Annotated in this window: 371 protein-coding genes, 2 tRNA genes and 19 pseudogenes (1 of these 392 only partly in view); 243 read left to right on the top strand and 149 right to left on the bottom strand. The window is 59.9% G+C overall.

Annotation, left to right across the window (positions count from 1 at the left end; translation table 11 throughout):
- The 6 genes from LVW35_RS15480 to LVW35_RS15455 all read right to left on the bottom strand — a co-directional run.
- Positions 1-702, bottom strand: the 5' portion of a protein-coding gene (locus tag LVW35_RS15480) for an ABC transporter permease (RefSeq protein WP_233890958.1). 198 nt of this gene lie to the left of the window's left edge; only the first 702 of its 900 coding nucleotides appear in the window; its start codon is at positions 700-702; the stop codon falls past the left edge of the window.
- A gap of 3 nt (positions 703-705) precedes the next feature.
- A complete protein-coding gene (locus LVW35_RS15475) occupies positions 706-1656 on the bottom strand; it encodes an ABC transporter permease (RefSeq protein WP_233890957.1) in 951 nt (316 codons plus the stop codon).
- The gene (locus tag LVW35_RS15470; RefSeq protein WP_233896488.1) at positions 1653-3263 is read right to left on the bottom strand and encodes an ABC transporter substrate-binding protein; all 1611 of its coding nucleotides are present in this window, start codon (positions 3261-3263) and stop codon (positions 1653-1655) included. Before LVW35_RS15470 ends, LVW35_RS15475 begins: the two co-directional genes overlap by 4 nt.
- Before the next feature lie 44 nt (positions 3264-3307).
- Positions 3308-5728, bottom strand: a complete 2421-nt coding sequence (locus LVW35_RS15465) for a TonB-dependent receptor plug domain-containing protein (protein ID WP_442799560.1) — start codon at positions 5726-5728, stop codon at positions 3308-3310.
- Between the two features lie 267 nt (positions 5729-5995).
- Entirely contained in the window at positions 5996-6580 is a 585-nt protein-coding gene (locus LVW35_RS15460) for a hypothetical protein (protein ID WP_233890955.1), read from the bottom strand.
- A gap of 192 nt (positions 6581-6772) precedes the next feature.
- Positions 6773-7357, bottom strand: coding sequence for a hypothetical protein (locus LVW35_RS15455; RefSeq protein ID WP_233890954.1), 585 nt, complete (start codon positions 7355-7357; stop codon positions 6773-6775).
- 286 nt (positions 7358-7643) lie between these two features.
- Here LVW35_RS15455 and LVW35_RS15450 point away from each other — a divergent pair, with 286 nt between their 5' ends.
- From LVW35_RS15450 to LVW35_RS15440, 3 genes are read left to right on the top strand one after another with little or no spacing between them, the layout of a single operon-like run.
- Positions 7644-7865: a hypothetical protein gene (locus LVW35_RS15450; protein ID WP_233890953.1), complete on the top strand. Its 222-nt coding sequence runs from the start codon at positions 7644-7646 to the stop codon at positions 7863-7865.
- Between the two features lie 14 nt (positions 7866-7879).
- Entirely contained in the window at positions 7880-8395 is a 516-nt protein-coding gene (locus LVW35_RS15445) for a hypothetical protein (RefSeq protein ID WP_233890952.1), read from the top strand.
- Between the two features lie 8 nt (positions 8396-8403).
- A complete protein-coding gene (locus LVW35_RS15440; RefSeq protein WP_233890951.1) occupies positions 8404-8847 on the top strand; it encodes a DUF421 domain-containing protein in 444 nt (147 codons plus the stop codon).
- 92 nt (positions 8848-8939) lie between these two features.
- On the opposite strand, the gene LVW35_RS15435 is transcribed toward LVW35_RS15440, so the two are convergent.
- The 3 genes from LVW35_RS15435 to LVW35_RS15425 all read right to left on the bottom strand — a co-directional run bounded on the left by LVW35_RS15435 (position 8940) and on the right by LVW35_RS15425 (position 10421).
- Complete coding sequence (locus LVW35_RS15435) at positions 8940-9179, bottom strand: hypothetical protein (RefSeq protein ID WP_233896487.1); 240 nt, start codon at positions 9177-9179, stop codon at positions 8940-8942.
- A complete protein-coding gene (locus LVW35_RS15430) occupies positions 9179-9433 on the bottom strand; it encodes a DUF6555 family protein (protein ID WP_233890950.1) in 255 nt (84 codons plus the stop codon). Before LVW35_RS15430 ends, LVW35_RS15435 begins: the two co-directional genes overlap by 1 nt.
- Positions 9434-9659: 226 nt before the next feature.
- Complete coding sequence (locus LVW35_RS15425) at positions 9660-10421, bottom strand: OBAP family protein (protein WP_233890949.1); 762 nt, start codon at positions 10419-10421, stop codon at positions 9660-9662.
- 184 nt (positions 10422-10605) lie between these two features.
- Here LVW35_RS15425 and LVW35_RS15420 point away from each other — a divergent pair.
- Positions 10606-11107 (top strand): annotated as a pseudogene (locus tag LVW35_RS15420) (CinA family protein).
- Between the two features lie 81 nt (positions 11108-11188).
- On the opposite strand, the gene LVW35_RS15415 reads toward LVW35_RS15420, so the two are convergent.
- Positions 11189-11905: a class I SAM-dependent methyltransferase gene (locus LVW35_RS15415; protein ID WP_233890948.1), complete on the bottom strand. Its 717-nt coding sequence runs from the start codon at positions 11903-11905 to the stop codon at positions 11189-11191.
- A gap of 363 nt (positions 11906-12268) precedes the next feature.
- Here LVW35_RS15415 and LVW35_RS15410 point away from each other — a divergent pair, with 363 nt between their 5' ends.
- The 3 genes from LVW35_RS15410 (at position 12269) to LVW35_RS15400 (ending at position 15049) form a co-directional block, all read left to right on the top strand.
- On the top strand, positions 12269-13459 hold the full coding sequence (locus LVW35_RS15410) for an NAD(P)/FAD-dependent oxidoreductase (protein WP_233890947.1): 1191 nt from the start codon (positions 12269-12271) through the stop codon (positions 13457-13459).
- Positions 13460-13485: 26 nt separating this feature from the next.
- A complete protein-coding gene (locus LVW35_RS15405; protein ID WP_233890946.1) occupies positions 13486-13878 on the top strand; it encodes a hypothetical protein in 393 nt (130 codons plus the stop codon).
- A gap of 310 nt (positions 13879-14188) precedes the next feature.
- The gene (locus tag LVW35_RS15400) at positions 14189-15049 is read left to right on the top strand and encodes a LysR family transcriptional regulator (RefSeq protein ID WP_233890945.1); all 861 of its coding nucleotides are present in this window, start codon (positions 14189-14191) and stop codon (positions 15047-15049) included.
- A gap of 1 nt (position 15050) precedes the next feature.
- Here the strand turns inward: LVW35_RS15400 and LVW35_RS15395 are convergent, their stop codons facing one another.
- Entirely contained in the window at positions 15051-16508 is a 1458-nt protein-coding gene (locus LVW35_RS15395; RefSeq protein WP_233890944.1) for an MFS transporter, read from the bottom strand.
- Positions 16509-16730: 222 nt separating this feature from the next.
- Between LVW35_RS15395 and LVW35_RS15390 the strand changes: the two genes are divergently transcribed.
- Entirely contained in the window at positions 16731-17489 is a 759-nt protein-coding gene (locus tag LVW35_RS15390; RefSeq protein WP_233890943.1) for an SDR family oxidoreductase, read from the top strand.
- A gap of 81 nt (positions 17490-17570) precedes the next feature.
- Positions 17571-18077 carry a nuclear transport factor 2 family protein gene (locus tag LVW35_RS15385; protein WP_233890942.1) on the top strand — a complete coding sequence of 169 codons (507 nt, stop codon included), beginning with the start codon at positions 17571-17573 and terminating at the stop codon, positions 18075-18077.
- A gap of 57 nt (positions 18078-18134) precedes the next feature.
- On the opposite strand, the gene LVW35_RS15380 is transcribed toward LVW35_RS15385, so the two are convergent.
- A complete protein-coding gene (locus LVW35_RS15380; protein WP_233890941.1) occupies positions 18135-19529 on the bottom strand; it encodes a heavy metal sensor histidine kinase in 1395 nt (464 codons plus the stop codon).
- Entirely contained in the window at positions 19502-20197 is a 696-nt protein-coding gene (locus LVW35_RS15375; protein WP_233896486.1) for a heavy metal response regulator transcription factor, read from the bottom strand. The genes LVW35_RS15380 and LVW35_RS15375 overlap by 28 nt, the downstream gene beginning before the upstream one ends.
- A gap of 216 nt (positions 20198-20413) precedes the next feature.
- Here LVW35_RS15375 and LVW35_RS15370 point away from each other — a divergent pair, with 216 nt between their 5' ends.
- The 3 genes from LVW35_RS15370 to LVW35_RS15360 all read left to right on the top strand — a co-directional run bounded on the left by LVW35_RS15370 (position 20414) and on the right by LVW35_RS15360 (position 22484).
- The gene (locus tag LVW35_RS15370) at positions 20414-21025 is read left to right on the top strand and encodes a hypothetical protein (protein WP_233890940.1); all 612 of its coding nucleotides are present in this window, start codon (positions 20414-20416) and stop codon (positions 21023-21025) included.
- A 71-nt stretch (positions 21026-21096) separates the two neighbouring features.
- Positions 21097-21717 (top strand): cytochrome b/b6 domain-containing protein, encoded by a 621-nt coding sequence (locus LVW35_RS15365; protein ID WP_233890939.1) that lies wholly within the window; start codon positions 21097-21099, stop codon positions 21715-21717.
- Positions 21714-22484: a molybdopterin-dependent oxidoreductase gene (locus tag LVW35_RS15360; RefSeq protein ID WP_233890938.1), complete on the top strand. Its 771-nt coding sequence runs from the start codon at positions 21714-21716 to the stop codon at positions 22482-22484. Before LVW35_RS15365 ends, LVW35_RS15360 begins: the two co-directional genes overlap by 4 nt.
- Positions 22485-22520: 36 nt before the next feature.
- On the opposite strand, the gene LVW35_RS15355 is transcribed toward LVW35_RS15360, so the two are convergent.
- A complete protein-coding gene (locus LVW35_RS15355) occupies positions 22521-24227 on the bottom strand; it encodes an ABC transporter ATP-binding protein/permease (RefSeq protein ID WP_233890937.1) in 1707 nt (568 codons plus the stop codon).
- A gap of 226 nt (positions 24228-24453) precedes the next feature.
- Here LVW35_RS15355 and fhuF point away from each other — a divergent pair, with 226 nt between their 5' ends.
- Positions 24454-25110, top strand: a complete 657-nt coding sequence (gene fhuF, locus LVW35_RS15350; RefSeq protein ID WP_233896485.1) for a siderophore-iron reductase FhuF — start codon at positions 24454-24456, stop codon at positions 25108-25110.
- Here fhuF and LVW35_RS15345 read toward each other — a convergent pair.
- Genes LVW35_RS15345 through LVW35_RS15310 form a run of 8 tightly spaced genes read right to left on the bottom strand, consistent with a single transcriptional unit; the run spans position 25101 to position 63016 of the window.
- The gene (locus LVW35_RS15345; protein WP_233890936.1) at positions 25101-26732 is read right to left on the bottom strand and encodes a cyclic peptide export ABC transporter; all 1632 of its coding nucleotides are present in this window, start codon (positions 26730-26732) and stop codon (positions 25101-25103) included. The genes fhuF and LVW35_RS15345 overlap by 10 nt on opposite strands.
- Positions 26733-30476, bottom strand: coding sequence for a non-ribosomal peptide synthetase (locus LVW35_RS15340; RefSeq protein ID WP_233890935.1), 3744 nt, complete (start codon positions 30474-30476; stop codon positions 26733-26735).
- A complete protein-coding gene (locus tag LVW35_RS15335) occupies positions 30473-40537 on the bottom strand; it encodes a non-ribosomal peptide synthetase (RefSeq protein ID WP_233890934.1) in 10065 nt (3354 codons plus the stop codon). Before LVW35_RS15335 ends, LVW35_RS15340 begins: the two co-directional genes overlap by 4 nt.
- 54 nt (positions 40538-40591) lie before the next feature.
- Positions 40592-54502 (bottom strand): non-ribosomal peptide synthase/polyketide synthase, encoded by a 13911-nt coding sequence (locus LVW35_RS15330; RefSeq protein ID WP_233890933.1) that lies wholly within the window; start codon positions 54500-54502, stop codon positions 40592-40594.
- Positions 54503-54548: 46 nt separating this feature from the next.
- Positions 54549-57560 carry a non-ribosomal peptide synthetase gene (locus LVW35_RS15325; RefSeq protein ID WP_233890932.1) on the bottom strand — a complete coding sequence of 1004 codons (3012 nt, stop codon included), beginning with the start codon at positions 57558-57560 and terminating at the stop codon, positions 54549-54551.
- A gap of 34 nt (positions 57561-57594) precedes the next feature.
- Positions 57595-58641: a TauD/TfdA family dioxygenase gene (locus LVW35_RS15320; RefSeq protein ID WP_233890931.1), complete on the bottom strand. Its 1047-nt coding sequence runs from the start codon at positions 58639-58641 to the stop codon at positions 57595-57597.
- A 17-nt stretch (positions 58642-58658) separates the two neighbouring features.
- Positions 58659-62030 carry a condensation domain-containing protein gene (locus LVW35_RS15315; protein WP_233890930.1) on the bottom strand — a complete coding sequence of 1124 codons (3372 nt, stop codon included), beginning with the start codon at positions 62028-62030 and terminating at the stop codon, positions 58659-58661.
- Positions 62031-62038: 8 nt separating this feature from the next.
- Positions 62039-63016, bottom strand: a complete 978-nt coding sequence (locus LVW35_RS15310; protein WP_233890929.1) for a TauD/TfdA family dioxygenase — start codon at positions 63014-63016, stop codon at positions 62039-62041.
- Between the two features lie 254 nt (positions 63017-63270).
- Between LVW35_RS15310 and LVW35_RS15305 the strand changes: the two genes are divergently transcribed.
- The 5 genes and pseudogenes from LVW35_RS15305 to LVW35_RS29220 all read left to right on the top strand — a co-directional run.
- Complete coding sequence (locus LVW35_RS15305; RefSeq protein ID WP_233890928.1) at positions 63271-65331, top strand: TonB-dependent receptor; 2061 nt, start codon at positions 63271-63273, stop codon at positions 65329-65331.
- A 117-nt stretch (positions 65332-65448) separates the two neighbouring features.
- The gene (locus tag LVW35_RS15300; protein ID WP_233890927.1) at positions 65449-66864 is read left to right on the top strand and encodes a diaminobutyrate--2-oxoglutarate transaminase; all 1416 of its coding nucleotides are present in this window, start codon (positions 65449-65451) and stop codon (positions 66862-66864) included.
- Positions 66865-66928: 64 nt separating this feature from the next.
- Positions 66929-68068: an efflux RND transporter periplasmic adaptor subunit gene (locus tag LVW35_RS15295; RefSeq protein WP_233890926.1), complete on the top strand. Its 1140-nt coding sequence runs from the start codon at positions 66929-66931 to the stop codon at positions 68066-68068.
- A 1-nt stretch (position 68069) separates the two neighbouring features.
- A complete protein-coding gene (locus LVW35_RS15290; protein WP_233896484.1) occupies positions 68070-71162 on the top strand; it encodes a multidrug efflux RND transporter permease subunit in 3093 nt (1030 codons plus the stop codon).
- Positions 71163-71179: 17 nt separating this feature from the next.
- Positions 71180-71290: pseudogene (locus tag LVW35_RS29220) on the top strand (DUF7740 domain-containing protein); the annotation flags it as partial.
- Between the two features lie 5 nt (positions 71291-71295).
- Here the strand turns inward: LVW35_RS29220 and LVW35_RS15285 are convergent.
- The 8 genes from LVW35_RS15285 to LVW35_RS15250 all read right to left on the bottom strand — a co-directional run bounded on the left by LVW35_RS15285 (position 71296) and on the right by LVW35_RS15250 (position 79316).
- A complete protein-coding gene (locus LVW35_RS15285; protein ID WP_233890925.1) occupies positions 71296-71868 on the bottom strand; it encodes a TetR/AcrR family transcriptional regulator in 573 nt (190 codons plus the stop codon).
- Between the two features lie 108 nt (positions 71869-71976).
- Positions 71977-72687, bottom strand: a complete 711-nt coding sequence (locus LVW35_RS15280) for an SDR family oxidoreductase (RefSeq protein WP_233890924.1) — start codon at positions 72685-72687, stop codon at positions 71977-71979.
- A complete protein-coding gene (locus LVW35_RS15275; protein ID WP_233890923.1) occupies positions 72680-72994 on the bottom strand; it encodes a Dabb family protein in 315 nt (104 codons plus the stop codon). The genes LVW35_RS15280 and LVW35_RS15275 overlap by 8 nt, the downstream gene beginning before the upstream one ends.
- Positions 72987-73859, bottom strand: coding sequence for a sugar transporter (locus LVW35_RS15270; RefSeq protein ID WP_233890922.1), 873 nt, complete (start codon positions 73857-73859; stop codon positions 72987-72989). Before LVW35_RS15270 ends, LVW35_RS15275 begins: the two co-directional genes overlap by 8 nt.
- A gap of 9 nt (positions 73860-73868) precedes the next feature.
- A complete protein-coding gene (locus LVW35_RS15265; protein WP_233890921.1) occupies positions 73869-75590 on the bottom strand; it encodes a thiamine pyrophosphate-binding protein in 1722 nt (573 codons plus the stop codon).
- Positions 75587-76780 (bottom strand): enolase C-terminal domain-like protein, encoded by a 1194-nt coding sequence (locus LVW35_RS15260; RefSeq protein WP_233890920.1) that lies wholly within the window; start codon positions 76778-76780, stop codon positions 75587-75589. The genes LVW35_RS15265 and LVW35_RS15260 overlap by 4 nt, the downstream gene beginning before the upstream one ends.
- Complete coding sequence (locus LVW35_RS15255; protein WP_233890919.1) at positions 76767-77645, bottom strand: alpha/beta hydrolase; 879 nt, start codon at positions 77643-77645, stop codon at positions 76767-76769. The genes LVW35_RS15260 and LVW35_RS15255 overlap by 14 nt, the downstream gene beginning before the upstream one ends.
- A 15-nt stretch (positions 77646-77660) precedes the next feature.
- On the bottom strand, positions 77661-79316 hold the full coding sequence (locus tag LVW35_RS15250) for a GH3 family domain-containing protein (RefSeq protein ID WP_233890918.1): 1656 nt from the start codon (positions 79314-79316) through the stop codon (positions 77661-77663).
- Positions 79317-79630: 314 nt separating this feature from the next.
- Between LVW35_RS15250 and LVW35_RS15245 the strand changes: the two genes are divergently transcribed.
- The 13 genes from LVW35_RS15245 (at position 79631) to LVW35_RS15185 (ending at position 118083) form a co-directional block, all read left to right on the top strand.
- The gene (locus LVW35_RS15245) at positions 79631-80617 is read left to right on the top strand and encodes an aldo/keto reductase (protein WP_233890917.1); all 987 of its coding nucleotides are present in this window, start codon (positions 79631-79633) and stop codon (positions 80615-80617) included.
- A 21-nt stretch (positions 80618-80638) separates the two neighbouring features.
- On the top strand, positions 80639-81796 hold the full coding sequence (locus LVW35_RS15240; protein ID WP_233890916.1) for a hypothetical protein: 1158 nt from the start codon (positions 80639-80641) through the stop codon (positions 81794-81796).
- Positions 81797-81806: 10 nt separating this feature from the next.
- A complete protein-coding gene (locus LVW35_RS15235; RefSeq protein WP_233890915.1) occupies positions 81807-83186 on the top strand; it encodes an MFS transporter in 1380 nt (459 codons plus the stop codon).
- Positions 83187-83225: 39 nt separating this feature from the next.
- Complete coding sequence (locus LVW35_RS15230) at positions 83226-84056, top strand: phytanoyl-CoA dioxygenase family protein (RefSeq protein WP_233890914.1); 831 nt, start codon at positions 83226-83228, stop codon at positions 84054-84056.
- A 61-nt stretch (positions 84057-84117) separates the two neighbouring features.
- The gene (locus tag LVW35_RS15225) at positions 84118-84501 is read left to right on the top strand and encodes a hypothetical protein (RefSeq protein WP_233890913.1); all 384 of its coding nucleotides are present in this window, start codon (positions 84118-84120) and stop codon (positions 84499-84501) included.
- Between the two features lie 313 nt (positions 84502-84814).
- Positions 84815-86536, top strand: a complete 1722-nt coding sequence (locus tag LVW35_RS15220) for a ShlB/FhaC/HecB family hemolysin secretion/activation protein (protein WP_326489585.1) — start codon at positions 84815-84817, stop codon at positions 86534-86536.
- A gap of 33 nt (positions 86537-86569) precedes the next feature.
- Positions 86570-98287 (top strand): two-partner secretion domain-containing protein, encoded by an 11718-nt coding sequence (locus LVW35_RS15215; protein WP_233890911.1) that lies wholly within the window; start codon positions 86570-86572, stop codon positions 98285-98287.
- Between the two features lies 1 nt (position 98288).
- Positions 98289-98819 carry a contact-dependent growth inhibition system immunity protein gene (locus LVW35_RS15210; protein WP_233890910.1) on the top strand — a complete coding sequence of 177 codons (531 nt, stop codon included), beginning with the start codon at positions 98289-98291 and terminating at the stop codon, positions 98817-98819.
- A 259-nt stretch (positions 98820-99078) separates the two neighbouring features.
- On the top strand, positions 99079-99687 hold the full coding sequence (locus LVW35_RS15205; protein ID WP_233890909.1) for a hypothetical protein: 609 nt from the start codon (positions 99079-99081) through the stop codon (positions 99685-99687).
- Positions 99688-100374: 687 nt separating this feature from the next.
- Positions 100375-102096: a ShlB/FhaC/HecB family hemolysin secretion/activation protein gene (locus tag LVW35_RS15200; RefSeq protein WP_326489584.1), complete on the top strand. Its 1722-nt coding sequence runs from the start codon at positions 100375-100377 to the stop codon at positions 102094-102096.
- Positions 102097-102129: 33 nt separating this feature from the next.
- Positions 102130-117057, top strand: a complete 14928-nt coding sequence (locus LVW35_RS15195) for a two-partner secretion domain-containing protein (RefSeq protein WP_233890907.1) — start codon at positions 102130-102132, stop codon at positions 117055-117057.
- Positions 117057-117455 (top strand): hypothetical protein, encoded by a 399-nt coding sequence (locus tag LVW35_RS15190; protein ID WP_233890906.1) that lies wholly within the window; start codon positions 117057-117059, stop codon positions 117453-117455. The genes LVW35_RS15195 and LVW35_RS15190 overlap by 1 nt, the downstream gene beginning before the upstream one ends.
- A 418-nt stretch (positions 117456-117873) precedes the next feature.
- Positions 117874-118083, top strand: a complete 210-nt coding sequence (locus LVW35_RS15185) for a hypothetical protein (RefSeq protein ID WP_233890905.1) — start codon at positions 117874-117876, stop codon at positions 118081-118083.
- A 417-nt stretch (positions 118084-118500) separates the two neighbouring features.
- Here LVW35_RS15185 and LVW35_RS15180 read toward each other — a convergent pair.
- Positions 118501-119572: pseudogene (locus LVW35_RS15180) on the bottom strand (tyrosine-type recombinase/integrase); the annotation flags it as partial.
- A gap of 201 nt (positions 119573-119773) precedes the next feature.
- Positions 119774-120688 (bottom strand): LysR substrate-binding domain-containing protein, encoded by a 915-nt coding sequence (locus LVW35_RS15175; RefSeq protein WP_233890904.1) that lies wholly within the window; start codon positions 120686-120688, stop codon positions 119774-119776.
- A gap of 247 nt (positions 120689-120935) precedes the next feature.
- Here LVW35_RS15175 and LVW35_RS15170 point away from each other — a divergent pair, with 247 nt between their 5' ends.
- The 4 genes from LVW35_RS15170 to pgm all read left to right on the top strand — a co-directional run bounded on the left by LVW35_RS15170 (position 120936) and on the right by pgm (position 127240).
- Positions 120936-121958 (top strand): zinc-dependent alcohol dehydrogenase family protein, encoded by a 1023-nt coding sequence (locus LVW35_RS15170; protein WP_233890903.1) that lies wholly within the window; start codon positions 120936-120938, stop codon positions 121956-121958.
- Between the two features lie 705 nt (positions 121959-122663).
- On the top strand, positions 122664-124088 hold the full coding sequence (locus LVW35_RS15165) for a hypothetical protein (RefSeq protein ID WP_233890902.1): 1425 nt from the start codon (positions 122664-122666) through the stop codon (positions 124086-124088).
- A complete protein-coding gene (locus LVW35_RS15160; RefSeq protein ID WP_233890901.1) occupies positions 124085-125491 on the top strand; it encodes an aminotransferase-like domain-containing protein in 1407 nt (468 codons plus the stop codon). The genes LVW35_RS15165 and LVW35_RS15160 overlap by 4 nt, the downstream gene beginning before the upstream one ends.
- Positions 125492-125596: 105 nt before the next feature.
- Positions 125597-127240 (top strand): phosphoglucomutase (alpha-D-glucose-1,6-bisphosphate-dependent), encoded by a 1644-nt coding sequence (pgm, locus tag LVW35_RS15155; RefSeq protein WP_233890900.1) that lies wholly within the window; start codon positions 125597-125599, stop codon positions 127238-127240.
- Between the two features lie 41 nt (positions 127241-127281).
- Here pgm and LVW35_RS15150 read toward each other — a convergent pair whose 3' ends face one another.
- Positions 127282-127977, bottom strand: a complete 696-nt coding sequence (locus tag LVW35_RS15150) for a pirin family protein (protein WP_233890899.1) — start codon at positions 127975-127977, stop codon at positions 127282-127284.
- A 218-nt stretch (positions 127978-128195) separates the two neighbouring features.
- Between LVW35_RS15150 and LVW35_RS15145 the strand changes: the two genes are divergently transcribed.
- Complete coding sequence (locus LVW35_RS15145) at positions 128196-130643, top strand: UvrD-helicase domain-containing protein (RefSeq protein ID WP_233890898.1); 2448 nt, start codon at positions 128196-128198, stop codon at positions 130641-130643.
- Positions 130644-130661: 18 nt separating this feature from the next.
- On the opposite strand, the gene LVW35_RS15140 is transcribed toward LVW35_RS15145, so the two are convergent.
- Entirely contained in the window at positions 130662-130934 is a 273-nt protein-coding gene (locus LVW35_RS15140) for a DUF1652 domain-containing protein (RefSeq protein WP_233890897.1), read from the bottom strand.
- Positions 130935-131191: 257 nt separating this feature from the next.
- Between LVW35_RS15140 and LVW35_RS15135 the strand changes: the two genes are divergently transcribed.
- From LVW35_RS15135 to LVW35_RS15115, 5 genes are all read left to right on the top strand, one after another.
- Positions 131192-132001: a helix-turn-helix transcriptional regulator gene (locus LVW35_RS15135; protein ID WP_233890896.1), complete on the top strand. Its 810-nt coding sequence runs from the start codon at positions 131192-131194 to the stop codon at positions 131999-132001.
- A 49-nt stretch (positions 132002-132050) separates the two neighbouring features.
- On the top strand, positions 132051-133457 hold the full coding sequence (locus LVW35_RS15130; RefSeq protein WP_233890895.1) for an NAD(P)/FAD-dependent oxidoreductase: 1407 nt from the start codon (positions 132051-132053) through the stop codon (positions 133455-133457).
- Positions 133458-133484: 27 nt separating this feature from the next.
- Positions 133485-133826 carry a cupin domain-containing protein gene (locus tag LVW35_RS15125; RefSeq protein ID WP_233890894.1) on the top strand — a complete coding sequence of 114 codons (342 nt, stop codon included), beginning with the start codon at positions 133485-133487 and terminating at the stop codon, positions 133824-133826.
- Positions 133827-133886: 60 nt separating this feature from the next.
- On the top strand, positions 133887-134966 hold the full coding sequence (locus LVW35_RS15120) for a polyamine ABC transporter substrate-binding protein (RefSeq protein ID WP_233890893.1): 1080 nt from the start codon (positions 133887-133889) through the stop codon (positions 134964-134966).
- A gap of 227 nt (positions 134967-135193) precedes the next feature.
- Entirely contained in the window at positions 135194-135649 is a 456-nt protein-coding gene (locus LVW35_RS15115; RefSeq protein ID WP_233890892.1) for a M10 family metallopeptidase C-terminal domain-containing protein, read from the top strand.
- An 86-nt stretch (positions 135650-135735) separates the two neighbouring features.
- Here LVW35_RS15115 and LVW35_RS15110 read toward each other — a convergent pair.
- A pseudogene (locus LVW35_RS15110) lies at positions 135736-136050 on the bottom strand (response regulator transcription factor); the annotation flags it as partial.
- Positions 136051-136057: 7 nt separating this feature from the next.
- Here LVW35_RS15110 and LVW35_RS15105 point away from each other — a divergent pair.
- From LVW35_RS15105 to LVW35_RS15060, 10 genes and pseudogenes are all read left to right on the top strand, one after another.
- Positions 136058-136575 (top strand): annotated as a pseudogene (locus tag LVW35_RS15105) (APC family permease); the annotation flags it as partial.
- Positions 136576-136584: 9 nt separating this feature from the next.
- Entirely contained in the window at positions 136585-137688 is a 1104-nt protein-coding gene (locus tag LVW35_RS15100) for a DmpA family aminopeptidase (protein ID WP_233890891.1), read from the top strand.
- Between the two features lie 366 nt (positions 137689-138054).
- Positions 138055-139488, top strand: coding sequence for a serralysin family metalloprotease (locus LVW35_RS15095; protein WP_233890890.1), 1434 nt, complete (start codon positions 138055-138057; stop codon positions 139486-139488).
- 49 nt (positions 139489-139537) lie between these two features.
- Positions 139538-139906 carry a protease inhibitor Inh/omp19 family protein gene (locus LVW35_RS15090; RefSeq protein WP_233890889.1) on the top strand — a complete coding sequence of 123 codons (369 nt, stop codon included), beginning with the start codon at positions 139538-139540 and terminating at the stop codon, positions 139904-139906.
- 103 nt (positions 139907-140009) lie between these two features.
- A complete protein-coding gene (locus LVW35_RS15085) occupies positions 140010-141761 on the top strand; it encodes a type I secretion system permease/ATPase (protein WP_233890888.1) in 1752 nt (583 codons plus the stop codon).
- Positions 141758-143071 (top strand): HlyD family type I secretion periplasmic adaptor subunit, encoded by a 1314-nt coding sequence (locus LVW35_RS15080; protein WP_233890887.1) that lies wholly within the window; start codon positions 141758-141760, stop codon positions 143069-143071. Before LVW35_RS15085 ends, LVW35_RS15080 begins: the two co-directional genes overlap by 4 nt.
- A 2-nt stretch (positions 143072-143073) precedes the next feature.
- Positions 143074-144408, top strand: a complete 1335-nt coding sequence (locus LVW35_RS15075; RefSeq protein ID WP_021493178.1) for a TolC family outer membrane protein — start codon at positions 143074-143076, stop codon at positions 144406-144408.
- A 30-nt stretch (positions 144409-144438) separates the two neighbouring features.
- A complete protein-coding gene (gene eprS / locus LVW35_RS15070) occupies positions 144439-147396 on the top strand; it encodes an autotransporter serine peptidase EprS (RefSeq protein ID WP_233890886.1) in 2958 nt (985 codons plus the stop codon).
- A gap of 43 nt (positions 147397-147439) precedes the next feature.
- Positions 147440-150550 (top strand): autotransporter serine protease, encoded by a 3111-nt coding sequence (locus LVW35_RS15065; RefSeq protein ID WP_233890885.1) that lies wholly within the window; start codon positions 147440-147442, stop codon positions 150548-150550.
- 51 nt (positions 150551-150601) lie between these two features.
- On the top strand, positions 150602-152011 hold the full coding sequence (locus LVW35_RS15060; RefSeq protein ID WP_233890884.1) for a polyurethane esterase: 1410 nt from the start codon (positions 150602-150604) through the stop codon (positions 152009-152011).
- 133 nt (positions 152012-152144) lie between these two features.
- Here the strand turns inward: LVW35_RS15060 and LVW35_RS15055 are convergent, their stop codons facing one another.
- Complete coding sequence (locus LVW35_RS15055; protein ID WP_233890883.1) at positions 152145-152369, bottom strand: YgdI/YgdR family lipoprotein; 225 nt, start codon at positions 152367-152369, stop codon at positions 152145-152147.
- Between the two features lie 185 nt (positions 152370-152554).
- On the opposite strand from LVW35_RS15055, the gene LVW35_RS15050 reads away from it, so the two are divergent.
- From LVW35_RS15050 to LVW35_RS15040, 3 genes and pseudogenes are all read left to right on the top strand, one after another.
- Positions 152555-154201, top strand: coding sequence for a VRR-NUC domain-containing protein (locus LVW35_RS15050; protein ID WP_233890882.1), 1647 nt, complete (start codon positions 152555-152557; stop codon positions 154199-154201).
- Positions 154198-156453, top strand: a complete 2256-nt coding sequence (locus LVW35_RS15045; RefSeq protein ID WP_233890881.1) for an ATP-dependent DNA helicase — start codon at positions 154198-154200, stop codon at positions 156451-156453. Before LVW35_RS15050 ends, LVW35_RS15045 begins: the two co-directional genes overlap by 4 nt.
- Positions 156449-156547: pseudogene (locus LVW35_RS15040) on the top strand (alpha/beta fold hydrolase); the annotation flags it as partial. The gene LVW35_RS15045 and the pseudogene LVW35_RS15040, both read left to right, overlap by 5 nt.
- Here LVW35_RS15040 and LVW35_RS15035 read toward each other — a convergent pair.
- A complete protein-coding gene (locus LVW35_RS15035; RefSeq protein ID WP_233890880.1) occupies positions 156510-157976 on the bottom strand; it encodes a sensor histidine kinase in 1467 nt (488 codons plus the stop codon). The pseudogene LVW35_RS15040 and the gene LVW35_RS15035 sit on opposite strands and share 38 nt — an antisense overlap.
- The gene (locus tag LVW35_RS15030; RefSeq protein WP_233890879.1) at positions 157973-158683 is read right to left on the bottom strand and encodes a response regulator transcription factor; all 711 of its coding nucleotides are present in this window, start codon (positions 158681-158683) and stop codon (positions 157973-157975) included. The genes LVW35_RS15035 and LVW35_RS15030 overlap by 4 nt, the downstream gene beginning before the upstream one ends.
- A gap of 260 nt (positions 158684-158943) precedes the next feature.
- On the opposite strand from LVW35_RS15030, the gene LVW35_RS15025 reads away from it, so the two are divergent.
- Together LVW35_RS15025 and msrA are read left to right on the top strand one after the other, a co-directional pair.
- Positions 158944-160644: a cytochrome c biogenesis protein DipZ gene (locus LVW35_RS15025; RefSeq protein ID WP_233890878.1), complete on the top strand. Its 1701-nt coding sequence runs from the start codon at positions 158944-158946 to the stop codon at positions 160642-160644.
- A gap of 15 nt (positions 160645-160659) precedes the next feature.
- Entirely contained in the window at positions 160660-161355 is a 696-nt protein-coding gene (gene msrA, locus LVW35_RS15020; RefSeq protein WP_233890877.1) for a peptide-methionine (S)-S-oxide reductase MsrA, read from the top strand.
- Here msrA and LVW35_RS15015 read toward each other — a convergent pair whose 3' ends face one another.
- From LVW35_RS15015 to LVW35_RS15005, 3 genes are all read right to left on the bottom strand, one after another.
- Entirely contained in the window at positions 161356-161784 is a 429-nt protein-coding gene (locus tag LVW35_RS15015; RefSeq protein WP_233890876.1) for a nuclear transport factor 2 family protein, read from the bottom strand. It abuts the gene before it with no gap.
- A gap of 108 nt (positions 161785-161892) precedes the next feature.
- On the bottom strand, positions 161893-162843 hold the full coding sequence (locus LVW35_RS15010) for an alpha-E domain-containing protein (RefSeq protein ID WP_233890875.1): 951 nt from the start codon (positions 162841-162843) through the stop codon (positions 161893-161895).
- Between the two features lie 2 nt (positions 162844-162845).
- Positions 162846-164255 carry a circularly permuted type 2 ATP-grasp protein gene (locus LVW35_RS15005; protein ID WP_233890874.1) on the bottom strand — a complete coding sequence of 470 codons (1410 nt, stop codon included), beginning with the start codon at positions 164253-164255 and terminating at the stop codon, positions 162846-162848.
- Positions 164256-164656: 401 nt separating this feature from the next.
- Here LVW35_RS15005 and LVW35_RS15000 point away from each other — a divergent pair, with 401 nt between their 5' ends.
- From LVW35_RS15000 to LVW35_RS28930, 3 genes are all read left to right on the top strand, one after another.
- The gene (locus tag LVW35_RS15000; protein ID WP_233890873.1) at positions 164657-165202 is read left to right on the top strand and encodes a hypothetical protein; all 546 of its coding nucleotides are present in this window, start codon (positions 164657-164659) and stop codon (positions 165200-165202) included.
- A gap of 80 nt (positions 165203-165282) precedes the next feature.
- Positions 165283-165495, top strand: coding sequence for a hypothetical protein (locus LVW35_RS14995; protein ID WP_233890872.1), 213 nt, complete (start codon positions 165283-165285; stop codon positions 165493-165495).
- Positions 165496-165506: 11 nt separating this feature from the next.
- Positions 165507-165641, top strand: a complete 135-nt coding sequence (locus LVW35_RS28930) for a hypothetical protein (protein ID WP_014718417.1) — start codon at positions 165507-165509, stop codon at positions 165639-165641.
- Here the strand turns inward: LVW35_RS28930 and LVW35_RS14990 are convergent.
- The 3 genes from LVW35_RS14990 to LVW35_RS14980 form a co-directional block, all read right to left on the bottom strand.
- The gene (locus tag LVW35_RS14990) at positions 165632-166984 is read right to left on the bottom strand and encodes a cation:proton antiporter (RefSeq protein WP_233890871.1); all 1353 of its coding nucleotides are present in this window, start codon (positions 166982-166984) and stop codon (positions 165632-165634) included. The genes LVW35_RS28930 and LVW35_RS14990 overlap by 10 nt on opposite strands.
- Positions 166985-167084: 100 nt before the next feature.
- Positions 167085-170813 carry a hypothetical protein gene (locus LVW35_RS14985; protein WP_233890870.1) on the bottom strand — a complete coding sequence of 1243 codons (3729 nt, stop codon included), beginning with the start codon at positions 170811-170813 and terminating at the stop codon, positions 167085-167087.
- A 304-nt stretch (positions 170814-171117) separates the two neighbouring features.
- The gene (locus tag LVW35_RS14980) at positions 171118-172044 is read right to left on the bottom strand and encodes a LysR family transcriptional regulator (RefSeq protein ID WP_233890869.1); all 927 of its coding nucleotides are present in this window, start codon (positions 172042-172044) and stop codon (positions 171118-171120) included.
- A gap of 113 nt (positions 172045-172157) precedes the next feature.
- Between LVW35_RS14980 and LVW35_RS14975 the strand changes: the two genes are divergently transcribed.
- From LVW35_RS14975 to LVW35_RS14945, 6 genes are all read left to right on the top strand, one after another.
- The gene (locus tag LVW35_RS14975) at positions 172158-173141 is read left to right on the top strand and encodes an aldo/keto reductase (protein WP_233890868.1); all 984 of its coding nucleotides are present in this window, start codon (positions 172158-172160) and stop codon (positions 173139-173141) included.
- 59 nt (positions 173142-173200) lie between these two features.
- Positions 173201-173950 carry a CDP-diacylglycerol diphosphatase gene (locus LVW35_RS14970; RefSeq protein ID WP_233890867.1) on the top strand — a complete coding sequence of 250 codons (750 nt, stop codon included), beginning with the start codon at positions 173201-173203 and terminating at the stop codon, positions 173948-173950.
- A 158-nt stretch (positions 173951-174108) separates the two neighbouring features.
- On the top strand, positions 174109-176103 hold the full coding sequence (locus tag LVW35_RS28985) for an aminotransferase class I/II-fold pyridoxal phosphate-dependent enzyme (RefSeq protein ID WP_326489583.1): 1995 nt from the start codon (positions 174109-174111) through the stop codon (positions 176101-176103).
- Positions 176104-176128: 25 nt separating this feature from the next.
- Positions 176129-176983, top strand: coding sequence for a transporter substrate-binding domain-containing protein (locus LVW35_RS14955; RefSeq protein WP_233890866.1), 855 nt, complete (start codon positions 176129-176131; stop codon positions 176981-176983).
- Positions 176983-177687, top strand: a complete 705-nt coding sequence (locus tag LVW35_RS14950; protein ID WP_233890865.1) for an ABC transporter permease — start codon at positions 176983-176985, stop codon at positions 177685-177687. The genes LVW35_RS14955 and LVW35_RS14950 overlap by 1 nt, the downstream gene beginning before the upstream one ends.
- Before the next feature lie 7 nt (positions 177688-177694).
- Positions 177695-178393 (top strand): ABC transporter permease, encoded by a 699-nt coding sequence (locus tag LVW35_RS14945; protein WP_233890864.1) that lies wholly within the window; start codon positions 177695-177697, stop codon positions 178391-178393.
- A 230-nt stretch (positions 178394-178623) separates the two neighbouring features.
- On the opposite strand, the gene LVW35_RS14940 is transcribed toward LVW35_RS14945, so the two are convergent.
- The gene (locus LVW35_RS14940) at positions 178624-179259 is read right to left on the bottom strand and encodes a TetR/AcrR family transcriptional regulator (protein WP_233890863.1); all 636 of its coding nucleotides are present in this window, start codon (positions 179257-179259) and stop codon (positions 178624-178626) included.
- Between the two features lie 90 nt (positions 179260-179349).
- On the opposite strand from LVW35_RS14940, the gene LVW35_RS14935 reads away from it, so the two are divergent.
- Positions 179350-180348, top strand: a complete 999-nt coding sequence (locus LVW35_RS14935; protein ID WP_233890862.1) for a succinylglutamate desuccinylase/aspartoacylase domain-containing protein — start codon at positions 179350-179352, stop codon at positions 180346-180348.
- Here LVW35_RS14935 and LVW35_RS14930 read toward each other — a convergent pair.
- Positions 180310-181167 carry an AraC family transcriptional regulator gene (locus LVW35_RS14930; protein ID WP_233890861.1) on the bottom strand — a complete coding sequence of 286 codons (858 nt, stop codon included), beginning with the start codon at positions 181165-181167 and terminating at the stop codon, positions 180310-180312. The two genes, LVW35_RS14935 and LVW35_RS14930, sit on opposite strands and share 39 nt — an antisense overlap.
- Before the next feature lie 140 nt (positions 181168-181307).
- Here LVW35_RS14930 and LVW35_RS14925 point away from each other — a divergent pair, with 140 nt between their 5' ends.
- On the top strand, positions 181308-182108 hold the full coding sequence (locus LVW35_RS14925; RefSeq protein ID WP_233890860.1) for an alpha/beta fold hydrolase: 801 nt from the start codon (positions 181308-181310) through the stop codon (positions 182106-182108).
- A gap of 138 nt (positions 182109-182246) precedes the next feature.
- Here LVW35_RS14925 and LVW35_RS14920 read toward each other — a convergent pair whose 3' ends face one another.
- The gene (locus LVW35_RS14920; RefSeq protein ID WP_233890859.1) at positions 182247-183035 is read right to left on the bottom strand and encodes an aldolase; all 789 of its coding nucleotides are present in this window, start codon (positions 183033-183035) and stop codon (positions 182247-182249) included.
- 3 nt (positions 183036-183038) lie between these two features.
- Complete coding sequence (locus tag LVW35_RS14915; RefSeq protein WP_233890858.1) at positions 183039-183743, bottom strand: haloacid dehalogenase type II; 705 nt, start codon at positions 183741-183743, stop codon at positions 183039-183041.
- Positions 183744-183858: 115 nt separating this feature from the next.
- On the opposite strand from LVW35_RS14915, the gene LVW35_RS14910 reads away from it, so the two are divergent.
- From LVW35_RS14910 to xylB, 6 genes are all read left to right on the top strand, one after another.
- Positions 183859-184719, top strand: a complete 861-nt coding sequence (locus tag LVW35_RS14910; RefSeq protein WP_233890857.1) for a LysR family transcriptional regulator — start codon at positions 183859-183861, stop codon at positions 184717-184719.
- Between the two features lie 317 nt (positions 184720-185036).
- Complete coding sequence (locus LVW35_RS14905) at positions 185037-186569, top strand: sugar ABC transporter ATP-binding protein (protein ID WP_233890856.1); 1533 nt, start codon at positions 185037-185039, stop codon at positions 186567-186569.
- The gene (locus tag LVW35_RS14900; protein ID WP_233890855.1) at positions 186562-187539 is read left to right on the top strand and encodes an ABC transporter permease subunit; all 978 of its coding nucleotides are present in this window, start codon (positions 186562-186564) and stop codon (positions 187537-187539) included. The genes LVW35_RS14905 and LVW35_RS14900 overlap by 8 nt, the downstream gene beginning before the upstream one ends.
- Before the next feature lie 34 nt (positions 187540-187573).
- Positions 187574-188506: an ABC transporter substrate-binding protein gene (locus tag LVW35_RS14895; protein ID WP_233890854.1), complete on the top strand. Its 933-nt coding sequence runs from the start codon at positions 187574-187576 to the stop codon at positions 188504-188506.
- A gap of 21 nt (positions 188507-188527) precedes the next feature.
- Entirely contained in the window at positions 188528-189529 is a 1002-nt protein-coding gene (locus LVW35_RS14890) for a LacI family DNA-binding transcriptional regulator (RefSeq protein ID WP_233890853.1), read from the top strand.
- Between the two features lie 6 nt (positions 189530-189535).
- Positions 189536-190996, top strand: a complete 1461-nt coding sequence (gene xylB, locus LVW35_RS14885) for a xylulokinase (RefSeq protein WP_233890852.1) — start codon at positions 189536-189538, stop codon at positions 190994-190996.
- A gap of 87 nt (positions 190997-191083) precedes the next feature.
- Here the strand turns inward: xylB and LVW35_RS14880 are convergent, their stop codons facing one another.
- Complete coding sequence (locus LVW35_RS14880) at positions 191084-191935, bottom strand: NmrA family NAD(P)-binding protein (protein WP_233890851.1); 852 nt, start codon at positions 191933-191935, stop codon at positions 191084-191086.
- A gap of 264 nt (positions 191936-192199) precedes the next feature.
- Between LVW35_RS14880 and LVW35_RS14875 the strand changes: the two genes are divergently transcribed.
- Positions 192200-194167 carry a dermonecrotic toxin domain-containing protein gene (locus LVW35_RS14875; protein WP_233890850.1) on the top strand — a complete coding sequence of 656 codons (1968 nt, stop codon included), beginning with the start codon at positions 192200-192202 and terminating at the stop codon, positions 194165-194167.
- A gap of 1 nt (position 194168) precedes the next feature.
- On the opposite strand, the gene LVW35_RS14870 is transcribed toward LVW35_RS14875, so the two are convergent.
- A complete protein-coding gene (locus LVW35_RS14870; RefSeq protein ID WP_233890849.1) occupies positions 194169-194612 on the bottom strand; it encodes an Lrp/AsnC family transcriptional regulator in 444 nt (147 codons plus the stop codon).
- 109 nt (positions 194613-194721) lie between these two features.
- Between LVW35_RS14870 and LVW35_RS14865 the strand changes: the two genes are divergently transcribed.
- Positions 194722-195633 (top strand): DMT family transporter, encoded by a 912-nt coding sequence (locus LVW35_RS14865; RefSeq protein ID WP_233890848.1) that lies wholly within the window; start codon positions 194722-194724, stop codon positions 195631-195633.
- Between the two features lie 53 nt (positions 195634-195686).
- On the opposite strand, the gene LVW35_RS14860 is transcribed toward LVW35_RS14865, so the two are convergent.
- The 3 genes from LVW35_RS14860 to fabF form a co-directional block, all read right to left on the bottom strand.
- Positions 195687-197666 (bottom strand): peptidase U32 family protein, encoded by a 1980-nt coding sequence (locus LVW35_RS14860; RefSeq protein ID WP_233890847.1) that lies wholly within the window; start codon positions 197664-197666, stop codon positions 195687-195689.
- Positions 197667-197735: 69 nt separating this feature from the next.
- Entirely contained in the window at positions 197736-198116 is a 381-nt protein-coding gene (locus LVW35_RS14855; protein WP_177061843.1) for a RidA family protein, read from the bottom strand.
- A 64-nt stretch (positions 198117-198180) separates the two neighbouring features.
- On the bottom strand, positions 198181-199449 hold the full coding sequence (fabF, locus tag LVW35_RS14850; RefSeq protein ID WP_233890846.1) for a beta-ketoacyl-ACP synthase II: 1269 nt from the start codon (positions 199447-199449) through the stop codon (positions 198181-198183).
- 107 nt (positions 199450-199556) lie between these two features.
- Between fabF and LVW35_RS14845 the strand changes: the two genes are divergently transcribed.
- From LVW35_RS14845 to LVW35_RS29210, 3 genes and pseudogenes are all read left to right on the top strand, one after another.
- Positions 199557-200045, top strand: coding sequence for a winged helix-turn-helix transcriptional regulator (locus tag LVW35_RS14845; RefSeq protein WP_233890845.1), 489 nt, complete (start codon positions 199557-199559; stop codon positions 200043-200045).
- Between the two features lie 114 nt (positions 200046-200159).
- A pseudogene (locus LVW35_RS29215) lies at positions 200160-200927 on the top strand (PAS domain-containing protein); the annotation flags it as partial.
- A gap of 3 nt (positions 200928-200930) precedes the next feature.
- Positions 200931-201515, top strand: a complete 585-nt coding sequence (locus tag LVW35_RS29210) for a methyl-accepting chemotaxis protein (protein ID WP_442799685.1) — start codon at positions 200931-200933, stop codon at positions 201513-201515.
- A gap of 106 nt (positions 201516-201621) precedes the next feature.
- On the opposite strand, the gene LVW35_RS14835 is transcribed toward LVW35_RS29210, so the two are convergent.
- The 3 genes from LVW35_RS14835 to LVW35_RS14825 all read right to left on the bottom strand — a co-directional run bounded on the left by LVW35_RS14835 (position 201622) and on the right by LVW35_RS14825 (position 204081).
- Positions 201622-202491, bottom strand: a complete 870-nt coding sequence (locus tag LVW35_RS14835) for an isocitrate lyase/PEP mutase family protein (RefSeq protein ID WP_233890843.1) — start codon at positions 202489-202491, stop codon at positions 201622-201624.
- Between the two features lie 153 nt (positions 202492-202644).
- On the bottom strand, positions 202645-203382 hold the full coding sequence (locus tag LVW35_RS14830) for a nitroreductase family protein (protein WP_233890842.1): 738 nt from the start codon (positions 203380-203382) through the stop codon (positions 202645-202647).
- A 45-nt stretch (positions 203383-203427) separates the two neighbouring features.
- Entirely contained in the window at positions 203428-204081 is a 654-nt protein-coding gene (locus tag LVW35_RS14825; protein WP_233890841.1) for a helix-turn-helix transcriptional regulator, read from the bottom strand.
- Between the two features lie 339 nt (positions 204082-204420).
- Here LVW35_RS14825 and LVW35_RS14820 point away from each other — a divergent pair, with 339 nt between their 5' ends.
- From LVW35_RS14820 to LVW35_RS14780, 9 genes are all read left to right on the top strand, one after another.
- Positions 204421-205476 (top strand): methyltransferase, encoded by a 1056-nt coding sequence (locus tag LVW35_RS14820; protein ID WP_233890840.1) that lies wholly within the window; start codon positions 204421-204423, stop codon positions 205474-205476.
- The gene (locus LVW35_RS14815) at positions 205476-206369 is read left to right on the top strand and encodes a VOC family protein (RefSeq protein WP_233890839.1); all 894 of its coding nucleotides are present in this window, start codon (positions 205476-205478) and stop codon (positions 206367-206369) included. Before LVW35_RS14820 ends, LVW35_RS14815 begins: the two co-directional genes overlap by 1 nt.
- 76 nt (positions 206370-206445) lie before the next feature.
- Entirely contained in the window at positions 206446-207477 is a 1032-nt protein-coding gene (locus LVW35_RS14810; protein WP_233890838.1) for a formylglycine-generating enzyme family protein, read from the top strand.
- Positions 207478-207487: 10 nt separating this feature from the next.
- On the top strand, positions 207488-208084 hold the full coding sequence (gene ribA / locus LVW35_RS14805) for a GTP cyclohydrolase II RibA (protein WP_233890837.1): 597 nt from the start codon (positions 207488-207490) through the stop codon (positions 208082-208084).
- A 28-nt stretch (positions 208085-208112) separates the two neighbouring features.
- Positions 208113-209801: a WD40 repeat domain-containing protein gene (locus LVW35_RS14800; protein ID WP_233890836.1), complete on the top strand. Its 1689-nt coding sequence runs from the start codon at positions 208113-208115 to the stop codon at positions 209799-209801.
- 17 nt (positions 209802-209818) lie between these two features.
- Positions 209819-210475 carry a class I SAM-dependent methyltransferase gene (locus tag LVW35_RS14795; protein WP_233890835.1) on the top strand — a complete coding sequence of 219 codons (657 nt, stop codon included), beginning with the start codon at positions 209819-209821 and terminating at the stop codon, positions 210473-210475.
- Positions 210472-211578, top strand: a complete 1107-nt coding sequence (gene ribD / locus LVW35_RS14790; protein WP_233890834.1) for a bifunctional diaminohydroxyphosphoribosylaminopyrimidine deaminase/5-amino-6-(5-phosphoribosylamino)uracil reductase RibD — start codon at positions 210472-210474, stop codon at positions 211576-211578. The genes LVW35_RS14795 and ribD overlap by 4 nt, the downstream gene beginning before the upstream one ends.
- 100 nt (positions 211579-211678) lie before the next feature.
- Positions 211679-213100 carry an MFS transporter gene (locus LVW35_RS14785; protein ID WP_267924848.1) on the top strand — a complete coding sequence of 474 codons (1422 nt, stop codon included), beginning with the start codon at positions 211679-211681 and terminating at the stop codon, positions 213098-213100.
- Between the two features lie 95 nt (positions 213101-213195).
- The gene (locus LVW35_RS14780; protein ID WP_233890832.1) at positions 213196-214533 is read left to right on the top strand and encodes a DUF6687 family protein; all 1338 of its coding nucleotides are present in this window, start codon (positions 213196-213198) and stop codon (positions 214531-214533) included.
- A 135-nt stretch (positions 214534-214668) separates the two neighbouring features.
- Here the strand turns inward: LVW35_RS14780 and LVW35_RS14775 are convergent, their stop codons facing one another.
- Entirely contained in the window at positions 214669-215232 is a 564-nt protein-coding gene (locus LVW35_RS14775) for a cytochrome b (RefSeq protein ID WP_233890831.1), read from the bottom strand.
- Positions 215233-215330: 98 nt separating this feature from the next.
- The gene (locus LVW35_RS14770) at positions 215331-216785 is read right to left on the bottom strand and encodes an aldehyde dehydrogenase family protein (RefSeq protein WP_233890830.1); all 1455 of its coding nucleotides are present in this window, start codon (positions 216783-216785) and stop codon (positions 215331-215333) included.
- A 312-nt stretch (positions 216786-217097) separates the two neighbouring features.
- On the opposite strand from LVW35_RS14770, the gene LVW35_RS14765 reads away from it, so the two are divergent.
- Positions 217098-218060, top strand: coding sequence for a helix-turn-helix domain-containing protein (locus LVW35_RS14765; RefSeq protein WP_233890829.1), 963 nt, complete (start codon positions 217098-217100; stop codon positions 218058-218060).
- Between the two features lie 171 nt (positions 218061-218231).
- Here LVW35_RS14765 and LVW35_RS29205 read toward each other — a convergent pair whose 3' ends face one another.
- On the bottom strand, positions 218232-218987 hold the full coding sequence (locus LVW35_RS29205; protein ID WP_442799684.1) for a methyl-accepting chemotaxis protein: 756 nt from the start codon (positions 218985-218987) through the stop codon (positions 218232-218234).
- A 102-nt stretch (positions 218988-219089) separates the two neighbouring features.
- A pseudogene (locus LVW35_RS29200) lies at positions 219090-220283 on the bottom strand (PDC sensor domain-containing protein); the annotation flags it as partial.
- 344 nt (positions 220284-220627) lie between these two features.
- Between LVW35_RS29200 and LVW35_RS14755 the strand changes: the two are divergent.
- The 4 genes from LVW35_RS14755 to LVW35_RS14740 all read left to right on the top strand — a co-directional run bounded on the left by LVW35_RS14755 (position 220628) and on the right by LVW35_RS14740 (position 226354).
- Positions 220628-222076, top strand: a complete 1449-nt coding sequence (locus LVW35_RS14755; protein ID WP_233890827.1) for an APC family permease — start codon at positions 220628-220630, stop codon at positions 222074-222076.
- 77 nt (positions 222077-222153) lie between these two features.
- Entirely contained in the window at positions 222154-223584 is a 1431-nt protein-coding gene (locus tag LVW35_RS14750) for an aldehyde dehydrogenase family protein (protein WP_233890826.1), read from the top strand.
- A 2-nt stretch (positions 223585-223586) separates the two neighbouring features.
- Entirely contained in the window at positions 223587-224936 is a 1350-nt protein-coding gene (locus LVW35_RS14745) for an aminotransferase class III-fold pyridoxal phosphate-dependent enzyme (RefSeq protein ID WP_233890825.1), read from the top strand.
- Positions 224937-225028: 92 nt separating this feature from the next.
- Positions 225029-226354: an alginate export family protein gene (locus tag LVW35_RS14740; RefSeq protein WP_233890824.1), complete on the top strand. Its 1326-nt coding sequence runs from the start codon at positions 225029-225031 to the stop codon at positions 226352-226354.
- A gap of 37 nt (positions 226355-226391) precedes the next feature.
- Here the strand turns inward: LVW35_RS14740 and LVW35_RS14735 are convergent, their stop codons facing one another.
- A complete protein-coding gene (locus LVW35_RS14735) occupies positions 226392-227150 on the bottom strand; it encodes an IclR family transcriptional regulator (protein ID WP_233890823.1) in 759 nt (252 codons plus the stop codon).
- A 221-nt stretch (positions 227151-227371) separates the two neighbouring features.
- Between LVW35_RS14735 and LVW35_RS14730 the strand changes: the two genes are divergently transcribed.
- The 9 genes from LVW35_RS14730 (at position 227372) to LVW35_RS14690 (ending at position 236837) form a co-directional block, all read left to right on the top strand.
- Positions 227372-228913 carry an acetolactate synthase large subunit gene (locus tag LVW35_RS14730; protein WP_233890822.1) on the top strand — a complete coding sequence of 514 codons (1542 nt, stop codon included), beginning with the start codon at positions 227372-227374 and terminating at the stop codon, positions 228911-228913.
- Between the two features lie 11 nt (positions 228914-228924).
- Entirely contained in the window at positions 228925-230415 is a 1491-nt protein-coding gene (locus tag LVW35_RS14725) for an aldehyde dehydrogenase family protein (protein ID WP_233890821.1), read from the top strand.
- A gap of 27 nt (positions 230416-230442) precedes the next feature.
- Positions 230443-231237 (top strand): SDR family NAD(P)-dependent oxidoreductase, encoded by a 795-nt coding sequence (locus LVW35_RS14720; RefSeq protein ID WP_233890820.1) that lies wholly within the window; start codon positions 230443-230445, stop codon positions 231235-231237.
- Positions 231238-231249: 12 nt separating this feature from the next.
- Positions 231250-232290 carry a WD40/YVTN/BNR-like repeat-containing protein gene (locus LVW35_RS14715; RefSeq protein WP_233890819.1) on the top strand — a complete coding sequence of 347 codons (1041 nt, stop codon included), beginning with the start codon at positions 231250-231252 and terminating at the stop codon, positions 232288-232290.
- Positions 232291-232301: 11 nt separating this feature from the next.
- The gene (locus tag LVW35_RS14710) at positions 232302-232760 is read left to right on the top strand and encodes a VOC family protein (protein ID WP_233890818.1); all 459 of its coding nucleotides are present in this window, start codon (positions 232302-232304) and stop codon (positions 232758-232760) included.
- A gap of 10 nt (positions 232761-232770) precedes the next feature.
- Complete coding sequence (locus LVW35_RS14705) at positions 232771-233373, top strand: amino acid synthesis family protein (protein ID WP_233890817.1); 603 nt, start codon at positions 232771-232773, stop codon at positions 233371-233373.
- Between the two features lie 62 nt (positions 233374-233435).
- Positions 233436-235043 (top strand): bifunctional 3-(3-hydroxy-phenyl)propionate/3-hydroxycinnamic acid hydroxylase, encoded by a 1608-nt coding sequence (locus tag LVW35_RS14700; RefSeq protein WP_233890816.1) that lies wholly within the window; start codon positions 233436-233438, stop codon positions 235041-235043.
- Positions 235040-235819: a 2-keto-4-pentenoate hydratase gene (locus tag LVW35_RS14695; protein ID WP_233890815.1), complete on the top strand. Its 780-nt coding sequence runs from the start codon at positions 235040-235042 to the stop codon at positions 235817-235819. The genes LVW35_RS14700 and LVW35_RS14695 overlap by 4 nt, the downstream gene beginning before the upstream one ends.
- A 76-nt stretch (positions 235820-235895) precedes the next feature.
- Positions 235896-236837: a helix-turn-helix domain-containing protein gene (locus LVW35_RS14690; protein WP_233890814.1), complete on the top strand. Its 942-nt coding sequence runs from the start codon at positions 235896-235898 to the stop codon at positions 236835-236837.
- 126 nt (positions 236838-236963) lie between these two features.
- Here the strand turns inward: LVW35_RS14690 and LVW35_RS14685 are convergent, their stop codons facing one another.
- The 4 genes from LVW35_RS14685 to LVW35_RS14670 form a co-directional block, all read right to left on the bottom strand.
- Positions 236964-237326 carry a hypothetical protein gene (locus tag LVW35_RS14685; RefSeq protein ID WP_233890813.1) on the bottom strand — a complete coding sequence of 121 codons (363 nt, stop codon included), beginning with the start codon at positions 237324-237326 and terminating at the stop codon, positions 236964-236966.
- Positions 237327-237616: 290 nt separating this feature from the next.
- A complete protein-coding gene (locus LVW35_RS14680; protein ID WP_233890812.1) occupies positions 237617-238708 on the bottom strand; it encodes an ATP-binding protein in 1092 nt (363 codons plus the stop codon).
- Entirely contained in the window at positions 238705-239427 is a 723-nt protein-coding gene (locus LVW35_RS14675) for a response regulator (RefSeq protein ID WP_233890811.1), read from the bottom strand. The genes LVW35_RS14680 and LVW35_RS14675 overlap by 4 nt, the downstream gene beginning before the upstream one ends.
- A 163-nt stretch (positions 239428-239590) precedes the next feature.
- The gene (locus LVW35_RS14670) at positions 239591-240418 is read right to left on the bottom strand and encodes an AraC family transcriptional regulator (protein WP_233896479.1); all 828 of its coding nucleotides are present in this window, start codon (positions 240416-240418) and stop codon (positions 239591-239593) included.
- A gap of 184 nt (positions 240419-240602) precedes the next feature.
- On the opposite strand from LVW35_RS14670, the gene LVW35_RS14665 reads away from it, so the two are divergent.
- The 7 genes from LVW35_RS14665 to LVW35_RS14635 all read left to right on the top strand — a co-directional run bounded on the left by LVW35_RS14665 (position 240603) and on the right by LVW35_RS14635 (position 248312).
- Complete coding sequence (locus LVW35_RS14665; protein WP_233890810.1) at positions 240603-241742, top strand: tyramine oxidase subunit B; 1140 nt, start codon at positions 240603-240605, stop codon at positions 241740-241742.
- A 33-nt stretch (positions 241743-241775) separates the two neighbouring features.
- Positions 241776-242198, top strand: coding sequence for a RidA family protein (locus LVW35_RS14660; RefSeq protein WP_233890809.1), 423 nt, complete (start codon positions 241776-241778; stop codon positions 242196-242198).
- A gap of 58 nt (positions 242199-242256) precedes the next feature.
- A complete protein-coding gene (locus LVW35_RS14655; protein ID WP_233890808.1) occupies positions 242257-243549 on the top strand; it encodes an NAD(P)/FAD-dependent oxidoreductase in 1293 nt (430 codons plus the stop codon).
- A 41-nt stretch (positions 243550-243590) separates the two neighbouring features.
- Positions 243591-244439: an alpha/beta fold hydrolase gene (locus LVW35_RS14650; protein ID WP_233890807.1), complete on the top strand. Its 849-nt coding sequence runs from the start codon at positions 243591-243593 to the stop codon at positions 244437-244439.
- Complete coding sequence (locus tag LVW35_RS14645; protein WP_233890806.1) at positions 244436-245632, top strand: multidrug effflux MFS transporter; 1197 nt, start codon at positions 244436-244438, stop codon at positions 245630-245632. Before LVW35_RS14650 ends, LVW35_RS14645 begins: the two co-directional genes overlap by 4 nt.
- A gap of 121 nt (positions 245633-245753) precedes the next feature.
- Positions 245754-247061 (top strand): NAD(P)/FAD-dependent oxidoreductase, encoded by a 1308-nt coding sequence (locus LVW35_RS14640; protein ID WP_233890805.1) that lies wholly within the window; start codon positions 245754-245756, stop codon positions 247059-247061.
- Between the two features lie 39 nt (positions 247062-247100).
- Entirely contained in the window at positions 247101-248312 is a 1212-nt protein-coding gene (locus tag LVW35_RS14635; RefSeq protein WP_233890804.1) for an MFS transporter, read from the top strand.
- A gap of 16 nt (positions 248313-248328) precedes the next feature.
- On the opposite strand, the gene LVW35_RS14630 is transcribed toward LVW35_RS14635, so the two are convergent.
- From LVW35_RS14630 to LVW35_RS29190, 3 genes and pseudogenes are all read right to left on the bottom strand, one after another.
- Positions 248329-248829 carry a hypothetical protein gene (locus tag LVW35_RS14630; RefSeq protein ID WP_233890803.1) on the bottom strand — a complete coding sequence of 167 codons (501 nt, stop codon included), beginning with the start codon at positions 248827-248829 and terminating at the stop codon, positions 248329-248331.
- 103 nt (positions 248830-248932) lie between these two features.
- Complete coding sequence (locus LVW35_RS29195; RefSeq protein ID WP_442799683.1) at positions 248933-249658, bottom strand: methyl-accepting chemotaxis protein; 726 nt, start codon at positions 249656-249658, stop codon at positions 248933-248935.
- 132 nt (positions 249659-249790) lie between these two features.
- Positions 249791-250816: pseudogene (locus LVW35_RS29190) on the bottom strand (HAMP domain-containing protein); the annotation flags it as partial.
- 495 nt (positions 250817-251311) lie between these two features.
- Between LVW35_RS29190 and feaR the strand changes: the two are divergent.
- The 3 genes from feaR to LVW35_RS14610 all read left to right on the top strand — a co-directional run bounded on the left by feaR (position 251312) and on the right by LVW35_RS14610 (position 254290).
- Complete coding sequence (feaR, locus tag LVW35_RS14620; protein ID WP_233890801.1) at positions 251312-252211, top strand: transcriptional regulator FeaR; 900 nt, start codon at positions 251312-251314, stop codon at positions 252209-252211.
- Positions 252212-252424: 213 nt separating this feature from the next.
- Positions 252425-252889: a nuclear transport factor 2 family protein gene (locus tag LVW35_RS14615; RefSeq protein ID WP_233890800.1), complete on the top strand. Its 465-nt coding sequence runs from the start codon at positions 252425-252427 to the stop codon at positions 252887-252889.
- A 69-nt stretch (positions 252890-252958) separates the two neighbouring features.
- Entirely contained in the window at positions 252959-254290 is a 1332-nt protein-coding gene (locus tag LVW35_RS14610) for an alginate export family protein (protein ID WP_233890799.1), read from the top strand.
- 236 nt (positions 254291-254526) lie between these two features.
- On the opposite strand, the gene LVW35_RS14605 is transcribed toward LVW35_RS14610, so the two are convergent.
- Positions 254527-256011 (bottom strand): aldehyde dehydrogenase family protein, encoded by a 1485-nt coding sequence (locus tag LVW35_RS14605; protein ID WP_233890798.1) that lies wholly within the window; start codon positions 256009-256011, stop codon positions 254527-254529.
- A gap of 138 nt (positions 256012-256149) precedes the next feature.
- On the bottom strand, positions 256150-256626 hold the full coding sequence (locus LVW35_RS14600) for a MarR family winged helix-turn-helix transcriptional regulator (RefSeq protein WP_233890797.1): 477 nt from the start codon (positions 256624-256626) through the stop codon (positions 256150-256152).
- Between the two features lie 206 nt (positions 256627-256832).
- On the opposite strand from LVW35_RS14600, the gene LVW35_RS14595 reads away from it, so the two are divergent.
- The 9 genes from LVW35_RS14595 (at position 256833) to LVW35_RS14555 (ending at position 264657) form a co-directional block, all read left to right on the top strand.
- The gene (locus LVW35_RS14595; RefSeq protein WP_233890796.1) at positions 256833-257957 is read left to right on the top strand and encodes an amidase; all 1125 of its coding nucleotides are present in this window, start codon (positions 256833-256835) and stop codon (positions 257955-257957) included.
- A gap of 1 nt (position 257958) precedes the next feature.
- On the top strand, positions 257959-258492 hold the full coding sequence (locus tag LVW35_RS14590) for a nuclear transport factor 2 family protein (RefSeq protein WP_233890795.1): 534 nt from the start codon (positions 257959-257961) through the stop codon (positions 258490-258492).
- A gap of 554 nt (positions 258493-259046) precedes the next feature.
- Positions 259047-260219, top strand: a complete 1173-nt coding sequence (gene iacA / locus LVW35_RS14585) for an indole-3-acetate monooxygenase (RefSeq protein ID WP_233890794.1) — start codon at positions 259047-259049, stop codon at positions 260217-260219.
- A 16-nt stretch (positions 260220-260235) separates the two neighbouring features.
- Positions 260236-260598, top strand: a complete 363-nt coding sequence (locus LVW35_RS14580) for a hypothetical protein (protein ID WP_003232696.1) — start codon at positions 260236-260238, stop codon at positions 260596-260598.
- Positions 260599-260617: 19 nt separating this feature from the next.
- Complete coding sequence (locus LVW35_RS14575; protein ID WP_233890793.1) at positions 260618-261892, top strand: aromatic ring-hydroxylating oxygenase subunit alpha; 1275 nt, start codon at positions 260618-260620, stop codon at positions 261890-261892.
- Between the two features lie 15 nt (positions 261893-261907).
- Complete coding sequence (locus LVW35_RS14570; protein ID WP_233890792.1) at positions 261908-262384, top strand: aromatic-ring-hydroxylating dioxygenase subunit beta; 477 nt, start codon at positions 261908-261910, stop codon at positions 262382-262384.
- An 11-nt stretch (positions 262385-262395) separates the two neighbouring features.
- Positions 262396-263136 (top strand): SDR family NAD(P)-dependent oxidoreductase, encoded by a 741-nt coding sequence (locus LVW35_RS14565; RefSeq protein ID WP_233890791.1) that lies wholly within the window; start codon positions 262396-262398, stop codon positions 263134-263136.
- A gap of 52 nt (positions 263137-263188) precedes the next feature.
- Entirely contained in the window at positions 263189-264148 is a 960-nt protein-coding gene (locus tag LVW35_RS14560; protein WP_233890790.1) for a PDR/VanB family oxidoreductase, read from the top strand.
- Between the two features lie 11 nt (positions 264149-264159).
- Positions 264160-264657, top strand: a complete 498-nt coding sequence (locus LVW35_RS14555; RefSeq protein WP_233890789.1) for a flavin reductase — start codon at positions 264160-264162, stop codon at positions 264655-264657.
- Positions 264658-264797: 140 nt separating this feature from the next.
- Here LVW35_RS14555 and LVW35_RS28980 read toward each other — a convergent pair.
- Positions 264798-265020, bottom strand: a pseudogene (locus LVW35_RS28980) (hypothetical protein); the annotation flags it as partial.
- A 323-nt stretch (positions 265021-265343) separates the two neighbouring features.
- On the bottom strand, positions 265344-266093 hold the full coding sequence (locus LVW35_RS14550; protein ID WP_233890788.1) for a glucose 1-dehydrogenase: 750 nt from the start codon (positions 266091-266093) through the stop codon (positions 265344-265346).
- 103 nt (positions 266094-266196) lie between these two features.
- Here LVW35_RS14550 and LVW35_RS14545 point away from each other — a divergent pair, with 103 nt between their 5' ends.
- Entirely contained in the window at positions 266197-266556 is a 360-nt protein-coding gene (locus tag LVW35_RS14545; protein ID WP_233890787.1) for a winged helix-turn-helix transcriptional regulator, read from the top strand.
- A gap of 86 nt (positions 266557-266642) precedes the next feature.
- Here the strand turns inward: LVW35_RS14545 and deoC are convergent, their stop codons facing one another.
- Positions 266643-267326 (bottom strand): deoxyribose-phosphate aldolase, encoded by a 684-nt coding sequence (gene deoC, locus LVW35_RS14540; protein WP_233890786.1) that lies wholly within the window; start codon positions 267324-267326, stop codon positions 266643-266645.
- A gap of 126 nt (positions 267327-267452) precedes the next feature.
- Here deoC and deoR point away from each other — a divergent pair, with 126 nt between their 5' ends.
- The gene (gene deoR / locus LVW35_RS14535; RefSeq protein ID WP_233890785.1) at positions 267453-268211 is read left to right on the top strand and encodes a DNA-binding transcriptional repressor DeoR; all 759 of its coding nucleotides are present in this window, start codon (positions 267453-267455) and stop codon (positions 268209-268211) included.
- Here the strand turns inward: deoR and LVW35_RS14530 are convergent.
- From LVW35_RS14530 to LVW35_RS29180, 5 genes and pseudogenes are all read right to left on the bottom strand, one after another.
- Complete coding sequence (locus tag LVW35_RS14530) at positions 268208-269254, bottom strand: aldose 1-epimerase family protein (RefSeq protein ID WP_233890784.1); 1047 nt, start codon at positions 269252-269254, stop codon at positions 268208-268210. The two genes, deoR and LVW35_RS14530, sit on opposite strands and share 4 nt — an antisense overlap.
- Complete coding sequence (gene fucP, locus LVW35_RS14525) at positions 269251-270582, bottom strand: L-fucose:H+ symporter permease (protein ID WP_233890783.1); 1332 nt, start codon at positions 270580-270582, stop codon at positions 269251-269253. Before fucP ends, LVW35_RS14530 begins: the two co-directional genes overlap by 4 nt.
- A gap of 31 nt (positions 270583-270613) precedes the next feature.
- A complete protein-coding gene (gene rbsK / locus LVW35_RS14520; protein ID WP_233890782.1) occupies positions 270614-271531 on the bottom strand; it encodes a ribokinase in 918 nt (305 codons plus the stop codon).
- 178 nt (positions 271532-271709) lie between these two features.
- Positions 271710-272435 (bottom strand): methyl-accepting chemotaxis protein, encoded by a 726-nt coding sequence (locus LVW35_RS29185; RefSeq protein WP_442799682.1) that lies wholly within the window; start codon positions 272433-272435, stop codon positions 271710-271712.
- Positions 272436-272567: 132 nt separating this feature from the next.
- Positions 272568-273323: pseudogene (locus LVW35_RS29180) on the bottom strand (MCP four helix bundle domain-containing protein); the annotation flags it as partial.
- 156 nt (positions 273324-273479) lie between these two features.
- On the opposite strand from LVW35_RS29180, the gene LVW35_RS14510 reads away from it, so the two are divergent.
- Together LVW35_RS14510 and LVW35_RS14505 are read left to right on the top strand one after the other, a co-directional pair.
- Entirely contained in the window at positions 273480-274706 is a 1227-nt protein-coding gene (locus LVW35_RS14510) for a multidrug effflux MFS transporter (protein ID WP_233890771.1), read from the top strand.
- Positions 274707-274828: 122 nt separating this feature from the next.
- Positions 274829-275686 carry an SDR family oxidoreductase gene (locus LVW35_RS14505; protein ID WP_233890763.1) on the top strand — a complete coding sequence of 286 codons (858 nt, stop codon included), beginning with the start codon at positions 274829-274831 and terminating at the stop codon, positions 275684-275686.
- A gap of 75 nt (positions 275687-275761) precedes the next feature.
- Here the strand turns inward: LVW35_RS14505 and LVW35_RS14500 are convergent, their stop codons facing one another.
- Together LVW35_RS14500 and LVW35_RS14495 are read right to left on the bottom strand one after the other, a co-directional pair.
- A complete protein-coding gene (locus LVW35_RS14500; RefSeq protein ID WP_233890761.1) occupies positions 275762-276676 on the bottom strand; it encodes a site-specific integrase in 915 nt (304 codons plus the stop codon).
- Between the two features lie 108 nt (positions 276677-276784).
- A complete protein-coding gene (locus tag LVW35_RS14495) occupies positions 276785-277597 on the bottom strand; it encodes a M949_RS01915 family surface polysaccharide biosynthesis protein (protein ID WP_233890759.1) in 813 nt (270 codons plus the stop codon).
- A 412-nt stretch (positions 277598-278009) separates the two neighbouring features.
- On the opposite strand from LVW35_RS14495, the gene arnC reads away from it, so the two are divergent.
- From arnC to LVW35_RS14440, 11 genes are all read left to right on the top strand, one after another.
- On the top strand, positions 278010-279044 hold the full coding sequence (gene arnC, locus LVW35_RS14490) for an undecaprenyl-phosphate 4-deoxy-4-formamido-L-arabinose transferase (protein ID WP_068933143.1): 1035 nt from the start codon (positions 278010-278012) through the stop codon (positions 279042-279044).
- The gene (arnA, locus tag LVW35_RS14485) at positions 279041-281032 is read left to right on the top strand and encodes a bifunctional UDP-4-amino-4-deoxy-L-arabinose formyltransferase/UDP-glucuronic acid oxidase ArnA (protein ID WP_233890757.1); all 1992 of its coding nucleotides are present in this window, start codon (positions 279041-279043) and stop codon (positions 281030-281032) included. Before arnC ends, arnA begins: the two co-directional genes overlap by 4 nt.
- The gene (arnD, locus tag LVW35_RS14480) at positions 281032-281916 is read left to right on the top strand and encodes a 4-deoxy-4-formamido-L-arabinose-phosphoundecaprenol deformylase (protein ID WP_233890753.1); all 885 of its coding nucleotides are present in this window, start codon (positions 281032-281034) and stop codon (positions 281914-281916) included. Before arnA ends, arnD begins: the two co-directional genes overlap by 1 nt.
- On the top strand, positions 281913-283568 hold the full coding sequence (gene arnT, locus LVW35_RS14475; protein WP_233890752.1) for a lipid IV(A) 4-amino-4-deoxy-L-arabinosyltransferase: 1656 nt from the start codon (positions 281913-281915) through the stop codon (positions 283566-283568). The genes arnD and arnT overlap by 4 nt, the downstream gene beginning before the upstream one ends.
- Positions 283565-283912: a 4-amino-4-deoxy-L-arabinose-phosphoundecaprenol flippase subunit ArnE gene (gene arnE / locus LVW35_RS14470; protein ID WP_233890751.1), complete on the top strand. Its 348-nt coding sequence runs from the start codon at positions 283565-283567 to the stop codon at positions 283910-283912. The genes arnT and arnE overlap by 4 nt, the downstream gene beginning before the upstream one ends.
- A complete protein-coding gene (arnF, locus tag LVW35_RS14465) occupies positions 283909-284310 on the top strand; it encodes a 4-amino-4-deoxy-L-arabinose-phosphoundecaprenol flippase subunit ArnF (RefSeq protein ID WP_233890750.1) in 402 nt (133 codons plus the stop codon). Before arnE ends, arnF begins: the two co-directional genes overlap by 4 nt.
- Complete coding sequence (locus LVW35_RS14460) at positions 284307-285686, top strand: UDP-glucose dehydrogenase family protein (RefSeq protein ID WP_233890748.1); 1380 nt, start codon at positions 284307-284309, stop codon at positions 285684-285686. Before arnF ends, LVW35_RS14460 begins: the two co-directional genes overlap by 4 nt.
- A 3-nt stretch (positions 285687-285689) precedes the next feature.
- Positions 285690-287306: a glycosyltransferase gene (locus LVW35_RS14455; RefSeq protein WP_233890746.1), complete on the top strand. Its 1617-nt coding sequence runs from the start codon at positions 285690-285692 to the stop codon at positions 287304-287306.
- Between the two features lie 192 nt (positions 287307-287498).
- Positions 287499-288209 (top strand): HPP family protein, encoded by a 711-nt coding sequence (locus tag LVW35_RS14450; RefSeq protein ID WP_233890744.1) that lies wholly within the window; start codon positions 287499-287501, stop codon positions 288207-288209.
- Positions 288210-288350: 141 nt separating this feature from the next.
- Positions 288351-289454 carry an enoyl-CoA hydratase/isomerase family protein gene (locus LVW35_RS14445; RefSeq protein ID WP_233890743.1) on the top strand — a complete coding sequence of 368 codons (1104 nt, stop codon included), beginning with the start codon at positions 288351-288353 and terminating at the stop codon, positions 289452-289454.
- A gap of 3 nt (positions 289455-289457) precedes the next feature.
- On the top strand, positions 289458-290609 hold the full coding sequence (locus LVW35_RS14440; protein WP_233890742.1) for an acyl-CoA dehydrogenase family protein: 1152 nt from the start codon (positions 289458-289460) through the stop codon (positions 290607-290609).
- Between the two features lie 86 nt (positions 290610-290695).
- Here LVW35_RS14440 and LVW35_RS14435 read toward each other — a convergent pair whose 3' ends face one another.
- Genes LVW35_RS14435 through LVW35_RS14420 form a run of 4 tightly spaced genes read right to left on the bottom strand, consistent with a single transcriptional unit; the run spans position 290696 to position 294617 of the window.
- Complete coding sequence (locus LVW35_RS14435; protein WP_233890737.1) at positions 290696-291469, bottom strand: enoyl-CoA hydratase; 774 nt, start codon at positions 291467-291469, stop codon at positions 290696-290698.
- 11 nt (positions 291470-291480) lie between these two features.
- On the bottom strand, positions 291481-292608 hold the full coding sequence (locus LVW35_RS14430) for an acyl-CoA dehydrogenase (RefSeq protein WP_233890735.1): 1128 nt from the start codon (positions 292606-292608) through the stop codon (positions 291481-291483).
- A 44-nt stretch (positions 292609-292652) separates the two neighbouring features.
- Entirely contained in the window at positions 292653-293837 is a 1185-nt protein-coding gene (locus LVW35_RS14425; RefSeq protein ID WP_233890734.1) for an acetyl-CoA C-acyltransferase, read from the bottom strand.
- Between the two features lie 12 nt (positions 293838-293849).
- The gene (locus LVW35_RS14420; protein ID WP_233890733.1) at positions 293850-294617 is read right to left on the bottom strand and encodes an SDR family NAD(P)-dependent oxidoreductase; all 768 of its coding nucleotides are present in this window, start codon (positions 294615-294617) and stop codon (positions 293850-293852) included.
- Between the two features lie 199 nt (positions 294618-294816).
- Between LVW35_RS14420 and LVW35_RS14415 the strand changes: the two genes are divergently transcribed.
- The 4 genes from LVW35_RS14415 to LVW35_RS14400 all read left to right on the top strand — a co-directional run bounded on the left by LVW35_RS14415 (position 294817) and on the right by LVW35_RS14400 (position 300231).
- A complete protein-coding gene (locus LVW35_RS14415) occupies positions 294817-295710 on the top strand; it encodes a bestrophin family protein (protein ID WP_233890727.1) in 894 nt (297 codons plus the stop codon).
- Between the two features lie 70 nt (positions 295711-295780).
- A complete protein-coding gene (locus tag LVW35_RS14410; RefSeq protein ID WP_233890725.1) occupies positions 295781-296839 on the top strand; it encodes a tetratricopeptide repeat protein in 1059 nt (352 codons plus the stop codon).
- 147 nt (positions 296840-296986) lie between these two features.
- The gene (locus LVW35_RS14405) at positions 296987-298492 is read left to right on the top strand and encodes an ATPase domain-containing protein (RefSeq protein WP_233890723.1); all 1506 of its coding nucleotides are present in this window, start codon (positions 296987-296989) and stop codon (positions 298490-298492) included.
- Positions 298489-300231: an ATP-binding protein gene (locus LVW35_RS14400; protein ID WP_442799559.1), complete on the top strand. Its 1743-nt coding sequence runs from the start codon at positions 298489-298491 to the stop codon at positions 300229-300231. Before LVW35_RS14405 ends, LVW35_RS14400 begins: the two co-directional genes overlap by 4 nt.
- A gap of 51 nt (positions 300232-300282) precedes the next feature.
- Here LVW35_RS14400 and LVW35_RS14395 read toward each other — a convergent pair whose 3' ends face one another.
- From LVW35_RS14395 to LVW35_RS14375, 5 genes are all read right to left on the bottom strand, one after another.
- Entirely contained in the window at positions 300283-300660 is a 378-nt protein-coding gene (locus LVW35_RS14395; protein ID WP_003217591.1) for a response regulator, read from the bottom strand.
- Between the two features lie 78 nt (positions 300661-300738).
- Positions 300739-301932 carry a hybrid sensor histidine kinase/response regulator gene (locus LVW35_RS14390; protein ID WP_233890721.1) on the bottom strand — a complete coding sequence of 398 codons (1194 nt, stop codon included), beginning with the start codon at positions 301930-301932 and terminating at the stop codon, positions 300739-300741.
- Entirely contained in the window at positions 301926-302531 is a 606-nt protein-coding gene (locus LVW35_RS14385; RefSeq protein WP_233890719.1) for a chemotaxis protein CheB, read from the bottom strand. Before LVW35_RS14385 ends, LVW35_RS14390 begins: the two co-directional genes overlap by 7 nt.
- Entirely contained in the window at positions 302528-303358 is an 831-nt protein-coding gene (locus LVW35_RS14380) for a CheR family methyltransferase (protein ID WP_442799558.1), read from the bottom strand. The genes LVW35_RS14385 and LVW35_RS14380 overlap by 4 nt, the downstream gene beginning before the upstream one ends.
- A complete protein-coding gene (locus LVW35_RS14375; protein WP_233890715.1) occupies positions 303359-306835 on the bottom strand; it encodes a response regulator in 3477 nt (1158 codons plus the stop codon).
- A 223-nt stretch (positions 306836-307058) separates the two neighbouring features.
- Between LVW35_RS14375 and LVW35_RS14370 the strand changes: the two genes are divergently transcribed.
- From LVW35_RS14370 to LVW35_RS14360, 3 genes are all read left to right on the top strand, one after another.
- Positions 307059-310574, top strand: coding sequence for a hypothetical protein (locus LVW35_RS14370; RefSeq protein WP_233890713.1), 3516 nt, complete (start codon positions 307059-307061; stop codon positions 310572-310574).
- A gap of 138 nt (positions 310575-310712) precedes the next feature.
- A complete protein-coding gene (locus LVW35_RS14365; RefSeq protein WP_233890711.1) occupies positions 310713-311078 on the top strand; it encodes a response regulator in 366 nt (121 codons plus the stop codon).
- Positions 311079-311263: 185 nt separating this feature from the next.
- Complete coding sequence (locus LVW35_RS14360; protein ID WP_233890709.1) at positions 311264-312664, top strand: DUF1254 domain-containing protein; 1401 nt, start codon at positions 311264-311266, stop codon at positions 312662-312664.
- A 73-nt stretch (positions 312665-312737) separates the two neighbouring features.
- Here LVW35_RS14360 and LVW35_RS14355 read toward each other — a convergent pair whose 3' ends face one another.
- Both LVW35_RS14355 and LVW35_RS14350 read right to left on the bottom strand, forming a co-directional pair.
- Complete coding sequence (locus LVW35_RS14355; protein WP_233890707.1) at positions 312738-313409, bottom strand: DUF3313 domain-containing protein; 672 nt, start codon at positions 313407-313409, stop codon at positions 312738-312740.
- Positions 313410-313571: 162 nt separating this feature from the next.
- The gene (locus LVW35_RS14350) at positions 313572-314066 is read right to left on the bottom strand and encodes a hypothetical protein (protein WP_233890705.1); all 495 of its coding nucleotides are present in this window, start codon (positions 314064-314066) and stop codon (positions 313572-313574) included.
- A 169-nt stretch (positions 314067-314235) separates the two neighbouring features.
- Here LVW35_RS14350 and LVW35_RS14345 point away from each other — a divergent pair, with 169 nt between their 5' ends.
- Positions 314236-314925, top strand: coding sequence for an aspartate/glutamate racemase family protein (locus tag LVW35_RS14345; RefSeq protein WP_233890703.1), 690 nt, complete (start codon positions 314236-314238; stop codon positions 314923-314925).
- Here the strand turns inward: LVW35_RS14345 and LVW35_RS14340 are convergent.
- The 4 genes and pseudogenes from LVW35_RS14340 to LVW35_RS14325 form a co-directional block, all read right to left on the bottom strand.
- A pseudogene (locus tag LVW35_RS14340) lies at positions 314922-315188 on the bottom strand (GNAT family N-acetyltransferase); the annotation flags it as partial. The gene LVW35_RS14345 and the pseudogene LVW35_RS14340 sit on opposite strands and share 4 nt — an antisense overlap.
- A gap of 79 nt (positions 315189-315267) precedes the next feature.
- Entirely contained in the window at positions 315268-316332 is a 1065-nt protein-coding gene (locus LVW35_RS14335; protein WP_233890702.1) for a DUF1176 domain-containing protein, read from the bottom strand.
- A 53-nt stretch (positions 316333-316385) separates the two neighbouring features.
- A complete protein-coding gene (locus LVW35_RS14330) occupies positions 316386-317525 on the bottom strand; it encodes a glycerate kinase (RefSeq protein WP_233890700.1) in 1140 nt (379 codons plus the stop codon).
- A gap of 91 nt (positions 317526-317616) precedes the next feature.
- Complete coding sequence (locus LVW35_RS14325; protein ID WP_233890698.1) at positions 317617-318723, bottom strand: sugar diacid recognition domain-containing protein; 1107 nt, start codon at positions 318721-318723, stop codon at positions 317617-317619.
- 160 nt (positions 318724-318883) lie between these two features.
- On the opposite strand from LVW35_RS14325, the gene LVW35_RS14320 reads away from it, so the two are divergent.
- Positions 318884-320194: an MFS transporter gene (locus LVW35_RS14320; RefSeq protein ID WP_233890696.1), complete on the top strand. Its 1311-nt coding sequence runs from the start codon at positions 318884-318886 to the stop codon at positions 320192-320194.
- Positions 320195-320204: 10 nt separating this feature from the next.
- Here the strand turns inward: LVW35_RS14320 and LVW35_RS14315 are convergent, their stop codons facing one another.
- Together LVW35_RS14315 and LVW35_RS14310 are read right to left on the bottom strand one after the other, a co-directional pair.
- Positions 320205-320375 (bottom strand): hypothetical protein, encoded by a 171-nt coding sequence (locus tag LVW35_RS14315; RefSeq protein ID WP_233890695.1) that lies wholly within the window; start codon positions 320373-320375, stop codon positions 320205-320207.
- Between the two features lie 104 nt (positions 320376-320479).
- Positions 320480-321184, bottom strand: coding sequence for an SDR family oxidoreductase (locus LVW35_RS14310; protein WP_233890693.1), 705 nt, complete (start codon positions 321182-321184; stop codon positions 320480-320482).
- Positions 321185-321283: 99 nt separating this feature from the next.
- Here LVW35_RS14310 and LVW35_RS14305 point away from each other — a divergent pair, with 99 nt between their 5' ends.
- The 3 genes from LVW35_RS14305 to rarD all read left to right on the top strand — a co-directional run bounded on the left by LVW35_RS14305 (position 321284) and on the right by rarD (position 324307).
- Positions 321284-322186, top strand: coding sequence for a LysR family transcriptional regulator (locus tag LVW35_RS14305; RefSeq protein ID WP_233890691.1), 903 nt, complete (start codon positions 321284-321286; stop codon positions 322184-322186).
- Positions 322187-322267: 81 nt separating this feature from the next.
- Positions 322268-323278, top strand: a complete 1011-nt coding sequence (locus tag LVW35_RS14300) for an aldo/keto reductase (RefSeq protein WP_233890688.1) — start codon at positions 322268-322270, stop codon at positions 323276-323278.
- A gap of 147 nt (positions 323279-323425) precedes the next feature.
- A complete protein-coding gene (rarD, locus tag LVW35_RS14295; protein ID WP_233890674.1) occupies positions 323426-324307 on the top strand; it encodes an EamA family transporter RarD in 882 nt (293 codons plus the stop codon).
- Between the two features lie 54 nt (positions 324308-324361).
- Here the strand turns inward: rarD and hppD are convergent, their stop codons facing one another.
- The gene (gene hppD / locus LVW35_RS14290; protein WP_233896358.1) at positions 324362-325438 is read right to left on the bottom strand and encodes a 4-hydroxyphenylpyruvate dioxygenase; all 1077 of its coding nucleotides are present in this window, start codon (positions 325436-325438) and stop codon (positions 324362-324364) included.
- 403 nt (positions 325439-325841) lie between these two features.
- Here hppD and LVW35_RS14285 point away from each other — a divergent pair, with 403 nt between their 5' ends.
- Entirely contained in the window at positions 325842-327383 is a 1542-nt protein-coding gene (locus tag LVW35_RS14285; protein ID WP_233896356.1) for an EAL domain-containing protein, read from the top strand.
- 195 nt (positions 327384-327578) lie between these two features.
- Positions 327579-327944: a histone-like nucleoid-structuring protein, MvaT/MvaU family gene (locus LVW35_RS14280; RefSeq protein WP_233896354.1), complete on the top strand. Its 366-nt coding sequence runs from the start codon at positions 327579-327581 to the stop codon at positions 327942-327944.
- A gap of 112 nt (positions 327945-328056) precedes the next feature.
- Here the strand turns inward: LVW35_RS14280 and LVW35_RS14275 are convergent, their stop codons facing one another.
- The gene (locus LVW35_RS14275; RefSeq protein WP_233896475.1) at positions 328057-328593 is read right to left on the bottom strand and encodes a DUF4946 domain-containing protein; all 537 of its coding nucleotides are present in this window, start codon (positions 328591-328593) and stop codon (positions 328057-328059) included.
- Positions 328594-328789: 196 nt separating this feature from the next.
- Here LVW35_RS14275 and gloA point away from each other — a divergent pair, with 196 nt between their 5' ends.
- Complete coding sequence (gene gloA / locus LVW35_RS14270; protein WP_010210364.1) at positions 328790-329311, top strand: lactoylglutathione lyase; 522 nt, start codon at positions 328790-328792, stop codon at positions 329309-329311.
- A 50-nt stretch (positions 329312-329361) separates the two neighbouring features.
- Here gloA and ahpF read toward each other — a convergent pair whose 3' ends face one another.
- From ahpF to LVW35_RS14255, 3 genes are all read right to left on the bottom strand, one after another.
- Positions 329362-330927: an alkyl hydroperoxide reductase subunit F gene (ahpF, locus tag LVW35_RS14265; RefSeq protein ID WP_233896352.1), complete on the bottom strand. Its 1566-nt coding sequence runs from the start codon at positions 330925-330927 to the stop codon at positions 329362-329364.
- Positions 330928-331054: 127 nt separating this feature from the next.
- Positions 331055-331618: an alkyl hydroperoxide reductase subunit C gene (ahpC, locus tag LVW35_RS14260; protein WP_010210361.1), complete on the bottom strand. Its 564-nt coding sequence runs from the start codon at positions 331616-331618 to the stop codon at positions 331055-331057.
- Positions 331619-331761: 143 nt separating this feature from the next.
- Entirely contained in the window at positions 331762-332694 is a 933-nt protein-coding gene (locus LVW35_RS14255; protein WP_233896350.1) for a site-specific integrase, read from the bottom strand.
- Positions 332695-332864: 170 nt separating this feature from the next.
- Between LVW35_RS14255 and LVW35_RS14250 the strand changes: the two genes are divergently transcribed.
- Positions 332865-333872 (top strand): DNA-binding protein, encoded by a 1008-nt coding sequence (locus tag LVW35_RS14250; protein ID WP_233896348.1) that lies wholly within the window; start codon positions 332865-332867, stop codon positions 333870-333872.
- Here LVW35_RS14250 and gorA read toward each other — a convergent pair whose 3' ends face one another.
- Both gorA and galU read right to left on the bottom strand, forming a co-directional pair.
- Entirely contained in the window at positions 333873-335231 is a 1359-nt protein-coding gene (gene gorA, locus LVW35_RS14245; protein WP_233896347.1) for a glutathione-disulfide reductase, read from the bottom strand. It lies immediately after the preceding gene.
- Positions 335232-335336: 105 nt separating this feature from the next.
- Positions 335337-336176, bottom strand: coding sequence for a UTP--glucose-1-phosphate uridylyltransferase GalU (gene galU / locus LVW35_RS14240; RefSeq protein WP_043049885.1), 840 nt, complete (start codon positions 336174-336176; stop codon positions 335337-335339).
- A gap of 305 nt (positions 336177-336481) precedes the next feature.
- Between galU and LVW35_RS14235 the strand changes: the two genes are divergently transcribed.
- The 11 genes from LVW35_RS14235 (at position 336482) to LVW35_RS14185 (ending at position 345312) form a co-directional block, all read left to right on the top strand.
- Positions 336482-336667, top strand: coding sequence for a hypothetical protein (locus tag LVW35_RS14235; protein WP_233896346.1), 186 nt, complete (start codon positions 336482-336484; stop codon positions 336665-336667).
- Between the two features lie 511 nt (positions 336668-337178).
- Positions 337179-337688, top strand: coding sequence for a fimbrial protein (locus LVW35_RS14230; protein WP_442799680.1), 510 nt, complete (start codon positions 337179-337181; stop codon positions 337686-337688).
- A 49-nt stretch (positions 337689-337737) separates the two neighbouring features.
- Positions 337738-338295, top strand: a complete 558-nt coding sequence (locus tag LVW35_RS14225; RefSeq protein ID WP_233896344.1) for a fimbrial protein — start codon at positions 337738-337740, stop codon at positions 338293-338295.
- A gap of 19 nt (positions 338296-338314) precedes the next feature.
- A complete protein-coding gene (locus tag LVW35_RS14220) occupies positions 338315-340918 on the top strand; it encodes an outer membrane usher protein (protein ID WP_233896474.1) in 2604 nt (867 codons plus the stop codon).
- Positions 340915-341673, top strand: coding sequence for a fimbria/pilus periplasmic chaperone (locus tag LVW35_RS14215; protein ID WP_233896343.1), 759 nt, complete (start codon positions 340915-340917; stop codon positions 341671-341673). The genes LVW35_RS14220 and LVW35_RS14215 overlap by 4 nt, the downstream gene beginning before the upstream one ends.
- A 21-nt stretch (positions 341674-341694) precedes the next feature.
- The gene (locus tag LVW35_RS14210) at positions 341695-342267 is read left to right on the top strand and encodes a fimbrial protein (protein WP_233896342.1); all 573 of its coding nucleotides are present in this window, start codon (positions 341695-341697) and stop codon (positions 342265-342267) included.
- A 10-nt stretch (positions 342268-342277) separates the two neighbouring features.
- Positions 342278-342772, top strand: coding sequence for a fimbrial protein (locus tag LVW35_RS14205; RefSeq protein ID WP_233896341.1), 495 nt, complete (start codon positions 342278-342280; stop codon positions 342770-342772).
- Positions 342773-342785: 13 nt separating this feature from the next.
- Positions 342786-343265 carry a fimbrial protein gene (locus tag LVW35_RS14200; RefSeq protein WP_233896339.1) on the top strand — a complete coding sequence of 160 codons (480 nt, stop codon included), beginning with the start codon at positions 342786-342788 and terminating at the stop codon, positions 343263-343265.
- 11 nt (positions 343266-343276) lie between these two features.
- Entirely contained in the window at positions 343277-343825 is a 549-nt protein-coding gene (locus LVW35_RS14195; protein WP_233896338.1) for a fimbrial protein, read from the top strand.
- 89 nt (positions 343826-343914) lie between these two features.
- Complete coding sequence (locus LVW35_RS14190; protein WP_233896337.1) at positions 343915-344886, top strand: fimbrial protein; 972 nt, start codon at positions 343915-343917, stop codon at positions 344884-344886.
- Positions 344887-345027: 141 nt separating this feature from the next.
- Positions 345028-345312 carry a hypothetical protein gene (locus LVW35_RS14185; RefSeq protein WP_233896336.1) on the top strand — a complete coding sequence of 95 codons (285 nt, stop codon included), beginning with the start codon at positions 345028-345030 and terminating at the stop codon, positions 345310-345312.
- A gap of 9 nt (positions 345313-345321) precedes the next feature.
- Here LVW35_RS14185 and LVW35_RS14180 read toward each other — a convergent pair whose 3' ends face one another.
- The 4 genes from LVW35_RS14180 to LVW35_RS14165 all read right to left on the bottom strand — a co-directional run bounded on the left by LVW35_RS14180 (position 345322) and on the right by LVW35_RS14165 (position 347719).
- Positions 345322-345552 (bottom strand): hypothetical protein, encoded by a 231-nt coding sequence (locus tag LVW35_RS14180; protein ID WP_233896335.1) that lies wholly within the window; start codon positions 345550-345552, stop codon positions 345322-345324.
- Positions 345553-345629: 77 nt separating this feature from the next.
- Positions 345630-346547, bottom strand: a complete 918-nt coding sequence (locus tag LVW35_RS14175) for a c-type cytochrome (RefSeq protein ID WP_233896334.1) — start codon at positions 346545-346547, stop codon at positions 345630-345632.
- Positions 346544-347191: a c-type cytochrome gene (locus LVW35_RS14170; RefSeq protein WP_233896331.1), complete on the bottom strand. Its 648-nt coding sequence runs from the start codon at positions 347189-347191 to the stop codon at positions 346544-346546. The genes LVW35_RS14175 and LVW35_RS14170 overlap by 4 nt, the downstream gene beginning before the upstream one ends.
- A gap of 174 nt (positions 347192-347365) precedes the next feature.
- A complete protein-coding gene (locus LVW35_RS14165; protein WP_012724161.1) occupies positions 347366-347719 on the bottom strand; it encodes a hypothetical protein in 354 nt (117 codons plus the stop codon).
- A gap of 214 nt (positions 347720-347933) precedes the next feature.
- Between LVW35_RS14165 and LVW35_RS14160 the strand changes: the two genes are divergently transcribed.
- From LVW35_RS14160 to LVW35_RS14105, 12 genes are all read left to right on the top strand, one after another.
- Positions 347934-348236 (top strand): DUF1883 domain-containing protein, encoded by a 303-nt coding sequence (locus LVW35_RS14160; RefSeq protein ID WP_003191319.1) that lies wholly within the window; start codon positions 347934-347936, stop codon positions 348234-348236.
- Positions 348237-348261: 25 nt separating this feature from the next.
- On the top strand, positions 348262-348426 hold the full coding sequence (locus tag LVW35_RS14155; protein ID WP_233896330.1) for a hypothetical protein: 165 nt from the start codon (positions 348262-348264) through the stop codon (positions 348424-348426).
- A gap of 4 nt (positions 348427-348430) precedes the next feature.
- Complete coding sequence (gene alkB, locus LVW35_RS14150) at positions 348431-349096, top strand: DNA oxidative demethylase AlkB (protein ID WP_233896329.1); 666 nt, start codon at positions 348431-348433, stop codon at positions 349094-349096.
- A gap of 75 nt (positions 349097-349171) precedes the next feature.
- Positions 349172-350218, top strand: a complete 1047-nt coding sequence (gene ada / locus LVW35_RS14145; RefSeq protein ID WP_233896328.1) for a bifunctional DNA-binding transcriptional regulator/O6-methylguanine-DNA methyltransferase Ada — start codon at positions 349172-349174, stop codon at positions 350216-350218.
- Positions 350219-350224: 6 nt separating this feature from the next.
- Entirely contained in the window at positions 350225-351067 is an 843-nt protein-coding gene (locus tag LVW35_RS14140; protein ID WP_233896327.1) for an alpha/beta fold hydrolase, read from the top strand.
- A gap of 109 nt (positions 351068-351176) precedes the next feature.
- Positions 351177-352238 carry an NAD(P)H-dependent flavin oxidoreductase gene (locus tag LVW35_RS14135; RefSeq protein WP_233896325.1) on the top strand — a complete coding sequence of 354 codons (1062 nt, stop codon included), beginning with the start codon at positions 351177-351179 and terminating at the stop codon, positions 352236-352238.
- A 113-nt stretch (positions 352239-352351) separates the two neighbouring features.
- Positions 352352-353110, top strand: coding sequence for a molybdate ABC transporter substrate-binding protein (modA, locus tag LVW35_RS14130; protein WP_233896324.1), 759 nt, complete (start codon positions 352352-352354; stop codon positions 353108-353110).
- Positions 353111-353791 carry a molybdate ABC transporter permease subunit gene (modB, locus tag LVW35_RS14125; protein ID WP_233896322.1) on the top strand — a complete coding sequence of 227 codons (681 nt, stop codon included), beginning with the start codon at positions 353111-353113 and terminating at the stop codon, positions 353789-353791.
- Positions 353792-353796: 5 nt separating this feature from the next.
- Positions 353797-354876, top strand: a complete 1080-nt coding sequence (modC, locus tag LVW35_RS14120; RefSeq protein ID WP_233896472.1) for a molybdenum ABC transporter ATP-binding protein — start codon at positions 353797-353799, stop codon at positions 354874-354876.
- 78 nt (positions 354877-354954) lie between these two features.
- Positions 354955-355992 (top strand): DNA topoisomerase IB, encoded by a 1038-nt coding sequence (locus tag LVW35_RS14115; protein ID WP_233896315.1) that lies wholly within the window; start codon positions 354955-354957, stop codon positions 355990-355992.
- A gap of 124 nt (positions 355993-356116) precedes the next feature.
- On the top strand, positions 356117-357739 hold the full coding sequence (locus LVW35_RS14110; protein ID WP_233896314.1) for an ABC-F family ATP-binding cassette domain-containing protein: 1623 nt from the start codon (positions 356117-356119) through the stop codon (positions 357737-357739).
- A 69-nt stretch (positions 357740-357808) separates the two neighbouring features.
- On the top strand, positions 357809-358513 hold the full coding sequence (locus LVW35_RS14105; protein WP_233896313.1) for a YoaK family protein: 705 nt from the start codon (positions 357809-357811) through the stop codon (positions 358511-358513).
- Positions 358514-358655: 142 nt separating this feature from the next.
- On the opposite strand, the gene LVW35_RS14100 is transcribed toward LVW35_RS14105, so the two are convergent.
- The 4 genes from LVW35_RS14100 to LVW35_RS14085 all read right to left on the bottom strand — a co-directional run bounded on the left by LVW35_RS14100 (position 358656) and on the right by LVW35_RS14085 (position 360352).
- Positions 358656-359009 carry a hypothetical protein gene (locus LVW35_RS14100; protein WP_233896312.1) on the bottom strand — a complete coding sequence of 118 codons (354 nt, stop codon included), beginning with the start codon at positions 359007-359009 and terminating at the stop codon, positions 358656-358658.
- Between the two features lie 52 nt (positions 359010-359061).
- Complete coding sequence (locus tag LVW35_RS14095) at positions 359062-359373, bottom strand: AzlD domain-containing protein (protein ID WP_233896311.1); 312 nt, start codon at positions 359371-359373, stop codon at positions 359062-359064.
- Positions 359370-360065: an AzlC family ABC transporter permease gene (locus LVW35_RS14090; RefSeq protein ID WP_233896310.1), complete on the bottom strand. Its 696-nt coding sequence runs from the start codon at positions 360063-360065 to the stop codon at positions 359370-359372. The genes LVW35_RS14095 and LVW35_RS14090 overlap by 4 nt, the downstream gene beginning before the upstream one ends.
- Before the next feature lie 71 nt (positions 360066-360136).
- A complete protein-coding gene (locus tag LVW35_RS14085) occupies positions 360137-360352 on the bottom strand; it encodes a hypothetical protein (RefSeq protein ID WP_005788169.1) in 216 nt (71 codons plus the stop codon).
- 177 nt (positions 360353-360529) lie between these two features.
- Between LVW35_RS14085 and LVW35_RS14080 the strand changes: the two genes are divergently transcribed.
- From LVW35_RS14080 to LVW35_RS14040, 9 genes are all read left to right on the top strand, one after another.
- Positions 360530-360886 carry a metalloregulator ArsR/SmtB family transcription factor gene (locus LVW35_RS14080; protein ID WP_233896309.1) on the top strand — a complete coding sequence of 119 codons (357 nt, stop codon included), beginning with the start codon at positions 360530-360532 and terminating at the stop codon, positions 360884-360886.
- 19 nt (positions 360887-360905) lie between these two features.
- The gene (locus LVW35_RS14075; RefSeq protein ID WP_233896308.1) at positions 360906-362189 is read left to right on the top strand and encodes an arsenic transporter; all 1284 of its coding nucleotides are present in this window, start codon (positions 360906-360908) and stop codon (positions 362187-362189) included.
- 2 nt (positions 362190-362191) lie between these two features.
- Positions 362192-362662, top strand: a complete 471-nt coding sequence (locus LVW35_RS14070; protein ID WP_233896307.1) for an arsenate reductase ArsC — start codon at positions 362192-362194, stop codon at positions 362660-362662.
- A gap of 11 nt (positions 362663-362673) precedes the next feature.
- Positions 362674-363360, top strand: a complete 687-nt coding sequence (gene arsH, locus LVW35_RS14065; protein WP_233896306.1) for an arsenical resistance protein ArsH — start codon at positions 362674-362676, stop codon at positions 363358-363360.
- 48 nt (positions 363361-363408) lie between these two features.
- Positions 363409-364020: a LysE family transporter gene (locus LVW35_RS14060; RefSeq protein ID WP_233896303.1), complete on the top strand. Its 612-nt coding sequence runs from the start codon at positions 363409-363411 to the stop codon at positions 364018-364020.
- A 318-nt stretch (positions 364021-364338) separates the two neighbouring features.
- Complete coding sequence (locus LVW35_RS14055) at positions 364339-364632, top strand: hypothetical protein (protein ID WP_078048552.1); 294 nt, start codon at positions 364339-364341, stop codon at positions 364630-364632.
- Between the two features lie 222 nt (positions 364633-364854).
- Positions 364855-367569, top strand: coding sequence for a magnesium-translocating P-type ATPase (mgtA, locus tag LVW35_RS14050; protein ID WP_233896302.1), 2715 nt, complete (start codon positions 364855-364857; stop codon positions 367567-367569).
- 65 nt (positions 367570-367634) lie between these two features.
- Positions 367635-367982 (top strand): DUF2493 domain-containing protein, encoded by a 348-nt coding sequence (locus LVW35_RS14045; RefSeq protein ID WP_233896301.1) that lies wholly within the window; start codon positions 367635-367637, stop codon positions 367980-367982.
- An 18-nt stretch (positions 367983-368000) separates the two neighbouring features.
- On the top strand, positions 368001-368822 hold the full coding sequence (locus tag LVW35_RS14040) for a hypothetical protein (RefSeq protein WP_233896300.1): 822 nt from the start codon (positions 368001-368003) through the stop codon (positions 368820-368822).
- Here LVW35_RS14040 and LVW35_RS14035 read toward each other — a convergent pair.
- Positions 368819-369508: a tellurite resistance TerB family protein gene (locus LVW35_RS14035; protein WP_233896299.1), complete on the bottom strand. Its 690-nt coding sequence runs from the start codon at positions 369506-369508 to the stop codon at positions 368819-368821. The genes LVW35_RS14040 and LVW35_RS14035 overlap by 4 nt on opposite strands.
- 248 nt (positions 369509-369756) lie before the next feature.
- Between LVW35_RS14035 and LVW35_RS14030 the strand changes: the two genes are divergently transcribed.
- Positions 369757-369843 (top strand) — tRNA-Leu (locus LVW35_RS14030).
- A gap of 184 nt (positions 369844-370027) precedes the next feature.
- Here the strand turns inward: LVW35_RS14030 and LVW35_RS14025 are convergent.
- From LVW35_RS14025 to LVW35_RS14000, 6 genes and pseudogenes are all read right to left on the bottom strand, one after another.
- A pseudogene (locus LVW35_RS14025) lies at positions 370028-370096 on the bottom strand (phage tail protein); the annotation flags it as partial.
- A 391-nt stretch (positions 370097-370487) separates the two neighbouring features.
- Positions 370488-370904 carry a phage tail terminator-like protein gene (locus LVW35_RS14020; protein ID WP_233896298.1) on the bottom strand — a complete coding sequence of 139 codons (417 nt, stop codon included), beginning with the start codon at positions 370902-370904 and terminating at the stop codon, positions 370488-370490.
- A complete protein-coding gene (locus tag LVW35_RS14015) occupies positions 370901-371497 on the bottom strand; it encodes a hypothetical protein (RefSeq protein ID WP_233896297.1) in 597 nt (198 codons plus the stop codon). Before LVW35_RS14015 ends, LVW35_RS14020 begins: the two co-directional genes overlap by 4 nt.
- A complete protein-coding gene (locus LVW35_RS14010) occupies positions 371494-371862 on the bottom strand; it encodes a hypothetical protein (protein ID WP_233896296.1) in 369 nt (122 codons plus the stop codon). The genes LVW35_RS14015 and LVW35_RS14010 overlap by 4 nt, the downstream gene beginning before the upstream one ends.
- Before the next feature lie 23 nt (positions 371863-371885).
- Positions 371886-372092 carry a hypothetical protein gene (locus tag LVW35_RS14005; protein WP_233896295.1) on the bottom strand — a complete coding sequence of 69 codons (207 nt, stop codon included), beginning with the start codon at positions 372090-372092 and terminating at the stop codon, positions 371886-371888.
- Between the two features lie 35 nt (positions 372093-372127).
- Positions 372128-372586: pseudogene (locus LVW35_RS14000) on the bottom strand (DnaT-like ssDNA-binding protein); the annotation flags it as partial.
- Between LVW35_RS14000 and LVW35_RS13995 the strand changes: the two are divergent.
- The 3 genes from LVW35_RS13995 to LVW35_RS13985 all read left to right on the top strand — a co-directional run bounded on the left by LVW35_RS13995 (position 372509) and on the right by LVW35_RS13985 (position 374157).
- Positions 372509-373159: an AAA family ATPase gene (locus LVW35_RS13995; protein WP_267924901.1), complete on the top strand. Its 651-nt coding sequence runs from the start codon at positions 372509-372511 to the stop codon at positions 373157-373159. The pseudogene LVW35_RS14000 and the gene LVW35_RS13995 sit on opposite strands and share 78 nt — an antisense overlap.
- The gene (locus tag LVW35_RS13990) at positions 373156-373749 is read left to right on the top strand and encodes a helix-turn-helix domain-containing protein (RefSeq protein ID WP_233896293.1); all 594 of its coding nucleotides are present in this window, start codon (positions 373156-373158) and stop codon (positions 373747-373749) included. The genes LVW35_RS13995 and LVW35_RS13990 overlap by 4 nt, the downstream gene beginning before the upstream one ends.
- Before the next feature lie 69 nt (positions 373750-373818).
- Positions 373819-374157 carry a hypothetical protein gene (locus tag LVW35_RS13985; protein ID WP_233896292.1) on the top strand — a complete coding sequence of 113 codons (339 nt, stop codon included), beginning with the start codon at positions 373819-373821 and terminating at the stop codon, positions 374155-374157.
- Here LVW35_RS13985 and LVW35_RS13980 read toward each other — a convergent pair.
- Positions 374108-374578, bottom strand: coding sequence for a hypothetical protein (locus tag LVW35_RS13980; protein ID WP_233896291.1), 471 nt, complete (start codon positions 374576-374578; stop codon positions 374108-374110). The two genes, LVW35_RS13985 and LVW35_RS13980, sit on opposite strands and share 50 nt — an antisense overlap.
- A gap of 109 nt (positions 374579-374687) precedes the next feature.
- Here LVW35_RS13980 and LVW35_RS13975 point away from each other — a divergent pair, with 109 nt between their 5' ends.
- Positions 374688-375290 (top strand): hypothetical protein, encoded by a 603-nt coding sequence (locus tag LVW35_RS13975; protein ID WP_233896290.1) that lies wholly within the window; start codon positions 374688-374690, stop codon positions 375288-375290.
- A gap of 72 nt (positions 375291-375362) precedes the next feature.
- Here LVW35_RS13975 and LVW35_RS13970 read toward each other — a convergent pair whose 3' ends face one another.
- The 5 genes from LVW35_RS13970 to LVW35_RS13950 all read right to left on the bottom strand — a co-directional run bounded on the left by LVW35_RS13970 (position 375363) and on the right by LVW35_RS13950 (position 378071).
- Positions 375363-375854 (bottom strand): hypothetical protein, encoded by a 492-nt coding sequence (locus LVW35_RS13970; RefSeq protein WP_233896289.1) that lies wholly within the window; start codon positions 375852-375854, stop codon positions 375363-375365.
- Positions 375855-375946: 92 nt separating this feature from the next.
- Positions 375947-376486, bottom strand: a complete 540-nt coding sequence (locus tag LVW35_RS13965) for a hypothetical protein (protein ID WP_233896288.1) — start codon at positions 376484-376486, stop codon at positions 375947-375949.
- A gap of 99 nt (positions 376487-376585) precedes the next feature.
- On the bottom strand, positions 376586-376816 hold the full coding sequence (locus tag LVW35_RS13960) for a hypothetical protein (protein ID WP_233896287.1): 231 nt from the start codon (positions 376814-376816) through the stop codon (positions 376586-376588).
- 120 nt (positions 376817-376936) lie between these two features.
- Entirely contained in the window at positions 376937-377536 is a 600-nt protein-coding gene (locus LVW35_RS13955; RefSeq protein ID WP_233896286.1) for a hypothetical protein, read from the bottom strand.
- Positions 377537-377636: 100 nt separating this feature from the next.
- The gene (locus tag LVW35_RS13950; RefSeq protein ID WP_233896284.1) at positions 377637-378071 is read right to left on the bottom strand and encodes a hypothetical protein; all 435 of its coding nucleotides are present in this window, start codon (positions 378069-378071) and stop codon (positions 377637-377639) included.
- Positions 378072-378141: 70 nt separating this feature from the next.
- Between LVW35_RS13950 and LVW35_RS13945 the strand changes: the two genes are divergently transcribed.
- Complete coding sequence (locus LVW35_RS13945; RefSeq protein WP_233896283.1) at positions 378142-379065, top strand: DNA cytosine methyltransferase; 924 nt, start codon at positions 378142-378144, stop codon at positions 379063-379065.
- Between the two features lie 3 nt (positions 379066-379068).
- Here LVW35_RS13945 and LVW35_RS13940 read toward each other — a convergent pair whose 3' ends face one another.
- Positions 379069-379614 (bottom strand): hypothetical protein, encoded by a 546-nt coding sequence (locus tag LVW35_RS13940; protein ID WP_233896281.1) that lies wholly within the window; start codon positions 379612-379614, stop codon positions 379069-379071.
- Between the two features lie 63 nt (positions 379615-379677).
- Between LVW35_RS13940 and LVW35_RS13935 the strand changes: the two genes are divergently transcribed.
- The 5 genes from LVW35_RS13935 to LVW35_RS13915 all read left to right on the top strand — a co-directional run bounded on the left by LVW35_RS13935 (position 379678) and on the right by LVW35_RS13915 (position 382270).
- The gene (locus LVW35_RS13935) at positions 379678-380319 is read left to right on the top strand and encodes a hypothetical protein (protein ID WP_233896280.1); all 642 of its coding nucleotides are present in this window, start codon (positions 379678-379680) and stop codon (positions 380317-380319) included.
- Entirely contained in the window at positions 380316-380654 is a 339-nt protein-coding gene (locus tag LVW35_RS13930) for a DUF4406 domain-containing protein (RefSeq protein WP_233896279.1), read from the top strand. Before LVW35_RS13935 ends, LVW35_RS13930 begins: the two co-directional genes overlap by 4 nt.
- A gap of 46 nt (positions 380655-380700) precedes the next feature.
- Entirely contained in the window at positions 380701-380901 is a 201-nt protein-coding gene (locus tag LVW35_RS13925) for a hypothetical protein (protein ID WP_233896278.1), read from the top strand.
- Positions 380902-380964: 63 nt separating this feature from the next.
- Complete coding sequence (locus LVW35_RS13920; RefSeq protein ID WP_233896277.1) at positions 380965-381291, top strand: hypothetical protein; 327 nt, start codon at positions 380965-380967, stop codon at positions 381289-381291.
- A gap of 49 nt (positions 381292-381340) precedes the next feature.
- The gene (locus tag LVW35_RS13915; protein WP_233896276.1) at positions 381341-382270 is read left to right on the top strand and encodes a DNA-methyltransferase; all 930 of its coding nucleotides are present in this window, start codon (positions 381341-381343) and stop codon (positions 382268-382270) included.
- Here the strand turns inward: LVW35_RS13915 and LVW35_RS13910 are convergent.
- Entirely contained in the window at positions 382262-382420 is a 159-nt protein-coding gene (locus LVW35_RS13910; protein WP_233896275.1) for a hypothetical protein, read from the bottom strand. The two genes, LVW35_RS13915 and LVW35_RS13910, sit on opposite strands and share 9 nt — an antisense overlap.
- 445 nt (positions 382421-382865) lie before the next feature.
- On the opposite strand from LVW35_RS13910, the gene LVW35_RS13905 reads away from it, so the two are divergent.
- Together LVW35_RS13905 and LVW35_RS13900 are read left to right on the top strand one after the other, a co-directional pair.
- On the top strand, positions 382866-383240 hold the full coding sequence (locus LVW35_RS13905) for a DUF1090 family protein (RefSeq protein WP_233896274.1): 375 nt from the start codon (positions 382866-382868) through the stop codon (positions 383238-383240).
- 263 nt (positions 383241-383503) lie between these two features.
- Positions 383504-383785, top strand: a complete 282-nt coding sequence (locus LVW35_RS13900) for a hypothetical protein (protein ID WP_233896273.1) — start codon at positions 383504-383506, stop codon at positions 383783-383785.
- Between the two features lie 75 nt (positions 383786-383860).
- Here LVW35_RS13900 and LVW35_RS13895 read toward each other — a convergent pair whose 3' ends face one another.
- From LVW35_RS13895 to pstS, 7 genes are all read right to left on the bottom strand, one after another.
- Positions 383861-384058, bottom strand: a complete 198-nt coding sequence (locus LVW35_RS13895) for a hypothetical protein (protein ID WP_233896272.1) — start codon at positions 384056-384058, stop codon at positions 383861-383863.
- Positions 384059-384161: 103 nt separating this feature from the next.
- Positions 384162-384752: a hypothetical protein gene (locus LVW35_RS13890; RefSeq protein WP_233896270.1), complete on the bottom strand. Its 591-nt coding sequence runs from the start codon at positions 384750-384752 to the stop codon at positions 384162-384164.
- A complete protein-coding gene (locus LVW35_RS13885; RefSeq protein ID WP_233896268.1) occupies positions 384752-385450 on the bottom strand; it encodes a hypothetical protein in 699 nt (232 codons plus the stop codon). The genes LVW35_RS13890 and LVW35_RS13885 overlap by 1 nt, the downstream gene beginning before the upstream one ends.
- A gap of 27 nt (positions 385451-385477) precedes the next feature.
- The gene (gene pstB, locus LVW35_RS13880; protein WP_010210300.1) at positions 385478-386239 is read right to left on the bottom strand and encodes a phosphate ABC transporter ATP-binding protein PstB; all 762 of its coding nucleotides are present in this window, start codon (positions 386237-386239) and stop codon (positions 385478-385480) included.
- A 76-nt stretch (positions 386240-386315) separates the two neighbouring features.
- Positions 386316-387209, bottom strand: a complete 894-nt coding sequence (gene pstA, locus LVW35_RS13875; RefSeq protein ID WP_233896266.1) for a phosphate ABC transporter permease PstA — start codon at positions 387207-387209, stop codon at positions 386316-386318.
- On the bottom strand, positions 387209-388174 hold the full coding sequence (pstC, locus tag LVW35_RS13870) for a phosphate ABC transporter permease subunit PstC (protein ID WP_233896264.1): 966 nt from the start codon (positions 388172-388174) through the stop codon (positions 387209-387211). Before pstC ends, pstA begins: the two co-directional genes overlap by 1 nt.
- A gap of 74 nt (positions 388175-388248) precedes the next feature.
- A complete protein-coding gene (gene pstS, locus LVW35_RS13865) occupies positions 388249-389277 on the bottom strand; it encodes a phosphate ABC transporter substrate-binding protein PstS (protein WP_233896262.1) in 1029 nt (342 codons plus the stop codon).
- A 184-nt stretch (positions 389278-389461) separates the two neighbouring features.
- Between pstS and ppk2 the strand changes: the two genes are divergently transcribed.
- Positions 389462-390379 (top strand): polyphosphate kinase 2, encoded by a 918-nt coding sequence (gene ppk2, locus LVW35_RS13860; RefSeq protein WP_233896260.1) that lies wholly within the window; start codon positions 389462-389464, stop codon positions 390377-390379.
- A gap of 14 nt (positions 390380-390393) precedes the next feature.
- Here the strand turns inward: ppk2 and treS are convergent, their stop codons facing one another.
- Positions 390394-392457: a maltose alpha-D-glucosyltransferase gene (treS, locus tag LVW35_RS13855; protein WP_233896259.1), complete on the bottom strand. Its 2064-nt coding sequence runs from the start codon at positions 392455-392457 to the stop codon at positions 390394-390396.
- A gap of 185 nt (positions 392458-392642) precedes the next feature.
- On the opposite strand from treS, the gene LVW35_RS13850 reads away from it, so the two are divergent.
- Positions 392643-397550, top strand: coding sequence for a dermonecrotic toxin domain-containing protein (locus LVW35_RS13850; RefSeq protein WP_233896258.1), 4908 nt, complete (start codon positions 392643-392645; stop codon positions 397548-397550).
- 118 nt (positions 397551-397668) lie between these two features.
- On the opposite strand, the gene LVW35_RS13845 is transcribed toward LVW35_RS13850, so the two are convergent.
- On the bottom strand, positions 397669-398424 hold the full coding sequence (locus LVW35_RS13845; RefSeq protein WP_233896257.1) for an AraC family transcriptional regulator: 756 nt from the start codon (positions 398422-398424) through the stop codon (positions 397669-397671).
- Positions 398425-398610: 186 nt separating this feature from the next.
- On the opposite strand from LVW35_RS13845, the gene LVW35_RS13840 reads away from it, so the two are divergent.
- The 4 genes and pseudogenes from LVW35_RS13840 (at position 398611) to LVW35_RS13825 (ending at position 402399) form a co-directional block, all read left to right on the top strand.
- Positions 398611-399555: a 4-hydroxyproline epimerase gene (locus LVW35_RS13840; protein WP_233896256.1), complete on the top strand. Its 945-nt coding sequence runs from the start codon at positions 398611-398613 to the stop codon at positions 399553-399555.
- Between the two features lie 42 nt (positions 399556-399597).
- Entirely contained in the window at positions 399598-400545 is a 948-nt protein-coding gene (locus tag LVW35_RS13835; RefSeq protein ID WP_233896255.1) for a dihydrodipicolinate synthase family protein, read from the top strand.
- A gap of 61 nt (positions 400546-400606) precedes the next feature.
- A pseudogene (locus tag LVW35_RS13830) lies at positions 400607-401041 on the top strand (aldehyde dehydrogenase family protein); the annotation flags it as partial.
- Between the two features lie 119 nt (positions 401042-401160).
- Complete coding sequence (locus LVW35_RS13825) at positions 401161-402399, top strand: NAD(P)/FAD-dependent oxidoreductase (protein ID WP_233896254.1); 1239 nt, start codon at positions 401161-401163, stop codon at positions 402397-402399.
- A gap of 159 nt (positions 402400-402558) precedes the next feature.
- Here LVW35_RS13825 and LVW35_RS13820 read toward each other — a convergent pair whose 3' ends face one another.
- From LVW35_RS13820 to LVW35_RS13805, 4 genes are all read right to left on the bottom strand, one after another.
- Positions 402559-403485 (bottom strand): ADP-ribosylglycohydrolase family protein, encoded by a 927-nt coding sequence (locus LVW35_RS13820; protein ID WP_233896253.1) that lies wholly within the window; start codon positions 403483-403485, stop codon positions 402559-402561.
- Between the two features lie 35 nt (positions 403486-403520).
- Positions 403521-404501 carry a GlxA family transcriptional regulator gene (locus LVW35_RS13815; protein ID WP_233896470.1) on the bottom strand — a complete coding sequence of 327 codons (981 nt, stop codon included), beginning with the start codon at positions 404499-404501 and terminating at the stop codon, positions 403521-403523.
- A gap of 341 nt (positions 404502-404842) precedes the next feature.
- Entirely contained in the window at positions 404843-405451 is a 609-nt protein-coding gene (locus LVW35_RS13810) for a LysE family translocator (protein WP_233896252.1), read from the bottom strand.
- A 288-nt stretch (positions 405452-405739) separates the two neighbouring features.
- Complete coding sequence (locus LVW35_RS13805; protein ID WP_233896250.1) at positions 405740-406204, bottom strand: hypothetical protein; 465 nt, start codon at positions 406202-406204, stop codon at positions 405740-405742.
- Positions 406205-406411: 207 nt separating this feature from the next.
- Here LVW35_RS13805 and gcvA point away from each other — a divergent pair, with 207 nt between their 5' ends.
- The 6 genes from gcvA to LVW35_RS29175 all read left to right on the top strand — a co-directional run bounded on the left by gcvA (position 406412) and on the right by LVW35_RS29175 (position 410266).
- The gene (gene gcvA / locus LVW35_RS13800) at positions 406412-407317 is read left to right on the top strand and encodes a transcriptional regulator GcvA (protein WP_233896469.1); all 906 of its coding nucleotides are present in this window, start codon (positions 406412-406414) and stop codon (positions 407315-407317) included.
- A gap of 75 nt (positions 407318-407392) precedes the next feature.
- On the top strand, positions 407393-408220 hold the full coding sequence (locus tag LVW35_RS13795; RefSeq protein WP_233896248.1) for a DMT family transporter: 828 nt from the start codon (positions 407393-407395) through the stop codon (positions 408218-408220).
- 29 nt (positions 408221-408249) lie between these two features.
- Positions 408250-409011 carry an SDR family oxidoreductase gene (locus tag LVW35_RS13790; protein ID WP_233896247.1) on the top strand — a complete coding sequence of 254 codons (762 nt, stop codon included), beginning with the start codon at positions 408250-408252 and terminating at the stop codon, positions 409009-409011.
- 99 nt (positions 409012-409110) lie between these two features.
- A complete protein-coding gene (locus LVW35_RS13785) occupies positions 409111-409653 on the top strand; it encodes a hypothetical protein (RefSeq protein ID WP_233896245.1) in 543 nt (180 codons plus the stop codon).
- 62 nt (positions 409654-409715) lie between these two features.
- Complete coding sequence (locus LVW35_RS13780) at positions 409716-409970, top strand: hypothetical protein (protein ID WP_233896243.1); 255 nt, start codon at positions 409716-409718, stop codon at positions 409968-409970.
- A gap of 134 nt (positions 409971-410104) precedes the next feature.
- Positions 410105-410266: a DUF6429 family protein gene (locus LVW35_RS29175; RefSeq protein WP_442799654.1), complete on the top strand. Its 162-nt coding sequence runs from the start codon at positions 410105-410107 to the stop codon at positions 410264-410266.
- Positions 410267-410358: 92 nt separating this feature from the next.
- On the opposite strand, the gene LVW35_RS13775 is transcribed toward LVW35_RS29175, so the two are convergent.
- Positions 410359-410432: transfer RNA gene (locus LVW35_RS13775), tRNA-Cys, on the bottom strand.
- A 212-nt stretch (positions 410433-410644) separates the two neighbouring features.
- On the bottom strand, positions 410645-412930 hold the full coding sequence (gene pvdQ, locus LVW35_RS13770) for a bifunctional acylase PvdQ (RefSeq protein WP_233896241.1): 2286 nt from the start codon (positions 412928-412930) through the stop codon (positions 410645-410647).
- Between the two features lie 237 nt (positions 412931-413167).
- Between pvdQ and LVW35_RS13765 the strand changes: the two genes are divergently transcribed.
- Positions 413168-413548: a fe2+ zn2+ uptake regulation protein gene (locus tag LVW35_RS13765; RefSeq protein WP_233896239.1), complete on the top strand. Its 381-nt coding sequence runs from the start codon at positions 413168-413170 to the stop codon at positions 413546-413548.
- Between the two features lie 15 nt (positions 413549-413563).
- Here LVW35_RS13765 and LVW35_RS13760 read toward each other — a convergent pair whose 3' ends face one another.
- Positions 413564-413752: a hypothetical protein gene (locus tag LVW35_RS13760; RefSeq protein WP_010210250.1), complete on the bottom strand. Its 189-nt coding sequence runs from the start codon at positions 413750-413752 to the stop codon at positions 413564-413566.
- A gap of 227 nt (positions 413753-413979) precedes the next feature.
- On the opposite strand from LVW35_RS13760, the gene LVW35_RS13755 reads away from it, so the two are divergent.
- Both LVW35_RS13755 and LVW35_RS13750 read left to right on the top strand, forming a co-directional pair.
- Positions 413980-417504, top strand: a complete 3525-nt coding sequence (locus tag LVW35_RS13755; protein ID WP_233896237.1) for a membrane-targeted effector domain-containing toxin — start codon at positions 413980-413982, stop codon at positions 417502-417504.
- Between the two features lie 19 nt (positions 417505-417523).
- Complete coding sequence (locus tag LVW35_RS13750) at positions 417524-419173, top strand: M91 family zinc metallopeptidase (RefSeq protein ID WP_233896236.1); 1650 nt, start codon at positions 417524-417526, stop codon at positions 419171-419173.
- 11 nt (positions 419174-419184) lie between these two features.
- On the opposite strand, the gene LVW35_RS13745 is transcribed toward LVW35_RS13750, so the two are convergent.
- Positions 419185-420108: a LysR family transcriptional regulator gene (locus LVW35_RS13745; protein ID WP_233896234.1), complete on the bottom strand. Its 924-nt coding sequence runs from the start codon at positions 420106-420108 to the stop codon at positions 419185-419187.
- Between the two features lie 119 nt (positions 420109-420227).
- On the opposite strand from LVW35_RS13745, the gene LVW35_RS13740 reads away from it, so the two are divergent.
- The 23 genes and pseudogenes from LVW35_RS13740 to LVW35_RS28975 all read left to right on the top strand — a co-directional run bounded on the left by LVW35_RS13740 (position 420228) and on the right by LVW35_RS28975 (position 447777).
- Complete coding sequence (locus tag LVW35_RS13740) at positions 420228-421223, top strand: aldo/keto reductase (RefSeq protein ID WP_233896231.1); 996 nt, start codon at positions 420228-420230, stop codon at positions 421221-421223.
- Between the two features lie 133 nt (positions 421224-421356).
- Positions 421357-422490: pseudogene (locus LVW35_RS29170) on the top strand (cache domain-containing protein); the annotation flags it as partial.
- 15 nt (positions 422491-422505) lie between these two features.
- Positions 422506-423351 carry a methyl-accepting chemotaxis protein gene (locus LVW35_RS29165; RefSeq protein ID WP_442799679.1) on the top strand — a complete coding sequence of 282 codons (846 nt, stop codon included), beginning with the start codon at positions 422506-422508 and terminating at the stop codon, positions 423349-423351.
- Between the two features lie 80 nt (positions 423352-423431).
- Positions 423432-423890: an SRPBCC family protein gene (locus tag LVW35_RS13730; RefSeq protein ID WP_233896227.1), complete on the top strand. Its 459-nt coding sequence runs from the start codon at positions 423432-423434 to the stop codon at positions 423888-423890.
- Positions 423891-423987: 97 nt separating this feature from the next.
- On the top strand, positions 423988-424434 hold the full coding sequence (locus LVW35_RS13725) for a DUF411 domain-containing protein (RefSeq protein WP_233896225.1): 447 nt from the start codon (positions 423988-423990) through the stop codon (positions 424432-424434).
- Positions 424431-424874 (top strand): YqaA family protein, encoded by a 444-nt coding sequence (locus LVW35_RS13720; protein ID WP_233896224.1) that lies wholly within the window; start codon positions 424431-424433, stop codon positions 424872-424874. The genes LVW35_RS13725 and LVW35_RS13720 overlap by 4 nt, the downstream gene beginning before the upstream one ends.
- Positions 424875-424918: 44 nt before the next feature.
- Positions 424919-425920, top strand: coding sequence for an alpha/beta fold hydrolase (locus LVW35_RS13715; protein WP_233896222.1), 1002 nt, complete (start codon positions 424919-424921; stop codon positions 425918-425920).
- Between the two features lie 26 nt (positions 425921-425946).
- The gene (locus LVW35_RS13710; RefSeq protein WP_233896220.1) at positions 425947-426900 is read left to right on the top strand and encodes a D-2-hydroxyacid dehydrogenase family protein; all 954 of its coding nucleotides are present in this window, start codon (positions 425947-425949) and stop codon (positions 426898-426900) included.
- 411 nt (positions 426901-427311) lie between these two features.
- Positions 427312-428865 carry a glycogen synthase GlgA gene (glgA, locus tag LVW35_RS13705; protein WP_233896218.1) on the top strand — a complete coding sequence of 518 codons (1554 nt, stop codon included), beginning with the start codon at positions 427312-427314 and terminating at the stop codon, positions 428863-428865.
- 20 nt (positions 428866-428885) lie between these two features.
- On the top strand, positions 428886-430631 hold the full coding sequence (treZ, locus tag LVW35_RS13700) for a malto-oligosyltrehalose trehalohydrolase (RefSeq protein ID WP_233896216.1): 1746 nt from the start codon (positions 428886-428888) through the stop codon (positions 430629-430631).
- Positions 430628-432712, top strand: a complete 2085-nt coding sequence (gene malQ, locus LVW35_RS13695) for a 4-alpha-glucanotransferase (protein ID WP_233896214.1) — start codon at positions 430628-430630, stop codon at positions 432710-432712. The genes treZ and malQ overlap by 4 nt, the downstream gene beginning before the upstream one ends.
- On the top strand, positions 432709-435459 hold the full coding sequence (locus tag LVW35_RS13690; protein ID WP_233896213.1) for a malto-oligosyltrehalose synthase: 2751 nt from the start codon (positions 432709-432711) through the stop codon (positions 435457-435459). The genes malQ and LVW35_RS13690 overlap by 4 nt, the downstream gene beginning before the upstream one ends.
- A gap of 24 nt (positions 435460-435483) precedes the next feature.
- Positions 435484-435756 carry a DUF2934 domain-containing protein gene (locus LVW35_RS13685; protein WP_233896212.1) on the top strand — a complete coding sequence of 91 codons (273 nt, stop codon included), beginning with the start codon at positions 435484-435486 and terminating at the stop codon, positions 435754-435756.
- A 119-nt stretch (positions 435757-435875) separates the two neighbouring features.
- A complete protein-coding gene (gene glgX / locus LVW35_RS13680; RefSeq protein ID WP_233896211.1) occupies positions 435876-438035 on the top strand; it encodes a glycogen debranching protein GlgX in 2160 nt (719 codons plus the stop codon).
- 1 nt (position 438036) lies between these two features.
- The gene (locus tag LVW35_RS13675) at positions 438037-439035 is read left to right on the top strand and encodes an acyl-CoA dehydrogenase family protein (RefSeq protein ID WP_233896210.1); all 999 of its coding nucleotides are present in this window, start codon (positions 438037-438039) and stop codon (positions 439033-439035) included.
- The gene (locus LVW35_RS13670; RefSeq protein ID WP_233896209.1) at positions 439032-439790 is read left to right on the top strand and encodes a PIG-L deacetylase family protein; all 759 of its coding nucleotides are present in this window, start codon (positions 439032-439034) and stop codon (positions 439788-439790) included. Before LVW35_RS13675 ends, LVW35_RS13670 begins: the two co-directional genes overlap by 4 nt.
- Positions 439787-440386, top strand: coding sequence for an SAM-dependent methyltransferase (locus LVW35_RS13665; RefSeq protein WP_233896207.1), 600 nt, complete (start codon positions 439787-439789; stop codon positions 440384-440386). Before LVW35_RS13670 ends, LVW35_RS13665 begins: the two co-directional genes overlap by 4 nt.
- Positions 440383-441042 carry a glycosyltransferase gene (locus LVW35_RS13660; protein WP_233896205.1) on the top strand — a complete coding sequence of 220 codons (660 nt, stop codon included), beginning with the start codon at positions 440383-440385 and terminating at the stop codon, positions 441040-441042. The genes LVW35_RS13665 and LVW35_RS13660 overlap by 4 nt, the downstream gene beginning before the upstream one ends.
- A gap of 179 nt (positions 441043-441221) precedes the next feature.
- Positions 441222-441983 (top strand): PIG-L deacetylase family protein, encoded by a 762-nt coding sequence (locus LVW35_RS13655; RefSeq protein WP_233896203.1) that lies wholly within the window; start codon positions 441222-441224, stop codon positions 441981-441983.
- A gap of 241 nt (positions 441984-442224) precedes the next feature.
- Positions 442225-443259, top strand: coding sequence for an alpha/beta fold hydrolase (locus LVW35_RS13650; RefSeq protein ID WP_233896202.1), 1035 nt, complete (start codon positions 442225-442227; stop codon positions 443257-443259).
- A complete protein-coding gene (locus LVW35_RS13645) occupies positions 443259-443738 on the top strand; it encodes a cytochrome P460 family protein (protein WP_233896200.1) in 480 nt (159 codons plus the stop codon). The genes LVW35_RS13650 and LVW35_RS13645 overlap by 1 nt, the downstream gene beginning before the upstream one ends.
- Positions 443739-443962: 224 nt before the next feature.
- Positions 443963-446117: pseudogene (locus LVW35_RS13640) on the top strand (TonB-dependent siderophore receptor).
- 166 nt (positions 446118-446283) lie between these two features.
- Positions 446284-447777, top strand: coding sequence for a methyl-accepting chemotaxis protein (locus LVW35_RS28975; protein ID WP_326489606.1), 1494 nt, complete (start codon positions 446284-446286; stop codon positions 447775-447777).
- Positions 447778-447788: 11 nt separating this feature from the next.
- On the opposite strand, the gene LVW35_RS13630 is transcribed toward LVW35_RS28975, so the two are convergent.
- The gene (locus LVW35_RS13630) at positions 447789-448454 is read right to left on the bottom strand and encodes a TIGR02466 family protein (protein WP_233896198.1); all 666 of its coding nucleotides are present in this window, start codon (positions 448452-448454) and stop codon (positions 447789-447791) included.
- Between the two features lie 321 nt (positions 448455-448775).
- Between LVW35_RS13630 and LVW35_RS13625 the strand changes: the two genes are divergently transcribed.
- Positions 448776-450113, top strand: a complete 1338-nt coding sequence (locus LVW35_RS13625; RefSeq protein ID WP_233896197.1) for an MFS transporter — start codon at positions 448776-448778, stop codon at positions 450111-450113.
- A gap of 78 nt (positions 450114-450191) precedes the next feature.
- Here LVW35_RS13625 and LVW35_RS13620 read toward each other — a convergent pair whose 3' ends face one another.
- Positions 450192-451358, bottom strand: a complete 1167-nt coding sequence (locus LVW35_RS13620; protein ID WP_233896196.1) for an MFS transporter — start codon at positions 451356-451358, stop codon at positions 450192-450194.
- A gap of 94 nt (positions 451359-451452) precedes the next feature.
- Between LVW35_RS13620 and LVW35_RS13615 the strand changes: the two genes are divergently transcribed.
- Entirely contained in the window at positions 451453-452346 is an 894-nt protein-coding gene (locus tag LVW35_RS13615; RefSeq protein WP_233896195.1) for a LysR family transcriptional regulator, read from the top strand.
- Here the strand turns inward: LVW35_RS13615 and LVW35_RS13610 are convergent.
- A complete protein-coding gene (locus tag LVW35_RS13610) occupies positions 452341-453114 on the bottom strand; it encodes an NAD(P)-binding domain-containing protein (protein ID WP_233896194.1) in 774 nt (257 codons plus the stop codon). The genes LVW35_RS13615 and LVW35_RS13610 overlap by 6 nt on opposite strands.
- 116 nt (positions 453115-453230) lie before the next feature.
- On the opposite strand from LVW35_RS13610, the gene LVW35_RS13605 reads away from it, so the two are divergent.
- From LVW35_RS13605 to LVW35_RS13590, 4 genes are all read left to right on the top strand, one after another.
- Positions 453231-453587, top strand: a complete 357-nt coding sequence (locus LVW35_RS13605) for a VOC family protein (RefSeq protein ID WP_233896193.1) — start codon at positions 453231-453233, stop codon at positions 453585-453587.
- Between the two features lie 274 nt (positions 453588-453861).
- Positions 453862-454410 (top strand): ATP-binding protein, encoded by a 549-nt coding sequence (locus LVW35_RS13600; protein WP_233896192.1) that lies wholly within the window; start codon positions 453862-453864, stop codon positions 454408-454410.
- Between the two features lie 101 nt (positions 454411-454511).
- A complete protein-coding gene (locus LVW35_RS13595) occupies positions 454512-454904 on the top strand; it encodes an ester cyclase (RefSeq protein ID WP_233896191.1) in 393 nt (130 codons plus the stop codon).
- Positions 454905-454937: 33 nt separating this feature from the next.
- Entirely contained in the window at positions 454938-455420 is a 483-nt protein-coding gene (locus tag LVW35_RS13590) for a VOC family protein (RefSeq protein WP_233896190.1), read from the top strand.
- Here the strand turns inward: LVW35_RS13590 and LVW35_RS13585 are convergent.
- A pseudogene (locus LVW35_RS13585) lies at positions 455417-456169 on the bottom strand (SGNH/GDSL hydrolase family protein); the annotation flags it as partial. The gene LVW35_RS13590 and the pseudogene LVW35_RS13585 sit on opposite strands and share 4 nt — an antisense overlap.
- On the opposite strand from LVW35_RS13585, the pseudogene LVW35_RS13580 reads away from it, so the two are divergent.
- The 3 genes and pseudogenes from LVW35_RS13580 to LVW35_RS13570 all read left to right on the top strand — a co-directional run.
- Positions 456168-456434 (top strand): annotated as a pseudogene (locus tag LVW35_RS13580) (dihydrodipicolinate synthase family protein); the annotation flags it as partial. The pseudogenes LVW35_RS13585 and LVW35_RS13580 sit on opposite strands and share 2 nt — an antisense overlap.
- Positions 456435-456551: 117 nt before the next feature.
- The gene (locus LVW35_RS13575; RefSeq protein ID WP_233896189.1) at positions 456552-457928 is read left to right on the top strand and encodes a pyridoxal-phosphate dependent enzyme; all 1377 of its coding nucleotides are present in this window, start codon (positions 456552-456554) and stop codon (positions 457926-457928) included.
- On the top strand, positions 457925-459091 hold the full coding sequence (locus LVW35_RS13570) for a cystathionine gamma-synthase (RefSeq protein WP_233896188.1): 1167 nt from the start codon (positions 457925-457927) through the stop codon (positions 459089-459091). The genes LVW35_RS13575 and LVW35_RS13570 overlap by 4 nt, the downstream gene beginning before the upstream one ends.
- A gap of 59 nt (positions 459092-459150) precedes the next feature.
- On the opposite strand, the gene LVW35_RS13565 is transcribed toward LVW35_RS13570, so the two are convergent.
- On the bottom strand, positions 459151-461349 hold the full coding sequence (locus LVW35_RS13565; RefSeq protein ID WP_233896187.1) for an OsmC domain/YcaO domain-containing protein: 2199 nt from the start codon (positions 461347-461349) through the stop codon (positions 459151-459153).
- Positions 461350-461373 lie beyond the last annotated feature (24 nt).

The raw sequence follows: 461373 nt of genomic DNA, 5'->3' as shown, positions 1-461373 counted from the left end.
GGCCGCGCCAAAGTCCAGGGTCGCGAGCACCGCCACTGGCCCCCAGGCGTTGGGCAGGATGTGCCGCAGCAAGGTGCGGCCCCAGCTTGCTCCGCCCAGGCGCGCGGCCTCGACGTAGGGCAATGTCTTGACCCGCAGCACTTCGGCGCGGGTGGTGCGGGCGAACCCTGGAACAATGCCAATGCCCACGGCGATGGCCACTGGCACAGTGCCAAAGCCGATGGCTGTGACGATTGCCAGGGCCAGCAGCAGACCGGGCAGGGCTAACAGTACATCGACAAAGCGCATGATCACCGCGTCAATGCGGCCGCCGGTAAAGCCCGACAAGATGCCCAGGCCCAGGCCGCCCAATAGCGCGATGCCTACGGCCAGGAACGCCGCGAGTACCGACAGGCTGGCGCCGTATACCACGCGGGTGTACAGGTCGCGCCCCAGCTCATCGGTGCCGAACCAATGGCTCAGGTTGGGCGCGCGCAGCTTGTCGATGGGGGACGTGGCGTAGGGGTCGAAGCCGCTCAACAGGTGCGGGGCCACGGCGGCCACCAGCGCAAACACCACCACCAGCAGCGCCAGGCTGAAACCGGGCCTGCGCAGCAGCGGCAACACCACCGCCGTGGCGCGTTGCAGGCGGCTACGGCGGCGCCACAGCGCCGGGCTGGCCGGGAGGGCGCTGCGGCCCAGGTTCTGCTCAAGAATGGTCATGGTCTAGGACACCTTTGGCGTGTGGGAGATACGCGGGTCGAGCCACGGATAGAGCAGGTCGACCAACAGGTTGACCAGGACAAACGCCGCCGCCGACACCGCGACAATCGCGAGCACCACCGGAATGTCCTGGCGCAACACCGCTTCCTGGGCCAGCCGGCCAATGCCGGAGCGGGCAAAGATAGTTTCCACCAACACCGCACCGGACACCGTGTTGCCGACCTGCAGGCCGATCAGTGTGAGGATCGGCAGCGCAGCATTCTTGAACCCGTGGCGCGCCTGTACCTGACCACGGCTCAGGCCCTTGGCGTAGGCGGTGGCGATATAGGACTCTTTCCAGACCCCCTGGAAGCTGCGTTGCAGCACCTGGGCGTACACCGCCGCGCTCGGAATCGCCAGGGTGATGGCAGGTAGCACCAGGCTTTCAACGCCCCGGCTGCCGGTGGCGGGGAACCAGCCGAGGCCGAAGGCGAACACCTGGATCAACAGCAGACCCATCCAGAACACCGGCACCGAAAAGCCCAGGGACGGCAGGCGCGCCAGGACTTTTTTCAACGGTTGCCAGCGGATATAGGCGGTCAGGTAGGCCAGGCCGATGCCACCCAGCAGCGACAGCACGATGGCCAGGCCTGCCAGGGACAAGGTCTGCGGCAAGCGTTCGGCAAGCAGCTCGGCCACCGGGCGGTTGAGCGAGAGTGACTGGCCAAAGTCTCCCCGCAGTGCGCCCAGCAGCAGGTCGAAATACTGCTCGAATAAACCCTTGTCGAGTCCGTAATAAGCCCGCGCCTTGGCCAGGTCTTCCACCGACAGCGAGTCTGCTTCCATGCCCGAGGCACTGAGCATGATTGATAAGGTGTCACCCGGCAGCAGATACAGGATGAAATACGTGATGCTGTAGGCGCCCCACAGCACCAGCAACGCTTGTCCGCCGCGACTGATCAGGTAACGGCTCATGGCGTGGCAATCTCGATATCACCCAACAGCGCGAAACCCTCGGCAGTCCAGCGGAAGTTTTTCACCTTGGGCGAGGTCGCGGCCTGCCACACGCGCTCATACACCGGGAACGCCGAGCTTTCATCGATCAGCAGATCCTGCAGGGCACCATAGGTTGCGGCGCGCTGTGGGCCTTGGGTCGCGGTGATACCGGTATCGAACAAGCCCTTGGCTTTTTCCAATACCGCCGGTTCATAGGTGTTGGTGGCCACCGTGGAACTGTTGGCGCTGCGCGGATCGAGGATGGTCTGCAGGATGATCGGGTCGGCACGGGTCATGTAGTTGATCGTCAGGTCATAGTTACCCGCTGAGTTGTTGGCGACCCATTCGGCGCGGGTGACCACGCTGAGTTTCAATTCGATGCCGACCTTGCGCAGTTGGTCCTGGATCAGTACATCGCCGGCAGTTTCGGCCGGGGTAATGTTGTAGCTCAGGGTCAGGCGCCTGGCGTCTTTTTGTCGATAGCCGTCCGCACCCTTGGCCCAGCCGGCTCGATCCAGCAGTTGCTCGGCGCCCGCCGGGTCATAGGCGAGCTTGTTGCCCTGGCTTTTGAAGTAAGGTGTGGTCACGTCGAAAATGCCGTCCACCACCGGGAACTCGGCGTTGTAGACGGTGCTGGCGTAACTCTTGCGGTCGAGGGCCTTCTGCACGGCTTGGCGCACTTGCTGGTCGGCCAGGATGCGTCCGCCACGGGTGTTGGGATAAAGATTGAGTGCAGGACCCGGCAGCGAGCGGCTCTGGATGGTCGCGCCCTTGGACTGAAACAGCTTCAGGTCAACCTCCGAGAACGGGTTACGCGGCCACAGGATGTCGGTCTTGCCTTGCAGGAACAGGCCGTTGCGCACGCTTTCTTCGGGGATGTAGCTGATCTCTACCGCATCCAGGTGTGCCTCGCCCTGGTTTTTCATATTGGCCGAAGCCCAGGCGTAGCCCTTGCGTTTGGTCAGATGAGCGCCGATTTCCGGCGTGTAGCTGGCCAATACGAACGGCCCGGTGCCAATGATCTTGCCCAGCGAGCGCTCTTTCACCGTCAATGCATAGGAGGCGGGCGCGAGGATCGCCAGGTTGGTGGTGGACGTGGCTTGCAGGAAACCCGCGTTGGGCTTGGACAGCACCAGCTTGACGGTGAAGTCGTCCACCACCTCGGCATGGTCGTAACCCGCCAGGTAGGTGGCGCCGAAAGTGGCCGGCAGTTCGGTGGCCAATGCTTTGTCACTGTCGAACGCGGTTTTCACCGCCTTGGCATCGAAGCGCTCGCCGTTGCTGAAGGTGACGTTGTCACGCAGGTGAAAGGTGTAGGTCAGTGCGTCATCGCTGACTTCCCAGCTTTTGGCCAGCCAGGGAATGATCTTGCCGGTGTCCGGATCCTGGTCAGTCAGGGACTCGGCGACATTGCGCAGCAGCACGCGGTGTTCCAGCCAATACACCTGGAACGGATCGACACTGACCAGCGTGGTGTTATCGCCGAAGAATGCGATGTTCAGGGTCTTGCCCGCCTGGGTGTCATTCCCGGGCGAGCAGGCGGTGAGGCTTAACGCCAAGGCGCAGGGGGCCAGCAGACGGCTTATCAAGTTGGAGGTATTCAATGGGGTGCCCTCATGTGGCGTTTGGATCAGAAGTCGTAGGCGAGCTTGGTGTACCAATAGCCGCCACCGGGGTAGAACGGCGGATTGCCGTAGGCGGCCAGGCCGAGGTTGCTGTACACCGCGTGTTTGTCGGGGCGCACATCGAAGATGTTGGTGCCGCCGATGCTCACGGTGAGGCTGTCGACGAAGGTGTAGCTGATGTCCAGGTCGGTGATCCATTTGGCGCCGAAGCTGCGGTCACCGGAGGGGTTCACTGCGAGTGTCTTCACCGCACCGTAACGGGCGGTTTGCAGGTTGACTGCAAGGTCTTCGACCTTCCAGTTGGCGCCCAGGATCCATTTGGTCTTGGGGGACGCGTCGGTGAGGTCGCCTTCACGGTCACGGCCCACCAGGGTCACGCCTGAACCAGCCAGTGCCGCCGGCGTGTCGCGGGTGCCTTCAATGGTGGTCTTGTTCCAGTTGAACCCCAGGCTCCAGCGCACATTGCCCCAGGCGTCCAGAGGCGTGGTGTGGTCGGCGACTACGTCCAGGCCCTTGGTGCGGGTGTCGAAGGCGTTGGTGTAGTAGTTGACCCAGGTGCCAGTGGGCGCACCCTGGGCGGCGAGGATGGCGTTGATTGCGCCATTGCCACGGTCGTAGATGTTACTGGTCAGCGCGATGCGGTCGTCGATGTCGATCAGGTAGGCGTCGGCGGTGATGCTGGTGTGTGGCGCCGGTTGCCAGGTCAGGCCCAGCCCGAGGTTGCGCGACTTCTCCGGCTTGAGGTCATCACCCCCGAGGGCCTTGGCCAGGTTGCTGCCGGACGGCGTCAGGCGCGTCACCGCCGGCACCACGTTGCCATTCACATCGGTCGCTACCCGGTTGTCGGCCACGGTGTAGCCGATCTGGGTCAAAGAGGGCGCCCGGAAGCCGGTGCCGACGGTGCCACGCACGGCCACGGTATTGGTCAATGCGTAGCGCGAGTTCAGTTTCAGGCCAAAGGTGTTGCCCGAGTCGTCGTCGTAATGTTCGACGCGACCGGCGACGTCGAGAAACCACCGTTCGGTCAGGTCGAAACCCAGGTCCAGATAGCCCGCGTAGTTATTGCGGATCAGGCTCACTTCGTCTTCAGGGCGAATCGTCACCGCTGCCTGCGCGCCGGAGGCGGCGGGGTAGGTCCCGGTGATATAGGCCTCGCGGTCTCCTGCGAAGGTACTGAAATGCTCCCAGCGATGTTCCAGGCCCGCCGAGACCTGCACCGGCGGTGTCAGGTTGAACAGGCTGTCATAGCGGCGGGTGAAGTCCAGGTTATTGACCCACTGCTCGAAGCGGAAGGTCGCCAGGTTGTCGAATTTGGTCGGCGACGCGATGCCCAGCGACGGGTTGATATTGAGGTCGCTGGAGTGGTGCACGTTATTGCGTCCGTAGGTGGTGCTCAGGTCCCAGTTCCAGTCGGCCACCAGGCCCTTGGCGCCGAACAGCAGTTGGTAGTCGCGGTCCTTGATGTTGTTGAGTGGGAAGTACCCGTCCGGAAATACTTCAGGCACTGCGGCCGTGCCGGTCGGCAGACGGAAGTAGTTGGCGGCCTCGGCATCGCGTTCGCCGTAGGTGGAAAACGAATACAGCGTCAGGTTTTCCAGCGGTAGTTCGGCGTTGTACGCCAGGTTGAAGGCCTTGAGATCCGGATCGCCGTTCTTGATCGCGACACGGTCCCAGGTCGCTTCCTTGGCAGGATCGTTGAAGGCCCTCACGCTGTTGTCCGCCTTATCGTTCCAGGACGCGCTGCCGCGCTTGCGCGCATCGGCCGAGAGGTGGAAGAAGCCGCCCTGGCCAAGTTCGAAGCCCTGATCACCTGCGACCTTGATGGTCTCGCCCTGACCGGAATACAGCTGGCCGTAACTGGTTTCCAGGTGGCCGCCACTCTTGGCGTTCTTGAGGATGATGTTGATCACACCCGCCACCGCGTCCGAACCGTACTGGGCGGCAGCGCTGTCTTTGAGCACTTCGATATGGTCCACCGCGCTGACCGGGATCAGGTCGATGTCCACCGCATTCGCGCCACTGTTATCAATCGAGCCGCGCTGGCCGGTAGCGCCGTTGTGCCGGCGCTTGCCGTTGACCAGCACCAGCGTGTAGGCCGGGCCCAGGCTGCGGTTGCTCAATGGGCGGGTGACCGAGTTGTAGCCGGCAATGTTAGTGCCGAAGTTGAACGAGGGCAGCAGCTTGGCAATCGCCTCGGACAGCTCGGCGCGGCCGGTCTTGAGTAACTGGTCGCTGTTGATCACGTCGATGGGCGCCGGGCTATCGGCCACCGTGCGTTCCTGACCGCGCAGGCCGGTAGAGATTACTGTCACCGTGTCGAGCCTGGCGTATTCGGCGAAGGCGGGCGCCGCTGCCATGAGCATTGAGCTGGCCAAGAGTGACAGGTGAAATGTGTTAAGGGAGGTGGGGGATGCGATGTCTGGCATTTAGGCAACCTGGAGGAGGCTAGGGGATACGTCCTCCGCCAGGTATGGGGTCGGTGTGTGAAACGAAGGTATATCTATAAAAAAGAGCTTGGAAAGTCTTTTTTGGAATAAGCTAATTATTAAATATTGTTATTTTTATAAATTATAAAATCAGCTATTTTTATTATTATGGTTCGCGATACCTCCAAGGTATTCTTTCAGACCCATCCATGTTGGACGGTCGCAACACCCGGCGGCAGCCTGAGGCCAACACTTGTGACGTGCGCGCTACCCTTGGTTGCCGGTTTGGTGAACAAATGCGTAGTTCACAACCGTCAGCAGATTCTGGACGATAACCCAGGCCATAAATATAAAGGCTAAATAGGTCAGGCCCACAGCGACTCCCCGGAAGACAGGTGTCTGCCACTCTCCCAGATCATGAAACTTCCAGAATTGATCTTGTAACAGACCTCCTGGTTTGTGGGTGAGCGGCGTATGCCATGCGACTTCTTTATGTTCTTTCGAAACATCAAGTCCATCTACATAATCAGACAAATGCTCCTTACCCTTACCGTGCTCCGCAAAGCTTCTCCATGAAGAATGGTCTTTTATTAGTTGAGGGCATTTAAATTGAAAGATTAAGTTTGATAGCACAAAGAAAAAAGCACTCAAGTAAAAGCAGAAAAATGAAAAGGGCAGTTCCATTTTAATTGGAATGGGTTGGCCTGCGATCAGGAAATTTACTTCTGCGGGGACTTCACTGAGTGCCTTTGCCAATATGGGTACGATGAACAGCCACACATACAGCGACTTGACGGCACCGGTATTGTGGATGTGGCTTATTTGGCTCCATTTTCTGTTGAATATCTTCACTTTGACTCCGATGCTGGATTTGTTGATGACGGTAGACAGTTCTGCTCACCGTGTATTGACGCTGATTCTATTTTCTCGATTTGAACGCTAATTGAGAACGGGCTCGTGGTCATGACTCTGGTTTCATAACCTTCGTAATCAGTCACTGAGCCCACGGCGGCATTCTCAATGCGAAGGCCATCTTCAAGGCAACTACTGCTGCCGATACGAGTGAATAATAAAGGGCTTTCCTTTAGGATCTTTTTCTTCTAGCGTTATTTCGTTTTCCTCGATGGAGACGATACGTGCTTCGCCAGAGGATCCGGATGGATAAGCATCACTGAGGTTGGGCGCCGAAGCCCCCAACAGCGTTGAGACGAGGACTACGGGTATATCCTGGCCGTCAAGAACGTAGGACTTGGGCGCGGTTTTTATATTGTCCAAGGTAAATGAGAAAATCCTGGAGTCAGCTGTCCACGTGCCAGCACCATAAGCGTTGTACTCAAATTGATAGGTTTTCGACTCCACTGAGCCGGCAACCGTTATTGTGCCGGCAACGTTGTATTTTCCGTTCTGGAAGTACTCAGTCATGCCTTTGAATGTAAAGGTCCCTCCTGTGATTGGATAGGCGTAGTTGCTTTCCCATCGCCCGAAGAAACTCTGGTTGTGAGACACAGAGGTGTTTATTTCTTTTAGCCACGAATAAATCGCAGCAGCACTCGCGAGCACTGCGAGAACGCTTCCAAGCATTATCCAGATGTTAGCCAGTTTCTTCCGGTTGATGGTGAGGCTGCTCATGAGTGTTCCGCTTCCTTGAGGTATGGGTCGATGCTGCATTGCCCGTATCGGCAGATTGAAAAAAAAATTAAGGAACGACCGCCAAATCTCCGGCAACGATTCGCCCGTGCTGGCGTTTCTTGGCCCCAATGGTGCCGGGGCGACCACAGGCCGCGCGGTTTGGCAGATTCAGTTCCCCTGAACTATCGTATTTTTAGATGGAAGTCCCTGCCATTTCAAAAAATCTGAACCTCCTGGCCGCGCCTCAAACCTAACCACCTATAACCAGTAACCGGGAGGTTACGTCATGCAAGTAACCTATTTTTGGATTGGCCTGATGATTATTCTGCTGGTGCTGGACCTAAGGGGCATTAATAGCGTTTGGCCTAGCGATAACAGCACAGTCAGCAAGGCGGGTTGGACGGCACTGGTCCTGGCGTTGCCGTTAGTTGGAGTGGCTATGTGGGGTATCGCGGGACCGCGCGGCATCACCGAAGGTCCATCCTCTCCAGAACATAGTAAAGGCTGAGCCTTGGGGGCCGTATGAAGGAGCCTGTCCATCGGGATCTGCACAGCCGCAGTTACCCTGTTGATGAAGACATGGCCTTGCAACGCAAGATCTGGTGCTTCGAGCGAGTGGGTTGGTACGGTTTAGTTGTGTTGATCGGGCTCACCTTGGCAGGGTTGTTTTCCAAAGGGCCGCTGAGCAGCGCAGAGGCACTCAGTGCCGATGGACAATTGCGCGTCGAGTACCAGCGGTTCTTGCGCAATGGCTCATCCGATGAATTGATCGTCCATCTGCGGGGCAAACCCCGCGAACCGGTTGAAGTCGAAATCAGTGGGGAATTGTTGCGCGGCTTTGAAATTGAAATGCTTCAACCGCAGCCACTCAAGTCGAGTGCCGCGGGCGAGGGCATAAGGCTGTGGGTGCTCAGCGACAACGCGGGGCAAGCTATCGTGCACCTGACGGTGCGCAGCGACGGTCTGGGCAGTTTCGCGACGCGCGTTTCGCTGCCAACCGGCACTTCATTGGGCTTCTCACAGTTCATCTATCCCTAGGGGGCATCATGGATTCGGTTTTACGAGCAGCTGCTATCTACATGGTGTTGATGATCCTGTTCAAAGTCGCTGGCCGGCGTTCGCTTGCGGAATTAACCACCTTCGACCTGGTGTTGTTGATGGTCATCGGCGAGGCGACCCAGCAGGCGTTGCTGGGCAACGACTTTTCGCTGACCAATGCGGTGCTGGTGATCGCAACGCTGATTGCAATAGACATTGGTTTCTCGCTGGTCAAGCAGCGTTCACGTTGGTTTTCACGGCTGCTTGATGGCGGCCCGACGATAGTGGTCGAGCATGGCACTGTGCTGCATGAGCGACTCAAGCGTGCGCGGTTGGATGAAAGCGATATTCTCGAAGCAGCCCGATCCGCTCAAGGCATCGTGGAGATCCATCAGATCAAATTCGCGATCCTTGAACGAAACGGGAAAATTTCCATCATCCCTAGCGAATAGATCCAACGTCAACGACGTAAGCGGCCTGAGACGGCAAAGCGCGACGACAAATCGGAGGACCTCGCCAGCCCTTATTCCGACAGGGCTGGCAGCTACTTTCGCTTCGCACGATGGATGCGCGTCCACTCTTGATAAGCGGCAGTGCGTTGTGCATCCGCAATTTTCTTGGCTTCGATGAAGCGCGCCCAGGTCTGCGCATCGCCGCTATAGGACTTGATGATTTCGTACGCTTGTGCATCCAGTCGGTCGGCTTCGAAAAACATCTCGCTATTTCGCGCGACCTTGTCATCCAGTGCTTGTCTTGTCGTATATCCCAGCGTCTGGGTGGTCATCATGTGAGGACCTCCGACCACTGCACCTGCGTCGCGGCGCTCCAGCGTACCTGCGTAATGCCGTATTTTTCCGCCATGGGTTTGGAAACACGCTTGATTGTGTGCTGGCCAAATTTGGGGATGAAGGCGACACCTGCATCGCAACTGGCCCAATGCCAAGCTTCGGCATTGTCCATTTTCGGCGCACGAACGATGAAGGACTTTGGTTCACCGTGAAGCTGATATTCAATAGTAAATAGAACGTCGTGTTTCATGAGACCTCCTTATGCTCATGAACTAGAGATATTTGACGTCAAAAAAATTCAAAAAATCGTCCGGCCATTTGCTGTTGCTGAGCTCGGGCGTTTATGACGACTCAATCGTCTACTGTAAACGTTACCCAGCCGGGCGAATTGATTTGCGTCATGACATCCTCCTATCACTGGTCTTGCGATAGAGAAGAGCCGGTAAATGTTCAATCCGAATGACTGAGTGGTGCGTTCAGTGCTGATGGGCCGTTGTAGTCGGATCGGTGATCTGAATAACGGTACCCCGTTGCCATGCGTCCGCACCGGGGGCGATGGGTGGCGTAACTATATCGACGCGAGTCTTCTTCTTTTCGGTGCTGTCGATACCCATTCGCTGATCGCGCTCGGCGACCATCCGAGGGTCGGCCTGTCCATCGGTGGTAAACCCCATCATAAGTTGCGGCGCACCCAGTGGCAGGCGTTTGTGGAGATCGGTATGCCAGGTATGCCAGGTCTTACCGTAGGTATGTACCAGTTTTTCCATCAAGGCGTGCTCAGCCACTTCGGGGATCCCCGGCGCAACCAGTTGTCCTGATTTCACTTCATGCACATGGCTGTGCCAAAGCGCCTTTTCAGGGGCAGGCAGTGTGTTGAATAACTGCTCGCTGATGATGTATTCCACGCCCATCAACTTGGCATCCTTGCGATTGCCGTCGTAGATCACGCATTGAATCACCTCTTCGCTGAGAACCGCGCAGTAGTGATGCGCTTCCATCTGCACGTCAGGATGGCCGTTATAGAAGTGAAAACCGTCCAGATAGGCGTTCAATGCATCAACAGGCGGACGAGATTGGAGCAGGGCTGCACCGGCCTCCAAGGTTCGGGTAGATGGGGTAATGGGTTTGCCGGGTGTGCCCACATTCGAGGGGGAATTATTGCCGGCGCAGGCGCTTAGCAGGGTAAAGGTTGCGGCCAAGGAAAATGACTTGGCGGTTCTGGCTGTCTTGGTAACCATTGTCGTAGGTTCCATCCTCTTGCCTTCTCTCATGAATTGATGAAGTCAGGTTCAACGCTGTAGACGTTGGAAACCCTGACGCCGTGCACGTTCAAAACACTTTCGCTTGAACATTGATTGATTTGAAAGGTCGGTTTTTAGAACAGGGTGATAGCGCAATCGCTCGTGCGCAGGAGCAATTATCATGTTTGTCGCCGCTTCTACCGTGGAGTACCTCAAACGCAATCGAATGGTCATTACCACGGCCGAGTCTTGTACCGCAGGAAAAATTATCACATTGCTTTCGGAGGTCGACGGAGGGGGGGTCATGTATTGAGAGTGGTTACGTTGTCTATTCGCCAGAAGCGAAACAGCGACTATTAAAAGTACGCGAGTACACCATAAATACTTTTAATCTCACGAGCTGTGAGGTTGCTCGGGAGATGGTTCTCGGGGCGCTGGACGACAGTCCTGCAGATGTCGCTATAGCGACGACAGGCATACTGGGTCCTGATGCGATCGATGGAATACCTCCTGGAACTGTTTGTTTTGCCTGGGCCTATCGAGTAGGGCGAGGTATGAGCGTGTTCAGTCGAAAGGAACGGTTCATGGGCTCGCGCGAGCAGGTTCAATTGGCGGCGTCCATCCATGCCCTGAAATCGCTGCCGCATTTTCACCAGTTAGCCATGGCGGGTAAGCGCGCTTAACGATCTCTGACCCACAGCGTGCGAAGGGCACCGCAGGATCAATGGCAAACGGATGTGTATGTTCCGTATTCGCGGCCATGTTCAGACCACTTTGTACGTCAACCACGCCCCCCAGAAGAGGCTGCTGAAGAAACGGGTAGCGTCTCCAAATCCGGCGTCATGCAAGAGTTTTTGAACCGCCGCCTCGGAATGTGGAGGATCAGCGCCTTGAAGGATTTTTCCAAGCTTGATCTTCACTTCATCCACGCTGGCTCCATGCTGCCGCCATCGCTGCCCCCAGGCCGCAAGCAGTAACGGCTGGCTGGCATACGCGTAATGATTCCCCGCGACAATAAGCGGCGCACCCGGTTTTAGATGAGCCCGAATGGATCGTAGAATTTGTCGCTTGGCTTCATCTCCATCGAGATGATGGAGTACACCGATCAAGGTCGCTGCGTCGTATGACTCGTCTGCTGCCAGGTCTTCAACTTGCCCAAGATGCACGGCCGTTCTTTCAAGCAAGTTGTTTGCCTCTAACTGCTGTTTTGCTGCCTCCAGCATCGGCTCGGATGGGTCAACGGCCGTGAAGCGCCAACTCGGTTCAAGCTTGGCCATCGCAATAATTTCCTGCGCCGTACCGCCAGCGCCAACGACCAGTATTTTTGCCGAACGTGTATTGCCCAGGCTTGCCGCCAGCATGCATGCAGCCAAGTCTTGGCAGGCGTCATATCCAGCGAGTGCAATACGGCTCTGGCGTCCGTACTCTTCGGCTCGTGAGGTATCAAATTTGTCAGCTTTGTTGAGAAGGGATGATTTCAAGGCGGTTCTCCATGTCCTGAAATCAAGCTACGCCAGATGCAGTAATAACAAAAATTCATTAATTTTATGCAGCGTATTCCTGTAAGGAATGTATGGCATTGAAAATGCTGTTTGCTTGAGCTAATTGAGCCTCTTGTCGACAGTCAATTCTAGGTAGGTTCCGGTTTTTCGCGACTGACTACAATCGGCCAAAGCGTCCGCTCGGTACTTAAGAAAGCCAGGAAGATTCATGGCTTCTTGTAATGAACATATTTACTTGGTGATTAATGAGTTTTTTCTTATCGCCACTTCTTTCTTGCCGCCCGCCGTTCTCGACTACTATTCATGCCGAATGGATATTACCTACACCATGGAGGGTGGGACATGCAGAAGCGGATAATCATTGTCGGCGGTGGCATGGGCGGCACGATGCTTGCCAATCAACTAGTCACCAAGCTCTATCCTGAAATTCTGCGGGGGGAGTTGAAGATCGTCCTGCTCTCTAACTCTGAGGAGCACTTCTACAAACCCGCTTTCATGTACGTTGCGTTCAATCTTTTTTTTCAGGAAGAGCTCAAACGTCCAGAACGCTCATTGTTACGCCCGGAAATAGATTTTCAAGTCGACGAAGTGATTCGTTTTGACTTCGCCAGACAAGAGCTGAGAACCCGTAGTGGTAAGCGTCATGGCTATGATTTTCTGGTGATTGCCACCGGTTGCGTACCTGCTCCGGAACGTATTGAAGGTCTCAAGGAGGCCGGCGACCACTTCTACCAATACGAACCAGCGCGACAATTGGCTCAACGTCTAAGCGCCATTAAAAAAGGTCGAATTTTTATCACGGTTTCTTTTCCCGAGACCCCCAATGTACCGCATCAGTGCGGCATCGCTCCCGTCGAAACCACGTTGATGCTTGATGACTTTCTTCGTCGTCGCGGCGTCCGAGACAAGGTAGAAATCATTTACACCTATCCCACCACGGCCCAATTGTTGCGCAATTGTTTATTCCTGCAGCGACCCACCGGCGAGATTTTGCCGGAGATCTTCGAACAGAAGAATATTCGCTTTCAACGGGGGTTCACACTGAGCAGAGTCGACCCGGAACAACGAATGGCTTATTCGCAAGAGGGGGACGAACAGCCGTTCGACATTCTGATGGCGACCCCGCCGATTCGTGCAGTTGACGTGGTGCTTGAGTCCGGCGTTTCACAGGCTCAGAACAATGAAGGCTGGCTGCCGACTGATCATGAGACGTTACAGGTCTATGGGCTCGAAGGCGTTTATGTGATCGGCGACACGGTCGATCTACCCGTCAGTAAAGCGGGTGGGGCTTGTCACAACCAGGCGCCGGTGATCGCCAACAATATTGCCGCTGAAGTCCGCTTGGGTAGCCCCAATGCAGTGTATGACGGGCGTGTCCAAGCTGTGGCGCAGATGGGCCTAAATGCTGGAATGCCACTTTGGTACGACTATGCCCACGACGTGAGGCCGACCCCGCCAACCAAACTTGGTGGCCTTCTGCGCAATGGATTCAACCGCGGCCTTTACTGGGCTGTGGCTCGCGGATTGATTTGACCCTACACAGGCAAGAGTAAATACACATGGATGTCTTTAATGAGTCACCCGCAAAGGGTGCAGATGTTAATACCGACCCGCTAGACCACAATTCTGGGACCGAGGCCTTACTGGACAAACTGAAACCGCTTCTGGAGGGTGGACGCTTTGATAACCTGGTCGACCTGCTGGCACTGATCTGCGATACCGTCGACCTGCTTGACCAGGCGACAGTGGAAAAACTTGCCCGGTTGTTCGAGAGCACCACCGTCGTCACCTGGAGTCTGGGCAATGCGCTACGCATGGCTACCGCCGAGACTGCAGCAGAGGCGGTGCCTCCCAACCTCTTTGGGTTACTGTCGCTCCTACGCGAAACGGACACCCGCCGTGGCGTGGCACTGGTCCTTAGAACCTTGAATGTCATCGGAAGACAACTCTGATCGGAAGGAATCACGCATGAACAAGCCTCAGCCGCAAGCAGTTACAGAGCCTTGAGACATGCTGCACCAATAGCCAGATTTATACCCTTGAGGCCAAGAGACAGTTTTTGAAACCCGGTTCAAAACTTCTGTTAACAGTCGACATCACGACATGCACGCAGGCCTTATCTGCATTTTCCAGAGCAACGCTGGACAGCAGTCTGCGCAGGGTGGTTCGACAGAGGTGTTGCAAACAAGTATGTCGGGTTCGGGATTGCTACGGCACTGCCATTACTTCACTCTCACTGTTCATTTTTGTACGGGGTAGAGCATGGACTGGAGTGATGTGCGGGTCTTTCTCGCGATTGCCCGCAGCGGGTCATTGGGCGCTGCCGCCAAGCTGTTGGGTGTTAGCCATCCGACTGTGGGGCGGCGCTTGCAGGTACTTGAGCAGTCCAGTGGCCAGCCCATTTTCCTACGTACCACCCAAGGACTGGTACTGACCGACAGCGGAGAGAAGCTGCTCAGCCTGGCGCAGGCAATGGAGCAAAGTGCGTTGGCGATCGAAAGGCGCCTGGCGGGCGACAGCGCACAGCCAGAAGGAGTGTTGCGCATTTCTTGCGCAGACTGGTTTGCCTGTTATGTGCTGGCCCCCGTCCTGAGTGAACTGGGGCGACGTTACCCTCTGATCGTGCCTGAGGTTATCGCCGGGCATCGATTGTTTGACCTGGCTCGTCGCGATGCCGATATCGCGTTTCGAATCGTCCCTTTCACCGAACCCGATATTGTTCACCGCAAGCTGATCTCCCTGAACTATGGGTTATACACGGCCGTCGGATCTGCTGACCCCGAGCCACAGGGCGAAGGGGTTGGTTTGATTACCATGAGTGTTGCCCAGTCTCATTATCCCGATGTGCAGTGGCTGCAGCAGCGATACCCTCTGGCGCGTACCGTATTCACCAGTAGCAGCCGCACAATCCAGGCGCAAATGTGCGCGCAGGGGCAGGGCGTTGCCGTATTGCCCCGCGCCCTGGGTGACTCATTAACGGCGCTGCGGCTGATTGATTCGCGCGAGCCGCCACCGGGCCGCGACATCTGGATGGGCTACCACCAGGACATGCGCCAGATGGACAGCCTTCGTGCTCTTGCCGACCTTGCTTCCATCATGATCGGCAATCAGGCAAGCGGTTGACTCACTCTGCTGGGCGCATGGCCGCCGTTTGCAGCTCTGCAGCAGGTTGGCGCGCCAGGGTAAGGCTCATTGCTGCGCCTACCGCCAGGCATGCTGCGATGCAGAGTATGGAGACGGTGAAGGCGTGGGCGATGGCAGCCGCGTCCGTATCCGTGCCTAGAAGGGTGTAGAAAATGCCGCCTATTATCGCCACGCTCAGTGACGTGCTGATTTGCAGGGTGGAGCTGGTAATGCCTGCAATCATGCCGGAGTATGCGGGCGCCACACGTCCTGTGATCATGCGCATCAATGTCGGAAGGGCCAATCCTTGTCCGAAACCGATCAGAAACAGAATGACGGCAAGTGGCAGCGCAGCGGGGCTGACGGACGATGGCGTGTGCGCCACGAGCCAGGCCAAGAGCACAAACCCCAATACTTCAAGCCCCATCCCGACCGGATTGACGTATGCCCCCAGAAAACGCTTGAACCGAGGAGCGCAAAGCGGTCCCAGCAAAAATCCCGCGCCGAAAGGAAGGAAGACGAGGCCTGCATTGAGTGGGCTCGTGTGCAGCGCTCCCTGTAGATAAATGGAAAGCAGCAGGAAAAACACGCCGATCGCGTAAAAGGTCAGGGCGACGAGCAGTGACCGGGCCAGACCGGGCGCGCGCAGTGCGGCAGGGTTGAGCAACGGAGCGCCTTGCGCTTGATGCAAGCGGGTTTCGTAGTGCCAGAAGAGCCAGGCCAGCAGCGGCACCGCCGCAAGCGACAACCAGGCCCACAAAGGCCAGCCCGCTTCACGCCCCTCAATCAGTGGAACGATCAGAGCCGCAAGCGTCACCATGGATAGGACCGTTCCGCCCAGATCCAGCGTGCTGGTCTGTTGCGCGCGGGTTTCCTTGACGACGGGAATGGCGATCAGAATGACCAGCAATGCAATCGGTAAATTCACCAGAAATATCGCCCGCCAGCCCAAGTTCATCAGGTTGAGCGAAATCAATATTCCACCCAGTGCCTGGCCGACTACCGAGGCCAGGCCAAACACCGCGCCATACAGGCTCAGCGCCAAGGGCTTTTCGGACTCTGGGAATATCGCCTGCACTGACGCGAGGGCCTGAGGCGCCATGATGGCTGCCGTCACGCCTTGCAGCGAACGTCCGGCGATCAACACCCAGGGTGACTCGGCGACACCGCAGATCAGTGAAGCAATGGCAAAGCCAATCAGGCCAACGAAGAACATTCTCATGCGGCCAAAAATGTCTCCAAGTCGTCCGCCGGTGATCAGTGTCACGGCATAAAGCGCCGCATAGGAGGAGATGATCAACTGTTCGGCAGAGGAAGCCGTGTCAAGCGAGTGCTGAATTGAGGGCAGCGCTACGTTGACGATGAAAAAATCCAGCGGCGGTAAAAATGCACCGACCAGCAAGATGGCGAACATCAACCAGCGCCGTGGTTCCGGGAGGGCGATATTTGTCTGAGGCATAAGGGCTCCTTCCTGAAACCCTTCGGTTCCAGGATATTCTCGATTGCGGGTCATGCTCTGAATCAGCTGGCTCAAATCTAAACGATCAAACCTTCGTTGACGCCTCACATAATTGAACGGCCAATGTTCATTTTTGGCAGTGCCGCTCAGTGCCTGACTCCTCGCAAAATGGCCGCACTGTGGTTCCAGTTGAGCCACACAACCGAGATTGAGGAGTCAGATATGTCAGGTAAATTCGCTGATCAGGTTGCCGTTGTCACAGGCGCATCCACTGGGATCGGGTTTGCGATTGCGCAGGCGTTGATTGCCGAGGGAGCCAAGCGCGTTTACATCACCGGGCGCTCGGCGGCCAAGCTGGAGGAGGCAGTGTCCAAGCTTGGCGATAGAGTGGTCGCGGTCATTTCCGATGTCGCCCACCAGGCTGATCTCGATAAGCTCAAGGCGACGATTGAGGCGCGCAACGATCAGTTGGACTCCGTGTTTGCCAACGCGGGGATTTGCGAAAAGAACCCGCTGGGCGAGACCACCGAGGCAGCTTATTTCAACATGTTCGACATTAACGTAAAGGGGGTCTTTTTTACCGTTCAGACGTTAATGCCGTTGTTGAAAAATGGTGCTTCGATCGTTCTGACGGCCTCTATCTGCTCCAGCAATGGCATGGAGGGACTGAGCCTCTACAACGCATCCAAGGCCGCAGTACGGTCCTTCGCCAGGACTTGGGCCAACGAACTCAAAGGTCGCAAGATTCGAGCGAATGTTCTGAGCCCTGGCTTCACCCGCACGCCTCTAATGGATAACGGCTTGAGGATGAGCGAAAGCGACATTGCCGCGCTACGCCAACACGTCGAGCAGATCACTCCGCTGGGGTATATGGCCCAACCTGAAGAAATCGCCTCGTCGGCGCTGTTCCTTGCATCTGCCGATGCGAAATATGTCAACGGTGTAGAGCTGATGGTCGATGGCGGCCTGTCGCAGATCTGAACACGTGCTCAACCGTAGCGCAGCCCTCGTAGAGGGTTGTCTCTGTCGCTTTTGCGAAGCCTCAGCAGGGAAAACCTCATCATGACCATTGAAGAACTGACTATGCGACTGCAAGCACTGGAAAGTCGCGTCGCCATCGAGTCGCTGATCAGCGCCTACGCCAACGCGTTCGACCGTATTGATGTGTCGCTTCTGAGCGGAATCTGGCACGAAGAATCGACACTGGATCTACCGGGTTTTGGCAAGGCCGGTAATCGTGATGAAATTATCGCGATGGCGCAAAACAGCTGGCGCCAGATGCCACATATGCACCACTGGATGGCCAACCCACTGATTGAAATCGAGGGTGACAGCGCGGTGGGTACGGCGGCTGCGGATTGCCTGTTTCATGACATTGAAAAAGGTCCGGTTCAAGTCAGTGGGCTGTACCACGACAGGTTTGAACGTCGCGACGGAAAATGGGCGTTTCTGTCTCGTCGTTTTGAACTGCATTTCCTGACACCGTTGAAAGATTGGGTACCCGTAGCGGGCGATGAACAGTACGCAGTAAACCAACATCAGAGCCTGAGTACGCTGTCAAAGGGATGACATGTTTGCATATGTTCAGTGAGAGGCGCGAACGGCAAGCCTGTACGCTGATGTCGCTCAAGCTGCAGGGAATGCCAGCGAAAAACGGATAATCCCGGGCTTTGGCTGTTCGACACGCACGTGACCTTCATGCAGTTGCATGATTGCCACGACGATGGCGAGGCCAAGGCCGTAGGAGTCAGAGCGCTGGTGGCGAGACGCATCGCCGCGGTAAAAGCGGTCGAAGAGTTTGCCCAGGGTTTCGTCACTCAGCACAGGTCCGTGGTTTTCCACCTCAATCCGGGCACCGCCGTGGGTTTCCATTATCCGCATCAAAATCTCGGTGCCTTCGCAGGCGTAGCGAATCGCATTTGCCACCAGGTTGCTCAAGGCTCTGCGCAGCAGCAAGGGGTCAGCGAGCACGTTGCCATCGCCTGTTATCTGGAAGGTCATCTGCCGCTCTTCAGCCAAGCCTTCAAAATATTCAGCAATGCGCTGTGATTCGTCACGCAGTGATAGTTTTTGGCGCTCCACCACCGCTTGCGTTTCATCGGCGCGCGCAAGGAACAGAATGCTTTCGACGATGCGGGAGATCCGTTCGAGCTCCTCAAGATTCGAAGCGATGAGTGCCTGATAGTCATCCTCGCTGCGGCGCTGGCGAAGGGCGACCTGGCAATGCCCCATTAGCGATCCCACCGGCGTGCGAATTTCATGGGCAAGGTCGGCGGAAAATTGCGTCAACCGCTGGTAACCCTGGGCAAGGCGATCGAGCATCGCGTTGTAGGCGTCACTCAGCTGTTGCAGTTCAACCGGCGTATCAGCGCTGTCCATGCGGCTGTGGAGACGCTTGGGCGTGATGGCTGCCGCATGTGCGGCCATTCTGCGCAACGGGCGCAGCCCTCGACGCAGTACCAGGTAACCCAACAACGCTGTCGCTAAAAAGGCAAGGGCAACGGCTAGGTAGATACGTTCGCGATACGCCGCGAGCATAGCCATTTCCTTGCCCATGAGGTGCGCGGCCGTCAGTCGGACTTCGCGCCCACCCGATGTCGTGACGACGGTAGCGGCGCGCAGCATTGTTCCCGAGTCGGTCACGCCGCTGCGCAGGTCACTGGCGCTCAGCTTTGTATCCTGGCCGATCACGGGCAGTTCAGGCAACGTGACGTTCAGTGGATTTACGCGGATGACCGGTTGCTGTCCGGGCTCTTCAATGATGAAGATGTCGTCTTCGCTGTCGAGCATGTTCTTGAAAATCTGCGGGCTGTCGCGCAGTTTCTCGATGGCGAGTTCGTAGTGCAGCAGCTTGCGAAAGTGCTCCAGACGGCCCATGACTGCGTGATCGCTGTATACCAATACCGAGGCTTTCATCGTCTGATACAGATAAACCCCCGCACCGGCCACGGCCAGCATCGCTACCATGGAAAACGCCACGGTCGATCGCAGGGTCAGAGAGGGTTGGCGTCGGGACCGCATGGCCTCACCTCGCAGACATAGCCGATACCGCGAATGGTATGGATCAGTTTGTTCGGGTAAGGCTGGTCGACCTTGCTGCGCAGGCGCTTGACTGCTACGTCCACCACGTTGGTATCGCTGTCGAAATTCATGTCCCAGACTTCCGAAGCGATCTGTGTCCTGGACAGCACATCGCCTGTCCGGCGCAGAAACAGATGCAGCAGGGCGAACTCCTTGTTGGTCAGCACGATTATTTGCTGTTGGCGTGTGACGCGGCGCCGCACCAGGTCCAGCTCCAGGTCTGCGAGGTGAAAATGGTCGGCTTCGCGCACTACACCGCGACGCAAAATGGTGCGGATGCGTAACAGCAGTTCGGTAAACGAAAAAGGCTTGACCAGGTAATCATCGGCGCCCAATTCCAGGCCGCGAATGCGGTCATGCAATTGGTCGCGCGCGGTGAGGAAAAGCACGGGTACGTCTTGTCTGGCGCGCAAGAGCTCAATGATCTGAAAACCGTCAATCCCGGGCAGCATCACATCCAGCACGATCAGATCGTAGCTTGTATGCAAGGCCATGTGCAGGCCGTCGGCACCATGCTGGGTCCAGTCGACGTTGTAACCGGACTCGCCGAGCCCCTTTTTGAGGTACTCACCTGTTTTGGTGTCATCTTCGATCAGCAGGATATGCATCGTGAGGCGCGCTCGGGTCTCTTCATGACGGGATTCAGCCCGCGACATCGGTATCTCGGCTGTGCAGTGTAACGAGATGAGCCGGCGCAGTTGGTTACATTTCTGTCATTCATTGGAGTGGGCTGGCGAATGACAAAAATGTCATTCGGCGGTCATCGTGACGTCCCGGTCTGCGGTCGAGGATGGCGGCACATCAACCCATGAGGAATCGTCGCCATGCAACTCAAAAACGCCTTGTCTACCACGTTCGGTTTGTTGATGCTCAGTGCTGCTGCCATTGCTACCGCGGCTGACATGCCGGTGATCAAACCGCTGCGTGGCACGGTGGAAAGCGTCAGCAACAATACTCTGACATTCACTGTCCGCTCCGGCGCCCAGCAGACTATCGGACTGACTGACAAGACCGGTATCAACCGAGTATCCAAGGCCAATATCGACTCGATCAAATCCGACAGCTTCATTGGCTCGGCGGCCATCCCGCAGGCCAACGGAACATTGAAGGCCCTGGAGGTGACGGTTTTTGACGCCAGCCTGAAGGGCAGTGGCGAAGGTCATTATGGCTGGCAGAACGCGGATGGCAGCACAGGCACCATGACCAACGGTACCGTGGGGAAACTGTCCAAGGCCGATGGCCGCACATTGACCGTCAACTACAAGGGTGGCGAAAAACAAATCGTCGTACCGGACGATGTGCCAATCGCCTACGTCGAGCCAGGCAAAGCCGATGAACTGGTCAAAGGTACGAAAATTGTCGTGTTCCCCGCCGCAGATGGAACCACCGCGCGCGGCATTGCGGTTGGCAAGGATGGCTTCCAACCACCGATGTAATTACCTGAAAAGGCAGGGGCGCTGCCGTTTGGCAACGCCCCGCTACATGGACGGCTTCCAAGGGGAAACACGTGAGACAGAAAAAGCTTCATCCCTGGCCGGTTCGCCTCACCCACTGGCTCAACGCCGTCTGCATGGTCTGCATGTTCATGAGCGGTTGGGCCATTTACAACGCCTCGCCACTGTTCGGCTTCAGGTTTCCGGTGGCGGTGACCGTGGGCGGTTGGCTGGGTGGATCGCTGGCCTGGCATTTTGCATTCATGTGGCTGCTGCTGATCAACGGCTCAATTTATATGCTGTATGGGTTGGTCAGTCGGCATTTCAAACGTGAGCTGCTGCCCATCGGGCTTACCGCGTTGAAGCATGATTTGACGGACGCTTTGCGTTTACGGCTGGTGCATGAAAAGGGCGTCTATAACGCAGTGCAGCGCCTGATGTACTGGCTGGTGCTGGCGGCAGGCGCACTCGTCGTGATCTCGGGCGTGGCCATCTGGAAACCTATTCAACTTCAAGCGCTGGTCGCGCTACTGGGCGGCTATGACATTGCACGTTATGTACATTTTGGGGCGATGGCGATGATTGCTGCATTCGTCGTGATTCATCTTGCGTTGGTAATGCTGGTGCCCAGAACCCTGCTGCCAATGATTACAGGTGGTGTGCGGTCTCTGGAAACCGGGAAAAAAAGACCATGATTGAACGCAAGAAAAGAACTGTTCAGCGCATCAGGCTTGAACCTGCGCAACAGCTTGAGCTGGAGAATATCCAGCGCCGCCATTTCCTTCGTGCCGGTTTGACCGTGGGCGCGATGTCGATGCTGACCGGTTGCAACCTGCAGGACGGCGATCAGGTCGACAAGGTGCTTTGGGCCATGTCGCGCTGGAATGATCGGGTCCAGGCCTGGCTGTTCAGCGCACGGAAACTGGCCCCGACCTTCACAAGGGCACAGATCACCACGCCATTTCCGTTCAACGCATTCTATGGTCAGGACGACATCCCAGAGGTGGACTTGGCAAGTTACTCGCTCGCCGTCTCCGGCCGGGTCAGGGACACGGCACCCTGGACACTCGAAAGCTTACGCAAACTGCCGCAACGTAGCGATATCACCCGTTTGATCTGTGTTGAAGGCTGGAGCGCCATCGGGCAATGGGGAGGCGTACCGCTCAAAACCTTCCTGGAACACATCGGGGCCGACACCACAGCGAAATTTGTCGGTTTCAAATGTGCTGATCGTTATTACTCCAGTCTGGACATGCCAACAGCCTTGCACCCCCAAACACTGCTGGCACTGGATTATGCTGACGTTGCGTTGCCGCCCGAGTACGGCTATCCCCTAAGGGTTCGAGTACCCACCAAGTTAGGCTTTAAAAACCCCAAGCATGTTGTCGAGATTTTCGTGAGCAACGACAACCCGGGCGGTTATTGGGAAGACCAGGGATATAACTGGTTCAGCGGGATCTGATCAGGCAAGAAACCTAAACAATAGACATTGCGAGCTTCAACTTCCCCGTTGCCTGAATGAGGAGTGCACCCATTCCACCTCATCTTGCAATTCCAGGACCTGGCCATGAAAGCGCTCCAGTGAGGCGTGGTGGCCGACGCTGATCAGGATCGTATCCGGCAGCATGTCCTTGATTAGCTGGTAACAACGCGCCTCATTGGCTGCATCCATCGCGGCGCTGCTCTCGTCTAGAAACAGCACCGCGGGGCGAGCCAGGAGTGCGCGTACGAAGGCACAGCGCTGCTGTTCGCCGAGGCTCAGGGTTTGCGCCCAGTCGCGTTCCTGGGCCAGGTGGGTATCCAGGTGGTCCAGGCCGACTTGCCGCATGATCTGCTGCAACACGGCATCCTGTTCCTCATGGGCTGGGTGGGGGTACCACAGCGTCTCGCGCAAGCTGCCCAGGGGCAGATAGGTTTTTTGCGAGAGGGTGAGGGCGCGGTCGCGGTCATAGGCAACGGAGCCTGAAGCATGGTGCCAGAGGCCGGTGACGGCGCGAATCAGCGTGGACTTGCCGTACCCCGAGGGAGCCTTGATCAGCAGGCTGTCGCCCGGCTTGAGCGTCAGGTTGAAACCTTCAAACAGTTGTCGCCCATCAGGCAGCCAGATGGCCAGGTTGCGAATGTGCAGACCATCGGACCGTTGCGTCAGTACCACGTCGGAGTCGACCTTGACGTTATCCAGGCGTTTCTGGAAACCATCCAGGCGATCAACTACCGACTTCCATTCGGCCAATTCCGGGAATACGCCAACCAGATAGGCCACGGCGGCATGTACTTCGCCAAACGCCGCGCTGATCTGGGTGAGACGACCAAGGGTGAAGGCCCCGGCGAAAAACTGCGGGGCCATGATAAACATCGGAATCACCGTGGCACTGCGCAGGTAGAAGGTCGAGTACCCCATGATCAGCTTCTGTTTTTTCACCAGGACCCAGAAGTTCTGCAAGGCCGCTTCCAGGCGCTGATTGAAGCGCTGGCTTTCCACGGCCTCGCCCCGGTACTGGGCGACCGAATCGGCGTTCTCCCGCAGGCGCATCAATGAGAAGCGGAAATCGGCCTCGCGCCGCTGCTGCATGAAGTTCAGATGGGGCAGGGCGCGGCCGAGCCAGAAGGCGAAACCGGTGCCCAGCAACGCGTAGAGCAACGCCACCCACACCAGCAGCCCAGGAATCACCAGGCCTTCATCGCCCCATGGAATGCGGACCAGGCCCGAAGCCTGCCAGAGAATATTCAGGAATGAAAACAGCGACACCACCGCCGTCAGCAGCCCCAGGCTCAGCTTCAGCGACTTGATGATAAACAGGTCGATATCTTCGGCGATGCGCTGGTCGGGGTTGTCTACCTCGGTCTCGGTCAGTTTCAGCTTCTGGTAGCGCTGGCTGTCGAGCCATTGCGCGAGCAGGTTGCGCGTCGACCAGCGCCGCCACAGCAAGGTCAGTTTCTGCTGAAAGTGAAACGCGCCGACGGTAAAGGCCGCCAGGCCGATCTGGAGCAGGATGAATTGCAGGCCGCCCAGCAGGAAGCCCGGGTAGTCCTTTTCCTGCAGTGCATTATAAAAATGCAGGTTCCAGAAGTTATTGAGGATATTGACACCCACCAGGCACAGGTTCATCGCCACCGTGGCCAGCAGCAACAGCAGGGCCGGGTATTTCTGTTCGGAGGTCCAGAAAGGCCGTGCCAGGCGCCAGAAAGTGCGAAGTGTATGCATGGGGGCTGAAGAGGTCCGGTCGCTGGCGACGTTGAGTTTGCAGGATAGGGAGGATAGGATCTGCCAATGCTAATCGCTTGCATTCATAAGGGAAAGCGACAGGAGTCCCGTTATCGAATTTCCAGACTGGCTCAAGCAGGCATGGCCCCCCATACAACGGGTCATCCAGCTTGAGTCGAATGACCAGCCCTTCCTCCCGTTGAGCCGCGTCGCCGAGCCTGCTTTACTGGAGCCCGTGCTGGCCGAATTTGCCTTGCGCTATCCCGGCATCAACAAACCGGCGGTGGTGTCGCAGTGGTCGATGAACTACATGAGCATCGTGGTGCCGGCGACCTTGGCCTGCGTGCTTACGCGCCAACAGGCAATCGACTTCTGGACGGATGACAGCGTGTTGCGCCTGGATGCCGGGCAGCCCTTGGCGTTGCACTTCGCCAGCGGCTTGCCGCCACTCACGCCACCCGAACACGACCTCTACCTATCGCGCTGGTTGCACGAGCACCTGGCACCGTTGTTCGCCACCCTGGCGGCGGCCGGTGGCCTGGCGCCAAAGATCCTGTGGGGTAATTTCGTCGCGATCTGGGACGGCGCGTTCGACCGGTTCGACCCCGACCTGTCCCGCCCAGGCTTTGCCGAAGTGCACCGCTGGCTGGAGCCGGTCAGCGTCAACCACGGACGCTTGAAGTTGCGCGGCCTGCAACGCCAGGTGCCGTCGCCCGCACCAGACATTTGCCCGCGCCTGCCGTTGCGTCGCCATTGTTGCCTGCATTATCAACTGCACCCGCTGGTCGAGGGCGAGCCGCTGGTACTGTGCGAATCCTGCCCCAAACTGCACCGCCTGCCCCTGGCGGAGCAGGTCAGCTACCTGCACTCCCTCTACGACTGAGCGGCACTGGCCGTCAACGGTGCTTCGCTCAGGCGCCCATGCTCGATGCGCAACAAGCGATCGGCAAGGCCGAAATAGGCATCGTCGTGGGAAATCACAATCACCAGTTTGCCGCGCGCGCGCAGGTCCGTAAGGATGCGCGTGTAGAAGAAGTGCTTGAACATCGGGTCCTGGTCGGCTGCCCATTCATCGAACAGGTAGCACGGACGATCATCCAGATAAGCGCTGAGTAGCGCCAGGCGCTTACGTTGCCCGGTGGACAGCGCCAACGTGGTCAGGCGGCCCTGGTCGATTTGCACCTTGTGATCCAATTGCAGGTGCACCAGGTAATCCTGGGCCTGCTGCACCAACTGCGGATCGTCGCCGTCGAACAGGTTTTCGAACAGGCAGAAGTCGGTAAAGATCGCCGAGAAGTGCTGTCGGAAATGGTGGTTGTCTTGGCTGGACGACACCTGCTCGTCAAGCATCACGTCACCGCTTTCCGGTCGATACAGGCCGGTCAGCAACAATGCCAGAGTGGTCTTGCCGCTGCCATTGCCGCCGGTGATGAACACCGTCTCGCTCGCCTTCAAGGTGACGTTGATGGGCCCGAGGGTGAAGTGGCCGTCTTCGCGTTCGCGGTAGTAGGTGTGGGTCACATCGCGGCATACCAGGCTGCGTACCTGGGTCGGAGCGAAGGTTTCCAGGGTTTCGCTGGCACCCTGCATTTCGCCTTCCAGAGCGCGGATCTTGTTCAACGCCACGCTGGCGCGGCCCAGGGTCGGCAGGGCGTGCATCAACTCCGAGAGTGGAGTGATCATGTACAGAATCGCGAGGATATAGCCGGTGACCAGGCTCACGCTCAACTCGATAAAGTGTGGCGCGGCAAACAGCACCATACCGATCAGCAGATAGAACACCGCGTTGCCCCAGTTCAGCACCACGGCATAGATGCTCATGCCACGCACGAAGTCGCGACGGTATTGCTGGCTGACCGGCAGCAGCTGGCGCGTGAAGAAGTGCTGGCGACGCGGGTGATTGAGCTGCAGCTCCTTGCTGCCGTCGGTCAGCAAGCGGTAGTGCTCGAACAGCTGGTCCTTGAGTTCGCGCGCGCGCGAGATCGACGTCAGCGCCCGGTGTTGCGGCCAGTTGAAACTCAGGCTGCCGAGCACGATCAGCAACACCGTCAAGCCCAGCAACGGCAAGCTCAGCCACCCCAGGTAACCCAGGCAAGCGATGATGATCCCGCCGTTGACCAGCAGGATCGGCACCAGCTCCACCGCCTGGCTGATGGTTTGCGTGTCATCGGTCAACATCGCCAGCAACCGGTGTTTGCCCAGGCGCTGCAATTGCGCATAGGGCGTGTCGATCAGCTTGGCGCTCAGGTGCAGGCGCATATCGTTGACCGCCGCCTGGCCCAGGCGCAGCAGGCTGATATCGGAAATAATCCGCGACACCGCCACCAACAGCACCAAGCCACCGAAGTACAGGCCGTCAATCGGGCGCAGTTGGTCGAACACCGTGAGGCTGTGGTTGATCATCGCGATCAACCCTGCTGCCGCAAGCCCGCAGGCCAGGCCGGTCAGCGTCGCCACCAACAGGGCGCGCCATGAGCGCTTGGCCATGAGAATCAGCAAATCCATTCAAACCGCTCCGTCTGTCGCCAGGGCCGCGAGGCCGGCGACCAATTGTTGATGCATCGTGGGTTGTTCCAGGAGGTTCAAGTGTTGCGCCTGCACCACGTCGCGGACCCACGGCCCGCTGCTGAGCTGTTCCCACTGCGGGTCGGTAAAATCCGCTGCTTGCAGCGTGGTATCGGCCCACCAGATATGCACCGGGCAGCTTAGCCGTGGCGGCTGGAAGCTGGCGAGCAACTGCTGCGTATGTTGCTGGTAACCGAGGCGTGTGTGCAGGTGTTCCCAGCTGTCGCCCTCCAGTTGCAGGCCTTGCTGGTGTGCCCATTGCGCCAGGGCAGGCAGGCGCTCGGCGGGGGGCAGTGTAGCCAATCGTGCGATCAACGCGGTGGATACCGGCGCCGGCAAATTGCGCAGCCGCGCCTGGCTGTCCACGGTGAGCACCTGCGCGGCCGAGTCCAGCAACGCCTCGACGCTGTCTTCCTCGGCCTGCCGCTGGTATTGCGAGTCGAGGATGCCGAGAAACGCTACTTGTTCGCCGCACTTTTCCAGCTGCGCCGCTGCGGTGATCGCCAGCAGCCCACCGAGGGAAAACCCCAGCAAATGATACGGGCCGTGGGGTTGCTGCTGGCGCAGTTGCTCGACATACAGTGCCGCGAGGCTATCGATACTGCCGTCGAGTGCCGTGCTGTCGTCACCCAGATACGCCGCCTGCAAGCCCCACACTTGCCAGTTCGCCAGATGGGGCAGCAGCGCGCGGTAATCCTGCACATGGCCAGTGGACGGGTGGAAGCAGAACAGGTTCAAACCCGGTCCCGCCGCCGACAGCCGCACCAGCGGCGACAACGTGAACTGCGCCTGCACCAGTGCTGCAAACGCCGCCACGCTTGGCGCATTGAACACCGCATTCACCGTGACCGGCGCCGACAGTACCGTCTGCAGGCGGCTCGCCAGGCTCACTGCCGCCAGCGAGTGCCCGCCCAGGGCGAAGAAGTCATCCTCGATCCCCACCCGTTCCAGGCCCAGCACCTGCGCCCAGACACCGGCCAGCAACGCCTCCAAGGGCGTGCGTGGCAGAGCGCCGCCAACGTTGTCGAGAACCTTGTCAGCCAATTGCTGCAGGGTCTTGCGGTCGAGCTTGCCATTGCCCATCAACGGCAGCGCTTCAACGATACGCACAGTCGGCAGCATGTAATCCGGCAGGCGGTCCTGCGCCTGGCCATGCAGTTGCGCCACCGTCGCCGTGTGGCCTGGCGCCAGGGTCAGGAACGCAAACAGTTGCTGGCCCAGCTCACCTTTAGGCAGGCACTCCACAGCCGCCTGGGCCACGCCCGGCAGGCTGGCCAACTGGGCCTGGATCTCGTCGAGCTCGACGCGGAACCCACGCACCTTGACCTGGCGATCGGTGCGCCCAGTGATTTCCAGGCTGGCGTCATGCCGATAGCGCGCACGGTCACCGGTACGGTACAGGCGCTCGCCATTGCACTGGATAAAGCGCCCAGCGTTGTGTTGCGCATCAAGGTAGCCGCGCGCCAACTGCGGGCCGGCGATATACAGTTCGGCGTTTTGCCCAGGTGCGGCCAGTTGTTGCTGCTCGTCGAGCAGATACAGGCGCATGCCATCGAGGCGGTCGTCCAAGGGCAGGCGCCGGTAGTCATAGGCCGGATCGACCTTGTGCATCACCACCCCAACGGTGGTTTCGGTCGGCCCGTAGTGGTTGAACAACGTAAGTGCCGGTGCGAACGCGCAGATCGATTGCAACAGGCGCCGCGAACAGGTCTCGCCGCCGAGGATCAGTTGCTTGCGCGGCAGCACGGCGGCGCTTTGCGTGTGGATCAGCCAGGCGTCGAGCAACGACGGGACGATTTTCAAATGATCGACGGGGTACTGCGCCTGCCACGCGACCCAAGCCTGGGCATCCATGGCGGTGTCCTTGTCGATGACGTGCAGTTCGCCGCCGCTCAGCAGCGCCGGGAACAGCAGGGTATAACCCAGGTCCGCTGCCAGCGAGGTGACCACGGCACTGCGTTCACCGGCTTGCAGGTGCAGGCGCGAGGACACGCTCGACACGTAACTTGCCAGTTGCGCATGTTCAACGATCACGCCTTTCGGCACGCCGGTGCTGCCTGAGGTGAACAGCACGTAGGCGGCATCCCCGGGCTGGATGTCATGGGCAACGTCGCTCATGGGGGCCTGCTGCCAAACGGCGGTGTCGCGAATATCAAGGCTGCCCATCGATGCCAGCGCAGGTGCGTCGCCGGCGGCTCCGGTGAACACCAGGCGCGGCTGCGCCTGTTGCAGGATCGCCAGGGAGCGTTGTGCGGGCTGGTGCACGTCCAGCGGTACAAACGCCGCGCCGCTCTTGAGCACGGCGAGCATCGCCAAGACCATCTGCGCCGAACGGTCCAGGTACAAGGCCACGCGATCTTCGCGGCCGATACCCTGGGCCATCAGGTAATGCGCCAACTGGTTGCTGCGCGCATGCAGTTCGGCGTAGCTCAGGTGCTGGACGGGGTCGCGCAACGCCAGGTGTTCAGCAAAGCTGGCGGCACAGGCGTTGAAACGCGCCGGTACGCTGGCAAAGGGTGGTGCGACCTGCTGTTGACGAGCCGCCAGCGTTGCCGCAAAGCCCCGTACGTGCAGCGATAACTCGGCCAGGGGCTTGGCGGGGTGGGTGAGGGCGTCGAGCAGCAGCGACTGCACTTGCTCCAGCAAGGTCTGCGCGGCCTGGATGCTGTAGTGTCGGGCTTGATGGCATAGCGTCAGGCGATAACCGTCAGCGTCCTGTTCGGCCACCAGCAGCAGTTCCATGCCAGCGGGGATGGCGTCGATCTCCAGCACCTTGAACGAGCTGTCTGCACGGTCGAACCCAGGGCTCCACTGAAAACCATAAGGCGTGGCCTCAACCGGCGGCGAGTATTCCTGCCATTCGCTCGCCTGTTCGCAGAGCACTTGCAGCGTCGCCAGTGCCTGGGTGAATGACCGCTCGACAGCCGGTTGCCACGGCAGCGGCAGGGCCTTGGCGAACAGGCCCCAGCAGTCGGCGAGCTCTTCATAGTCGTCACGGCAGTCGTGCACCCAGTTCAGGGTGAGGGCCGCACAGTCATTGGCGCTCAAGCGCTGTAACAACACGCCCCAGGCGGTCATCAGCAGCTGCTCGGCAGGCGCGGCATGACGTTGCAGCGCGGCGCTCAAGGCAGGATCGAGCATGACCCTGGTGGTCAGCGGCGTAGCGGCCTGATTGTTGCGTGCCTCGCGGTACAGCAACTCGGTACCGGCGTGCTCGCCCAGCGCCAGGCTAGCCCAGTATTGCCGACCTTGCGCCGCGTCTTCATCCGCCTGCAAGTCGTGAATCCATGCGCTGTATTGGGTGTAGGTCATGGCCTCGTTGTCAGGTACAGGTACCTGCGCCGTACCCAGGGCTTTCGCCAGGCGCAGCAGCGTCCCACGGTCGGCAGCCAGGGCGGGTAATTGCAAGGTGACCCGATACACCTCTTCCACCAGCGGATGCACATCGACACTGACGGTGTCAGTCACCGCGACGACTTGCAACGGCACTTGCAACCCGGGTTCAGGTCGGGTTTGCAGGCGCAGCGCATCGTGCACGGCGCCCAGCGCCGCCAGCCGTTCATGCAGCTGTGCCAGCGCGGCGGCGCCGTGCACTTGCAGGATCAAGCGTGCCGGTGGCGCATTCGCCAGCCATTGGCTGCGTTGTTGTGGCGAGAGGGCGAACGCTGCTTCGTAGTTGCTCATACCGGCTCCTGCGTGCGCTGCAATTGATCGCGATTCATCATCTGGCCCATGGCGACGCAGATTCTGCGTTCGCCTTCAAACGGGTCGCGGGCATGCGCCACCAGCATATTGTCGAGCATCACCATGTCGCCTTTTTGCCAGTCGAAGCGCACCGCACAGGCCTCGTACGCCGCACCGATCACGTCCATCACTGCATCCTCGATCACGCTGCCATCGCCGTAATACACATTGCGCGGCAGGTTGCCGGCGCCAAACAGGTTGATCAGGTTGCTGCGCACCTGCGCTTCCAGGCAAGCGCTGTGATGCAGTTGCACCTGGTTGAAGAACGACGCCTCACCGGTATCCGGGTGCGCGACGATCGCCGGGCAGTGCTGGGCAATCTTCAGGTTGTCGGCTCCCAGCCATTCCCACTGCATGCCCGATAGCAAGCATTGGCGTTCGACCTCTTCGCGTTGCTCGGTCTTGAAGAAGTCCTGCCAGCGCACATCCAGCTTGTCGGTGAAGTGCCGCACATACAGCAGGCCCAACGCTTTGAAACGCTCGACGATGGCCGGCGGCAACTGCGCCAGCACCTGGCGGCAATCGACGATCGGCGTGCAACCACCGCGTGGTGCGGGGATCTCGCAGAAGAACCACTGCTTGCGTGGCCATTGCGGCAGGTGCGAGCTCTCGTTGTGGAACAGAATCATGTGTTGTTCCGGGTACGGCGTGGAGTGGTAGATGTTCTTGCCGGATTTATTCTTCGGCAGGTCGCCGTAGGTGCCGTACAAGTCCGGCTCGATGGCCTGGGCGAACTGCTCGAAGGCGCTCGCGTCCGGCAAGTTGAAGCCACGGAACAACAGACCGCCATGGGTGCGCAGTTGCACATTGATCCATTCGCGAGCCTGTACAGCCCAATGCACCGGATCCAAGTCGGCGAGCAGCGGTTCGATCACCAGGGGCAGGGGTTGGCCGTCGCTCAAGGTCCGTGTGCGCACCTGTTCGTGGGCCAGTTGGCTCACAGCGGTGGCGCGGGTGGTTTTCAGCTTGCTCATTTTCGACAGCTTGCGCGCGCTGCGTGCCTGGGCGTCGTCGGTTGCAACGGGTTCAGGTTGGGTGTCGCCCGCCAGGCGCCACGGCCAGTCTTGCAGGTTGAGGTTGTCCAGCAGGGCCTGGAAACCTTGCTCAAGATCAGCCAGGGTCTGGGCGCTCAACACGCTGGTGCGATAGACCCAGCGCACAGTCAGGCCGTTCTCGTCTTCCTCGACAAACACCGCGAGGTCGAATTTGCTGGTTTCCTGCTGCGGCGCCAGGTGTTCCACCGCCAGGCCCGACAAGCCGGCCGTGCCCTGCGGCGTGTTCTGCATCACGAACAACACCTGCACCAGCGGGTTGACGCCAGGCGTACGTGGCGGTTGCAACGTCTCGACCAGCTTGTCGAACGGCACCTGCTGGTGCTGGAAGGCTGCCAGGCAGTCCTCGCGCAGGCGTTTCAGGCGGCTATCAAAGGTGTCGTTGTCATCAAGGCGTGCGCGAATCGGCAGCACGTTGACGAAGAAGCCGATCAACGGCTCCAGCGCCGATTGCTCGCGGTTGGCCAGGTCGGTGCCGACGATAAAGTCGTTCGCACCGGTCGCCCGCTGCAAGAGGCTGTTGAAGGCATTGAGCAACACCATGAACAACGTGGCCTTGTGCTGTTGCGCGTACGCCTTGAGCACCTGGGTGTGTGCCGGGCTGAACTGCTGGGTCAGCGCCGCACCCTGGTAATCCGGCTGCGTCGGACGCGGCGCATCCAGCGGCAATGCGATCAAGGTCGGTGCGCCGTCGAGCTGACGCCGCCAATAGTCAATCGCCCGCGCCAACTGGCGTTGTTGGGGTTCGCTGCGTTGCCACTGGGCGTAATCGGCGTACTGGATCGGCAGCGCCGGGAGGGTGGGGCTCATGCCGCTGGCGTAGGCCTGGTAGCCGGTGATCAGTTCCTGGATCAGGATGCCCATGGACCACGCGTCGGTGGCGATATGGTGCAATACCAGTTGCAGCACGTGATCCTCCGTACCCAGGCGAAGCAGATGGGCGCGCAGCATCGGCGCCTGTTGCAGGTCGAACGGCTGCGCCGCCTGCCGGTCAATCACGCTTTGCAGGGCGTGGGACTCGACGTCGACCGGTGTGAGGTCAAGGTTCGGTGCTTCGTTGATGACCTGGCACGGCTGCTCGCCTTTCAAGTGGAAGGTGGTGCGCAGCGCTTCATGCCGCTCCAGCACACGCTGCAACGCCTGTTGCAAGGCCGCGATGTCGAGCGCGCCACGCAAGCGCACCACGCTGGACATGTTGTAGGCCGCATTCGGCCCTTCGAAGCGGTCGAGGAACCACAGCCGTTGCTGGGCGTACGACAACGCCAGCGTCTGGTTGCGCGGCACCGGCACGATCTCGTTGTCGTCCGGCACCTGGGCCTGCTGATCGACCGCCCGCGCCAGTTGCTCCAGGGTGCCGCCTTCGAACAAGGTGCGCAGCGGCAGGCTGACGTTCAAGCGGCGGCGAATGCGCGAGAGCATCTGTGTGGCCAGCAACGAATGCCCGCCGATGGCGAAGAAGTCGTCGTGCACACCGACGTCGGCCACGCCGAGAAGGTCCTGCCACAGCTCGACGAGGACTTTTTCCGTCGCCGTACGCGGCGCGACCGCCACGCCTTGAGCCTGTTCGGCCTGCGGCACATCCAGCGCCGCCAGCGCGCGCCGGTCGACCTTGCCGTTCGCGTTCAGCGGCAGTTGCGTCAGTGCCAGCCAGCGCGCCGGCACCATATAGCTCGCCAGTTGCCGCTCCAGATACGCGGTGAGTAGCGGTTGCGCGGTTTGCCCGCCGAGGTCGGCGGCAGCATCGAGGACATACCAGGCCACCAGTTGCAACGCGCCACGGGCATCGGGCAACGCCAATACCGCCGCGCTGTCGACGGCCGGATGCTGCATCAGGCGATTTTCGATTTCGCCCAGTTCGATACGATAACCACGGATCTTCACCTGCTGATCGCGGCGGCCGAGGTATTCAATCACCCCATCGGCGCGCAGGCGGCCGATATCACCGCTGCGGTACAGACGCTCGCCCGGCTGGAACGGATGCGCCACAAAGGCTTCGCGGGTGCGTTGCGGGTCGCCCAGGTAACCACGCCCGACACCGACACCACCAATGCACAGTTCGCCCGGCACGCCGATCGGCACGCAGCGCAGGTCTGCATCCAGGACAAACACCTGGTTGTTGGCCGTCGGGCGGCCAATGGGCATGTGCAGGCAGTCGTCGCTCGGCGCCTCGGTGATCGGGTAGAACGCCACGTCATCCGAACACTCGGCGGGGCCGTAGGCGTTCATCAACGGGATCGACGGGAAGCGCGCGAACCAATCCTGTGCCAGGGTCGGCGGCAGTGCCTCGCCGGTGGGCAGCAGCCAACGCAGGCTGGCCAGGTGGTCGTGTGCACGCACCTCCTGGAGCATGCCACGGATCAGCGACGGCACGGTTTCCAGCAGGGTCAACTGCTGCGCCTGGACCGCATCGAGCAAGGCCAGCGGGTCATGGGCCTGGGCGTCCGGCAGGATGTGCACACAGGCGCCCACCAGCGGTGCCGCGAGGAACTGCCACACGCAAATATCGAACGCCGGCGAAGCGGTCTGTGCGATGCGGTCATGTTCACCCAGGCCCAGGGCCGGGACTTTGCCGAAGATGTTATTGAGCATGCCGCGCTGTTCAACCATTACACCTTTTGGCGTGCCGGTGGAGCCAGAGGTGAAAATCACGTAGGCCAACTGATCGGGGGTGTGAACGTAGTCGACCGCCGGCTTGACCTCGCCTTGCCACAGTGTCTGGGCGACCAGGCATCTTGGCTGCCTGAGGAGCTGCGGCAGCACGCCATCGAGCACGGCGGTGGCGTTCTCGCATACCAGCAGCAGTGGCGCTTCACCCAAGCTCAGCAGTTCGGCCAGGCGTGTGGCCGGCTGCTGGATGTCCAGCGCCTGGAAGGCGGCCCCGGCCTTGAGTGTACCGACCATCAGAGTCAGCAGCGCCAGGCCACGTTCGGCGAACAGCGCCACCAGGGTTTCCGGGCCTGCGCCGGCAGCTTGCAAGGCGTGGGCGACGGCGTTGGCGCGACGGTCCAGCTCGGCGTAGGTCAAGGTTTCGTGCAGGTGCACCGCAGCAATCTGTTGTGGCCGGCGGCGCACCTGTTCGGCGAACAGCGCGGCGTAGCCTTGAGCCAGCGGGAAATCGACCTCGCTGCGGTTCCACACCACTTGCAGTTGCTCGCGTTCGCTGGCCGACAGCATGTGCAGCGTGCCCAGTGGCGCGTCCGGCGCGTCCAGCATGCTCGACAGCAGTTGCACCAGGTGCCCGAGCATGCGCTGCACCGTGTCGGTGCTGAAGCGCTGGCTGTCATAGGACAGGCGAATGCCCAGGCGATCACCGGGGTACAGCACCACCGTCATCGGGAAGTTGGTGTGCACCCGATCTTCATAGATATCGATACTGAAGGCATCCAGTTGCACGCTGCTGATATCCAACGGTGCGTTTTCGAACACCACCAGGCTGTCGAACAACGGCTGGCCGCGCGGCACGTTGCTGCTGCGCTGGATATCCACCAGCGATGCGCTTTCGTGCTCACGCAGACGTGCGTTGTGCGACAGCAGGGCTTGCAGCCAAGCCCCGACTGGCGCTTGAGGATCGACATCGATGCGCAGGGGCAGGCTGTTGATGAACAGGCCGACCATTTCCTCCACCCCCGCCAGATCGGTGGGGCGACCGGCCACGGTGACGCCGAACAGCACATCGCGGTTGCCGCTGTAACGTGACAGCAGCAGTGCCCAGGCGCCCTGGATCCAGGTGTTGGGCGTCAGTTGGTACTGCTGGCACAGTTGCTGCAAACGTTGGGTCTGGCTGATGCTCAGGGTCTGGTCGACGTCGCCGACCTGTTCCGGCGCTTGCTCCGGGCGGGCGAGGGCACTGTCCACATGCAGCGGTGTAGGCTCGTTGAAACCAGCCAGGTCGGCTTGCCAGAAGGCGTGCGCGGCCGCCATGTCCTGGCGCTCCAGCCAGCTCATGTAGCCACGGAACGAACGTAAGCGTGGGCGCGCCACCGGTTCCTGGCGCACGACGGCCTGATAGATCGCCAGCAGGTCTTCCATCAGCAAGCCGAAGCACCAGGCATCGGTGAGGATATGGTGGAAGCTGCGCACCACCGCAAACCGCTGCTCATCGAGCTGGAACACCCGCAGGTGGGTCAAGGGCGCGCTGCTCATGTCGAAACCCTGCACGCGCTGGGCTTCCAGGGCCTGGTCCATGGCTTGGCGCTGCTGTGCGTCATCCAGGTGACGCAAGTCTTGCCAGTCGAACGCCGGGGCGGTCTTGCGATACACGCATTGCAGCGGTTCGTGGTCGTCCTGCCACCAGAACGCGGTGCGCATCATCGGGTGGCGGTCGAGAAACAGTTGCCAGGCGGCTTCCATGGCCGGGCGTTGCAATACGCCGTCCCAGCTGTAGCGCTGTTGCATCAGGTAGATGCCGCTGTGGGGTTGCAGCAGTGTGTGTAGCAGCATGCCTTGTTGCATCGACGACAGCGGGTAGACGTCTTCAAGGTTCGGCCAATCCAGCGGTTCGGCAGCGAGGGTTGCAGCCTGCTTATGGCAAAGCGGGAAGGCTTCGCTGGCGGGGCGCAGGTCAGGCTCGGCGAGCAGGGCCGCCAGGGCGTTGAGGCGTTCGGCCAGTTGCGGTGCCCAGTCGGCGGCCAGCGCGCCTTCGACACGCAGGTGCAGTTGGTCGTGCTGCCAATGCGCATCGATGCGCAAGGCATGGGGCGAGGCCACCGGCGTATTGGCGTCGGTGATGTGCTCCAGCAGGCCGCGCGGTTCACGGTGGCTGTCGAAATCGCCGCGCCAATGGACGGCAATCGGTGCCGCCGGCAAACCGCGCAGGGGGTCTTGCAGGTAGGTGTTGTCCGACAGATAGCGCAGGGCACCATAGTCAGCGCCGTGTTGCGGGTAGGCGCGCAGTTGGGCAGCCACCGATTGCAGGCGTTGCAGCGCAGTAGTGCCGGCGGCTTGCAGGAACACCGGTACTGCCAGGTCCAACGCACCGACAATCAGTGTTGGCTCAAGGTCGGCAAATACCAGGGGCGCAGCCACTGGCAGGCGTTCGGTGGCGGGGCGTGCGGCGTACAGGTCCAACGCCAACAGGCCGTCCCCGCACTGTTCGGCCACGGCAGTGGCCAGCAGACAGTTCCAGTCCAGGTGCAGCACGTTGGTAAGGCGCTTCAGTTCGCTGGAGGTCGCGGCGCTCAGGCTCTGCTCGACCACATTGCTCGGCTGCTGGCTGTCAGGCAGTTGCAGCGTGTCCAGCCCGGCGTATTGCAGCCAGTGTTCCCAAGCAGCGTCGAGGGCATCGCTCCCGGCATGCGCTTGCTGATGGCGTGTCCATTGGGTGAAGTTGCCACCGGTGTAGGACAGTCGCACCGGCCTGTGCAAGCGTAGTTGTGCCAGCGCCAGATTGAGGTCCGTCAGCAGCAACGACCAGGAGGTCTCATCCACGCACAGCGGGTGCGCGGCCAATAACAGGTGCTCGCCGAGCAGGCTGGCATACAGACTTTGACCTGCCTGCAGGTCAAGCGTGTCGACCCCAGCCTGGGCTAGCGCGTGCAGGTGCGCCGGGTGGTAGTCGCCAGACGTGATCGCGGCCGCTTTGGGGGCGACCAGCACCCGCTGTTGCCCGTCCGCGTCGAACGCGAGGCGCAGCGCCTGGTGATGCTGTTGCAAGGCGCCAAGGGCCTGGCTGAGCTGGTCGCGATCGAGCGGTTGCGCCAGTGCCACGCAACGCCATGTGGCGGTCAATGGGCCTTGTTCCAGGCGTGCGCGTTGGCCGGCGCTCAGGGGCAACGCATAGCCATCTGCAAGCTGTTCGGCCATGGCATGGCTGGCGTCGGCGCCCAGTACACGGGCGATATCGGCGATGGTGCGGTTCTCGAACAGCTGCCGTGGCGTGAGCTTGAGCCCTTGCTGGTTGGCCCGCGCGATGATTTGCAGGTTGAGGATCGAATCACCGCCGATGGCGAAGAAGTTATCGTGCACGCCGATCTGTTCGCGTTTGAGCACGTCTTGCCAGATCGCCGCCAGCAACGTTTCTACTTCATTGCGCGGGGCGACATGGGAGGCGCTGTCATCGCCGGTGGTGGGTGGCAGCGGCAGGCGCTGCGCATCGACCTTGCCATTACGGGTCAGGGGCAGTTCATCCAGGGTGATGAAGTGCGCGGGCACCATGTAATCCGGCACGCGGTTGCCGAGGTCATTGCGCAGCTTGAGGGCCGACAGCGACTGGCTGGCCACCAGATAGGCGACCAGGCGCAGGCTGCCGTCCAGTTCCAGCGCGCGCACCACGACCTGTTCGATCAGCGGCGACAGGCGCCTGATCTGCGCCTCGACTTCGCCCAACTCCAGACGGTTGCCACGAATCTTCACCTGGCTGTCGACCCGGCCAAGGAACGCCAGCTGGCCGTCCACCAACCAGCGCACGCGGTCACCGGTGCGGTACCAGCGGTTCTGCTGCTCATCGCGCAGGAAGCGCTCGGCGCTCAGGTCTTCACGGTGCAAGTAGCCACGGGCGAGGGCGCCGCCGATCAGCAGCTCACCGCTCACCCCTGTCGCCACCTCGCGCCCCTGTGCATCCACCACCCGCAATTGACGATTGGGCAGCGGTCGGCCCAAGGCAATGTTGCGCTGACCCGGCGTGAGTTCGGTGGCAATTGCGCCGACCGTCGCTTCACTCGGACCATAGTGGTTGAACACCCGCAACCCCGGCGCCAGGCCGTTGACCTGCGCCAGCAGCGCCGGGCGCAGCGCGTCGCCGCCAAACACCAGCAGCGACCGGGGCAACAAACGTGCATCCGGCAGCGCCTGCAACAGGCCGTTCAGATGGCTCGGGGTGATTTTCAGCACGTCCACCGGGTGCTGGCTGAACAGCTCCGCCAGGGCCAATGGGCTGAAGCCGCTTTCGTCATCCACCAACAACAGGCTGCCACCGCCGCACAGCGCGCCGAACAGTTGGGTGTGGCCGAGGTCGGCGGCAATGCTCGACAGCAGGCCGTAGCAGGCGGCGGCGGGCGGCTTGAGCACGCTGTGCACCGCTGTCAGGTAGTCGACGATTGCCCGGTGCTCGACCACCACTCCTTTTGGCGTGCCGGTGGAGCCCGAGGTGTAGATCACGTAGGCGGCGTCATCCAGGCTGTGGGCGACGGTGGGCGAGGTAACCGGCTGCGCGGCGATGGCCTCGGCCTGTTCGGCCAGGCTCAACAACGGCGTGTGCTCGGCCAGGCGTGCCAACAAGGGCGAAGCTGTCGCGCCGATCAGCAGGGCGGCGCGGCTGTCTTGCAGCACATCGGCCAGACGCCCGGCGGGTTGTTTCAGGTCCAGTGGCAGGTAGGCGGCACCCGCCTTGAGCGTGGCGAGCAGGGCGATGACGAAGTCGGCGCTGCGCTCCAGGGCGAGGGCGACCAGGCTGTGGTGGCCGATGCCTTGGGCGCGCAGGTGATGGCTGAGGCGGTTGGCGCGCTGGTCCAGCTCGGTGTAACTGAGTACGCGTTCACGGTCGCGAATCGCCGGTTGGTCCGGGGCGGCGGCGACCTGTTGTTCAAAGCGCTGGTGCAGGCATGCCTCAGGGACAAGCAGCGGCGTACCACACCCCAGGGCTTGCAACTGCTGGCGTTCGTCAGCCCCCAGCCAATCGAGTTCGCCCACACGGCATTGAGGTTGCGCGGCCATGGCCAATAGCACGTTGCGCAACTGCGCCGACAGCAGGGTGATTTCAGCGTCACTGAAACGGCTGCGGTTGTAGCTGAACAGGTAGTGCAACTGTTCGCCCGGTACCACGATCAGCGACAGCGGGAAATGGTTGCGCCCTTGGGTCAGGACCAGGCCATCGGTGGCCTGCTCACGGTTCGGGTCGGCGAAGCTCAAGCCGCCGGCGTCCTGGTTGAGCGCATCGGTGACCGGGAAATTTTCGAACACCAGGATCGAATCGAACAACGCCTGCTCGGCCGCGATCTTGCTCATCGACTTGAGCTTGCCCAGGGGCAGGTAGGCGTGGTGGCGCAAGTCGCTGTTGGCTTGCTGCAACTGTTGCAGCCAGTCCACCAGCGCCGGGCTATCGGCCCACTGCACACGCAGGGGCAGGGTGTTGATGAACAGGCCGACCGTGCTGTCGACGGCCGCGAGGTTTTCCGGGCGCCCGGCCACGGTCACGCCGTAGATCACGTCGTCGCGCCCGGCGTGTTGGCCGAGCAACAGGGCCCAGGCGCCTTGGATCAGGGTATTGAGCGTCAGGTGATGGCGGCGGGCGAACTGCGCCAATTGCTCGGTTTCGTCGGCACTCAGGCGGTTTTCCCGTTCGGCGCACGGTGCGTCGGTCGGGGGAGCCAGGCGCAAGCCGAAATCGGGCAGCGGCGTCGGTTCGCTGACGTCTTGCAACTGGTTACGCCAAAAGCCTTCGGTGGCAGCCATATCCTGGTCCGCCAGCCAGGCGATGTAGTCGCGATAGGCGCGAGTCGGCGCCAGGTTGGCCGGGCGGCCATGGGCGTGTTCGTAGTAGAGCGCCAGCCATTCCTGGATCGCAATGCCGACGCTCCAGCCGTCCATGATGATGTGGTGGAAGGTCCAGATCAGGTGCCAGCGCTGCGGTTCCAGGCGCACCAGGGTCAGGCGCATCAGAGGCGAGTCATTCAACTCCAGCGGTTGTGCGCGTTGTTCCAGGGCCAATTGCTGCAGCGCGGTTTTCGGGTCGACATGGCCTTGCCAGTCCAGCTCGCTCAGGGGCAGCCCGACGTCGGTTTGCACCACCTGATAGGCGTCGTCGAGGTCTTCCCACAAAAACGCACTGCGCAACACGGCGTGGCGTTGCATCAGCGCCTGCCAGGCCGCGCGAAACGCCGGCAATTGCACCGGACCGTTCATCTCCAGGCTCAGTTGCTGGTAATACACCCGTGAGTCCGGCTCGACCACGCTGTGAAACAGCAAACCATGCTGGGTCGGCGATAAGGAGTAGATGTCTTCGATGTTGTTCATTGTTGTGCGATCCATTTCAAATGCTTGGGGAAGACGGCCAGCCGCGGGCCGTTTTCAGGAATTCGGTTTGTTCTTGAGCTTGCCCAGCAACGTCTCGAGGGACTTCTGGTTGAGCGCCTTGGCCAACGGGAAGTCAGACGGCATCAGCGCACCGGCCTGGGGATCGAGGCAGTGTTCAAGCAGCGCTTGCAGGTGCTTGAGCAACTGTGCAGGCAGGTCGCGGTCGACGACCGGGTTGACGCTGTGCCAATGCAGGTGCAATGCGTCGTCCTCCAGCCAGGCCACCACTTCACGGGCATGGCTGACGCGGTTAACACGCGCGGCGTCCGACGGCGCCGCCAGCGAGCTGGCACGCAACCAGCCTGGCGAGGGTTGCGCGTGGCCCAGGTAGTTGAACAGCACATCACCGCTGCCAGCCGGCAGCTCGCCACGCAGGCGCAGCAAACCGTGCCCGAGGCCCTGGCCCGGGACGCCGCGCAGCGCTTCCTTGGCTTGGCGCACCCAGTCGCCAACGGCGCCACGGGCATTGACGCGCAGCGGGAACAGGGTGGTGAACCAGCCCACGGTGCGGCTGACATCCAAGCCCTCGAAACCGGCATCGCGGCCATGGCGCTCGAGGTCGACGACGATGTCCTGGCGTTGTTCGGCTTGTGCCAGGGTGGCAACCAGTGCGGCGATCAGCAGCTCTTCCGGCTGGGTGCGGTAAGCGGCATGGGACTCGGTCAACCATTGGTGGGTACGCGTGGCATCCCAGCGGGCTGACAGGGTCTGGCGCTCGGCGATCGTGGCCTGAGGACGCGGATTTGTCGCGACCTGACTAGCCCAATAAGGCTGCTCCGCGGCGACTTTGCCGGTGTGCGCATGCATGTGCTCGGCCCATTGGCGATAGGACGTGGTTTTCGCCGGCAGAATGGCCGGTGTGGCGTTTTCCAGCGCCGCATACAGCTGCTGGAAATCTTCCAGCAGCGGCGCCCAGGACACGGCATCGATCACCAGGTGATGAGCAACCAGGTACAGCCGTTGCGGCGCGCCGTCGAGCAAGGCGGCGGCAAACAACGGGCCATGTTGCAAGTCCAGGCTCTGCGCGACGTGCTGCAGCTGGCCCACGTCCGAGGCCAGCGTCAGCCGGGCCGGTTCGACGGCTGCGATATGGGCTTGCCATTGACCGTCCACTTCGATGAAGCGCAGGCGCAATGCATCGTGATGGGCGATCAGTCGATCCAGGGTGGCCTGTACCAGCGCCGGTTGCAGCACGCGGTCGCTGTCCGCCAGTACCGATTGATTCCAGTAGGCGGGCTGCGGTTGCTGCTGATCGAAGAACCACTGGTGCAGCGGCATCAACGGCATCGCACCGCTGACGTCTCCTTGCTCGGCCACCGCCAGCAACGGTGTGATCACCAGCGCCAGGCCCGAAGGTGTCTGGGCGCGGAACAGGTCTTTGGGCGTCAGGGCGTAACCCTGGTCGCGCAGTTGCGAAATCAGCTTCAAACCGAGAATTGAATCGCCGCCCAAGGCGAAGAAACTGTCGGCCGTACCGACCACACGCCCACCGGTGAGGCCGTCGCCAAGCATGTCGCTGAACAGCTGACAGACCAGGCTTTCCAAGGCGTTACGAGGGGCGACGGGTGCATGTTGGGACTGCGGCAGTGGCAACGTGGCCAGGGCTTTGCGATCGAGCTTGCCGTTGGTGGTCAGAGGCAGGCTCGGCACTTCGACCCACACCGCCGGCACCATATAGACCGGCAATTCTGCACTGAGGACTGCGCCCAACTTCGGTTGCGGCACATTGCTGCTGTAGAACGCCACCAGACGATTGTCGATCACCAGCGTGCACGCGCCAGTGATGCCCGGCTGACTCAGCAGGGCAGCATCGACCTCGCCGAGCTCGATACGCTGGCCGCGCAGCTTGACCTGATGGTCGAGGCGGCCGAGGTACTCGATATTGCCGTCGCCCAGAAAGCGGCAACGGTCGCCGGTGCGATACAGGCGCTCACCGTTGACCATCAGGAAGCGCTCGGCGGTCAGGTCGGCGCGCTTCAAGTAACCGCGTGCCACGCCGACGCCGCCGATGTACAGCTCGCCGATGCTGCCAATCGGCACCGGTTGCTGGGCGTCATCGAGGATATGCAGGCGCAGGTTGGCGATAGGCTTGCCGATCGGCACGAGCGTGTCGTTGACCGAACAACGCCACACCGACACGTCAATCGCCGCTTCGGTTGGGCCATACAGGTTGACCAGCGCGGCCGGGTGCCGGGACATGAACCGCTGCACCAGGTCCACCGGCAACGCCTCGCCGCTGGCAAACACCTGGCGCAGGCTGCGGCAATCGACCAGGCTCGGCTCTTCGACGAATACCCGCAGCATCGACGGCACGAAGTGCAGGGTGGTGACCTGTTCCTGCTGGATCAACTGGCTCAGGTACGCCGGATCGCGATGGCCATCCGGACGCGCAACCACCAGGGTTGCGCCGGTGATCAGCGGCCAGAAGAATTCCCATACCGACACGTCGAAGCTGTACGGGGTCTTTTGCAGCACGCGGTCATCCGGGCCAATCGGGAACGCGTCCTGCATCCAGTGCAGGCGGTTCATCAGGGCGCCATGTTCGTTCATCACACCTTTGGGCTGGCCGGTGGAACCGGAGGTGTAGAGCACGTAGGCCAGGTCGCTGGCCTCCACGCTCAGCGGCTCGCCGTTTTCAGCCGCGGGCAGTGTTTCCAGGGTCCAGACGGTATGCCCGACGGGCAACTGTGACAGCCATTGCGGTTGCGTCAACGTCACCTGGGCCTCGGCGTCGGCAATCAGGAACGCCAAACGTGCCGCCGGCAACTCAGGATCCAACGGCAACCACGCCGCACCGGCATGCACCACACCGAGCAAGGCCACGACCATGTCCACCGAGCGCTCCATGCACACCGGCACAATCGACTCGCGACCGATGCCCGCCGCGCGCAAGGCGCGGGCGACGCGTTGAGCGCGCTGGTCCAGCTCGTCGTAGCTCAGGCGTTGGTCTTCGAACACCAGCGCCGGCGCGTTCGGCGTCAGCGCGGCTTGCTGGCTCAGCGCCGTGTGCAAGTTTGTCGGGCCGCAATAATGACGCTCGGTGGCATTCCACCGAGTGAGTTGCGCCTGATCCTGCTGCTGCGGGAACAACTCGACCAGTGCACGCTCCGGCGCGGCAATCAAAGCATCCAGGAGTGCACACCACTGCGCGCTCCAGCGCTGCATCGTAGCGGCGCTGAACAATGCCGTCTGATATTCCAGCGCCAGGGTCATGTCGTTGCCGTCGTCGTGGATTTCCCAGCTTTGCTCGAACTTGGCGTCTATGGCTGGCAGGGGCTGTTCTGTGAGGTCCAGGCCCGGCCATTGGCGGCTGTCCATGCGGCCGTGGTTGAGGGAGAACAGCACTTGGAACAACGGTGTGCGGTTCAAGTCGCGTCGCTGGGTGACGGCGCCGGCCAGCGTGGCGAACGGCAGGTCGGCGTGGGCCTGAGCGGCGCGCAGGTCAGCCTCCAAGGCCGCCAGCAAGGCCGACGCCGGGGCCTGTTGATCGACCTCGCAGCGGATCACTAATGTGTTGACCAGGCAGGCCAGCAGCGCCTGGGTTTGCGGCTGGTCGCGCTGATCGGACGGGGTACCCAGGCGAATATCACGCTGGCCGCTGTAACGGGCGAGCAGGGCGCTCAACGCGCTCGCCAGCACGACATATGGCGTGGTGCCACGTAAGCGGGCAAATTGGCGGATCGCGGCTGAGCGTTCGGTGCCCAGGTTGATGTTCAGTTGCCCGGCACGCCGATCGGCTTCAGCTGCACGGGGTTGGTCCAGGGGCAGGTCGAGTGAATAATCGTCCGCGCCGAGATGATTTTTCCAGTAATCCAGGCTGGTCTGGCGACGGGCCTGGGTCTGCGGGTGCTGTTGCCACAAGGCGAAATCAATGTAGTCGAGGTCCAGCGGTGTCCAGTTCGGTGCCTGCCCGTCTCGTCCGGCACGATAGGCCTGCGCCAGTTCGTCGATCAGCAACTGCATGGCCCAGCCATCGGTGGCGCTATGGTGCAGGCACAGCAGCAAGCGGTTTTCGTCACTGTCCTGACGTTGCAGTAACTGTGCACGCCACGGTGCGGCAGTGGCCAGGTCGAACGGGGCCATCAAGTCGGCTTCGGCGCGGCTGCACGCGGTATCCCAGTCACCGGTGGCGACAGAAGTCACACGCAGCGCCGGGCCTTGCGGATCAATCAGCAACTGCGCTTCGCCAGCGATCTCAACGATGCGGCTGCGCAGCACCAGATGGCGTTCGCTGACCTGGTCGAAGGCGCGGCGCAAGGCGGCCAGATCCAGCGCGCCCTTCAAGGTCAGGGCGAACGGCATGTGGTACTCGCGGGAGTCCGGCACCAGACGGCTGAGCATCCAGAAGCGGTGTTGCGCCAGGCCCAGCGGCAAGGTTGCCGGACGCGGTTGTGCAGTGATCTCCTCACTTGGCAAGGCGTCGCGCAAGTGTTCGGCCAATGCCGCCACCGTCGGTTGGGCGAACACCAGCGCCAATGGCAATGTAACGCCCAGGCGTTCACGTACTTGGGCGACCAAGCGCGTGGCTAGCAGGGAATGACCACCAAGGTGGAAGAAGTGGTCGTCGATGCCTACCAACGGGCACGCCAGCACTTCGCTGAATAGTTCGCAGAGCAGCTTTTGCGTAGCCGTGCGCGGTGCCCGGTGGGGCTGTTCGCGGCTCGCATCGGGCAGGGTGATGGCAGCGAGCGCTTTGCGGTCGAGCTTGCCGTTGCTGTTGAGCGGCAGGTGACTGAGTTGCACCAGCAATCCCGGCAACATGTGCGTGGGCAAGTGGTCGCCGAGACCGGCGCGCAGGGTCGCTTCATCCGCATCGCCACTCCAGAAGCCCACCAGGCGCTGGTCCAGCAGCAGAGTGGCGGCGTCGCGCACGTTTGGCTGGGCCAGCAGGGCGGCATCGACCTCGCCGAGCTCGATACGCTGGCCGCGCAGCTTGACCTGATGGTCGAGGCGGCCGAGGTACTCGATATTGCCGTCGGCCAGAAAGCGGCAACGGTCGCCGGTGCGATACAGGCGCTCACCGTTGACCATCAGGAAGCGCTCGGCGGTCAGGTCGGCGCGCTTCAAGTAACCGCGTGCCACGCCGACGCCGCCGATGTATAGCTCGCCGATGCTGCCAATCGGCACCGGTTGCTGGGCGTCATCGAGGATATGCAGGCGCAGGTTGGCGATAGGCTTGCCGATCGGCACGAGCGTGTCGTTGACCGAACAACGCCACACCGAGACGTCAATCGCCGCTTCGGTTGGGCCATACAGGTTGACCAGCGCTGCCGGGTGCCGGGACATGAACCGCTGCACCAGGTCCACCGGCAACGCCTCGCCGCTGGCAAACACCTGGCGCAGGCTGCGGCAATCGACCAGGCTCGGCTCTTCGACGAATACCCGCAGCATCGACGGCACGAAGTGCAGGGTGGTGACCTGTTCCTGCTGGATCAACTGGCTCAGGTACGCCGGATCGCGATGGCCATCCGGACGCGCAACCACCAGGGTTGCGCCGGTGATCAGCGGCCAGAAGAATTCCCATACCGACACGTCGAAGCTGTACGGGGTCTTTTGCAGCACGCGGTCATCCGGGCCAATCGGGAACGCGTCCTGCATCCAGTGCAGGCGGTTCATCAGGGCGCCATGTTCGTTCATCACACCTTTGGGCTGGCCGGTGGAACCGGAGGTGTAGAGCACGTAGGCCAGGTCGCTGGCCTCCACGCTCAGCGGCTCGCCGTTTTCAGCCGCGGGCAGTGTTTCCAGGGTCCAGACGGTATGCCCGACGGGCAACTGTGACAGCCATTGCGGTTGCGTCAACGTCACCTGGGCCTCGGCGTCGGCAATCAGGAACGCCAAACGTGCCGCCGGCAACTCAGGATCCAACGGCAACCACGCCGCACCGGCATGCACCACACCGAGCAAGGCCACGACCATGTCCACCGAGCGCTCCATGCACACCGGCACAATCGACTCGCGACCGATGCCCGCCGCGCGCAAGGCGCGGGCGACGCGTTGAGCGCGCTGGTCCAGCTCGTCGTAGCTCAGGCGCTGGCCTTCGAACACCAGCGCCGGCGCGTTCGGCGTCAGCTCGGCTTGCTGGCTCAAGGCTGTACGCAGGTCTTGCGGGCCAGGGTAATGACGCTCAGTGCTGTTCCATGCCAACTGTTGTTGACGCTCTGCGACGGTCAACGGCGACCAGTCAGTCAAACGCGTCTGTGGCGCTTCCAGCATGCTTTCCAGCAGGGCTTGCCATTGCGCCAGCCAACGCTCGGCGGTGGCCTGGGTGAACAGTGAGCTGCGGTATTCAAGCAATACCGACAACACCTCGCCGTCATGCACTTCCCAGTTCAGGTCGAACTTGGTGGCGCCGGCCGTCACCGCACGCTCGCTCACCTGCAACTGCGGCCACTGGCTGGCACCAGTGTTGGCGTTCTGCATCACGAACAACACTTGGAACAACGGTGTCTGGCCAAGGCTGCGTTCCGGTGCCAGGTGTTCGACCACGTGATCGAACGGCACGTCCTGATGCTGTTGCGCATCCAGTACGGTGTTGCGCACCTGATCGAGCAGCCCGATGAAGTCCAGGTCCGGCGCCAGGTCGGCGCGCATCACCAGGGTGTTGACGAAGCAACCGATCAGCGGTTGCAACTCGGCCAATGGCCGCTGGGCCACCGGGCTGCCGAAACGCACGTCGCGCTGGTTGGCGTAGCGCCCCAGCAGCAGTTGCGCGGCGCTGAGCAGCAGCATGTACAGCGTTGCGCCGCGTTGCCGGGCAAACTGGCGCAAACGACCGCTCAGTTCTGCAGGCAACTGCAGTTGGACGGCGCCGGCACGCGGGTCAAGCACGTGCGGACGTGGCTGGTCGGTGGGCAGTTCCAGTTGGTAACTGCCGTCTTCCAGTTGAGTGCGCCAGTAGGCCAATTGGCTGTCGAACAGCGCTTGCTGGGCTGACTCGCGCTGCCAGAGCGCGTAATCCGGGTATTGCAGCGCCAGCGCTGGCAGGTTGGCGGCGTGGCCCTGGCAGTCGGCGCTGTAGCATCTGGCCAATTCGTCGAGCAGGTTTTGCGTGGAAGCATCGTCTGTCGCGCAGTGATGCAGGGTGAGCACCAGCAATGCCTGGTGGTTGCGCTGAAGCAACGCGGCGCGAATCGGTACCTCGCGCGCCAGGTCAAAGCGCTGCGCGGTCGCGGCGTGGATCGCGGCGTCGGTCAGTTGCTGCCAGCGTTCATCGCTGACGGCATCCCACTGCGTCACCGCCAATGTCAGTTCAACCTGCGGCTCAATCACCAGCGCCAGCTCGCCGTCGGCCTCACGCACGATGCGACTGCGCAGGATTTCGTGACGTTGGATCACGGTGTCCAGCGCTGATTGCAACGCCTGGACATTCAATTCTCCGTCGAGCTGCACGGCGCTGACGACGTTGTATTCGCTGGCGCCACTCAGTTGTTCGAGGAACCACAGGCGCTGTTGTTCGAACGACAACGGCAAGCGCGCCGGGCGAGTCACGGGGATGAACGTCGCGGCAGGTTCTTGCCGCGGTTGCGCCAGTAGCGCCGCCAACGCCTGCAAGGTGGGGTGCTCAAACACCGCGCGCAATGGCGGCACCGTGGAAAATTGTTGACGCAGGCGGGCAAACAGCACGGCCGCGAGCAATGAATGGCCGCCGAGGTAAAAGAACTGGCTGTCTCGCCCAATGGCGCCCAACGGCACATTCAATAGTTCAGCCCACAAGGCCGCGAGCTGGCGTTCGGCGTCGGTGCGCGGCGGGTCTTCGGCGTTCGGTTCAGCCTGGATATCCGGCGCGGGCAGGGCCTTGCGATTGAGTTTGCCGTTGTCGGTCAGTGGCAGTTCGTCCAGCACCACAAACGCCGATGGCACCATGTAGTCGGGCAGGGCAGCGCCAAGGCTGTTGCGCCACGCAGTCACTTCGGTCGGTTGATCGCAGGTGACGTACGCCACCAGGCGCTTGTCGCCCGGTACGTCTTCACGGGCCAGTACCACAGCCTGGCGCACGCCGGGTTGTGCGCCGATCAGGGCTTCGATCTCGCCCAGCTCGACGCGGAAACCGCGAATCTTCACCTGGTGGTCCATGCGTCCGAGGTATTCCAGCTGGCCGTCCGGCAGCCAGCGCACCAGGTCACCGGACTTGTACATGCGCGCCTGCGGCAGTGGCGAGAACGGGTCGTTGATAAACACCTTGGCGGTTTGTTCGGCGCGGTTGAGGTAACCCAGGGTCACCCCGGCGCCACCAATATGCAGCTCGCCGGGCACACCCACCGGCATCGGATTCAGAAACGCATCCAGCACATAAGTGCGTACGTTGGCGATTGGCCGGCCAATGATCGGCCGTTGCGGGAAGTCATCCACCGCGCATCCGGTGGCGTCCACGGTGCACTCGGTTGGGCCGTAGGTATTGAAGAAACGGCTGCCGCTGATCGACGGCAAACGCTGCCACAGTTGCGCGTCCACCGCATCGCCGCCAAACAGCACGAAGCGCGGCAGGTAGGTTTCACCACGGCGCACACCGTCGCTTTCGAGCAGGCTTTTAAGCTGCGCCGGGGTGCATTCGAACGCATCCAGTCGGGTTTCCTGGAAGAACTGCGCCAGCGCGGCAGGGTCGTAGCGCACCTCTTCCGGCGTCAGGTACAGGCTGTGGCCGTCGAGCAGCAGAATCAATTCCGCCACCGAGCTATCAAAGGCGAACGAATAGTTGAAGCTTGTGCGCATCGGCTGGTCGGTGTAGCGGCGATACAGGCCATGGATCCGCGCCCAGGCCAGGTTGACCACCGACGCGTGGGTGACCAGGGTGCCCTTGGGCTTACCCGTGGAGCCCGAGGTGTACATGATGTAGGCCAGGTCATCCGGGCCGGCCAAGGCTGCGGGGTTGCTCTCAGGCTGAGTGGCGTACAGCGCGGCATCGGCGTCCAGGCGCAGGCGCGGCAAGCCGCTGCCCAGTTGTTCAAGCAAGCCTTGCTGGCCGAGAAACAGCGCTGGTTGCGCATCTTCGAGCATGTAGGCCAAGCGTTCGGCCGGGTAGCTTGGGTCCAGCGGCACATAGGCGCCACCGGCTTTGAGAATGCCCAACAGGCCGACCAACAACTCCAAGGAACGCTCCACACACAGCGCCACCGGGCAATTGGCGACCACCCCTTGGGCGCGCAGGTAATGTGCGACCTGGTTGGCACGGCGATTCAGCTCGGCGTAGCTCAGGCGCTGGCCTTCAAAGCACAACGCATCGCGCTGTGGCGTGCGTTCGGCCTGCTGTTCAAACAGCTGAGCGAACGTCAGGTGCTGCGGCACGTCCATTTCAGTGCGGTTCCACTCGACCACGGTGCGCTGCCATTCCGCCGGCGTCAGCAGCGGCAAGGCGGCGACCGGGCGTTGCGGCTCGGCGAGCATCTGTTGCAGCAGATGTTCCAGGCGCGCGAGCGTCTGGTGGGCGCTGTCCAGGGTGAACAGGTCAAGGGCGAACATCAGCTCCAGCTGGATCGGCGCACTGGGCGGGCACAGCACGTGCAGGTCCAGGTCGCACTCGGAGTGCTTGAGCGGCGTGTCCAGGGCTTCGAAGGCCAACCCTGGGAATTGCAGGCGGGACTCCATGGCCAATTGCTGCGCGACCATCACTTGATACAGCGGTGCATGGCTGAGGCTGCGCGGCAGTTGCAGGCTGTCGACCAGTTGTTCGAACGGCAGGTCCTGATGCTGCAGGCCTTCGTGCAGCCGCTTGGCAACCTGACCGACCACGGCGCTGAAATCCACCTGGGCGGTAAAGTCGGCACGGATCGCCAGGTTATTGAGTAAGATCCCCAACAGACCGTCGGTGCCCGGTTGTTCGCGATGAGTGACCGGTGTACCGATCAACACCGTGGCATCGCCGCTCAAGCGGTGCATCAGCACGGCAAAGCCAGCGAACAACACGCAGAACGGCGTGGTGCCGAGACGGCTGGCCAGCGCCTGCACGCGGCCACTCAAATCGGCACTCAGCGCGCGTTGTACCAGGCCGGCGCGATAGCTCTGCACCGAGGGCCGAGGATGGTCGGTGGGCAACGCCAGCAGCGGGCTGGCGTCCTGGTCGCTACGGTCGAGGGTGCGGGTCCAGTAATCCAGTTGGCGCTTGAGTTCGGCGCCTTGCAGATGGTCACGTTGCCACAGGGCGAAATCGGCGTATTGCAGCGGCAACGCCGCTAATTGCGCCGCGCTGCCACTGCAACGGGCCTCGTAACCCAAGGCCAGTTCACGCAGGGCGATCGTGGCCGACCAGGCGTCGGAGACCAGGTGATGCAGGGCGATGCCCAGCACGTGTTCGCCCGGCGCCACTTTGAGCAGGCGGGCGCGCAGCAGCGGTGGCTCGGTCAGGTCGAAGGGCCGTTCAAAGGTGGCTTGCAGCGCAGTGAATTGCGCGCCTTCACGGGCGGTTGCGCTCAGGCCAGACAGGTCTTCAAACGGCAGTGCAACTTCCAGCGCCTCGCTGATGTGCTGGCTCGGCACGCCATCCACGCTGCGGATACCGGTGCGCAGGATTTCGTGGCGCGCGAGTAAATCATTCAGGCTGGCGTTCAGCGCCGGGACGTCGAGTTCACCCTTGAGGTGCAGGGCAAACGGGATATTGAACAACGTGGTGCCTGGGGTCAGTTGTTCGATAAACCACAGGCGTTGTTGCGAGAACGACAACGGCAACAGGGCAGGGCGCGCCTTGGCGTGCGGCGTGGCGAGGGCGACGGCTTGCGGTGCAGCCGCTTGCGCTTCGCGTTCGGCGATGGCCACGGCCAGCAGGGCGACGGTCGGTTGTTCGAACAGCACACGCAGCGGCAGGTCGAGTTTGAACTGGCTGCGCAGGCGCGCGACGATCTGGGTGGCCAGCAGCGAGTGGCCGCCGAGGGTGAAGAAATTGTCTTCCACGCCGACACTGTCGCGTCCGAGCACGTCGGCCCACACCTTGGCGATGGTGGCTTCGTGTTCGTTGCGCGGCGCAAGGTTTTCCCGGGTATCGGCCTGCCAGTTCAGTTGCAGCGCGGCCAATGCTTTGCGGTCGACCTTGCCGTTGTTGTTCAGAGGCAAGCGTTCCAGGCATTCGAACGCGGCCGGGACCATGTACGGCGGCAGTTGCGCGCGCAGGTGTTCGCTCAGACCAGTGCTGCCCAGTGTGTCGTCGTGGGCTGACCAGTAGGCCACGAGCCAGGCTTCGCCCGCGCTGTTCTCGCGCAGCAATACCGCGGCTTCACGCACGTTCGGGTGCTGGGCCAGGCGGTGTTCGATTTCGGTCAGTTCGATGCGGTGGCCACGCAATTTCACCTGCTGGTCGCGACGACCGAGGTACTCGATCACGCCGTCGGCGCACCAGCGGCCGAGGTCGCCGGTGCGGTACAGACGACCATCGATCTGTGGGTGCTGGATGAATGCCTCGCTGGTGCGCTGCGGGTCGTGCAGGTAGCCACGGCCGACGCCGACGCCACCGACGCAGATTTCCCCGGCCACGCCGATTGGCACCGGGCGCAGAGCTTCATCGAGCACATACAGGCAGTTGTTGGCCGTGGGTCGGCCGATGGGCATATGGCTGACGTTGGCGTGCGGCGCTTGGGTAATCGGCTGGAACGCCACGTCGTCGGCGCATTCGGCTGGACCGTAGGCGTTCATCAGTGCTATGTCCGGGAAGCGCGCGAACCAGTCGCGCGCCACGGTCGGCGGCAGCGCTTCGCCAGTCGGTAGCACCCAGCGCAGGTCAGGCAACTGAAGGTCGCACGGGCACAGCGCCAGCAGGGTACGCATCAGGCTCGGGACGATTTCCAGTACATTGAGGCGTTCGCTGGCGAGCACTTGCAGCAGGCGTTGCGGATCGTGAGCCACGTCGTCCGGCAGAATATGCACGGTGGCGCCCAGCACCGGCGCAGCGAGAAATTGCCACACGGAAATATCGAAGGCCACCGAGGCGGTCTGTGGAATGCGGTCGTTGACGCTCAGCCCCAGGGCCGGGACTTTACCGAAGATGTTATTGAGCATGCCGCGCTGTTCGATCATCACGCCCTTGGGCGTACCGGTCGAGCCCGAGGTGAACAGCACGTAGGCCAGGCTGTCCGGGCCACCGGCCAGCGTCAATGGCGCGTCGTTGGGTGTGTTCCAGGCGGCTTCGGCGAACAGGGCCGCAGGCGCGCGGTCGAGGCCGCTGAGCAGTTGGTCGAGCAGGCCACGGCACCCTTCACTCGCCACCAGCAGCGGGGCGCGGGACAGATTGAGGATCTCGCGCAGACGCTCAGGCGGGTGGTTGACCTCCAACGGCAGCATCGCGGCGCCAGCCTTGAACACGGCAATCATGCTGGTCAATAACGCCAGGCCACGGGGCGCGACCAGCGCCACCAATTGATCGGCACCCGCACCGGCTGCGCGCAGGGCCTGGGCCAGGCGCGTGGCCCGCAAGTCGAGTTCGGCATAGGTCAGGGATTCACCGGCGCAGATCGCGGCAATTTGATCGCCACGCTCGGCGACCTGGGCGGCAAACAGCTCGGCGTAGCTTTTATCCAGCGGGAAATCGTGGGGGTTTAGCGCCCACTCGCCAAGCAATTGCTGGCGCTCATCGGCGGCCAGCAGCTCGAAGCTGCCCAGCGGCGCTTCAGGCGCGGCGAGCATGCCGCGTACCAGGCTGGCCAAGTGGCCGAGCAGGCGTTGCACCGTATCCGCTTCAAAACGTTCGCGGTCGTAGGACACGCGAATGCCTAGTGGCTCACCGGGCAGGATCACCACAGTCAAGCCATAGTGGGTGTGCACACTGTGGTCCATGCCGTCGAGGCTGAACTGAAAACCGCCGTCCAGAATCTGTTCATCGATCGGCGCGTTTTCAAACACCAGGATGCTGTCGAACAGGGTTTCGCCACGGGGGAAATCGCTCCAGCCCTGGATATCGGTCAGCGGCGTGTGCTCGAAGTCGCGCATCTCGACGTTAAGCCCCTGCAGCGCCGTGAGCCAGTCACCCAACGTTGCCTGAGGGTCGACGCTGACCCGCAGTGGCAGGGTGTTGATGAACAGGCCAATCATCTCGGCGACGCCGGTCAACTCAGCGGGACGCCCCGCCACGGTGACGCCGAAGACCACGTCACGCTGGCCGCTGTAGCGCGACAACAACAGTGACCAGACGCCTTGGAAGAAGGTATTGGGAGTGATCCGGCGGTGGCGGCAAAAAGTGGCCAGGGCCTGGGTGTCGTCTTCGCTCAGATGGATCAACTGGTCGGCCACCAGCACCGCGTCGGTGTAGCGGTCGCGGCTTACGCCGTTGTCCACGGTCAGCGGGGTGGGGGCGTTGAGCCCCTGCAGTTGGCCGCGCCAGAACTGCTCAGCCTTGCCTGCGTCCTGGCGTTGCAGCCATTGAATGTAGTCCCGAAATGGGCGTGGGCTTTTGATCTTTGGGGTACGGTCGTTGCACAGCGCTTCGTAGACCTTGAGAAAGTCCACGGTCACCAGGGAAATACACCAGGCATCCATCAGAATGTGATGGAAACTGCGGATGAACTCGTAGGACTCATCCGCCAGGCGCACCAGGCGGAAGCGAATCAAGGGTGGCTTGGACAGGTTGAAGCCGATTTTCTGCTCGTTTTCGAGCAGGCTGCGAATCCGTGCCTCCTGCTCATGGGGTGCCAGACCGCGCAGATCGAGGGTGTCCAGCGGCACCTTGACCTCGCGGTGGATCACCTGCACCGGTTGCTTCTGGGTTTTCCACTGGAAGCTGGCGCGCAGCGACGGGTGCAGCGCCACCACCTGGCGCCAGGACTCAAGGAATGCGCCTTCATCAATGGCCCCACCGATGCGGTAGCGATCCTGCATCAAATATACGCCGGAGTCTTCATGCAGCAGGGAGTGGAACAGCATCCCTTGTTGCAGCGGTGACAGCGGGTAAACATCTTCGATCGGATTGCTGGTGGTCTTTTCGGTGGTCATTCAAAACGTCCTGCTGAAAAAGGGGCAACGGCAATAGGCGTGGCGGTTACAGGTCGGCGTCGTTGAGCTCGGCCATCAGCGCGTTCAGTTCATCTTGCGACAGACCGGAGGCACTGAATTCGGTGCTCTCGGTGTCGACAGGCCGGGCGTCCAGCGGCTGGGCGACATTGGCCATGGCGGCGATGGTCTGGTGTTCGAACACATGCTTGGCCGACAGCGCTATGCCCTGTTCGTGGGCCTGGGCCACCACTTGCAGGCTAAGGATCGAGTCACCCCCCATGGCAAAGAAGCTCTCGGTGACGCTGACGCTGTCGAGCTTCAAGACCTTGGCGACGATGGCGTGCAGGGTGGTTTCCATCGGCGTGCGCGGGGCGACATGGGTGCTTTGGTCGAACTGGTCCGGGTCTGGCAGTTGGCGGGTATCGAGTTTGCCGTTGGGGGTGCGCGGGAAGGCTGACAATGTCAGCACCCGCGTCGGCACCATGTACGACGGCAGTCGCTCGCCGAGGTAGCGCTTGAGGGCTTCCGAATCCGGCGCGTAGCCATGGGCCGCGAGCACATAGGCCAGCAGGCGCTTGCCGACGGGTTGCTCCTGCACAATCACGGCGGCTTCGCGCACGTCACTGTGGCTGCACAGCTGGCGCTCGATCTCGCCGAGTTCGATGCGATAGCCGCGCAATTTGACCTGATGGTCCTTGCGCCCCAGGAACGCCAGGCGTCCATCGGCCAGCCAGCAGGCCAGATCACCGGTGCGGTAGGCGCGGGTGCCGTCGGCCAGGATGACAAAGGCCTTGGCGGTTTCCTCGGGCTTATTGCGATAACCGCGGGCCAGGGTTGGGCCGGCCAGCACGATTTCACCGGGCTCGCCGATGCCACTGGTGATGTCATGTTCATTCAAGACGCGCAGGTCCATGCCGGCAATCGGACGGCCGATGGTCAAGGCGCGGTTGGGGTTTAGTACATCGTAGGTCGCCCACACGGTGGCTTCAGTAGGACCGTATTCGTTGACCAGCAGCGCGTGGGGCAGGGTGTTGCCGTGCTGGGCGATCAACGACGGCGGGCAGGCTTCCCCGGCGACGATCCAGCATTGCAGGCTGTCGGCGCTGCCGAGTTGATCCAGTAGCGCTTGATACAACGAGGGTAGCGACAGGCCGTGGCTGACGTGGTGTTGGGCGATCAAGTGCGACAGGCGCGCCATGTCCAGCTCTTCGCCGGGTGCCGGCAATACCAGGCGGCCGCCTTGGGCCAGGGTCCAGAAAATCCCGGCCACGGAGCTGTCGAAGGCAAACGAGGACAGCAGCAGGTAAGCGCTCACCGGCGTTTCATACGCCGCCATGCGCACCTGGGTGGAGTAGCTCAAGGCAGCGTGGCTGATTTCGACGGCTTTCGGTGCACCGGTGGAGCCGGAGGTGTAGATCAGGTACGCGAGGTCGTCGGTATGAGGCAGTGGCAATCGCGGCAAGCTGTTGGGGGCGTGCAAGTCGTCCAGCACAAAGCTCTGCAGGCCGGCGGGCACGCTGTCGGCCAGCTCAGGGCTGACGACGATGTGCGCGATGGCGCTGTCGGCGAGCATGTAGGCGCGACGCTCCTGCGGGTATGTCGGGTCCACCGGCACATAGGCACCACCTGCCTTCAACACGGCAAGCAGGGCGACGATCGCGGCGTTGCCGCGGGGGAACAGGATGCCGACTGGCACGCCGGCGCGGATGCCCGCGGCCACCAACTGGTGCGCCAACTGCGTGGCGCTTGCGTCCAGTTGTGCGTAGTTCAGGTCGCCGTGCTGGTCGCTGAGGGCTATGGAGGCTGGCTGCAGTTGCACTTGGCGGTCGATCAGTTCAACAAGCGTCACGGCTTCTATCACTGGCGGTTGCGCCTGGGGGGCGATGATCTGCGCTTGCAGCGGCCCGCCCATGGGCAACTGCGCCCAGGCATGTTGCGGTGCGGCCAACGCGGAGTGCAGCAACTGCGTCCACTGTTCAGCAAGGCAAGCGGCTGCTTGGTGGCTGAGCAGGTGGCGATCATAGATGATCTGCACGTTGAGACGCTCGTGACCTTGATGAACGTGCAGGCACGCTTTGGCCGGGCTCATTACCGCACTGGCGTCGCGTTCGCGCGCATCGCTGGCACGCCAGGCGAAAGCATAACCGCCCTTGAGGTCCTGTGTGTAATAGTCCTGCCAGCCTGTGGCCTGTTCGACCAGGGCACTGATGTGGCGGCTTTGTTCCAACAAGGTCGCCTGGGCTTGCAGGTCGATCCGCACAGGCAAGGTTTGCTCGAACAGGCCCAAGGCGCTGTCGAGTTCCGGGCCGCGACTGGCATGGATCAGGGTGATCGGCACCTGCTGTTGACCGGACAAACGCCCGAGCAGCACCGCCCAGGCCGCCAGCATCAGCTCAGCGGTCAGTGCCGGGTGATGGGGCAGGTGCACGTCGAAGCGTTCCGGGCTGAATTCACCGGGGCGGGGCGTTTCCAGCGTCAGCTGCAAGTTGTGCTGTTCGCTGTCGGCCGTGGGCTTCCAGAACATTGCACCGGGGTGTTCGGGCTCGTCTTCGGCAAGCCTCCAGCGCCACTCGGCATAATCGGCGTATTGAAGGGTTTCGGACAGGTCCGGCGGGGTGTCTTGCAGCAGGGCAATGGCCAGCAGTTTCAGGCTGGCGAGGTCAAGATGGCTGCTGGCGGCGGCCAGATGCAGCACCGGCCCCTCGGTCAGTTGCACCAGCGTCACGGCCAGCGGCGCGGTCCCGTCCAGGGCGGCCAAGGCAACCTGCTGATCGGCTGGGCTGAGGTGGCGCAGGTCCTTGACGCCCACGCTCAGCGTAGCCTGGTCGTGAATCACTTGCACTGGATGGCGCAGGCCTGGCACCGGGGTCAGCTGTGTGCGCAGTATTTCGCTGCCGTTGGCCAATGCCTGCAGGCGCTGAGATAGGGTGTTCGCGTCTACCGCCTGAGCGATTGTCCATTGCAGTTGGCAACTGAAAGTGTGTTCGGTTGCGCCATTGAGGTGCGGATAGAGGGACGCTTGTTGCGGTGAGATACGAAAGCCTTGAAGTCCGTTCATGTTCAGCTCAACTGCAAAATGGGGTTGATAGCGGTCAGACAGCCACGTCGGCGGACAGCAAGGCCTCGGCCATGCCGGTCATGATTGCGCGCTTGCCGGTAAACGGTTCGCGACCGTGCACCGCAAGCATGTTGTCGATAAACAGCACGTCGCCCTGTTGCCAGGAGAAACGCACCAGCGAATCCAGGTACGCGGCGCGCAGCGACTCCAGCACTTCTGGTTCGATCGGTGTACCGTCGCCGTAGAAGGTATTGGTCGGCAGGTCGAGGTCGTTGAAGTTGCCTTGCAGCGAGTCGCGGATGGCCGGCGGCAGGGTGCTGATGTGAAAAAAGGTCGCGTGGTTGAACCACACTTCTTCGCCGGTACGCGGATGGCGTACCACTGCCGGGCCTCGTTGGCGGGTGCGCAGGCGGTTGTTTTCTTTCCATTCCACTTCGATGCCGACGCTGGCGCAGTAGGCTTCGACTTCACCGCGGTCGGCGGACTGGAAGACGCTCTGCCATGGCAGGCCGAAGCCGTCGCCGTAATTGCGCACGTAGAGCACGCCTTTTTCACGAAAACGCGCCTCGATGTCGGCGCTGATCCGTGCCTTGACCGCGCGGGTTGAACCGATCGGGGTTTCGCCGCCAGTCGCGGACGGCAGTTGGCAATAGAAGAACAGCCGCAGCGGGAAACGCGGCGAATACGAGTGTTCGTTATGTGGGAAAATCATCTGGTCGGCCGGGTAGTCGGTCGAGGTATAGATGTTGCCGCCGACCCGCGTGCGTGGGGAGGCGCGGAACATGTATTCCAGGGCGCCGGGGGACAGCGCAGCGATGACGTGGTCGAATTGTTCCACCGACGCGACGTCGAATCCGCGGAACAGCAAGGCGCCGTATTGCAGCAGCTTTTGTTCCAGGGCTTCGCGTTCACGGGTAGCCCACGCCACCAGATCCACGCCGCTGACCGCGGGTTCAATCACCAGCGGCAAGGCGTGGTCGGGGCTGAACAGGCGCTCGCTGACCAGTTGCTGGGGGGCGACGTTCATGGCTTTGCGGCGCACACTACCCAGTGTGCGTGGTGCTGGGGGCACGATAGGCATACAGGCATCTACCTTGATCAAAGGGTCAGTGAGCGACGTTTGGTTTGCAGCAACTGACGGCGACCTGCAAGCGCTTGGGACTGCTGGCTTTCGCGCTGGAAAGCCTGATCCCAATTGTCAAGGCGCTTGGCCAGGGCGGGCAGGGACTCGCCGAGCAGATCACGGGCTTCGCCGAGTAGGCGGCTCCACAAATGCTGCAAGCGCAAGGCTCGGGGCTGATCGAAGTATTCGCCACGGTATTTGAGCGTGGCGTCGATGCCGTGGCCGGCATGCACCAGGTCGAGCACCAGATGGAAGTCTCCCGGCGCCTGCGCGACGTCCATGCTCGTCAGTTGTGCGCCGGCAAGGGTGACCGGCGCGACCCGCGACGGTTGATAGTTGAGCTTGACCTGGAACAGCGGCGAATGGCCGGGGCGCCGGGTTGGGGCCAGCGCCGCGACAACCAGATCGAACGGCAGGTCCTGATGGGCATACGCCAGTCGCGCCTCATCACGCACGTGCGCGAAAAAGTCCGCCAGCGTGCCGTTCTCGCCTATCTCACAGCGTAGGGTCAGTTGGTTGACGAAGAAGCCGATCACCTCGTTGTGCACGGCCAGCGGGCGGCCGCTCACATCAGTGCCAAGCAGAAAACGTTGCTGGCCGCCCAATTGCTTGAGCACCAGCTGATAGCTGGCCAATAGCAGCATGAACAGCGTCATGCCGTGTTCACGGGCGACGCAGGCGAGGGCGTCGCAGGTAGCTTGGGGCAGGCTGAAATTCAGGCTGTGTTCGGCGCGGGTAGTGCCGCTGCCGCCCAGGTCCAAGGTTTGCGGCACGTCGACCAGGTGCTCGCGCCAGAAATCCTGGTGTGTGGCGATACGCTGGTCTGTCCAGTGCGCAGCTTCCCAACAGGCAAAGTCCAGATACTGCACCGGCGTTTCGTTGGCGGCCTGAGCCGCCAGTTCAGCCAGCAGCAGTTGTGCGGAGCGGCCGTCGAAGGCGATGTGGTGCAGGGTCAGCAGCAGGTCATGCTGGTGATCGTGGCTGATCAGATGGGCGCGTAGCAGCGGGCCTTGCTTGAGGTCGATCGGGGTGGCGTGTTCCTGGGCCAGGCAGTCCGGCAATTGATCATGGAGGGTCAAACGCACGTTGCTGGCCGGCAGCACCTGTTGCTGCGGGCCATCAACGCTATCGTGATAGACCGTGCGCAGCACACTGTGACGCTCGACCAGGGCATTGAGCCGTTGCGACAAGACGTCTCTGTCCAATGGGCCTTGCAGCTTCAGGTGCAATACCAGGTTGTGGCGGGTGTCCTGCGGGTTCAACTGGTGCAGGAACCACAGGCGGCGCTGGGCGAAGGATTGGCGGCTAGGGTGGGTAGTAGTGTTTGATTCAAGACTGGCAATGGGTGCCGGAGTCCGGAGGTACACGAGCAGCGCCTGCGCCCATTCGGCCAGGCGTCGTTCGCCGAACAGGCTCTGGGTGTCGAGGTCCCAGCCCAGGTCGCGGTGCAGGCGGGCGGCAAAATCGGCGATGCCGATGGAGTCCAGGCCCAAGCCGATCAGGCTGAGCTCGACGTCTACGCTGAGGTACGGATTGACCTCAATCAACGTCTGTTCCAGCCACTGCTGGCAGGCCGAAACGCTCGGCTGTCGGCACAATTGCTCGACATCGATGCGTTCAACTGGCGTGCTTGCCTGACCGCCGCTCTGGGCGATGATGCTCAGGGTACCGGCCGCCAATTGGCTGCGGGCACCCTGGCGGGCGATCTTGCCGCTGGTGGTCATCGGGATGGTGCCGGCCTGCACCAGCACAATCTGGTCGATGCCGCAGTCGGCTGCTTCACGCACGGCGGTTTGCATCGACGCGAACAACGCCGGGTGATGCTCCGGGTCGACGAACTTGCGCTGCGGTTCGGCAACGATCACCAGTTTCTCGCGACCGAGCAGCGGGTCCATCTCCGAGAAGGCCGCGATGCGTCCGGTGCGGATGCCCGGCTCACTGTCGGTGATCGCAAACTCGATGTCGTGGGGGTAAAGGTTGCGACCGTTGAGGATCAGCAGGTCTTTGAGGCGGCCGCAGATGACGATTTGACCTTCATGCATGAAGCCCAGGTCACCTGAGCGCAGGTAATGGCCGGGCTCACCGACAATCTGCGCCTCGAACGCGTAGCGGCTGGCATCGGGGTTTTTCCAGTAGGCCTCTGCGTTGCTCGGGCCTTGCAGCCAGACTTCTCCGATGCGGTCGACGGCGCAGCGTTCGTGGGTGTTCGGGTCCGCAATGGCGATGGTGTGAAGCGCTTGCGGGTAGCCACAGGCGACAAATTCAACCGCAGCGGCGTCGTCGGACGCCAGGGCCACGTGGCCGGTTTCCAGTACGCTTTTGTCCAGCCGCAACACCACCGGGAGCGCGTCAGCGGGCGTTGCGCTGACGCACAAGGTGGCTTCGGCCTGGCCGTAACCGGGGCTGATGGCCATGGGGTTGAGGCCACACGTGGCAAAGCGCCGGGCGAAGGCGTCGAGGGTGGTGGGATGGATCGGCTCGGCGCCGTTGATTGCGTGCTGCCAGGCGCTCAGATCGAGCTGGGCGATAAGGCTGTCGCTGACCACGCGGTTGCACAGGGCATAGGCAAAATTCGGCGCGAAACTTGCGGTAGCGCGGTAGCGACTCAAGGCCTGCAGCCATGTGGACGGTGCATTCACGAAGGTCTGCGAGGCCATCAGGTAGCACGGCATGCCGCTGTAGAGCGGGGCGAGTACGCCGCCGATCAGGCCCATGTCGTGGTACAGCGGCAGCCAGTTGACCATGGCGCCGTGCTCATCGAAACCGTAGGCCTTGCGCATCAATTCGACGTTGGCGATCAGGTTGCGCTGGCGCACTTCAACGCCTTTGGGCGTGCCGGTCGAGCCCGATGTGTATTGCAGGAACGCCACGCTGGCGCCATCGACCGCCGGCCGTTGCCACTGATCAGGTGCGGGGCCGCAGAGGTCGTTGACGGTCAACACATCGACGCGATTTTCCACCAATTCGCGTAGACCTTCGCAATGATCCACGGGCGCAAGGATCAGTGCTGGCTGCGCATCGATCACGACATTGCGCACGCGATCCAGATGGCGCGGCTTGCGTGACGGCGGCGGGAACAGCGGCACGGCGATCAGCCCCGCATATAAGCAGGCGCAGAACACGCGTGCATAATCGAGGCTGCTCGGCAGCATCAACAACACGCGGTCGCCTGGGCTGCAACGCGCCTGCAAGGCGGCCGCCAGGGATTGGGACTGTTCGTGCAATTGGCCAAACGTCAGCGTTTCGCCGATCTCGACGCCGTCCGGCAGGAAATGCAAGGCAGCACGTTGCGGGAAGTGCAGGGCGCTGGCCTCCAGCACTTCGATCCAGTGATTGAATGCAAACATGGTGGGATTTACGCCATGGCCACGATGACTTTACGGTCACCGGTATAAGGATTGCGCCCGTGGGCGACCAGTCGGTTGTCGAGCATCAGAATGTCGCCGGGTTCCCAAGGGAAGCTGACGGCGGTCTGGTCATAGACCGCACGCACCGTATCGAGCATCGCATCGGGAATCGCCGACCCGTCGCCGAAATACACGTGGCGCGGCAGGTTCTCTTCACCAACGGCCGCCAGCAGGCTGGCACGCACGTCGGGTTCAATGGCCGAGACGTGAAACAGATGCGCCTGATTGAACCAGACCCACTCGCCGGTCTCGGGGTGCCGCAACACGGCGGCGCAGCGCTGACGGGTCCGTAGGTCGCCGTCGGCTTTCCATTCCCACTCGATGTCGTTGTCCCGGCAATAGCGTTCGACCTGGGCGCGGTCTTCGGTGTTGAACACTTTTTGCCAGGGCAGGTCGAGGGCGCCGCTGTAGTTGCGCACGTAAAGCAACTCGCGGCTGGCGAATAGCTCGCGAATCTCGGCGGGCATGCGCTGATAGATCAGGCGGCTGTCGCAGATGGGCGTTTCGCCACCGGTTTCACTGGCCTTGATGCAGTGAAACCAGATACGCGAGGGCCAGGGGCGGGTATAGGCCTGCTCATTGTGCAAAGGGATGAATTGGTGGGCCGGATATTCCGTCGAGCTGTAGACCCCGGCGAACACTTTGCTACGTGGCGTGGAGCCGAACTCGTAGCTGGCCAGCGGCGCGCCGAAACTGGCGGCAAAGCGTTTGAAGTCTATCGGGGTGGCGACGTTGAAACCGCGAAACAGCACGCCGCCCACCGTATGCAGGCTGTCATCAAGGCTGTCACGGATCGTGGGCTCGAGCGCATGGATCGATTGGCCTGGGGTAGCCTGCACGTACCTTGGCAATACCGCTGCACCGTGGGCTTGATCCTTGATTGAAACAGGCTCGGAACGTCCGTTTGGGTGTTCGATTGAGGTCATCCTTTGCACATCCTGTTTATTTTTTGGCTCTGTAGCAACGTGACAGCAGGCCGTTAAAACTGGGCAGTGGCCTCGGTGAGACTTTGAAACGTAATGTGTATATGTGAATACAGAAAGCATATTAGGTGTGAATGAGAGGGATTATCAATACTATTCCTTTAATATTTTTTTTCGACTAGACTCCGCCCCGCTGGGAAAAAACAGCGGTTTGCCAACGGATAAAAATACAAATAATTGCAGTAGGGGGGCGGGGCGTGAATTACAAAATCAATACACTTGCGTTGGCGGTAGGCTCAGCCATGTGCCTGTTGAACAGCGCATGGGCGGACGATCAACCCGTTGCCCTGGAGATTGCGCCGGTCACCGTCACCGGTGAAAAAATCAACCGCTCGCTTGAGAAGACTCAGTCGAGCGTCGCCGTCGTGACCGAACAGCAATTGCGCGACAAAGCCGATCACAACCTGATCGACGTATTCGCCCGCACCCCTGGCGTGTACAACCAGGCCGGTAACGAAAACTGGGGGATCCGTGGTGTACCGGTGTCGGGTTTCGATGACCAGGGCCCGGCGACCTTGAACGGCGCGGTGTCGGTGTACGTCGATGGCGCCCAACAACCGAACCGGGCGCTGACATTGAGCCCGATCGGCCTGTGGGACACGGAGCAGGTCGAAGTCTTCCTTGGCCCGCAGTCCACCACCCAAGGCCGCAATTCCCTGGCTGGCGCGGTGGTGATCCAGACCAAGAATCCAACCTTCGATCCGTCCTTCTCCGCCCAGACCAATATTGGCAATTACGGTGAACACGGCGTTGCCGTGGCCGGCGGTGGCTCGATCGTCGACGACAAGATCGCCGGCCGCATCGCCATCGATACCCAGGACGGCGACGGTTATATCCGCAACACCACCAATCACGACGATGCCAACCCGCACCGCACGAGCAACTATCGCGGCAAGTTGTTGATCACGCCGAACGATGACACCGATGTGCTGTTGACCTACGCACACAACGAACACCGCCAGGGTGACAACTCGATCACCCGCATCGGCGACAAGGTGCAGTATTACAAGATCGCCTCGAACACCAAGGCCTACGACAACCTTAACCAGGACACCCTGAGCGCGAAGATCGACTGGCGCCTCAACGATGCCTGGACACTGACCAACCTGACCACCTACACCCACTCGGACTACACGGCGCGCAAGGACTTCGACCAGACCGCCACGGCGAACAACGAGATCCTGCGTAATCAGGCCGGCAACATGTTCAGCCAGGAACTGCGCCTGGGTTATGAGTCCGACACGGTCCGCAGCTTCGGTGGCGTGTATTTTGGCCGCACTACCAACAGCTTCCACGACCGCTTGCTGTTCAACAATGTGCAACGCGGTGCGGCCAAAGGCGATGTCGCTATCAACAACGCCGCACTGTTTGGCGAAGTGGACTGGGATTTCGCGCCGAACTGGACCTTGATCACCGGCCTGCGCTACGACTACGAAACCAACGACACCGATATCGAGCAGGATGATTTCTCCAGTCCTGGCAAGGTCAAGAAGAGCTTCCACGCGTTCCTGCCGAAGCTGGGCGTCGATTATCAGTTCATTCCTGATCAGTACGTCGGTTTCATGGTGCAGAAAGGCTACCGAGGCGGTGGCGTCAACGTGCGTGCCGGTGGCGGCCACCAGGCTTACGATCCGGAATACACCACCAACTACGAGCTGTCGTACCGTGGGTCGTTCCTCGAGAAGAGCCTGCGTGCGCGCGCCAACCTGTACTACACCGATTGGAAAGACCAGCAGGTCAGCGTGCTCGATCCGTCGGGCGATTTCTTCCTTGTGTACAACGCCGGTCGCAGCGACATCAAGGGCCTGGAAGTCAGCGTCGAAAAAGACTTCGGTGAGCAGTTGACCCTGAACATCGGCGGCGCCGTCACCGATGCCAAATACAAGGACTTCAACACCGGCGACGGCCTGGATCGTAGCGGCCAGCCGTTCCTCTACTCGCCGAAATACAAAATGTCGGTGGGCGGTACCTACCGCTGGAACGACCGCCTGACCCTCAACACCGATCTCACCTACCAGAGCACCGCGCCGTCCGACTTCGAGTTCGACGCCAACGGCAACGTCAGCAAAGTACGCCGCAGTGACAACTACGTGCTGACCAATTTCAGCACTGAATACAAAGTGACCAAGAACGTTGCGGTGTCCGGTTACCTGAAAAACGCCTTCGGCAAGGAATACGTCACCAGCAACCGCATTGGCGACATCATCGATGTGGGCGCCCCGCGCACATTCGGTCTGGTATTGCGTTACGACATGTAAGTCGATGGGCGCAGGGATACGCATTCCCAGCGTCTGGTTTCAAGCTGTTTGCTGCCTGGCGCGCTTGTGCCCAGGCAGTCCCACTTGCTTCCACACCCAGCCTCCATGGAGGATCTCATGAGCGCTTTTTCGAATGCCACGCACGGTGGTGCGCCACAGCTACGCCTGGCGCATACCGGCCTGTCCCACCCTTATTGCCTGGACCTGACGCCGATGCTCGAGCGCCAGCAACAGCAGGAATCAAACGCCCGCAGCTACCCACGACGCATCCCCCTGGTGCTTGAACGCGCCTATGGAATCTACGTACAGGACAGTCGCGGGCAAGTATTCGTCGATTGCCTGGCTGGCGCAGGAACCCTCGCGCTGGGCCATAACCACCCCGTGGTCATCGAGGCGATCACGCACGTGATGGCGGCCGGTGTGCCCATGCATACCCTGGACCTGATGACGCCGGTCAAGGATGCCTTCGTCCAGGAAGTCTTCGGCTGCCTGCCGGCAGACTTCGCGCGCAACGCGCGTATCCAGTTTTGCGGCCCCAGCGGTGCGGATGCCGTGGAAGCCGCACTCAAACTGACTCGCACCGCAACCGGTCGTCATTCGGTGCTGGCGTTCGAAGGTGCTTATCACGGCATGACCCTGGGCACCTTGGCCATCAGCGGCAACCTGTCACCAAAAAATGCCCTCGGCGCCTTGATGCCGGGCGTGCAACGCCTGCCGTACCCGCATGATTACCGCTGCCCGTTTGGTGTTGCCGGCGATCAAGGTGTAACCCTCAACGTGCGCTACCTGGAACATCTGCTCAACGACCCGGAAAGCGGTGTGACATTGCCGGCTGCGATGATCCTGGAGCCGATCCAGGGCGAGGGCGGTGTGATCGCCGCGCCGGACCGCTGGCTCCAGGAACTGCGACGCTTGACCCGTGCCCACGGTATCCCGCTGATCGTCGACGAAATCCAATGCGGCATTGCCCGCAGCGGCCGTATGTTCGGTTTCGAGCAATCGGGTATCACCCCGGACGTCATCACCCTGTCCAAGGCCATCGGTGGTGGCCTGCCGTTGTCGGTCATGGTCTATAACGACGCGCTGGATGTCTGGCAACCCGGTGCGCATGCCGGCACTTTCCGAGGCAATCAATTGGCTATGGCGGCCGGTACGGCGACCTTGCGCTTCATCCGCGACAATGACCTGGTGGCCCACGCCGAGACGGTCGGCGCGCACTTGCGCAAGCAGTTGCAGGCGCTGCAAAGTGAATTCGCCTGGGTCGGTGATGTTCGCGGCCGTGGCCTGATGCTCGGCATGGAAATCGTCGACCCGTGCGGGGAGCCTGATGTACAAGGGCATCCGCCGGTGGACAGTGCGCGGGCCAAGGCTTTCCAGCAGGCGTGCCTCAAACATGGGTTGATCGTCGAGCTGGGTGGGCGTCACGGAGCAACGGTGCGCTTCCTGCCGCCGCTGATCATTACCGAGCAGGAAATTGATTTTGTTGCGCAGATCCTGTTCCAGGCCGCCCACTCGATCGCCACGCAGCCCTGATCGAGCGATGCCCGGTGCCTGCCAATGGCATGGAAGTGCGCATTTTTCAGCGTAAGGACGACACATGCACAAGGCTGTATCGACACTGCTGTTTGCTGCGCTGGCCCTTGGCGGCTGCGACCCTGCGCCGCCGCCCGTGGCGTCCAGGACGCTGCCGGCGCAAGTCAAGACCCTGACCGTACAACCCCGCGCCTTTGCCATGACTGCCGAGCTGCCGGGCCGCATCGAGCCGGTGCGCGTCGCAGAAGTGCGCGCGCGGGTTGCCGGGGTGGTGCTGGCGCGGCATTTTGTCGAAGGCAGTGACGTCAAGGCCGGTCAGTTGCTATTCAGCATCGACCCGGCACCGCTCAAGGCCAAACTGATGCGGGTCGAAGGTGATCTGGCCAGGGCCGAGGCGGACGTCTATCGCGCCAACGCGCATGTGCAGCGCTACAAGCAATTGGTCGAGATCAATGCGGTCAGCCCGCAGTTATTTGATGACGCGATGGCCGACCTCAAGCGCGCCAAGGCCGACCGTCTGGCCGCAGAAGCTGACCGGGCCACCGCACAACTCAATCTGGATTACTGCCAGGTGCGTGCGTCGATCAGCGGTCGCATAGGCCGTGCGCTGGTCAGTGAGGGCGCGCTGGTCGGCCAGGACGAGGCCACACAGATGGCACGGATTCAGCAACTGGACCCGATCTACGCTGATTTCACCCAGCCCGCCGAACAGGTCGTGGCGTTGCGCCAAGCGGTGGCCAACGGCCGCCTGGTGTTGCCTGGGGAGGGTGCGCCCCAGGTCTCGTTGCAGGTTGGCACACCGGCGCAGACTCTCGTGGGCAAGCTGCTGTTCTCCGATATTTCCGTAGACCGCAGCACCGGCCAGGTGACCTTGCGCGGTGAGTTTCCCAACCCCGATAACGTGCTGCTGCCCGGTATGTACGTAAGGGTGGTGGCGCCGGCTGGGGTCGACCCACAGGCGTTGTTCGTGCCGCAGCAGGCGTTGCAGCGTGGCACCGACGGACAAGCTCGGCTGATGCTGGTCGACGCCCAAGGCGTGATTCGGGAGCGCATCGTCAGCACCGGCGCGATGCTCGGCCCCGACTGGCAGATCATCCAAGGCTTGAAGGCGGGTGAGCGGGTGGTGGTGGAACGGGCCGACAAGCTCAGCGCCGGTAGCAAGGTCCATGTCGAAACCCTGGCTGCACGACGGGCCACAGACTGAAATGGCCGACTTCTTCATTGAGCGTCCGAATTTCGCCTGGGTCATCGCGCTGTTTATCGTATTGGCTGGCGCATTGACGCTCGGCCGCTTGCCGGTCAGCCAGTACCCCGACGTTGCGCCGCCGCAAATCAGCGTGAGTGCCAGCTACCCCGGCGCGTCGGCACAGATCATCAACCTCAACGTCACCAGCCTGCTGGAAGAGGAGCTCAACGGCTTGCCGGACTTGCTCTACTACGAGTCCACCAGTGCCAATGGCAGTGCAGATACGACCGTCACCTTCAAGCCGGGCACTGACCCGGATCGCGCGCAGATCGACGTGCAAAACCGCCTGCAACGGGTGGTGGGGCGTTTGCCCCAGACGGTGATCGAGCAGGGGTTGAAAGTCGAGCAGGTACGCGCGAACTTCCTGATGATCTATGCCCTGTCGTACACCGACGAGCAGCAGGATTCGGTCGGCCTGGCCGACTTTGCGGCCCGCGCGGTGAACAATGAAATTCGTCGTGTGGACGGGGTCGGTCGCGTGGAGATGTATACCGCCGAACGCGCCATGCGCATTTGGGTCGACCCGGCGAAGCTGGTGGGTTATGGCCTGTCGATGGCGGACGTGAGCAAAGCCATCGCGGCGCAGAACGTGCAGGTACCGGCCGGTAGCATGGGTGACCGCCCGGGCCCGGTGGACCAGCAGATAACCGCTACCGTCATGGTTCAGGGCCAGTTGGAGTCGGTGGGCGCGTTCGGCAATATTGTCCTGCGCGCCAATGATGATGGCGCCAGTGTGCGGATTCACGATGTGGCGCGGGTGGAACTGGGACGCCAGGACTACCGCTTCGATGCGCGCCTCAACGGCAGGCCCGTGGCCGCCATGTCGGTGCAACTTGCGCCGGGTGGCAATGCGTTGCAGACCGCACAGGCGGTCAAGGCGCGTCTGGAGCATCTGTCGAGCACCTTGCCGGGCAATATGCGCTTGAGCGTGCCGTACGATACGGCACCCTTTGTCCAGGCCGCGATCAAGCAGGTCGTCTACACTTTGATCGAAGCCATGGTCCTGGTATTCCTGGTGATGTGGCTGTTTTTGCAGAAGCTGCGCTATACCCTGATCCCGGCAGTGGTTGTGCCGGTGTGCCTGTCGGGCACACTGGCAGTGATGGGGGTGTTGGGGTTTTCCATCAATATGATGACCCTGTTCGGCATGGTCCTGGCCATCGGCATGCTGGTGGATGACGCCATTGTCGTGGTGGAAAGTGTCGAGCGTTTGATCAACCAGGAGCGCCTGTCGCCCAAGGACGCGACCCGCAAGGCCATGCGTCAGATCAGCGGCGCGATTGTCGGCATTACACTGGTGCTGGCAACGGTGTTTTTGCCGCTGGCCTTCATGGGCGGTTCGGTGGGCGTGATCTACCAGCAGTTCGCCTTGGTGTTGTCGGTATCGATTCTGTTCTCCGGGTTCCTCGCGCTGACCCTGACGCCGGCGCTGTGTGCGGCATTACTAACGCCTCTGGATCCGACACGGCGGGAGCCTGGGTTCAACCGCCATTTTGATAAGTTGACCGCACACTATGAGCGCGTTGTCGGCGCCTGGGTGCGGCGGGGCACTCGCAGTGTTTGCCTGTACCTGTTATTGCTGGCGGTGCTGGTGTTTTCCTATCACCGCTTGCCATCCTCCTTTATTCCCAGTGAGGACCAGGGCTACACCGTCACCGATATCCAACTGCCGCCAGCGGCCTCCGCAGCGCGCACCGAGGTGACGGTGAACGCCTGGGAGCAATACGCCCTGGCACAACCGGCCACCCACCAGGTGCTCAGTATCCTGGGCTTCAGCTTTTCGGGCGAGGGGGCCAATGCCGCTTTATCGTATATCAGCCTCAAGGACTGGTCGGTTCGCGGCTCGGAGCAGGCCAGCCGCGCCGTGGCACAGCGCGCGACCCAGACCTTTGAAGATGTCAGCGACGGCACCGTGTTCAGCACCGTGCCGCCGGCGGTCGATGGCCTTGGCACGTCCGCCGGTTTTGAACTGCGCCTGCAAGACCTGACCGGCCACCCTCACGGCGAGTTGCTGGGCGCCCGCGCGCAACTGCTCGCCGCGGCCAAGGCGTCCCCGGTGATCGGCAGCCTGCGCGATGAAGGCCTGGCGGACGCACCGCAGATCAAAATCGACATCGATCGGGAAAAAGCCGAGGCCCTTGGTGTGAGTTTCGATGTGGTCAGCGCCGCGTTATCGGCGGCCCTGGGCTCACAGCAAATCAACGAATTCGCCAACCAGGGGCGCATGCAGCGCGTGATCGTCCAGGCCGACGGCAGCCGCCGCCAGACACCCGAAGCGCTGCTGCGCCTGCAAGTGCCCAATCGGCAGAATACACTGGTGCCGCTGGAGGCCTTCAGCCGTTTCGAGTGGCAAGTCGGCCCGTTGCAGATCGTGCGTTACAACGGCGCACAATCGCTGCGCTTTACCGGTGACGCCGCGGCCGGCTACAGCACCGGCCAGGCGATGCAGGCATTGCAGGACATCGCTACGCAACTGCCGGCCGGTTTCAGCCTGGAATGGGCCGGGTTGTCTTTGCAGGAGCAACAATCCAGTGCCCAGGTACCGCTGTTGATCGGTCTATCACTGTTGACGATCCTGCTGGTACTCGTGGCCTTGTATGAAAGTTGGGCGATACCGTTTGCCGTGCTGTTGATCGTGCCGGTTGGCGTGCTGGGTTCAGTGGCTGCCGTCACCGTCATGGACATGCCCAATGACGTCTATTTCAAGGTGGGCTTGATCACGATCATTGGCCTGTCGGCGAAGAACGCGATCCTGATTGTCGAGTTTGCCAAAGCGCTGCATGCCCAAGGTGCGAGCCTTGCAGATGCAGCGATCCAGGCCGCACGCCTGCGCTTTCGCCCGATCATCATGACGTCAGCGGCATTTATCCTGGGCGTGGTGCCCCTGGCGCTCGCCACCGGGCCGGGTGCTGCCAGCCAGCAAGCGATCGGAACCGGGGTTGTCGGCGGAATGCTCGCGGCAACAGTACTAGGCGTGTTGTGGGTGCCAGTATTATTTGTGAAGGTGATGTCGGTTGCTCAAAGACTTTCAGGGGCGCCGAAAACATTTTGACTGGGCTCTAGGACGGTAACGAAGCCGTCAGGGCTTCGGCCAATAGCGTGGTCAAGAAGTTACCGCGCAGCAAACGCGATCTGATCTACAAGGTGATCGACAGCCGGAGTCCACTCGAGCGCCAATGAGCCGCTCAGCGAATTTGCTTGCCTACATTGAATCGAAGCAACATTAACGCCGCATCGCATGCATCACTCGCAAAGTGACGTCCACTGAACGCCTGAGCGCTCACCGTCGCGCCGTCCAGCAGCATAATGATGTAGGTCGCGAGTGTCGTAGCGGTCTCTTGTGGGTAGTGACGGATGATTTCATTTTCTACAAGTCCATGAAGCTTGCGCTTGTAATCGAGGGCAATCTCACGGATATCCGAGCGTTCCGGGAATTCGGCCACCGCTCGACCGAACAAGCAGCCTGCGAAGCTGGTCGAGCAGAACCACTGACCTCGCCAATCAAAGATCGAAATGATCTTCTCTTCCAGACTGGGTTTTTCGTCCATACGCGTCTTCAGTTGCTTGAGCAGATGATCCGAGCGCTGTAACAGCACGGTTTTGACCAAGTCCTCTTTACCCGCGAAATTACGGTACATCGTCATCCTGGCGACGCCAGAGGCTTCAATGATCCAGTCGACGCCCACGGGGTGAAAACCGTACTGGGAAAACAGGTTGGTAGCAGTGTCGACGACATGCTGCTTTTTCGATACGGACAACTCGGAACTCCAGGCTCGGGCAGCGGAAATGGGCGAAAACCGTAACATTCTGATATAGACCAGTCTATCTCAGTCTTGATTCAGAATTTCGCCCAGGCGTCGCAAACCTCAGGTTAATGTCACCGTATCGCCGCCATCCACAGCCAGCACAGTGCCGCTGATCATCGGGTTGGTCGCCAGCAACAGGGCGGCCGAGGCGATGTCCTCAGCAAGCGCGATGCGCTTGACGGGCAGTGATTGGCTGCGCTGGCGCATTTTTTGTACCAGTGCTGCGGGATGCATGCCAGTGTCGACAAAACCCGGTGAGAGCACGTTGACCCGCACCGGTGAAAGCTCGCTGGCCAGCCCACGTGCCAGCCCCTCAATGCCGGCATTGACTGCGCTGATCAGCGCAGTTTGCGCACCGGCACGCTGGGCAAAGCGCCCAGAGACCAGCGTGAGCGAGCCGTGCTCGGCAAAGGTGGCGAGCCGGGCAATGTGATAAGCCGCCCAGAACTTGCTGTCGAAGATGCGCTGGGCATCCTCCAGAGAAACGCTACGCAGTGGGCCGAAGGTCAGCGAGGCGGCGGTGACGACAATATGCTTCCAGCGCGTCGGTCGGGCGAAGAAAACCTCCAGCTGCGCCGGTTGCATGACGTCCAGTGCCTCGGTTGCCACGTCCGGGCCGATGTCGTGCGCAGCTTGATGCAATCGCGCCGTACTGCGCCCGGCCAGGGTGACTCTTGCTCCCTGCTGGTGGAACAGTTTGGCGATTGCAAAACCGATACCGGCGGAGCCGCCGATGACCAAGACCTCAGTAGTGGGTTCAAACTCAGGCATAGCGGTCTTCCTTCTGGTGCAAGGGCGCAGGGAGGGGGTAATCGAAAATCAACATCTGGCACAGCGCGCGCAACCTGGGGCGCAAGCCCGCGTGCAGCGGATGTTCCCGCCAGCCAGGGAGTACCGACTCGTCGGTAAACGTCAGGATAAAACCCTGGTCAAAGCCCAGCGAACGCTCTCCGCTGTCTGCGATCACCTCCACCGCGACCAGGCCGGGCACCTGGCCGGGAAATGCGTGCAGTTCCTGCAGCAGCGCGGATACGGCGGCCGCTTCAGGGCTTTTGAGCAAAACAATGCGCTTAAACATGGACGTTCTCCCATTCGATCAAATTGCTCAGGCGCGGGCCGCTGTCGAAATCACACACCACGGTATCGCCGTGGCTGAGGTGGATGCCGGCATCGGCGCTGTTGCGATCGGCGCCCAGGTACAGGTAAATCAGCGTGCCGGGCAGGCGCAGCGACGGGTGCTGCCAAAGGGTTCCGAACAGGTCGTCGGCGTCATAGCACAGGCACGACAGGCCGGTGCTGAAGCCTTGCTCCCAGTGCAGGTTGCCCGCTCGGTAGATAGAGGTTTTGCCCTGTATCAGCTCGGGCAGGGGCTGACGGTAGAGCAGGTGGGAGATGGCGCTGGGTTGCAACTTGGCGTAGGCCAGGTAGTTGCGCTTGGATTTGGCCAGGACGATATCGGTCAGGTCGTTGCCGAAGGTGTAGCCGATATAGTTCGGGCGGCTGTCATCGGCCACCAGAAACAGCGCCACCACTTCAGCTTCTTCGCATGCCGACAGCGCGCCGTGGTTCATGCGCAGCACGTCGCCGCTGCGCTTGAGGGAGTCGGCAAAGCCCTTGATAAAGAAGGCCGGGCGCTCGCCGTGTTGTGGTGGTTCCGCGACTTTGCTCTGATGGGTCAAGCCAAAGCCGCACACCATGCCTTGGCGTGGGTCGGGCGGCTGCAGGCAGGGCAGCAGCTCGAAGCCGGCAAGGTCCGCGACGATCAACGGCGCAGGGCTGTGCTCGCGCAGGTATTCCAGCGGTCCGCCGGGGTATTCACCCGCCGGTGTGTCGCGCAGCAGCGTGTACAGATCGCTCACCGGATAAAGGGTGTAGGGCCCGACGGAGCTGGGGCGGGTGACGTAGCGCTGGCCGTCCCGCGCGCATTCGAAAATGATCGACATGAGAAGCTCCTAGAGGGTCTTGATTTCAAGCAAGGCAGGCTTGCCGTGGGTGTGCATGTAGGACAGGCAGTCGGCGATCTTTTCCTGGATCTGCGCCGCAGTCTCGGCACTGCCAGGGCTGTAGAGGTCAAAGGTTTTCGCCAGGGCAACAAAGTCCACCTCGTTCTCATGGAAGCTGGTCGCCAGGTTCGACAAGTCGCTTGGCCGTTGGCGCAGGTTGGCAATCCGTTCGGCATGCTGCTTGGAGTTGAGATAGAGGCGGTTGTTGATCACCAGCACCAGCAGTGGAATGTCGTAGGCGGACAAGGTCCACAGGGCGCTCGGCGTATAGAGCAGGTCGCCATCCGATTGCAGGTTGACGCACAGCCGGCCGCTGCCTTTGTGGGCGACCGCGGCACCGATTGCAGCGCCCAGGCCATAACCCAGCCCGGCGCCGCCGCTCATGCCGATATACGCCTCACTGCGCTCGATAGGCCAGAGTTCGCGCACCAGGGTGTCGATCGTCACGCTGCCGGTGTTGGTCAAGACCCAGCGTTCGTGGCCGATGGCTTCATGAATGGCGATCAGTGCCTGGGCGATGGTCAAGCCGTCGGCGGGTTGGGTGACCTGCGCCAGCAGCGCCTGGCGACGCACCTGCTTGTGGGCCGCAATGCGCTTGTTACGTTCGTCGACCAGCGCCTGTGCCGTGTTATCGCGAGACGCCGCCGATACCCGCGCCGCCTGTGCAATTCGGGTGATGGAGGCCGCCACGTTGGCATGCAGTGCCAGGTCGGCGCACACCAGTTTCTGACTGTCGGCCACCCAGCTGCTGATCAACAGCGAGTGGGTACCCAGGGTCGCGATGTAGAGCCCGTCATGGGGGTGTTGCCCGGAGTGGACGAGCAGCCCGGACAGGTCCTGAACTTCCAGGGCCAGCAGAAAGTCGCAGTCGCCCATCAGTTGTGCATCGTGGTCCTGGACCACCAGCGGATGGGTATTGGGCACGTTGTAGCGGCCGTTACGTGAAATCACCGCCGCGCCTGTGAGGGTGGCGAGCCCCAGCAGTTGCTCGGCCTGCTCGTCATCCAGCGCGGCGTAATCAATCGCGATCACGGGGTGTTGCGCCGCCAGCATGCGGTTCACCAGTTCGCTCAGTTGCTCATCGTCCAGTGCCGGCAGGCGTTCCGGGCGAACCGGACCGGATGGCAGTGAGAGCCCTGGAGCCAGTGACTCCTCCTGAACCGCACTGTCGATGGCGACATAACAAGGGGCGTGAGGCTCGGCCGCGCACAGCTTGAGCGCCCGTTGCACCGATTCCAGCGTGGCGGCCTGGGAAACCGGCATATCGGTCCATTTGGTGTAGCCCGAGAGCAACTTGTCGATGCCTTGGGACGTGTGGATCCAGTCGATCCAGGGGCGACGCAGCGCGGCATCGATCGGCCCGTTGCCGCCCAGCACCACCAGCGGGACCCGATCGCACCAGGCGTTGAAGATGGCCATGCTCGCGTGCTGCAAGCCGATATTGGCATGCACCAGTACCGCCATATGCTTGCCGCTGGCCTTGTAATAACCGTGGGCCATGGCCACCGAAATTTCCTCGTGGCAGCACATCAGAATGGCCGGTACAGCCGTGTCGGGGTGATGCACCAGCGAGTCATGAATGCCGCGAAATGACGCGCCGGGGTTGAAGCAGACGTACTCGATGCCCTGGTTGATCAGAAGGTCGACAAGCAGATCGGAAAAATACTTCATCGCGCACGCTCCATGTGAAGAGATTCGTTGGGGTGTCTATCAGCACCGATTGCACAGTGGTAAGGCTGTACATGGGACGTCAGCCGGCAGCCAAGGCCCGCTCGCGTCGGGCCGGGCAAGTGAATAACGTTGTGTTCCCTATCAATGGTCGGCATCGGTTCGAGCAGGTCGGTGTCGAAAAAACGATCGTGTTGTCCGGCTTCCACGCCGATAAAACCCTCGTAGGCCGTGAGCAGCGCACGGTGCGCGGCGATCAGCGGGCCAACTTCGGCGACTTGCACGCCGAGGTAAACGGGCAGCCCCCACGCGTGGCATTGCTCGATCATTCTTGCGCTGGCCAGCAGCCCGCCGCATTTGGCGACCCGAAGGTTCACCGCATCCAGCGCCTGGTGTTGCCAGGCTTGCTCCAGGCTGGACATTGAGGTGACCGACTCGTCAAGCATGATTGCCACGCCATGCTTGAGCCGGGCCTGGCGGTAATCTTCCAGGCTTCCGGACGGCAAGGGCTCCTCGAACAGCGCGATGCCCAGTGCGTGAAACTGCCGCGCGTTGCCGTGGAGTTGCTCGGCCGACCAGCTCATATTCGGGTCGACGTACAACGCCAGGGTCGGCGCCAGTGCCCGGATGGTTTCCAGGCGTTGTTGGTTGGCGTGCGGATCGCCGGCCAGTTTGAGCTTGAGCGAGCGCAACGGTTTGCGCTGTTCGAAGAACGCCTGCACCGGTTGCGACAGGTCGAGTACCTGGGTGATGTTGATTTGCGCGGGCAGGGCGCGGCGTGCCGTCGCAGCTGCCTCGGTGATGCGCAGCAGGTAGGCGGACAACGGCAGGCCGGCCTGTTGAGCCAGTGCGTCGAGTACCGCCATTTCCACCACGCACCGCGTGTTGTTACCCAGGTCGTCACCGGCCTCGAATGGCAGGCCATGCTCATACAGCGCGCGACCCCGGTCGACGGGATCGCCGCTGGCCAATGCGCGCGCCAGCTGCGTGAAGTCGAGGCTGCGCAGCTGCGCCAGCACCGACTCGCAGTCTTCGCCGGTCACGTAGCGGCGCGGCGCGCATTCGCCGATCCCGGTAAAGCCGCCGCGGGTCCAACTGAGCACCACGCTGTCTGACGTGTGTCGTCGGTGGGCACCGTGCACGAACGGGTTGGCCATGGGTTGGCGCACGAGGTAGACCTCAGGCGGCGTCATAGGCGTAGCGTCCGTTGGCTTTGACGAAATCTGCGGTGAACTGCACTACCTGGCCCATCGCCGGGGTGAAGAACAGGTAATGCTTGTCCTGATTCACCAGCAGGGTAGAGCCGTTGCGGCACAGACGCTGGAAGTGGCCGACGGTGGCGTTTACATCCACCAATGGGTCTTTGTTGGCGCAGATAAACAGGCTGGGTGCGTCGATGGGCCGGGCATCGGGCGCCAGGTAGACCTTTTCCAGCGCCAGCAGTTTTTTGCGCTCCCGATGGTGCAGGTGAGTGGTGGCCAGCGCGTCGTTGCGGATGAATTCGGCCAGATGCGGGTTGGCGGTGAAGTCGTCGGGGTTGAGCCCCGCATCCCACAGCGTCTGCCTGTCGTCCAGGTCGATGCCGGCGCGCTCCTGTTCACTGAGCCGGTCGTGCATCTTGCCCAGCCAGGCCGAGCAGATGACGAGGTTGTCATAGGGCAGCTCGGCGTGGGAGCAGCTTGCGATGGCGGCCAGCACCGATCCGCCCAGGCAGTGCCCGAACAGGCAGAGCGGCACATCGTCGGGCACTTCGCGGCGAATGTGTTCGATGGCGGCCGAGGCATCCTCGTGTAGCGTCCGCACGTCCGGGAACCCATGTTTCTGACCGCTGCTGATACCGCATCCTTCGCGGTCCAGGGCGTAGAACGCGATGCCCAGGTTGGCGAATGCATTGCCTACCGACCACAACCAACCGGCGTGGCTTTGCAGTCCATGAAAATACAGGATGGCGCCTTGCAGCCGCTGCGGGCGCCAGGCATGCAGGGCCATCCGGCGGTCTGCCTGAGCCAGGTAGTGGACTTCACGCGCAATGCTGTGCTGAAACAAGTGCATATTCATGAATGCCTCTCAAGATCAGAGTTGCTGGATGCCCAGCAGGGACAGGTCGGGTTGGAAGGGCTTGTACTTGATCTGCAGGGTTTTCCTGGCGGCTTTTTCCTGTTCGATCGCCATGGAGATCGCGTTGCCAGGCACAGTGATGACCTTGATTTGCCCCAGACGCTTGCTGGAACGCTTGGACTCGTACTCGATATTGATCGCCTGCAGATGCCCATCGAGTAACTGGCTGAGGCTCTCCGATTCACCGCAAGGCGCGCCTGCCGCCTCGATGGCCACGGCGTAATAGGGCGTTTCGTTCCAGACCGGGGCGCACAGGTAGAGCCCGGCGTTGGGGATGCCACACATCTGCACCGCTTCGTGCAGTTGGGTCTCGGTGATCTTTTCGCCAGTGAAAGAATGCATCACCCCATTGCGCCGGCTGAAGCTGATACGCGGCACGCCACGGTAGTAGCCGTGCACGCGATAGATGTCGCCGGTGTACATGCGCACCATGCCGTTACCCTGCCACATGACCAGATGGTATTCGTCGCCTTCCTTGAGCTGATCCAGGGGCACGGTGTACGGCTGCACCTGATCACGTATCAGCGCATCCATGTCCACTGACACGGGAATGAACTCGAAGAACGCCTGATCCACCGCCAGCGGCTGGCTGTCCTGATCGTCATCCACCGGCAGGGTCACCACGCCTTCGGTGCCGCATGACATGAACGGCAGCACCTTGGCCTGCCCCATGATTCGCTCCAATTGTGGCTTGTAGAGCTTGGCCGACGCGGCAGTCCAGCAACTGAAGCGCTCCAGCCCCGGCCATACATCTGTCAGCGACACGCCGTCGCGGGCCAGCACGCCCTCCAGCCGGCGCGCAGCCGCGGGGTCAGCCGCCCGCAGGAGGCTACCGGCATGGGCGCCGTCGTGCAGGTCGCGCAGCAGGCGTTCACGGTTTTCCAGCAGGCAATGGTGCAGGGAGAGCAGGGTGCTGGGGTTGATGGCCGTGAGTAATCTGACGTCCTCACCCAGCGTCCACAGCAGCCGCGCATACATCTTCTGCTCATGGCTGGCATCCGGCGTCGGCGTGAACCATGGCGCTTCATACCAGGGCGGGTTCCAGTCGCCGCTGCCGATCTGCGGGTGGCGGTTGCTGATCGCCTGGTAGGGCAAGCCTTCAACGTACTCGTTGCTTGGGTCGCGCACGGTTTGCGTGTCCAGTGTGGCCCACGGATTTGCGTGCAGGGCGGGGTAGTCATGGGCAAAGAACCCCCACATGGCCTGGATGGCCGGCACCCGATACTGACGAATCCAGTGCAGTGTGTAGGGAATGCGTTTGGACTGCCCGGTGGTGCCGCTGGTCTTGAGCCAGCGCACCACCGGACTGCAACTGAGTATCCCGCCTTTTTGCTGGCCTTCACGCACTAGAAAGTCGCGGAACCCTTCATAGGTCATGACCGGGATATTGGTACGGGTAATCCTGCCGTTGCAGTGGCTGACCTGAAAGACGTTTTCTTTCCAGAACAGCGACTTCTGGCAGACGTGAATGATGTCCTCGAGCACGTGTTCCTGGGTCTTGAGGGGCTTGTCGAGCCTTTCCAGATAGTTCGCTTGCGCTTGGGCGCATTCCGCTTTGAAGGTCGGCACCCTGCGCTGCCAATGGCCGATCCAAGAGTCCATCTTGCCCATGCGTTCGTCCTCGATCTCGTGGAAGGGAAGAGAGACTGGTATGTCTCTGTTGGCAGTGTTTAGACCCTCAAAATATTTGTGTCAATATGTTTCTATTTATTGGATCCAATCATTTGGTTTGGGCTTGATGAACATTTTCAGCTGATTATTTTCATTTAATAAATTGATTTATATCGTTTATTACCCCTATTTCGGCTCTTGTCAGGGCCATTCGAAGCAGAAATAAAATAAAATATTTAGAAACATTATGTTGACGGGACGTCGATAATTTGAAAAAGATGTAGAACGATCAGTATCACAAGGAGGGCGATTCCATGGTTTCGAAGATCACGTTGGGCACGCAGGGTCTGCACGTTGGCCGCATAGGACTGGGCTGCATGGGGATGAGCCAGTGGTATGGCGCCACGGATGACAACGAATCGCTGCGCACCTTGCATCGAGCGTTGGAGCTGGGCGTGGACTTCTTCGATTCGGCCGAGGCCTACGGGCCGTTTACCAATGAGCGGCTGTTGCAGCGCGCTTTTGCCGGGCGCCGCGAGGAGGTGGTCATCGCCACCAAGTTCGGTTTCCGCATCGTCGACGGCCAGATCGTTGGCGTGGACAGCTCTGAAAGCAATCTGCAAAGCGTCGTCGAGGCCTCGCTCAAGCGCTTGGGGACCGATTACATCGACGTGCTGTACCAGCACCGGTTGGATCCTGCGGTTCCCATCGAAGAAGTGGTGGGAGCGATGGGGCGTCTGGTTGAGCAGGGCAAGGTCAAGTACCTGGGTCTTTGCGAGGTGGGCACGCGCACCATCGAACGCGCCCATGCCACTCACCCGATTTCAGTGATACAGGGCGAGTACTCGTTGTGGGAGCGCAATGTCGAGCAAGAGATCCTGCCATTGCTGCACAACCTTGGGATTGGCTACGTCGCTTTCTGCCCATTGGGCCGCGGGTTCCTGACCGGCAAGGCGGCCAGCGCTACCCACTACGACGCCAATGACTTCCGCCAGCAAGACCCGCGTTTTCGCGAAGAAAACTTCGCCGCCAATACCTTTTTGACCGAGTCGATTCTTGCGCTGGCCGCATCGTGGTCGATGACGCCTGCGCAGTTGGCGCTGGCCTGGTTGCTCACGCGCAGCCCGCACTTGGCTGTGATCCCCGGCACCAAGCGGGTCGCCTACTTGGTAGAAAACGTGGCCGCCGATGCCTGCGTGTTGAACGACGAGCAATTGCAGGCGATCGAGGCGCTGCTTGGACAATGGGCGGTTGCCGGTGAGCGCTACGAACAGCGAATGATGCAATTCATCGACCGATAGGTACTGCCAGGGAGGCCGGGTATGCAGCCGCACCGCTTGCTGGACGAAACCGAACAGCGGTTTCATCAGAATTTCCTTAATCGCAACGGCAACACCCAAGTGACCACGTTGCTCACGGTGCCGGGGTGCGTCAGTCCGCTGCGGGCGTGCAAGGCATTTGGGCAATTGGTCGCCGACTATGGGTTTCTGCGCCAGAAGATTGTACCTGTCGGCAACGACAGGTATGGGTTCGTGGCCGTCGAGGACGAGGTGCAGTCATTACCTTGCGCAACACCTGCATCGTTGCTATCCGACGCTTTGCTCAAGCTTGAGCTGAACCGCCTGCTGGCTGATCAGGAAGGCTGGCGGGCACTGGTGGTGACCGACCCTGAGATCGACCAGACCCATATTCTACTCACGCGTAACCATGCGATCTCCGACGGTTACAGCACCGCCAGGTTGGTCAATAGCCTCGCCGGCTATCTGGGGGAAATGCCCGCCAATCTCAATGATCGGGCGGCGCATGCGTTCCACCTGCGCCTGGCGCATTGGCGCGGTTCACCCATCGAGACAGGCAAAGCCAGTCACGCCGATTTTGTCCGGTTGCAGGTCAGCAGCGTCGCCGAAAAACGCATTGATCAGCTGCGCGCGGCGTCGGGTTTCAGCACCAACGCCATCTGGGGTGGGGTCTTGGCTCATAGCTATCTCAGGCATTCCGGCGCGCCTGCGTTTGATTTATTCACCGCGTATTCACGACGTGAGCCTGGCGCCGATCGGGCTCCACTGACCAAGGCCTGCTTGATTGAAGTGCGCAAAACCACGCTCGATAGCCAGAGCCCGGATATGTGTGGGTGTATCGAGCGCTATGCGCAGGCGGTGGCCGAGGGCAAGGCGCGCTTGGGAGCACATGAAGAGACGGTGCTCGACCACACCCCGCGGCCCGCCCTGGCGTTTACCAACACCGGGCCGCTGGACCGCTACCTGACGCATCCCGCGGCGGCTGTGCTCGGCTTTTCGACCTTGGTCAACCGCTCCGGCGGCAATTACGACTTCGTCCTGCATTTGAGCCGGTTCAATGGCACCTGGCATGCAGCGCTGGCCTTCAGTTCGCTGAAGGTCGAGCGCTCAACGGCGCTGGCGTTCAAGGCGCAGATCGAGGCGGTGCTTGAGGCACTGCCCGCTGCGTTCAACATCCCGTGAGGAATTGATAATGGATACTTCCAGCAAAAAGAAATTAACGCTGTTCGCCACCTGCCTGGGGTTTGTGGTGGTGCTGCTTGATGTGAGCGTGGTCAACGTAGCGCTTGAAAGTTTCAAGTCCGAGTTCGCCACCGACGTGCTGCAACTGCAATGGATCGTCAATGCTTACACGCTGTTGTTTGCCTCGTTCCTGCTCACCGGCGGCGCGCTGGGTGACCGGTTCGGACACAAGAAGGTGTTTTTGTGGGGGTATGTGGTCTTTACCCTGGCCTCGCTGGGCTGTGGGCTGGCCCAGACGTTGCCGTCGCTGATTGGCTTTCGAGCGCTGCAAGGCATCGGCGCTGCACTGCTGGTGCCGACGTCCTTGGCCCTGGTGCGTATCACCTTTGAAGTGCCCGCCGAACGCAGCAAGGCAATTGCCTTGTGGGCGGGCGTGGCGGGCATCGCGCTGGCGGCCGGCCCGGTGGTGGGCGGGTTACTGATCGGTGTGTTCGGATGGCGCAGCATCTTTTTCATCAACTTGCCCATTGGCCTGATCGGCATCGTGTTGTGCTTGATCAATGCGCCACGCATTCCGGCCAATCACAAAGGCGGTTTTGACCTGTGGGGGCAGTTGCTGGCGTTGTTTACCCTGGCCAACCTGACCTACACCGTCATTGAACTGGGTCGCCAGAAGGGCCTGGACCCGCGCGTTCTGGTGCATGCACTGTGCTTCCTTGGAGGCCTGCTCGGATTTTTGTGGGTCGAGTCACGCACCGCACGGCCGATGGTGCCGCTCGCGGTCTTCAACAATGCGGCCTTCAGCCTGGCCTCGATATTGGGGGTGATCGTGAACTTTGTGTTCTACGGACTGATTTTCGTGTTCAGCATCTTTTTGCAGCAGGTCAATCACTACTCGGTGATCAATACCGGGCTGGCCTTCATTCCCATGACTGGTGTGCTGTTCTTCGGCAATCAGCTGGCGGCCCGCTGGTTGCCCAAGCTGGGGGAGCGACGCCTGCTGTCGTTGGGGCTGGCCATCGCGCTACTCGGCGTGGCTGCACTCACGCCATTCGTGGGTGGGGCGCCTTACGCCCACATTGCCGTGCAGATGTTTGTCATCGGTTTTGGAATCTCACTGACGGTGCCCACCTTGACCGCTACCGCCGTCAACCACGTCAGCAGTGACAAGTCCGGCGTGGCATCGGCCATCGTCAATGCCTCGCGCCAGGTGGGCGGCCTGGTTGGCGTGGCGATCTTCAGCCTATTGATCAACGTTGCCGATGCCGCCCAATTCGGCCACGGGTTCACCCAAGTTATCGTCTTGTCCTCGCTGCTGTTGGCCGCGGGCTGGGCGTTGACGCTCGTGTTGCTGCGCAAGCAACCCATGGCCGCGCAATCGGCCGCCTGAAGCAGTGCTCAATAAACCTGGAAACATTGGAGATTGAACATGCAAGCAGTCATGAAGACCGAGGCAAACGACAGCTACGCGCCGCACTCACTGGATGCCCAGCAAATCCTGGATTATCGGGCCAACGGCTGGATGAAGCTGGAAAATGTGATCAACGCTCAAACCGTGCAGATGCTGCTCAACGAGGCCAAGACCCGGATGGGTGAGGTGGCGCGCACCGTCGATCGCAACGATCCCGGCAAGCAGATCGAAAATGCCTACCGCTGGTATGCGCGCTGGGATGAAGTCTCCGCCACCTGCCCGCAGATCAAGGCACTCAGCCACTCGCCGCAACTGGCCAGTATTGCTTCTCAACTGGCGGGCGAGCAGGTGCGGTTCTATTCGGACCATGTGTTCGCCAAGAACCCCGAGTCCGAAGCCGGCGGTGACACGCCTTGGCACCAGGACTTTCCACACCACCCGCTGGACCGGCAAGGGGCGCTGAATATCTGGATCGCGCTGGTCGATCTCACGCCGGAGATGGGCACCATGCAGTTTCTCAGCCGCAGCCACCGAGCGGGCATGCTGGGGCGCTACTTCAATCGCCGCGATAACGTAACGCTGCTCGACGAACATCCTTGGGTGCTGGATGAGTTCGAAATGTCACCACCTATTTCACTCAAGGCCGGCGATGCCACCGTGCATGACATGAACGTGATTCACGCGGCTCCCGCTAACAGCTCCACTACACCACGATGGGTGTATTCAACCCTGTGGTTGCCAGTTTCGGCGCGCTACACCGGGGCTTCCAACCACCGCACTGATCCCCTCAGGTTAACGCTGGATATGCCGATGGAGCACCCGAAGTTCCCGATTATCCCCACGCACTGACAGTCACCTTACCCGACCGGCACCTGCCGGTCGGTGTTTGTTTACGCCCGAGGAGTTGAACATGCCACATGTATACCTTGAGTACACCGCAGGGGTAGGGAGTGACGTTGATTTCAAGGAGGCTTGCCGGCGCCTTCATCATGCCCTGGTTGAGGTTTCCGGACTAAGGCTGGACTTGGTCAAGACGCGGCTCATTCGATACGACAACTACTTCGTAGGTGATTGTGATGAGCCTCAGGAATTCATCCACTTGAACGTCTCGACTGTTTCCGGCAAGGCAGGGGGTGATGAAAAACGCCAAGCTATCAGCAGCTCACTGCTGGACGTACTCGCCGACATATTCGAACGGGTGTTGCAGCAGCAGAAGGTGGATCTTTCCGTGCAGATCACTGAAGTTCCAGCAAGTGGCTACGTGCGTAAGCGATCGATGACCTTAGAACCATGAGGGTTGCCTGTGGGGGGATCGATGGGGCGATCCTTTTCAAGGAGCCGAAATTTGCCCCAATTAGCCCCCCCATGAGTCGTGGAAACTATTAGGTTCAGCTAGACGGCAGTGGATTGAAATTATCCATAACTACTTGTTATAAAAAGTTTTATGGGATTTACGGGCGCGCTATTACAAGCTCTCTGGGTCGCCGAAAAACATTATCAGCACTTCCACGCTGAAACAAATTCGTACATTTAATTGACGCCAGTAAAACGCCACCCTAAGATCGCCGAAAAAATAGTGGCACAAGGCCATTTAGAGGGATCTAGAAATGTGGTGTTCGGTACGCCGGACCGGGCTCAGCCTGCTGTCCGCTTTTTTTTGCCTGTGCGCAGCTGGGATGGCTCAAGGCGCAACCCCGCAGAACACGCCAGGTGTCACCGACCTGATCCGCGATCGCCAAGATCGACTCCTCGAAGAGCAACAGCGCCGCCTTGAAGAGCTCAAGGACCTGCCCGGCAAAACCGCGGCCTCCGCCAAACCGACAGTCCCGGCAGACACACGTTGCTTCCTGATCAAAACCATCGAACTCACCGGCGCTGACGCTCTCTCCGAAGGCGAGCGCGACAGCTTGCTCAAGCCCTACATTGGCCAGTGCCTGGGCGTACCTCAGCTCAATGATCTGCTCAAAGTCATCACCGACCACTACCTCGCCAAGGGCCTGGTCACCAGTCGCGCCTACCTGCCGCAACAGAACCTCGCCAGTGGCAACCTCAAGGTGCAAGTGGTGGAAGGCCGTCTGGAGGGCATGAAGGGCGCGGAGGGCAGCGGCATCACCGATCGCCAACTCACCATGAGCTTCCCAGGCAAAACGGGCGACCTGCTTAACCTGCGCGAAATCGAGCAAATGGTGGATCAACTGAACCGTCTGCCCTCGAACCAGGCCCAGATGGAGTTGGCTCCCGGCAAAGAAGTGGGCGGCAGCGAAGTGCTGGTCAAAAATACCCCGCAGAAACCCTGGCGCGTCGGCCTGTCGCGCCACAACGGCGGCCAGCGCGCCACTGGCGAGCAGCAGTGGGGCGCCAGCCTGGATTGGGATAATCCACTCGGTCTGGCCGATCAATTGTCGCTGCGTGGCGGCCACGATGCGGTCAGTGACCACCACAAAACCTCGCGCAACTCGATGCTCAACTACAGCCTGCCGTTTGGTTGGTGGAACCTCAATTACAGCTACAGCGAAACCGAATACCGCTCACTGGCCCAAGCCAGCGGCTTCAACTTCAAGCAATCGGGCGACAGCCAGAACCATCAGTTACGCCTGGAACGGGTTATTCACCGTGACGCCCTGAGCAAAACTTCTTTGAGCACGGGCGTGGCGTATCTACGCACCAATAACTTCGTCGAAGACAGCAAGCTCGCCCTCAGCAGCAACCGCCTCAGCGAAGCGCAGTTCGGCATCAACCACGGCCGGCGGATTGGTGGGTCATTCCTCAACATCGATCTGGGTATGCAAGACGGCATCGGCGCATTCGACGCCCAGGCCAATCACAACCCTCGGCCGGGACAGGCGGACGCACGCTATCGAAAATACACTGCCACGCTGAGTTACCTGTACCCGTTCAAGCTGTGGGGCGAGTCGTTCAGTTTCAGCAGCCTGATGACCGGCCAGCGCAGTGAAGACGTGCTGTTCAGCCCACAACGCATGAGCCTGGGCGGGCAGTCTTCGATTCGCGGCTACAAGGACCAGAGCCTGGCCGGTGATAGCGGCGGCTATTGGCGTAACGACCTGCGCTGGAGCCGCCCGGTGACCTGGGCCTGGGTGCGGCCGGTGTTCAGCGAGTACGGCACCAGCCTTGGCTACGACCAAGGCGTGATCAGCCATGGCCGCTACAACGCCGAGCAGCACGGGCGCATGACCAGCAATTCCGTGGAGTTGTTTGCTCGCGGCCAAAACGTCGCCGCCACGGTGACCTTTGCCCACTCTCTGGAACGACCGGGGCCGATCACTGAACGTGAAGCACCGATTTATTTCCGTATGGATTTCTTCCTTTAAATCTTTATCGCCCCTTGGGCATCGAGACATCACATGGACGTTCGCCAGTTCGCATTCCTTGCGCGCCAACCTTCTGCGGCCCTGAAAAACCGTTCCAACTTCTTGGGGTTGCCCAAGCGAGGCTTGGCGTTGGTGCTGGCCAACGCGATGTTCTGGCAGCCGTTGCTGGCCCAGGCGGACGGTATTGTGGTCAGCGCGCCAGGGACGACGCTCGGTCAGGCAGGCAATGGCGTGCCCATCGTCAATATCGCTGCTCCCAATGGCAGCGGGCTGTCGCACAACCAGTTCAAGGACTACAACGTCGGCGCTAATGGGGTCATCCTCAACAACGCCACCGGCCGCACCCAGTCGACCCAGTTGGGCGGGATCATCCTCGGCAATCAGAACCTCAACGGTACAGCAGCCAGCGTGATCCTCAACGAGGTTAACGGCGGCAGCCCCAGCCAGTTGCGCGGTTTCACCGAAGTGGCGGGGCAGTCGGCGCATGTGATCGTGGCCAACCCGTATGGGATCACCTGTAACGGCTGCGGGTTTATCAACACCCCGCAAGCCACCTTGACCACCGGTAAAGCGGTAATAGAAAACGGCCAGATCAACCGTTACCAAGTCGACGGAGGCAGTGTTGCCATCGAAGGCGCAGGCCTTAACGCCAACAACATCGATCAATTTGAAATCATCACCCGTTCAGCCAAGCTCAATGCCGAGATTCAGGCCAAGAACCTGACGATCATTGCGGGTGCCAATGACGTCGATGCCAAGACCCTTAACGCCACCGCCCGCGCCGCCGATCCTGGGACCCAGCCGCAATTGGCCATCGACTCCTCGGCACTCGGCGGGATGTATGCCGGGGCGATCAAACTGGTCAGCAGTGAAGCCGGTGTCGGGGTAAAGCTCGACGGCAAGATGGCTGCCAGCGCAGGGGATATCCAGATCGCCGCCAATGGCGACCTGACCATCGCGCAAGTCGCCGCCGACGGCGCGGTCAACCTCAAGGTCGCCAATCTGGACGCCAAGGGGCCGGTCTACGCCGGTACCACACTGGACATGAAAACCCGAGGCGACCTGACCAGTCAGAACAACCTTGTCGCCAAGGACCGCATCACCCTCACCAGCGGTGGCCGGTTGACCAACAACGGCATCATCGAAGGCGGGGTCAATCTCGATAACACCCGCAACACTGACGCCGATATCCGCATCAGCGCGCAGAGCCTCAACAACCTCGGCAAGAGCATCATTGCCAGCCGTGACCTCGACATCACCACCACCCAGACCCTGAACAACCAGGGTGGCACCCTCAGCGGGCAGCGGCAGACCACCGTTACCGCCGGTACCCTCGACAACCAGAACAAGGGCCGGGTGCTCAGCGCTGAACGTCTGACCCTGACCGCCGATAAGGCCGTGAACGGCCAGGACGGTCTGATTTCCAGCAACGGCGACCTGGTGGTCAACGTCGGCGCGCTAGGTAATCGCGGCGGGGAAATTTCCAGCCTGGCCGATGTCACCCTGAATGTCGCCAGCCTCGACAACACCTCGGGCCTGATCGCGGCTGACAAGGGGCTCAGTCTCGCTGCCAGCGGCGCGATCAATAATCGTGACGGCAGCTTGTCGAGTTCAACCCTGGCGACCTTGAAGGCTGTCAACCTGGACAATACCCGGGGGCAGATCACCGGCGATCTGGGCTTGAGCATCGACCTCAGCGGTGCCTTGGATAACCACAGTGGGACCCTGGGTTCTGGCAAGGCTTTGGCCCTGGCCGCCGCCAGCCTCGACAACCGCGGGGCGGGTACGGTGCTTGCAGCGGACGGCAACCTGAGCGCCACCATCAGCGGCGCATTCGATAACCGCGAACAGGGCAAGCTGCGCGCCACGGGCACCATCGACCTGGTCACCGGCAGCCTGGACAACCGCGGCGGCAGCCTGGCGGGCAAGGACCACCTGACCTTGCGGGGCGATTCGGCGGACAATCGTGGCGGCCTGATTCAGGCTGACAAGGACCTCAAGCTGCTGGTCGATCAACTGGACAACCGCGACAAGGGCAACCTTGTTGCCAAGGCGGCCATCGGCTTTGAAGGTACCCGGCTGGACAACAGCGGCGGTTTGCTCAGCGCGGTCGGCCCGGTCAGTCTCACGGCCAAGGAGGTTGCCAACACCCAGGGCCGCATTGCCAGCCAGGGCGACCTGGAGGCCAACATCGACAGCCTGAGCCAGCAGGGCGGGGCGCTGGTGGCCCAGAGTTCTCTGCTGTTGACCGGCAAGAGCCTCGACAACCGTAATGGCGGTACGGTCGCCAGCACCCAGGGCCTGACCGTCAATGTCGCACAGATCGACAACCGCCGCGGCGAGCTGTCCAGCACCCGCAGCAGTGTCACTGTCAGCGGCCAGCGCCTGGACAACAGCGATGGCGGCAAGCTGCTGACCGAGACCGACCTCGGCCTTGTCGTAGCGCAAGTGATCAACCAGAACCAGGGCCGCCTGTTCGCCAAGGGCAGCGCCAGCCTCAGCGGCACAAGCCTGGATAACAGCGGCGGGAATATCTCCGCACTCCAGGGCCTGAATATCCGCCTTGATGGCGCGCTGCTCAACAACACCGGTGTGCTCAGCAGCGAAGGTACCCTGGGCCTCACGGCGGGCAGCCTGGACAACACGGCCGGCAGGCTCGGCAGTGCCGCTGACCTGTCGATCAACAGCCTAGGTGCGGTGCTCAACCAGGGCGGTTCGATCCTCACGGACCAGGGCCTGGTGCTTGCCAGCAGTAGCCTGGACAACAGCCAGAAAGGCCTGATCAGCGGCCGGGGTGCAGCCCGCGTCACCACAGGCACCCTGGATAACAGCCAGGGCGGCCGCCTGACCAGCGGCGACCGCTTGGACCTGACCGCAACCCAGGTCAGCAATGGCGCTTCTGGCCGTATTGCCAGTACCAAGGACCTGACCGCCAGCGTCACCGGCCTCGACCAGCAGGGCGGCGAACTGTTCAGCAAGACGCAATTGAGCCTGGACCTGCACAACGGCCGCCTGGACAACAGCGGCGGCCTGATCAACGGCCCGCTGCTGGTGCTGAAAAACCTCGACGTGGTCGTCAACCAGGGCGGTGAAATCTCCAGCGCCCAAGCCTTCGTCCTGGCCGCGAAAAGCCTCGACAACAACAACGGCAAGCTGCTGAGCAACCAGGGCCTGACCCTGCGCGTCGATCAGGCGCTGAGCAACATCAAGGGCCTGGTGGCCGCGGCTTCTCTCGACAGTCGTAGCGCCAGCCTGGACAACAGTCAGGGCCTGATCAGCAGCCGCGGTGCGGTCGACCTGGGTGTGAACGGGGCGTTTACCAACCAGGGCGGTACCCTGATGGGCGACGGCGCGATTCTGTTGGCGGCCAACAGCCTGGATAACAGCAACGGTGCTGTCTCCGGCAAGGCCGATGTCACAGCGAATATTGCTGCCCTGAACAACAGCAACGGCAAGCTGATCGCCAGCGGCGCGCTAGCCCTGAGCGGCGCCTCCGTGGATAACCGCCTGAACGGCCTGATAGGGGCGACAAAAGCGCTGACACTCAATGTCGACGCTGTCGACAACCGCGGCGGTGAGCTCTCCAGCAGCGCCGATATCCGCCTGACCGGTAAGCGCCTGAACAACAGCGACAGCGGCAAGCTCCTCGCCGATACCACGCTGACACTCGAAATGGCCCAGGTGCTCAACCGCAACCTGGGGCTGCTCAAGGGCAAGACCGGCGTCACCGTGGACGGCCAGACCCTTGACAATATTGGCGGTCAACTGATCAGCGGCCAAGACATGCGAGCCACCCTTGGCGGTGATCTCGACAACAGCGGTGGCCTGATCAGCAGCGAAGGCCAGCTGGATATCACCAGCGCCGCGCTGACCAACAACGCCGGCAGCCTCTCAAGTGCCGGGGCTCTCAAGGTCAAGGCCAGCGGTGCATTGGGCAACCAGGGCGGACGCCTGGTCAGTGACAGCAGCATCAACCTGAGGAGTGCCAGTCTCGACAACGCCCAGCAGGGCGTCATCAGCGGCAAAGGCGCAGTGACTGTCACCACCGGCGCTTACGACAATCGCACCGGCAGCCTGAGCACCAGCGACAGCCTCACCTTGACGGCAGGGCAGGTCAGCAACCAGAGCGGTCGCATTGGCAGCGACAAGGCCTTGGTCGCCAGTATCACTGGCCTCGACCAGCAGGACGGCAAACTCTTCAGCAACACGGCACTGGCCCTGAACCTGAATAACGGCCAACTGAACAACCAGAACGGCCTGATCAACGCGCCGTCATTGCTGCTCAACCACCTCAAGGGCGTGAACAACCAAGGCGGTGAGGTCTCCAGTGCCCAGGCCTTCGTACTGGCCGCCGACAGCCTGGATAACAGCAACGGCAGACTGCTGAGCAACCAGGCCGTGACCCTGCGGATCAACCAGGCGCTGGCCAACCTCAAGGGCCAGATCGCCGCCGCTACGCTCGATATTCGCGCCGCCAGCCTCGACAACAGCGGCGGTACCGTGACCAGCCGTGGCGACCTCGACCTGACCACCAGCGGTCAACTGAGCAACCGCAACCAGGGCCTGATCAACGCCGCCCAAACCCTGAAAGTCAGCAGCGTCGACCTCGACAACCAAGGCGGTACCCTGCTGGGGGCCGGCGCCGTGACCCTCAACGCCATGGCCCTGAACAACACCGGCAAGGGCCTGATCAACAGCCAGGCCGGTCTTACGATCAACGCCAGCAGCCTGGATTCTGGAAATGGCGGCGAAGTCTCGGCCAAGGGCGATATCGACCTGACCCTCGGCGCCCTCGCCCAGTACGGTGGCCGTTTGCTCGGCGACCAGGCCATCCGCCTCGATCTGGCGGGCGGTGATCTCGACAACCGCAACGGCCTGCTTAACGCCAAGGGCCCCCTGACCATCAATCGTCTGCGTGACCTGAACAACCAGGGCGGCGAGCTCTCCAGCAGCCAGAGCTTCAACCTCACCGGACGGACGCTGGACAATAGCGGCGGCAAGCTGATAAGCAGCAACCAGTTGGGCATGACCGGCAACAGCCTGATCAACCAGGGCGGCCTGGTTTCCGGCTGGCAGGGGCTGACCGTCAGCGGCGCGAGCCTGGACAACCGCAACAGCGGCACCCTGTCCAGTCGCAGCGGCAACCTTGATGTCAACGTGAGCGGCGCATTGCTCAACAGCAACGCCGGTGCGCTGGTCAGCCAGCAAGCCCTGACCGTCAACGCGGCCAGCCTCGACAACAGCGCGGGTATTCTTTCCAGTGGCGCGGCCCAGCGCCTGACGGTCAGCGGTCTATTGAACAACGTCCAGGGCGGCTCCATCGACAGCGGTGCGGCCCTGACCCTGCAAGCCATGGCTCTGAACAATAGCGGCACCGTCACCGCGCAGCAGAGTATCGGTTTCACCGGCACCACCCTGGATAACAGCAACGGCACCCTGGCCGGCAAGGGCGCGGTCAGCCTCGATCTGCTCGGAGCGCTGACCAACACCAACGGCAAGCTCGCCAGCGCCGGGCCACTGGTGATCAGCCGCAGCAGCCAGATCGGCAACCAGGGCGGTCAACTGGTCAGCCAGGGCTTGCTGAGCCTGCTCACCGGCAGTCTGGACAACCGCAATCGCGGTACCGTTGCGGCCAATGACAACCTCGTCATCAGCAGCACTGGCGCCATACAGAACAACAGCGACGGCCTGATCTACAGCCAGAACGGCGACGTCCGCGTCGACGCCACGAGCCTCGCCAACGCCAAGGGCTCCCTGCAAGGGCAGGGTGCGCTGAACCTGACGGTCAGCGGCGATATCGACAACCAGAGCGGCAGGCTGATTGCCCAGAATAGCGACCTGACCGTCAGTGCGGCCAACCTCGATAACCGTGGCGGCACCCTGGCCAGCGTCAAGGGCGCCGTCGACGTCCGTATCGTCGGCGTGCTGAAGAACGGCTATGACCTGAGCAACAATCGCCAGGGCGGCATCATCCAGGCCCAGCGCCTCAGCCTCAGCGCCCTAGGCGGGATCGACAACTATGGTGGGCGAATTGCAGCGCAAAGCGGCGATGCCCTGATCACCACCGCCGACTTCGACAACCGCAACGGCGGCCTGTACGCCAAGGGCCTGGTTCAGGTCAGCGGCAACAACTTCGACAACAGCGGCGATAAAGACGGGCAGATCGCCGGCCAGCGCATCGACCTCAGCCTCAACGGCGCGCTGAACAACCGCCTGGGCGTGATTGAAAGCGACAGCAGTTTGAGCGCGCGGGCGGCCAGCCTCGATAACCAGACCGGCCAGATCCGTGCACTGGGCACCAGCGGCAAGACCGACTTCCAGATCGGCGGACTGTTCGATAACCGCAACGGCAAGCTGGAAACCGCCAACAGCGACCTGACCCTCAATGCCAGCGGCTTCCAGAACCTGGGCGGCAGTCTGCTGCATGTGGGCAACGGCACCTTTGATATCAGCACCGCCAATATCACCAATGCCGGCGGCAGCCTGGTAACCCGTGGCGGACTGACGCTCACGGCGGACAGCTGGACCAACAGCAGCGTGATCCAGGCCGGGCGCCTGACGGTGAACGTCAACACGCTCAACCAGACGGCGGGTGGACAACTGCTGGCCTCCGACAGCCTGTCCGGCAACGGCGGTAATTGGAACAACGATGGGCTGATCGCCAGTGACGGCACGGCCAACCTGACCCTGGCCGGCACCTATGGTGGTAACGGACGCTACAGCAGCGTCGGCACCCTGGGCCTGAGCGCGGCCCAGGTGAACCTTGGCACTGCCACGACCATTGCCAGTGGTGGGGATACCACGATCAATGCCGGTGGCCTGAGCAACGCCGGGCGCCTGACGTCCGGCGGCGCCATGACGGTTACCGCCAATGGCATCGGCAACACCGGCACGCTGGGAGCGGCCCAGGACCTGACGCTGAAGACGCCGACCCTGGTGAACGACCACGGCCTGATCTTCAGCGGCCGCAACATGAGCTTGCTGGTCAATGACTTCACCAACGACAACGGCGATGTCTACAGCATCGGCAACCTGAACATCTCGGGACTCAATGGCGGTCGCGCCAACAGCGTGACTAACCTGGCGTCCTCGATCAATGTCGACGGGGATTTCTCGCTGTCGGCGAACAGCTTCAACAACAAGACCGAAGGAGTTATCGGCAAAGAGCGGCTGGTGTCGGGCGATATCACGTTTAACGGCAGCACGTTTTATATCGCTGAAAACTACACCTCGGAGTCGACCATCAGCGGTGCACGCGCGAGCTTAGCGGTGGCCGGAAACATTGATGGCGATGTCGGCCGCTTTTCCAACACGGCTTCGACGATTTCTGCTGGCAAGAATATTCGCCTGAACGTGGACACCTTCGAGAACCTGGGGTTGGAGGCCGGCAACTTCACCCGTAACCGGGTCTATACCGGCGTGCGCAATATCTTCACTAACAAAACTTACGCGAACGAAGCGCTGGACGCCTACGCGCAACGATATTCCCAGTACGTCTACCGATACACTAAGACCGTGCATGAGCCCGACAAAGGCGGGACTCACACCGAGCTCAACGATTACGGCAAACAAAAAACCACGACCGTGAATACCAAATTCGGCCAGGGACCTGATGTGGCCGTTCCCGCCGGCATCCTGGCCGGCACCCTGAGCAGCGATAACAAAGTGTTTACCGCCGGGGGTGGCAGTGTTGCTTCGGTAGTTCAGGCCGGGCAGGCGATCCAGATCAACGCTCAGAACACCATCGACAACAGCAACCTGCACGCCAATACCCAATTCTCCGGGACGACGAAGACCGGGACCGGTACCCAGGTCGGCAGCGCGGTCAAGCCGACGGTCGTCTACCTGAATCCGCAACTTCCCCCGAACCTGGTCCAGCAGCGGGTGGACCCCGTGGCGTCCCGGGATTTTAGCCTGCCGGAAGGCCAAAACGGTCTGTTCCGCCTGAGCGGGCAGGGCGGTTCTGCGACCCAGGCAAGCCAAACCAGTGCCGGGCCACAGAGCTGGAGCATGGGCAGCGCGGTAGTCAGCAATGCCCAGCGCCAACAGGGCGCGGATGACATCCAGGCGCGCAACCTGCAGTTCAGCGATGCGGCGCGGATCGCAGCGAGCAATCTTCAACTCGAACAAAATACCCGCCAGGCCACGGGCGGCGGTGTTTCTGGCAGCGTGATCAATGTCAGCGCCCCGGGCGATTCCGGCAGTGTCCAATTGCCAGGGCAGGTGGGCGTGGTTCCCTCGGTGGGCAGCCAGGTCATTAATCGCGTGCAGGGTCTGCCCGACACCTCGGGCAGGTCCAATCCGCAGAAGTACCTGATCGAAACCAACCCGGTGCTGACCGACCTCAAGCAGTTCATGAGTTCGGACTATCTATTGGCGAACCTCGGCTACAACCCTGATGAAAGCGCCAAACGCCTGGGCGACGGTTTCTATGAGCAGAAGCTGATCCAGCAGGCGGTGGTCGAGCGTACCGGTCAACGTTTTATCGACGGCCAGACCTCCGACGAAGCGCTTTACAAGTACTTGATGGACAACGCCATCAAGAGCAAGCAGCAGCTCGACCTGGCGGTGGGTGTCAGCCTGACCTCCCAGCAGGTAGCAGCGCTGACCCACGATATCGTCTGGCTCGAAGAGCATGAGGTGAATGGTGAGAAAGTCCTGGTGCCGGTGCTCTACCTGGCCCAGGCCACCAATCGCCTGGCGCCGAACGGGGCGCTGATCCAGGGCGCGGATGTCACACTGATTGCCGGCAAGGACCTGAATAACGCCGGTACGTTACGGGCGAGTAACAACCTTTCCGCCACCGCGTTTAATAACCTGGTCAACAGCGGTTTGATCGAGGCCGGTAACCGCCTGGATTTGCTGGCTGGTAACGACATTGTCAATAAGGCGGGCGGTGTTATCGCGGGGCGAGACGTCAATATGACCGCAATCGCCGGCGACGTGATCACTCAACGCACGGTGGTTGCCAATGACGTCGCTTACAAAGGGTACAGCGGGCACAACGAGTATGCCGACAGTGGTGCTCGGATAGAAGCGGCGAACGACCTGTCCATCAAGGCCGCGCGGGATTTCGTCAGCACCGGCAGCACGTTGCAAAGTGGCGGTGACACTAAGATCACCGCGGGCCGAGATGCCTTTATTGCGGCCGCTGAGCAGCACAACAGCGTGGTGGCCGGCGCCAAGAGCAGCAGCGTTACCCAGTACGGCTCGGATGTAACGGTGGGGCGCGACCTCTCTGTCCAGGCTGGGCGTGATCTGGCGGTGGTTGCCAGCCAGATAGAGGCAAACCGGAACATCGATTTTGACGCAGGCGCAAACCTTACGGTGGCTTCGGCTGCCGATGAAAGCCATTCGTATTCCAAGTCTAAGAAAGTCACAAAGCAGGAAGATCACGTCAAACAGATTTCCAGTGTCGTAAGCGCTGGGCAAGACGTTACTTTCAATGCCGGCAAAGATATGGAGTTGATCTCGAGTCGGATCAATGCCGGCAACGAGGCTTACCTGGCAGCGGCTGGAAAACTGGACGTACTGGCGGCCCAGGACACCGATTATTCGCTGTATGACAAAAAGGACAAGGGCAGATGGGGGCGCAAGCAGACCAAACGCGATGAGGTGACAACAACCACCAATATCGGCACCCAGATCACCACGGGCAGTGATCTGACACTGGTCAGCGGCGGCGATCAGCGTTACCAGGTTGCCAAGCTCAACAGTGGCAAAGATTTGATCTTGGACAGTGGTGGTTCGATCACCTTTGAGGCTGTGAAGGACCTGCATCAGGAGAGTCACGAGAAATCCAAGAACAGCATGGCCTGGACCTCAATGTCGGGGAAGGGGCACACCGACGAAACCGTGCGTCAGACTCAGATGACTGCTCAGGGCGAGTTGATGATCAACGCCGTTGACGGCTTGAAAATCGATATCAAAGAGGTCAACCAAAAGACCGTCCACCAGGTCATCGAAACCATGGTTGCGGCCGACCCGCAATTGGCATGGTTGGCGGAAGCGGAGAAACGCGGCGATGTGGACTGGCGTAGGGTCGAGGAAATCCACACCCGCTTCAAGTATTCCCATTCGGGGCTTGGCCCGGCCGCTCAGGTGGTGCTGGCGATCGCGCTAGCAGTGGTGACCGGCGGTGCTGGCCTGGGTGCCGGCATGGTTGGCGCAGGAGCCGGTACGTTTGCCGGCGGGTTTGCCGATGCCGTGCTGGCTGCGGTCATGAATAACGCTGTCAATAGCGTGATCAGTAACAAAGGCAATCTTGGCAGCACGTTAAAAGACATCACCAGCAAAGACGCAATGAAAGGCTACGTCGTCTCGGGCTTTATGGGCGGCATTGGTGGGGCAATGGGCTATGACCCGACCAGCTTGGGTTTTGACTGGAACAGCGCCGGCCAGGTGGTGCTCAAAACCGGTGCCGAAACGGTCGTGCAAACCGCATTCAACGGCGGCAGTCTGGGCGATAACTTTGCCAACAATCTGTTGGGCTCGGTGATCAATATTGCCGGCGCCGTGGCCGCCAATCAGATCGGTAACACCAACCTGGTTGACGGCAGCCCCACCAAAATTGCTACCCATGCGCTGCTGGGTGGCTTGAAGTCGATGGCCATGGGGGGCGACTTCCAGACAGGCGCCTTGGCAGGTGGTGCCAACGAAGCAATGGTGCAATACCTAGCGGGCCTGGTCCTGCCGGATAACTACAACCCCAACCTACCGGGCAATCAGCAGGCTCAAGTCAACTTGATGGCGATGTCTCAGCTGCTGGGTGTTCTGGCGGCCGTAGTGACGGGAGGCGATCCGGAAATCGCGGCCAACATCGCGGCCAATGCCACTCAGTACAACTATCTGAGCCATTCGGATCTGGAGCGGGCATCCAAGGAACTCTTGGGGTGCGGTAACGACACAAAATGTGCGGAAGATGCTTATACGAAATATCACGATCTGAGCGCTGAGCAGACGGCCCAAGCCTATGTGGCCTGCGCAAATGACAAAAACGCTTGCGCGCGTATCTCGACACTCGTCAACGAAGCTGAGGTGGCCTCGGCTAGATTCAAGGACATGGCATCCACTGCACCTCCTGCAGTTGCTCAAATGCTCAACATGCTGATTGCCGAAAATTATGGCTTTCAGAATGACTTGGCGGGCGTCACATCCGGTACAGTTGCTGAGCTTTTGGCCGCGAAGCTTGGTCTTTCTCCTGAGCGTGCAGCAGAGCTTGTCGTTGCAGTTAGATTGGGCGTTGCGGCGTTTAATGCGGCAAAAAGCGGTGGCGGTGGTGGTGGGAAAGGCGGGGGGGGTACAAAAGGTCAGGGTGATTTCGTTGACCGTTCAACTACAGGGATTGAGTGGGGTAAGGGAAATAAATCTCAGGGAATGCCTTGGGAGGATTATCTAGACACGCAACTACCCCCAGGTTCTCGCCTGCCGCCGAACTTCAAGACGTTTGATTTTTTCGACGAAATCACCGGTGTCGCGACAAGTGCCAAAACGCTTGATACGACAACGGCTGCCAAGCTGGCGAATCCACGCCAGGTCTATTCGTCACTCAAGGGCAATATTGATGCGGCGGCCAACTTTGTTGAGTCTGGTTTGAAGGGCGTGACCGTGAATGCCAGCCAGATCACTGCTCGTGAACTGCAAGTGGCAATACCCAAAGCCACGACTGGCGCTCAGTGGGAACAGATTAATAAAGCAATCGAATACGGGCGCAGCAAGGGCGTGACCGTAAAAATCACCGAGGTGCATTAAGATGAATGATGTTGTGAAAACCGCCTGGGCGGATGCGGGAATCAACAACGAGCTCGTGTATGTCAAGACGTACTCCGGCTATCGAACCAGCCGAGCTGACCCGCTAGGGATCGAATGCCATGCCAGCCCGGATATCAGTGATCAGGCACTGGGTGAAGCCGTATGGGATGCATTGGCTCATAGCCGCTTCGTGCTTGCCGAGCCGCGTAAGGATGTGTGGGTTCATCCTGAAGCTACGTTCGACCGAGACCTTTACGACCACGCTTTGACCACTCAGCGGTATGAGCAGTGGGTGGGCAGTACGTTGGAGCGCTTTGGCTACAAAACGCGGCGTGCATTATTCAAAGACATGAAAAAGTGCAGCATCGAGAGTAAGGAAGGGCAGATAACCATTCGCCCCAGTCATCATGAAAAACTGGAGGTTTGGAGCGGTAAGGGCATCAGTGAAAGCCTGTATGTCACCGTTCCATTTCAGAGCCACCCTGCTGATATTGGTGCGGCCTTGCGCTTGGCATTTACCCGGTGTACGTGATGTGACATCTATTGATGTTGCTGACGGTCAGTGGAGCATTATGGGAGTAGCAGCGTAAGACGCTGTTAGACCTCGGGCTTGGGCAGCTTTTTCAACCCATCCAAGGCATGCCACCAGATATGCGCCCATGTAGCAATCCACTGGAAGTGTATGGCGCGCTATCTGAGTTTGGTGACTCCGTATCAGACCTCTATAGTGGTATGTCCTAAATAGCGGCGACACGGTTGAGAGTAACTGCCTACTTTTCCAAGGAATATCAATGTTGAAGTCCCTGCTGCCTGTCATTGTCATTTCATTTCTAACGGGCTGTACAAACCACTCAGCTATCAATCAAGAGGCCGTCAGCTCGTCCGCTACGCCTATTGCACATTCATTCGAACAAGCCATCCAGTTGGCTAGTGCAACGCCGTTGCCGATTGATCGTGGTCTATTTCCAGAACGCTGGGAGATCGGCGCAACTGACCCACGACTCGAGGTTGGTCAGGCGCCCGGTAACTACCGGGTGTTCGACTTCAAACTGCGCAAGGGCCAAACCTACGTCATCAACGTCATTGCGATGTGCAATAACATGTGTTTCGGTTTTTCGAAAACAATACTGAAACCACGCGTAACGGTAGTCGATGCGCAGGGTAATCTCGTTGCCGACCATCTGGAGGGGCACAATCCCCTGGCAATTGAATGGTCCGGCGTTGCTCCCGCGGACGGCAGATATTTTCTGATTATCGCTGCGGATAATGATAAGCCAGGCGCGACGGTGCTGACTGTGAACGCCCCCGTACCGGGATACACCGGAATGACCGTTCCGGTAGGCATGGCGAGTGCGCCATTCGGGAAAGTTATTGCCTATTTGGAAATTCCCGGAGGTTGAAGTGACTACGTCCTTCCGTTTTCGCCCTGGACGACAGGATTCACTCACATTGTTTTGACAAATACCACGTCCATGAACCTGAATTTCTTTTCGCTGCCCTGATAGCTTCTTGCTCTGCAACCAATAAGCTCAGCGTATTGGCCTCATGCACCGTCTGGTGCATCCTGTCTTCAAATTAATTTCCCATCCGCGCCCGGAATCGAACAGGACAATAACTTGGTGAGCACTATCAATAAATCTTCCGGTCCATTTGAATCGCGTTACGAGCCATCGCCAAAAAACATTTTGACTAGGCTCTAGGACGGCAGTTATAGCCTGAGAAGATCGAATTGTGCCCCTAGTTTTGCCCCCACGGCGAACATCCTTTATTGATCAGCGATGGCTGTTCCCGGGGACACTCGGTCGTCTTGAGAATCCGGGTGCCCGGGTTGACTCCCGGAGGGATAGGGTTGCGCGGAGAATCCCGTCTCTACCGTGCCTTGCGAATTAAGTGGCTTGATGCTTGCCTCAATCGAATTTGATCCATTTATTGGATAATTGATTGATAGGAAAAGGAAAAATCTTTCACCGTCCGATATCAACATTTCAACGCTGAAACAAATTCCTACATTTAATTGACGCCATCAAAGCGCCACCCTAAGATCGCTGAAGAGGTAGTGGCACAAGGCCATTTAGAGGGATCTAAAAATGTGGCGTTCGGTACGTCGGACCAGGCTCAGCCTGCTGTCCGCTTTTTTAGGCCTGGGCACAACGGTTATGGCCCAAGCCGCGCCCCTGCAGAACACACCAGGCGTCACCGACCTGATCCGCGATCGTCAGGATCGCCTGCTCGAAGAGCAGCAACGCCGCCTCGAAGAACTCAAGGATCTGCCCGGCAAAACCGCTGCCCCCGCCAAACCGACAGCCCCGGCAGACACCCGTTGCTTTTTGATCAAAACCATCGAACTCACCGGCGCTGACGCTCTCTCCGAAGGCGAGCGCGACAGCTTGCTCAAGCCCTACATTGGCCAGTGCCTGGGCGTGCCTCAGCTCAATGATCTGCTCAAGGTCATCACCGACCGCTACCTCGCCAAAGGCCTGGTCACCAGCCGTGCCTACCTGCCGCAACAGGATCTCTCCAGCGGCAATCTTAAAATCCAGGTGGTCGAGGGCAAGCTGGAAGGGCTGAAGGGCGCCGAAGGCAGCGGCATTACCGACCGCCAACTGGCGATGAGTTTTCCGGGCAAGCCGGGTGACTTGCTCAACCTGCGTGAAATCGAGCAGATGGTCGACCAGTTGAACCGTTTGCCATCGAACCAGGCGCAGATGGAACTGGCGCCAGGCAAAGCGGTGGGCGGCAGCGATGTGTTGGTCAAAAACACCGCGCAAAAGCCTTGGCGCGTGGGGCTCTCGCGCAATAACGGCGGCCAGCGCAGCACGGGCGAGCAGCAGTGGGGCGCCAACCTCGATTGGGATAACCCGCTGGGTCTGGCTGACCAACTCTCACTGCGCAGTGGCCACGATGCGGTGAGCGACCACCAGAAAACTTCACGCAACTCGATGCTCAATTACAGCTTGCCGTTTGGCTGGTGGACCGCCTCGTACAGCTACAGCGAAAGCGAATACCGCTCGCGGGCCGAAGCCAACAACTTCAAGTTCAAGCAGACCGGTGACAGCCAGAACCACCAGTTGCGCCTGGAGCGCGTCATACACCGTGACGCCTTGAGTAAAACGTCGCTGAGCACGGGCGTGGCTTACCTGCGCACCAACAACTACATCGAAGACAGCAAGCTGGCCCTGAGCAGCAACCGCCTCAGCGAAGCCCAGTTCGGCATCAATCACGGGCGACGCATCGGCGGCTCATTTCTCAATATGGACCTGGGTATGCAGGACGGCATCGGCGCCTTCGACGCCCAGGCCAATCGCCACGCAGGCCCCGGCCAGCCGGATGCGCGCTACCGCAAATACACCGCCACGGTGAGCTACTTGTACCCGTTCCAACTGTGGGGTGAGTCGTTCAGTTTCAGCAGTTTGATGACCGGCCAGCACAGCGAAGACGTGCTGTTCAGCCCGCAGCGCATGAGCCTGGGCGGGCAGTCGTCGATTCGCGGTTACAAGGACCAGATGCTCTCCGGCGACAGCGGCGGTTACTGGCGCAACGACCTGCGCTGGAGCCGCCCGGTGACCTGGGCCTGGCTGCAGCCGGTGTTGTCCGAATACGGCACCAGCCTCGGTTACGACCGCGGCGTGATCAGCCACGACCGCTACAACGCCGAGCAGCACGGGCGCATGAGCAGTAACTCCCTGGACCTGTTTGCACGCGGCAAGAACGTCGCAGCGACAGTGACCTTTGCACACTCTTTGGAACGACCGGACGCGATCACTGAACGCGAAGCGCCGATCTATTTTCGCCTGGATTTTTTCCTTTAACCTGATTACCGCCTTCGGGCATAGAGACAAGACATGGATGTTCGCCAGTTTGCCTTCCTCGTGCGCCAGCCTTCTGCGGCCCTGAAAAGCCGCTCTACCTTCCTGGGCTTGCCCAAGCGCGGGGTGGCGCTGATTTTGGCCAACGCCATGTTCTGGCAACCGTTGATGGCGCAGGCGGACGGTATTGTGGTGAACGCGCCGGGCACCACGCTCGGGCAGACGGGCAATGGCGTGCCGATCGTCAATATTGCTGCACCGAACGCCAAAGGGCTGTCGCACAACCAGTTTCATGACTACAACGTCGGCGCCAACGGGGTCATTCTCAACAACGCCACGGATCGCACCCAATCGACCCAATTGGGCGGCATCATCGTTGGCAACCCGAATTTTCGCGGCACCGCGGCCAACATCATTCTCAATGAGGTCAACGGCGGCAGCCCCAGCCAACTGCGTGGCTACACCGAAGTGGCGGGGCAGTCGGCCCATGTGATCGTGGCCAACCCGTACGGCATCAGTTGCAACGGTTGCGGCTTTATCAACACGCCGCAAGCAACGCTGACCACCGGCAAGGCCGTGATCGAAAACGGCCAGATCAACCGCTATCAGGTTGACCAGGGCACCGTCGCTATCGAAGGCGCAGGCCTGAACGCCAGCAACATCGACCAGTTCGAAATCATCACCCGCGCCACCACGATCAACGCGCAGATCCAGGCGAAGAAGCTCACCATCGTGGCGGGCCGCAACGATGTGGACGCACGCACCCTCAACGCCACGGCCCGCGCGGCGGATGGCAGCCAGGCGCCGGACCTCGCGATTGACTCATCGGCGCTGGGCGGGATGTACGTCGGCGCGGTCAAGCTGATCGGCACGGAGGCCGGCGTGGGAGTGCGGCTGTCGGGCGACATGGTTGCAGGCGGCGACATTCAAATTGATACCGCCGGCAATGTGGTGATGGGGCAGGCTTCGGCGGGCACGGCGATTGCGGTCAAGGCCGCCAGTGTGCAAACGCAGGGCGCGGTTTACGCAGGTTCCGATCTGTCAGTGAGCACTCAGGGCGCCCTGACCAACAGCCAGACCCTCGCAGCCAAAAACACCATCACGCTGGACGCCGGTGGCCGCTTGACCAACAGCGGGATTATCGAAGCGGGCGTCAACGCCGATAACAGCCGCAACGCCCAGGGCGACGTGCGCCTGACCGCGCAGGCCGTCGCTAACACCGGCAAGACCGTGATTGCCAGCCGTGACCTCACGCTCAATACCGGCGAGTTGACCAATCAGGGCGGCACCTTGAGTGCTCAGCGTGATGCGCAACTGAATACCACGCGGCTGGATAACCAGAACCAGGGCCGCATCCTCAGCGCGGGCAACCTCGGGATCAACGCCACTCAACTGCTTAATAGTCAGGGCGGCCTGATCACCAGCACCGCCAACCTGACGGCCGGCATCGGCCAACTGATCAACCGCCAGGGAGAGCTGTCGAGCCTTGCGCAGGTCACGTTGCAGTTGAATGCGCTGGATAACGTGGCGGGCCTGATTTCGGCGGGGCAGTCGTTGAGCCTGAACGTGACAGGCCAGGTCAATAACCAGGGCGGTCGCATGGCTGCGCGCCAATCGACCCAACTGACGGCGGCTGGGCTGGATAACCGCAACGGTGAGCTGGTGGCGACTGACCTTGTGTCGGTAACGGGCGCACTGGACAACAGCAGCGGCAGGATCCAGGGCGACCGCTCACTCGCGATCACCAGCGACGCGCTGACCAACACACTCGGTACGGTGGCGGCAGGCAACTCGCTGGCCCTCACCGCTGCAAGCCTGGACAACACACAAGGCAAGCTCACCAGTGACGGCGCATTGACGGCGATGATTGCCGGCCGGTTGCTGAACCAGACCGGCCTGTTTGCGGCCAAGGGCGATGCACGCCTTAACCTGGGCAGCCTGGACAATCGCCAGGGTAATGTTGTCGCCAATAACCTCGACCTGCAGCTGGATGGCCCGCTGAATAATCAGCACGGCACCTTGCGCGCAGAGGCCCGCCTTGGCCTGAAGGCCGGTGAGGTGGACAACAGCGCAGGCGGGCGCATCAGCAGCGGCCAGACGCTCACGGCCAATGTCGCAAGCCTTGACCAACACAATGACGGCCGGCTTTTTGGTCAGGGCGATGTCAGCCTTGACCTCAACGGTGGCCATCTGAACAACAGCGGTGGCGTGATCAATGCACCAGGGCGTCTGCTGCTGAGCAACCTCACAAGCGTCGATAACACGGCAGGCGAAATCTCCAGCAGCCAGGCGTTCAGCCTGGCTGCTGATTCGTTGAACAACGCCGGTGCCAAGCTTCTCAGCGAGCAAGCGCTGACCGTGCGCATCGCCCGTGCCCTCGACAACAACCAGGGCCTGGTATCGGCCAACGCTTTGGATTTACGTGCGGGCAGCGTGGATAACAGTGGCGGTACGCTGAGCGCCGGTGACGGCCTGATCGCACAGATCGACGGGGCCCTGGATAACCGCAGCGGCAAGGTGTTGGCGCGTACCGCGACGCTCAATAGCGCGTCGCTGGACAATCGCCAAGGGCTGCTGCAAAGCGATACGGCGCTCAACCTCACCAGCTTGGGAGCGATTGATAACCGCCAGGGCACGTTCAGCGTAGGGCAGCGTCTTGATATCAGTGCCGCGAGCCTGGACAACGGCGGCGGCAAGCTGGTCAGCGATGGGCAATTGACGGCGCGCATTGCCTCACAACTGCTCAACCAGGCCGGCTTGTTAAGCGCCGGGACCCTTTTGCAAGTGAGCGCCGCCAGCCTTGATAACAGCGCCAAGGGTAACCTTAACGCCAAGGGCCAATTGGCTGTCACGCTGTCCGGCGCGCTGAACAACGACACAGGCACCCTCAGCAGTGACGCCAGCCTGAACCTGAAGGCCGGCCAGGTCGCTAACAGCAATGGCGGGCGTATCAGCAGCCAGTTGCAATTCACGGCGAGCGTCAGCGGCCTGGACCAACACAACGGTGGCGGTCTCTACAGCCAGTCGGGCGTCAGTCTGGACCTGAACCACGGACACCTGAACAACCAGGGCGGTTTGATTCATGCGCCGGGGGCACTGCTGCTGAGCAACCTCGCCAGCGTCGACAACCAGGGCGGCGAGATTTCCAGCGCCCAGGCGCTGGATTTCACCGCCGACAGCCTCGACAACCGCAGCGGCAAACTGCTCAGTGAGCAAGGCCTGATTGTGCGTATCGCCCGGGCCCTGGACAACACCAAGGGTTTGATCGCCTCGACGAGGCTCGACCTGCGGGCTGACAGCCTGGTAAACGCCGAAGGCGAGTTGAAGGTGCGTGACGATGTGAAGGTGCTGGTCGCGACCGCGCTGGACAATCGACTCGGCAAAATCGTCGGCGCTACCACCGCCCTCAACAGCCAAACACTGGATAACAGTGCTGGGCTGCTTCAGGGCGACAGCTTGCTGACCGTCTCCAATACGGGTATCGCCATCAACCGTGGCGGCCGCGTGATCAGTGGTCAACGCCTTGACCTCTCGATCGGCCAGTTGGACAACCGGGGCGGCAGTGTGGTGTCGGCGGGCCCGATGCAGCTGCGCGGCACGACGCTGGATAACCGCGAAAACGGTCTGCTCAACGCCCGTCAGTCACTGGTCGTGACTGTCGACAACGTGGACAACCGTGGCGGCGCAGTGTCCAGCGTTGCCGACCTCAACTTCACTGGCAAACAATTCAACAACAGCGCGGGCGGCCGCCTGCTGGCCAATGGCGCGCTGAATCTGACCCTCGAGCAACTCAACAACGGACAGGGCACAGTGCGTAGCGATAACGCCCTGACCCTGCAAGCCACCACACTGAACAACGACAGCGGCCGCATCAGCAGTGCCGCGGCGCAGCAACTGGTCACCTCCGGCGCCCTCAGTAACCGCAGCGGTGAACTGCTCAGCGCCATGGCGCTGACGGTTAGCAGTGCCAGCCTCGACAACAGTGGCGGCAAACTGACCGGTGACGGCGCCGTGCGCGTGACCACCGGCGCCCTGAATAATAGGAGCGGCGGGCGCCTGACCGGCGTCGATCGCCTGGACCTGACGGCAGGGCAGGTGGACAACCGGTTCGACGGCCATATCGCCAGTAACCAGGCTCTGACGGCCAGCGTTACAGACCTGGATCAGCGCGGTGGTGGTCAGCTCTATAGCCTCAGTGATTTGAGCCTGGACATGAACCATGGCGCCCTCAATAACGCGGGTGGGCTGATTCATGCGCCGGGGCAGTTGCTGCTCAAGAACCTCTCCGCGGTCGCCAACCAGAACGGCGAAATTTCCAGCGAACGCGCTTTTTCGGTCGCCGCGCAAAGCCTGGATAACAGCAACGGCGCATTGCTCAGCGATCAGGCGCTGAGCCTCAAGGTCGACCAGGCACTGATCAATATCAAAGGCCGGATTTCCGCCGCCGGCCTCAGTGCCCAGGCAGCGCGTCTGGACAACACCAGCGGCGTGTTCAGCAGCTCCAGGGACCTGACGCTGACACTCGGCACCGACCTGCTCAATGACCACGGCGAGGTGTCCAGCGGCGGCGCCAGTGTGGTCAATGCGATGACCTTGAATAACCGCAACGGCGGCCAGGTGATGGGCGATGTCAGCCTGGACCTGACGACGACGGGCGCGCTGTTCAATCAGGGCGGTACCGTGGGTGCCGGCCAGCGGTTGAATATTACTTCGGCCAGCCTGGACAACAGCCAGTCCGGCAGCCTGGTGACTGACGGCGACCTGACTGTGAAGGTCGACGGTGTGCTCGACAACCAGTCCCAGGGCGCCGTACTCGCCAAGGGCGTGATGGCGATTGAAGCGGGTAGCGTGGACAACCGCGCGGGCCGCTTGTCCGGTCAAAACTTGCTGACCTTGCGCAGTGCCAGCCTGGATAACCGTGGCGGCGCGGTGCGTGCCAATCGGGACGTGAACCTGCAAGTCGGCCAACTCGACAACCGCGCAGGCGTGCTCAACAGCAAGCAGGCGCTGACCATCACCGGCCAATCCCTGAACAACGGGAACGGCTTGGCCAGCGCTATCGGCCCGGTGCACCTGACCGTGGATACCGTCGACAATGCCAAAGGCCGCATTGCCAGCCAGGATGACCTGAACGCCACGCTTGGCGCGTTGAACCAGCAGGGCGGTCAACTGGTTGCCCAGGGTGATCTCACCCTTAAAGCCGAGAGCGTGGATAACCGCAACGGCGGTCTGCTCGCGGCGACAAAAGCGCTGAAACTCACGATCGACACCGTCGACAACCGCGCCGGTGAAATCTCCAGCCAGCAAGCCACCACGCTCAGCGGTCAACACCTCGACAACAGTGGCGGCAAACTGCTTGCCGGCACAGCGCTGGAACTGGCGACGGCTGAGGTGATCAACCAGGCCAAAGGTCTGGTCTTTGCCCAGGATGCACGCTTTACCGGCACGCGTCTGGACAACACCGATGGCACCTTCGGCGCGCAGCACGCCCTGGCGGTGCAGCTGTCGGCGGGCCTGGACAACATGCGCGGCAAACTCAGCAGCGAAGGTGCCCTGACGCTGGCAGCTCAGCGCATCGACAATACCGGCGGCGGCATTTCCAGCGCCGGGCCGCTGACCCTCACCAGCGCCACCGACCTGCTGAATAACAGCGGCACTGTCGAGAGTGCCCAAGCGCTCGCATTGACAGGCGCCAGCCTCGACAACAGCAAGGGTCTGCTCAAAAGCCAGGGCGCCACGACGCTCAATACCGCGCTGTTCAATAACGGCGTCGGTGGTCGCGTAATCAGTGCCGGCACGCTTGACCTCACGGCCACCCAATTCAACAACAGTGGGCATCTCGCCAGCGTCGGCGTCCTGAATGCCAACCTCACCGGCCTCACGCAACTGGGCGGCGCGGAGCTGATAAGTAGCACGCAACTGAACCTTGACCTGCACAACGGCGAACTGATCAACGTCGGTTTGATCAACGCGCCGCTGCTGATGCTCAACAACGTCGCCAGTATCGATAACAGCCACGGCGAAATCTCCAGCCAGAACGCATTTGCCCTGGCCGCCAAAAACCTCACGAACAGTAACGGCAAACTGATCAGCAACCAGGCGCTGACCCTGCGGGTGGAACAGCTGTTGGCCAACGTCAAAGGCCATATTAACGCGGCCAGCCTCGACGCCCGCAGCACCCGCCTGGACAACACCGATGGCCTGCTCAGCGGCCGTGGCGATGTCACGCTCAGCGCCTCCGAGCTGATCGACAATACGCGCGGCAGTGTGATTGCCGACGGCAGCTTGTTGCTGACCGGCGCAGCCCTGGATAACCGCACGGGCGAGATCGCCGGCAAGGCCCAGGTCACCGTCAACGTTGACCGCCTCGACAACCGCAACGGCAAGCTGATCAGCACTGACGCGCTGCAACTGCGTGGCGCCACTCTGGATAACCGCAACGGTCTGGCAGGCGCTACAAAAGCGCTGAACATCGAGGTGGGCAGCGTCGACAACCGCGCGGGCGAGTTGACGGGTAACGCTGATGTGACCTTCACCGGCCAGTTGTTGAATAACAGTGACAAAGGCGTGGTGTTCGCAGGCGCAGCCTTGAGCCTTGCGGTTGATCAAGTGATCAACCGCACCCTCGGCGAATTGAATGGCCAACGGCTGAACCTCACCGGCACTTCGCTGGACAACACCGGCGGCAAGCTGCTGAGCCAGCAACCGCTGGTGCTGGCGCTGGCAGGCGATCTGGACAACAGCCAGGGCGTGCTGAGCAGCGAAGACGCATTGGATGTAAAGGCGCGCAGACTGAACAACAGCCAGGGTAGCCTGTCCAGCGCCAGGGGTTTGAGCGTGGTCGTCAGCGGTACGCTGAGTAACCAGGAGGGCAAGTTGGTGACGGATGGCGGCCTGACACTGGGCAGCGCCAGTCTGGGCAACCAGCAAGGCGTGATCAGCGGCAAAGGCCCGGTTGTGCTGACCACGGGCGAATTGAATAACCAGGCCGGTCGCCTCAACAGCGGCGATACCCTGACGTTGACCACCGCGCAGTTGAACAATGGCGGCAGCATCGGCAGCGCCAAGGCCCTGACCGCCAGCGTCAGCGGTTTGGCTCAGCAGGGCGGCAAGCTGTTCAGCAACGCAGGCCTGAGCCTTGACCTGAACAAGGGTCAATTGGATAACCAGGACGGCTTGATCAATGCGGCTGGCCCGTTGCTGCTCAATAGGCTCACCACCGTTGCCAACAACAACGGCGAAATCTCCAGCGGCCAGGCTTTCACTTTGGCCGCGCAAAGCCTCGACAACAGCAACGGCAAACTGCTGAGCAATCAGGCCCTGATCGTGCGCGTCGATCAGGCTCTGAGCAACGTCAAAGGTTTGATCGGCAGTGCCAGCCTCGATGCCCACGCGGCGGCTGTCGACAACCGTGGCGGCACCCTGACCAGCCGTGGCGACCTGCGACTGACCAGTGACGGCCTGCTGAGCACCGGCGATCGAGGCTTGATCAACGCGGCGCAAGCGCTGGAGGTGCGCAGCGTCGACCTGAACAACCAAAATGGCAGCTTGCTGGGCGGCGCCGTCACCCTCAACGCCATGGCCCTGGATAACACGGCCAGTGGCCTGATCAATAGCCAGAGCACCTTGAACCTGACGGCCGCCAGCCTCAACACCGGCACCGGCGGCGAAGTCTCGGCCAAAGGCGCGATGACCATGGGCCTGACTGCCTTGGCCGTGGCCGGGGGGCGGATTATCGGTGAGCAGGGTGTGAGCCTTGATCTCAACGGCAGTGATTTGGATAACCGTAATGGCTTGATCCTTGCCAACGGCCCGCTGACCCTTAACAACCTGCGTGATCTTAATAACAGCAACGGTGAAATCTCCAGTCAGCAGGGGTTTTCCCTGGCCGCGCGCAGCCTGGACAACAACGGCGGCAAGCTGATCAGCAGCCAGACGCTGGGCGTCAATGCCGCCAGCCTGAACAACAGCGCCAAGGGTTTGCTGTCTGGCGCGCAAGGCCTGAGCGTCAGCGGCGGCAACCTCGACAACCGTGACCACGGTACGCTCGTAAGCCGCAACGGCTCGATTGATGTGCGCTTGAGCGGCACCCTGCAAAACAACACCGAAGGTGCGTTGGTCAGCCACGGTCGACTGGATGTCAGCGCTGCCAGCGTGGATAACCGCGGCAGTGGCGTGCTCTCCAGCGGCGCCGGGCAGACATTGGCAGTGACCGGCGCGCTGGTGAACGGCGATGGCGGGTTGATTGAAAGCGGCGACACGCTGGGTGTGCAAGCCGCCACGCTGGCCAACCAGGGCACGATCAACGCCCAGCGGGCCTTCACCTTCACCGGTACCGACCTGACCAACAACGGCGGCAGCCTGCTCAGCAACGGGCAGGTGACCCTCGACTTGCTCGGCAACCTCAACAACAGCGGCGGCAAAATCGCCAGCGTCGGGCCGCTGCTGCTGCAGCGTGCCAACCAGGTCTATAACGATGCCGATGGCAAAATCATCAGTCAGAGCCTGCTGACGCTGCTCGCTGGCGGCCTGGACAACAGCGAGCGCGGCACCATCGCTGGCAAGGAACGCGTGGTGATCACCACCGCCGGCATTGTGCAAAACCACACGGACGGCCTGATCTACAGCCAGGACGCCGACGTGCAACTGAACGCGGCAGGCTTGAACAATGCCAAGGGCAATGTGCAGGGTCAGACCGGGCTTGGTCTGGGGATCAATGGGGATGTCGATAACCGCGGCGGCACCCTGGCCAGCCTCAAAGGCCTGCTGGATGCGCGCCTGACCGGCGGTTTAAATAACGGCGGCGGCATCATCCAGGCTCAAGGTTTGAACCTGATTGCCAACCGCGTCGACAACCAGACCGGGCGCATCGCCGCGCAGACAGGCGATGCCGTGATCAACGCCAGCGCTTTCGCCAATGCCAATGGCGGCGTGTATGCCAAAGCTCTGGTGCGGGTGGCCGGGCAATCGCTGGACAATAGCGCAGGGCAAATCGCCGGTGGCGTGATTGACCTGAGCGCGACGGGCGCGCTTACCAACCGCGCTGGCGTGGTTGAAAGCGACAGCACCTTGAGTGTGGTGGCTGACAGCGTCGATAACGGCGCTGGCAAACTGCGTGCTCTGGGCGGCACGGGCAAGACGCTGTTCCAGATCGGCAACCTGTTCGACAACCGCAGCGGTGTGGTGGAAACCGCCAACACCGACCTGACCCTGGCGGCCAACAGCTTCCTGAACAGCGAGGGTCGATTGCTGCACGTGGGCGACGGCAACTTCGACATTTCCCTGCCAAACGTAACCGGGGCCGGTGGCAGCATCGTCACGCGGGGCGGCCTTACGCTCAACGCTGACACCTGGAGCAACAGCAGTGTTATCCAGGCGGGGCGATTGAACGTCAACGTCAATAACTTTACCCAGACCGACACCGGGCAACTGTTGGCGTCCACGCGCCTGGAAGGCAAGGGCGGCAACTGGACCAACAACGGGCTGATTGCCAGTGACGGCAGCATGGCGCTGCTGTTGACCTGCACGTATCAGGGCAACGGCAAAGTCAGCAGCGTGGGAGCGCTGGATATGTCGGCCGCGCAATTGACCCTCACCGAACTGGCGAGCATTGCCGCAGGCGGCGCCACTACGATCAACGCAGGCAGCCAGTTGACCAACCGCGGACGGTTGACCTCCAACAGTGCCTTGACCGTCACCGCAGGTGATATCAGTAACTTCGGCACCCTGGCCAGTGGGCAAAACCTGCTGATCAACGCACAAACCCTGACCAATGACCGCATTCGGCAGAATCAAGGGTCGTTGCTGCTCAGTGGCGGCGACATGAAGTTGCAAGTGGGCACACTGACCAACCGCTACAGCGATATCTACAGCCTCGGTGGGGTAGAGGTGGGCGGGTATAACGGCGCAGAGCGCGCGGCGCGGGTGGATAACCTGTCGGGGCGGATTGAGTCGACGGGGGATATGTCGCTGAAGTCGGCGGTTGTGACGAATAAGATGGAGAGTTTTAGTGTTAAAACCACTAACGCCGTCTCTGCCAATATCGGTGTTCGGTGTTTTAACTGTGACTCTGCCGGGCAGAGTGGTGTGCTCAGCTCCCATCTTGTCTGGCAGCAAAATTTTAATGTCGAGAGCACCGGGGAGCAGGTGGTCGCCAATATCGTAGCCGGCAAAAAGCTGAGCGTGCTGGGCGATAAGTTCGAGAACTTTAACTCGGCGGTTTCTGCCGTAGGTGACATCAATATTGCAGTCGCTGACTTTAATAACACCGCCAGTTCGCTGGGGAGCTATCAAAGCCTCAAATATATAAATATGCAGCCCGGCGTGGGGCTGTGGTCGAGAATATTCGCTTATAACGCGGCCAATGATCCGACGTATAACCGCACTATTCACTTCTGGAATGCGGCCGAGCAAGAAACCATCGTCGGGCTTAAACAACCCACCGATCGTAACCAGACTATCGCGACATACAAGTTGAATTTCGGACCGAAAGGGGGCGTCGGCGCTTCTGTTCCTAAAGCCAACTTCATACCGGGTGTCACCGTCCAGGCACCGGCAGAAATCCTCGGTGCCACCCCATTCGCTGAAAAGATAATTGCCGCCGCAGGGGCGACTTTTTTACCCGCGACCATTCAAGCTGGCGGTAACGTTTCCATCAACGCGACCAACAAAATCACTAACGGCGTCGAACGCTCTTTCGTTACCACGGCCACCGGCGCACCACGCAGCACCAACACCCAAGCGGCAGGCACGGGCAATACCACGGTCATCAACCTCAACCGCCAATTGCCGCCAGACCTCGCCCAACGCAAAGTCGACCCACTGACGCTGCCCGGCTTCAGCCTTCCCAGCGGCCAAAACGGCCTCTTCCGCGTGAGCGGGCAAGGCACCGCCACCCAGCAAACCGCTCAGTCGGGCGCTGGCTCGCAAAGCTGGACCATGGGCGGCGCCGATGTAAGCCTGGCCCAGCGTCAGCAGGCGCTTGCTGAAAGCCAAGGACGTACGCTCCAGCTGGATGGTGCGACTCAGGTCACGACCAGCACCCGCAAAGTCTCGGTCGCGTCGCGTGAAGCTGGCGGCATCACCGCCGAGGCCCGTGCAATCAATGCCTCAGGCACCGGCAGCGCCGACACCGTTACCGGTCTTGCGGGCCGCACTTCCGGCGCCGATATCACGCGGCTGGACGGCATCACTGCCGCTAATCCAGCGGGTACGCCCGCCGTCAGCGGTATTGATCTTGCGGGTCTAAACCCTTCCGACCGCGATCCGAGCAGCGCCGTGACCACGCCAGCAGGCACGCCGACCCTGGTTATACCGGGCGTGTCCACCGCGGACCGAAACACCCGCGTCAGCGCCAATCAGGCCGGTGATTTCAACCTGCCCGGCATCACCCCTCTGGCGGCCACAACGGCGGGTGCCTCCGAGACCGTCAGCGGGCAAACCCTCAACCGCGTGCAAGGCTTGCCGGGCAGCAAGGCGGTCTCGCAGCCGCATAAATACCTGATCGAAACAAACCCGGTACTGACCGACCTCAAACAGTTCATGAGCTCGGATTACCTGCTCGCAGGGCTGGGCTACAACCCCGACGACAGTGCCAAGCGCCTGGGCGATGGCCTCTACGAACAACGACTGATCCAGCAAGCCATTGTCGACCGCACCGGCCAACGCTTCATCGACGGTAAGACCTCGGACGAAGTGGTATTCCGTTACCTGATGGACAACGCCATCCGCAGCAAACAGTCGTTGGACCTGACGGTAGGCGTGTCGTTGACGGGCCAGCAAGTGGCCGCGTTAACCCACGACATCGTGTGGCTGGAAGAGCAGGTGGTCAACGGTGAAAAAGTCCTGGTGCCGGTGGTCTACCTGGCGCAGGCCGATAACCGATTGGCGCCTAACGGTGCATTGATTGTTGGCCAGGACGTCAGCCTTATCGCCGGTAAAAACCTCGAGAATGCAGGTACTTTACGGGCGAGTAACAACCTGTCGGCCGTCGCGGGCAACGACCTGATCAACAGCGGCCTGATTGAAGCAGGCAACCGCCTGGACCTGTTGGCGGGCAACAATATCGTCAACAAATCCGGCGGCATTATCGCCGGGCGCGATGTGTCGTTGACGGCAGTCAACGGCGACGTGATCAACGAACGCAGCGTGACCCGAGCGGGTTATGACGTCGGTTTTTCAAAACAGACCGATTACATCGACAGTGCGGCGCGCATTGAGGCTGCGAACGACCTCAGCCTCGGCGCGGGTCGCGATGTCACCAGCAAAGGCGGCGTGCTGGAAAGTGGTAATGACACCACGATCGTTGCAGGGCGTGACGTCAATCTGATATCTGCGCAGCAGCACGACACCATGCATGGCGGGAAGCGTAATCGTGCCGAGGAAATCACTCAGAGCGGTTCTGACGTAGAAGTAGGGCGTGACCTGAAAGTCAGCGCGGGGCGTGACTTCACGGCGATCGCCAGCGACATCGAGGCCAAGCGTGATATTTCGATGAGCGCAGGCGGCGACCTGTATCTGGCGGCAGGTGCGGATGAACAGCACTCTTACAGCAAGACGTCGAGCACCAAACGTCAGGAAGATCACGTCAGTCAAGTCGCTACAACGGTAAGCGCCGGTCGTGACGTAACTTTAAGTGCGGGTAAGGACTTGGCGCTAATTGCCAGTCGTATCAGCGCGGGGGATGAGGCTTATCTGGTCGCAGGTAACAACATAGGGCTGCTCTCCGCTGAAGACCGCGACTACTCGCTGTACGACATGAAGCGAGGAGGAGGCTTCGGCTCAGGGAAGTCACAACGTGACGAACTCACCAAAGTCAGCAACGTCGGCAGTGAAATCAAGTCCGGTGGTGACCTCACAATCAAAAGCGTGAGCGGTCAGAAGTTTCAAGTTGCCAGGTTAGACAGTGGCGAAGATTTGACGATCGTCAGTGGAGGTGCAGTGAGCTTTGAAGGGATGAAGGACCTTCACCAGGAAAGTCATGACAAGAGTAAAAACAGCTTTGCCTGGAATAGCATGAGCGGTAAGGGCAACACTGATGAAACCTTCAGGCAGACTCAGATGGTTGCCAAGGGAGATATCGTCATCCAGGCAGTAGAAGGTCTGCATATCGATGTAAAGCAGGTTAGCCAACAGACCGTAAGCCAATCCATTGATGCGATGGTGAAGGCTGACCCCCAACTGGCATGGCTCAAGGAAGCCGAACAACGTGGGGATGTGGACTGGCGTTTGGTGAAAGAGATACACGAGTCCTACAAATACAGCCATTCAGGGTTAGGAGGCGGGGCGCAGTTAGTCATTGCAATTGTGGTGGCTTATTTCACGGCGGGACTTGCGAGTGGGTTGATTGGGGCGGGAGCTGAAATTGGTTCAGGCACCGCCATGGCGGCAGCGGGCACGGCATCCGCGTCAGCTGTTGCAGGTGGCGCGGCAGCCGGTTCAACGGTAGCTGCGGGCTGGGCCAACGTGGCGCTTACTGCGGTAGCAACCAGCGTTGCGAGCAACGCTACCATTAGCTTTATCAATAACGGAGGCAATTTAGGTGCGGTGCTTGGGGACATCACGTCCAGCAGTGCACTGAAAAGTTATTTCACTGGTGCTCTTGCGGCAGGGTTTACGGCAGGGGTCCTGGATCCGGCGTTTGGGGTCACGGGCGATAACCTCAATAAAGTTACGAAGGGATTTGACCTCGGCTCTTTAGCTGATATTGGAAAATTTGCTGCCTATTCCGGCGCTCAAGGGGGCGCGCAGGCTGCGATTGGCACCGCTATAAAAGGGGGGAGTCTGGGGGATAACCTGAAAAATGCCCTTGGCTCCCAACTGCAAAGCACATTGCAGGCGGTTGTTTTCAACGCGGTGGGTGATTACGCCAAAGACAAGGAGTGGGTAGATTCCGGAGGAGAAAAAATTGCGATGCATGCGTTGGTCGGTGGGTTGTTGAGCCAGGCAGGTGGCGGCAGCTTTGCAACCGGGGCACTTGCTGCGGGCGCCAACGAAGCGCTAGTCACCACACTGTCGAAAGCAGTGAACAACAACCCCGGTTTGTTGCTTGTGGCATCGCAATTGGTAGGGATCGCTGCGGCAAGCGCTACCGGGGGGGATGTACAAAAGGGCGCGGATATCGCAAAAAGCGCGACGGCATACAACTATCTAAACCACCATGAAGTTGATGATTTGGTCAAGGATTTGAAGGGCTGTCGCAGCGCTGCAGATCCGAAATTGTGCCGAACCGATATTGCTGCGCAGTACAAGACGATAAGTGACAAAACGACAAACTCGAAACTCGGTGGATGTGCCGGAGAGACAGGCTGTTTTGAACAGATGGAAGTAGTCGATGGTGCTACAAAACTGCTGGACCAATACGCCTCCGACAAAGACCTTGGACCAGAAGAAAAAAGCATTATTCAAGACTTTCAAGAAAGTAACTTCCATGATTATGTGATTGCGCGTAACATTTGGTTGTCGGGATTTCTTAAAGAAGTCACACCCATTATTCTCAGTGGCGGTGCAGGTGCGGTCACAAAGGCAGAGAGCACTGCAGGGAAAACAGCTGCAGCGGAAACGGAACTTGGCGGGGGTGCAAAAGGCATTCCAAGCATAAGCCGCAGTACCGAAATAACGGAGCTGTTTAGCTCTTCCAGTACTAGGAGCGGTATTCAAATCGGAGACCGCTCGCTCATTGAGGTTCCAAACACAGGAAATGCAAAAATATTTTCTGGTGCAACAGATGTGGAAGTTAAGCAGTATTTTTCGGAATTGACAGGCTCGACAAACTTGCCTTCTCCTCGTACTATTCCTGGGAAAGGGGATATATATGTTGTTAATACACCTGAAGGAAATTTCACGCTTCGGAATTTTTCCTCTTCATCTGGTCAGACTGGTCCCGCCTGGACTATTGATGTGCCTAAAGCCGCCACAGGCACAACGTATAATCCAGAAATAAAATTCCTGATTGGAAATCCATAATGGATATTAAGTTTGTTGAAAAAATAGTACGTGATTCATTTGGTCTGTGGATATCGGCTCTTTTCAGTGCCATTGGTACATGGAATCCTGAGCTATCATTCTCTCAGCAAAAAGATGCTTTTTTTTCTGTGATCGAATATCTGCTTGTTACAGGAAAAATAAAATTTATCGCGCCAAATGCGGATTGCTATATTTCTTCGGATAATACGCACCCCAGATTTTCGATTAATGATGAAGAGTCTCACTGGGGGTTGGATGCGAAGCAGATCGTGTGTTACTTGAAAGATAAGTGGCCGGAAGGTGTTGTGAGTGAAAGTGACGAAGCACTCACACTGTATTTTTATGAAGTGCCAGGCATCATTTGGGTAGACGAAAACGGCTGTTTGTTTGCTTCATAATTTGGTGGTGCAAAAGCAACAGCTACTCCACGCACTCCACTAGCTGGTCCTACTGAAAACTGGAAAACCTTTGTTAATGCTGAAAAACAGATTCAACTGGAAGCAGGTGCTGGGCAGTGTGTAGATCAAGTGATCAATGAAACTCTATCTGGTAAGAAAAATTTCACGAGCTCTATGACGCTCACAACCGATGAGGCTCTATCGGCAGGGCAAAATATCTCGGTCCCGAGTACAGGGAAATCGGTAAGCCCGGCTCTGGTGTGTTTCACAGCGCTGATGGCACTAAGGAGTTCCGTATCGACTCAGGATCTATATCAGGAGCACACGCTCCGGGAGTTCCGCATGTACATTTTGGAGTTAAAGACCCTGTGACTGGAAATATATTTCTAACAATCATGTTCCCTATGCGGACTAGGATATGGATATGTCTATCGTTCGGAAGGGTATTGTTGTCACTGGCGAATATTCTGGCTGGGAAATTGTTGTTGCGGACGACCGTGATGGCGTCACTGGCGGGTATTATCTTTACTTGAAGAAAAGTGATGTTGAAGGGTGTGACTACTGGTTCGAGCATGAGGCAGGGCTTCAGGCTCAGCTAGTTGATTTTGAGGTGGAGTGGATAGTTTAGTAAGTTAATTAGCATGGCTTTTATTTGGCCGCCGGTGCAAAAGCAACCTTGCCTGTGGCGACCGATCTTGGGAAAGTTTCATTTGATGTTGCTAACGGGGTCGGAACCATATACTCACCAAAAGTGACGATGAATGCCGGTGAGGCTATATTTGATGACTTTGCCGTAGGTACATCGAAAGGTTTTTTTGGATTTGGTCCGGACGGGGCTTCCGAATTAGTGGGGCCGCTTAAAAAACTCCTAGAACACACTCAGTCTCAGAAGCCAAGACAGTCACCCTTAAAGATTATTACGCCTCAGAGGAAGGCGCAGCATTAGGGGGCGGGAAAGTGGGCGAGAAATTCTCTTTTAGTTTTCCGGCTACCAAAGAAGGACTTAGAGACTTTTTGAAGGGGCTAAAAAAGTGAGCCATCCAAATTCAGTCACGATTGGATCGATACCCAAGTGCTCGTGTGCAATGGTTCTGTAGGTTGCACGAAGCCGTGAGCAGTGATGTCGTACTCTGGCCAGATGCGCTGGAAGGACTTGAGCATGGAGGTCGGGTTATGGGACGTCCCGGATAAACCGGTGAGACGAACACCCAGCCTTTGCCTTCTTCATCCACTACGCGTTTTTTTTGTAGCTCGCGCAACAGAACCAAGGCTTGTTCAGGCAGCGGCACGATGTGTTTGCTCTTGTCCAGATGCTTGGTCTTGCTCACCAAATACCGCCAATCGGCGCCCATCAAATCGACGTCTTCCCAGCGCATCTGGACCAGTTCACCCGGGCGGACCGGCAACATGACCAGCATGCGCATTGCGGTGGCAACGCTGCCGCTGCTGCAGTCATCCAGTCGCAGCAGAAATCTGCCCAGGTCTGCTGGCCTTTCGATCGCTGGGTTGCTGGTCACGACATGACGGATTTTCAACTCCTCAATGTTGCTGAGCGCCACATTGCGTTCCACCCATCCGCGCCCCTCGGCAAAGCCTAGAACGGCCCGGATGATGGTACGCACACGTCGGGCCATGGGCATGGTGCGCTGGCGGCGCAACTCCGTAATGATTGTGGTGATGTGTTCCAACTTGATCTCGCTGACCGGTTTTTTACCAATCGCAGGCAAGATGTGGTTGTTCAGCGCTCCGTTAAATCCCGAGATGGACTTGGTCACCAGTTCGGCAGACTTGAACGCCAGCCACTGCTTGGCTACGTACTCGAAAGTGCGCTCTTCATTGAGCAACTGCGCTTCGATTTTGGCGGTCTTGGCCTTGAGCGGGGCGGTGTGGTTAGCTACATCGCGCCGTGCGCTGCGGGCAATGTCGCGGGCTTCCTTCAGGCCGATATCGGGGTAAGCGCCGATGGAGAAGCGGTTCTCCTTGCCGTGCAGTCGATACTTCAAGCGCCAGAACTTGGAGGGAGCTTTGCCGACCTTGCTCGAAGCCCTCACCTCCAAGTAGAGACCAGGGACTTCGCCGTCAGCGTGTTTGCCGGGTTCGGTAAGCGAACGGATCAAGGCATCGCTGAGTTTTCGTTTGAAAACAGCCGCATTATCTGGGGGGCATCGGTGGGGGCATCCTTTTTAAGGAACCGAAATTTGCCCCCAATTATGCCCCAGAAGCTCTGGAATCCATTGGATTTAGACAGACGGCAGCAGACTGAAATTGAAAATAAGCTGTTGTTATATAACGGGTTTATGGAGTTTAGTGGAATTCCATTACAGGCTATCGGGGTCCCCAAAAAACATCTGAATCCGCGATCTTAACCAACGCTCGCCCGGGTCATTATCCTGGGACCCACGCCACGCCATATGCAGCTCAAAAGTGCGCACGGGCAACGGCGGGTCTTCCGCGCGTAACCCACCCGCCGAGGTCAACGCCTCGGCGGCGTAATCCGGCACGGTTGCCAGGATGTCCGTGCCCGCGAGCAACGTGCCCAACCCGTTGAATTGCGGTACCGCCAGTACCACGTGGCGTTTGCGGTCGAGCTTTTCCAGTTCTTCATCGATAAACCCGCTCAAATCACCGGCAAACGATACCAGTGCGTGGGGGCGGGCGCAGAAGTCGTCCAGGCTCAGGGAGCCCGGTACGCTGTCGGCACGCAGCAGTTTTGGCAGGCTGCGGCGCAATACTTTGCGCTTGGCGTTGGCCGGTAGGTCGGCGGTGTAGCTGACACCGATGGAGATTTCGCCGGAGGCCAGCAGGCCCGGCATCAGGATGTAGTTGACGCGGCGCACTACCAGCACAATGCCGGGGGCTTCGGCGCGCAGGCGTTTGAGCAGTTGGGGCAGCAGAGCGAACTCAACGTCATCGGACAGGCCGATACGAAATACCGCCGTGCTGGTGGCGGGGTCGAATTCGGCGGCGCGGCTGACAGCGGTGGAAATCGAGTCCAGGGCCGGGGAGAGCAGGGCGAAGATTTCTACCGCTCGGGCCGACGGCTCCATGCTGCGGCCAGTGCGCACGAACAGCGGGTCATCGAACAGCCCGCGCAGGCGTGACAAGGCCGCGCTGATGGCCGGCTGGCCGAGGAACAGTTTCTCGGCGGCGCGGGTCACACTGCGCTCATGCATCAAGGTTTCGAATACGATCAAGAGGTTAAGGTCGACACGACGCAGGTCGTTACGGTTCATCTTGTGTCCTGGAAGAGTCAGCAAACTTGACGAGAGCGGTCACATGTAAACAATGACCGGCATGAATCTTACGGGGAAAGGCTGGTACTCTGCACAGGATAATTGAGTTTTCCTACGATAGCTGAGGTCTATTCCTCAGTCGCGGAATCAATGACAGGCATGTCGACTATTAATGGCGACCGGTGGTCTTACCCACAAAGCCCAGATAGAGTTCATGGCATTAGAAGTTACTTTGACGAGGTTTGCGATGTCCCGCACGATCCGTTTTCACAAGTTTGGTCCGGCCGAGGTGCTCAAATGCGAAGAGCATGCAACCGCGCAGCCCGCACCGGGCGAAGTGCAGGTGCGTGTCGAGGCGATTGGTATCAGCTGGTATGACATTTTGTGGCGCCAGAACCTGGCGTCTTCCCATGCACGCTTGCCGTCCGGCCTTGGTCATGAGATGGCCGGGGTAGTAGTCGCCGTCGGCGATGGCGTGGATGATTTGAAGGTGGGCGATAAAGTGGCCAGTTTTCCGGCCGAGAGCCCCAATGACTACCCGGTGTATGGCGAACAGATCGTCCTGCCCCGTTCGGCCCTGACCCGCTATCCGGATGTTCTGAGCCCGATTGAAGCCAGCGTGCATTACACGCCGCTGCTGATTGCCTACTTTGCCTATGTAGACCTGGCACGCGTCAAGCCCGGGCAATTTGCCCTGGTGACTGATGCCAGCCACTGCGCCGGCCCCTCCTTTGTGCAACTGGGCAAAGCCCTGGGGGTGCGGGTGATTGCTGCCACCAAGGACAGTGAAGAGCGTGAGTACCTGCTATCGCTCGGGGCCGAAAAGGTCATCGTCACCGAAGAGCAGGATCTGCTGATGCAAATCAACAAGTTCACCGAAAACCGTGGCGTCGACGTGGTGTTCGACGGTTTGGGCGGGCCGCAGATGTCATTGCTTGGTGATGTGCTGGCCCCCCGTGGCAGCCTTGTGCTGTATGGCTTGCAGGGTGGCAACCAGACACCATTCCCGGCGTGTGCGGCGTTCCAGAAGAACATTCAGTTCTTTGTGCACTGCATCGGTAACTTCACTGGCAAACCTGAGCTGGGCATTATCCAGGATCAGGTGGCGTTGCAGCGAGCCCTGCGGGATATCAACCAGTTGACGGCTGATCGCGTATTGCTGCCGCTGAAAACCACGGTCTTCCCGTTCACTCAGTTTGTGGAAGCGCACCGTTACATGGACGAATGCCCTTGCCGAGAGCGCGTGGCGTTGCAGGTTGAAACTGTTTAAGACGTAGGAATATTCTCAAACGGGTATTCCTCTCCACTGGCACATGGGGCAAATGTGCCATTTGACAGGGCTGAGCCTCTATCACTTGCCCGCCGCCCGGCAGCTACTTTAGCCCCTGAATCCTGACTTTTTCGTCGACGCCGCCCTGAAATCCAGCGCGGCGTCTTTGTGTGCCCGTGATTAGTGGGCTGGTTGTTAATCATCTGCACTGGTTTTCGTCCGGGTTCTGTATCTATTAATCATTATTCCAACACTGATAATTGCGACTTCACTTTCATCTCAAGGACTGAGCAATGATTGAATATCTGACACTACTGCCGCAAATTCAGAGTGCTGATGCTGCGGCGCGTGCGTGGTTCCAAGGAAGTAGGTGTACCCATGAAAAGTCTCAATTCAATAAATTGGAAAGTTGGTTGAGTTGCGTGTCGGACACTTCTTCGAATAGTTGGTTAAAAGTGTGTAAGCGCCTGTCGGAAAGGTCCTAGGAATGTGTTTGGATCTGTTTTGGTCCAGTCGATACGGTGTTTTTGGCGCTGATAGGGCCTACGGCTTACCCGAGGGTGTCCGGGGTTTTTTTGTTGCTCGGTGCTAATGTCTCGTTATTGGCGTACACCTTGATGCGCACATTTATTACACGCTTAATAGGTCGGGCAAATACTGCCAGCAGTTGCTCGAGACTGATATTTCAACTCAGGTAGTAGAACGATGAGCACTATTCACGAACAAGCTATGAATTATGTTTACCAGCAAGTACTGCAACGTTTGATCGGACACTTTGGCCGCGCGGAGCGAACAGCACTCCAGTTGTTGATTCAGCGCATTATCGTGGCGGCTGGAGGCATGGAGTTGGTGGGGAATTATAAAGTGCTGGTGGTCCATGGGGGAGGCGAGGTCAGCAGTTACACCTTGGCGCTATTGCGCGCCGCGCAATTGACGATTGCCGGCCGCGCCCCGCGTACCTTTCATTTACGCGTCGCCACATTACGCTACGTCGGGATGACCGAGGGGCGGCTCGACGAAATCAATCGCGGATATGGTCGCCTGTTTCTCCACGATGATCCGAGGGTTGAATTATTGATGGTGGAAAACCAGGAAGTGCTGCCCTTCAACCATCAGCGACCCGCCTCTACTGTGGGGCGGGAAATCAGCCAGCGCAATATGCTGATGGTCGGCCATCTCACTTCCGGCGACTGTCGTGCAACATTGTGCAGTGACACCTATCTGGCGCTCGGGGATTTTTACCAGCGTGTGACTACGTGGAATGGCGGCGTTCACGCATTGGTCAGCGGTGACTCTGCGCGTAAGCAAAGCCAGTTCCTCGCCTGGTTGAAGAAAACAGCCCAGGGCGCGGGTGTCAGCATCGTCGAGAGCTGGCCAGCTTCGCTCACGGGGCTGTTCGCGCGTATGGATGAGTGGAGTACCGGCTATTACCGTGATGTCTACGGTGAGCATTATGTCTCGAGTGACAACCCCAGCAAGGTAAGCCACCGTCATTTGGCCTACATTGGCATTGCCGATTTGTACAGTGATATAGATCTTCCATCCTCGTCGGTGCTCACCGAGTTCATGGCATTTGCCCCCGATCCTCTGGGCTTTCACTTTAGTCATCCGAGCTATTCCAACCCTTTGCTGATGGCCCATTTGCGTGGGTTGCAGGCGCAATGCCTGCGGGATCTGGACTATGAAGATGGGGTGCAGCGCTTTGTCCAACAGGCGGCTGAGTACATGCGCCGCCAGCGTCTGCCGCAGACATTGTTGGCGGAGGCGGGGAGCCGTGAAGGACGCATCCTGTCGAGTACCTATGCTCAGCAATTCTTTGGTCTGGATGAAACGCAACTGATCTGTCTGCTGTTTTCGCCTTTCATCCATCATGGCGAGCGATTGGAAGGCTATTTGCGCCAATGTCACCCGGGCATGCTGGTTGCGCTGCCGGAACTGCACAATGTCCTGCAGGGCAAGCCTACTGCCGATATGCTGCAACAGTGGCTCACTGATACCAGCGGCTTGCCGATGCCTTTGTTGCAGCATCTGTACCGCAAGCGGCCAATGGTGAGCGCCAGTGGCAGGTGGCGCAGTGCGGGTGCCATGACCCACGACAGTGCGCAGGCCTGTCAATTGTCTGGGCGATGATACTGCGCGGCGAGCGGCAAGCGGATTTCGCGTATCAGGCGGTGTACCGCTACGTGATCAACCTGATCAACGAAGTCAGCACTGATGCCCGGGTAAAGCTGCCATCCCTGCGCCAATTGGCGTCGCGCCTGAACGTGTCGATCTCGACTATCCAGTACGCCTACTCGCTGCTGGAAAAGGAGGGCCGGGTCTATTCGGTGGCCAAGTCGGGCTATTACGTCTCGCCCCTTTCAGCAAGTACCCAGACGTGGGCTGGCGGTGACCTGCTTGACCGGCTTTACGCGGCGGCGCGGCGCCCAAACATGGCGGTACTCAGCGGTGATGAGCCTGCACTGTTGGGGGCACTCGATGGGCCCCTGTTACGCCTGGAGCGGGAGTTGGTGCGCCAATACCCGCGCCACTTGCAGCCGTGGTCGCAGCCGTGTGGCGTATGGGAGCTGCGTGCCGCACTGGCGGCACGTTATACCTCGTCGCCTACTCGCTGCTGGCATGCTGACGACATCTACATTGGTGCCGACCTACAGGGTGTGTTGGATATTCTGATTGAAGTACTGGGCCTGAGGGGCACTACGGTCATTGTCGAGTCACCCTGTGACTGGCTGATTCTGCGCCTGTTCCAGAATGCCGGGGTGCGCATCATCGAGTTGCCCTGGACGCTGGAGGGACGTCTGGATCTGGCAAGCCTTGATCAGCTCTTGTGCAATGAGCCGGTGCATCTGGTGGTGCTGTCGTCAAAGGTGAGCCTGCCATCCGGGGTCGTGATGCCTGCCCAGGATCGCCTGGCTGTCGCGAATATGCTCGATCAGTACGGTTGCTGGTTGCTGGAGAATGACTCCTTTGGCGAGCTGGGTTTCATCGAATCGCGCACAGCGCTACGCGAGTTGGTCAACCCTGAGCGGCTGATGGTGTTTTCCACATTTGAGAAAGTGCTGGGTTCGGAAGCGCCCTACGGCTACCTGCTGTCTCGACGCATGAGCAGCGAATTACAACGCCAGTTCCTGCTGCGCTCATTTCGCTTATCGTCGATCCGCCAGCGCGCCATTGCACGCCTGTATCAAAGTGGGCGTATCGACGCGCATTTACGTGCACTGCGCCAACAATTGAATGAACAGATGGCAGAAATGAGCCAGCGCCTGGACCAGCATCTGGGGGATCAGGTGAGTTATCGTCGGCCAACCGCCGGGGCGTCGTTCTGGTTGGGTTCCACGCAGGCCGTCGACATGCGCCGGGTATTCCAGCACCTGCTCGCCCGCCAAGTGGTGATTGCACCCGGTGAGCTGTTCAGTGTCAGCGGCCTGCATCATCAGAACCTGCGATTGAGTCACACCTTCCATGGGCAAACCAACCTCGATGTCGCCCTGACAGCGATCAGCGAGGCCCTGCGTCAGGCCCAGATGGGTTAATTGCGTGAATTTTCTCTCACTGCTGTAGGATCGATATCGTCGCGCAGCAGTCCAACTCTCAGTAAACTGCCATTTTTTCCGAATCCTTCTTTCCGAGGTTTATGCATGACAATCAGTCCTTTTGCGGGCAAGCCGGCGCCAGCCCAGTTGCTGGTGGATATCCCGCGACTGGTCACGGCCTATTACACCGGCCAGCCTGATGCAGTAATCTCCACCCAACGCGTGGCTTTCGGTACTTCCGGGCACCGTGGCAGTTCGTTCGAACTGAGTTTCAACGAATGGCATGTGCTGGCGATCAGCCAGGCCATCTGCCTGTATCGCGAAGCCCAAGGTATCAGCGGCCCGCTGTTTGTAGGCCTGGATACCCATGCGCTGTCGACGCCCGCCGGTGCCAGTGCCCTGGAAGTGCTGGCCGCCAACGGTGTGCACGTGATGCTGGCCGAGGGCGACGAATACACGCCGACGCCGGCGATTTCCCACGCGATCATCTGCTACAACCGTGGTCGCACCAGCGGCCTGGCCGACGGCATCGTCATTACGCCGTCGCACAACCCGCCACAGAGTGGCGGCTACAAGTACAACCCACCCAATGGTGGCCCGGCCGATACTCACGTCACCAAGTGGATCGAAGCCAAGGCCAACGAGCTGCTGGCCAATAAACTGGCCGGGGTCAAGCGCATCACCCACGCCCAGGCGCTCAAGGCTGACACCACCCATCGCCATGACTACCTCAACGCCTACGTGGCTGACTTGGTCAATGTGATCGATATGGATGCCATCCGCAGCGCCGACCTGAGCCTGGGCGTAGACCCGCTGGGCGGAGCAGGGGTGCGTTATTGGTCGGCGATTGCCGAGCATTACCGTCTGAACCTGGACGTGGTGAATACTGAAGTCGACTCGACGTTCCGCTTCATGAGCGTCGACTGGGACGGCCAGATCCGCATGGACCCGTCCTCCAGCTTCGCCATGCAAAGCCTGATCGGTCTCAAGGAGCGCTTCGATGTGGCCTTCGCCTGCGACCCGGACCACGACCGTCACGGCATCGTCACGCCGTCCGGTGGCCTGTTGGCGCCGAACAACTACCTGGCCGTATCCATCGACTACTTGTTCCAGAATCGTCCCGACTGGCGCGCTGACGCCGCCGTGGGCAAGACCGTGGTCAGCAGCGGCTTGATCGATCGTGTCGCGGCACGCATGGGCCGTCGGTTGTACGAAGTGCCGGTCGGCTTCAAGTGGTTTGCCGATGGCCTGTTTGAAGGTTCACTGGGCTTTGGCGGCGAAGAAAGCGCTGGCGCGTCGTTTCTGCGCAAGGACGGCAGTGTCTGGAGCACGGACAAAGATGGTCTGATTCCAGCGCTGTTGGCTGCGGAAATGACCTCGCGTAAAGGCCAGGACCCCAGCCAGATCTACCGCGGCCTGACGGATGCCCTGGGTGAACCGTTCGCGATTCGTGTCGATGCCAAGGCTACTGCGGCGCAAAAGGCCTTGCTGGGCAAGCTGTCGCCGGACCAAGTAACGTCTACCGAATTGGCCGGGGAAAGCGTCCAGCAGATCCTCAGCCATGCGCCGGGCAACAACCAGGCCATCGGTGGATTGAAGGTGATGACGGAAAACGGCTGGTTCGCCGCACGACCGTCGGGCACTGAGGATATCTATAAGATCTACGCCGAGAGCTTTATCGGTGAAGACCACCTCAAGCAACTGGTGGAAGAGGCGCAGGTGCTGGTAGACAATGCTATCAGCCAATAAATAGCCTTTGCAGGAGCTGGCAAGCCAGCTCCTGCATCAGTTCAGGCGAGGTCGACCAACACAATCTCGCTGTCTTCAACTGCCGTCACTCGCAACACTTGCTCATCTTCAATCGCCACACCATCTCGAGCTTGTGCACGCAAGCCATTGACCTCAATCACTCCAGTGGCTGGCACCAGGTAAGCACGGCGCCCACTGTCCAGCCGATACTCGGCACTTTCCCCGGCCTTCAGATTCGCCGCTACCAGTTGTGCATCCGCGCGAATACGCAGGCTCTCGCTGTCTGCGCCCTTGCCGCTGGCCAGCGTCACAAACCCTTCACGATCACCCTTGGGAAATGGCTTGGCACCCCAGGATGGCGGCAGGCCGGCTTCATTCGGAATGATCCAGATCTGGAAAATCCGGGCCGGCGTGTCTTCCAGGTTGTACTCGCTGTGGGCGATCCCCGTGCCAGCACTCATCACTTGCACATCACCCGCTTCGGTGCGGCCTTTGTTGCCAAGATTGTCGGCATGGCTGATCGCGCCTTCGCGCACATAGGTGATGATCTCCATGTCGCGGTGCGGGTGCTGCGCAAAGCCGGTGCCTGGCGCGATGATGTCGTCGTTCCACACTCGCAGATTGCCCCAGTGCATGCGCTTGGGGTCATGGTACTCGGCAAACGAAAAGTGGTGATGAGCGTCAAGCCAGCCATGGTGGGCGCCGCCCAGGGAATTGAAAGGTCGAAGTTCAAGCATGATCGTCTCCTGTGAATAGCCCTATCATCGTGCAGCTCAGGATCGATAAAAAGCGTAAAAACTGCCTGATTCCTATCAGTCAATTAGATTAGTTGCTGGCGTTTTGACTTTCAGTTCATCACCTAACTGCATGACCGCAAAGCAATTGGCTGGAACTGAGCGCCGATTCCGGCGACCATGGCGCACTTGTCTGAACCCAGCTCATCGCAGGAGTCCGCGTGTCGCAACAAAAGCCTGATCTTCCTCCCGAACTGCGCCCTTTGGCCGAGATGCCGCTATTCAAACGTTTGGCTGCGCGCCTGTTTGGCCATGGCTTGACGCGTCTGCGTGCCCAGCACCGGTTTTCCTGGTTGCATGGGCAGGCTGATGGTTTTCGCAGTGGCCACGAGGCGGGTGTGGAGTATGGCTACCGCGAGGGCAAGGCTGATGGGATTGAGGAAGGCCGCCAGGTTCTGCTGATTCGTGACTTTCGTCCGGATGAGCACCGTGCGCCAGGCGTGGATGACAGTCTGTTCGATGATTGGCGTCTGCCGCTTACCGCCGAGTTGAAGAAACGCATGAAGGCCGACGTTGTGCGATTGCTGCCGCCTCATGCCCAACCCAGCACAGCGCAATGGAAGATGATTTTCAGCGAGACGCCCTCAACCTCGGTGATCGCCGGTGCCGGCGCCGGCAAATCCACTTCGCTGGTGCTACGCATTTTGCTGCTTACCCATTATCTGGGCTTTGAGCTGAGTTCGATGACGGTGGTGACCTTCACCCGTGAATCGCGCAAGGACTTTATCAACAAGCTCATGGAAATGCTCAGCCTGTGGGGCCAACCCCTTGGGATGAAAGAGGCGCAAGCCGTGGTGCGTACCTTTCACTCGCGCATTCTGCCCATGGTGCGCAGCCTGCCGGGCTTTGAGCGCTTGCAAGCCTTCGAGAACCTGAGTGCCGGTTTTGAAGAGGCTGACAGCAATCCCTTCGACCTGCGTATCAACGAAGCCCAGCGCCAGCAGATGAATGCCTGCTATCACCGGCTGCACGGGCAGCATGCGCGTTTTCGTGAGTTGATTGCGCCATTGGCGCGTCACGGGCTGCAGCTCAAGGAGCTGGAGCGTGATCATCCAGACGTGCAAAAGCGGGTGGCGGTGACTGAGCTGGCCGCCAAGCGCGATGAAGAACTGTGCGATGCAATCGAAGATCTGTGGTTCCGCGCGGGTGCCTGGCCGATCAAGGGCATTGAGCCTAACCGCCAGACCATCGAGATCAACGGCGCGCAGTTTCATTGCCACGGCTACATTCCCGAACTGGATGCCTGGGTGGTGCTGGGCTTCGATTCGCGGGAAAACCCCCAGATCAGTCGGCCCAATTCGAAGCTGTCGGTGCGAGCAGAGTGGGCAGTAAAGCGCACCTTGTTTCAAGCTTTCTGTCGTAACCCTTTGATATGGCTAGATAGTTATGAGTCTTCAAAGCGACTTTTAAGCAGCTTGGCCGGCGATGCCGCTGCTGGGCCAGGCTTTGATTACAAGGTCAAGGGTGAGCTGGCTTCAGCGCCGCTGCTGGACAGTTTCGTGATGGCTGCCGGGTTTATCGAAAACCTGGGCCTGGACGTGCCGACCGCCGTTGGCCAGATGAGCTTCGCCAAGGATGACCCAGACCGTTTTTTCTTCGAGGCCCTGAGCATCTATTGGAAAGCCCTGGAAGATCACCTGCTGGACCAGTCGCCGCCGATCATGACCTACAACCGGATGTTCTCGCTGTTCGGCGAGAACACCCCGGAAAACCTCAAGCTGCTCAGCGATCCATTGCTGCGGCCAATGTCGCACCTGATGATCGATGAGTTCCAGGACGTTTCGCCGCAGATCGTCTCGTGGATCCGTGCCAGCCTGCGCGAGATCCGCAGCCGTGGCCCGGCCATGCACATTGGGCGTGGTGCCCAGCGCTCGTCGTTGCTGTGTGTGGGGGATGACTGGCAGTCGATCTACGGTTGGCGCGGCAGTTCGCCCAAGTACTTCATGGCGTTCGACAAAGAGTTTCCATCACCGACCACTACCAGAGTGATGCTGGGTGAGAACTTCCGCAGTCACCAACATATCATCGACGCGGCCGAGCATATCGTGCGCGCCGCACCTGCGATCCCGGGTAAGAAGGCCAAGGCCAGCGGGGCACCCAGGGCGCTGGTGCCGGTCAAGGTGTTGGAACGGGATGACGCAGCACTGGGGCGGCGGTTGGTGGAGCACTATCAGAAGGGTGAGTCAATCTTGATGCTCTATCGAAAAAGTAGCGATAAGTTACTGATCCAAGAGCATATTCAGGCTTTAGTTAATGTGGATTCTAGCTTGCCGCCCCAGGCACGCAGGCTTAAGCAATTGACCTATCACAGCGCCAAGGGCCTGCAAGCCGACGCGGTGTTTCTACTTGGGGATTGCCAGCATGTCACCAGCTCGCCCTATAAAAACCAGGTGTACCGCATGGCGGGTCTGGGCGAAGGTGGTGACAGCGAGCCCTATGACAACGCGCAAAAAGACGAGGTTTTGCGCCTGGCCTATGTGGGCATTACCCGTGCCGTCAGCCATTGCTACTGGTATGTGGAGAAGCCGGAAGGCCAGGCCGTGAATGTGCCCAGGGCATCGGAGCGGGTGGATGGAAAGAAGGCCTTCTTTGATGATCAACGCGGCTGAAGACGTGCCGGATCTGAATCAGGCCCTTAATGACATCGGCGGCACAAACGACTCCAGCTCATCTTCCACCGCCTCGATGATGCGTTCCACATCGGCGGCATTCATCACAGTGGCGCAGGGGATGCCGGCGATGGCAATCAGCGTTTCCCCGCTGGCGCGGTCGAACAGACGGGCGATCATGCTGCCGGGCGCATCCATGCTGCCCTCGAAGCCCATCGGATGAAAATGCCAACGCATCAGCTGGCAGGCGTTGGGGAATGTCACTTTGTTCATGTTGCCCACCTTGTTCATTGAGCGCTTCCTTTAGCTCGCGGCAGGGCGCCAAGGCCTTCACTGGTCTTGGCGTAGAAGACCCTAAAAATAGCATTCGTTCGCAAACGCGAGGTGACTTTTTTAGCCCCGTTCGGCGGTTGTCTTTCATTCGTTTGATGTGGGTCAAGCCCGAGCGGAGATTTGGCAAAATGCCATTAGTCAGAAGTTCCAATTGGCCATTGAAGACCTCGGTAAAATTCGGCAATCTCCAGTGTTTACCCGCCGCTGAGCCTTCCATGCCCGCCATCGCCCCAGACGATGACTCCCAGCACTCCCAAGCCACACGCGAGCTGGTGCTGCGTCACCACCTGTGTTGGCGCCATCGGGACCTGGAGGGGGTAATCTCCTACTACCATCCTGACATCCAATACCACGACTTTTTCCAGAACCGTGTCGTCGGTTTCGCCGAACTGCGTGATTATCTGCAAGCCAGCATGCCGCGCGAAGCCGATGAAGCGATTGAGCACATTGATCGTATTCGTGCTGATGGGAACACCGCGTTCATCCAATACCGCATTACCTTGCGTGGCGGCCACGGCCTGGTGTCGTTTCGCACCAGCGAAGCCATCACGGTACGTGACGGGTTGATCTGGCGCGTCAACGAGTACGCTTCCCTGGTGCATGAGCAGCCCGCGCAGACAGCACGGCCCTCGGTCAGCCGCCTCGGCTTGTCGCCCCAGCAATTGGGGCATATGGCCAATGACTTGCAGCAGTACTTTGAACGCAAGCAACCCTACCTCGACCCGGAGCTGGATCTGCAACGGGTGTCGAAGGAGTGTGGCTACAGCCGCAATCAGATTTCCTACCTGCTGAACCAGGTGCTGGGGCAAAGCTTCTATCGCTATGTCAACCAGGCCAGGCTTCAGCATTTGCTGGCCACGCTGGACCAGGCCCTACCACCGATCAAGGTCGACGACTTGGCGTTTGCTGCCGGATTCAACTCGCTGTCGGCGTTCTATAGCGCGTTCCGCCAGCACACGGGTCAGTCGCCAAAGGCCTACGTCAAACAAATTTCCCTGCGTGCACGCGCGCAAGACAGCCAATAACATCGCGCTCTAGGATCTACCCTATCGAAACGAGGTAGGGGAACCTGGCATGCCGGCATGGCGCACTATCAGTTTATGGATGGACCAATTGGACGACCCGCTGCACGCGCGGCCGTCGCTGGAACATGATCTGGATGTCAACGTGGCCATCATCGGCGCTGGTTACACGGGGCTATGGACCGCGTATTACCTGAAGCGTCAGGCACCCGAGCTGAAAATCGCGATTATCGAGGCACAAACCGCCGGTTTTGGCGCGTCTGGTCGCAACGGCGGCTGGCTGATGGGTAACCTGCTGGGCGAAGACCGATTGTTGGCGGGCCTGAATCCTCAACAGCGACGTGCCTCGTTTGACCTGTTGCACGCCATCCCTGACGATGTGGCTCAAGTGCTGCAACGTGAGGGCATCGACTGCGACTACCGCAAGGGCGGCGCCCTGTACTGCGCTGCGCGCTATCCCGAGCAGGAAGGCAGTCTGCGGCGCTACCTGGACAAACTCTACGCCCAAGGCCTGACGGAAGCCGACTATCGCTGGCTCGGTCCGCAGCAACTGGCCGAACAGATCCGCATTGCCAAGCCTTATGGCGGTATTTATGCGCCCCATGTAGCGACCATCCACCCCGCCAAGCTGGTGCGCGGGCTGGCGAGGGTAGTTGAAAGCATGGGCGTGACGATCTACGAGAACAGCCCGGTGACCCACTGGCAGTCCGGCAGCCTGCGTACGACGAGGGCCGGTGTGCGTGCGGCGTGGGTGGTGCCTGCGGTGGAGGGCTACGCCACTACCTTGCCGCCCCTGGGCCGCTATCAACTACCGGTGCAAAGCCTGATCGTAGCCACCGAACCTCTGCCGGCCAGCACCTGGGATGAAATAGGCCTGGGCCACGGCCAAGCCTTTGGCGAAAGCAGCCGACAGGTCACTTACGGCCAGCGATCAGCGGACAACCGGCTGGTGTTTGGCGCGCGGGGTGGCTATCAGTTCGCCGGTAAGCTACGGCACAACTTCGATTTGACCGACAGCGAAGTGGACCTGCGTCGCTATCTGTTCGGTGAGCTTTTCCCACAGCTCAAGCACGTAAAGATTACCCACTCGTGGGGCGGCAACCTCGGCATGTCGCGCAACTTCCGACCGCACATGCTCTGCGACCACAAGACCGGCATCGCGCTGTCTGGCGGGTATGGCGGGGAGGGTGTTGGCGCCACCAACCTGGGCGGTCGCACCTTGGCCGATCTGATCCTGGGCCGTGACACGCCGTTGACCCACCAACCCTGGGTGATCCGCGAGCGTGGTCTGGATGCGCTCAAACCCTGGGAACCCGAGCCGTGCCGCTGGTTGGGCTACAACGCGATCATTCGCAGTTTTGTCCATGAAGACCACGTGTTGGCCAACCCCAATACCGCCCGGTGGCGTCGCAAGCTGGCGACCGGGGTGGCTGGGTTCATGGAAGGTTTCATGCACTAAGTCGTTTCACTCACACGGGAAAACCCCATGAGCATCACTCAATTCAAAGACACGCTGAACGCTCACCTGCCGGACTCGTCACCTGTCGCCGTGCCATTGGGCGAGCCCATCGCCGTGGCCTCTACCCTGAGCGTGGAGCGCAACGACGGCGTCGAAACCGGCATTTGGGAGTGTACCCCAGGCGTCTGGCGTCGCCAGATCAACTCCCAGGAGTTTTGCCACTTTATCCAGGGCCGCTGCACCTTCACCCCTGACAACGGGGAAATCGTCCACATACAAGCCGGTGATGCACTGATGTTGCCGGCCAACAGCACCGGTATCTGGGATATCCAGGAAACCGTGCGCAAGACTTACGTATTGATTCTGTAACGCTTTGATCCTTGATCGCCTGCCATAAAAACAGCCCTAAAACCGCCAGGAAATCGAACCATGAAAGCCATTGCCCTGTTGCCCTTGATGTGGGTGGCCTCTATCAGCCAGGCCGCCGAGACGGTGAAAATCTACAACTGGTCGGACTACATTGCGCCGGACACCACCAAGAACTTCCAGAAAGAAACCGGCATCGGTTTCACCTACGACGTGTATGACAGCAATGAAACCCTGGACGGCAAGTTGATGACCGGTAAATCCGGCTACGACGTGGTGTTCCCGTCCAACCATTTCATGGCGCGGCAGATCCAGGGCGGCGCGTTGAAGAAGCTAGACAAGAGCCAGTTGCCCAACTGGAAAAACCTTAATCCGGTGTTGCTCAAGGCCCTGGAAAACAATGACCCAGGCAATGCCCATGGCTTCCCGTACCTGTGGGGCAGCACCGGCATCGGCTACAACATCGACAAGGTCAAGGCGGTGCTCGGCGATAATGCCCCGGTGGATTCCTGGGATTTGATCTTCAAGCCTGAGAACATGGCCAAGCTGCAGAAATGCGGCGTGGCGATTCTGGATAATGGCCCGGAGCTGCTGCCCGCGGCGCTCAACTACCTGGGTTTGCCGCACCACAGCAAGCAGCCTGAGGACTACAAGAAGGCCGAAGATCTGCTGATGAAAGTGCGGCCTTATGTGGCGTACTTCCACTCCTCGAAATACACCGCTGACCTGGCAAATGGTGATATCTGTGTGGCGGTCGGCTTCTCCGGCGACATCCTGCAGGCGGAAAGCCGTGCCAAGGAAGCCAAGAACGGTGTGAAGATTGGCTACAACATTCCCAAGGAAGGTGCCGCTATCTGGTTTGACATGGTCGCCATGCCTGCTGATGCGCCGGACGAAAAAGCCGGGTATGCGTTCATGAACTACCTGTTGCGTCCGGAGGTGATGGCCAGCATCACCAACTACGTGCATTACGCCAATGGCAACGAAGCCGCCGACAGCCTGGTGGACCCGGCGATCAAGGCGGATACCAAGGTGTACCCGAGCCCGGAAATGATGGGCAAGCTGTTCGCGCTGGAGGCAATGCCATTGAATATTGATCGGGTACGTACGCGTGTGTGGAACACAATTCGAACAGGGCGCTGACTGATAACTGATAAACGCGATGTTGTCGCCACTGAATGAGGGTTGCCAGTCTGACGATGGAGGCTGGCGCACTAAAACTGGACGATTAGTTTGCATCATGTGTCATCATTTTTTTGAAACAAGTTTCAAAATATTCTGAGTGGAAAGCGGTGTTACTAGTGTGAGAGATTTCGAATTGCATCGTCGAAAATTAAAACTTTTACCCATTTATTGAAAAGGTAATGCCGATGTCTTCAGTACAAAGTCTTCCAAATGCCGCAACCTGGAACAGATCGGAAAACGGCGTCCCGACAATACGTGGCACTGATAATCATGAGCGGTTGAATGCCGTGCCCGACGTAGATCCAGTGCTGTTAGGAGGTGACGGTGACCACCTGATCGGAGAAAAGGAGGAGAATATATTCAGATTTGAACATCCCTCCTATACAACCACCACGCTTTTCGACTTCAACCCCAAGGCGGAGGAAATTGATGTTGCCGATCTCTTAAAAAATTACAATATTACGGCTATACATATTCAGGATAAGTACCCGAAAAACGTAGGGGATGTGCAGTTCTCATACGATACTTCTGGTGTAAGTACGCTCACTATAAAAGTCAGTGATGAGGGGCCGGATTTCGTGCTGCATGTCGATAACTTTAAATTACTGCCTCAGCACGTGAATTTCTTTAATCAAGGTTGAAGTTAATAGCACCCGTGTGGTCAGGAAACTCACTGGCCACTTCATATCCATCAAAAACTGTTTGATGTTGAATTTCTCTGTTGCACCTACGGGTTTTCCAGATCATGCCCCAACGACTGGATAAACAGCGAAAATAGCTCCGGCTGTGACGAGATATCCAGCTTCGCGTACAAATGCCGACGATGCACCTTCACCGTATCCGGCGAGATATTCAGCCGCTCGGCCATGGCCTTGGATGAGAAACCGCGCAGTACCAAGCGTGCGATCTCCAGCTCGCGCTCCGAAAGCACACCGCAGCCGAATTGACTCAATGCATCCCTGATCTGGCTGGCCATTGCCGGCGCACGCTGGGTGCTTTGCTGCCAGTGCTGTTGCATAAGTGGCAATACCCAGGCGGCCACGGTCGTCATCTTGACCAGCCACGGTAATGAAACCTTGTCGCGCCTGGTCAGCGCCGGGATTTTCCTGTCGGTGTTCAATGCCATCGTTGCCATCGTGATCCAGATCGCCGCGATGCGTTGTGGACGCCGCGCATCAACAAACTGTTCACGCGCATTCATCCGCGCTGGGATTCGCCCTGGCTGGCTACGCTGTTTCTGGCGGTCCCTTCAGCGCTGCTGAGTTTCAGCTCCAACCTGGCCGACCTGACCTCGTTTAGCGTGTTGCTGATCATGCTGGTTTACATGATGGTGGCGTTGAGTGCGTTGATGAGCCGGGTGCTGCTGCGCGATCGCGAGCATCCCTATCGCATGCCGCTGTGGCCGCTGCCGGCGTTGGTCGCGGTACTGGGTGCGGGCTATCTGCTAGTCACTCTGGCGGTGGCCGCTTCGATCCGAGACATTATGATTATCATCGGCTTACTGGCGGTGTCGGTGATTCTGTATTGCATCAGTGGCCGGTTGAGTCCGGTCTTCCAGAAACTGTAAGGAGTGGATATGCGCGCACGTCAATTGGGCATTACGTTGGGGCTGGGCACGCCCGGAGAGTGGAACGCCATCACCGATGTGCCGGGTGTTCGGGTCGGGCACAGCACGATCAGGAGGCTTCTCGACGGCACGAATGTGCGTACCGGCGTCAGCGTGATCCAGCCGCGCGCCGGGGAGGCCCGCCAGCAACCGTGTTTCGCCGGCTACCATGTGCTCAATGGCAACGGTGATGCCACCGGCCTTGAGTGGGTCAACGAAGCGGGGCTGTTAACCACGCCGCTGGCCATCACCAACACCCACAGCATCGGCATTGTGCGCGACAGCCTGATCGCCCTGGAACGCGAGCGCCTGGCCGACCCAGCGGTGTACTGGTGCATGCCGGTGGTGATGGAAACCTACGACGGCCTGCTCAACGATATCTGGGGCCAGCACGTCGGCCCCGAGCATGTGCGTGAAGCCGTGGTCAACGCCGAAACCGGGCCTGTGCAGGAAGGTGCGGTTGGTGGCGGTACCGGCATGATCTGCCATGAGTTCAAGGGCGGCATCGGCACAGCCTCGCGGCGCTTGCCGGCAGAGCAGGGTGGCTGGACCGTCGGCGTGCTGGTGCAGGCCAACCATGGCAAACGCCAGGAACTGCGGGTGGATGGCTACCCGGTGGGGCGCCAGTTGATGGAAATTCCTTCGCCCTTTGCCGAGCAAGGTACGCCGGGCATGGGCTCGATCGTGGTAATCCTGGCTACCGACGCACCGCTGTTGCCGCACCAGTGCCAACGTTTGGCGCAACGTGCGTCCATTGGGATTGCGCGGACCGGTGGCGGCACCGAGGATTCCAGTGGTGACCTGTTCCTGGCGTTTGCGACTGGCAACCAGGATTTGCCGACGGCTGACTACGCACGCAAGGGCCTGCCGTTCAGCAGCACCTTGCAGATGGTCAACAACGACCATATTTCACCGCTGTTCAGTGCGGCGGCGGAGGCTGTGGAGGAGGCCATCATCAACGCGATCCTGGCCGGGGAAGACATGCTCACCGATCGCGGGGTTCTGGTGCCTGGGCTGAAGGGCGACACGCTGCTGGCGGCACTCGGCAAGACGGGCTGGAGTCTGTCCCGGTAATAGGGGGCAACTGAAGTTATTAATACAAGTAGTGGCTGTTTAATGTTGCCAATGACACCCTGGCAATATATTGGATCCATTAACTAATGGCGCCAATCTACTTGATCGGCGTTAGCGCTATTTAATATTTAAATAACTGGGTGTTGCATTTTGTCGGGAAAAAGCAGCGCTGGCCAATAAACACGGCCTGGAACTTCATAAAGTTCCATATCTGGCGCTTTTTAGGGCGGCAAAAGATGTAGACGAAAGATTTCAAGTTGTGTCAGTTTTCTTACGCCTTCAAAAGAGGCGAGTGATAGGACGATCTCGCCCGCGGGGTTCCTATCGAACAAAGACTGATGCACTTGCAAACAAGGAAGTACGTTTATGTCAAAAGTAAAAGACAAGGCTATCGTGTCGGCGGCGCAAGCCAGCACCGCTTACTCGCAAATCGATAGCTTCAGCCATCTGTACGATCGTGGCGGCAACCTCACGGTCAATGGCAAACCCTCCTATACCGTTGACCAGGCAGCAACCCAACTGCTGCGCGACGGCGCCGCGTACCGGGACTTTGACGGCAACGGCAAGATCGACCTGACCTACACCTTCCTGACCTCGGCCTCTTCGAGCACCATGAACAAACATGGCATCTCGGGTTTCAGCCAGTTCAACGCCCAGCAGAAAGCACAGGCCGTATTGGCCATGCAATCCTGGGCGGATGTGGCCAACGTCACCTTTACCGAGAGAGCCAGCGGCGGTGACGGCCACATGACCTTCGGCAACTACAGCAGCGGCCAGGACGGCGCCGCGGCCTTCGCCTACCTGCCCGGCACCGGCGCAGGCTACGACGGCACCTCGTGGTACCTGACCAACAACAGCTACACGCCAAACAAGACCCCGGACCTGAACAACTATGGCCGGCAGACCCTGACCCACGAAATCGGCCACACTCTGGGCCTGGCTCACCCTGGCGACTACAACGCCGGCAACGGCAACCCGACCTACAACGACGCGACCTATGGACAGGACACGCGCGGCTACAGCTTGATGAGCTACTGGAGCGAGAGCAACACCCACCAGAACTTCAGCAAAGGCGGCGTCGAAGCTTACGCGTCCGGCCCGCTGATCGACGACATCGCGGCGATCCAGAAGCTCTACGGCGCCAACTACAACACCCGTGCCGGCGACACCACCTACGGCTTCAACTCCAACACCGGGCGTGATTTCCTCAGCGCCACCTCCAATGCTGACAAGCTGGTGTTCTCGGTGTGGGACGGGGGTGGCAACGACACCCTGGACTTCTCCGGCTTCACCCAGAACCAGAAGATCAACCTCAATGAAGCGTCGTTCTCCGACGTTGGCGGCCTGGTGGGCAATGTGTCCATCGCCAAGGGCGTGACCGTCGAGAATGCGTTCGGCGGTGCGGGTAACGACCTGATCATCGGCAACAACGCGGCCAACGTCATCAAGGGTGGGGCCGGCAACGACCTCATCTACGGCGGCGGCGGTGCGGACCAGTTGTGGGGCGGCGCGGGCAGCGACACTTTTGTGTTCGGTGCCAGTTCCGACTCCAAGCCAGGCGCTGCGGACAAGATCTTTGACTTTACCTCAGGTTCCGACAAGATCGACCTGTCCGGCATTACCAAGGGCGCAGGTCTGACCTTCGTCAATGCCTTCACCGGGCATGCCGGCGATGCTGTACTGACCTACACCGCAGGCACCAATCTGGGCACCTTGGCAGTGGACTTCTCCGGGCACGGCGTGGCGGATTTCCTCGTCACCACCGTCGGCCAGGCTGCGGTCAGCGACATCGTGGCGTGATGCACGGGCGCGGCGCTTCGGCGTCGCGCTTTACCGATGGAGCGTGAAGATGCAGTGTTTTTTCAAAGTGATCACCGGCGTGTTGCAGGTGATGTTCGTGTCGGCAGGAGCCCACGTAATGGCGAGCAGTCTTGTATTACCCACCAGTGCCCAATTGGCCGGCCACTGGCAATTGCGTCAACAGGACCAAGTGTGCGCATTGGACCTGCTGGAGTCGGCGAATGCCCTGGCTGGTGATGTGGCCTGTGTGGCGCAATGGCTGGGTGATAAACCCCTGAGCTGGACCCCAACACCGGATGGCATCTGGTTGATGAACGCCGAAGGCAGCGGTATTACTCACCTCAATCGGCAGAAAGAAGGTGAATACAAGGGGCGTACGCCCACCGGCCTTGAAGTTGTATTGAAACGCACACCTTAGTTGCCGTTATAAGCCTATAACTTGAATGTATTAGTTAACCGCGCCGTTATTCGGGGATGGGACAGCTAGTGCGCGTAATTTGTTTCAGGGAAGATCAGAAAACATGGCGAAGTCCCATGCCGTCGCGCCGTTATTCAAGGCGCTGGGTGAATACAAACGTATTTTGATCAGTGTGGGCTGTTTCACTGCATTGATTAACCTGCTGATGCTGGTGCCGTCGATTTACATGCTGCAAGTGTATGACCGCGTGCTGTCCTCCCAGAATGAAACCACTCTGGTGATGTTGACGCTGATGGTCGTAGGCTTCTTCGCTTTCATCGGCACGCTCGAGGTGATCCGCAGTTTTATCGTGATTCGTATCGGCAGCCAGTTGGAGCGGCGTTTCAACCTGCGCGTGTACAAGGCCGCGTTTGAACGCAACCTGCAACGCGGGCAGGGACATGCCGGGCAATCCCTGGGCGATTTGACCCATATCCGCCAATTCATCACCGGCCCGGCGCTGTTCGCGTTTTTCGATGCGCCGTGGTTTCCCATCTACCTGTTTGTGATTTTCCTGTTCAACGTGTGGCTCGGAGTGTTGGCCACGGCGGGCGCGGTGTTGTTGATCGGACTCGCCTGCCTGAATGAATACCTGACCAAAAAGCCGCTGGGCGAGGCCAGTGGTTATTCCCAGCAATCCACGCAATTGGCCACCAGCCACTTGCACAATGCCGAGACGATCCAGGCCATGGGGATGCTCGGTGCGCTGCGCCAGCGCTGGTTTGCGGTGCATTCGCAGTTTCTCGGCCTGCAAAACCAGGCCAGTGATACCGGTTCGGTGGTGACCGCCCTGAGCAAGTCCCTGCGCCTGTGCCTGCAATCATTGGTGCTGGGCCTGGGGGCGTTGCTGGTGATCCGGGGCGAGATGACCGCCGGGATGATGATTGCCGGTTCCATTCTGATGGGGCGGGTGCTCAGCCCTATCGACCAGTTGATTGCGGTGTGGAAGCAATGGAGCTCGGCCAAGTTGGCCTACCAGCGGCTGGACGATCTGTTGCGCGAGTTTGCGCCGGAAGTCGAGCAGATGAAACTGCCGGCGCCCAAGGGCCAGGTCAGCTTCGAACAGGTCAGTGCAGGCCCGCCCGGGCGGCGGATGGCGACCTTGCATCAAGTCAGTTTCAATCTCGGCGCGGGTGAAGTGCTCGGGGTTCTTGGTGCCTCGGGCTCCGGCAAATCCACCCTGGCCCGTGTGCTGGTGGGCGTATGGCCGACGCTGGCCGGAACGGTGCGCCTGGATGGCGCGGACATTCATCGCTGGGACCGCGACGACCTCGGTCCCCACATCGGCTATCTGCCCCAGGACATCGAACTGTTCAGCGGCAGCATTGCCGACAACATCGCGCGTTTTCGCCAGGCTGATCCCGAATCCGTGGTGCGTGCCGCGCAGCAGGCCGGTGTGCATGAACTGATCCTGCGCTTGCCCCAGGGCTACGACACGGTGCTGGGCGACAACGGCGGCGGCCTGTCCGGCGGACAGAAACAGCGGGTGGCGTTGGCACGCGCGCTGTATGGCGGGCCACGCCTGATCGTGCTGGATGAGCCCAATTCCAACCTCGACACCGTCGGCGAAGCGGCCTTGGCCAGCGCCATTGTGCAGATGAAAGCCCAGGGCAGCAGCGTGGTGCTGGTGACCCATCGGTCTTCAGCGCTGGCCCAGGCCGACAAGTTGCTGGTGCTCAGCGAAGGGCATTTGCAGGCGTTCGGGCCGAGTCAGGAGGTGCTGCGGGCGTTGTCCGGCCAGCAGGAGCCGCCTAAAGAGAAACCGGGCGTGAGTTTCAGTCGTCAGTACCAGGCCGGAAGGAATCCAGGCGCATGAGCAGCATCACGTTTGAACCAGGCTTCAAAGAGCGCGACGCCAAGTTTTTCGCCCGCATGGGCTGGTTGCTGACGGTGGTTGGCGCCGGTGGCTTCTTTCTGTGGGCCAGCCTGGCGCCGCTGGACCAGGGGATTGCGGTGCAGGGCACCGTAGTGGTATCGGGTAAGCGCAAGGCGGTGCAAACCCTGAGCCCCGGCGTGGTCAGCCGGATTTTGGTGAAGGAGGGCGAACGGGTTAAGCAAGGCCAGCCGCTGTTTCGTCTCGATCAGACCCAGCATCAGGCCGACGTGCAGTCCCTGCAAGCCCAGTACCGCATGGCCTGGGCCAGCGTGGCGCGCTGGCAGAGCGAGCGGGATAACCACACCAGCATCAGCTTTCCCGCTGAACTGAGCGCCAATCCCGACCCCGCCCTGGCGTTGGTGCTGGAAGGTCAGCGCCAGTTGTTCAGCAGCCGTCGCGAAGCCTTTGCCCGCGAACAGGCCGGTATCCGCGCCAACATCGAAGGCGCCACGGCGCAGTTGGGGGGCATGCGTCGTGCCCGCAGCGACCTGACTGCCCAGGCGCAATCCCTGCGTGACCAACTGAGCAATCTGCAGCCCTTGGCGGACAACGGCTACATCCCGCGCAACCGGCTGATGGACTACCAGCGGCAGTTATCCCAGGTGCAACAGGACCTGGCGCAGAACACCGGCGAAAGTGGCCGGGTGGAGCAGGGCATCCTCGAATCGCGCCTGAAATTGCAACAGCACAGCGAGGAATACCAGAAGGAAGTGCGCAGCCAGTTGGCCGATGCGCAACTGCGCAGCCTGACCCTGGAGCAGCAACTCACCTCGGCGGGGTTCGACCTGCAGCACAGCGAAATCAACGCCCCGGCGGATGGCATCGCGGTCAATCTCAGTGTGCACACCGAAGGCGCCGTAGTGCGAGCCGGTGAGACCTTGCTGGAGATCGTGCCCCAGGACACACGCCTGGAGGTGGAAGGGCATTTGCCGGTGCATTTGGTCGACAAGGTCGGCACGCACCTGCCGGTCGATATCCTGTTCACCGCGTTCAACCAGAGCCGAACACCGCGGGTGCCGGGGGAGGTCAGCCTGATATCGGCCGACCAGATGCTCGATGAAAAAACCGGCGCGCCCTATTACGTACTGCGCACCACGGTCAGCGACGCGGCCCTGGAAAAACTCCACGGGCTGGTGATCAAGCCCGGCATGCCCGCCGAGATGTTCGTGCGCACCGGCGAGCGTTCGTTGCTCAATTACCTGTTCAAGCCGCTGCTCGACCGCTCCGGCTCCGCGTTGACCGAGGAATGAGCATGAAGCACATGTTTATCGCCTTGCTGTTGACCAGCGCGAGTGCCCAGGCCGCCATGGGCCCGTTCGATGTCTACGAGCAGGCCTTGCGTAACGATCCAGTGTTCCTCGGCGCCATCAAGGAGCGCGACGCCGGCCTGGAAAACCGTGCCATTGGCCGCGCAGGTCTGTTACCGAGGCTCTCGTACAACTACAACAAGGGGCGTAACAACTCCCAGGCCACCTTGCCGGACGGGCGTGGCGGCAATTACCACGACGACCGCAACTACAACAGCTACGGCTCCACCTTCAGCCTGCAGCAGCCGCTGTTCGACTACGAGGCCTATGCCAATTACCGCAAGGGCGTGGCCCAAGCGCTGTTTGCCGATGAGAGTTTTCGCGACAAGAGCCAGGCGCTGTTGGTGCGGGTGCTGACGTACTACACCCAGGCCTTGTTCGCCCAGGACCAGATCGACATCGCCCGTGCCAAGAAGAAGGCGTTCGAACAGCAATTCCAGCAAAACCAGCATTTGTTCCAGCAAGGCGAGGGCACCCGCACGGACATTCTGGAAGCCGAATCACGCTACGAATTAGCCACCGCCGAAGAGATCCAAGCCTTGGACGAACAGGATGCGTCCTTGCGGGAACTGGGCGCCTTGATCGGCGTACAGAGCGTCAATATTCATGACCTGGCCCCGCTGAACCAGGGCTTTGCCGCGTTTACCCTGACGCCGGCCAACTATGACACCTGGCATGAACTGGCGATCAGCAATAACCCCACGCTGGCCTCCCAGCGCCAGGCCCTGGAGGTGGCGCGTTATGAAGTGGAGCGCAACCGCGCCGGGCATCTGCCCAAGGTCACGGCCTATGCCAGCTCGCGCCAGCAGGAGTCCGACAGCGGCAACACCTACAACCAGCGCTATGACACCAACACCATTGGCGTCGAAGTCAGCCTGCCGCTGTATGCCGGTGGCGGTATCTCCGCGTCCACACGTCAGGCCAGCCGCGCCATGGAGCAGGCTGAGTACGAATTGGAGGGCAAGACGCGTGAAACCCTGATCGAACTGCGTCGGCAGTTCAGCGCCTGCCTGTCGGGGGTGAGCAAATTGCGTGCGTATCAGAAGGCGCTGGTGTCGGCCGAAGCGCTGGTGGTGTCGACCCAGCAAAGCATCCTCGGCGGCGAGCGGGTCAACCTTGATGCGCTGAACGCCGAGCAGCAGCTCTACAGCACTCGCCGCGACCTGGCACAGGCGCGCTACGACTACCTGATGGCCTGGACCAAGTTGCATTACTACGCCGGCAACCTGCGAGACACCGACCTGGCGAAGGTCGATGAGGCGTTCGGCCCGATGAAATAAGCCTGCATAACAACAATAAGGATGGTTTCGATGATTACCGATTCACCGCGTTTCAAACCGTTTACCGCCGGTTCATTGTTGCTGTTGTCCGTTGCGGCGCAGGCGGCCTACACCGAGAGCGGCCAGCCAGGGAACGCCGCCAGTTGGCGCTCCACCGAGTTCCAGAGTGACTGGGGGTTGGGACGCATGAAAGCGGATGAAGCCTACGCCGCCGGTATAACCGGCAGCGGGGTGAAGATCGGCGCGCTGGACTCGGGCTTCGACCCCAACCACCCGGAAGCCTCCAAAGACCGCTATCACGCCGTCACCGCCAGCGGCAGTTACGTGGATGGCAGCGCCTTCAGCACCACCGGTGCGCTCAACCCCAATAATGACGCCCACGGCACTCATGTCACCGGCACGATGGGCGCAGCCCGCGATGGTGTAGGCATGCATGGCGTGGCATACAACGCGCAACTCTACGTAGGCAATACCAACGCCAACGACAGCTTCCTGTTTGGCCCGACGCCCGATCCCAAATACTTCAAGGCGGTGTACAGCGCCTTGGTGGATTCCGGTGTGAGGGCGATCAACAACAGCTGGGGCAGCCAGCCCAAGGATGTCAGTTACAGCACCCTCGGCGACCTGCATGCGGCCTACGCCCAGCACTACAACCAGGGCACGTGGCTGGATGCGGCGGCTGACGTGGCCAAGGCCGGTGTCATCAACGTCTTCAGCGCCGGCAACAGTGGTTACGCGAATGCCAGCGTGCGCTCGGCGTTGCCGTATTTCCAGCCGGAACTGGAAGGGCACTGGCTCGCGGTGTCGGGCCTGGACAAGGCCAACAACCAGAAATATAACAGGTGCGGCATTGCCAAATACTGGTGCATTTCCACCCCCGGCGCATTGATCAACAGCACCATCCCCGACGGCGGTTATGGCGTCAAATCCGGCACTTCGATGTCGGCGCCCCATGCTACCGGCGCGCTGGCTCTGGTGATGGAACGCTACCCCTATATGACCAACGAGCAGGCGTTGCAGGTGTTGCTGACCACCGCCACGCAGCTCGATGGTTCGATCACCCAGGCGCCCAACACCACCGTGGGTTGGGGCGTGCCGGACCTGGGCCGGGCGATGCACGGGCCGGGGCAGTTACTCGGGCCGATGAACGTGAGCCTCGCGGCCGGGCAGGGCGATGCATGGAGCAACGGCATCTCCGATCAGGCCCTGCTGCAGCGCCAGACGGAAGACGCTGCCGAGCACAGTGCGTGGCAGCAGACGCTGATCGACAAGGGCTGGCAAAACGGCGTGGGTGCCGGCGCCAGCCAGCAGGACCAAACGGACTACGCCATCGGTACAGCGCGCGATCACGCAGCAGCGACGCGGATTTATGAAGGCAGCCTGATCAAGTCCGGCGCGGGGACGCTGGTACTCAGCGGCGACAGCACCTATCGCGGTGCGACCACCGTCAACGGCGGGCTGCTGACGGTCAATGGCTCGCTGACGTCTGCGGTGACGGTCAACGACAGCGGCACACTGGGCGGCTCCGGCCGGATTGCCGCGCTGTCGGTCAACCATGGGGGGCGCGTGGCACCGGGCAACTCCGTGGGCACATTGCAGGTGGCGGGTGACGTGAACCTGGGGGCAGGTTCGACGTATGCGGTGGAACTCACGCCCACCCGCAGCGACCGTATCGTCGCCGGCGGCAGGGCAATCCTGGGCGGCGGCAACGTCACCCTGGCCCTGGAGAACAGCCCGACCCTGCTCAGCGGCGCGCAGGCGCAAACTCTGATTGGCCGCCAGTACACCATCCTCCAGGCGGCGGGGGGGATCCAGGGCCAATTTGGCCAAGTGTTGCCCGACTATCTGTTCCTCGGTGGCACCCTGGGTTACGCCACCGACGGCGTGCAGTTGGACGTGGTCCGCAATGACGCCACCTTCGCCAGCGTGGCGGCGACCCGTAATCAGCGCAACGTAGCCGCTGCCGCCGAGCAATTGGGCGCGGGCAACCCCGTGTACGAAAGCCTGCTGCAGTCGGACTCCATCGCGGTCGCGCAACAAGGCTTGCAGCAACTGTCCGGTGAAATCTACCCGGCGATCGGCACCCTGCTGATCAACGACAGCCTACAACTGCGCGACGCCGTGGGCGAGCGTTTGCGCCATGTGCCGGTCGCCGCTGAAAGCAACCTGTGGCTCAAGGCACTCGGCGCCTGGGGCAAGCGTGACAGCCGCAGTGAGACGGCGGGTTTCACCACCTACCTCGGTGGCCTGCTGGGCGGGGTCGATGGCGCGCTGGACGAGCAAACGCGTGTGGGCCTGGTCGCCGGTTACAGCGACAGCTCATTGAGCATGGGCAGCGGCACGCATTCCTCGGCGTCCATCGACAGTTATCACTTCGGTGCGTATGTCGGGCGCGAGCTGGGCGATTGGCGCGTCAGTGGCGGTGGCGCCTACAGCTGGCATCGCGGTGACGTGAAGCGTGACCTGCAATACGGCGCTGTCAGCGGTAAACAGAGCACCAAACTGGATGCGCGCACGGCGCAACTCTTCACCGAAGCAGCCTACCGGATAAACCTGCAATCCTTGGCACTGGAGCCGTTCGCCAACCTGGCCTATGTGCACCTGGACAGTGACGCGTTTCATGAAAAAGGCGCTGCCGCGGCCTTGGAGCGTGGCAGCGATCGGCGCGACGCCGTGCTCAGCACGCTCGGCATGCGGGCCCTGAAAACCGTTGCTCTCAATGACCATCAGCAATTGCAGCTTTCCGGTTCGTTAGGGTGGCAGCACAGCCTCACTGCCGTCGAATCCGAAGAACATTTGGTGTTTGTCGCAGGCGGGCCGTCATTTGCCGTGCGCAGTTCGCCGTTGCTGCGCGATGCCGCGTTGGTGGGTGTGCAGGCCAGCCTTGCGCTGAGCCCGGCCACACGGGTCAATCTTGATTACAGCGGCCAATGGGGTGGCCGTGAGAAAACCCAGGGGGTGGGGCTGAGCCTCAACTGGCAGTTCTGAAGCGATTTACACATGTGCAATAAGAAAACTAAGGAAGGTCACCGTGAATACACGCAAGTCAGGGTTAACTACCGCCATCCACACCGCCTTGGGTTACCCGCTCAAGGCCAGCCGCAGCGCGCCATACGGTGCGTTGCTGTGTTGCCTGGCAAGCCTGGGGACCGTCCAGGCCGCGCCCTATGTGGAAACCGGCAAGCTGGGCGATGCCGCCAGCTGGCGCAGCAACGAGTTCAAGGCCGACTGGGGCCTGGGCGCCGTGCATGCCGATACCGCGTATGCCGCCGGCTACACCGGCAAGGGTGTCAAGCTGGGGATCTTCGACCAGCCGGTGTACGCCCAGCATCCGGAGTTCGCCAGCCCCGGCAAGGTGGTGACGATTGTCACCGAGGGCATTCGCCAATATACCGACCCGTACATTCCGGTGAAGGCCGGCGATGCGTTTCGTTATGACGGCACGCCGTCCCTCGGCTCCAATGGCAAGCTCGGCAACCATGGCACCCACGTCGGCGGTATTGCCGCAGGTAACCGCGACGGCGGGCCGATGCACGGCGTGGCCTTCGATGCGCAAATCATCAGCGCCGAGAACGGTGACCCAGGGCCGGAAGACGGCATCATTCTCGGCAACGATGGCGCGGTGTATAAGGCCGGCTGGGACGCATTGGTCGCCAGTGGCGCGCGGATCATCAATAACAGCTGGGGCATCGGCATCGGTGACCAGTACGCCAAGGGTGGGCGTGACCCGGCTTTTGCGAATTTCACAGTCAATGAAGCGCAGGCGCAGTTCAACAACATCCGGCCAATCCTCGGAACCATCGCCGGTGGCGCCTACCAGGGCGCCATCGACGCGGCCCGCAGCGGCGTGCTGACGATCTTCGCCGCCGGTAACGACTACAACCGCAACAACCCGGACGCGATTTCCGGGCTGGCGTACTTTGTACCGGAGATTGCGCCCAACTGGCTGTCCGTCGCGGCCTTGCAGCAGAACCCGGACACCGCGAGCGCCGATCCGTATGTGATCAGTACATTCTCTTCACGTTGCGGCTATGCGGCGAGTTTCTGCGTGTCGGCACCCGGCACCAGGATCTACAGTTCTGTCATCAATGGCACCAACCTGGACAACCTCACCACCGACTACGCCAACTTCAATGGCACGTCCATGGCTGCGCCCCATGTGGCCGGCAGCGCGGCCGTGCTGATGGAGCGCTTTGCGTACATGAGCGGCGACCAGATCTCGACGCTGCTCAAGACCACCGCCACCGACCTTGGCGCACCGGGCATCGACTCGCTGTACGGCTGGGGCATGATCAACCTGGGCAAGGCAATCAATGGCCCGGGGATGTTCGTCACGGCCGAGGACATTCCGGCCGAGTTTCGCATCGACGGCGCCTATGGCAGCGGGCAGTTTGTCGCGGATTTGCCGGGCGTGGGTGCGGTAGTCGATGCCGGCAAGCCGACTCAGCGAATCTGCAACGATGTGCATTGCGGGCTGGACCTGTGGAGCAATGACATCGCCGGGCACGGCGGCCTGACCAAGCAGGGCATCGGCACGCTGGTACTCACCGGCACCAACACCTACAGCGGCCCGACGCTGGTCAACCAGGGTCTGCTGGCCATCAATGGCTCGCTCACTTCAAACGTCACCGTCAGCCAGAGTGGCGTGGTCGGAGGTTCCGGGCGCATCGGTTCGCTGCTGGCGAAAGCCGGCGGTACCGTAGCGCCGGGCAACTCCATCGGCACCTTGAACGTGGCGGGGGATGTGACGTTTGAGGCTGGGTCTACCTATGCCGTGGAGCTCTCGCCCACCAACAGTGATCGCATTGTGGCGGGAGGCACGGCCACCTTGAACGGCGGCACGGTGACCCTCGCGCTGGAAAACAGCCCGACGCTGCTCAGTGGCGCACAGGCGCAAAGCCTGATCGGGCGCCAGTACAACATCCTGCAAGCCGCCGGCGGCATTACCGGCAACTTTGGCGCGGTGCTGCCCAACTACCTGTTCCTCGGCGGCAACCTGAACTATGCGGCCAACGGTGTGCAACTGGACGTGGCGCGTAACGCCAACAGTTTTGCCAGTGTGGGCGCCACAAACAACCAGCGGGCCGTGGCCGCTTCCGCCGAGCAGTTGGGCGCGGGCAATGCCGTGTATGAAAGCCTGCTGCTGGCGCCGGATGCAGCTTCGGCGCAAGGGGCTTTCCAGCAACTGTCGGGGGAGATCTATCCGGCGCTGGAAACTGCCCTGGTCAATGACAGCCGCTACGTGCGCGAAGCCGTGGGCGAGCGTCTGCGCAATGGAGAGATGGGGGCGACCAGCGAGACCGTCGACAGCCGTGGCAACGTATGGGTGAAGGCCTTGGGCGCGTGGGGCAAGACCGACAGCCGTAGCGACACAGCCGGCTACACCACCTCTATCGGCGGCATGCTCGCCGGGGTGGACGGTGTACTCGACGAGTCCACACGCATCGGCCTGGTCGCGGGCTACAGCGACACCTCACTGAATATGGGCAGCGGCACGCATTCCCGCGCTTCGGTTGACAGCTACCACTTCGGCGCCTACGCCGGGCATGAGATCGGTGCCTGGCGCCTGAGCGGTGGTGCCACCTACAGCTGGCACCGTGCAGACGTAAAACGCGACCTGCAATACGGCGACGTCTCCGGCAAGCAGAAAGCCAAGGTTGATGCACGTAGCACCCAGGTGTTCACCGAGGCGGCCTATCGCGTCGATGTGCAACCGTTGGCCCTGGAGCCCTTCGCCAATCTGGCCTATGTGCACTTGGACAGCGATGGCTTTACCGAAAAAGGCGACGCTGCGGCGCTTGAAAGTCGCGACGACACCCGCGACCTGGTGCTGAGTACCCTGGGTGTGCGCGCCTTGAAAACCTTCACTGTGAATGACCGCCAGCAACTGGAGGTATCCGGCACCCTGGGCTGGCAGCACAACCTCAGCAGCACTGACTCGAAGCAGCACCTGGCCTTCGCTTCGGGCGGACCTTCGTTTGCCGTCGAAAGTGCGCCTATGGTGCGCGATGCGGCGTTGGTCGGCGCGCGGGTCAGCCTGGCGTTGAGCAAGGAGGCGCGGGTGAACTTCGACTACAACGGTCTGCTGTCCAGCAAGGACAAGGTCCATGGGGTGGGGTTGAGCCTGGATTGGGCGTTCTGATGATTGCTGATCGGCTTTCTCGACACATTCAACAACAAGAGAGGCAGCACCGTGGGTATCTTTGATTATAAAAACCTCGGGACCGAGGGCTCAAAAGCAGTGTTCGCCGACGCCATGGCGATTACGTTGTATTCCTATCACAACCTGGATAACGGCTTTGCCGTGGGTTACCAGCACAACGGCCTGGGGTTGGGCTTGCCGGCTACGTTGGTCGGGGCGCTGCTGGGCAGCACGGATTCCCAGGGCGTGATCCCCGGCATTCCCTGGAATCCGGATTCGGAAAAAGCCGCGCTGGAAGCGGTGCAAAAGGCCGGTTGGACGCCCATCAGTGCCAGCGCCTTGGGTTACAGTGGCAAAGTCGACGCGCGAGGCACCTTCTTTGGCGAAAAGGCGGGCTACACCACGGCCCAGGTCGAGGTGCTGGGCAAATACGATGACGCCGGCAAGTTGCTGGAGATCGGCATCGGTTTTCGCGGCACCTCGGGCCCACGGGAAACCTTGATAAGTGACTCCATCGGCGATTTGGTCAGCGACCTGCTGGCGGCGCTGGGGCCCAAGGATTACGCGAAAAATTATGCCGGGGAAGCGTTTGGCGGTTTGCTCAAGAACGTCGCCGACTTTGCCAGTGCCCATGGTCTAAGCGGCAAAGATGTGGTGGTCAGCGGCCACAGCCTGGGCGGTTTGGCGGTCAACAGCATGGCGGACCTGAGCAACAATAAGTGGGCCGGGTTCTACAAGGACGCGAATTACGTGGCTTACGCCTCGCCCACCCAGAGTGCTGGCGACAAGGTGCTGAATATCGGCTACGAGAACGATCCAGTGTTTCGTGCGCTGGACGGCTCGTCTTTCAACCCGTCATCCCTGGGCGTGCACGACAAGCCCCATGAATCGACCACCGACAATATCGTCAGCTTTAACGACCACTACGCCTCGACGCTGTGGAATGTGCTGCCGTTTTCCATAGTCAACCTGCCGACCTGGGTCTCACACCTGCCCACCGGTTATGGCGATGGCATGACGCGCGTGCTCGAATCAGGCTTCTACGAGCAGATGACCCGTGATTCCACGGTGATTGTCGCCAACCTGTCCGACCCAGCGCGGGCCAACACCTGGGTGCAGGACCTGAACCGCAATGCCGAGCCGCACAAAGGCGATACCTTCATCATCGGCAGCAACGGTAATGACCTGATCCAGGGCGGCAAGGGCGCGGACTTTATCGAGGGTGGCAAAGGCAATGACACGATCCGGGATAACAGCGGGCACAACACCTTCCTGTTCAGCGGGCATTTCGGGCAGGATCGGGTGATTGGCTATCAATCGACGGACAAGCTGGTGTTCAAGGATGTGCAGGGGAATGTGGATTACCGTGAGCACGGTGGGGATACGGTGATCAGTGTCGGCGGGGATTCGGTGACGCTGGTGGGGGTGAATGGATGGTCGGGCGAAATGCTCATTAGCTAGCGTTGGAATGCAATTAAACATGGAGGAGCGGGCTTGCTCGCGAATGCGATTGGTCAGTCAACATCTCTGTGACTGTTCCACCGCATTCGCGAGCAAGCCCGCTACCACATCTGATCGGAGTAGGTTGCGGGAATCAGTCTTCCTTGCGCACGGTGGCCACATCGGCGGCCTTGACGCGCACGCGCTTGCCGGCGATGTCGGTGAATTCGTAGAAGCCATCGGCGGTCTTGGTTTTCGGGTTGTCCTTGGTCAAATACTGGGTGCCATTTTGCAGTGTCACCACGGTTTGCGTCGCGCAACCGGCCAATACCAGAAAAGTGAGTGCAACCAGCGGAAGCCCCAAATTCTTCATGTTCATAACCCTTACCTTAACCTTGAAAAGTCCCGCGCCAGAGGCGCGGGCGACAAATGTTACGTCATCGACTCACCCATCTGATCACTTTTGTGCAGAAAGTTGCAGGCACCATTTATCTATTACCATTTGCAACCTTGGATTCGCGGCGGCAATCTGTATGCATAACCAGTATTTGATCCCTGCGCACTATGGCCAATCCCCTTGAAGACCCGCTCTATTACCTGCATAACTTCCGCCAGGTCCTGCATTGGCTGGGGCAACGCTATGCCGACCTGCTCGATGCAGACGAACAGCATTTCATTCAGCAATTTGACAGGTTGCCGCAGGCGTCCCAGGCACTGTTAGTGCGGATGGTGATGCGCAAGGGTGTACATTTTCGTGCGGGAAAGCTCAATTACCTGGAGATCGGCTGCGCCCACGCGGCCGCCGCGCCATTGGTAGTGTTGGGTTGGGTCGACAACAATGGCCTGCTGGCGATTGAAGAGCTGTTTGCGTTGCTGCAAAAAGGCGAGATTCTCGGCACATTCAGACCTTGGATCGAACAGCCCAAGGGCAAGAAAACCGATTGGCTGGAAGAGCTGGCGGCGCAATTCACCGACAGCCGCAGTTTTGCCACCTGGTGTCCCGAGCTTGCTGACACGCTGTACAGCCTCACCGTGATGCAATTGTGTGATCGTCTGCGCCTGATGTTCTTCGGCAACCTGCATCAGGACTGGTCGGAGTTCGTGCTGGCTGACCTGGGCATCTACACCTACGAAAAAGTCGAGTTCTGCGCGCAATCCCGTGGCCTGCGCAGCCGTGATGATGTGCACGGCTTTCTGTTCCTGCATCAGTGCCAGCAGGCCTTTGAAAACGGTGAAGCGCTGGAGGACGTACTGGCCCGGGTCGCATCCTTGAACACCGACAACCCCTGGCTGGAAAAACGCCGGGCCAAGTTGTTGTTCCAAGTGGGTCAATATTGCGAGCGCGTTGCCGAATTGGTGCTGGCGGAACAGATTTATCGCAGTTGCGCTTACCCCGGTGCCCGCTCACGGTTGATACGCGTGCTGGAGCGCCAGGAAAATTATGAGCAAGCCATGGCCCTGGCGAATGCTGCACAACAAGCCCCGCAAAGCGCTGCCGAACAGCAGCACTTGCTGCGTGTTGTTCCACGCCTGCGCCGTAAACTGGGCGAGCCAGCCTTGCCCAAGGTCAAGCCACGGCAAGTCACTCGCCTGGATCTGGCCCTTGCGCTACCACAACCGTTGATGTCAGTGGAGTACTGCGTGCAGGCTCACCTCAGCGAGCCCGATGGCCCGGTGCACTACGTGGAAAACGGTTTGATCAATTCGCTGTTTGGGCTGCTGTGTTGGGAGGCGGTTTTTGCGCCGCTGCCGGGTGCATTTTTCCACCCGTTCCAGCGTGGGCCAGCGGACTTGCACAGCGAAGACTTTCATCAGCGACGGGCGTCGCTGTTCGCCGCGTGTTTCGAGCAATTGCAGGATGAGCGCTACAAAACCACGATCCGCCAGCGCTACAGCGAAAAGTGGGGGATCCAGTCACCCTTTGTATTCTGGAACCTGCTCAGTGAGGAGCTGCTGGAGCAGGCTTTGGCTTGCCTGCCCGCCGACCATTTGCGCTACTGGTTTGAACGGCTGTTGCTGGACATCCGCGCCAACCGCGCCGGTATGCCCGACCTGATCCAGTTCTGGCCCGCGCAAAAGACTTACCGCATGATCGAGGTCAAGGGCCCTGGCGATCGCCTGCAGGACAACCAATTGCGCTGGCTTGAGTTCTGCGGCGAATACCAGATGCCCGTGACGGTCTGCTATGTGCGCTGGGCACAATCCGCTTGAGCTACAGCGTTGCCGTGCGTGCGCTGTGCGAGTTCACGGCCAAGGTCGGTGACCTCGACCTGCGCTTTACACCGTCGCCCAGCGCCCAGGAAGGCATCGCCGGCCACCGTACCGTCGCCTCACGACGCAGTCAGCACTACCAGAATGAAGTGGCGCTGGAGGGCGAATACCAGCAACTCAAGGTGCGGGGCAGGGCAGATGGTTATGACCCGGACGCCAATCGCCTGGAAGAGGTGAAAACCTATCGAGGTGACTTCGACGCCCAGCCCGCCAACCATCGGCAATTGCATTGGGCCCAAGTCAAAGTGTATGGCTGGCTGATGTGCCAGAAGCTCAACCTGTCAGAGATCGACCTGGCGCTGGTGTACTTCGATATCGTCGGTGAAGGCGAGACGGTGCTCAACCAACGCTTTCAAGCCACCGAACTGGAACCGTTTTTCACTCAGCAATGCGCGCTGTTCCTCGGCTGGGCCGAGCAGGAAATGCAGCACCGCCAAGCACGCAACAGCGCCGCGCAAACCCTGGTGTTTCCCCATGCCGGCTTCCGTCCCGGCCAGCGTTCGCTTGCTGAGTCGGTGTACAAGGCAGTCAGCACCGGTCGTTGCCTGATGGCCCAGGCGCCTACCGGCATAGGCAAGACCATCGGCACGATTTTCCCGTTGCTCAAGGCTCTGGCACCCCAGCAACTGGACAAGTTGTTCTTCCTCACCGCCAAGACCCCCGGCCGCAAACTCGCCCTGGACGCCGCCCATGTCCTGCATGCCAGCGCCCCCGATTTGCCTCTGCGGGTGCTGGAACTGGTGGCGCGGGACAAAGCCTGCGAGTACCTGGACAAAGCCTGCCACGGCGACTCCTGTCCGTTGGCCAAAGGCTTCTACGACCGCTTGCCCGCCGCGCGCATTGCCGCATCCAAGGTGCGCCTGCTCGACCAGAGCAAACTGCGCGACGTTGCCCTGGCTCATGACGTGTGCCCGTATTACCTGAGTCAGGAAATGGCGCGCTGGGCCGACCTGGTAGTCGCCGACTACAACTACTATTTCGACTTTGGCGCCATGCTGTTCGGCCTGGGCCAGCTCAATCAGTGGCGTGCCGCAGTGCTGGTGGACGAGGCGCACAACTTGGTCGAACGTGCGCGCTCGATGTACAGCGCCAGCCTCGACCAGTACAACCTCAAGATCCTGCGCGATACAGCGCCCGAGCCTTTGAGGAAACCTTTACAGCGCCTCAACCGTGAATGGAACGCGCTGCACAAGGACCAACTCGCGCCATACCAGGCCTACACCGCCCGCCCCGAAAAACTGTTGCAGGCCCTGAGCCTGTGCGCCAGCGCCATGGGTGAATACTTCAACGATCACCCCGAGTCCCTCAGCGGCGACCTGCAAGGTTTTTACTTCGAGGTACTGCAATTCGGCAAGGTCGCCGAGCTGTTCAACGAACACTTCATTTTCGACATCAGCAAGCGTCAGCTCAGCGGCAAGCGCAGCAGTTCGACCCTGTGCCTGCGCAATGTGGTGCCCGCCGAGTTCATCCGCCCACGGTTGACGGCAGCCCGCACCAGCGTGCTGTTTTCCGCGACCCTGAGCCCCCGTCATTACTATGCCGACTTACTGGGGCTGCCAGCTGATACGGCGTGGATCGATGTGGAGTCGCCGTTCAAGGCCGAGCAATTGCAGGTGCACATCGTCGATGCAATCTCCACGCGTTTCGTCCATCGGCACGCCTCGTTGGAGCCTATCGTTGAGCTGATTGCCCGCCAGTACATGCAACAGCCTGGCAACTACCTGGCCTTTTTCTCAAGTTTTGATTATCTGCAACAGGTGGCGCAGTTGCTGGCCGAGCGGCACCCGCAGATCACGCTGTGGCAACAGTCTCGCGGCATGGCCGAGGCTGAGCGTCAGGCCTTTCTCGACCAATTCACCGAGCACAGCCAGGGCATTGGATTCGCCGTGTTGGGTGGCGCGTTCGGCGAAGGTATCGATTTGCCCGGTGCCCGTTTGATCGGCGCGTTCATTGCCACGCTCGGGTTGCCCCAGCTAAACCCGATCAATGAGCAGATGAAACTGCGCATGGGCGCGATATTCGGTGACGGTTACGACTACACCTACCTGTATCCCGGCCTCCAGAAAGTGGTGCAGGCGGCGGGCCGGGTGATTCGCAGCCAGCAGGATCAAGGCGTGGTGATGTTGATCGATGACCGATTTTGTGAGCCACGGGTACGTCAATTGTTGCCGCGCTGGTGGGCTGTCGCTTGAGCAGCACGTACTGGCCCACTGTGGTCACTGGATCCAGAATGAACAAGGGCAACGGGTCAACGCGCTGATGCTCGGGTTTCCAGGGAGAACGTGAAGGTTGCCCCTCGTCCCGGTTGATCCACCAGGTGGATGCTACGCCCATGCAATTGCAGGATGCGGTGCACAATACGCAGGCCCAGCCCACCGTCCCGACGGGCGCCGCCGATGGTAAACGCGCGCAGGAACAACCCTTCGCGCAGCTCGGCGTCGATGCCTGGGCCGCTGTCGCTGACCGTGACGGCGACGGCGTGGGTTTCCGGCGCCAGCGTCACCTCGATTTCGCCGTTCACCGGGGTATGACGCAGGGCGTTATCCAGCAGGTTGGTCAGTACCCGTTCGATCAGGCCCAGGTCCGCCAGCACTGTTGGCACTTGCGGCGGCAGGGTCGCGGTGAGGGTGATGCCGCGTGCTTCGGCGGTCAGTTCGAATTTCTGGAAAATGTCCTGCACCACGTCCGACAGTGAAAAACCTTCGATCACCGGCTGGACAAAACCATGCTCCAGGCGCACCAGCTCCAGCAGTGATTGGGCGAGGCCGCCGACTTTGCGGCTCTGGTCCAGGGCGATACCGAGGTAACGGCGGCGCTCTTCGGGGCTCAGGCTGGCATCCTTGAGCGACAAGGTTTCCAGATAACCATGCAGCGAGGCCAATGGCGTGCGCAGGTCGTGGGAGATATTGGCGACCATTTCGCGGCGCTCCTGATCCTGATGGGTGATGGCGCGCCATTGTTCGCCAAGGCGGTTTTCCATTTGCACGAAGGCGTGGTCGAGCACGGCAATTTCATCGCCGCTGGTGAGTTCAGGTGCAGCGGTTTTCGCCGCTTTGGGCGCGCCATTGATGTCGAACTGGCCAACTTTATCGGTCAGCTGGCGCAGCGGCCGGGTGATCCAGGCGAACGCAATCAGGCCCGCCATCAAGCAGAGCAGGGCGACCAGGCCGATGGACCACAGCGCAATCTTCAACGCCATGCCGGTGGCATCCTTGGCGTCGTACTCATCGTGGGCTTCGCCGAGCAGCACCACATACAGAAAGCCGGTCTGCTGGCCGCCGGCCATGAGTGGCGCCGCGCTGAACACCTTTCGACCATCAACGCTGCGCGGGTCATCCCCAAGGATTGGCAACATGAACCCCGCCAGGAAGCGACGGATGGGTTCGAGGTCAACCCGATCACGCAACATATGCCCATTGGGCGCGGCGTTACCGACCACGCGGCCTTCGATGTCGAGCAGGTACACCTCGACACTCGGGTTGACCAGCATCAACTGGCTGAACAGGTTACGCACCGCGTCGGGCTTGAGGCCGTCTGCGTCCATCAACTGCGTGTCGCGGGCAATGTGCGCCGCCAGGTCGCGCGACAGGCCTTGCACCACTTCTAACTCGTGCATGTGGTTGGAGCGTACCTGCAGCCACGCCGAGGTACCGCTGCAAATCAGTAGTAGTACGGCGAACACCACCGACAGACGCTGGGTCAAGGTCAGCTTCATGGCGGGCTCTCGGCAAACTTGTAGCCACGACCCCACACCGTGAGGATGCGTGCCGGGTTGGCCGGGTCGGTTTCCACCTTGGCGCGCAGGCGGTTGATATGGGTGTTCACTGTGTGTTCGTAGCCTTCGTGGCTGTAGCCCCACACCGCATTGAGCAGGTCCATGCGCGAAAACACTTTACCCGGCTGGCGCGCGAAGAAATACAGCAGGTCGAATTCCCTTGGGGTGAGGTCCAGGCGTTGGCCTTGCAGGGTGGCGTCGCGGGTCAGCGGATTGATGAACAATTGGCCCAGATCAAGGCTGCCGGCGTCCATCTTCAGGTTGCGGGCCATGGCGTCCACACGACGCAACAGTGCCTTCACACGCGCAACCAGTTCCGGCATGGAAAAAGGCTTGGCCAGGTAGTCGTCCGCGCCCAGTTCCAGGCCGAGGATGCGGTGCAGTTCGCTGGAGCGCGCGCTGGTGATGATGATCGGTGTGTAGCGCGTCATGGCGCGGGCGCGACGGCAAATCTCCAGGCCGTCGACGCCGGGCAGCATCAGGTCGAGGATCAGCGCATCCCAACCGCCTTGCTCAAGCAACCGCAGGCCTTCGGTGCCGTCGGCGCTGTGCACCACTTGGAAGTGTTCATCACGCAGGTGCAGGCAGATCAGGTCGGCGATATGGGCATCGTCCTCGACTACCAGGACACGTTTTGGCTGATCCATGTAAGAGAAACCTTCACTTGTAGTCCGCGCATTGTGCGGGTTTTGCAACAGTGTAGTTATCACGAATTGTTTAACTCTGCGTGAGGATTCCGCGACCGGCCAGGGCTCAGGATGGTGTCAATGCTTATGGAGGAATGCCCCATGTACTCACGCCGACAATTACTCCTGGCTGGTGGCGGCCCGCGCTGCTGCATGAACGGCGCCGCCATGACGTTCAAGGCGGCTTAAGGCGATGTCTTTCTCTTATAAGGTCCCAATCCATGTGGCTTCTGGTGCTCGCTTACCTGGGCGGCGTGCTGACAATCGTCAGCCCGTGCATCCTGCCTGTTCTGCCTTTTGTCTTCGCTCGAACCGGGCAGCCGTTTTTGCGCAGTGGCTTGCCGCTGTTAGCGGGGATGGCGGCGACATTCGCCCTGGTGGCAACGCTCGCGGCGGTGGGCGGCGGTTGGGTGGTTCAAGTCAATCAATACGGTCGCTGGCTCGCGTTGCTGTGCGTTGCGCTGTTCGGCTTAACACTATTGTTGCCGCACCTGTCGGAACGTCTGACGCGCCCATTGGTGGCCGCCGGCAGTCGCCTGTCGCAAGCCGCCGGGGCAGACGCCGGACCGCGTCCGGGCGCGTCGTTTCTGATCGGCGTGGCCACCGGGTTGCTGTGGGCACCGTGCGCCGGGCCAATCCTGGGACTGGTGCTCACCGGCGCCGCGTTGCAGGGCGCCAGCATCGGCACTACCTTGCTCTTGCTGGCTTACGCCGCCGGTGCTGCCACCTCCCTCGCGCTGGCCTTGCTGGTCGGCGGTAAAGTCTTCGGCTTCATGAAAAAGTCCCTTGGCGCCGGTGAATGGCTGCGCCGGGGCCTGGGTGCGTTGATGCTGGCCGGTGTGGCTGCCATTGCGCTAGGTCTGGACACCGGCGTGCTCTCTCGGCTGTCGACTGCGTCTACCGGTGGCCTGGAGCAACGCCTGGTGGATCGCCTGAGTGCCAAGCCGGTGCAGCAGGGCGGCGCGATGATGATGGCTGCCAACCACAGCGACACCTTGCCCATCGAAGGCGCACTCCCACCGCTGGACGGCGCCGTGCAATGGCTCAACAGCCCGCCACTTACCGCCGAAGCGCTCAAGGGCAAGGTGGTGCTGGTGGATTTCTGGACCTACTCCTGCATCAACTGCCTGCGCACATTGCCGTACGTGAAAGCCTGGGCCGAAAAGTACCGCGACCAGGGCTTGGTGGTGATTGGCGTGCACGCACCGGAATTCGCCTTTGAACGCGACGTAAATAACGTGGTCAAGGCCATGAAGGACCTGGCCATCACCTACCCGGTGGCCATCGACAACAACTACAAGATCTGGCGTGCCTTCAACAACCAGTACTGGCCGGCTCATTACTTTGCCGATGCCAAGGGCCAGATCCGTTATCACCACTTCGGCGAGGGCGACTACGCCGAGGCGGAACGGGTGATCCAACAGTTGTTGCGTGAAGCCGGTGTCAAGAACGTTGCAGGCGGCCTGATCGAAGCCGACGCCAAGGGCGTGCAGCAAGCGCCGGACATGAACGAAGTGCAATCGCCGGAAACCTACCTGGGCGCCCAGCGTGCCGAGAACTTCGTCAAATCCGGCCCCTTGGCCCTGAACAACTGGACCCTGGAAGGCCAATGGAACGTCGGTGACCAGCAGGTCACCCTCGATCAGGTCGGCGGGCGCATCGTCTACCGTTTCCACGCCCGTGACCTGCATCTGGTGCTGGCCCCCGGCGCCGATGGCAAGCCGGTGCGCTTCAAAGTGACGATCGACGGCCAGGCCCCAGGCGATGCCCATGGCACAGACGTGGCGCCGGATGGCAGCGGCACTGTCACCCAACAGCGTTTGTACCAACTGGTCCGCCAAGTGGGTGGCGTGCAAGACCGCACCTTCACCATCGAATTCCTCGATCCCAATGTGTCGGCGTATGCCTTCACCTTTGGTTAACCCGGAGCGCCTGCAATGAATGTATTCAAATACCTGCCCGCACTGGCCTTCGCCGCCTTCGTCGGCCAAAGCTCAGCCTTCTCCTTTGGCGCCTCCGACGATGCTGTTGTCATCGCGCCACCGGCCCTGGACCTGCCTGCGACCTCAGGCAATCTGCAAACCGCCGTGTTCGCCGGTGGCTGCTTCTGGGGCGTGCAGGGGGTGTTCCAGCATGTGCAAGGGGTGAAAAACGCCGTGTCCGGCTATGACGGCGGGGCGGCGAGTACCGCGCAATATGAAGCTGTCAGCGAAGGCGATACCGGCCACGCCGAGTCAGTGTCCGTCACCTACGACCCAAGCAAAGTCAGCTACGGCAAGCTGCTGCAGATCTACTTCTCGGTCGCTCACAACCCTACCGAACTCGACCGCCAGGGTCCTGACACCGGCACCCAGTACCGTTCGGCGATCTTTGCGCAGAACGCCGAACAGCAAAAAGTCGCCCAGGCCTACATCGCGCAATTGGATGAGGCCAAATCCTTCGGCAAACCCATTGTCACGAAAATCGAGATGGGCAAGGCGTTCTACCCGGCGGAGTCCTACCATCAGGATTTTCTTACGCAGAACCCGTCCTACCCCTACATCGTGATCAATGACCTGCCGAAAGTGGCGCAACTGAAAAAGCTGTTCCCGGAGCAATACAGCGCGGAGCCGGTGCTGGTGAAAAACCAGTAATCAACCTTTCGCCTTGGCCAAGTAAGGCGCCAGGCGTCGACCCATCTCATCACCCAGGGCTTGCAGCCCGCTCAATGGGCGGATCATCACTTCAAACTCGATGATCTGCCCATGTTCATTGAAGCGGATCAGGTCGATACCCTTGAGCTGCTTGTCGCCCACGCGCGCGCTGAATTCCAGCACGACACTCAAGCCATCGCCGGTGGCGAGTTCGCGGTGATAAATGAAGTCTTCGAAGACGTTGATCACCGTATTGAGGATCATCGATACCACCGGCGCGCCGGGGTAAGGCGTATGGGCCATGGGCGAGCGGAAAACTGCATCGGGCGCCAGCAGCTCGGGCAGGGCCTTGAGGTCACGATTGGCCAACAGGGCGTGCCAGCGTTGCAGGGTTTGTGCAGCCGCGGTGGTGAGCGTAAGTTCGGACATGTTCTGTACCTGTTCTTATGGTGGGAAGGCATTTCACCTGCCCAACATAAGAGCGGTATCCAAACAGGGTCAATCACCCTAAATGACAGAGAAGTGCCCCAAAAGCACTTAGACCATTTCCAGGTAGGAGCTGTGAATCGCCCGCGCCAACTCGCGTACAGTGTCGATAAAGTCGGTTAGACGGCTGTGCAATCCTTCCTCAAGAATCTCATCGATCCCCGTATACCTCAGTCGCGCTTCGAATTCAGCGGCCAAGCGCTGTGCCGTGCGCCCATAACTGCCGGGCAGGTCCGCCAGGATATGGCTCAATTCCTCGATACAGGCATGCAACGAACGCGGCACATCACTGCGCAACAGCAGCAATTCGGACACGGAGCGGGCATTCAATGCGTTCGGGTAAAGCTCGGTATACGCCTCAAATGACGACAAGGCGCGGAGCAGGGCGCTCCACTGGTAATAGCCACGTGCCGACAAGTCGCTGACTTCTTCCGATTCCTCGCCAAACATCTCGTAGCGCGCATCCAGCAGGCGCAAGGTGTTGTCGGCGCGTTCGACGAAGGTGCCCAGGCGGATAAACCGATAGGCGTCATTGCGCATGATGGTCCCGGAGGTCGCCCCGCGGAACAGGTGCGAACGCTGCTTGACCCAGTCACAGAAGTGGCTGATGCCATGCCGCGCCAGGCCGCCGGCGGCGATGCTGCGCATTTCCAGCCAGGTGGCGTTGAGGTTTTCCCACATGTCGGCAGTGATGCGCCCGCGTACCGCATGGGCATTGCCGCGTGCGGCGCGCAGGCAGTTGTAGAGGCTGGCGGGGTTTTCTTCATCTAGGGCGAAGAAGTGCAGCATGCGTTCGGCATCCAGCTCTTTATGGCGCTCAAGGTAGTTGTCGAGGGTGCCGCTGCTGAGCAACGACATGGCCAGTTCATCCAGGCCGTCGCTGCGCCCGGCTTGGGGCATCAACGACAGGGAATAACTGACTTCGAGCATGCGCGCCAGGTTCTCGGCGCGCTCCAGGTAGCGGGACATCCAATACAGATCTGCGGCGGTTCTACTCAACATACTCAGCCCTCCACCACCCAGGTGTCCTTGGTTCCGCCGCCTTGCGACGAATTGACGATCAGCGAGCCTTCCTTTAATGCCACACGGGTGAGGCCGCCGGGCACCAAGCGGGTTTCTTTGCCCGAGAGCACAAACGGTCGCAAGTCGATATGCCGAGGCGCGATGCCGTTTTCGACAAACGTGGGGCAGGTGGAAAGGCTCAGGGTCGGTTGGGCGATATACGCGTGGGGCCTGGCCTTGATGCGTTGGCGGAAGTCCTCGATTTCGGCGGCGCTAGAGGCTGGGCCGACTAACATGCCGTAGCCGCCGGAGCCCTGGGTTTCCTTGACCACCAGTTCCGCCAGGTTGGCGAGTACGTGGGACAGTTCATCCGGCTTGCGGCATTGAAAGGTCGGTACGTTTTGTAGCACCGGCTCTTCATCCAGATAGAAACGGATCATTTCCGGCACGTAGGGGTAGATCGACTTGTCGTCGGCAACGCCGGTGCCGATGGCATTGGCCAGCACCACATTGCCGGCGCAATAGGCGGCGACCAGGCCGGGCACGCCCAGCATCGACTCGGGGTTGAAGGCCTTGGGGTCGAGGAAGGCGTCGTCGATACGCCGGTAGATGACATCCACCGGCTTGGGGCCGTCGGTGGTGCGCATGAATACCTTGAGGTCCTGCACAAACAGGTCCGCGCCTTCTACCAACTCAACGCCCATTTCCCGGGCGAGGAACGCATGCTCGAAGAACGCGCTGTTGAAGCGGCCCGGCGTCAGCACCACCACGTTGGGATTGTCCAGGCGGCTTGAACTTTTCAGGGTCTTGAGCAGCAGGTTGGGGTAATGGTCCACCGGTGCGATGCGCTGCTTGGCGAACACCTCGGGAAACAGGCGCATCATCATCTTGCGGTCTTCGAGCATGTAGCTTACGCCGCTGGGAGTGCGCAGGTTATCTTCGAGCACGTAGTAGGTGCCGTCGCCGTCGCGCACCAGGTCCACACCGGAGATGTGCGAATAGAGGTCGCGGTGCAGGTCCAGGCCGACCATGGCCTTCTGATAACCCTCGTTACCCAGCACCTGGTCGGCCGGAATGATCCCGGCCTTGATGATGCGCTGATCGTGGTAGATGTCGGCAAGAAACATGTTCAGTGCGTTGACGCGCTGGATACAGCCGCGCTCGATCACACTCCATTCACTGGCGGGGATGCTGCGGGGGATGATGTCGAAGGGGATCAGGCGTTCGGTGTCCTGCTCGTCGCCATACAGGGTGAAGGTGATCCCGGCGCGGTGGAACAGCAGATCGGCTTCACGGCGACGCTGGGCCAGCAGTTCCGGCGGCGTGTTCGCCAGCCAGCGGGAGAAATCCTGATAATGCGCACGGCATGCGCCGTTTGCATCATTCATTTCATCGAAGAAAGATCGAGCCATTCCAGTACCTTGTCAGTGCCGAGGGGAACAGGGGGGCACTGCCGTTTCAAAAACGCATTTTTTATGAGCCCGTGGCGGAGAGTGCCAATGGGCCTGGTCCTTACTTTCTTGTGGGGTCGGCTCTGGGTCTGGGGGTAACCAATGCTCCTGTGTCCGGGCGGATGAATGGATAAAGCAATGCGTGTGCCGAAATCCCCAAAACACCAGATCCCTTTGTAGTGAGCGAGCTTGCTGTGGTAAGCGGGCTCAGCGCGGGGCAAGCCCGCTCACTACAAAGCCCGTTCACCACAACAGCTCGCTCAGTACGGTGCACTCCATGCTCCGAGTTGGTGCGCGAACAAACTTGAACTTCACCTATCCCCATTCTTCTAACAGGACACGAACCCGCATGGAGCATCGACGTGCCCAGAATCATCTCTCCCACCACACCGGAAGCGGCGCTGACCGATCACAGCGAACACAGCGCCAAAATCTTCGGCTCCCCCAAGGACCGTCTGGATTTTTACCGGCGCGAAATCCAATACGAAACCACCATCCTGGCCAACCGAACCGACTCCTACCTGACGGCGCAGTCATTCCTGGTCATCGCCTTTGTCTCCGGTATGGGCAACCTCAACCCGGAGTGGGGCAAGCTGTTCACCGTGGTCGTGCCGACTTTCCTCGCGGCGCTGGGCATTCTCAGTTCTCTCAACGCCTGGCCGGGGATCCGCGCGGCGTATGACATCATCGATCACTGGCACTTCAAGCAAAGCGAACTGCTGCGCAGCGAGCCAGTAATGGGGATGGCCTATGACGAGTCGCCGTTGTTTTCGGAAATGGAGTCGTCCCACAAGGGCTACCGCAAGTCGTTGTTGTTCTCGATGCGCGCACCGTGGCTGTTCATGGTGTTCTGGGTTCTTCTCGCCGCTTACTCGTTTTACATCCAGGTCGATAATCCAGGCTCTTAACCAATTGGAACTTCATTGACCCGTACGCGACCTTACCTTTACGCAGCCTGCATTTTCCCGACACTGCGAAGAGGTGACCCATGAGCACACACGACGATCCCCAAGTCAGCGGTCGCAACGACCCGGCAATTGATGGCGGCGAACCGGCTCCCGGTACGGCTGCCGATGCGCCAAAAGACCCGGTTCCAACCAAAGACCCCAAGGCCAAGGAAAACGACTACAGTCCAGACTTCAAACCTGAGCCTGAGCTCAAGCCTGAAACCGATGCCGATATCGATACCCAAGGCGGTTAGCGGAGGCGGTCATGTCAAAAGAACTCGACGATGAACTCAATGACCCAGGCAATGAAGACCCGGGCTCATTGATGGATGATGCAGAAGTGCCGCTCAACGACCTGGATGAAGCGGCGGATGTGGGCAATACCGAGAATCAGGACTGAGCCTTCACCCTGGCACGTCGTTCATACCACGCCAGCATTGGCTGGGTACTCAGGCCATGAACGACGATGCTCAGGGCAATCACCGACAGGGTCAGGTTCACCGCCACCGCGCTGCTGGTGCCGATCAGCCCGTGGTTGAGTGCGTAGAACAGGTAGTAAATGCTGCCGATCCCGCGAATGCCGAACCATCCCATCAGGCCGCGTTGTGGGTAGTCAATCAGGCGCCCCCAGGGCATCGCCAGCACACTGACCGGCCGAATCACGCAAAACAACAACGCCGCCATCGGCAATGCCCGCCAATCCCAGTGGCTGATCAGCACAATCCCCAATACGGTCACCAGGAACACTTCCATCGAGCGTTCCACCAGGCTGCCGAATGACAGCATGTCGCCCATCATGACGCCCGCGGCGATCTGGGTGTCCTTCAGTTCGCTCACATCGCCCTGCAACGCGCGGTCCGGCTCGACTTCCAAATGGCCCACCACCGGCAATGCCAGATGCTCCGAAGGCGTTTGCGAGTTTCCGGTGGAGCGGAATTCCGCCTGGCGCAAGCCAAGCCCCGCTGCAAACACCGACAGAAAGCCATAACCACCCACCGCCTCGGCGATCACGTAGGCCAGCGCAATCAGGGCGAGGGTCAGGTAGTCATTGGGCGAGAGCGTGCTGTCACTGTTAGTGATGCGCAGCCACAGCGTCACGCGGCCAATACCGCGGCCCATCCAGTAGCCGATCAACAAACCGGCCGGCACCGCCCACATCAGGTTTTTCAACACCCAACCGCCCAGCCACTCGCCGTCAAACCCGCCGTGTTGCATGAACAGCAGGGCGAAAATCACAAAAGGGAAGGCGGTGCCGTCGTTCAAACCCGCCTCGCCGGACAAGCCGAAGCGCAGCGCATCGTAATCCTGAGCGTTATTGACCTGCACCAGGCCCGCCAGCACCGGATCCGTCGGCGCCAGGATCGCGCCTACCAGCAGCGACACGCCCCACGACAGCGCAAACAAGTAATGCAGCGCCAAGCTGATTCCCAGGATGGTCAGCAGCATCACCGGCCCGGCCATGCCAAACGCAATGCGCCAGGTACGGTGCTTGAGGGGCAGACGCAGTTTCAAGCCGCTGACAAACAGTGAAAACAGCACCGCGACTTCGGTGAGATGCTCCATCCAGCGCGCGGAGTTTTTGATATCCAGATGCAGCAGGTCAACGCCCAGTGGGCCGATCCCCACGCCAAGGAGCAGGCACACCGCCGAGGTGGTGACTGGCATCCAACGCAGGTAGGAGGAGGTGAGCGCGAGGGTGAGCAAAACAGCGCCCAGTACGGCCATCCATAAAATAAAAGTCATCGAACGTGCACCGGGCCGTGGTCTATACCGGTTGGAGAACCACGGCCGGGAACAGGTTCAATCTAGTTAAACCGGGCTGCTGTTGGACCACTTACAGTGTTCAACCGAATTTTTTAGGTTTGTAAATAACCGGTAGGTCGAGCAGAATTGGTTTTTCATCAAGTCCAGCAACGTTGATTTTAATAAACGAACCGTGATTCTTTTCTACTTTCAACACTGCATTACCAACTAGGCCTGCGCGAACCTTGTCATTGGCAAGAAATTGCGCATAGGTGTCAGCCATTTCCGGGTGTGTTTTTTTCAATGTAGCCAGGTATTTATTTCGTAGCGTCGTAATAGCCGTGGGGTCATGAGAGGCGGTGACAGGGCCCTCGAAAGCTTTGACGGGCTTCTTGATGACTTTTTGCATCTGGCTACCGAAAGATTTACTGCCACCTTCGGCGGAATGGCATATGAGCAACCTGACATTGTCAAACTTCTGCGGATCTACACCTTTCGATTTCAGCAGTGCTACCAACTCTGATGCAGAATAGGACTTACCCCCAATGATGATATCTGCATTGTTCCGCGCGAATATCTTATTGTTGGAAACATAAGGCTTTCCATGGGCAACTATATTGAGGCGGTCCGTTCCCTTATAGACGTCGTAGAAAACATGCACCTCGGAATCAATGATCTTGAATTCCTTCATAGCGCCCCCCAGCTGAATGACATTATCTCTCGCCAGCCCCCTGTCCAGCAGGCTCGGTGAGGTGCCGGCAGCGTTAGCCGAACCAGTGAGTCTGGAGGTGTCCGCCGTAAAGTTATTCAGTGGTTTTCCGTAGATTTTTTGGGTTCTTGGGTTGATGGAGTACCACTTCTGGGTCGCCTCGTCGAATTTGGCGAGTGCTCGGGTATCGGCCGCGCCATTCGCCGTTTTGTAGGTGCCTTCGGCGATGTCTGGCCTTTTTGCCAGTTCAAGCAGATTCACACTGCGATGAGCACCGCGCAAATGATTGACACCTTTGTAGGCGCTTGCCGCAAGGCTGCGTACCCCGTTGAATACGCCGCGAGCCAAGTCATCAACCCCGCTTAGGGGATTAATAGCGCCCAATGTTGCGCGACCAATTATCTTGCCGACACGGCTTATTTTTGAGAGCGCCGACGCAGTCGCTGCAATGCCTTTTACACCCCTTGCCGCGGCCCCCAGGCCAACGGCAAAGCCAAAGATATCGAAGGCCAGGTCGACAATGCCTTCGGCAACATTGCCCTTTGAAAAATTGATAATGGCCGATCTGAACGGGATCAGATTGAGCGCCACCTCTTCGAGTTTCTTGTGCAGGGGTACTTCCGTATCAAAAGTGGTTTGCCCCTTGGCGTACGCTTGCAGTGCAGGCCACTCCATGTCCTCAATCATGGCATCAACAATGTACCGGGTTCTGGCGCTATTGAAGCTGTAAGGCGTGCCTTCCCCATTTTTGTGCTCATCCGCTGTTTCGGGCGGGTGCCCATCAGGTTTGACGACATCAAACTTTTTGCCGCGTTGCGGGATAAAACTAGTAGATGGAGCGTATTCATCATAGGATTTGTGAGGGTGTTTGGTGATCGTTCCCTTCAGTCGGTCGATTTCATAGGTCATGGACTTGCCGTCACGCTCGACTTCCAGCAACAGTGCGCCCGCGGAAACCCGGCTGGCCGAACTAAGCCGGTAGTAAGTCAATTCCTTGCGGATCGTTAACTTTCCAAACTCCAGGTTCTGGCGGTCCTCCAGTGGCAGGTTTGAAATGAGAAGTTTGAGTTGTGCAGCTGTAAGCTTTTTGATTGAGTTGGCGTATTTGGGAAACTGTTCTGCGAAGGCTTCGTGCGGACGCGCAAGTTCCTTGAGTTTTTCCACGACGGCCTTGACGTCTACCTTATTTGATGAAGAAACCCAAGTTGTGGGCTGCCCACGGGGTGGAGGCGTCTCGGCCCCCAACACAAGCTTAGTGAAGGTATGTTCTATCTCATCCCAATTACTCTCCGAATCAGGTGATGCGCGCAGCGGACGCCCGTCAATGTAAAAATCCAGGATTGAATAGGGCCCTGGGAAATTTCGGTTGGAGGGCCGCAAGGTGAGATTCTTTTGCTCAAACTCTGCCGGCGCCATATCCGGGAAGGCTTTCTTCAAATGCTCCAGGGCAATGGCTTTAGTGCTGGGTATTTCTGTAACTTGCGTTTCGGCCGCCTCCCGCAGCTCGCTGATCTGAGTGTTAAAAGCCTCGCGTGCGGTTTTCATTTCAGGGTCGTTGACCGTAATGCCGTTAGTGATAGCCCACTGCTCGATGGCTTTGTTTTGCGCTACGTACTCAACCTGCCGCTCTTCGGCAGAGACCGGCGCCTTGCTGGCCTCCAGCATGATTTGCCCATAGTCCATCGTTGCGCTCGCCCCGGGTGCTTTTGCTTCGATGCGGGCTACCGCCGTAGTGAAGGAGACCCAACTATGGGAGCCGACACGGATTTGCTCCGGAATGTTCTTGACCAAAAACTCGGGGGCTCGATTGGCCAGGAAGATATACGCTTGAACAGACGCGCTCGCGGCGTCTGAAGCGTACCCGTACGAACTCAGCCAATGACTCAATTTCTCGACGATGGCCGAAGGCGGCTTACCCCCATCCTCCGCCGTTATGAGCTGGGCGAGAGGGCTACTCAGTTGGCCGCCGAGGTCCACGTTCAAAGCCGCCATCAGCCAGTCGCTGGCACTGCCTTTTACAGAAAGCGCGTTGAATCGGGCGTTCATCGCTTCGCCCAAGGCCTTGCCCCTGGGCGAATCAATCAAGGTTTCGATCAACCGGCGCGGGTTCTTCAACTCGTCAGGCGTAATCGGTCTGTTGTCCAGCAGGTATTCGAGAATATTTGTAGAGTCGCCGAAGTTAACTTCGCCGACCTTGCCCGACCGTACATCAGCCCGCAACTGCCGTTGAATTTCCGGGGGAAGTGATTCGGGCCAGGACAACGCCCCACCCAGGTTGCCATAGCGTGCCTCTTTAGGCGCCGGACTTGAGAGCACCGCTGCCAGGTTCACCAACTGCGCGTGATCGGTCGGCACATCCCAGCCATGATTCTCCAGAAATTCCAGCAGTCTGACCCCTGTTGATTCGCCATCATCGGGCATCGGGTAGGTGCTGTGAGTCGCGAGATCGATCTTTCTGGACCTCATTTCATCAAGGATCTGCCCGTCGTACTCAACACCATTTTCTACAGATGTCGCCAGGTGGCGCAGTTCTGCGGCCGCCTGATGCCGATTGACGATATCGCCCAATAATTCTTTTTGCTCTTGCAGTGCGTCCTCGCTGCGCGATTGGATCAGGTCGGCGCAGGTCGTTGGATCAAGTGGTGTGAAACCCTGGTCCCGATTAATTTCCTGCGCACGGCTGCGCATTGCAGGCCCGGTAAGGTCGTGCGATTCGTTGTAGAAGCGCCCGACGATATGGAGCGGGACCGGTTCGTTGAGCACGGTGGCTGGAGGCTTGAACGTTGTTTCTGGCTGTCCTGCGGTGACGACGCGTGCTGTCCGGAGGAGAGGCTCACTGATGGCGACCCAGCGGCTGTCTTCCTGCCCGACCGTTTGCCGCTCCTCTTTTGGGTCCAGGCTGCGTTTGAGGGTAAAGTAGATCTCGCCCGAGGACGCATTGAGCCTGATTGATGAAGGGTTGATACCCTTGTCTCGGATCCACTGCAGCACCTCGGGGGATTGAAAGGCATCTTGCAACTGTGCCCACCACTGGCCGAACGTGGAGTGGGGCGGGATGGAGCGGATCTTGACGTCGGTCTCGCCCTGGGCGCCGGCGAGCAATGCAGCGTGATACTCCATGGCTAACAGGCGATCACCTTCAGCCCTGGAACTTTCGTCCACGTTGCGCGTGATGGGAGGCGAGGAGGAGGGTTGCTGGAGAGGCTCCACTGAAGACTGTTGAAGTACAGACCGTGCAATTATGTGATTAGAAACACTGCTCATAAAGAACATCGCCTGAGAAATGAGAGGTCACCATCGTTGTGTTCTGCGCCGATGGCTCTAGCTCTATTGTTGTTATTCGCTTTGAATTGATTCCCCCACGCTGAATCATTATAAAATTTCCTGATATTTCAACCTCAAGTCCTGCCCTGCGATAGAACGCTCAAGGGGACGCCATCAGCTGTGAGCCAATGGTTGTCATGCGGATCATGTCCATCAACTGGCGCAGCCCTGGCTGTGACTGGCGCCGGCTCGGGTAATACATGCACAGCGGCTCGCCCATGCACGCCCAGTCGGGCATGACTTCCACCAGCCGGCCATCCTTGAGTTCCTGCTCCACGCGGTTGGACAGGCAGTAGGCAATGCCCACGCCTTGCAGCGCGGCATTGACGATGGTTTCGGTGTCCGCCGCGCTGAAGTGACCGGGCACGTCGATGCGTTGCTGGCGCGCGCCGTTGCCTAATTCCCACTTGTAGGTAGTCCTGTCGCCCAGATACATGCGGATGCAGGCATGTTGCAGCAGGTCTTTGGGCACCTGCGGTGTGCCTCGACGGGCAAGGTAAGCGGGGGAGGCGACCATGATCCAGCGCAGCGCGTCGGTCAACGGCACCGCCACCATGTCTTGCGGCACGGTGGCGCCGTAGCGGATACCGGCGTCGTAGCCCTCGGCGATGATGTCGATCATCTGGTCCTGCACGATAAGGTCCAGGCGCAGTTGCGGATAGGCCGCGCAAAAGTCCCCAAGAATCGGCGCCAGCAGCAACACTGCCGCATCCCGCGGCACGTTCAGGCGCAGCCGGCCGATTGGTGCTTCGCGGTACAGCTCCAAGGTGTCCAGGCCGTCCTTGATGGTGGCAAAGCCTTGGGTGAGTTTTTCTGCCAGCAAAGTGCCCGCATCGGTGGGTTCGACGGCGCGACTGGTGCGATACAACAGCTTCACTCCCAGGCGGGTTTCCAGGTTGCGCATGGTGTGGCTCAACGCCGAAGTGGTCACGCCCAGCTCGTGGGCGGCATGGCGAAAGCTGCGGCGGCGGATGATGGCCATGAACACGTTGAGATCAGCCAGTTCGGAGCGGTCGAAAGCAGCCATTTCAAGCCTCTTGTGCAGGAATTCGGCTGCATGCGGCGTTGAGCCCGATTCAACCGTGGATGACTTAGAGTAATTGTTTTTCTAAGCATTATTACGCGCCATGGGATTTTTTTATGCACGTTGAGACCATCAGAATTGCCGGCATCGAACAAGCGGTCTCGCGGATTGCCCTCGGCACCTGGTCCATGGGCGGGCACCTGTGGGGCGGGGCGGATACTGAACAAGCCATCCGCACCCTGCGCCATGCCCTGGCAATCGGTATCAACCTGATCGACACCGCACCGGTGTACGGCTTTGGCCTGTCCGAAGAGTTGATCGGCAAGGCCCTGCAAGGCGTGCGCCACAGTGCGGTGATCGCGACCAAGGCCGGGCTGCAATGGGACACCGGCACCACCCGGCGTAACGCCACGGCCCAGCGGATCCGCAAGGAAGTCGAAGACTCCCTGGGGCGCCTGCAAACCGACTACATCGACCTGTACCAGATCCACTGGCCCGATCCGCTGGTAGCCCAGGAAGAAACCGCTGATGAACTGGAGCGCCTGCGCCGCGAAGGCAAGATCCTCGCCGTCGGTGTGAGCAACTATTCCTCCGCGCAGATGGACGACTTCAGCCAGTACACCGCGCTGGCCACCGTGCAGCCGCCCTACAATCTGTTCGAACGCGCCATCGACAGCGACATTCTGCCCTACGCCAAGCAGCATTCCCTGGTGGTGTTGGCCTACGGCCCGCTGTGTCGGGGCTTGCTCAGCGGCAGCATGCATTCTGCCACGAGATTTGTCAGCGATGATGTGCGCAAGCTCGACCCCAAGTTCAAGGCGCCACGTTTCGAGCAATACCTCGCCGCTGTGGCCGCGTTGGATATGTACGCCCGCGAGTGCCACGGCAAGTCGGTGCTTGCCCTGGCCTTGCGCTGGGTGCTTGACCAAGGACCGACCATCGCCCTGTGGGGCGCCCGTAGGCCGGAGCAATTGAAGGGCTATGAAGAAATCTTCGGCTGGCACCTGACACCCGAAGACTTGACGCATATCGACCGTATTCTGGCCAGCACGGTAAAAGATCCGATCGGCCCGGAATTTATGGCCCCCTCCAAGCGTTAACCCTGCGACAGGGATGTCGCCCGCAACAAAACAACATCCCTGTACTACGAGGTTTTTGCATGAAGCGCGGTACCGTATTCACGATCGCTGGTGGTTTGCTCTGTGGGCTGGTGGTGCTGGGCGCCTGGAAATGGCGGGGTAACCCGGATGCCTTGTGGCACATCGTCAGCCAGCAATGCGTGCCCAATCAGCAACAGCAGCACAAGCCCGACCCGTGCCTGGCGGTGGACCTGGACCGAGGCTACGTCCTGTTCAAAGATCGCAACGGTCCGCTGCATGACCTGCTCATGCCTGCGGACAAGGTCACCGGCATTGAAGACGTGGCCCTCGGCCGCCAGCTGTTACCGCATTACTTCGCTCAGGCGTGGCAGCACCGCCGGGTGTTGTCCGACGGCCTGAAAAAACCCATTGCCGATCAATTCATTTCGGTAGCGATCAACTCTCGCTACGGCCGCTCGCAAAACCAGTTGCATGTGCATATCGCCTGCCTGCGCCCGGACGTCTACATTGCGCTCAATCAGCAAACCCTGGATGAACAGTGGCGGACACTGCCAGTGCAACTGATGGGGCATACCTACAACGCCCGGATACTGTCGGCTGCCGATGCCGAGGTGCACGATCCGCTTGCGGTGTTGCGTGATTACGTGGACGCCCGGGGTGACTCCATGAGCCAGTACAGCCTGCTGATGACCCCACGCGCCGATGGGAATTTCGTGCTGCTGAGCACCCATGTGATGCTGAGGGAGTTAAACCTCGGCTCGGCCGGTGAGTTGCAGGACTATCGCTGCGACCTGATGAGCCAGCTATAAAGCTCGCGCAATCACCACAACGACCTCTTTGGCCAATAAACGACACAGGGCCAGATCTACCCATTGAACGACTGTTCAGTTTGAACTATGTTGACCGCATCCACCCGTTTGTGCCTGAACGGGTTCGCGCTGTTTCTTCTTGAACGAGAGGCTCTGGCATGCGGTTTTCCCCCTTCGTCGAACGAATTGCAGGGCAGGGCGTAGCCGCCTGGGACATCCACCACGCCGCGTTTCATGCCGCAAGCCAGGGCGAAGACATCATCATCCTCAGCGTCGGCGACCCGGATTTTGCCACGCCCTCTTTTATCACCGATGCCGCCATACAGGCCTTGCGCGATGGCGACACCCATTACACCGAAATTCCTGGCCGCCCGGCACTGCGGGATGCAATCGCCGCACGCTACAGCCAGACCCTGGCCCGTCCGTTGACTGCCGAACACGTCATCACCGTGGCCGGCGCGCAGAACGCTTTGTTCGTGACCTCACTGTGTCTGTTGCAGGCCGGTGATGAGGTGCTGGTGCTCGACCCGATGTACGTCACCTACGAAGCTACGCTCAAGGCCAGCGGCGCGACGCTGGTACGGGTACCGTGTTCGCCGGAATCAGGCTTTCGCCTCGATGCGCAGTTGCTCGCCGCTGCCATCACACCGCGCACCCGGGCGATTTTCTTCTCCAACCCGAACAACCCCACCGGCGTGGTACTCAACACGCACGAGCTGCAAGCCATTGCCGACCTGGCCATCGCCCATGACCTGTGGGTGGTGGTGGATGAGGTCTATGAAAGCCTGGTATTTGACGGCGAATACCTCAGCCTCGCCGCGCTGCCGGGCATGGCCGAGCGTTGCGTGGTGATTGGCAGTTTGTCCAAGTCCCACGCCATGACGGGTTGGCGCATCGGCTGGATCATCGCCACGCCGCAGATGGTCGCCCACGCGCAAACCCTGGTACTGAGCATGCTCTACGGGCTGCCAGGCTTTGTAATGGAAGCCGCCATCGCCGCCGTGTTGGCCCATGACGAAGTCACCCAGGGCATGCGCGAGATTTATCGGTGCCGGCGCGACCTGGTGGTGGCGGCGCTCAGTGCGTGCCCTGGCATCCAGGTGCAGGTGCCGCAAGCCGGGATGTTTGTGCTGGTGGATGTGCGCGACACCGGCCTGGGCTCCCTCGATTTTGCCTGGCGCTTGTTCCGTGAGGCCGGTGTTTCGGTACTCGATGCCGCCGCGTTTGGCGAGCCGGCCCAGGGTTTCGTGCGCTTGTCTTTCACCTTGGGCGAGGAGCGCCTGGCCGAAGCCTGCCAACGCATCGCGCAATTTGTCGCCAAGCTGGCCAGTGAGCCGCGTATTGCAGCGGCACCCAGGATCGAAGTGGTGCAGCCGGCCGAAGCCAAAAAAATGATCGAGGTCATCGACCTGCACAAGCGCTTCGGCAATATCGAAGTGCTCAAGGGCATTTCGCTCACGGCCCAAGAAGGCGATGTGATCTCGCTGATCGGTGCCAGCGGCTCCGGCAAAAGCACCTTGCTGCGCTGCATTAACATGCTCGAAGTGCCGGACCAGGGCAGCATTCATGTGGACGGGGAAAGCATTAAACTCAACTACGACCGCCCCGGTGCTCCTCTGGTGGCGGACGCCAAACAGCTGGTACGCATCCGCTCGACCCTGGGCATGGTGTTCCAGAATTTCAACCTGTGGCCGCACCGTACGGTCCTGGAAAACCTCATCGAAGCCCCCACCCAGGTCCTGCGCGAAAGCCGCGCCGAGGCCATCGAACGTGCCGAAGCCTTGCTCGATCGCGTTGGCCTTGCCGCCAAGCGCAACGAATACCCGGCATTCCTGTCCGGTGGCCAGCAGCAGCGGGTGGCAATTGCCCGTGCGCTGGCCATGCGCCCCAAAGTCATGCTGTTCGACGAACCCACCTCGGCCCTCGACCCGGAGCTGGTGGGTGAAGTGCTGCGGGTGATCCGCTCCCTGGCCGAGGAAGGCCGCACCATGATCCTGGTCACCCATGAAATGGCGTTCGCCCGGGATGTGTCGTCGAAAGTGGCGTTTCTGCACCAAGGCATGATCGAAGAAACCGGCTCGCCGGATGCGGTGTTTATCGACCCACGCAGTGAACGTTGCCGACAGTTCGTCAACGCGCATCAAACTCGCTAACTCCATAAAAAGACGGGGCAAAATCATGAAATCCAAGCGTATGGCAACGTGGTTGAACAGTGCAGTGTTGATGTTGGCCGCAGGTTTTACCCAGGCGGCGCAGAAGCCCACCGTGTTTGCGGTCGCCGCAGAACCCTATCCGCCATTCACCGTTAAAGGCGGCAACGGCCAGTGGTCCGGCTTTGAAGTGGACTTGATCCACAAACTCTGCGAAGGCATGAAAACCGAGTGCCAGATCAAGGAAGTGGCGTGGGACGGCATCATTCCTTCGTTGCTGGCAAAGAAGATCGACGTGATTTTCTCGTCGATGTCGGTGACCGACGAGCGCGAAAAACAGATCGCCTTCAGCCGCGCCTACTACGACTCTCTGTTAGGCGTCGCGGGGCCCAAAGGCAGCGAAGTCGAGATCTCCCCGGCGGGCCTCAAGGGCAAATTGATCGGCGTACAGATCTCCACCGTCAGTGCCAACTACTTGAAGAAGTACTACGAAAACATCGCGGACCTTAAGTACTACGACACCCAGGAATCGGCCAACGCCGACCTGATCGCCGGGCGTATTGACTACATGATGGCCGACGACACCGCCATCGCCATGATGGTCAAGACCCCGGAAGCCAGCGGCCTGGCCCACATCGCCAGCGTGCCTTACGACCCGATCATCGGCCGGGGCGTCGGCGCCGGTCTGCGCAAGGAAGACACTGCGCTCAAGGCTCGACTGGATAAAGCCATCGGCGAATTGCTGGTGAGCAAGGATTACGACGACCTGTCGCAGCACTACTTCGGCCTGTCGGTCAGCCCCTGCAAGCGCGGCGACACCCCGGCGTTTATCAGCAAGACCTGTGACAGCCCGTATCAACAAGTCGCCCAGAAGACCGAATAATGTTCGACCTCTTAAGCTTCGGCGAACAAGGGTGGGGCAATGCGTTGCTCAAAGGGTTATGGATGACCCTGCAGATCTCCGCCGGCTCGTTTGCGGTGGGCTTGTTGATCGGCCTGGTGGTGGCCTGCGCCAAGCTCAGTGCGCCACGGCCGATTGCGCTGCTGATGCGTGGCTACACCACGGTGTTTCGCGCTGTGCCGGAATTGCTGCTGATCCTGCTGCTGTATTACGCAGGCTCCATGGGCCTCAATGCACTGATGCTGTGGATGGGTTTCGAGCAGATGAATATCAGCGGCCCGCTCGTGGCGATCCTGGTGTTGGGCCTGGTCCAAGGCGCCTACGCGTCGGAGATCTTCCGTGCGGCAATTCTGGCGATTCCCCACGGCCAGATCGAAGCGGCCCGGGCGTTTGGCTTGAGTGGGTTTGGTCTGTTTCGCCGGGTGACTTTGCCGATCATGGCGCCGTTTGCGTTGGCCGGCATGTCCAACTTGTGGATCAACTTGATCAAGGACAGCGCCCTGATCAGCGTGGTCGGCACCAACGAGTTGCTGTACACAGCCAAGCAGGCGGCGGGCTCGACCCGTCAATACCTGCTGTTTTACCTCACGGCCGCCGCCTTGTATTACCTGGTGACGCTGGCTTCCAACTACCTGTCCGGGCGTCTGGAGCGACGTATCCGTCGCTGGATGCCGGTTGTCGAGTGAGGGGCGCATGCCTGAGTGGATAAGCTATTACGCCATGCTGATCGCCAAGGGATTGCAGACCACCTTGTCGTTGCTGGTGATTTCGGCGGTGCTGGGTTTTGCCTTGGCGGTGCTGGTGGCGCTGGCGCGATTGTCGCGGCGCAAGTGGCTGGCCCGTAGCGCGCTGGCTTACACCAGCGTAGTGCGCGGTACGCCGCTGCTGATCCAGATCTACATTTTCTACTATGGGCTGGGCAGTCTGTTCGCCCAGTTCCCGATAATTCGCGGCAGTCTCCTGTGGCCGTATCTGCGCGATGGCTACTGGTACATCGTGTTTGCCCTGGTGTTGTCGGTCGGTGCCTATGTGGGCGAGGTGATTCGCGGCGGCCTGCTGGCGGTGCCCAAGGGCGAAATGGAAGCCGCGTCGGCATTCGGCATGACGCCCAGTCAGGCACTGCTGCGCGTGCGATTGCCACGGGCGATGCGCCTGTTGTTACCGACATTGGCGGGGGAGACAGTGATGTTGCTCAAATCCACCGCGCTGGCTTCGACCATCGCCGTGGTCGACCTGCTGGGCGCTGCCAATGTGGTGCGGGCGCAAACCTTGCAGATCTACCAACCGTTGCTGCTGGTGGCCGGTGTCTACCTGTGCCTGACCTTCCTGATCGAAGGTGTCTACGCCATCGCGGAGCGGCGCGGCACGCCGCTGCGCAGATCGGCCGGATGAAAAAACCGGATCGCTCGCTGCAAGGGGTTGCCCTGTGCTCGCTGGCTTACTTGTTCCTGGCGCTGCAGGACGCGGTGGTCAAGTGGCTGGTGGCGGATTACTCGGTGTTCACCATTCTGTTCTGGCGCAGCCTGGTGTGGGGCACGCGGATGGAGGGCTCGTTGATCATCGGCGCAGTGTTGATCGCTATCAGCGGCACCCTCGCCATGCTCAGCGCACGGCGCCCGGTATCACAAGACGTGGTGGGCGCCGAATGCGCCGTGACGCAGCCCCTGTACCCAGCAGCGGCAGATGTGCAGCCCGTTGGCGGGGCTGAAGGTGCCAGGGTTGAGGCACCCCTCGAGCCAGAGTCCGTCGAGCATCGCCGATAAGCCGATGGCGGCCAGATGGCTGTCGTGGATCACCAGGTTTTCACTGCGGGCCAGATCGTCCAGCAGTTGTCGGATCAATGCGAGGTAAGCGTGATAGCTGTTTTCGTGAGACTGGTTCACGTGAGGTGAATGGCGGATCAGACTCCAGAACACCACCCACACGCCGAGCAGATCGGGGTCCATGACCCGGGGCGAGAACGAGGCGCTGAGAAACGCGTCCAGCCGCGCGGCGGGACCTTCGGCCTGTTCTACTTGCGCCCAGAGGGCAGTGGTCAGCTCATTGGCGAGCTTGTGGTAGGTCTCGGCGATCAGCGCATCGATGCTGCCGAAATGGTGGTTGAGCAATCCCACCGATACCCCGGCCTCGGTCGCGATGCGCCGCACGGAAATCCCGGCATGCCCATCACGGGCCAGGCAGGTGAGGGTGGCGGCAATCAAAAGGTCCCGGCGTTCGTCGGGGTCGGCGCGGCGCGGTTTGGGGGGGGCGACGGTCATGGGCAGGCCTTTGATAAAACAACAAAGCGCTCAGGTTAGTTGAACACGTGTTCAATCTCTACCGATTAATTGAACAGAGGAGGGCAAGGCATGGCAAAAGACCTTTCGTGGCAAGTCACCGGCGACGCCGGCAATGTGCTGCATATCGGGGCCTGGCGTTTCGACGGCGACGGCAGCGGGCCGAAGGTGCACCTGCAAGCGGGTGTGCATGCCGATGAAATCGCCGGGATGCTGGTGTTGCACCAGCTGTTGCCGCGATTGCAGGCATGCCAGGACCAGGGCCGTCTCAAGGGCAGCGTCACCGTGGTGCCCCAGGCCAATCCGTTTGGGATCGGCCAGTTTCGCCAGGGCAAATTGCTTGGGCGTTTTCATGAAACCACCGGGCAAAACTTCAACCGTGCCTTCGATCATTCCCTGGCCATGGGGCGTCCGGCGAGCAACCTGGCGCAATGGCAGAAACGCCTGGTGCAGTTGGCTGCCGATGCCGATCTGGTGCTGGACCTGCACACCGATGACGAGGCGTTGCCTTATCTCTACATCCACCGCCGTTTCTGGCCTGAACCAGGCCTCGCGCTGGCGGCGGCCTTGCAGGTGGACGTGGTGATCGTCTGGGATGAAGGCGGCGATGGCTCCTTTGAAGAAACCATCATCAACCACGCTTCGCCGCGACTGGCGGTAACCATTGAGTTGCGTGGGCAAGCAGATGTCAGCGATGTCCTGGCGCAACAGGATGGCGATGGGCTGTGGGCCTGGTTGTGCATCAACGGCGTAATCGACGAGGTGGCCGACATTGCCCAATGGCAAGGCGATGTGGTCGACATGGGCTGCATGGAAACCATCCTCGCACCCTGCGCCGGGGTATTGGTGTTTGAGAAGAACCTGGGCGACTATGTGGAGGAAGGCCAGCGTTTCGCGCGCATCATCGGCCGCCCCGGTGACCCAAACTCCGAAGTGCCCCTGCACGCCGCCCAGACCGGGCGCATGGTCACCGGCCACCGTGAGCGCCTGGTGGCGCAGGGCTCGGTGGTCGCCAAGTTCACCGGTACGCGCCTATCCGACAGCTACAGCGGCGGCGTGCTCGACCCGTAGCGGCACCTGCAACTGCAGCCACTCACGCGGGCTGGTGCCGATCTTGCGCCGAAACGCACGGGCCAGCGCCGAGGGGCTTTCGTAGCCGACTTCATCGGCAATCAACGCGATGGGGCGACCTTCACGCAGGCGTTTCTGCGCCAGGCTCACGCGCCAGCTCAGCACATAGTCAGCCGGTGTCTGGCCGACCACTTTATGGAAGTGCGCGGCAAAACTGGCGCGGGACATGTTCGACTCCACCGCCATTTCCTGCACCGTCCAAGGGCGTTCAGGATTGTTGTGCAACAGGGTCATAGCCCGCGCCAGGCGCAGATCCGCCAGGCCCGACATCATGCCGGTGGTCATGCTGTGATAGGCCATCATGTGGCGCAGGAATTGAATCACCATCAACTCGAACAGCCGGTTCATTACTGCCTCGCGCCCGCAGTGTTCGGCAAAGGCTTCGTCGAACAACCAATCCAGCGTGCCGGCGATCATCGGGATTTGCTGGAGCGGCATCACGATAGTGTCGGTCAGCGCCACGGACAACGGGTTATCGATTCCCCCATCAAAGCGCAGCGACGCCGCCACCACCTGGGCGCGGTCCGCTTTTGTCGCCACCAGCCGATGGGGCAGGGGGCGCGGCACCAAGACCAGGCTGGGCTCGGGGACGCGCAGGGTACCGTCGGGCATTTCCAGGCTGGCTTGGCCTTCCTTGAGCAGGTAGACCCGGCCGCGTTGCTGCAGCTCGTGAGTATCGAGGGCGCCGTGCAAGGGCCCGCTGTGAAAGGTATCGGCACCGATGCCGAAATGCACCAACAGTGTGGACAAACGATCCATGCATCACCTGATATCAAATCAATAGTTTTAGACGATCTGCACCATATATTCGACTATTAGCCTCCATATGTAAAATGCGCTTTGGCATCATGACCTCACGTTCAACGCCTTGAGCGCTAACCCCAACGGAGCAAACGTCCATGAAAACCTTCAAGTTCTCCCGCGTCGCCGCTGCCCTCATCACCGGTGCATTGGCCTTTGGTGTCGCTACTGCCAGTTTCGCCGCCCCGCAGAAAGCCACCGTGGTACTGGTGCACGGCGCATTCGCCGACGCCTCCAGCTGGAACGGCGTGATCGCCGGCCTCAAGGCCGAAGGCTATCCGGTAGTCGCCGTGGCCAACCCGCTGCGCAGTGTCAAGACCGACTCGGACTACGTCGCCGACATCGTCGAACACACCCAAGGCCCGGTGATTCTGGTGGGGCACTCCTACGGCGGCTCGGTGATCTCCAACGCCGTGCATGGCAGCAACAAGGTCAAGGCGCTGGTTTACGTCGCCGCGTTCGCCCCGGAAAAAGGCGAGACCGCCTTTGAGCTGTCCGGCCGTTACCCAGGCGGCACCTTGGGCCCGACCCTGGACAAACCTGTGATCTCCAAGGACGGCGTGACCGACCTGTACATCCAGCAAGACAAGTTCAACAGCCAGTTCGCCGCCGACGTATCGTCCAAGGAAGCCCAGTTGATGGCCGCCGGACAACGCCCGATCACCGAAGCCGCGCTGAAGGAGCCGTCGGGTGACCCCGCCTGGAAAACCGTACCGTCCTACTTCATATACGGCTCAGCGGACAAAAATATTCCCGAGGCCGCGCTTAAATTCATGGCCGACCGTGCGGGCTCCAAGGAAACCGTGGATGTGAAGGGCGCGTCTCACGTGGTGATGGTGTCGAACCCCGCGCGGGTGGTGGCGATCATCAATGATGCGGCCAAGGCCAACGCGCAGTAACCAGGTAGACACGATTCCAAATGTGGGAGCGGGCTTACTCGCGAAGGCGGTGTATCAGTGAAGCATGCATCGACTGACACTGCGCATTCGCGAGCAAGCCCGCTTGTGTCTTGAGCCAGGTTTAAACTGGTGGGTGGATCATTGGTCGAAGTGTGACCCCAACCGCTTCAACCGCCGCATCGCACTGTCCAGATGCGCCCGCGCACTCGCCGGGTCGCCTTCACGCATCTGCTCATACGCCGACTGCGCCACTGCGGGGTCAATCGGCTTGAGTGGCTGCCCGCTGGCCATGGCTTTCAACTGTACCTGCGCCGCACGCTCCAGGTAATACAAATCATCCCAGGCCTCGGCGATGTTCGGTGCGGCCACCATCACACCGTGATTCTTCAGGAATAAAATGTCGGCATCGCCCAACGTTGCGGCGATACGCTGACCTTCACGGTTATCCAGCGCCAGGCCGTTGTAATCCTCATCCACGGCCGTGCGCCCATAGAACTTCAACGCGGTCTGCCCCAGCCACAACAACGGCGGGCCTTGCAGCAGGCACAGCGCCGTCGCGTTGGGCATATGGGTATGGAACGCCGCCTTGATGCGCGGCTGCTGTTGATGCAGCTGGGCGTGGATGTAGAACGCCGTGGCTTCGGGCGTGCCGTCGCCGTCGATCACGTTGCCGTGAAAATCACACACCAACAGATCGGAGGCGGTGATCTCCTCGAAGGCGTAGCCGAACGGATTGACGAAAAACACGTTGTCATGCCCCGGCACCGTCGCCGAAAAGTGATTGCAGATGCCTTCTTCCATGCCATGCAGCGCCGCCAGCTGCAGGCAAGCGGCGAGTTCTACGCGGGCTTCGATGGCGGCAAGGCTGTCGAGGTCGAAACGCCCCGCGCGCGGGCTGAGCGAGGAGGGCGTGAAGGTATGGGCCATGGTTCACCAGCCCAGGGACTTGAACAGTCCAGGCACGCCATTGAGGGTTGGCAGGATGGCGTCGGGAGTGTAGTCGGCGAGTAATCGGCGACCAGTACCCCGGTCGATCCATACGCAGCGAAAACCAATATCCCGCGCGGCGGCATGGTCCAGGTGCGGGCTGGCACAGATGTGCACCACCTCATCGAGGCTCACGCCCAGCTGTTCGTGGGCATAGTCGAACAGGCGACGATTGGGCTTGTAGGCGCCAGCCTGCTGGGCGGTGATCACCCGGTCGATGTAGCCACCCAATTGCGCCACGTTGCCTGCGATCACGTCATCGTCGGTGTTGGAGACGATGCACAGTTTGTAGTCCAGGTCCTTCAATTGCTTGAGCGTGCTGACTACTTCGGGGAACGGTGGCATGGCGCTGATGCTGTCGGTCAGAATCGCACCATCGTGCTCATTGGCGGGTAAGCCCAGTTCCTTCAACGCGAGTTGCAAACCCAATCCCGCCAGGGTGCGAAAGCTGCGGTGCGGTGGGGTTTGTTCAAGGGCGTGCTCATGGTGATCATACACGCCGATCAAGGTTTCGCGGTCGACCTGATGTTCGCCTTTTTCCTCAAGGATCCGGTCGACGGCGGCACGCAGGCCTTCATCCCATTGAATGAGGGTGCCGTAGCAATCAAAAGTCAGCCACAGCGGACGAGGGGATTGTTCGAGCGGCATGGGGCGCCTCCAACAAAGAGTGAACGAGTGTCAGAGCTTAGGAAACCTGGTGGTCAGTTGGAAATTAAATTAGTCTCTGCATGACATTTGAATTGTCGATATGAAGGTCGCTGTCATGTTTGATCTCGAACTCTTGCAAACCCTGGTCTGCGTAGTGGACGAAGGCAGCTTCACGCGCGCCGCCGAGCGGGTTCATCGCACCCAATCCACCGTGAGCCAACAGATTCGCAAGCTCGAAGAGAGCGTGGGGCAGGTGCTGCTGATACGGGATCGTTCCGGTCAGCAAGTCAGCCCCACCGAACAGGGTGAGCTGCTGACCCATTACGCCCGACGGCTGTTGAACCTGTCCCAGGAAGCCCGTGATGCCCTGAACACCGAGGCCAGCTTGGTGCCGGTGCGCCTGGGCGTCCCCGAAGATTTCGACGCCACGCGCATGGCCTCGATGCTCTCGGTTTTTGTCCGCGCCTGTCCCGAAGCGCGCCTGGAAACCGTCAGCGGCATGAGCACCGACCTGCGCCGGCAACTGGAAAGCGGTGAAATCGATATCGCCCTGGTCAAGCGCGAAGCCGGCAGCGGCGAATGCCACGCCAGTTGGCCGGAGCCGTTGGCGTGGGTGTGCAGCGAGGACCTGGATCTGCAGGTCGACACGTTGCCCCTGGCACTGTTCCCTCAAGGCTGCATCTACCGCCAGCGCGCCATTCGTACCTTGGACAAGGCCCGGCGCAGTTGGCGTGTGGCGTTTGGCAGCCACAGCCTCACCGGCATCCAGGCAGCGGTCACGTCAGGGTTGGGCATCAGTATCCTGCCGAAAAGTGCCGTACTGCCCAGCCATCGCATCTGCACCGAGCTGCCGCCAGTACTGCCTTCGGAACTGGCATTGGTCAGCGGTGCCGAGCACCTGAGCGCGACCCACCGTGGACTGATCGAGTGCCTGCGCGAGGAGATTTCACGGAGTTTCCGAGCGCTCCAGCAGTAGCCGTTCAAGGGGGGCACCGGCAATGGCCGGCTGAACAGGTAACCTTGGATCTGGTCGCACCGGCGTCTTTGCGCCAGCTTTGAGCGGGGTTTTCTGCCGCTTGAACTCGACGATTTTTTCGGCGCGCGATTGCGGACCTAAGGCTAACTACCTTCGAATGGATACCTTCAGGTAAAAAACAACGGTTTTCGCAATTAAGCATGATGAAACGTTTCACCAGTCGACAAAAGGTCGGCGCAAGCGCTTGCGTAAGCAAATGTATCTGAATTAGAGTCAGGCCACTCGACTACAAAAATAATAATTCCAGGAGCTCATTCATGAGCCTTGAACCCTTGCTTGAGATGCAGGGCATCAGCAAAACCTTCAACGGTTTGCGCGTGCTCAAGAATGTCGGCCTGAAGGTCTATCCCGGCGAAATCCACGCCTTGATGGGGGAGAACGGCGCCGGCAAGTCCACGCTGATGAAAATCCTCTCCGGCGCTTATCAAGCCGACCCCGGCGGTGAAATCCGCATTGCCGGTGAGCCTGTCACCGGTTTTGACCCCGCCACCGCGAAAACCCTCGGCATCGCCGTGATCTACCAGGAACTGAGCCTGTGCCCCAACCTGAGTGTGGCCGAGAACATCTACCTGGGCCGCGAACTGCGGCGCGGCTGGACCATCGATCGCAAGGGCATGGAGGCGGGGTGCATCGAGGTGCTGCAACGTCTCGGCGCCGAGTTCACCCCGGCCACACGGGTCAGCAGCCTGTCGATTGCCGAGCGCCAGTTGGTGGAAATCGCCCGCGCCCTGCATGCCCACGCCAAGATCCTGGTGATGGACGAGCCGACCACGCCCTTGTCATCCCGCGAGACCGATCGCCTGTTCGCACTGATCAAACAGCTGCGCAGCCAGGGCCTGGCGATCATCTATATCAGCCACCGCATGGCCGAGATCTATGAGTTATCGGACCGCGTCTCGGTGCTGCGCGACGGCCAATACATCGGCGAGCTGACCCGCGACGCGCTGTCGGCCGAAGTGCTGGTGAAAATGATGGTGGGCCGCGACCTGTCAGGTTTCTACAAGAAGGAACACGCCGCGTATAACCCCGGCAACGTGGTGATGCGCGTGCGCGACATGGCCGACGGCAAGCGCGTACGCCACTGCAGTTTCGACTTGCATGCCGGCGAAGTGCTGGGCATTGCCGGGTTGGTTGGGGCAGGGCGCACCGAGCTGGCGCGGCTGATTTTTGCAGCGGACCCACGCACCTCGGGCACCTTGGAAGTAGTCGGCAAGACCGTCACTCAACTTCGCACCCCGGCGGATGCGATACGCGCAGGCGTCGTCTACCTGACCGAAGACCGCAAGGCCCAGGGCCTGTTCCTGGACATGAGCGTGGCCGACAACATCAACGTCTGCGCCTGTGTGCCGGATGCGCATGCCGGTGGTGTGCTGGATCGCGGCCATGCTTTGCAGCGCTCCAATGATGCGATCAAGTCACTGTCGATTCGCGTAGCGTCGGGCAAAGTCAATGTCGGCGCCTTGTCCGGCGGCAATCAGCAAAAGGTGCTGCTGGCGCGGCTGCTGGAGGTCAAACCGCATGTGCTGATTCTCGACGAGCCCACGCGCGGCGTCGATATCGGCTCCAAGTCCGAGATCTACCGCATCATCAATCAATTGGCCCAGGCCGGCGTCGGCATCGTGGTGATCTCCAGCGAGCTGCCGGAAATCATCGGCACCTGTGATCGCGTGCTGATCATGCGCGAAGGTCAGTTGGTCGCAGAAGTCGGCGGCGCCTCCGGCCAGGCTATTTCCCAGGAACGCATTATTGACCTCGCCACCGGTGGCGATCAGGTGGTTGCCCATGGCTGAGTTGAATATCGCAACAATAGGTAAAGCTGAACGCGCACGCGAGTTGATGCGCACGGTCGGCATGTTGCCCGTGCTGATTCTGCTGCTGGTGGGTTTTGCCCTGGCCAGCGAGAACTTTCTGACGGTGCAGAACCTGTCGATCATCACCCAGCAGGCGTCGGTGAACGTGGTGCTGGCGGCGGGCATGACCTTTGTGATCCTCACCGCCGGTATCGACTTGTCGGTGGGCGCGATCCTCGCGGCGTCGGCCGTGGTGGCGTTGCAGGCGTCTATGTCGCCGCAGTTCGGTATGTTCGGGATTGCCGTCGGTATCGGTTTCGGGTTGTTGTTGGGCTTGGTCAATGGCGGACTGATTGCTTTCATGCGCCTGCCGCCGTTTATCGTCACCCTCGGCGCACTGACGGCCATGCGCGGTTTGGCGCGGCTGCTGGCGGATGACAAGACGGTATTCAACCCGGACCTGCCGTTTGCCTTCATCGGAAACGACTCGGTGCTCGGTGTACCCTGGCTGGTGATCATAGCCGTGGCCGTGGTGGCGCTGTCGTGGTTCATCCTGCGCCGCACGGTAATGGGTGTGCAGATCTACTCGGTGGGCGGCAACCCGGAAGCCGCGCGGCTGTCGGGTATCAAGGTGTGGAAGGTGCTGCTGTTCGTCTACGCCATGTCCGGCGCATTGGCCGGGCTGGGTGCGGTAATGAGCGCTTCGCGCCTGTTCGCCGCCAACGGCCTGCAACTGGGGCAATCCTATGAGCTGGATGCGATTGCGGCAGTGATCCTCGGCGGCACCAGCTTTACCGGCGGCGTCGGCACCATTGGCGGCACGTTGATTGGTGCGCTGATCATCGCCGTACTGACCAATGGCCTGGTGCTGTTGGGCGTGTCGGATATCTGGCAATACATCATCAAGGGCATCGTGATCATTGGCGCGGTGGCGCTGGATCGTTATCGCCAGTCCGGTGCGCGGACTTGATTTCACTCCTACAACAATCACAAGAGAGACCCGCATGAACCTTAAACGCATCTTTCCCGTCATTGCCTTGGCAGCCCTGATGTCCCAAGCCGTTGAAGCCCGTGAGTTGAAGGCCCTCGGCATCAGCATGGGCTCGCTGGGCAACCCGTATTTCGTGACCCTGGCTGATGGCGCCACCGCGCGGGCCAAGGCGTTGAACCCCAGCGTCAAGGTTACTTCGGTATCGGCCGACTATGACTTGAGCAAGCAGTTCTCGCAGATCGATAACTTCATCTCGTCCAAGGTTGATCTGATCCTGATCAACGCCGTCGACCCGTCCGCCATGGCCTCGGCGATCAAGAAAGCCCGTGACGCCGGCATCGTCGTAGTCGCCGTGGATGTGGACGCCAAGGGTGTGAACGCGACCGTGCAGACCGACAACGTCGAAGCCGGCAAGCTGGCCTGCCAGTACCTGGTGGACAAGCTCTCGGGCAAGGGTAATGTGATCATCCAGAACGGCCCGCAAGTCACCGCCGTGACCGACCGCGTCAAAGGCTGCAAGGCTGCGCTGGCCGCTGCGCCGGATATCAAGGTGCTGTCCGACGACCAGGACGGCAAAGGTTCTCGCGAAGGTGGCCTGAACGTGATGCAGGGTTACCTCACGCGCTTCCCGAAAATCGATGGCCTGTTCGCGATCAACGACCCGCAAGCCATCGGCAGCGACCTGGCGGCCAAGCAGCTCAAGCGCAGCGGCATCATGATCACCTCGGTGGACGGTGCGCCGGATATCGAGAATGCGCTGAAGACCGACACGCAGATCCAGGCGTCGGCCAGCCAGGACCCTTGGGCCATGGCGCAGACCGCGGTCGATGTAGGCAATGACATCCTCAACGACAAAGCCCCTTCCGAAGCGGTTACCCTGCTCACGCCAAAACTGGTTACCCGTGACAACGTCGGTACGTACAGCGGGTGGTCGAGCAAACATTGATCTAGCCAGAGGAACAACGCCGTGGTCACCATGGATGACGTGGCAAGCAGGGCGGGGGTGTCGACATCGACGGTGTCCCACGTGTTGAACGGCACCCGCAAAGTCAGCCCGGCGACGGTGCAAGCGGTGCAGCAGGCGATCCAGGTGTTGGGGTACATCCCCAACACCTTGGCACGCGCGCTGGCCCGTTCGAGCACCAGCACGATTGGCGTGGCGATTTCGGCACTGTCCAACCATTACTTCAGCGAGACCGTGCACGCGATTGAAACCGAGTGCGCCAAGCACGGCTACATGATGCTGTTTGTCGACACTCATGATGACCCGGAGCAGGAGCTGCGGGTGGTCACGGCGCTGCATCATCGGCGGGTGGATGGGATTGTGCTGGCGCCCTCGAATGGCTCCAAGGCGCTTGAGTATCTGCGGGCCAACGAGATTCCAGCGGTACTGGTGGACCGTATGATGAGCGAACAGTTTGACCAGGTCGGGGTAGACAACGCGCAACCTACCCAGGCGCTGATCCAACACCTGATCGCCCATGGTCACCGCCGTATCGGTTTTATCGCCGGGCGCGAGGGATTCAGTACCACCGATGAGCGGGTGTCGGGTTATCGCGCAGCGTTGCATACAGCGGGGCTGACATTTGATCCGCAACTGCTGGTGCATGGCGGCTCCAGCACCGAGCCCGCACGCAAGGCCACGGAGCAGTTGTTGAGACTGGCAGCACCACCTACCGCGATCATGGCCGGCAACAACCTGATGACCCTCGGCGCCATGCATGCACTGCGTGATGCCCGGATCGACGTGCCGGCGCAGATGGCGCTGGTAGGTTTTGATGACTTCGACTGGGCCGACTTTTTCGTGCCACGCCTGACACTGATCGCGCAGCCGGTCCAGGCGCTGGGCGCCCGGGCGGTGAACCTGTTGTTGCAACGCATGGCGTCGCCCGGCGCGCCGACCCAGAGTGTGCGCCTGGCCCCGACCCTGCAATGGCGCAATTCATGTGGCTGTATTGGATTGGAATGACGACGTATGAGCAGTCCCGTTTCCCTCGGCATCGACCTTGGCACCTCCGAACTCAAGGCCATCCTGCTGGACCTCGACGGCACAGTACTGGCCCATGCGGGGGTACGCTTGAGCGTGTCGCGGCGCCACAGTGGCTGGTCCGAACAGGCACCGCAAGAGTGGTGGCAGGCATGTTTGCAGGCGCTGGCTCAATTGCGTGCGCATGCAGCGTTTACTCGCGTGGCGTGTATTGGTCTGTCCGGGCAAATGCACGGTGCGGTGCTGCTGGGGGCTGACGACCGCGTGTTGTATCCGGCAATTCTGTGGGACGACTCTCGAGCTATTGCTCAGGCGCAACAGCTGGGAGCGGGGTTTGCCGACGTCACCGGCAGTTTGCCGATGGCCGGGCTGACGGCGCCCAAACTGCTGTGGCTCAAGCAGCATGAGCCTGACGTATTCAAGGCCATCGACTGTGTACTGTCACCCAAGGATTACCTGCGTTTGCGCTTGAGTGGCGAGCGCATCAGCGAGATGTCCGATGCCGCCGGTACCTTGTGGCTGGATGTGGCGCACCGTGAGTGGTTCAGCCCCATGCTGCGCGCTACGGGCCTTGCGCCAGAACAAATGCCCAGGTTGATTGAGGGCGGTGCAGCAAGTGCACGTTTGACGGCGACTGACCTAGGGCTATCGACTGACGTTGTGATTGCCGGCGGCGGTGGCGACAATCCGGTGGCCGCCGTCGGTATCGGCGCGATCAACGCAGGCGATGGATTCATCACCCTCGGCACCAGCGCAGCGATTGTGGCAATTACCGACCACGCCGCCGGCAACCCGGCCAGTGCCGTGCACAGCTTTTGCCACGCGCTACCCAATCGTTGGTACACCATGGGCGCGATGCTGGCGGGGGCCAGTTGCCTGCGCTGGGTCACACGGCTGACCGGAGCGAAGGATGAGCAAACGTTATTGGACCAAGTGCAGGCACAACTGCCGATCAAGCAGCCGGTGCCACTGACCACGCCGTTGTTTTTGCCGTACCTGGCGGGTGAACGCACGCCGCATAACGATCCTTTGCTGCGCGGCGGTTTTATGGGACTGGGCCACGACTGCACCCCCGCAATGCTCGGTTATGCGGTGATGGAAGGGGTGGGATTTGGCTTGCTCGACGCATTGCGCGCGGTGCAGTCGGCCGGTGCCGGCGTAGGTGCTTGCGCCTTGGTAGGTGGCGGTGCGCGCAGTGAATACTGGGCGCAGTTGCTGGCCAACATCCTGCAGCGGGAAATCTTCACGTTGCACGGCAGTGAGTTGAGCGCCTGCATTGGGGCCGCGAAACTGGGGTTTCTGTCGATCGGGCAGGGGGAGAAGCTGGTGCAGGCGGGGATGCGGGTAAAGGCGCGGTACTTACCGGATGCCACCCAGCAAGCCGCGTTGGAAGCTCGTTATCGCAAGTTCCAAGGCTTGCTTGCGGCGGCAAAAACGCTCCACTCCTGACCGAGCGTGGCTGAATGTCGTCTTAAGCGGGCGTCCTGTGGCAAGCCCGCTCACCACAAGAAAGGTTGTTTGCCCCACACAGTCTGTTTATTTATTCATCAGCTCGCGCAGAACGGTCTCTAGGGCCGTCGTACCCTGTAATACTTGGTCGTGCTCGAAACAGATCCAACCCTCATTGAACCCATCTACCATGCGCATGCGTGGCAATGGGTTCTGCGCACCTTGCGAACGTAGCAGCGCTTCCCAGGTATCGCGCTCAACCACCTCGGCGCGCACGTCGCGCTCCAGCAGCTTCGCCAGAGTGCGGGCGATATCGTTCGGGCTCACCCATTGGCCCTCCAACTCCACCACGCGATGGCCCGCCCAGTCCTGTTGCAGCAACTGCGCCGCCACCGTGCCGATATCCGCCGTGGCGATCATCGGCACAGCTTTGTCCAGCGGTTGCAGAAAACTGTAGATCACGCCGGTTTCCCGGGCTGAGATCACGTCGTACAGCGAGTTTTCCATGAACCACGCCGGGCGCAGGAAGGTGACCGGGATGTCGAGGCCGCTGAGGGCTTGTTCCATCAAGGTCCGCTGGGTCAGCAAGTTGACCTGCTCGGCCTGGGCGCCGATGGTCGACAGGCACAGTATTTTCTTCGGTGCGGCGGCCTGGAGTGCCTCGCTGACCGCGCTGATCACGGCGCGGGCTTCGGGAAAGCCGGGCTGTGGGTCGAAACCTGGCGGCGGCAGGATGAAAACGCCGGTCGCGTCCTTGAATGCGTTGGTCAGCGCCTGGGCGTCCTCCATTTGCGCAAACGCGACTTCACAGCCTAGATCACTCCAGTAAGCCGCGTTGCCTGGATCGCGCATGACGGCGCGAACGGGTTGGCCTTCCTTGATGAGCTTGCGCGCCAGGGCGCCGCCGACTTTGCCTGTGATGCCGGTAATGACGTACATGAGTCTTCCACCTGTTGTTCCAAAGAGTGGAGCCAGGATAAAGATCGCCCAGTCATCAAAAAATAGTCATTTGGGCATTGCGTTGATGACATGAAATCACTAATCCGCCAGAGGCCATAGGGGTCGCTCATCGTAATCACTAGTCACAAGTCCAGTTGGAGCAAATTCTTACGGAGCTGCCACGCAGAGAATGACAAGCAGCGCAATAAAAGTACTGCGTTGCTTGGAGATAGCCCTTCCGTAAATACTGGAATATCAGCTGATATGACGACTCTGCAAAGCAGCTCGATCCCCGCTTCAAACCGCCTCAATGCCCCAACGCCAATAACTGGAAAACCGGAATGGGAGTCAGAGTCTTCCGACTACACGCTGAAGACCACTGAGAACAAGTTCACAGACGCCAAGGCAAGGGACATAAAGAGCGGCACGCTCAACGTTGAGACCGAGAAGCTGGTCGATGCCGTATTGTTTCCCGGGAAAACGGGTTTACCTAAAGTGCAGGTCAGAACGTTTGCGGTAGATGGCATTCAGTCCAAGGATATGATTTTCGTGGAGCGGGTTCCTGCTGAGTCAAACCGGCCGAATATCGTCTTGTTCATGCCGCAACAAGAGGGTAACTCTTTCATTTCATTCGATAACAAAGAGCAGATGAACACGTGGCTCAAGGGTGTGGCCACAAATCCCAACCAATGGGAAAAATTTTCCGCCCACTTTGCCGAAGGCGGTGGACCGATCCGTGATCAGCGGATCAAAGACGTCATGACGCGATATGTCAACGACGATGTCAATGCCATCGTTGGACCTTATATGCATGTACAGGGCAATATTTTTGACCAATTGGACAAAGAGATAAATAGTCCTCCGGCACCGGTGAATGGCCTGACCGATCTTCAAGAAGTCAAAGAAACAGAGACAGGCCGCACATTGTATTCAGGTCAGCGTCCAGACGGCGAAAAAGTACTGTACGAGTACGACGCCTACGGCAATCTTTTGGGGGAGGGCAATAAGGGGAATTTCTATTTTCTACAGAACGGCATCAATAGCAGTCGCCCGCTCACGCCTATGAGCCAAAAGGAATATGCCATCGCGCTGGAGCGTGAAATCAGCAAAAACGTTGGCGCTGACGATTTACGCGGCTTGTTTGACGAGTTGGTGGACCATCTCGAGCACCCTTTTCAGGGCATCGGTGAAGCGTTGAACGCTCTTGGTATCAGCAAGTCGGCGGCCGACACCATTGAGCGATATTTGGATAATCCCTTTAGTGCGCTTCTGCTTGATTTGAATAAAAACAATCAGATCGGCAAGGTATTTGGTGTAGACAAAGCAACCATGGACGGCGTCTTGAAAGGCGTAGGGGATGTCGCTCAGGGATTTGTGCCCTATTACGGGCAGGCCCGGATGTTGGGCGGTCTTTTAGCCAAGGCCATCAGAAATGAGCCGTTGAGTACTCAGGAAACACGCGACCTGGGTGACGGATTAGGCCTGAAGCCTCACAGCCCGGCACGAAAAAACATACTGCCGCAAACGTCTGAGATACGCCCGGGGCCAATTCGGCCAAAGTTTGAAGAAAAACCGGTGGATGAAAAACCGGTTCTGTCGACGCCAGAAAACGAGTACTCGGTACAAATGGGCGGCCCCATGAATAATCTGAATGTGATGGGGGAAGAGGTCCATACATATACGGATACTTATAAACAGGGAAACCGCCTGAATATCGTCGCGCACGGGGTTAAGCGCGGATTTTTCGACAAGGTGCTTGGAAGACCTTCAAAGGCAATCATTAATAACAAGGAATATACAGCCCTTGAGTTTGTTAACTATCTGAAAGCTAAAGGCGTCGATCCGGCAGACCCAAAATTTGACAGCGTTCGGCTATTGATTTGTTACTCAGCTGATGGTGGAGAAAATTCCTTCGCGCGCGAATTTCAACAGGCGGTGGGGAAGCCGGTAAAAGCCTATGAAGGGACGGTGACCGTCACTCATGGATCTACCAATCTGGAAAACGTCCGTCAAATGCTGATTAAGGAAATCAAAGGTGTGCTTCCTAATTTATCCGATCAAGACGTCGACACCATCGCGACTCAAAAAACGCAGGGCCTCTTCAAACAAAAGGTTCAGCGCGTTGAAAAAGCTGACGGTACATACATTCAACTCAAGAGGAGTAATCAAAATGGAGTGCCAGAAGTTGTAATGCAAAAAATCAGCTATAGACCGGTTGTCTTCAGTCGATAGCTTAAGGACCAGCCAACGGCGGTAACCGCCGCTTGACCGGTGTTTTCTTGATGATGGCAGTGTTGGTTTCAGCATAGGCATTGATCCGATCCAACAGGCTGTCCAGGTGATCCATGGTGCGCACATGCAGCCGCGCGATGAAGCAATCATCGCCGGTCACCTTGTCGCATTCGGTGAATTCGGGAATTGCCTGGATTTGTCGCTCCACTTCCTGCAATTTTCCGGGCAGTGGGCGGATGCGCACGATGGCTTGCAGCAGGTAGCCGAAATGCCTGGGGTCGATGTCGACGGTGTAGTGGGTCAGCACGCCGCGCTCTTCGAGACGACGCAAACGTTCGCCGACACTGGGCGAAGACAGCCCGGTGATACCCGCCAGAGCCTTTAGCGACAGGCGTGAGTCGCCCATCAAGGCGGAGATAAGTTGCTGGTCGATGGTATCAATCATGGTTTCCACCTAATAAGTAAAGGCAATCCAGCGGTTTTGCCTTTTTTAGGCGCTGGATCCGCTCCCGAGCAGATTGCCATAATTGAGCCTCACTTGAGGAGCTTCAATCATGAACACATCCATCCGTCGCGGGTCGTGGGAAATGGTCGCCGCCATGCTGATTTCGGGCACCATCGGCTGGTTTGTGCTGGTGTCTGGCGTATCGATAATCGAAGTCGTGTTCTGGCGCTGCGTCATCGGCGGGCTGACGCTGTTACTGGTGTGCGCATGGCTGGGGTACTTGCGACTGGACCTGCTGACCTGGACCAAGCTCGGCTTGGCGATGCTCAGTGGCGTCGCGATTGTCGGTAACTGGTTGCTGCTGTTCGAATCCTATTCCCGTGCGTCGATTGCCATCAGCACGGCGGTGTACAACGTGCAGCCGTTCATGTTGGTGATGCTGGCGGCGGTGTTCCTAGGTGAAAAGATTACTATGCAAAAACTCGCATGGCTGAGCGTGGCGTTTCTGGGGATGTTGGCAATTGTTACCGCTCATGGCAATCAACAGAGCGGCGGCGGGGATTACCTGGTGGGTATCACGTTGGCGCTGGGCGCGGCATTCCTGTATGCGACTGCGGCGTTGATCATCAAGCGCCTGAAGGAGGTGCCGCCACATTTGATGGCATTGATCCAAGTCGCAACCGGGGTGGTGGTGCTGGCGCCTTTAGTGTCCTGGAACAGCCTGCCAGCTGCGCCGAGTGCCTGGGCGGCACTGGTAACGCTCGGCGTAGTACACACCGGCTTGATGTATGTGTTGCTGTACGGCGCGATCCAGAAATTGCCGACGGCCATTACCGGTGCACTGTCGTTTATCTACCCGATCGCGGCGATCTTCGTCGATTGGATTGCCTTCGGGCACCGACTGGGCTGGCTGCAATGGCTGGGGGTAGCGGCGATTTTGCTGGCGGCTGCCGGCCTGCAGCGCGGCTGGAGATGGCCTCGCCCCGCTCGCAGTAGCAACGCCGCTCGTAAGGCGCACTAACGGTAAAGCGCGCACCGATTTTTTGGAAGCACGCTCGCTCCTACCGTTGGGGCTCAGTGCGTGCCCTGAAAAATAATATTCTCCGGGTTGAAATGCTCCACCGCGCTGCCCGGCTGCGGCAAGCCAAGGATATGCCCCTTGATCTTGCCCACTACGTGCATCTCGCACGGCTTGCAGTCGAACTTCAGGGTCAGCACTTCATCGCCGTGGATCAACTGCATCGGTGCGACCTTGGTCTTCACGCCCGTGACACCCTTGGCCTGTTTAGGGCACAGGTTGAACGAGAAGCGCAGGCAGTGCTTGGTGATCATCACCGGCACTTCGCCGGTTTCTTCGTGGGCTTCGAAGGCGGCGTCGATCAGCTTCACCCCGTGACGGTGGTAGAAGTCGCGGGCTTTCTGGTTGTAGACGTTGGCCAGGAACGACAGATGCGCTTCCGGGTAGACCGGCGGCGGGGTGGTTTCGGCTTTGCGTCCACCGCGCGGGTGAGCGGCCACACGGGCGGCGGTCAGCGCTTCGATCACTTCGCGGCGCAAAGCCTTGAGCTGCGAGTTGGGGATGAAGAACGCCTGCGGCGCATCCAGTTGGATGTCCGTCGCATGGTATTCGGTGGTGCCCAGTTGGCCGAGCAGGTCGCGCAAGGTATCCAGCGCCTGCTCCGGTTTGTTGGCCACGCCGAATGGGCCGGGCAGGGTGGCGCTGGCGCTGATGCCTTCTTCGCTGGTGGCGGTGACTTCCAGCTGCGCTTCGCGCAGACGTGCGGCCCAGGTCAAGCCGATACGGCGCTCGGATGAAGTCTTGAGCAGCGCTTGTTGCCAGTTGTGGTCCAGGTTACGGTTCAACGGGTGGTTCGGGCGCAGTTGATGCAGACCGGCCGGCATTTCATTCGGCTCAACGCGGTAGCGGTAGCGCTTCTCGCCGCCTTCCTCGAACTCACCCTTAGGCTCGGCGATGTTGGCGCGAAAACCCACCACTTCGCGCTTGATCAGCACATTCAAACCGTCGCCATTGGACAGCGGCTCATGGGTGACCACCTGCAGATCGCGCTTGCCGGCTTTTTCCACCACACCCACCGGCAGGCCAGTGAAGGTCGGGGTGTCGAAGGCACCGATGTCGACCTTGCGGTCGGTGACGAAATAGTCGGTGCTGCCGCGGTGGAAGGTTTTTTCCGGGTCCGGCAGGAAGAAGTGCGCGGTGCGGCCGCTGGACGCGCGAGCCAGGTCCGGGCGGTCTTCAAGCACGTCATCCAGGCGCTGGCGGTAATAGGCGGTGATGTTCTTCACGTAGCCCATGTCCTTGTAGCGGCCTTCGATCTTGAACGAACGCACGCCGGCTTCGACCAGCGCGCGAATGTTGGCGCTCTGGTTGTTGTCTTTCATCGACAGCAGGTGTTTTTCAAAGGCCACGACGCGGCCCTGGTCATCTTTCAAGGTGTACGGCAAACGGCAGGCCTGGGAGCAATCACCCCGGTTGGCGCTGCGGCCGTTCTGCGCGTGAGAGATATTGCACTGGCCGGAGAACGCCACGCACAGGGCACCGTGGATGAAGAATTCGATGGCGGCATCGGTTTCGTCGGCGATGGCGCGGATTTCCTGCAGGTTCAGCTCACGGGCCAATACCAATTGCGAGAAACCGGCCTGGTCGAGAAACTTGGCGCGGCCCAGGGTGCGAATGTCGGTCTGAGTGCTGGCGTGCAGCTCGATGGGCGGAATATCCAGCTCCATCACGCCCAGGTCTTGCACGATCAACGCATCAACGCCGGCGTCATAGAGCTGATGGATCAGCTTGCGCGCGGGCTCCAGTTCGTTGTCATGCAGGATGGTGTTGATGGTGGTGAAGACGCGCGCGTGATAACGGCGGGCGAACTCCACCAGGGACGCGATATCGCTCACGTCGTTGCAGGCGTTATGGCGCGCACCGAAGCTCGGGCCGCCAATGTACACGGCGTCGGCGCCATGCAGGATCGCCTCGCGCGCGATGGCGACATCGCGGGCAGGGCTGAGCAATTCCAGGTGATGCTTGGGCAAGGACATAGTTTTTTAGTCAGGCTTGTCACGGTTGAGGCGCGCATTGTAGCTGTGAAATGCCTGACCGGCACCCACTCAGGCTTGAGCGGCCATCGCGGTGACTTCCACACGCATGCCGTCTACCGCCAACGCGGCAACCCCAACCGCCGCACGCACGGGCCAGGGCTTGGCAAAGAAGCGTTTGTAGACCTCGTTGAAGGCTGCACGATCGGCCATATCCGTCAGATAAATGGTCAGGTGCATCACCCGGTCCATGGAGCTGCCGGCCTTTTCCAGGGCGACTTTCAAGGCTTGCAGGGTGCATTCGCTTTGTAGGGTGATATCGCCCAGTTCCAGGCTGCCATCGGCGCGGGTCGGGATCTGGGTGGACACCAGGATGCCGTTGAAGCCGATCACATCAGAAGAGATCGAATCGGTATCGGGATCCGGGGTGTAGTGCAGGTCGTGGTTGGCCATGGGCGCCTCTCGTTGGCAGTTTGAGAAAGGCGCCATGGTCCCCGAAAATGACGGTAGGGGCAAACTACGCCCAGCGGCGGAACAACACGCTGGCATTCACGCCGCCAAAGCCGAAACCGTTGGACAGGGCGTATTCAATCGGCATCGGCCGGGCCTGGCCGCGCAGCAGGTCCATGCCGTCGGCGAGCGCGTCGGGATTTTCCAGGTTGAGGGTGACCGGGGCCACCTGGTCGCGCAGGGCGAGTACGGTAAAGATCGCTTCGATACCGCCCGCAGCCCCGAGCAAGTGGCCGGTGGCGGATTTGGTCGAACTGATCGCTGGGCTGCCGCTGACACCGAAGACCGTTCTGATAGCGGCCAATTCACCTTTGTCACCCACTGGGGTCGAGGTGGCATGGGCGTTCAGGTACTGCACCTGACCTGCATCGATACCGGCCTGACGCAAAGCCTGCAGCATCGCCCGGCGTGCACCGTCGCCGTCTTCCGGGCCGGCGGTCATGTGATAGGCGTCGGCACTGGTGCCATAGCCCACCAACTCGGCAATCGGCTGTGCACCGCGCGCCAGGGCGTGCTCCAGTTCTTCGATGACCAGGATGCCGGCGCCTTCGCCCATGACAAAGCCGTCACGCGCCTGGTCGAATGGCCGCGAAGCCAGCGCCGGGCTGTCATTGAAGTCACTGGACAACGCACGCGCCGCCGCAAACCCGGCCAGGCTGACGCGATGGATCGCCGCTTCGGCGCCACCGCACACCGCTACATCCACTTCACCGGCACGAATCATCCGTGCCGCGTCGCCGATAGCCTGCACGCCAGCTGCACACGCGGTCACCGGTGCGCCCAGTGGACCTTTCAAGCCATAGTTGATCGACACATGCCCGGCGGCCATGTTGCTCAGGAAGGAGGGGATGGTGAACGGCGACAACCGCCGTGGGCCCTTGCTATCGGTGGTGCGTACCGCATCGGCAATCGCTGGGAAACCGCCGACGCCCGAAGCGATGATGGTTGCCGTGCGTTCCTGCTGCTCCTGTGTGGTTGGCGCCCACCCGGCCTGCTTCAAGGCTTGATCCGCTGCCGCCAGGGCGAACAGGATGAAGCGGTCCATCTTGCGCTGTTCCTTGACTGCCAGCAGCCGGTCGGGGTCGAACCCGGCTGCTGGGTCCTGCTGTACGCTTTGCACCTGGCCGCCGATGCTCACGGCCAGGTCCCCGATCAGTTCTTCCGGTAGACGACGAATGCCCGACTGCCCGGCCAACAGGCGTTGCCAAGTAGATTCCACGTCAGCGCCGAGCGGCGTCAGCGCGCCCATGCCAGTCACAACGATGCGTTTACTCATGATCAATCGACTCCGGTTGCGGTGAGAGAACAGACCCTATGGACGTCACTATCATCATGAAAGTAACATGGCGTCACGCAAATAGGCACTGATTCAAGGAACCCTCCATGCAACGCAAATCCCTCACCCGCGACGAATGTCCCATCGCCCGCAGCCTTGAACGGGTAGGGGAGTGGTGGAGCATTCTGATTATGCGCGACGCGCTGCAGGGCCTGCGCCGTTTCGATGAGTTTTCCCGCAGCCTGGGCATCGCGCCCAATATGCTTACACGTCGCCTGAACGCCCTGATGGAGGCCGGTATGCTGGAGCGCCGGGCCTACAGTGAGCGGCCGCCACGCTATGAATATGTACCGACGGCCAAGGGCGAGGATTTCCGCATGGTGTTGATGTCGCTGTTGGCCTGGGGCAACCGGCATTACGCCGAGGAGGGCACTCATGTGGCGTTAGTGGAACGTACGACAGGCGCGCCGGTGCAGCCGATGTTGGCCCGTGCGGACGGGCAGCAGGTACCGCTCGATCAGTGCGTGTTGCAGGCCGGCCCGGCTGCCAGTTCCGGCATGCGCGAGCGCTTGGCCTTGCTTGATGCAAAGCGCTGATTACACGAGTATTTGACGCCAGAAAATAATCCCTCCAGGGCGCGTAAAGTCGCGGATGTCCCAGCCGATAGCCATTCAAGACACAGGGTTTTCCGCACGGCTGAGGGTACGTCCATGTTCAATAAAGCACTCAAGACAGAACTGTCGGCCAGGACGGCCGAAGTCACCGAGTACAAAGGACTGATCGCCGCACTGGAACGCTCCATGGCCGTGGTCGAATTCGACCTCAACGGCACAGTGCTGCGGGCCAACGACAATTTCCTCAAGACCCTGGGTTACAGCAGCGGCCAACTGGCCGGTAAAACCCACCGCGATTTTTGCCCGGCAACACTGACCAACAGTCCGGCCTACAGCCAGTTCTGGGGTGAATTGAAAGCGGGCAAGTTTGTTTCCGGCACTTTCAAGCGCGTGGATGGCAACGGCAAAACCGTCTGGCTCGAAGCCAGTTACAACCCGGTGCTGGATGAGCGTGGCCAGGTGTTGAAGGTGGTCAAGTACGCGCTGGACGTGACCGGGAAGGTCGAGCAGGAGGCCGCCACCCGCAGCAAACTCACGGCCCTTGACCGCGCAATGGCGGTCATCGAGTTCGATTTGAGCGGCCAGGTGCTGGACGCCAACGCAAACTTCCTTAACGTGATGGGTTACACCCTGGCGGAAATCAAAGGCAAACATCACCGTCTGTTTTGCGAGCCGACGCTGATCAACAGCCATGAATACACTGACTTCTGGCGCCGCTTGAACAACGGCGAATTCTTCACTGGCCAATTCAAGCGCCTGGGCAAGCATGGGCATGTGGTGTGGCTGGAAGCCAGCTATAACCCGGTGTATGACGGCGACGGCAAGCTGATCAAGATCGTCAAGTTCGCCAGCGACATCACCGAGCGCGTGGAAAAGTTCGAAGAGGACTCCCGTGGCGCGTCGCGGGCCTATCATATCTCCGCCGAAACCGAGCGCTTTGCCGAGCATGGCACCCAGGTGATCCAGGAGACAGCCAGCGAAATGCGCCGCATCGCCGACAACATTGGTGCTTCTGCGCGTTTGGTAGGGCAATTGGGCGATCGTTCCGAGCAGATCACTGCGATCGTCAACACCATTCGCGGTATCGCCGACCAGACCAACCTGTTGGCGCTCAACGCCGCTATCGAAGCGGCACGCGCCGGGGATCAAGGGCGCGGCTTTGCGGTGGTGGCCGATGAAGTCCGTCAACTGGCCGGGCGCACCAGCCGCTCGACGGCGGAAATTGCCGAGATGATCGGCATGATCCTCTCGGAAACCCGTGACGCAGTGACCAGCATGAACGCCACCCAGGAGGGCGCACAACGCGGCGTCAGCCTGGCCGATCAGGCCGGTTCGGTGATCCTGCAGATTCGCACCAGCACCAGTGATGCAGTGGAGGCAGTGAGCATGTTTGCGTCGAAGCTGGACGAGTCGGAAGTCATTCCCAAGACCGCAGTGGGTTGGGTGGGCTGACGTAACCCAGTGGTGAGGGGCGCTTGTCCCTCACCACAAAGGCTATCTACAGCAAGCAACCGGGCGTTGGCGCTTTTTGCATGCAAGGAAAGCGGAGCGGGGCGCTTTACTCTTTTACATCCATGAACTCTTGCGCCCACGCCACGTAGCTTTCCGGCAAGGTGTAAGTGTGCGTCAGCTCAGTGGCACTGAGGTTATCGGTGCTGTGGGTCAACTGGCGCTGGGCTCGCAGACTGTCGTACGTCGCCTTGATCGCGGCAAAGTAAGCACCGTGACCGGCAACCACCACGCGCACGCCGAGACTCGCCAGGCGCTTGGCATCATTCAACTTGGGATTGCCATAGGTCACCAGCATCAGCGGCACCGTCAGGTTCTCCGAGATCTTCTCCAAGTGCTCGAAATCCGCCACTCCCACCATGCAGATCCCGTCAGCGCCGGCTTTCTGATACGCCAAGGTTCGCTCGATGACGGCTTCGGTCGGCAACACGCCGGCATTGGTCCGGGCAATGATCGACAACTCGGGATCAACACGAGCCTCCAGCGCAGCGCGGACTTTGCCGATGCCTTCCTCAATAGAGATCAGGTCGGTGGACTTGCGGCCGAATTGGGCAGGCAACAGCGTGTCTTCAATCGTCAACGCGGCCACACCGGCACGCTCAAGTTCTTCAACGGTGCGCATCACGTTCAGCGCGTTACCGTAGCCGTGGTCGGCGTCGGCAATGAACGGCAATTGGGCGACACGGCCAATACGGGTGGCCTGCTCAACGAACTCACTCAGGGTAATCAGCGCAAAATCGGGCGCGGCCAATACCTGCAACGAAGCAACAGAGCCGCCGAGGATACCGACTTCGAAACCCAAGTCCGCGGCGATACGCGCTGACATCGGGTCAAAGACGGAGGCGGTTTCAACGCACGCAGGCGTTGCAAGCAATTCACGGAAGCTACGACGCAGGGCGGTGTGGGACTTTTTTGGCATGATCTTTCCTGGTTGGGGCCATTGTCGACATACGATCAATGCCTACTGATAGGTGTGTGAGATTACCATGTAGGCAAACGCAGGATTATGACGTTTGAGAATGGCCTATGCACAACACAGATATCGGCGGCGTCGTTAAGGGGGCACACAGGCTCAATCGGCAGACAAACCGTTAGTGAGCAATTGAGCCTTGAGGTCGACACGGTAATTACGCGCGTAGGTGCGGCCGATGGTACTGGACCAGGACTGGCCATCAGCGCGTCCGATGATCTGCCAATGACGCATGAGATGTTGGTCGTAAGCCACAATGGCCGGCGCCAGCGCATCCGTAGTGTAACGCTCATAATGACAAAACGTGTCGATGGACAGTCGCGGCTTCTGTGCCGCCGGTACACGCACGTGCCCCAGGACCATGCCGCACAGGGCGAAGGTATTCTGGGGAAGGTCCAGTAACTTGATCATTTCCAGGGCGTTGGCGCGAATACCACCGACGGGTACTACGCCTAACCCCAGCGAGCGTGCAGCGACCATCATGGTGCTGAGCACGATACCGCCGTCGGTGCTGGCGGCGATCATGCCTTCGAGATGACGCTGGATCTGGTGTTCGTTTCCGTTGAGTGCGGCGCCGACTGCGGTCTTGTGAAAGTCCACCACCACGGTGATAAATACCGGCGCCGCTACGATCCAGGGCTGGCCGCCAGCCACCTCTGCGATGCGCTGACGGGTCTGCGCATCGCGCACCACAACAACCGAAATGTGCTGGGCATTGAATGAGGTCGGAGCTTGGTGGCCCGCGCGCAAAATGGCGTTCAGATGCTCGTCACTGACGGGCGTGGCGTGGAAGCTGCGTTCGCTGCGGTGGCTGGCGAGCAAGTCGAGGGTTGGCGTCATGCCTTATTCCTTTAAGGGCTGCTGAAGCGTTAAGAAACAGTGAGTTCAAGTGAGTGGCTGAATGTTATAGACGCAGCGTCGGTCGCCGGAGATCAAATGCTCGCAACGCTCGACACTCGCGTCATCGCCCATGGCTGCACGAAATATTTGCAACTCCGAGCGACAGAAACCCTGACATTTACGCGCCGCGGCACAAATCGGGCAATGGTTTTCGATGAGCAGCCACCCTTTGCCTGCGGGTTCCATATGCGCCATGTAGCCAGCCAGCTCGCGAATACGCACCAGAATGCCGACCTTTTCTTCCAAAGTCGAAGCTTGCGAGCAGGCCTGGACATACTCCTGGCGATTGGTGGTTTCCATGCTGGTGATGATTTTCTCGATACCGTCACTGCCGAACACACCCTCGATGGACTCGATCAGGTGCAGGGTCAACACGCTGTGGGAATCGGGAAACTTGTTTTGCGCGGTGTCGGTGAGTGCCCATTTCAAGGAGGGGCGCCCCGCGCCTTTGGTGGGCGCCGAAACACCGACGATCAGCTCTGATGTCTGCAATTTCTGGATTTGCTGGCGGGCCGCTTCAAATGTGAGCTCCAACAGGGAAGCCAGTTCGGTGGTTTTGAGTGGGCCACGGGTTTTGAGCAAAAACAGAATGCGATCAGCAGTGGATGACGGGGTGTCGTCAGTGGGTCTGGAGGTCATAAATTGCGCGTAACCATGGGGAGTGAGCACGTCACTGAAGTTTGTCGACCTTTGGCGCCATCCATTGCGTAAGGGGAGAGGGGATGAGCATAGTCATTTTTATTGACTAGGAAAATATTTAATAAATCGAATAAGTAATTATTTATTGATAGCGAATAATTATAAAAGACTGCGCTTGCTTTTATGATTCTTGGGGCTAGGCTGGTAGCGAGCTTTTCAAAGCCACTGGCTACACGTTCAGTTGCATACGACTCCGGACCGTTAAATACGCGTCGCGCCCAAGTACCGAACACTTGCCGACGTCAGTGAAAATAACAATACCCAAGGAAGAGAATCAGTATGACTGTGCAAAAACCGACAACTATTTATGAGCACGCCCAAGAGGTCACGGCCCTCAACAGCGTAGTCGACCTGGTGAAACTTTCCGACCAGTATCGACAGTCCGCCATCCTTCACTTCGCGGTAGCTCAACAGCTCTTCGATCATACAACCCAATCCGCCACTGCCCACGCCATCAGTCAACAACTGGGTTGGGTCACCAACAAGGCAAAAATTTTCCTCAATGGCCTGGTTGCCCTGGGGCTGTTGAAAAAAAACCAGGATACCTACGTCAACCAGCCCCTGGCCCAGCGTTTTCTGGTCAGCAGCAGCGGCGAGTTCATCGGCCCTATCATTGCCCACCAGCGCTTGCAGTGGCAAAACTGGCCGCGCCTGGGGGAGATCCTCAGCAGCGCCGACTCCTTGGATTTCCAACAGGAAAATCGCTTCAAGCACGACATCGCCGCGCGCGATGCCTTTAACGATGCGATGGTGCGCTTCAGCCAACCCATGGTCGATGTACTCAAAGAATTGCCGGTTTTCGACAGTGCGAAAAAAGTCGTCGACCTGGCCGGTGGGCATGGCACCTATATCGCTGAAATCGCACACCGCCACCCCCAGGTCCAGGGGGAGATCTGGGACTTGGCAGCTACACGCCAGTCGGCTGAAAGCACCATCGAGAAATACCAGTTGGCAGGGCGACTCACGTTCAAGGAACGCAATCTGCTGGACCTGGCACGTTACAAGGACGAGCGTGCAGATGTGGTGATGGTCAATGACTGCCTGCACTATTTCACTCGCGAAGAAACCCGTGCGTTGCTGAGCTCGGCCGCGCAGCTTGTGAATGACGGCGGTTCGCTGCTGGTGCTGAGCATGACCCTGGATGACGATGAGATTCATCCGGTCCTGTCGGCGGATTTCTCCCTGCACATGATGGTCAATACAGTGCATGGCGAGTTGCACCCCACCGGCTGGCTCGCCGAGCAGATGGCGGCCCAGGGTTTCGAGGTGGTGCAAGAGCCTATCGGGCGCTACAGCCTGCTGATCGGACGACGCGCCGAGAGGAGGGAAGGCTGATGTTGCGATTTATCACTCTGTACTCCGCTGATACGGCGGCACCGATGAGCGCGTTTCTGGCGTCGTTGAACAGCTGCGCCAAGACCGCCGGCTTTGAACTGTGCACGGCCGTGGAAGGTGCCCGGTTACCCGAGGCTGACGGGCTCATCCTGCTTGTGTCAGCTGCTGATAGCCCTGATGCACTGGACGCTCGGCTCAAGGCATTGGCCGATGTCTATCGCAACAAGGCGGTCAGCGTCATTCGCCTGCACGAAGGCAAGGCCGCCCACCCGTTTGCTGAACCGCTGAACGCGACATTGCTGCAAGACGCCGCGTGTTTCATCTACCCCCATGGGCTTGCGCTCAATGGCGCGGACGGGTCCCTGGAAACGGTCAAGCACTGGCTGGCCGGTTTCTCCAAATTCACCGCGGCGATCAAGATGTGGCGCTCCCTGGAGGGGGTGTCCATCGCCGCCGCCGCCCAGCAATCCCAACGGCCACAACTGGCCCATATCAATATCCTCACCCGCGATCTGGAGGCCTCCCAGGCGTTCTATCGCGAGATTTTCGGCGCGCGCTATTGCTACAACCTGGGACCGCACAAAGTGGTCATGGAGTTGAATGGCTTCGACTTTTTTATCGAGCGCAATGCCAACTTTACCTACCCGGCGGGCTATCACATCGGCATTCGGGCGCTGCCCGAGGATGTCAGGCGCATCGCCGACAAGGTCGCTGCCGACGACACTATTACCCTGGTCAAGGGCAATGGTCCGGCCCCGGGTTATCACCATGGCCCGGACAACGTCCGCACTGCGGTGTACTTCGAAGATCCCGATGGGTTGGTGGTTGAGGTGTATTCCACCGAAATCGAGATGATCGAGACCAATCGAAGGTTGCTGCTCGACCGACTCTGATACCTGACTGATCAACGCACGCCGAGCGGACCTTCGCTCGGTCGAGGATCTGTTCGCTCGGAATAAAGGTGTACCTATGAAGAATCAATACGGTTGGCACTGGCCGACGTTACCGAGCCCCTTGCCAAAGAACGTGTCTGATCGGGAGTTGATGGGCTACCCGGCGGCTTACGTGGAATATGAATTGAGCCGGCAAATCGCCGACGCCACCGGACAGTTGATGAGTGCTCCTATCGAGCAACTGCTGCGGATGGTCGAGTCCGCTGCCGAACCCCTGGTCCGACGAATTGCCGCCGGTGAGGTGCTGGGCTGCAAGGGCGACCCGCGTATCGATGTATTCAACCCCGACATGCGCGATATTCCCGCCGCCCAGGTGGAGATCGGCCTGGAGCCGCAACGCGTGGACGCAGTCATGACGGCCTACGCAGGTCTGGGCCTGGACCGCAGTTGGATCGAGAAAGAAACCCCCAACCATCGGGTCAGCCTGGCGAGCTTTCGCATCGGTCGCTACCCGGTGACCAACAGCGAATATCGCGCTTTTCTGCTGGACACCGGTTATCCGTTCTTGCCGACCAGTTGGGCCTTTGGCCGCTTTCCCCAGCACCAGGCCAACCACCCGGTGTACAGCGTCAGTGATATCGATGCCGACGCCTACGCCCAATGGTTGAGCCGTCGCACCGGGCGCGCGTTTGCCTTGCCCAGCGAGGCACAGTGGGAATACGCAGCCGCGGGGCTGCAACGCGCGCAGTTTCCCTGGGGCGAAACATTCAATGTCGAGTACGCCAACACCATCGAATTGGGACTGCTGACAACGACACCCGTCGGCGTCTTTATTGAAGGCGCCTCAGCCTTTGGCGTGCTGGACATGGCCGGCAACGTGGAAGAGTACGTTGCCGACGATTATCAGGCGTACCCGGGCGGGCCTGAAATCAGTGATGACCTGGTGCTGGATGTTGGTCGGCACCGAGTGGCCCGTGGAGGCAGCTTCACCCGTTTCAGGGATCTTGCGCGCAATCAGCGCCGACATGGACGTTATCCAAGACCCATCTATGTCATGGGATTCCGTTTAGTGGAAAACAACGTTGACCAGAACGTCTCACCCGCATAGAGGCTTAGTCATGGACACTCCAGTAACGCTGCATACGCAAGTCCCCATCTCGATTCTTGGTGGTTCCGTCAATGCCCAGTTCTTTGGTTTCAAAGGCTTTGACAAACACAACGAACATTTTGCCGTCAGGGCCGGCCAGCCGGATACCGAAGTACCGCTGGTTCGGGTGCATTCGGAATGCATTACCGGCGATGTGTTCGGCTCCCAACGCTGCGATTGCGGCCCGCAGTTGCAGGAAGCACTGAGGGCATTGAATGCCGAAGGCGGCTACCTGATCTACCTGCGTCAGGAAGGGCGCGGAATAGGGCTGTATTCGAAGTTTGAAACTTACCTGCTGCAAGACGCGGGCATGGACACCTACGAGGCCAACCTGGAGCTCAACCACCCGGAAGACTCGCGCAGTTTCGCCCCGGCGGTCGCCATGCTGCGTGCTCTGGATGTCAATCGCTGCCGGCTGCTGACCAATAACCCAGACAAGGTCAAGCAGCTTCGCGACGGCGGGATCGATGTGGTCAGTTCCGTGCCTACCGGGGTGTTCCTGACCAAACATAACCACAACTACTTGCGCTCGAAAGTCAGCAAGTCGCGGCACACCATCAAGCTTTGATTTCATTCTCAAGGAAAAGGAATTTTCGATGAAACATATAGGCCCTATCAGTGGTGTCGCCGCCCATGCGGGTGAATTCATCGCCACCGCCGGTTACGACAACCAAGTCATCTTGTGGAATGCCCGCACCGGGCATTCGATCCACCGCGTCAGCCATGACCACCTGGCCAACCAGTGCGCGTTCAGTGCCGATGGCAACTACCTTGTCAGTGCCAGCAGCGACTACACCGCCCGCGTGTGGGAAGTGCCGAGCATGCGCCTCAAGGCCGTGCTGTCAGGGCATGACGACGATGTGGAAATGGCGGTGTTCTCACCGGACGGCACGTCAATTGCGACCTGCTCGCGCGATCATCAACTGCGCCTCTTCGACCTGGACGGTAACCTCAAGGGCACCTGCCGCGGGCATCAGGCGGACGTGATTTCCGTGGTCTGGTCGCCGGATGGCAAGCGCCTGATCTCCAGCAGCGACGACGGTACCGTGCGCCAGTGGGACACCGCCAGTTTCAAGCAATGCGATGAAGTCGACATCGGCGGCGTCGAGACCGATACCGTCGCCATTACCCGCGCCGGCGTGGTATTTGCCGGGGATGACGAAGGGCGCATTTCGATCATCCATCAGGGCGATATCCGCGCCATCCCCGCCCATGATGCGGGGATCAAGCGCATTGTCTGGAACGACGAAAAACAGCTGCTGGTGACCTTGAGTTATGACCGGCTGGCGATCCTCTGGCGCTTCGACGGCGAGCAACTGGAACAGCTGCGCAGCACCAATCTGCCGAGTATTGTCTGGCCGCGCAGCTGTGCGTTCGTCGGCAGCGATGCGCTGGTGTTCGCAACCTTTGGTTCGCGCTATGCCACCTGGGATTATGAACATGACCAGTGGACTGTGGAAGGGATCCAGCCGGCGGTCAGCATCAATGCCGTGGTCACCAGCGGCGGACAGCAGTACAGCATCGGTGACGCCGGCTTGCTGTTTCGCGATAACCAACCGTTGAGCGGCGTTGGCAGCCTTTGCAACTTCCTGTTGCCGTTCGGACCGTTGTTGCTCACCGGCGGGCAGATGGGCCAGGTGTTCGATGCGCTCAGCGGACGCCTGTTGTACCAGCACCGTTCGCCTCTCAATTGTGGCACTACCTTTCAGCGCAACGGCCAGCTCCACGCGCTGATCGGAACCTACACCGGTGAAGGCCTGGTTTTTGTCATCCATGGCGATAACAGCCTGGAGCTGGTGGCCTCGATCCCGATGCACGACAACGCAATCAAAGGCGTAGCCGCCAATGAGCATCACTTGTTCAGCGTGTGCGCTTCGGCGGCCGCAGCCCTGCACTCGATCGACGACTTGCGTTGTGTACGGCATATCGAAAATGCCCACACGCGTATCTCCAACGGTTGCTGCCGGGTCGATGGCGGTTTCGCCAGTATTGGCCGTGACCTGAAGTTGCGCCTGTGGCTGGACAGCGGGGATGAGGTCTACGACACGCCGCACCGCAACTCCATCAAGTGCATTTGTGCCTCCGCCGACGGCGAGGTCATTGCCACCGCCAACTACAGCGGCACCATTGCGCTGTTCGACTTGCCCAGCCGTTCCTGGCAGCAGGTGCAGCGTCCCACGGCCAGCGGTATCTCTTGCATCACCCACAGCCTTGCCAGCGATGATTTCCTGGCCAGCTCCTATGACGGCCATATCTACGGTATCGCCACCCGTCGTGCCTCTTGACCCAAGGATCGCCAGACATGAACAAACAAGCGCAATTCATGGACATACCGTCGTACCGCGGGGCACTCAATACCTCGTTCGTGCACCGCTACAGCCATGGCGAAGACGAATGGTCGTGGGACATCGGCATGGCCAAGGCCGCTCGGGTGTTTCTCGAGGCACTGGGGCCGACGCCGGACCAGAATATTCTGGACGTGGGCGTCGGCCGGGCGCGGGACGCGTCGGAGTTTATCCAGGCAGGGCACCGTGTGACGGGGCTGGATATTGTTGAAAACTCCAGTTGGCCGCTGCTGCGCAAGCGTTGGGGCGAGCGCCTGCAACTGGTGTGCAGCGCGCTGCAGGACTGGCAGCCGGCTGCGGACAAACAGTTCGACGCCGTGCTGGACAACGGTTGTTTCCATCATCAACACCCTGACGAGTGGCGCGCCTACCTGGCCAACATCCGTCAGTTCGCCCGGCCGGGCGCCTTGATCGGGCTGAACGTGTTTGGAGTCGATGCGAGTAACCCGACGCCAGGCTGGCGAGCAATGGACAACCAGCGTCAAGGCTACTTTTTCACTGAGCAAAGCGTGCGCGAAACCTTCGAAGGGTTTGGCTTCACCTGGCAGGATCTGGTGGTGATCGAGCGTCAGCATGGGGACGCGGTGTATCTCTTGGCGCTGCTTCGCACATGACTGCGGCGCCGTTGTGCGATCGCCATTTCATGGCGCTCGCCCTGGCATTGGCCGATCGGGGCGCCTTCACCACGACGCCCAATCCCAGGGTTGGCTGCGTGATTGCCAGGGACGACGAAGTGCTTGGCCAGGGCTGGCATGTAAGGGCAGGGCAGGCACACGCCGAAGTCAATGCATTGCGCGAAGCGGGCGATCAGGCGCGGGGTGCCACTGCCTATGTCACGCTGGAGCCCTGCGGTGGCCACGGGCGCACCCCGCCCTGTGTCGATGCGTTGATCCATGCCGGTATAGCGCGGGTGGTGGTCGCCAGTGTCGACCGCTCCCAGCACGACAATCAGGGCATCGAACGGCTCAGGGCGGCGGGGGTGGTGGTTGATCACCTGCCGTGCCCCGAAGCGCGGGAGCTGAACCAAGGTTTCTTTTCGCGCATCGAGCGTAAGCGACCCTGGGTGCGGATCAAGTTGGCCATGAGCCTGGACGGGCGCACAGCCCTTGCCAATGGAGAGTCCAAGTGGATCACTTCGGCGCAGTCCCGGGACGACGTGCAAACCTGGCGCGCCCGTTCCTGCGCAGTGCTCACCGGCAGCGGCACGCTGCACGCGGATAACCCGCGTTTGACGGTGCGTCTGGCGGATCCGCAGACGGCGTTTGTCGCGCCGCTGCGGGTGGTGCTGGACCAGGATCTCAAAGGCCCCACCGATGCCCATGTATGGGATGGCGAGGCGCCCACCCTGATCTTTCATGGCCCGGCAGTCGTGCCACAGGGCGTGTCGCCTGAGAGCGTACGCTTTCGCCAGGTTGGGCTGTGGGAGGGGCGTCTTGACCTGCATCAGGTCATGGCATGCCTGGCGGAGGAGGGGTGTAACGAAGTCCAGGTCGAGGCCGGGCCTGTGCTGTGCGGCGCTTTGGCGGCTGCCGGCCTGGTGGATGAGTGGCTGATTTATGTCGCCCCCCTGTTTTTAGGCAGTGATGCCCGGCCATTGCTGGGAATCAATGGGCTCACGTCATTGGCCGAGGCCCAGCAATTGTCGATTGTCGAGCAATGCCTGGTGGGTGAAAACCTGCGCCTGCGGTTAAAGCCCATAGGCGGTGAATCACCGTAATCGACCGCCGTTGAGGAGGCAATATAGGGGATAAATAATTACACAAGTAAATACTTTTATAATAAAGTGGCTTTACGTTAATCAGACTTGGTGTATCGAGATGAGATCTACGACAGGGTGGTCGGCATTACTACTTGGAAAGAACGGATTGCGATCTGCGGCCTTGGCTGGAGGGGTTGCGCTTCACGCAATTAATGTCTACTTGGTGACGACGATTTTGCCTTCCGTGGTCGCGGACATCGGCGGCCTCGACTATTACGCTTGGAACACCACGCTGTTTGTAGTGGCCTCGATCATCGGCTCCGTACTGTCGACCAAATGCCTGACGGGCTTGGGCGCAAGGGGCGCCTATGTCTTGGCGGGGGTGATCTTCGCCATTGGCAGCGCGGTCTGCAGCCTGTCGCCGAACATGGCGGTCATGATCCTGGGCCGGACGATCCAAGGGTTGGGTGGGGGGCTGTTGTTCGCGCTGCCTTACGCCATGATTCGATTGGTGTTCGCCGAGCCTTTGTGGCCGCGGGCCATGGCGTTGATCTCTGGCATGTGGGGGGCGGCAACGCTGATCGGGCCGGCCGTGGGTGGCGTTTTCGCTGAGTATGACGCCTGGCGCGCAGCCTTCTGGGCACTCATCCCAGTCACCGCATTATTCATGTTGCTGGCCTGGGCACTGCTGCCGAAAAAAAGCACCGAAGCTCCACGCCGTATTGGCGTCCCGCTGGCGCAACTGGTGCTTTTGAGTGGCGTCGTATTGGCAATTTCAGTCGGCAGTATCAAGCCGGATGCGGTCTATAGCGTCCTGGGCCTGGCGGTCGGCCTCTTGCTGTTGTACTTCGTTTACCGGGTGGAAGTCCGTTCAACCTTTCGGTTATTACCCAAGGGCGCGCTGACTGCCCGCAGCGCGCTGTTGCCGTTGTATTTTTCCATGGGTTTGATGGTGGTCGGCATGACCAGCGAAGTCTTCGTACCGTACTTTCTGCAAGTGCTGCACCTGCAAACACCGCTGCTGGCCGGTTACATCAGTGCGTTGATGGCGGCTGGCTGGACCTTGGGAGCGCTGTACAGCTCCGGGCTCAAGCCCAACCCAGCGATCCGGGCAATTGGCATTGCGCCGTTCTTCATTGTCGGCGGGTTGATCCTGGCATTTATCTTCGTGCCTCGGTCCGGCCCCTCAATCATCAATGTCGTGGGTGTGTGCGCCGGGATGCTGGTGATCGGTACCGGGATTGGGCTGGCATGGCCGCACTTGCTGACTCGCGTACTTGAGAGCGTGTCCGACGATGAGAAGGAGCTGGCGGGTGCGTCGATCACCACGGTCCAACTGATCGCGACGGCCATTGGCGCTGCATTGGCCGGCATGATCGTCAACCTGGGTGGGTTCTCTTCGCCTGGTGGTGTCGTCGGCGCATCGAGCGCTGCGGCGTGGCTCTTTGGTGTGTACGCCGTGCTGTCGGTATTGATCTTCTTCACCGTCAGGCCGGTCACCCGAAAAAAAGCCGAGCAACCGACGTTTGACCCTGCTTGATCGCGCCTTGCGCCGAGACCAGCACCTCCCTCAATAAAGGTGCGGCGACAGCTTATAAGCTGACGCTGCACCCTTCTCTCGAAGGAAAGCCGACGATGAATCTACTGTCCGTTTTGCCGGAGCGCGCCCCTGAGTTTCTTACCGATCCCGACGTTGAGGCACAGGTGAAAAACCTCGAGATAAAAGTACTGGGCGGGCGCCCCATCGGGATCGTCAATAACCAGTTCATCGATTTGATGAGTGCGATTGCAGGGCCTGGCGCGGTCCTGATCAATGGGGAACCCACCGATATTCGTCGCGAAAACCTTTCTTGCTTAAGGTACGGGTTGGGCACCGATGGGGAAATAGCCTATGTACCGATTCAGGCAGGTGCTTGCCACTTGGCGCTCACCGATCATTCACCGCGCAAGCCGGCTTCCTGCATGAATGAGGCCGTCCGTATCAACCGCGAGAGCCCCTACGGGTATTTACCGCTTGGGCATACCGCAGACGTGCCAAATATCTCCTTGGACTCCACTGATAATGCTTCGACATTACTGACGCTGTCGCACTGGCCTTCCAACAAGACCCCTGTGCGCTATAAGGCCAACCTTTCCACGCAAAGTGTTTTCAGCTTTCTCAAGGAAGGCGCTAACGTCGATGGTGCACAGATCGTCACCAGCGACCACTTTGACCTGGATGGGCTGGCCTCGATTTATGCTTTTCTATCGCCGTCCCATGCGATGCATCATCAGCAACTGTTGATCGACATCGCCAGGCTTGGCGACTTTTCGCGGGGGGAGTCACCTCAAGCGCTAAAAACCGCCTTTGTACTCAATAGCTTGGCGGCAAAGGTGCAACTGCCGGGAAATATCGATGCCGATACCGCTTTGTTGCTCAGTTACAGAGCGGTTTTACCCCTCGTCGAGGAGGTGCTGGACCATACCGAGCGTTACGAGCATTGCTATCTCTTGGGCATGGATCATCTTGCGCGCAGTGAGCGATTATTGAGCCATCCGGACATGCAGTTGGTGGAGTACCCGGAGATCGATCTGGCGGTTTTTCACCTGCCAGCTGCGATCAGTCCCAAGCCATTGAACTACCAGCGGCCTTACTTGGGGCTGTCGAATATTGCCTTTCACAACAGGACACGCTGTGGCGTCCTGGCCATCATTCATGGCTCCGTGCTGGAAGTTCGCCAGCGTTACGAGAGCTGGGTCGAGCGCATTTCAGGTATTCCACGTGCCCGCAGGGACCTGGCGATCTTTGCGCGAGCGCTGCAGCAGGATGAGAAAGAAGAGGGGGTATGGCGTTACGGCGGCGTTGAAAACATCATGCCTGCCTTGAAATATGACGGCCCAGGCTCGAGTCGCTACGCGATGGAAACGCTGCTGGTGGAACTCCGACAGTTCTTGCAGGTGGCACCCGTAGCCTGGAGTGGATCACATCCTTGATTGATTCAATAGTCAGCAGCACGTCATTGAAGAGTATGCACGTGTCTCTCCTTCAAACCAGCTCGATCAGCATCGCCACATAGTCACGTACAGCCGGGTAGCTACGGCGCTATACCGCCATGCACGGTTATCCATTCACAGCATTCGGCGCAATACATCGTTGCGAAGGTCGCGGTCGAACAATCGATGCTTGAGCGCACCGGCGATATGAACCACGATCAGCACCAATAAAATATAGGCGAGTACTCTGTGCAGCCATTGGAAGACGACAAACCAATCGTCATTCTTCGTCAGCAGCTCCGGCAGGTTCACGCCGAAAAAGAACACCCCGTCGCTCATGGTGTAGGTGCTCGACATCGAATACCCCATCAGCGGGACGGCAACGATCAGTACGTACATTGAGCGTTGTACAAACCGCGAGAGGAAACGCTCATGCGCCGCCAGAGTCTGCGGTGGCTGCGGAAGTGCCGGTGTGCGAACACGCAAAGCGATCTGCACCAGCACCAGCAGAAATGCCAGCACCCCGAACGATTTGTGCCACGGGTAGTAGAGCGTGTATTTACTCACCACTGCATCATCAAGTCCTGTCATGTGCCAGCCGGCCCAGAGCAGGCCGGCTATGACCACGGCGCGGACCCAGTGCAAGATGCGCAGGGACGCGGGATACCGATCAATTGTTGCTTGTTTTTGAGTGTTCATCGCAGTCTCTTCATTGATTATCAGGGCGTCGAAAACGCACGATTGAATGCCACCCTCTGCGGCCGTGGTCGAAAGGATGGTAGGTGCAGTAACTGTTCTCAGGCGGGCAGCAGCACGGTGATCACTTTCTCCTCGGTGTAGGCCAGCGCGCCGCCAAGCCCGCCTTCTCGGCCAATGCCGCTGGCCTTGACGCCGCCCCACGGCAGGTTGGCATCCAGCGGGCTCCAACAATTGACGCCGATGGCGCCAGCCTTCACCGCTGCGGCTACGCGGTGCGCGCGTGCCAGGTCGGATGTCCATACCGTAGCTGCCAGGCCGTAAGTGGAGTCGTTGGCCAATGCCACGGCTTCTTCTTCGCTGTCGAATGTAATCACCGTGCCGACGGGGCCGAAGATCTCATCCTGGGCGATCGCCATGTCATTGCGGGCGTTGGCGAAAATAGTCGGGCGTACGAACCAGCCCTGATCAGGGGTGGACACGCCTCCGACCAGCAAAGAAGCCCCCTGATCGATGCCAAGCTGGATGTAACGGTTGACGCGATCAAATTGCGCTTTCTTCGCCACCGGGCCCATTTGCACGCCGGGTTGGCGCGGATCACCGACCTTGACCGACCGGGCGGCATCGGCCAGCGCCGCGCCGAAACGCTCAGCGATGCTGCGCTGCACCAGGATACGTGAGCCGGCGGCGCACACCTGGCCCTGGTTGGCGAACAGGCCGAGTGCACACCCGCGCAGCGCGTCATCAAACGAGGCATCGTCAAACACAATCTGCGGGCTCTTGCCGCCCAACTCCAGGGCCACGCGCTTAAACAGCACGCCGGCGGTGCGCTGGATTTCACGCCCCGCGTCGGGGCTGCCGGTGAAACTGATCTTGGAGACATGCGGGTGTTCACACAAGGCGCGACCGACTTCGTTGCCGTAGCCCGTGACTACGTTGATCACGCCGTCCGGGAACCCCGCTTCCTGTGCGAGTGCCGCCAGATGCAGGGCCGACTGCGGGGTTTCTTCCGACGGTTTGATGACCACGGTACAGCCCGCTGCCAGCAATGCGGCAAGCTTCCAGACGGTGATCATCAACGGCGAATTCCACGGCACGATGGCGCCGACCACACCGACCGGTTCGCGTACGGTGTACGAGAGGGTCCGGGTGCCGAAATAACCGCCGGTGGGAATGGTGCGGCCTTCCAACTGGTTGGCCCAGCCGGCGGCCGCGCGCAGGTTGGCAATCGCGTTGGGCAGGTCCATCCGGCGTGGCTCGACGGGGGAGCGGCCAATCGCATTAGCGTCCAGGTCGGCCAGTAACTCGCTGTCGCGCTCGACCAGTTCCGCCAGTTTGAGCAGCAGTCGGCCGCGCTGTGCGCCGTTCAGCTGGCGCCAGACACCGCCCTCGAGTTGGCTGCGTGCGGCCTCGACAGCCCGGTCGACGTCCTCGGCCGAACCGCGGGCGCAACTGCCGTAGACCTGCTCGGTGACCGGGTTGATGAGCTCTATGCGACCGCCGTCGAAGCCTTCGACGCGTGCGCCGGCGATGAAGTGGTTCAGGTGCTCAGTCATGTTGTGCTCCAGGAGTAATGTGCCGTGCTCATGCCTTGAGAGAGGCGTCACCGAAAATGTCCAGCGCATTGAAGAACAGTGTCCGCAAATGGTCAGCTAGGGCATGAAGCGCTTAGGCTTCACGTGTGCCGATCATCTCCGGGGCGCTTCTTGAACCGGTAGCCCGAATCGGCACATGCGGAACGCGCGTTCTGCTTGCAGGCTTGGGTGAAATGAGAGACGCATAAAGAATTTGCAGAATTTCTGCTATCTGCGAATATCACATAGCAAGGCGACCTGAAAACAAGAAGATCGACCGAGGTTTTCGACTTCATGAGAAACCAGAGCATCAGTCATTCTCGTGACATCCACGTCCATGCGGCCACTGTGCAGGAGTGGAGCCAGGACTACAGCCAGCTGACCGCCGGTTCGGCCGAGTGCTCGCTCATGCAACTGACGACGCCGGGTTGCCACGTGTTTCGCGAGCAGATCAACCAGCGCGTGGTGCAGCACGGCGTATCACCGCGAGGCAAGATGTGCTTTGCCGTGCCGATCACGGTGCCGGGGTCGATTCGCATGCAGGGCCGTGACGTGAATGACAGTAGCCTGTTCTTCCTGCACGGTGGCGAGGAGTTCATGTTTCATATGCCGATGGGTATGGAGTTGCTGTCCATCACCTTTGAGAGCGAGCTGTTCGAGCAGGCGCTGGCGCAAACCGCCTCGCCCAAGGAGGTCAGCCAGTTGCTGCGCCAGCCGGTGATCCGGGTCTCCAGCCCACGGTTTGCCCAGGCGCGTCGCCGCCTGCTGGCGCTGTTCGCCCAGGCCCTGGTCCACGAGGACCTCGACAGTACCCGCAACCGGCAGAGTGAGCTGGCGTTGGAGCAGGCGATGCTGGGCGAGTTACTGCAACTGATGAGCGACCCGGCCTGCGACAAGTCCCAGCGCTCGGCGAGCTCCACGCGCAGCTTTATTGTCGAGAAATGCCACCGCCTGGCGACCGAGCACATGCTGGACGTACCCAGCGTGATTGAGTTGTGCCAGCGCCTGCAGGTGAGTCGACGCACCGTGCAGAACAGCTTCCGCTCGGTGACCGACACGACCCCCCTGAATTACTTGCGCTCCGTGCGGCTCAACGGCGTGCGCCGCACCCTGATGTCCACCCGTGCAAGCCAACTGACCATCGGCGATGCCGCTGCCCAATGGGGTTTTTTTCACCTTAGCCATTTTGCCGCGCAGTACCAGGAACTGTTTGCCGAACTGCCGTCCCGAACCGCCCGGGCCGCTATCGCCAGCTGATGACATTGGTCGGGCGCAGTGAGCGCTTCCATGCGTTCCAGCAGAGCTACCTGTGCGATATGGTCACTGGCGCGGCGTCGGAGCTGACCACGCGCATTACCTTGCGCTAGGGCCTTAAAGCCGGTAATCAGCCGGTAATCCAACCTGGGCGCCTCCCTGCGCCAAGTCCTCTCACACGCGGAAATGGCCTACCAGTTGTTGTTGATGGTTGGCCATGGCATGCAATGAAATACTCGCCGCTGAGGCATCGTGCATGCGGCTGGTGAGGGTTTCGCTGATGCCGCGAATGTCACTGACTCGATGGCTGATGTCTTCTACCACCGTGCTTTGCTCCAGGGCGGCGCTGGCGATCTGCTGGTTCATCTGCTCAATCACGTCTACCGCCTGGGAGATATTTTCCAGCGCCGTGCGGGTCTGTTGCACCTGGATCACGCTGCTGCCGGCTTGCTCGCGGCTCTGTTGGGTGCTGTGTTCCACCTCCTGGCTCAGCTGTTGCAGGGTCTCAATCACCGTGCGTACTTGCTCGACCGAGCTTTGGGTGTTGCTCGCCAGGTGCCTGACTTCGTCGGCCACCACCGCAAAACCCCGACCTTGTTCGCCAGCCCTGGCGGCCTCGATGGCCGCATTCAATGCCAACAGGTTGGTCTGTTGCGCGATGGCGCTGATCACGTCCAGCACTTGGCCGATCTGTGCGCTGCTGTCGGCGAGGGCGTTGACTTGCTTGAGGGTGGTGTCCAGGCGCTGATCGAGGCTGATGATGCTGGTCTCGACATTGGAAAATATCGCCTGGCCAGAGCGGCTGGCGCTTTCCGCCGCCGTCGCGGCGTCGGCCGCACTGTGGGAGTGGCGCGCGACTTCCTGGGCGCTGGCGCTCATTTCGTGCAATGCGGTCGCCGCCAGCTCCACTTCGCGGTACTGGCGCTGCATGCCCGCACTGACTTCCCGGGCAATCCCCGACGACGTATCGGCGCTGTTGCGCGTCTCTAGCGAGGCGGTCTGGATGTCGCGAATCAGTGGCTGCAGTTTGTCCAGGAAACGGTTGAAGCCATCGGACAGTTGGCCCAATTCGTCACGACGTCCGGTGGGCAAACGTTGGGTGAGGTCGCCGTCGCCTTCGACAATGGCATTGAGCAAGCCGGCCACCTTCAACAGCGGACGGGTCACGCCGTAGGCGGCGAGCCAGATCAGCAGCATACCCAGGCAACTGGCGAATAGGCCCAGGCCCAGGTTGAGCCAGTTGGCCTCACGGCTTTTGTCGTCCAATTCGGTTTGCATCTGCAGCGCAGGTGCCTGCACCAACGCTTGCGGCACCTTGATTTCCAGTTGCCACGGCGGGTTGCCGGCCACCGTGTCCAGGGCCTGGCGGATATCGAGCGTGGGGGTCGATAGCTCGCCGCTGCGTCCGGCCACCTGGCCGGCAGCTGACAGAATGGTCACCTCACTGTTGCCCTGGTACAGGTCCTGGCCGAGGTTGGCAGCGAGCTTTTGCAGGGTCTCGAGGCTGATGTCCATGCCGACCACGCCCAGGGTCTTGCCATTCACGATCAGCGGCACGGAAATGCTGCTCATCAGCACGTTGCGGCCTTCCACTTCACTGGTATACGGCTCAACCACGCAGGTGCGGTGTTGGGCTTGAGGGCAGACGTACCAGGCGTTTTCCGGATCGCTGCCGGGAGGGGCGTTATTGGTGGTGATCTGCGCTTCGGTCAGCACCTCTTGCACCAGCCGCCCTGGCTGGCTCTGGGACCAATACAGGGCAAAGCGACCTTTCTCGTTGCCCGCCAGGTTGCGTTGCCCGACGAAATCACTGTCTGCGCCGGCCAGTGCATCCGGCAGCAGTATCACGTACAGACCCAGGATTTTTTCGCGGTTGAGTAGCGTCTGGCGAGTCGCGCTGATCAACGCTTCGCGCAATTGCGCGGCACTCAGGCGGCCGTTAAGTGCTTGCTCGCGCAGTTGCAGGACCTGTTGCGCGAACCCCTCGCCATACAGCGCGGTTTCATTGAAGAAGCGCTCCACGTGTTGACCATGCGCGGCCGCCTGGGCCTGCAAGCGCTCTACGGCGGCTTGCCCTAGCAACTGGCTGCTCTGGGCCTTGAGCAAATGCGCGCTTTGTTGGTTCTGGTACACCGAGGCGCCGACCAGCGCGCCGACGACAGCCAGCAGGCAAAGTCCGCTCAGCAGGGTGATTCGCCATTGAATGGTTAGGTGAGTTAGACGCATGACTGGGGTTTCCTACAGAGGGCTTTGGCGGCGAGGGGCCACGGATCGGGCCCTCGCTCTTCTTGTGGTTGCCGGCGTCCGGGTATAGCGCGAGCGACGCTAGCATGCGGGCCATAAAGCACTGGCGACTATCCCGAATCGGCAACACCTGTTGGATTGCCAATGCGCGTTCGACCTGTTTTGGGGCGGCGCTACGGATGCTACCGATTTGGGATAGCGAGGCATTCGGAGGCGGGCATAGGATCAAATTCAGCGCGCAACTAAAACAAAACGCGAATAGGTCCCGATGGAGTCTGGTCGGGCCTCCCAAAAAAGCGACTGCCTCATACAATAAGGTCAACAAAATGAGTGTATCTATCCCGGTCAACAGCTCCACGGAGCTCAAGCGTGGCGCCCTGGGTGTCGGCTTCATTATCTTCTTCGTAGTGTCGGCGGCGAGCCCTCTCAGCGTGATCGCCGGCGGCTTCCCGATTGGCATCATGCTGGGCAACGGGGCGGGGACGCCTGCGTTGCTGATCCTGGCTTTGCTGGTGCTGTTGGCGTTTTCAGTGGGCTACACCACCATGTCGAAGCACCTCACCAACGCCGGAGGTTTCTACGCCTTCACCTCCCGTGGCCTGGGCGGTCTGGCCGGCGGTGCCGCCGGGGTGTTGGCGATGTTTGCCTACAATATCCTGCAGGTCGCGCTGTATGGCATGTTCGGCGGTGTCGTCAGCGGCACCATGGACAGTGTGTTTGGCCTGGTATTGCCCTGGTGGTCGTACTCGCTGATGGCGATGGCGAGCATTGCGATCCTCGGGTATCGCAAGATCGACCTGTCGGCGCGGGTGCTGTCGGTGGTGGTGATCGCCGAGTACCTGGCGATCCTGATCCTTGATTTTGCGATCCTCAAGTCCGGTGGCGACAGCGGTATCAACCTTGACGCATTTGATCGCAGTCATGTGTTCAGCGGTACGCCGTCAATCGGTTTGCTGTTCTGCTTCGCGGCATTCATCGGCTTCGAAGCCACGACCATCTACGGCGAAGAGGCCAAGGATCCGCAGCGCACTATCCCCATTGCCACCTACAGCTCAGTGCTGCTGATCGGCGGGTTCTACGCGATTTCGGTGTGGTCGATGGTCGTGGGAGTGGGCGCGGACAAAATCGTGCCGATGTTGCAGGCCTTGCAGGACCCGACCACGTTTATCTACGGCATGTCCGACCACTTTGTCGGGCCGCAGCTGACCCAAGTCATTCGCATACTGTTCATGGTCAGCATCTATGCCGGCCTGCTCGCGTTCCATAACGCAGCCGCACGCTATTTCTACGCCATCGGCCGTGATGGCCTGTTGCACAGTGTGTTGGGCACCACCCACCGTGTGCATCAGAGCCCGCACATGGGCTCGGCTTTGCAAAGCCTGATCGCCGCGGTGGTGGTGCTGATCTTCGCAGCGCTGGATGCCGACCCGATCCTGCAACTGTTCGCCTGGCTCTCCAACCTCGCCACGCTCTGCGTGATCCTGCTGATGGCATTGACGTCGGTCGCGGTGTGCGTCTACTTCCATCGCCATCCCGAGCTTAGCGTCGGGCTCTGGCGCGGCCGCATCCTGCCGGGGTTCTCGTGCCTGGCGTTGGTGCTGGTGCTGATGCTGGCCGTGGTGCATTTCGACGTGTTGACCGGTGCCAGCCAACTGTTGTCCTACGGCCTCTGCGCGATCATTCCGCTGGCCTTGATCATCGGCGTGGTGCTTGCCGCACGCCTGCGCAAGATTGCGCCGCATCGGTTTCTCGCCCTGGGCAGCCACAAGCTCTGAGGCCCCTCGACTCTCCAGACAATACCGGCCTGCCGTCCCTCGGCCAGGCTCGTCAGCGTGTGAAAGGAAGGTTCCAAATGCACAATTACAAGATGCTCATCAATGGGGTTCAGGTTGCCGGTGACCAGGGGCAGTTCGATGTGATCAACCCCGCCACCGGTGCTGCTTTTGCCCGTTGCCCGGCGGGCTCCCTGGGCCAGCTTGACCAGGCGGTCGACGCGGCGCAGCAGGCGTTCAAAACCTGGCAACACAGCAGTCACGCGGATCGTTGCGAGCGCTTGCTGGCCATCGCCGCAGATATCGAGTGCGAGGCTGAGTCGCTGGCCCGCTTGATTGTGATGGAGCAGGGCAAGCCGCTGGAGCTGGCGTTCTCTGAAGTCATGGGCGCCGCCGCCTGGACCCGTTACGCCGCCGGGCAGGACATTAGCGTGGAGCTGGTAGAAGAAACCGCCACCCAACGGGTTGAACTGCACCGCAAACCCCTGGGCGTGGTGGCGTCGATCACGCCCTGGAACTGGCCGTTCATGATCGCTGCATGGCACATCATGCCCGCGTTGCGTGCCGGCAACTGCGTGATCAGCAAACCGTCGAGCCTGACCCCTCTGAGCACCCTGGACCTGGCGCAGATCATTGCCCGCCATGTGCCTCACGGCGTGATCAACTGCGTGACGGGCGAGCAGGGGTTCGGCAGTGCAATCACGTCCCACAGCGGTATCCAGAAGATCGTCTTCACTGGCTCCACCGCCACCGGGCAAAGCGTGATGCGCGGCGCCGCGAGCAATCTCAAGCGCCTGACCCTGGAGCTGGGTGGCAACGACGCGGCTATCGTATTGCCTGGCACACCCGTCGGAACCGTGGCCGAAGAGATCTTCCAGGCCGCCTTTCTCAACATGGGCCAGACCTGCGCCGCGCTCAAACGCTTGTACATCCACGAATCGCAATATCAGGCCTTCGCGGATGCGCTGACGCAGATCGCGGCGCGCCAAGTGGTGGGCGATGGCCTTGAGGCCGGCGTCACCTTTGGCCCAGTGCAGAACCTCGAGCAACTGGAACTGGTGGATGCGCTGGTCGCCGATGCGCGAGCCAACGGTGCACGTGTGCTGTGTGGTGGCGCCCGCCTGGATCATCCCGGCTTCTTCTATCCGCCGACCCTGGTCGCGGACGTGACCGACGGCCATCGCCTGGTCGACGAAGAGCAGTTTGGCCCCGTGCTGCCCTTGATCGCCTACCGCGATGTCGAGGATGTATTGCGCCGCGCCAATGCCAGCGACATGGGCTTGGGCGGCTCGGTCTGGGGGCCGGATGTCGAACAAGCCCAGGCCCTGGCCAGTCGGCTCGAGAGCGGTGTTGCCTGGGTCAACTGCCATGCGCAGATCCAACCGAATACACCGTTCGGCGGCAGCAAGATGTCCGGGTTTGGTGTCGAGTTCGGCCTTGAAGGCCTGCTGGAATTCACCGGCCAGCAACTGCTGTTCGTGCGTAAGCCAACAGTTGCACCGGAGGCCTGAGCATGTACGAGAAATACCAGACGGCCGAGAAAAAGTTCTGGCACCCCATGGGCTCCAGCGCTCCGGCGCAGCGCTCCAAAACCCTGATCATCGCCAAGGGCGACGGCAACTACATCACTGACATTGACGGCCATCGCATGCTCGACGGCGTAGGCGGTTTGTGGAACGTCAACATCGGGCACAACCGTGCCAGCGTCAAGGCGGCGATTGCCACGCAGTTGGATGAGCTGGCCTATTACCAGACCTTCGACGGCATCGCCCACCCGCGCGTGTTCGACCTGGCTGAACGGCTGACGGGCCTGTTCGCCCAGGAGCGCATGGCGCGGGTGCTGTTCAGTTCCGGCGGTTCCGATGCGGTCGAGACCGCGCTGAAAATGGCGCGTCAATACTGGGTCGCCAGTGGCGAGCCGGGCCGCACGCGTTTCCTGTCCCTGCGCAATGGCTATCACGGCGTGCACATGGGCGGCACGTCAGTGGGGGGCAACGGGGTCTACCACTACAACCATGGCCCGTTGTTGGCCGGCTGCCATTTGCTCGATACGCCATGGCTGTATCGCAACCCCTGGGATTGTCGTGACCCCGACGCGCTGACGGCGCACTGTATCCGCCAGCTGGAAGATCAGATTGCCTTGCTCGGCGCGCAGACCATTGCCGCGCTGATCGCCGAACCTGTACAAGGCGCCGGCGGCGTCATCGTGCCGCCAGCCGATTACTGGCCGCGCCTGCGCGAGGTGTGTGACCGCCACGGCATCCTGTTGATCGCCGACGAAGTGGTCACCGGCTTTGGTCGTGCCGGCTGCATGCTCGGCAGTCGCGGCTGGGGCGTTGCACCGGACATCCTGTGCCTGGCCAAAGGCATCACGGCCGGTTACATCCCCTTGGGCGCCACGTTGTTCAACCAACGCATCGTCGACGCCATCGAAAACAGTGCCGGCTTCAGCAGCATGGTCATGCACGGCTACACCTACAGCGGGCACCCGACCGCGTGCGCGGCGGCACTGGCGGTGCTGGATATCGTCGAAGCCGAGGACCTGCCGGGCAACGCCGCCAGGGTCGGCGCGTATTTGCACGAACAGCTCCGGCCGTTGACCGAGCGTTACGCCGTCGTCGGCGAAGTGCGTGGCAAGGGCCTGATGATTGCCCTGGACCTGGTGGCCGATAAAGCCACGCGCCAGCCCCTGGACCCGGCGGGCGGCCAGCCATCGCGGATCGCTGACGAAGCGCGACGCGCCGGCGTGCTGGTGCGACCGATCGGCAACAAAATCATTCTTTCGCCGCCGCTGACCCTCACGGTCGATGAAGCGGACCTGATCGTTGCTGCGTTGGATACCGCTTTCACCGTCTTCGGCTAGTCCTCGTAAAGCCGGTGCAGCCAAGACTGCACCGGTGTTGTGCCAATACCAAAGACAGCCTTCTAAAAGGCGCACCCACAGGAGCTTGAGCCATGCGGAATTCACTGAATCGTCGAGTGTTTGGAAGCACGCTTGCGTGCACATTGTCGTTATGCACCCTTTACCCGGCCCAGGCTTATGAGCTGTACAGCGATGACAGCCGTCACCTCAACGCCGACATGACAGCCGTGTTCGGCCAGTTCAACAGCCGCAAGAATTACGACGGTACCTCAGGCGGGTCCACCTGGCGTGAGGGCTATATCAAGTATGGTTTGAGCGGCGACCAGGCGTTGGGCGGCAATGGCACCGCGTACGGGGCGTTCGCCTTGGTCAGCTCTGCCACTTGGGGTGATGGCGACCCGGGCGGCAATAGCCTGGGTAATGAACGCACCACCAAGATCGAAGACGCCTACCTCGGCTGGCGTTCCGGCGACCTGTTCCCGGCGCTGGGCAAGGACGGTGTCGATATTTCCGGCGGGCGCCAGGTAGTCAAGGTGGGCCGTGGCTTTCTGATCAACGATGACGGATTGAACCTGGGCAAAGGCCCGGCCGACGGCACGATGAACCGTGGCGGCGCGTATTACCTGGCGGCACGGCACGCGTTTGATCAGACCGCCGTATTGCGCCTGGGCGGGCAAGAGGGCTTGCATGGCAGCCTGCTGTGGCTCAAATCGGACAACCGCGTGCAGGCCGAAACCGAACTGGCCGCGGGTACGCTGGATTACACCAGCCAGCCAGGCACAATCGGCTTGACCTGGATTCATGGCATTGACGTCAACGATCAATGGGCCAGCGACTTTCAACGCCAGCGCAAAGGCATGAACGTCTACAGCGTGCGCGGGGAAGGGGATGCCGGGATCAAGAACGTCAGCCTGGCGTTCGAATACGCCTGGCAAGACAAGGACACCGGCCCGGAGACGGCCTGGTATGGCGAAGCCGGCTACACCTTTGCCGATATTGCCTGGGCGCCCAAGCTGACTTATCGGTATACCCGTTACTCGCAAAAATGGGACGCACTGTTCACCGGTTTGAGCGCGGGCTACGGCACGTGGTTCCAAGGTGAAGTCGCCGGTAACTACGCCGGGCCATTCAACACCAATACCCGCATCCAGCATGTCGGGCTGAAAGCCACCCCGCTGGAAAACCTGACCCTGGGTGCGCTGTACTTCGACTTCAATACCCTGCGCAAAAGCAATGCGCTGAACCTCAACGGGCGCGAGCTGGATGTGTACGCCGAGTGGGCGGTGAACCCGCACCTGATCATCACGCCGCTGATCGGCTTCTACAAACCCGAACAGGGCGCCAATTCAGGCGGCAATCAGGTCGGCGGCAATGGCACCAACCTGTACAGCCAGTTGACGGTGGCTGTTCCGTTCTGATCGCCTAGGTACCGTGCCCGCCCATTGCTTGTGCCGGTCAGGGCGCGGTACTGCTGAGCTGGTTTCGCATGTTTTCGGCGATGCGGCGCGTGGTGTCCATGACCATTTCGACCACGGTTTCCTGGCGCAGCAGCTTGAAGCTTTGCGAGCTGCCGACGGCCGAGAGGCTGCCGACCACTTCGTCGAGGCCCGCCTGGAAGATGGGCGCCGCGATGCCGGTCAGGCCCAGGTTGAGTTCGTCATGGGTCAGGCAGTAACCGTCCTTGCGGATCTTTTTCGCGGCCTTGGCGAAGCCGGCCCAGTCATACGGGCTGTGCGGGTCGTTGGCCATGTGCTCATCGAACAAGCGTTGCAAGCGTCGGCCTTTCTGAAAGGCGATCAACACCTTCGATTGTGCGCCGCGAAAGAATGGCAGCGGTTGTCCGCGCCCGAACGCGAAGTGGTAGGTGTCGGTCGGTTCGGCGATGTAAGTGTTGATGATCCGCCCGTCATAAAACACGCTGGCAAACACCGCCAGGCCGGTTTGCGCGGACAGTTCGTGCATCAGCTCACGCCCGGCCACAAGGATCGGGTCGTACTGGCGCATCATCCAATCCAGCTCGATGACGCGCGGCCCCAAGCCATAGCTGCCGGCGTCCACCCGGACCAGCAGGCCAGCGTCGCACAAATCCTTGACGTAGCGGTACACAGTCGCCCGTGACAGGCCCATGCGCTCGGCAATGGTGTCGGGGTCGATCTTCAATGTCTGTGGACCGAACAGGTCCAGGACACTCAGCAATTTGCTCAGGCTGCTCATTTCTTTCCTAAAAATGGGGGGAGCGCGCGTGCTGCGCGCCGCCCGGCGCTGGCGCAACACTACCGGAGTGCGGGAAAAACGCAATCGTAGCGAGGGATTTTGCCTGCCTGATATCGATAAAATCTCATTAAGTGAGAAAAATACAAATAAAATGCTTGTTGTGAGAATTTTTGTGTGTGATAAATCTCACCACTGTAAACGCTCAAGCAAGAGGGCTGAAAATGAATGGTGCGCAACTGATAGTGAATGCGGCAGCGGCGAGCGGCATCGAATACTGCTTTGCCAACCCTGGAACCACCGAAATCCCCTTGGTGGCAGCCATGGCCAGCGCACCTTCACTCAAACCGGTGTTGTCGTTGTTTGAAGGGGTGTGCACCGGAGCAGCCGATGGCTACGGCCGCATTGCCGGCAAGCCGGCGATGACCCTGACGCACCTGGGGCCGGGATTTGCCAACGGCATCGCCAACCTGCACAACGCGCGCCGCGCCAATACCCCCATCGTCAACGTGATCGGCGACCACGCGTCCTGGCATGTGAACTACGACCCACCGCTGGCCAGCGACATCCAGGCCCTGGCCGGGACGGTTTCGGGCTGGGTGCGTACCTCGCGCACCGCGTCGGGTATTGGTGAAGACTTGCAGGAAGCCGTACGCGCCGCCTGGCAGGCCAAAGGGCAGATCGCCAGCCTGATCCTGCCGATGGACCTGCAAGCCAATGCGGTGACGCACAACGGTGTATTCGCGCCAATACGCCCGCCGGTTCGGCGGTTTGCCGGTGACCGGGTCGAGACAGTGGCACGCGCACTGCGTAACGGGCAGCGCCTGGTGTTTATCGTCGGCGATGAGGGCTTGTCGGTCGCGGGGCTGGAAGCCGCAGGGCGCTTGGCCCAACTGCCTGGCGTGCGCTTGTTTGCCGAGACCTTCCCACGGCTTAGCTACCGTGGCGGCGGTTTGCCGGACTTGGACCGCCTGCCGTATTTCCCGGAAGTGGCGATCGAAATCCTTGAGCAGTACGACCGAGTGGTGTGTGCCGGGGTGCTCGAACCCATCAGCTATTTTGGCTACGAAGGCATCCCATCGCGCCTTGCCGAGCGCGAGCGCCTGCTGACGCTGGCCGAGGTCGGTGACGATGTGGCGGGCGCACTGATCGCGCTGGCCGATGCGCTGAATGCACCGGCCTACGTGCCCACGCCAATGGGCATCGAACTGCCGCCTGGGCACGCGGAACTGACGCCTCAGTCTGTCGGTCAGGTACTCGCCGCTGCGCTGCCGGATGACAGCATTGTCTCGGTTGAAGGCGGCACCTGCGGCTATCCGTTTTTCACCGCCTCCGCTGGCGCCGCACGGCATCGTGTATTGACCAACACCGGTGGCGCGATTGGCCAGGGCATTCCTGTGGGGTTCGGCGCCGCCCTGGCGGAGCACGGCAATCGCGTGTACTGCCTGCAATCGGACGGCAGTGCCCAATACACCATTCAAACTCTGTGGAGCATTGCCCGCGAGCAGTTGCCGGTGGTGATCCTGATTGCCGCCAACCATCGCTACGCAATTCTGCAGAACGAACTGCGCCGTTTCGGCATGACCGAAATGGACCCCCAGGCCTTGCGCCTGACCGTGCTCGACAACCCGCGAATCGACTGGAAAGCCCTGGCCAAAGGCTACGGCGTGCCAGCCTGCACCGTGCAAACCAATGCCCAATTGCAACGGGCGCTGGCCAATGCCAACGCCGCCAGTGGGCCCTGCCTGATCGAGATGGCGCTGTGAAGGAGTCGACGATGAAACAGTTTGAAGTGCTACCGGCGGTCCAGGCATTTCTTTCGCAACCCGGACATCTGTTTATCGGCGGCAGCTGGCAGGATGCTGCCGCCGGCCGGCGATTTGCGGTGGAGAACCCGGCGACCGAAGAAACCCTGACCGAAGTCGCCCAGGGCGATGCCCGTGATGTTGACGCCGCCGTCGCGGCAGCCCGCGCCGCGTTCAGCGGCGCCTGGGCGCTGCAGTCACCCGCCCAGCGTGGCTTGCTGCTGTTCCGCTTGGCGGACTTGCTCGATCAGCACCGTGAAGAGCTGGCGCAGTTGATCACTCTTGAAAACGGCAAGCCCCTCGCGGCGGCGCGCGGTGAAGCGGCCAGCGCGGCGACCATCCTGCGCTACTTCGCCGGCTGGCCGACCAAGATCGAAGGCAGCACGCTGCCCGTGTCGCCGGCCAGCGGGGCGCCGATGCTCAACTACACCCTGCGTGAGCCCGTGGGCGTGTGCGCGCTGATCGTGCCGTGGAACTTCCCGTTGAACATGTGCGTGTGGAAGCTCGGTCCGGCGCTTGCGACCGGTTGCGTGGCGGTGCTCAAGCCCGCCGAGCAAACGCCGCTGGTCGCGATTCGCCTGGTGCAGTTGATCGAGGCCGCCGGGTTCCCGCCCGGAGTGGTCAACCTGATTACCGGTCTGGGCGCTGAAACAGGCGCGCCGCTCGCACAGCATCCCGACGTGGACAAGATCGCCTTTACCGGCTCGACCCAGGTTGGCCGCCTGATCGCCCAGGCCGCCACCAGCAATATGAAAAAGGTCTCGCTGGAACTGGGCGGCAAGTCGCCGAACATCATCTTGCCGGACGCCGACATCGTGCGCGCCGCCAAGGGCGCGGCCGACGGGATTTTCTACAACCAGGGCCAAGTGTGCACAGCGGCCTCGCGGTTGTACGTGCACGCCAGTGTGCTCGATCAGGTGCTCCAGGAACTTGAGCGACACGCCGCCGCCCACGTGCTCGGCAACGGCCTGGACCCCGCCAGCAGCATGGGCCCGCTGGTGTCCGGCCGGCAACTGGACACGGTCAAGCGCTACTTGCAGCGGGGCCAGGAAGAGGGCGCCGAACTGATCTGCGGTGGTGGTCGCCCCGCGCATCTGGAGCGCGGCCACTTCATCGCGCCCAGCGTGTTCCTTGATCGCGCCGAAGGTGCCTGTATCGCTCGTGAAGAAATCTTCGGCCCGGTGCTGACCGTCATGAGCTGGACCGAAATCGACGACCTGGTCGTGCGCGCCAACGATTCGCCCTACGGCCTCGCTGCCGGCCTGTGGACCCGCGACCTGCGCTCGGCGCACCGCGTGGCCGCGCAACTGAAGGCGGGCTCGGTGTGGGTCAACTGCTGGAACGTGGTCGATGCGGCCTCTCCGTTCGGCGGCTACAAGCAATCCGGCTGGGGCCGGGAAATGGGTAAAAACGTGATCGATGCCTACACAGAGACCAAGAGCGTGTTTGTCGATCTGGCCTGAATTGAATAATCACACGAGGTAGTTGCTATGGATCTGGAATTGAAAGGCCGCGTGGCCATTGTCACCGGCGGCGGCATGGGCATCGGTAAGGAAGTCGCGCGGTTTCTGTCTGAGGAAGGTTGCAAGGTCGTGATCTGCGCACGCCGCATGGCGTTCCTGCAACTGGCTGCCGAAGAGATCACCGCACAGACCGGTAACGAAGTGCTGCCGCTGTACTGCGACACCAATGAAATGTCGGCCGTGTCGGAAATGGTCGAAGCGGCCTACAAGCACTTTGGGCGTATCGATATCCTGGTCAACGGTGCCGCAGCGCCGTCCGGGGTGGTACGCAATGACATCGAGCATGCCGGCGACGACGAGTTGCTCTCCGACCTCAACACCAAGGTGATTGGCTATTTCCGTTGCGCCAAGGCTGTGACTCCCCACATGAAGGCGGCGGGCTTCGGTCGCATCATCAACATCGGTGGCCTCACCGGGCGCAGCAGTAAAGTCCTCTCGGGGATGCGCAACCTGGCGATTGCCCACATGACCAAAACCCTTTCCGACCAGTTGGGCCCTTCGGGCATTACGGTCAACCTGATCCATCCCGGCGTGGTCGACACGCCGCACATCCAGGAGCTGTACGAGCGCGAAGGCGTCAAGCAGGGCAAGACCTCGGCACAGGTCGAACAAGGCTACATCGACGCAACGCCGATCCGCCGCACCCTGGCGCCGATTGAAATGGGCTGGTTGATTGGTTTCCTGGCATCGCCCAAGGCGGGCGCGGTGACGGGTGAGTCCATCGGCATCGACGGCGGTCTGACCCGCGGCATCTTCATCTGAGGAGCATCAGCGATGAGTAACGGAACCCTTTTGGTTGCCACCGTAGGGCAAGCAGTGATCCGCAGCGCCGACGATGGCCGGACCTGGCATCGCCTGGGCCTGGGGCAGGACCTGGAGTTTGACGCCATCACCCGGTCCTTGAGCGTACACCCCGACGCGCCGCAGGTGATCTATGCCGGTACTGACGTGGGCCTGTGTGTCAGCCATGACACTGGCGGGCGTTGGCTGCGTGTGGACTCGCCGTTCAACGGGCAGACAGTATGGAAGGTCGCGGTCGACCCCATGAATGCACAGCGCATTTTCGTCGGCACCGGCGCACCTTCGCGGGCCGTCCTGTGGCGCACCCTGGACGGTGGCCTGACCTGGGACCGCGCGCCGGTCGAGATTCCTGAGTTTTGCGACGGCGTCAGCCGCCCACGCCTGCTGGCCTTTGCCTATGACCCAACCGACACCGACCAGCTGTGGTTCGGCCTGGAAGAGGGAGGGCTGTTCCACTCCAGTGATGGCGGCGACAGTTGGACCCGTGTCGATGACCGTCTGCTGTGGGACTACAACTCGGACGTGCACAACATTCTGGTCCTGCCCAATCACGGCCAGAAAGTCATCGTGGTGGTCTGCGTCAATGCGGTCTATCGCAGCCTGGATGAAGGCTCGACCTGGACCGGCATCATCGGCCGGGAAGCGTTCGGCCTGTACTACATCCGCGCCATGAACGCGCCGTTGGGCACACAAGACGAGCTGTACCTGAGTATCTCCGATGGCACCCCCGGCACCACCAGCAAAATCCTGGTGTCCCGTGATGCCGCGCGCAGCTGGGAAGTGTTGCCGCTTCCGCAGCAGCCCAACTCGTGTGTCTGGGCGATTGCCTTCAACCCGGCCAACCCGCGCCAGATGGTGGCGGGCACCAAGTATGGGCACTTGTTCACCTCCGATAACGGGGGGGATGGCTGGCAGAAACAGTGGCGCGATTTCAGTGAAATCGCGGATGTGCTCTGGACGCCCGCCGTGGCGCAGATCAAGTCAGGGCATCAATCCATCGTCCAGAAGAACTGAGGTACCCCGCGATGAAAGTCGAGATCCTTCGTACGCACCTTTCGCTCTGGGTCAGTGACCCGGACGTGTCGGCGCGCTGGTACGCCGACATCCTGGGCATGCATGAAAGTGCCCGTGGCGAAAGCTGGGTCATGATGGCATTTGGCACCAAACATCACGATATTGCGCTGATTCGTGCAGACCCAGGCGCCCATCAGGGCGGCTTGGGCTTGCAGCATTACGGCTTGGAGATAGCCGGCGACATGACCACCTTGCGCCAGCTCTACGGCATGTTGCTGGGCAAGGGGGTAGAGGTGGTGAAGATCACCGACCACGAGATCGGCCATGGTGTGTATTTCAACGATCCCGACGGCAATCGCATGGAGTTCTTCCTCGAGACCGAACACGACGACGCGCGCGGCAAGGCCCGGTTCAAGGCCGCCGGCGCGCCAAGCCGACATTTCAACCTGGACCCCCTGGATCCCCTTTGAGGACATACCGATGAAAACCGCGAATTTTGCGACTTACCACATCCGCAAATGGTACAGCTTTGTCGAAGAAACCCTGGCCAATGAAAGTGGCCAGCTGGCCGATGGCGAGCCGCTGTTCAAATATGCGGTTGCTGCAGTGATCGCCAATCCCTATGCCGGTCGCTACAGCGAAGCGCTGACGGAACTGGTGGAACCTTCGCCGTTGTTGGGCGAAGAATTCGGGCGGCGCATTCAGGCACTGGCCGGCACGCAGGCGATTGTCAGCTACGGTAAAGCGTGCCTCGTGGGCAGCCAGGGCGAGTATGAACACGGTAATGCGTTTCTCACCAACCCGGCTGCCGACCCTGTACGCCTGGCGCTGGGCGGCGGCAAGTCGTGGGTGCCGTCCACCGGCAAGCGCGGCGGCCCGGGTACCACCATCGATGTGCCGCTGGCCCACAAGGATGCGCTGTATGTGCGTTCTCACTACGACAGCATGTCGCTGATGTTTGGCGACGGTCCCGCACCGGACGAGGTGATCGTGATCTGGGCCTTCGCCACACGCGGTCGTCTGCATGCGCGGCTGGGCGGCCTGGAAGCAGCGGACGTCAAAGGCCTGGACGGGCTGCACTGAGCACAGGCGTAGGACGTTTGCGGCGCCCGATTACAACCACAACAAGAAAGCGGTGAATAGTGATGAAGCAGGAGAAGACCCAGGTTGTCATTGTCGGTGGCGGTCCCAATGGGATCACGGCCGCTCACTATATGGGGATGTACGGTATCGACTGCGTCGTCCTTGAGCTTGCCGACTGCATTCTGCCTTACCCGCGTGCGGTGGGAATGGATGATGAAGCCCTGCGTGTGCTGCAGGGTATCGGCATCGCCGAACTGGCCGTGCGCGACATGATCTGCGATGTGCCCCTGCGCTATTACAACGCACGCGGCGTGTGTTTCGCCGAGGTAAAGCCGAGCGCCGCCCACTATGGCTGGCCCATGCGCAATATTTTCATGCAGCAATTGCTCGAAGGCACGTTGCGCGAAACCCTGGGGCAGCGCGCCAGTGTCGAGCTGCGCCAAGGCCACGAAATGCTTGAACTGGAGCAGGACGCGCAGGGCGTGACCCTACAGGTGCGCGATGCCCAGGGTGAGCTTTATCAATTGAGCGCCGACTATGTAATCGGTGCCGATGGCGGACGTTCCACCGTGCGCAAACAGCTCGGCATCGAGCTGCTGGGACTCACGCATCCGCGCAAGTGGGTGGTGGTCGATACCGCCAATGACACCCTGGACGCGCCCTACACCGCACTGCACGCCGACCCGCAACGGCCATTTGTATGCATCTACCTGCCGTACCAGCAGCGCCGTTGGGAGTTCATGCTGCTGGAGGGTGAAGATGAGGCGAAGATGTGTGACGAGAGCACCATCCGCGACCTGATCCGTGGGCACATCGGCGACGCGGTCGATCAATTGAACATCATCCGCATCCGTGCTTACACCCACCATTCCAGGGTGGCGGCACGGTTTGTCCAGGGGCGCGTGGCGCTGGTGGGCGATGCTGCCCATATATCGCCACCGTGGGCGGGGCAGGGACTCAACTCAGGACTGCGCGATGTCGCCAACGTCGCCTGGAAGCTCGCGGCAATCATCCAGGGGCGTGCCTCACACGCAATTCTCGCGAGCTACGATCAGGAGCGTCGCGGGCACGCCACCGAACTGGTGGCCCTGGCCGACAACATGGGCGCCGTACTGGGGCTGACCAACCCGCTGATGGCGGGCGTGCGCGATTGGTTGTTCCAGGCGGTGAACAGCGTCGACAACCTGCGCTCGCACCTGCTGGAGTTCAAGTTCAAACCCAAGGCTACCCTCGCCAAGGGCCTGGTGCATCACGAACGTGCCGAGTTGCGCGAGGACGATCTGGTGGGCCAGTTGTTTGTGCAGCCGTATATCGAAGATGCCCAGGGACAGCGCCGACGCCTGGATGAAGTGCTGGGCAATTCTTATGCGGTGCTGGGTTATCGGGTCAACCCACGTGCGGACCTCAGCGAACAAATGGCGACGTTCTGGGCGCGCTGGGACACGCGTTTCATTCAAGTCAACCGCTCGCGCAGCGGCAGCGGGCGCCACCAACCGTTGGCTGCCTTGGACGCCCTCAGCGTGGAAGACGTGGATAACCGCCTCGGTGAATGGTTCTCCAAGGTGCGCGACTGCATCGTGGTGGTGCGCCCGGATCGGTTTGTCGCAGCGATTACCACCCCGGAACGGCTTGAAAGTGTATTGCGTAAGTTGGCGGAACAACTGTCATGAACCGTGATAACGCGTTACTGAGCCGTTTGCATCAGGCAGCGCGCTCGGTCCAGGCGATTGCGCCGCTGGCACCCGACGCTTTGGACCGGCATGCGGGCTATGCGCTGCAACGCCAGGCATTGGACAGGCGTCAAGGCGCAGGCGAGCGCTTGAGCGGCTGGAAAATCGCATTCGCCGGTGCTGCCGCGCAGCGGCGCTTCGGCCTCGACGAACCGGTGTATGGCGGCCTGACCGACCGCATGAGCGTGCCGCCCGGCAGTGCGGTGGCGCTCTCGGCGCTGATCCAGCCCAAGTTGGAAATCGAGCTGGCGATCGTGCTGGGGCGCACGCTGGCACCGGGGGACTACAGCGACGAAGAGATCCTGGCGGCCATCAGCGAGGTCGCCCCGGCCTTCGAAATTGCCGATTGCCGTTGGCAAGGCTGGGCGTTTGAAGTGGGCGCCTTTCTCGCCGATAACGCGGCGGCGGGGCTGTATTGCGTGGGGCCGCGCACAGCCTTCGATCCACGGCGGCACGCCAATGTCGCGTATCGCCTGGAGTGCGACGGGGTGCCCAGGGGTGAGGGTGATACCCAGGATCGAGAAGACACACCGCTGGCCAATCTGTGCTGGCTGGTCAGGCGTCTGCTGGCCGACGGTCAGCCAGTGGAAGCCGGGCAGGTCGTGCTGTCCGGCGCATTATTGGCGCCAATGAATATTCAGCCCAGCACCTATCGCCTGCACATGTTTGGCACGGAACTGGCTTTGGCTTTCACGGCGGACGCCGCCCCTGTGTGAACCATAGCTGCCGTCATGGATGACCGAGTCCCTTTCAGGCCGATAACAACAACGGGGCCACCGAGGAACGACAACCATGCTTGCTGAAGTTCGAACTTTCAATGACCCTCAACAACACGCCGGTTCCATCCAGGGCTGGCAGCAGGTGTATGACCAGCTTGGTCGTGGTTGCCTGACCAGCGAGCTGCGGCAGTTGTCCGCCGACCGCTTCCAGATTTTCCAGGAAGTCCTGGACAAACGCGTGGTGCAGCGCGGTTATGCGCCCAAGGGCCGACTGTGTGCGGCCATGTCATTGGGCAACGCGCCGGTCGTCCAGGGACAGCAGGTCGGTGCTCACAGCGTGGTGCTGTTGCGTGACACGGAGGAGTTTGTGTTGCATGCACCGGAAGGCACGCACTTCTTCGCGCTTAACGTCGATATCGTCCGTTTTGCCAAAGTGGCCGCCTTTGAATTGTCGAGCGACCAGCTCAGACGCCTCAAGACCACTTCCCAGCTCAGTGTGGACGACGCGTTACTGCTGCGCATCCGGCAGCGTATTCACCCGCTGTTTCGTCACCTTTTGGAACAAACCGACGCGATCAGTCCCACTGTCGAGAAAATGCTCGAAGACGAATTGCTTAACGCATTCCTCGATTTGTTCAGCAATGCCACGGAGGAGGTGCGCTGCCGTCGCGGCAATTTCGCCGTGAGTGCCTATCTGGTCAAGCGCTGTCAGGAATTGATCGATGCCAGCGGCGACACGCCTTTGAGCATTCTCGACCTGTGCGAACACCTGCGCGTGAGCCGACGGACACTGCAGAACAGTTTTCAGGCAGTGACCGGCATGCGGCCACTTGAGTACTTGCGCAATTTGCGTCTCAATGCGGTCAGACGACGTCTGATCGCAACCTGCTCGAGCGAGAAAAACGTCGGTGAAATCGCCGTGGCCATGGGCTTTTTTCACCTGAGCCATTTCGCTACGCATTACCGCGAGCTGTTCGGCGAATCGCCGTCCGAAACGCGCAGGGCACCGCGCTGAATCCTGCCAGGCCCGGGTCCGGAAGCTCCGTGCCAGCAGCACCCGCACGAACAATTTGTCGGGTTAGGCCCTGGCGATGGTCTTGAGGGTCAGGCTGGCGGATGGCTTTTCTTCGAGCAGGAGGTGTTACGGACGGCATGGGGCACCTGTGGAGCGCGTCGTGCGTTGATAGAGGTCACGGGCGATGTCGAGCAGATAGCGGGCTTCGTCGGTCATCAATAACAGGTCGATCTGGACTTCTTCGATAATGATTTCCACGGTGATCAATATACAAATAGCGGGAGCGATGACCAGCCAGTGGTAATACGACAATGTCACTAATGAAACGCACACGCCGATTAACCACAGCGCCAATACAGACTGCGGCGCGTACCTCTGCAGGGGAATCCAGAAGCGTTGCAACTTTCTCAACTTAAACGTGTAGAGCGTCAGCGACGCTTCCAACTGTTTAAGGTCAATAGCGTTGCGAGCTGAATGCTGTGTCGGCATGACAAGTTATCCACGTGAGAACGTTAAACATCAGAGCCAGGCAGTCGACGATGCGGCTATTCGCTGTCTCGGCGCTCATGGCCCGGCAGCGTTTGGCTGAGCCAGGCGAGATTGACTTCGTTGACTTCCACCCATTCACCCCTGGCGGGAATCCCTTCGCAACTCATGAAAGCAATGCAACGTCCGTGTCTGTCCAGTAAGGCAAAGTGGCGGTACTTTATTGCTCTCTTGAACAGGCAAATAGAGAGACGCATGCCATCACCTTGGTGGGTATCAATAGGTATTAATTGTCAGGCCTGAGTATTGAACAGTGAGGCGCTTGGCCAACTCAGTTCAAACACGGTGCCGCTGTTAATCAGTGTTCGGCAGGTCACTCCACCACCATGGGCGATGGCAATCGCGCGCACCACGGTAAGGCCCAGGCCACTGCCGCCCTGGGCCCGTGAGCGTGAACTTTCGCCGCGCTGGAACGCATCGAAAATGTGCTCGGCGAATGCCGCATCGACCCCCGGGCCTTCATCCGCGACCCTCAGGAAGTGGCCGCGCTCGTCGCCGCCCAGTTCAATGCTGACGGTGCCCGGTGTGGCATGCCGGCGAATATTGTCCAGCAGTGCCAGCAAGGCCTGGCGGATGCGGTCGGGGTCGCAGTGAACAGGGCCCTTGCGCAGGTTCAACTGCAGGACAAAGCCGGCGCTGTTCAAGCTGGGCTCGAACAACCGCGCTTCGGCCTCCAGCGCGTCAGCCAGTTCCACCTCCTTGAGTGCCAGGACCAGGTGGCCGTTATCGCCCATGCCCACCACGCGCAGGTCTTCGACCAGGCGGGTCAAGCCTTCGACCTGGCTCAGCAGGCTGTAGAACTGCGCGGTGTCCGGTTCGAAAACGCCCTCGGCCAGCCCCTGCAGACGCCCGCGCAGGATCGTCAGCGGGGTGCGCAGTTCATGGGCAATGGCGGCGTTCCAGAAGGCTTGCTCCTCGGCCATGTGTTTGAGTCGGTTCGCCATGCTATTGAAGTCATCCACCAACAGGGCGGCTTCGCCCAGGGAAAGATCGGGCGCTACGGCGCGTGCGTCCAGGTCCCCGTCAGCCAGGCTGCGCAGGCTCGTCGCCACCGAATTGAGCGGCATCAGAATGCGTTTGGACAACTTGACGGCCATCGCCACGCCGACCCCCAGGCTGACGCAAGTGATCAAGCCCATCCACAGCCATTCCACGCCCGTGGGCAGCCATTCGTCCGCTTCTATTTCCAACTCCGTGGGCGGCGCCACTGCCCAGAGCACGGCGTAGAACACATAGGAGCCCACCATCGCGAGCGCAATCACGCACAGGACCACGGCCGACATCGACAAGATAATCTGCCGGCTCAAGCTGTTGGCCACTCTCATGCCTGGCTCCCGAACCGGTAGCCGACGCCACGGATGCTGGCCGGTACGCCATGCAGGCCGAGGTCTTCGATCTTGCGGCGCAACTTGCTGATATGGCTGTCGACAGTACGTTCCAAGGTGTCGCTCTCCGGCGAGCAGAGCACCAGCAGTTCGGCACGACTGAACACACGACGCGGTGCCTTGGCCAGCTGCGCGAGCAGGTTGAATTCGGTCACTGTCAGGTGTAACGGCTGTTTTCGCGTACCGATGTAGACGTTCACCTCATGGCTGACGATGTCGATTTCAAAGGCGTCGACGCGCACCACGCTGTGGCCGGCGCCCCGATCACCGCAACGGCGCAGCACGGCCTGGATCCTGGCGATGACTTCCGCCGGGTTGAAGGGCTTGACGATGTAATCGTCCGCACCAATTCGCAGGCCCATCAGCTTGTCCATGTCCTGGTCGTGTGCCGTCAGCATGATCACCGGTGTGTTACCACGATGACGCAACTCCGCCAGCACCATCCACCCGTCCAGCTTGGGCATCATCACGTCGAGCAGCACCAGGTCGGGTTTGAGCTGTTGATGCAGTTCCAGCGCGCGCCGCCCGTCCTGCGCATGGGCGGTACGAAAACCCGCACGCTTGAGGTAGGCCGTGAGGATATCGGCGATTTCCGGCTCGTCTTCGGCGATCAGCACCAGCGCCTGATTGGCGGGCGATGCGAGGAGTGATTCAGTCATGGTCTGCTCGTTCGATGTGCGGTGCTGCTGGTCAATGCGGCAAAGGTGCACTGTGTTTCAGCAACGGAATGAATGATGCACCGCAAGCATGCACGTTCAGCGAAGGGTTTGTGGAGAAATGATGGAGAGGCGAATTAATTTTTCGCAGCGCAGGGGAGGGGGCTCAGGCGAAGCGGATGCGCTCGTTGTAGGCGCTCTGCAGCATTTTTCGCTGGTAATCGCAGGGCGTCGTACTGACCAGCTTCTTGAAGTCGCGCAGAAAGTGCGACTGATCGGAAAAACCCAGGTCCAGGGCCAGCTCCGAGAACGACACATCGTGCCGGGTATTCAGGCTTTCCAGTGCCGCCTGGCAACGAATGATCCGGCAGAACGTCTTGGGTGAGAGGCCGGTGTCCTGGCTGAACTGGCGATGAATGGTGCGGCTGGTATAGCCACTGAGGTCTTCGAGCTGCTGGATGCGCAGGTCACCGCGATGGGCCAACGCCTGCTGGATAACCATGGCGGTCAGCTTCGAGGTCCGGCCCATCAGGCGCGGAGCCAGGTAGTCGTTGAACAGCTTGATCTGGTCCTGCAGCAACGGGGCGTTGACGATGTTTTCGAAAATGCGCTGGGCGAACGCCGACACTTCCAGCAGATCCCATTCCCGTTCGGTCAGGTCCTCGGCCATGACATTGATGAAACCTGGGATCACCCCCGGTGCAAAGCGTACGCCGAAGTAATGATGGCCCTGCAGCAGTTCAACCCGCTGAGCCTCCAGCGGGGTGCCGCAGATCCTCACGCTGGGGCGCGTGGCGTCGCAGTCGAACACGATGTCCACGCAGCCATCCGGCACCGCCAGCAGGTCAGCCGACTGTGCGACGTCGAAGGCATAGAAGTGCGAGATCGCCGGGTGTTCGGAGGGCATGACCGAATACCGCGATGAATTGAGTACGAACCAGGGTTGTTCGTAAGCGGTGTGCTGCCGCAGGGGCGGTGAACACAGGTTGAGCATGACTGGACCTTCCCAGGGATAGATGCGGGAATATTCACGCATTTTTCGCGCCAACTCTTGGGGCCGGATCGAACCTTGATGTCCGAAATCTACAATACCGCCATGAAACGCACGCCGATACTCGACCTCGATAGCGTGGGAGCAGCGCCTACCGCAGCGATAGCCCTTTCAGTCGAGAACAATAATGTCCACTACTACAAAAATAGACTTCATCTACCTGTCCGAGCAGGACATGATCCGTGCTGGCGTCACCGACATGCTCGCCTGTGTGAATACCATGGAAGAGATGTTCGGCCTGCTCTATAGCGGCGACTACCGCATGGCCGGTCCGAACAATGATTCACACGGCGCGATGTTGATGTTCCCGAAAGATTCGCCGTTCCCGAACATGCCCAAGCCGACCGCTGACCGCCGCATGATGGCGATGCCGGCCTATCTGGGCGGCAGCTTCTGCACTGCGGGCGTCAAATGGTACGGCTCCAACATCGCCAACCGCGACAAAGGCCTGCCACGCTCGATCCTGATGTTCACCCTCAATGACCCTGACACCGGTGCCCCATTGGCACACATGTCCGCCAACCTGTTGTCGGCGTATCGCACCGGTGCGATTCCCGGCGTCGGCGCGCGCCACCTGGCCCGCAAGGACGCCAAAGTGGTCGGCCTGCTCGGTCCGGGCGTGATGGGCAAGACCACGCTCGCCGCGTTCATCGCCGTTTGCCCGCACATCGACACTTTGAAGATCAAGGGCCGTGGCGAGAAAAGCCTGAATGATTTTCTTGGCTGGGTGAAGGAAACCTACCCGCAGATAACCACGATTAAGGTAGTCGACAGCCTCGAAGAGGTGGTCCGTGATTCCGACCTTGTTACTTATTGTAGCTCCGGTGAGACAGGCGACCCCTCAACCTACCCAATTGTGAAGCGCGAGTGGGTCAAGCCGGGTTGCTTCATGGCGATGCCGGCATCCTGCTCGCTGGACGAGGGGATGGAGCGTGCCGACGTGCGCAAGGTGCTGGACAACACCGGCCTGTACGAAGCCTGGTTCGAAGAGCTGCCCAAGCCTGCGCACCATTGCGTGCCCGTGATTGGGGTGCGGTTCATGGACATGATCGCCGAAGGCAAGATGCACGCCGACGAACTTGAAGACATCGGCAAGATCGTTGCCGGCGATGCCCAGGGCCGCCACAACGATGAAGAGATCATCATCATGTCGGTGGGCGGCATGCCGGTCGAAGACGTGGCGTGGGGCACGGTGGTGTATCGCAATGCCATCGAAAAAGGCATCGGCGTCAAATTGAACCTGTGGGAAACCCCGGTACTGCGCTAAGCCATTCCTTACCCAACTGACGAGACCTTCAACATGACAAAAATCATCAAGCTCAAGACTGGTTCGCCGTTTGAAGACCAGGCCAGCTATTCGCGCCTGGTGGTGGTGGACAATTGGATCTACGTATCCAATACCGCCGGCCGCAATCCGCAAACCAAATTGATCCCGGAAGACATCCTGGAGCAGACGCACCAGGTGTTCGCCAACATCGAAAATGCCCTGGCCGCCGTGGATGCAAGCCTGACCGATGTGGTGTGCTCGCGGGTGTTCATCCAGGACCCCAAGGACGTGCCGGCGGTAATGGCCCTGATCGGCGAGAAGTTTCGCGGCGTCGACCCGGCCAGTACCGTGACGTGCCCACCATTGGGCTCGACGGTCTACAAGGTGGAACTGGAAGTGACGGCTTACCGCAACGCCTCGAAGGCGCAGGTTGAAGTCATTCGCCTGGCGCAGTAATCCGCTGCACGGCCGTGCGCCCGCGCGGCCGACCTTTATTGTTTTGCGAGTATTGATCATGGCCCCGACTATTGCGCCCGTGAATACGTCCACCCAGTTCCCCACCGCTACGTCCGTCGTCATCATTGGCGGCGGGATCATCGGCCTGACGGCCGCTCTGACTCTGGCCGAACGCAACATCCCGGTGGTGGTGCTGGAAAAAGGCCGTATCGCCGGCGAACAGTCCTCCCGCAACCTGGGCTGGGTGCGCAAGACCAGCCGTCATGCCCACGATATCCCGTTGGCCCTGGCCGCAGACCGCTTGTGGGCGCAAATGCCCGAACGGGTTGGCGCGGATGTGGGCTACCGGCAAGAGGGCATCATGTTCGTCGCGCGCAACGAAGCGCAAATGGCGATGCATGAAAGCTGGCTCAAATCGGTCGAACACCTGTCCCTGGACTCGCGGTTGCTGAGCAATCACGAGATCGCGCAGCGGGTACCGGGCGGCGCGCAGGCGTGGGCCGGCGGTATCTATACGCCGTCCGATGCGCGCGCCGAGCCGACCCTGGCCAGCAGTGCGATTGCCAAGGCCGCCATGGCCCTGGGCGTGGTGATCATCGAACAGTGCGCGGTGCGTACGTTGCAGAGGTCCGCCGGCAAGGTCAGCGGCGTGGTCACTGAAAAAGGCGAGATCCGCTGCGATCAGGTGTTGCTGGCCGGTGGCATGTGGTCGCGGCGCTTCCTGGGCAACCTCGGCGTGTCATTGCCGACCCTGGCCTTGACCTGTTCGGTGTTGCGTACCCAGCCGATGCAAGGCCCCACCGAAATAGCCGTGGGCGCGCCGGATTTTTCCTTTCGCAAACACAAGGACGGCGGCTTCATCATTACCCAGCGCGGCAAGCTGGACGCCTTCCTGACCTTGGACCACCTGTTGCTGGCCAAGCAATACATGCCTCAGTTCCGTGCGCAGCGCAGCGTGTTGAATGTGTCGCTGGGCAAGTACTTTTTCAAAGATCTCGCGTTGTCACGGCGTTGGTCGGCTGACAGTCTGAGCCCGTTCGAACGGGTGCGCGTGCAGGACCCGGCCGCCAACCCGCAGCTCAATAACGATGCGATGAACAATCTCATCGCGGCCTGGCCGGTATTCGAGCAAGCGAGGATCGCCCAAGCCTGGGCCGGTACGATCGATGTGACCCCGGATTCCAACCCGGTGATCGGCGCGGTCGCGCAAATCCCCGGCCTGAGCGTGGCCACCGGTTTCTCCGGGCACGGCTTCGGCACATCGCCGGCGGCGGGACAGTTGGCGGCTGATATTGTCAGTGGGCACACCCCGATCATCGATCCGAGCCCGTATCGCTTCGATCGTTTCTAACCCGGCCCCAACCCATGCCACTGCAGGCGCGGAGCAACGCTATGCACCCACACAGCAGTTTCTTCACCAATCGCGCAGGCCTGAACCTGCATGTTCTACGCTGGGGCAACCCCAACGGCGTGCCTCTGGTCCTGCTGCACGGTTTGCGTGCCTACGCGCAGACCTGGGAATCACTGGTCGAGGCGCTCGACCCTGTTTGGTGCGTCTACGCCCTGGACCAGCGTGGTCGCGGCCTGAGCGACTGGGCACCGCCCGCCAGCTACCACACGCAGTCCTATGTCGAGGACTTGGAGGATTTTGTCAGCCACGCCGGCCTGCGGCATTTCGTCTTGCTGGGGCACTCGCTGGGCGGCGCCAACGCATTGGAATACGCACGGCAAAACCCGGGCCGCCTGCTGGGCCTGATCATTGAAGACATCGGTCCCGGTTCTTCGAGCCAGGGTGACGGCGCCGCACGCATTCGCCGCGAGATGAACCAGACCCCATTGCAATTCGACAATTGGGAGGCCGCACGCGCGTTCTGGCAAATGTCACGCCCTGGCTTGTCGGAGCAGGGCCTGGCCTCCCGGCTGGCCCATTCGATGAAAGCAAGCGCCGGCGCTATCACCTGGCGCCACGATCAGCAAGGCATTGCCGAGGCGCGCCTGAGTATCGAGCCGACCGACCTGTGGCCAGCGGTGCGCGCCCTGGATTGCCCGACCCTGTTCATCCGCGGCGCGCGCTCGGATTTCTTGCCGGCGACGACGTTGCAAGCCATGCGCGACAGTAATGCGCAGGTGCGCACCGCCGAAGTCGCGGACGCAAGCCACTACGTGCATGACGATCAGAGCGAGACGTTCAACCGGCTGGTCATCGCGTTCCTTGACAGCCTCGCGATCCCCAGCCAATGAAACCGCGAGCACGCCTGATTGTATTGCTCTCATCACTGACGGCCTTCGGGCCGTTTTCGATTGACACTTACCTGCCCAGCTTCCCGCAAATCGCCGAGGACCTGTCGACCAGCACCGCGCAAGTGCAGCACACCATCAGCGCGTTTCTCGCCGGACTGTGCCTGGGCATGCTGTGCTACGGCCCGTTGTCCGACCGCTATGGCCGGCGCCCGTTGCTGCTCGGCAGCCTGGTGTTGTACGTGGCGGCGACCCTGGGTTGTCTGTTTGCCGGCAGTGTCGAACAACTGATTGCCTGGCGCTTTTTCCAGGCGCTGGGGGGCGCGGGCGCGCTGGTGCTGGCTCGCGCCGTTGCCAGGGACCTTGTCGGCCTGGTGGAGGCCGCCAGAGTGCTGTCGTGGATGCACGTGCTGACCATGATGGCGACACTGGTCGCGCCGATGATCGGCACCTGGCTGGTGCTGATCCAGGGCTGGCGCACGATCTTCGCCGCGTTGTTCATTCTGTCCAGCCTGTGCCTGCTGCTGGTCGCTTTGACCCTGAAGGAAAGTTTGCCCGTGCAGCAGCGCGGTGCGTCCGTGCAGGCGGCGTTCGCGGCCTACCTTGCCATCGCCCGGCAACCGAAGGCGGTGGCACTGATCCTGTGCATGGCCCTGGCGTTTGGCGGCATGTTCGCCTTTATCACCGCGTCGCCTTTTGTGTACGTCGTGTACTTCGGCGTCTCGCCGCGGGTGTTCAGCGCATTGTTCGCCCTGAATATCCTCGGCATCATCCTGGTGACCTTTATCAACGCACGCTGGGTGGGCCGTTTCGGCCCGCAACGCATGCTCGGGGTAGGCGCGGTGCTGGCGAGCGGGGCAGGGCTGGCGCTGATGCTGGTCGGGGCTACCGAATGGGGCGGGCTGGCGAGCATCGTGTGTTGCATGGTGCTGTACATGGGCGTGACTGGTTTGATCGGCGCCAATTGCATGGCGAGTCTGATGACGCTGTTTCCACGCCAGGCCGGCGCGAGCGTGGCCTTGGGAGTTTCGGTGCAATTCGCCACCGGGGCGCTGGCCAGTCTGTGGGTCAGCCACTTGGCTGATGGCACCGCCTGGCCAATGTGCCTGGTGGTGGGGTGTTGCGGGTTGGGCTCGTTGCTTGCTTATGGTGCGATCCTTCGCATGCCTGCCCGGGCGGTCGCCATGCAGGCTTGAGTCAACGTGCGAATGAGTGTCAGCCCTGACCAAGAATTCGGCAATATTGGACATGCCAGTCAAGCCAATCCGTTCCACACTGTAGACGTGATAGGCCCTGATAATAAAAAGGTAGGCTGGTATGTCGCTGTCTCTGGAAAACCCTTCTTCGTACTACACCATGACCCGAAAATACGACCTGCACTATCGGGACCTCGAAGCAGATATCGAGGCTGAGGTCGTGATCATCGGGGGCGGTTTTTCGGGTATCAACACCGCGCTGGAACTGGCCGAGCGGGGCATCACCAACGTGGTGGTGCTGGAAGCCAATTACCTGGGCTTCGGCGGTTCGGGTCGTAATGGAGGCCACGTCATGGCGGGCATCGGCCATGATCTGGAGAACATCGAAAAGGACGTCGGCCCCGAGGGACTCAAGGCAATCTTCGAGATCAGCGACCTGGGCGCGAGCCTGATCAGGCAGCGCATCGCTCGGTATGACATCCAGGCTGACTTCCGCCACGGTTACGGTTACATGGGGTTCAACAAACGTCAGGGCAAGCTCTTGCAGTCCTGGGCCAAAGACTTCCAGAGCCTGAACCCGGATCAGGAAATCGCTTACCTGGAAGGTTCAGAGGTACGCAGTATTGTCGGGGCCGATATCTATACCTGCGCGCTCAAGCATATGGGCAATGGGCATATCCATTCGCTGAACCTGCTGCTGGGGCAGGCGCAGGCCTTTACCGAAATTCATGAAGGCAGGATTTTCGAGCAGTCACCTGTGCTTGAAGTGAACTATGGGCCCAAAATCACCGTGCGCACGGCGAAAGGTTCGGTCAAGGCTAACAAGCTGCTGTTTGCATGCGGGGCGTTTCTCAACAAGCTGGACCGGTCACTCGACAAGTCCACCATCAACGTCTACGCGTTCAATACGGTCACCGAGCCGCTGACCAACGAAATGATCGAGCGCATCAGCCCGATCCGTGGTGCCTTCAGCGATATCACGCCGATCATCGATTATTACCGGATCACGGCGGATAACCGGCTGATGTACGGCACCGCCGGCATGCTGCTTGAGTATGTCCCGCTGGACCTGAAGGCGTGGAACCACAAAAAGATGCTGAGGCTGTTTCCCTACCTTGCCACTACCAAAATCGATTTGGCATGGGGAGGCCCGATGGATTGCTCGTTGAACCTCTTTCCGCAGGTCGGCACGTTGGATGAGCATTCAAATGTGTTCTATGTGCAGGGCTATTCCGGGTTCGGAGTCACGCCCAGCCAGGTGATCGCCAGAGTCATCGCCGACGGCATGAGCGGCGGCTCGCCGGCCTGGGACGCGATGAGTTCGATTCCGCGCAAGCGTATTTTCGGCAAGGACCGCTTCAGGGCCGTGCTGTGCTCCCTGGGCAAGGTTTCTCGCCAACTCAATGCCTACCGTGTAGGCCGTCGTTAAGCATACGTCCGATTCTGTTTATCAAGCCGGGATACCTGAATGAAAACTACAAAAAAAAATCCGATCGATAAAACCTCCGTCTACCTGTGTGCAGGGCTTGTCTCGGGGGCGGGCGCACTGTTATTGAACGTTCTACCCGTGCTGTTTGGGGCGTTTGCCGAGCGATTCGGGCTTGGCGAACACCAGCTGGGTAATCTCGCGATGGCCATGAATCTTGGGTTTGGCGCGTTCGGGCTGGCGTCATTGCTATGGATTCACCGGCTTAGCTGGCGAGTTATTTCGGCGCTTTCGTCGGCGCTGGTGGTGGGCGCGGTGTTGTTTGTCCTGCGCGAGCCTTCTTATGAAATGCTGTTGGTGATCATGGCTTTGGCGGGCGCTGGGACAGGCGCGTTGTATGCGTTGGCCATGACGATTTTCGGTGACAGCTCTCAGCCTGAACGTGCGTTTGGTTTCAAGCTGGGTATCGAGACGGTACCGGGCGCCTTCCTGCTCATCCTGCTACCGGTTGCGGTGGCGCCGGTGTGGGGCTTTGAAGGCATGTTGATCACCATCGCCCTTGCCATGGTGGTGATGGGCATTCTGCCGCTGCCATGGGTGCCGCGCCGTAGCGAGCGCCAATTGGACGCATCCGACGCTGCTGTGCAGATTGCCAGCACCGAGAGTCGCGCCATCGTATGGTTGAGTCTGGTGGCCAGCCTGGTTTTCCTGACCGGCATCATGTCGGTGTGGGCGTTCCTCGAACTGATGGGGAAAAAGACCGGGCTGACCTCCGATACCATCGGGATGGTGCTGGCGCTGGGCTTTTTGATCAATGCAGGCGGCGGTTTCATCGCATCGGCGATCGGCCTCAAGGTGGGGCGCTTCATGCCGGTGGCGGTAATTATCCTCGCGGAGTTGCTGGGCCTGGTGGCGTTGGCGCAGTTCGCCTCTCTGACGACCTATGTCGTAGGGGTTATCTGCTTTCTGTTTTCGATCAGCTTCGTGCTGGCTTATACCTTTGGCGTCATGGCCGAATTCGATCTTTCGGGCAAGCTTGTCGCGCTGGGTGCGCTGTGCCTGTCTCTCGGAGCGGCATTTGGGCCGGCGATCGGTGGGTTCTTGATTGAGGCGTTTGGATATTCAGCGGTATTGGTGTTCTCTGGAGCCTGTTCGGTGTCGGTTCTGGCCATCTATGGTGCTGCGGTGTTGAAGGCTCAACTGGCGTTCAATCGCGCCAGGGATTCAGACACCGCAGTCATGTCCAGACTGTAAGTCAGGTGACAAGCTGTTATTCAGCGCGCACCGCATTGTTGCGTTGAGCGTTGACGAACGCCGCCAGGCGTTCGCTGGCGGTGGCGTAATCATCCTTGTTTGCCAGGGCAAACGCTTCAACCTGGACATTTTCCTGGTGCAACACATACTGATAGAAACTCTCATGCCGTGCAGGCACCTGCGCGGCATCGGAATTCAGCTCTTTGTAATACTCCCCGGTGGCCTGCGCCATGGTCTTGATCATGCGCTTGGGCGCCAGCCAGTAGTACAAAGCCGCTGACTGGCCTTTGAGCCATGCGCTGAAGCGGTTGGGCTCTACACGCAATTGTGTGGCCGGTACTGCGTAGATCTCCTCATTCAACGTTTCAAGCGCCTGATAGCTACTCCAGAATTGCCTGGCCGCCTGCGGCTGATCCCGATTCAGAATGGCTTCGATGGCGTAGCGAGCCGTGGCTCGGTTGGTGACTTCCTTGTGCATCAGCGCCGCAAATGCGGTTTCATCTGTTTTTGAATTCATATTCGTCTCGGCAAGTACAGGTGTGCATGTCAGGGCTAACGTCAGTAAAGCGATCTTAAACATGGGTGCATCCTGGGTGATGGAAAGGGGGCCGGCCGTGCACTCAGGTCTTGAACTTCTGCACTAGCGCTTGTTGCTCGGTGGCCAGTTCGTTCAGTTGCTGGCTGATGTTCGCCGAGCGTTCGGCCTGGGTCGAAAGCGAGGCCGTGACGTCGCGCACCGCTTCGACGTTGCGATTGATCTCTTCGGCGACGCTGCTCTGTTCTTCCGTGGCGCAGGCTATCTGTACGTTCATGTCGGTGATGATGCCGACCGCCGTGCGGATCTGTTCCAGCGCGTCAAGTGCCAGGCGCGCCTCGGTGGCATTTTGTTGGGCCAGGTCATGACTCTGCTGCATCGCCGTCGTCACATCGTGGGTGCCGTTGTGCAGGTTTTCGACCACGACACCGATCTCTTCGACCGACGCCTGCGTGCGCTGGGCGAGGCTTCGGACTTCATCGGCCACCACTGCAAATCCTCGACCTGCATCACCGGCCCGCGCGGCTTCGATAGCGGCATTGAGGGCGAGCAGATTGGTTTGCCGAGCGATAGAGAGAATGACTTCCATGACCGTGCCTATCTGTTGACTGCTCGACGACAATGCTTGCAGACGCACCATGCCTTTGCTCATGCCGGTGGCCAGGGCCTGGATGCCCTGGGCCGTGTTTTCGATCACGCGCACCCCATTGCCGGTGGCCTGGTCGGCATGCCGCGCGGCATCCGCTGCCTGCGCGGCGCTCCGGGCGGCATCCTGCGACGTCGCTGACATCTCGTGCAGGGCGGTGGCCATTTGTTCGAACTCGCGAATCTGCTGTTGCATGCCGGCATGGGTGCGGCTGGAGACCTGGGCCGACTGGTCGGCCGTCTCGCGTGCGTTATGGACGGCCCGCTGCACCGCAGCGATCACCGGTTGCAATTGATCCAGGAACCGGTCGAAGGCGTTGCACACTCGGCCCAGTTCATCCCTGGCCGGGTACGCCAAGCGCCGCGTGAGATCGCCTTCGCCATCGGCGATATCCTCCAGCATTCGAGCCACGCGCAGCAGGGGGCGGGTAACGCTGCGGGCCGTCAGCCACATCATTGCGACCCCCAGTATCGCTGCCGCAATGCCCAGGACGAGTTCAAGCAGCAGGCTTCTAACGCGTTGCGCGTGCATCTGGTCCTTCAAGTTAACCACCGGGGCAGCCAATATGTCTTTTTTGATGGTGACGACCACGCCCCACGGTGTTGTATCGGCGAACGGCCGGATCGGCACGATTACGCTGATTCGTTGATCATTTTCAAGGGTGCGCACCTGCGCTTCGCGCATAGCCTTGAGCGCATCGGCCGCCTGTGCGGGAATTATCGTTTGCAACTGCTTGCCCAGTTGCTCCGGGTGAAGGCTGTCACCGGCGATTACGCCCGCCGCGCTCACAATCGAAATGCCGCCCTGGCCGTCATAGATACTGGCGCTGGCTTTTTGAGCATTCCGTTGCAAGGTCTCCAGGCTGATGTCCATTCCCAGCACTGCCACGACTTTGCCGTTTTCAATCAGCGGCATGGCAATCGTGGTGACCAGCCGCGCTGGCGCGCTTGAAGTGTCGACGTAAGGGTCGAGCAGGCAGGCTTTGGCATGGTCGCGGGCGCAGGTGAAGAAGGTGTTGAACGGCGCGCCACTGGGGCCTAGCGAGGTATTGGCTAAGAGCTGTTCATCGCCCGGGATCATTTCCAGCTTGCCGGGCGAGGGCTGCAGCCAGTACATCGAGAAGCGCCCGCTGTCGTTGCTGGCCAGCGCTTGCTGGCCTTTGAATTCTGTATCGTGACCATCCAAAGCGTCGGGTTCGAAGGCAACGAACAGGCCCAGCAACTCGGGGCGTTCGGTAATTGCCTTTCGCAGTACCTGTGCCAAGTCCTTCCTCAGTGCGCGGGATGCCGCCGGACTCTTGTCGGCGCGATCACGCAGGTGCATCACCTGACGGCTGAGGCCTTGACCAAACTCGTACGTTTGGCTGAATCCTTGTTGGATGGTCAGGGCCTGGGATTGACCTTCGGCCTGCAAGTTGCGTTGGGCGGCCGTGAGCAACAACTGACCCGACGCGCCGAGCATCAAATCTTCACTAGTTTGGCGTTGCTCAAGGGACAGTCCCACAACCAGTGCCAATATTGCGGCCAGGCAGACGCTTGCCAGCAAGGCGATCTTGTTTTGAATACTCAATGCGAGAGTCATGGTGTGTTGGATTCCGCAGCGGGTGGTTGACACCACAGGCTATCGGGCTTGGGCTGCAAACTATATGTGCTGGCGCCCTTGCACAAAGGCTTGGCAGCGGCAGACAAATAACGGCCTCCCAGTGGATTCTTTCACGAGTTGGCGCGCTCTGTGCTTGGTCAATAAAAGTGGACTTTTTTGTTACCAAAATCACGTGAAAAACGCACTAATAGTGGGCGTCTCCCTAGGAGAGTATCAATGAGTGGTCAGGCGTTGTCGGCATGGAACGAAAGTGTGAACCTGGTTTGCGGTCGTTTCGAAACACGCTATGACCACTGCCAGAGCCTTTTCATCGGGGAAATGAAACAAACGCTGATGGGCAGCACAGCTGTTGCGCACATCCGTAGCAATGCCAACGTGATTGCCAAGGCTGGTCGGGCCAGCGTGCGCGATTCAGCGGGCCGGTGTTTCCTTGTGTTACAACAGCAGGGGTCAATGGCCATTGAGCTGGGGGACAGGGTGGTTGACCTGCGCGCGGGTGACCTCGCTTTACTCGACTTTTCCGAGGGGGTGAAAATGACTCCTCAGGGATTGTTTTCCCATGTGTCGATCCCTCTGCCGCGTGAGCTGTTCAAGGGCCTGGACCGTACCCGCTTCGGCAAGCTGTCGACCACGGGAGTCTGTGGCCAACTGCTTGGTACGCTGGTGCGTCAGGTTGCTGGAGGCGAGCTGGCTCAGTGGTCTTGCCCGCAGGATGGCGACGGCGTGCAACGAGCATTGGTTGCCTTGCTTGAGTCGGTGCTGGAGTACCGCGTCAGCGACCACTCGCCCGGATGGCAGTTGCATGAAGTGCAATCGATCATCCTGCAGCGGCTCGACTCACCGCGGCTGTCGCCGGCGTCGTTGTCCGAAGAGTTGGGTATTTCCAACCGCCAGCTCTATAGGCTGTTCGAAGCCAGTGGCGATAGTGTTTGCCGGTACATTCTGCGCGAGAGGTTATTGAAGGCGGCGCAGGATCTGCGCGACCCCGTTTGTGCGCATCGTTCGATCACCGAGATCGCCAGCTATTGGGGATTTGCCGACTCGGCGCATTTTTCCAAGACATTCAAAAAGCAGACGGGGCTGACACCGAGCACCTACAGAAGTCGCGGGCACTGAGTCCGGGTTCAACGAGCCGTGCGGATGTGACTGCTTTCGTGTCGCATCCTCGCGGCTTTTTGTTGTCCGCGATTTGAGCGCAATCTGGCAATAATTTGCAAAATGCTGTCCAGCACGTCCAATCAATCGGCGCCCAACTGCATCAGAATTTCTGTGTGCCAGCTTAGAAACCGGCCTACAGCGATCTGATCCATTCATTGAAACGGGTGCTCCATGAACAACAAAGTGTCCTCTTCCCTTGTGCTTCTGGCTGCTCTGGCCTGCGGCTCTCCCCACGTGCACGCGCAATCGTCCGAACCGTTGCAGACCATCATTGAGAGCAAGCTGGACGGCATTTCCGCCAGTTGGCCGAAGAAAGATGCCAAGACAGTTGTCGAGCAGGTCTACACCGAGCAGACCCAGATCACCGGCGAAGGGGTAGCGGAGCTTTATCAGGGCAAGGCGCAGCTTACTGGCCTGGTTCAGCATTTGATGGAGGGCTCCAAGAGCACCGTCATACATCTCAACCGCTTGGTGCAACTCAACGATGAGTCCGCCTACACCTGGGTGACGTGGGAGGTGACTCCGACGGGCAACGACGCTCCCTTCAAGATGAAGAGTCTGTTTGTCTGGAAGAAGGAGCACGGCAATTGGTTCATCGTTGCAGACATGTTTGCCAACGGTGCAATCGCTCAGTAACAGACGCTTGGTCAACACAATAATAATAACGGTGTGCCGCTGTGCGGCACACCAGGGAGCGCGCAAGTCATGAAACTAGGGTTGACGAATGTAATAGTGCGTTGCGTCTGCATCGCGGGGAGTCTTTGGTGCACTGTCGGGCAGGCCTATGTGCTGGTCGATGAGCCTGACCGTACATTGTCGCTTGATGTGAGCTCCACCATGGGCGTTTTTCATAGCCAGAAAAATTATCAGCAATGGGGTAATCGCGCACCGGGGCATTCCAGCTGGCAGGAGGGTTACATCAAGTATGGCTTAAGTGGCAGTTTGACCAGCGATGACCTGGGGTCGGCGTTCGGTACGGTGAACCGCACCGCGTCGGCGACGTGGGGCGATGGTGATGCGGCAGGTTTTACCAATGGCACCGAGCGCACCGATAAATGGGAAGAAGCTTTCGCTGGCTGGCGCTCGGCTGATCTTTTTCCGGCGCTTGGCAAAGACGGTGTGGAAGTCTCCGCCGGCCGGCAGGCAATCCTACTCGGTGACGGCTTTCTCGTTGCCGGTGACGGCATCAGCGCGGGCAGGGGCGTTGCAGACAACCGTTACAATCGCGGGGGCGGCTATTACATCACGCCACGCCGTGCGTTCGACCAGACGTTCTGGTTGAAGCTCGGTGGGCAGCAGGGGCTGCATGGCTCGCTTGGCTGGTTCAAGTCGGACAATCCGATCCAGGCGAAAGTCGAGATGGCGTTTTCTACCCTTGAATATACCGCCGATATCGGGACGGCTGGCCTGACGTATTTGCATGGACTCGGGGTCGATCGGAAGTTCGCGAGCGGTATTCAGGCTGACCGCGATGGCATGGATGTGTATAGCTTGCGCGCTACAGGAAACGCCGGTGTACCTGGGCTCTTTCTATCAACAGAAATTGCTCTGCAAAACACTCGGCGTGGCAATGCAAAGGCGGGTTATGTCGAGGCAGCATGGACCTTTGCCGACCTGCCGGGAAAGCAGACACTGGGGTATCGCTTCAGTCAATACGGTGTCGATTGGGACTCTCTTCTGTACGGCTTCAGCCGTGGTTACGGCACTTGGTTCCAGGGCGAAGTTGCCGCCAACTATGCAGGCCCCTTTGGTGCCAATACCACGATCCAGCAAGTGTATTGGCGCGCGCAGCCGTACGAGACACTCGCAGTGAACGTTCTGGCTTATGATTTTCGTAACCAGCGTACCCGTGGCGCCATTGACAGTTCGGGACGTGAGTTGGATTTCATCCTGGACTGGTCGGTGACACCCACTATCACGCTGTCGCCCATGCTGAGTCTCTACGACCCGCGTAAAGATGCGGACCATGGCGGCGTGCAGTTGGGGGATGACAAACTCAATGTGTATAGCGCGGTGTTGATCTCGACCCGGTTCTGATCTTTCAGCCAGTTGAGTACGGCGGACCGATTAATGTTTGCCGTACCAGGTCAAAAATATGGGAGTGGGCTTGCTCGCGAATGCGGGGGTCAGTTCATAAGTAAGGTGACTGATACACCGCATTCGCGAGCAAGCCCGCTCCCACATTTGGATCTCTATCTATCCGGTAGATATCAATCTGCTTTTGATCAGTCCCGTCAGAGCCAACATCTGGTCGGCTCATAAGCGTCTTCGTATTAGTAGCGGATGATGACCGACTTCAGCTCAGTGTAATCGTCGATAAACGCACTGCCGAACTCACGCCCGACACCCGAAGCCTTCATCCCGCCAAACGGTACGCTGGGGTCGACGAACGTGTGCATGTTGACCCACACCGTACCCGCTTCGATTTGCGGGATCAGGCGCAAGGCCTTGGACAGGTCGTTGGTCCAGAGACTGGCGGTAAGGCCGAACGGGCTGTCGTTCATCAGCTCGACCAGTTCTTCTTCATCATCGAACGCCAATACACAGACCACCGGACCGAAGGTTTCCTCGTGCAGCAGCGGGTCGTCCTTGCCGGTGGCTACGATCAGCGTCGGCTCCACGTAGTAACCGGCGCGGTCCACGGCGCGTGCGCCGCATGCCACCTGGTTGCTCTGCAGGGCGCGATCAAAAAAGCCGAGGATTTTGTCGAAGTGCGGTTTGTTCGACAGCGGGCCGAACTGGGCGTGCTCATCCAGAGGCGAGCCGATGACCATCTGCGACAGCATCGCCGCCATCTTCTGCGTCACTTGCTCGACGAGGGAACGGTGCACGAACAAGCGCTCGGGCGAGGCGCACACCTGGCCCTGGTGCACAAAGGCCGACTGCACGAAGCGCGCCACGGCGTCATCCACATTGGCGTCGGCCAGCAGCGCGGCGGCGTTCTTGCCGCCCAGCTCCAGGGTCACGCGGGTCAGGTCGGCACCCATGGCCGCTTTGCCCACGGCAATGCCGGTGGGCACCGAGCCGGTGAACGACACCTTGCGCACCTGTGGGTGTGCGATCAACTGCTGCCCGACTTGGCCACGGCCGTTGACCACGTTGATCACGCCAGCCGGAATCCCGGCTTCGATCGCCAGTTCCGCCAGGCGCAGCAGGGACAGTGGCGTGTATTCGCTGGGTTTGAGCACTACGGTACAGCCGGTGGTCAGCGCGGCGCCAAGTTTCCACACGCCGATCATCAACGAGAAGTTCCACGGCACAATGGCCGCCACCACGCCGACCGGCTCGCGCAGGGTGTAGGCGCTGTAGTGCTCGCCATCCATGGAGGGAAACGACGGGCTCATGGTCTGGCCGCCGATTTTGGTGGCCCAGCCGGCGAAGTAACGCAGGAACACCGCGCTCTGGCCCACTTCGATATGCCGCGACAGGTTGATCGATTTGCCGGAACTCACGGTTTCCAGTTGCGCCAGTTCTTCGCCGTTGGCCTCGATCAAATCGGCCAGGCGGTTGAGCAGGACCCCGCGCTGATAGGGTGTGACCTGTGCCCAGGCGCCCTTGAAGGCGGTGGCGGCGCTGTCGACGGCCAGATTCACATCCTCGGTCTGGGCGTCACGCAACTGCGCGACGATCTTGCCGGTGCCCGGGTCGACGATGCCGATGCGCTGCGCCGACGCGCTGGTGTGCACGGCGCCATCGATAAAGTTGGAATGGTCGCGGCCCAGGAAGGCAATGACTGAGGGCAATAAGGCAATGTGCATGGCGGCGCTCCAATGAAGGGTTCGTCGCGCCCGTTGGGCGCTCGAAAGACCTCTGCATTAAAAGCGGATGCACGCTTGGCTGCTTGTTCGAGCCTGCCAGGAAGTTGGTTATGCGCGACAGGCTGCGTCGCGGCAGGCCTAGGGTTCGCCGAGGTTGTCGAAGACCGTCTCGAGCAAGCGGCTCAGGCGTTGGATCTGCGCTTCGGTCATGCCAGTGAAGCTGCGTTTGAATACGTCGCTGGTCGCCACCTGGATGCGTTCGATCGCCGCGCGGCCCTCGGCGGTGATCCGCACCTGGGTGACCCGGCCGTCGTCTTCACAGGGCGCAGTATCCACCAGACCGTCTTCCTTCATGCGATAGACCGTCTTGGTGATGGTCGACAACTTGGCGATCGCATGGGTGGAAATCTCGGAAATGCTCGACTGGCCGTTCTCCTTGAGGATCAGCAGTACGCGCCAGCGCGGGATATCCAGGCCGATTTTCTTCAGCGCTTTTTCCATGTACTGGCTGTAGCGGCCATGCACCATGGCCAGCCAATAGAACGGAAAGTCTTCCTTGTGAAAGTTTTCGCTGGCGGGGTCATAGCGGTTTGCGGTTTTTTTTGCGGAAGTCATGGCGTGCTCATGTCGGAGGAGACGGGCAATCATAGACTTTTCTCGTGAAATCGGCACGGTTATTGGCCGTGGTTATTGAAGGCGTGCAGGCAGGCCAGGGCGCATAAATATAATTGACAATTCACGTAATATTCGGTGAGTGTGAAAAAAAGGAAAGGGCGCATCGGGCGCCCCCATTCCGCAATTCGCATTGAAGGTGACGTGACATGACCCTGGTGATTGAACAGCTTTCCCTTGGCGGCGATGGGCCGACCGTAATGGTCAAGGACACTATCGATGTCGCCGGCCTGCCTACCCGTGCATCAAGCCAGGCAATGGACAATGCCGCGCCGGCCACGGCCCACGCCGATGTGGTGCAGGCCCTGTTGGACAAGGGCTGCCGCCTGGTGGCCAAAACCAGCCTGCACGAACTGGCGTTCGGCACCACGGGGATCAATCACTGGACCGGCACCGCGCCGAACCCGCGTTTTCCCGGGCGTATTCCTGGCGGCTCCTCCAGCGGTTCGGCTGCCGCCGTGGCCGCCGGGCTGGCGGATTTTTCCCTGGGCACGGACACCGGTGGCTCGGTGCGCATTCCCGCCTGTTGCTGTGGGGTGTTCGGCTTTAAACCGACGTTCGGGCGGGTCAGCCGCCGTGGCGTAATGCCAACGCACAGCAGCCTCGACTGCGTCGGCCCGTTTGCCGCGAGCCTGCCGATGCTGGTCACGGCCATGCAGGCGATCGACACTAGCTTCAAGCCCGAACCGGCACCGGCTGCACCGCGCCTGGGTATTGTGGCCGTGCAGTCCGGCGCGGCGATACAGCGTGTGATCGATGCGACTCTCGCCGACAGCCGGCTGCCCACGCAAACCCTCACACTGCCCAGCCTCAAGGCGGCTTATGACGCGGGCATGGTGGTGATCAACCGCGAGACGTTCGATGCCTGCGGGCACTTGCTGGAAACCGGCAAGGTGGGCGCCGACATCGCCGCGCGCCTGGCGGCCGCCGGCAACACCACGGCCGCCGCGCTGGCCGAGGCCGAGCAGGTACGCCTGCGTTTCACCGCCGAGGTCGATGCGGCGCTGCAGCAAGTCGACGTGCTGGTGCTGCCGACCATGCCGGAGTTCCCGTTGACCCTGGCCGAGGCGACCGACACCCAGGCCGTGCTGGGCATGACCGCCTTTGTACGCCCGTTCAACCTGTCGGGGCACCCGGCGCTGAGCATCCCGCTGGCCAGTGCCGAGGGCCTGCCGGTCGGCCTGCAACTGGTGGGGGCCAAAGGCGCGGATGAGCAATTGCTGGCCATCGCCGGTCGCCTGCTTGAGCGCCTGTACGCCGGGCATGAGGTCTGAGATGAGCGCACCGACTATCCCCCGCGCAGACCTGGAGCAACGTCTGCGCCGTTTTGAAATCCAGGACAGCGCCCGCGCCTGCATGAATCGCTACATGGTGTTGTGTGACGCCCTGGACGCCCACACGCCGCTCGACGAACTGGCCGGCCTGTTCACCAGGGAGGCGGTGTGGGAGGGCAAGGGCGCCAAGTACGCCCAGAGCTTCGGTGGCTATCGCGGGCGCGAAGCCATTGCCGCGATGTTCGCCGGCTACATGAAAACCCCGGCGCACTTTGCCCTCAACGTGCACTTCCTCACCAGTGAGCTGATCGAGGTGCAGGACGATACCGTGGTCGGCAGTTGGGTAATGTTGCAGACATCCACCTTCGCCAGCGGCGCCTCCCACCTCAACGCAGCGCGCCTGAGCGTGCGCTTTGCCGAAGAGGACGGGCAGTGGCGCATGGCGCATTTCCAGACCGAAAACCTGTTCAGCCGGCCGGTGCAGGCGTGGAACAGCGACGCCGAGCTACCGGTTCCCAAGCCTGCCGCACAGTGAGCGATAACGCTCACTGATTATCCCCGTCAATCCTATTCCCACGACCGTTGCGCTGAAAAAAATCGCCCAGATCCAGTGTGGAAGCGGGCTTGCTCGCGAAGACGTCGGCCCAGCACACATTGATGTTGACTGGCCCACCGCTTTCGCGAACAAGCCCGCTCCCACATTTGGTCTTTGTTGCTTTGAGCATTGCGTTCGCTTAACTGATCGGCATTAGGGCGAGGCCGCTCTATTTTTCTACTATATAAGCGCAAATAAATTTTATTTTTTACAACTGATTAGAGACTGATAAATTGAGTAATTTAATAATAAAAACAAATAGTTAAGTTGTTTTTTACTTATTTTCTTCGTTGAAAAATGCGTGATTAGTAGCGTTTTTAAGCACCACAAATCAATTGACAATTCACGTAATAAGGCTCAGATTCGCCTCAACGGCACCCACAAAAACAAAGGTAACCACTATGCCGATCCATCGCCCTCGTTCCGCCCCGCGTCCCCGTTCGACGCCGACTTCCTGCCCAGTCCAATACCGTTCCTGACAACGGAGTAACGCTATGCATTCGCTTAAAAAACCAGCGGTTGATACGGTGAGCTCGCTTGCCAGTGGCCCCGCTTTCGAAGCCTTGCTTGTCGATGTGCGCGAGCGTGCCCGAGCCGGTGAGTTCGACCGCCAACGCCACATTTCGCAGGATGTGATCGAGGCCTTCAAACAGCACGGCGTTTACCGGGCGCTGGTGCCCAAGCGCTTTGGTGGCCTGGAATGTTCGCCCGCCGAGTTCTGCCAGTTGATCGAGCGTATTGCCCAGGCCGACGGTTCGGCGGGCTGGGTCGCCAGTTTCGGCATGAGCCCGGTCTACCTCGCGGCACTGCCGCTCGAGAGCATCGCCAAGGTGTATGCCAACGGTCCGGACGTAGTGTTCGCCGGCGGCATCTTCCCGCCGCAACCGGCTGAAGTGGTCGAGGGTGGCTTTGTGGTCAATGGCCGCTGGAAGTACTCCAGCGGTTCCCTGGGCGCCGATATCGTCGGTGTCGGCATCGCCCCGAAAAACGGTGACACCTTCGGCCTGCCGCGTATCGCGGTGATGCCACGCAGCGCGATACGCATCGACGAAACCTGGGACACCGTCGGCCTGCTGGGGACCGGTAGCCATGACCTGGTCGCCGAAAATGTGCGGGTATCCGAGGAGTGGACCTTCGTGCGCGGCGGCCTGCCCAACCTGGACGAAGCGTTCTTTCGCTACCCATCACTGTCATTCGCCACCCAGGTGCTCTCGGTGGTCGGCCTGGGCGTCGCCCGCGCGGCACTGGATGCCCTGGCCGACATGGCCAGCGGGCGTGTCTCGGTCACCGGCGCCCCGGCGATTGCCGATCGGCCGCTGGCCCAGGTCGACATTGCCCGTGCGGAAGCCGAGCTGCGTGCCGCGCGGGCGTTCTTCTACGAGTCCATAGACCGCGCCTGGGATTACGTGCAAGCCGGCGACACGGTGCCCGTGGCCGCGACCAACCTGCTGCGGCTTTCGTCCACCCATGCCACCCGTGTCGCCGCCGATGTGGCGCGTACCGCGCAGCTGCTCTCGGGCATGAGCGGCGTGTACAACGACAGCCCGCTGGCCCGCTGCGTCAACGATGCCCAAGTGGTGACCCAGCACGCGTTCATGGGCGACATCACTTATCAAAACGCCGGAGCCATGTTCTTCGGCAAACAGCCTTTGCCTGGCTACCTCTAACCGTCGAGGAAATGAAATGAGCGATAAAAAGACCTTGCGCGTGCTGTTCTGCATGGGCATCAACCAGAATTTTTTCGACGCCGCGCGCGATGAGCAATTACAGGTGTGGGCAGCGTTCAGCGCGATGTGGAACGGTATTCACGACCTCGCCGGGGTCAAGGTGCTGGGCAACATGGATGACGACCAGAGCATGGTGGGGCCTTCCGATGGCTTCCCGTGGACCACCTACCTGCTGGCCGACGTGCCGGACATCGAGACCGTGCATGCGGCCTGCAACCTGTTTCGCACAACGCCAGTGGGCGATGGCCCGTACAAGTTGTGGCGCTACACCAAGGTTGAAGCCCGGGTTGGGCGCGAGCTGATCATTCAGCGTACTTGATGCCGACGAGGACACTCCCATGAGCAAGCTGATTCCCGCTGTAAACCTTGACGTCGACCCCGCCCACCTGGTGCAGGCCGACCGCGTCCACACCTCGATGTACACCGACGCGCACTTGTTCGACGCCGAGCTGGAGAAGATTTTCTACAGCACCTGGATCTGGGTCGCCCACGAAAGCGAGATTCCTGACAACGGCAGCTACAAAACCACCTATGTCGGCAAGCAGCCGGTGATCGTGGTGCGTGACCGCAAGAAAGACGTGCACGTGCTGCTCAACCGCTGTCGCCACCGTGGCGCCACTGTGTGCGAACACAAGAAAGGCAAGACCAACAGCTTCGTCTGCCCGTACCACGGCTGGGGCTACGCGCTGGATGGCTCGTTGCGCGGTATTCCGCACCCGGAAAGCTACGGCGATTGCATCGATAAAGCCGAGCTGCCACTGGTCAGCCTGCGCACCGAAAGCTATGCCGGCATGATCTTCGCCACTTTCAAGGATGACATCGAGCCGCTGGAGGACTATCTCGGCGCAGCGAAAAAATGGATGGACCTGTTTATGAAACAGGGCGCGGGGTATGGCATCAAGGTGCCGGGCGAACATCGCTTCCGCTTTCCGGGTAACTGGAAAATCCAGCTGGAAAACACCACCGATGCCTATCACTTCCCCCTGGTGCACAAGAGCTTCCTGTCGTCGGTGGACGAGCAGACCCTGGCGTTATTCGACTTCGTCAAAGGCCCGGGTTATGTCGAGGATCTGGGCAACGGTCACAGTGTGATGGTGATGATCCCGGACCTGGTCGATCTGGAAGCCGACTTGGACAAGCCGATCCCCGAGCGCTTTGAAGCACTGGCCGCCGAGCTGCGCGATGAGGGCATCGAAGAGCAGCAGGTGCGCCGCATCGTTCGTGCGGTGGGGGGTACCGGTTTCAACCTCAATCTGTTCCCCAACGTGGCTTGTTCGATGGCGTTTTTCCGTGTGCTGCAACCGATCTCGGTTACCGAGACCGAGATTCATCACTCCGTCATTACCATGGATGGCGGCCCGGCGGCGGCCAACCGTTATCGCCTGCGCTTGCATGAGCACTTCCAGGGCCCGATGGGCTTCGGCACACCGGACGATTCAGAAGCCTGGGAACGTGTGCAGAAGGGCGCAAGTGCGGGTGATGAGCTGTGGATCATGCTCAACCGCGGCTTGCCGGGCGAGCGTGCCAGTGAAGACGGCCTGGTGTCCGACGTGAGTGCCGAAACAGGTATGCGCGCCGCCTACCAGCAGTGGAAAAAGATGATGTCGGCCTGAGCCGTGGAGAACCCTATGAACCTGCAATTGCTGCACGAAGTGACCGCCTTCATCTGGCAGGAAGGCGACATGCTCGACCATGGCGAATACGCCACCTGGTTGACGATGTGGACGCCCAAGGGCACCTACATCATCCCGATCAACCCCAAGGAAACCGACTTCGAGAACACGCTCAACTACGCCTACGACGACCATCATATGCGCGAGTTGCGGGTGCAACGCCTGACCGGTGGCGAGTCGATCTCCACCAGCCCGCAGCCGCGTACCGTGCGCACGCAGTCACGGTTTCGGGTACTGGGCGACGATGGCGTAAACGTGACAGTGCGCTGCGCACAGAACGTGCGTGAGTTCCGTAAGGAAAGCCTGAAACTCTACAGCGCCGATTTGACCTACGAGTTGGTGCGTACCGAGGGCAGCTTCAGCATTCACCGTAAAGTCGTGAGCCTCATTAACAGTGACGATGCCCTCGCCGGTATCGGCTACATCCTTTAAGGAGTGCCGACATGAGCCAGATCGCATTGGTGACCGGCGCAGGGCAGGGCCTGGGGCAGCATTTTTGCGCCAGCCTGCTGCGGGCCGGCTATAGCGTGGTTATTTCTGATGTCAGGCTTGAGGCCGCCCAGGCCTGTCAGGCGCAATTGGACCCCGGTGGATCGCGCAGCCTGGCGTTGCAACTGGACGTGGGCTGTAAGCAAGATTTTGAACGGGCACTGGCCCAAGTGCTGGAGCGCTTCGACGCGTTGCACGTGGTGGTCAATAACGCCGCAGTGACCAAGACCACGCCGCTGATGCAAATCAGTCCCGAGGAGTTCGATGAGGTGGTGGGCTTGAACCTGCGCAGCGTGTTTCTGGGGTGCCAGGTGTTGGGCGCACACATGGCTGAAGTCGGCTATGGACGCCTCATCAACATGGCCTCGCTGGCGGGGCAGAACGGCGGTACCGCGACAGGTGCGCATTACGCCGCGAGCAAGGGCGCGATCATCACGCTGACCAAGATTTTCGCAAAGGAATTTGCCTCTCGCGGGGTGACGGTAAATGCCATCGCCCCCGGCCCCATTGATTCTGCTGCGGTGCGTGCGGCCGTACCGTCAGACCGTTTGCCAGGCCTGCTGGCGAACATCCCGGTACAGCGCCTGGGTGATGCTGATTTTCTGGGTGACCTGATTGTGCAGCTGGCACGGCCCGAAGCCTATTTCACCACCGGGGCGACCTGGGACGTGAATGGCGGCCTGTTCATGCGCTGAGAGTGACCCGGCCGCTACGGCGGCCCTTTCCAAACTCCATGGAATTACGGCCATGATTGAAGAACTGTTAAACGTAGTCGTGCGCAAGCGCGAGCTGCAAGGGGGCGGCGTTGTCGTCCTGGATCTGATCCGCTGTGACGGCGCGGCGCTGCCAGCGTTCGACGCCGGCGCGCATGTCGACATCCATATCGCCCCGGGCCTCGTGCGCCAGTATTCGCTGTGCAGCAACCCCGGCGATCCAAGCGTCTACCGATTGGGCGTGCTCAAGGACCCGGCGTCTCGCGGTGGTTCAGTCGGCGTGCATGACACGCTGTTGGAAGGCCGCGAGTTGCAGATCAGTGCGCCACGCAACCTGTTTCCACTGGCCGGGCAAGCGCGTCGCACGATCCTGCTGGGCGGCGGCATTGGCATCACGCCGATGATCGCCATGGCTTACACACTGCATACGGCAGGGCAAGACTTCGAGCTGCATTACTGCGGGCGCGAGCGTGGCCGCAGTGCGTTTCTCGACGAACTGGCCGGTTCACCTTTTGCCGCGAACGTATTCACCCATTTCGACGACGAAGGGCTCGAACAGCGGCTGGATCTGGCCACGGTGCTGGGCCGCGGCGAGGCGGGCGTGCATATGTATACCTGCGGACCTGCCGGTTTCATGGAGTGGGTGATCCAGGGCGCACGTGACCTGGGCTACACCGAGGAACACATCCACAAGGAGTACTTCCAGGTCGAGGTCGACAGTTCCGGCGCCAGCTTCGAAGTGGTGGCGGCGCGCAGTGGCAAGTCGGTGCAGGTGGCTGAAGGTCAGAGCATTCTGGCTGCGCTGGCGCACGTGGGCATCAAGATTGAAATTTCCTGCGAGCAGGGTGTGTGCGGCACCTGCCTGTGCGATGTGCTAGAAGGCGAGCCCGATCATCGGGACGTGTACCTCACGGACGATGAAAAAGCCGCCAATGACCAAATCCTGGTGTGCTGTTCACGCGCCAAATCCAAAAAGCTCGTGCTGGATATCTAAGGGGAACGACCATGGTAGACGTAAGCAGTTTTCGCAATGCAATGGCCATGCTCGGCGGCGCCGTGACAGTCATCACCACCGACGGTGTGGCAGGCCGGTTCGGTTTTACCGCCTCAGCGGTGTGCAGCGTGACCGACTCACCACCCACGCTGTTGGTGTGCATGAATCGTTCCTCCCATTCCAACGAACACTTCAAGCGCAATGGCGCGGTGTGCGTCAATATTTTGTGCGGCGATCATCAGGAAATGTCCGGCGTGTTCGCGAACCGGGCGCTGAGCATGGATGAACGCTTTGCGGTCACCGAGTGGACCACGCTGGAAAGTGGTGCACCCGTGATGCTCGCGGCGCTGGTCAATTTCGACTGTCGCATTGCGCAGGTCCACGAAGTCGGGTCCCACAGTATTTTTTATTGCGAGATCCAGACCATTCGCCAAGGGAACGCGGACGAGGGCCTGGTGTACTTCAACCGTGCTTATCACCGTTTGGGCGAGGCGTCCAAGGCCTGCTGAACCCGATGCATGGCCATGGATTGCTGTTGCCTGAGGCGCTACCTGACATCCTGCTCGTTCCTGAGCGTGCCAACCCCGGCAGCCATCGTGCTCGCTGGGGGGTATGGCGAGGCCGGTGAGGAGGGCGTCGCACGCCAACTTCAAACTCGCCGCAATTCGTCCGTGGCCCGATCAAGGTCATGCCCATATTTTTCAACCAGGTAAGCCAAAAACCGGTCTGCAAAGGTGTGGCGAAAGTCATGCGCAGTCATGTTTGCGATCATTGATACTGACATACGCGTGCTGAGCACGTTTATTGATATCTGTGGTGTGCAGCTTCAGAAGCTCTCCGCGACGGATACCGATCTGCAATAACAATTCAATCGTTCATGAACGGGACAAGCATGGGCAACGGCGCCGCATCACCAGCTTGTACAAGCAGCGGTAGGCGTTGACCTGAAGAGAAACGGCACTGAATCAGTTTCATCGACAGCCACCTCATTCAAGGAATCGTCATGAACACTATGGACATGGCCCGTTGAGAGAGTAGACGTCAAATACGAATTCGTCGAATCAGTGACTTACGTGGCTTATGAACATATCTGACATAGCACCTGATTTAACATAATATACATTATGCGTAATAACGTATTGCGTTATCAGAGGCAGTGCCCGTCAGATTTCAACAGGCAAAACCCCTTCTTGAATCAAACCTGGGCAAAGCCGCCATCGACAAACATTTCACTGCCGGTCATGAAGCTGCTCTCGTCCGATGCAAGGAACAACGCTGCCGCTGCAACTTCTTCTGGCTTGCCTATGCGACTCAGCGGAACTTGCGCAGTCATGTCCTCGATGATTGCTTCCTTATGGCCCGTGCCGGAAAGCGCCAAGTCCAGGCCGGGTGTCGAGATTGGTCCTGGCGATAGGACGTTGACGCGAATGCCCGTGCCTTTGAGATCGAGCGCCCAGCTCCTGGCAAAATTACGCAACGCGGCTTTGGTGGCGCTGTATACGCTGAATGCCGGTGTGCCCATTGTGCCTGTGGTCGATCCGGTGAGGATCACTGAACTGCCGGCGTTCATCAGCGGCAGCGCTTTTTGCACGGTGAACAGCGTGCCTTTGACGTTGATACCAAATGTACGGTCGAACGACTCTTCAGTAATCGCGCCGATCGGCTGGAAATCCCCCAGGCCGGCGTTGGCGAACAGCACATCAACCCGGCCTTTGGCGGCTTTGATGTGTGTGAAGATGCGCTCCAGATCGTTCAGGTTTGAAATGTCGCCCTGGATAGCGATGGCTTGCGGGCCGATCAGTTGCAGCGCCTTGTCCAGTTCTTCCTGACGCCGTCCTACGATCACCACCTGCGCACCTTCGGCCGCAAAGCGAATGGCCGTCGCCAGGCCAATACCGCTGTTGCCGCCGGTAATCACTGCAATTTTTCCGTTGAGCCTGCTCATGATGAACTCCGAAGAAGAATGTTGAGGCCCAACTGTAGATCCACGCTATTATTTTGAATAGTATGCACCTTTTAGTAAGTACCCTAGCGGAATCCTCTCGACCATGGCCAACAACTCATTCAATTGCGGACTCGAAGCCGCCCTGGCGGTGATTGGCGGTAAATGGAAGCCATTGGTTCTGTTCAACCTGGCGCAGAATGTTCATCGATATGGCGAATTAAAGCGCGCGATTGGTGGCGTGACCGACAAGGTGCTTATCCAGCAACTCAAGGAGCTGGAGCGGGACGAGATCATTGCCCGTGTGGATTTCCACGAAATACCGCCCAAGGTCGAGTACTCGCTGACACCCTTTGGCCAATCCCTCGCCGCTGCATTGGGCACGCTGTGCCAGTGGGGCACGGAACATATGCAAACGGTTGAGCGCATCGCCGAACGGCGTACCTCAGCCCTCGCCCACCCCTGATCCCCTGCCCTGATAGCCAACTCAACTAAATGACTATTTAGTTGAGTTAAATGAATAGTTATCTTTACCAGGCCGGCTAAACCCCTTCAGTAGCCACTCGCCGCTGTCATCGCTCCGCCCACGATCGCGATCCCCGAACTGCTGCCCAGGCGTGTTGCCCCTGCTTCAATCATCTTCAACGCCGTCGGGTAATCGCGAACGCCGCCGGACGCCTTTACTCCAACTCCGGCACCCACCGTCTGGCGCATCAGCGCCACATCTTCGAGCGTAGCGCCGCCCCGGCTGAAGCCCGTGGACGTCTTGACGAACGCCACACCCAAGTCGCGGCAGATTTCACAGGCCTGGACCTTCTGCTTGTCGTCAAGCAGGCAGGTTTCCAGGATGACCTTCAACGGTACGGCGTCGCAGGCCTTGTGGACCAGGGCAATGTCTTGGCGCACGGCATCCAGCAGCCCGTCTTTCAACCAGCCGATATTGAGGACCATGTCTATCTCCCCTGCCCCGGCGGCAATGGCCTGTCGCGCTTCGAAAGCTTTGGTTTCACTAAGGCCGGCGCCCAGTGGAAAGCCGACGACGGCGCAAATCACCACGATGTTGTCGGTCAGGCATGATGCGGCGTAAGGCACTTGCCCTGAATTCACGCACACCGAATAAAAGCCGTGTGTCTGGGCTTCTTCACACAAAGTCCGGATCTGCTCACGGGAGGCGTCCGCCGCCAGCAAGGTGTGATCGATGTATTTGGCCAATGCTGCGGGTGTAAGACTGTTCATTTAACGGGTCCTTGCCTGTATGTTGCCAATGATTGTGAGGCGCGTGTGCAGCGCCCCTATTTATAGTTACAATAATAACATTTAATGTTACTTATTTAACATCAACAATCAAGCCCTGGAATACTCGTGGACAGTAGAAAAGCCGAGCGACTGAAGCTTATTCAACAAGCCTTGCAGGACCAGAACGCCATTCACTTGAAGGAAATGGCCGCACTGCTGGACGTTTCCGAGATGACCCTGCGCCGCGATCTCAACCACTTCACTGATCATCTGCGGCTGTTGGGTGGCTACATCACCCGGGTCGGCAACGAAGTCGGTGATTACCGGGTCGCCGAGCAGGACACCCGTCACGTCGAGGAAAAGCGCCGCATCGGAAAACTCGCCGCCCAGTTGATCCAGCCCGGTGACACGGTATTTTTCGATTGCGGCACTACCTCACCTTTTGTGGTTGATTTCATCCCCGACGCGCTGGAGTTCACGGCGGTGTGCAGCTCATTGAATGTGCTGCTCAAGCTGCAGAACAAGCCCAATTGCCACATCGTGTTGTGCGGCGGCACCTTTCACCGCAAGAACCAGGTCTTTGAAAGCAGTGCCGAGAGCAGCATCCTCGACAGCGTGCGCCTGACATGGGCCTTCGTGACTGCAGCTGGCGTCAGCCAGGAGTTTGGCGTGACGTGCTTCAACTTCAATGAAGTCGAGGTCAAGCAAAAGGTCATGTGCCAGGCCCAGCAACGCGTATTGCTCGCGGACTTCAGCAAGTTCGACACTGTGCGCACCGCTCACTTCGCCGCCCTGCAAGACTTTCAGTACGTGGTCAGCGACAAGAAAATCCCCCGCAGCTATAAGGACATCATTCAGGCCAACGGCGCGCAATTGCTGGTTTAACCCAGCAACTTCCGCCGCTCCTGCGCATTCAAGTAGCCGGTGGTGACGCTGAAAGCAGCGCTGGTCCCGGCAGCCAATTGGCGCACGTGACCTTTGGCCTTCTCGGCGTTATAGCCCTCAGGTTCGCAGGTGGACGGCAGCACGAACGCCGCCACTTGCTGATCTGGCGTGTACAGTATCCAGCGCGCGGCGTGTTCGAACTGCTCGGGACGGTAACGGGTGTAGAACGCTGCGCCGTTGGGATGATCCAGCAGAAAATGCGCCTGGCCCGTGGCGTCTGTAGCCACGCCATCGAAGAAAAACACGATCTCCGGGTCGTACAGTGACGGCTGCTCAAGGCACGCCAGTTGCCCTGGTTGCTCGGCCAGTTGCGCCATGTAGGCGCTCCAGGCAGGCGTCGGCTTGACGTGGTCCGGCACGCTGGTCCGCAGGCGCTGGTGCCGCATGCCCAACGGTTCGACAAACCGCGCGCCGTTCACGAACGCGTAGTTCATGTGGGCCATGTACATCAGGTCCATGGGCTTGCCGGCCAGGTTCGTCACGGCCATATCGATATCGAACAGGGCCGAATCGGCGCGCAGTGTCACGCTGGGGCTCGCCCGGTAGCGATCGCCGAATCCCTTGGCGTACTGGTACGAACCCCCCAGGCGCAAAACGCCCTCGCCGACGTCCAGCCAGGCCGAGTCCATCGGCGCGCAGGGCATTTCGCCGTGCAAGGCGTGAGTGTCGTCTGCCGCCGGGCAACCATTACGCAGCAAGCCACTGTGAAACATGAAGCAGCCATACGTATCAATGACCGTCGGGCTGGGCCTGGGTTGCTCGAAGAGGTTGCTCATGGTCAGGTCGCAGTCGTCGAACACGGCTGACCAGATCATCTGCCCCTGATAAGGCAATACCACCAGCCTTCCACGACTGTTTTCCAGGCTCAGGGCCAACACGCCGGACGGGTAGGTCCAGGCACTGACGTTGAATGACGGCGATTGCAGGAGGATTTTTTCCTGCTCGCCGAACAATGCAGGGTACAGCGGGATACGTGTATTCATGAGGCCACCGCTCCGGTTGCGCCTACCGGCAAGGTGCCGGGCTGGCGCATGCACTTGAGCGCATACATCACGATCACGATGAAGCACAGCAACGGTACGCTATAGGCCAATTGCATATTGCCGCCGCTGGCGTCCGACAACAGGCCCTGGAAGATCGGGATCACCCCGCCGCCGACAATGCTCATCACCAGCAATGAACCGCCGACGCCGGTGTCTTCACCCAGGCCATCGATGGTCAGGCCGTAGATGGTCGGCCAGCAAGGGCCGAGGAAAATACTTACGCCGACCGCGGCATACACCGCCGAAATGTTCGGCACCAGGATGGTATAGGCCAGCAGCACGATACACAGCACGCCGTAGATCGCCAGGACTTTGGCCGGGTGCAGGCGCCGCATCAACAGGTTGGCGATCAGCTTGCCGACAAAGTAGGCGGCAAAGGTGGTCAGCAGGAACCATGAAGCGCTGCGCTCATTCATCCCTCCCATTTGCATGGCCAGGCGAATGGTGAAACTCCACACGCCAACCTGCGCCCCCACGTAGAGAAACTGCGCCATTACGCCAAAAGTAAAACGCGGGTTACGCCACAGCCGGCCGAGACTTTGACGCAGACTGCCTGGCTTGCTACCCGCGGGCTTATTGCCCTTGCAGGCGGGAAACCGCGTAATGGCGATCAGGATAAATACCAGCACCAGCACGGCAATCATCCACTTGTAGGGCAACAGCGTGGACTGAATCATTTGCAACTGCTGCACCGCCGCCTCAGAGGCGCTCATCTGGGCCAGTTGTTCAGTGCTGGCGTCAGTGTCCTTGAACATCACAAAGCTGCCCACATACACCCCGGCCATCGCGCCGAAGGGGTGGAAGGTTTGCGAAATATTCAAGCGCCGGGTCCCGGTTTCCCGTGGCCCCATCAGTGTCGAGTAGGTGTTGCACGCAGTTTCCAGGAACGACAGGCCAGCGGCGATTACAAACAGCGCCAGCAGGAACATGCCGTACTTGGCGGTGGAGGCCGCCGGGAAAAACAGCAGGCAGCCAAACATATACAGCATCAGCCCGATCAGAATCGTGCTCTTGTAGCTAAAACGGCGAACCACCATCGCGGCTGGAATCGCCACGAAAAAGTAACCCAGGTAAAAAGCCGACTGGACAAAGGCGGTCTGGAAATCACTGAGCAAAAACGCCTTCTTGAAGTGTGCGATCAGCACATCGTTCATGCTCGCCGCCGCGGCCCACAATGCAAAAATGCTGCACAGCAGGATAAAGGCGAACCAGGGAGTGCGGTTCAGATAGAAACCATCGGGTGTCTGTTGCAGCGCAGGTTTGTTCATTATTGTTCTCCGGGCTGGTTTGAGGGTGTTATCACCGTTGCTGGAAGCGCTTGAACGTCTCAGTGTCGGGATAAGAAGTCTGCGTACCCAGCCCCATGACTGAGCAGGCGGAATACGCCACAGCCTGTTCCATGGCCTGACGAATAAGGTTGTCGCGATTCCAGTGGTGAATGAAACAACCGATAAAAGCATCACCGGCGCCGGTGGTGTCACGGGCTACGACCCGTACGCCCGGCACTCGGAACTCGCCCTCCTCCCCCACATACAGCGCGCCGTGCTCGCCGAGGGTGACGATCACATGACGAATGCCGCTGGCCACCAGCGTACGCGCGGCGATCTGAGCCGCCTCCGGTGAGTCCACGACCTGACCGGTGATCAACGCCAGTTCCGATTCGTTGGGGATCAGGAAGTCCAAGTGCGCCAGGTGCTCGGCGCTCAATCCGGCCAGGGCCGGAGCCGGGTTGAGCAGCACGGCGATACCGTGCCGGTGAGCGAATTCGATGGCGTGGTAGACCGTCTCCAGATTGATCTCCAGTTGCAGCACGATCAACGTGCACTCACACAGGTCAGCGGCTGCCGCATCGATGTCCGCCGGCGACAAATGCGCATTGGCACCCTTGACGATCAAAATGCTGTTGTGGGAGTCGGTCCGGACAAAGATCGGCGCAACGCCACTGGAAACGCCAGCCACGCGCTGCACATAGCGGGTGTCGATACCAAAACGTTGGAAGTTGGCCAGCGTGTTGTCGGCAAACATGTCGTCCCCGACCTTGCTCAGCATCAGGACCTGCGCCCCCAGCTTGGCGGCGGCCACCGCCTGGTTAGCCCCCTTGCCGCCACAACCGAGGGCAAAGCCCGGCGCTTCCAGGGTTTCACCCTGGGCCGGCATGCGGTCGATGTAGGTAATCAAATCCACCATATTGCTGCCGATGACTGCGATCTTGCTCATTGCTATTCCACCTTGTTACGGCACGACCAAGCAGATCGTGCCGCTCTTGTTTTGTTATTTAAATAACATTAGGTGTGAATATTCAATCTTTTTTTGCAGCGATGGCTGATTTTGCTGAAGCCCAAATTTCGGACAAAAAAAACCGGCTCGCAGGGAGCCGGTCTTTGATCTGCCCAGATTACAAGCTGAACCGATCCACGGACTGTGACAACTTCCCCGCCAGGCCGGCCAATTCGTCGGTGGTCGAGGCAGTTTCGCCGATGATGCGACTATTATTTTCCGACATCCCTGCAATCATCTCCACTTGATGTGCAATTTCATTGCTGGCCAGGCTCTGCTCTCCAATGGTTCGGGAGATGTCGTTGACCATTTCAGTGGTATTCAAGGTGGCTTGTAGAATCTCGCGTATCGCCCGTTCCACCTCGGCAGTCACCGCCATGCCTTTATCCACCTGAGCAACCCCCTCTTCCATGCTGGTCACGGCTTCCCGAGTGTTGTGCTGAATGCGCCCGACCATGCTGGCAATTTCCTGGGTCGAGGCGCTGGTGCGCCCCGCCAGGCTGCGCACTTCATCGGCCACCACCGCGAAACCGCGCCCTTGTTCACCGGCTCGTGCCGCTTCGATTGCGGCGTTCAGGGCCAGCAAGTTGGTCTGGTCGGCGATCCCTTTGATAACCTGAATAATGCTGAAAATGGCCTCGGACTCCTTGTCCAGCGTGCGGATCACCTGGGCGGATTGCTGTGCGGAACGGGCAATGCCTTCCATGTCACTGACCACTTGATGAATCACCCGGCCGCCGTCCTTGGCCAAGGTCTCCGCCTGGTTGGCCATGTCCAGCGCACGCCCGGCATGCCGCGTGATTTCTTCGATACTCGCGGTCATTTCGCTCGCGGCGGCGGCCATCGTACTGGCCGCGGCGCTTTGTTGCTGGCTGCTGTCGGCGACTTCGTGGCAGCCGTGACTGAGTTGTTCGCTCATGCTATCGACGCCATGGGCGTTGCTGCGTACCACTTCGATCATGCCGCGTAAATCGCGCTGCATGGTGGCGAGGCTGCGGATCAATAAGGTGGCTTCATCCTTGCGGCGGGGTTCGACAATCGGTTCGCTCAAGTTGCCGCGGGCAATGCTGGCGGCAATACGACTGGCCGTCTGAAGCGGCCCCATGATGCTCAATATGACCCATCGGCCCTGCGCCATCAGCAGCAAGAGGCTGGCGATCAGTACTGCGCCGAGGGTGAAGTTGGCATTGCTGATGGTTTGTCGGGTACTTGCACCGGTTTGCTGGGCGTTGTTTTCAATCAGCTCACTCAGCGCCGCCATTTGATCTTCAAGCCGGCTGAAGGCTGTATTGAAGGTCTCCAGCTCGCCGCGAGCCGCGTCGGGATTGTCCAGGGCCAGGGCGACAATGCGCTCGCCGGTGCTTATATAGGTATCCAGGCTGGGTTTGATTTTTTCCAGACTGGCCTTGAGCGTGTCATCCAACGGCAGTTTAAGGTTGTCGGCAAGTACTTGGCGAAAGTGCTCGGCATGTTCTTTAAGCGAGTTGTTGACCTCGGCCTTGGTGCTGGTGCTTTTACCCAGGCCCACCAACAGGGAGGACAACACGTCGGCACGCAGGGCGTCGTGCATCATGTCGGCTTCCATGTGGTTGCGCAGCACCGTCATGCTCACTTCGTTGTCCTGCACGGCACTGCCCATCCGGGTATTTCCCAGGTAGCCGGCCAGGCTCATGATCAAGGCAGTGAGTAATCCGGTCGCTATCAACAGCATCAAGCGTAGTTTGATCGTCATGCTGGTATCCCCGTGCCTGGTCAACCGGTTGGGACGCCAACCGCAGTAGCCCCGCTGCTCATGTTATCGGCCGCCTTTACAGCTTATTGAAGCCTAAGTTTGCGGATCTGCGCAGATCCCTTAAGCTGACGACCTTTGCTTCGCCCGGAACTGCCCATGTCTCGAAGTATCGCCCACCTCGCCCTGCTGCTGGGCTTGATCACCGCCGTCGGCCCCTTCGCCATCGACATCTACCTGCCAGCCTTGCCGACCCTGGGCGCGAGCCTGCACGCCTCGCCGGCGTTGGTACAGATGAGCCTTACCGTGTTCTTCGTCATCATTGGTGTGTGCCAATTGTTCTACGGACCGATCAGTGATGTGTTCGGTCGTAAGCCGCCGATCTATCTCGGCCTGGTGATTTTTGCCGTGGCCAGTGTCGGTTGCGCGTTGGCGCCGACTATCGAAATACTGATTGCCTTTCGTGCCCTGCAGGCGTTCGGTGCGTGCGCGGGCATGGTGATTCCCCGGGCCATCGTGCGTGACCTGTATACCGGGCATGAAGCCGCGAAGCTCATGGCGTTGCTGATGCTAGTGATGAGTGTCTCGCCGATTCTCGCCCCGCTCGCCGGCAGCCTGGTCATCTCGTTGTGGAGCTGGCGTGAAGTGTTTGCCGTGCTGGCTGTGCTCGCGGTGGCCTGCCTGGTGATGACCATCGTGCAGTTACCGGAAACTCACCCGGCCGAACGACGCTTGGGCAAGACCCTGGGCAACGCCTTCAGCAGCTACGGCGCGTTGCTGCGTGACCCGGTATTTATAGGCTTGTCGGTGGTGTGCGGTTTCGGTTTGGCGACGTTCTTCGTGTTTATCGGCAGCGCGCCGTTCGTGTACATCGAGCATTACGGCCTGACGCCCACGCAATTCAGCCTGGGTTTTGCCGTGAACGCCGCGTCGTTTTTCGCCATGAGCCAGCTGACCGCGCGCCTGAGTGCGCGCTTTGGTCTGGCGCCGCTGATTCGGTGGTCGGTGGTGGCCGTGGCGGCGATTATGGTCCTGCTGGCAGTGACCACGTTATGGGTCGATAGCCTGGCTCTAATGATGACGCTGCTGTTTATCGGCTTTGGTTTCCTTGGTTTGCTGCTGCCGGCCGCCGGGGTGTTGTCCCTGGAAGATCATGGTGCGGTGGCCGGCTCTGCGTCGGCCCTGCTCGGGGCAATCCAGATGATCACGGCGGCTGTGTCCATGACCTTGGTCGGCGTATTCGCCGATCACACCCCTGCGCCCATGTTGATCGGGATTGCGCTGTGCGCGGTCGCGGCAATGTTCACGACCCTGTGGACATTGCGCCGCCTGCCCGTTCCCCAGCACGGGGCAAGCCCGCTCACCACGGAAACCCGCTCACCATAGGTTGAGGTTTCGCATAGGCTTAAAGCCAACCATTCGTCGGGATTGGGCGGCATCCGTCACAACTATCGTCAAGCCGGAAACTACTAACTCCATAGCCCCTTTGGAAACCTATGGAGATTGAGATGACTGACTACCCTCGCCCACCCTTCGCCGCGCAAGCGCAGAACGTGCCTGGTTCGCAGAAGAAAATGGACCCGTATCCGGACTGTGGGGAGCAGAGTTACAAAGGTTCCGGACGATTAGCCAACAAGATCGCGCTGATTACCGGGGCAGACAGCGGCATCGGGCGCGCCGTAGCCATTGCGTTCGCTCGTGAAGGCGCCGATGTAGCCATCGCCTATCTGGATGAGCATGAGGACGCCAAGGAAACCGCGCGCTGGGTCGAGGAAGCCGGCCGCCAATGCCTATTGCTGCCCGGTGATATCGCGCAGAAAAGCGTATGCCAGGCACTGGTCGACAAAACGGTCGAGCAATTCGGCCGTATCGATGTGTTGGTCAACAATGCGGCATTCCAAATGAGCCATGAAACCCTCGAAGAAATCTCAGACGAGGAATGGGTGAAGACCTTCGATATCAACATCACGGCGATGTTTCGTATCTGCAAGGCCGCCGTCCCGCACATGAAGGCGGGCAGTTCGATCATCAACACCACATCCGTCAACTCGGACATGCCCAAGCCGACGCTGATGCCTTACGCCGCCACGAAGGGCGCCATTGCCAATTTCACCGGCGGCTTGGCGCAGCTGCTCGGCAGCAAGGGGATTCGCGTCAACAGCGTAGCGCCCGGGCCGATCTGGACGCCGTTGATTGTGGCAACCATGACCGATGACGACGTGAAGAACTTTGGCAGCGAAACCCCGCTGGGTCGTCCGGGGCAGCCGGTGGAAGTGGCGCCGATCTATGTGCTGTTGGCCTCGGATGAGGCCAGCTATATCTCGGGCTCGCGATATGCGGTGACTGGCGGCAAACCGATTCTTTAACTTTTACCCAACCCTTTGTGGGAGCGTCGCGAGCAAGCCCGCTCCCACATTTTTTGATCTTCATCCTGCCTGAATTTAAAGATCAAACCGATCCACCGCCCGCCGCCGCTCATTGTCATCGCGCACGTCGTAACTGGCGGTCGTCTGGATATTGGTGTGGTGCGCCAGTTTCTGCGCAATCGACAGGTCGTGTTCTTCGATCACCCGTGTAATGAATGAGCGGCGAAAATCATGGGGCATGATCTTCACCCCCACCTGTTCGCCGCGCTGGCGTGCGATGTAGTAGATCGCGTGCTTGGTAATGCGCTCACGGGTGATGTGGCTACCACGGCGGATGCGGTTGAACAGGAAGCTGTCGTCCTGCTCGCCGTCCTTGAGCTGCTCGCGGCGAAACGCCAGCCACGCGTGCAACTTGGCAAATGCCCAGTCCGGTGCGTACTTGATCAGTTCCTTGTTACCTTTGCCGATCACCCGCAGGCTGCGCTCCTCGAAGTTGATCTGCGCCAGGTCAAGGTTGACCGACTCCGACTTGCGCATGCCCGAGCCGTAGAGAATGCCGATTACTGCTGCATCCCGCAGGCCTTGTGGCCGTGGGTCGGCGGCGCAGACTTCCATCATTTCGCGAATCAGGCTGCGCCGCAGGTTACGGCCCTGGCCGAGGCGTGTGCCCGGTGCGGCCTTGACCGTGCGCATACGCAACAAGTGCTCCTGGCTGATCAGGTTCATGCGCCAGGCTTCATTCATCACCCCGCGCACCGCGTTTACGTAAAGCGATGAGGTGTTCGGCGCATAGCCGTCCTCACGCAGGGCGGCAACCAGAGCAATCACGTGTTCGGGTTGAAGCCGATGCCAGTCGATGTCTTCAAGATTGATGTCCTCGAAGCCCAAGCGGTCGGCTGCGTCTTGCAGCACGTAACGCATGGTCAACTGACTGGAGGGCGCCAGGCGCGTGAGGTACAGGGTCAGCGGGTTGTGGATAGACTCAGTCAACGTAGATCAGCCTTTGGATTAAATACCTCAAACAAGCCTTTGTTTAATCAAGGTATTTAGTGAATTGGCGAAGGCCGAGTCTAACCCAGGACCGGCCCTGGCACAAAATCACGGTGCGATATCGTCATCCTCGGTAGGGTCCTGTGGCTGGGTCTGGGCCTGACTCCAATCGCTGTCCTGCTTCTGCATCAGCGCGAACCAGTGTTGACGCATAAACGTCAGGTACGCTTCGGGTGCCTTGGCGAAGTCTTTCTCATCGCCATAGCAACCTGGCAATGGCAACTCGGTGCCCTGCTCCTTGTACTGGCTGACCAGCGCCTGCTGTGCGGCCACACTGCAATCCTTGGGCAACGGCATGCCGCGCAAGGCACCGGCCTGTTCGTCCCACCAGGCGGCGCCCACCCGGTCCAGGCCACGCAGACGGAATTTCTGCGATTTACCGACATGCATGATCAGCTTGAATTCGTGGGGGCTTACATCGCTGGTGCAGGTGCGTGAATAACCCACGGTGGCCTGGGTAATGCCGTCGCCGGTCAGGTCGGTGACCCTGGTGGCGGCCCTGTCGAAGCGCAGTGAGGCGTCGAACTCGCAATGCTGCACATCGTCGTAGAGCATCCACATGCGCTTGGGGCGGTTGCCGTCGATAAGGTACTGGGCCGCATACACGAACGCCGACTGGGTGCCGTCGTCATCACGCTCGCTGACTTGTTCAGCGAGCACCAGCAGGTTCTTGCCCTGTTTATCCTCCCAGGTATAGGCGGCGATCTGCTTGCCACGCACTTCCACACCGTCCGGTACCTGGTCGATGCTGGTGAGGGCCACGCCGTCGTCAGCCTGTACCGTCGTGATACACGCCACGCTCATCAACAACCCCATCAACACTGGCCGCAACTGGCCGCGTAAAAGCTGCACGCTATTCATCCGATCACCCTGGCAAGAGACGGCTTACTTTACCGGCACTTGGGGCGCATTGCAGAGAAGTTTCATCACTAAAATTCGAGGATGGCGCGGATGAACGCGAGTTGAACCAAATACCCTACAGACAGCTCATATTTCGCCTGCCAACTTAAGCCCGTATCCCCTTAGTTGCGTAGCTGAACCCTAGCTGTCTACCTGTCAAATAAACGAGTTTTTCATCCGGCTTTCATATCTGTTCTACATTTTTACGCTTAATCTTGAACACAGCACTTCATAGCAAGCCGCGCTATATCGTCTAACCTCTTGATTATGCTTCACCTTTGGTGCCGTTTTCTAACCTGCGGCCTGGACTTACGCCCAATGATTGCTGCTGTCTGCATGCTCCAAGTTGCTCTAACCCCGAGGTCATGAATCTTTGAAACCCTACCCTATTCATTGCGTGTCGATCGTTATTCCGGTCTACAACGAACAAGAGAGCCTGCCCGAATTGCTGCGTCGTACGACCGCAGCCTGCAAGCAACTGGCTTACGAATACGAAATCATCCTTGTGGATGACGGTAGTCGCGACAATTCGGCCCAACTGCTGGAAGACGCCGCCGCTGAAGACGGCAGCAACGTGGTGGCGGTGATCCTCAACCGCAATTATGGCCAGCATGCGGCGATCATGGCCGGTTTCGAGCAGTGCCGAGGCGAAGTGGTGATCACCCTTGACGCCGACCTGCAAAACCCGCCCGAAGAGATCCCGCGCCTGGTGGAGCAAGCCGCCCTCGGTTACGACGTGGTTGCCACCGTGCGCAACAATCGCCAGGATTCGGCCTTCCGCCGCTGGCCTTCGCGGCTGATCAACCTGGCCGTGCAGCGCTCCACCGGCGTGGCCATGACCGACTACGGCTGCATGCTGCGCGCCTACCGCCGCACCATCGTTGACGCAATGCTCGCCTGCCGCGAGCGCAGCACCTTTATCCCGATCCTGGCCAACGGCTTTGCCCGCCACACCACCGAGATCCTGGTGCACCACGCCGAGCGTGAACACGGCGAATCCAAATACAGTGCCATGCGCCTGATCAGCCTGATGTTCGACCTACTGACGTGCATGACCACCACCCCGCTGCGTCTGCTCTCTATCGTCGGCTTCAGCCTGGCAGCGCTGGGCATGCTGTTTGCCCTGGCGTTGATCGTCATGCGCCTGGCCTTTGGCGCCGACTGGGCCGGCGACGGCTTGTTCGTGTTGTTCGCGGTGCTGTTCGTGTTCACTGGCGGCCAGTTCATCGGCATGGGCCTCTTGGGTGAATACCTGGGCCGCATGTACAGCGACGTGCGCGCCCGCCCGCGCTTCTTTATCGAAAAAGTGCTGCGCAACCAACCGGCAGCACCGGCTCCCGTGGTCGTCGTTGACGGCCTGGTGTCCTCCCATACCTCTACTTCTTCTGCTGATCAGGTCCAATCATGAGTTCAAAAGCTGTTGTATTCGCGTACCACGATATTGGTTGTGCAGGCATTGAAGCACTGCTCGCCACGGGTTACGACATTGCTGCTGTGTTCACCCATGCCGACGACCCCAAGGAAAACAACTTCTACGGTTCCGTTGCCCAGCTGTGCGCACGCAACGGCATTCCGGTGCATGCGCCGGAAGACGCCAACCACCCGCTGTGGATCGAGCGCATCGCCAAGCTCAACCCGGATTACATTTTCTCGTTCTATTACCGCAACCTGCTGAGCGAGCCATTGCTGGCCACTGCCCGCAAAGGCGCGTTCAACCTGCATGGCTCGTTGCTGCCTAAATACCGAGGGCGCGCGCCGGCCAACTGGGTGCTGGTCAACGGCGAGACCGAAACCGGCGTAACCCTGCACCGCATGGTCAAGCGTGCCGATGCCGGCGCGATCCTGGCCCAGCAGAAAGTCATCATCGAGCGCAGCGACACCGGCCTGACCCTGCACGCCAAACTGCGCGACGCCGCCAGCAACCTGCTGCGCGATGCCCTGCCGCAACTGGCTCAAGGCAAACTGGCGGAGACCGCCCAGGACGAAAGCCAGGCCAGTTACTTCGGCCGCCGCACCGCCGCCGACGGCAAGCTGGAATGGAAAAAGCCGGCTGAAGAACTGTTCAACCTGGTCCGCGCCGTGACCCAACCCTACCCGGGTGCCTTCTGCGCCGTGGGCGAACACAAGCTGATCGTGTGGCAAGCCGAAGTGGTCAAGGGCAACGAAGGCCTGGCGCCAGGCCGTGTGGTCAGTGTCAACCCGCTGCGCATTGCCTGCGGTGAAGACTCCCTGGTGATCAAGTTCGGCCAGCGCAACGACACCGGCCTGTACCTGGCCGGCCCGTCCCTGGCCAACGAATTGGGCCTGGTCGACGGTTCCGTGCTGCGCGGCGCCGAGTCCGGTCGCAAACCACGGCGTACCCGTGTGCTGATCCTTGGTGTGAACGGCTTTATCGGTAACCACCTGTCCGAGCGCCTGCTGCGTGACGACCGTTATGAAGTCTACGGCCTGGACATCGGCTCTGATGCCATCGAGCGCCTGCGCAGCCACCCGAACTTCCATTACGTGGAAGGCGACATCAGCATCCACACCGAATGGATCGAGTACCACATCAAGAAGTGCGACGTGGTCCTGCCGCTGGTGGCCATCGCCACGCCCATCGAATACACCCGCAACCCGCTGCGCGTGTTCGAGCTGGACTTTGAGGAAAACCTCAAGCTGGTGCGCTACTGCGTCAAGTACAACAAGCGCGTGATCTTCCCGTCGACCTCCGAAGTCTATGGCATGTGCCAGGACCAGTACTTCGACGAAGACACCTCCAACCTGGTGGTCGGCCCGGTCAACAAGCAGCGCTGGATCTACTCGGTCTCCAAGCAACTGCTGGACCGCGTGATCTGGGCCTACGGTGCCAAGGGCCTGAACTTCACCCTGTTCCGTCCGTTCAACTGGATGGGCCCGCGCCTGGACCGCCTGGACTCGGCGCGTATCGGCAGCTCCCGCGCCATCACCCAGCTGATCCTGAACCTGGTGGAAGGCACGCCGATCCGTCTGTTCGACGGTGGCGAGCAGAAGCGTTGCTTCACTGACATCGCGGACGGTATCGAGGCTCTGGCACGCATCATTGATAACGACAATGACGCGTGCAACGGCCAGATCATCAACATCGGCAACCCGGAAAACGAAGCCAGCATCCGCCAGTTGGGCGAAGAGCTGCTGCGTCAGTTCGAAGCGCATCCGCTGCGTAGCAACTTTCCGCCGTTCGCCGGTTTCCGCGACGTGGAAAGCAAGGCGTTCTACGGCACCGGCTACCAGGACGTGGCGCATCGCAAGCCAAGCATCGAAAACGCCAAGCGCCTGCTGAACTGGGAGCCGACCGTGGAGATGAGCGAAACCATCGGCAATACGCTCGACTTCTTCCTGCGCGAAGCCATGCTTGAAATAGCGGATAAGAAGTAATGCAGGCAGGTCTTCGCATCGACGTCGATACCTACCGCGGCACCCGTGAAGGTGTGCCACGGTTGCTTGAGTCTCTGGAGGAAGCAGGGGTGAAGGCGACGTTCTTCTTCAGCGTCGGGCCGGACAACATGGGCCGCCACTTGTGGCGCCTGATCCGCCCGCAGTTCCTGTGGAAGATGCTGCGTTCCAACGCTGTGGGCCTGTATGGCCTGGATATCCTGCTGGCTGGCACCGCCTGGCCGGGCAAGCCGATTGGCCGCGACCTGGGGCACTTGATGCGCCAGGCCAAGGCGGCCGGGCATGAAGTCGGCCTGCACGCCTGGGATCACCATGGCTGGCAAGCCAACGCCGGGCGTTGGAGCGAAGCGCAACTGGTCGAGCAGATTCGACGCGGCGTGGAGACCCTGAGCGACATCCTGGGTGAGCGCATCGATTGTTCCGCCGCCGCCGGTTGGCGTGCCGACGAACGCGTGGTGCAAGCCAAGCAAGACTTCAACTTTCGCTACAACAGCGATTGCCGGGGCACCAGCCTGTTTCGTCCAACCCTGGCCGATGGCAGCGTGGGCACCCCACAGATTCCGGTAGACCTGCCGACCTTCGACGAAGTCGTCGGGCCGGTGGTGGCTGCCAAAGACTTCAACGGCTTCATCCTCGACCGTTTCGCCGAGTCCAAACTCAATGTCTACACGATCCACGCAGAAGTAGAAGGGATTCTGATGGCCAATGATTTTCGCCAGCTGCTCGCCCAGGCAGGGCAGCGCGGCATCGACTTCAAACCGCTGGGCGACTTGCTGCCCGCGGACCTGACCACCCTGCCCCAGCAACACCTGGTGCGCGGCGCCTTGCCTGGGCGTGAGGGTTGGCTCGGAGTGCAACAGGCATGATCCGCCACTGGGCCCTGCCCCTGCTCCTGTTGGCGTTTGGCGTGTTTTACCTGCTGCCGCTGGCTACCCACGGTCTATGGATTCCGGATGAAACCCGTTACGCGCAGATCAGCCAGGAAATGCTGCTGACCGGCAAATGGGCGTCACCGCACTTCATGGGTATTCGCTACTTCGAAAAACCAGCGGCCGGCTACTGGATGATCGCGCTGGGCCAGGCGATCTTCGGGCAGAACCTGTTTGGCGTGCGATTTGCGTCCGCCCTGAGCACCGGGTTGAGCATCCTTTTGGTGTACCTGGTGTCACGCCGGCTGTGGAATGACCCGCAAAAAAGCCTGATCAGCACCGTGCTGTACATGAGTTTCGTCAGCGTGGCAGCCCTGGGCGGTTATGCCAACCTCGATCCGCAGTTCACGTTCTGGGTCAACCTGACGGGCGTGGCCTTGTGGTTTTGCTTTGACACCACCACCCGCAATGGGCGACTCGGTGCCTGGGCGCTGTTGGGATTTGCCTGCGGCATGGGTTTCATGACCAAAGGCTTCCTGGCGTGGTTGCTCCCCGTGTTGATCGCCCTGCCCTACGCCCTTTGGCAGAAGCGTTTCCGTGAATTGCTGGGTTATGGCCTGGTGGCCGTGGTGGTGGCGATTGTCGTCAGCCTGCCCTGGGCGCTGGCGGTGCACCTGCAAGAGCCCGACTACTGGAACTTCTTCTTCTGGCATGAGCATATCCAGCGCTTTGCCGGCGAGGATGCCCAGCATGCCGAGCCGTTCTGGTATTACCTGCCACTGCTGGTTGCGTTCTGCCTGCCATGGGTAGCGTTGTTGCCGTCCACCCTTCAACAGGCATGGCGGGACAAGCGCAGCGCAAAAATCGCTTTTGTATTGCTGTGGCTACTGATGCCGTTGGCGTTCTTCAGCCTGGCCAAAGGCAAGCTGCCGTCTTACATCACGCCGTGCCTGCTGCCGTTGGCGTTGTTGATGGGCAATACCCTGGCCGACAAGTTGAATCAAGGCCGTTACCGGGCCTTGCGCATCAACGGCTGGCTGAACCTGATTATGGGTGTGCTGGTGCTGCTGGCGCTTAGCTGGTTCCAACTGAAAAAGCCAGTGTACGAGCACGGGCAGGAAACCCTGAGCCTGGTGCTGGTGTTTACGTTTCTGTTCAGTTGGATCCTGGTCAATCTGCTGCAAGCGGCACGGCCGCTGCGCCTATGGGCCGCGCCGGTATTTGGCAGTTGGCTGATGGTCGCTTTGCTGCCGGCCGCCCTGCCGCACTCGGTGGTCTACAACAAGACCCCCGATCAATTCATCATCGATCACTTGCCGGAACTGCAACCGGCCACTGCCCTGCTGAGCAATGACCTCGGCGCGGCGTCGGCCCTGTCGTGGCGCCTGGCACGCCCGGATGTGACGCTCTACAACACCATCGGTGAAGTCAAATATGGCCTCGCCTACCCGGATGCTGGCCATCACCAGGTGGACACCACTCAAGTCCAGCAGTGGATGAGCGAGGCGCGTAAGAAAGGCCCGGTCGGCGTGGTCATGCGCGTCAAGGGAGACGATGAAATCGCCGAAGTCGCGCTGCTGCCCAATGATGGCAAGCGCTACGCGCAAGGCAATATCATGATCCTGATCTTCCCGCAGGTGACGCCGTGATCACCCTGCTGCTGTTATTGGCCGCGTGCCTGCTGACCTGCATGGGCCAGGTGTCGCAGAAGTTCGCCGTGGAAAGCTGGCGCGGCCGGCCGGACGGCTGGACGTTGAAACTGCGCTCGCCTTGGTTGTGGTCGGCGCTGGTGTGCCTGGGCCTGGGCCTGCTGGTGTGGCTGCTGGTGTTGCAGCGCCTGGAAGTGGGTATCGCCTACCCCATGCTCAGTTTGAATTTTGTGCTGGTCACACTGGTGGCGCGGTTTGTCTTTCATGAGCCCGTCGACAGACGTCACTGGCTGGGCGTGGCGCTGGTGATCGGCGGTGTCGTGCTGCTGGGGCGTCACGTATGAGCCGGGTGCACGGTTTTGCCCTGGCGTTGGGCAGCGTCGGCCTGGTCAGTGCGGCCCAATTGGGCATGCGCTGGAGCATGACGCGCTTGCCGCTGCCCAGCGAATGGCTCAGCGCCCCTGTCGATCTCGGCGCCCTCGGCGTGGTGAGCCTCGCGATCCTGGCCTACGCCCTGTCGATGCTCTGCTGGCTCGGCGCGCTCAAGCACCTGCCGCTGGGCCGTGCGTATTCACTGTTGAGCATCAGCTATGCCCTGGTGTACCTGCTGGCGGCCAGCCTGCCGGTGTTCAACGAAGATTTTTCCATTTCAAAAACCCTGGGGGTGGCGCTTGTCATCCTCGGTGTGCTGGTTATTAACTCTCGTCGTGCTAGCGCTACAAGTCCCAGGAATGCCCCATGAAAATCAGTGTATTTGGTAGTGGTTACGTCGGTCTGGTGCAGGCCACCGTATTGGCCGAAGTCGGTCACGATGTCATCTGCATGGATGTTGACAAGAACAAGGTCGAGTCTTTGCAGAAAGGCCATGTGACGATCTTCGAGCCGGGGCTGGCGGCGATGGTCAAGGAAAACCTGGAAAGCGGCCGACTGCACTTTACCCATGACGAGAAACTCGCCGTCGAACACGGCGAAGTGCTGTTTATCGCCGTGGGCACCCCTTCGGATGAAGACGGCTCGGCTGACCTGAAGTACGTGCTGTCGGTGGGTGATGCCGTGGCCCGTCATCGCAAGGAACCGGTGATCCTGGTGGAAAAATCCACCGTGCCCGTCGGCACCGGCGACACCCTGCGCGCGCATATCGAAAAAGCCTTGCACCTGGCCGGCCGTCACCTGGACTTCGATATCGTCTCCAACCCGGAATTTCTCAAGGAAGGCTCGGCCGTGGCCGACTGCCGCCGCCCGGACCGCATCATCATCGGCTGCGAGCGCGAAGAAGTGCGCGACGTGATGCGCGACCTGTACGCCCCGTTCAACCGCAACCATGATCGCATCATCTTCATGGACCTGCGCAGCGCCGAGCTGACCAAATACGCCGCCAACTGCATGCTGGCGACCAAGATCAGCTTCATCAACCAGATCGCCGAGCTGGCCGAACACCTGGGCGCGGACATCGAAGCCGTGCGCCTTGGCATCGGCGCCGACTCGCGCATCGGTTACCACTTCATCTATCCGGGCTGCGGTTATGGCGGTTCGTGCTTCCCCAAGGACATGCGCGCCTTGATCCACAGCGCCAAGCAAGCCAACTGTTCCAGCGACCTGTTGGAAGCGGTGGAAGCCATCAACCAGCGCCAGAAAAGCAAGTTGTTCGAGCGCATCAATGCGTTCTTCAAGGGCAACCTGCGCGGCAAGACCTTCGCCCTGTGGGGCCTGGCGTTCAAGCCCAATACCGACGACATGCGTGATGCGCCCAGCCGTGTGCTGATGGAAGCCCTGTGGGCCGCCGGCGCCAACGTGCGCGCGTTCGACCCGGAAGCCATGCAGGAAACCCAGCGCATCTACGGCGATGATCCACGCCTGATGCTGATGGGCACCCCGGAATCCACCCTGGGCGGGGCCGATGCGCTGATCGTCTGCACCGAATGGCAACAGTTCAAGGCGCCGGACTTCGACCTGATCCACCAGCGCCTGAAAACCCCGGTGATCTTCGACGGCCGCAACCTCTACGACGGCGAACGCCTGGCACGCAAGGGCTTCCAGTACTACCCGATTGGGCGTGGCGACTCCTGCCAGTTGCCGATTCCTCAGCAACAGTGGTTCCCACAGGTTGTGGAAGCCTGAGACGTGAACAAAGATCGACCGCCCCTGTTAAGCCCAACGATCCGTCGCCACTCCCTTGGTTTGGGGTTGCTGGCATTGGTGCTGTTTATCGCCGGCAGCTGGCACCAGGCGATTATTGGTTTCGACTCACGCTTCGTGCTGTTCGCCCAAGAGATGCTGCGCCATGGTCCGGGTTTTTTCCCCACCACCTATGGCCAGCCCTATGCGGATTACCTGGCCACCTCGACGCTGCTGACGTGGCTGTTGTCGTTGCCGTTGGGCCAGGTCACCAGTCTGACGGCGTGGCTGCCAACGGCGATGGCCTCCGCGTGCATCGTCATCCTGGTGTACCGCCTGACGGCGCCCTACTCCCAACGCTGGGGCCTGCTGAGCATTGCGATACTGTTGCTCAGCAGTACCTTTATCAGCGAAACCCGCTCGGTGTCGCTCGACCAGATGCTGGCCGCGATTGCCTTGACGGTGTTCTACCTGGGATATGCCCATGACCACTTCGGCGCGAGTAAACGTCTGCACTGGCTGTACCTGCTGCTGATTCTTGGTTTCGCCGTGCGTGGGCCAATTGGCCTGGTCATTCCGACCGGCATGCTGTGCAGCTATTACCTGATCAACCGGCAATGGCGCCCACTCTTCAGTTTCGGCTTGCTGGCGCTGGCATTGCTGGTGGCCTGTGTCGGCCTGCTGTTGCTGATGGCCAAGCTCAGTGGCGGCGAAAGCTTCATGCAGGACGTAATCCGCATGCAGTTCCTCGGGCGCATGGATGGCAGCGAAGGCTCCAGCGGCGTGTTGTATTACTTCACCAGCTCCCTGGGCAACTACGCCATGGCGTATCCGCTGGCGTTGCTGGTGCTGCTGGCCATGGTGATCAGCGGGCGGCGCGCCCCAGGTCCCGCCCTGCAGTTGGTGTGGTACTGCGCGGCTGCAGGTTTGCTGGTGATGCTGGGCTTATCAATCCCCCAGGCGAAAAAGGCGCGTTATGTGCTGCCGATGTTGCCCATGGCAGCGATGATTGCGGCTTATCCATTCCACGTGGCACACGGGCGGCTGTTTGCCTGGTTACGCGGGCTGATGCTGAGCATCTGGACATTGTTGCCGACGCTGTTGATTGTCGGATTGTTATTCGCACGGCCGCGTTACCCGCAACAGTTGAGTGATCTTGCGTGGGTGTTTGCCGTGCTGGCGGCGCTGCAGGTTTTGGCCCTGCTGACCCTGTTCAAGGCGCGCCCTCTAGGGCCGGCGTTTGCAGCGGTATTGGCAGTGTGGGCCACCTACATTCTGGTGGTCGAACCGTTGGAACGCAGTGTTTATGACACCCGTACCTTTACCTTGCAGGTGCATGAGCAGGTTACGCAGCAAAGGGCGCCGGTGGTGTTGCACGGTTTGGGCAAAGACGCCAAGGCCATTAAATACATGGTCAACCTCAACTGCGACGAGGTGCCGTTGTTTACCCAGCAAGCAGCTGACCTGAAACCGATCCAGGGGCCGGCCTGGCTGGTGATGAGCGAAGCGGATTATCAGGGTTTGCAGGACCCGCGGTTTCGCGCGATCACCCCGACGTTGACCGGTGAATTTGACCGTAACCCCTATGTGTTGCTGCACTTGACCAAACCTGCACAACCTTGAGCCATGCGCCGCTACCACCGGCGCTTCACTTCATAATTTCTGCATTCAACCCTCATTAATATGCATTAGCGCCCCAATCTCAACGTGGGCACACTGCACAGGTTCCTTCCCCCAAATGTTGGAACTTTCAAAGGGCTTTTCCGGGCAACCAGACGAGCCTTTTTTTCGCCCGCTGTTTATGGATCCCTTTCAATGCTCGCTCGATGGCTCCCCGCTGCAATCAACACCCGCCCATCCGAATGGAGCCGTGCCGCCATCGGCATGGCCCTGGGTACATTAGTCAGCGTCTGGATATGCGCCCAAGTGTTCGGTATGGAGGTGGCGCTGCACTTGCTCGGTCCCCTGGGCGCTTCGGCAGTGTTGTTGTTCGCCGTCTCGTCAGGCGCCTTGGCGCAACCCTGGTCAATCATTGGCAGCTACCTGTGCGCGGGCGTCGTTGCGCTATTGGTCGCCCGTGTCCTCGGCCCCTCCCTGGGCGGCGCCTGCCTGGCAGCGGGCATGACGGTCGTGCTGATGTGCTGGTTGCGCTGCCTGCACCCGCCGGCCGGTGGTTTGGCCATGACACTGGTGTTGGCCGACCCCGCCTCCGCCGCTCTGGGCTGGTATGAGTTGGGTGCCGTGCTGCTCGGCGCCGTTGCCTTGCTGGCGTGCGCGCTGGCTTACAACAATGCGACGCGCACGCGTTATCCCAAAGGTGCTGTCGAAGCTCCGCCGGTGATCTTGAATAACCCAGAGAACGGGCGAAACCCCGCCATCACCGCCGCCGATTTGAAGTGGGCGCTGGCGGAAATGGAGCAGTTCTACGATGTGGAACCGACTGAGCTGGAAGAACTGATCCACGCGGCAGAAACCCACGCCAGACGCCGCAGTATTGGCGAAGTGCTGGCCAGTCGCGTGCCCTGAGTCTGTTACATGCTCCCTGCATAAATGCAAAAACGACCTGCATGATTGAAGGTTGTACTGGGCAAATTTGCGCTGGTAGGATCGCGAGAAGGTTCGCCCGCGAACATCTTGATAAAGAACAATAAAAGCAGGGAGTTATCGATGACTGCTCAGGTTTCATCCGAAGCACGCCACGCAGAAACACTTCAGGACGAAGTGCTCGCCGAGGTCCGCAACCATATCGGCCACCTCACGCTCAATCGCCCGGCCGGCTTGAATGCCATTACCTTGCAGATGGTGCGCAGCCTGGCGTCCCAGCTGCAGGCATGGGCAGATGACCCGCAGGTGTATGCGGTGGTCTTGCGCGGTGCTGGCGAAAAAGCTTTTTGTGCCGGTGGCGATATCCGCTCGCTGTACGACAGCTTCAAGAACGGCGACACCCTGCACCAGGACTTTTTCATTGAGGAGTATGCGCTGGACCTGGCGATCCACCATTACCGCAAACCGGTACTGGCATTGATGGATGGGTTTGTTCTGGGTGGAGGCATGGGGCTGGTGCAAGGCGCTGACTTGCGCGTCGTCACCGAGCGCAGCCGGTTGGCGATGCCGGAGGTCGCCATTGGTTACTTCCCTGATGTGGGCGGCAGCTACTTTTTGCCGCGAATCCCCGGTGAACTGGGGATTTACCTGGGCGTTACCGGGGTGCAGATCCGTGCGGCCGATGCGCTCTACTGCGGGCTGGCTGACTGGTACCTGGAAAGCAACAAACTCGTCGAGTTGGACCAGAAGCTCGATCGCCTGCAATGGCACCACTCGCCACTCAAAGACTTGCAAGGCGCGCTCGCCAAGCTGGCTGTGCAACAACTGCCCGATGCGCCCCTGGCTGCCTTACGGCCCACCATTGACCATTTCTTCGCGCTGCCGGATGTACCCAGCATTGTCGAGCAACTGCAGCAAGTCACTGTTGCCGACAGCCATGAGTGGGCCTTGACCACCGCCAGCCTGATGCAAACCCGCTCGCCCCTGGCCATGGCCGTCACCCTCGAAATGTTACGGCGCGGGCGCCGCTTGCCTCTGGAGCAATGCTTTGCTCTGGAACTGCACCTGGACCGCCAATGGTTCGAACGCGGCGACCTGATCGAGGGCGTGCGCGCGCTGATCATCGACAAGGACAAGAGCCCGCGCTGGAACCCACCCAACCTGCATGGCTTGGCCCTGAGTCATGTAGAAAGCTTCTTTCATCACTTCGAGAAGGTTGCGAACTAAGTCATGCAAGATATTGAATATACTGAAGAACAAGTGATGATCCGCGACATGGCTCGCGACTTCGCCCGTGGTGAAATCGCCCCTCATGCCCAAGCCTGGGAGAAAGCTGGGTGGATCGACGACGCCCTGGTGGCGAAAATGGGTGAGTTGGGCCTGCTGGGCATGGTGGTGCCCGAAGAATGGGGCGGCACCTATGTCGATTACGTTGCCTATGCCCTCGCCGTGGAAGAGATTTCCGCCGGTGACGGCGCCACTGGCGCGTTGATGAGTATTCATAATTCAGTGGGTTGCGGGCCAATTCTCAACTACGGCTCAGACGCGCAGAAGCAAACCTGGCTGGCGGATCTCGCCAGTGGCCAGGCAATTGGGTGCTTCTGCCTGACCGAACCCCAGGCCGGCTCCGAAGCCCATAACCTGCGCACCCGCGCCGAACTGCGTGACGGCCAGTGGGTAATCACCGGTGCCAAGCAGTTCGTCAGTAACGGCAAGCGCGCCAAGCTGGCTATCGTGTTTGCCGTGACCGACCCTGAGCTGGGCAAAAAAGGTATCTCGGCGTTCCTGGTGCCGACTGCCACGCCAGGGTTTGTGGTGGATCGCACCGAGCACAAGATGGGCATCCGCGCCTCCGATACCTGCGCCGTCACCCTCAGCCAATGCAGCGTACCCGAAGCCAACCTCCTGGGTGAGCGCGGCAAAGGCCTGGCGATTGCCCTGTCCAATCTCGAAGGTGGACGCATTGGTATTGCAGCCCAGGCACTCGGAATCGCCCGTGCGGCGTTCGAAGCGGCGCTGGCTTACGCCCGTGATCGCGTGCAGTTCAACAAGGCCATCATCGAACACCAGAGCGTGGCCAATCTGTTGGCCGACATGCAAACCCAACTGAACGCCGCGCGTTTGTTGATCCTGCACGCCGCGCGACTGCGCAGCGCCGGTAAGCCCTGCTTGTCGGAAGCATCCCAGGCCAAGCTGTTTGCTTCGGAAATGGCGGAGAAAGTCTGCTCGTCAGCGATGCAGATTCATGGCGGGTATGGGTACTTGGAGGATTACCCGGTGGAGCGTTACTACCGGGATGCGCGGATCACGCAGGTTTATGAGGGGACCAGTGAAATTCAGCGGATGGTGATTGCCAGGGAACTGAAGCATTATATGCTTTAGCAACAAGTCTCAAGCTGCAAGTAAAGGCGAACTGGCTTTTACTTGCAGCTTGCAGCTTGCAGCTTGCAGCTTGAGGCTAACAACTGTCACTTATCCTTGAACTCAGGCGCACGCTTGGCCACAAACGCCGCCATGCCTTCCTTCTGATCCTGCGTTGCAAACGCCGCGTGGAACACCCGGCGCTCAAAGCGCACGCCTTCCGACAAACTCACTTCAAACGCGCGGTTCACACTTTCCTTGACCATCATACTGATCGGCACCGACTTGCCGGCAATAAGGGTGGCGACTTTCAGCGCTTCTTCCAGCAAATCATCGGCCGGCACGATACGCGCGACAATCCCGCAGCGCTCTGCTTCTACGGCATCGATAAAGCGCCCGGTCAGGCACATTTCCATGGCCTTGGCCTTGCCCACGGCGCGGGTCAGGCGCTGGGTGCCGCCCATGCCCGGCAGTACGCCGAGGTTGATTTCCGGTTGGCCGAACTTGGCGCCGTCGCCCGCCAGGATGAAGTCGCACATCAGTGCCAGTTCACAACCACCGCCCAGGGCAAAGCCGTTGACGGCGGCGATGATCGGCTTGCGGCGGTTGGCCACGCGGTCGCTGTCGCTGAACAGGTCGTCAAGGTAGATCTGCGGGTAGGTCAGGTCAGCCATTTCCTTGATGTCGGCACCGGCGGCGAAGGCTTTCTTGGAGCCGGTCAGCACGATGCAGCCAATTTCCGGGTTGGCTTCCAGGCCATCCAGCGCCTGATTCAATTCACTGACCAGTTGCGCGTTCAGGGCGTTCAAGGCTTGCGGGCGATTGAGGGTAATCAACCCGACGCGGCCCTGGACGTCGAGCAAAATGGTTTCGTAACTCATGTATCGGCTCCTTAGAGATTGCGTGAGATGACCATGCGCTGGATATCGCTGGTGCCTTCGTAAATCTGGCAGACCCGCACGTCGCGGTAGATCCGCTCCAGGGGGAAGTCGCTCAGGTAACCGTAACCGCCCAAGGTTTGCAAGGCGGCCGAACAGACTTTCTCGGCCATTTCCGAAGCAAACAGCTTCGCCATCGAGGCTTCCACCAGTGCGGGCTTGCCACTGTCACGCAGGGCGGCGGCGTAATGCACCATTTGCCGCGCCACCGCTATTTGCGTGGCCATGTCCGCCAAGCGAAAGGCCACGGCCTGGTGCTCAATCAGTGACTTGCCGAAGCTTTCACGTTCCCTCGCATAATCACGGGCCGCCTCAAATGCCGCGCGGGCCATGCCTACTGACTGCGAGGCGATACCCACACGGCCACCTTCGAGGTTGGCCAAGGCGATTTTGTAGCCTTCGCCCTCCTCCCCCAGCCGGTTGGCGACCGGCACCTTGACGTCCTCAAACAGCAGTTGACAGGTATCGGACGCATGCTGCCCGAGTTTGTCTTCGACCCGTGCCACGCTGTAGCCCGGCGAGTCGGTCGGCACAATAAATGCGCTGATCCCGCGTTTGCCCGCAGCCGGATCGGTCACGGCGAACACAATCACAATGCCGGCGTTTTGCCCGGAAGTGATGAACTGCTTGCAGCCATTCAATACGTAATGGTCACCGTCCAGTCGTGCGCGGGTTTTCAGGCTGCTGGCGTCGGAACCGGCCTGGGGTTCAGTCAGCGCAAAGGCGCCGAGCATGGCGCCGCTGGCCAGGGGTTTGAGGAACTGCTCTTTCTGTTGGTCGTTGCCGAATTTGAGGATCGGCACGCAACCGACCGAGTTGTGCACGCTCATGATGGTGGAACAGGCGCCATCACCGGCGGCGATTTCTTCCAGCGCCATGGCGTAGGCCAGGTAGCCAGTGTCGCAACCACCCCACTGTTCCGGCACCAGCATGCCGAAAAATCCCAGCTCGGCCATTTCACCGATGGCCTCCTTGGGAAAACGGTGTTCGCGGTCCCATTCGGCGGCAAAGGGTTTCAGGCGCTCCTGGGCAAATTGCCGGGCCGCGTCGCTGATTTGCAGGTGTTCGTCATTGGGTAGCATGGTGCAGATTCCTATAGCAGCCACAAGTTTTCAGCTGCTGTTAATTAATACAGGCATTCGACGGCCATGGCCGTGGCTTCACCACCGCCGATGCAGATGGCCGCGACGCCACGCTTGAGGCCGTTCTGGCGCAGGGCCGAGAGCAGGGTCACCAGGATTCGTGCGCCGGACGCACCGATCGGATGGCCGAGGGCACAGGCGCCGCCGTGGATATTGACCTTGGCGTGGGGAATTTCCAGCTTGCTCATGGTCGCCAGGCTGACCACGGCGAAGGCTTCGTTGATCTCGAACAGGTCGACCTCACTCAGGTTCCAGCCGGTCTTGGTCATCAGTTTGCGGATCGCGCCTACCGGCGCCACCGGGAATAGGCCCGGCTCATCGGCAAACGCCGCGTGACCGTGAATAACCGCCAAGGGCTTGAGGCCACGTTTCTCGGCCTCGGACCGGCGCATCAACAACAACGCCGCCGCACCGTCGGAAATCGAGCTGGAGTTGGCCGCCGTCACCGTGCCGCCTTCGCGAAAGGCCGGCTTCAGGGTGCTGATCTTGTCCAGCCTGGCCTTGGGCGGCTGCTCATCATGCAGAATGGTTTTCTGCTCTTTGCCCACAGTGACCTGCACCGGAACAATTTCGGCGGCAAAGTTGCCATGGGTAATCGCCTCTTGCGCACGGGTCAGCGAAGCGATGGCAAAAGCGTCCTGGGCCTCGCGGGTAAAACCGTTATGCAGGGCGCAGTCCTCGGCGAAGGTGCCCATCAGGCGACCTTTGTCGTAGGCGTCCTCCAGGCCGTCAAGGAACATGTGATCCAGTACCTTGCCGTGGCCCATGCGATAGCCGCTGCGCGCGCGGTCCAGCAGGTACGGCGCGTTGGACATGCTTTCCATGCCACCGGCAATCACCACGCCGACACTGCCGGCCAGCAGCGAATCATGGGCCAGGATCGCGGCTTGCATGCCCGAGCCGCACATTTTGTTGAGGGTAGTGCAGCGCGTGGCCTTGTCCAGCCCGGCACCCAGCGCAGCCTGGCGTGCGGGTGCCTGGCCGAGGCCGGCGGGCAGTACGCAGCCAAACAGCACTTCATCCACGGCATCGGTGGCGATACCGGCGCGTTCGACGGCCGCACGAATCGCGGCGGCGCCCAACTGCGGCGCGGTCAGCCCCTTGAGGTCACCCTGGAATCCGCCCATGGGCGTGCGCACGGCGCTGACAATAACGATGGGATCGGTCATGAAAAATCCTCCTTACTTGGCCGCCATGCGCAAGGCACCGTCAAGACGGATCACCTCGCCATTGAGCATGCTGTTTTCAATGATGTGTCGCACCAGCGCGGCGTATTCGGCGGGTTTGCCCAGGCGTGGCGGGAATGGCACGCCGGCGGCCAGCGAGTCGCGCACTTGCGGGGTCATGCCGGCCATCATCGGTGTTTCGAAGATGCCGGGGGCGATGGTCATGACACGGATGCCAAACCGCGCCAACTCACGTGCGGCCGGCAGGGTGAGGCTGGCGATGGCGCCCTTGGACGCGGCATACGCCGCCTGGCCGATCTGCCCGTCAAACGCGGCGACGGAGGCTGTGTTGATGATCACACCGCGCTCGCCGTCGGCATTCGCCTCGGTTTCAGCAATGGCGGCAGCCGCCAAGCGCAACAGGTTAAAGCTGCCGATCAGGTTGACGGTGATCACCTGGGTAAAGCTGGCCAGGCCGTGGGGGCCGTTCTTGCCGAGGATTTTCTCGCCGCGCACCACGCCGGCGCAGTTCACCAGCCCATGCAACCCGCCAAAGGCTGCAACAGTGGCCTGTACGGCGGCTTCGGCGGCCGCTTCCTGGCTGATGTCCGCCACCGCGCTGCGGGCATTCTCGCCCAACTGCCGGGCTTTGGCTGCCACGGCATCGGCGTTGAGGTCCACCAGCATCACTTTGGCACCTGCCGCTACGAGCATTTCAGCGGTGGCCGCACCCAGACCGGATGCGCCGCCACTGACCAGGAAGATTTTGTTCTCAATCTGCATTGTTGTTCTCTTTAACAGTCAGAATCGTCGAAATAGTCGCCCTGTCGCGCCTCAGCGGCAATGGTCAAAGCCCTCAACCTGCCTGACTGGTTTGGCCAGTCATCGACCCCGCCGATCAGTCAGTCAGCCCAAGCGATTGGACGGGCGCAGCGCATGCTTCTAACCTGACAGCCTGCGCCGCGAAGAAGCCCGCCCCTGAATGATAGTCCGACCCAAACCCAACCTGCTGGGCATCCTGTTTTCCCTCAAGGGTTCGATTGCCAAGCGCATCGCGCTGCGTAGCCTGTTGGTCACTTTGCTGGCCTCAGTGATCGTACTGGTGGAGACCCTGCACCCGGCCTATTTCTCCAAGGTCAATGCCACGCCGTTCACGTTGCTCGGGCTGTCGTTGTCGATCTTCATGAGCTTTCGCAACAACGCCTGCTATGACCGCTGGTGGGAGGGCCGCAAGCAACTGGGGCAGATGATCATCGATGTGCGTTCATTGATTCGCGAAACCCAGGTGCTGAGTGATCCGGCCGAGCGTTCGGGATTGCTGCGAAGCGTATGCGGCTTCGCCCACGGGCTGGTCGCCCGACTGCGTCATGAAGATGAAGCCCTGGCGATAAAACCCTGGAGTCAGTTCCAGGCCAACCACCCCAACCTGCCCGACAACCTGCTGCAACAGGTTGGCTCGCGGTTTTCGACGTTGGCCGAGCAAGGCGTCATCAGCGAATGGCGCTACACCCAGCTGGAGGCGCGCCTGGTCAGCCTCAGCCAGGTGCAGGCGTCATGCGAGCGGATCAAGAGCACGCCGCTGCCCTTCCCCTATACTTTGTTGCTGCATCGCACCATTTACCTGTTCTGCATCTTGCTGCCGTTTGCCATGGCGGAACCGTTGGGCTGGTTGACGCCGGTGTTCACCGCTATTGTCAGCTACACCTTTTTCGGTCTCGATGAAATCGGCGACGATCTGGAGGATCCGTTCGGTTTTGACGAAAACGATCTGCCCTGCAATACCATCCTGCGCACCCTGGAGCGCGAAGTATTGGCCGCCCTCGGCGAAACCGACCTGCCGCCGTCCCTGGAGCCGGTGGAATATGTGCTCACCTGATATGGGTTTGACACCTGCCATGGTCTGACCGAAGCTGACAGCTTTGCTGCCCACGCTTTCGGACGCCTGCATGTCAAAGTCACGCCGTTACTCCCTCATCGGCCTGTGCGCCCTACTGTTGATTGTCCTGACTACCTGGTATTTCTCCCGTTCCACTCCGGTGGCCGTAGCGCCCGCCATTGCCCATGGTTACTCCAAGGCCCTGAAACAGGCGCGTAACGGCGAGCCTGGCGCGGCGCGCGTGCTGTACCAGCAACTGGGCCGGCCGGACCTGTCGCCCGAACGCCGCGCTGCCTTGCATGCGGAGTTGCCCAACTATCCCAGTCCCCAAGCCCTGAAACTGGCGGACAAAGATCTGGTCAGTGAGTCGCCCCTGGTGCGCGAGGCCGCCATCCACAGCATTGTCGGCCTGGTGCCCACCGGCCAGCGTACGCTGCTGCTCGGCCCGGTGCTGGACGATGACCAACAAGCGGTACGGTTTACTGCCGCCAATGCCTTGCTTGGCTTGTCACCCGACACCTTGGGCCTCTACTTCGGCCCTTTGCAGCAGGTACTGGATGAGTTCGTCACAAAGCTCAAGGCCCAGCCCGAAACCGCGGAAGGATGGATTCAACTGGCCCGCCTGTACATCCATAGCGCCCAGTTGCCGGACGCACAAAATGCCTTGGAGCAGGCCATGCGCCTACAACCGGACAACCTGGAAGCCGGGGTGGCGCAAATCGAGCTGCTGGATAAACAGGGCAAGACCGAAGAATCCCGCCAATTACTCGCGCGCCAATTGGCAGCTCACCCAGAGTCGGCTTATCTGCAACACGCGCTGGGAATGTGGCTATTGCACCATGGCGAGCGCCCCTATGCCCTGCTCGGTCTGTCCAAGGCGGTAGAGCTGGAACCGGATAATCAGGATTACCGCTACGACCTGGCCACCACCCTGCATGCCCAGCAGGAACTGGAAGCGGCCCAGCGCCAATTGGAAGAAATCATTCAACGTCACCCCGCCAATCGCAAGGCTCGGGTGTTGTTGATCAATTACTGGAAGGAAAGCGGCCAGTTGCAGAATGTGCAGGTCCTGCTCGCGCAGCTTGAGCAGCAGAATCCGGATGATCCCGCCTTGCAGCAGGGCCTGTAGGCTGGCTTGCACGTTCGCGTAAAACGTGGTGCATCCCTCATTTCTCCTGCAATAGGTTGAACCGCCGCAGAGCGCGGCGGTCAAGAAGAACATGGCGCCTCCACACGGATGCGCATCCTCTACTTGTATGTGACCTGAGGGCACTTCTTGTCTACATCCCAAGCGCAAATACCCGAAGAAAAAGCGGCCACTGGCATTGAAGGTCTTGATGACATTCTTGCCGGAGGACTCTCGCGTAGCCACCTGTTCCTGCTTGAAGGTGAGCCCGGCACCGGTAAAACCACGGTCGCCCTGCATTTCCTGCAGGCCGGGGCCAGAAACGGCGAGCGATCGCTGTACATCACCCTGTCGGAAACCGAACGTGAGTTGCGCCAGGGCGCCAAGTCCCACGGTTGGGACCTGGATGACAATATTCATATCTTTGAACTGACGCCGCCGGAAAGCCTGCTCAACGCCGACCACCAGCAGAGTTTGCTGTACTCGTCCGACCTGGAATTGGGTGAGGCCACGCGGCAGATCTTTGAGGTAGTAGAGCGGGTCAAGCCGACGCGCGTGGTGATCGATAGCCTCTCGGAAATCCGCCTGCTCGCGCAAAGCTCACTGCGTTATCGTCGCCAGATCCTGGCGATCAAGCACTACTTCGTACGCTACGACGCCACTGTTCTGCTGCTGGACGACCTGACTACCGAATCCCTCGACAAGACCGTGCACAGTGTGGCGCATGGCGTGATCCGCCTTGAAGAGCTGACTCCCAGCTACGGCGCCGAGCGTCGGCGCGTGCGCGTGGTGAAATACCGTGGTCAGAAATACCGAGGCGGTTTTCACGACTTCACGATCATGCAGGACGGCGTCCATGTGTTCCCTCGCCTGGTGGCGGCCGAGCACCGTGGTGGCTACAAGCGTGAAACCCTGAGCAGCGGCATCAAAGCGCTGGATGCGCTGATGGGCGGCGGCGTCGAGACCGGTTCCAGCAGCCTGATTCTCGGCCCGGCCGGTACCGGCAAGTCGCTTATCTCGATGATTTTCGCGGCCGCGGCCGTGGCGCGTGGCGAGAAGGCTGCGCTGTTTATTTTTGATGAAGAGCTAGGCCTGTTGTTCGAGCGCATGAATAACATGGGTATCGACCTTGCAGCTCTGCAGCAAACCGGCAACCTGTTGATCGAACAAGTCGATGCCGCCGAGTTGTCGCCGGGTGAGTTCTCGCACCGGGTGCGCCGTTGCGTCGACGAGCGCGGGATCAAAACCGTGGTCATCGACAGCATCAACGGCTACCAGGCCGCCATGCCCGAGGAAAATGCGCTGATCCTGCATATGCACGAGTTGCTGCTGTACCTCAATCGCCGGGGCGCAGCGACGTTCATGACGGTTGCGCAACACGGGCTGGTTGGCGATATGCAAGCACCCGTCGACATCACCTACCTGGCGGATACTGTCATCCTGCTGCGCTACTTTGAGGCCTTGGGCAAGGTGCGTCGTGCTATCTCGATCATCAAGAAACGTACCGGCTCCCACGAAGCGACTATTCGCGAATACCGGATCGGCAGCCAAGGCATGACGGTAGGCGAACCGCTGGATAATTTCCAGGGCGTACTGCGCGGCATCCCAACCTACATGGGCGCCGGCTCCCCTCTACTCAAGGATGAGGGCGCGTGACTGGCCTGTATTCAGCCTCCGAGCGAGTGATCGTACTGGCACCGACCGGCCGTGACGGCTCGTTGGCGTTGGCGATGCTTAATGAAGCCGGCTACACCGGCATCGTCGCCGGCAACCTGGGCGCACTGTGTGATGCATTGAAGGACGGTGCCGGGCTGCTTATCATCGCTGCCGAGGCTCTGCGCGGTGCCGATCTGGAACCGCTGCTGGAGTATCTGCACCAGCAGCCGGCCTGGTCGGACTTGCCCATCGTGTTGATGACGCACCATGGCGGCAGCGAACAGAATGGCTCATCCCATCTGAGCGGCTTGCTCGGTAATGTGACCTTTCTGGAACGCCCTTTCCACCCTGTGACGCTGATCAGCCTGGTAAGTGCTGCCCTGCGCGGTCGGCGTCGGCAATACGACGCCCGCGATCGGCTGATTGACCTTAGTGAAAGTGAACTGCGCCTGCAACGCACGCTGGAAACCCTCGAGCAGCAGGTTGAGGAGCGCACCGCTCAGCTGCGCAGCAATGAAGAGGCGTTGCGCCAATCACAAAAAATGGAAGCGGTTGGCCAATTGACCGGCGGAATCGCCCATGATTTCAACAACATGCTCACCGGCATCATCGGTAGCCTGGAGCTACTGCGAAGGCGTGTAGCCCGTGGAAAACTCGACGACCTCGACAGCCTGATCGACCTGGGCGTCACCTCCGCCAACCGTGCCGCCGGCCTCACTCACCGGTTGCTGGCTTTTTCCCGCCGTCAATCCCTCGATTCCAAACCCGTGGAGATCAACCAACTGGTGACCTCCATGGGCGAACTGCTGCAACGCAGCATCAATGAAAGCATCAAGCTGGATATGCGCCTGACCGGCGAGTTGTGGACCGCCGAAGCCGATCCCAACCAGCTGGAGAGCGCCCTGCTCAATCTGGTGCTCAATGCGCGAGACGCCATGCCTGGCGGCGGCCAATTGCTGGTAGAAACCAGCAATCGCCATTTGGACAGCGTATTCACTGCCGCGTATGGCACGTTGAAGCCAGGCGACTATGTGGAACTGAGCGTCAGCGACACAGGCTGCGGTATTCCCGAAAGCGTGATAGGCCGAGTGTTCGATCCGTTCTTCACCACAAAGCCGATAGGCCAGGGCACTGGGCTGGGATTGTCGATGATCTACGGTTTTGCCCGCCAATCCCACGGACACGTGACCCTTCACAGTGAAGTGGGTAAAGGCACCACCGTCAGCCTGTTTTTGCCGCGTTTTATCGGCGAAGTCACCGCCAACCAGGCTGCCGACCCGGCGCTGGCGCCGTTGGCCGTTGCCGGCGAAACCGTGCTGATTGTCGAGGACGACCCAGCCGTGCGCGTGCTGGTGAGTGCGGTACTCAAGGAATTGGGTTATGCCTTCATTGAAGCCGGTGACGCCGATACGGCGCTGCCGATCATCGAGTCGGACCAACGCATCGACCTGATGATCAGCGATGTCGGCCTGCCTGGCATGAACGGCCGCCAACTGGCCGAAATCGGCCGACAGATTCGTCCTGACCTCAAGGTGCTATTCATTACGGGATATGCCGAACACGCGGCGGTGCGCGGTGGGTTCCTGGACCCGGGAATGCAGCTGATCACCAAGCCGTTTACCTTTGATTTGTTGACGGCGAAGGTGCGGGAAATGATTCGAGCGCACAACACCGAGGCGAATCCTCAAGGGGCGCCAAGCAATAACGAGAGAGTCGTGGATGAGCGCCGCCATCTTTGACACCCGCAACGTCAAAGGGCTGTCTACGGCATTGTTTGACACAAGGACGTGTCACGCCAACAACCGCTGTATGTGCTCCTGCAACGTATCCAAATCAAACGGCTTGGCCAGAATGGGCGCGTTGCGCGTGATCGGGCTGTTGCAGTCGAGGATTTCCTGCGGATAGCCACTGATGAAAATAACCTTCAATTCCGGTCGCAACTTGATCGCCGGCTCGGCAATCTGTACTCCGGAAATGCCACCCGGCAAACGATAATCGGTGACCATCAGGTCCAGGTGCGGCTTGGTGGCGAGAATTTCGAAGGCCTGCTCCCCATCGATCGCCTTCAACACCCGATAGCCCAGGCCGGCCAGGTATTCACCCAGCACAAACATAATGGATTCATCGTCCTCGACGATCAGAACGACATCTTGTGCATCTTCACTCATGGGAAGCCTTAGTCCGGTCAATTGCTGCAATTACGACCATGGGGTCACGCAGAGGTTGCGTTGAGGTGACGATTGAATTCATGCCGAGGCCTGCAACGGCAGGCACACCCTGAACAAGGCGCCCTCGCCTATCTGGCTCTCGACTTCGATGGTGCCGCCATGGGCCGCAACGATCTGCTCGGAAATGAACAACCCAAGGCCCAGACCCGCTGCCACTTGGCTGGCGGACACACGCTCGAACTGTTGGAAAATACGCTTCTGGTTTTCCTCGCTGATGCCGATCCCGTGGTCGCGCACCTCTACCCGCGCTTCGCCATGCTCGCTGTACACGCGCACCTCTACCGGGCTTTTGGCGCCGTAACGCAACGCGTTGGTCAGCAGGTTGGTCACCACCTGCTCGATACGGAACTCGTCCCAATTACCTTCAACCGGGCCATCCGCGGTCAATGTCATGGACGAGTCAGCCGCCGCCACTTGGGGTGCGAAGTTCTCCACCAGATTGCTCACCAGCTGCGTCAGGTCGAAATGCGCCGGGCGTATCGACAGTTTGCCGGTGCGGATGCGCGATACATCGAGCATGTCTTCGATCAAGCGGATCAGGCTCTGGATCTGGCGCTCATCGCGGTCGACCATGGCGTGCATCTTGTCCAAGGTGAACGCGGCGGCATTGTCCCTGGCCAAGTGCATCTTGCGCAGCTGGGTCTCCAGGATCAGGCCGTTGAGCGGCGTACGCACCTCGTGCGCGACGATCGACATGAAGTCGTCGCGCATGCGCACCGCCTGCTCCAACTCGGCCTGGGTAGCCTGCAGGCGCGTCAGCAGCAATTCCTGCTCGCGACGACTGCGCTCCAGGGCTTCGACCTGCTGCTTCATGGCCTTGCTCTGGCGGTACAGGTCGACAAACACGTTGACCTTGCTCTTGACCGCATGGATATCCAACGGCTTGTGCAGGAAATCGACAGCGCCGCTTTCATAGCCTTTGAAGGCGTAATTGAGTTCGCGGCCGGCGGCACTGACAAACACAATCGGGATGTTCTTGGTTTTTTCGGTGCCACGCATCAATTCGGCCAGCTCAAATCCGTTCATGCCGGGCATCTGCACGTCGAGAATCGCCATGGCGAACTCGTGCTCCAGCAACAGGGACAAGGCCTCGTCGGCGCTCAATGCCTTGAACACCTGACGGTCCTCGCGCTTGATCAGCGCTTCAAGGGCCAGCAGGTTTTCCGGCAGATCGTCGACGATCAGCAGTTTGGCCTGGATAGTACTTAACATGGGGAATATTCCAGCGAAGCCAGCAATGAGCCGATTTGGCTCAGCGTCAGAATGTGGTCGGGTGTGTGCAGTGCCAAGGCGGCGCGCGGCATGACGGCAACACGTGCTTCAGTCGGTTCTTGAACGACGGTGGTCCCGCCCTGTTGCTTGACGTGCGCCAGGCCTCGGGCGCCGTCCTGGTTGGCACCGGTCAACAAGATAGCGAGCAAGCCTTTACCATAGGCATCGGCGGCGGACTCAAACAGGAAATCGATGGCTGGCCGCGAGTGATGCACACGGTCCTCCTGGCTCAATGACAGGCTGCGGTCATGCTCCACCGACAAGTGATACCCCGGCCCCGCGAAATACAGGGTGCCGGCTTTGAGCACTTCCTTGTCACGGGCCTCCACTACCGGCATGGCAACCCGACGGTCGAACACCTCGGCCAGTTGGCTGCGGCGCTCATCAGGCAGGTGCAACACGGTGATGATCGGCAAGCCGAAATCAGCGGGCAGCTCGGCGAATATCGTCAACAGCGCCTCTACACCACCGGCGGATGCACCGATGACGATAGCCTCTATGCCCCGGACCGATGCCGGGCTGGCAGCCGCTTGATTCATAGTTTTCGGTAGATCCGTTCCTGTTTGACCAAGGGTTCGAACTGCTTGCCGTACGCGGAGAAATCCAGGGTCTCCTTACTGCCCAGCACCAAAAAGCCGCGATGACACAGCGACTCATGGAACAATCCAAACGCTCGATCCTGTAACTTTTTATTGAAATAAATCAGTACGTTACGACACGAAATTAACTGAGTTTCTGAGAATACACTATCGGTCGCCAGGCTGTGGTCGGCAAAGGTGACATTCTCGCGCAGCGTTTTGTCGAAGATCGCGTAATCGTAAGCCGCGGTGTAGTAGTCGGCAAATGAACGTTGCCCGCCGGCCTGCTGATAGTTCGCGGTGTAGGCCCGCACATTTTCCAATGAAAAGATGCCCTGCTTGGCTTTATCCAGTGACGCGGGGTTGATGTCGGTGGCGTAGATGATCGTACGCTCCAGCAGACCCTCCTCGCGCAGCAGGATGGCCATGGAATAAACCTCCTCACCCGTGCTGCAGCCGGCGATCCAGATCTTGATCGACGGATAAGTCTTGAGCAGTGGCACCACTTCCTGACGGATAGCCAGGAAGTGCGAGGGGTCGCGAAACATCTCGCTCACCGGAATCGTCAGGAACTGCAGCAACTGCATGAACGCCGCCGGGTCGTGCAGCACGCGCTCCTGCAAGGCGGAGATGGTCGCGCAATCGAACTGTCTCAGGGCGTGGGCCACGCGGCGCTTGACCGACGCGCCGGAATAATCGCGGAAGTCATAGCTGTACTTGAGGTAAATCGCCTCGATCAACAGGCGCAGCTCGATGTCACTGCTTTTGTCCAAAAAACTTCGCTCCACTTAAATGCGTTCCATCTTCGGTAGCCATACGCGAATCAGTGAGAACAGACGATCCAGATCGATCGGCTTGGCCAGGTAATCGTTGGAGCCGGCCGCGAGGCAGCGCTCCTGATCGTCCTTCATGGCCTTCGCCGTCACCGCAATGATCGGCAGTTTTTTCCAGCGCGGGTCCTGGCGGATCAAGGCGGTGGCCTCGTAACCGTCCATTTCCGGCATCATCACGTCCATCAGCACCAGGTCGACATCCTCGACTTCATTGAGTTTGTCGATCGCTTCGCGGCCATTACGCCCGATCACCACCACCGCGCCTTTGTGCTCCAGGGCACTGGTCAGGGCGAAGATGTTGCGCACATCGTCATCCACCAGCAGGATCTTGCGCCCCTCGAAGACCTTATCGCGGCTGCGGGCGGTCTTGAGCATCTTCTGGCGGTCATGGGACAACTGGGATTCTACTTTGTGCAGAAAGAGTGTGACTTCATCGAGCAGGCGCTCCGGCGAGCGCGCGCCTTTGATGATGATCGAGCGCGAATATTTGCGCAGCTCATTCTCTTCATCACGCGTCAGGTTACGCCCGGTGTAGACGATCACCGGCGGGAACGAGCAGATATCCTCGGTGGCCATGCGCTTGAGCAACTCGTTACCGAGCATGTCCGGCAGCTTGAGGTCGATGATCATGCAGTCGTAGATATTAGTGCGCAGCAGCTCCAGGGCAGCCTGGGCGTAACCGACGTCGGTGATTTCGATGTCATCGTCGCCGATCAGGCGGGCAATGCTGTCGCGCTGCAGATCATCGTCTTCCACCAGCAGCACGCGCTTGACCTTTTGGGTCAGCTTGGCCTCAAGGCGCGCAAACACGTCCTTGAGCTCTTCGCGGGTAGTCGGCTTGACCGCGTAACCGATGGCCCCCATGTGCATGGCGGCTTCGACACGGTCCTCCACGGAAATTACATGCACCGGGATATGACGGGTGTTGGCGTGTTCTTTGAGGCGTTGCAGCACAGTCAGCCCGGAATGGTCCGGCAGACGCATGTCCAGCAGGATCGCATCGGGAATGTATTCCTCAGCCAGGCTGTAGCCTTCGTCCGCGCCGTGAGCCACCAGGCAGTTGTAACCCAGCTCGTGGGCCAGGTCGAACAGGATACGGGCGAAGTTCGGCTCGTCTTCCACCACCAGGATGCAGCGCGTGGTGAACGGTGCCTTGTCGCGGTCGTCGGCGAAGCGTGGGATCAGCTTGGCGTCGGCCACCGGCATCGGTGAAACCCGGACCGGTGCCGGTGCGGGCGCCACCACCACTTGGCGGGGTTGTTCAATCGGCGCGGCGTCTTCCTCGCGCTCCACGTACTGTTCCGGCAACACCAGGGTGAAGATACTGCCCTTGCCTGGCTCGCTGGTCACACTGATGTAGCCACCCAGCAACGTCGCCAGGTCGCGGGAAATCGACAGGCCAAGGCCAGTGCCGCCGTAACGGCGGTTGGTGGTGCCGTCGGCCTGGCGGAAGGCTTCAAAAATGCTTTCCTGTTGGTCCGGCGCAATGCCGATGCCCGAATCGCGCACGGTAAAGGCAATGCCCTCCCCCGGCGCGCGGGACACCGACAGGCTCACCTCGCCCTGTTCGGTGAACTTGACTGCGTTGGACAGCAGGTTCTTGAGAATCTGCTCCAGACGCTGGCGATCGGTGAACAGCATGCCCGGCGCACCTACCTGCACCTCCACCTGGAAACCCAGCTTGCGATCGGCCGCCAGCGGTTCGAACATGCCGCGCAGGCCATCGACCAGGCGTGCAACGCTGAAGTTCTCCGGTCGCATTTCCAGCTTGCCGGCCTCCACCTTGGAGATATCCAGAATGTCGTTGATCAGGTTAAGCAGGTCATTGCCGGCGGAATAAATCGATTCGGCAAATTTGACCTGTTCGGTGCTGAGGTTTTCCTGGGGGTTCTCCGCCAGCAACTTGGCCAGGATCAGCGAGCTGTTCAGCGGCGTGCGCAGCTCATGGGACATGTTGGCAAGGAACTCGGACTTGTACTTGCTGGAGCGCTGCAATTCCTCGGCGCGCTCTTCCAGTTCAAGTTGGGCATGGTTGAGTTCGACGTTCTTGCGGTCCATGGCGTCGCGTTGCTCGGCCAGTTGCTCGTTGGTCTGCTCCAGTTCGGCCTGCTGGGTTTCCAGGTGGGCCTGGGACTCCTTGAGAATGCGCGACTGTTCTTCCAGCTCTTCGTTGGCAGTCTTGAGTTCTTCCTGCTGCACTTGCAGCTCTTCGTTGAGCTGTTGGGTCTCGGCCAGCACTTCCTGCAGACGCTGGCGATAACGGGCGGCCTCGATAGAGGTGCCGATATTGCCGGCGATCAGTTCCAGCAGTTCCACGTCGCGCTCTTCCAGCGCGCGCAAAAAGCCCAGTTCGATAACGCCGTTGACGCGATCATCATCGCTGGTGGGCATGACCAACACGCTGCGGGTCAGGCCTTCACCAAGGCCGGAACTGACTTTGAAGTAGTCCACCGGTACGTCGTCCAGGCGAATCAGGCGATCGAGCTGGGCAGCTTGCCCAACGATACCTTCGTCGCTGTAGATCGACTGTTCCTGTTGTTCCTGCTCGCGGGAGAAGCCATAGGTGGCCACGCGTTTAAGTCCACCGTGTTCTTCACGCACGTACAGCGCCGCCACGGCCGACCCCATGTACTGGGCAAAAAATTGCAGGATATTGCGGCCCAGCATGTTCAGGGTCAGCTGGCCGAGCACCTGTTCAGCCAGTTCGGTCTGGCCATTGCGCAACCAGGCCTGTCGTTCGAGACGTCGCGCGATCTTCTGTTGTGACGCGAGGTTTTCGCTGTAACTCACTGATAGAGAAAGTAAGTTTCTACGGCCTATATACGCCAGAAAACCACTCAAGCCGAGCACGAACGCCAAGTACAGGGTGACACTTATCACCGTGGTGCGGGTGACCTCTTCATTGCGGGTGATGCGGAACTGCTGCTCCATCGCCACCGCGTCGTCGTATTCCTTGCGAATCTCGTCGGTGAGGCGCTTGCCACGACCAGCCTTGACCGCACCGCGATAGTCGCCGGCGGTGCGTTGCATATCAATCATCGACTGAGCGTATTTATTCCACTCGGCCTGCAGGGCTTCCAGACGCTTGAGGCGATCGACCTGTTGCGGGTTGTCCGCCACCAGACCCTGCAGGTTACGCAGGTCCGCAATGATGCGTGGCTTGGCCACTTCGTATGGGTCGAGGAAATGCTCGTCACCCGTGATCAGAAACCCGCGCATGCCGGTTTCCAGGTCAACCGTCAACTTGGAGGACTCATTGAGGTTATTGATCACCCGGTCGGTGTGTTCGACCCACTGGATCACCGACAACAGGTAGGTGATCAGGCAGACGAAAAACACCGCGCTGAGCACGCCCACACCCAGGGGCAATGCCACGTTTCGGCTCAGTAGGTTACGAAAGCTCTTTTCATCGACGGACGACGCAGGAGTCATGGGCATGCCTTGGCCAAAGGTGGAAAAACCGGGAGTTTGCCCCAAAGACCGTGCCGAGGCCATGTTTTAGCCTGCTTTTCACTGCGATTGACTCAATTTATTACACCGCTTTGACGCGCTTCAGGAACCCAGGTGGTGCGCCAAGTCACCCAATCAACGCGTCTTGGAACAGGGAGTCCGCGTAGATAAAGACGCAAACACTTTCTACGAGTAGGTGCCTGCCATGTCGAACACTGTCGCGTTGAACACGCGTATTCCCGCTTCCCCTACCTTTTCAGTTGTTGAGTCAACACAAACGCCAGAGAACACTCCTACCTCGACGTCTGAAGTCACCGACTCACCGCTCAGGACGAAATTGGGCCACAAACAGGATCTGAAAACGCTTGGCCAAAAGCTCAATCAGATCGCCACTCAACTCGGTAAGAGCGCTACCCCGACGCAAGTGGCCAGCGCGCTCACCGCCACACTGATGGACCTGCACCCGGATTCATCACATGAGACCACGGCCGGTGGGGGCATCTCGATCGCTGCGTTCATTCAAGGCATGGGATTGCCACCGCCGACTGACCACTTCTCCCTGACCGGGTTGGCCAAATCAGTGAACGACCGGTCGATGGAGCATCCTCTGGGGAATCTGGGCGGTGCCTTGTCCTGGCCCGTGCCATTGAATGCCGATGAACAGGAGCGTCTGCGCAATTTTGCGACGACGTCCAGTGAACCGCCTCTGGATGTCCCGCGCAACGGTGGTCTCTGGGCATTGTTAGAACGCCACCGCCCTGCATCCGCACACCGCTCCGACAGCCCCGCCAGCCTCCTGGATGCCCTGCTCGGCAGCCCACAGGCACAGTCCATAGGCCAAACCTTGCAGGAAAAAATGCAAGGCGTTGCCTCCACCAGCAGCGATACCGACTACTTGCTTGCCGCCCTGGCATTGCAACTGGACCCGGAATCCATCACGTCACCTCATCGCAATCGTGTTGCGGGGTTTGGCCTGGCAAACCCGCAGCACTTTGGCAAGCCCGCCTCGGCGGTGGTTGAGCGCCTGCGCCAACACTTGATCAGCCAGGGTAAGGTCAGCCCAGCGATGGCCGCAGCGGGCACACATCTTTTATTGGCCGGCAAGGCCCCGATGTTCCTGATTAAAGACATCCCTGACAACGTCACCTACGGCAGCCCGGCATGGCTGCATTTGGCGGTCGCGGCGGCGACCATTGAGGCCCAGACCCCGGGAAAGCTTGCCAACATGACCTTTGCCCAAGTCATGTTTGAAGCTAAGTCAGCCGGGTTGGCCGATTTGACGGTCACCGAAAACGCGCAGAAGGTCGCCCTGGTGGACTGGGGAGTAGCCAACGGGGTCATTCCCCCAAAAGATTTTTCCCTTTACACCTCCGAAGACCTGGCGACGTTGATCGACACGTTCAACCAACGAAATACGTCAATGATGGCGGCCTCGCAGGCTATGGACAAGGAGCTTCCTTCGCGCAGGGAAATGGCCCTGGCCGTTTTGAAAGAACGCTTCCCTGATAAAGAGGAACTGTTTGAGCAAAAGGTGATTTCAGTCATGACCTCGCACGTCACCCATGCCGAAGGCGGCAAAGGTGTGGGCTATGGTTATTTGCTCACCGGGCAGCACTCTATGCTCGACATCGCCATGATGGACTTGAAGCATCCCAACCTGGTTTTCCGGAGCAAAGACAGCCGCATCCCCGTAGAAGCGCTGAATGCCAACAATCAGTTCGGTGTTGCCGATGCGTTCAACAAGCAGTTTGCCGAAAGTATCCAAGACAAAAAAAACGCGGTCAGCACCACGATCAAGCACCTGATCAGCCAGTTGCCAGTGGAGGACCGCAATAACTTCGAGTACGGCGCGGTCAGCTTTTACCAGACCTCGTCCCGCACGTTGAGCACAGGGTTTACGGGGAGTACCCAGCACCCTCCTGAACAACCCCTGTTGGTCAGCATCAACCGCAACGGCATCACCACGGCGTATAAAATCGACTTCAGCAACGGCGTGATTGCGCAAATTCCCAACGTGCTAACGAAAGTTGGCGAAAATCGAGATGGCAGGATTGTGCGTGAAACCAAAGCGTTCAAGGCCTCTGACAGTGAGGCCTTCAAAGAACGTACAGAAGCGCAGCCTGAAGGGCTGATACCGAACACGTTCAGCTCGCCACGCACCCAGGCCATTGCCGATACCTTTGTGCAACATCTGGACCTCGACAACCCCCAGATAAAGACCCAAGCAAGCGGTATCACGACCGAAGACAGGCGTCAGGGACTGGCCACAAGCGCGGGTGAGTTTCTGTTGGACCTTATTCCTTTTCGTTCGGCCATCGTCAACTTTCAAAAGGGTCAATATGGCGAGGGGGCTTTCGACCTCGCGTTGGACGTCTTTGGTTTTCTCACCGCCGGTGCAGGCACTCTCGGAAAAGTCGCAAAGGCTGCCGGCTCTGCGGCTTCGGCGGTGAGCAAGGCTTTCAAGGTCGCGAAAGTGATCGGCGTCGCGGCAATAAGTGAACTCAGCCCACTCAATGGCCTGGGCGACCTGGCAATCGGTACGACTCGGTTGACCGGCAATGGCCTGAAATTTCTTGGCGCTCACGCGCTGCAAGGTGTCAACAAGTTGCGTGGCGCAAACGGCAGTTATGACCTGTTGAAAGCTGCCAATAAGGAGCATGGCCCCACCCTGATCGGTCGCTACAAGGTGGGGGAGCGAGAGATTGAAGGTGCTGCGGTGCTCAAGAATGATCGTTGGTATAAATACGATCATGTCACCAACACACCCTTTGGCCTGCCCATCGACGATTTCGTGCCGAAGGGAGCACCGTTGTTTCGTGCTCTCACTGCAGGCCCAACCGAACCTGAATTTTTGAAGCTTTTCCGAAACCTGACGCACGCACGCTCTCCGGCGAATCTTCCCGCCTTCAATCGCGGTTACCTGTCCGGGCAGCTTGAATCACTGCCCGATTATCAATCCGGCATGGGCAGCACCAAGCTCAGGCAGCTGGCTGAAGTGCCTAATCGGCCCCCGGAAGAACTCGGCATTCTGGCCAGGGAATTAAAGCGCGCTTACATCAGCGACGCCGACTACACGGTCGCGTTGCTTCGCCATGACGCGGTGGGACCGGGTGTATCAGTGGTCCCCAGTTCGCAAATGTCCTACAACGCACACGTAGATTTACCCTCTGTAGGCGAGTGTGCAGGTATGTCGTACGCCATGGCGCTCGCGCTGAGTCTCGGTACCGAAGATCAGTTTTTGAAAAACATGCTCAAGGCGGCCAACGACTCCAAGACCCCGGCTGCTGCAAAGTTCGTCACCGACTTGCGGGACCTACAAGACAATGTCAAAGAATTCGACGCTTTCCATTACGGCAAACCGGCCACGTTGGTGGGCTACGACGAGATCATCGACAAAATGCTCAGGTCTCCAAAGTCGACGACCATCAGGATCGGCACCCATGATCACGCAATGCTGGCCGGCACCCGCGTCACGAACGGTAAACCCGAGTGGTTCTTTTACGACCCCAACATGGGCTTGGTGAAGTTCACGAACCTCAAGTCAATGGAAGCCGCCATGGAAAGCCTATTGAACAGCGGTCCGACCGCAGCGTTGCGTAACACAGACAGGACGCTCACAGGCCATCGCGCCTACACGATCAGTGTATTTGATCCCAATGACGTCAATCGCCCAGGCATCGACCCTGACGCTGTGAAAAAGCTATCAAGCGTCGCAGTATAAGAAGCACCGGGACATTTATATCGCCTGAGGTCACAATACCGGCAACTTTTTGGAACTTGCCGGTATCACCTGGACTCACTGGTTGAGTTGCAGTCACCGCCAACAACTTCCGCACCTCTATTTTCAGGAATGTTCACTATGTCCTCTCCCGCCTCCATCATCCTTGTAGTCGAAGATGACGCCATCGTGCGCATGCTGATCGTCGACGTACTCGAAGAATTGGAGTTCCAGGTGCTTGAGGCTGCAGACGCCGAACAAGCGCTGCAGCAGGTGCAGGACACGGAACAGGTGATCGACCTGATGATGACCGATGTCGGCCTGCCGGACATGGACGGCAAGCAACTGGCGACCAAGGTGCGCGAACTTCGTCCTGCGCTCCCCATCCTGTTTGCTAGCGGCTACGCCGAGAATATCGACGTTCCTGCCGGCATGCAGGTGATTGCCAAGCCGTTCTCGATCGATCAATTACGCGATAAAGTCAAATCGATGCTTCCCCTCGCCTGACCCTTCTTTCGCCCTTCGCCGTTCAGTCAGGACGGTGATTCGCGCCGATTTGCACACGTCTGAAACAACCCAAGCCTTTCAACTCATTGTTCGCAGGGATTAACGTGACGTTCGGCAAATAAACCGGTTAACTCGACGGTTTCATCCCACGCCTTTAAAAAAGATCTCTGGAAGGATGCAACAACATGATTGGAAAACCGACGCGCCTGCTGTTGGCGAGCCTCTCGATACTCATGAGCACCGGCGCCTGGGCCGATTTTACGGCGACTCCGAGCGAAGCCAGGGCGATTGCAAAGGAAGCCTACCTGTACGGCTTTCCCGTGGTGCAGATGTACAAGACGCTCTACACCCAAGCCATTGACAAGGGCGGGGCAAACTTCAGGGCGCCGATCAACCATATCGGCAATGCCGCCCAAGTGTTCACCCCCAAGGACACCGCCTTCATCACGCCGAACTCAGACACACCGTATTCCTTCGTGTGGATGGACCTGCGCAGCGAGCCGCTGATTCTGACCTTGCCCAAGATCGAAGACGACCGTTACTACTCGGTGCAGTTGATCGACCTGTACACACAGAACTTCGCCTACCTGGGCACCCGCAGCACCGGCAACAACGGCGGTCACTACATGATCGCGGGACCGGACTGGAAAGGTCAGCAGCCGGTGAATGTGGATCGCGTGGTCTACAGCGAAAGCAATATTGCCTATGCCCTGTACCGCACGCAGCTGTTCGATGAAAAAGACTTGAGCAAGGTCAAACAGATCCAGAGCGGCTATAAAGTTCAGTCGCTGAGCAGCTATGTGAAGCAAGCCGCACCCACCAAGGCGCCGAAAATTGAATGGCCCAAGCCTATGGCGACCATGACCGAAGGGCCGCAGCTGTTTCGTTACCTGAACTTCATGCTGGCCTTCGCCGCACCCCAGGACAGCGAAAAAGACCTGCTGGCGCGCTTTGCCAAGATCGGTATCGCCCCAGGCGCGCCGTTCAAGGTCAAGGACTTGACCGCCGAACAACGCAAGGCCCTGGAAGACGGCATCTCTGACGCCCGCGCTGAATTTGCGGCGTTCAAGAAGGATAAGGTCGACTCCCACCAAGTCACCAGCGGCGACTTGTTCGGCAGCCGCGACCACCTGAAAAACAATTACCTGTACCGCTACGCCGGTGCCGACATGGGTATTTTCGGCAATTCCACCGATGAAGCCGCCTACCTGAGCTACTTCGTCGACAGTGAAGGCAAGCCAGCCAACGGCGCGCGCCACAGCTACACCGTGCACTTCGCCAAGGACCAACTGCCGCCCGCCGATGCGTTCTGGTCGCTGACCATGTACGACGCCAAGACCAAACTTCTGGTGCCTAACCACAAGAAACGCTACCTGATCAACTCACGGATGCTTTCCAGCCTCAAGCGCGACGCCGATGGCGGCTTGACCTTGGCCCTGCAGCACCACGAGCCACCGAAAGCCGAACAGAGCAACTGGTTGCCGGCCCCGCCGGGCCCATTCTATGCCGTACTGCGCATTTACCTGCCCAAGCCTGAGGTCGGTAATGGCCAATGGAAACTGCCACCGTTGACCCCGCTCAAGTAAGACCACGTGCCCGGCCAAGACCCGCACGATCTAGGTCCTGGCCCGGTACCGATGCCCTCTCCAGCGCAGGGCGTTACTCGCGTTTGAGCTTGACGTACGACTGGTGCAGGTCCGATGCCCAGCCATCGATCACAGCCTTCACATCATCGGCCTTCATCACCTGGGAGTCATTGGACAGTGGCTTGCCGGTGCCTTTGCGGACCACTTGGGCAAGCACCTTGCCACTGGCGCCATCAAGGAACTGCGCCTCGGTGCCCAGGGTGGTTTCCTGATCACGGATGCCGGTGCCGGTGCTGACTGCGGCCATAACGAAAGCTACCGGAATGTATTCATAAGGCTTGAGGGATTCGGTCTTGCTGCTCACGGCCGTTATCGCTGCGCGCACCACGATCACACCAGGGCCAGGCGCACTGACCAGGGGCACGGTTTTTTCCAACTCACGCTTGAGGGCCTGATTGTAGTAGGCATTGATGCCGTTGAGGGTGCTGTCGGGGATTTTCGCGGTGGCTTGGGGTTTGGGGTAGAACTGGGTAGGTTCGACGTACACCGCGTGATAGCGACTGAGGTCCAGCTTGGGATCAACCCAGCGCATCACCTCGGCACCCGAGGGCGATTTGGCTTCCTTGAGCTGGCTGTAGTCCGAGAGAAACCCGGAATACTCGTCCGGTTGCGTGACCTTGCTGGCACAGCCTGCCATTGCGACTGACGCAACGCATAGCGTGCTGATCATTAGCCTTAGTTTCATCATTGAACTCCCTGGCAATCATCATCAGAACAGTGAGCTGTAGGTATAGCCAATCCTGGGGAATTAACCTCATTTACGCTGCCTGTTTGACAGACAACGGACGTTGACGGGGGCGGCTTCGCCACCCGGCGCGGGGCAAGCCCGCTCACTACAACCGACAGGTCAGGCGCGTTCGCGCGGAATCAGGCTCTGCAATTGCGAGGCGAGGAAGTTAGCGTCGAAACCAAAGGTATCCGGGTCTTTCAGCCCATTGGTCTTCTTCCACAGCCAATCGTTTTTATCCGCCGGTAGCACCAGCGAAACGCTGCCGTGCCGCGCGGCGGTCAACCCCATGACAGACACAGAGATAAACCCGCCCACCCCCATCACCTCCGGCACGAAATCCACCGCTTTGCCGGTGATCTGCACAGTGAGTTTATCGGTCTTGAATGTCGATGTTTCCACCGGCATGCCGGGGCCGCTGGCGATATGGGCCTCGCGATACACCTCCAGCAACCCCACGCGCTTCACCGGTTCGAGCCACTGCTCAATCTGGCCGAACACCTCATCGAGTTTTTGCGCCCAACGCGCCGACTGCACATCGAATTGCTGTTTTTTATGCGCTTCGCTGTCGGCGTAATGACGAAGCATCTCGCCCAGTTGCTGTACATCGTCCATTGCCAATCCCCTTGGGTGAGCCAGGTTGCGTACCACGAGCATGGCAGATGCAGCCCCTCGGCGTACGACTTAAAACTAAAACTGCACCGGTCATTTCGCGGCCAACTGCGTATGACTAATCCACGGGCGATGGGTAAGGTAAAGCGACTTTCCCTGTCAGGAGCATCGCATGCGCACCATCGGCCTTATCGGCGGCATGAGCTGGGAGTCCAGCGCCGAGTACTACCGCATCATCAACCAGACCGTGCGCGACCAGCTCGGCCCGCTGCGCTCAGCGAAACTGTTGATGTACAGCGTGGACTTCGGGCCGGTGGAACAGGCTCAACACGCCGGTCGCTGGGATGACACCGCGCTGATCCTGGAAGATGCCGCGCGCCGCCTGCAGGCTGGTGGCGCCGAGTGTGTAGTGCTGTGTACCAACACCATGCATTTGGTGGCACCGCGTATTGAAGCGGCGGTTTCGATTCCCTTCCTGCACATCGCCGATGCGGCGGGTGCGGCGGCTTTGGAAGCCGGCACGCTCACGGTCGGACTGCTCGGCACCGCGTTCACCATGGAACAGGACTTCCTCAAATCGCGCCTGGCGGCCCAGGGCTTGACCGTGCTGGTGCCCGAGGCGGATGAGCGCCAGGCCGTGCACCGGATCATCTATGAGGAATTGTGTGTCGGCGTGATCAGCGATGCATCACGCACGGTTTACCAAGGTGTGATCGAATCGCTGGCCGCACGCGGCGCCCAGGCAATCATCCTGGGGTGCACGGAAATCAGTCTGCTGATCAAACCCGAGCACAGCGACCTGCCGCTGCTGGACACCACCGAGCTGCACGCGCAGGCTGCGGTGGCGTTTGCCCTGGACTAAGCCGACTGGCGCAGGCGTGCCATGCTCACGGTGTCGACGAACTGGCCGTCACGCAGGGCGTAATCGCGCAACACGCCTTCGACCTCAAAGCCGAACTTGCGGTACAGCCGCTGTGCCGCTTCGTTATCGGCGTACACCGTGAGTTCCACCCGACGCAGGTTCATCCAGTTGTCGGCCACATCCAGCGCAGCTGTCAACAAACGCGAGCCAACCCCTTTGCCCTGCCACGCCGTCGCCACGCCCATGCCGAAGGAACCGACATGGGGTTCAGGTGTGTGCATTGTGTTTCATCCTTTGAAAAACAAGTGGCCGGCCAGTGTAGAGGCGATGTGAGCCAGATGGCTAGGGCGCTGGCGCGGTCGTCCACAACGCTGGCCAATCACCGTAACCGACCCCGGTGCAGCGCGGCATTCGGTGAAACTCGCTGAGCTGGAAGCGCTTGCCGTCAAACACCCAGGACGCCCCACCGCCACAGTCCCCGATCCCACGCTGCTTGTAGAAATAACTCAGGGTCCCGGACGATTCGTCATACCTGACCGAGCCTTGCAAGGCGGCGTCTTCCAGCGGCAGCGGCTGAAGATTCATCGGCGTTTCTGTGTAAGGCGCCTGGCGCTCACGGCTGCTGACGTCGAACTCACAGTTATAGGCCGCACAGTCATACCGCGTCACCGTCATTGCCTGTTGCGCCGTCAGGGCACCGACGTTTGCCTCGGGCTCCCCCTCTTCCGGCGTGACGGCCTGCAACGCAGCGGCCATCAGCCCCGCCTGCTCCTGGGCGGTCAACGGCGGTGCGGTGGTAAACCTGCGCAGCACCGGCGCCGGCACGCGTGGCGCAACCTCACTGGCCGCGCCCTTGCCGGGTCGGGCGAGTGCCGTCACGTTGTCCACGCGCCCCTGCACGGCGTCCATCAACAGCAACGAAGCACTCAAGCCGCTGAGCGATACATGGGCCGTCTCGTCGCCCGGCAACTGCAAGCGCTGGCCATTGCGCAAACGCTGCAACCAGCGCCGCGCGGCCGCATCCTCAATCACCCCGAAGGACTGCACCTCGGGGTCGTCACCCTGGTCGTCCAGCTCAACGTGCAAATCCTGCGTCAGTTCCAGGCCCAGCGGCTTGCCATCCAGCAGCAACGTGGACAGGTCCACGTCCTGGCCCCGATGATCAAAACGCAGGCGCAGATACCCTTGAGGACCGGCCTGGTGCCAGAGGTGCAAGGTCAGCGAGCTGTAATCCTCTTCATCCATGCCGCTGGGCGCACTGAGGGCGTGGCAATTGCGCAGGTTGTCGCAACCGATGACCCACTGTTTGATCTCTCGCAGCAGCGGCACGGTTTCGGAAGGCGGTTGAGCGAAGACTGGGGCGGTGGCGCTTGAGAATAACAAGGCCAGGAGAACGGGGCGCAGCATGGGGACTCTCCGTGTCGAAAAGGCGCGGATTGTCCCATATTCGGGGTTTTACGTCAGCGGCGGGTTGCCACGCGCCACACGCGCGCAACATCTGCCGCCCGCTCCAGTAATAAACGCGGCGCCTCACTGCACGCTTGCTCCAGGCTCATCGGCCCGGAAGGCAAGGCGAACGCGGCATCCACACCGTGGGCGTACATCTGTTCGTAGCCATCGCCCAATGTGCCGGCAAGCACGATCACTGGCACATTGTGTTGCTGGGCAATACGCGCCACGCCGAATGGGGTTTTACCGCGCAGGGTCTGGGCGTCGAAGCGGCCTTCGCCGGTGATCACCAGATCGGCGCCGCTTACCGCTTCGTCCAGGCCGACCAGTTCGGCCACCACTTCCACACCGGCGCGGAACTGCGCGCCCAGGAAGGCCTTGGCGGCGAAACCCAGGCCGCCGGCAGCGCCGCTGCCAGGCTCGTCGCGTACATCGTTGGGCAGCACCTTGCCACAGTGGTCGGCAAAGTGGCCGAGGGCGGCGTCCAACTGTTGGACTTGCTCGGGGTTGGCGCCTTTTTGCGGGCCGAATATCGCCGAGGCACCGTGTGGGCCACACAGGGGATTGTTGACGTCAGCGGCGATTTCAAAACGCACTTGCGACAAGCGTGGGTCCAGGTTTTCAAGACTGATGTGTGCCAGGCGGGCCAAGGCCAGGCCACCAGGCAGCAGCGCTTGGCCTTCGGCATCGAACAGTTGCACGCCGAGCGCTTGCATCGCACCCGCGCCACCGTCGTTGGTGGCACTGCCGCCAATCGCCAGGATGACGCGCTGGGCGCCGGCATCCAGGGCCGCGTGGATCAGTTCACCGGTGCCATAGGTGGTGGTGTTGCAGGCGTCGCGTTGCTCTGGCGGCACCAGCTGCAAGCCACTGGCCTCGGCCATTTCGATGATTGCGGTGTGGCTGTCGGCCAACCAGCCCCAATGCGCGTCAACCGCTGTGCCAAGCGGGCCACGTACGGTTTGATGGCGCCACTGGCCATCGCACGCCGCCAGGATCGAATCCACCGTGCCCTCACCACCATCCGCCATGGGGCACTGGATCAACTGGGCATCCGGCCAGACCTGGGCCAACCCGGCCGCAATAGCCTGGGCGACACCTTCGGCACTCAGGCTGTCCTTGAACGAGTCGGGGGCGATGACGATTTTCATGGGCTTTCTCCGGTTTTTATAACGCCCATGCTGCCAGTTGGCATGGCTACTGACGCCAGTCAGATGCACAAGTGCGGACGCACTTTGTTGTTCATTCCGACAAAGCCTGGGGCAACAGCTGTACGCCGAGGTAGAGGGCGAGCATGCCGTCCAGGGTCAGAGGGTCGACGCCACTGAGGTCGGCAATACGCTCCATGCGGTAACGCAGGCTGTTGCGATGAATACCCAGCGCATCGGCACAGGCCTGGCTTTGCCCGTCGTGTTCGCACCAGCTGCGCAGCGTGGCCTGCAGTTGTCCATTGCCGTCCTTGGCCAGCACTTTGCGCAGAGGGTTGAGCAGTTCGTCGAGCGCATCGTCATTGCGATGGCGCCAGAGCATGACGGGCAAGCGATAACGGTTGAGGGTCAGCAGGCGCGACTGCGGCAACACATCACGACCATAGGCAAGCAGATCACCTACGCGCCGATAGCAGCGGCGCAGCCCCGCCAGGCCGTCCGCTTGCCCACCCACGGCGACCCGCAGGATGTTCCAGCCGTGGCCCTCGAGCTTTTCCAGCAAGCGCGGGTTGTCGACCTGCACCGACGCCGGCCTGCACCACAACAATGAGTATTGCGCCGAACTGACACACCAGCTGTCCGGATAACGCGAGGTCAACCAGGCACTCAAGGCTTGCGCCGATTGCCCCGCGCCCAGTTCAAACAGGTAGGGCGTGCGCGGCAGCTGCGGCTTGAGTCCCATTTGCTGGGCTTCGTCCACCAGGCGCGGGGAACCACCGGTTTCAGCCAGCAACAGGGCCAGCAGATCGTCACAGCGCTGGCGCCGCCATTGTTGCTCGGCCTGCTGGTGGCGATGGCTGACCAGCATTTCGGCAGTCATTCGCACCAGTTCGGCGTAGGTGCGCAGGCCCTCCGGTTCGCCGGTGATACCGAGAACGCCGATCAGACGACCGTCATGCAGCAATGGCAGGTTGATGCCCGGCTGCACGCCCTTGAGGTGCTTGGCGGTCTGCCCGTCGATTTCCACCACGCGGCCATTGGCAAGCACCAGTTGCGCGCCTTCGTGGCGGGTATTGATACGCTCAGGCTCACCGCTGCCGAGGATCAGGCCCTGGCTGTCCATGACGTTGACGTTGTAGGGCAGAATCGCCATGGTGCGATCAACGATATTCTGCGCCAGGTCATGATCCAGCTCGAACATGGGCTAAATTCCTTGGAAAGCGGGGTTGTTCATAGGCACAGCGCAAAGCCGGGTTCGCTGTGCGCGAGCACAAAGACAGCGGCCTGCCAGGTGGCCGAGACTCAGTGGGCGATCAACGTTACCCTCGCATCGCGAAAAATCATAATAAAGAGAGACCGCCATGTCACAGAGCGCCGCAGCCACACTGGCCACCGATGACGATAAAAACGCCATCTACAAGCGCATCACCCTGCGCCTGATCCCCTTCATTTTCATCTGCTATCTGTTCAATTACCTTGACCGGGTAAACGTCGGCTTTGCCAAGCTGCAGATGCTCGATGCGTTGAAATTCAGCGAAACCGTGTACGGCCTCGGCGCCGGGATTTTCTTCATTGGCTACGTACTGTGTGGCGTACCGAGCAACCTGGCGTTGACCAGATTCGGTCCGCGGCGCTGGATTGCTTTAATGATGATCGTCTGGGGCACGCTGTCCACCTGCCTATTGTTCGTCACTACGCCGACGCACTTCTACACGTTGCGCCTGTTTACTGGTGCCGCTGAGGCGGGCTTCTTCCCCGGTGTGGTGCTGTACCTTTCGCAGTGGTTCCCGACCTTCCGCCGTGGGCGGATCATGGCGCTGTTCATGTCGGCCATTCCGGTCTCCGGCCTACTTGGCAGCCCGTTCTCCGGCTGGATCCTCAACCACTTCGCTGCCGGCCAGGGTGGCCTGGCAGGCTGGCAGTGGATGTTCCTGCTGCAAGGCATCCCGACCGTGATCCTGGGCGCCCTCGCCTACTTCCTGCTCAGCGACAGTTTCGCCAACGCCAAGTGGCTCAAGCCCCACGAACGCGCAGCGCTGGAAGCCGACCAGGCGACTGACCTGGCCAACAAGCCGAAGACCACCAGCGACTCCCTCGTCGAAGTGTTCAAGAACCCGGCGATCTGGGCGTTCGGTCTGATCTACTTCTGTATCCAAAGCGGCGTGTACGCCATCAACTTCTGGCTGCCGTCGATCATCAAGAACCTGGGGTTCAGCGATAATCTGGTGATCGGCTGGCTCAGTGCAATCCCCTACCTGTTGGCGGCGGTGTTCATGCTGCTGGTGGGCCACTCCGCCGACTTGCGCAAGGAGCGTCGCTGGCACTTGGTGGTGCCGATGCTGATGGGCGCGATCGGCCTGGTAATCGCGGTGAACTTCGCCACCACGCCGGCGATTGCGATCCTTGGCCTGACCATCGCCACCATGGGCGCCCTCACCGGCCTGCCAATGTTCTGGCCGGTGCCCACCGCCATGCTCAGCGCGGGCGCAGCGGCGGGTGGCCTGGCGTTGATCAACTCCATGGGCCAGATGGCCGGCTTCCTCAGCCCGTATATCGTGGGTTTTGTGAAGGATGCCACCGGGTCCACGGATGTGGCGCTGTACCTGCTGGCCGCGGTGATTGTGGCAGGCAGTGTATTAGCATTGCGGATGACGCGTACCCTTAAGGGCTAAGCGGCCTGCGTCAATAAGTGACTTTCGAATCGGGTGCTATGGGTTTTCCCTCCAGCACTCGCTTCTGGTCATCCGTCAGAGTTCTTTTTTCGGTGGGCTGCCGGCCTTGAATCGTGCCGATAATCGACTCGATGAGGGCGTTGGCCGTCGGGAACGGTGTGGGGTGATTCACTGTTGACATGGGCTCTCTCCAGAAAATGATCGTGGAGGGCCGCTCGGCTCGAGCAGCCCTCATGGGCTATGTGGTCTGCCGGAAGATTTCGTTCAATCACCTTTCTTAATAGGCTACAGCTTACCGCCGCCGTCGATATCGATCACAGCACCGGTCATAAACCCATTCTCCATCGCCAACACATAGACCTGCGCTACTTCTTCAGCCTGCCCCACTCGCCCTACCGGTACCCCCTCTCCCACCTTGGCGAACATCGCCAGACGTTGTTCTTCAGGCAACCCCGCATACGCTGGCGTATCAATCACGCCTGGGCTGATCACATTGACCCGACGCGGGGCCAGTTCTTTGGCCAACTGTTTGCCCAGAGCTTCGGTCGCCGCGTTGATCCCAGTCTTGATGAACTGGCCCGGCGCCAATTTACGCCCCAATTGCCCAGAGGTCAGGCTGATGCTGCCGTGCTTATCCAGGAATGGCAGCGCCAGTTGGATCGCCCGTAACGAGCCCCAGAGTTTTACGTTGAAGTTGTCCTGGGCCTCGACCAGGTCCGTCTCGATCAGCGTCTTGGCGCGCACGTTCGGCCCCGAGGTGTAAACCAGATGATCGAAGCGCCCCACCGTTTCGAACAAACGTTGCAGGGAAGCCGCATCGGTAACGTCCACCGGTTCGCTGCGCAAGCCATTTTCGACGCCGGACACCACACGCCGCCCGGCCAACACCACCTGCGCCCCCCGCGCAGCGGCGGCCTTGGCCACGGCTGCGCCGATTCCGCTGCTGCCGCCAATCACGATGACGGTTTTGCCGTTGAGGGAAGAAGTCATGGGAAATTCCTGATTGAGAAAGTGAGGGTTCATCTTCCCAGCTTGGCAATCGACGAAAAATCCCGGTAAAACGACAAGATCTTTAAAGGATTTTTACAAATGAGCTCGACCCTCGACCTTGAAGTCTTCGTGCGCACCGCCGACACCGGCAGCCTGTCTGCCGCTGCCCGCGGCCTCGGCTTGACCCCGGCCGCCGCCAGCATCGCCCTCAAGCGCCTGGAAACCCGCCTGGGCATTCGCCTGCTTGCGCGCTCGACCCGCAGCATGCGCTTGACCGAAGAAGGTCGGCGCTACCTGGAGAGCGTGCGCGTCGCACTGGAAGCGTTGTCCGAGGGCGAGCAGGCGATCAAGCAGCAGGGTCAGAGCCTCAGTGGCCTGCTGCAACTGGCGGCGCCCTCGGACTTCGGGCGCAACGTACTGCTGGGCTGGCTGGATGAGTTCAAGCTCGAACACCCGAATATCCGCCTGCAATTGCTGCTCAACGACAGCAATGCCGACCTGTTCCGCGACACCGTGGACATTGCCCTGCGCTTTGGCGTCCCCCGGGACTCCAGCCTGGTGGCGCTGCCGGTGGTGCCCGACCACCACCGCATCCCCTGCGCCAGCCCGGATTACCTGGCGCGCCACGGCATGCCACGGGCTCCAGCCGACCTGGCGCAACACAACGCGTTGCGCTACATGCGTCGGGGCCGTGCCAACAACACCTGGTATTTCCGTCAGGGCGCGGTGTTGCAGGAGGTCGAAGTGTCGGGGGACTACTTGAGCGATGACGGCGAAATCGTGCGACGCTGGGCATTGGCCGGTCACGGCATCGCCTACAAGGCCAACCTGGATATTGCCCAGGACATCAAGGCCGGCCGGCTGGTGCCGTTGCTGCCTGACTGGCAAGGCGAACCGACGCCGTTCAACCTGATGTGCCCGCACCGACTGCAGGTATCGGAACGGGTGAAGGTGCTGCACCGTTTCCTGCAGCAGCGTTGTCAGGTGCTGCTGAGTCCTTGAAGAAACGCGTGCAGGGCTTGTCCCAGAGCCTCCGAGTCTGGTATTGCATGGGGCACGTTTCCCCGTCTTGAGGAGTTATCCATGATTTACCGCACATTGGGCCAGTCCGGGTTGAAGGTCAGCGCCTTGACCCTGGGCACCATGATGTTTGGCGAACAGACCAACACCGAGGACTCGCTGCGTATCATCGACAAAGCCTGGGACCAGGGCATCAATTTTATCGACACGGCGGACGTCTACACCGGTGGTCGCTCCGAGGAAATCGTCGGCGAAGCCATCGTGCGCAATCGCCAGGATTGGGTGGTGGCGTCCAAGGTCGGCATCGGCCCGGTGGACGGTTTACCCAACCGCAGCGGCTTGAGCCGCAAGCGCATTTTCAATGCGCTGGATGCCAGCCTGGCACGCCTCGACACTGACTACCTGGACATCTACTACCTGCACCGCGAAGACCACAACACGCCGCTTGAAGTGACGGTGTCGGCGATTGGCGACCTGATCCGCCAGGGCAAGATCCGTTACTGGGGTTTGTCCAACTATCGCGGTTGGCGCATAGCCGAGGTGATTCGCGTCGCCGAGCGCCTGGGCGTCGACAAACCGGTGATCAGCCAGCCGTTGTACAACATCGTCAACCGCCAGGCCGAAGTGGAGCAGATTACCGCGGCAGCAGCCTACGGCCTGGGTGTGGTGCCTTACAGTCCACTGGCCCGCGGCGTGCTCAGCGGTAAGTACGCCCCGGACGTTACCCCCGAGGCCGGCAGCCGTGCAGCGCGCCAGGACAAACGCATCCTGGAAACCGAATGGCGCGTGGAATCGCTGCGCATCGCTCAACAGATTCAGCAGTACACCCAAGGACGTGGTGTGGGGATTGTCGAGTTTGCGATTGCCTGGGTACTGAACAATTCGGCGGTCAGTTCGGCGATTGTCGGGCCACGCACCGAGGCGCAGTGGGATGCCTATATCGGCGCGCTGGAGGTAAAGATCACCGCAGAGGATGAGGCGTTCATCGATTCGTTGGTGGTGCCGGGACATTCATCCACGCCAGGGTTCAATGACGTGGGGCACTTCGTCTCCGGTCGCATCCCCCGCGCATAACCGCCAACCCTGCAGGAGCGCGCTTGCTCGCTTCTACAGGCAGCGGCGAGAAATTTTTCTGAAAATGCCCCAGAACAGTGCCCCCCTCTGCCTTCAAAAGCACCATAATCCCCCTCTTTTGTACCTATGGCTTTTCGTGAGGACAGTGTGTCTAAAGGTGTTGTTTCATCGGTCTTGGCCTCGGTGCTGTTCGCGGTGATGTATTACTTCACATCATTGCTCACGCCCCTGAGCGGCCTGGAAATTTTCGGCTGGCGCATGTTGCTCACCGTGCCCTGCATGACCGTCTTCATGGTCGTCAGTGGCGAATGGCGACGGGGGTGGGAGTTGCTGTGCAGGCTGGCCGACCGGCCTGGGTTGATCGGCGGGGTGCTGGTGTCTTCCGCTCTGCTGGGCGTGCAATTGTGGTTGTTCATGTGGGCGCCGCTGAATGGGCGCAGCCTGGATGTATCGGTGGGATACTTCCTGCTGCCGCTGACCATGGTTCTGACTGGACGCCTGGTGTACGGCGAGCAGCTGTCGCGTTTGCAACAGATTGCCGTGGTATTTGCCGCCCTTGGCGTACTGAACGAGCTGTATCAAGCCGGCGGGTTTTCCTGGGCGACGCTGGTGGTGATCATCGGCTACCCGGTTTATTTCGTCGTGCGCAAGCACCTCAAGACCGACCATTTGGGCGGGCTGTGGCTGGACATGGCGCTGATGCTGCCGGTGGCCTGGTGGTTCGTGCAGAGTGGCGAGCAAGGTTTTGCAGTGATGGACAGCCACCCGAAACTGTACGCATTGATTCCGATGTTAGGCCTGATCAGTGCTTCCGCGCTGGTGAGCTACATTCTTGCCAGCCGGATGTTGGCGTTCAGCTTGTTCGGATTGCTCAGCTATGTTGAGCCGGTCCTGTTGCTGGGCGTGGCGTTGATCCTCGGCGAGGGTATCAAAGGCGGCGAATGGCTGACCTACATCTCGATCTGGATAGCGGTGACGGTGCTGGTGTTTGAGGGGGGCAAACACTTGGTGCGTCAACGCAAAGCCTGAGGCGCAGGCACTAAAAAGCCCGGCAGGATTCACCCTCGCCGGGCTTTTTTACGCTTAGTCGGCAGTCAATACACCACGCCGTACCTGGTCGCGCTCAATCGACTCGAACAATGCCTTGAAGTTGCCCTCGCCAAACCCATCATCGCCTTTGCGCTGAATGAATTCGAAGAACACCGGGCCCATGAGGGTTTCCGAGAAGATCTGCAGCAGCAGGCGCTTATCGCCTTCCACGGAAGAGCCGTCCAGCAAAATACCGCGGGCTTGCAGTTGATCCACCGGTTCGCCGTGGTTCGGCAGGCGGCCTTCAAGCATTTCGTAGTAAGTGTCCGGCGGCGCCGTCATGAAGCGCATGCCGATCTTCTTCAGCGCGTCCCAGGTCTTGACCAAGTCGTCGGTAAGAAACGCCACATGCTGGATGCCTTCGCCGTTGAACTGCATCAGGAACTCTTCGATCTGCCCTGCGCCCTTGGACGACTCTTCGTTCAGCGGGATCCGGATCATGCCGTCCGGCGCACTCATGGCCTTGGAGGTCAGGCCGGTGTACTCGCCCTTGATGTCGAAGTAGCGCGCTTCACGGAAGTTGAACAGTTTTTCGTAGAAGTTGGCCCAGTAGACCATGCGGCCGCGGTAAACGTTGTGGGTCAGGTGATCGATGACTTTAAGGCCCGCACCGACCGGGTTGCGCTCTACGCCTTCGAGGTACACAAAGTCGATATCATAGATCGAGCTGCCTTCGCCGAAACGGTCGATCAGATACAGCGGCGCACCGCCGATGCCCTTAATGGCTGGCAAGTTCAGCTCCATCGGACCGGTTTCGATATGGATGGGCTGGGCGCCCAGCTCCAGGGCGCGATTGTAGGCCTTTTGCGAGTCCTTGACGCGGAACGCCATGCCGCACACCGACGGGCCGTGCTCGGCCGCAAAGTAGGAAGCGATGCTGTTGGGCTCGTTGTTGAGGATCAGGTTGATCTCGCCCTGGCGGTACAGGTGCACATTCTTGGAACGGTGGGTCGCCACTTTGGTGAAGCCCATGATCTCGAAGATCGGCTCCAGGGTGCCCGGCGTCGGCGACGCGAACTCGATGAATTCAAAGCCCATCAGGCCCATTGGGTTTTCGTGTAGATCTGCCATGGTGGCACCTCATCATTCTTGTCATAAATACAGCATTAATTGCGAGCAAGGATGAGGTTGCTGGGTGGCGCACAGGAAAGGCCTCGCACACTGCGGGCGAGGAAGTCACCAAAGATGAGGGGGGAGCCGAGTAGCTTCATGGGGTCATCAGTCTCTGACGGCTTAGGCTTGCGTGAGCGCAAGTCCATATTCTTGTATGCGTAAATCGATTCTACACAGCGTAACAGTATTTGTCCGTACTCTTATCAAATCCTCATTTCCCTTGCACGTGCAAGGGGTTTGTTGCACAGGTAGATGCCCAGTCAGCATGGACCTGGCCAAAATGGCCGGGTACCGCGAGCTTATTTGGGCCGAGCCATCTATCATCGACTGACTCTGATCCTTGCAACAGGCCGTTCACTTCATGCCCCTGACCGTCAACGGCCCGCGAAAACGCGCCACTCGTTACTTGTTCACTTCGCTCAGCGCACTGCTGCCAATTGCACTCGGGGTGGTCATTTTGCACTGGCAGGCCGAACGCACCTTGCAACAAAGCACGGCCCAGACCGCCCAAGAGGCGGTGCGCCAGTTCGACTTGATGCTCGACAACACAGCCCTCGCCGCCCAGGCCTTGCTCCCCCTGGCGGGACAGCCCTGCGATAACGGCGCGCAGCTCGCCTTGCGCGAACAAGTCACACGCCGGCCGTTTGTACGCGCAACCACGTTGTCCTGGCAAAAAAACATCTACTGCAGTTCGTTGTTCGGCGGCAGCTACGAGTCGCCAGTCAACCCGGACGACTATGTGGATGGCCGGTTATGGCTGATGAATGGCAACCCGGTAACGCCCAATACTGCCTTGCTGGTCTACCGATTGGTGGACGGTGACAAGGCCGCGTTTGCGTCCATCGATGGCTACCACCTGACCAACGCCCTGCGCCTGATCAGCCGTTACACCCATCTGGTACTGAAAGTAGGCCCGAATTGGTTGGGGGCTGATGGAAAAGTGCACGACTCCGCCGTGCCGGTGTTTGCGGTGGCTCATCACCAATTGGCGTCTGAACGTTATCACTACAGCGTTGACGCTGGCATGCCATCCGGCGAAGTGTGGCGCTACATGCTGGCCCGCTACCCGGCGCTGTTCAGCCTGGTGGTGTTCTTTGGCGTGTTGGCAGGCGTGCTGGCGCATTGGCTGCAACAGCGCTCGTCGGCACCAACCCATGAACTGCGACGGGCACTGGAGGCTAACGAATTCATCCCGTATTTCCAGCCAGTGGTACGGGGTGACACCCGTGAGTGGGCGGGATGCGAGGTGCTGATGCGCTGGCAGCACCCAAAAGAAGGCTTGGTGCGCCCCGATTTGTTTATCCCACTGGCCGAGCATTCAGGGCTGATCGTACCGATGACACGTGCCCTGCTACGCCAGACCGCCGTGCAATTGTCGCCCCATGCGGCGTGCTTCAGACCTGGATTCCATATCGGGGTGAATATCACTGCGCGCCATTGCCAGGACCTGGCATTGGTGGATGACTGCCGTGAGTTCCTCGCTGCTTTTCCCGTGGGTCAAGTGACCCTGGTGCTGGAGTTGACTGAGCGCGAGTTGATCGTGCCCACCGATATCACGCGCCGGCTGTTCGACGCTCTGCATCAACTGGGGGTGATGATCGCCATTGATGACTTTGGTACCGGCCACTCCAGCCTGGGCTACTTGCGCAACTTCAATGTGGACTACCTGAAAATCGATCAAAGTTTTGTCGCCATGATCGGTGCCGATGCACTATCACGGCATATTCTCGACAGCATCATAGAACTGTCCGGCAAACTCGATTTGGGCATCGTTGCAGAAGGTGTGGAAACGACCGAACAGTGTGATTACCTGGCCGCTCAAGGCGTGGACTTCCTGCAGGGCTACCTGTTCGGAAAGCCGTTGCCCTGCGATGAATTTATTAAATCACTGGACAGCCATTGAATAGCTATGCACTACCTGCGCTGAAATAATTTTGTTTAGACAAAAGACATGATTTACTCGTAGCCATTTAACTACTACAATTTTTCCTGCCTGTGCAGAACTCGCGAGACGGCTTTTTCGAGTCGCCTTAAAGCGCTTGGCTTATAGCTTTGTCTGCCGTTGATATCAGCCAAATACACTATTGGAGTACAGATTTTGTCCAGACTCGCCGAATTTCGCGCAGCAGAAAAAGCCCTTCAAGAGCAGCTTGCCCAGCTGGAATCCTTGAAGAACGATGCCGGCCTGAAAAAAGAAATCGAATTCGAAGAAAAGCTTCAAGCCCTGATGAAGTCCTATGGCAAAGGCCTGCGCGACATCATTTCCATCCTTGATCCAAACCCGGGCAAGTCCAGTGCTGCCGCCGCTAACGCACCAAAACAGCGCCGCGCTCGTGTGGTCAAGGTCTACCACAACCCGCACACCGGCGAGCTGATCGAAACCAAGGGCGGCAACCACCGCGGTCTCAAGGCATGGAAAGAACAGTACGGCGCCGCTACTGTGGATTCCTGGCTTCGCGGCTGATCGCACAGCACTAACAAAGAGCCCCGCTTATGCGGGGCTTTTTTTATTCAACGGTTCGAAACCGAACTTAAAGAGCATTTCATAATGTTCAGAATCGTCCGATATTACACACTTAAAGTTTGAGGCTATCACGCACCGAACTGACTTCGTCTTTGCTTGCTTCGTAAGCGTCAGCCTGCCCCGCGTATGAAAAAACATAGGCCTTGTCGGCATCAACCGCGCCCACCAATGTTTGCGAAAGCACGTGACGCCCGTTTTCGGTTATCACACAAGTAGTTTCCAGTGCATCAAGACGGCTCAATGTTGTAGCGTGCATCTTGCTGCACACACTTTGATAACCACCCTGGGCAAAATCTTTCTGAATGGACTTGCGCATTTCCAGCAGTACGCCTTGAAGATTAACCTTATGCCCTGATTCAATCGGGGTGCCGGTCAACTCCATCACCATCAAGGTCGTGCCATTTTCATCATTCTTGATTGCACGCTGACGCGAAACAGCCTGGGGTTTGGCAGGTGCTTCGCCATCCGGGACAACCTCTTCGACCTGCCAGCCACTGGGCCAGTGAATTTCGGGGTCGGCCGCCAGTACGAAAGGACTGCCCACCAGCAAACACACAGCACTCAACAGCGGTTTATGAAATGCGATCATTGCGAAAAATACCCAAGGTTCAAGCGCCAAAGTTTGAGCCCCGGCGGCCATGTGTCGCAAGGCCTGCATGGGCTTTTTCATTTGGCGCCTGGGGCGAGCCTTGCGTATCATGGACCGGCTGCACGGATGCCCGCCGCAAGCCAAGGAACCGCTCACATTTCAGAGCCGCGTTTGCCCCATTTTTTCTGGAGGGCCCATGAGCCTGCACGAACTGAACACTTTCCCGGGCGTCACTGCCCAACCGGACACCGCCACCACGAACTTCGTGTTCAACCACACCATGCTGCGGGTCAAGGACATCACCAAGTCGCTGGACTTCTACACCCGCGTCCTGGGTTTCTCCCTGGTTGAAAAACGTGACTTCCCGGAAGCCGAATTCAGCCTGTACTTCCTGGCCCTGGTGGATAAGTCCCAGATCCCGGCCGACGCCGCCGAACGCACCCAGTGGATGAAGTCGATCCCAGGCATCCTGGAACTGACCCACAACCACGGCACCGAAAACGACGCCGACTTCGCTTACCACAATGGCAACACCGACCCACGCGGCTTCGGCCATATCTGCATCTCTGTGCCGGATATCGTCGCTGCCTGCGAGCGTTTCGAAGCCCTGGGCTGCGACTTCCAGAAGCGCCTGACCGATGGCCGCATGAAGAGCCTGGCCTTCATCAAGGATCCGGACGCGTACTGGGTCGAGATTATCCAGCCCGCACCGCTGTAACGAAAAAACCCCATGATCGCCCATGGGGTTTTTCATTTCCGGCTCAGGATTTACGCCGGAGCGGAAGTCCGGATCAAGTGATCGAAAGCACTCAGGGAAGCCTTGGCACCCTCGCCCACCGCAATCACGATCTGCTTGTACGGCACCGTCGTCACGTCACCGGCGGCGAACACACCCGGCAGTGAAGTCTCACCCCGCGCATCGACGATGATCTCGCCGCGCGGCGTCAGTTCTACGGTACCTTTGAGCCAGTCGGTGTTGGGCAGCAAGCCGATCTGTACAAAGATCCCTTCCAGGTCGATGGTCTTGAACTCGCCGCTGTCACGATCCTTGTACGCCAGGCCGGTGACTTTCTGGCTATCGCCTTTCACTTCACTGGTCAACGCACTGGTGATCACATCAACGTTCGGCAGGCTGTAGAGCTTGCGCTGCAGCACGGCGTCGGCGCGCAACTTGCTGTCGAACTCAAGCAAGGTCACATGGCTGACGATACCGGCCAGGTCGATGGCCGCTTCAACGCCAGAGTTGCCGCCGCCGATCACCGCCACACGCTTGCCTTTGAACAACGGGCCGTCGCAGTGCGGGCAGAAGCACACGCCCTTGGCCTTGTATTCCTGCTCGCCCGGTACACCCATTTCTCTCCAACGGGCGCCAGTGGCCAGGATCACGGTCTTGGACTTGAGGGTCGCACCACTTTCAAAACGGATTTCGTGCAAGTCGCCGGCGTTTTTCGCTGGGACCAGGCTGCTGGCACGCTGCAGGTTCATGATGTCTACGTCGTACTGACGTACGTGGGCTTCCAGGGCGCTGGCCAGTTTCGGACCTTCGGTTTCCTGTACCGAGATAAAGTTCTCGATCGACATGGTGTCCAGCACTTGCCCGCCGAAACGCTCGGCAGCGACGCCGGTACGAATACCTTTACGTGCCGCATAGATCGCCGCCGCCGAACCGGCTGGGCCACCGCCGACAACGAGCACGTCAAAGGCGTCTTTGGCGCTGATTTTCTCGGCGGCTTTTTCAATGCCGCTGGTGTCGAGCTTGGCGAGAATCTCTTCCAGGCCCATGCGGCCCTGGCCGAAGTTCACTCCGTTGAGGTACACGCTGGGCACCGCCATGATCTGGCGCTCGTCGACTTCAGCCTGAAACAGCGCGCCGTCGATGGCAACGTGGCGGATGTTTGGGTTGAGCACGGCCATCAGGTTCAGCGCCTGGACCACGTCCGGGCAGTTCTGGCAGGACAGAGAGAAGTAAGTCTCGAAGCTGAACTCGCCTTTAAGGGCGCGGATCTGTTCAATCACTTCGACACTGGCCTTCGACGGGTGGCCACCGACTTGCAGCAGGGCCAGCACCAGCGAAGTGAATTCATGGCCCATGGGGATGCCGGCAAAACGCAGGCTGATCTCGGCACCCGGGCGGTTGATGGAGAAAGATGGCTTGCGCGCATCATCGCCATCGGTTTTCAGGGTAATCAGCGTCGTGAGGCTGACAACGTCCTGCAAAAGGGCAAGCATTTCCTGGGATTTCGCACCGTCGTCGAGGGAGGCGACGATCTCGATCGGCTGGGTGACCCGTTCCAGGTATGACTTCAACTGAGCTTTAAGATTGGCGTCCAACATACGGGCGATTTCCTGTTCATTCGGTTTATTGCAGACAAAAAAACGCCCGAGCGAATCTCGCCCGGGCGTTTTGGGGGCGGATGCAGCTTACTTAAGTGCGGATTCCCGCCCTTGAGACGTCACAGACTTAGATCTTGCCGACCAGGTCCAGGGACGGAGCCAAAGTAGCTTCGCCTTCTTTCCACTTGGCTGGGCACACTTCGCCTGGGTGAGCAGCAACGTATTGAGCCGCTTTGATTTTGCGCAGCAGCTCGGAAGCGTCACGACCAACACCACCGTCGTTCAGCTCAACGATCTTGATCTGACCTTCTGGGTTGATCACGAAAGTACCGCGGTCAGCCAGGCCAGCTTCTTCGATCAGCACGTCGAAGTTGCGGGAGATGGTCAGGGTCGGGTCACCGATCATGGTGTATTGGATCTTGCCGATGGCTGGCGAAGTGTTGTGCCAGGCAGCGTGAGCAAAGTGGGTGTCGGTGGAAACGCTGTAGATCTCGACGCCCAGCTTCTGGAATTCGGCGTAGTTGTCAGCCAGGTCTTCCAGTTCGGTTGGGCAAACGAAGGTGAAGTCGGCCGGGTAGAAGAATACAACGGACCACTTGCCTTTCAGGTCGGCGTCGGACACATCTACGAAGTTGCCGTTTTTGTAGGCGGTAGCTTTGAACGGTTTTACTTGGCTGTTGATGATAGGCATCGTTGACTCTCCGTCAGGTTTGTAAAAGGGGTGAAGAAGTTGATGAAATGAATCCTACCCACTCTCTCGGCCGATGGCTCATTGGCAAACCTGATGCTGACGATTGGTTTTCCCTATCAGGTGACTGTATTAATAGAAAAAACTCAAAGCAGCGGTTGCGTCACCAAGGTCATGCCAAGAAAGGGTGTCGCTTCAACATAGCGCATGGCGGATTTCATGTCGCTCCAGCCGACGTAACTCATCAGAGACTTCAAATCCCAGCCACTTCGATGGGCCCAGGTGGCAAAACCCCTGCGCAGCGAATGGCTGGTGTATTGCTCGGCGGGAATACCAGCGCGCTCGAGCGCCTGGCGCAGCAGCGGGATCACACTGTTGGGGTGCAACCCCTCCTCCCCCAGGTTGCCCCAGCGATCGATACCGCGAAACACCGGGCCACGCACCAGGGCCGAGGCGCTGAGCCACTCGCTGTAGGCCTGCACCGGGCACAAGCGCAGCAGTGCCGGGGTGTGATAGGTCTTGCCGAGGTTCTCACGATCGCTTTTGCTGCGCGGCAGATACAGGCTGATGCCCGTACCAGGCGTGGCTTGAATATGCTCGATCTCGAGACGGCACAGCTCATCACTGCGAAAGCCACGCCAGAAACCCAGCAGGATCAGTGCGGTGTCACGTTTGGCGCGCAGCAATCGCGGCTGGTCTTGTGCCTGGGCCGCTTGTTTCGCTTCGACTTCAAGAGATGCCACCACCTGCTCCAGATGCTTGAGCTGCAAAGGCTCGGCTTGCTTCTCCTGGACCGGGTGCACGGCACGAATACCCTTGAGCACCTTGCGCACCACTGGCGCCTTGGTCGGGTCGGGAAACCCCTGGCTCGTGTGCCACTGCGCCAACGCCGAGAGCCGCAGCTTCAAGGTGTTCACGGCCAGCACCCCGGCGTGAGCAACCAGATAGCGCGCCACGCTGTCGCTGGTCGCGGGCAGGAACCCGCCCCAGCTCACTTCGAAGTGCTCTATGGCTGCGCGATAGCTACGCCGGGTGTTATCGCGGGTGGCGGCATTGAGGTAACGGTCCAGATCGCTCATGGGAGGCCTATTCGTACTGCTGGCAGCTGCTTTCGCGGATTAAACACGTATGACACGGGATAATACGCCAATATCCCATCTGTTAAATGACGAATTTAAACAGATTTTTGTTCATGTTATAGTACGTATATACATACCACGTACCACACTACGTAATCGACGGAGACACCATGGCTCGCGGCGGCATCAACAAAGCAGTAGTTCAAACAGCTCGCCTGGCGATCCTCGCCCGCGGCGAGAACCCCAGCATCGACGCCGTACGCATCGAAATGGGCAACACCGGTTCGAAAACCACGATTCATCGCTATCTGAAGGAGCTGGATGAGAGCGAAACCCGCCTCACCATTACCGAGGCACCGATCGACGACGAACTCGGCGAATTGGTTGCTCGCTTGGCCCAGCGCTTGAAAGAGAAAGCTCAGGAACCCATCGATCTGGCCCTGGCGCAATTCGAACAGCAGAAAGCCGCCCTGCTCGCTCAGGTGCAAACCCTTGAAGAAGCTCACAGCGATCTTAAGCAGCAATTCGATATCCAGGCCGCCGCACTGGCAGAAGAAAGCGCCGCCCTGCAAACCGCCAGCGCCAGCTTGCAGACCGAGCAAACCCGTAACGCCGGGCTGAGCCAGGCGTGCAGTGATTACGAGTTACGGATCAGCGATAAGGACGAACAGATTCGTTCGCTGGAAGAAAAGCACCTGCACGCCCGCGATGCTCTGGAACATTACCGCACTGCAATCAAGGAGCAGCGTGAGCAGGAACAACGTCGCCACGAAGGTCAACTGCAACAGGTCCAGGCGGAACTGCGCCAAGCCCAGCAGAGCGCCATGGTGCGCCAGGATGAAATCACCCAACTGCATCGCGACAATGAGCGACTGTTGATTGAACATCGGGTGACAGCGAAAGAGTTGACGGCGCTGCAGGAACAATCCCGCAAAGACCAGGCCCATCTGCTCAAGTTGAACGAACAGGTGAGCCTGATTGACGGCGAACGCACCCTGCTTCAGGAGCGTCTTCGTGTTGCCTTGCTGGAGAGCCAGTCACGCCAGGAAGCGCTGACCGAACACCAGCGCAACAACAAGAGCCTGGAACTGGAGTTGATCAAGGCCCAGGCCAGTATCGAGGCATTGCGCCTGGCGGCCGCCGTTGCAGCGGCGCCAGAGGGAAGCCCCAACGGCTGATCAGCCTGCTACGGGCGTGCGCATGGTGACGAACTCTTCCGCCGCCGTGGGGTGCACGCCGATGGTTTCATCGAAATGCTGCTTGGTCGCGCCCGCCTTGATCGCGATCGCCAGGCCTTGCACGATTTCACCTGCGTCCGGCCCAACCATGTGGCAACCCAGTACTTTGTCGGTGTCGGCGTCGACCACCAGCTTCATCAGGGTCTTTTCCTGGCACTCGGTCAGGGTCAACTTCATCGGCCGGAACCGGCTCTCAAAGATCTGAACCCTATGGCCCTTCCCTTTCGCGTCCTCCTCGGTCAACCCCACGGTGCCGATGTTCGGCAGGCTGAACACCGCCGTCGGGATCATCGCGTAGTCCACCGGGCGATACTGTTCGGGCTTGAACAGGCGACGTGCCACAGCCATGCCTTCTGCCAGGGCAACCGGTGTCAGCTGCACACGACCGATCACATCGCCGATGGCCAGAATGGATGAATCGGCGGTCTGATACTGGTCGTCCACCTCAACGAAGCCGCGCTTGTCGAGTTTGACGCCGGTGTTCTCCAGCCCTAGGTTGTCCAGCATCGGACGTCGCCCGGTGGCGTAGAACACACAGTCGGCCTCCAGCACGCGGCCGTCCTTCAGCGTCGCCTTGAGGCTGCCGTCAGCTTGCTTGTCGATGCGCTCGATGCCTGCATTGAATTGCAGGTCCAGGCCGCGCTTGGTCAGCTCTTCCTTCAGGTGCGTGCGCACCGAGCCGTCGAAGCCGCGCAGGAACAGATCACCGCGATACAGCAGGGTTGTCTGTGCACCCAGGCCGTGGAAGATCCCGGCGAACTCGACGGCAATATAACCACCGCCGACAACCAGTACGCGCTTAGGCAGCGCCTTGAGGAAGAATGCTTCATTGGAACCAATCGCGTGTTCACGCCCTGGAATCTCTGGAATCTGTGGCCAGCCGCCCGTAGCGATCAGGATGTGCTTGGCAGTGAAACGCTCGCCATTGATCTCGACCTGATGCGGATCAACCAAGCGCGCATGCCCTTCATGCAGGGTCACACCGCTGTTGACCAGCAGGTTGCGGTAGATGCCATTGAGACGGTTGATTTCACGGTCTTTGTTGGCGATCAGGGTGGCCCAATCAAAATTTGCCTCGCCCAGCGACCAGCCAAATCCGCTGGCCTGCTCAAACTCTTCGGCAAAGTGTGCGCCGTACACCAACAGTTTCTTCGGCACGCAGCCGACGTTGACGCAAGTGCCACCCAGGTAGCGGCTTTCAGCCACGGCCACCTTGGCGCCAAAACCCGCGGCAAAACGCGCCGCACGAACACCGCCAGAACCGGCGCCAATCACATACAGGTCAAAATCGTAGGCCATTTCACTCTCCTCGGCAGGACACCAGCATACCGACTTACATGGGGCTGAAAAACGAAAAAGCCACCCGAAGGTGGCTTTTTTAGAGCGGGCAGCTTACAGCGTAAATCAGTAAGCCTTGCCAGTTTTGTAGAAGTGCTCGAAGCAGAAGTTGGTCGCCTCGATGTAACCCTCAGCGCCGCCGCAGTCGAAACGCTGGCCTTTGAATTTGTAGGCAATCACGCAACCGTCTTTGGCTTGCTTCATCAGCGCGTCGGTGATCTGGATCTCGCCACCTTTGCCTGGCTCGGTTTCTTCGATCAGTTTGAAGATATCCGGGGTCAGGATGTAACGCCCGATGATCGCCAGGTTCGATGGCGCATCTTCAGGAGCCGGCTTCTCGACCATGTCACGTACACGGATCAGACCATCGCCAATGTCGTCACCAGCAATGACGCCATACTTGTTGGTCTGCGAGGGATCAACTTCCATGACCGCTACGATAGTGCAACGGTATTTCTGGTACAGCTTGACCATCTGGGTCAGCACACCGTCGCCTTCCAGGTTCACACACAGGTCATCCGCCAGCACCACGGCGAACGGTTCGTCACCGATCAGTGGGCGGCCGGTCAGGATGGCGTGGCCGAGGCCTTTCATCTGGGTCTGACGGGTGTACGAGAACGAGCACTCGTCGAGCAGTTTGCGGATACCGACCAGGTACTTTTCCTTGTCGGTGCCCTTGATCTGGTTTTCCAGCTCGTAGCTGATGTCGAAGTGGTCTTCCAGCGCGCGCTTACCACGGCCAGTGACGATGGAGATCTCGTTGAGACCGGCATCCAGAGCCTCTTCGACGCCGTACTGAATCAGTGGCTTGTTCACCACCGGCAGCATCTCTTTGGGCATGGCCTTGGTCGCTGGCAAGAAGCGAGTGCCGTAACCGGCTGCTGGGAACAAGCATTTCTTGATCATATGGGTCCTTATAAAGGGCTGTGCGTACGGAATTCGGCGCAGTCTAATCAGGCTGCAGTCACCTTACAATGGGTCCTGCTGGCGTTGCGATGTCATCATAGAGAAAAAATCTCGGCGTAAGTTCCGCCCATCTCACCAAGAGAATCTTCGCCGACACCGCAAAAATGCTCTGCACCTCGGTATTTCAAGGGGCTGCACCCTTTTTTCACGCTATTGCGTTCAGCACACCCAGCTGGAATAACCTGCGCGCTCCTGCCGCATTTGGCGCTATCATTACCCCTTGAACTACACCGCGAGATGCATAGATGTCAGAACCAAAAGGCGTAAACGGCTACTTGATCACCCAGCGTGCGGACGGTTGGCACCTGATCAACTTCCACGGTGACAGCGTCGCCGGGGTCTTCTCCACCGAGAGCCAGGCGATTGCAGTAGCCGAAGTATTTGTGGACGAAGCAGGCCACGCGTCGAGCAAACGACCAAAAACCAAGTAAGCGCCGCTGCCCTGCCATCAAGCCCCGTTCCACGGGGCTTTTTTGTGCGCGCTCATATAGGCCCCCCTCTTAAGCCGTGCGCGTGCCGTTACATGGTGACATTCAACAAGGTTGTGCCATTAACGAATGTAATTCTATTCTTACAGACATCATAACCAATCAACATCTTAAAAAAAATGTAGTCCAACTCTTACAGCCAGTTATTGATATTTGGCAAAACGCCATTTCTCTCTTACACATCCAGACATAACCCGACTACGCAACTAAACGAATCGGGCGACTTACTTTCGATCTCGCAGACCTAATAATTACCCCAGTTCGAACGCAGCCACGGTTTGCAATGCAAATAGTTGGAAAATTCAGATTTTCCATCGCCGCAACCTGGTCGGCATCGAACCCAGTTCCCTGCGCGCCTTACATCTAATCAATGAAGGTTCGGTTCCATACCTGCCTGCGGGGTTTCTTTATGGTGTTCATTAATACAAATGGGTCTTAGCTGATGAAAATTGAAATGAAAACTGCGCTTTTGTCTATCGGCCTGCTGATGGGTTCGATGTCCATTGCACAAGCCGCGGATGGAACTATCACCTTCTTGGGATCTGTCCACTCGGGTGCCTGTTCTATCAAGCCAGACTCTGTAGATCAATCCGTTCACCTGGGTGCCATCGCCAAGCATCAGTTGCAGACGGGAGGTAAGTCCGAAGCCCGCCGCGTATTGATCGAGCTTGAAGGTTGCGATCTCACAGGCCTGACCGACAACACCGTAACCACCACCTTCACGGCTGCGCCATCCTCTGTTGTTCCGGGCGCCATCGGCACCATCGGTGGCGCGGGGAACATCGGCATCATGATGACGCACGGCAGCAAGCTCGTTGAGCTGGGTGTTCCTACCACCCCGCAGGCCATCGCTGCCGGTGATAACACGTTGGAATTCGGAGCCTATGTCCAAGGTGCGGCGGCGGGCGAAATCGTGCCTGGCGATTTCAGCGCGGTCACCAATTTCACCCTGGCTTATCAGTAAGCAACTTCCCCCGCCACCCAGTGTGGCGGGGGACTGGTGGGAGATAACGGTGAAAACATTAATAAGCCTCGCTATTACCTCTTCGTTGACAGTCATCAGCCCCGCGGTTGCCGAGAACACACCTGCACAAGGCGATGGGGTGGTCACACTGGGGGGAGAGGTCATTGACTCGGCGTGCGGGTTGGAATTGGCGAGCGCCGACCAGTCCATCGAGATGCCGCCCGAACCCATCGGCCGGCTCTTGCGCAATACGATTGGAGAACCTCATCCCTTCCAGTTGCGCCTGGTCAACTGTTCATTGACTCGACCGGATCCATTGCGTCCAGGGGAAACCTTGCCCGACTGGGAGCATTTGCAAGTGACGTTTGACGGGGCCAGCGACAGACAAGGCCGCTCTTTTGCCGCCTCGGGCCTCTCCCAAGGGGTCGCGTTTCATATCTGGGATGCGGCGGGTCACGAGAGTGTGCCGGGAGAACGAATGCCGCTGCTTCCGCTGAAGGAAGGTGACATGACCCTTCATTACACGGTCCGTCTGGTCGGTAACGGACTGCAGTTGATGCCTGGGGATCACCGTGCCGCAGTACGGTTCAAGTTGGAATACTTTTGAACATTGGTGGATGGCTTTCATGTTGAATGCTTTGAAGATCAAACATACGCTCTGCCCTACGTTGTTTGGCGGGTTAATGTCCATAGCAGGCACGGCATTGGGTGCCGGGGATATTGAGTTTAATACTGATGTTCTGGATCTGAATGATCGCACTAATATTGACTTGTCGCAGTTTGCCCGCAGCGGCTTTATTCTGCCTGGCACTTATTCAATGGTGGTGCAACTAAACAACCAGCCTCTTCCTGAGCAATCGGTCGCTTTCTACCCCCCCGATAATGATCCAAAAGGCAGTGAAGCCTGCTTGTCTCGCACTATCGTGGAACAACTGGGCCTCAAGGAAGCCAGTGCCACTGAACTGACTTGGTGGAAAGGCGGGGAATGCCTTGACGTACGGACACTGCCAGGCATGGAGGTGAGTGGCGACCTGGCCACTGGCACGCTGAATATCAACCTTCCGCAAGCTTACCTTGAGTACAGCGCGATCAACTGGGACCCGCCTTCGCGTTGGGATGAAGGGGTCCCAGGGCTGCTGCTCGACTACAACATGACCGCCCAGACAAGCCACCAGAGGAATGACCGGACGCGTAACGACATCAGTGGTAACGGCACGCTTGGTGCCAATGCCGGTGCTTGGCGCTTGAGGGCGGACTGGCAGGGCCGGGTCGACCGGGAGCGCGACGCGTCGGCCCGGAATTCGCGATTGGAATGGAGTCGTTACTACGCGTATCGAGCTCTTCCTGCGCTGAAAGCACGGTTGGTTGTGGGAGAAAACTATCTGTATTCAGACCTGTTCGACAGTTTTCGCTTTACCGGCGCCGCGCTTAATTCAGATCAAAGTCAGCTGCCTCCGAATCTGCGGGGTTATGCACCCGAAGTGGTCGGCGTCGCCAAGACCAATGCCAGGGTCATCATCAGCCAGCAGGGGCGCGTACTGTACGAAACCCTGGTCGCTGCGGGACCTTTTCGCATCCAGGACCTGAACGACGCGGTGAGCGGCAGGCTCGACGTGCGGGTAGAAGAACAGGACGGTTCGGTCCATACCTTCCAGGTGGATACCGCCGGCGTGCCTTACCTGACTCGCCCGGGCCACATTCGTTACAAGATCGCGGCGGGACGGCCGTCCAATCTTCAATATGGCGCGGATGGCGACTTTTTCAGTACCGGTGAGTTCTCGTGGGGTGTCAGTAATGGGTGGTCGTTGTTTGGCGGCGCAATCACCGATAACAACTACCGTGCGTTATCGGTCGGGGTGGGTCGTGACTTGTTGTCGTTCGGCGCCCTCTCGCTGGATGCAACCCAGGCTCATGCCAATGTCTGGAATGACACGTTGTCGGGTAAATCATACCGTCTGCAATATTCGAAGCACTTCGAACAGTACGACAGCCAGATAACATTTGCCGGCTACCGGTTTTCTGAAAAGAACTACTTGAGTATGAGCGAATACCTGGACGCTCGCCATTACGGCAAGAACGGTGAGCTCGCCGGACGCTACCGATACGACGGGTACACAGAAGATTGGAAGCCTATTGGTGGAAATAAAGCTTTGTATACGGCGACGATCAACAAGCAATTTCGCGACCTGGGCACCACCGTTTACTTGAGTTACAACAAACAGACTTATTGGGAGCGAGCGGCCACGCAACGTTGGAATCTGGCGGTGTCACGCTACTTCAATCTTGGGACGGTCAAAAACATGAGCCTGTCCCTGAACATACACCGCACCCTGGACTACAACTATAAGGATAACGGTGTTGCATTGACCGTCAGCCTGCCGCTGGGACGCACCGGCACTTTGTCAATGGACGCCAATAGAACCGGTGGCGACAACGGTTTTTCAACGCGTTACAGCGATCGCCTGGATGAACGTAATAGTTACCAGCTCAGTGCCAGTGACAAATCCGCCAGTGGCTACCTGAATCACATCGGTGACCAGGCCGATATCGATCTTGCTGCCAGTCAGCAAAAGGACGGCTACAGCACGCTCAGTGTGTCTGCTCGCGGCGGCGCCACACTCACCCCCCAGGGGGCGGCCCTGCATCGGACCAACAGCATGGGTGGCACTCGCCTGATGGTCGACACCGGTGGCGTGGCCGACGTGCCTGTACGCGGTTACGGCGCACCGACGCGCAGCAACGCCTTTGGCAAAGCGGTCATTTCCGACATCGGCAGTTACCAACGCATGGCGGCCAGTGTCGATCTGGAAAATTTGCCAAGCAATGTCGAAGCCACCCAATCCGTCACGCAACTCACACTGACCGAAGGCGCTATTGGCTATCGATCCCTGCCTGTGATTGCCGGCGAGAAAGCCATGGCTGTGCTGCGCCTGCCGGATGGCAGTGCACCGCCCTTCGGCGCAACGGTGAAGAACCTGAAACAGCAGGACACCGGCATTGTGAATGACGGCGGTAATGTCTACCTCAGTGGCATACAGCCTGGCGCAGAGATGACCGTCAGTTGGGGAGGCGCTGAGCGATGCACCCTCACGCTCCCTGCCGTTTTACCCGCTGACGCCTTGACCGAGGCCCTGCAACTGGGCTGCCAACTGGTAGCCAAAGATCAATCCCTGCCCGAGCAAGAAAAACTGACCGGGAAGCGCACCGATACGGAGAAAACATCCTCATGAAGCTCAACACGCGCCTTATCCAGACCTGCGCACTGCTGGCCCTTGCCTTGAACCAGAGCGCCAACGCTGCCATTGGTCTGGATCGTACCCGAGTGATATTTGATGGTAGCAAAGATGCCACCAGCGTAAGCATCACCAATAACAACACCCAGTTACCGTATCTGGCTCAGGGCTGGATCGAAGACGAAGCCGGCGAAAAAATCACCAGTCCCTTGATCGTGCTGCCGCCAGTTCAGCGTGTGGAACCAGGCAAACAAAGCCAGGTGAAGGTTCAGGCCCTACCGGCGGCCAAATCGTTGCCTCAGGACCGAGAGACGGTCTACTACTTCAATTTGCGAGAAATTCCGCCGCGCAGCGATAAAGCCAACACCCTGCAAATTGCGCTGCAGACCCGGATTAAATTGTTCTACCGGCCGCAGGCCATTGCTCCCAGCCAGCAAGACTTGTCCAACCCCTGGCAGGAAAAGCTGACCCTTATCCGCGATGGCGAGCGCTACCAGGTGAATAACCCTACGCCGTACTACGTAACCCTGGTAGATGCGCGCAGTTCCAAAGACGGTAAGACGGTGTCGGGCTTCGAGCCACTGATGGTCCCGCCAAAAGGCAAGTTGACTCTGGGTGTAACGGCCAAAGCGCTCGGCACAACCCCACATTTGGCTTACGTGAATGATTACGGCGGACGTCCATTGATGGCCTTCACCTGCAATGGCGACACCTGCACGGTGGACGCGCAAGCCTCCACGTCCAATCAGTAGCGCCGGCCGCTGGAGAAGACCATGAAGTGGCACATTGTTAAGGGTTTGAGCGGACTGTTATTGGCCGCGCCGTGGGGGGCACAGGCCGAGGATGTCGAGGGCATGAATGGGATGCTGAACATTTCCGGGAGCATGCATGAAATTCCCTGTGCACTGGAAATGAACTCACTGCATCAAACCATCGACCTCGGGGCCGTATCGGCCAGCCAGTTACAGCGCCCCGGCGATCAAGCAAGGCCCGTAGCCTTCCAATTGCGTTTTGCCGATTGCCAACGTACCGCCGGCAGCATCCGCAGCGAACGGACGGGCAACCTGACCTGGAGCGCCTTTCAACCAGTGCTGTCGGTCATGTTTGTTGCACCCGCCGATGCCGATGACCCGCGGCTCATCAAAGTGCAGGGCATCACCGGGATGGGGCTGCGCTTGGCCGACGCCCTGGGGCGGGATGTACACCTGGGATCGAGGGGCGAACCTCTGTTGTTGCCACTTGGCAGTAACACCCAGACATGGACCGTTCAGCCCACACGTACCGCCGCACCGTTGACCAGCGGGGCGTTTAGGGCCGTGGTGGATTTCAAGCTCAACTATGAGTAAGGGCGTGACAATGGCTAAGACAACCGGCCCGTGGGCCGTTCTTATCAGCAGTGGGTTGTTTTGGGCCGTTAGCCAGTGTGTGCAGGCCGACACCAACCTGACCATCCGTGCGGTGATCGTCGCGCCGCCGCCCTGTGTGATTAACGGCGGCAGTACGCTCGATGTGCCTTTCGGTAATGACCTTCAAACCTCACGGGTTGATGGCGTCAATTATCGTCGGGGGGTGCCTTACACCGTCACCTGCGATTCGCCCGCCAGCAACGCGTTGACGCTGGAACTCAGGGGCACGGCCGCCGCGTTCGACAATCGCGTATTGGTCACCCGCAAACCGGACCTGGGGGTAAAGCTGTTCGTGAATGGCGCCGACTGGCCGCTCAATACCGCAGTCAATTTTACCCACCCGAATTTTCCGGTGGTGCAGGCGGTGCCCGTCAAACGCGCGGGCAGCACATTGACCGGAGGCGCCTTTGATGCGGCCGCCACTCTGGTGGTCGATTATCAATGAAGAGGAATGATCAATGACTGGTTGGCAGCAGCGAGCGTTGCTCGCTTTGTGCTCCCTGGGCCTATGCAATGGTGCGTCGGCCAACCTGACGTTCAGCGGAACGCTGAATGAACCGCCGCCTTGCACCATTGATGCAGGCAACACAATTGAAGTCGACTTTGGCGACGTGGGCGTAAAGCGGGTAGACGGTGTGCAGTACCGCAAAGCGGTTCCCTACGTCATCAACTGTGGCTCGTCCACCCTTCCCTGGGCGCTGAAGCTGAGCGTCAACGGAACGCCCACGGCGTTTGATGGCACAGCAGTGCAGAGCAGCGTGCCGGCATTGGGTATCAGGGTTTTCCAGAATAACGTGCCGTTCCCGCTCAATACGACAATGGACATCGTCCTCTCGTCTCCGCCGAGATTGGAAGTTGTACCCATCAAACAACCGGGTGCAACGCTTCCCCCTGCGCCGTTTGCAGCGGTGGCCACACTGTTGGCTGAATACGAGTAGGAGCCACGTTTATGCAACATGAAACGGTTCATAAAGGCTGGACATGTGCCTGGGTGGCGTTACTGCTGACCTTCGGGCTGGCGCCCAGCGCGAATGCTGCGGACAACCTTCGCTTCAAGGGAAACCTGGTTGAGGAGGCTTGCACCATTCGCCCGGGCGACGATGCGATCACGCTGGAAATCTGGGACGTGACCAGCAAGCACCTTTATATCAACACCCGCACGCAGGGCAAGGACTTCAAGGTGCACCTGGAGGACTGCGATACCACCATTGGCAAGACAGTCACCATCACGCTCGGCGGTCGCGAAAACATGGCACTGCCTGGGCTGTTCGCGCTGGATGGAGGAAGCAGCGCCTCGGGCATCGGGATCGGCCTGGAAACGCCGAACAACAAGCCGCTGCCCGTGAATACCGTCAGCGATGAACAGGTGTTGAGCGATGGCAGCAATGTGATTGAACTCAAAGCCTACGTACAGGGTGAGCCGGAGGCCATCAGGGATCAAACCATTGGTCATGGCGCGTACACAGTGACCTCAACTTTCACGCTGGACTATCCCTGACCGGCTCAGACAAACCTCACATCTGTTCTGGGCAACGGTAAAGCCTGTTCGTGGGCGAAGTCCGGATAGATAGGCCATGAGATATAAAAATGAAACGACTCTACGGAGCCACAGCGCTCCTCATATCGATGCTTTCGGCGACCACCGCTAACGCAACGGATTGCCGTGTGAATGGCGGAACGTGGATAGTGGTAGGTGATGGCGGCACGATAAACCTGCAGGTCCCCGTCACCGTACAACAAAGTGCGGACCGCGCCCGTATCATGCTCGAAGGGGTAAGGCTTGAGTGCCGATTTTCCTTCTTTCCTGCCAGTCAACCTTGGTATACCGACTATTGGAACACGTCGGCAAGGGTCGGTCCGGCTTGGGTGCCCGGTCCGAAATTCACTGGCCAGGGCACCGGCTTGCGAATCAATGGGTCTTACCATAACACCCCCGTACCGAATGACATCCGTATCAATAGCATGCCTAACAATCGCCTGGGCGTCCCGGTTGATGTAACGCCCTATATTTTGGTACGCAACAACCCGACAAACCCTATCGATATTCGAATCGGGGATGTCCTGGGCAGGTTAAATCTCCTCCAGACCAACAATTACAGCGGTGGCAGTTCAAGGCTTGCGCTGACGTACACCGCGGCCAACAACTTCTCCATCTCACCCTCAACGTGCACGATCAACAACAATAATCCGATCGAAGTAAACTTCGGCACTGTCGCCCAGAGGGCTATAGGCACTGACCCGCTGACAACGCCCATCACCCATAACCGCCGACTCACCTATTCATGTCCGGACGGCGGGATTACCTCGCCGATCACTATCACTTACAAAGGCACGCCCTCCACTTTTAATACACGCCTCCTGCGGATGACCAATGCGGACGTCGGCACAGCAATGGTTCGTGGGGGGACTGCGGTTCCAGTCAATGGTTCTTTCCTGACTCAAATTACCAACAGCGTGGGCGGAGATGACGTGACCTTTTCGCTGGTTCGACGAGCCGGATCCCTACCTGCCGCTGGGTCGATTACCGGAAGTGGGGTGCTCGTAATGGGTGTGCCATAAAATCCGCAATCATCTATTCGGACGAAGGACAGTGCAGTCTCGCTATTTATTTGTGAGACTGCACAAGTGGCAGTTCGCTATAATTGCCTGCAGCCGCCTCACACCTGTGTCAGCGCCCTCCCTTACCCCGATGACCTCACTATGAACAAGACCTTGGCACTGACCGCAACACTGGCACTGATGGCCGGATGCACCACCACGTCTGACGTCTACCTGAAAAACGGTGAGCAAGGCCTGACCATCGACTGCTCCGGCGAAGCCAATTCCTGGGCCAGTTGCTACGAAAAGGCTGATGCTTCTTGCGCAGGCACCGGTTACCGCATCGTCGGCACCGAAGGCACGCCGTCGCTCATGGAAAGTGAAAAAACCCTCGGCCAGGACGTGGGCAACTTCAAAAGCCGCAGTGTGGTGGTGGTCTGCAAGTAAGCGTCGAGCCTACAGCTGAATATCGGCAAACTTGATACCCAGGCCACGGATGGTCTCCACCAGGTCATCCAGGCTTGGGAAAGACTCGACTTCGTCCTGATCATCCACCAGGAAAAAACTGCGGCCGCCGCTTTTCTTGAAGAACACGATCCATTCCTCCAGATCGGCTGGGTTCTGGATGATGTGAGTGGCCGATATCTGGCCTTCGGCCTGGCAAGCTCTGACGTGTTCACGCTTCATGAAAGATTTCCCCAAAAAGACAAATGCCACACAAACCGAGGGTTTGCGCGGCATTCTTGCATTGATCGGGCAACAGTTTAACGGATGCCCTGTCCGATCAGCACGCCTTCTACGGTCTGGCCGTAGAGATTGACACCGTCATTGGCGTGGAACTTGACCCTGGTTTTTTCCACCGAACCGTCAACCAGCCGCGGATCCTGTGGCCGTTCGTGGCTGTTGACGTAGGCCGCTACGTCCCAGGCTTGCTGGTCACTCAGGCTGCCGCCCTTGCCCAGTGGCATGTTGTGCTTGATGAAGGACGCGGCCGTGTTGATGCGGTGCATCCCGGCACCCCAGTTGTAGGAGTCTTTACCCCACAACGGCGGCATCACGTAACTGTCGCCCACCTTCTGGCCCTGCCCCTCGACACCATGGCAAACAGCGCATTGCCCTTTGTAAACCTCGCCGCCCTGAGTCAAGTCGTAACCCTTGGCAGGCTGCGCGACGTCCGGATAACCGCGTCCAGGTAACTCCACACCTAATGGCGCCTTGCTGGCCAACCAGTAGGCATACACCGACAGCGCAGTAATTTCGTGGCTATCAGCGGCGGGAGGTGTGCCGCCATTCATGCTGAATTGGAAACACCCCTGCAACCGCTCTGCGAAGGTGTTGACCTTGTCGTTCTTCTTTCGATAAGCCGGGTACATCGGGTAAGCACCCCACAATGGGGCCGAATTGGCCAGGCGGCCCTGATCCAGGTGGCAGTTGCTGCAGTTGAGCCCATTGCCGACAAATTTCGGTGCCAGGCGCTTGGTATCGACGAACAATGCGTAGCCTTCTTTGACCAGCTTGCCGTAGGCATTGTCAGGCAGCTCACGCTCTTGAGGTGGCTGGAACTGCGTGACAGCCGCGTGGCTCGCGGAAGGCTGCAGCTGCGACTGGTCCTCCATGGCGATCTGGGCGGCGTGGGCTGACGGCATCGCCAATAGGCCCATGATCCACATGAACGGGCTCATGGCTTGGCCTCCATTTTCAGTGACGCGAAATACTCGGCCACGCCCTGCACCTCTTCCAACGTGAGGGATTTTGCAATATGCCCCATCAAGTCATTCGGATCGTTGTGGCGGGTTCCGTTTTGCCAAGCGGTCAACTGCGCCACCAGGTAGACGGCGGGTTGGCCGGCCAAGGGTGGAAAGGCGTCCCCGACGCCCGTACCTGACGGCCCGTGACAGCTGGCACAGGCTGGAATCTGGCGCTCCCACGCACCTTGTTGCGCAAGCTTCTGCGCGGCGCTGGCAGGCATTTCGCTGCGATGAACCGCTTGCGGCACAGGGCTAGACATTGCAGCCAGCGCCTGACTGAGCGCTTCGACTTCGGCATCAGTCAGCGCATTAGCCAGCGGTTGCATCACCAGGTTTGTGCGACTGCCGCTTTTGAAGTCTTCCAGCTGTTTACGCACATACCCCGCGGGTAACCCCGCCAACCTGGGGAACCCCGCCGCAGCCATCCCGGCGCCATCAGCGCCATGGCAGGCCACACAGGGCATGGCACCTGGTTGCGAGCCCCCCTCGGTAAAGATCTTCTTCCCATCCAGCGCGTGGGCGCTACCCAATAGCAACATGAGCGCACTGCCCATCAATACTCGTTCCAAAGACATCATCACGGCTCCATCCTTATAGTTATATGCTTAGGCATATATGGCATAAGCCTACAAATAGTAGGGGAATGATCGAGCCGCGACAACTCCCAAAACGCGCAACAAAAAAGCCTGGCACCGCGAACGCAGGGCCAGGCTTTTTATCGGATTAGACGTTGCGGCATGAAGCAGGCTCTATCAGCCGGAAATGCACTCTTCGCCAGCCTTCTTCACATCACCAGGACGGATCGGCACATTGGACATGCTCTCGTAGAGCTTGATGCTGCTACCACTGGAGCGTTCATCGATTTCGAAAATCGCCGACGGATCGGCCGAGAATTTTTGCGGCACAATCACCTGCACACCGCCATCCTTATGGGGCTCGATCTGCGGCGGACGGCGGGTCGCCGACAACTTCTGAACCACACAGGCGGCGTATTCCTGTGGCTTCTTCCCAGAAATGACCGCCAGGGTCGGAGGGGTCTGCTTGATATCTGCAACCGAAGCACACCCACCAATCGCCAGGGCCAGAACCAACACACTCCACTTCATACTAAAACCTCCGATAAAGACCCTACGACAGCGGGGATGGTAAATTTCTCCCGCCCAAGTAGGATTTATCCCTGATAACTCGGTAAATAACTGTTTTAAATTGTCGACGTCATTGAAGACGGGCCGATAATAAACGCGCTGGGGCTGATAAACTCCATCTTAACCTACGTATCGTTCTGATTTTTCAGAAAAAGCCCTTCTGGAGACACCCCCCATGAAATTCATCCACCAGCGCGAGCACCTCAACGAGGGAGACATTGTCGTCATCGAATGCTCGCAGACTTGTAATATCCGTCTGATGAGTGATGCAAATTTTCGCAGCTTCAAAAATGGCGGCCGTCACACTTATCACGGTGGCGCCTTCGACAAGTTTCCCGCCAAAATCACCGCGCCGAGCACCGGTTTCTGGAACATCACCCTGGATGTCGTCACCCGCCGCGCTATCAGCGTGACCCGCAAGCCCGCGTTGTCCCACAAGATCCGCATTGTGCGTCGTACCAGCTCCAAACTGAGCTGATTGGAACACTTCACAGGAAATAGCCGTGACTACCACCAAATACGTGATCAAGTACAAGCTCAACGGCGAACGCCGCTTTGAGTTCGCCCAACTGCACACCAATAGCGTGGAAGAAGCCATGCAAGCCCTAGCGAAAATTCACGATGCCAGTGATGAAATCACCGACATCAATGTGAGCAAGGCGCTGTAAGCCGATGCCAGGCCCCACCGCTGACCTGTTCGCCGACGACGCCCTGCGGCAACCTGCAGGGCGTGAGCAAATTGGCGAGCAGTCATATGTGTTACGAGGCTACGCCCTGCCCTGGATTGAGCGCCTTCTACCGGAACTGCGGCGGGTGTTGTCGCAATCACCGTTTCGGCAGATGGTGACGCCCGGTGGCTTTACCATGTCGGCGGCATTGAGCAGTTGTGGCGATCTTGGTTGGACCACCGACACCTCCGGTTACCGCTACTCGCCGCTTGACCCACGCAGCCAGCAGCCATGGCCGCAGATGCCAGACATATTGCGCCAACTGGCTGTACTCGCGGCGGCAGAGGCCGGTTTTCCCGACTTTGTCCCTGACGCCTGCCTGATCAACCGCTATGTGCCCGGCGCCAAAATGTCGCTGCACCAAGACAAGAATGAACGCCGCTATAGCGAACCGGTGGTATCTGTGTCACTTGGCTTGCCGGCGACTTTCCAGTTTGGCGGCCACAAGCGCAGTGACAAGCCCCAGAAAGTCTCGCTGTTCCATGGCGACGTGGTGGTCTGGGGCGGCGTGGATCGCCTGCGGTTTCACGGAGTGATGCCGATCAAGGAAGGTGTGCATCCGATCATGGGCCCGCAACGTATCAATCTCACGTTTCGCACCGCCGGCTGATTTGACCGCAAGCTTCAGAGTGCCAGGCGTTCGTGGCAGGGTTAATCTGGCCAGGATCCGTCAAGAGTGCCGACCATGACTACCGAACAAGACCCCCGCTGGGCCGCCATTCTCGCCCGTGACTCCAAGGCTGATGCGCTGTTCGTCTACGGTGTAAAGACCACCGGTGTGTACTGCCGCCCCAGCAGCGCTTCGCGTTTGCCGCGCCCGGAAAACGTCGAGTTCTTCGACACTCCGGCGCAGGCCGAAGCCGCGGGTTATCGCGCCAGCAAGCGCGCCGCCGGGGACCAGACCCAACTGGCGGCGCACTACGCGCAACTGGTGGCAGACGCCTGCCGACACATCGAACAGGCTGACACGCCCCCCAGCCTGAGCACACTGGCCACGGGAGCCAAGCTGAGCCCCTTTCACTTTCACCGCGTGTTCAAAGCCATTACCGGCTTGACACCCAGGGGCTACGCCGGGGCCCACCGTTCGCGCAAAGTACGGGATGGGCTCAAGGGATCGCACTCGGTTACAGATGCGCTGTATGACGCAGGCTTCAACTCCAACAGCCGTTTCTATGAGTCGGCCGACCAGCTTCTCGGCATGAAACCCAGCGACTACAAAGCCGGCGGCTCCAACACTGCGATCCTGTTCGCCGTCGGGCAATGCTCGCTGGGGGCGATCCTGGTGGCACAAAGCGCCCGTGGCGTGTGCGCGATTCTGTTGGGAGATGATCCCGATCAATTGGTACATGACCTGCAGGATCAGTTTCCCAAGGCCGAACTGGTGGGCGCCGACCAGCGTTTCGAACAACTGGTTGCGCAGGTCGTCGGTTTTGTCGAAGCACCTGCGCTTGGCCTGGACTTGCCACTGGATCTACGCGGCACAGTGTTCCAGGAGCGCGTTTGGCAAGCGTTGCGCGAGATTCCACCGGGGAGTACGGCCAGCTACGCGCAAATCGCAGAGCGAATTGGCGCACCGAAATCTTTCCGTGCTGTGGCGCAGGCCTGTGGTGCTAACAGCATCGCGGTAGCCATCCCCTGCCACCGCGTGGTGCGCAGTAATGGCGAACTCTCGGGCTACCGCTGGGGCGTAGAGCGTAAGCAACGATTGCTGGAGCGAGAAAACAAGGTTTAACCCAGCTTGCGCTTGCGAAACTCGGCGACCTTCTATCGCGAAGCCGGCGCACCCTCTGCCCCCGTGATTTTACTGCTGCACGGCTTTCCCAGTTCGTCGCACATGTACCGCGACCTGATCCCCTTGCTTGCCACAGGCTTTCGAGTGATCGCGCCGGATTTGCCTGGTTTCGGTTTCACCGAAGTACCGGCCGAACGTGATTACCGCTACAGCTTCGATAACCTCGCGATCACCGTCGGGCATTTTGTCGAGGCGCTGGAACTGAGCCGGTATGCGCTTTATGTTTTCGATTATGGCGCTCCCGTCGGTCTGCGCCTGGCTGTGGCTCACCCTGAACGGGTCAGTGCGCTGGTGTCGCAAAACGGTAACGCCTACCTGGAAGGTCTGGGAGATGCGTGGGACCCCATCCGTGCTTATTGGGCCGAACCAAGCCAGGCCAACCGCGAAGTGATCCGCACTGCGGTGATCAGCCTGGAAGGCACGCGCTATCAGTACCTGCACGGAGTGAATCAGCCCGAGTGGGTGGCGCCGGAGTCCTACATGCTCGATGTACTGCTCATGCAGCGTCCGGGCAACGACGAGATCCAACTCGACCTGTTCCTCGACTACCGTAACAACCTGACGCTGTACCCGGCGTTTCAGGCCTTCTTCAGCGCCAAGCAAGTGCCGACATTGGTGATTTGGGGTCAGAACGATCCATTTTTCATTCCGCCGGGTGCCCACGCTTATAAAACCGACAACCCGAACGCCGTGGTGGAACTGCTCGACACTGGCCACTTCGCCCTGGAAACCCATGCGGCCCACATTGCCGAACGGATTCACGCGGTACTGGGAGACGCCATCAACTGATGGCACACCACGAAACGCGCCGTTCGTCCAGTGAATAAAACAGAGTGGCCGGGTGTCATGGGCCCTGTTAAAACAGCGAAAAGCCTCACTAACGCTGGAGAGACATTCCATGAGCACCTGGCCAGACACCCGCATTATCAACCTGCTGGGGATCGAACTGCCCATCATCCAGGCACCCATGGCCGTGGGCACTACTACGGCGATGGTCATCGAGGCCAGTAAAGCCGGAGCGCTGGGCTCATTGCCGGCAGCCGCGCTTAGCATTGAGCAACTGCGCGAAGCGCTGGCAGCCATCCGCGAGGCCAGCCCCCGCCCGGTCAACGTCAATTTCTTCTGCCACCAACCGCCAGCACCCGACGCCGCGCGGGACCGCCGATGGAAGGACCTGCTGGAACCCTTCTACCGCGAATTGGGTGCCGATTTTGAAGCCCCAACGCCGGTGTCCAACCGTGAGCCGTTCAACGAAGCGGCTTGCCGGGTCGTCGAAGAGTTCCGCCCCGAGGTCGTCAGCTTCCACTTCGGCCTGCCGGAAAAATCGTTGCTGGATCGGGTGAAAGCTACCGGGGCGAAAGTGTTGTCCTCGGCCACCACGGTGGAAGAAGCCATCTGGCTTGAGCAACAGGGTTGCGATGCAATCATCGCCATGGGCAGTGAAGCGGGCGGGCATCGCGGCTTGTTTCTCAGCGATGACCTCAATACCCAGATCGGCCTGTTCGCTCTACTGCCGCAAGTGGTCGACGCCGTGAGCGTGCCGGTGATTGCCGCCGGGGGTATCGGTGATGCGCGCGGGATTGTCGCGGCCTTTGCCTTGGGCGCATCGGCAGTGCAGATCGGCACGGCTTACCTGTTTACCCCTGAAGCCAATGTCACCCCGTCCCACCACCATGCGTTGCGCCATGCCCAGGCCAGCGAAACCGCGCTGACCAACCTGTTCACCGGTCGCCCGGCACGGGGTATCGTCAACCGCGTGATGCGTGAGTTGGGTGCCATCAACCCGGCAGCTCCCGCATTCCCAACCGCCGGTGGTGCGCTGATACCGCTCAAGGCCAAGGATGAAGCGGGCTTCAGCAACCTGTGGGCTGGCCAGGCGCTGCGCCTGGGCAAAGACACCACCACCTATGCGTTAACCCGCAAACTGGCTGAGCAGGCACTGGCCAAACTCAACCCGTAGAACCCGTGGCAACTTTGCACTGTACCGGCAATGGCCTACCGCTATATATTCCCATACATAGCGGTTAGGCCTTTTACCTATAACAAGCCGTACACCCTCAAAGGAGCTGCTTCATGAAGATTCACGCCTCACGCCTGATCATCCTGGCTGCCGCCCTCGCCTTTGGCTCGGCCCACGCCGATGAAGTCCAGGTGGCCGTCGCCGCCAACTTCACCGCACCGATCCAGGCGATTGCCGCCGGCTTCGAAAAAGACACCGGCCACAAACTGATCGCGGCCTACGGCGCTACCGGGCAGTTCTATACACAAATCAAGAACGGTGCGCCTTTCGAAGTGTTCCTGAGCGCTGACGACACCACCGCGCAAAAGCTTGAAACCGAAGGTGACACCGTCAAAGGCTCGCGCTTCACCTACGCCGTCGGCACGCTGGCCCTGTGGTCGGCGAAAGAAGGTTATGTCGATGCCAAAGGCGAAGTCCTGAAGAAAAACGAATTCAAACATTTGTCGATCGCCAACCCGAAAGCCGCACCTTATGGCCTCGCCGCCACCCAAGTGCTGGCCAAGAAAGGCCTGACCGAGGAGGTCAAGGACAAGATCGTTGAAGGCCAGAACATCACCCAGGCCTATCAGTTCGTGTCCACCGGCAACGCCGAGCTGGGCTTTGTGGCCTTGTCGCAGATCTACAAAGACGGCAAAGTCACCAGCGGTTCGGCGTGGATCGTTCCCGCCGCCATGCACGACCCGATCAAACAGGACGCGGTCATCCTCAACAAAGGCAAGGACAGCGCCGCCGCCAAAGCGCTGGTCGACTACCTCAAGGGGCCTGAAGCCGCTGCCGTCATCAAGTCCTATGGTTACGAGTTGGCCAAGTAAATGCCGTTATCGAGTGCCGATTTTTCCGCTATCTGGTTGACCATCAAACTGGCGTCACTGACCACCGCGATCCTGCTGGTCATCGGCACTCCAATTGCCCTGTGGCTGTCGCATACCCGCTCCTGGTGGCGCGGCCCGATCGGCGCCATCGTCGCCTTGCCGTTGGTGTTGCCACCGACGGTGATCGGCTTCTACCTGTTATTGACCATGGGTCCCAATGGCTACTTCGGCCAGTTCACCCAATGGCTGGGCCTGGGCACCCTCACCTTCAGCTTCGCCGGGCTGGTCATCGGCTCGGTGATCTATTCCATGCCGTTTGTGGTGCAGCCGTTGCAGAACGCTTTCTGCGCCATCGGCACTCGCCCGCTGGAAGTGGCCGCGACCTTGCGCGCCAATCCTTGGGACACGTTCTTCACGGTGATTCTGCCGTTGGCGCGGCCAGGTTTTGTCACCGCCTCCATCCTGGGTTTTGCACACACCGTCGGTGAGTTCGGGGTGGTGCTGATGATCGGCGGCAATATCCCGGACAAGACCCGGGTGGTGTCCGTGCAGATCTACGACCATGTGGAAGCCATGGAATATGCCCAGGCCCACTGGCTGGCAGGCTCCATGGTGGTGTTCGCGTTCCTGGTGTTGCTGGCGCTCTATTCCAGCCGTAAAACCAGGATGGGCTGGAGCTGATGTCGATGATTGATGTACGCCTGCACCTCAAGTACTCGGGCTTTGCACTGGATGTGGACCTGCACTTGCCAGGTCGCGGCGTGACCGCGCTCTACGGGCATTCCGGCTCCGGCAAAACCACCTGCCTGCGCTGTATCGCGGGGTTGGAGCGCGCCGAAGACGGCTTTATCCAGATTAATGACGAAGTCTGGCAGGACAGCCGCAACGGGCTGTTCGTACCTCCCCATAAACGCGCCCTGGGTTACGTGTTTCAGGAAGCCAGCCTGTTTCCACATTTGTCAGTTAAGGCCAATCTGGCGTTTGGCCTCAAGCGTATTCCCCGCCAGCAGCGCCGTGTGGATATGGCCCAGGCCACCGAATTACTTGGCATCGGGCACTTGCTTGACCGACATCCCCAGCGCCTTTCCGGCGGTGAGCGCCAGCGCGTCGGCATCGCCCGCGCCTTGCTCACCAGCCCCCGCCTGCTGCTGATGGACGAACCCCTGGCCGCGCTCGATAGCCAGCGCAAAGGCGAGATCCTGCCGTACCTAGAACGCCTGCACGATGAGCTGGATATCCCGCTGTTGTACGTCAGCCATGCCCAGGATGAAGTGGCGCGCCTGGCCGATCACGTTGTCTTGCTCAGCGACGGCAAGGCCCTGGCCAGCGGCCCCATCGCTGCAACCCTGGCGCGGCTCGACCTGCCCCTGGCGCTGGGCGACGACGCGGGCGTGGTTATCCACGGTACGGTCAGTGCCTATGACGATCACTATCAATTGCTCACCCTGCAACTGCCCGCCAGCACCCTGCATATGCGCGTGGCCCATGCGCCGCTGACAGTAGGCAAAGCGTTGCGTATCAAGGTGCAGGCACGTGACGTGAGCCTCAGTCTGCAAGCGGAGGAACACAGCAGCATCCTCAACCGCTTACCGGTGACGGTCACCCAGGAGATTGCGGCGGACAACAGTGCCCACGTGCTGGTGCGCCTGGACGCCGCTGGCACGCCATTGCTAGCCCGCATCACACGTTTCTCCCGCGACCAGTTGCAACTGCACCCCGGCCAGACGCTGTGGGCACAGATCAAGGCTGTCGCTGTATTGGCGTAAGCAACCTTTTGGCACGACCGCAAACGGCTGCGGTCCATCAGACATACCGGCCTGATTTGTTGCCAAGGAAATCGCCCCATGTCCGACTCTGCACTGCCCCGCGACCTGCACTACGTTGACGACACACAGCCCGGCATCCGCCGCAAGACGCTGCGGGGCAAGTTCCAATACTTCGACCCCAAAGGCGAGCGCATCACCGATGCCGACGAAATCAAGCGCCTGAATGCTCTCGCCGTACCGCCGGCTTACACCGATGTGTGGATCTGCGCCGACCCGCGCGGCCATCTGCAAGCCACCGGACGCGATGCGCGCGGCCGCAAGCAATACCGCTATCATCCGCGCTGGCGCGAAGTGCGTGATACGGATAAATACTCGCGGCTGCAAGAGTTTGGCAAAGCCCTGCCAAAACTGCGCAAGCAGCTGGAAGCGCAAATCGCCGAGCCGGGATTCACCCGTGAAAAGGTGTTGGCCACCGTGGTGATGTTGCTGGACGCAACGCTGATCCGCGTCGGTAATACCCAGTATGCGCGCGACAACAAGTCCTATGGGCTGACCACCCTGCGCACCCGCCATGTGGACGTCAAAGGCAGCGAGATCCAGTTCCAGTTTCGCGGCAAGAGCGGCGTCGAGCATCAGATCAGCGTCAAGGACCGGCGCCTGGCCACGGTGGTCAAGCGCTGCCTGGAGTTGCCGGGGCAAAACCTGTTCCAGTACTTGGATGAAGACGGCGAACGGCACACCGTCAGCTCCAGCGACGTTAACGACTACCTCCACAGCCTCACCGGCGCCGATTTCACGGCCAAGGACTACCGCACCTGGGCCGGCACCGCCATGGCGCTGGCGGTATTGCGCGAATTGGAGTGGCAGCCCGAGTCCGATGCCAAAAGGCACGTGGTGGCGATGGTCAAGGACGTCGCCAAGCAGTTGGGCAATACCCCAGCCGTGTGCCGCAAGTGCTACATCCACCCCGCCGTGCTGGAGCATTTCAGCCTGGGCGAACTTTCCAAATTGCCCAAGCCGCGCATGCGCAAGGGGCTCAAGGCCGAAGAAGTGGCCTTGGCAATGTTCCTTGAACAACTGGCGGCAGACTTGCCGAAAAAAGCCAAGACGGGTTAGGCTGTGCCTCCCTTCTGACTAACGGGACGACCGCCGACGTGAACAACTAAGCCTTCCAAAATGTATCTGCAACAGGCCGCCCAGCGCGCTTGTTGGCCTTTCTGACATTTTTTTGGAGGTGCTGATGACTGTCGTCAACCGGCTGCCCACGCTTGTTTCCCTGCAACACCTGAGTTTCCAGTTCGCCAATGGCGAGATCCTGCTGGATGACCTGACCCTGTCCATCGATCACACGCCTACCGGTATCGTAGGGCGTAATGGCCGCGGTAAAAGTATCCTGGCCAAATTGATCGCCGGCCTGCTGTCTCCCTCTTCTGGCTCACTGACTGGCCCCACTCATACGATCTATGTAGCGCAAAGCGTCGTGGTTGCGCCGGGGGAAACGGTCGCCACTCTCACTGGCACTGCTGCGATATTGGCCGCCCTTGACCGTATGGCCGAAGGCGCAGCGCAGGTCGATGACCTGGCATTGATCGATGATCGCTGGGACCTGGCCGAGCGTTTGCGCAGCGCCCTGGACGTAGCCGGATTGTCCCGGCTGTCTTTTGAGACTCCAACCGACCAACTCAGCGGCGGCCAATTGGCAAGGGTCGCGGTCATCGGCGCGGTGCTGGCCTCGCCACAATTACTGGTGCTCGATGAGCCCACCAACCACCTCGACAGCGACGGCCGCGCCTGGCTGTTGCGTGTACTCGATGATTGGCCTGGTGGTCTTGTAGTCGTCAGCCATGATCGCCAATTGCTCAACGCCATGGGGCGCATCATCGAACTGTCGCCCCTCGGCGTAAACCTGTATGGCGGCAATTACGATGCCTATCGCCTGCAGCGCGATGCCGAACAACAAGCCGCTATCGCTGCGCTGGACCATGCACGACTGGAGCGCAGCCGCGAACGGCGGCGCCTGCAAAAGGACCACGACAGCCTGCAACGCAACGCCGCGCGCTCCCGCAAACACGCAGAAACCGCCAACGTCGACCGTTTCACCAAGGCGCGCTGGAAAGGCGCCGCCACGCAGATCGTCAGCACTGTGCGCAGTGCGCACTGGCAGCACAAACACGAACTGGATGCCCAAGTGCGTCAGGCCTATGAGCGGGTCGAGGACGAAACACCGACGCTGCTGGCATTGCCCGCGTCTGCGGTGCCCAACGGCCGACAGGTGCTATCGATGGTCGACGCACAGCTGCCATGGTTGCCGTCGACCCGCCTCACTATGCATCTGGCAGGTCCCGTGCGCGTCGCCGTGCGTGGGCCTAACGGATGCGGCAAGTCCACGCTGCTCAAGGTGCTCGCTGGCGAATGGTACGCTGCAAAGGGCGAATGCAATGTGCACCTGCCCAGCGCCTACATCGACCAGCACCTCGCGCTGCTGGACGATCAACGCTCCATCATCGAACAACTGAGCCTGCTCGACACGCCGCTGGCCGAAGGCCAATTGCGTACGCGCCTGGCCTTGCTGCAGCTGGACGCCTTGCGCGTGACTCAACCCACTGGGCAGCTCAGTGGTGGCGAACGCCTGAAGGCCGCGATGGCGATTGCCTTATGGCGCGAAGTGCCGGCGCAACTGCTGTTGCTGGACGAACCGACCAACCATTTGGACCTGGAATCGGTGATGGCCTTTGAACAGTCGCTGCGCGGTTTTACCGGGGCAATGCTGGTGGTGTCCCATGACGCGGCGTTCATTCAATCAATCAAGCCAACGCATTACCTGGATTGGCATCGTACAGGCTGGTCATTGAAGCCTGCCTGAGGTCATTGCGCGCACGCTGAAAGCGTCCTACGGTAGTGGCCGGATAATCTCACCGAGGAGCCCGGCCCCATGTTGCCTTCGCCCCGCAAGCCTTACGCCAATGCCGTATTGGCCCATCGACAGCGCTGGCGTGGCCGTGTCGGGCTGATGCTGGTAGCCAGCCTGTCGGTGCTGGCAGGGATGACCGATGCCATCGGTTTCATGGCGAGTGGTGACTTCGTTTCGTTCATGAGTGGCAACACCACACGGCTGGCGGTGGCGATCAGCGCGGGGGACCTTGGACTGACCGGGCGCCTGCTGTTGCTGGTCGCGACATTTGTGATGGGTAACGCCTTGGGCGTGGTAGTCAGTCGGCTGAGCCGTCGCCATGCCCTGCCCTTACTGCTGTGTATTGCCGCTTTGTTGTGCGGCGCGGCATGGCTACCGTTCGCTGATACGTTGCCCGCGCTGCTGGCGGCTATCATCGCAATGGGCATGCTCAATGCCGCCGTGGAAGAGGTCAACGGCTTGCCCGTGGGGCTGACTTACGTCACCGGCGCGCTTTCACGCTTTGGTCGCGGACTGGGACGTTGGTTGCTGGGGGAACGCCGCAGCGGCTGGCGCGTGCAGTTGATTCCGTGGGCAGGCATGTTCGTAGGCGCGGTGATTGGCGCGCTGCTCGAGCAACAGATGGGCTTGAAGGCGCTGCTGGTCAGCGGCGTACTGGCGGGAGTGCTGGGGTTGGTGTCACTGAAGATCCCTCGTCGCTGGCATTTGGGTTATATGCCGCGCTGAGAAAGAGGATGCTCGCCCGACGTTCAGGCCTCGACATCCGTGTACTGGCAAAGAGCCATCATGCCGGGCGAGCGGATGAATCATAAGCTAATGCCTGGCGGCTGTCGTGCCAGGCAATTCCTAAATCGGCTAAGGCAATGGATTACAGGCAGGTCGCGAGTGCGGCCAAACGACGCTTGGCCGGCATGTTGTCTTCTGCGGCGTAGTACTTGATGGTAGAACCGGCACCCGCGCTTTGCACATCGACAAAGTAGTCGCCAGCCGTGGTGTAGACGGTATAACCGCCCGCCTCGATCGACTCCTTGAAGCCGCCGGCGTCAACACCGAATACGCTTTCGTCCTGCCAGCCGAATTGCACGCATTCGGCAACCACCAGGGTGGCCTTGTCCGAAGCCAGGGTCTTGTAGGGCGTGCCTGCGCGCGCCTCTTTCATCTTCGAACCTGCGCAACCGGAAAGGGCCGCCAGTACCAGTGCGCCTATTACCACCTTGTGCATGCCATTGCTCCGTTGAAAAAACGCGACTGTATCATTGCCACTGCTTTCACTGTCAGAGCAACCAGCGAAACAGATAGAACAGCGTCATGCTCAGCAGTACGGTAACCAGCACATTGCGGGTCCAGAACATCAGGCCCACGGCGCTGATACCCGCCAGCAGGTAGGGGTTGGCAGGGCTCAGGTTCAGATGATGGTCTGCCAGGAAAATAATCGGCCCGCAAATCGCCGTGAGCATGCCCGGTACTGCAAACCCCAGAAACTCCCGCGCCCCGCGGTTGAGGCGCACTGGCAGGCGCGGCTCGATAAACAGGTAACGGTTGAAAAATACCACCAGGCCCATGGCCACAATCATGATGTAGATCATGGCTGCCCTACCCCCAGTCGCTTGCAGGCATAACCCGCGCTCATGCCCAGCAAGCCGGACACCACCACCGCCGATTCCCAATGCAGAAAACTCAGCCATACCGAAAACAGCAGTGACACCGCCACGCAGACCACCGTGGGAATGTCCCGCACCACCGGCGTGATCAGCGCGATAAACGTGGCGGCAATGGAAAACTCCAGGCCGAGCTGGTCAAGGCCTGGAATGCTCTTGCCGAGCACAATGCCGGCCAGGGTGAACAGGTTCCAGACAATATAGAACGTCAAGCCAACACCAAGGGCATACCAGCGATTGAATGTTTCGCGGTCATGGTGGCTGATCAGGGCGAAGAATTCGTCGGTCAACAGAAAGCCCAGACTGATGCGCCAGCGGGTCTTGAGCGGCGAAAGGATCGGCCGCAGGTGCATGCCGTACAGTAAATGCTGGGAAGTCAGCAGCAAGGTGGTCAGCACGATGGAAATCAGGCTGGCGCCACTCTTGACCATGCCGATAGCAACCAGTTGCGCCGCACCGGCAAACACGATGGCGGACAAACCCTGGGCTTGCAACGGACTGAATTGCGCATCGATGGCCATGGAACCGGCCAACAGCCCCCAGGGCGCACAGGCCAGGGACAAGGGGATGACGGCGATGGCGCCGCGAACGAAGGCGTAGTGAGGTAAGGCGGTAGGCATGGAAACGGCTCGTCGACAGACAGTCGACAAGCATGCCAGCGCAACAACGGACTTGTCTTGAACGATCTTGCTCAGGCGAGCCTGACCGACACCTGCTCCACCGAATCACGCGCTTCGCGCAGTTCGTAGGCGTCCTGATTGAGCCGGTGAATGGTATTGAGCAGCCGTTGGCGCAGCACCTCGTCACCGAGTTTTTCGACGGCGCGCATCAGGTCGAACGCCGCGGTTTCGTTATTTTCCGCGACGGAATCCAGGGTCTTGCGCAGGTTGCGAGTGGCACGGGTCACGCGGGTTCTTCCTTCGTCAGCAATGGACAGGCACTTTAGGACATTCGTGTTTCATTTTAATTTCAAACACTTGTGGCGAGTTTCAAGGCATTTGATCCATGTCAATTGAAACAAGGTTTGACTGTAATATATGGAAATACGTATATTCGTATAACCATATATATGCAGGCCTTGGCCATGTCGGACTCCCTCTCTCCACCCGCCCTGTTCAAATGCCTGGCCGATGCCACCCGCGCACGCCTGACATTACTGATCCTGCGTGAAGGCGAACTTTGCGTGTGCGAACTGATCCATGCCTTGGACGACAGCCAGCCGAAAATCTCCAGGCATTTGGCGCAACTGCGCAGTGGCGGGTTGCTGCTGGATCGTCGTCAGGGTCAATGGATCTACTACCGCATCAATCCTGCGTTGCCCGAGTGGGCGACACAGGTGCTGCACATCACCCTGCAAGCCAACCAGCCATGGTTGCACAGCGACGCACAGCGTCTGGATGCAATGGGCGACAGACCACAACGGGCCGGCACCTGCTGCTGAGCCATCGGAGCCTTTATTCATGCTTGTCGCAATTGCCATTTTTATCTTCACCATCGTCCTGGTCATCTGGCAGCCCAAAGGTTTGGGCGTCGGCTGGAGCGCAACCATGGGCGCGATCCTGGCCTTGGCCTGTGGCGTGATCAGCTTGGCGGACATCCCGGTGGTGTGGCACATCATCTGGAATGCCACGGGGACTTTTGTCGCGCTGATCATCATCAGCCTGTTGCTGGACGAGGCCGGGTTCTTTGCCTGGACTGCCCTGCATGTGGCGCGCTGGGGACGAGGGCGCGGCCGACGGTTGTTTGCCTATATGGTGTTGCTCGGCGCCTTGGTGTCGGCGCTGTTCGCCAACGACGGAGCGGCGCTGATCCTGACGCCGATCGTGATGTCGATGCTGCTGGCGCTGCGCTTTTCCCCGGCGGCGACCCTGGCTTTCGTCATGGGCGCAGGCTTTATCGCCGACACCGCAAGCCTGCCGCTGGTGGTGTCGAACCTGGTGAATATCGTCTCGGCCGACTACTTCAAAATCGGCTTCAACGAATACGCCGCCGTCATGGTGCCGGTGAACTTCGTCAGCGTCGCGGCCACGCTCGCGGTGCTGTTGTGGTTCTTCCGCCGTGACATCCCGCAGACCTACGACCCCGCCGACCTTGAAGATCCTGCCAGCGCGATCCACGACCGCGCCACCTTCCGCGCCGGCTGGTGGGTGCTGGGCATCCTGTTGGTGGGCTGTTTTGCCCTTGAGCCGTTGGGCATTCCGATCAGCGCAATTTCCGCCGTGTGTGCCGTGCTCCTGCTGGTGATCGCCGCCAAGGGCCACACGATCTCCACGCGTAAAGTGCTGAAGGAAGCCCCCTGGCAGATCGTGATCTTTTCCCTCGGCATGTACCTGGTGGTCTACGGCTTGCGTAACGCCGGCCTCACCACCTACCTGGCCACCTGGCTCGACACCTTCGCCACTTATGGCGTGTGGGGCGCGGCCATGGGCACCGGGGTGCTGACCGCACTGCTGTCTTCGGCGATGAACAACCTGCCGACCGTATTGATCGGCGCGCTGTCCATCGAGTCCAGCCATGCCGTGGGCGTGGTCAAGGACGCGATGATCTACGCCAACGTGATCGGCAGCGACCTGGGCCCGAAAATCACCCCTATCGGCAGCCTCGCCACCTTGCTGTGGCTGCACATCCTGGCGCGCAAGGGCATCACCATCACCTGGGGCTACTACTTCAAGGTCGGCATTGTGCTGACCTTGCCGGTGCTGTTGATCACCCTCGCCGCCCTTGCCTTGCGCCTGAGTATCTAACGATGAAAGTCCTGTTCATGTGTACCGCCAACAGCTGTCGCAGCATCTTGTCCGAAGCGATGTTCAACCACTTGGCGCCGCAAGGTTTCGAAGCGATCAGCTCCGGCAGCTTTCCCAAGGGCCAGGTCCTGCCGCGCAGCCTGAGCACGTTGCAGGCTGCCGGTATCAACATCGAAGGCCTGTATAGCAAAGGCAACGACGCCTTCGAAGGCAGCCCGCCGGATGTGGTGATCACCGTGTGCGACAAGGCGGCCGGCGAAGCTTGCCCGGTGTATTTCGGGCTGGCGGTGAAGGCGCACTGGGGGTTGGAAGATCCTTCGGATGTCCAGGGTGACGACGCGAGTGTGCAAGCGGCATTCGATGCCACGCTGAAGACCATTGCCACACGCTGTCGGGCGTTTTTCATCCTGCCTTTTGCCGAGCTCAGCCCTGCCGAACTCAAGGTAGAACTTGCTCGTATCGCCCAGCTGTAATCGGAGGCTCCATGACCACCCTGCCCAATCTGGATCTGTCCCTGATCCCGTCAAAACCGGACGGTTTGGCCCAACCACCGCGCATCCTGCTGCTCTACGGCTCGACCCGGGAGCGCTCGTTCAGCCGCCTGCTGGTGGAAGAAGCCGCGCGCCTGCTGCAGCACTTTGGCGCACAAACGCGCATCTTCAACCCCAGCGGTTTGCCGCTGCCGGATGACGCGCCGGGCGATCACCCCAAGGTGCAAGAGCTGCTGGAACTGATGCAATGGTCCGAAGGCCAGGTGTGGTGCTCGCCCGAGCGGCACGGTTCGATGTCGGCGGTGTTCAAGGCACAACTCGACTGGGTGCCGCTGGCCCTTGGCGCGGTGCGCCCGACCCAAGGCAAAACCCTGGCGGTGATGCAGGTGTCCGGCGGTTCCCAGTCTTTCAATACGGTTAACCAGTTGCGCGTGCTGGGACGCTGGATGCGCATGTTCACCGTCCCGAATCAATCCTCGGTGCCCAAAGCGTTCATGGAGTTCGACGATCAGGACCGCATGAAGCCCTCGGCCCTGTACGACCGCGTGGTCGACGTGATGGAAGAACTGGTGAAGTTCACCCTGCTGCTGCGCGAACGTCCGGACCTGGTGGACCGCTATTCGGAGCGCAAGGAAAGCGCCGACGAACTCTCGCAACGCGTCAATCAACGGTCGATCTGAGCCCGCTTGCCAGCGTATGCTCTCGCACTTTCCTGAAAGGACGCGGGCATGCTGACGATCTTCTTTTACGCGCTGGTATTCGGTTTCGTGTTTTGTCTATCCCCCGGCGCGGTGCTGGCGGAGACCCTGCGCCGTGGCTTGCTGCATGGCTTCACACCGGCCTTGCTGGTGCAGTTTGGCTCACTGGTGGGCGATGCAGTGTGGGCGGTGATTGGCCTGACTGGCATTGCCCTGCTCATCCAGCATGATGCCGTGCGCATGCCGCTGACGGTGGTCTGTGCGGTGTACCTGGCCTGGCTCGGCATTCGCAGCCTGATCGACGCCTGGAAGTTACCCGAATCGGACGATGCACCCGCCAGCACCCGGCAAAATGCGCTGGTGGTTGGCGCAGCGATTTCACTGGCCAACCCGAAAAACATCGTTTACTGGGGAGCGTTGGGCAGCGCGCTGTCAGGCATCGTCGGCACCACGCCCAGCCACGGACAGACGCTGATGTTCTTTGCCGGGTTCATGCTCGCCTCGGTGGTGTCATGCTTCCTGATTGCAGGGCTGGTGAACGTGTTGCGCCAGAACGCCTCACCGTTGTGGCAACGTATCAGTTACGGCGCGTGCGGGGCAGTATTGATCTATCTGGCAGTTCTGGCCGCACAGGGTATATAAAGTTATATACCCACCAACTTCCGAGTGCCTCTTGCCTGAATAAACTCTGAACACCGGAGAATTTGATTAATCATGCGTTGACATTTTGTAACCGTCTGAGTAGATTGCCCGTGCCCGCAACTGGGGCCTTTTTTAAACCTCACAAAAGAAGCCAATGGACACAGTATCTAGTCGCTGTCCGAGCACCGCTTACGCGGGCATCGGGCGCCAAACCCAGAATATGACAGGACTCGCCTCCCCGGTCCGGTAAGCTGCGCTAGAGCTCGACGCTCCACCGTAACTGCCTCGCCGGTCGCCCGTCCGGTCCCGAGGTGTGTTATGACCTTGCTAACCCTTGCTTTGCCCGATGTACGCACCCTGGCCGCCGCCCTGCGCGCCAAGCTGTGCCGCGAGCCTGTTGGCTTTTCGCCAACTCGTTCAGCCTTTGCTGCACCCTCCCCCCAAGTGCGCCCGGCCCCTCCGCTGGCGCACTGGCGTGTCTGCCCTGCCACCGGCCACCTGGTGCAGCAGTGGGATCACGCCGACCCTCAAGACCCACAAAGACCGCAGGTTTCCAGACTGGCCCAAGCCGGCCTGCTGCTCGGTCTTTACCTGAGCGCTCGCGCCGCCTGAACCGGCTGGAAACAGCAACTTCTCCATTAAAACCTGGAGTTCTTTATGAACACTTCCAGTTGTAACTCGCTGCGCGCGTTTTAACTAACGCCGCAGTAAACGTTATGTAAGCACCTTATTTAAACCGATCGCGAAGTTAGCGACTCGGCATGCTTTCGCTCGCCTGTTTGCAGGTAAGTACCGGGTATGTTTTGTCGAAAATTGGCGACAGGAGTACACACAATGAGCGCCGTAAAAAACCCGCCGCTGCACAAAAAGAATGGCACCGACGCCGACACCAAGCTGTCGATGCGTGCCGCCCGCGAAGCCCATAACGGCCTGTCGGCCACCCTGGCCAACGTGCGTGCCACCCAGGACGGCCTGACCGAACTGGATGCCAGCGCCCGGCTGCAACGCGAAGGCTACAACGAAGTTGCCCATGACAAGCCACCTCACGCCATCGTCCAGTTCCTGCAGGCACTGAACAACCCGTTCATCTATGTGCTGCTGACCCTCGGCGGCATCAGCTTCTTCACCGATTGCTGGCTGCCAATGCAGGAAGGTGAAGACGCCGACCCGACCAAAGTCATCATCATCATGACCATGGTGCTGCTCAGCAGCCTGCTGCGCTTCTGGCAGGAGCACCGCTCGGCCAAGTCCGCCGAAGCGCTGAAAGCCATGGTGCGCACCACGGCGACCGTGCTGCGCCGTGAGCAAGTCGGTTCGCAACCCACCCTGCGCGAAGTGCCGATGCGCGATCTGGTAGCGGGCGACATCGTGCAGCTGTCGGCCGGTGACATGATCCCCGCCGATATCCGCCTGATCGAGTCCCGCGACCTGTTCATCAGCCAAGCCGTGCTGACCGGCGAAGCCTTGCCGGTGGAGAAGTACGACACCCTCGGTGATGTCACGCACAAATCTGCCGGGCCGGTGGCTGCCGACCAAGGCAACCTGCTGGACCTGCCGAATATCTGCTTCATGGGCACCAACGTGGTCAGCGGCCGTGCCAAGGCCGTGGTGGTGGCTACCGGGCCGCGCACCTACTTCGGCTCCCTGGCCAAGGCGATTGTCGGCTCGCGGGTGCAAACCGCTTTTGATCGCGGGGTGAACAGCGTCAGCTGGTTGCTGATCCGCTTCATGCTGGTCATGGTGCCGATCGTGTTCTTCCTCAATGGTTTCTCCAAAGGCGACTGGGGCGATGCGTTCCTGTTCGCACTGGCGGTTGCCGTCGGCCTCACCCCGGAAATGCTGCCGATGATTGTCAGCGCCAACCTGGCCAAGGGCGCCACCGCCATGGCCAAGCGCAAAGTGGTGGTCAAGCGTCTCAACGCGATCCAGAACTTCGGCTCGATGGACGTGCTGTGCACCGACAAGACCGGCACCCTGACCCAGGACAAGATCATCCTCGAACATCACGTCAACGCCTTCGGCCAGCGTGATGAGGCGGTACTGTCCCTGGCCTGGCTCAACAGCTACCACCAGAGCGGCATGAAAAACCTGATGGACCAGGCCGTGGTGCAGTTTGCGGAGCAGAACCCCAAGTTCAAGCTGCCGTTCGCCTACAGCAAGGTCGATGAATTGCCGTTCGACTTTGTCCGCCGTCGCCTGTCGATCGTGGTCAAGGATGCCGCCGACGACCAACTGCTGGTGTGCAAAGGCGCCGTGGAAGAAATGCTGAGCATCTCTACGCATATGATGGAGGCTGGCGCTGCCGTGCCCCTGGATGAGCGTCGCCGCGAAGAATTGCTGGCGATTGCCAACGACTACAACGAAGACGGTTTCCGCGTGCTGGTGGTGGCCACCCGTCACATCCCTAAATCGATGGCGCGCCAGCAGTACACCACGGCTGATGAGCGCAACCTGGTGATCCAGGGTTTCCTGACCTTCCTCGATCCACCGAAGGAAACTGCCGGCCCCGCGATTGCGGCACTGCAACAGATCGGCGTGGCGATCAAAGTGCTGACCGGCGACAACGCCGTGGTCACCAGCAAGATCTGCCGCCAGGTCGGACTCGATCCAGGCCTGCCGCTGCTGGGAGCTGAAATTGAAGCGATGGACGACGCGACGCTGCTGCGCCGTGTGGAAGAACGCACCGTGTTCGCCAAGCTGACGCCGCTTCAGAAGTCCCGCGTGCTCAAGGCGCTGCAAGCCAACGGTCACACCGTGGGTTTCCTGGGTGACGGGATCAACGATGCACCGGCACTGCGCGACGCTGACGTGGGTATCTCGGTCGACACGGCCACCGATATCGCCAAGGAATCGGCCGACATCATCCTGCTGGAAAAGAGCCTGATGGTGCTGGAAGAAGGCGTGCTCAAGGGCCGCGAAACCTTCGGCAACATCATGAAGTACCTGAACATGACCGCCAGTTCCAACTTCGGCAATGTGTTCTCGGTACTGGTGGCCAGTGCGTTCATTCCGTTCCTGCCAATGCTGTCGATCCACCTGCTGCTGCAGAACCTGATGTACGACATCTCCCAGCTGGCCCTGCCGTGGGACAAGATGGACAAGGAGTACCTGGCCAAACCGCGTAAGTGGGATGCGAAAAACATTGGCCGCTTCATGATCTGGATCGGGCCGACCTCGTCGATCTTCGACATCACCACCTTTGCGCTGATGTGGTACGTATTCGCGGCCAACAGTGTGGAAATGCAGACCCTGTTCCAGTCCGGCTGGTTCATTGAGGGGTTGCTCTCGCAAACCCTGGTCGTGCACATGCTGCGCACCCGCAAGATCCCGTTCTTCCAGAGCACCGCCGCCTGGCCGGTGTTGATGATGACCTGTGTGGTGATCGTGCTGGGGATCTACGTGCCGTTCTCGCCACTGGGCACCCTGGTGGGCTTGCAGCCGCTGCCGCTGGCGTACTTCCCATGGCTGGTGGGCACCCTGCTCAGCTACTGCTGTGTGGCCCAACTGATGAAGACGATCTACATCCGCCGCTTCAAGCAGTGGTACTGATCTCTCCCGCCGTTCAAGCGGTGGCGGTCGCCCGGCCGCCACCGTGCAACACAAGGAGTCACCTTATGCGCGTCTTGATCTGTGCAGGTCGTCATTACGCCGACACCAGAATGTCCCGCCAAGTGCTGGACGCTTACCACCGCCTGCGCCCGGTGCAGGTTTTGATCCACGGCGGCAACCAATTCCTCGGCAGCGACGTCGAGGACTGGGCACGGGAACTGGGCATCGATGTGGTGCGCTACCCGCCCAACTGGCAACGCCACGGCAAACAGGCGGAACGCCAGCGCAACCATTTCATGCTGACCGACAGCCGCCCAGACGTGGTCATCGCCCTACCCGGCGGCGACGACACCTGCGAGTTGGTTTGCCAGGCCAAAGCCAGCGGTATTTCGGTGCTGACCGTAGAAAGCTGAATTCATGCGAGGTGCATCATGCACAAAAAACACACCCCACTCCGCCAGGATGGGTTTGCCAAGTACCGTGCGCGCCAATACCGCGGCGCACGCCACACTCTGTTGCTGCTGCCACCCGCCAAGCGTCGCGCGTTACAGCGCAACCTGATCTTTATCGGGTTGGCCCTGGGCATCCTGTTGACGATTGCTTTGCTGTCCAAGGCCAACGCAGCCGGTGGATCCTATGTGGTTGACGACGGCGCGATCAATGCGCCCGGCGAGTGCAACGTCGACGCCTGGTACACCGCCAACCGTCATGATGGCAGCACCCATAATGAAACGCTGTCGCCCGCGTGCACCTTTGCCGCGCTACCCTCGGTGCAATGGGGCGCGGCCCTGTCCCGCGCCATGAGTGCCGACAAGGGTGAAACCCAGGTGAACCCGCAGCTCAAGGCGCAGGCGTGGTCGCGAGAAGACCTCGGGCTCGAATTGGCCCTGTCTGCCGGTGCGCACTTTGCCTTGGACCGCCGACATGGATTTGATGGCGCAGACTTCAACATTCCGTTGACGTGGCAACCCATGGAGCCCCTGCGGTTGAACCTGAATGCCGGCTGGTCCCATGCCTACAACGACGGTAATCAGAAACACCGGTTGACCTGGGGTACCGGTCTTGAATACCAGGTGGCGCGTTCATTGACGCTGGTCGCCGAGCGTTACGGCCAGGGTGGCGGCGACCAGGCCTGGCAGGCAGGGCCCAGGTTTCATGTCGGCGAGCTGATCGACGTGGATCTGGTGGTCGGGCGCAGCCTGATCGGTGACCGCCCGCATTGGCTCACTACCGGGGCCACGCTGCGGTTCTAGGCCTTGGCCTGTTGTTCCAGGTGCAGTTGTAATTGCGGGTCGATTTGCAACTGCCCCGCCAAGTCATCCAGGTAATTGCGTTCGGCGTCCTGCTGATCGTCCACCAACATCACACTGGCCAGGTACACCTCGGCCGCCACGGCCGGGTCGCTGGAGAACTCGGCGAAATCCGCGGCATCCAGGGGCTTGGCGACTTCGGCGTCGAGCCATTGTTGCAGTTGCGGGTCGTCGGTATGGCGGCCCAGCTCGCTGGAAATCAACTGCTGTTCTTGTTCATCGATGCGGCCATCGGCTTTGGCGGCGGCGATCAAGGCGCGCAGTACGGCGTGGCTGTGGGCTTCGGCTGCGGGGCCGTCGAGCTGATCCACTGTGTGGAACGCTTGCTGCGGCGCATTGGTTTGCTGGCGCTGCCAGGCTTGATAGGCCTGGAATGCCGCCATTCCCAGAGAAGCCAACGCCGCGTAGTTCATGCCGCCGGAACGCCCTTGCGTGGGACGAGTACCCGTTGTGCCACCCAACATGCTACCCAGCCCTCCCAATAAATCACCCAGACCGCCACCGGCCGATGCATTGCCAGGGCGAGAGCCTTTCAATAATCCGCCGAGGAGCCCACCCAGTCCGCCGGATGAGGTACTGCCGCCTTGCCCGGCGCGCAAGAGTTGTTCGAGTAAATCACTGGTGTTCATGGTGTCACCCTCCGAGGGCGCAACGTTGGCGTCTAACAACCATAGCCCGCCACTGCCGGAACACCATGACCGCCGGGCGGCACGGCTTATCGGGACAATGAGGAACCTCCGGTCAGCCGCTAAAACCTTCCTAGATCGCTGATCTGACAAGCTTTTTCGCCCGCCACCGAATGTAATAAAGCCCCTCTGCGACCTTGCATCCAAGCGTGCGGGTCTATATATTCCCAACCCTGCAACACGGCGCTACCGCCCGAATGGCGAAACTGGTAGACGCATGGGACTTAAAATCCCCCGCTCGTAAGGGCGTCCCGGTTCGATTCCGGGTTCGGGCACCAACGATATCAAGGGCTTGCATGATGAACTTCATGCAGGCCCTTATCTTTTTGTTCCGCAATTTTTGTAAGTTGTTCCGCAATTCCCATCTCCGGCGTCCTGCCGATAGTTAACCGCTCATAACTCCAACCGAACTCCACTAACCCGGCAATGCTCTATCGAGAGACGCCTGGGCGCCTCCAGGCCAAATGGCAGAGCCGCAGCGTACGTGGCGGCGTGCTGAAAAGTACCGCCGTTCGGGATTTTGTAGCCCATGGGTATTTCCTCTTTGCAGATATGAAAAAACCCGCTCGATGGCGGGTCTTTGGGGTTGCCCAATGGGCGAATTTTTAGTTACTCAGGAATACGACAGTTTTCGTAAGCCTCAAGCGGCAGCCCAGACTTGGAACCAACAACTACGCCGGTAAGGCCGCAGGAAGGGCAGCAGGCATGCTTTTCCAGATACCACCTCGTAATTTGACTCGGAGTAGACCATTGTCCGCAGGCAGTGCAGATGCACCTTTCGCTGGCACTAATCTCGTCTCGGTTGTTCCAGCCGTGATCGTCGGCAGATTCATCCAGCCACTGCAATCGTGCCTTTGTATCTTCATCCATGGTATCCCCCCTACCTACCCATATACGTGCATCGATTCTAGCGCGATGCCGCTCAATTGGTGTCGGCTCGATATAAGAACGAGACCGAGACGGCATAGGTGGAATCGCCGGTGATGCCTGGCCCAGGGTCAACTGGCGACATGGTTACCACGGTGAGCGTAGCCTTCGTGTCATGGGCGTATAGCGGGAACAGGGCCGTCAACTCGGCCACAACCGGGTTTGTTTTGGTCTTGCCGCTTCCCGCCGGCGCGATGATGCTCACCTGAAACACGCCGGTGTACAGCCGGTGATCACCGCCGAGCGTGTTGCTAGCGGTATCGCCAGGGATGGTGAAGGCACGCAGGTATGTTTCGCCTTCAGCGGGCGCGTAGGCCGTGTTCTCGAACACGATCTTCAGCTTCTCCGACCTGGCAGCGTTCCAGGCGATGAGCTTTGCCTCGTAAATCGAGGCGATGATTGCGTGACTCATACCTGGTTGTTCCTGATGGCCTCCAGCACGATCTGCTGAAAGCGAGCCACGGTTACCCGAACCATGCCGCCGGGCGCCTGGGTCGAGTGACCAAACTCCAGTTCAATCGCATAGGGCAAATTGTTGATGATGTAGGCCATCTGGCCGGCAGTGAAATCGCTCATCGCGGCGACTAGCGCAGCGGTAGTTTCAGCACCGCTTGGGTCCACCTCGTCGAAGGTGACGCTCTCGACAACGCCCAGCGAGATATGCCAGTTCGCACGGAACCGGCCGCCTACGTAGCCTTCCGGCGCGACGATATCCATGCCGTCGTTGAGCTTGCGGCCCTTCTTGAGCCTGCCGCCCTTGGTCAGGTTAGCGGGATCGCTGCGCAGCGTGCTGTTGTGCTCGTCGACAGCCTTGTTGTACTCAGTAGCTACAGCGTTCTGCGCCCAGATCTCCGGATTACCCACGGGAGACATCCGAATCAGGCTGCTGCCGACCTCGATGATGATCTCGCGCACGCTGGTGTCGATGGCTTCGCTGGTTTGGGCGGCGAACTCGGCCAGGCTTAGGGCGAAACTTCCGGACTGTCCGGCGGCTGCGCGGCTCACGACCGCACCTGCAGCTCATACAGGATCGGCGTGCCGGCGGGATTGATCTCTTTCAGTGGAGGGACGATTGACCAGATGCGGCCTTGGGCAACGACCTTGTCGAGCAGATCCGGCACCCAGGCCATGTCCTGCGCGGCGATCTTGAGCTTCTTATCGCCCTGCTTGATGAGACTATTGTTTTGGAATTCGATGCCGGTGAAGTCGAGCAGGATGCCTTGGGCTGTTTGCTCGACGGTTGCGCCCGGCGCTTCGCCGCCCGTCTCAGGGTCGTACTCGCCCGGCACCGTCTTGCTGATGGTCACGGGCTGGCCGAACTCTGTGATCATCTCCAGAGCCATCACGGCCATTTCATCGTAAAAGGCCATGGTGGCTCCAATTTTAATAATGGCTAGCGTGACGCAGACTTACCGAACTGGTACTCATTGGCGGCATCAGTTCGTGCTTTACGCTCAAGCAGCAACTGGTCAGCTGCCTCGGCGGCCTTCGCTGCGGCTTGCGCCAATGAATAGTCCCCCTTAATGATCAGAGCATTGAGTGCAGAAGCTGCAAACTCATCCCAAGTACCCGTGTCATTGCCAAAAAGCATCGTCGCCATAATTACCTCCACTTGATGAAGGCACAAAGCTACCATTACGCGCGCACTGCGAACAGCCCGCGCTTTTGCAGATAGTCGGCAAACTGCGTAGCGCTCGGTCGATCAGGTGCCGCTGGCAATAGCCGATTGCTGGTGTTGGAAATCGTCGCGTATTCGCGGGTTACAGCACCTTCGACGCGCTCCAGCGTCACAGCACCCTTTCGCTTGTCGATGGGGTCAATGTCGTCCTGATGGATCTCAGCGGCCAGGGCCATCTGGCCGTACTGGATGCGCGCCGGAAGGTAGTTGTTCGGTTTGATCTCCTGATCCAGCAGAACTTCCCGGCGCGGCCAGGATAAGGCCTGCTCGCTGCGGGTCTTGCGCCCCTTCCAGGTCATGCCATCCATCACCAAGGCGGCCCGGCGCAGCAACGCCTCTTGCTCGGGAGCGCCCGCAGGGATGACCGTGCCGAACTTCACGGCATACAGGGCCAGGTCCTCGGCGCTCGCGTAGCTTCCGGGGGATGCCTAGAGCAGAATGAGACCGTGGCCCACCAGAAGTTCCGGGGCAACACCTGGGCGGCCTGGAACGAGACCACGCCGCGCCACCGGAAGCTGACGGACAAGATCCTCACCAGCTCGATGCACATCATCTGCACCATGCGCAGCAAGACTGAGACGGTTCAAGGCGAGGGCAAGAAGATCCTCAAGCTGGGCATGAAGTCCGAGCAGCGCGACGGCACCGACTACGAATTCACCGTGGTGCTGGACCTGACCCATGACGGCCACACAGCCACGGCCAGCAAGGACCGGACGAAGCTGTTCGATCAACCTGAGCTGATCAGCGCTGACACCGGTCGCCGCCTTCTGGCGTGGCTGAACTCCGGTTTGAATCCAGAGGATCGCGCCAAAGAACTGCTGGTGGATGCTATCGCCGATATCCATCAGGCGGTGGACATGGCGGCACTTGAGTCGGCCTACAACGCCGGCCGCGTAATCGTTCACGGATTCGACAGCCTCAAGCCGGCACTGGTCGCCGCGAAGGATATCCGTAAGGCTGAACTGAACAAAGCGAGGCAGTCAGCATGATCAGCAACCACCTAAGCCTGGTAGAGGCGCTTCGGCCAAAATCCAATGAGCTGGCCGATCAGATCGCTGAGTTTGTTGCGGCCGGCGGCAAGATCGAAGTAGCCGAGCCATACCACTATAAGCCCAAGCCCATCACCTACAGCAACCATATGCCGCCACCGCCGAAGCCATTCGTTCGGCGCAAGGTTGAAGCGAATCCCCTCCCCCTCGACAAGACCGACATCCGATCACAGGACCGGCTTGAGCTGGCTGAGCAGATACGCCAGCTGGGCGTAACACTCACCCAGACCGAGGTGGCCGCCGAGCTTGGTGTCAGTCGGCGGCTGATCTACAACTACGCCGCGCGGTACGACATCACGTTCAAGGCGCCAACCCGCGGAGGTGCACGGAACCTGGTGCGCAAGGAAGTTGACGAAGCGCGCGACGCCAAGCTCGCCGAGCGAATCAAGGCCTTCCTGGAGCTGGGCATTACCCGGCGCCAGTGCTGCGGGAAGCTGGCGATCGGCAATAAGGCCTTCGAGCGGATCATCACCACCCACGGCATCGACTACCCAAAAGCGCGGCGTGGAAGCACCTCATGCGTCGCATAGCCCGTATCCAGCAACGCAAACGACAAACCTGGCTAGCACTGCCGGCCAGCGGAATAGAAGAGGTAGGTCATGGCCAAGACTGTGCAGGAAAGATCGGCCAAGGCTGCGCAGAAGCGGCTGGCGGTCGCCGAGAAGGAATTGCGGCACAAGGTCAGGCCCGGAATCGAGCAGGCCATGGAGCGTATCCGGCTTCGCGGCCAGGTGCCGATCATCAGCGAGGTCCTGCAGATCGCCATCATGAAGATGGACTTGATGCCCGACGACGAGCTGATCGCGTTCTTACGTTATCCGCGCCACGAAATCGTTATTAGCGAAAACGTGGCGCGTAAATTCTACAGCGATAGTATGCGCGAGTTGATTAGGGAGCCGGGAGACGAGACTGTACAGGCACCGAATCGGCTCGAATGACGCGCCGAGCCACAGCGACCAACAGCTTTAGGCTCTGATATTCGTTATCCCAGTCCAAAAGCATCTCTCTTTCCATAGATAGAACATCCCCGTTTATCGATACGAGGAAACGATCAATCTCTACAGGAAGCTTACTTACTAAATTGACAGTGGTTAGAACGGCAAGAGCGTAGTTATCATTTTCTATCGCTAGAGGCGTTAAAGAGATGGAGAAACGCTTGCCGACGACGACGCCGGCGACACTTTCACCATCCTTTCCGACCTCTACAGAGAGTTGATCGCTGAGAAATTTTGGGCCGAGCTCCTTCCAATGCTCAAAATTCTGCATAAGTTTGTCTTTTATGCGTTTGTACGCATATGTCACCTTGTTCAACTCACCACGAAATTGGTCATAGTCGTAGTCAAAATCTGCTTTTTCCACGCTTTCAGCTCCATCTGTTAGTGGCAAATTGCCGACACCTGTTTAACCCAACCCAAGCCAAATTGCCACCACCGGCCACCGTAGGGCGGCGCCTGACTGGAGATAATCCATGGACAAAAACACCAAGATCCTGATCACGGAGATCCCGGGAGAGTGGACCCAGCGCGAGCGCAATGGCAGCCTCAACGTGTGGAACGGGGCGGATCATCACAGATTTCACCGAACCACTACTGACCTGCCTGAAGTCAGCCTTCGGCCACCGGAAAACGGCCTGTACGCCGAGCGAATCGATGGCTCATGGTACTGGGTTTCTGGTTGTGCCAAGTGCAATGGAACCGGTGAGAAGTACAGCTACGTGGTGTGCGATAAGCACAACGTTTGCCGCCTGTGCAGCACCCACCGCTCGAAGCTCACGGAAACACCGTGGGGACATCCTGACGGGTTCACCTGTAAGCCTTTTCAGGCCGCAGAAGACGCCGCTGCGAAGGCCGAAGCGCTGGCCAAGGTCGCCGAGACAGACTATGACGAGTGGGATTATCGCAGCCAGGACGAATGCAAATGCCCGCATTGCGCCACGGTCATCCACATCGAGTCTGAAGATTACGGTGACAAGAAGATGACGTGCGATACCTGCGGCGGCGCGTTCGAGCTGGTCACCGAGTACACCATTCAGTTCACAACCACGGTGATTGGCGAACGCCTCACCGCCTGATCCGGCTCCATGCCGGTCAATCAAAATAAATCAGTATGAAAATACGATAACTGTTTCCGTGAAGACACTCAATCAAATGACAGACTGTTTGTCCTTTAAGTCTAGATATCTTTGGGTTCTGTAATACCACAACAGCATACCAACAAATGCAACTATTAATGAAACGCACTGCAGCCAGCCGTATAGATAAGCCAGACCTTTAAGCTTTTCAAAGTAGCTTTTGACCAATTCCAGATTAGCATTAAGTTTTGCATTTACTAATTTTGCCTCATCAAATCTTGACTGTATCTTATCTCTAGTCGCCTCCAGGCTCGGCATAGCCCCCATTAGCTTCTTGAGTGTTGTCGTTCCAGAATTCAGGTCAGCAATAACCTTAGAAAGGCGATTCGAATCTGTCTTAATCGCGTCTAGAGTCGCTAAGAACTCGACCTGTTGAATGGTTAAACTATCAATTTTCAATTCAAGATCATCTGATCTCTTATTCAAATCAAAAAAGAAAAATACAAAACATATCATCCCTACAATCGAGAGAAACTTATACAGATTATCCGTTAGCGCCTGCATGACTTGTCCCTAATAGCGCTCAAAATAACCCTACCTAATACCCCATATCAACGAATCACGCCAGACATCGTTTGACTAACTGGCAAATACTCTCAACGAGCAGAACCGGAGTAAGGAGCTTTGGAAACAGGCATATCTCCAGATTTCATATTTAGTATTGTTCTGTCGACCATAGGCCGAAAACTTGGATCTTTGTACATCCCGGTTAAAAGAGCGAGTGTCCTAGCAGCAGAGCCATCAAATGTGAATCTTTGATTTTCAAAATTGCAGGCCTCAAAACTCAATCCAGAGCTAGCGTCGATTACAATTTCAGTGCCGCTAAACTTGCAGTTCAAAAACCTTTTTCCACACGCATAGATCCTTTCAACACCGTATTCTCTATCGGCTATTAGCTCTAAAGGTCCGTCGTTCTGGTTCTTCTTGCGAGTGCTATATAATATCCATCCGAAGAAACCGATTGGGATAATCAGCAGCACCAGCCAAGACGGAACCGTAAATGTTTTTGAAAGATAGTCTCTATAGAGAACTTCCCAGCTGACTAATAGACCAACAATCGAGGCAAGCAATGTAATCAGAAACATTGCTACGACTATCAGAGGGTTCTTTGTAAGCACTTCTGCAAGATATTTCATTCAGCAGTCCCTATTTAGATTCAGCGCGACTCCACGCGGTTCACCCGTAATACCCCAACCAAAACCAAATCGCCACCACCGGACACTGAAGGGCGGCGCCTACCCAATATCTCGATCCACCCAGTGCTTGGCAAGCCAGGCTGGAATCAACAGCGTTCGCGATGCATCCAACTTTGTGCTGGCATCTGGTGAGCGTTCGATTTCAGCGCCGAAGTAAGCAATCCAGCTTCCGTCAGGCTGCAACACTAGCTCCGTCAAGTACGTGCCGACTTCAGCCACGGTCAGTCCACTTTGCTCTGCTAGCAGCTTATTAGAAGGTTTTCTGTCCACTCTTTCCTCCTTGATCCGGCTCCATGCCGGTTACCCGTGATACCCCATATCAACGAATCACGCCAGGCTATTGAGAAAGCTGCCAACAATAGAAACTATCAGGCATCTGAGGGGCAAATCTTATCTACCCTGCTTTGTAATAACCCATTCAGCCTTGAGTATTTTCTGGGCGCTACTGACAATTTCGTCACATAAATCGGGCAAATTATTGGTGCTTTGCCCCTCGCTTTCGTAAGCCACATCCATTGCTTTGAGAAGATTGACCGTTGCTTCCTCCCCAGGATTTAAAAGCATCTCAACTTTTGCACGATAAATCCTCGCCTCATTGACCGCGCTTAGTGATAGCTCAACCCAAGCAGGATTCTCAGTTTCAAAATACTGAAACGCCCGCCATTCTTCCATGTGGATATTTTTTGCTTTCAACCACCTAGTTCGCTTCCCGCGCAAGTCAGAAATTTGCAATACCGCAGCTACATAGCTAGCACTGCAATCTCTCAACTCATTGATCCAAGCCTGCCTGCTTGCTCGGATGGCCCCAGCTGTAGCGATTTTTTCTTGGCTCCTGACAGTACGTTTGAACGTATAGATAGTGGCCCACGAACCGATTGCTACCGCGAACGCCGTCAAAAAAAATCCCCCAAGCACTTTGTAATCAGTGCCGGTATTCAGAGCGATTTCAGGAACTCTGTTGAGGGTCAGCATTACATTTTCAATGGTCACTCAGTTCCCCATATAGTTGCATGTAGAGGCTTTAACAAATAACCCATATCAACCATATCAAGCCAGTCTGCAACAGCAGAGTACAGGTCACAAATAACACTTAGCTTCGATTGATCTTATCTGCAGATTCGATATTTTTCCTAATGCTTGCAGCAGTCACTACCGAGGCCATGGACATGGACAGACACACTATCGCTACAAACCCGATTCCTAAAAAAAGCTCTTTAGCGAGCATTTTTTCTGCAGATACGGACATATAAATTGCAATAAGAGCCAATACCTGAAAGCTGACACCTCGAATGAGTACATAAGTCGCGGTCCCCATAGCCTTCATTCGTAAGTACTCACTGTGCGCCAGCTCTTCAATCTTGCGCTGCTGGGCTTGCTTTCTCCTATCGGACGAACTCCTCCATTTCTCAGAAAGCTTTCCCAGGCCGGTATCAATCCACCCCTTAGAGTAAGAGGAAAAAAAGTTAATTGCTATCCCAACGACCACCACTGAGACCCACCACGACGGATCCGCGAAAAAAGTCATTACACCCACGTCTGAAATCCAGTTCGATAAAAGACAAAAGATACCAATTCGCCATCACAAAGGAAATCACATGCTCACAGCTATCGATTTATTTGCCGGCTTCGGCGGATGGACTGCTGGCGGAAAGGCAGCAGGCCTCAATGTTCTATGGGCTGCAAACCACTGGCCCGCTGCCGTAGAGTGGCACACTAGGAACAACCCGGACACACAGCACGTCTGCCAGGACTTGCACCAGGCGGATTGGTCGCAGGTCCCAAAGCATGATGTGATGCTGGCTTCTCCTTGCTGTCAGGGCCACGCGAAGGCACGCGGCAAGGCTGCCGGCAATCCTCAGCACGACAACTCGCGCTTGACGACCTGGGCGCCGGTGGCGAATGCAGAGGTCAACAGGCCCGACTTCGCAATCATCGAGAACGTGCCGGAGTTCATGGACTGGATTCTCTACCCGGCCTGGGCCGACGCGATGCAGCGCCTGGGTTACTCGCTGGCTCCGCACATCGTGGACTGTGCAGACCTCGGCGTGCCTCAGCACCGGGTGCGCCTCTTCATGGTCTGCTCTCGCAGCAAGGCACCGCTCCACCTGCAGCTCCAGCAGCACCAGCATGTGCCGGCCAGCGACATTATCGATTTCAACGCCGGCAAGTGGTCGCCGATCATCAAGCCAGGCCGTGCCGAATCGACGCTGATCCGCGTGAAGAATGGCCGGGAACGGTTCGGCGAGCGATTCGTGATGCCTTATTACGGCTCAGGGTCAGGCCTCACAGGCCGCAGCCTAGACCGCCCTATCGGCACCATAACTACCCTCGATCGCTGGGCCGTGGTCGACGGTGACCGGATGCGCATGATCACCGCCGATGAGGCCATGGCCGCGCAATCCTTCCCGAAAGACACGCAGCGCCCAGACAACCATCGGCTGACCATGCACATGACTGGCAATGCAGTTCCACCGCTTGCGGGCCAGCGCATCATCGAGGCTCTAAGAAAGGCCGCCTAATTATTACGCAGAAGTAGTGGCTCGAAGCTCGCACGCAACTTTCAGCTTTTCAAAAAGTTCTTTGCTTGGGGTAGCAAAGAACTCTTCGCCTGTAGTGGTTGTAGCCAGAGCTTTTAATGTTTTTATGTCTTTTTTCCAATTCGCACCCAACGACTCAGCCATTTGGGAAAACCATCTTCCATCATCGACATTAAATAGCCACTTCCCCGAAACTCCGGAAGCCTGCATTAATGGCATTGGATGACTAAGAGTACGATCCCATAACTGTATGAAATATTGCTTTGTCTTTTTCCCCACAACCCAACCGATAGAATCAGTATTGATCGTCCGATCACCCGTATTTACCAAACTAAAAATTATGTGTTCTGGATGATATTCAGATCCAATTTCTGCCATCAGCATTAGTCGCGCAGATAACTTGGCTGTCCTCTTTCCAGATTTCATGGACAGATAGAGCGAAACAGCTACGGCAGAGATGGTTCCAATCGCAGCCAGCCAATTTGCAAATCCGTTAATGATTCCCCACTGCTCAGCGGTTATCCCGAACATTCCCACCTCCAAAAGACGAAACGTTATCCCAATCGTAGCTTTGTCGCTACATGGAGAATTCCCATGCCCACAGGAAACAAAACGGCCGAGCCGCTGAAGGTTGAGCGCTCGACAGTAACGAAGCTGGTGATCACCGGCACGGCGCGGCTCGACCCGATAACGGTTTTCCTCGAGGACTTCGGTCGCCGCGACTGCCCGACTGAATTCGACCCAAACTACCAGACTGCCCAGGGCAAGATCACGATCAACTGCTGGGACAAGAGCTGGAACGCCTACTGGGGTGGAATGGGACCTCGCACGGTTGCCGAGTTTGTGGCCAAGTGCGATTGGCCCTATGTTCTGAACTGCCTGGATCGCGGGATCAGTAGCACGCGGTTCAGCGGGGACGCGCTCCATGCCTTCGCCAAGAAGTGCATCGTCCAGCGCCGCCGGCAACAGACCGGGCGACACGACTGGGAACTGGGCGAACTGAGTAAGGGCGAGGCCCGCGAGTTTTGGCACGACATCGACTCATTGCGCAGTATCGAAAGCCCGAATGAGTGCTGGCATCAGAGCAGGCTGCTGACCGAGTTGTTTGGTGATGAATGGCATTACCCAGTCGACGAAAAGGCGATCGAGGAAAACCACGAATTCACATACCTGCGCCGCGTTGTTGAGGCCGTTCAGGACGCGCTGCGCCAGGAACAGCAGCAGGTGGCCGCATGAAGCGCATCTACCTCAGTGGTCCCATGACCGGACTGCCCGGCCTCAACTTAGCCGCTTTCCACGCCATGACCACCAACCTGCGCGCCGGCGGCAACACCGTTACCAACCCCGCCGAGATCAACACCGACGGCGGCACTTGGAACGACTGCATGCGGCGCGACATTGCGGCGCTGATGGACTGTGACACCGTGGCCACTCTCCCAGGGTGGGAGCATTCAAAGGGTGCACGCCTGGAAGTCATGATCGCCGAACGCCTCGGCATGACGGTTGTGAATGCCCATGAACTGGTAACGAGGGAGAATGCCGCAGTACCAACATTTTCCAAGCTGATGTAAAAAGTACAGCTGCCATTTAAGACATTCACTGGATTCCGACCAACCCATGCTGATCATTCGTACTGGAACAGTTTTGACTGGCGAATACGCCGGTTGGGCGATAGAAATTCGGGATGACCGCGCAGGTGAAACCGGAGGTTATTACCTGTTCCTGATCCAGAACGAATCAAATGGTTTCGATTCTTGGTTTGAACTCATAGAGCAGCTGCACGAACAAATTTCAGAACTCAACGTTCGCTGGAATTAGCGCCTCACTCTTTCGCCCCCCTCCCCCTTCAAAGTCAGCCGCTATAGCGGCAAGGACGAAGTCATGCCTGAAGAAATCAAATTGATCCAGCCAGCTCCAGTCGCGCGCGATGAATACGGCATGTTCGCTCATCCCGATATGCCGCCCTTCGACGAGGGCGACGGTGATAAGTGCAAGGCCTGGATCGCTGAACAGGGCTTGCAGGTGAAGATGGTGCAACTCGAATACCACAGCGACGAAGCGGTCTCTGAGCGTTTCGAGGCTGGCGACCCCGATTGCAGCTACTGGGAGCCGGATCGGCCTGATGGCGAAGGCTGGTTCTGCCTGGCCATTCACGACACCGACGACGGCCCTGTCTGCTGGTGGGCACGCCGCGAGGTGACGCCATGATCGCGACCCTCTGGTTCGCCTACATCTTCATCTACCGAGGGCCCAGGCCATGAAACAGCATCGTGTCTTGATCGGCGACTGCATTGAGTCGATGCGGACGCTGCCAGACAAATCGGTTCATATGTGCGTGACCAGCCCGCCCTATTATGGGTTGCGGGATTACGGTGTCGACGGCCAGATTGGCCTGGAGGAAACACCAGCGGAGTTCATCGGGCGACTGGTCGAGGTGTTCCGCGAGGTGCGACGAGTACTACAGGATGACGGTACAGCCTGGGTCAACATGGGCGACAGCTATGCAACCGACAGTAAGTGGGGAGGATCGACAGGTGGCAAGCACGTCAAAGCCCTTCATGGCGATGGCAGCATCGGCAGGACTCGGACACGCACTGGCCTCCCGGATAAAAACCTGATGGGCATGCCGTGGCGCCTGGCCTTTGTCCTTCAAAATGATGGTTGGTATCTGCGCCAGGACATTATCTGGAGCAAGCCGAATCCCATGCCTGAATCCACCAAGGACCGGTGCACAAAGTCGCACGAGTACCTGTTTCTTCTGAGCAAGTCACCACGTTATTACTACGACCAGAATGCGATCAAGGAACCTGCAGCGCTCAGCTCTATAGTGCGAATGGCGCAGGATCTCGAGCAACAGCGCGGGAGTGATCGCGTGCCCGGAAAGTCGAACGGCCCAATGAAAGTGGTGCGCAGCAAGCGGGATAGTTTCAAGCGCGATGATTCAAAGCGAGAGCAACCTATCCCTGGGCAGTCACTGGGAACACACCGGCCAGATCGAGAGGAAAGTTCCTGGCCCTTGGGAAACCTGGGCAGGCCCTTATCTTTTCCGCTTGTCAGTCGGTCCCACCGAGTTGACAGAAAGCGCATTGCTGAGGCTTTTGACCTCAAAACTCTCCGCGGACAACGCGATGTCGACCCGATCAACCTCCGCCAAGTCGCCATCGGTCTTGTAGATAGCTCAGGCTGAGCGACCTTCGTTACGATTTTGTTGTTTTTTTACGCCTTTCCCGGCTTTGCGTTCGTATTGATGGTGAATAAACCAAGCAACCAGAAGTACGCCAGCCAAACCAAAAACGAACACCAACAGCTCTATTGCGGGACCTTCGTGTGAAAACATGTTTCGTTCCTCGTCCTGGAGTATCGCACCTCGAAAACAGGCGCCTTCGAAATAATTCGTAATAATTCATACATTTTCAGGGTAGACGCCAAAAGTGGAGGTGACAACCCCAATATTCACAGAACCATTGAGCTAGACACGTCACTCGTCGAAAAAAGCATTCGCGAGCGCGTCAGCGTCAGCGGCGCACCCGTGGGTGGTGAGAACGCGCCAGCAGCGAGTCGTTGTTGAAAAACGCTGACCCACCCAAGGCACGTTCGATCCTCACGCCTGGAAATCGACGCACAACGTGAAGGCATTCACAGTTAGAGAAATCGAATGTTGAAGCTCAAAAAATGACCAAATAATATTTTGTCGCAACCGAGCACCCACCTTTTATACGGATATTGTTCTGCACCAGCTCGGGTTCCGTCCGTGTGCAGACGATAAAACATTGAGGTTTGCCATGCGTCTTTCCAAGCTCGCTCCATCCGCCGCGCTCCTTAGCCTGATGTCCTTGTCGGCCCATGCCGCTGACTTGACTGCCCTGACGGGTGCTCTTTCAGCTGCGCTGGGTGGAGCAAACAACAACACCAATAACGCCAACTCCGCCTCCTGTCAGCAGCAGATCCGTGACCTGCAGGCAAACATCAATGCGGCCAATGCCAAAGGCGATACGCTACGCGCTACTGCCTTTCAAGCGGCCCTGACGCAGACCAACAAAAGCTGTGGCTCGCCCAGCTACAACGCCCAGGCACAGGTAGACACTAACCCCCAGCGCCAGCAAAACGTGAATAAGGCAGCAGACGCCATCAATGCAATTGGCGGCCTTTTCAAATAGGCCGCAAAGGCCCGTGAAAGCCCGCGACTGCGGGCTTTTTTATGCCTCCTCGCTGGCTTCGAACATTGCCCGTGGTGGCGTTATAGGCGTCGTCAAAGCCTCTCGCTGCTTAAATGAAGATGTGCAGAGCTGCGCAAGGGAACGATGTGCAGCCCTTCACCCTCTACTCAATCAGCAGCCAAATGCCCAGACCGCATCCGCTGCATTTGCCAGGACACCCCATGCGGATGAGTCCGCGCCCTACTCATGAAAGGTCAGCCGTCATGTCTTACGATTACCAGGGTATTGCCAGCGTCATCACTGCCTCCCGGCACATGGGTACGCCCCCCGATGAACAGCTGAATGAATCGGCGAATATTCAATTGACCAGCAGCGGCAAGCCGACACTCGCCCGTTTGAGTTTCGACGACCCTCTTCAATGGCCTCCCCACCCTAACTATGTGACGGTCAACTTGCCGGACGGCTCGTCGGTCGGCGGTGTGATCGCCGACATTGAAAAATCAACCGATGGCCCTGGCTGGGTGACGTTTACCGTGGATGACTGACGCCTGAATGGCCTTCACCCTTCCCCAACAAAAAATCCCGACGCAAAGGTCGGGATTTTTGTACCTGGAGGCTTATCAGTTGTCAGGATGCTCGCTCGCGACTGAATCGGCAGCCTCTACGTCAGACATGTCCTCTTCAAGCGGTGCCTCTTCGTCTGGCGGTAGCGGGATATTATCCTCGTTGCGCTTTGGATCATGCCCGGTCTCGTTGTCTGTGCCGCGGGTCACTTCCTGCTGCGAAATATTGCCTGGGGCGTTTTCATTGATGTCCATACTGGCTCTCCATTCGTACGCTCGGTTTGTCCGCGCTTACCTGTGAGAGACAGCACCACAGCCAGAGTGCCAAGCATTAGACGAGTGGCAACAATCAATGCGCTCAACCGTTCAACGTCAGCCCCGGATAAGCCGGCACCGGCACCTTGTGTCGCTGTGGTTGCTGCCGCGCAAGTTGCGACTGAACCTGCGCAACAGCCTCCAGCACACGCTGCGCCCACTGCTCGTCTTCCGGGTCCACGACCACCACGCGAAACCCGTGATCGAAACCTTCAAGTTGAACGCCTTCAGAATCATCGACGTGCAAGTCAATGTCGAAGGCCGGCGGAAATTTCGACGGGGTGCTGGCCAACCCGCGCTCCGTGAGTGCCTGGTTATGCCGCACACTATTGACCACGCCGTCGACGTGGATACCATACAGCAGCAACCAACGACGGATGTAGGACGGGGTGCGGCCAGACGAGGTGTAGACCCAGACGCTGCAGCCCTGGCGACGCAGTTCGCGGGTCAGTGCACGGGTGCCACTGCGCAGCGGTTCGCCCAGCCAACGGTGCACACACGCCGGCAAGCGGCTGTGCTCGGTCGCGCTGTGGTGGAGCTGGCAGGCCAGTGTGTCATCGATGTCGAACGAAATACGGATTCGCTGACGCTTGAACACACGCTTGATCGTGTCTAGCACTGGGTACCTTCCCATCAATGGGCCCCCTGGTGGGCGGGCGCGGGTGTGTCGCTCAGAAAAAAACCTGTCGGATCAGCGGCGTTATCTTCCAGGAACGCTGCGTATTTTTTCTTGATCTTGGGCAACTCGTACAACGCCATGACGCCATGCTTGGCGGAGTTGCGTATCACCGAGGACGGGTTGAAGTAGCCCTCGGCGTTGTCCAGCGTCAGCACGAACGGCGCCAACCCCTCGCGCATCAGCAGGTAACTGACGATCAGCGACCCACTGCGGTGATTGCCTTCAATGAACAACTGCGGCTTGCTGAGAACTCGCACATAGACACCGGCAGCTCGCTTCCAAACGGATTCGTTATGGTGCTTGCAATACCAGTTATACAAGTCCTTGATGCCACCTTCGACATTGTTGAAAAAGTGCACCTCGGTAGCCGCCAGGTGCTGGGCGTATTCCTGCCGGCGTACCGGGTCTTTGCCACAGAGCACAGTGGCATTGATCTCCAGCATCAGGTTCAGTTGCTGGAGGTCGAACAGGTCGACACCGCGCGCAACATAGTCGTCAATCAGGGCGTAGCCTTCAAGCACATTCTGCAGCACTTCGTCTGTCAGTGGGTCGCGCGGCTCGGTAAAGTCCTGGCTGAGCTGGGCAAAACGGGCCTGTACCTCACGCAGTGCGCGTTCAATCGCGGCCAGGTCAAGACGATGTGTTGCAGGCATTGGCAATCCTGAAAAACGGTGCATGGGTCAGCTGAATTTGCCGCTGATGTAGTCCCCGGTCATCTGCTCACGCGGGTTTTCGAAAATCTGCGCGGTCGGGCCCATCTCGACCAGATAACCGGTACGGGTGCCCTGGGAGATGTCCACCGAGAAAAACGCGGTGGTATCAGCCACACGGATCGCCTGCTGCATGTTATGGGTGACCAGCGCGATGGTGTAGTCCTTTTTCAGCTCGACCATCAGCTCTTCGACACGGCGGGTGGCGATGGGGTCGAGCGCCGAGCAGGGTTCGTCCAGCAACAACACTTCCGGCTCGGTCGCGATAGCGCGGGCGATGCACAGGCGTTGCTGCTGGCCGCCGGACAACGACAGGCCACTGACCTTGAGCTTGTCCTTGACCTCATCCCACAGCGCGGCACCTTGCAGGGCGTGCTTGACGCGGTCGCCCAGGTCACCCTTGTAGCGGTTGAGGCGCAGGCCAAAGGCCACGTTGTCGAAAATGCTCATCGAGAACGGGTTTGGCTGCTGGAACACCATGCCGATGTAACGGCGCACGACAACGGGATCAACGCCCTTGCCATACACGTCCTGGCCAAGGAAGTGCACATGGCCTTCGAAACGAAAACCCTTCACCAGGTCGTTCATACGGTTGAGGCTACGCAGCACGGTAGACTTGCCGCAACCGGACGGGCCGATGAAGCCGGTGATCTTGTTTTTCTCGATTGGCACATGGCTATCACGCACCGCCATGAAGTTGCCGTAGAAAATCTTGTCCAGCTTGCAGTCCATGACCACAGGCGCCTGGGTGACAAACGGAGCGGCGATTTGCGCAGATGATACGTTCAAAATTCAGGTGCTCCCGTTCTTAGTACTTGGGCTTGCCGAAAATACGGCTCACGATATTCACAACCAGCACGATCATTACCAGCACCAACGAGGCCGCCCATGCGAGCTCGAGCTGGTTGTCGAAAGGCATGCCGGAGAAGTTGTAAATCAACACGGCGAGGGACGCCGTCGGATTCATGACCGCCAGGCTGCCGTCGTGGTAGATCCAGTAGTTGCTGAACAGCGCGGTAAACAACAGAGGGGCGGTTTCGCCGGCGGCACGCGCTACTGCGAGCATCACGCCGGTCAGGATCGCGGGCATGCCGGTGGGCAAGACGATTTTCCAGATCACCTGCGAGCGGGTGCAGCCCATGCCGTAGGCCGCATCTTTCATGATCTTGGGCACCATTTTCATCGACTCTTCAGCCGTCAGCACCACGATCGGCAGCATCAGCACCGCCAGCGCCACGCCACCGGCCGGGGCCGAGTAGGTCCCGGTGGTCATCACCACCAGGGCGTAGGCGAAAACACCCGCCAGAATCGATGGCAAGCCGGTGAGCATCTTGGCGGCAAAGCGCGAGGCGTTGGCCAGTTTGCTGTCCGGACCCAGCTCCGCGAGGAAGATTGCAGCCAGGATGCCGACCGGCACGGCGATGGCGGCAGCGATACCGACCATGACGAACGTACCGGCCATGGCGTTGCCGAAACCACCGCCAGTCTCGAACCCCGTGGGTGGCAGCTCGGTGAACACTTCCAGGCTCAAGCGCGCACCACCCCGGGTGATCAGCATGTAGAGCACGGAAATCAGCGGTACGCTGGCCAGCAGCGCGCCGAACCACACCAGTGTAGTCAGCACCAGGCTGCGCAGGGCACGGCCTTCGAACCGGCGCTGCAGGCTCGGCATGGCCGTGATAGGCGTAGAGAGATCAGTCATTATTTAGTACCCCGCTGGGCGTAGACCATGATCATCGAACCGATGACGTTTACCAGCAGCGTGATAAACATCAGGACCAGTGCGGCGTACATCAACACTTCGATCTCGTTCGGGCCGGCTTCGGGGAAGTTCAGCGCCAACAAGGCCGCCAGCGTGTTGGCCGGCGCGAACAGGGAAAGAGAAATGTTGTTGGCGTTACCCACCAGCATCGCCAGGGCCATGGTTTCACCCAGTGCGCGGCCCAGGCCGAGTACCAGCGAACCGAAGATGCCGGTAGCGGCAGAGGGCACCATCACCTTGAGAATCGCTTCCCAGTGGGTGGTCCCCATGCCGTAGGCGGCTTGCTTGGTTTTCATCGGCACACCGGTGAGGGCGTCCTGTGAAACAGCAGCAATGGTCGGCAGAATCATGATGGCCAGCACCAGCGCGGCCGGCAGCAGGCCAGGCCCGCTGAGGGACGTGCCGAAAAAAGGGATCCAGCCAAGTTCAGTATTCAGCCACGCCGTCAGCGGGCGGATGGCCGGGATCACCACATAAATGCCCCAGAGGCCGTAGACCACGCTGGGAATAGCGGCGAGCAATTCGACGATGGTACGAAACACCGCCGCCAGTTTGGCTGGCAGGAAATCCTGGGTGAGAAAAATCGCCATGCTGACGCCAAAAAAGCCTGCGATCAGCAGCGCGATAAGGGCGCTGTAAAGCGTGCCCCAAATAGCTGGCAGAATGCCGTATTTGCCTTGGTTAACGTCCCAGACACTGCCGAACAGCACGTCAAAACCGTGCTTTTCCATGCCGGGAAGTGCCTTGCGCCCTACTTCGAAGACCAGCGCGAAAACCAGCGCCAGCACCAGCACCACGCCAATGCGTGCAAGTGCACGGAAGGTGCGATCAACCAGGAAGTCCTTCGTAGAGGGTGGCTGGCACGCAGAGTCCGGGTTAACCGGTACGACAAAAGGTGTGTTCATTGGCTAATTCCGGAACAAGGGGGGAACGCTCCCGGCATGGCGGACAGCCCATGCCGGAAGCGGCCTGGCAAGCCTTACTGAATGTTGGCGGAAGCTTTGCGAACTTGATCAACAACCGATGGCGGCAGCGGGATGTAGCCCATCGAGTCGGCGATTTTCTGACCTTCGGTCAAACTGTACTCAACCATTTCGCGCATGGCCTTGGCCTTGGCTGGGTTGCCGTTGTCCTTGCGGAAAATCATCCAGGTGTAGGAAGTGATCGGGTAGGACTTGGCGCCATCCGGATCCGGCAGCCAGGCCACCAGGCTTTCCGGCATTTTCACCGCAGCCAGGGCTTCGGCACCGCTTTCAGCGTTCGGTACCACGTACTTGCCGGCCTTGTTCTGCAGTTGAGCAAAGTCAACCTTGGCCAATTTGGCGAAGCCGTATTCGATGTAGCCGATTGCGCCTGGGGTCTGGCGTACGGTGGCGGTCACGCCATCGTTTTTCGGCGATTTGATGAACTTGTCGCTGGCAGGCCAGTTGACGGTGTTGCCTTCGCCCAAGTCTTTCTGGAACTCAGGGTTGATCGCGGCCAAGTGTTTGGTGAATACGGCAGTGGTGCCGCTGGAGTCTGCACGCACGACCACGGTGATCGGCATGTCAGGCAGTTTCACGCCTGGGTTGGCCGCGACGATCTTCGGATCGTTCCACTTGGTGATCTTGCCCAGGAAGATGTTGGAGTACACGTCGCGCGGCAATTTCAGCTCTTTAGGATTACCTGGCAAGTTGAACGCCAACACAATTTCACCGGCCGTCATCGGCAGCAGTTGTGCGCCTTCGGCAACCTTGGCGATGTCTTCGTCTTTCATCGCCGAGTCGCTGGCGGCGAAGTCGACGGTTTTGTTCAGGAAGTCTTGTACACCCGCGCCGCTACCCTTGGATTGGTAGTCAACGGTGACGCCCTCGGTTTTCTTGCTGAAATCCTTGAACCAAGTGAGGTAGATCGGCGCTGGGAAACTCGCACCGGAACCGGTCAGGCGGATGCTCTCGGCAGCAAACACCGAGGTGGCACTGAGAGAAACCGCAACGGCGAGTGCAGCAGACTTCATCAGACGTTTCATTAAGGAAAATCCTTGTGATTTCGGGCTCGGCAACTCTGCAACAATCTTGTTACGGTTTTATGAACGTGCAGTGGCAAAACGCCCGGTTGTCCCCCTCTCCCGCCGCAATCTGGGTTTTTGATGTCATTGCTTAGTAACAAAATGCGACTAAGACTTTGCCATCCCCACCACGCGAGTTCCGCCCATGTCATCAGTAGAAGACGCCTTGATGCAACGCATCCACCGTGAATTGCTGGATCACAGTGACGAAGAGCTGGAACTGGAATTATCCGAAGATGGACACGATCTCAACACCCTGTTTGACGAGCACGTTGGTGAAAGCGCCGAGAAAGCCGCGCGCAGGGTTTACTTCAGCGAGCTGTTCCGCCTGCAGGGCGAACTGGTGAAATTGCAGAGTTGGGTAGTCAAGACCGGCCACAAGGTGGTGATCCTGTTCGAGGGGCGCGATGCCGCCGGTAAAGGCGGTGTGATCAAGCGCATCACCCAGCGCCTCAACCCCAGGGTCTGCCGGGTCGCCGCCCTGCCCGCTCCAAACGACCGCGAACAGACCCAGTGGTACTTCCAGCGCTACGTCTCGCACTTGCCGGCCGCGGGCGAAATTGTGCTGTTCGACCGCAGTTGGTACAACCGCGCCGGTGTCGAGCAAGTCATGGGTTTTTGCAACGACGAGCAGTACGAGGAGTTCTTCCGCACCGTCCCGGAGTTCGAGCGCATGCTCGCTCGCTCCGGCATTCAACTGATCAAGTACTGGTTTTCCATCTCTGACCAGGAGCAGCACCTGCGTTTTCTCAGTCGCATTCACGACCCGCTCAAGCAGTGGAAACTCAGCCCAATGGACCTGGAGTCGCGTCGGCGCTGGGAAGCCTACACCAAGGCCAAGGAGATCATGCTCGAGCGCACCCACATTGCCGAAGCACCGTGGTGGGTGGTGCAGGCCGATGACAAGAAGAAAGCCCGGCTCAACTGCATCCACCACTTGCTTGGGCAGATGCCGTATGAAGAAGTCGAGCTACCGGTGATCGAACTGCCGCAGCGCGTACGGCAGGAGGATTACTCGCGTAACCCGACCCCGCCAGAGTTGATCGTGCCCCAGCTCTATTGATGTAGTGGGGGTGGTCACAGTGGTGAACTGCTGACCACCCGCAATGCCAACCCTTCGTACCCATCCAGGGTGATGGTGAATTCGCCCTCCGCCGTCAGGTCCCCCTCCACCCTCTCGTTGATGATGTCCACCACCATCCCAGCGGCAATATCCGTCAAATGCAGGGTTTCAGTGATAGGCGCAGCACCGAAATTCAACGCGGTGATCTGTGTGCCTTTGCCGGCCGGCAATTCATGGACCATCACCAGCAGCGCCGAGTTTTCAACCTCCGGCACTAAAATCTGGCGGCTGGCGGCGATGTCATAGGCGCGACGCACCGCGAGGATTTTCTGCAGTTGCGAGGCAAAGGATTCCGGGTCCTGCAACTGGGTGTTCAAGCTGCCATACAGGCTTTTCGAGCGCGGCATGTGACCCGCCGAAAGCTCCGCATCCGGGTTCAGGTCCACCAGGTCATAAGCCCCGCGATGAATCCAGCGAGTATCGCCATCCTGCATCAAGTGCTCGACCTCTTCGCCCGCCAGCGGCAGTGCGCCCACCAGATCCCATCCCGATAAGGCAAACACCCCGGGCTGCATGGCGTTGTACATCACCAGCAGCAGATGGATCTGGCGAATCTGCTGGATATCCGCAGCGGTGATCGCATCCAGTTCCCGAATACCCAACGCCGCCGTGATGATGCTGGCGGTGGTACACGACACCCCATTGGTCACGAACTTGAGGTTGTAGGGCGCGTGCTCACCGGCCAGACGCTCATACATCTGCTCGCGAATGTGCTCACGCAGGATATTGCCGGGGAAGGTCTGCCCCTGGTACAGGAACGTGTCATGGGCGTGCAGGGTCCAGAAATGCACCAGCTCCAGGGTCAGCTCATCGTGGTTCTGCAACGCATGGATCAGCGAGCCTGGGTCGATGCCCTGGCGGTGCATTTCGCGCAGCATCAGGCGCAGGAACTCGGCATCGCCCATCAGCAGCGCGTGCTGGTACGCGGGCCGGGTGATGAAGTCATAGGACAGGTCGGCACCGCCATGGGACATCGAGGCAATGTCGTCCACGGTGAGGTTCAACTCCTGAAAACTGAAACCACCCGCCTTGCGAATCGCCCCGCCCAGCAGCTGGTTGCCAGTGATCGACAGCGGATGGCTCTCGGACCACGCCGTGCCGTCCAGCTTGCGCTCCACACCGAGGAAACCGTTGGCGTCCAGGCGCAGGATCTTCGCGCCCATCACGTCAATGGCATGCAGCGCATCACCAATGATCATCTGCTGCGCGGCAAAGGTCGGGTCCAGCCAATTCAGCGACGGCTGGCCTTCTTTGAAGTAATGCAGATACACCCAACGGCGTGGCTTGCCATCCACGCCCAGCACTATGTCCGTCGCGCTCCAGTCGGTTTCCTTGACGCCAGGCTCGAAGAAGATCACCCGCTGCAATTGACCGACGATGTAGTGCTTGTCTCGCAACGCATCGACCTGCACGGGGCTGAGGTTCTGTGCATCACGGCCCTCGGCGACGTCGGGCAGCAGCGGCCAGTCCTCTTCGCGGATTTCCACCATGTGGTAAAGGCCGGGATAGTCCTCGTACGCCATCTCGGCCAGGCGAAAGTCCGCCCCTTTGCCGGTGTGGGATGGGATCACATCATCGATGATCACCGCATTGTGCGCCGCCGCCATGCGCGTCAACGCCTGCAACTGCGCCTCAGTGCCCAGCTGAGGGTCGATCTCGAAACTGATGCGATCGAAATTGCCATCGATGGTCGGCGTGTGCTGCGTGCCACTCAAGCCGCCGGACTTTTTCAGCGGGCCGTTGTGGATGCCCTGGATGCCGATTTTCGACAAGGCCTGCCACAGCGCTTCATCCCCCAACGCCTCCAACACTGTGCCGCCCTCGCGGGTCACGATCGACGCCGGGTAGGCGGTAAACCACACCGACGACAAGGCCGAGGCATCGCGGGGCCGGGTCTGTGCGTATGGCTGCTGCCACAACCGCCCCTGCCCGGAATAGAGCTTGGCCCGCTGGCGGGCCGCGTGCAGCATCGATTGTTCCACCAGCCAGTTCACATGGTTGTTTTCAGCCGCCGTCATATGCCTTGCCCCGAGATCGTGAAAAGTTGCTTGTAGACATATGAGGGGCACAGGTGCCATTCGTTGCATCGCAATGTAACTGTAGGCAGGGAACCATCCTCACCCCGCCGCCACTCAGCTAGCGCCTTGCCGGTCCTACTGTCGACTGGTGTGCGCACTCAATAGCTGAGCAAAGGTGCGAATCCATGAGCATCACCCCGTCGTTACAAACAATATTCATACCACTCTCGAACGATGCCCGAGCCCCAGCCCCTGAGCAGTCATCCGGACAGGCCCAGGGCATTTATCGTTTGGCCTCCACGCCAGATCGTAACCTCCAAAAGCAGCCTGAGGCCGACAACCGCGCCGCCACCGCAAAGGCGGACGGCGACCTGGCCGTCGAGGTCCATAAGGCACTGCTTGACCGGCACAACGACAAACCGCTGCACATTTCGCCGCACTCCACGCTGGGTATGTGGTTCGAACAATTCAAGCAGGCGGTACACAGCCCGGCATTCAAGGCGTGGCTTGAGAGCCAGCAGTTTGACGGGGGTGAAGTCGATTTTCATACGGGCAACAGCAGCATCACCTGGCGTCCGGTTGATCATGCCAAACAGACCCAGCTTAACTTCCGTAGCAGCGCTCATGGAGTCGGCATTGAGGTTGAACTGCACCCGTCAATCGAACCTGCAGACAATGAAGAGGAGTCTCCATTCCGTGCCCTATTCAAGTCGTTAGTCAAACTAGTCAACAGCACAAACGCCAATCAGAATAAAGAAATCAAGCTCACCGGCAGTGAAGACCAACCGGCGATCCTTGGCTTGGTCATGGCCGCCGCAACAGTTATCGACAGCGGTATGAACCGGGGATTGTCTGCCGCCGACGCCGACAAGACCACACTACCTCTGGCAACGGTCTTGGCGTTCTATGGTGTGGACCGCAATGACCCCGACGTTATTGCCGCCCTGGGACGAGACAAGACATTCGCACCCATCACTTCCCCGCGTGCTGTTCAGTCGGATAAGGCCCGTGGCACACGCACCCTACTGAATCATCAGCGACTAGTGGGTGATACCTACGACCGCCAACACCTGGGCAATCAGCTTCAGGTCCTGATCGGCCGCATGGATGCAGGTCAACTCAGCGAATACACCCTACAGCAATCGCTCGAAGATACCCGGATGCCCCTCAGCCCAGGCTCATCCTACAGCCAGGCGCACCATAGCCCAGCAGGTTCCACCGTCAGCCTCGCGCAGTTCATCCATGCCACGGGCAGGGCCCTGCCAAATACCCGTGAAGCATTACTCGATCTTCAACAGCAAATGAGCGGGAGCCCGGACATTCTGCTTGCAGACGCAATGCTCGCCGAAGGATACAGCCGCGCGGTACAGCAGCAACCGAAACCCTCCATGCCGCCGCGGATCGAAGTACCCGCACACTCGGTGATGGGCGCTTGGCTGACGCTTTACCGATCCCATCTGGAACAACCGGTGGTGACGCAATGGATGCGTGACCAAGGTATCGACCCGTCAACAGTGGTCATTACCCCGGCAACGGGTGTCCTATCGGCAAAAGTGAAGGGCCAGGTCAAACAGTTCACCCTGGACGATGATTCCGGATGGCGCCCCCTTGCCAGCCCGTTGATCGCCGCAGCCAAGGTGATCGCTCCTGGCCCTGAGCAGCAGCTCGCTCGCCCTGTGGGCAACCCTGGATTCACCGCCACGCCAGATCAGATCGGCGCGTTTTATGGCGAAGGCCCCAACCCCGACGCGGCAAGGCTTGCCACGTTGAAGGCTCAGGGCGGATTTGACTTCCCTGCCCCAGACACAGCCGCGCAACTGACCTCACGCTCGCTCAAATCCCTTGAGCGGCATGAACACCTTGCAACTGCGCATTACGAAGTGCAGAACAAGGCGGCAGTGGCAAAAGCCCGTGCCAACCGAGAAAAGGAACGCTATCTCAAGTTGATGCTCAACACCGGCCAGGCCCTGCCGGTGCTACGCAACGAAGCCAAAAAGTGGGCCGAAAAAATTATCCTTGAACAAACCGGCCAGACCGTAGACGCGGATAAGATTTTTCTCAACCGCTTCGAAGGAACAGCCACATTAGCCCCCACAGCGACCGGCTGGGAGCACACCGAACAGGAGCCCTCCTCATCCCTTGCACTGCCGGATGCACTGTTGAAGAACTTTAACGAGAAGGACCGGGTTCCCGGCGACCTGGACTTGCTCTCGGGCCTGTACACCGTTGGTAAAGGCCATGGCAAAGAGGGTTACGGTGCCCACAACCAGTTCCCGTTGGCGCCCTCGAAATTGATGAAGGCTGCCTTAAACACCGACTTCCAGGCCCAGTTCACAGAGCAACTGGAAAGGTTCTGGGAAGACCACAATCTCGACTATCGCGCCACCCTCAAAGGCGAATTCGTCAACCAGGCACGCCAACAGCTCAAGGCTTACGAAAGCGCGACGCCTGAAGAGCGACAAGCAATCCCGATGGAACACAGACTGACTCGAGATGACTACCGTCACATCCTGTCGGCGGTGGCTGCCAACCTGCCGCTGGATGAAACACAACCACTGAACCTCGACCAATTGAGGGCCGAAGCCCCCGTCGAAGCGTCCCATGCATCCGTGCATGCACTGGTCATCAACGGCGCAATTTCCAGCGATATTCTGCGGTTGAACAAGCTCAAGGGTGGGCAGCAGATTCTATATATCCCCGGTAGTCAGCCGGCATTTCTCAATTTCAATTCCGTCGCGCAAATGGATCAGTGGATTGCAGAACAGGGTAAAGATCCCGAAAAACGCAAACAATTCGCGTCGCATTTTCGCCTCATCGACCGCCAGGATAACGACAGTTTCTGGCGGGATGTCGGCGTGTTCTTCGGCCGCAGTGAGAAGACCGGCAGAGGGGTGGACACTGCTCTGAAAAACATCGGTTCCGGCTACTGGAGCAACCGAGAACATGTGGTTATCGATGATGAGAATATAAAGCTCAGAGGTGATGTATTCAGCGCCTTGACCGACATTGCCGAAGAGCGCATGACCAGCGACGCGGATGTGACCATCAAGTCCAACAGCGAAATCACCCGCGATACCTGGCTGAACGACATGACTGCCGCAGCGGGCCTGTTAGCCAAATTTGCGCCGGTTGGGGAACCACTGGTGCTGGCGGCGGCTGCAGGCACGGGTCTGGCCGAATTTGCGCTGGGCACCGAGAAAGCCGCGTCCGGCGACACCTCCACGGAGCGCCAACAAGGCGTCTCGGCGGCCATCGACGGCGCCGTTAATACGCTGTTTTCCATCACAGGTGCGAGCGAACGCGTCGCCGAGGACCCTTTCGCACTGCCGTTTGAAACGCCGCCGGCCACTACAGGGCTTACCCGCCAACCGGTGAAGCCCACGCTGCCGTTACGTACCGAGACTTTCGCCGACGGTACCCGCGCCCTGACCACCGAAACCCCAATGTCGGAGCACGCCTACACCCTGCCCCGCGCCAACGGTTTCGACGTGATCGATGATGACCGGGTTTATCGCTACGATCCAAAGACCCCCGGCGTGATGAGCGACCTGCAAGCCGCGGATGAATACAAGGAGCTGGAACAATTCGAAGCCTATTGCCCCGCACCGTCTTCCGGCAGAGTCAAGCGTGGCGACAGTGATACCTGCTTTGTACGCACCGTCAACGAGGTGCAGGGCGAGCTGCAACAGGAGCTGCAAGCCCTTGAGCATGTGCGCCTGTACCCGAGCGCCAAACGACTGCTACAGCGTGAACGCTTCACCGTATTTGAACGGCGCCTTTACAAAGTCAATGGTGAAAAGCTGGTCTCGGTTGCCCGTAAAGATCCCGTCACCTATAAAAGCACCATACGCGGGAGCGTGGTCAACGATAAGAACTTTGGCTTTTATGACGGCACCAGCAACCCCTTCATTGACACGGAAACCCGCGTGGTCAAGCTTGGCCCCATCAGCGACCTGTGCAACGACAGTCGTGACGTGCGCGGCGTGGTGGTTGCCAGCCCGCGCAAGGGTTCCTCGACCAAATACTTGGTCATTGAAGCCGACGTGGGCGAATTCTATTACGCCACACTCGACAGCCTGAAACACCCTGACGCTGTATTTTTAAAATGTACGCCCGAGAAATTCGACGTCGCCCTCGCCAAAAGTTATCGCAACAAGTTGTACACGCGTCAGAGGCCTGCAGGTACCGCCATGGACAATAAATTCGTGGCCCTGCCCAAACTTGAGGATGTGTACAAGGACCTGGAAAAGGCCGGTTATGCCAAAACAGATGTCGACGCGCTGAAAGCCCGGTGTGCCGACATGACTGCCGAACAAAAACGTGAAGTTGCCTACCAGTTGCAGCGACGCGGTGCGACCGGCAAGACCGTTATTGCATTGCACCCTGGTGAAGTGCGCACATTGGTCAAGCCCGCAAATTTCAACGCGTTCACACTGGCACAACAGAACAGGTTCTACGCAGAGCAGACCCTGCAGGCCGTACATGACGATATGCAGGCGACCGGCCTGGGGCCTGGCAACTTGGTGCGTTCGGCGGCTGACCGCGCGCGGGCAGATGCCGCCAACAGTGTGAACAACTGGCTGCGCGAAACCCGCAACCCCAATGCGCTCATTTCTGGAAACATCGTGATAAAGGCAGGCGCCGGCAATTGCGGAGAAATGGCGGCGCTCGCTAGGGAAACCATCATCAATAGCGGCGGATCTGCCTACGATTGGTACGCGGGCGACAGTCATGTTTTTACTGTCGTCGGCGGCCCTCCGGTAAAACCCAAGGGCAGTATCAACTTCACAGAGCCGCAGTGGGCAGACGCGTGGGTGGTCGACCCGTGGGCAGGCATTGCTTGTCCGGCGTCCGAATACACTCAGAAGCTGCAGCAAATCATGAGCAAATGGGCCGCAGACGGCTGGGTGATTCGAATCGGTACAGACCAAGCCATGAGCCCGACGAACCAAAAATGGCTAGATGCGCTGATTCGCGAGCCGAAAGAGCCCTACTCCCATGGCTACAAGGCCGAGCCCAAACCCAAAGCGGCGGCAGTGCCTGTTGTTCCGGTGCCACGGCCGTTACCCCCGGCCGAAACCATCAACGTTTGATGGGGTTCTCCGAAACCGTTGAAGACCCGACCACGATACTCTCAACCCGTAACTTGACCCATCAAAGAGGTCCTGAAGGCCGCCACCGACTAGCGTAGTGAGGGCTTGCCCGCTCACCTCAGGTGTCTCGGTATTGCCGGGGTGTGAAGCCGGTAGACGCCTTGAACTGTCGGGTGAACGCACTGTGATCGGTATACCCGCACTGCAGCGCCACGTCCGTGATCGGCAGATCGGTGTGCAACAGCCGGTGCGCATGCTCCAGCCGCACTTTCTGGATCATCTGCCGTGGCGTGAGGTGAAACACACGCTTGCAGTAGCGCTCCAGTTGCGCCACTGAAATCCCGGCGATGCGCGTCAATTCACCCAGCGTGACACGGCGGTTGAAGTGCGCGCGGATGTGCGCGTCCACGGCGGCCAGGCGCTGGTACGCCGGGTGGCTTTCGCTGGCGGTTTGCAGGTCGACCGAGATACCGGCCAGGCCAATGATCGCGCCCGAATGGTTGTACAGCGGCCACTTGTGGGTCAGGCACCAGCCGGGTTCGCGGGTGCCGTACAGGTGCAGTTCCAACTGATCTTCCAGCACAAAGCCCTGCTCCAGCACGCGCCGGTCCTGCTCGGTGTAGCCCGGCCCCAATTGCGCGGGGAAGACTTCGGCACTGGTCTTGCCCAGCAGCGGTTGCAGCTGCTTGAGGCCGCAGCGCTGCACCAGGGTGCGGTTGGCGAGCACATAGCGGGCCTGGGTGTCCTTGATGAAAATCGCCGCATTGGGGATCACGTCCAGCATCGGCAATAGCTGCGCGACACTGGCCAATAACTGTTCGATGTCTTGGGGGCTGCTCCCTTGGCAAAGGGTCGCGAACGCGCTCTGCATCATGACGGTTGATCCCCGCTGGTGGCCTGACGCGTAGCAGATTGCCCGATGTCCCGCGCCCTGTCGAGAAAGCAAAACTGTGCTGATTTCGTCATCGATGCCGGCAAAAAACATCAATCGCGCCGCCTTTCATGCGTTCACTGTATGGCCACCGCATGCCTGTCCTATAACTCACAAGAAGGCGACGCTATGACAGCTCAAGGCAAGTTCAAGAAACTGCACGTGATCGACTCCCACACCGGCGGCGAACCGACGCGCCTGGTCATGAGCGGTTTCCCGACGCTGAACGGCGTCACTATTGCCGATCAGTTGCACAACCTGCGTACCGAGCACGACCACTGGCGCCGTGCGTGCCTGCTGGAGCCGCGTGGCAATGACGTACTGGTCGGCGCGCTGTATTGCGAGCCTGTCACCCCCGGCGCGGTATGCGGCGTGATCTTTTTCAACAACGCCGGCTACCTCGGCATGTGCGGCCACGGCACCATCGGCCTGGTAACGTCGTTGCACCACTTGGGTCGCATCGCGCCGGGCGTGCACAGCATCGACACGCCCGTCGGCCCGGTCACCGCCACGCTGCACGAGGACGGCGCGGTGACCCTGCGCAACGTGCCCGCCTATCGCTTGCAGCAACAGGTGCCGGTGGATGTGCCGGGGCATGGCGTGGTTTACGGCGACATCGCCTGGGGCGGCAACTGGTTTTTCCTCGTCTCGGACCACGGCCAACGCTTGCAGATGGACAACGTGGGTGCGCTCACCGACTACACCTGGGCGATGCTCAAAGCCCTGGAGGACCAAGGCATTCACGGAGCGGACGGCGCACTGATCGACCACATCGAACTGTTCGCCGATGACGACCTGGCCAACAGCCGCAACTTCGTCATGTGCCCCGGCAAAGCCTACGACCGCTCGCCCTGCGGCACCGGCACCAGCGCCAAGCTGGCCTGCCTGGCCGCCGACGGACAGCTCAAGCCCGGTGAAACCTGGACGCAAGCCAGCATCACCGGCAGCCAATTCGGAGGCCGCTACGAGTGGGACGGCGACTTCATACGGCCCTTTATCACCGGCAGCGCGTACATGACCGCCGACAGCACCTTGCTGATCGACGAGCACGATCCTTTTGCCTGGGGCATCTGAGCCCTCCTCCATTTGTACTGAACGTTCCAAGGAGTTAGAACAATGAGCGACAACATCTTCACCGGCTGCATTCCCGCCCTGATGACACCGTGCACCGCCGAGCGAAAACCGGACTTCGACGCCCTGGTCGCCAAAGGCCGAGAATTGATCGATATCGGCATGAGCGCCGTGGTGTACTGCGGCTCCATGGGCGACTGGCCGCTGCTCAGCGAAGCCGAACGCCAGGAAGGCGTGGCGCGCCTGGCGGCGGCGGGAGTGCCGACCATCGTCGGTACGGGTGCGGTCAACAGCCGTGAAGCGGTGGCCCATGCCGTCCACGCCGCCAAGGTCGGTGCCCATGGTTTGATGGTGATTCCGCGGGTGCTGTCCCGTGGTGCGTCGGCCACCGCACAGAAGGCGCACTTCTCGGCCATCCTCAAGGCCGCGCCAAACCTGCCGGCAGTGATCTACAACAGCCCCTACTACGGCTTCGCCACCCGCGCCGACCTGTTCTTCGAACTGCGCCGCGCACACCCGAACCTCATCGGCTTCAAGGAATTCGGCGGCGGTGCCGACCTGCGCTATGCCGCGGAACACATCACCTCCCACGACGATAACGTGACCTTGATGGTCGGCGTCGATACCCAGGTGGTGCACGGTTTCGTCAACTGCAACGCCACCGGCGCCATCACCGGCATCGGCAACGCTCTGCCACGGGAAGTGCTGCAACTGGTGGCTTTGAGCAAAAAAGCCGCCAAGGGCGATGCCAAGGCCCGCCGTCAGGCCTGTGAACTGGAGGCCGCGCTGGCGGTGCTGTCGTCCTTCGATGAAGGTTGCGACCTGGTGCTGTATTACAAGCACTTGATGGTGCTGAACGGTGACCAAGGCTACGCCCTGCACTTCAACGAGACCGACGCACTCAGCGATGCGCAACGCCATTACGCCGAAAACCAGTACGCACTGTTCCGCCAGTGGTATGCCAGCTGGTCGGCGGAACAGAACGTCGCCTGACACCCTTGCGCGCCGCTGCGGTTCTCGCCGCGGCCAGCCCTTTTTCTACCAGGACGACCCCATGACTCTCACGGGCAAGATGCTGATCGGTCAGCGCTCCATTACCGGCAATCGCGAGGCGATCCGGGCGATCAATCCCGAGATCGATACTGGCCTGTCCCATGCGCGGATCCAAGGTGAACGCGCACGCACTTGCGGTCAACTGCGCACCTTCGCGCGCACCGTGCGCGCCGGAGAATGGCTGGATGTGCGAGTGGACTCTGCTCAGCCGCAACGCCGGCCGCTGCCTCGCCCAGACCTGCGCCAGCGCCACATCGCACTGGGCCCGGTGGCCGTGTTTGGCGCCAGCAACTTTCCCCTGGCGTTTTCCGTGGCTGGTGGCGACACCGCCTCCGCACTGGCTGCCGGTTGCCCGGTGGTGGTCAAGGCCCATGGCGCGCATCCGGGCACCAGTGAGCTGGTGGGCCGGGCGGTGGCGCAGGCGGTCCAAGCCTGCAGTTTTTGCGACCGGTGTGTTATCAGGACTTCCCCGATGCAAGGTTGCCTGCCGCACTCCAGCACGGCAACCCGTTGCAGCTGCGGCGCCTGCTCGATGGCCAGAGAGAGGCGTAGGCCATGTCCGATCCGGATATCGTAGTGGTCGGCGCCGGCATCATCGGCGTGGCCTGTGCGCTGCAACTGGCGCGTCAGGGCCACCAAGTGCTGGTGGTCGACCAACAGGCGCCCGGCATGGGTGCCTCTTATGGCAACGCCGGGCACCTGGCGACCGAGCAGGTGTTTCCGATTGCCGACCTGTCGATCCTCAAGCGTTTGCCCGGCATGCTGCTCGATCCCATGGGCCCGCTGCGCCTGGATTGGAAATACCTGCCACACGCCCTGCCCTGGTTCGTGCGTTTGCTGCTGAACCTGCGTCCGGCGAGTTATCAGCGCACGGTGGCGGGTATCCGCACGCTCAATGAAGGCAGCCTGGGTGCGTGGCAGCGCCTGCTGCACAGCATCGGACAGCCGGAGTTGCTGCGTGAGGATGGCTCGTTACTTGTGTTTGAGCGGACGGAATCACGGGATGCCCTCATCGCCTTGCAGCAGCGAATGCATCAACAACAGGTACCGGTGGATTTCTGGTGCGGCGATGCCATACGCAAGGCTGCACCGCAATTGAGCGACACCCTCCAGGGCGGGCTGTTCTTCCCCGGCACCGGGCACTTTCTTGACCCCCACAAGGTGGTGCGCGAACTGGTCCAGGCGGCCAAGGCCAGTGGGGTAAAATTCCTAACACGCCAGGTGCTGAATGGACGCGTCGATGCGCTCGGCGTTTCTCTCACCACCGACCAAGGCATCCTGACCGCACGCCAGGTGCTGATCGCCTGCGGTGCGCACTCGGCCAAGCTCACCACTGCACTGACCGGTAAAAAAATCCCGTTGGACACCGAGCGCGGCTACCACCTGATGCTGCCCCACGAACAACATCGCTTGCCGTTTGCCGTCACTTCTTTGGAGCGCAAATTCATCATGACCCCCATGACCGACGGCTTGCGCCTGGCCGGCACGGTGGAGTTCGCCGGCCTCGACCGCCCGGCGAACATGGAACGCGCCTGGCAGCTGCATCGGTTGAGCAAAGGGTTATTCCGGGAGGCGCTGAGTGCGCAGGACGCAACCCCATGGATGGGGTTTCGGCCGTCGTTGCCGGATTCGCTGCCCGTGATTGACCGGGTGTGTGACGGGAAGGTGCTGCTTGCGTTTGGGCATCAGCATTTGGGGTTGACACAGGCGGCGGTGACGGCGGAGTGGGTTGGGGCGTTGGCGAGCAAGCGTCTTACAGCGTTAGTGGCGCCCTATCGTCTGGATCGATTCTGATATCCCTTGTAGTGAGCAGGCTTGCCCTGCGCCGGGCTGCGAAGCAGCCCTAACCGCAGGCGGCCGATTTCTAACTGAAGAACCGGGGCGACTGTATTGGGGCCGCTTCGCGGCCCAACGCAGGGCAAGCCTGCTCGCCACAGGGAGCTTCGTTTTCCCTTAGTTGATAGACACGTGATCTTCAGTAGAGGCCTTGAACAATGCGTCGGCCATTTCCTCAATGGCATCACGCATGCAAAGCTTCTCCAGCCATCCCTCCGGAATACCCTGCACACCATAATGCGCACCCGCCAATTGGCCAACGATGGCGGCCGTGGTATCCGCGTCATCGCCCAGGTTCGCGGCCGCCAATACGGCGTCGGCGAAGCTGTCCGTTTGAAATACACACCAAAGTGCTGCTTCCAATGAGGCGACTGCGTAACCGGAAGCAGTGATTTTTGCGAGCCTCTTGCTGCAATAATCCCCTTGGGCAATTGCCACGACCTTTGGCGCAGAAAGGCCGGCGCATGAAACCTTCAACATCTGCTCTTTTGTCGCCCCACTCAAGGCGTTACTGATTGCACGCGCTAGCACAACGCAACATTCGACAGCCTCTTGGGCACCATGTGTCGTGAGGGAGCTTTGACGAGAGAATTTGTCGACACGTTGAACGTCTGGAAAGTAAAACAATACCACTGGCGCAAGACGCATCATCGAACCGTTTCCTGCGGAAAAGGGGTCCGTTGAACCGGCAAATGGATCACCCTGTCGCTCAAACGCAGTCAATGCCGCACGCACCGTCATACCAATATCAAAACAATCGCCCGTGGAGCTCAGATGACCCCACTTCCACCAGTTCAGATAGCGCCCCATCTGGTCAGCGGCATCAAAACCACCTTTACGCAGCAGGCTTTCGGCAAGGCACAACGCCATCGAAGTGTCGTCCGTCCATTCGCCCGGGTTGAGGTTGAAAGGACCTCCCCCCACCATATCGGTGAGCGGTGTGAATGTGCCGCGCGGCATGAACTCAACGGTGGTGCCCACTGCGTCGCCACAAGCCAGGCCCAGCAGGCTGCCGCGATAACGATCCAATAATGTAAGAGACATCCGCCTTCCTTGAAAAAAATGAGTCAGTCAGCACTTTACTTGACCAACCGCTTCTCCTTCGAGGGGCGATATCCGAAGTAGGAGCTGTAGCACTTGCTGAAATGACTCGGCGAAACAAATCCGCACGCCACCAGCACTTCCACCTGTGAAAGCTCCGTGTGCTGCAACAACCGTCGTGCTTCGGTAACGCGCAGTTCCATGTAGTAACGTTGCGGCGTGGTGCCCAGTTGTTCCTTGAACAAGCGCTCCAACTGGCGCCGGGAACGGCCGGCGTAGACGGCGAGCTGGTCCAGTTCCAGGGGCTCTTCGAGGTTGGCGTCCATCAGTTTCACCACTTCCCGCAGGGGCGCGCTGACGCTGACGTTTTCGGTCGGTTTGATGCGTCGGTAGCGGGACTCTTCAAAGGCCAGGATGTCTTCAATGCCTTCCACCAATGCCTTGTCGTGCAGGCCTTTGATCCAGTCCAACGCCATGTGGAAGGCACCGGACGGGCTTGAGGCGGTGAGGCGGTCGCGGTCGATCACGTAGGGTTCGCTGGTGACGTGGGTGGCTTTTGAAACTTCCGCCAGCGCCGGACGATGCTCAGGGTGGATGGCGCAGCGATAGCCCTGCAACAAGCCAGCCCGACCGAGAAACCAGGCGCCGTTCCACAAGCCGGCGAGGCCAATGCCGTGTTCGGCAGTGGTGCGCAGCAGGTGGATAAAGTCTTCGCTGGCTTTGAGTTCCGTGCGAAAGCCGCCGCAGATCACCAGCAGCTCCAATTCGTGCAAAGCCGCCACGTCGAGACGGGCATCCGGGCGGATCACCAGACCCAGGTCGCTGATGACTTCGCCATCGTCACAGCCAAAGGTGCGCGAGGCAAAAAGGTCGGGACGCAGCAGGTTGGCGGTGACGAAGGTGTCGAGGGTCTGAGTGAATGCGGGCAGGGAAAAATGTTCAAGCAACAGGAAGCCGACGCGGGTGACCGAGGCCGGCTGCTGGGTTTCGTTGAGGTAGCGCAGATTCTTGCCTTTCATGCCACCGCTGAATTGACGTCTTTCCATCGAGGGTTGGCCCACTCTTATTGTTGATGCAGTGGGCGCCATCTTAGGGGCAAATGCGTTGGCTGTCTCAGGCACTGATCTTGAAAAAACCGTAAGCGACCAAAGCCTCCGGCTTAACAGGGCCAGCCGCATCTGATACGGTTTTTTCTTTACTACCTGCATCTGTATCGAAACGCCGCCTGGGCTGACAATAGCGCCATCCCCACTTCCTTCCCTCTGGAGGACTCATGACCAAGATGGCACTTTTCCTGTTCGGCTTTTTGGTATTGACCATCGGTATCGGCCTACTGGCAACCATCTCGCCGGTCTGACATTCAGCCAGCAAACAGCATCGGGTACAACGACGCCACCAGCAACCCCGCCATCGACCAGTTGAATACCCGCAACCAGCGCGGCTCACGCAACACATTGCGCAAGCCGCTGCCGCATCCCACCCACACACAGACGCTGGGCAGGTTGACCACGGCGAACACCAGCGCAATCACCAGCACATTGGTGACGTAACCTTCGGCTGGTGTATAGGTGGTGATCGCCCCCAACGCCATGATCCAGGCCTTGGGGTTCACCCACTGGAACGCCGCCGCGCCGAGAAAGGTCATGGGCTTGCCCTGCTCATCAGGACTGTCGGACATGCCGCCCGCCGTCGCAATCTTCCACGCCAGGTACAACAGATAGGCCGCACCCACGTAGCGCAACACGGTGTAGGCCCACGGAAAGATCTTGAACACCTCGCCCAGCCCCAGGCCCACTGAAATCACCAGCAGCATGAAACCAATGCTGATCCCCAGGGCATGAGGCATCGATCGGCGAAACCCAAAGTTCACGCCCGAGGCAAGCAACATGGTGTTATTGGGTCCCGGAGTGATCGAGGACACAAAGGCGAACAGCACAAAGGCGGATAACAGGCTGGTAGACATAGACATGACGCGGCATCCAAACGCAGGGGTATGCCAGCGACAGTAAAGGGTTATGGACTGCCCTGCCCCGTACAGCCACCTCACGATTGAGGCATACACTTTTTTGCCAAAGCTTTCACAAAGCTTTCACAGATAGAGGCCTATGGTGAATCCAGCTCCTAATGAACATCCTTTTTAGCCCGCGCTCCCCACGCGGGCTTTTCTTTGCCTGGGATTTCTCTGGGCCCAAAAAACAGGCAAGCCATTGCATATGGCTTGCCTTCAGTGTTCACACGTCAACGCGGGCCGCCATCATCAGTTCTGTGGCCGCTGCTTGGTCGAGTCCAGCTCGGCTTTTTTGGCGGTGCTGATTTCGGTGATTTGCGCAGACTTTGCAATCGCAAAGTCGAATGTATCCTGCATCTTGGCAATGGCATCGGTGGCGGTGCCTTTCAGTCCACCATTAGCCGCCCAATCGAAGTTCCACACGCCCGAGAGGTTATCGGCACCGGGCACGTCGTGGGTTTCGATGGCGGTGAACACATCGGGGTGACGCTCCATGTACTTGGCAGCATCGGAGACCTCGGTGGGTACTTTGCCCGAGGCGTTATTGGCCAGTTGGGTCAGTTCCTGCTTGGTAATGGCCGACTTGCCGGTCTGGCGCATGTAGTCGGCAATCACCTTGCTGGACTTGGCAATGTTCAACTTGTCATCGAACACCGACGGTGACGCTTTAGGCGTGTTTGCCCCGCTGCCGGCGGGCGTTACGGTTGTAGACATCGGCGCTGCTCCCCTGATGGAACGAATGAAATCGTCGTGCTGACGATAGCCCGAAGCGGACGTTAGCATGGGCAATGGGCCATTAATGCTGGCTTCACAACAATTCACAACGCCGGGCTGTCCGGCTTTGATGAAAGCATACCTTTCGACTAGCATGAGCCTCCGCTCATGGAAACTGATCACAAGAAGGTTCGCCGGGACGCACCAATGAGAGATCTTCCCCCCACTGCCACGCTTCGCGCATTCGAAGTCGCGACCCGCCATGGGACATTCACTTCTGCCTCAGAAGAGTTGCATGTGACCCAGAGCGCCGTCAGCCACCAGCTCAAGCACCTCGAAGACCTGTGGGGATTACAACTCTTCCAACGCGGCAAGTCTTTGCGGTTGACACCGGCCGGCGCGGCACTGGCGCCCATCGTGCGCGAGTTTTTCATGAACCTGGAAGCCACATTGACGGACCTCAGGGAGCAAAAAGGCAGGGTCCGGCTCAAGGTCAGCACCACCTACTCTTTCGCACTGAAATGGCTGCTGCCCAGGTTGCCAAGCCTGTCGCAGCAGCATCCGGAAATTCTGATCACGCTGGAGACCAGTGATAAGGCGATCAAATTTTCCAGCACGGATTCAGATGTCGCGATTCGCCTGGGCAACGGTCATTACCCCGCCTTGCATTCGGAGTTTTTGCTCAGGGAGCAGATTTTCCCGGTGGCCAGCCCTGATCTGCTTTACCGTTTTGGCACTCCAAACGAGCCCGCCGAATTGTTGCGTTACCCGCTACTGACGCGTGACGGCGCAGACCTGGTGCCCAAGTGGGAAGCCTGGTTCGAGCACGTCGGCGTGGGCATTTCGGCACTCAAGGAAAGCGTCAGGTTCGCTGACACCAACATGACCATAGAAGCCGCCTTGCTGGGCCAGGGCATTGCCTTGGCCCGTAGCGGCCACGTTGAGGCCCAAATCAACGACGGCAGCCTGATAAGGTTGTTCGATATTCCGTTCGCCTCTCCGGTTGCCTATTACTTTGTCTGCCCCAAAGGGATCGAAACACAGCCTCACATCATCAGCTTTCGTGACTGGCTGCTGGCGGAGTCGACTCAGGCCCAACAGCATTATCGTTGATGGTATGAGTAACGGCTCATGCCAGGATGAGGGAACTTCGCTGTTGTCCGGCCGCCAGCTTGCTTACCATGAGGCATGCCCTTTCCTATCGTATTACTCGTCCTCTTCGCTGCCCTCTTGCACGCCAGCTGGAACGCGCTGTTGCGTGTCGGCAGCGACAGGCTTTGGTCGATGACCGTCATGTGCCTGTCGGTCGCCATCGTCAGCATTGGCTTTGCGCTGTATCTCCCCGCGCCTGCCGCGGCCAGTTGGCCTTACGCCGTGCTCTCGGGCGTCTTGCACGTCGGCTACAACCTGTTTCTGGTGCGCAGCTACAAAGTGGGTGATCTCGGGCAAACCTACCCGATCGCCCGCGGCTCTTCGCCCGTTCTGATCACGTTATTCGCCTTGGCATTTGCTGGCGAAACCCTTGGCGCCAGCGCCCTGTTCGGCATTGCGCTGGTGTCGGGCGGCATTATTTCACTGGCCTTCAGGCAGCGCAGGCTCGCCGTCCCCAGCTTGCCTTACGCCTTGGGCACGGGTTTTTTCATCGCAGCCTACAGCGTGACCGACGGCATAGGCGCGCGTCTCTCCGGTGCACCGCTGGCCTATACCGCCTGGATGTGCGCCCTGTGGGGTGTACTGATGCCATTGGTCTACATCGGCCTGCGCGGCGCACGGAGCCTGTTTGCCCCGCGTCCAGGGCTCATCACCGCCTTGATGGGTGGGCTGGTCTCCCTGCTGGCTTATGGCATCGTCATCTACGCGATGTCTGAATCGCCCATGGGAGCGGTTTCGGCCCTGCGCGAAACCAGTGTGGTCTTTGCGGCCTTGATCGGATATTTCTTCCTGGGCGAGTCACTGACTGTCCGCAAAGCCTTGGCGTGCGCGGTCATTGCCACTGGCACGATGTTAATTGGCTAAACTCACCTCCCTCATAAAAGGTTCAAGATATGGCTACCGACTCTTCAGCCCCCCTGATTCTGATCACCGGCGGAAGCCGAGGTGTAGGCGCGGCAACGGCGCGGCTCGCGGCGGCGCAAGGCTATGACGTCGCCATCAGCTATATCAACAATGAGGCCGCCGCACGCGGCGTAGTGGCTGACGTGCAAGCACTGGGACGACGCGCCTTGGCTATATGCGCCGACAGTGCCGCCCCCGAACAGGTCGCGCATCTGTTCAATGCCATCGACGAAACATTCGGCCGCATCGACGTTCTGGTCAATAACGCCGCAATCATTGCGCTTCAATCCCGATTCGAAGACCTCGACTTTGCCCGAATGCAGCGCATCTTCGCGATCAATGCCATAGGGCCAATGCTCTGCGCGCAGCAAGCGGTGAAGCGCATGTCGTTTCGACACAGAGGTAAGGGTGGCAGCGTGATCAACGTCTCCTCAGGCGCCGCGCGGTTGGGCAGCCCGAACGAGTATGTCGACTACGCTGCATCAAAGGGTGCCCTGGAAACCTTCACCATCGGGCTGTCCAAGGAAGTCGCGCGCGAAGGCATCCGCGTCAATTGCGTTCGCCCAGGACATATCTACACCCAAATGCACGCCAGCGGCGGAGAACCGAATCGCGTAGACCGCGTCAAGGACAGCATTCCCATGGGCCGGGGTGGCGAACCCGAAGAAGTGGCGCGGGCCGTGCTGTGGTTGGCGGGGGCGGAGGCGTCGTTTATTACCGGGACTTTTCTGGATGTGACTGGGGGCAAGTGAGGTATTTACACACGCGTGACGGGGAAGACACACTGCCTTGCCAAGCACCCAGTCAGAATAAGTACTGATCCATTTTCCAATGAAAAAACGGGAACCCTGATGGGAATTAAAGTCACGACGCTAAAGGAAATTTGCTTCCTGACGATGGCTGCCATAACGCTCGACGCGCTTGCCGAGACGCCGGAACAGAACTATCTGTGTAAAACGCAAGAAACGCTGTTATTCGGCTGCGACTCCGGGCCCAAGATGATCTCGGTTTGCGCATCGCAAGGTTTCTCAGCGACAACCGGCTATGTGCAATACCGATTCGGCACGCCCGGCAAAATTGAGTTGTCCTATCCCGAGACGCTTAACCCACCGAAGGGTCACTTCTGGCTTAGTTCCACGGCCTACTCCGGTGGAGGCGAAGCTCGTTTGCGCTTTATCAATCATGGGGTGACCTACGCCGTTTTCGACCGGATGGTGCGCACAAACTTTACACCCGGTGAGCCCAACGACCCCGAGATGAGCGAGGGAATAGTCGTGCGTCCACAGGGAAAGAAAGCGACACGGCGACTCTGTACCTATTCCGAAGGCGGGATTCGCGCGCAGGCTTATGCAAACATCGAGCGTGAAGACTTCGATGATAATCTCGCTCCGTAAGCGGGAATGTCGCAATAGGGGTAAATGTGATGGCGCTTGAACTGAAGCGGCAAGGAGCATAAATGGATGAGTTGATAAAAGGCCTCGACGGGCCCAGGACGGCTCAGCAGGAATTGTTCTATGACCTGGAAGATGCGGCGGCGGTGATCGGGTGGTCGGTGGTTGAATTGACCACGTTGGCGGCCAGCGGCAGGACGCCGGATGAGGCGATAGCATTGATGAAAATATGCGCCTTGCTGACGGCGCAACAGGAGAGAATTGAAGCGTATGCAGGTGAGGTCAAAGACCAGAGGGTCGTCAGGTCTGACGTTCTGTAAACGCGCTCGCTTACAGACAAGGAAAATGAATCAGCATTCACACTACGTGGAGCGCGTGATCATGGAATACGACGAAAAGCTGATTGAAGACGCTGTACCTGCCCTGCTGGTAGCGTTCAGTTCCGACGACGGGAATGCTTGGAAAGGGTTCGATTTCGATAATGAATCATTTACATGAGCACGGTTTCATCAGTAACCCAGTCAACAAGAACAAATCGGTTTGGTTGACGGCGGAAGGGCTTGAGCGAGGTCGGCAGGTAGCTGATCGATTGTTTGGGGCTGAGAAACAACGCTAGTCGCTGTGCGAGTTTGGAACCGCGTTGGTAAATCCACCTTGTCACAGGCAATAAAAAACCCCGTAGACGCTAATCTACGGGGTTTCTAAGAGTGGAGGCCGAGGTCGGAATCGAACCGGCGTAGGCGGATTTGCAATCCGCTGCATAACCATTTTGCTACTCGGCCTCAAACGATCAATGTCCTGACTGCTGACACTCACCGCATAAAAACTTGAGTGGGCTATAAAACCCTGCCTCTACTCTAACTCATTGAATACAAAGAAGTTTTTAATGCTTCGTTGCGTTCGATGGGCGCCATTATGTACGTATTTGCGAAGGCGTGCAACCCCTTGATTTCAAAAATATTTCGTATTGGCATCAAGGGGTTGCACGCCTGCCCTACTCTTCGATGTGCAGCTGTTGGTACTGCGGGTCTGCCTTGATTTGCGCTTCTGTGAAGGGCCGCGGGCTGAGCTTTTTCTGGGAGAACGCTTGGGTCTGGTCCTTGGAATGCAAGGAGGTCGGGTTTGTGGACTCGGAGAACGCAAGTACGCCCTGGGCATGCGGGCCCTGGTCGTCGAAGGTGACGATTTGCAGGTAGCTGGTGCCGCTGACCACTTCGCGCTTGCCGTCGGCGCGGAGCACGGTTTGCATGGCGTTGTAGATCCCCAGTTCCTGCGGGCCACCGTGGATCGGGGTTTGGCCGGAGACCTGGAGGTCGCCCCAGGTGCTGTTGGCGGTCAGGCCGAGTTTGGCGACGTCGGCGGTGGACGCCAGCATGGCTTCGCGCAGGGCTTTGGCGACATCGGTGCGGTTGGTGTCCAGGCCACGTGGGGTGGTAAGGGGCTGGGCCGGGTCAAAGGCGACGCGCCAGGCGTCGGGGATTTGCTGCAGGCGCTCCACCAGGTTGATGAAGTGCACCAGGCCGATGCCGCTGTTCAGGTTGGCGTGCTGGTCCCAGTTTTTCAGGCTGGTGCACAGGGGTTGCAGAGTGGTGGCATCGGCGTCGAGAAGTTTGGCGCAGAACGCGAGCAGATCCGGCATGACTTGGCCCGCCAGGTATACCTCGTTGTCCATGACCATGTTCTGCAGGTCGGTGACGCTGATTGGTTTATCCAGGGATTGCAGACGTTGCAGGGCAAAACGCGCGCGTGGGCCGAGTCCTATGGGGTCTTGGCTGATGACCGGGGAGAAGCCGGTGAGTGGGGCCTTGGGGTTGGCCAGCCAGGCCGAGTCGTTAGAGTGCTGCACGTAGTCGGTACGCTCCAGTTGGGGTAACTGGTCGGCCGGGAAGATGCCGGCCTGGGCCGCGCGTGGGTCGTTGTCCCAGGCGCAGGCGCTGCGGGCACCGTCAAGCATGATCAGTTGCAGACCGGCGCGTGGGTCGCTGCATTGCGCCAGCTTGGCCGCGCTGACGTTGGGCACCACCGACTGGTTCATGTACAGGCTCTGACCCTGGTCGTCGGCGGCCAAGGTGTTGACCCACGGAATGCCTTGCAGGGTGTGCACCGAGGTTTTCAGTTGGTCGAGGCTGCCGGCGCGGTTCATCGCGTACCACTGTTGCAGCACGCGGTCGTTGCCGAGGTTGGCGTCACGCAGGCTGAAGGCGTAGCGGTTGTTCCAATCGAGCTTGCCTGGCCATTGCACCACCGGGCCGAATTGCGAGCTATAGACGATGTGCGACTGGCCCTTGAGGCTGCCATCGGCTTGCTTGACCCGCACCGTCACCGTGGTTTTATCCAAGGCCACGGATTTGCCATCGAGCATATAGCGCGTGGAATCCTTCGGATCCAGGGTCAGGCGGTACAGAGTGAAGTGCTTGGACGTGTCCACGGTGTGGGTCCACGCCACGTGCTGGTTGAAGCCGATATTGATCACTGGCAGGCCCGGCAACGCAGCGCCCATGACATCCAGTTGACCGGGGATGGTCAGGTGCATTTCATAAAAACGCATGCCGCCCACCCATGGGAAGTGCGGGTTGGCTAGCAGCATGCCGCGTCCGTTGAACGAGCGATCACGCCCCACCGCCACGGCGTTGCTGCCGCGAGCAAAGGCAAAGCGCTGCTGGTTGGCGGCGGCCAGTTCAAAGGCCTTGGTGTTGGTCAGTACACTGGCCGTCGCCATCGGAGGTGTGGCGCCAACCAATGCCTCAGCGAATTGGCCTACCCCACCTTCCACCAACAGCCTACGGGTCAACTTGACCAAATCTTCCGCCACCAGGGGTCGCACCCACGCGGCCTGGCACTGCGCCGGAGCGCCCTGCTCTTTCAGGTAGCGGTTATAGCCGGCTACATAACCTTCAATACGTTGCTGGATCTGCGGGCTCTGCGCTTTCCAGAAGGCAGCGATCGCGTCCGGCGTATTGAGCCAGGTGAAGAACACGTCACTGGCCAAATTGTTGCGCTCTTCCAGAGTCGCCTGCTCGGGGCCGAAATACCTGGCGCGCTCGCCGTTCACCGTGACCACTTCATTGGCCAGCAGACACAGGTTGTCCTGAGCGTAGGCGTAGCCAATGCCGAAGCCCAAGCCACGTTCATCCGTGGCGCGGATGTGCGGAACGCCGTAACTGGTACGACGGATATCTGCCGACGCTTGCGTCACCGGCTCCCGCGCCGTGGCGGCCAGGCTCAATCCCAGCAACACCGCAGCCACACCTACCCTGGACAACCCATTGGAAATAATCACGCAGACCCCATCGTCAGATTTAACCGCCTCACAAGGGGCAATCACCCCACCGTAAGAACGCAAACCAGGGGGAATAATTTAGCGCGGGGTGACGTTTATTTAAGGATGTGCGGATGTGACAAAACCGATACTGACGAAATTTCTACACCCGGCACTTCATGATTTCGCTCGCTCGTTCGTCTTATTAACCAAGAGCGCTCATTTTTTCCTGGTCAGGCTCTGATAAGGAGTTTTTGCATGTACAACCCGCAAGTGCCCACGGATGGACATTCATCAGCGGCCGAAGCCAATTTTGGCAACGGCACACAAGCGTTCGGCAAAGCATCCGAACAGCAAGGCAATCAGCGTATCCGCCACCTGCTCAAGTGTTTTGGCTTGCGCACCAGCCTGATCCGGCTGAAGGTCATCGACGCCCTGCTCACCGCCGCCGACAACCAGCGCACCCTCGGGGTGCGCGGCGTGCACAGCCATTTGCTGGAGCTTGGTATCCCGCTGTCGTTTCTCAGCGTGCGCGAGGTGCTCAAGCGCCTGTGCAGCGAGGGCGTAATCACCCTCAATGCGGATAAAAGCTACAGCCTCCATGAAGAGGCTGCCAAGGTGCTGGAAGGTCGCGCCTGATGGGCGAGCTATCGCTTAGAGCTTGACCTTGCGGCGCATGATGCCATTGATTACCACCACGACCACTGCAACAGCAATGGCAATGGTCTGGAATGTCTTCTCACTGATAACCCCGGTGTTCTGCAGGTAGGACAGGCCAAACATCGTCGCCAGTACGGCCAGGGCAATCAGAATCGAATATTTCAAACGTTGCTTTTGTGTCATGACGGGTTCCTGTAGACGCGCATAAATCGGGATCGATAGGCCCACATATTACAGACGATGAAAAACTTTGGCGCGTCTGACACACGTCTACACCCGACCTTACAAACCACAGTACCTGCAGACGGAACGCGAACGGGCGTTTTCAACACCTATCGGTGCGCCAAGGGAAAAGGGAACCTCCCGTTGACATGCGCTTACTCTCAGCACGTCTGAACAGGTACCCGAAGATGATTAATCTTGATACTCGCCCCTCTGCGAAACTGCCTCAGCGCCCCTACAGCTTTCACCCCTCCCTCCAAACGGAACGCTCTCTATCAGCCCTGCAAGGCACTGCCACCGACGGCGTCGATACAGCAGGCACCACGCTCCAGCAGAAACCGAATGAAACCCCAGGTAACGGGGGCTTTAAGCAACAACTGGCAGACCAGCAGAACTTCAGAACCCTGGCACGCAAACTCATTGAGCTGGCCGGGCGACTGGACGAAAACGTAGCGTCACACGCAATCCTTGCTGCGCTCAAGGCCACGCCGATGAATGTCGCACCCGGCTCAACGTCCTCGGATGAGGCGAGCAGCACCACGTTGGAGAATTACATTGTCGCCAACGGCCTCCCTCTACCTGACAGCCGTTCTTCGTTGACCGCCTTGGCCAATGCCGTGATCGACAGAAGCCTGGAACACCCTCTGGGCAATTTTGGAGGTGCCTTGAGCTGGCCCCTGCCCTTAAGCACCGAGGAACAAGCGCGCCTGCGTTTGATGGCCATGTCCCAAGAACATCACCTTGCAGATAAACCCTTGGTCATGCAGTTGAAGGGTGGGCTGTTGGAGTTTTTGCGCTACCAGGCTCCACTCCCTGAAGGTGCATTGAATGACCCCATCAAGGTGTTGGAGGCCCTGGTCGGCTCTGCTCAGGGGCAACTGATGGGAGCAGCCCTACAGCAAGGCATGAATGGGGCTCCCACTGAAGATAGCGCGAACGATTACCTCATGGCGGCCATGATTCTGCAGTTGGACCCCCAGTACTTCACCGAACCTCAACCCAATAAGGTGGCGGGTTTTGATGTGTCCAGCGACGCACATTGGGGCAAACCCTTGTCCACTATTGTGGACGGCTTGAGCACTCACCTGAGCGATTCCCAAAAAACTTCGACCGAGATGGCCAAAACGGCTGCACACCTCCTGCTCTCAATGAAGGCTCCCGAACTCTTGATAAAGGATGTTCCCGCCACGGTGGTATACGGCAGCGCAGCCTGGGTCAGGCTGTCGGTCGCTGCGGCAGCGATAGAAGCCCAGACACCTGGAAAAGTACAAAACATGACCTTTGCCCAAGTAATGGCCGAGGCTGATAGTGCAAGCCTTACCGATTCCGCCGTGACTCAAAACGCGCAAATCGCGGCCCTGCGGGTATGGAGTGTGGCCAACGGTATTCTGGCTCCGGCGCAAGCCGGTCGGTATAACGCAGCCGATATCGAGGTGGCCAGAAACGCATTCAATCAGCAGACCCTTGATCAGGTAGAGGCCTCCAGCCTGATCCAGACCGAAATGCCCAGCCGTAAGGCTATCGCCCTGGCGCGTCTCAAAGAGCGGTTTGGCGAGGACGTACCGTTTGAAGAAAAGCTGCTGAAGGTTCATGACGGCAAGCAAGCCTCTTCCCAGCCGCTCTACGACCCTAATCGAGCCCCTGCCGGCCTGTTCTCGCTGCTGGACATCGCCATGAGTGGGTTGCACAACTATGACTGGATAAGCCAGGACGCGCGCATCAACACCGCATTGGAAGGCAAGTCACTCAAATTCGATGTAAAGACCGAATTTGGCAACCAACTAGATAAAGCCATCAACGACAAGAAAAAAGGCATCGGCGTGGCGATCAGCCATATGATCGCCCAGCTACCACTGGCTGACAGGCAGAACCTCGAGTACGGGCAGCTTGAGTTCTATCAACTCGACACCTACCGGCTTGGCATGGGTTTCATCGGCCGGACTCTCGAGACAAAGAATGAACAACTCTACGTTAAAGCTTCGGGTGCGAATGGCAACGCCGTGTATGAGCTGGATCTGAAGCAGCAATCCATCACCAAGGTCAATGACCGCGTTCTGACCCACGAGCGCGAACGCAATGGCAGTCTGGTCTATCCCATTAAAGAATTCACGCCTGCTGCTCATGCCGGCTTCAGCCAGAACACCAAAGCCGGAACGCCACTGCCTACCCCCTCCAGCTTCACAAGCGCTCGAACCAGTGCCATCGCAGATACTTTCGTGGAACACCTCGACATTGGTAACCGGGACATGATCAAGCAGGCCAAGGGCGCCACCACCTTCGATAAGCAAATGGACGCCGAATGGGCCGTGACCAATTTTTTCCTGGACTTGATTCCCTTCAGGTCGGCGATCCACAACTTTCAGAATGGTGACTACCTGGACGGCGCGATAGACCTGGCGATGGACATCTTCAGCTTCGTCACGGCCGGTTTAGGGACCGCAGCGAAAGGCGCCAAAATCGCCACCAAGGCCGTCAGCCTGTCGAACAAGGCTTTGCAGCTGTCGAAAATTGTTGGGACTACGGTGATCAGTGAGTTCAACCCGCTGAGTGGGATTGGGGATCTATTGCAGGGAGGCGCTCGCCTCGCCAGTAAAGGCTTGACGAAGGCCAAGATCGCAGCCGGGTTGACCCACCCCGCCTATGGCACTGTTACTTGGAGTTCTTTCAAGGCCGGGGACCGTACCCTGGAGACCAGCACCGTTTTACTCAATGGCAAAAGTTATGCGTACGACCCAGTCAAGAGGAGGCCTTACGGCTCCCCACTGCCACAACCCGACGTACTGGACACCTTGAGCCCCACGTCTCCAGCACCGCACGCCCCCAGACAGTCGAACAGTCGCCATCGATACAACCCCTTGAATACCAACATTCGTCCGGTTCGCATCAGAAAACCATTACCCCAGGGCGACTACGTAGAAAACCTGAAAGGCAAATTGGAACCTGACCATTTCAAATTTGATACCAAGGTAGCAACCATGGAGAAGTTCAAAGAAGAAATGGAGGCAAGCTATGAGGCCCTGAAACAAACAGGGCTGCCGCCGCGCCCTGTTATCCCGTTGGTGCCTAAACCTGTTACTGCGCCTGAAATGCTCGAAGAGGCTTTCAAGGTCTCAAATGGCATCGTCTTGGGAGAGTCGCATAAACAGATGGCAAGCTTTAAGGTGCTGTTCGATAACGTAGACACCTTAAAGAACCAAGGCGTCAAGAAGGTGTATTTCGAAGCGGTTATCGATATGCCACATGGACTGCAGGATGACGGTATTGGCTTTCTCGGAGATGGCAAAACGCTTCGCACTGATCCGACGTTTGCACAGCTGCGGCAGAAGCTGGAGGCCAATGGCATAGAAGTCATGCCCCTTGACCACTACTACCTCACACGGCACAAAGACCTTCGCGGAGCCCTGGGGCCGACAACAACGGGCAACGGCTCGGTACGCCGCCTCGAAGAATTCAACTACTACGCCTCAGAGACCATTCAGGCGAATTCCGGGACTGAGAAGTGGGTCGCGCTGGTGGGGCATTCGCATATGAACACCTCCGAAAACGTACCGGGCCTCGCTGAATTGACAGGCAGCATCGGTATCAGTGTCTACAACGATCCAAAAATCAAAGGACAGCTCGGGAAGAGGGCGATGGGTCAACCCCATGACCCAACAAAACCCATAGGTTACGGGGGCGTTCCGGGCGATCTGCAAATTTACGTACAACCGTAATTTTGCGAGGGAACGTTTGATGTCAGCGCACCACACACTCGACAACCCTATAGCGCAGCTTATGCGGCGCAACAAGGTTTTACTGAAACTCATTGCGAAGGATGCACCGATGTTTTTGTCAGCCCTTGGCTATTTTGCCCCTGCCCATCGTCATTCCATTCCTGCAGCGCCCAGCCAACCGGCTTGCTCACCCTACGACCCTCCGAAAGACCTGAAACCAGGCGTTTATAACTTCAAAATGCACCGACTGCATACCGACGGTGATATCAAGATAAGCCGCGAAATAACATGGGATCCTACAAGCCCGGACGGCCCGAAAATCCAGAACAACCGGATTGTCGTGGAAACGGGAGACAGCGCCGACGAAGTCCACGTCCGCAAGAGGTCCGAGGGCCAGATACAAATTCTGGTCAATGGAAAATCCTATCTGTTCGATGCCAAGGTCGAGAAAGGCCCCCCACAAGGTCTATGGATCAAAACCAACGCTGGAAATGACAAGGTCACAATCGACGACGACCTCAAGCTTCGCGTGGACGTCGACGCAGGCGACGGGGACGACCGCATTCAAGCGGGAGGCGGAAGAAGCCGATTGTATGGCGGCAAGGGCAATGATGTGCTGCGCCTGGGCAGCGGGCTTGGCTACGCGGAGGGTAACGAAGGGAACGACCTGCTCATCGGTGGCAGTGGCAATGCTGTCATGTATGGCAATGACGGCAATGACCGCCTGTTTGCCGGTGCAGGCACTGCCGCCAAACAAAGCTACCTGGACGGCGGCAACGGTAACGATCAGCTGTACGCCGGCAATGGTCATACTGTTCTGCACGGCGGCAACGATGATGATCAATTGGTAGGGCATGACCGAACCACGTTCTACACGGGCAAGGGTAAAGACCGTGTCTGGAGGAACAAGGCGAGTGACCTTGTTTACGCCAAGCCCAGTGATCGCTTCAACCGCCATCAGGGATCGATGTTCACTCCGGTAGCGCCCAGTAACGCCGGCAAGCAGGGTTTCGAAGTCAAAGGCGATGACGCCTTCAAGCAGCGAGTGGAAGATGATTTCGAGTTCATGCGAAGCTCTCCCAATGGGCAAAAGGTGCTCGCCGAGATGGATACACTCGCGGGTATCAACGGTGGCAAGGTCACCATCGCACCGATCAGTTTTGGCGGTACCAATTACGAGTTCGACAGCCAAGAGCTGGATGACCTGAACAACAAAGACGAAAGCCAGATAGACGCGTCGAAATATGGCGAAATCAAGGATGGAGTTGCCGGCTCCCGCGCCAACCGCGCAACGATTTATTTTGACTCACCGTGGATTATTGAAGAACAGAACGGCAACACGATAGTGCCTGTGACGTCGCTTTACCATGAAATCGTACACGCCTGGAACGGCGCCACCGGGACGTTCCTGGGCGGCACAAGTGCCGACGACGATGCGAGCGTGAAGGCAGAAGCCTCGGACGAAGAAAGGGCAACAGCCAACTTCGAATATCAGGCCATTGGCGTGCCGAACAGTGGTGAGCCGTTCGACCTGGACAACGACCCTTCTACTGTGCCCACCACGACCAATCCGAAACCTTTTACGGAAAATGCCTTGAATGAAGAAATGGGCAAGCCGCCCCGTAAACGTCATGCTTTGCACCTAAGCCGGCAGGGCGGCGGTTTATAGCCATGGCTATGCTACTTCGCCGGCGCGCGGTGCAGTCCGTTACCCGGTTGAGTGCACAGCTCCAGCAACCAGTCCACAAACAACCGCACGCGCTGGGAAAGCTGTCGATGCGGCGGATACAGCGCCGTCAGGGCCATTCTCGGTACCTGCAAATGCGCCAGCACTTCCACCAATGACCCCACAGCCAGCTGCCGCATGGCGTGATAATGCGGCGCCTGGATCAGGCCAAACCCAGCCTCGCAGGCCGCAAAGTAGCCATCCGAGCTATTGACGGTGACCCGCTTGGCCAGGTTGACCAGCCGTAGCTCGCCGTCGACCTCAAACTCCAGACCAAATCGTTTGCCGCTCACACTGGAACGGTATTCGACCATGTGATGGTGGGCCAGATCATCGAGACAAGTCGGTAACCCCCTGCGCTCGACATACCCCGGACTCGCCAGGGTGACTTGCTCCATCATCGCGAGAGGACGCGCTACCAATGACTCATCCAGAGCCGCGCCGCCGCGCAGTACGCAGTCCACACCTTCGCGGATCAGGTCCACGGGGCGGTCGTTGAGGCTGATCTCCAATTCGATCTGCGGATAGCGGGCCGTGAACGCAGGCAGCGCCGGAATCACGATCAGACGCCCGATACCCGAGGGCATATCAATACTCAAGGTACCGCGTGGGCTCTGACGGCTTGCGGAAAACACCGCTTCGGTCTCATCGAGATCCGACAGCAACTGCACACAGCGTTGGTAGTACGCTGCACCATCCAGTGTCGGGCTGACTTGCCGCGTAGTGCGCTGCAACAATTGCACGCCCAGATGCGCCTCCAACTGCTTGATCAACACCGTCACCGAGGCGCGGGGCAATTGCAGGCTGTCGGCGGCCTTGGCAAAGCCGCGCAATTCGACGATCCGGGTGAACACGCGCATCGCATTGAAACGGTCCAAAGGGCGGCTCCTTGCGTTGATTATTTAGATATTACGAATAGTGTTAGTGCTTTTAGCCGGTTTATCCCGGTTTTGTCGAGCGTGACAATGCAGGCCTTCCCAACCAAGGAGCAAAACCCATGCAGACCCGTCAACTCGGCACATACGGCCCACTCGTCTCAGCCATCGGCCTCGGCTGCATGGGCATGAGCGATTTCTACACCCCCGGCAGCGACACTCGCGAAGCCACCGCCACCCTGCACCGCGCGTTGGAGTTGGGCATCAACCTCCTCGACACCGCCGACATCTATGGCCCGTACACCAACGAAGAGCTGATCGGCAAGGCCATTGTCGGCAAGCGTGACCAGGTATTCCTGGCGAGCAAATTCGGGATCGTGCGCGACCCGGCCAACCCTGCCCTGCGTGGCGTGAACGGTCGCCCTGAATATATCCGCGACGCCATCGACGGCACCCTTCGGCGCCTGGGGGTAGAGACCCTGGACCTGTACTACCAGCACCGTATCGACCCGGACGTCGCCATTGAAGAAACCGTCGGCGCCATGGCCGAGCTGGTGCAACAGGGCAAGGTGCGTTACCTGGGCCTGAGCGAAGCCTCTGCCGCCACCCTGGAGCGTGCCCATCAGGTGCACCCGATCAGTGCCCTGCAAAGCGAGTACTCCCTGTGGAGCCGCGACCAGGAACACAACGGCTGCCTCGCCGCCTGCCAACGCCTCGGCATCGCCTTTGTGCCCTATAGCCCACTGGGCCGGGGCTTTTTGACCGGAGCCTTACGAAGCCCGGATGACTTTGGTGCTGATGACTACCGTCGCTTCAGCCCGCGCTTCCAGGGCGAAAACTTCGGCAAGAACCTGGCGCTGGTGAAGCAGGTGCAAGCGCTGGCAGCCGACAAGGGCGTGAGCGCCGGGCAACTGGCGCTGGCGTGGGTGTTGGCGCAAGGCGACTTCATCATTCCGATCCCCGGTACCAAGCAACGCAAATACCTGGAAGAAAACGTGACGGCGCTGTCGATCCGCCTCAACCCGGCAGAGTTGACGGCGTTGGAGGCGATCTTTCCCGTAGAGGCCACCGCTGGCCTGCGCTACCCCGAGGAGGTGATGGCGATGCTGGATATCTGAATAAAAAGAGCGCCCTCACCCGGCGCTCTTCTTTCTTGTACGAACGTACCTAAAGCTCCGCTTTCCCAAGCCGATAGCCCTACGAAGCTCTAACAAAGCCGCGTCGATAATAACGCTTCGTAAGGACGACCCCATGCCCCCACTGCGCTCCATCCAAGCCCGCTATACCCTGTTCCTGGTGCTGTTCGTCCTGGTGTTATTTGTGTTGACGGTGGTGGGTATCGGCCAGTTGGTCGCCCCAACGCTGCGCCACACCGAAGAACAGGTGGTACTCAACCGCATCGCTGAAGTGGCCGAACAGATCCAGGGCGAACTGAACAAGGTTCAGTCCCAGCAACGCAGCATCACCCAGACCATCCCCTTGCTCGACAGCGATGCCATCGACAAGGTGCTGCCGGGCCTGGTCGACCAATATGGCGAGCTGAAAGTCTTCGGCGGCGGGATCTGGCCGCTGCCCAATCAACGCACGCCTGGGCGCAACAAACACAGCACGTTCTGGCACCGTGACGCATCCGGCAAGCTGACCGTGAACACCTTCTGGAACAGCGATCCGGCGCCCAACTATTACGACCAGAGCTGGTACAAGGGCGGTCTCGCTTCGCCACGCGGTCAATGTGCCTGGGCCGCCGCCTACAAAGACGACGCCAGCCAGGAGCCGCGTACCAACTGCGCCATGGCCATCCAGCGCGACGGCGTGCCCTATGGCGTCGCCACCATCGATGTGACCCTGGGCTTCTTCAATGACTTGGTCGCCAGCAAAGAGAAAGACATCGGCGGGCAAATGCTGATCGTCGAGGGCGACGGCAAGATCATCAGCAACAGCTCGCGCATCAGCGGCCCGGTGGTATTGAAAAACATCAGCGAGCTCAGTGGCACCTCGGCGTTCGCCGCCCAGGTCACCAAAGCGTTGGCTCACCGCGAGCAGGCCCTGCAACGCAGCGAGTTCGACAACCAGGGCGTAGCCAGCACTTTTTATATGCGCCCGATTGGTGGCACCCCGTGGTTCCTTGCCACCGCCCTGCCTACCTCACTGATCACCGCCCAGCGCGATGACGTGCTGGGCACCCTGGCCCTGCTGCAAATTCCCATGGTATTGCTGCTGGTGCTGCTTGCGGTGTATGCGATCCGCCAGTTGGTGCAGCGCATGAAGTCGCTCAAGACCAATATCGACGCGCTGTCTACCGGTGATGCCGACCTGACCCGACGCATTACCATCCGCGCTGAAGACGAACTGGGTGCCATTGGCCACTCGGTGAACCGCTTTATCGTCTACCTGCAGAACATGATCGGCGAAGTCACCCAGGCCACCGGTGCCATGTCGTCGAGCCTCGAGCAGCTTCAGCGAACGTCGGCGCACACCAACCAGATCCTGGTACGGCATGCCTCGGAGACTGATCAGACAGTCACTGCCATCACCGAAATGAGCTCCACCGCCGACACCGTGGCGCAAAATGCCGCCGAAACAGCCGCGTTCACCCAGCGCGCGAATGAGCACGCTGACCGTTCCCGCGTGGTGGTAGGCGAAGCATCCAACAGCGTGAGCGCCTTGATCGGAGAAGTCTCCAGCGCCACCCACAGTGTGGAAAACATGCGCCAGGACGCCGCACGCATCACCGAAACCCTCGGGGTGATCGGCGCAATTGCCGGCCAGACCAACCTCTTGGCCCTCAACGCCGCGATCGAAGCCGCACGTGCCGGCGAGCAAGGCCGCGGCTTTGCGGTGGTGGCCGACGAAGTCCGGGCACTCGCCGCACGCACCCAGGCCAGCACTTCGCAGATCAATGAAATGCTCACGCGCCTGACTGCTGGCGTCAGCTCATCGGTTGCGGCCATGGAAAATACCCAGGCCAGCTGCCAGTCGGCAGCGGATGCCACGGCGCGGGTGAATACCGGGTTGGATGAGATGGCCGGTTCCGTCAGCCATATCAACAATCTCAGCACCCAGATCGCCACCGCCGCCGAGCAGCAAAGCGCGGTGACCGAGGAGATCAACCGCAGCATGGTGCAGATCCGACAAATGGTCGAAGAACTGGTGCAAAGCGGCCATGCGACTGAGACCAATACCCAAAGCCTTCTCGCAGCTAATGGCCAGGTGATTGCCTTGATGGGCCGATTCAAGGTGCGCTGATAAACGGCTGAAACACTCCCGTGCAATGTGCGGGAGTGGGACTATTCTGACAGTTCCTAGTGCGACACAGGAGGTGTGCCATGCGCGCTGCCGAGCAATCGGTCCGCTTGGAGCGGATCAGTCAGGAACGCTTTATTCGGGTCCCTATCGAAGTCGTCTACGACTATGTGACCCAACCGGATCGCTGGCACGAATGGCATCCCACGTCCCTCAGTGCCGATACCGGCACCGCCGGCTCACTCCCCGCCGGCGCGCGTTTCACCGAGTTCATTGACTTGCTGGGTGTGCGTGTCCCCATGAGTTACCGCGTACAGATCGCTCGACGCCCTGGCGAATTCAAGACCGTGTTTACCTCCCTGGCCGTCGACGGTTCCATTCACTATTTCCTGCTGCCCCATCAGGGCGGCACGTTGTTCAAGCGCGTGTTGACCTATGAAACCGAATTGCAGCTGGCCACGCTGCATGAGCGCATGCTTGAGCTGTCGGCCATCGCCCTGGACCAGCTCAAGCACCGGCTGGAAAACCCACCCTTCGTATAATTTAGAAACACTCCACCCCTGTGAGAGCTGGTTTGCCTGCTATGACGGCGTCATGATCGCCGCCATCCTCACGTCCCTCTCCGACATGCGAGATCCTATGAAAACCACATTGCGCCTGGCCCTGCTGTCTGCCCTTTTCACCACCCCCCTTGCCCAGGCCGCCGATCTGATTCCCATCGACGTGCACCGCGACGCCAACTGCGGTTGCTGCAAAAAGTGGATCAGCCACCTGGAAAACAATGGCTTCAAGGTCAATGACCATGTCGAAGCCGACATGAGTGCCGTCAAGCAACGCTTGGGTGTCGCTCCGCGACTGGGCTCATGCCATACCGCTGTGATCGACGGCAAATTCGTCGAAGGCCACGTGCCCGCCGAACAATTGCTGGCCTTGCGTAAACGCGACGACCTGCTGGGCATCGCCGCGCCGGGCATGCCCATGGGCTCACCTGGCATGGAAGTCGAAGGCCGCAGCGAGGCCTATCAAGTCATCGGCCTGACCCGTGAAGGCAAGGACGTCGTGGTGGCTGAATACCCGGCGCAATGATCGCTGGCTACCTGGGGTTATTCTTCGCGGCGTTTGGCGCTGCGACACTGCTGCCACTGCAATCGGAAGCTGTGCTGGTGGGTCTGCTGCTCAGCGGGCATTACAGCCTGTGGTTGTTGCTGGGCGTTGCCACCCTGGGCAATGTGCTGGGCTCTCTGGTGAACTGGTGGCTGGGCCGCTGGGTTGAGCACTTCAAGGAACGACGCTGGTTTCCGGTCAGTGACAAGCAGCTGGACAAGGCTCGCAGCCATTACCAACGCTGGGGGCATTGGACGTTATTGCTCAGCTGGGTGCCGATCATCGGTGACCCACTGACCTTGGTGGCCGGGGTGATGCGCGAGCCACTATGGCGATTTTTGCTGCTGGTGACCTTGGCCAAAAGCGTTCGATATGGCGTGCTGGCTGCCGTGACCTTGCAATGGGTGTTAATCCCCACTTAATCGCCTCGCAACAGCATCCGAGCACCTTTCTCGGAGCCTTGCCAATGCCTCTGATCCGCGCTTTTTGCATCGCCGGCCTGCTCGCCGCCAGTACTGCCCCTGTCTTCGCCGCCACCTACGGCCCCGAGCTGCAGGGCTTTGAATACCCCTATCCGCTCAAGCATTTCGAATTTCAATCCCAGGGCAAGTCTTTGCAAATGGGTTACATGGACGTCCCCGCCAAAGGCACCGCCAACGGCCGAAGTGTGGTGTTGATGCACGGCAAGAATTTTTGCGGGGCCACTTGGGAGGGTTCGATCAAAGCCCTGAGTGAAGCCGGCTACCGTGTGATCACTCCGGACCAGATCGGGTTCTGCAGCTCAAGCAAGCCCGAGCACTACCAATACAGCTTTCAGCAGTTGGCATTGAATACCCATCAACTGTTGGAAAAACTCGGCATACAAAAAGCCACGATCATCGGCCACTCCACCGGCGGCATGCTCGCCACCCGTTACGCACTGATGTATCCGGCACAGACCGAGCAGTTGGGGTTGGTCAACCCCATTGGCCTGGAGGACTGGAAGGCACTGGGCGTGCCCTCCCTGAGCGTCGACCAGTGGTACGCGCGGGAGCTGAAGGTTAACGCCGAAGGCATTCGCAAATACCAGCTCAACACCTACTACGTCGGGCGCTGGAAACCCGAGTACGAGCGTTGGGTGGACATGTACGCCGGCTTGAGCAACGGCCCTGGGCATACGCGGGTCGCCTGGAACTCGGCGTTGATTTACGACATGATCTTCACCCAGCCGGTGTACTACGAGTTCAAGAACCTGCAAATGCCCACGCTGCTGCTGATCGGCACGTCCGATAACACCGCCATCGGCAAAGACATCGCACCGCCGGCGGTCAAGGCCAAGCTGGGCGACTATGCCGTGCTGGGCAAGCAAGTGGCCAAGTTGATTCCCCATTCCACCCTGGTGGAATTCCCCGGTTTAGGGCACGCGCCGCAAATGGAAGAACCGTCGCGGTTTCATACAGCGCTGTTGCAGGGTTTGAACGTCCTTTAATCCAACCTTTTTCGAGGCACTCGTGAATGTCGGTACAGATCGCAGTGATTGATGATTGGCAGAACGTGGCCAGCGACGTGGTGGATTGGTCAGTGCTGGAGGCCGTGGGCCAGGTGCACTTCCTCCACGACTACCCGACAGATACCGCTGCCATGATCGAGCGTTTGAAGGGCTACGAGGTGATTTGCGTCATGCGTGAACGCTCGACCTTCGACAAAGCCCTGCTGCAAGGCCTGTCGAAGCTCAAGTTGCTGGTGACCGGCGGCATGCGCAACGCCGCCATCGACATCCCCGCAGCCAAGGCCTTGGGCATCACAGTGTGCGGTACCGACAGTTATAAACAGGCGGCACCCGAATTGACCTGGGCGCTGATCATGGCTTCAACCCGCAATCTGCTGGCAGAAGCCAACTCCTTGCGCGCCGGCCACTGGCAGGTTGGCCTGGGCGGCGACCTGCATGGCAAGACCCTGGGAATACTCGGCCTGGGCAGCATTGGCCAGAAAGTGGCGCAGTTTGCCCAGGTATTTGGTATGCGCGTGATTGCCTGGAGTGAAAACCTCACACCGGAACGCGCGGCGGAATCGGGCGTGACCTGGGTCAGCAAGCAAGCACTGTTTGAACAGGCCGATATCCTCACCGTTCACTTGGTGCTCAGTGACCGCAGCCGTGGGTTGGTGGATGCCGAGGCGCTGGGGTGGATGAAACCGAGCGCTCGCTTGGTCAACACCGCACGCGGGCCGATTGTGGATGAGTCGGCGCTGGTGCACGCACTGGAAAGCGGCCGTCTGGCCGGGGCAGCACTGGATGTGTATGCCGAAGAGCCATTGCCGCTGGATCACCCATTTCGTCGCTTGCCGAATGTGCTGGCGACGCCCCATGTAGGCTATGTGAGCGAACAGAATTACCGGCAGTTCTACGCGCATATGATCGAAGACATTCAAGCATGGACCAACGGCACGCCCATTCGCATGCTTGGCTGACGCACCCTTTGAGTGCACAGCGCCGCCTGTGTAGTGAACGGGCTTGCCCACTCACTACAATCCCCCTCCTGCCTTCAAAGCATATCGTTAAAAGTATTTTGTCCTACAAAAAAATCTTGAAAACCCTACAGGCTCTAGGATCTGTCCTAGACTGATGACCGATGGGTCCGTTCCAAAACAAAAACCCCGCAAAAAATCTAAACTTTCCAAACCTCCCGTAGGTCCAGTTTTAAGGTAAGGCGAGCACTCGCGGTTTATGCGAAATGCCCGTCCATCCAATCTTTTTTGGCTAACCGTGCAACTGGCATACGCCTTGCCAGTTTGTACAGTGCTTGTGCGCCTGGCCGCAGGATGCGGTCATCGGAGCTAATGGCAGCGGGCCATTAGCCGACCAACATGTGGGAGAGAACTATGATCAGTGCCGCGGTAGATATTCAGGGAGAGCGTGTCAGTCATCCGGTAGGGGGGTCTTCGTTGACCGACCTGCCGAACACTGTGCGGCCGATCGTGAGTCAGAACCCTAATCGTAAGAAAGTCCTGTTTGTGACCTCCGAGTTCGCCGACCTGGTGAAGACCGGCGGCCTGGGCGATGTGTCCGCGGCCCTGCCCCGCGCCATGGCCCACCTGCACGATGTGCGGGTGCTGATCCCTGGTTACCCGCAGGTGATGGACAGCGACAACCCGATCCATATCATCGGTGAGCTGGGTGGTCACGCCGCACTGCCGCCATGCAAGATCGGGCGCATGGACCTCAAGGACGGCCTGGTAATCTATGTACTGATCTGCCCCGAGTTGTACGAGCGCGAAGGCACTCCCTATGGCGCGAACAACGGCCGCGACTGGCCAGACAACCATATTCGTTTCGCCCGCCTGGGCCTGGCCGCCGCCGACATGGCCGCCAACCTGGCACAGATCCACTGGTGCCCGGACCTGGTGCACGCCCACGACTGGCCCGCTGGCCTGGCCCCGGCTTATATGCACTGGCGCGGGTCGCGCACGCCGACGCTGTTCACCATCCATAACCTGGCTTATCAGGGCGTGATCAGCCTGGCTTCCACGCCGGAGCTGGGCATTCCACCCCACGCCCTGCAACAGGAAGGCATGGAGTTCTACGGCAAGATGTCGTTCCTCAAGGCCGGTATGGCGTATTCGAGCCATATCACCACCGTGAGCGCCACCTACGCACGGGAAATCACCACCCCGGAATTTGGCTGCGGTCTGGATGGTTTTCTCGCCAGCAAGACTCAACAAGGCTTGCTCAGTGGCATTCCCAACGGCATCGAAGACAGTTGGGAAACGTCTACTGATCCACACCTGACCCACAACTTCAACATCGGCGACTGGGAAGGCAAAGCGGTCAACGCCGCTCAAGTCCGTGAACTGTTCGGCCTGAGTGACTCCACCGGTCCACTGTTTGCTGTGGTTTCGCGCCTGGTGTTCCAGAAAGGCCTGGACCTGACCGAAGCCGTTGCCAGCTTTATTGTCGAACAAGGCGGCCAAATCGCGATTATCGGTCGCGGTGAGCCGGAAGAAGAAAATGCAATGCGTGAACTCGCGCTGCGCTTCCCAGGCCAGATCGGTGTGCGCATCGGTTTTAACGAGACCGACGCCCGGCGCATGTTCGCCGGCAGTGACTTCCTGCTGATGCCATCGCGCTACGAGCCATGCGGGCTGAGCCAAATGTACGCACAGCGCTTCGGTTCGCTGCCCGTGGCACGCAATACCGGCGGCTTGGCCGACACCATCGAAAATGGCGTGACCGGCTTTCTGTTCAATGAATCCACCGTCGACAGCTACAAAGAAGCCTTGAGCCGCGCGTTCAAGGTGTTTGCCTTTCCTGGTCTGCTTAATGCCATGCGTTGCCGAGCGATGACGCAACCCTTCAACTGGAGCCAGGCGGTCGAACCCTACGCCGAACTCTATGAGCAGCTGGTGGCTAAAGCACTGGGGAAATCCGCTAAATAATCAACGGGAGGTCTCTATAGATGCCGTTACGGACTCTGGAAACCTGGCCCCACGGCGCAATCATGCTGGACGCGCAACACACGCGTTTTGCCTTGTGGGCGCCAGACGCGTTTTATGTCAGCGTTGAATTGGAAGACGGCAAGTCCATCGCCATGCTGCCTCAGGCAGAAGGCTGGTTTGAAACCGAAATAGCGTGCCCGGCGGGCACGCGCTACCGCTTCAATATCGACGGGGAAATGGATGTACCCGACCCGGCCTCCAGGGCTCAAGCCGTGGACGTGCATGGTTGGAGCCTGGTGGTTGATCCCCTCGCCTATCAATGGCGCCACAGTAATTGGCAAGGCCGCCCCTGGCACGAAGCAGTGATCTATGAACTGCACGTGGGTGCCATGGGTGGCTACGCCGGCATCGAGCAACACCTGCCACGCCTGGCCGAGCTGGGCATTACCGCGATTGAATTGATGCCCTTGGCGCAGTTCCCTGGCGAGCGCAACTGGGGCTACGACGGGGTCCTGCCCTATGCGCCCCAAGCTTCCTACGGCACGCCCGAACAACTCAAGCACCTGATCGACAGTGCCCACGAACACGGCCTGGCGGTGATACTTGATGTGGTCTACAACCATTTCGGTCCTGATGGCAACTACCTGGGCCAATATGCCAAGGGGTTTTTCCAGGAAGATGTGCACACGCCATGGGGCGCGGGGATCGACTTTGAGCGCCGAGAAGTACGGGACTTCTTCCTGGATAACGCGCTGATGTGGTTGCTGGAGTACCGCTTCGACGGTCTGCGCCTGGACGCCGTACACGCTATCGACAACCCGGGTTTCCTCAAGGAATTGGCCCATCGCGTCCGCGAGCAAGTGGACACGGGCCGTCACGTCTGGCTGATGCTGGAAAACGAGCTCAATCAGGCCAACCTCCTCGAGCAGGATTTCGACGCGCAGTGGAACGACGATTTCCATAACGTCATGCACGTGCTGCTGACTGGCGAAACGGACGCTTATTACAGCGATTTTGCCCAAGACCCTACCGAAAAACTGGCGCGCTGCCTGAGCGAAGGTTTTGTCTACCAAGGCCATGCCACCCGGCATGGTCATGAGCGTGGCGAACCCAGTGGGCATTTGCCACCGAGCGCGTTTGTCGCGTTCCTGCAAAACCACGACCAGATCGGCAACCGCGCGCTGGGCGAGCGTCTCCACCAGCTCTGCTCGCCTCCGGCATTGGAGGCGGCAACTGTTCTGCTGTTGCTCTCGCCGATGATCCCGTTGATGTTCATGGGCGATGAGGTCAACGCCGGCGAGCCGTTCCTGTTTTTCACCGATCACCATGGCGAGCTGGCCGAAGCGGTGCGCGAAGGCCGACGTAATGAATTCAAGGATTTCGCGGCGTTCCAGGACCCGAAGCGACGCGAACGCATTCCCGACCCCAACGCCCTGCCGACGTTTTTGCAAACCATGCCCAGTTTTACCGAGAACGCACACACCGGGCTTTATCAACAACTGCTGAGCCTGCGCCACCGGCATATCGTGCCGCACCTGCCCGCAAGTGTGGCATTGGGTGCCCAGGTGTTGGCTGATCACGCGGTCACGGCTCGTTGGCGCCTGGGCAATGGCAGCTTGCTGCAAATCGATCTCAACCTGAGCGCCGTCCCCCTGGATCACCCGGCGACAGGACCTGTTCTTTTCGAAACGCCTGCCAACAGTGGCATACATCTGCCGCCTTACAGCGCACGCGTTACCTTATCCCCTGTTGGAGAGCACTCTTGAGCGAAGCGAACCTGGAAATCCTCGCCAGCCGAGCGGGTCTGGCCGTCGATTGGATCGACGCAAACGGCCGCCCGCAACGTGTGAAACCCGACGCCCTGCGCGCCGTTCTCAAAGGCCTGGGCCACCCAGCCGACACTGATGCCGAGATCGACGCCAGTCTGCTCGAACTGGAGCAGGCACAACAAAACAAACACTTGCCCCCCCTGCTGACCATCGACAGCGGCGAGGACCTGGACCTGGCACGCTATTTTGAACCGGACACCCAGTGCCGGATCAGCCTCGAAGACGGTGAAACCCTGGAGCTGCGCCTTGATGGCGACGCCGTATTGCCGGGCATCATCGCCCTCGGGTATCACCAAGTGCATATTGCCGAACAGACCTTCACGCTGGCCGTCGCCCCCACCCACTGCTACAGCGTGGCCGAAGCCGTTGATACCCAACCCGCGCGGGCCTGGGGCCTCAGCGCGCAACTGTATAGTTTGCGCCGCCTGGGCGATGGCGGCTTCGGTGACACCCTGGCCCTGGAGCATCTGGCCCGCTCCGCCGCCGAACGTGGCGCCGACGCCCTGGCAATCAGCCCGATGCACGCGATGTTCAGCGCCGACACCCGACGCTACAGTCCTTATTCCCCCTCAAGCCGGCTGTTCCTCAACAGTTTGTACGCCTCTCCGGGCTGCATCCTGGGCGAACGTGAAGTGCGCAATGCCATTGAAGCGCTCGGCCTGGCGGATGAGTTTCACGATCTCGAGCAGCACAGCCTGATCGACTGGCCCACTGCCGCCAACGCCAAGCAACGCCTGCTGCGTGCACTGTATGAAGACTTCCGCCACGGCCACCACCCACAACATGCTGACTTTCTGAGTTTTCGCCAGGCCGGTGGCGAAGCCCTGGAAAACCACTGCCGCTTTGAAGCGGTTCAAACTGCACGCGCCGCGAAAGGTGAAGACCTCGACTGGCGTCGCTGGCCCGAGGACTGGCGCAACCCGCAGAGCCCGGCACTGGCGCAGTTCGCTGAAGATAATTGCGATGAGATTGGTTACTTCGCCTTCTGCCAATGGCTGATTGCCCGCTGCCTGGAACGCGCGCAACAAGCCGCGCGCGGCAGCGGTATGGGCGTCGGCTTGATTGCCGACCTGGCCGTGGGTGCCGATGGTGGCGGCAGCCAGGCCTGGAGTCGTCAGGATGAATTGCTCGCCGACCTGACCGTGGGCGCACCGCCGGACATCCTCAACCGCGCCGGCCAAGGCTGGGGTATTTCCGCGTTTTCCCCCGAAGGCCTCAAGCGCAATGGCTTCCGTGCGTTTATCGAAATGCTGCGCGCCAACTTTGCGCATGCCGGCGGCTTGCGCATCGACCATGTGATGGGCTTGCAACGCCTGTGGGTGATCCCCATGGAGGCCTCGCCACGCGAAGGCGCCTATCTGTATTACCCGGTGGACGACATGCTGCGCCTGCTGGCGCTGGAATCCCACCGCCACCAGGCCATCGTGCTCGGTGAGGACTTGGGCACGGTGCCAGACGGCCTGCGTGAAAAACTTATCGCCCGCTCGATCCTGGGCATGCGCGTGTTGCTGTTCGAGCAAAACCACGAGGGGCAATTCAAGCCCATCCTCGATTGGCCCGACAACGCCCTGGCCACTACCAGCACCCATGACCTGCCGACCCTTAACGGCTGGTGGCACAGCCGCGATATCGAGTGGAACGTTCAGCTCGGCCTGATCGATGCGCCCACCGTGGAGCAATGGAGCGAGCACCGCCTGCGCGAACGCCACGCACTGCGCCAGGCCTTGAGCCAGGACCCGCAGAACTTCGTCGAAGAGATCCGCAATGAAACCGACCACATGATCGACGCCAGCGTGCGCTACCTCGGCCACACCCGCGCGCCATTGGTATTGTTGCCATTGGAAGACGCGCTGGGCGTGGAAGAGCAAGCCAACCTGCCCGGCACCACCGACACCCACCCTAATTGGCGCCGCCGTCTTGTGGGGGAGGCGTCCAGCCTGCTCGACAATGCCGGTGCCGCCCGCCGTCTTGAACTGTTGGCCGTCGCGCGCAACCAAGCCTACGAGCGTGACCGATGAGAGCACTGCCCCTTCGCGCTACCCAGCGCCTGCAATTTCATAAAGGTTTTACCCTGGATGACGCGGTCCCCCTGGTGCCCTACTTCGCCAGCCTTGGCATCAGTCACCTGTACGCTTCCCCGCTGCTCAGCGCCCGTGCCGGCTCCATGCATGGCTACGATGTGGTCGACCCCACCCAGGTCAACCCGGAACTGGGCGGCGAAGCGGCCTTGCGTCGCCTGGTCGCCACGTTGCGCCAGCATGAGATGGGGCTGATCCTCGATATCGTCTCCAACCATATGGCGGTGGGCGGTGCGGACAATCCCTGGTGGCTGGACCTGCTCGAGTGGGGACGCTTGAGCCCCTATAGCGAGTTTTTCGATATCCAGTGGCATTCGCCCGACCCGCTGCTCAAAGGGCAATTGCTGATGCCGTTCCTCGGCAACGATTACGGCGAAGCCTTGCAGGCAGGCACCGTGAACCTGCGGTTCGATGCCCGCCACGGTGCCTTTTACGTCGAGCATTATGAGCACCGCTTCCCGATCTGCCCGCGCGATTACGCAGCGATCCTGGGCAGCGATGAACAGCTCAAACCACTGGCCGATCGCTTCGCTGCCCTCGCTGGTCAGGATGATGCCTACCATGAGGCCCAACAGCTGAAACAGGCGCTGGTCAAACGCGCCCCTGAAGTACGTGCGACCATCGAACAACGTTTGGGCGAGTTCGACGGGCGCCAACCTGAGGGTTTCAACCGCCTGCATCAATTGCTGGAGCAACAGGCCTATCGACTCGCCAGTTGGCGCACCGCGGCCGACGATATCAACTGGCGGCGCTTCTTTGATGTCAACGAGCTCGGCGGGCTGCGCGTGGAGCGCAGCGCTGTATTCGAAGCCACCCACGGCAAGATCTTCGAATTGATCAGCGAAGGCCTGGTGGACGGCCTGCGCATCGACCATATCGACGGCCTGGCCGACCCGCGCGGTTATTGCCGCAAACTGCGCCGCCGTGTCGACTCGCTTTCGCTAGAGCGGCATTTGCCGATCTTCGTGGAAAAAATCCTCGGCGAAGGTGAAACCCTGCGTGAAGACTGGCAAGTGGACGGTACCACCGGCTATGAATTCATGAACCAGTTGTCACTGCTGCAGCATCATCCTGACGGCTTTGCGCCCTTGGCCGAATTGTGGACAAGCCACACCGAGCGGCCGGCTGCGTTCATCGAAGAAGCGCGACTGGCGCGTCAGCAGATCCTCAATGGCTCCCTTGGCGGCGATTTTGAAAGCGTGGCCCAGGCGCTGCTGCAAGTCGCCCGCGACGATGTGATGACCCGCGACCTGACGCTAGGCGCCATCCGCCGGGCTTTGCAGGAACTGATTGTGCATTTTCCGGTGTACCGTACCTATATCAGCGCACGTGGGCGCAGTGATGCCGACAACGAGGTGTTCCAGCAAGCCATGAACGGCGCGCGCACGACCTTGGGAGAAGGCGACTGGCCGGTGCTCGACCACCTGGAAAAATGGCTGGGCGGCCAGCCATGGCGCGATCGTCCTGTGGGCCGCGAACGCAAGATCCTCAAGCATGCCTGTGTACGCTTCCAGCAACTGACCTCGCCCGCCGCCGCCAAGGCTGTGGAAGACACCGCGTTCTATCGCTCGGCGGTCTTACTGTCGCGCAACGACGTGGGCTTCAGCACCGAGCAGTTCAGCGCGCCACTGGCCGACTTTCATGCGGTCAACCAGCAACGCTTGCAGACCTTCCCCGACAACCTGCTGGCCACCGCCACCCACGACCACAAACGCGGCGAAGACACCCGTGCGCGCCTGGCGGTACTGAGTGAATGCGCGCCTTGGTACGTCGAGCAGGTGGCGCATTGGCGTACCCTCGCCGCCCCGTTGCGTGTCGATGAAAACACGCCATCGGCGGGCGACGAATTGATCCTCTATCAGGTCCTGCTGGGCAGTTGGCCGCTGGATCTGGCCTCGGACTTCGAGGGTTACCAGCAGCGTCTGTGGCAGTGGCAACAGAAGGCCTTGCGCGAAGCCAAATTGCAGAGCAGCTGGAGCGCGCCGAACGAGGCGTATGAGCAAGGCGTCGAAGCGTTTTTGTCGCGGTTGTTGCTCAGTGAAGAAGGCCACGCGCTGCGTACCGCCATTGGCGACGCAGCCCAAGCCATCGCCCCGGCCGGTGCGCTGAATGGCCTGGCGCAATCCTTGCTTCGTCTCACCGTGCCGGGTGTGCCGGACCTGTACCAGGGCGATGAATTCTGGGATTTCACCCTGGTAGACCCGGACAACCGCAGGCCGGTGGATTTCAACGCGCGGCAACACGCCTTGAACACGCCTCCGGACATCGGCGAATTGCTGTTCAACTGGCGTGACGGGCGTATCAAACAGGCGCTGATTGCTCAGGTGCTGGCTTTGCGCAAGGCCCAGCCTGAACTGTTTCGCAGCGGCGCCTACACATCGCTGGAAGTCGTGGGCACCTACGCCGAACGCGTGCTCGCTTTCGCTCGCGAACACCAAGGCAAATACCTGTTGGTGGTAGTGCCGCGCTGGTCGCATCAGCTGCTTGAAAACGGTGTGCATCCCCAGATCAATGCTCAGGTTTGGGGCGATACGCGGATGAAATTACCGTTCGCCGCGCCAACCCGAAACTGGAAGGGACTTTTTCATACAGGCGCAGTCACACCAGACAAGGAGCTGTTGATCAGCGCTGCCCTGGGGGATTTCCCGGTCAATGTCTTTATCAATCCTGATGATCAAGAAAGCTGAAAATTTTCTGTGAGGAGCATTGTGATGAGTACTGAAGACAAACGCATACGCGAGCTGGCGCATCAGATCTGGGAGTCGGAAGGCAAGCCCCATGGTGAAGATGCACGCCATTGGGAGATGGCGCGCAAATTGGCGGAAGCCGAGGCGCTGACGCCGAGCAAACCCAAGACGGCAGCCAAACCCAAGGCCAGCGCGCCCAAGCCCCCGGCGAAAGCCAAGCCCACGGCATCTGCGGCCAGCAAGCCGGCACCCGCGGCGGCTAAAAAACCCGCGGCACCGAAGAAACCCAAGCCTTGATCCTTCACCTCTTGCCGGCGTGGTCGGCAAGAGGTGATTTCACCTTCCAGACTCTCAGCTGAAATTTCGTCAGCACGGCCGCTTTCGGCCCGAAAAAAGACCCTTGCAGGAGCAACAAAATGAGCAAACCCGACAAAACCCCACCGGCGCCGGACAAAGAACCGTCGCGGATTCGTGAAGGTTTGCCCTTCCCGCTTGGCGCGACCTGGGATGGTCTTGGTGTCAACTTTGCGCTGTTCTCGGCCAATGCCACCAAGGTTGAGCTGTGCCTGTTCGACGATTCCGGTGAGGTTGAGCTGGAACGTATCGAGCTACCGGAATACACCGACGAAATCTTTCACGGCTATCTGCCCGACGCCCATCCCGGGCTGATTTACGGCTACCGCGTGTACGGCGCATACGACCCGGCCAACGGCCACCGATTCAACCACAACAAATTGCTGATCGACCCCTATGCGAAACAGCTGGTGGGCGAGCTTAAATGGTCGGAGGCGCTGTTCGGCTACACCATCGGCCACCCGGACGACGACCTGAGTTTCGATGAACGCGACAGCGCGCCCTTCGTGCCTAAGTGCAAGGTGATCGACCCCGCACACACATGGGGCAACGACCAGCCGGTGCGCGTACCGTGGGACCGTACGATCATCTACGAAACCCATTTGCGCGGCATCAGTATGCGCCACCCTTCTGTAGGCGAATCCGTGCGCGGCACATGCGCCGGGCTGATGGAAGACGACGTGCTCAAGCACATCCGCCAGTTGGGCGTGTCCTCGGTTGAGCTGCTGCCGGTGCATGCTTTCGTCAATGACCAGCACCTGCTGCAAAAAGGCATGACCAACTATTGGGGTTACAACAGCATCGCGTTTTTCGCCCCTGATCCGCGTTACCTGGCCAGCGGCAAGATCGCCGAGTTCAAGGAGATGGTCGCGCACCTGCATGAGCAGAAGCTCGAAGTGATCCTCGACGTGGTTTACAACCACACCGCCGAAGGCAATGAGCGTGGCCCGACCCTGTCCATGCGCGGCATTGACAACGCCTCCTACTACCGGTTAATGCCGGATGACAAGCGCTTCTACATCAACGATTCAGGCACCGGCAACACCCTGGACCTGAGCCACCCCTGCGTGCTGCAGATGGTCACTGACTCCCTGCGTTACTGGGCGACCGAGATGCATGTCGACGGTTTCCGTTTTGACCTGGCAACCATTCTTGGCCGCTATCGCGATGGCTTCGATGAGCGTCACAGCTTCCTTGTGGCCTGCCGCCAGGACCCTGTGCTGCGCCAGCTGAAAATGATCGCCGAGCCATGGGACTGTGGCCCCGGCGGCTATCAGGTGGGCAACTTCCCACCGGGCTGGGTTGAGTGGAATGACCGCTTCCGCGACACCGTGAGGGCGTTCTGGAAAGGCGATGACGGCCAACTTGCAGACTTTGCCGGGCGCATGACCGCCTCCGGTGAGATGTTCAATCATCGTGGACGTCGCCCCTACAGCTCGGTGAACTTCATCACTGCTCACGATGGTTTTACCCTGCACGACTTGGTCTCGTACAACGACAAGCACAACGAAGCCAACGACGAAAACAACCAGGATGGCAGCAACAACAACCTGTCGTGGAACCACGGTGTCGAAGGGCCTACCGACGACCCGGAAATCAACGCGCTGCGCCTGCGCCAGATGCGCAACTTCTTCGCCACACTGTTACTGGCCCAAGGCACGCCGATGTTGGTGGCCGGTGATGAATTCGCGCGCACCCAGCACGGCAACAACAACGCGTATTGCCAGGACAGCGAGATCGGCTGGGTCAACTGGGACCTGGACGACGACGGCAAGGCGTTGCTCAAGTTTGTGAAGCGCCTGATCAAGCTGCGTCTGGCGTATCCGATTCTGCGTCGTGGCCGGTTCCTGGTGGGCGACTACAACGAAGACATCGGCGTGAAGGACGTCACCTGGTTGTCGCCGGACGGCAGCGAGATGACCACTGAACAGTGGGAAGACAGCAACGGTCGCTGCCTTGGCATGTTGATGGATGGCCGCGCTCAAGAGACCGGGATACGCCGCGCCGGCGCCGATGCGACGTTGCTGCTGGTCGTGAATGCCCACCACGACATGGTCAATTTCCGTCTGCCACCCGTGCCCGAGGGTGAGTTCTGGACCTGCATGCTCGACACCAACGAACCTGCTGTGCGCGGCCAGGAACGCTTTGATTTTGAACACGAATATGCAGTGACCGGCCGTTCGCTGCTGCTGTTCGAACTGCAGCGCGACGACGAGGTGTGAGATGGCATTGCATGGATTCCTTCAAGGCTACCGGGGCTACGCTGATACGCACGCCCTCGGCGCGGCCCTGAAGGCTCTTCAGGAAGAAGGCCTGGACCAACTGCCGTTGCCGGGCGGCGGTCAGACATTGGAGCGGTTCAGCCGCCTGGCACAAGTGGCCGGACATGACCTGCGCCTGTGCAAGTTGTTCGAAGGCCATACCGATGCGCTGGCGATCATCGCCGAGCTCAACAGCCCGCTGCCACCCTTGGGCAGCATATGGGGCATGTGGGCGGCCGAACCGCCAACGGCCAGAGTCCGCGTGCGGCAAGAGGGGCGTCGCCTCAGGGTGCAAGGACGCAAAGCCTGGTGCTCCGGCGCCGCGGTGGTCAGCCATGGGTTGCTGACCGCCTGGGATGATGAAGGCCGTCAACAGTTGGTGGCGGTGCACATGGATCAACCCGGCATCATCGTGACGAATGAAGGCTGGAACGCGGCGGGCATGGCGGCTACCGGCAGCGTCGAAGTTGTATTTGACGGGGCCTGGGGCCTGCCCGTGGGGGGACCGGGTGATTACCTCGCCCGGCCCGGTTTCTGGCAAGGCGGGATCGGTATCGCTGCCTGCTGGTATGGCGGGGCGCAACGCCTGGCGGAAGTGTTACGTGAGCAATGCAGCAAGCGTGCAGAGCCCCATGCCCTGGCCCACCTTGGCGCGGTAGACAGTGCTTTGAACAGCGCCGCTTGCGTGCTGCGCGCAAGCGCAGAACAGGTCGACCGTGAACCAAAGGCCAACGTCAGGATGCTGGCCCAACAGACCCGGGCGTGCATTGAAGAGACGGTCGAGCAAGTAATGCGTCATGTCGGGCGTGCAGTCGGTGCGGGGCCCTACTGCAAGGATCCGCACTTTGCGCAGTTGATGGCAGACCTGCCGGTGTATGTGCGCCAGAGCCATGCCGAACGCGACTTGGCCGGCCTCGGAGAACTTGTCGCCAGTGAGCCCATAGGGAGGTGGCAATTATGAAACCCAATCCAATCGTTGGCGAAGGTACGCCACTGCATCGCTGGCAGTCCTCGCCGAAAATGGCTGAACTGGCGCCGATCACTATCGAGCAGTTGGTCCCCGACGGGCACCGTGCGGTGATTATCGCCCCGCACCCGGATGACGAAGTACTCGGTTGCGGCGGCCTGATGCAGGGTTTGGCAGCGCTGGGCCGGCCGATCCAGTTGATTTCGGTGACCGATGGCAGCGCCAGTCATCCCGGTTCGCACCGCTGGCCGGTGGAACGCTTGAGCGTGGTGCGCCCCCAGGAATCGGCCCAGGCCCTGCATCGTCTTGGCTTGCCGCTGCACAGTCTGCAATGGCTGCGCGCGGGGTTTGCCGACAGCAAGGTCGCGGCGCAGGAAGATGAACTCACTGCATTCATTCGACGCTACCTCAAACCCACTGACATCGTGTTCACCACCTGGCGCGAAGACGGCCATTGCGACCATGAAGCGGTTGGGCGTGCCAGCGCCCGGGCTTGCCAGGCAGTAGGCGCCACCCTCTATGAGCTGCCGGTGTGGACCTGGCACTGGGCAACTCCCGAAAACAGCCTGGTGCCCTGGCATCGCGCGCGCAAGATCCCGCTGACCTGCGAAGCCGTCGCCCGCAAACGGCATGCTATCCATGCCTTCGCCAGCCAATTGGAGGGCGACCCGCAGGTAGGACTGGCGCCCGTGCTCGCGCCCTACGTGGTGGAGCGTCTGTTGCAACCCTTTGAGGTGGTATTCGTATGAGCGTGGCCACACCCTATTTCGACCAGCTGTTCGCCAAAAACGATGACCCCTGGGCCTTTCGCCAACGCTGGTACGAACGCCGCAAACGCGCACTGACGCTCGCCATTCTCACCCGGCCGCGCTACACCTCGGTGTTCGAACCCGGCTGCGCCAATGGCGAATTGAGCTTCGAGCTGGCGCCGCGTTGTGATCATCTGCTGTGTTGCGACACCGCTTCGGCCGCCGTGAGCCTGGCGCGTAGCCGCTTGCTGGGTTTTCCCCATGCCCAGGTGCAGCAAAGTCGATTGCCAGATCAATGGCCCACAGGCCAGTTCGAGCTGATTGTGCTGAGCGAGTTGTGCTACTACCTGGATGCCGATGACCTGAGCCAATTGATCGATCACGCTCGCGCCTCGTTGACCCCCGATGGGCAGCTGTTGGCCTGCCATTGGCGCCCGCCGATCAAGGGTTGCCCACAAACCGCCGAGCAAGTGCACGCCCTGCTCCAGCAGCGCCTGGGCATGCCCTGCGTTGCCAGCCATCACGAACACGACTTCCTTCTCGATCTATGGAGCCGCGACGGCACATCGGTCGCCAGCCTTGAGGGCCTGCGATGATCGGCATTCTGATCCCGGTACACAATGAAGAGGCGCTGCTGGGCGACTGCTTGAAAGCCGCATTGATCGCGGCGAACCACCCCGGTTTGCTGGGCGAAGACGTCAAAATCCTGGTGGTGCTCGACAGTTGCACCGATGGCAGCGCCGCCATTGCCCAGGCCTATCCGGTGCAGTACCTGGAGGTTCAGGCGCGCAATGTGGGGCATGTGCGTGGCGTTGGCGCGCGGCATTTGCTCAATCACGGCGCGCGCTGGATCTCATGCACCGACGCCGATAGTCGTGTGGCACCCGATTGGCTGGTGGCTCAATTGGCGCTGGGGGTGGATGCAGTGTGCGGCACGGTCACGGTTGATGCGTGGAGCGAGGGTTTCGACCCTGCGGCGCAGATTCGCTATCACCAGGCCTATGAAGCGCGCGACGGTCATCGGCATATCCATGGTGCCAACCTGGGGGTGAGTGCTGGCGCTTATATTCGATCCGGCGGTTTTGAACCCCTCGCGTGCCATGAGGATGTTCAACTGGTACGCCGTTTGGAGCTGTGTGGCGCCTCCATCGCTTGGAGCCACACCCCGCAAGTGATCACCAGTGCACGCCTGGACGCCCGCGCCCAAGGTGGGTTTGGCGACTATCTGAAGGGTTTGATGCACGCCACCTGAAAAAAACGACGTTGCTGAATGTAAAACCGACCAATCCTTGTCTATGCTGAGATCGCCTTGCTGGCATTCCAGGGTTGGAGTGCCATGCAGCCACTGCCGCGCAGCCTGTGGTGGATAAAAGAGCGTCGTCCCGTCAACGGGGTACGACCCAGCATCAATCGACAAGGATGTGACACCCCATGAAGCCTGCCCCCTTAAGCGACGGACGTCGCGGCCCCCCGCAAGTCTGGAACAGCGCCCCCCAACTGGCGCAAATCCCCACCATCGCCCCGTCCTCTCTGGTGCCACCTGGCGCGCGCGTGGTGATTGTTGCGCCTCATCCTGGCGACGAAGTGCTGGCCTGCGGCGGCTTGCTGCAAGTGCTCAGCACACTGGAACATCCGCTGCAATTGATCTCCATCACTGATGGCAGCGCCAGCCATCCTGGCTCCAATGTGTGGCCGGCCAGTCGGCTCAGCGTGGTACGCCCTCAGGAAAGCGCAGAAGCCCTGCGCCGCCTGGGCATGCCGCTGCACAGCCTGAAATGGATCCGTGGCGGTTTCTGCGATAACGCCCTCGGCGCCCGTGAGCCACAATTGAGTCAGTTCATTGCGCGTTACCTGCAGCCGGGCGATGTGGTGTTCAGTACCTGGCGCAACGACGGCAATGACGACCACGATACTGTTGGCCGCGCCAGCGCCCGTGCGTGCAGTCTGGTGGGCGCGCAGCTATATGAACTGCCGATCTGGGCCTGGCACTGGCCCGCTCGCGAAGGCGCGATCATCCCCTGGCAACGCGCACGCAAGGTCCGCCTGGACACCTGGAGCGTGGCGCGCAAGCTTCATGCGGCCCACGCCTATGCCAGCCAATTGGCCGGTGACCCGCAGATCGGCCTGGCGCCGATGCTGGCCCAGGTACTCCTGGAGAGAATGCGTGAACCCTATGAGATCGTGCTGTCGTAGTCCCCGACTCGATTAAAGTGTGGTCGAGAAACCCACGCCAACCCTTCTCATTAGCCGGTGTTTTCGCAAACAGGTAACCCAGGTCTGAGGGTTGCGTTCTAGTCCATTGGTTTGTATCGCAGTGTGTACAGAGCGCACTGCGATACACAGTCTTTAATTCAATGGGTTTCCTGAAACAGGCCAGATACAGCGCGGCGTTCAACTGGGCTCCAGGCACACAACAAGCCACAGGAGGCTCACCATGCACACTCAGTTGACTCGCCGCTTCAACCGCCCATCCCTTTTCCTGGCCTTGGCCTTGTCGCAATTCGGCATCCTGGGCGTGGCCCATGCCGAAATGCCCGAGGCGCCCACCCGAGCCGTCGCCAGCCCGCAAAGCGCGTTCGGTGCCCTCAAGCACGTCAAGGCCGGCCTGCTGGACGTGGCCTACGCCGAAGTCGGCCCGGTCACGGGGCCGGTGGTGATCCTGTTGCATGGTTGGCCCTACGATATCGACAGCTACGCCCAAGTCGCCCCGCTCCTGGCAGCCAAGGGATATCGCGTGCTGATTCCTTACGCCCGAGGTTATGGCGACACCCGTTTCCTCTCGGAAAAAACCCTGCGCAACGGCCAACCGGCGGCACTGGCCAGTGACGTGATCGATTTCATGGACGCGTTGAAGATCAAGCAAGCCGTACTCGGCGGCTACGACTGGGGCGCACGTTCGGCAGACATCGTTTCAGCGCTATGGCCGGAGCGAGTCAAGGCGCTGGTGTCGGTCAGCGGTTATTTGATCGGCAACCAGGCGGCGGGCAAGAACCCATTGCCGCCCAAAGCCGAGCTGCAATGGTGGTATCAGTTCTACTTCGCCACCGAGCGCGGCGCCGACGGCTACCAGAAAAACACCCACGACTTCGCCAAGCTGATCTGGCAACTGGCCTCGCCAGAGTGGAAGTTCGACGACGCTACCTTTGACCGCAGCGCAAAAGGCCTAGAGAACCCGGATCACGTCGCGATCACCGTCTTCAACTACCGCTGGCGCCTGGGCCTGGTCCAGGGTGAGACGAAGTACGATCCTTTGGAGCAGAAGCTCGCCCAGGCGCCGTCGATTGGCGTGCCGACCATCACCCTCGAAGGCGATGCCAACGGCGCTCCGCATCCGAAACCTGAAGATTACGCCAAGCGTTTTACCGGCAAGTACGAGTTCCGCCTGATCAACGGCGGCGTGGGCCACAACCTGCCTCAGGAAGCGCCCGAAGCGTTCGCCAAGGCGGTCATTGATGCGGACCATCTGTGATGAAGCGCCTGTGCATGGCCGCAATGGCCCTGGCGAGTTCGGCTGCGGCCTTCGCCGACAGCGCTCCTTCACCCATCTACGGCGTGACCATTCCCGACGGCTACCGCCAGTGGGAACTGGTGGCGCCCGCCCAGGAAGCCGATCCGTTGAATGAGCTGCGCGTGGTGCTGGGCAACAGCGCGGCGCTCAAAGCTTACCGGGAGGGCAAGCTGCCCTTCCCGGATGGCACGGTCCTGGCCAAATTGGCGTGGAAGCATGAACAATCGCCGGAGTTCAAGACCGCTTCCATCCCCGGAGCTGCGACCACGGTGCAGTTCATGGTCAAGGACTCGAAAAAATATGCGTCCACCGGGGGATGGGGGTTCGGCCGGTTCATCAATGGCAAGCCGGCCGATGAAGCGCAGCACCAAACGTGCTTTGCGTGCCACCAGGCATTGGTGAAGGATCGAGACTATGTCTTTACCAAACTGGCGCCCTGAAAAAACGCAATCCTCACACTAGCCCAAACCCCGGGGCGCAACACAAGGATTTGCGCCCCGCTCCCCGCCCGTTATGACAAAACCCCTCTTCTAAAAGGTGAAAATTTCGTTAACTAATTCTCCCTGAAGACTTTTTCGCTCGAACACAATCTGCCACACTGATGCGAATAATTATCAACATCTTTATTATTCGCCAGGGACGGTATTCGGGGAGAGTCAGTTCCATGTCTATGCAACAACACGGCGCCAAAGGTTTTTTACCCAGTCTGATGGCGTTGGCTGTCTGTCTCGCAAGTTCACCTGCGGTCTTTGCCGACGATGGCCAGGCACCGACCACCACCCTTGAACTGGGCGCCACGCAAATCTTCGGGGAAGAGCAACTGGGCGAAACCACCGAAGGCACGCAGTCCTACACAACCGGCGCGATGAAAACCGCGACCAAGCTGCCATTGACCATGCGTGAAACACCGCAGGCCGTGACTGTCATTACGCGTCAGCGCATGGATGACCAAGCGATGACCAGCATCAATGATGTGGTCAAGGCCACGCCCGGGTTGTTCCTTAACTTCTCCAGCGGCCCAGGGCGACAGTCCTACACGTCGCGCGGTTTCGACATCGACAACCGACGGCATCCCCAGCGGCTATAACGGCGTATCCGTGGGCGCGCAGCCGAACCTGGCGATGTTCGATCGCGTCGAAGTCGTGCGCGGAGCCACCGGGTTGGTGACCGGTGCGGGCAACCCTTCGGCGGCCATCAATCTGGTACGCAAACGCCCACTGGACGAGCAGAAAGTCACCCTCACCGGCGCTGCCGGCAGTTGGGATGACTACCGTGGCGAACTCGACGCCTCCAGCCCCCTCAACGACAGCGGCACCTGGCGCGGCCGGGTTGTCACGTCTTATCGCGACGCCAACAGTTTTATCGACAACGCCGAGGAATATCACGGCCTGTTCTACGCCGTCACCGAAGCCGACCTGAGCGAAGACACCACCCTGACCCTCGGTTTCTCCAACCAGAAAGACAAGACCAATTATTTCTGGGGCTCGTCGATGGTGGGTCTGGATGGTCACCATCTGGACCTGCCGCGCTCCTACAACCCTGGGACCGACTGGGAGAATAAGGACCAGGAGATCAACACCGTATTCGCCGAGCTGCGTCAGCAACTGGCCAACGACTGGAAGCTGCAAGTCAACGCCAACTACGCCGAGCAGAACGCATTGTTCTCAGGTTCCTACCAGTCACGCTGGACCGCCAACACACTGGCGCGTACGGTCTACCAGGCGGCCTACGACGAGAACCAGGCAGGTGTCGACGCCTTTGCCAGCGGTCCCTTTCAGGCATTCGGGCGTACCCACGAACTGGTGGTGGGCGCCAGCCGGCGCATCTATGACATGACCACCCACAACTACAGCCCGTACAACCTGAATTGGCCACTCACGGCGGGCAAACCCGACTTCGTCCACACCACCAATGACCGTGACGTCACCACCCAGGATGGGGTCTACGTCACCACGCGTCTGAACCTGGCCGACCCGTTGAAGCTGATCCTCGGCGGACGCCTGGACTGGTATGACTACGATGCCCGCGGCAGTGACACCGGTGACTACAAGGTCACCCGCAACCTCACGCGCTACGCGGGCCTGATCTATGACCTGGACGACCACCACTCGGTCTATATCAGCTACAGCGACATCTTCACGCCACAGAGCGAAAAAGACACCTCCGGCACACCGCTCAAGCCAATTGTAGGCAAGAACTATGAGGTGGGGATCAAGGGTGAATACCTGGGTGGCGCGCTGAATGCGAGCGTGGCGCTGTTCCGCGTCGATCAGGAAAACCGTGCAGTGGGTATAACGGTGCCAAACTGCCCACAAGCATCTTGCTCGCAAGCCTCGGGCGAGATCCGCAGCCAGGGTATCGACTTCGAATTGCAAGGCGCCCTGACCGAGCAATGGCAGGTCGCAGGTGGCTACACCTACGCCCGTACGCACACCATCAAGGATGAGGCCAACCCACAGAAGGTCAACAAGCAGTTCGACACCGACACCCCGGAACACCTATTCAAACTGACCACCCACTACCACTTCCAGGGCGCGCTGGAAAAACTCCGCGTGGGCGGCAACGTCTCCTGGCAGAGCCGCATGTACAACGACTTCAAAGTCGCAGACGGCAGCACCTACCGGCTCAAGCAAGGCGCCTACGCCGTCACCGACCTGATGGCTGGTTACCAGGTCAACCAGCACCTTGATCTGCAACTCAATGCAAACAACATCTTTGACCGTCGCTACTACCAGTCCATCTCCAACTCCGTGAGCTATGGCGGTGATTCGTACGGCGCCCCACGCAACATGATGCTGACCGCCAAATACAGCTTCTGATCGCGATCCGATCAACGGCTACCCGCCCGGGTAGCCGCCCCTCAAGTCCCGCCCCCTGATGCCGATAACCGTTTGGCATTACTGAATCCAATAAAAAACCAAGAATCCTGATTCGCTCCACCCTGCCCTCACTTTGATTCGGCCAGACCACATGGAGTAAGTGTGAATGCCCACCCGCGCGCGTTTTTTTGAGCACTATCGTAAAGCCGACCGCATCATGCTGGCGTTAGTCTGGCTGATGTTCCTGTTTTCCCTGGGCCTGGCGTTCTGGCATGGCACCTTGATGCAAGCCATCATTATTGGTGGCGGTACCAGCGTGGTGCTCACCGCGCTGTACCGTGCGATAGGCGGCACCCGTGTCATGCGTTGCGTCCTCGGCGCCGGCCTGATGGTCATGGCGGCGCTGCATATCAACCAGGCCCACGGCGTCATCGAAGCGCACTTTGGGATCTTCGCGCTATTGGCGGTGCTGACGTTTTATCGCGACTGGCTGCCGATCCTGGTCGCAGCGGTGACCATCGCCGTGCATCACGTGGTGTTCCATGCCCTGCAACATCAAGGTTTCCCGGTGTTTGTGATGGAGCACCACGGCGGATGGACCATGGTGTTCGTCCACGCCTTCTACGTAGTGATGGAAACCGTCGCCCTGCTTTACCTCGCCGTACACAGCCAGGCCGAAGCGGTCGAAAGTCAGGAAATGCTAGAGAAAATGCTCGCGGTCACCTCCCAATTCAGCGCGCAAACCGCACAAGGTGAAGGCAAGGCGCATGTATCGTTGGCCAAGCGTTTCGATCACTTCCTGCAACAGATCACCCACCTGATCGACGGCGTCGCCCGCGACTCCCACGGCCTTGGCCAACTCGGACAGGAGTTGGCCAGCGCGAGCGGCACCCTGGAAAAAGGCGCTCGGCACCAATTGGCGGAGATCACTCAGATGACCGGGTCGATGCAGCGCATGGAACACGCGATGGGCCACATCGCCGTGCACGTCGAGCAAGCGGTGGATCACGCCGGCAAAGCCAGCCAACAGATCCTGCGCGGCCAGGAAAGCGTCGGCCGCGCCCAGCAGGAAATCACCCAGCTGGCCTCACGCCTCAACGGCACCCATGAAACCGTGCAAGGCCTGGCCGTGCAAACGGAGCAGATCGGTACCGTGCTCGACGTGATCAGCAGCATCGCCAACCAGACCAACCTGCTTGCCCTCAACGCCGCCATCGAAGCCGCTCGCGCCGGCGAGCAAGGCCGCGGCTTCGCCGTGGTCGCGGACGAAGTACGCAACCTGGCGCAGCGCACGGCGGCGTCCACCCAGGAAATCAAGACCATCATCGAAAGCCTGCAACAAGGCAGTCGCCAGGCCGTGGAAGCCATGCACGACAGCCGCCAAGGCGTGGAGCGCTGCGTGGAAGACAGCCAGGTGGCCGTCGACATGCTGCGCGCAGTGGGCAACGATATCGCCCACATCGACGACCTGAACGGGCAGATCGTGACCACCACCCGCGAGCAGACCGCGGCGAACCTGGAGATCGTTGGGCGCTTGCAGTCGGTACAGAGCATTGCGCAAAGCACCGCCGACGATGTGCAAACCCTGGCGCGCAGCAGCGAGCGGCTGCCGCCGATTGCGGTGCGGTTGGATGCCTTGGGACGCAGGTTTCATCCGTAGCGCCCCTGCACTCACGTGCCGAAGTTAAACGCGATGGAGATCCGTGGCCGCGTGCCGTCATAACGTCGCACTGAATGCATCAGCCAGGCGGGGAACATGACAAATGTTCCACTGCTGGCAGCGCAGGTACTGCTGAACCCAGCCGTCAGGCAATCTTCAACGCGCATGCGCAGGGCTGGGTTGTATGTCGATGCAACCATACCGCGCGGGTCGATGAACTCCAGATCGCCACCGGCGGCTGCATCGTCCTTGTCCCCGCCTGCGTCGACCCAATACACCCCCGACCAAAAGGCGCCGGGATGCCCGTGCAACGCATTGCTGTGGCCCGCCTGATTCACATTGACCCAGGCGTTGAGCTTCCACTCGAACGCAGGTTCGATGAAACCGTGGTGCACGTGATGAACCGCCGTCAGTTGGTTGGCAAACTCGATCGCAAATTGTACTAACGCGGTGCAGGCTTCCCCACCCCACGCTGAAAAATCATCGGTCGACTGCCAGCCGCCCTCATTGCTGCGCTGCGCACCGCTGAGATCGGCTGCCATGCGCTGCGCGACCAGCGCCTTAAGCTCACTGTTGAGCCATTGCGCGTCGGGATGCTGGATACTGGCCAGCGGGGTAGCGAATAGCCGCCTGATATGGATCAGCTCAGGATTCAACACATGATTGCTCGACTGCATGGAGCGCCTTTTCGGTTCGCTTATTGGCGATAAACTCTACCCAACTCAACAAGTTAGCGATGTAAACCATTGTAAAAATCTTAGGCATAGTTGCGCGTAGCCAACCCACCACGGAGTTACTGACGGATGTCCTGATGAAGCGCGCTATATTCGCAGCACCCTACCGACGCCGCCTGGAGCCCAGACCTGACCTGGCCCAATTCCTGCCTGTCTTACTCGCACCCGGTCGCTGCTGACTACGCGGACGACTCTTTTGGGCCCCGCCGCCCAAGCGCCTGCCGCGATAATCAGTCATCCCCCGCCATCCCGAGGCCCTCCCCCATGACGAGCACCTCCACCGAACAGGTCAGCCCCCAGACCCTGCGAAAGGTCATCATCGCCGCCGGCATCGGTAACTTTGTCGAGTGGTTCGACTTCGCCGTCTACGGTTTCCTCGCCACCACCATCGCCCAGCAATTTTTCCCCAGCGGTGACGCCAGCGCGGCATTGCTCAAAACCTTCGCTGTATTTGCCGTGGCCTTCGCCTTCCGGCCCCTGGGCGGGATTTTTTTCGGCATGCTAGGCGACCGCATCGGCCGCAAACGCACCCTGGCCATGACGATCCTGTTGATGGCCGGCGCCACCACCCTGATCGGCCTGTTGCCGACCTACGCCGCCATCGGCGTAGCGGCGCCGATTTTGTTGTCGCTGATCCGTTGCGCCCAGGGCTTCTCTGCTGGCGGCGAATATGCCGGGGCCTGTGCCTACCTGATGGAGCATGCGCCCAGGGACAAACGCGCGTGGTACGGCAGCTTCGTGCCGGTGTCGACGTTTTCCGCCTTCGCTGCCGCCGCGGTGGTGGCGTATGCACTGGAAGCGTCGTTATCCGCTGAGGCCATGGGCAGTTGGGGCTGGCGCCTGCCGTTCCTGATCGCTGCGCCGCTCGGCCTGGTGGGGCTTTACCTGCGCTGGAAGTTGGACGAGACGCCCGCCTTCCAGGCCGTGAAAGAGGAGCACACCGTGGCCCACTCCCCGCTCAAGGAAACCCTGCGCAACCATGGTGCGGCGATCTGTTGCCTGGGCGCTTTTGTGTCACTGACGGCGCTGTCGTTCTATATGTTCACCACCTATTTCGCGACCTATCTGCAAGTGGCCGGAGGCTTGAGCCGGGCAATGGCGTTGCTGGTGTCGCTGATTGCGTTGATTTTCGCGGCGGCAATCTGCCCTTTGGCAGGTTTGTATTCAGATCGCGTCGGGCGTCGCGTCACGGTGATGACTGCCTGTGCGTTATTGATGGTGGTGGTGTATCCGTCATTCCTGATGGCCAGCTCCGGTTCATTCGCGGCGTCCATTGTCGGCGTGATGATACTGGCGGTGGGGGCCGTGCTGTGTGGCGTGGTCACGGCAGCCTTGCTGTCGGAGACGTTTCCGACCCGAACGCGCTACACCGCTTCGGCGATCACCTACAACCTGGCCTATACGATTTTCGGCGGCACCGCGCCGTTGATGGCGACCTGGTTGATCAGCACCACGGGCAGCAATCTGTCACCGGCGTTCTACCTGATTGCGGTGGCGTTGCTGGCGTTGGCGGGAGGGTTGGCGTTGCCGGAGACGTCCCGGATTTCCCTGCATGACGTGGGGCCCGATGACAAAAGCACCGCGCCTGTGCTTTCGCGTTAGACGCCCTGCTCTCCAGAGAACCGCATGGCCAGGCTCAGGTTCGCCAGATCGCTGATTGTGGTCATGTATTTCGATTTCCTAGACCGCCGCAACCATGCGCGCCCTGGAGGCCCAGGCGAACGACACCACCATCAGCAGCCCCAAGCCCGCCATCGCGGCGCCCGCCAGGGAGATCGCCGGATAGCCCAGCCCTGCGTTGATCACCGCGCCACCGACTGCAGCGCCAATCGCGTTACCCAGGTTGAAGGCGCCGATATTCACGGCTGAAGCGAGGTTCGGCGCATTCTTGGCCGCTTCCATCACGCGCATCTGCAACGGTGGCACGACGGCAAAGCTGGCGATCCCCCAGATGAGGATGCTCACGGCAGCCGGTATCGGCCAACGCATCAGGAATGCAAAGGCCAGCAGGACCAGAATCAGTGCGCTCAGCGAGACGATCAAGGTCCGGTCGATCGAGCGATCTGCCGCCCTGCCGCCCCACATATTGCCCAGGGTCAACCCGATGCCGAACAACACCAGCATGGCCGTGATAAAGGGCGTAGACGCATGTGTCTGGTTGCTCAGGATCGGCGCGATATAGGTAAAGACCGTGAACATCGCTCCCGAACCGACCACGGTCAGGGCCAACGCGGCCAGCACCGAACCGCGTCCCAGCACCTTGATTTCGGCCAGCACACCCTCGCTCTTCGGCAACGGCAGGTTTGGCAGCGCAAACCACAGCGCGACCATGGTCACCAGGCCCAGTCCGCCAATGCCCCAGAACGCCGTACGCCAGCCAAGCAGTTCACCAAACCAGGTCGCCAGCGGCACACCGCCAATCGTTGCCAGGGTCAGGCCCATGAACATCGCGGCGACGGCTCCGGCGCGCTTGTCCGGCGCGACCACACTGGCGGCGACGATAGAACCGACGCCAAAAAACGCGCCGTGGTTGAGCGAAGTGATGACGCGGGCGATCAACAGGTCGTAATAGCCGGTTGCAAGCGCCGACATCACGTTACCCAGGGTGAAAATGGCCATCAGCCCAACCAGCAGATAGCGCCGGGGAATCTTGCCCGTGGTCAAGATCATCAATGGCGCGCCGAGCAGCACCCCCAGGGCGTAGGCGCTGACCAAAAGCCCTGCGGTGGGAATCGAAACGCCAAGGTCGTTGGCGATGGTGGGCAACATGCCCATCGGGGCGAACTCAGTGACGCCAATGCCAAAGGCACCGACAGCAAGGGCTACAAGGGGTGGGTTGATACGCATGGAAGACTCCTCATTAATGCCGCAAATGCTACGATCAACGCTTTAACGGCACTAGACCGCCTAAATGGCAATCACCTTTGCGCACGAGGCAAAAATGGATTTCAACGGCAGGTCGGGTGAGATAGCGGTATTTGCGATGGTGGCGCAGGAAGGCAGCCTGTCGGCGGCGGCGCGTGCGTTACGCCTGACGCCCTCGGCCGTCAGCCGCGTCATCGCACGCACGGAACAGCGCCTGGGCACCCGCCTGCTGATTCGCACGACCCGCGCCATCGCCTTTACAGCCGAAGGCGAGGCCTACCTTCGCGGCGCCCGACGCATCCTGGCCGACATGGCCGAAGTCGAGGAAGCCATCGCCGACCAAGGCGCCCCCAAAGGCCGGCTGCGAGTCAGTGCGGCCCTCGGTCACGGTCGCATGACCATCGTACCCTTGGTGGCAACGTTCAGCGCCCGCTACCCGAGCATTGTGGTGGACCTGACCTTGGGCGACGAAGTGGTCGACATCCTTGGCGGCCAAGCTGACGTCGCGATTCGCTTTGGCGAACTGCCAGACAGCCCGCTCACGGCGCGCCGCATCGGCGACACCGGCCAGGTCCTGGTGGCGTCTCCCGGCTACCTTGAGCAACACGGCACGCCTCTGGAACCGAACGATTTGCTGCAACACAACTGCCTGCGCTTCAACTTCCGCCGTGCCCAATCCGACTGGCCCTTCGCCCGTGACGGCCGGGCGTTTTCGTTGAAGATCAACGGCAATATCGAATGCAGCAGTGGCGAAGCGCTCGCTCAACTGGCGCGATTGGGTGCCGGTATCGCGCGCATCGGCGAGTTCACGGTTGCACAAGACCTGCAGCGCGGTGATCTGGTGCCCTTGCTGGAGTGCTGGAACCCCGGCGACAGGGAGCCGATCCATGTGGTGTTTGTCGGCGGTGCGAGCATGCCGGCACGGATCCGCGTATTTGTGGACTTCTTGCTGGAGCACCATCGGCTATAAACGAGCAGGTTTGTGCAGCCGCTCAAGCACCTCATCAGCGGCGTCTCGCCATGCCTGCGTCGCGCCTTTATGTCTCAGCACCTCCAACCCGGCCGCCGTAAAGGTGCCCGGTGTCGCAATCGCGCTGCCCAGCGCTTCCAGGCTGGCCGATGGCTGGTGACGGGCGCTGGCCAGGCAGTCTTGCAGGTTGCCCATCACCAGGTGGGCGGCTTGTTCCTTTGACAAGCCTTTGTCGGTGAACCACTGCTGAAGATCGCTCAGGAAGAAATAGAACCAGCCGTTCATACAGGCCGCCACGGTGGCCAGTTCGAACGCCTCTTCCTCGTCCAATACCACCAATGAACCGAGCGCGCCGAGCAGTGTTGCATGGGGTTCGTCGCCAGGTGTGACCACCACGGTTGTCTGGTTGATCTGGGCGGCATAGGACAGCATGGCGCGCACCACACGCGCTTGCGGGAAGCGACGTTGCAACTCGACCAGCTTCAATCCAGCTACCAATGACACCAGCGTTTGCTCAGGTCTGAGCTGCACTTCATCTGAAAGTTGCTCGACCACCTCCGGACGCACGCCCAGCACCAACAAGTCCGCCCCATCGACAACCTGTTGATTGTCGGCCATCACTTCACAGTCCCACTCTCTATCGAGTTGTTGCGCACGTTCGTGGTTACGCGCAGACAGCAACACCCGCCCACCAAACCCACTGCGGCGCAGGCCAATCACCACCTTCTCCGTCAACTCGCCGACGCCCAGGATTCCAATCTTCAGCACGCTGTCCGCCCCGATTAATTCTGTAGTCGGGTGCATCATAGGCACGATTGCTGTCTTCATGCAGGCAGGCGTTCACGCTACACTCGCCGCTCTTAACATCGGCCAGGAAGGCACGCATGAGCGCTCAAGGTAAAGATCGGCAAATCGACAACATCGAATTCAACGTCAGCGACATCACCCGCAGCAAAGCCTTCTACGGCGGCGCGTTTGGTTGGACGTTTGTCGATTACGGCCCCACCTATACCGAGTTCAGCGATGGACGTCTGACTGGCGGGTTCACTAGGGGGGAGCCTGTTCGGCCGGGTGGGCCTCTGGTCATTTTGTACGCCGATGACCTCGATGCCACGCAGCAGCGACTCAAAGCCCTGGGGGCAGTCATTACCCGCGAGACGTTTGCGTTTCCCGGTGGACGCAGATTCCACTTCACAGACCTGGATGGCTATGAACTTGCAGTTTGGAACGCCGATCAATAGGCCTCAACCCGACGCTTGGGCGAAGGCATCTATCGCTCCCCCTCAAGCCACACCCTCACAGGAGTTGCGTGATTGCCGTTCGCCAACTCTCCGCCCAGGGCACTGCCACCGTTGAAACGCCGCTGAGGCCGCAGGTGTGTGCCAAGACGCCATCCGGTTGGTACACCGTCAACCCAGCGCCTTTGCCCTGAAATACCTGGGCGGGACGAATAGTCGACCTGCTCATCGGACATCTCCCAGACCTGGAAACCGGCTTGTATTCATGGAGCAAACAATGCGGATTTACATCACAGGTGCTTCATGCGCCGGCGTGACCACGCTGGGTCACAACCTTGCCACCCGGCTCGGTGTCCGGCAGGTCGACGTCGACGATTTTTACTGGATGCCCACGGAACCTCCTTACACCACCAAGCGACCTCCCGCTGATCGCGTGGCATTGATGCAGCACGCTCTCGGCGATGAGGGTTGGGTGTTGAGCGGTTCGTGCATGGGTTGGGGGGATGCGTTGATTGCTGACGCCGACCTGATTGTCTTCGTTTTCACACCCACGTCCGTTCGCCTTGAACGGTTGGCGGCCCGCGAAAAGGCACGTTTTGGAGACAGGATCGCAGCTGGTGGTGATATGCACGCAATACACGTGGCCTTTCGGAAATGGGCTTCGCAGTATGACGATCCGAGTTTCTCGGGCCGCAACCTGGCGTGGCACGAGGCGTGGCTATCAAAGCAAACGGCTCCGGTATTACGGATTGACGGGATGCGTAGTTCTGACCAGATGGCTGCCGATGTCGCAAATGCCGCAATAGCGCAAAACACGAACGGCTGAAGCTGTCCAACTACGTCCACTCCGCATATCCTCATACCTCCCCGCCTGCTTCTTTGGTGGCGGCGGCGACGGTTTTATTGATGACGCGCAGGGCTTGAGACATGACTAGAGACGAACTCGCCGCTTTTTACCAAGGCTATATCGACTGCCTGAACCGTCAGGACTGGGAGCGGTTGGGTGACTTCGTGCACCCGGACGTGGCCTACAACGCCGAAGGGGTCGGCCTCGCCGGCTACCGCGCGATGCTGGAGCGTGATTTTCGCGAGATACCAGACCTGGTGTTTCGTATCCAGCTACTGGTCGCCGACCCGCCTACCGTCGCCAGCCGCCTGAATTTCAATGTCACGCCCAGGGGCGAGTTTTTCGGGTTGCCAATCAATGGGCGCAGGGTCACGTTTGACGAGAACGTGTTCTATGAGGTGGTGGACGGCAAATTTGCCCACGTCTGGTCGGTAATCGACAAGGGGGCCGTCGAGCAGCAACTGGCGGTCTAGACTCCACACACCCATTTTCCGTGGAGACCTGCCATGAAAAGCAAAAACACCCTCTGCCTCTGGTACAACGGCACCGCTCTGGAGGCAGCCACGTTCTACGCCATGACCTTCCCGGACAGCAAGGTCAACGCCGTGCACCTGGCGCCCGGCGATTATCCGTCCGGCAAACAGGGTGACGTGTTGACCGTGGACTTTACCGTGTTGGGTATTCATTGCATCGGCCTCAACGGCGGGCCGATTTTCCCCCACACCGAGGCGTTTTCGTTTCAGGTGGCCACTGATGACCAGGCTGAGACCGACCGTTACTGGAACGCCATCGTCGGCAACGGCGGCCAGGAAAGCGCCTGTGGCTGGTGCAAGGACAAGTGGGGTTTGTCGTGGCAGATCTCACCGCGCGTGCTGACGGACGCCGTCACCCACCCGGACCCGGCCGTCGCCAAGCGCGCCTTTGACGCGATGATGACCATGAAGAAGATCGACATCGCCACCATTGAAGCGGCGGTGGCCGCCAGCTAAGGCAGCGCATCAAGCATGGCCTTGGCCGCCAGGGCGTGGACCTTGCGGGTGGGATGCCATTCGTCCCAGTAGTAATGCGCATCGGGGTTGGCGCACACCGGCTTCACCTCTGGGTAGGTGGCCTGGCACGGCGTGTCCAGATCCGTGAATCCATTGGCTTGCGGATTGGCGCGTAGCGCGTCGCTGAACGCCAGGTGATCGAAGTAGGTGACCTTCGCCACGCCAATCTGCGCCAACATGGCCGGTAGCTTCTGTGCGAGCAATTGCTGGTAGTGCTTCGCGTTGTCGACCTGGTTGCCCTGCACCACAGCGGGAACGTGGCTGAGGTCCGTAGTGCCCACCACCATCACATGCCTGGCCCCCGCGGCCACCAGTTGCTCGGTGGCGTTGCGGATGTTGGCCAGGCTGGACTCGCTCAAGGCCTCGATGGTTTCAGGATGGGAGAAGTCGGCCCATTCAAAAAAATCGTTGGCCGAGATGAAGATGAAATACAGCGCCTTGGGGTAGGCCTTGTGGGACTTGGCGGTCTGCAAGTGCTCGGCGACTTGGCCGAGCACGCCTGTGTCCTGGGTCGGCATCAGCCACGTGTAGTAGTTGCCGTGGCCACTTTTGGCGCCGCCCACGGCGTAGTCGGTCAGCGGTGTTTTTAATGCCAGGGCCAGGCCTTCGACGGCGGTTGGGCCGTTGCTCCAGCGTCCCTTCCAGTATAGCGGGCCAGGCAGTGCCTGGGCGTCCTTGACCTTCTGCGCGGTTGCGGCTTCGGCTCACCTGCAGACCGAACAATTTGTGACGCTGTACCAGCGGGTACGGGACAACCAGCTGGCCGCGGCGCGAGCGACGTTCTTCCAACTGCTGCCACTGATCAACACCGTGTTCATGGAGCCCAACCCGGCGCCGGTGAAAGCCGCGCTGGCCCTGCAAGGCCTGATCGGCAGCGAATTGCGTGCGCCGATGCAAGCCGCCAGTACTGCCGTTGTCACGCGCTTGCAGCAGGTGCTGAACCCGACCGGCTAATGCGCCAAAAACAGACAGCCAGCGGACCGTCCGGTTGCGACCGGACCGATCCCGGCCTATCGTCGAACCCATGCTTTGCCTTTTTGCTGTCCAACCCATTCGTATTCAGGTGACGACATGCCCACGCCTTCCCGCCCCGCCGTCCTCGAACTGATCGGCAACACGCCGCTGGTTCGGGTCAGCCGGTTCGATACCGGCCCCTGCACCTTGTTTCTCAAGCTTGAATCCCAGAATCCCGGCGGCTCCATCAAGGACCGCATCGGCCTGGCCATGATCGACGCCGCCGAACGTGATGGCCGCTTGCGCCCCGGCGGCACCATTATCGAGGCCACCGCCGGCAATACCGGCCTGGGCCTGGCGCTGGTCGGCCGGGCCAAGGGCTACCGGGTGGTCCTGGTGGTGCCCGACAAGATGTCCACGGAAAAGGTACTGCACCTCAAGGCCATGGGCGCTGAGGTACATATCACCCGCTCCGATGTGGGCAAGGGCCATCCCGAGTATTACCAGGACGTGGCCGCGCGCCTGGCAAAGGACATTCCGGACTCGTTCTTCGCGGACCAATTCAACAACCCGGCCAACCCCCTGGCCCATGAAACCAGCACCGCGCCGGAAATCTGGGTACAGACCCAACATGACGTCGACGCGATCGTCGTAGGCGTCGGCTCTGCCGGTACCCTCACCGGCCTGACGCGCTTTTTCAAGCGCGTGCAACCCGAGCTGGCCATGGTGCTGGCCGATCCGGTGGGCTCGGTGATGGCCGAATACAGCCGCAGCGGCACGATGGAAACACCGGGGTCGTGGGCGGTTGAAGGCATTGGCGAGGACTTCATCCCGTCGATTGCCGACCTGTCCAGCGTGCGCCAGGCCTATTCCATCAGCGACGAAGAAAGCTTCGACCATGCCCGGCAACTGCTCAAGGCCGAAGGCATTCTCGGCGGTTCATCCACCGGCACCCTGCTCGCCGCCGCCCTGCGTTACTGCCGCGAACAGACCGAGCCTAAGCGTGTGGTGACGTTCGTCTGCGACACCGGCACCCGTTACCTGTCGAAGGTCTACAACGACCAATGGATGAACGACGCAGGCCTGCTCCAATACAAGCACTACGGCGACCTGCGCGACCTGATCGCACGGCGCTTCGAGGACGGTCGTGTGATCAGCGTGAGCCCCGACGATACGCTGCTCACCGCGTTCCAGCGCATGCGCCTGGCGGATGTGTCGCAGTTACCAGTGCTGGTGGACGGCCAGCAGTTGGTCGGGGTAATTGACGAGTCCGACATCCTGCTGGGCCTGCACCATGACGCGGCGGAGTTTTCCATGATCGTCGCCAGTGCGATGACTGACACGCTGCGAACCCTGCCCCCTAGCGCCAGCCTGGCAGAACTGCAGGCCGAACTGGATCGCGGCCTCGTCGCCATCATTGCCGACGCCTCGGGCTTCCACGGCCTGATCACCCGCGTCGATCTGCTCAACCACCTACGGAGATCCCTTGCATGAGTCAGTCCGATAAAAGCGCGTTTGCCACCCGCGTGATCCACGCAGGGCAGTCGCCCGATCCGACCACGGGCGCGCTGATGCCGCCGATCTACGCCAATTCCACTTACCTGCAAGACAGCCCCGGCGTGCACAAAGGCTTCGACTACGGCCGCTCCCACAACCCCACGCGGTTTGCCCTGGAGCGCTGCGTGGCCGATCTGGAAGGCGGCAGCCAGGCGTTTGCCTTTGCGTCCGGGCTGGCGGCGATTTCGACAGTGTTGGAGTTGCTGGACGCCGGTGCCCATATCGTGTCCGGCAATGACCTGTATGGCGGCACCTTCCGGCTATTCGACAAAGTGCGCCAACGCAGCGCCGGGCATCGTTTCAGCTTTGTCGACCTGAGCGATTTATCGGCATTTGAAGCGAGCCTGCAGGACGACACGCGTATGGTCTGGGTCGAGACCCCCAGCAACCCGCTGCTGAGCCTTACCGACCTGAGCGCCATCGCGCGAATCTGCCGGGGTCGTGGGATCATTTGTGTGGCCGACAACACCTTCGCCAGCCCGTGGATTCAACGTCCTCTGGAGCTGGGCTTTGATGTGGTGGTGCATTCCACCACCAAATACCTCAATGGCCACTCCGATGTGATCGGGGGTATCGCCATTGTCGGTGACAACCCCGAACTGGCCGAACGCCTGGGTTTCCTGCAGAACTCGGTCGGCGCCATCGCCGGGCCCTTCGACGCCTTCCTCACCCTGCGCGGCGTGAAAACCCTGGCGCTGCGCATGGAGCGTCATTGCAGCAACGCCCTCGATCTGGCCGCCTGGCTGGAGCAACAACCGCAAGTGGCACGGGTTTACTACCCGGGCCTCACGTCCCATCCGCAGCATGAGCTGGCGCGCAAACAGATGCGTGGGTTTGGCGGGATGATTTCGATTGACCTCAACAGCGACCTGGCCGGCGCCACGCGGTTCCTCGAAAACGTCAAGCTTTTCGCCCTGGCCGAAAGCCTTGGCGGCGTGGAAAGCCTGATCGAACACCCAGCGATCATGACCCATGCGAGCATCCCGGCCACAACGCGGGCGCAGCTGGGGATTGGCGATGGGTTGGTGCGGTTGTCGGTGGGGGTTGAGGATGTGGAGGATCTGAGAGCGGATCTGGCCCGCGGCCTGGCGAAAATCTAGCGGCCTGCACCGGGCAAAAATGTGGGAGCGGGCTTGCTCGCTCCCACAAGGGGATTGTGTCAGGCAGTGGTGATGTTGGCTCGCGCGGCATGCAGCTTCTTGTAGCTGTCGATCAAGCGCAAATGCCGATCCAGCCCCTCCAGCTTCATGCTGGTCGGCGTCAAGCCATAGAACCGCACGTCACCCTTCACCGAGCCAATTACCGCGTCCATCCGCTCATTGCCAAACATGCGGCGGAAGTTGCCTTCGTAATCGGCCAGTTCCAGGTCGTCGTCCAGTTCCATTTCCAGCACCGCATTCATCGCCTGGTAGAACAGGCCACGCTCAGCGGTGTTGTCGTTGTACTGCAGGAACATCTCCACGCACTCCTTGGCCTCTTCATATTGCTGCAAGGCCAGGAAGATCAGCAGTTTCAACTCCAGTATGGTCAGTTGGCCCCAGGCGGTGTTGTCATCGAATTCGATGCCGATCAGGGTGGTGATGTCGGTGTAGTCGTCCAGCTCGCTTTCGATCAGGCGCTCGACCAGCGCCTGCAATTCTTCCTCATCGAGGCGGTGCAGGTTGAGAATGTCCTCACGGAAAAACAGCGCCTTGTTGGTGTTGTCCCAGATCAGGTCATCCACCGGGTAGATTTCCGAATAGTCCGGCACCAGGATGCGGCACGCGGTAGCGCCGAGGTGCTCGTACACTGCCATATAGGATTCTTTACCCATGCCTTCAAGGATGCCGAACAGAGTCGCTGCTTCCTGGGCATTCGAGTCTTCGCCTTCGCCTGAGAAGTCCCACTCGACAAACTCGTAGTCCGACTGGGCACTGAAGAAACGCCACGACACCACACCGCTGGAGTCGATGAAGTGCTCGACGAAGTTGTTCGGCTCGGTCACCGCCTGGCCTTCGAAGGTCGGCTGCGGCAAGTCGTTCAGGCCTTCGAAACTGCGGCCTTGCAGCAGTTCGGTGAGGCTGCGTTCCAGCGCCACTTCCAGGCTTGGGTGCGCGCCGAACGAGGCGAATACGCCGCCGGTGCGCGGGTTCATCAGGGTCACGCACATCACCGGGAATTCGCCGCCCAGGGACGCGTCCTTGACCAGCACCGGGAAACCCTGGGCTTCCAGACCCTGGATACCGGCCAGGATGCTGGGGTACTTGGCCAGCACCTCGGCGGGTACATCCGGCAAGGCGAACTCGCCTTCGATGATTTCACGCTTCACCGCGCGCTCGAAGATCTCCGACAGGCACTGCACCTGGGCTTCGGCCAGGGTGTTGCCGGCGCTCATGCCGTTGCTGAGGTAGAGGTTTTCGATCAGGTTGGACGGGAAATACACCACTTCGCCGTCCGACTGGCGCACGAACGGCAGCGAAACGATGCCACGTTCTTCATTGCCGGAGTTGGTGTCGAACAGGTGCGAACCGCGCAATTCGCCGTCGCGGTTGTAGACCTTGAGGCAGTAGGCGTCGAGGATTTCACTGGGCAGCTCGTCGTTGGGCCCCGGCTGGAACCAGCGCTCATCCGGGTAATGCACGAACGAAGCATTCGCCAGTTCTTCACCCCAGAACTGGTCGTTGTAGAAGAAGTTGCAATTGAGGCGCTCGATGAACTCGCCCAGTGCCGACGCCAAGGCGCCCTCCTTGGTCGCGCCCTTGCCGTTGGTGAAACACATCGGCGAATGCGCGTCGCGGATATGCAGCGACCATACGTTAGGCACGATATTGCGCCACGAGGCGATTTCAATCTTCATGCCCAGGCCGGCGAGAATGCCGGACATGTTGGCAATGGTCTGCTCCAGCGGCAGGTCCTTTCCGGTGATGTAGGTGCCGCCCTCGGAGGTTGAGTTGGGCATCAACAAGGCCTGGGCGTCGGCGTCCAGGTTGTCGACTTCTTCGATGACGAATTCAGGCCCGGCCTGCACCACTTTCTTGACCGTGCAACGGTCGATGGAACGCAGGATGCCTTGGCGGTCTTTGTCGGAAATGTCGGCCGGCAGCTCGACCTGGATCTTGAAGATCTGGTTATAGCGGTTTTCCGGATCGACGATGTTGTTCTGCGACAGACGAATATTCTCGGTGGGGATATTGCGCGTCTGGCAGTACAGCTTCACGAAGTACGCCGCGCACAACGCCGACGACGCCAGGAAGTAATCGAACGGCCCCGGTGCCGAGCCATCGCCTTTGTAGCGGATCGGCTGGTCGGCAATCACCGTGAAGTCGTCGAACTTGGCTTCAAGCCGCAGGTTGTCGAGAAAGTTGACCTTGATTTCCATGGGGGCACACCAGAATAACGGCTA

Origin of the sequence: Pseudomonas sp. HN11 (assembly GCF_021390155.1) — a bacterium.
GTDB lineage: Bacteria > Pseudomonadota > Gammaproteobacteria > Pseudomonadales > Pseudomonadaceae > Aquipseudomonas.
The sequence above is the reverse complement of the archived record's forward strand: the minus strand, read 5'-3'. Positions and strand labels throughout refer to the sequence as shown.

Excerpts from the sequence above, each read along its gene's own strand:
- LVW35_RS15475 (WP_233890957.1), bottom strand. The coding sequence starts at position 1,656 with ATGAGCCGTTACCTGATCAGTCGCGGCGGACAAGCGTTGCTGGTGCTG.
- LVW35_RS15465 (WP_442799560.1), bottom strand. The coding sequence starts at position 5,728 with ATGCCAGACATCGCATCCCCCACCTCCCTTAACACATTTCACCTGTCA.
- LVW35_RS15455 (WP_233890954.1), bottom strand. The coding sequence starts at position 7,357 with ATGAGCAGCCTCACCATCAACCGGAAGAAACTGGCTAACATCTGGATA.
- LVW35_RS15450 (WP_233890953.1), top strand. The coding sequence starts at position 7,644 with ATGCAAGTAACCTATTTTTGGATTGGCCTGATGATTATTCTGCTGGTG.
- LVW35_RS15445 (WP_233890952.1), top strand. The coding sequence starts at position 7,880 with ATGAAGGAGCCTGTCCATCGGGATCTGCACAGCCGCAGTTACCCTGTT.
- LVW35_RS15440 (WP_233890951.1), top strand. The coding sequence starts at position 8,404 with ATGGATTCGGTTTTACGAGCAGCTGCTATCTACATGGTGTTGATGATC.
- LVW35_RS15435 (WP_233896487.1), bottom strand. The coding sequence starts at position 9,179 with ATGACCACCCAGACGCTGGGATATACGACAAGACAAGCACTGGATGAC.
- LVW35_RS15430 (WP_233890950.1), bottom strand. The coding sequence starts at position 9,433 with ATGAAACACGACGTTCTATTTACTATTGAATATCAGCTTCACGGTGAA.
- LVW35_RS15425 (WP_233890949.1), bottom strand. The coding sequence starts at position 10,421 with ATGGTTACCAAGACAGCCAGAACCGCCAAGTCATTTTCCTTGGCCGCA.
- LVW35_RS15410 (WP_233890947.1), top strand. The coding sequence starts at position 12,269 with ATGCAGAAGCGGATAATCATTGTCGGCGGTGGCATGGGCGGCACGATG.
- LVW35_RS15405 (WP_233890946.1), top strand. The coding sequence starts at position 13,486 with ATGGATGTCTTTAATGAGTCACCCGCAAAGGGTGCAGATGTTAATACC.
- LVW35_RS15400 (WP_233890945.1), top strand. The coding sequence starts at position 14,189 with ATGGACTGGAGTGATGTGCGGGTCTTTCTCGCGATTGCCCGCAGCGGG.
- LVW35_RS15395 (WP_233890944.1), bottom strand. The coding sequence starts at position 16,508 with ATGCCTCAGACAAATATCGCCCTCCCGGAACCACGGCGCTGGTTGATG.
- LVW35_RS15390 (WP_233890943.1), top strand. The coding sequence starts at position 16,731 with ATGTCAGGTAAATTCGCTGATCAGGTTGCCGTTGTCACAGGCGCATCC.
- LVW35_RS15385 (WP_233890942.1), top strand. The coding sequence starts at position 17,571 with ATGACCATTGAAGAACTGACTATGCGACTGCAAGCACTGGAAAGTCGC.
- LVW35_RS15380 (WP_233890941.1), bottom strand. The coding sequence starts at position 19,529 with ATGCGGTCCCGACGCCAACCCTCTCTGACCCTGCGATCGACCGTGGCG.
- LVW35_RS15375 (WP_233896486.1), bottom strand. The coding sequence starts at position 20,197 with ATGCATATCCTGCTGATCGAAGATGACACCAAAACAGGTGAGTACCTC.
- LVW35_RS15370 (WP_233890940.1), top strand. The coding sequence starts at position 20,414 with ATGCAACTCAAAAACGCCTTGTCTACCACGTTCGGTTTGTTGATGCTC.
- LVW35_RS15360 (WP_233890938.1), top strand. The coding sequence starts at position 21,714 with ATGATTGAACGCAAGAAAAGAACTGTTCAGCGCATCAGGCTTGAACCT.
- LVW35_RS15355 (WP_233890937.1), bottom strand. The coding sequence starts at position 24,227 with ATGCATACACTTCGCACTTTCTGGCGCCTGGCACGGCCTTTCTGGACC.
- LVW35_RS15345 (WP_233890936.1), bottom strand. The coding sequence starts at position 26,732 with ATGGATTTGCTGATTCTCATGGCCAAGCGCTCATGGCGCGCCCTGTTG.
- LVW35_RS15340 (WP_233890935.1), bottom strand. The coding sequence starts at position 30,476 with ATGAGCAACTACGAAGCAGCGTTCGCCCTCTCGCCACAACAACGCAGC.
- LVW35_RS15335 (WP_233890934.1), bottom strand. The coding sequence starts at position 40,537 with ATGAACAACATCGAAGACATCTACTCCTTATCGCCGACCCAGCATGGT.
- LVW35_RS15330 (WP_233890933.1), bottom strand. The coding sequence starts at position 54,502 with ATGACCACCGAAAAGACCACCAGCAATCCGATCGAAGATGTTTACCCG.
- LVW35_RS15325 (WP_233890932.1), bottom strand. The coding sequence starts at position 57,560 with ATGAACGGACTTCAAGGCTTTCGTATCTCACCGCAACAAGCGTCCCTC.
- LVW35_RS15320 (WP_233890931.1), bottom strand. The coding sequence starts at position 58,641 with ATGCCTATCGTGCCCCCAGCACCACGCACACTGGGTAGTGTGCGCCGC.
- LVW35_RS15315 (WP_233890930.1), bottom strand. The coding sequence starts at position 62,030 with ATGTTTGCATTCAATCACTGGATCGAAGTGCTGGAGGCCAGCGCCCTG.
- LVW35_RS15310 (WP_233890929.1), bottom strand. The coding sequence starts at position 63,016 with ATGACCTCAATCGAACACCCAAACGGACGTTCCGAGCCTGTTTCAATC.
- LVW35_RS15300 (WP_233890927.1), top strand. The coding sequence starts at position 65,449 with ATGAGCGCTTTTTCGAATGCCACGCACGGTGGTGCGCCACAGCTACGC.
- LVW35_RS15295 (WP_233890926.1), top strand. The coding sequence starts at position 66,929 with ATGCACAAGGCTGTATCGACACTGCTGTTTGCTGCGCTGGCCCTTGGC.
- LVW35_RS15290 (WP_233896484.1), top strand. The coding sequence starts at position 68,070 with ATGGCCGACTTCTTCATTGAGCGTCCGAATTTCGCCTGGGTCATCGCG.
- LVW35_RS15280 (WP_233890924.1), bottom strand. The coding sequence starts at position 72,687 with ATGCCTGAGTTTGAACCCACTACTGAGGTCTTGGTCATCGGCGGCTCC.
- LVW35_RS15275 (WP_233890923.1), bottom strand. The coding sequence starts at position 72,994 with ATGTTTAAGCGCATTGTTTTGCTCAAAAGCCCTGAAGCGGCCGCCGTA.
- LVW35_RS15270 (WP_233890922.1), bottom strand. The coding sequence starts at position 73,859 with ATGTCGATCATTTTCGAATGCGCGCGGGACGGCCAGCGCTACGTCACC.
- LVW35_RS15265 (WP_233890921.1), bottom strand. The coding sequence starts at position 75,590 with ATGAAGTATTTTTCCGATCTGCTTGTCGACCTTCTGATCAACCAGGGC.
- LVW35_RS15260 (WP_233890920.1), bottom strand. The coding sequence starts at position 76,780 with ATGACGCCGCCTGAGGTCTACCTCGTGCGCCAACCCATGGCCAACCCG.
- LVW35_RS15255 (WP_233890919.1), bottom strand. The coding sequence starts at position 77,645 with ATGAATATGCACTTGTTTCAGCACAGCATTGCGCGTGAAGTCCACTAC.
- LVW35_RS15250 (WP_233890918.1), bottom strand. The coding sequence starts at position 79,316 with ATGGGCAAGATGGACTCTTGGATCGGCCATTGGCAGCGCAGGGTGCCG.
- LVW35_RS15245 (WP_233890917.1), top strand. The coding sequence starts at position 79,631 with ATGGTTTCGAAGATCACGTTGGGCACGCAGGGTCTGCACGTTGGCCGC.
- LVW35_RS15240 (WP_233890916.1), top strand. The coding sequence starts at position 80,639 with ATGCAGCCGCACCGCTTGCTGGACGAAACCGAACAGCGGTTTCATCAG.
- LVW35_RS15235 (WP_233890915.1), top strand. The coding sequence starts at position 81,807 with ATGGATACTTCCAGCAAAAAGAAATTAACGCTGTTCGCCACCTGCCTG.
- LVW35_RS15230 (WP_233890914.1), top strand. The coding sequence starts at position 83,226 with ATGCAAGCAGTCATGAAGACCGAGGCAAACGACAGCTACGCGCCGCAC.
- LVW35_RS15225 (WP_233890913.1), top strand. The coding sequence starts at position 84,118 with ATGCCACATGTATACCTTGAGTACACCGCAGGGGTAGGGAGTGACGTT.
- LVW35_RS15220 (WP_326489585.1), top strand. The coding sequence starts at position 84,815 with ATGTGGTGTTCGGTACGCCGGACCGGGCTCAGCCTGCTGTCCGCTTTT.
- LVW35_RS15215 (WP_233890911.1), top strand. The coding sequence starts at position 86,570 with ATGGACGTTCGCCAGTTCGCATTCCTTGCGCGCCAACCTTCTGCGGCC.
- LVW35_RS15210 (WP_233890910.1), top strand. The coding sequence starts at position 98,289 with ATGAATGATGTTGTGAAAACCGCCTGGGCGGATGCGGGAATCAACAAC.
- LVW35_RS15205 (WP_233890909.1), top strand. The coding sequence starts at position 99,079 with ATGTTGAAGTCCCTGCTGCCTGTCATTGTCATTTCATTTCTAACGGGC.
- LVW35_RS15200 (WP_326489584.1), top strand. The coding sequence starts at position 100,375 with ATGTGGCGTTCGGTACGTCGGACCAGGCTCAGCCTGCTGTCCGCTTTT.
- LVW35_RS15195 (WP_233890907.1), top strand. The coding sequence starts at position 102,130 with ATGGATGTTCGCCAGTTTGCCTTCCTCGTGCGCCAGCCTTCTGCGGCC.
- LVW35_RS15190 (WP_233890906.1), top strand. The coding sequence starts at position 117,057 with ATGGATATTAAGTTTGTTGAAAAAATAGTACGTGATTCATTTGGTCTG.
- LVW35_RS15185 (WP_233890905.1), top strand. The coding sequence starts at position 117,874 with ATGGATATGTCTATCGTTCGGAAGGGTATTGTTGTCACTGGCGAATAT.
- LVW35_RS15175 (WP_233890904.1), bottom strand. The coding sequence starts at position 120,688 with ATGAACCGTAACGACCTGCGTCGTGTCGACCTTAACCTCTTGATCGTA.
- LVW35_RS15170 (WP_233890903.1), top strand. The coding sequence starts at position 120,936 with ATGTCCCGCACGATCCGTTTTCACAAGTTTGGTCCGGCCGAGGTGCTC.
- LVW35_RS15165 (WP_233890902.1), top strand. The coding sequence starts at position 122,664 with ATGAGCACTATTCACGAACAAGCTATGAATTATGTTTACCAGCAAGTA.
- LVW35_RS15160 (WP_233890901.1), top strand. The coding sequence starts at position 124,085 with ATGATACTGCGCGGCGAGCGGCAAGCGGATTTCGCGTATCAGGCGGTG.
- pgm (WP_233890900.1), top strand. The coding sequence starts at position 125,597 with ATGACAATCAGTCCTTTTGCGGGCAAGCCGGCGCCAGCCCAGTTGCTG.
- LVW35_RS15150 (WP_233890899.1), bottom strand. The coding sequence starts at position 127,977 with ATGCTTGAACTTCGACCTTTCAATTCCCTGGGCGGCGCCCACCATGGC.
- LVW35_RS15140 (WP_233890897.1), bottom strand. The coding sequence starts at position 130,934 with ATGAACAAGGTGGGCAACATGAACAAAGTGACATTCCCCAACGCCTGC.
- LVW35_RS15135 (WP_233890896.1), top strand. The coding sequence starts at position 131,192 with ATGCCCGCCATCGCCCCAGACGATGACTCCCAGCACTCCCAAGCCACA.
- LVW35_RS15130 (WP_233890895.1), top strand. The coding sequence starts at position 132,051 with ATGCCGGCATGGCGCACTATCAGTTTATGGATGGACCAATTGGACGAC.
- LVW35_RS15125 (WP_233890894.1), top strand. The coding sequence starts at position 133,485 with ATGAGCATCACTCAATTCAAAGACACGCTGAACGCTCACCTGCCGGAC.
- LVW35_RS15120 (WP_233890893.1), top strand. The coding sequence starts at position 133,887 with ATGAAAGCCATTGCCCTGTTGCCCTTGATGTGGGTGGCCTCTATCAGC.
- LVW35_RS15115 (WP_233890892.1), top strand. The coding sequence starts at position 135,194 with ATGTCTTCAGTACAAAGTCTTCCAAATGCCGCAACCTGGAACAGATCG.
- LVW35_RS15100 (WP_233890891.1), top strand. The coding sequence starts at position 136,585 with ATGCGCGCACGTCAATTGGGCATTACGTTGGGGCTGGGCACGCCCGGA.
- LVW35_RS15095 (WP_233890890.1), top strand. The coding sequence starts at position 138,055 with ATGTCAAAAGTAAAAGACAAGGCTATCGTGTCGGCGGCGCAAGCCAGC.
- LVW35_RS15090 (WP_233890889.1), top strand. The coding sequence starts at position 139,538 with ATGCAGTGTTTTTTCAAAGTGATCACCGGCGTGTTGCAGGTGATGTTC.
- LVW35_RS15085 (WP_233890888.1), top strand. The coding sequence starts at position 140,010 with ATGGCGAAGTCCCATGCCGTCGCGCCGTTATTCAAGGCGCTGGGTGAA.
- LVW35_RS15080 (WP_233890887.1), top strand. The coding sequence starts at position 141,758 with ATGAGCAGCATCACGTTTGAACCAGGCTTCAAAGAGCGCGACGCCAAG.
- LVW35_RS15075 (WP_021493178.1), top strand. The coding sequence starts at position 143,074 with ATGAAGCACATGTTTATCGCCTTGCTGTTGACCAGCGCGAGTGCCCAG.
- eprS (WP_233890886.1), top strand. The coding sequence starts at position 144,439 with ATGATTACCGATTCACCGCGTTTCAAACCGTTTACCGCCGGTTCATTG.
- LVW35_RS15055 (WP_233890883.1), bottom strand. The coding sequence starts at position 152,369 with ATGAACATGAAGAATTTGGGGCTTCCGCTGGTTGCACTCACTTTTCTG.
- LVW35_RS15050 (WP_233890882.1), top strand. The coding sequence starts at position 152,555 with ATGGCCAATCCCCTTGAAGACCCGCTCTATTACCTGCATAACTTCCGC.
- LVW35_RS15035 (WP_233890880.1), bottom strand. The coding sequence starts at position 157,976 with ATGAAGCTGACCTTGACCCAGCGTCTGTCGGTGGTGTTCGCCGTACTA.
- LVW35_RS15030 (WP_233890879.1), bottom strand. The coding sequence starts at position 158,683 with ATGGATCAGCCAAAACGTGTCCTGGTAGTCGAGGACGATGCCCATATC.
- LVW35_RS15025 (WP_233890878.1), top strand. The coding sequence starts at position 158,944 with ATGTGGCTTCTGGTGCTCGCTTACCTGGGCGGCGTGCTGACAATCGTC.
- msrA (WP_233890877.1), top strand. The coding sequence starts at position 160,660 with ATGAATGTATTCAAATACCTGCCCGCACTGGCCTTCGCCGCCTTCGTC.
- LVW35_RS15015 (WP_233890876.1), bottom strand. The coding sequence starts at position 161,784 with ATGTCCGAACTTACGCTCACCACCGCGGCTGCACAAACCCTGCAACGC.
- LVW35_RS15010 (WP_233890875.1), bottom strand. The coding sequence starts at position 162,843 with ATGTTGAGTAGAACCGCCGCAGATCTGTATTGGATGTCCCGCTACCTG.
- LVW35_RS15005 (WP_233890874.1), bottom strand. The coding sequence starts at position 164,255 with ATGGCTCGATCTTTCTTCGATGAAATGAATGATGCAAACGGCGCATGC.
- LVW35_RS14995 (WP_233890872.1), top strand. The coding sequence starts at position 165,283 with ATGAGCACACACGACGATCCCCAAGTCAGCGGTCGCAACGACCCGGCA.
- LVW35_RS28930 (WP_014718417.1), top strand. The coding sequence starts at position 165,507 with ATGTCAAAAGAACTCGACGATGAACTCAATGACCCAGGCAATGAAGAC.
- LVW35_RS14990 (WP_233890871.1), bottom strand. The coding sequence starts at position 166,984 with ATGACTTTTATTTTATGGATGGCCGTACTGGGCGCTGTTTTGCTCACC.
- LVW35_RS14985 (WP_233890870.1), bottom strand. The coding sequence starts at position 170,813 with ATGGAGTATCACGCTGCATTGCTCGCCGGCGCCCAGGGCGAGACCGAC.
- LVW35_RS14980 (WP_233890869.1), bottom strand. The coding sequence starts at position 172,044 with ATGGCTGCTTTCGACCGCTCCGAACTGGCTGATCTCAACGTGTTCATG.
- LVW35_RS14975 (WP_233890868.1), top strand. The coding sequence starts at position 172,158 with ATGCACGTTGAGACCATCAGAATTGCCGGCATCGAACAAGCGGTCTCG.
- LVW35_RS14970 (WP_233890867.1), top strand. The coding sequence starts at position 173,201 with ATGAAGCGCGGTACCGTATTCACGATCGCTGGTGGTTTGCTCTGTGGG.
- LVW35_RS28985 (WP_326489583.1), top strand. The coding sequence starts at position 174,109 with ATGCGGTTTTCCCCCTTCGTCGAACGAATTGCAGGGCAGGGCGTAGCC.
- LVW35_RS14955 (WP_233890866.1), top strand. The coding sequence starts at position 176,129 with ATGAAATCCAAGCGTATGGCAACGTGGTTGAACAGTGCAGTGTTGATG.
- LVW35_RS14950 (WP_233890865.1), top strand. The coding sequence starts at position 176,983 with ATGTTCGACCTCTTAAGCTTCGGCGAACAAGGGTGGGGCAATGCGTTG.
- LVW35_RS14945 (WP_233890864.1), top strand. The coding sequence starts at position 177,695 with ATGCCTGAGTGGATAAGCTATTACGCCATGCTGATCGCCAAGGGATTG.
- LVW35_RS14940 (WP_233890863.1), bottom strand. The coding sequence starts at position 179,259 with ATGACCGTCGCCCCCCCCAAACCGCGCCGCGCCGACCCCGACGAACGC.
- LVW35_RS14935 (WP_233890862.1), top strand. The coding sequence starts at position 179,350 with ATGGCAAAAGACCTTTCGTGGCAAGTCACCGGCGACGCCGGCAATGTG.
- LVW35_RS14930 (WP_233890861.1), bottom strand. The coding sequence starts at position 181,167 with ATGGATCGTTTGTCCACACTGTTGGTGCATTTCGGCATCGGTGCCGAT.
- LVW35_RS14925 (WP_233890860.1), top strand. The coding sequence starts at position 181,308 with ATGAAAACCTTCAAGTTCTCCCGCGTCGCCGCTGCCCTCATCACCGGT.
- LVW35_RS14920 (WP_233890859.1), bottom strand. The coding sequence starts at position 183,035 with ATGGCCCATACCTTCACGCCCTCCTCGCTCAGCCCGCGCGCGGGGCGT.
- LVW35_RS14915 (WP_233890858.1), bottom strand. The coding sequence starts at position 183,743 with ATGCCGCTCGAACAATCCCCTCGTCCGCTGTGGCTGACTTTTGATTGC.
- LVW35_RS14910 (WP_233890857.1), top strand. The coding sequence starts at position 183,859 with ATGTTTGATCTCGAACTCTTGCAAACCCTGGTCTGCGTAGTGGACGAA.
- LVW35_RS14905 (WP_233890856.1), top strand. The coding sequence starts at position 185,037 with ATGAGCCTTGAACCCTTGCTTGAGATGCAGGGCATCAGCAAAACCTTC.
- LVW35_RS14900 (WP_233890855.1), top strand. The coding sequence starts at position 186,562 with ATGGCTGAGTTGAATATCGCAACAATAGGTAAAGCTGAACGCGCACGC.
- LVW35_RS14895 (WP_233890854.1), top strand. The coding sequence starts at position 187,574 with ATGAACCTTAAACGCATCTTTCCCGTCATTGCCTTGGCAGCCCTGATG.
- xylB (WP_233890852.1), top strand. The coding sequence starts at position 189,536 with ATGAGCAGTCCCGTTTCCCTCGGCATCGACCTTGGCACCTCCGAACTC.
- LVW35_RS14880 (WP_233890851.1), bottom strand. The coding sequence starts at position 191,935 with ATGTACGTCATTACCGGCATCACAGGCAAAGTCGGCGGCGCCCTGGCG.
- LVW35_RS14875 (WP_233890850.1), top strand. The coding sequence starts at position 192,200 with ATGACGACTCTGCAAAGCAGCTCGATCCCCGCTTCAAACCGCCTCAAT.
- LVW35_RS14870 (WP_233890849.1), bottom strand. The coding sequence starts at position 194,612 with ATGATTGATACCATCGACCAGCAACTTATCTCCGCCTTGATGGGCGAC.
- LVW35_RS14865 (WP_233890848.1), top strand. The coding sequence starts at position 194,722 with ATGAACACATCCATCCGTCGCGGGTCGTGGGAAATGGTCGCCGCCATG.
- LVW35_RS14860 (WP_233890847.1), bottom strand. The coding sequence starts at position 197,666 with ATGTCCTTGCCCAAGCATCACCTGGAATTGCTCAGCCCTGCCCGCGAT.
- LVW35_RS14855 (WP_177061843.1), bottom strand. The coding sequence starts at position 198,116 with ATGGCCAACCACGACCTGCACTACACCCCGGATCCCGATACCGATTCG.
- fabF (WP_233890846.1), bottom strand. The coding sequence starts at position 199,449 with ATGAGTAAACGCATCGTTGTGACTGGCATGGGCGCGCTGACGCCGCTC.
- LVW35_RS14845 (WP_233890845.1), top strand. The coding sequence starts at position 199,557 with ATGCAACGCAAATCCCTCACCCGCGACGAATGTCCCATCGCCCGCAGC.
- LVW35_RS14835 (WP_233890843.1), bottom strand. The coding sequence starts at position 202,491 with ATGCCAAAAAAGTCCCACACCGCCCTGCGTCGTAGCTTCCGTGAATTG.
- LVW35_RS14830 (WP_233890842.1), bottom strand. The coding sequence starts at position 203,382 with ATGACGCCAACCCTCGACTTGCTCGCCAGCCACCGCAGCGAACGCAGC.
- LVW35_RS14825 (WP_233890841.1), bottom strand. The coding sequence starts at position 204,081 with ATGACCTCCAGACCCACTGACGACACCCCGTCATCCACTGCTGATCGC.
- LVW35_RS14820 (WP_233890840.1), top strand. The coding sequence starts at position 204,421 with ATGACTGTGCAAAAACCGACAACTATTTATGAGCACGCCCAAGAGGTC.
- LVW35_RS14815 (WP_233890839.1), top strand. The coding sequence starts at position 205,476 with ATGTTGCGATTTATCACTCTGTACTCCGCTGATACGGCGGCACCGATG.
- LVW35_RS14810 (WP_233890838.1), top strand. The coding sequence starts at position 206,446 with ATGAAGAATCAATACGGTTGGCACTGGCCGACGTTACCGAGCCCCTTG.
- ribA (WP_233890837.1), top strand. The coding sequence starts at position 207,488 with ATGGACACTCCAGTAACGCTGCATACGCAAGTCCCCATCTCGATTCTT.
- LVW35_RS14800 (WP_233890836.1), top strand. The coding sequence starts at position 208,113 with ATGAAACATATAGGCCCTATCAGTGGTGTCGCCGCCCATGCGGGTGAA.
- LVW35_RS14795 (WP_233890835.1), top strand. The coding sequence starts at position 209,819 with ATGAACAAACAAGCGCAATTCATGGACATACCGTCGTACCGCGGGGCA.
- ribD (WP_233890834.1), top strand. The coding sequence starts at position 210,472 with ATGACTGCGGCGCCGTTGTGCGATCGCCATTTCATGGCGCTCGCCCTG.
- LVW35_RS14785 (WP_267924848.1), top strand. The coding sequence starts at position 211,679 with ATGAGATCTACGACAGGGTGGTCGGCATTACTACTTGGAAAGAACGGA.
- LVW35_RS14780 (WP_233890832.1), top strand. The coding sequence starts at position 213,196 with ATGAATCTACTGTCCGTTTTGCCGGAGCGCGCCCCTGAGTTTCTTACC.
- LVW35_RS14775 (WP_233890831.1), bottom strand. The coding sequence starts at position 215,232 with ATGAACACTCAAAAACAAGCAACAATTGATCGGTATCCCGCGTCCCTG.
- LVW35_RS14770 (WP_233890830.1), bottom strand. The coding sequence starts at position 216,785 with ATGACTGAGCACCTGAACCACTTCATCGCCGGCGCACGCGTCGAAGGC.
- LVW35_RS14765 (WP_233890829.1), top strand. The coding sequence starts at position 217,098 with ATGAGAAACCAGAGCATCAGTCATTCTCGTGACATCCACGTCCATGCG.
- LVW35_RS29205 (WP_442799684.1), bottom strand. The coding sequence starts at position 218,987 with ATGCAGCGCCAGTACCGCGAAGTGGAGCTGGCGGCGACCGCATTGCAC.
- LVW35_RS14755 (WP_233890827.1), top strand. The coding sequence starts at position 220,628 with ATGAGTGTATCTATCCCGGTCAACAGCTCCACGGAGCTCAAGCGTGGC.
- LVW35_RS14750 (WP_233890826.1), top strand. The coding sequence starts at position 222,154 with ATGCACAATTACAAGATGCTCATCAATGGGGTTCAGGTTGCCGGTGAC.
- LVW35_RS14745 (WP_233890825.1), top strand. The coding sequence starts at position 223,587 with ATGTACGAGAAATACCAGACGGCCGAGAAAAAGTTCTGGCACCCCATG.
- LVW35_RS14740 (WP_233890824.1), top strand. The coding sequence starts at position 225,029 with ATGCGGAATTCACTGAATCGTCGAGTGTTTGGAAGCACGCTTGCGTGC.
- LVW35_RS14735 (WP_233890823.1), bottom strand. The coding sequence starts at position 227,150 with ATGAGCAGCCTGAGCAAATTGCTGAGTGTCCTGGACCTGTTCGGTCCA.
- LVW35_RS14730 (WP_233890822.1), top strand. The coding sequence starts at position 227,372 with ATGAATGGTGCGCAACTGATAGTGAATGCGGCAGCGGCGAGCGGCATC.
- LVW35_RS14725 (WP_233890821.1), top strand. The coding sequence starts at position 228,925 with ATGAAACAGTTTGAAGTGCTACCGGCGGTCCAGGCATTTCTTTCGCAA.
- LVW35_RS14720 (WP_233890820.1), top strand. The coding sequence starts at position 230,443 with ATGGATCTGGAATTGAAAGGCCGCGTGGCCATTGTCACCGGCGGCGGC.
- LVW35_RS14715 (WP_233890819.1), top strand. The coding sequence starts at position 231,250 with ATGAGTAACGGAACCCTTTTGGTTGCCACCGTAGGGCAAGCAGTGATC.
- LVW35_RS14710 (WP_233890818.1), top strand. The coding sequence starts at position 232,302 with ATGAAAGTCGAGATCCTTCGTACGCACCTTTCGCTCTGGGTCAGTGAC.
- LVW35_RS14705 (WP_233890817.1), top strand. The coding sequence starts at position 232,771 with ATGAAAACCGCGAATTTTGCGACTTACCACATCCGCAAATGGTACAGC.
- LVW35_RS14700 (WP_233890816.1), top strand. The coding sequence starts at position 233,436 with ATGAAGCAGGAGAAGACCCAGGTTGTCATTGTCGGTGGCGGTCCCAAT.
- LVW35_RS14695 (WP_233890815.1), top strand. The coding sequence starts at position 235,040 with ATGAACCGTGATAACGCGTTACTGAGCCGTTTGCATCAGGCAGCGCGC.
- LVW35_RS14690 (WP_233890814.1), top strand. The coding sequence starts at position 235,896 with ATGCTTGCTGAAGTTCGAACTTTCAATGACCCTCAACAACACGCCGGT.
- LVW35_RS14685 (WP_233890813.1), bottom strand. The coding sequence starts at position 237,326 with ATGCCGACACAGCATTCAGCTCGCAACGCTATTGACCTTAAACAGTTG.
- LVW35_RS14680 (WP_233890812.1), bottom strand. The coding sequence starts at position 238,708 with ATGAGAGTGGCCAACAGCTTGAGCCGGCAGATTATCTTGTCGATGTCG.
- LVW35_RS14675 (WP_233890811.1), bottom strand. The coding sequence starts at position 239,427 with ATGACTGAATCACTCCTCGCATCGCCCGCCAATCAGGCGCTGGTGCTG.
- LVW35_RS14670 (WP_233896479.1), bottom strand. The coding sequence starts at position 240,418 with ATGCTCAACCTGTGTTCACCGCCCCTGCGGCAGCACACCGCTTACGAA.
- LVW35_RS14665 (WP_233890810.1), top strand. The coding sequence starts at position 240,603 with ATGTCCACTACTACAAAAATAGACTTCATCTACCTGTCCGAGCAGGAC.
- LVW35_RS14660 (WP_233890809.1), top strand. The coding sequence starts at position 241,776 with ATGACAAAAATCATCAAGCTCAAGACTGGTTCGCCGTTTGAAGACCAG.
- LVW35_RS14655 (WP_233890808.1), top strand. The coding sequence starts at position 242,257 with ATGGCCCCGACTATTGCGCCCGTGAATACGTCCACCCAGTTCCCCACC.
- LVW35_RS14650 (WP_233890807.1), top strand. The coding sequence starts at position 243,591 with ATGCACCCACACAGCAGTTTCTTCACCAATCGCGCAGGCCTGAACCTG.
- LVW35_RS14645 (WP_233890806.1), top strand. The coding sequence starts at position 244,436 with ATGAAACCGCGAGCACGCCTGATTGTATTGCTCTCATCACTGACGGCC.
- LVW35_RS14640 (WP_233890805.1), top strand. The coding sequence starts at position 245,754 with ATGTCGCTGTCTCTGGAAAACCCTTCTTCGTACTACACCATGACCCGA.
- LVW35_RS14635 (WP_233890804.1), top strand. The coding sequence starts at position 247,101 with ATGAAAACTACAAAAAAAAATCCGATCGATAAAACCTCCGTCTACCTG.
- LVW35_RS14630 (WP_233890803.1), bottom strand. The coding sequence starts at position 248,829 with ATGAATTCAAAAACAGATGAAACCGCATTTGCGGCGCTGATGCACAAG.
- LVW35_RS29195 (WP_442799683.1), bottom strand. The coding sequence starts at position 249,658 with ATGGCCACCGCCCTGCACGAGATGTCAGCGACGTCGCAGGATGCCGCC.
- feaR (WP_233890801.1), top strand. The coding sequence starts at position 251,312 with ATGAGTGGTCAGGCGTTGTCGGCATGGAACGAAAGTGTGAACCTGGTT.
- LVW35_RS14615 (WP_233890800.1), top strand. The coding sequence starts at position 252,425 with ATGAACAACAAAGTGTCCTCTTCCCTTGTGCTTCTGGCTGCTCTGGCC.
- LVW35_RS14610 (WP_233890799.1), top strand. The coding sequence starts at position 252,959 with ATGAAACTAGGGTTGACGAATGTAATAGTGCGTTGCGTCTGCATCGCG.
- LVW35_RS14605 (WP_233890798.1), bottom strand. The coding sequence starts at position 256,011 with ATGCACATTGCCTTATTGCCCTCAGTCATTGCCTTCCTGGGCCGCGAC.
- LVW35_RS14600 (WP_233890797.1), bottom strand. The coding sequence starts at position 256,626 with ATGACTTCCGCAAAAAAAACCGCAAACCGCTATGACCCCGCCAGCGAA.
- LVW35_RS14595 (WP_233890796.1), top strand. The coding sequence starts at position 256,833 with ATGACCCTGGTGATTGAACAGCTTTCCCTTGGCGGCGATGGGCCGACC.
- LVW35_RS14590 (WP_233890795.1), top strand. The coding sequence starts at position 257,959 with ATGAGCGCACCGACTATCCCCCGCGCAGACCTGGAGCAACGTCTGCGC.
- iacA (WP_233890794.1), top strand. The coding sequence starts at position 259,047 with ATGCATTCGCTTAAAAAACCAGCGGTTGATACGGTGAGCTCGCTTGCC.
- LVW35_RS14580 (WP_003232696.1), top strand. The coding sequence starts at position 260,236 with ATGAGCGATAAAAAGACCTTGCGCGTGCTGTTCTGCATGGGCATCAAC.
- LVW35_RS14575 (WP_233890793.1), top strand. The coding sequence starts at position 260,618 with ATGAGCAAGCTGATTCCCGCTGTAAACCTTGACGTCGACCCCGCCCAC.
- LVW35_RS14570 (WP_233890792.1), top strand. The coding sequence starts at position 261,908 with ATGAACCTGCAATTGCTGCACGAAGTGACCGCCTTCATCTGGCAGGAA.
- LVW35_RS14565 (WP_233890791.1), top strand. The coding sequence starts at position 262,396 with ATGAGCCAGATCGCATTGGTGACCGGCGCAGGGCAGGGCCTGGGGCAG.
- LVW35_RS14560 (WP_233890790.1), top strand. The coding sequence starts at position 263,189 with ATGATTGAAGAACTGTTAAACGTAGTCGTGCGCAAGCGCGAGCTGCAA.
- LVW35_RS14555 (WP_233890789.1), top strand. The coding sequence starts at position 264,160 with ATGGTAGACGTAAGCAGTTTTCGCAATGCAATGGCCATGCTCGGCGGC.
- LVW35_RS14550 (WP_233890788.1), bottom strand. The coding sequence starts at position 266,093 with ATGAGCAGGCTCAACGGAAAAATTGCAGTGATTACCGGCGGCAACAGC.
- LVW35_RS14545 (WP_233890787.1), top strand. The coding sequence starts at position 266,197 with ATGGCCAACAACTCATTCAATTGCGGACTCGAAGCCGCCCTGGCGGTG.
- deoC (WP_233890786.1), bottom strand. The coding sequence starts at position 267,326 with ATGAACAGTCTTACACCCGCAGCATTGGCCAAATACATCGATCACACC.
- LVW35_RS14530 (WP_233890784.1), bottom strand. The coding sequence starts at position 269,254 with ATGAATACACGTATCCCGCTGTACCCTGCATTGTTCGGCGAGCAGGAA.
- fucP (WP_233890783.1), bottom strand. The coding sequence starts at position 270,582 with ATGAACAAACCTGCGCTGCAACAGACACCCGATGGTTTCTATCTGAAC.
- rbsK (WP_233890782.1), bottom strand. The coding sequence starts at position 271,531 with ATGAGCAAGATCGCAGTCATCGGCAGCAATATGGTGGATTTGATTACC.
- LVW35_RS29185 (WP_442799682.1), bottom strand. The coding sequence starts at position 272,435 with ATGGCCGCCGCCGCGAGCGAAATGACCGCGAGTATCGAAGAAATCACG.
- LVW35_RS14510 (WP_233890771.1), top strand. The coding sequence starts at position 273,480 with ATGTCTCGAAGTATCGCCCACCTCGCCCTGCTGCTGGGCTTGATCACC.
- LVW35_RS14505 (WP_233890763.1), top strand. The coding sequence starts at position 274,829 with ATGACTGACTACCCTCGCCCACCCTTCGCCGCGCAAGCGCAGAACGTG.
- LVW35_RS14495 (WP_233890759.1), bottom strand. The coding sequence starts at position 277,597 with ATGAATAGCGTGCAGCTTTTACGCGGCCAGTTGCGGCCAGTGTTGATG.
- arnA (WP_233890757.1), top strand. The coding sequence starts at position 279,041 with ATGAGTTCAAAAGCTGTTGTATTCGCGTACCACGATATTGGTTGTGCA.
- arnD (WP_233890753.1), top strand. The coding sequence starts at position 281,032 with ATGCAGGCAGGTCTTCGCATCGACGTCGATACCTACCGCGGCACCCGT.
- arnT (WP_233890752.1), top strand. The coding sequence starts at position 281,913 with ATGATCCGCCACTGGGCCCTGCCCCTGCTCCTGTTGGCGTTTGGCGTG.
- arnF (WP_233890750.1), top strand. The coding sequence starts at position 283,909 with ATGAGCCGGGTGCACGGTTTTGCCCTGGCGTTGGGCAGCGTCGGCCTG.
- LVW35_RS14460 (WP_233890748.1), top strand. The coding sequence starts at position 284,307 with ATGAAAATCAGTGTATTTGGTAGTGGTTACGTCGGTCTGGTGCAGGCC.
- LVW35_RS14450 (WP_233890744.1), top strand. The coding sequence starts at position 287,499 with ATGCTCGCTCGATGGCTCCCCGCTGCAATCAACACCCGCCCATCCGAA.
- LVW35_RS14445 (WP_233890743.1), top strand. The coding sequence starts at position 288,351 with ATGACTGCTCAGGTTTCATCCGAAGCACGCCACGCAGAAACACTTCAG.
- LVW35_RS14440 (WP_233890742.1), top strand. The coding sequence starts at position 289,458 with ATGCAAGATATTGAATATACTGAAGAACAAGTGATGATCCGCGACATG.
- LVW35_RS14435 (WP_233890737.1), bottom strand. The coding sequence starts at position 291,469 with ATGAGTTACGAAACCATTTTGCTCGACGTCCAGGGCCGCGTCGGGTTG.
- LVW35_RS14430 (WP_233890735.1), bottom strand. The coding sequence starts at position 292,608 with ATGCTACCCAATGACGAACACCTGCAAATCAGCGACGCGGCCCGGCAA.
- LVW35_RS14425 (WP_233890734.1), bottom strand. The coding sequence starts at position 293,837 with ATGACCGATCCCATCGTTATTGTCAGCGCCGTGCGCACGCCCATGGGC.
- LVW35_RS14420 (WP_233890733.1), bottom strand. The coding sequence starts at position 294,617 with ATGCAGATTGAGAACAAAATCTTCCTGGTCAGTGGCGGCGCATCCGGT.
- LVW35_RS14415 (WP_233890727.1), top strand. The coding sequence starts at position 294,817 with ATGATAGTCCGACCCAAACCCAACCTGCTGGGCATCCTGTTTTCCCTC.
- LVW35_RS14410 (WP_233890725.1), top strand. The coding sequence starts at position 295,781 with ATGTCAAAGTCACGCCGTTACTCCCTCATCGGCCTGTGCGCCCTACTG.
- LVW35_RS14395 (WP_003217591.1), bottom strand. The coding sequence starts at position 300,660 with ATGAGTGAAGATGCACAAGATGTCGTTCTGATCGTCGAGGACGATGAA.
- LVW35_RS14390 (WP_233890721.1), bottom strand. The coding sequence starts at position 301,932 with ATGTTAAGTACTATCCAGGCCAAACTGCTGATCGTCGACGATCTGCCG.
- LVW35_RS14385 (WP_233890719.1), bottom strand. The coding sequence starts at position 302,531 with ATGAATCAAGCGGCTGCCAGCCCGGCATCGGTCCGGGGCATAGAGGCT.
- LVW35_RS14375 (WP_233890715.1), bottom strand. The coding sequence starts at position 306,835 with ATGACTCCTGCGTCGTCCGTCGATGAAAAGAGCTTTCGTAACCTACTG.
- LVW35_RS14370 (WP_233890713.1), top strand. The coding sequence starts at position 307,059 with ATGTCGAACACTGTCGCGTTGAACACGCGTATTCCCGCTTCCCCTACC.
- LVW35_RS14365 (WP_233890711.1), top strand. The coding sequence starts at position 310,713 with ATGTCCTCTCCCGCCTCCATCATCCTTGTAGTCGAAGATGACGCCATC.
- LVW35_RS14360 (WP_233890709.1), top strand. The coding sequence starts at position 311,264 with ATGATTGGAAAACCGACGCGCCTGCTGTTGGCGAGCCTCTCGATACTC.
- LVW35_RS14355 (WP_233890707.1), bottom strand. The coding sequence starts at position 313,409 with ATGAAACTAAGGCTAATGATCAGCACGCTATGCGTTGCGTCAGTCGCA.
- LVW35_RS14350 (WP_233890705.1), bottom strand. The coding sequence starts at position 314,066 with ATGGACGATGTACAGCAACTGGGCGAGATGCTTCGTCATTACGCCGAC.
- LVW35_RS14345 (WP_233890703.1), top strand. The coding sequence starts at position 314,236 with ATGCGCACCATCGGCCTTATCGGCGGCATGAGCTGGGAGTCCAGCGCC.
- LVW35_RS14335 (WP_233890702.1), bottom strand. The coding sequence starts at position 316,332 with ATGCTGCGCCCCGTTCTCCTGGCCTTGTTATTCTCAAGCGCCACCGCC.
- LVW35_RS14330 (WP_233890700.1), bottom strand. The coding sequence starts at position 317,525 with ATGAAAATCGTCATCGCCCCCGACTCGTTCAAGGACAGCCTGAGTGCC.
- LVW35_RS14325 (WP_233890698.1), bottom strand. The coding sequence starts at position 318,723 with ATGTTCGAGCTGGATCATGACCTGGCGCAGAATATCGTTGATCGCACC.
- LVW35_RS14320 (WP_233890696.1), top strand. The coding sequence starts at position 318,884 with ATGTCACAGAGCGCCGCAGCCACACTGGCCACCGATGACGATAAAAAC.
- LVW35_RS14315 (WP_233890695.1), bottom strand. The coding sequence starts at position 320,375 with ATGTCAACAGTGAATCACCCCACACCGTTCCCGACGGCCAACGCCCTC.
- LVW35_RS14310 (WP_233890693.1), bottom strand. The coding sequence starts at position 321,184 with ATGACTTCTTCCCTCAACGGCAAAACCGTCATCGTGATTGGCGGCAGC.
- LVW35_RS14305 (WP_233890691.1), top strand. The coding sequence starts at position 321,284 with ATGAGCTCGACCCTCGACCTTGAAGTCTTCGTGCGCACCGCCGACACC.
- LVW35_RS14300 (WP_233890688.1), top strand. The coding sequence starts at position 322,268 with ATGATTTACCGCACATTGGGCCAGTCCGGGTTGAAGGTCAGCGCCTTG.
- hppD (WP_233896358.1), bottom strand. The coding sequence starts at position 325,438 with ATGGCAGATCTACACGAAAACCCAATGGGCCTGATGGGCTTTGAATTC.
- LVW35_RS14285 (WP_233896356.1), top strand. The coding sequence starts at position 325,842 with ATGCCCCTGACCGTCAACGGCCCGCGAAAACGCGCCACTCGTTACTTG.
- LVW35_RS14275 (WP_233896475.1), bottom strand. The coding sequence starts at position 328,593 with ATGATCGCATTTCATAAACCGCTGTTGAGTGCTGTGTGTTTGCTGGTG.
- gloA (WP_010210364.1), top strand. The coding sequence starts at position 328,790 with ATGAGCCTGCACGAACTGAACACTTTCCCGGGCGTCACTGCCCAACCG.
- ahpF (WP_233896352.1), bottom strand. The coding sequence starts at position 330,927 with ATGTTGGACGCCAATCTTAAAGCTCAGTTGAAGTCATACCTGGAACGG.
- ahpC (WP_010210361.1), bottom strand. The coding sequence starts at position 331,618 with ATGCCTATCATCAACAGCCAAGTAAAACCGTTCAAAGCTACCGCCTAC.
- LVW35_RS14255 (WP_233896350.1), bottom strand. The coding sequence starts at position 332,694 with ATGAGCGATCTGGACCGTTACCTCAATGCCGCCACCCGCGATAACACC.
- LVW35_RS14250 (WP_233896348.1), top strand. The coding sequence starts at position 332,865 with ATGGCTCGCGGCGGCATCAACAAAGCAGTAGTTCAAACAGCTCGCCTG.
- gorA (WP_233896347.1), bottom strand. The coding sequence starts at position 335,231 with ATGGCCTACGATTTTGACCTGTATGTGATTGGCGCCGGTTCTGGCGGT.
- galU (WP_043049885.1), bottom strand. The coding sequence starts at position 336,176 with ATGATCAAGAAATGCTTGTTCCCAGCAGCCGGTTACGGCACTCGCTTC.
- LVW35_RS14235 (WP_233896346.1), top strand. The coding sequence starts at position 336,482 with ATGTCAGAACCAAAAGGCGTAAACGGCTACTTGATCACCCAGCGTGCG.
- LVW35_RS14230 (WP_442799680.1), top strand. The coding sequence starts at position 337,179 with ATGAAAACTGCGCTTTTGTCTATCGGCCTGCTGATGGGTTCGATGTCC.
- LVW35_RS14220 (WP_233896474.1), top strand. The coding sequence starts at position 338,315 with ATGTTGAATGCTTTGAAGATCAAACATACGCTCTGCCCTACGTTGTTT.
- LVW35_RS14215 (WP_233896343.1), top strand. The coding sequence starts at position 340,915 with ATGAAGCTCAACACGCGCCTTATCCAGACCTGCGCACTGCTGGCCCTT.
- LVW35_RS14210 (WP_233896342.1), top strand. The coding sequence starts at position 341,695 with ATGAAGTGGCACATTGTTAAGGGTTTGAGCGGACTGTTATTGGCCGCG.
- LVW35_RS14205 (WP_233896341.1), top strand. The coding sequence starts at position 342,278 with ATGGCTAAGACAACCGGCCCGTGGGCCGTTCTTATCAGCAGTGGGTTG.
- LVW35_RS14200 (WP_233896339.1), top strand. The coding sequence starts at position 342,786 with ATGACTGGTTGGCAGCAGCGAGCGTTGCTCGCTTTGTGCTCCCTGGGC.
- LVW35_RS14195 (WP_233896338.1), top strand. The coding sequence starts at position 343,277 with ATGCAACATGAAACGGTTCATAAAGGCTGGACATGTGCCTGGGTGGCG.
- LVW35_RS14190 (WP_233896337.1), top strand. The coding sequence starts at position 343,915 with ATGAAACGACTCTACGGAGCCACAGCGCTCCTCATATCGATGCTTTCG.
- LVW35_RS14185 (WP_233896336.1), top strand. The coding sequence starts at position 345,028 with ATGAACAAGACCTTGGCACTGACCGCAACACTGGCACTGATGGCCGGA.
- LVW35_RS14180 (WP_233896335.1), bottom strand. The coding sequence starts at position 345,552 with ATGAAGCGTGAACACGTCAGAGCTTGCCAGGCCGAAGGCCAGATATCG.
- LVW35_RS14175 (WP_233896334.1), bottom strand. The coding sequence starts at position 346,547 with ATGAGCCCGTTCATGTGGATCATGGGCCTATTGGCGATGCCGTCAGCC.
- LVW35_RS14170 (WP_233896331.1), bottom strand. The coding sequence starts at position 347,191 with ATGATGTCTTTGGAACGAGTATTGATGGGCAGTGCGCTCATGTTGCTA.
- LVW35_RS14165 (WP_012724161.1), bottom strand. The coding sequence starts at position 347,719 with ATGAAGTGGAGTGTGTTGGTTCTGGCCCTGGCGATTGGTGGGTGTGCT.
- LVW35_RS14160 (WP_003191319.1), top strand. The coding sequence starts at position 347,934 with ATGAAATTCATCCACCAGCGCGAGCACCTCAACGAGGGAGACATTGTC.
- alkB (WP_233896329.1), top strand. The coding sequence starts at position 348,431 with ATGCCAGGCCCCACCGCTGACCTGTTCGCCGACGACGCCCTGCGGCAA.
- ada (WP_233896328.1), top strand. The coding sequence starts at position 349,172 with ATGACTACCGAACAAGACCCCCGCTGGGCCGCCATTCTCGCCCGTGAC.
- LVW35_RS14135 (WP_233896325.1), top strand. The coding sequence starts at position 351,177 with ATGAGCACCTGGCCAGACACCCGCATTATCAACCTGCTGGGGATCGAA.
- modA (WP_233896324.1), top strand. The coding sequence starts at position 352,352 with ATGAAGATTCACGCCTCACGCCTGATCATCCTGGCTGCCGCCCTCGCC.
- modB (WP_233896322.1), top strand. The coding sequence starts at position 353,111 with ATGCCGTTATCGAGTGCCGATTTTTCCGCTATCTGGTTGACCATCAAA.
- modC (WP_233896472.1), top strand. The coding sequence starts at position 353,797 with ATGATTGATGTACGCCTGCACCTCAAGTACTCGGGCTTTGCACTGGAT.
- LVW35_RS14115 (WP_233896315.1), top strand. The coding sequence starts at position 354,955 with ATGTCCGACTCTGCACTGCCCCGCGACCTGCACTACGTTGACGACACA.
- LVW35_RS14110 (WP_233896314.1), top strand. The coding sequence starts at position 356,117 with ATGACTGTCGTCAACCGGCTGCCCACGCTTGTTTCCCTGCAACACCTG.
- LVW35_RS14105 (WP_233896313.1), top strand. The coding sequence starts at position 357,809 with ATGTTGCCTTCGCCCCGCAAGCCTTACGCCAATGCCGTATTGGCCCAT.
- LVW35_RS14100 (WP_233896312.1), bottom strand. The coding sequence starts at position 359,009 with ATGCACAAGGTGGTAATAGGCGCACTGGTACTGGCGGCCCTTTCCGGT.
- LVW35_RS14095 (WP_233896311.1), bottom strand. The coding sequence starts at position 359,373 with ATGATCTACATCATGATTGTGGCCATGGGCCTGGTGGTATTTTTCAAC.
- LVW35_RS14090 (WP_233896310.1), bottom strand. The coding sequence starts at position 360,065 with ATGCCTACCGCCTTACCTCACTACGCCTTCGTTCGCGGCGCCATCGCC.
- LVW35_RS14080 (WP_233896309.1), top strand. The coding sequence starts at position 360,530 with ATGTCGGACTCCCTCTCTCCACCCGCCCTGTTCAAATGCCTGGCCGAT.
- LVW35_RS14075 (WP_233896308.1), top strand. The coding sequence starts at position 360,906 with ATGCTTGTCGCAATTGCCATTTTTATCTTCACCATCGTCCTGGTCATC.
- LVW35_RS14070 (WP_233896307.1), top strand. The coding sequence starts at position 362,192 with ATGAAAGTCCTGTTCATGTGTACCGCCAACAGCTGTCGCAGCATCTTG.
- arsH (WP_233896306.1), top strand. The coding sequence starts at position 362,674 with ATGACCACCCTGCCCAATCTGGATCTGTCCCTGATCCCGTCAAAACCG.
- LVW35_RS14060 (WP_233896303.1), top strand. The coding sequence starts at position 363,409 with ATGCTGACGATCTTCTTTTACGCGCTGGTATTCGGTTTCGTGTTTTGT.
- LVW35_RS14055 (WP_078048552.1), top strand. The coding sequence starts at position 364,339 with ATGACCTTGCTAACCCTTGCTTTGCCCGATGTACGCACCCTGGCCGCC.
- mgtA (WP_233896302.1), top strand. The coding sequence starts at position 364,855 with ATGAGCGCCGTAAAAAACCCGCCGCTGCACAAAAAGAATGGCACCGAC.
- LVW35_RS14045 (WP_233896301.1), top strand. The coding sequence starts at position 367,635 with ATGCGCGTCTTGATCTGTGCAGGTCGTCATTACGCCGACACCAGAATG.
- LVW35_RS14040 (WP_233896300.1), top strand. The coding sequence starts at position 368,001 with ATGCACAAAAAACACACCCCACTCCGCCAGGATGGGTTTGCCAAGTAC.
- LVW35_RS14035 (WP_233896299.1), bottom strand. The coding sequence starts at position 369,508 with ATGAACACCAGTGATTTACTCGAACAACTCTTGCGCGCCGGGCAAGGC.
- LVW35_RS14020 (WP_233896298.1), bottom strand. The coding sequence starts at position 370,904 with ATGAGTCACGCAATCATCGCCTCGATTTACGAGGCAAAGCTCATCGCC.
- LVW35_RS14010 (WP_233896296.1), bottom strand. The coding sequence starts at position 371,862 with ATGGCCTTTTACGATGAAATGGCCGTGATGGCTCTGGAGATGATCACA.
- LVW35_RS14005 (WP_233896295.1), bottom strand. The coding sequence starts at position 372,092 with ATGGCGACGATGCTTTTTGGCAATGACACGGGTACTTGGGATGAGTTT.
- LVW35_RS13990 (WP_233896293.1), top strand. The coding sequence starts at position 373,156 with ATGATCAGCAACCACCTAAGCCTGGTAGAGGCGCTTCGGCCAAAATCC.
- LVW35_RS13985 (WP_233896292.1), top strand. The coding sequence starts at position 373,819 with ATGGCCAAGACTGTGCAGGAAAGATCGGCCAAGGCTGCGCAGAAGCGG.
- LVW35_RS13975 (WP_233896290.1), top strand. The coding sequence starts at position 374,688 with ATGGACAAAAACACCAAGATCCTGATCACGGAGATCCCGGGAGAGTGG.
- LVW35_RS13970 (WP_233896289.1), bottom strand. The coding sequence starts at position 375,854 with ATGCAGGCGCTAACGGATAATCTGTATAAGTTTCTCTCGATTGTAGGG.
- LVW35_RS13965 (WP_233896288.1), bottom strand. The coding sequence starts at position 376,486 with ATGAAATATCTTGCAGAAGTGCTTACAAAGAACCCTCTGATAGTCGTA.
- LVW35_RS13950 (WP_233896284.1), bottom strand. The coding sequence starts at position 378,071 with ATGACTTTTTTCGCGGATCCGTCGTGGTGGGTCTCAGTGGTGGTCGTT.
- LVW35_RS13945 (WP_233896283.1), top strand. The coding sequence starts at position 378,142 with ATGCTCACAGCTATCGATTTATTTGCCGGCTTCGGCGGATGGACTGCT.
- LVW35_RS13940 (WP_233896281.1), bottom strand. The coding sequence starts at position 379,614 with ATGTTCGGGATAACCGCTGAGCAGTGGGGAATCATTAACGGATTTGCA.
- LVW35_RS13935 (WP_233896280.1), top strand. The coding sequence starts at position 379,678 with ATGCCCACAGGAAACAAAACGGCCGAGCCGCTGAAGGTTGAGCGCTCG.
- LVW35_RS13930 (WP_233896279.1), top strand. The coding sequence starts at position 380,316 with ATGAAGCGCATCTACCTCAGTGGTCCCATGACCGGACTGCCCGGCCTC.
- LVW35_RS13925 (WP_233896278.1), top strand. The coding sequence starts at position 380,701 with ATGCTGATCATTCGTACTGGAACAGTTTTGACTGGCGAATACGCCGGT.
- LVW35_RS13920 (WP_233896277.1), top strand. The coding sequence starts at position 380,965 with ATGCCTGAAGAAATCAAATTGATCCAGCCAGCTCCAGTCGCGCGCGAT.
- LVW35_RS13915 (WP_233896276.1), top strand. The coding sequence starts at position 381,341 with ATGAAACAGCATCGTGTCTTGATCGGCGACTGCATTGAGTCGATGCGG.
- LVW35_RS13910 (WP_233896275.1), bottom strand. The coding sequence starts at position 382,420 with ATGTTTTCACACGAAGGTCCCGCAATAGAGCTGTTGGTGTTCGTTTTT.
- LVW35_RS13905 (WP_233896274.1), top strand. The coding sequence starts at position 382,866 with ATGCGTCTTTCCAAGCTCGCTCCATCCGCCGCGCTCCTTAGCCTGATG.
- LVW35_RS13900 (WP_233896273.1), top strand. The coding sequence starts at position 383,504 with ATGTCTTACGATTACCAGGGTATTGCCAGCGTCATCACTGCCTCCCGG.
- LVW35_RS13895 (WP_233896272.1), bottom strand. The coding sequence starts at position 384,058 with ATGGACATCAATGAAAACGCCCCAGGCAATATTTCGCAGCAGGAAGTG.
- LVW35_RS13890 (WP_233896270.1), bottom strand. The coding sequence starts at position 384,752 with ATGGGAAGGTACCCAGTGCTAGACACGATCAAGCGTGTGTTCAAGCGT.
- LVW35_RS13885 (WP_233896268.1), bottom strand. The coding sequence starts at position 385,450 with ATGCCTGCAACACATCGTCTTGACCTGGCCGCGATTGAACGCGCACTG.
- pstB (WP_010210300.1), bottom strand. The coding sequence starts at position 386,239 with ATGGACTGCAAGCTGGACAAGATTTTCTACGGCAACTTCATGGCGGTG.
- pstA (WP_233896266.1), bottom strand. The coding sequence starts at position 387,209 with ATGACTGATCTCTCTACGCCTATCACGGCCATGCCGAGCCTGCAGCGC.
- pstC (WP_233896264.1), bottom strand. The coding sequence starts at position 388,174 with ATGAACACACCTTTTGTCGTACCGGTTAACCCGGACTCTGCGTGCCAG.
- pstS (WP_233896262.1), bottom strand. The coding sequence starts at position 389,277 with ATGAAACGTCTGATGAAGTCTGCTGCACTCGCCGTTGCGGTTTCTCTC.
- ppk2 (WP_233896260.1), top strand. The coding sequence starts at position 389,462 with ATGTCATCAGTAGAAGACGCCTTGATGCAACGCATCCACCGTGAATTG.
- treS (WP_233896259.1), bottom strand. The coding sequence starts at position 392,457 with ATGACGGCGGCTGAAAACAACCATGTGAACTGGCTGGTGGAACAATCG.
- LVW35_RS13850 (WP_233896258.1), top strand. The coding sequence starts at position 392,643 with ATGAGCATCACCCCGTCGTTACAAACAATATTCATACCACTCTCGAAC.
- LVW35_RS13845 (WP_233896257.1), bottom strand. The coding sequence starts at position 398,424 with ATGATGCAGAGCGCGTTCGCGACCCTTTGCCAAGGGAGCAGCCCCCAA.
- LVW35_RS13840 (WP_233896256.1), top strand. The coding sequence starts at position 398,611 with ATGACAGCTCAAGGCAAGTTCAAGAAACTGCACGTGATCGACTCCCAC.
- LVW35_RS13835 (WP_233896255.1), top strand. The coding sequence starts at position 399,598 with ATGAGCGACAACATCTTCACCGGCTGCATTCCCGCCCTGATGACACCG.
- LVW35_RS13825 (WP_233896254.1), top strand. The coding sequence starts at position 401,161 with ATGTCCGATCCGGATATCGTAGTGGTCGGCGCCGGCATCATCGGCGTG.
- LVW35_RS13820 (WP_233896253.1), bottom strand. The coding sequence starts at position 403,485 with ATGTCTCTTACATTATTGGATCGTTATCGCGGCAGCCTGCTGGGCCTG.
- LVW35_RS13815 (WP_233896470.1), bottom strand. The coding sequence starts at position 404,501 with ATGAAAGGCAAGAATCTGCGCTACCTCAACGAAACCCAGCAGCCGGCC.
- LVW35_RS13810 (WP_233896252.1), bottom strand. The coding sequence starts at position 405,451 with ATGTCTATGTCTACCAGCCTGTTATCCGCCTTTGTGCTGTTCGCCTTT.
- LVW35_RS13805 (WP_233896250.1), bottom strand. The coding sequence starts at position 406,204 with ATGTCTACAACCGTAACGCCCGCCGGCAGCGGGGCAAACACGCCTAAA.
- gcvA (WP_233896469.1), top strand. The coding sequence starts at position 406,412 with ATGAGAGATCTTCCCCCCACTGCCACGCTTCGCGCATTCGAAGTCGCG.
- LVW35_RS13795 (WP_233896248.1), top strand. The coding sequence starts at position 407,393 with ATGCCCTTTCCTATCGTATTACTCGTCCTCTTCGCTGCCCTCTTGCAC.
- LVW35_RS13790 (WP_233896247.1), top strand. The coding sequence starts at position 408,250 with ATGGCTACCGACTCTTCAGCCCCCCTGATTCTGATCACCGGCGGAAGC.
- LVW35_RS13785 (WP_233896245.1), top strand. The coding sequence starts at position 409,111 with ATGGGAATTAAAGTCACGACGCTAAAGGAAATTTGCTTCCTGACGATG.
- LVW35_RS13780 (WP_233896243.1), top strand. The coding sequence starts at position 409,716 with ATGGATGAGTTGATAAAAGGCCTCGACGGGCCCAGGACGGCTCAGCAG.
- LVW35_RS29175 (WP_442799654.1), top strand. The coding sequence starts at position 410,105 with ATGCTTGGAAAGGGTTCGATTTCGATAATGAATCATTTACATGAGCAC.
- LVW35_RS13765 (WP_233896239.1), top strand. The coding sequence starts at position 413,168 with ATGTACAACCCGCAAGTGCCCACGGATGGACATTCATCAGCGGCCGAA.
- LVW35_RS13760 (WP_010210250.1), bottom strand. The coding sequence starts at position 413,752 with ATGACACAAAAGCAACGTTTGAAATATTCGATTCTGATTGCCCTGGCC.
- LVW35_RS13755 (WP_233896237.1), top strand. The coding sequence starts at position 413,980 with ATGATTAATCTTGATACTCGCCCCTCTGCGAAACTGCCTCAGCGCCCC.
- LVW35_RS13750 (WP_233896236.1), top strand. The coding sequence starts at position 417,524 with ATGTCAGCGCACCACACACTCGACAACCCTATAGCGCAGCTTATGCGG.
- LVW35_RS13740 (WP_233896231.1), top strand. The coding sequence starts at position 420,228 with ATGCAGACCCGTCAACTCGGCACATACGGCCCACTCGTCTCAGCCATC.
- LVW35_RS29165 (WP_442799679.1), top strand. The coding sequence starts at position 422,506 with ATGATCGGCGAAGTCACCCAGGCCACCGGTGCCATGTCGTCGAGCCTC.
- LVW35_RS13730 (WP_233896227.1), top strand. The coding sequence starts at position 423,432 with ATGCGCGCTGCCGAGCAATCGGTCCGCTTGGAGCGGATCAGTCAGGAA.
- LVW35_RS13725 (WP_233896225.1), top strand. The coding sequence starts at position 423,988 with ATGAAAACCACATTGCGCCTGGCCCTGCTGTCTGCCCTTTTCACCACC.
- LVW35_RS13720 (WP_233896224.1), top strand. The coding sequence starts at position 424,431 with ATGATCGCTGGCTACCTGGGGTTATTCTTCGCGGCGTTTGGCGCTGCG.
- LVW35_RS13715 (WP_233896222.1), top strand. The coding sequence starts at position 424,919 with ATGCCTCTGATCCGCGCTTTTTGCATCGCCGGCCTGCTCGCCGCCAGT.
- LVW35_RS13710 (WP_233896220.1), top strand. The coding sequence starts at position 425,947 with ATGTCGGTACAGATCGCAGTGATTGATGATTGGCAGAACGTGGCCAGC.
- glgA (WP_233896218.1), top strand. The coding sequence starts at position 427,312 with ATGATCAGTGCCGCGGTAGATATTCAGGGAGAGCGTGTCAGTCATCCG.
- treZ (WP_233896216.1), top strand. The coding sequence starts at position 428,886 with ATGCCGTTACGGACTCTGGAAACCTGGCCCCACGGCGCAATCATGCTG.
- LVW35_RS13690 (WP_233896213.1), top strand. The coding sequence starts at position 432,709 with ATGAGAGCACTGCCCCTTCGCGCTACCCAGCGCCTGCAATTTCATAAA.
- LVW35_RS13685 (WP_233896212.1), top strand. The coding sequence starts at position 435,484 with ATGAGTACTGAAGACAAACGCATACGCGAGCTGGCGCATCAGATCTGG.
- glgX (WP_233896211.1), top strand. The coding sequence starts at position 435,876 with ATGAGCAAACCCGACAAAACCCCACCGGCGCCGGACAAAGAACCGTCG.
- LVW35_RS13675 (WP_233896210.1), top strand. The coding sequence starts at position 438,037 with ATGGCATTGCATGGATTCCTTCAAGGCTACCGGGGCTACGCTGATACG.
- LVW35_RS13670 (WP_233896209.1), top strand. The coding sequence starts at position 439,032 with ATGAAACCCAATCCAATCGTTGGCGAAGGTACGCCACTGCATCGCTGG.
- LVW35_RS13665 (WP_233896207.1), top strand. The coding sequence starts at position 439,787 with ATGAGCGTGGCCACACCCTATTTCGACCAGCTGTTCGCCAAAAACGAT.
- LVW35_RS13660 (WP_233896205.1), top strand. The coding sequence starts at position 440,383 with ATGATCGGCATTCTGATCCCGGTACACAATGAAGAGGCGCTGCTGGGC.
- LVW35_RS13655 (WP_233896203.1), top strand. The coding sequence starts at position 441,222 with ATGAAGCCTGCCCCCTTAAGCGACGGACGTCGCGGCCCCCCGCAAGTC.
- LVW35_RS13650 (WP_233896202.1), top strand. The coding sequence starts at position 442,225 with ATGCACACTCAGTTGACTCGCCGCTTCAACCGCCCATCCCTTTTCCTG.
- LVW35_RS13645 (WP_233896200.1), top strand. The coding sequence starts at position 443,259 with ATGAAGCGCCTGTGCATGGCCGCAATGGCCCTGGCGAGTTCGGCTGCG.
- LVW35_RS28975 (WP_326489606.1), top strand. The coding sequence starts at position 446,284 with ATGCCCACCCGCGCGCGTTTTTTTGAGCACTATCGTAAAGCCGACCGC.
- LVW35_RS13630 (WP_233896198.1), bottom strand. The coding sequence starts at position 448,454 with ATGCAGTCGAGCAATCATGTGTTGAATCCTGAGCTGATCCATATCAGG.
- LVW35_RS13625 (WP_233896197.1), top strand. The coding sequence starts at position 448,776 with ATGACGAGCACCTCCACCGAACAGGTCAGCCCCCAGACCCTGCGAAAG.
- LVW35_RS13620 (WP_233896196.1), bottom strand. The coding sequence starts at position 451,358 with ATGCGTATCAACCCACCCCTTGTAGCCCTTGCTGTCGGTGCCTTTGGC.
- LVW35_RS13615 (WP_233896195.1), top strand. The coding sequence starts at position 451,453 with ATGGATTTCAACGGCAGGTCGGGTGAGATAGCGGTATTTGCGATGGTG.
- LVW35_RS13605 (WP_233896193.1), top strand. The coding sequence starts at position 453,231 with ATGAGCGCTCAAGGTAAAGATCGGCAAATCGACAACATCGAATTCAAC.
- LVW35_RS13600 (WP_233896192.1), top strand. The coding sequence starts at position 453,862 with ATGCGGATTTACATCACAGGTGCTTCATGCGCCGGCGTGACCACGCTG.
- LVW35_RS13595 (WP_233896191.1), top strand. The coding sequence starts at position 454,512 with ATGACTAGAGACGAACTCGCCGCTTTTTACCAAGGCTATATCGACTGC.
- LVW35_RS13590 (WP_233896190.1), top strand. The coding sequence starts at position 454,938 with ATGAAAAGCAAAAACACCCTCTGCCTCTGGTACAACGGCACCGCTCTG.
- LVW35_RS13575 (WP_233896189.1), top strand. The coding sequence starts at position 456,552 with ATGCCCACGCCTTCCCGCCCCGCCGTCCTCGAACTGATCGGCAACACG.
- LVW35_RS13570 (WP_233896188.1), top strand. The coding sequence starts at position 457,925 with ATGAGTCAGTCCGATAAAAGCGCGTTTGCCACCCGCGTGATCCACGCA.
- LVW35_RS13565 (WP_233896187.1), bottom strand. The coding sequence starts at position 461,349 with ATGGAAATCAAGGTCAACTTTCTCGACAACCTGCGGCTTGAAGCCAAG.